The 461,373-nt window shown below is 43.9% G+C and carries 488 protein-coding genes, 1 tRNA gene, 10 pseudogenes, 11 riboswitches and 1 other annotated feature (2 of these 511 running past the window's edge); of the genes and pseudogenes, 339 read left to right on the forward strand and 160 right to left on the reverse strand.

The features are described from left to right. The 3 genes from lepB to MY9_RS05905 all read left to right on the forward strand — a co-directional run. Positions 1-497, forward strand: the 3' portion of a protein-coding gene (gene lepB, locus MY9_RS05895; protein ID WP_014663449.1) for a signal peptidase I. It extends 10 nt beyond the left edge of the window; the window shows 497 of its 507 coding nt (coding positions 11-507); the start codon falls outside the window, past its left edge; its stop codon occupies positions 495-497. Between the two features lie 180 nt (positions 498-677). Beyond that, the gene (locus tag MY9_RS05900; protein WP_014663450.1) at positions 678-2,177 is read left to right on the forward strand and encodes a monooxygenase; all 1,500 of its coding nucleotides are present in this window, start codon (positions 678-680) and stop codon (positions 2,175-2,177) included. 76 nt (positions 2,178-2,253) lie between these two features. Further along, a complete protein-coding gene (locus tag MY9_RS05905; protein ID WP_014663451.1) occupies positions 2,254-2,781 on the forward strand; it encodes a MarR family transcriptional regulator in 528 nt (175 codons plus the stop codon). Between the two features lie 26 nt (positions 2,782-2,807). Here the strand turns inward: MY9_RS05905 and MY9_RS21510 are convergent, their stop codons facing one another. The 3 genes from MY9_RS21510 to MY9_RS05915 all read right to left on the reverse strand — a co-directional run bounded on the left by MY9_RS21510 (position 2,808) and on the right by MY9_RS05915 (position 5,494). Beyond that, the gene (locus tag MY9_RS21510) at positions 2,808-3,035 is read right to left on the reverse strand and encodes a hypothetical protein (protein ID WP_069149321.1); all 228 of its coding nucleotides are present in this window, start codon (positions 3,033-3,035) and stop codon (positions 2,808-2,810) included. Further along, the gene (locus tag MY9_RS05910) at positions 3,036-4,184 is read right to left on the reverse strand and encodes an AbrB family transcriptional regulator (RefSeq protein WP_014663453.1); all 1,149 of its coding nucleotides are present in this window, start codon (positions 4,182-4,184) and stop codon (positions 3,036-3,038) included. It abuts the gene before it with no gap. 107 nt (positions 4,185-4,291) lie between these two features. Continuing rightward, entirely contained in the window at positions 4,292-5,494 is a 1,203-nt protein-coding gene (locus tag MY9_RS05915) for an MDR family MFS transporter (RefSeq protein WP_014663454.1), read from the reverse strand. Positions 5,495-5,607: 113 nt separating this feature from the next. On the opposite strand from MY9_RS05915, the gene MY9_RS05920 reads away from it, so the two are divergent. Beyond that, positions 5,608-7,335 (forward strand): SgrR family transcriptional regulator, encoded by a 1,728-nt coding sequence (locus MY9_RS05920; protein ID WP_014663455.1) that lies wholly within the window; start codon positions 5,608-5,610, stop codon positions 7,333-7,335. Between the two features lie 35 nt (positions 7,336-7,370). On the opposite strand, the gene MY9_RS05925 is transcribed toward MY9_RS05920, so the two are convergent. Beyond that, positions 7,371-7,700 (reverse strand): four-helix bundle copper-binding protein, encoded by a 330-nt coding sequence (locus MY9_RS05925; RefSeq protein WP_014663456.1) that lies wholly within the window; start codon positions 7,698-7,700, stop codon positions 7,371-7,373. A 118-nt stretch (positions 7,701-7,818) separates the two neighbouring features. Then, positions 7,819-8,256: a ferritin family protein gene (locus MY9_RS05930; RefSeq protein ID WP_014663457.1), complete on the reverse strand. Its 438-nt coding sequence runs from the start codon at positions 8,254-8,256 to the stop codon at positions 7,819-7,821. A 183-nt stretch (positions 8,257-8,439) separates the two neighbouring features. Here MY9_RS05930 and addB point away from each other — a divergent pair, with 183 nt between their 5' ends. The 5 genes from addB to hlpB all read left to right on the forward strand — a co-directional run bounded on the left by addB (position 8,440) and on the right by hlpB (position 20,583). Then, entirely contained in the window at positions 8,440-11,940 is a 3,501-nt protein-coding gene (addB, locus tag MY9_RS05935; protein ID WP_014663458.1) for a helicase-exonuclease AddAB subunit AddB, read from the forward strand. Next, a complete protein-coding gene (gene addA / locus MY9_RS05940) occupies positions 11,927-15,631 on the forward strand; it encodes a helicase-exonuclease AddAB subunit AddA (protein ID WP_014663459.1) in 3,705 nt (1,234 codons plus the stop codon). Before addB ends, addA begins: the two co-directional genes overlap by 14 nt. A 71-nt stretch (positions 15,632-15,702) precedes the next feature. Beyond that, on the forward strand, positions 15,703-16,878 hold the full coding sequence (sbcD, locus tag MY9_RS05945) for an exonuclease subunit SbcD (protein ID WP_014663460.1): 1,176 nt from the start codon (positions 15,703-15,705) through the stop codon (positions 16,876-16,878). Then, positions 16,875-20,267, forward strand: coding sequence for an exonuclease subunit SbcC (gene sbcC / locus MY9_RS05950; RefSeq protein WP_014663461.1), 3,393 nt, complete (start codon positions 16,875-16,877; stop codon positions 20,265-20,267). Before sbcD ends, sbcC begins: the two co-directional genes overlap by 4 nt. Before the next feature lie 13 nt (positions 20,268-20,280). Further along, the gene (hlpB, locus tag MY9_RS05955; RefSeq protein ID WP_014663462.1) at positions 20,281-20,583 is read left to right on the forward strand and encodes an HNH nuclease-like protein HlpB; all 303 of its coding nucleotides are present in this window, start codon (positions 20,281-20,283) and stop codon (positions 20,581-20,583) included. 36 nt (positions 20,584-20,619) lie between these two features. Here hlpB and MY9_RS05960 read toward each other — a convergent pair whose 3' ends face one another. The 8 genes from MY9_RS05960 to MY9_RS05995 all read right to left on the reverse strand — a co-directional run bounded on the left by MY9_RS05960 (position 20,620) and on the right by MY9_RS05995 (position 24,194). Beyond that, complete coding sequence (locus MY9_RS05960; RefSeq protein WP_003233096.1) at positions 20,620-20,838, reverse strand: spore germination protein; 219 nt, start codon at positions 20,836-20,838, stop codon at positions 20,620-20,622. Positions 20,839-20,869: 31 nt separating this feature from the next. Continuing rightward, positions 20,870-21,271, reverse strand: a complete 402-nt coding sequence (locus MY9_RS05965) for a spore germination protein GerPE (protein ID WP_041521292.1) — start codon at positions 21,269-21,271, stop codon at positions 20,870-20,872. Further along, positions 21,271-21,447 carry a spore germination protein GerPD gene (gerPD, locus tag MY9_RS05970; RefSeq protein WP_003233093.1) on the reverse strand — a complete coding sequence of 59 codons (177 nt, stop codon included), beginning with the start codon at positions 21,445-21,447 and terminating at the stop codon, positions 21,271-21,273. Before gerPD ends, MY9_RS05965 begins: the two co-directional genes overlap by 1 nt. After that, positions 21,444-22,061 carry a spore germination protein GerPC gene (locus MY9_RS05975; protein ID WP_014663464.1) on the reverse strand — a complete coding sequence of 206 codons (618 nt, stop codon included), beginning with the start codon at positions 22,059-22,061 and terminating at the stop codon, positions 21,444-21,446. Before MY9_RS05975 ends, gerPD begins: the two co-directional genes overlap by 4 nt. Before the next feature lie 22 nt (positions 22,062-22,083). After that, entirely contained in the window at positions 22,084-22,317 is a 234-nt protein-coding gene (gerPB, locus tag MY9_RS05980; RefSeq protein ID WP_014663465.1) for a spore germination protein GerPB, read from the reverse strand. Positions 22,318-22,331: 14 nt separating this feature from the next. Further along, complete coding sequence (locus tag MY9_RS05985; RefSeq protein WP_003233088.1) at positions 22,332-22,553, reverse strand: spore germination protein; 222 nt, start codon at positions 22,551-22,553, stop codon at positions 22,332-22,334. Between the two features lie 402 nt (positions 22,554-22,955). Next, the gene (locus MY9_RS05990; RefSeq protein ID WP_014663466.1) at positions 22,956-23,126 is read right to left on the reverse strand and encodes an aspartyl-phosphate phosphatase Spo0E family protein; all 171 of its coding nucleotides are present in this window, start codon (positions 23,124-23,126) and stop codon (positions 22,956-22,958) included. 144 nt (positions 23,127-23,270) lie between these two features. Next, a complete protein-coding gene (locus MY9_RS05995; RefSeq protein WP_014663467.1) occupies positions 23,271-24,194 on the reverse strand; it encodes a CotH kinase family protein in 924 nt (307 codons plus the stop codon). Positions 24,195-24,348: 154 nt separating this feature from the next. Here MY9_RS05995 and MY9_RS06000 point away from each other — a divergent pair, with 154 nt between their 5' ends. From MY9_RS06000 to wprA, 3 genes are all read left to right on the forward strand, one after another. After that, the gene (locus MY9_RS06000; RefSeq protein WP_014663469.1) at positions 24,349-25,254 is read left to right on the forward strand and encodes a fumarylacetoacetate hydrolase family protein; all 906 of its coding nucleotides are present in this window, start codon (positions 24,349-24,351) and stop codon (positions 25,252-25,254) included. Positions 25,255-25,369: 115 nt separating this feature from the next. Next, a complete protein-coding gene (locus MY9_RS06005; RefSeq protein ID WP_014663470.1) occupies positions 25,370-25,726 on the forward strand; it encodes a YisL family protein in 357 nt (118 codons plus the stop codon). Between the two features lie 167 nt (positions 25,727-25,893). Further along, positions 25,894-28,578: a cell wall-associated protease WprA gene (gene wprA / locus MY9_RS06010; RefSeq protein WP_014663471.1), complete on the forward strand. Its 2,685-nt coding sequence runs from the start codon at positions 25,894-25,896 to the stop codon at positions 28,576-28,578. Positions 28,579-28,608: 30 nt separating this feature from the next. On the opposite strand, the gene MY9_RS06015 is transcribed toward wprA, so the two are convergent. Further along, complete coding sequence (locus MY9_RS06015) at positions 28,609-29,190, reverse strand: DUF2777 domain-containing protein (RefSeq protein ID WP_081483667.1); 582 nt, start codon at positions 29,188-29,190, stop codon at positions 28,609-28,611. A 145-nt stretch (positions 29,191-29,335) separates the two neighbouring features. On the opposite strand from MY9_RS06015, the gene asnB reads away from it, so the two are divergent. Next, positions 29,336-31,180 carry an asparagine synthase (glutamine-hydrolyzing) gene (asnB, locus tag MY9_RS06020; RefSeq protein WP_014663473.1) on the forward strand — a complete coding sequence of 615 codons (1,845 nt, stop codon included), beginning with the start codon at positions 29,336-29,338 and terminating at the stop codon, positions 31,178-31,180. A gap of 81 nt (positions 31,181-31,261) precedes the next feature. Continuing rightward, positions 31,262-32,091: pseudogene (locus MY9_RS06025) on the forward strand (phytoene/squalene synthase family protein). A 29-nt stretch (positions 32,092-32,120) separates the two neighbouring features. On the opposite strand, the gene MY9_RS06030 reads toward MY9_RS06025, so the two are convergent. After that, positions 32,121-33,488, reverse strand: coding sequence for an MATE family efflux transporter (locus MY9_RS06030; protein WP_014663475.1), 1,368 nt, complete (start codon positions 33,486-33,488; stop codon positions 32,121-32,123). Positions 33,489-33,611: 123 nt separating this feature from the next. Between MY9_RS06030 and MY9_RS06035 the strand changes: the two genes are divergently transcribed. From MY9_RS06035 to iolX, 3 genes are all read left to right on the forward strand, one after another. After that, on the forward strand, positions 33,612-34,475 hold the full coding sequence (locus tag MY9_RS06035) for an AraC family transcriptional regulator (RefSeq protein ID WP_014663476.1): 864 nt from the start codon (positions 33,612-33,614) through the stop codon (positions 34,473-34,475). Between the two features lie 17 nt (positions 34,476-34,492). Continuing rightward, the gene (degA, locus tag MY9_RS06040; RefSeq protein WP_014663477.1) at positions 34,493-35,506 is read left to right on the forward strand and encodes a transcriptional regulator DegA; all 1,014 of its coding nucleotides are present in this window, start codon (positions 34,493-34,495) and stop codon (positions 35,504-35,506) included. 191 nt (positions 35,507-35,697) lie between these two features. After that, complete coding sequence (iolX, locus tag MY9_RS06045) at positions 35,698-36,726, forward strand: scyllo-inositol 2-dehydrogenase (protein WP_014663479.1); 1,029 nt, start codon at positions 35,698-35,700, stop codon at positions 36,724-36,726. A gap of 49 nt (positions 36,727-36,775) precedes the next feature. Here the strand turns inward: iolX and MY9_RS06050 are convergent, their stop codons facing one another. Both MY9_RS06050 and MY9_RS06055 read right to left on the reverse strand, forming a co-directional pair. After that, positions 36,776-37,285: a DinB family protein gene (locus MY9_RS06050; RefSeq protein WP_041521499.1), complete on the reverse strand. Its 510-nt coding sequence runs from the start codon at positions 37,283-37,285 to the stop codon at positions 36,776-36,778. Between the two features lie 50 nt (positions 37,286-37,335). Next, positions 37,336-37,981 (reverse strand): annotated as a pseudogene (locus tag MY9_RS06055) (LysE family transporter); the annotation flags it as partial. An 83-nt stretch (positions 37,982-38,064) separates the two neighbouring features. On the opposite strand from MY9_RS06055, the gene MY9_RS06060 reads away from it, so the two are divergent. Then, positions 38,065-39,519: an aminotransferase-like domain-containing protein gene (locus MY9_RS06060; RefSeq protein ID WP_081483607.1), complete on the forward strand. Its 1,455-nt coding sequence runs from the start codon at positions 38,065-38,067 to the stop codon at positions 39,517-39,519. Positions 39,520-39,526: 7 nt separating this feature from the next. On the opposite strand, the gene MY9_RS06065 is transcribed toward MY9_RS06060, so the two are convergent. After that, positions 39,527-40,165 carry a pentapeptide repeat-containing protein gene (locus MY9_RS06065; protein ID WP_014663482.1) on the reverse strand — a complete coding sequence of 213 codons (639 nt, stop codon included), beginning with the start codon at positions 40,163-40,165 and terminating at the stop codon, positions 39,527-39,529. Between the two features lie 204 nt (positions 40,166-40,369). On the opposite strand from MY9_RS06065, the gene MY9_RS06070 reads away from it, so the two are divergent. Beyond that, positions 40,370-41,176 (forward strand): alpha/beta fold hydrolase, encoded by an 807-nt coding sequence (locus MY9_RS06070; protein WP_014663483.1) that lies wholly within the window; start codon positions 40,370-40,372, stop codon positions 41,174-41,176. Between the two features lie 27 nt (positions 41,177-41,203). On the opposite strand, the gene cysC is transcribed toward MY9_RS06070, so the two are convergent. The 3 genes from cysC to MY9_RS06085 all read right to left on the reverse strand — a co-directional run bounded on the left by cysC (position 41,204) and on the right by MY9_RS06085 (position 43,793). After that, a complete protein-coding gene (cysC, locus tag MY9_RS06075) occupies positions 41,204-41,803 on the reverse strand; it encodes an adenylyl-sulfate kinase (protein WP_014663484.1) in 600 nt (199 codons plus the stop codon). Then, on the reverse strand, positions 41,800-42,969 hold the full coding sequence (gene sat, locus MY9_RS06080; protein ID WP_014663485.1) for a sulfate adenylyltransferase: 1,170 nt from the start codon (positions 42,967-42,969) through the stop codon (positions 41,800-41,802). Before sat ends, cysC begins: the two co-directional genes overlap by 4 nt. A 113-nt stretch (positions 42,970-43,082) precedes the next feature. Further along, complete coding sequence (locus tag MY9_RS06085; RefSeq protein ID WP_040083484.1) at positions 43,083-43,793, reverse strand: phosphoadenylyl-sulfate reductase; 711 nt, start codon at positions 43,791-43,793, stop codon at positions 43,083-43,085. A gap of 185 nt (positions 43,794-43,978) precedes the next feature. Between MY9_RS06085 and MY9_RS06090 the strand changes: the two genes are divergently transcribed. Further along, the gene (locus MY9_RS06090) at positions 43,979-44,665 is read left to right on the forward strand and encodes a 2-phosphosulfolactate phosphatase (protein WP_014663487.1); all 687 of its coding nucleotides are present in this window, start codon (positions 43,979-43,981) and stop codon (positions 44,663-44,665) included. Then, entirely contained in the window at positions 44,662-45,420 is a 759-nt protein-coding gene (locus MY9_RS06095; protein ID WP_014663488.1) for a phosphosulfolactate synthase, read from the forward strand. Before MY9_RS06090 ends, MY9_RS06095 begins: the two co-directional genes overlap by 4 nt. Before the next feature lie 44 nt (positions 45,421-45,464). Here MY9_RS06095 and MY9_RS06100 read toward each other — a convergent pair whose 3' ends face one another. The 7 genes from MY9_RS06100 to MY9_RS06130 all read right to left on the reverse strand — a co-directional run bounded on the left by MY9_RS06100 (position 45,465) and on the right by MY9_RS06130 (position 52,731). Next, positions 45,465-46,094, reverse strand: a complete 630-nt coding sequence (locus tag MY9_RS06100; protein WP_009966972.1) for a YitT family protein — start codon at positions 46,092-46,094, stop codon at positions 45,465-45,467. Positions 46,095-46,189: 95 nt separating this feature from the next. Continuing rightward, positions 46,190-47,305, reverse strand: a complete 1,116-nt coding sequence (locus tag MY9_RS06105) for a mandelate racemase/muconate lactonizing enzyme family protein (protein WP_014663490.1) — start codon at positions 47,303-47,305, stop codon at positions 46,190-46,192. Positions 47,306-47,313: 8 nt separating this feature from the next. Next, the gene (locus MY9_RS06110; RefSeq protein ID WP_014663491.1) at positions 47,314-48,582 is read right to left on the reverse strand and encodes an MFS transporter; all 1,269 of its coding nucleotides are present in this window, start codon (positions 48,580-48,582) and stop codon (positions 47,314-47,316) included. Positions 48,583-48,693: 111 nt separating this feature from the next. Continuing rightward, the gene (locus MY9_RS06115) at positions 48,694-49,542 is read right to left on the reverse strand and encodes a GNAT family N-acetyltransferase (RefSeq protein WP_014663492.1); all 849 of its coding nucleotides are present in this window, start codon (positions 49,540-49,542) and stop codon (positions 48,694-48,696) included. A gap of 4 nt (positions 49,543-49,546) precedes the next feature. Beyond that, positions 49,547-49,996, reverse strand: coding sequence for a GNAT family N-acetyltransferase (locus MY9_RS06120; protein WP_014663493.1), 450 nt, complete (start codon positions 49,994-49,996; stop codon positions 49,547-49,549). A 91-nt stretch (positions 49,997-50,087) separates the two neighbouring features. Beyond that, entirely contained in the window at positions 50,088-51,926 is a 1,839-nt protein-coding gene (locus MY9_RS06125) for a bifunctional homocysteine S-methyltransferase/methylenetetrahydrofolate reductase (RefSeq protein WP_014663494.1), read from the reverse strand. A gap of 89 nt (positions 51,927-52,015) precedes the next feature. Further along, a riboswitch (SAM riboswitch) is annotated at positions 52,016-52,133 on the reverse strand. A gap of 106 nt (positions 52,134-52,239) precedes the next feature. Then, on the reverse strand, positions 52,240-52,731 hold the full coding sequence (locus tag MY9_RS06130; protein ID WP_014663495.1) for a YajQ family cyclic di-GMP-binding protein: 492 nt from the start codon (positions 52,729-52,731) through the stop codon (positions 52,240-52,242). Between the two features lie 146 nt (positions 52,732-52,877). On the opposite strand from MY9_RS06130, the gene MY9_RS06135 reads away from it, so the two are divergent. Then, positions 52,878-53,726 (forward strand): CvfB family protein, encoded by an 849-nt coding sequence (locus tag MY9_RS06135; RefSeq protein ID WP_014663496.1) that lies wholly within the window; start codon positions 52,878-52,880, stop codon positions 53,724-53,726. Positions 53,727-53,778: 52 nt separating this feature from the next. On the opposite strand, the gene MY9_RS06140 is transcribed toward MY9_RS06135, so the two are convergent. The 3 genes from MY9_RS06140 to MY9_RS06150 are packed head-to-tail and all read right to left on the reverse strand — an operon-like array spanning position 53,779 to position 55,810. Next, complete coding sequence (locus MY9_RS06140; RefSeq protein ID WP_003244950.1) at positions 53,779-54,363, reverse strand: sporulation delaying protein family toxin; 585 nt, start codon at positions 54,361-54,363, stop codon at positions 53,779-53,781. Further along, the gene (locus tag MY9_RS06145) at positions 54,360-55,289 is read right to left on the reverse strand and encodes a sporulation-delaying protein SdpB family protein (RefSeq protein ID WP_014663497.1); all 930 of its coding nucleotides are present in this window, start codon (positions 55,287-55,289) and stop codon (positions 54,360-54,362) included. Before MY9_RS06145 ends, MY9_RS06140 begins: the two co-directional genes overlap by 4 nt. Continuing rightward, on the reverse strand, positions 55,274-55,810 hold the full coding sequence (locus MY9_RS06150) for an SdpA family antimicrobial peptide system protein (protein WP_014663498.1): 537 nt from the start codon (positions 55,808-55,810) through the stop codon (positions 55,274-55,276). Before MY9_RS06150 ends, MY9_RS06145 begins: the two co-directional genes overlap by 16 nt. Before the next feature lie 177 nt (positions 55,811-55,987). Between MY9_RS06150 and MY9_RS06155 the strand changes: the two genes are divergently transcribed. The 4 genes from MY9_RS06155 (at position 55,988) to nprB (ending at position 58,983) form a co-directional block, all read left to right on the forward strand. Further along, positions 55,988-56,335, forward strand: coding sequence for a PadR family transcriptional regulator (locus MY9_RS06155; protein WP_003245674.1), 348 nt, complete (start codon positions 55,988-55,990; stop codon positions 56,333-56,335). Then, a complete protein-coding gene (locus tag MY9_RS06160; RefSeq protein WP_014663499.1) occupies positions 56,332-56,919 on the forward strand; it encodes an HAAS signaling domain-containing protein in 588 nt (195 codons plus the stop codon). Before MY9_RS06155 ends, MY9_RS06160 begins: the two co-directional genes overlap by 4 nt. Positions 56,920-56,937: 18 nt before the next feature. Continuing rightward, positions 56,938-57,231, forward strand: a complete 294-nt coding sequence (locus MY9_RS06165; protein ID WP_003233021.1) for a DUF3784 domain-containing protein — start codon at positions 56,938-56,940, stop codon at positions 57,229-57,231. Positions 57,232-57,366: 135 nt separating this feature from the next. Then, positions 57,367-58,983, forward strand: a complete 1,617-nt coding sequence (nprB, locus tag MY9_RS06170) for a neutral protease NprB (protein ID WP_041521294.1) — start codon at positions 57,367-57,369, stop codon at positions 58,981-58,983. 46 nt (positions 58,984-59,029) lie between these two features. Here the strand turns inward: nprB and MY9_RS06175 are convergent, their stop codons facing one another. Continuing rightward, the gene (locus MY9_RS06175) at positions 59,030-59,881 is read right to left on the reverse strand and encodes a DegV family protein (protein WP_014663501.1); all 852 of its coding nucleotides are present in this window, start codon (positions 59,879-59,881) and stop codon (positions 59,030-59,032) included. A gap of 138 nt (positions 59,882-60,019) precedes the next feature. Between MY9_RS06175 and MY9_RS06180 the strand changes: the two genes are divergently transcribed. Next, the gene (locus tag MY9_RS06180; RefSeq protein ID WP_003245017.1) at positions 60,020-60,862 is read left to right on the forward strand and encodes a YitT family protein; all 843 of its coding nucleotides are present in this window, start codon (positions 60,020-60,022) and stop codon (positions 60,860-60,862) included. Between the two features lie 18 nt (positions 60,863-60,880). Next, entirely contained in the window at positions 60,881-61,336 is a 456-nt protein-coding gene (locus MY9_RS06185) for a BsuPI-related putative proteinase inhibitor (protein WP_014663502.1), read from the forward strand. A gap of 30 nt (positions 61,337-61,366) precedes the next feature. Here MY9_RS06185 and MY9_RS06190 read toward each other — a convergent pair whose 3' ends face one another. The 3 genes from MY9_RS06190 to yitU form a co-directional block, all read right to left on the reverse strand. Further along, positions 61,367-61,564 (reverse strand): DUF3813 domain-containing protein, encoded by a 198-nt coding sequence (locus MY9_RS06190; protein WP_003233010.1) that lies wholly within the window; start codon positions 61,562-61,564, stop codon positions 61,367-61,369. Further along, positions 61,565-61,717, reverse strand: a complete 153-nt coding sequence (locus tag MY9_RS21770; protein WP_003239346.1) for a hypothetical protein — start codon at positions 61,715-61,717, stop codon at positions 61,565-61,567. A gap of 103 nt (positions 61,718-61,820) precedes the next feature. Then, positions 61,821-62,633, reverse strand: a complete 813-nt coding sequence (gene yitU, locus MY9_RS06200) for a 5-amino-6-(5-phospho-D-ribitylamino)uracil phosphatase YitU (protein WP_014663503.1) — start codon at positions 62,631-62,633, stop codon at positions 61,821-61,823. A 119-nt stretch (positions 62,634-62,752) separates the two neighbouring features. On the opposite strand from yitU, the gene MY9_RS06205 reads away from it, so the two are divergent. The 13 genes from MY9_RS06205 (at position 62,753) to MY9_RS06265 (ending at position 76,018) form a co-directional block, all read left to right on the forward strand. Beyond that, the gene (locus tag MY9_RS06205; protein ID WP_014663504.1) at positions 62,753-63,520 is read left to right on the forward strand and encodes a prolyl oligopeptidase family serine peptidase; all 768 of its coding nucleotides are present in this window, start codon (positions 62,753-62,755) and stop codon (positions 63,518-63,520) included. A gap of 63 nt (positions 63,521-63,583) precedes the next feature. After that, positions 63,584-63,892, forward strand: coding sequence for a metal-sulfur cluster assembly factor (locus MY9_RS06210; RefSeq protein WP_014663505.1), 309 nt, complete (start codon positions 63,584-63,586; stop codon positions 63,890-63,892). A 64-nt stretch (positions 63,893-63,956) separates the two neighbouring features. Further along, positions 63,957-64,127 carry a YqaE/Pmp3 family membrane protein gene (locus tag MY9_RS06215; protein WP_003232996.1) on the forward strand — a complete coding sequence of 57 codons (171 nt, stop codon included), beginning with the start codon at positions 63,957-63,959 and terminating at the stop codon, positions 64,125-64,127. 62 nt (positions 64,128-64,189) lie between these two features. After that, positions 64,190-65,620: an FAD-binding oxidoreductase gene (locus MY9_RS06220; RefSeq protein ID WP_014663506.1), complete on the forward strand. Its 1,431-nt coding sequence runs from the start codon at positions 64,190-64,192 to the stop codon at positions 65,618-65,620. A gap of 44 nt (positions 65,621-65,664) precedes the next feature. Then, positions 65,665-66,159, forward strand: a complete 495-nt coding sequence (locus MY9_RS06225) for an MFS transporter (protein ID WP_080487962.1) — start codon at positions 65,665-65,667, stop codon at positions 66,157-66,159. A 204-nt stretch (positions 66,160-66,363) separates the two neighbouring features. After that, positions 66,364-67,401 (forward strand): N-acetyl-gamma-glutamyl-phosphate reductase, encoded by a 1,038-nt coding sequence (gene argC / locus MY9_RS06230; protein WP_014663508.1) that lies wholly within the window; start codon positions 66,364-66,366, stop codon positions 67,399-67,401. Positions 67,402-67,420: 19 nt separating this feature from the next. Beyond that, positions 67,421-68,641 carry a bifunctional ornithine acetyltransferase/N-acetylglutamate synthase gene (gene argJ, locus MY9_RS06235; protein ID WP_014663509.1) on the forward strand — a complete coding sequence of 407 codons (1,221 nt, stop codon included), beginning with the start codon at positions 67,421-67,423 and terminating at the stop codon, positions 68,639-68,641. Positions 68,642-68,655: 14 nt separating this feature from the next. Further along, entirely contained in the window at positions 68,656-69,432 is a 777-nt protein-coding gene (gene argB, locus MY9_RS06240) for an acetylglutamate kinase (RefSeq protein WP_014663510.1), read from the forward strand. Then, complete coding sequence (locus MY9_RS06245) at positions 69,429-70,586, forward strand: acetylornithine transaminase (protein ID WP_014663511.1); 1,158 nt, start codon at positions 69,429-69,431, stop codon at positions 70,584-70,586. Before argB ends, MY9_RS06245 begins: the two co-directional genes overlap by 4 nt. A gap of 73 nt (positions 70,587-70,659) precedes the next feature. After that, the gene (locus tag MY9_RS06250; protein ID WP_014663512.1) at positions 70,660-71,721 is read left to right on the forward strand and encodes a carbamoyl phosphate synthase small subunit; all 1,062 of its coding nucleotides are present in this window, start codon (positions 70,660-70,662) and stop codon (positions 71,719-71,721) included. Beyond that, on the forward strand, positions 71,714-74,806 hold the full coding sequence (locus MY9_RS06255; protein WP_014663513.1) for a carbamoyl phosphate synthase large subunit: 3,093 nt from the start codon (positions 71,714-71,716) through the stop codon (positions 74,804-74,806). Before MY9_RS06250 ends, MY9_RS06255 begins: the two co-directional genes overlap by 8 nt. Continuing rightward, the gene (gene argF, locus MY9_RS06260; RefSeq protein ID WP_014663514.1) at positions 74,794-75,753 is read left to right on the forward strand and encodes an ornithine carbamoyltransferase; all 960 of its coding nucleotides are present in this window, start codon (positions 74,794-74,796) and stop codon (positions 75,751-75,753) included. Before MY9_RS06255 ends, argF begins: the two co-directional genes overlap by 13 nt. 85 nt (positions 75,754-75,838) lie before the next feature. Continuing rightward, positions 75,839-76,018 (forward strand): YjzC family protein, encoded by a 180-nt coding sequence (locus MY9_RS06265; protein ID WP_003245356.1) that lies wholly within the window; start codon positions 75,839-75,841, stop codon positions 76,016-76,018. Between the two features lie 45 nt (positions 76,019-76,063). Here the strand turns inward: MY9_RS06265 and MY9_RS06270 are convergent, their stop codons facing one another. After that, entirely contained in the window at positions 76,064-76,249 is a 186-nt protein-coding gene (locus tag MY9_RS06270; RefSeq protein WP_003245236.1) for a YjzD family protein, read from the reverse strand. A gap of 249 nt (positions 76,250-76,498) precedes the next feature. On the opposite strand from MY9_RS06270, the gene MY9_RS06275 reads away from it, so the two are divergent. The 4 genes from MY9_RS06275 (at position 76,499) to comZ (ending at position 79,121) form a co-directional block, all read left to right on the forward strand. Further along, positions 76,499-77,233 (forward strand): hypothetical protein, encoded by a 735-nt coding sequence (locus MY9_RS06275; protein ID WP_014663515.1) that lies wholly within the window; start codon positions 76,499-76,501, stop codon positions 77,231-77,233. 81 nt (positions 77,234-77,314) lie between these two features. Next, a complete protein-coding gene (locus tag MY9_RS06280; RefSeq protein WP_014663516.1) occupies positions 77,315-77,872 on the forward strand; it encodes a hypothetical protein in 558 nt (185 codons plus the stop codon). An 89-nt stretch (positions 77,873-77,961) separates the two neighbouring features. Then, positions 77,962-78,915 carry a transcriptional regulator Med gene (gene med / locus MY9_RS06285; RefSeq protein WP_014663517.1) on the forward strand — a complete coding sequence of 318 codons (954 nt, stop codon included), beginning with the start codon at positions 77,962-77,964 and terminating at the stop codon, positions 78,913-78,915. A 14-nt stretch (positions 78,916-78,929) separates the two neighbouring features. Next, positions 78,930-79,121: a ComG operon transcriptional repressor ComZ gene (gene comZ, locus MY9_RS06290; RefSeq protein ID WP_003224559.1), complete on the forward strand. Its 192-nt coding sequence runs from the start codon at positions 78,930-78,932 to the stop codon at positions 79,119-79,121. 29 nt (positions 79,122-79,150) lie between these two features. Here comZ and MY9_RS06295 read toward each other — a convergent pair whose 3' ends face one another. After that, positions 79,151-79,378, reverse strand: a complete 228-nt coding sequence (locus MY9_RS06295; protein WP_081483608.1) for a hypothetical protein — start codon at positions 79,376-79,378, stop codon at positions 79,151-79,153. Positions 79,379-79,542: 164 nt separating this feature from the next. On the opposite strand from MY9_RS06295, the gene fabH reads away from it, so the two are divergent. From fabH to MY9_RS06340, 9 genes are all read left to right on the forward strand, one after another. Then, positions 79,543-80,481 (forward strand): beta-ketoacyl-ACP synthase III, encoded by a 939-nt coding sequence (gene fabH / locus MY9_RS06300; protein ID WP_014663519.1) that lies wholly within the window; start codon positions 79,543-79,545, stop codon positions 80,479-80,481. A gap of 22 nt (positions 80,482-80,503) precedes the next feature. After that, positions 80,504-81,745 carry a beta-ketoacyl-ACP synthase II gene (fabF, locus tag MY9_RS06305; protein WP_014663520.1) on the forward strand — a complete coding sequence of 414 codons (1,242 nt, stop codon included), beginning with the start codon at positions 80,504-80,506 and terminating at the stop codon, positions 81,743-81,745. A gap of 74 nt (positions 81,746-81,819) precedes the next feature. Next, entirely contained in the window at positions 81,820-82,605 is a 786-nt protein-coding gene (locus MY9_RS06310; RefSeq protein WP_014663521.1) for a DUF2268 domain-containing protein, read from the forward strand. A 191-nt stretch (positions 82,606-82,796) separates the two neighbouring features. Further along, positions 82,797-83,783: an oligopeptide ABC transporter ATP-binding protein AppD gene (gene appD, locus MY9_RS06315; RefSeq protein ID WP_014663522.1), complete on the forward strand. Its 987-nt coding sequence runs from the start codon at positions 82,797-82,799 to the stop codon at positions 83,781-83,783. Then, a complete protein-coding gene (gene appF, locus MY9_RS06320; RefSeq protein WP_014663523.1) occupies positions 83,780-84,769 on the forward strand; it encodes an oligopeptide ABC transporter ATP-binding protein AppF in 990 nt (329 codons plus the stop codon). Before appD ends, appF begins: the two co-directional genes overlap by 4 nt. 87 nt (positions 84,770-84,856) lie before the next feature. Then, positions 84,857-86,488 carry a peptide-binding protein gene (locus tag MY9_RS06325; protein WP_014663524.1) on the forward strand — a complete coding sequence of 544 codons (1,632 nt, stop codon included), beginning with the start codon at positions 84,857-84,859 and terminating at the stop codon, positions 86,486-86,488. A 77-nt stretch (positions 86,489-86,565) separates the two neighbouring features. Next, positions 86,566-87,516 (forward strand): oligopeptide ABC transporter permease AppB, encoded by a 951-nt coding sequence (gene appB / locus MY9_RS06330; RefSeq protein ID WP_003245828.1) that lies wholly within the window; start codon positions 86,566-86,568, stop codon positions 87,514-87,516. A 16-nt stretch (positions 87,517-87,532) separates the two neighbouring features. Continuing rightward, positions 87,533-88,444, forward strand: coding sequence for an oligopeptide ABC transporter permease AppC (appC, locus tag MY9_RS06335; RefSeq protein WP_014663525.1), 912 nt, complete (start codon positions 87,533-87,535; stop codon positions 88,442-88,444). Positions 88,445-88,648: 204 nt separating this feature from the next. Next, positions 88,649-89,401 carry a YjbA family protein gene (locus MY9_RS06340; protein WP_014663526.1) on the forward strand — a complete coding sequence of 251 codons (753 nt, stop codon included), beginning with the start codon at positions 88,649-88,651 and terminating at the stop codon, positions 89,399-89,401. Positions 89,402-89,438: 37 nt separating this feature from the next. Here the strand turns inward: MY9_RS06340 and trpS are convergent, their stop codons facing one another. After that, a complete protein-coding gene (gene trpS, locus MY9_RS06345; RefSeq protein WP_041521500.1) occupies positions 89,439-90,431 on the reverse strand; it encodes a tryptophan--tRNA ligase in 993 nt (330 codons plus the stop codon). 58 nt (positions 90,432-90,489) lie between these two features. Beyond that, positions 90,490-90,704 (reverse strand) — a binding site (T-box leader). A gap of 471 nt (positions 90,705-91,175) precedes the next feature. Here trpS and oppA point away from each other — a divergent pair. The 8 genes and pseudogenes from oppA to spx all read left to right on the forward strand — a co-directional run bounded on the left by oppA (position 91,176) and on the right by spx (position 99,417). Then, positions 91,176-92,812, forward strand: a pseudogene (gene oppA / locus MY9_RS06350) (oligopeptide ABC transporter substrate-binding protein OppA). A 106-nt stretch (positions 92,813-92,918) separates the two neighbouring features. Beyond that, positions 92,919-93,854 (forward strand): oligopeptide ABC transporter permease OppB, encoded by a 936-nt coding sequence (oppB, locus tag MY9_RS06355; protein WP_014663528.1) that lies wholly within the window; start codon positions 92,919-92,921, stop codon positions 93,852-93,854. Between the two features lie 3 nt (positions 93,855-93,857). Further along, complete coding sequence (gene oppC, locus MY9_RS06360) at positions 93,858-94,775, forward strand: oligopeptide ABC transporter permease OppC (RefSeq protein WP_003232954.1); 918 nt, start codon at positions 93,858-93,860, stop codon at positions 94,773-94,775. Between the two features lie 4 nt (positions 94,776-94,779). Beyond that, the gene (gene oppD / locus MY9_RS06365) at positions 94,780-95,856 is read left to right on the forward strand and encodes an oligopeptide ABC transporter ATP-binding protein OppD (RefSeq protein WP_081483609.1); all 1,077 of its coding nucleotides are present in this window, start codon (positions 94,780-94,782) and stop codon (positions 95,854-95,856) included. Position 95,857: 1 nt separating this feature from the next. After that, entirely contained in the window at positions 95,858-96,775 is a 918-nt protein-coding gene (gene oppF, locus MY9_RS06370; protein WP_014663530.1) for an oligopeptide ABC transporter ATP-binding protein OppF, read from the forward strand. 107 nt (positions 96,776-96,882) lie between these two features. Next, a complete protein-coding gene (locus MY9_RS06375; protein WP_081483610.1) occupies positions 96,883-98,100 on the forward strand; it encodes an MFS transporter in 1,218 nt (405 codons plus the stop codon). Between the two features lie 162 nt (positions 98,101-98,262). Beyond that, complete coding sequence (locus MY9_RS06380; RefSeq protein WP_003244921.1) at positions 98,263-98,841, forward strand: GNAT family N-acetyltransferase; 579 nt, start codon at positions 98,263-98,265, stop codon at positions 98,839-98,841. Between the two features lie 180 nt (positions 98,842-99,021). Continuing rightward, a complete protein-coding gene (gene spx, locus MY9_RS06385; protein WP_003245483.1) occupies positions 99,022-99,417 on the forward strand; it encodes a transcriptional regulator Spx in 396 nt (131 codons plus the stop codon). Between the two features lie 254 nt (positions 99,418-99,671). Here spx and MY9_RS06390 read toward each other — a convergent pair whose 3' ends face one another. Next, positions 99,672-100,328 carry a TerC family protein gene (locus MY9_RS06390; RefSeq protein WP_014663533.1) on the reverse strand — a complete coding sequence of 219 codons (657 nt, stop codon included), beginning with the start codon at positions 100,326-100,328 and terminating at the stop codon, positions 99,672-99,674. Between the two features lie 169 nt (positions 100,329-100,497). Between MY9_RS06390 and MY9_RS21515 the strand changes: the two genes are divergently transcribed. Both MY9_RS21515 and mecA read left to right on the forward strand, forming a co-directional pair. Beyond that, positions 100,498-100,638, forward strand: a complete 141-nt coding sequence (locus MY9_RS21515; RefSeq protein WP_134975725.1) for a hypothetical protein — start codon at positions 100,498-100,500, stop codon at positions 100,636-100,638. Beyond that, positions 100,605-101,261, forward strand: a complete 657-nt coding sequence (mecA, locus tag MY9_RS06395) for an adaptor protein MecA (RefSeq protein WP_003232942.1) — start codon at positions 100,605-100,607, stop codon at positions 101,259-101,261. The genes MY9_RS21515 and mecA overlap by 34 nt, the downstream gene beginning before the upstream one ends. On the opposite strand, the gene MY9_RS21520 is transcribed toward mecA, so the two are convergent. Continuing rightward, positions 101,256-101,378 (reverse strand): hypothetical protein, encoded by a 123-nt coding sequence (locus MY9_RS21520; RefSeq protein WP_003245684.1) that lies wholly within the window; start codon positions 101,376-101,378, stop codon positions 101,256-101,258. The two genes, mecA and MY9_RS21520, sit on opposite strands and share 6 nt — an antisense overlap. 73 nt (positions 101,379-101,451) lie before the next feature. Here MY9_RS21520 and MY9_RS06400 point away from each other — a divergent pair, with 73 nt between their 5' ends. Beyond that, positions 101,452-102,573 carry a competence protein CoiA gene (locus tag MY9_RS06400; RefSeq protein ID WP_237711717.1) on the forward strand — a complete coding sequence of 374 codons (1,122 nt, stop codon included), beginning with the start codon at positions 101,452-101,454 and terminating at the stop codon, positions 102,571-102,573. A gap of 229 nt (positions 102,574-102,802) precedes the next feature. Next, entirely contained in the window at positions 102,803-104,632 is a 1,830-nt protein-coding gene (gene pepF / locus MY9_RS06405) for an oligoendopeptidase F (RefSeq protein WP_168780813.1), read from the forward strand. Positions 104,633-104,670: 38 nt separating this feature from the next. On the opposite strand, the gene MY9_RS06410 is transcribed toward pepF, so the two are convergent. The 5 genes from MY9_RS06410 to MY9_RS06435 form a co-directional block, all read right to left on the reverse strand. Then, positions 104,671-104,838 (reverse strand): hypothetical protein, encoded by a 168-nt coding sequence (locus tag MY9_RS06410; protein ID WP_003244944.1) that lies wholly within the window; start codon positions 104,836-104,838, stop codon positions 104,671-104,673. Positions 104,839-105,151: 313 nt separating this feature from the next. Next, positions 105,152-106,051 (reverse strand): protease adaptor protein SpxH, encoded by a 900-nt coding sequence (gene spxH, locus MY9_RS06420; protein ID WP_041521296.1) that lies wholly within the window; start codon positions 106,049-106,051, stop codon positions 105,152-105,154. Continuing rightward, positions 106,048-106,446, reverse strand: coding sequence for a globin domain-containing protein (locus tag MY9_RS06425; protein ID WP_003232928.1), 399 nt, complete (start codon positions 106,444-106,446; stop codon positions 106,048-106,050). The genes spxH and MY9_RS06425 overlap by 4 nt, the downstream gene beginning before the upstream one ends. A 251-nt stretch (positions 106,447-106,697) precedes the next feature. After that, positions 106,698-107,432 carry a bifunctional muramidase/murein lytic transglycosylase gene (gene cwlQ, locus MY9_RS06430; protein WP_041521297.1) on the reverse strand — a complete coding sequence of 245 codons (735 nt, stop codon included), beginning with the start codon at positions 107,430-107,432 and terminating at the stop codon, positions 106,698-106,700. Between the two features lie 14 nt (positions 107,433-107,446). Then, positions 107,447-108,019 (reverse strand): CYTH domain-containing protein, encoded by a 573-nt coding sequence (locus tag MY9_RS06435; protein WP_014663539.1) that lies wholly within the window; start codon positions 108,017-108,019, stop codon positions 107,447-107,449. A 123-nt stretch (positions 108,020-108,142) separates the two neighbouring features. Between MY9_RS06435 and MY9_RS06440 the strand changes: the two genes are divergently transcribed. The 4 genes from MY9_RS06440 to MY9_RS06455 are packed head-to-tail and all read left to right on the forward strand — an operon-like array spanning position 108,143 to position 110,908. Beyond that, positions 108,143-108,511 carry a hypothetical protein gene (locus MY9_RS06440; protein ID WP_014663540.1) on the forward strand — a complete coding sequence of 123 codons (369 nt, stop codon included), beginning with the start codon at positions 108,143-108,145 and terminating at the stop codon, positions 108,509-108,511. 28 nt (positions 108,512-108,539) lie between these two features. Further along, positions 108,540-109,175 carry a GTP diphosphokinase gene (gene yjbM, locus MY9_RS06445; RefSeq protein ID WP_003245294.1) on the forward strand — a complete coding sequence of 212 codons (636 nt, stop codon included), beginning with the start codon at positions 108,540-108,542 and terminating at the stop codon, positions 109,173-109,175. Between the two features lie 18 nt (positions 109,176-109,193). Continuing rightward, on the forward strand, positions 109,194-109,994 hold the full coding sequence (locus MY9_RS06450) for an NAD kinase (protein WP_003232918.1): 801 nt from the start codon (positions 109,194-109,196) through the stop codon (positions 109,992-109,994). Between the two features lie 14 nt (positions 109,995-110,008). Next, on the forward strand, positions 110,009-110,908 hold the full coding sequence (locus MY9_RS06455) for an RluA family pseudouridine synthase (RefSeq protein ID WP_014663541.1): 900 nt from the start codon (positions 110,009-110,011) through the stop codon (positions 110,906-110,908). A 12-nt stretch (positions 110,909-110,920) separates the two neighbouring features. On the opposite strand, the gene prpE is transcribed toward MY9_RS06455, so the two are convergent. Next, positions 110,921-111,655 carry a bis(5'-nucleosyl)-tetraphosphatase PrpE gene (gene prpE / locus MY9_RS06460; protein WP_014663542.1) on the reverse strand — a complete coding sequence of 245 codons (735 nt, stop codon included), beginning with the start codon at positions 111,653-111,655 and terminating at the stop codon, positions 110,921-110,923. Between the two features lie 234 nt (positions 111,656-111,889). Between prpE and MY9_RS06465 the strand changes: the two genes are divergently transcribed. The 10 genes from MY9_RS06465 (at position 111,890) to cotO (ending at position 120,880) form a co-directional block, all read left to right on the forward strand. Beyond that, positions 111,890-113,734 carry a monovalent cation:proton antiporter family protein gene (locus MY9_RS06465; RefSeq protein ID WP_014663543.1) on the forward strand — a complete coding sequence of 615 codons (1,845 nt, stop codon included), beginning with the start codon at positions 111,890-111,892 and terminating at the stop codon, positions 113,732-113,734. A gap of 61 nt (positions 113,735-113,795) precedes the next feature. After that, a riboswitch (TPP riboswitch) is annotated at positions 113,796-113,904 on the forward strand. 79 nt (positions 113,905-113,983) lie between these two features. Then, a complete protein-coding gene (gene tenA / locus MY9_RS06470) occupies positions 113,984-114,694 on the forward strand; it encodes a thiaminase II (RefSeq protein ID WP_014663544.1) in 711 nt (236 codons plus the stop codon). Next, positions 114,669-115,286: a thiazole tautomerase TenI gene (tenI, locus tag MY9_RS06475; protein ID WP_014663545.1), complete on the forward strand. Its 618-nt coding sequence runs from the start codon at positions 114,669-114,671 to the stop codon at positions 115,284-115,286. The genes tenA and tenI overlap by 26 nt, the downstream gene beginning before the upstream one ends. Then, positions 115,270-116,379, forward strand: coding sequence for a glycine oxidase ThiO (gene thiO, locus MY9_RS06480; protein WP_014663546.1), 1,110 nt, complete (start codon positions 115,270-115,272; stop codon positions 116,377-116,379). The genes tenI and thiO overlap by 17 nt, the downstream gene beginning before the upstream one ends. After that, positions 116,379-116,579 carry a sulfur carrier protein ThiS gene (thiS, locus tag MY9_RS06485; protein WP_015252345.1) on the forward strand — a complete coding sequence of 67 codons (201 nt, stop codon included), beginning with the start codon at positions 116,379-116,381 and terminating at the stop codon, positions 116,577-116,579. Before thiO ends, thiS begins: the two co-directional genes overlap by 1 nt. After that, positions 116,576-117,346, forward strand: a complete 771-nt coding sequence (gene thiG / locus MY9_RS06490; protein ID WP_014663548.1) for a thiazole synthase — start codon at positions 116,576-116,578, stop codon at positions 117,344-117,346. Before thiS ends, thiG begins: the two co-directional genes overlap by 4 nt. After that, the gene (gene thiF / locus MY9_RS06495) at positions 117,343-118,353 is read left to right on the forward strand and encodes a thiazole biosynthesis adenylyltransferase ThiF (protein ID WP_014663549.1); all 1,011 of its coding nucleotides are present in this window, start codon (positions 117,343-117,345) and stop codon (positions 118,351-118,353) included. The genes thiG and thiF overlap by 4 nt, the downstream gene beginning before the upstream one ends. A gap of 17 nt (positions 118,354-118,370) precedes the next feature. Beyond that, entirely contained in the window at positions 118,371-119,186 is an 816-nt protein-coding gene (gene thiD, locus MY9_RS06500) for a bifunctional hydroxymethylpyrimidine kinase/phosphomethylpyrimidine kinase (protein ID WP_014663550.1), read from the forward strand. Between the two features lie 134 nt (positions 119,187-119,320). Beyond that, entirely contained in the window at positions 119,321-120,097 is a 777-nt protein-coding gene (gene fabI / locus MY9_RS06505) for an enoyl-ACP reductase FabI (RefSeq protein WP_003232896.1), read from the forward strand. Positions 120,098-120,196: 99 nt separating this feature from the next. Continuing rightward, entirely contained in the window at positions 120,197-120,880 is a 684-nt protein-coding gene (gene cotO / locus MY9_RS06510; RefSeq protein WP_014663551.1) for a spore coat protein CotO, read from the forward strand. A 97-nt stretch (positions 120,881-120,977) separates the two neighbouring features. Here cotO and cotZ read toward each other — a convergent pair whose 3' ends face one another. The 5 genes from cotZ to MY9_RS06535 all read right to left on the reverse strand — a co-directional run bounded on the left by cotZ (position 120,978) and on the right by MY9_RS06535 (position 123,548). Continuing rightward, positions 120,978-121,427, reverse strand: coding sequence for a spore coat protein CotZ (cotZ, locus tag MY9_RS06515; RefSeq protein WP_014663552.1), 450 nt, complete (start codon positions 121,425-121,427; stop codon positions 120,978-120,980). Between the two features lie 127 nt (positions 121,428-121,554). Continuing rightward, positions 121,555-122,043, reverse strand: coding sequence for a spore coat protein CotY (gene cotY / locus MY9_RS06520; protein WP_014663553.1), 489 nt, complete (start codon positions 122,041-122,043; stop codon positions 121,555-121,557). 151 nt (positions 122,044-122,194) lie between these two features. Further along, positions 122,195-122,704 (reverse strand): spore coat protein CotX, encoded by a 510-nt coding sequence (cotX, locus tag MY9_RS06525; protein WP_014663554.1) that lies wholly within the window; start codon positions 122,702-122,704, stop codon positions 122,195-122,197. 94 nt (positions 122,705-122,798) lie between these two features. Continuing rightward, positions 122,799-123,122 (reverse strand): hypothetical protein, encoded by a 324-nt coding sequence (locus MY9_RS06530; protein WP_014663555.1) that lies wholly within the window; start codon positions 123,120-123,122, stop codon positions 122,799-122,801. 39 nt (positions 123,123-123,161) lie between these two features. Beyond that, positions 123,162-123,548 (reverse strand): spore coat protein, encoded by a 387-nt coding sequence (locus MY9_RS06535; protein WP_014663556.1) that lies wholly within the window; start codon positions 123,546-123,548, stop codon positions 123,162-123,164. Between the two features lie 159 nt (positions 123,549-123,707). Between MY9_RS06535 and yjcA the strand changes: the two genes are divergently transcribed. From yjcA to spoVIF, 4 genes are all read left to right on the forward strand, one after another. After that, positions 123,708-124,064 (forward strand): sporulation protein YjcA, encoded by a 357-nt coding sequence (gene yjcA, locus MY9_RS06540; protein ID WP_014663557.1) that lies wholly within the window; start codon positions 123,708-123,710, stop codon positions 124,062-124,064. Positions 124,065-124,344: 280 nt separating this feature from the next. Then, positions 124,345-124,551 (forward strand): hypothetical protein, encoded by a 207-nt coding sequence (locus MY9_RS06550; protein ID WP_014663559.1) that lies wholly within the window; start codon positions 124,345-124,347, stop codon positions 124,549-124,551. Positions 124,552-124,632: 81 nt separating this feature from the next. Further along, complete coding sequence (yjcZ, locus tag MY9_RS06555; protein WP_014663560.1) at positions 124,633-124,782, forward strand: sporulation protein YjcZ; 150 nt, start codon at positions 124,633-124,635, stop codon at positions 124,780-124,782. A gap of 132 nt (positions 124,783-124,914) precedes the next feature. Then, complete coding sequence (spoVIF, locus tag MY9_RS06560; protein ID WP_014479471.1) at positions 124,915-125,169, forward strand: sporulation-specific transcription regulator SopVIF; 255 nt, start codon at positions 124,915-124,917, stop codon at positions 125,167-125,169. A gap of 73 nt (positions 125,170-125,242) precedes the next feature. Here spoVIF and MY9_RS06565 read toward each other — a convergent pair whose 3' ends face one another. Then, a complete protein-coding gene (locus MY9_RS06565; RefSeq protein WP_014663561.1) occupies positions 125,243-127,522 on the reverse strand; it encodes an ATP-dependent helicase in 2,280 nt (759 codons plus the stop codon). 116 nt (positions 127,523-127,638) lie between these two features. Between MY9_RS06565 and MY9_RS06570 the strand changes: the two genes are divergently transcribed. Next, a complete protein-coding gene (locus MY9_RS06570; protein ID WP_014663562.1) occupies positions 127,639-127,893 on the forward strand; it encodes a hypothetical protein in 255 nt (84 codons plus the stop codon). 71 nt (positions 127,894-127,964) lie between these two features. Here the strand turns inward: MY9_RS06570 and MY9_RS06575 are convergent, their stop codons facing one another. From MY9_RS06575 to MY9_RS06585, 3 genes are read right to left on the reverse strand one after another with little or no spacing between them, the layout of a single operon-like run. Continuing rightward, positions 127,965-128,387, reverse strand: coding sequence for a GNAT family N-acetyltransferase (locus MY9_RS06575; protein WP_014663563.1), 423 nt, complete (start codon positions 128,385-128,387; stop codon positions 127,965-127,967). 3 nt (positions 128,388-128,390) lie between these two features. Then, positions 128,391-128,906, reverse strand: a complete 516-nt coding sequence (locus MY9_RS06580; RefSeq protein ID WP_014663564.1) for a YjcG family protein — start codon at positions 128,904-128,906, stop codon at positions 128,391-128,393. A 36-nt stretch (positions 128,907-128,942) separates the two neighbouring features. Then, entirely contained in the window at positions 128,943-129,665 is a 723-nt protein-coding gene (locus MY9_RS06585) for an esterase family protein (protein WP_014663565.1), read from the reverse strand. Positions 129,666-129,832: 167 nt separating this feature from the next. After that, positions 129,833-129,953, forward strand: a riboswitch (SAM riboswitch). Between the two features lie 67 nt (positions 129,954-130,020). Here MY9_RS06585 and metI point away from each other — a divergent pair. Next, positions 130,021-131,142: a cystathionine gamma-synthase/O-acetylhomoserine thiolyase gene (metI, locus tag MY9_RS06590; protein WP_040083807.1), complete on the forward strand. Its 1,122-nt coding sequence runs from the start codon at positions 130,021-130,023 to the stop codon at positions 131,140-131,142. Beyond that, a complete protein-coding gene (gene metC / locus MY9_RS06595; RefSeq protein ID WP_014663568.1) occupies positions 131,135-132,307 on the forward strand; it encodes a cystathionine beta-lyase in 1,173 nt (390 codons plus the stop codon). The genes metI and metC overlap by 8 nt, the downstream gene beginning before the upstream one ends. A 226-nt stretch (positions 132,308-132,533) precedes the next feature. Here the strand turns inward: metC and MY9_RS06600 are convergent, their stop codons facing one another. Together MY9_RS06600 and MY9_RS06605 are read right to left on the reverse strand one after the other, a co-directional pair. Beyond that, positions 132,534-133,079, reverse strand: a complete 546-nt coding sequence (locus MY9_RS06600) for a GNAT family N-acetyltransferase (protein WP_014663569.1) — start codon at positions 133,077-133,079, stop codon at positions 132,534-132,536. Positions 133,080-133,147: 68 nt separating this feature from the next. After that, positions 133,148-134,338, reverse strand: coding sequence for a DUF819 family protein (locus MY9_RS06605; RefSeq protein ID WP_014663570.1), 1,191 nt, complete (start codon positions 134,336-134,338; stop codon positions 133,148-133,150). Positions 134,339-134,511: 173 nt separating this feature from the next. On the opposite strand from MY9_RS06605, the gene MY9_RS06610 reads away from it, so the two are divergent. Beyond that, positions 134,512-134,584, forward strand: a tRNA-Val gene (locus tag MY9_RS06610). A 165-nt stretch (positions 134,585-134,749) separates the two neighbouring features. Here the strand turns inward: MY9_RS06610 and MY9_RS06615 are convergent. From MY9_RS06615 to MY9_RS06625, 4 genes and pseudogenes are all read right to left on the reverse strand, one after another. After that, the gene (locus MY9_RS06615; protein WP_014663571.1) at positions 134,750-135,028 is read right to left on the reverse strand and encodes a contact-dependent growth inhibition system immunity protein; all 279 of its coding nucleotides are present in this window, start codon (positions 135,026-135,028) and stop codon (positions 134,750-134,752) included. 53 nt (positions 135,029-135,081) lie between these two features. Beyond that, positions 135,082-135,273: pseudogene (locus MY9_RS21865) on the reverse strand (hypothetical protein); the annotation flags it as partial. A gap of 92 nt (positions 135,274-135,365) precedes the next feature. Beyond that, positions 135,366-135,656, reverse strand: coding sequence for a contact-dependent growth inhibition system immunity protein (locus MY9_RS06620; RefSeq protein WP_014663573.1), 291 nt, complete (start codon positions 135,654-135,656; stop codon positions 135,366-135,368). A 16-nt stretch (positions 135,657-135,672) separates the two neighbouring features. After that, on the reverse strand, positions 135,673-137,535 hold the full coding sequence (locus tag MY9_RS06625) for a ribonuclease YeeF family protein (protein WP_014663574.1): 1,863 nt from the start codon (positions 137,533-137,535) through the stop codon (positions 135,673-135,675). 155 nt (positions 137,536-137,690) lie between these two features. Here MY9_RS06625 and MY9_RS21870 point away from each other — a divergent pair. Beyond that, positions 137,691-138,029: pseudogene (locus MY9_RS21870) on the forward strand (N-acetylmuramoyl-L-alanine amidase); the annotation flags it as partial. A 78-nt stretch (positions 138,030-138,107) separates the two neighbouring features. On the opposite strand, the gene MY9_RS21875 reads toward MY9_RS21870, so the two are convergent. The 3 genes from MY9_RS21875 to MY9_RS06635 all read right to left on the reverse strand — a co-directional run bounded on the left by MY9_RS21875 (position 138,108) and on the right by MY9_RS06635 (position 140,450). Beyond that, complete coding sequence (locus tag MY9_RS21875; RefSeq protein WP_014663576.1) at positions 138,108-138,308, reverse strand: hypothetical protein; 201 nt, start codon at positions 138,306-138,308, stop codon at positions 138,108-138,110. Between the two features lie 976 nt (positions 138,309-139,284). Beyond that, positions 139,285-139,422: a hypothetical protein gene (locus MY9_RS21880; protein ID WP_015483101.1), complete on the reverse strand. Its 138-nt coding sequence runs from the start codon at positions 139,420-139,422 to the stop codon at positions 139,285-139,287. A 167-nt stretch (positions 139,423-139,589) separates the two neighbouring features. Next, entirely contained in the window at positions 139,590-140,450 is an 861-nt protein-coding gene (locus tag MY9_RS06635) for a response regulator aspartate phosphatase (protein ID WP_237711713.1), read from the reverse strand. 247 nt (positions 140,451-140,697) lie between these two features. On the opposite strand from MY9_RS06635, the gene MY9_RS06640 reads away from it, so the two are divergent. The 6 genes from MY9_RS06640 to MY9_RS06665 all read left to right on the forward strand — a co-directional run bounded on the left by MY9_RS06640 (position 140,698) and on the right by MY9_RS06665 (position 147,431). Continuing rightward, positions 140,698-141,015 (forward strand): putative quinol monooxygenase, encoded by a 318-nt coding sequence (locus MY9_RS06640; RefSeq protein WP_080478205.1) that lies wholly within the window; start codon positions 140,698-140,700, stop codon positions 141,013-141,015. A gap of 133 nt (positions 141,016-141,148) precedes the next feature. Then, on the forward strand, positions 141,149-141,466 hold the full coding sequence (locus tag MY9_RS06645; RefSeq protein ID WP_014663579.1) for a hypothetical protein: 318 nt from the start codon (positions 141,149-141,151) through the stop codon (positions 141,464-141,466). Between the two features lie 295 nt (positions 141,467-141,761). Next, a complete protein-coding gene (manR, locus tag MY9_RS06650) occupies positions 141,762-143,708 on the forward strand; it encodes a mannose transport/utilization transcriptional regulator ManR (protein ID WP_014663580.1) in 1,947 nt (648 codons plus the stop codon). Positions 143,709-143,857: 149 nt separating this feature from the next. Then, on the forward strand, positions 143,858-145,816 hold the full coding sequence (gene manP, locus MY9_RS06655) for a PTS mannose transporter subunit IIABC (RefSeq protein ID WP_014663581.1): 1,959 nt from the start codon (positions 143,858-143,860) through the stop codon (positions 145,814-145,816). A gap of 15 nt (positions 145,817-145,831) precedes the next feature. Continuing rightward, positions 145,832-146,779: a mannose-6-phosphate isomerase, class I gene (gene manA, locus MY9_RS06660; protein ID WP_014663582.1), complete on the forward strand. Its 948-nt coding sequence runs from the start codon at positions 145,832-145,834 to the stop codon at positions 146,777-146,779. Between the two features lie 169 nt (positions 146,780-146,948). Then, a complete protein-coding gene (locus tag MY9_RS06665; protein WP_081483611.1) occupies positions 146,949-147,431 on the forward strand; it encodes a YjdF family protein in 483 nt (160 codons plus the stop codon). A 43-nt stretch (positions 147,432-147,474) separates the two neighbouring features. Here the strand turns inward: MY9_RS06665 and MY9_RS06670 are convergent, their stop codons facing one another. After that, positions 147,475-147,981, reverse strand: a complete 507-nt coding sequence (locus tag MY9_RS06670) for a GNAT family N-acetyltransferase (RefSeq protein ID WP_014663584.1) — start codon at positions 147,979-147,981, stop codon at positions 147,475-147,477. A gap of 208 nt (positions 147,982-148,189) precedes the next feature. After that, entirely contained in the window at positions 148,190-148,585 is a 396-nt protein-coding gene (locus MY9_RS06675) for a hypothetical protein (RefSeq protein WP_040083415.1), read from the reverse strand. Between the two features lie 229 nt (positions 148,586-148,814). Here MY9_RS06675 and ybaK point away from each other — a divergent pair, with 229 nt between their 5' ends. Next, on the forward strand, positions 148,815-149,294 hold the full coding sequence (gene ybaK, locus MY9_RS06680) for a Cys-tRNA(Pro) deacylase (RefSeq protein WP_014663586.1): 480 nt from the start codon (positions 148,815-148,817) through the stop codon (positions 149,292-149,294). A 37-nt stretch (positions 149,295-149,331) separates the two neighbouring features. On the opposite strand, the gene MY9_RS06685 is transcribed toward ybaK, so the two are convergent. The 4 genes and pseudogenes from MY9_RS06685 to MY9_RS06705 all read right to left on the reverse strand — a co-directional run bounded on the left by MY9_RS06685 (position 149,332) and on the right by MY9_RS06705 (position 152,009). Continuing rightward, positions 149,332-149,526 carry a DUF4177 domain-containing protein gene (locus MY9_RS06685; protein WP_003232825.1) on the reverse strand — a complete coding sequence of 65 codons (195 nt, stop codon included), beginning with the start codon at positions 149,524-149,526 and terminating at the stop codon, positions 149,332-149,334. A gap of 56 nt (positions 149,527-149,582) precedes the next feature. Continuing rightward, a complete protein-coding gene (locus tag MY9_RS06690; protein ID WP_014663588.1) occupies positions 149,583-149,915 on the reverse strand; it encodes a YjdJ family protein in 333 nt (110 codons plus the stop codon). A gap of 721 nt (positions 149,916-150,636) precedes the next feature. After that, positions 150,637-151,627 (reverse strand): annotated as a pseudogene (cyoE, locus tag MY9_RS06700) (heme o synthase). Positions 151,628-151,748: 121 nt separating this feature from the next. After that, positions 151,749-152,009 (reverse strand): hypothetical protein, encoded by a 261-nt coding sequence (locus MY9_RS06705; protein ID WP_014663591.1) that lies wholly within the window; start codon positions 152,007-152,009, stop codon positions 151,749-151,751. A gap of 252 nt (positions 152,010-152,261) precedes the next feature. Between MY9_RS06705 and pdaC the strand changes: the two genes are divergently transcribed. Further along, positions 152,262-153,668: a peptidoglycan-N-acetylmuramic acid deacetylase PdaC gene (gene pdaC, locus MY9_RS06710; protein WP_014663592.1), complete on the forward strand. Its 1,407-nt coding sequence runs from the start codon at positions 152,262-152,264 to the stop codon at positions 153,666-153,668. Positions 153,669-153,703: 35 nt separating this feature from the next. Here the strand turns inward: pdaC and MY9_RS06715 are convergent, their stop codons facing one another. Together MY9_RS06715 and MY9_RS06720 are read right to left on the reverse strand one after the other, a co-directional pair. After that, entirely contained in the window at positions 153,704-154,177 is a 474-nt protein-coding gene (locus MY9_RS06715) for a YjfA family protein (protein WP_014663593.1), read from the reverse strand. 128 nt (positions 154,178-154,305) lie between these two features. Continuing rightward, positions 154,306-154,473, reverse strand: a complete 168-nt coding sequence (locus MY9_RS06720) for a YjfB family protein (RefSeq protein ID WP_014663594.1) — start codon at positions 154,471-154,473, stop codon at positions 154,306-154,308. Between the two features lie 126 nt (positions 154,474-154,599). Here MY9_RS06720 and MY9_RS06730 point away from each other — a divergent pair, with 126 nt between their 5' ends. After that, a complete protein-coding gene (locus tag MY9_RS06730; protein ID WP_014663595.1) occupies positions 154,600-155,499 on the forward strand; it encodes a DUF2268 domain-containing protein in 900 nt (299 codons plus the stop codon). Positions 155,500-155,507: 8 nt separating this feature from the next. Here MY9_RS06730 and MY9_RS06735 read toward each other — a convergent pair whose 3' ends face one another. Continuing rightward, positions 155,508-155,906: a ribosomal maturation YjgA family protein gene (locus MY9_RS06735; protein ID WP_014663596.1), complete on the reverse strand. Its 399-nt coding sequence runs from the start codon at positions 155,904-155,906 to the stop codon at positions 155,508-155,510. A 101-nt stretch (positions 155,907-156,007) separates the two neighbouring features. Next, complete coding sequence (locus MY9_RS06740) at positions 156,008-156,583, reverse strand: YjgB family protein (RefSeq protein WP_014663597.1); 576 nt, start codon at positions 156,581-156,583, stop codon at positions 156,008-156,010. 145 nt (positions 156,584-156,728) lie between these two features. On the opposite strand from MY9_RS06740, the gene fdhF reads away from it, so the two are divergent. The 4 genes from fdhF (at position 156,729) to MY9_RS06760 (ending at position 161,781) form a co-directional block, all read left to right on the forward strand. Beyond that, a complete protein-coding gene (gene fdhF, locus MY9_RS06745) occupies positions 156,729-159,686 on the forward strand; it encodes a formate dehydrogenase subunit alpha (RefSeq protein ID WP_014663598.1) in 2,958 nt (985 codons plus the stop codon). Then, positions 159,679-160,239: a DUF1641 domain-containing protein gene (locus MY9_RS06750; RefSeq protein WP_014663599.1), complete on the forward strand. Its 561-nt coding sequence runs from the start codon at positions 159,679-159,681 to the stop codon at positions 160,237-160,239. The genes fdhF and MY9_RS06750 overlap by 8 nt, the downstream gene beginning before the upstream one ends. Before the next feature lie 198 nt (positions 160,240-160,437). Beyond that, positions 160,438-161,082, forward strand: coding sequence for a DUF4352 domain-containing protein (locus MY9_RS06755; protein WP_014663600.1), 645 nt, complete (start codon positions 160,438-160,440; stop codon positions 161,080-161,082). 72 nt (positions 161,083-161,154) lie between these two features. After that, positions 161,155-161,781 (forward strand): NUDIX hydrolase, encoded by a 627-nt coding sequence (locus MY9_RS06760; RefSeq protein ID WP_081483612.1) that lies wholly within the window; start codon positions 161,155-161,157, stop codon positions 161,779-161,781. Positions 161,782-161,811: 30 nt separating this feature from the next. Here the strand turns inward: MY9_RS06760 and MY9_RS06765 are convergent, their stop codons facing one another. Next, positions 161,812-162,090: a hypothetical protein gene (locus MY9_RS06765; protein ID WP_014663602.1), complete on the reverse strand. Its 279-nt coding sequence runs from the start codon at positions 162,088-162,090 to the stop codon at positions 161,812-161,814. A 391-nt stretch (positions 162,091-162,481) separates the two neighbouring features. Between MY9_RS06765 and yjiB the strand changes: the two genes are divergently transcribed. Further along, positions 162,482-163,672: a monooxygenase YjiB gene (gene yjiB / locus MY9_RS06770; protein ID WP_014663603.1), complete on the forward strand. Its 1,191-nt coding sequence runs from the start codon at positions 162,482-162,484 to the stop codon at positions 163,670-163,672. A 22-nt stretch (positions 163,673-163,694) separates the two neighbouring features. After that, the gene (locus tag MY9_RS06775) at positions 163,695-164,873 is read left to right on the forward strand and encodes a glycosyltransferase (RefSeq protein WP_014663604.1); all 1,179 of its coding nucleotides are present in this window, start codon (positions 163,695-163,697) and stop codon (positions 164,871-164,873) included. A gap of 43 nt (positions 164,874-164,916) precedes the next feature. Here the strand turns inward: MY9_RS06775 and MY9_RS06780 are convergent, their stop codons facing one another. Continuing rightward, positions 164,917-165,105, reverse strand: coding sequence for a hypothetical protein (locus MY9_RS06780; protein WP_003232781.1), 189 nt, complete (start codon positions 165,103-165,105; stop codon positions 164,917-164,919). Positions 165,106-165,276: 171 nt separating this feature from the next. Between MY9_RS06780 and MY9_RS06785 the strand changes: the two genes are divergently transcribed. After that, positions 165,277-166,089: a uroporphyrinogen-III synthase gene (locus tag MY9_RS06785; RefSeq protein WP_014663605.1), complete on the forward strand. Its 813-nt coding sequence runs from the start codon at positions 165,277-165,279 to the stop codon at positions 166,087-166,089. 45 nt (positions 166,090-166,134) lie between these two features. On the opposite strand, the gene MY9_RS06790 is transcribed toward MY9_RS06785, so the two are convergent. The 3 genes from MY9_RS06790 to MY9_RS06800 all read right to left on the reverse strand — a co-directional run bounded on the left by MY9_RS06790 (position 166,135) and on the right by MY9_RS06800 (position 168,734). Beyond that, positions 166,135-166,887, reverse strand: coding sequence for an ABC transporter permease (locus MY9_RS06790; protein WP_014663606.1), 753 nt, complete (start codon positions 166,885-166,887; stop codon positions 166,135-166,137). Further along, positions 166,887-167,639 (reverse strand): ABC transporter ATP-binding protein, encoded by a 753-nt coding sequence (locus MY9_RS06795; protein ID WP_014663607.1) that lies wholly within the window; start codon positions 167,637-167,639, stop codon positions 166,887-166,889. The genes MY9_RS06790 and MY9_RS06795 overlap by 1 nt, the downstream gene beginning before the upstream one ends. A 120-nt stretch (positions 167,640-167,759) precedes the next feature. Next, positions 167,760-168,734, reverse strand: a complete 975-nt coding sequence (locus tag MY9_RS06800) for a DMT family transporter (RefSeq protein ID WP_014663608.1) — start codon at positions 168,732-168,734, stop codon at positions 167,760-167,762. A 129-nt stretch (positions 168,735-168,863) separates the two neighbouring features. Here MY9_RS06800 and MY9_RS06805 point away from each other — a divergent pair, with 129 nt between their 5' ends. The 13 genes from MY9_RS06805 (at position 168,864) to MY9_RS06865 (ending at position 183,949) form a co-directional block, all read left to right on the forward strand. Next, positions 168,864-169,361, forward strand: coding sequence for a cupin domain-containing protein (locus MY9_RS06805; protein WP_014663609.1), 498 nt, complete (start codon positions 168,864-168,866; stop codon positions 169,359-169,361). A 386-nt stretch (positions 169,362-169,747) separates the two neighbouring features. Next, on the forward strand, positions 169,748-170,170 hold the full coding sequence (locus MY9_RS06810) for a DUF1641 domain-containing protein (protein WP_014663610.1): 423 nt from the start codon (positions 169,748-169,750) through the stop codon (positions 170,168-170,170). A 39-nt stretch (positions 170,171-170,209) separates the two neighbouring features. Further along, positions 170,210-171,388, forward strand: a complete 1,179-nt coding sequence (locus tag MY9_RS06815) for an NAD(P)/FAD-dependent oxidoreductase (RefSeq protein WP_014663611.1) — start codon at positions 170,210-170,212, stop codon at positions 171,386-171,388. A gap of 197 nt (positions 171,389-171,585) precedes the next feature. Next, positions 171,586-173,007 carry a glucuronate isomerase gene (uxaC, locus tag MY9_RS06820; RefSeq protein ID WP_041521304.1) on the forward strand — a complete coding sequence of 474 codons (1,422 nt, stop codon included), beginning with the start codon at positions 171,586-171,588 and terminating at the stop codon, positions 173,005-173,007. 67 nt (positions 173,008-173,074) lie between these two features. Next, complete coding sequence (locus tag MY9_RS06825; RefSeq protein ID WP_014663614.1) at positions 173,075-174,454, forward strand: MFS transporter; 1,380 nt, start codon at positions 173,075-173,077, stop codon at positions 174,452-174,454. A gap of 105 nt (positions 174,455-174,559) precedes the next feature. Continuing rightward, the gene (gene allD, locus MY9_RS06830; RefSeq protein ID WP_014663615.1) at positions 174,560-175,573 is read left to right on the forward strand and encodes an ureidoglycolate dehydrogenase; all 1,014 of its coding nucleotides are present in this window, start codon (positions 174,560-174,562) and stop codon (positions 175,571-175,573) included. Positions 175,574-175,578: 5 nt separating this feature from the next. After that, on the forward strand, positions 175,579-176,598 hold the full coding sequence (locus MY9_RS06835) for a zinc-binding alcohol dehydrogenase family protein (protein WP_014663616.1): 1,020 nt from the start codon (positions 175,579-175,581) through the stop codon (positions 176,596-176,598). Between the two features lie 24 nt (positions 176,599-176,622). Then, complete coding sequence (gene uxuA, locus MY9_RS06840; protein WP_014663617.1) at positions 176,623-177,702, forward strand: mannonate dehydratase; 1,080 nt, start codon at positions 176,623-176,625, stop codon at positions 177,700-177,702. Next, positions 177,699-178,535: an SDR family oxidoreductase gene (locus tag MY9_RS06845; RefSeq protein ID WP_014663618.1), complete on the forward strand. Its 837-nt coding sequence runs from the start codon at positions 177,699-177,701 to the stop codon at positions 178,533-178,535. The genes uxuA and MY9_RS06845 overlap by 4 nt, the downstream gene beginning before the upstream one ends. A 47-nt stretch (positions 178,536-178,582) precedes the next feature. Beyond that, positions 178,583-179,851: an MFS transporter gene (locus MY9_RS06850; protein WP_014663619.1), complete on the forward strand. Its 1,269-nt coding sequence runs from the start codon at positions 178,583-178,585 to the stop codon at positions 179,849-179,851. 87 nt (positions 179,852-179,938) lie between these two features. Beyond that, positions 179,939-180,940: a LacI family DNA-binding transcriptional regulator gene (locus tag MY9_RS06855; RefSeq protein WP_014663620.1), complete on the forward strand. Its 1,002-nt coding sequence runs from the start codon at positions 179,939-179,941 to the stop codon at positions 180,938-180,940. Between the two features lie 76 nt (positions 180,941-181,016). After that, positions 181,017-182,459, forward strand: coding sequence for a tagaturonate reductase (locus MY9_RS06860; RefSeq protein ID WP_014663621.1), 1,443 nt, complete (start codon positions 181,017-181,019; stop codon positions 182,457-182,459). Next, positions 182,456-183,949, forward strand: a complete 1,494-nt coding sequence (locus tag MY9_RS06865; RefSeq protein ID WP_014663622.1) for a UxaA family hydrolase — start codon at positions 182,456-182,458, stop codon at positions 183,947-183,949. The genes MY9_RS06860 and MY9_RS06865 overlap by 4 nt, the downstream gene beginning before the upstream one ends. Positions 183,950-183,987: 38 nt before the next feature. On the opposite strand, the gene MY9_RS06870 is transcribed toward MY9_RS06865, so the two are convergent. Together MY9_RS06870 and MY9_RS06875 are read right to left on the reverse strand one after the other, a co-directional pair. Beyond that, the gene (locus MY9_RS06870) at positions 183,988-184,752 is read right to left on the reverse strand and encodes a sulfite exporter TauE/SafE family protein (RefSeq protein ID WP_014663623.1); all 765 of its coding nucleotides are present in this window, start codon (positions 184,750-184,752) and stop codon (positions 183,988-183,990) included. 222 nt (positions 184,753-184,974) lie between these two features. Continuing rightward, the gene (locus MY9_RS06875; RefSeq protein WP_014663624.1) at positions 184,975-185,439 is read right to left on the reverse strand and encodes a DinB family protein; all 465 of its coding nucleotides are present in this window, start codon (positions 185,437-185,439) and stop codon (positions 184,975-184,977) included. 148 nt (positions 185,440-185,587) lie between these two features. Between MY9_RS06875 and yjoB the strand changes: the two genes are divergently transcribed. The 3 genes from yjoB (at position 185,588) to phrA (ending at position 188,264) form a co-directional block, all read left to right on the forward strand. After that, complete coding sequence (gene yjoB / locus MY9_RS06880) at positions 185,588-186,859, forward strand: ATPase YjoB (protein WP_014663625.1); 1,272 nt, start codon at positions 185,588-185,590, stop codon at positions 186,857-186,859. Positions 186,860-187,003: 144 nt separating this feature from the next. Further along, positions 187,004-188,140 (forward strand): response regulator aspartate phosphatase RapA, encoded by a 1,137-nt coding sequence (gene rapA / locus MY9_RS06885; RefSeq protein ID WP_081483613.1) that lies wholly within the window; start codon positions 187,004-187,006, stop codon positions 188,138-188,140. Further along, complete coding sequence (gene phrA / locus MY9_RS06890; protein WP_014663627.1) at positions 188,130-188,264, forward strand: phosphatase RapA inhibitor PhrA; 135 nt, start codon at positions 188,130-188,132, stop codon at positions 188,262-188,264. The genes rapA and phrA overlap by 11 nt, the downstream gene beginning before the upstream one ends. Before the next feature lie 30 nt (positions 188,265-188,294). Here phrA and MY9_RS06895 read toward each other — a convergent pair whose 3' ends face one another. Beyond that, positions 188,295-188,549 (reverse strand): YciI family protein, encoded by a 255-nt coding sequence (locus MY9_RS06895; RefSeq protein WP_014663628.1) that lies wholly within the window; start codon positions 188,547-188,549, stop codon positions 188,295-188,297. 121 nt (positions 188,550-188,670) lie between these two features. Between MY9_RS06895 and MY9_RS06900 the strand changes: the two genes are divergently transcribed. Then, complete coding sequence (locus tag MY9_RS06900) at positions 188,671-189,624, forward strand: N-acetylmuramoyl-L-alanine amidase (protein WP_014663629.1); 954 nt, start codon at positions 188,671-188,673, stop codon at positions 189,622-189,624. Between the two features lie 37 nt (positions 189,625-189,661). On the opposite strand, the gene MY9_RS06905 is transcribed toward MY9_RS06900, so the two are convergent. Next, positions 189,662-190,039, reverse strand: a complete 378-nt coding sequence (locus MY9_RS06905; protein WP_014479546.1) for a PH domain-containing protein — start codon at positions 190,037-190,039, stop codon at positions 189,662-189,664. A gap of 104 nt (positions 190,040-190,143) precedes the next feature. Between MY9_RS06905 and MY9_RS06910 the strand changes: the two genes are divergently transcribed. Together MY9_RS06910 and MY9_RS06915 are read left to right on the forward strand one after the other, a co-directional pair. After that, complete coding sequence (locus MY9_RS06910) at positions 190,144-190,746, forward strand: poly-gamma-glutamate hydrolase family protein (RefSeq protein ID WP_014663630.1); 603 nt, start codon at positions 190,144-190,146, stop codon at positions 190,744-190,746. 76 nt (positions 190,747-190,822) lie between these two features. Further along, positions 190,823-191,659, forward strand: a complete 837-nt coding sequence (locus tag MY9_RS06915) for a manganese catalase family protein (protein WP_014663631.1) — start codon at positions 190,823-190,825, stop codon at positions 191,657-191,659. Positions 191,660-191,702: 43 nt separating this feature from the next. Here the strand turns inward: MY9_RS06915 and MY9_RS06920 are convergent, their stop codons facing one another. Further along, the gene (locus tag MY9_RS06920) at positions 191,703-192,299 is read right to left on the reverse strand and encodes an ImmA/IrrE family metallo-endopeptidase (RefSeq protein WP_041521305.1); all 597 of its coding nucleotides are present in this window, start codon (positions 192,297-192,299) and stop codon (positions 191,703-191,705) included. Between the two features lie 164 nt (positions 192,300-192,463). After that, on the reverse strand, positions 192,464-192,802 hold the full coding sequence (xre, locus tag MY9_RS06925; protein WP_014663633.1) for an HTH-type transcriptional regulator Xre: 339 nt from the start codon (positions 192,800-192,802) through the stop codon (positions 192,464-192,466). Positions 192,803-192,980: 178 nt separating this feature from the next. On the opposite strand from xre, the gene MY9_RS06930 reads away from it, so the two are divergent. From MY9_RS06930 to MY9_RS07110, 36 genes are all read left to right on the forward strand, one after another. Next, positions 192,981-193,160, forward strand: a complete 180-nt coding sequence (locus MY9_RS06930; RefSeq protein WP_014663634.1) for a hypothetical protein — start codon at positions 192,981-192,983, stop codon at positions 193,158-193,160. Continuing rightward, entirely contained in the window at positions 193,147-193,983 is an 837-nt protein-coding gene (locus MY9_RS06935; RefSeq protein WP_014663635.1) for a hypothetical protein, read from the forward strand. The genes MY9_RS06930 and MY9_RS06935 overlap by 14 nt, the downstream gene beginning before the upstream one ends. After that, positions 193,883-194,683, forward strand: coding sequence for an ATP-binding protein (locus MY9_RS06940; protein ID WP_080478210.1), 801 nt, complete (start codon positions 193,883-193,885; stop codon positions 194,681-194,683). Before MY9_RS06935 ends, MY9_RS06940 begins: the two co-directional genes overlap by 101 nt. Then, entirely contained in the window at positions 194,683-194,850 is a 168-nt protein-coding gene (locus tag MY9_RS06945) for a hypothetical protein (protein WP_014663637.1), read from the forward strand. The genes MY9_RS06940 and MY9_RS06945 overlap by 1 nt, the downstream gene beginning before the upstream one ends. An 84-nt stretch (positions 194,851-194,934) precedes the next feature. Further along, entirely contained in the window at positions 194,935-195,285 is a 351-nt protein-coding gene (locus tag MY9_RS06955) for a hypothetical protein (RefSeq protein WP_014663639.1), read from the forward strand. Beyond that, positions 195,282-195,488, forward strand: a complete 207-nt coding sequence (gene xtrA / locus MY9_RS06960) for a phage-like element PBSX protein XtrA (RefSeq protein WP_014663640.1) — start codon at positions 195,282-195,284, stop codon at positions 195,486-195,488. Before MY9_RS06955 ends, xtrA begins: the two co-directional genes overlap by 4 nt. A gap of 114 nt (positions 195,489-195,602) precedes the next feature. Continuing rightward, positions 195,603-196,112 carry a sigma-70 family RNA polymerase sigma factor gene (locus MY9_RS06965; protein WP_014663641.1) on the forward strand — a complete coding sequence of 170 codons (510 nt, stop codon included), beginning with the start codon at positions 195,603-195,605 and terminating at the stop codon, positions 196,110-196,112. Positions 196,113-196,229: 117 nt separating this feature from the next. Next, on the forward strand, positions 196,230-197,027 hold the full coding sequence (gene xtmA / locus MY9_RS06970) for a phage terminase small subunit (protein ID WP_014663642.1): 798 nt from the start codon (positions 196,230-196,232) through the stop codon (positions 197,025-197,027). Next, positions 197,024-198,325, forward strand: a complete 1,302-nt coding sequence (locus MY9_RS06975; protein ID WP_014663643.1) for a PBSX family phage terminase large subunit — start codon at positions 197,024-197,026, stop codon at positions 198,323-198,325. The genes xtmA and MY9_RS06975 overlap by 4 nt, the downstream gene beginning before the upstream one ends. A gap of 3 nt (positions 198,326-198,328) precedes the next feature. Further along, positions 198,329-199,816, forward strand: coding sequence for a phage portal protein (locus MY9_RS06980; RefSeq protein ID WP_014663644.1), 1,488 nt, complete (start codon positions 198,329-198,331; stop codon positions 199,814-199,816). 19 nt (positions 199,817-199,835) lie between these two features. Next, a complete protein-coding gene (locus MY9_RS06985; RefSeq protein WP_014663645.1) occupies positions 199,836-200,663 on the forward strand; it encodes an XkdF-like putative serine protease domain-containing protein in 828 nt (275 codons plus the stop codon). Between the two features lie 25 nt (positions 200,664-200,688). After that, positions 200,689-201,624 (forward strand): phage major capsid protein, encoded by a 936-nt coding sequence (locus MY9_RS06990; protein WP_003232690.1) that lies wholly within the window; start codon positions 200,689-200,691, stop codon positions 201,622-201,624. Between the two features lie 21 nt (positions 201,625-201,645). Continuing rightward, positions 201,646-202,029, forward strand: a complete 384-nt coding sequence (gene yqbG / locus MY9_RS06995) for a protein YqbG (RefSeq protein ID WP_014663646.1) — start codon at positions 201,646-201,648, stop codon at positions 202,027-202,029. Next, positions 202,026-202,382 carry a YqbH/XkdH family protein gene (locus MY9_RS07000; protein WP_014663647.1) on the forward strand — a complete coding sequence of 119 codons (357 nt, stop codon included), beginning with the start codon at positions 202,026-202,028 and terminating at the stop codon, positions 202,380-202,382. The genes yqbG and MY9_RS07000 overlap by 4 nt, the downstream gene beginning before the upstream one ends. Further along, a complete protein-coding gene (locus MY9_RS07005; protein WP_014663648.1) occupies positions 202,379-202,864 on the forward strand; it encodes an HK97 gp10 family phage protein in 486 nt (161 codons plus the stop codon). The genes MY9_RS07000 and MY9_RS07005 overlap by 4 nt, the downstream gene beginning before the upstream one ends. Before the next feature lie 12 nt (positions 202,865-202,876). Next, complete coding sequence (locus tag MY9_RS07010) at positions 202,877-203,317, forward strand: phage tail terminator family protein (RefSeq protein WP_014663649.1); 441 nt, start codon at positions 202,877-202,879, stop codon at positions 203,315-203,317. A gap of 3 nt (positions 203,318-203,320) precedes the next feature. Further along, positions 203,321-203,539: a hypothetical protein gene (locus MY9_RS07015; protein WP_014663650.1), complete on the forward strand. Its 219-nt coding sequence runs from the start codon at positions 203,321-203,323 to the stop codon at positions 203,537-203,539. Beyond that, entirely contained in the window at positions 203,536-204,936 is a 1,401-nt protein-coding gene (locus MY9_RS07020) for a phage tail sheath family protein (protein ID WP_014663651.1), read from the forward strand. The genes MY9_RS07015 and MY9_RS07020 overlap by 4 nt, the downstream gene beginning before the upstream one ends. A 1-nt stretch (position 204,937) precedes the next feature. Beyond that, positions 204,938-205,381 (forward strand): phage tail tube protein, encoded by a 444-nt coding sequence (locus MY9_RS07025; protein ID WP_003232677.1) that lies wholly within the window; start codon positions 204,938-204,940, stop codon positions 205,379-205,381. Positions 205,382-205,466: 85 nt separating this feature from the next. After that, entirely contained in the window at positions 205,467-205,913 is a 447-nt protein-coding gene (locus MY9_RS07030; protein ID WP_014663652.1) for a phage tail assembly chaperone, read from the forward strand. A 41-nt stretch (positions 205,914-205,954) separates the two neighbouring features. Beyond that, positions 205,955-206,095: a hypothetical protein gene (locus MY9_RS07035; RefSeq protein ID WP_003220596.1), complete on the forward strand. Its 141-nt coding sequence runs from the start codon at positions 205,955-205,957 to the stop codon at positions 206,093-206,095. A 1,383-nt stretch (positions 206,096-207,478) separates the two neighbouring features. Further along, positions 207,479-211,270, forward strand: coding sequence for a transglycosylase SLT domain-containing protein (locus MY9_RS07040; protein WP_443110886.1), 3,792 nt, complete (start codon positions 207,479-207,481; stop codon positions 211,268-211,270). Beyond that, entirely contained in the window at positions 211,263-211,922 is a 660-nt protein-coding gene (locus tag MY9_RS07045) for a LysM peptidoglycan-binding domain-containing protein (RefSeq protein WP_014663654.1), read from the forward strand. Before MY9_RS07040 ends, MY9_RS07045 begins: the two co-directional genes overlap by 8 nt. Before the next feature lie 15 nt (positions 211,923-211,937). Beyond that, the gene (locus MY9_RS07050) at positions 211,938-212,915 is read left to right on the forward strand and encodes an XkdQ/YqbQ family protein (protein WP_014663655.1); all 978 of its coding nucleotides are present in this window, start codon (positions 211,938-211,940) and stop codon (positions 212,913-212,915) included. Beyond that, positions 212,915-213,181, forward strand: a complete 267-nt coding sequence (locus MY9_RS07055) for a DUF2577 family protein (RefSeq protein WP_014663656.1) — start codon at positions 212,915-212,917, stop codon at positions 213,179-213,181. Before MY9_RS07050 ends, MY9_RS07055 begins: the two co-directional genes overlap by 1 nt. Positions 213,182-213,238: 57 nt before the next feature. Next, a complete protein-coding gene (locus MY9_RS07060; protein ID WP_014663657.1) occupies positions 213,239-213,664 on the forward strand; it encodes a DUF2634 domain-containing protein in 426 nt (141 codons plus the stop codon). Further along, positions 213,657-214,703, forward strand: a complete 1,047-nt coding sequence (locus MY9_RS07065; protein ID WP_014663658.1) for a baseplate J/gp47 family protein — start codon at positions 213,657-213,659, stop codon at positions 214,701-214,703. The genes MY9_RS07060 and MY9_RS07065 overlap by 8 nt, the downstream gene beginning before the upstream one ends. Next, positions 214,687-215,265: a YmfQ family protein gene (locus MY9_RS07070; RefSeq protein ID WP_014663659.1), complete on the forward strand. Its 579-nt coding sequence runs from the start codon at positions 214,687-214,689 to the stop codon at positions 215,263-215,265. The genes MY9_RS07065 and MY9_RS07070 overlap by 17 nt, the downstream gene beginning before the upstream one ends. Next, positions 215,262-215,534: a hypothetical protein gene (locus MY9_RS07075; RefSeq protein WP_014663660.1), complete on the forward strand. Its 273-nt coding sequence runs from the start codon at positions 215,262-215,264 to the stop codon at positions 215,532-215,534. Before MY9_RS07070 ends, MY9_RS07075 begins: the two co-directional genes overlap by 4 nt. A gap of 2 nt (positions 215,535-215,536) precedes the next feature. After that, entirely contained in the window at positions 215,537-217,618 is a 2,082-nt protein-coding gene (locus tag MY9_RS07080) for a hypothetical protein (protein WP_014663661.1), read from the forward strand. Positions 217,619-217,635: 17 nt separating this feature from the next. Continuing rightward, entirely contained in the window at positions 217,636-217,962 is a 327-nt protein-coding gene (locus MY9_RS07085) for an XkdW family protein (RefSeq protein ID WP_014663662.1), read from the forward strand. Next, positions 217,959-218,123, forward strand: a complete 165-nt coding sequence (locus MY9_RS07090) for an XkdX family protein (protein WP_014663663.1) — start codon at positions 217,959-217,961, stop codon at positions 218,121-218,123. The genes MY9_RS07085 and MY9_RS07090 overlap by 4 nt, the downstream gene beginning before the upstream one ends. A gap of 44 nt (positions 218,124-218,167) precedes the next feature. Further along, positions 218,168-219,007, forward strand: coding sequence for a phage-like element PBSX protein XepA (gene xepA / locus MY9_RS07095; protein ID WP_014663664.1), 840 nt, complete (start codon positions 218,168-218,170; stop codon positions 219,005-219,007). 52 nt (positions 219,008-219,059) lie between these two features. Next, positions 219,060-219,329 (forward strand): hemolysin XhlA family protein, encoded by a 270-nt coding sequence (locus MY9_RS07100; protein ID WP_003232655.1) that lies wholly within the window; start codon positions 219,060-219,062, stop codon positions 219,327-219,329. 12 nt (positions 219,330-219,341) lie between these two features. Continuing rightward, positions 219,342-219,605 carry a phage holin gene (locus MY9_RS07105; RefSeq protein ID WP_003232653.1) on the forward strand — a complete coding sequence of 88 codons (264 nt, stop codon included), beginning with the start codon at positions 219,342-219,344 and terminating at the stop codon, positions 219,603-219,605. A 12-nt stretch (positions 219,606-219,617) separates the two neighbouring features. Continuing rightward, a complete protein-coding gene (locus MY9_RS07110) occupies positions 219,618-220,511 on the forward strand; it encodes an N-acetylmuramoyl-L-alanine amidase (protein WP_014663665.1) in 894 nt (297 codons plus the stop codon). A 37-nt stretch (positions 220,512-220,548) separates the two neighbouring features. Here MY9_RS07110 and spoIISC read toward each other — a convergent pair whose 3' ends face one another. From spoIISC to steT, 6 genes are all read right to left on the reverse strand, one after another. Then, positions 220,549-220,686: a three component toxin-antitoxin-antitoxin system antitoxin SpoIISC gene (spoIISC, locus tag MY9_RS21530; protein WP_136654612.1), complete on the reverse strand. Its 138-nt coding sequence runs from the start codon at positions 220,684-220,686 to the stop codon at positions 220,549-220,551. Positions 220,687-220,771: 85 nt separating this feature from the next. Then, on the reverse strand, positions 220,772-220,942 hold the full coding sequence (gene spoIISB / locus MY9_RS07115; RefSeq protein ID WP_003239095.1) for a three component toxin-antitoxin-antitoxin system antitoxin SpoIISB: 171 nt from the start codon (positions 220,940-220,942) through the stop codon (positions 220,772-220,774). After that, positions 220,942-221,688 carry a toxin-antitoxin-antitoxin system toxin SpoIISA gene (gene spoIISA / locus MY9_RS07120; protein ID WP_014663666.1) on the reverse strand — a complete coding sequence of 249 codons (747 nt, stop codon included), beginning with the start codon at positions 221,686-221,688 and terminating at the stop codon, positions 220,942-220,944. The genes spoIISB and spoIISA overlap by 1 nt, the downstream gene beginning before the upstream one ends. A gap of 109 nt (positions 221,689-221,797) precedes the next feature. Beyond that, complete coding sequence (locus MY9_RS07125) at positions 221,798-222,799, reverse strand: inorganic phosphate transporter (RefSeq protein WP_014663667.1); 1,002 nt, start codon at positions 222,797-222,799, stop codon at positions 221,798-221,800. A 12-nt stretch (positions 222,800-222,811) separates the two neighbouring features. Further along, the gene (locus MY9_RS07130; RefSeq protein ID WP_003218470.1) at positions 222,812-223,429 is read right to left on the reverse strand and encodes a DUF47 domain-containing protein; all 618 of its coding nucleotides are present in this window, start codon (positions 223,427-223,429) and stop codon (positions 222,812-222,814) included. Between the two features lie 276 nt (positions 223,430-223,705). Beyond that, positions 223,706-225,022 carry a serine/threonine exchanger gene (steT, locus tag MY9_RS07135; RefSeq protein WP_014663668.1) on the reverse strand — a complete coding sequence of 439 codons (1,317 nt, stop codon included), beginning with the start codon at positions 225,020-225,022 and terminating at the stop codon, positions 223,706-223,708. Positions 225,023-225,409: 387 nt separating this feature from the next. Between steT and MY9_RS07140 the strand changes: the two genes are divergently transcribed. The 4 genes and pseudogenes from MY9_RS07140 (at position 225,410) to MY9_RS07150 (ending at position 229,730) form a co-directional block, all read left to right on the forward strand. Further along, the gene (locus MY9_RS07140) at positions 225,410-226,360 is read left to right on the forward strand and encodes a ring-cleaving dioxygenase (protein WP_014663669.1); all 951 of its coding nucleotides are present in this window, start codon (positions 225,410-225,412) and stop codon (positions 226,358-226,360) included. A gap of 84 nt (positions 226,361-226,444) precedes the next feature. Beyond that, a pseudogene (locus MY9_RS21535) lies at positions 226,445-226,589 on the forward strand (hypothetical protein). Between the two features lie 7 nt (positions 226,590-226,596). Continuing rightward, positions 226,597-228,747, forward strand: a complete 2,151-nt coding sequence (locus tag MY9_RS07145) for a glycosyltransferase family 39 protein (protein ID WP_014663671.1) — start codon at positions 226,597-226,599, stop codon at positions 228,745-228,747. Positions 228,748-228,758: 11 nt separating this feature from the next. After that, the gene (locus MY9_RS07150; RefSeq protein ID WP_014663672.1) at positions 228,759-229,730 is read left to right on the forward strand and encodes a glycosyltransferase family 2 protein; all 972 of its coding nucleotides are present in this window, start codon (positions 228,759-228,761) and stop codon (positions 229,728-229,730) included. 180 nt (positions 229,731-229,910) lie between these two features. Here MY9_RS07150 and MY9_RS21775 read toward each other — a convergent pair whose 3' ends face one another. Continuing rightward, a complete protein-coding gene (locus MY9_RS21775; RefSeq protein WP_014663673.1) occupies positions 229,911-230,087 on the reverse strand; it encodes a hypothetical protein in 177 nt (58 codons plus the stop codon). Between the two features lie 159 nt (positions 230,088-230,246). Then, entirely contained in the window at positions 230,247-231,617 is a 1,371-nt protein-coding gene (gene htrA / locus MY9_RS07160) for a serine protease HtrA (RefSeq protein ID WP_014663674.1), read from the reverse strand. 165 nt (positions 231,618-231,782) lie between these two features. On the opposite strand from htrA, the gene proG reads away from it, so the two are divergent. The 10 genes from proG to MY9_RS07210 all read left to right on the forward strand — a co-directional run bounded on the left by proG (position 231,783) and on the right by MY9_RS07210 (position 242,162). Beyond that, on the forward strand, positions 231,783-232,601 hold the full coding sequence (gene proG, locus MY9_RS07165) for a pyrroline-5-carboxylate reductase ProG (RefSeq protein WP_014663675.1): 819 nt from the start codon (positions 231,783-231,785) through the stop codon (positions 232,599-232,601). A 128-nt stretch (positions 232,602-232,729) separates the two neighbouring features. Further along, the gene (gene dppA / locus MY9_RS07170) at positions 232,730-233,554 is read left to right on the forward strand and encodes a D-aminopeptidase DppA (RefSeq protein ID WP_014663676.1); all 825 of its coding nucleotides are present in this window, start codon (positions 232,730-232,732) and stop codon (positions 233,552-233,554) included. 16 nt (positions 233,555-233,570) lie between these two features. Next, a complete protein-coding gene (gene dppB, locus MY9_RS07175) occupies positions 233,571-234,497 on the forward strand; it encodes a dipeptide ABC transporter permease DppB (protein WP_014663677.1) in 927 nt (308 codons plus the stop codon). A 5-nt stretch (positions 234,498-234,502) separates the two neighbouring features. After that, on the forward strand, positions 234,503-235,465 hold the full coding sequence (dppC, locus tag MY9_RS07180; protein ID WP_014663678.1) for a dipeptide ABC transporter permease DppC: 963 nt from the start codon (positions 234,503-234,505) through the stop codon (positions 235,463-235,465). 4 nt (positions 235,466-235,469) lie between these two features. Beyond that, a complete protein-coding gene (gene dppD, locus MY9_RS07185; RefSeq protein ID WP_014663679.1) occupies positions 235,470-236,477 on the forward strand; it encodes a dipeptide ABC transporter ATP-binding subunit DppD in 1,008 nt (335 codons plus the stop codon). Positions 236,478-236,479: 2 nt separating this feature from the next. Next, positions 236,480-238,129 (forward strand): dipeptide ABC transporter substrate-binding protein DppE, encoded by a 1,650-nt coding sequence (gene dppE, locus MY9_RS07190; RefSeq protein ID WP_014663680.1) that lies wholly within the window; start codon positions 236,480-236,482, stop codon positions 238,127-238,129. A gap of 87 nt (positions 238,130-238,216) precedes the next feature. Further along, positions 238,217-239,176 (forward strand): S66 peptidase family protein, encoded by a 960-nt coding sequence (locus MY9_RS07195; protein WP_014663682.1) that lies wholly within the window; start codon positions 238,217-238,219, stop codon positions 239,174-239,176. After that, on the forward strand, positions 239,173-240,273 hold the full coding sequence (ykfB, locus tag MY9_RS07200) for an L-Ala-D/L-Glu epimerase (RefSeq protein ID WP_014663683.1): 1,101 nt from the start codon (positions 239,173-239,175) through the stop codon (positions 240,271-240,273). The genes MY9_RS07195 and ykfB overlap by 4 nt, the downstream gene beginning before the upstream one ends. Further along, the gene (gene eepC, locus MY9_RS07205; protein WP_014663684.1) at positions 240,270-241,160 is read left to right on the forward strand and encodes a gamma-D-glutamyl-L-lysine dipeptidyl-peptidase; all 891 of its coding nucleotides are present in this window, start codon (positions 240,270-240,272) and stop codon (positions 241,158-241,160) included. Before ykfB ends, eepC begins: the two co-directional genes overlap by 4 nt. 12 nt (positions 241,161-241,172) lie before the next feature. Further along, on the forward strand, positions 241,173-242,162 hold the full coding sequence (locus MY9_RS07210) for an ABC transporter ATP-binding protein (RefSeq protein WP_014663685.1): 990 nt from the start codon (positions 241,173-241,175) through the stop codon (positions 242,160-242,162). Positions 242,163-242,197: 35 nt separating this feature from the next. On the opposite strand, the gene pgl is transcribed toward MY9_RS07210, so the two are convergent. Then, positions 242,198-243,247, reverse strand: coding sequence for a 6-phosphogluconolactonase (pgl, locus tag MY9_RS07215; RefSeq protein ID WP_014663686.1), 1,050 nt, complete (start codon positions 243,245-243,247; stop codon positions 242,198-242,200). Positions 243,248-243,336: 89 nt separating this feature from the next. Continuing rightward, a complete protein-coding gene (locus tag MY9_RS07220; RefSeq protein ID WP_014663687.1) occupies positions 243,337-244,197 on the reverse strand; it encodes a dimethylarginine dimethylaminohydrolase family protein in 861 nt (286 codons plus the stop codon). A gap of 159 nt (positions 244,198-244,356) precedes the next feature. Here MY9_RS07220 and MY9_RS07225 point away from each other — a divergent pair, with 159 nt between their 5' ends. Together MY9_RS07225 and hmpA are read left to right on the forward strand one after the other, a co-directional pair. Continuing rightward, positions 244,357-244,875: an acyl-CoA thioesterase gene (locus MY9_RS07225; protein WP_003232595.1), complete on the forward strand. Its 519-nt coding sequence runs from the start codon at positions 244,357-244,359 to the stop codon at positions 244,873-244,875. A gap of 239 nt (positions 244,876-245,114) precedes the next feature. Then, positions 245,115-246,314, forward strand: a complete 1,200-nt coding sequence (gene hmpA / locus MY9_RS07230; protein WP_014663689.1) for an NO-inducible flavohemoprotein — start codon at positions 245,115-245,117, stop codon at positions 246,312-246,314. A gap of 68 nt (positions 246,315-246,382) precedes the next feature. Here the strand turns inward: hmpA and MY9_RS07235 are convergent. Further along, a pseudogene (locus tag MY9_RS07235) lies at positions 246,383-246,595 on the reverse strand (hypothetical protein). A 108-nt stretch (positions 246,596-246,703) separates the two neighbouring features. On the opposite strand from MY9_RS07235, the gene MY9_RS07240 reads away from it, so the two are divergent. The 9 genes from MY9_RS07240 (at position 246,704) to MY9_RS07280 (ending at position 253,670) form a co-directional block, all read left to right on the forward strand. Then, the gene (locus tag MY9_RS07240; RefSeq protein ID WP_014663691.1) at positions 246,704-247,435 is read left to right on the forward strand and encodes a DUF421 domain-containing protein; all 732 of its coding nucleotides are present in this window, start codon (positions 246,704-246,706) and stop codon (positions 247,433-247,435) included. A 91-nt stretch (positions 247,436-247,526) separates the two neighbouring features. Beyond that, positions 247,527-248,054 (forward strand): DinB family protein, encoded by a 528-nt coding sequence (locus MY9_RS07245; protein ID WP_014663692.1) that lies wholly within the window; start codon positions 247,527-247,529, stop codon positions 248,052-248,054. Then, positions 248,044-248,559: a GNAT family N-acetyltransferase gene (locus MY9_RS07250; protein ID WP_014663693.1), complete on the forward strand. Its 516-nt coding sequence runs from the start codon at positions 248,044-248,046 to the stop codon at positions 248,557-248,559. Before MY9_RS07245 ends, MY9_RS07250 begins: the two co-directional genes overlap by 11 nt. 32 nt (positions 248,560-248,591) lie before the next feature. After that, positions 248,592-248,703: riboswitch (guanidine-I (ykkC/yxkD leader) on the forward strand. 77 nt (positions 248,704-248,780) lie between these two features. Continuing rightward, positions 248,781-249,119: a multidrug efflux SMR transporter subunit YkkC gene (ykkC, locus tag MY9_RS07255; protein WP_014663694.1), complete on the forward strand. Its 339-nt coding sequence runs from the start codon at positions 248,781-248,783 to the stop codon at positions 249,117-249,119. After that, on the forward strand, positions 249,119-249,436 hold the full coding sequence (gene ykkD / locus MY9_RS07260) for a multidrug efflux SMR transporter subunit YkkD (protein ID WP_014476583.1): 318 nt from the start codon (positions 249,119-249,121) through the stop codon (positions 249,434-249,436). The genes ykkC and ykkD overlap by 1 nt, the downstream gene beginning before the upstream one ends. Positions 249,437-249,506: 70 nt before the next feature. Then, positions 249,507-250,409 carry a formyltetrahydrofolate deformylase gene (gene purU / locus MY9_RS07265; RefSeq protein WP_014663695.1) on the forward strand — a complete coding sequence of 301 codons (903 nt, stop codon included), beginning with the start codon at positions 249,507-249,509 and terminating at the stop codon, positions 250,407-250,409. 350 nt (positions 250,410-250,759) lie between these two features. Then, positions 250,760-251,857, forward strand: a complete 1,098-nt coding sequence (gene proB / locus MY9_RS07270; RefSeq protein ID WP_014663696.1) for a glutamate 5-kinase — start codon at positions 250,760-250,762, stop codon at positions 251,855-251,857. A gap of 11 nt (positions 251,858-251,868) precedes the next feature. Next, a complete protein-coding gene (proA, locus tag MY9_RS07275) occupies positions 251,869-253,116 on the forward strand; it encodes a glutamate-5-semialdehyde dehydrogenase (RefSeq protein ID WP_014663697.1) in 1,248 nt (415 codons plus the stop codon). Between the two features lie 128 nt (positions 253,117-253,244). Next, entirely contained in the window at positions 253,245-253,670 is a 426-nt protein-coding gene (locus tag MY9_RS07280; protein WP_014663698.1) for an organic hydroperoxide resistance protein, read from the forward strand. 40 nt (positions 253,671-253,710) lie between these two features. Here the strand turns inward: MY9_RS07280 and ohrR are convergent, their stop codons facing one another. After that, positions 253,711-254,145 carry an organic hydroperoxide resistance transcriptional regulator OhrR gene (gene ohrR / locus MY9_RS07285; protein ID WP_014663699.1) on the reverse strand — a complete coding sequence of 145 codons (435 nt, stop codon included), beginning with the start codon at positions 254,143-254,145 and terminating at the stop codon, positions 253,711-253,713. Between the two features lie 142 nt (positions 254,146-254,287). Between ohrR and MY9_RS07290 the strand changes: the two genes are divergently transcribed. Then, positions 254,288-254,698 carry an organic hydroperoxide resistance protein gene (locus MY9_RS07290; RefSeq protein ID WP_014663700.1) on the forward strand — a complete coding sequence of 137 codons (411 nt, stop codon included), beginning with the start codon at positions 254,288-254,290 and terminating at the stop codon, positions 254,696-254,698. Positions 254,699-255,017: 319 nt separating this feature from the next. Here the strand turns inward: MY9_RS07290 and MY9_RS07295 are convergent, their stop codons facing one another. Further along, entirely contained in the window at positions 255,018-255,488 is a 471-nt protein-coding gene (locus MY9_RS07295; RefSeq protein WP_014663702.1) for a nucleoside deaminase, read from the reverse strand. Between the two features lie 134 nt (positions 255,489-255,622). On the opposite strand from MY9_RS07295, the gene MY9_RS07300 reads away from it, so the two are divergent. Beyond that, entirely contained in the window at positions 255,623-256,249 is a 627-nt protein-coding gene (locus tag MY9_RS07300; RefSeq protein WP_017695093.1) for a histidine phosphatase family protein, read from the forward strand. Between the two features lie 38 nt (positions 256,250-256,287). On the opposite strand, the gene metE is transcribed toward MY9_RS07300, so the two are convergent. Next, positions 256,288-258,576, reverse strand: a complete 2,289-nt coding sequence (gene metE / locus MY9_RS07305; RefSeq protein WP_014663704.1) for a 5-methyltetrahydropteroyltriglutamate--homocysteine S-methyltransferase — start codon at positions 258,574-258,576, stop codon at positions 256,288-256,290. 127 nt (positions 258,577-258,703) lie between these two features. Then, positions 258,704-258,859, reverse strand: a riboswitch (SAM riboswitch). Positions 258,860-258,990: 131 nt separating this feature from the next. After that, positions 258,991-259,950 carry a serine protease Isp gene (gene isp / locus MY9_RS07310; RefSeq protein ID WP_014663706.1) on the reverse strand — a complete coding sequence of 320 codons (960 nt, stop codon included), beginning with the start codon at positions 259,948-259,950 and terminating at the stop codon, positions 258,991-258,993. Between the two features lie 222 nt (positions 259,951-260,172). Between isp and rsbRB the strand changes: the two genes are divergently transcribed. Beyond that, positions 260,173-261,006, forward strand: a complete 834-nt coding sequence (rsbRB, locus tag MY9_RS07315) for an RsbT co-antagonist RsbRB (RefSeq protein WP_014663708.1) — start codon at positions 260,173-260,175, stop codon at positions 261,004-261,006. A 31-nt stretch (positions 261,007-261,037) separates the two neighbouring features. Here the strand turns inward: rsbRB and thiX are convergent, their stop codons facing one another. The 4 genes from thiX to thiU are packed head-to-tail and all read right to left on the reverse strand — an operon-like array spanning position 261,038 to position 264,610. Next, positions 261,038-261,802, reverse strand: a complete 765-nt coding sequence (gene thiX / locus MY9_RS07320) for an HMP/thiamine ABC transporter permease ThiX (protein WP_014663709.1) — start codon at positions 261,800-261,802, stop codon at positions 261,038-261,040. Then, positions 261,777-263,420, reverse strand: coding sequence for an ABC transporter ATP-binding protein (locus MY9_RS07325; RefSeq protein ID WP_014663710.1), 1,644 nt, complete (start codon positions 263,418-263,420; stop codon positions 261,777-261,779). The genes thiX and MY9_RS07325 overlap by 26 nt, the downstream gene beginning before the upstream one ends. Beyond that, positions 263,407-264,006: an ECF transporter S component gene (locus MY9_RS07330; RefSeq protein WP_014663711.1), complete on the reverse strand. Its 600-nt coding sequence runs from the start codon at positions 264,004-264,006 to the stop codon at positions 263,407-263,409. The genes MY9_RS07325 and MY9_RS07330 overlap by 14 nt, the downstream gene beginning before the upstream one ends. A gap of 1 nt (position 264,007) precedes the next feature. Further along, positions 264,008-264,610, reverse strand: a complete 603-nt coding sequence (gene thiU, locus MY9_RS07335) for an HMP/thiamine ABC transporter substrate-binding protein ThiU (protein ID WP_014663712.1) — start codon at positions 264,608-264,610, stop codon at positions 264,008-264,010. Positions 264,611-264,707: 97 nt separating this feature from the next. Next, positions 264,708-264,820: riboswitch (TPP riboswitch) on the reverse strand. Positions 264,821-264,921: 101 nt separating this feature from the next. On the opposite strand from thiU, the gene ykoG reads away from it, so the two are divergent. The 7 genes from ykoG to mgtE all read left to right on the forward strand — a co-directional run bounded on the left by ykoG (position 264,922) and on the right by mgtE (position 270,331). After that, positions 264,922-265,608 carry a two-component system response regulator YkoG gene (gene ykoG / locus MY9_RS07340; RefSeq protein ID WP_014663713.1) on the forward strand — a complete coding sequence of 229 codons (687 nt, stop codon included), beginning with the start codon at positions 264,922-264,924 and terminating at the stop codon, positions 265,606-265,608. 3 nt (positions 265,609-265,611) lie between these two features. After that, positions 265,612-266,973, forward strand: a complete 1,362-nt coding sequence (locus MY9_RS07345) for a sensor histidine kinase (RefSeq protein WP_014663714.1) — start codon at positions 265,612-265,614, stop codon at positions 266,971-266,973. After that, positions 266,970-267,650, forward strand: coding sequence for a PepSY domain-containing protein (locus MY9_RS07350; RefSeq protein ID WP_014663715.1), 681 nt, complete (start codon positions 266,970-266,972; stop codon positions 267,648-267,650). The genes MY9_RS07345 and MY9_RS07350 overlap by 4 nt, the downstream gene beginning before the upstream one ends. 91 nt (positions 267,651-267,741) lie before the next feature. After that, positions 267,742-268,254 carry a PepSY domain-containing protein gene (locus tag MY9_RS07355; RefSeq protein WP_041521307.1) on the forward strand — a complete coding sequence of 171 codons (513 nt, stop codon included), beginning with the start codon at positions 267,742-267,744 and terminating at the stop codon, positions 268,252-268,254. Positions 268,255-268,334: 80 nt separating this feature from the next. Further along, positions 268,335-268,472, forward strand: a complete 138-nt coding sequence (locus tag MY9_RS07360; protein ID WP_041521308.1) for a transcriptional regulator SplA domain-containing protein — start codon at positions 268,335-268,337, stop codon at positions 268,470-268,472. A gap of 107 nt (positions 268,473-268,579) precedes the next feature. Then, a riboswitch (M-box (ykoK) riboswitch) is annotated at positions 268,580-268,745 on the forward strand. Positions 268,746-268,835: 90 nt separating this feature from the next. After that, a complete protein-coding gene (locus MY9_RS22005; protein ID WP_041521309.1) occupies positions 268,836-268,958 on the forward strand; it encodes a hypothetical protein in 123 nt (40 codons plus the stop codon). A 17-nt stretch (positions 268,959-268,975) separates the two neighbouring features. Continuing rightward, entirely contained in the window at positions 268,976-270,331 is a 1,356-nt protein-coding gene (mgtE, locus tag MY9_RS07370) for a magnesium transporter (RefSeq protein ID WP_014663717.1), read from the forward strand. Positions 270,332-270,373: 42 nt separating this feature from the next. Here mgtE and tnrA read toward each other — a convergent pair whose 3' ends face one another. Beyond that, the gene (tnrA, locus tag MY9_RS07375) at positions 270,374-270,706 is read right to left on the reverse strand and encodes a MerR family transcriptional regulator TnrA (protein ID WP_003232541.1); all 333 of its coding nucleotides are present in this window, start codon (positions 270,704-270,706) and stop codon (positions 270,374-270,376) included. Between the two features lie 193 nt (positions 270,707-270,899). On the opposite strand from tnrA, the gene MY9_RS07380 reads away from it, so the two are divergent. The 3 genes from MY9_RS07380 to MY9_RS07390 all read left to right on the forward strand — a co-directional run bounded on the left by MY9_RS07380 (position 270,900) and on the right by MY9_RS07390 (position 271,922). Continuing rightward, positions 270,900-271,055, forward strand: coding sequence for a hypothetical protein (locus MY9_RS07380; RefSeq protein WP_014663718.1), 156 nt, complete (start codon positions 270,900-270,902; stop codon positions 271,053-271,055). 87 nt (positions 271,056-271,142) lie between these two features. Continuing rightward, complete coding sequence (gene ykoL, locus MY9_RS07385; protein WP_014663719.1) at positions 271,143-271,325, forward strand: stress response protein YkoL; 183 nt, start codon at positions 271,143-271,145, stop codon at positions 271,323-271,325. A 132-nt stretch (positions 271,326-271,457) separates the two neighbouring features. Then, a complete protein-coding gene (locus MY9_RS07390) occupies positions 271,458-271,922 on the forward strand; it encodes a MarR family winged helix-turn-helix transcriptional regulator (RefSeq protein ID WP_003232536.1) in 465 nt (154 codons plus the stop codon). A 5-nt stretch (positions 271,923-271,927) separates the two neighbouring features. On the opposite strand, the pseudogene MY9_RS07395 reads toward MY9_RS07390, so the two are convergent. Next, positions 271,928-273,057: pseudogene (locus tag MY9_RS07395) on the reverse strand (MGDG synthase family glycosyltransferase). Positions 273,058-273,148: 91 nt separating this feature from the next. Here MY9_RS07395 and MY9_RS07400 point away from each other — a divergent pair. Next, positions 273,149-273,700 carry a YkoP family protein gene (locus tag MY9_RS07400; RefSeq protein ID WP_041521501.1) on the forward strand — a complete coding sequence of 184 codons (552 nt, stop codon included), beginning with the start codon at positions 273,149-273,151 and terminating at the stop codon, positions 273,698-273,700. A 27-nt stretch (positions 273,701-273,727) separates the two neighbouring features. On the opposite strand, the gene MY9_RS07405 is transcribed toward MY9_RS07400, so the two are convergent. Continuing rightward, positions 273,728-274,540, reverse strand: coding sequence for a metallophosphoesterase (locus MY9_RS07405; RefSeq protein ID WP_041521310.1), 813 nt, complete (start codon positions 274,538-274,540; stop codon positions 273,728-273,730). 192 nt (positions 274,541-274,732) lie between these two features. Here MY9_RS07405 and MY9_RS07410 point away from each other — a divergent pair, with 192 nt between their 5' ends. Together MY9_RS07410 and MY9_RS07415 are read left to right on the forward strand one after the other, a co-directional pair. After that, positions 274,733-276,427, forward strand: coding sequence for a DUF6044 family protein (locus MY9_RS07410; RefSeq protein ID WP_014663723.1), 1,695 nt, complete (start codon positions 274,733-274,735; stop codon positions 276,425-276,427). A gap of 12 nt (positions 276,428-276,439) precedes the next feature. Continuing rightward, a complete protein-coding gene (locus MY9_RS07415; RefSeq protein WP_014663724.1) occupies positions 276,440-277,453 on the forward strand; it encodes a glycosyltransferase family 2 protein in 1,014 nt (337 codons plus the stop codon). Positions 277,454-277,472: 19 nt separating this feature from the next. Here the strand turns inward: MY9_RS07415 and MY9_RS07420 are convergent, their stop codons facing one another. From MY9_RS07420 to MY9_RS07430, 3 genes are all read right to left on the reverse strand, one after another. Further along, positions 277,473-279,311 carry a DNA ligase D gene (locus tag MY9_RS07420; protein ID WP_014663725.1) on the reverse strand — a complete coding sequence of 613 codons (1,839 nt, stop codon included), beginning with the start codon at positions 279,309-279,311 and terminating at the stop codon, positions 277,473-277,475. A 3-nt stretch (positions 279,312-279,314) separates the two neighbouring features. Beyond that, positions 279,315-280,199, reverse strand: a complete 885-nt coding sequence (gene ku / locus MY9_RS07425) for a non-homologous end joining protein Ku (protein WP_014663726.1) — start codon at positions 280,197-280,199, stop codon at positions 279,315-279,317. A gap of 88 nt (positions 280,200-280,287) precedes the next feature. Then, on the reverse strand, positions 280,288-282,696 hold the full coding sequence (locus MY9_RS07430) for an EAL domain-containing protein (RefSeq protein WP_041521311.1): 2,409 nt from the start codon (positions 282,694-282,696) through the stop codon (positions 280,288-280,290). 230 nt (positions 282,697-282,926) lie between these two features. On the opposite strand from MY9_RS07430, the gene MY9_RS07435 reads away from it, so the two are divergent. The 4 genes from MY9_RS07435 (at position 282,927) to rsgI (ending at position 286,753) form a co-directional block, all read left to right on the forward strand. Next, positions 282,927-283,541, forward strand: coding sequence for a DedA family protein (locus MY9_RS07435; RefSeq protein ID WP_041521502.1), 615 nt, complete (start codon positions 282,927-282,929; stop codon positions 283,539-283,541). A gap of 47 nt (positions 283,542-283,588) precedes the next feature. After that, positions 283,589-283,748, forward strand: a riboswitch (yybP-ykoY riboswitch). 49 nt (positions 283,749-283,797) lie between these two features. Then, on the forward strand, positions 283,798-284,592 hold the full coding sequence (locus tag MY9_RS07440) for a TerC family protein (RefSeq protein ID WP_040083320.1): 795 nt from the start codon (positions 283,798-283,800) through the stop codon (positions 284,590-284,592). A 263-nt stretch (positions 284,593-284,855) separates the two neighbouring features. Continuing rightward, positions 284,856-285,611 (forward strand): RNA polymerase sigma factor SigI, encoded by a 756-nt coding sequence (gene sigI / locus MY9_RS07445; protein ID WP_003245855.1) that lies wholly within the window; start codon positions 284,856-284,858, stop codon positions 285,609-285,611. Continuing rightward, on the forward strand, positions 285,608-286,753 hold the full coding sequence (gene rsgI / locus MY9_RS07450) for an anti-sigma-I factor RsgI (protein ID WP_014663730.1): 1,146 nt from the start codon (positions 285,608-285,610) through the stop codon (positions 286,751-286,753). Before sigI ends, rsgI begins: the two co-directional genes overlap by 4 nt. Positions 286,754-286,763: 10 nt before the next feature. Here the strand turns inward: rsgI and sspD are convergent, their stop codons facing one another. Together sspD and htpK are read right to left on the reverse strand one after the other, a co-directional pair. Continuing rightward, positions 286,764-286,958: an acid-soluble spore protein SspD gene (gene sspD / locus MY9_RS07455; RefSeq protein ID WP_003218568.1), complete on the reverse strand. Its 195-nt coding sequence runs from the start codon at positions 286,956-286,958 to the stop codon at positions 286,764-286,766. Positions 286,959-287,088: 130 nt separating this feature from the next. Further along, positions 287,089-287,790 (reverse strand): transcriptional regulator HtpK, encoded by a 702-nt coding sequence (htpK, locus tag MY9_RS07460; protein ID WP_014663731.1) that lies wholly within the window; start codon positions 287,788-287,790, stop codon positions 287,089-287,091. A gap of 171 nt (positions 287,791-287,961) precedes the next feature. On the opposite strand from htpK, the gene htpX reads away from it, so the two are divergent. The 4 genes from htpX to MY9_RS07480 all read left to right on the forward strand — a co-directional run bounded on the left by htpX (position 287,962) and on the right by MY9_RS07480 (position 290,873). Continuing rightward, the gene (htpX, locus tag MY9_RS07465) at positions 287,962-288,858 is read left to right on the forward strand and encodes a protease HtpX (RefSeq protein WP_014663732.1); all 897 of its coding nucleotides are present in this window, start codon (positions 287,962-287,964) and stop codon (positions 288,856-288,858) included. A gap of 174 nt (positions 288,859-289,032) precedes the next feature. Then, entirely contained in the window at positions 289,033-290,382 is a 1,350-nt protein-coding gene (ktrD, locus tag MY9_RS07470) for a Ktr system potassium transporter KtrD (protein ID WP_014663733.1), read from the forward strand. Between the two features lie 150 nt (positions 290,383-290,532). Further along, the gene (locus MY9_RS07475) at positions 290,533-290,688 is read left to right on the forward strand and encodes a hypothetical protein (RefSeq protein ID WP_014663734.1); all 156 of its coding nucleotides are present in this window, start codon (positions 290,533-290,535) and stop codon (positions 290,686-290,688) included. A gap of 2 nt (positions 290,689-290,690) precedes the next feature. After that, on the forward strand, positions 290,691-290,873 hold the full coding sequence (locus MY9_RS07480) for a hypothetical protein (RefSeq protein ID WP_041521312.1): 183 nt from the start codon (positions 290,691-290,693) through the stop codon (positions 290,871-290,873). Between the two features lie 42 nt (positions 290,874-290,915). Here the strand turns inward: MY9_RS07480 and MY9_RS07485 are convergent, their stop codons facing one another. Beyond that, a complete protein-coding gene (locus MY9_RS07485) occupies positions 290,916-291,938 on the reverse strand; it encodes an acyltransferase family protein (protein ID WP_041521313.1) in 1,023 nt (340 codons plus the stop codon). Between the two features lie 252 nt (positions 291,939-292,190). Here MY9_RS07485 and kinE point away from each other — a divergent pair, with 252 nt between their 5' ends. From kinE to MY9_RS21540, 3 genes are all read left to right on the forward strand, one after another. Next, positions 292,191-294,407 carry a sporulation two-component system sensor histidine kinase KinE gene (gene kinE, locus MY9_RS07490; RefSeq protein WP_014663736.1) on the forward strand — a complete coding sequence of 739 codons (2,217 nt, stop codon included), beginning with the start codon at positions 292,191-292,193 and terminating at the stop codon, positions 294,405-294,407. Then, positions 294,404-294,901 carry a methylated-DNA--[protein]-cysteine S-methyltransferase gene (locus MY9_RS07495; RefSeq protein ID WP_040083312.1) on the forward strand — a complete coding sequence of 166 codons (498 nt, stop codon included), beginning with the start codon at positions 294,404-294,406 and terminating at the stop codon, positions 294,899-294,901. The genes kinE and MY9_RS07495 overlap by 4 nt, the downstream gene beginning before the upstream one ends. Before the next feature lie 89 nt (positions 294,902-294,990). Further along, positions 294,991-295,116, forward strand: coding sequence for a hypothetical protein (locus MY9_RS21540; RefSeq protein ID WP_014663738.1), 126 nt, complete (start codon positions 294,991-294,993; stop codon positions 295,114-295,116). 33 nt (positions 295,117-295,149) lie between these two features. Here MY9_RS21540 and mtnA read toward each other — a convergent pair whose 3' ends face one another. From mtnA to MY9_RS07515, 3 genes are all read right to left on the reverse strand, one after another. After that, positions 295,150-296,211 carry an S-methyl-5-thioribose-1-phosphate isomerase gene (gene mtnA, locus MY9_RS07505; protein WP_014663739.1) on the reverse strand — a complete coding sequence of 354 codons (1,062 nt, stop codon included), beginning with the start codon at positions 296,209-296,211 and terminating at the stop codon, positions 295,150-295,152. 7 nt (positions 296,212-296,218) lie between these two features. Beyond that, the gene (gene mtnK, locus MY9_RS07510) at positions 296,219-297,412 is read right to left on the reverse strand and encodes an S-methyl-5-thioribose kinase (RefSeq protein WP_041521314.1); all 1,194 of its coding nucleotides are present in this window, start codon (positions 297,410-297,412) and stop codon (positions 296,219-296,221) included. A gap of 92 nt (positions 297,413-297,504) precedes the next feature. Then, positions 297,505-297,661, reverse strand: a riboswitch (SAM riboswitch). Between the two features lie 83 nt (positions 297,662-297,744). After that, positions 297,745-298,524, reverse strand: a complete 780-nt coding sequence (locus MY9_RS07515; RefSeq protein ID WP_014663741.1) for a carbon-nitrogen family hydrolase — start codon at positions 298,522-298,524, stop codon at positions 297,745-297,747. Between the two features lie 94 nt (positions 298,525-298,618). Between MY9_RS07515 and mtnE the strand changes: the two genes are divergently transcribed. The 5 genes from mtnE (at position 298,619) to mtnD (ending at position 303,098) form a co-directional block, all read left to right on the forward strand. After that, positions 298,619-299,815: a methionine-glutamine aminotransferase gene (gene mtnE / locus MY9_RS07520; protein WP_014663742.1), complete on the forward strand. Its 1,197-nt coding sequence runs from the start codon at positions 298,619-298,621 to the stop codon at positions 299,813-299,815. A 38-nt stretch (positions 299,816-299,853) separates the two neighbouring features. Further along, positions 299,854-299,954, forward strand: a riboswitch (SAM riboswitch). An 84-nt stretch (positions 299,955-300,038) separates the two neighbouring features. Next, positions 300,039-301,256 carry a 2,3-diketo-5-methylthiopentyl-1-phosphate enolase gene (mtnW, locus tag MY9_RS07525; RefSeq protein WP_041521503.1) on the forward strand — a complete coding sequence of 406 codons (1,218 nt, stop codon included), beginning with the start codon at positions 300,039-300,041 and terminating at the stop codon, positions 301,254-301,256. Beyond that, positions 301,253-301,960 carry a 2-hydroxy-3-keto-5-methylthiopentenyl-1-phosphate phosphatase gene (gene mtnX / locus MY9_RS07530; protein WP_014663744.1) on the forward strand — a complete coding sequence of 236 codons (708 nt, stop codon included), beginning with the start codon at positions 301,253-301,255 and terminating at the stop codon, positions 301,958-301,960. Before mtnW ends, mtnX begins: the two co-directional genes overlap by 4 nt. Continuing rightward, the gene (locus tag MY9_RS07535; RefSeq protein ID WP_014663745.1) at positions 301,918-302,547 is read left to right on the forward strand and encodes a methylthioribulose 1-phosphate dehydratase; all 630 of its coding nucleotides are present in this window, start codon (positions 301,918-301,920) and stop codon (positions 302,545-302,547) included. The genes mtnX and MY9_RS07535 overlap by 43 nt, the downstream gene beginning before the upstream one ends. A 14-nt stretch (positions 302,548-302,561) precedes the next feature. Next, positions 302,562-303,098, forward strand: coding sequence for an acireductone dioxygenase (mtnD, locus tag MY9_RS07540; protein WP_014663746.1), 537 nt, complete (start codon positions 302,562-302,564; stop codon positions 303,096-303,098). A gap of 40 nt (positions 303,099-303,138) precedes the next feature. On the opposite strand, the gene MY9_RS07545 is transcribed toward mtnD, so the two are convergent. Further along, positions 303,139-303,459, reverse strand: coding sequence for a YkvA family protein (locus tag MY9_RS07545; RefSeq protein WP_014663747.1), 321 nt, complete (start codon positions 303,457-303,459; stop codon positions 303,139-303,141). Between the two features lie 202 nt (positions 303,460-303,661). On the opposite strand from MY9_RS07545, the gene spo0E reads away from it, so the two are divergent. Together spo0E and MY9_RS07555 are read left to right on the forward strand one after the other, a co-directional pair. After that, positions 303,662-303,919 carry an aspartyl-phosphate phosphatase Spo0E gene (spo0E, locus tag MY9_RS07550; RefSeq protein WP_003218598.1) on the forward strand — a complete coding sequence of 86 codons (258 nt, stop codon included), beginning with the start codon at positions 303,662-303,664 and terminating at the stop codon, positions 303,917-303,919. Positions 303,920-304,005: 86 nt separating this feature from the next. After that, a complete protein-coding gene (locus MY9_RS07555; protein ID WP_014663748.1) occupies positions 304,006-304,437 on the forward strand; it encodes a hypothetical protein in 432 nt (143 codons plus the stop codon). A 27-nt stretch (positions 304,438-304,464) separates the two neighbouring features. Here the strand turns inward: MY9_RS07555 and kinD are convergent, their stop codons facing one another. Beyond that, entirely contained in the window at positions 304,465-305,985 is a 1,521-nt protein-coding gene (gene kinD / locus MY9_RS07560; protein ID WP_081483615.1) for a sporulation kinase KinD, read from the reverse strand. Positions 305,986-306,177: 192 nt separating this feature from the next. On the opposite strand from kinD, the gene mhqR reads away from it, so the two are divergent. Then, positions 306,178-306,615 (forward strand): MarR family transcriptional regulator MhqR, encoded by a 438-nt coding sequence (mhqR, locus tag MY9_RS07565; protein ID WP_003232475.1) that lies wholly within the window; start codon positions 306,178-306,180, stop codon positions 306,613-306,615. A 39-nt stretch (positions 306,616-306,654) separates the two neighbouring features. Here mhqR and motB read toward each other — a convergent pair whose 3' ends face one another. The 3 genes from motB to clpE all read right to left on the reverse strand — a co-directional run bounded on the left by motB (position 306,655) and on the right by clpE (position 310,705). After that, positions 306,655-307,440, reverse strand: coding sequence for a flagellar motor protein MotB (motB, locus tag MY9_RS07570; protein ID WP_014663750.1), 786 nt, complete (start codon positions 307,438-307,440; stop codon positions 306,655-306,657). After that, entirely contained in the window at positions 307,412-308,224 is an 813-nt protein-coding gene (motA, locus tag MY9_RS07575) for a flagellar motor stator protein MotA (RefSeq protein WP_014663751.1), read from the reverse strand. Before motA ends, motB begins: the two co-directional genes overlap by 29 nt. Positions 308,225-308,605: 381 nt before the next feature. Continuing rightward, positions 308,606-310,705 (reverse strand): ATP-dependent protease ATP-binding subunit ClpE, encoded by a 2,100-nt coding sequence (gene clpE, locus MY9_RS07580; protein WP_041521315.1) that lies wholly within the window; start codon positions 310,703-310,705, stop codon positions 308,606-308,608. Between the two features lie 364 nt (positions 310,706-311,069). Between clpE and MY9_RS07585 the strand changes: the two genes are divergently transcribed. From MY9_RS07585 to queF, 5 genes are all read left to right on the forward strand, one after another. Next, positions 311,070-312,113, forward strand: coding sequence for a YkvI family membrane protein (locus MY9_RS07585; RefSeq protein WP_014663753.1), 1,044 nt, complete (start codon positions 311,070-311,072; stop codon positions 312,111-312,113). Between the two features lie 124 nt (positions 312,114-312,237). Continuing rightward, positions 312,238-312,282: riboswitch (PreQ1 riboswitch) on the forward strand. Between the two features lie 127 nt (positions 312,283-312,409). Further along, positions 312,410-313,069 (forward strand): 7-cyano-7-deazaguanine synthase QueC, encoded by a 660-nt coding sequence (gene queC / locus MY9_RS07590; protein WP_014663754.1) that lies wholly within the window; start codon positions 312,410-312,412, stop codon positions 313,067-313,069. Then, positions 313,062-313,511 carry a 6-carboxytetrahydropterin synthase QueD gene (gene queD, locus MY9_RS07595; protein ID WP_014663755.1) on the forward strand — a complete coding sequence of 150 codons (450 nt, stop codon included), beginning with the start codon at positions 313,062-313,064 and terminating at the stop codon, positions 313,509-313,511. The genes queC and queD overlap by 8 nt, the downstream gene beginning before the upstream one ends. Next, positions 313,504-314,235, forward strand: coding sequence for a 7-carboxy-7-deazaguanine synthase QueE (gene queE, locus MY9_RS07600; RefSeq protein WP_014663756.1), 732 nt, complete (start codon positions 313,504-313,506; stop codon positions 314,233-314,235). The genes queD and queE overlap by 8 nt, the downstream gene beginning before the upstream one ends. Positions 314,236-314,252: 17 nt before the next feature. Continuing rightward, positions 314,253-314,750: a preQ(1) synthase gene (gene queF / locus MY9_RS07605; RefSeq protein WP_003218613.1), complete on the forward strand. Its 498-nt coding sequence runs from the start codon at positions 314,253-314,255 to the stop codon at positions 314,748-314,750. Between the two features lie 466 nt (positions 314,751-315,216). Here the strand turns inward: queF and MY9_RS07610 are convergent, their stop codons facing one another. From MY9_RS07610 to MY9_RS07620, 3 genes are all read right to left on the reverse strand, one after another. Beyond that, complete coding sequence (locus tag MY9_RS07610) at positions 315,217-315,441, reverse strand: helix-turn-helix domain-containing protein (protein WP_041521317.1); 225 nt, start codon at positions 315,439-315,441, stop codon at positions 315,217-315,219. A 68-nt stretch (positions 315,442-315,509) separates the two neighbouring features. Next, entirely contained in the window at positions 315,510-315,821 is a 312-nt protein-coding gene (locus MY9_RS07615; RefSeq protein ID WP_014663758.1) for a hypothetical protein, read from the reverse strand. A gap of 13 nt (positions 315,822-315,834) precedes the next feature. Next, positions 315,835-317,268 carry a lipase gene (locus tag MY9_RS07620; protein WP_041521318.1) on the reverse strand — a complete coding sequence of 478 codons (1,434 nt, stop codon included), beginning with the start codon at positions 317,266-317,268 and terminating at the stop codon, positions 315,835-315,837. Between the two features lie 57 nt (positions 317,269-317,325). Between MY9_RS07620 and MY9_RS07625 the strand changes: the two genes are divergently transcribed. The 3 genes and pseudogenes from MY9_RS07625 (at position 317,326) to MY9_RS07635 (ending at position 319,246) form a co-directional block, all read left to right on the forward strand. Further along, on the forward strand, positions 317,326-317,643 hold the full coding sequence (locus tag MY9_RS07625) for a DUF1433 domain-containing protein (protein ID WP_024716279.1): 318 nt from the start codon (positions 317,326-317,328) through the stop codon (positions 317,641-317,643). A 785-nt stretch (positions 317,644-318,428) separates the two neighbouring features. Further along, a pseudogene (locus MY9_RS07630) lies at positions 318,429-318,638 on the forward strand (NADPH-dependent 7-cyano-7-deazaguanine reductase); the annotation flags it as partial. A 317-nt stretch (positions 318,639-318,955) separates the two neighbouring features. After that, positions 318,956-319,246 carry a YkvR family protein gene (locus MY9_RS07635; protein ID WP_014663762.1) on the forward strand — a complete coding sequence of 97 codons (291 nt, stop codon included), beginning with the start codon at positions 318,956-318,958 and terminating at the stop codon, positions 319,244-319,246. A 122-nt stretch (positions 319,247-319,368) separates the two neighbouring features. Here MY9_RS07635 and MY9_RS07640 read toward each other — a convergent pair whose 3' ends face one another. Further along, entirely contained in the window at positions 319,369-319,554 is a 186-nt protein-coding gene (locus MY9_RS07640) for a YkvS family protein (RefSeq protein ID WP_003232446.1), read from the reverse strand. Between the two features lie 164 nt (positions 319,555-319,718). Between MY9_RS07640 and MY9_RS07645 the strand changes: the two genes are divergently transcribed. The 5 genes from MY9_RS07645 to pfeT all read left to right on the forward strand — a co-directional run bounded on the left by MY9_RS07645 (position 319,719) and on the right by pfeT (position 324,988). Continuing rightward, positions 319,719-319,913 (forward strand): hypothetical protein, encoded by a 195-nt coding sequence (locus tag MY9_RS07645; protein WP_014663763.1) that lies wholly within the window; start codon positions 319,719-319,721, stop codon positions 319,911-319,913. Between the two features lie 298 nt (positions 319,914-320,211). Next, on the forward strand, positions 320,212-320,838 hold the full coding sequence (locus MY9_RS07655) for a cell wall hydrolase (RefSeq protein ID WP_003232442.1): 627 nt from the start codon (positions 320,212-320,214) through the stop codon (positions 320,836-320,838). 117 nt (positions 320,839-320,955) lie between these two features. Beyond that, positions 320,956-322,293 carry a sporulation protein YkvU gene (gene ykvU / locus MY9_RS07660; RefSeq protein WP_014663764.1) on the forward strand — a complete coding sequence of 446 codons (1,338 nt, stop codon included), beginning with the start codon at positions 320,956-320,958 and terminating at the stop codon, positions 322,291-322,293. A 49-nt stretch (positions 322,294-322,342) separates the two neighbouring features. Further along, entirely contained in the window at positions 322,343-322,840 is a 498-nt protein-coding gene (stoA, locus tag MY9_RS07665) for a sporulation thiol-disulfide oxidoreductase StoA (RefSeq protein ID WP_014663765.1), read from the forward strand. A gap of 234 nt (positions 322,841-323,074) precedes the next feature. After that, entirely contained in the window at positions 323,075-324,988 is a 1,914-nt protein-coding gene (gene pfeT / locus MY9_RS07670; protein ID WP_014663766.1) for a metal-transporting ATPase PfeT, read from the forward strand. Between the two features lie 37 nt (positions 324,989-325,025). Here the strand turns inward: pfeT and MY9_RS07675 are convergent, their stop codons facing one another. Then, entirely contained in the window at positions 325,026-325,229 is a 204-nt protein-coding gene (locus MY9_RS07675; RefSeq protein WP_014663767.1) for a hypothetical protein, read from the reverse strand. Positions 325,230-325,393: 164 nt separating this feature from the next. Here MY9_RS07675 and papB point away from each other — a divergent pair, with 164 nt between their 5' ends. The 8 genes from papB to splB all read left to right on the forward strand — a co-directional run bounded on the left by papB (position 325,394) and on the right by splB (position 334,504). Then, positions 325,394-326,488 (forward strand): di/tri-peptidase, encoded by a 1,095-nt coding sequence (gene papB, locus MY9_RS07680; protein WP_014663769.1) that lies wholly within the window; start codon positions 325,394-325,396, stop codon positions 326,486-326,488. 280 nt (positions 326,489-326,768) lie between these two features. Beyond that, entirely contained in the window at positions 326,769-327,734 is a 966-nt protein-coding gene (locus tag MY9_RS07690; RefSeq protein ID WP_014663770.1) for a LacI family DNA-binding transcriptional regulator, read from the forward strand. A gap of 62 nt (positions 327,735-327,796) precedes the next feature. Then, entirely contained in the window at positions 327,797-328,663 is an 867-nt protein-coding gene (glcT, locus tag MY9_RS07695; RefSeq protein WP_014663771.1) for a glucose PTS transporter transcription antiterminator GlcT, read from the forward strand. Between the two features lie 229 nt (positions 328,664-328,892). Next, positions 328,893-330,992 carry a PTS glucose transporter subunit IIABC gene (gene ptsG, locus MY9_RS07700; RefSeq protein ID WP_014663772.1) on the forward strand — a complete coding sequence of 700 codons (2,100 nt, stop codon included), beginning with the start codon at positions 328,893-328,895 and terminating at the stop codon, positions 330,990-330,992. Positions 330,993-331,089: 97 nt separating this feature from the next. Beyond that, positions 331,090-331,356 (forward strand): phosphocarrier protein HPr, encoded by a 267-nt coding sequence (locus MY9_RS07705; protein WP_003154654.1) that lies wholly within the window; start codon positions 331,090-331,092, stop codon positions 331,354-331,356. After that, a complete protein-coding gene (gene ptsP / locus MY9_RS07710) occupies positions 331,356-333,068 on the forward strand; it encodes a phosphoenolpyruvate--protein phosphotransferase (protein WP_014663773.1) in 1,713 nt (570 codons plus the stop codon). The genes MY9_RS07705 and ptsP overlap by 1 nt, the downstream gene beginning before the upstream one ends. 90 nt (positions 333,069-333,158) lie before the next feature. Next, positions 333,159-333,398, forward strand: coding sequence for a splAB operon transcriptional regulator SplA (gene splA / locus MY9_RS07715; RefSeq protein ID WP_003218644.1), 240 nt, complete (start codon positions 333,159-333,161; stop codon positions 333,396-333,398). 77 nt (positions 333,399-333,475) lie between these two features. After that, a complete protein-coding gene (splB, locus tag MY9_RS07720) occupies positions 333,476-334,504 on the forward strand; it encodes a spore photoproduct lyase (protein ID WP_014663774.1) in 1,029 nt (342 codons plus the stop codon). On the opposite strand, the gene MY9_RS07725 is transcribed toward splB, so the two are convergent. Beyond that, on the reverse strand, positions 334,501-335,199 hold the full coding sequence (locus MY9_RS07725) for a GNAT family N-acetyltransferase (RefSeq protein ID WP_014663775.1): 699 nt from the start codon (positions 335,197-335,199) through the stop codon (positions 334,501-334,503). The two genes, splB and MY9_RS07725, sit on opposite strands and share 4 nt — an antisense overlap. 134 nt (positions 335,200-335,333) lie before the next feature. Here MY9_RS07725 and mcpC point away from each other — a divergent pair, with 134 nt between their 5' ends. The 3 genes from mcpC to MY9_RS07740 all read left to right on the forward strand — a co-directional run bounded on the left by mcpC (position 335,334) and on the right by MY9_RS07740 (position 339,472). After that, the gene (gene mcpC / locus MY9_RS07730; RefSeq protein WP_014663776.1) at positions 335,334-337,301 is read left to right on the forward strand and encodes a methyl-accepting chemotaxis protein McpC; all 1,968 of its coding nucleotides are present in this window, start codon (positions 335,334-335,336) and stop codon (positions 337,299-337,301) included. Positions 337,302-337,447: 146 nt separating this feature from the next. Next, positions 337,448-338,314, forward strand: coding sequence for an NAD(P)-dependent oxidoreductase (locus MY9_RS07735; protein WP_041521320.1), 867 nt, complete (start codon positions 337,448-337,450; stop codon positions 338,312-338,314). A 267-nt stretch (positions 338,315-338,581) separates the two neighbouring features. Continuing rightward, positions 338,582-339,472 (forward strand): Vgb family protein, encoded by an 891-nt coding sequence (locus MY9_RS07740; protein WP_014663778.1) that lies wholly within the window; start codon positions 338,582-338,584, stop codon positions 339,470-339,472. A 420-nt stretch (positions 339,473-339,892) separates the two neighbouring features. Here the strand turns inward: MY9_RS07740 and MY9_RS07745 are convergent, their stop codons facing one another. Next, entirely contained in the window at positions 339,893-340,666 is a 774-nt protein-coding gene (locus MY9_RS07745) for a CAP domain-containing protein (protein ID WP_014663779.1), read from the reverse strand. Between the two features lie 335 nt (positions 340,667-341,001). Between MY9_RS07745 and MY9_RS07750 the strand changes: the two genes are divergently transcribed. Together MY9_RS07750 and kinA are read left to right on the forward strand one after the other, a co-directional pair. Next, positions 341,002-343,122 carry a peptidoglycan D,D-transpeptidase FtsI family protein gene (locus MY9_RS07750; protein WP_014663781.1) on the forward strand — a complete coding sequence of 707 codons (2,121 nt, stop codon included), beginning with the start codon at positions 341,002-341,004 and terminating at the stop codon, positions 343,120-343,122. A gap of 163 nt (positions 343,123-343,285) precedes the next feature. Next, entirely contained in the window at positions 343,286-345,106 is a 1,821-nt protein-coding gene (kinA, locus tag MY9_RS07755) for a sporulation histidine kinase KinA (protein WP_014663782.1), read from the forward strand. Positions 345,107-345,116: 10 nt separating this feature from the next. Here kinA and MY9_RS07760 read toward each other — a convergent pair whose 3' ends face one another. Further along, positions 345,117-346,298 carry an aminotransferase A gene (locus tag MY9_RS07760; protein ID WP_014663783.1) on the reverse strand — a complete coding sequence of 394 codons (1,182 nt, stop codon included), beginning with the start codon at positions 346,296-346,298 and terminating at the stop codon, positions 345,117-345,119. Positions 346,299-346,499: 201 nt separating this feature from the next. After that, positions 346,500-346,661 carry a hypothetical protein gene (locus tag MY9_RS07765; RefSeq protein WP_003245246.1) on the reverse strand — a complete coding sequence of 54 codons (162 nt, stop codon included), beginning with the start codon at positions 346,659-346,661 and terminating at the stop codon, positions 346,500-346,502. Between the two features lie 204 nt (positions 346,662-346,865). Between MY9_RS07765 and cheV the strand changes: the two genes are divergently transcribed. Next, positions 346,866-347,777 carry a chemotaxis protein CheV gene (gene cheV, locus MY9_RS07770; protein WP_014663784.1) on the forward strand — a complete coding sequence of 304 codons (912 nt, stop codon included), beginning with the start codon at positions 346,866-346,868 and terminating at the stop codon, positions 347,775-347,777. 43 nt (positions 347,778-347,820) lie between these two features. On the opposite strand, the gene MY9_RS07775 is transcribed toward cheV, so the two are convergent. From MY9_RS07775 to MY9_RS07790, 4 genes are all read right to left on the reverse strand, one after another. Next, positions 347,821-348,285, reverse strand: coding sequence for a YkyB family protein (locus tag MY9_RS07775; protein WP_014663785.1), 465 nt, complete (start codon positions 348,283-348,285; stop codon positions 347,821-347,823). A gap of 124 nt (positions 348,286-348,409) precedes the next feature. Next, positions 348,410-349,702, reverse strand: a complete 1,293-nt coding sequence (locus MY9_RS07780) for an MFS transporter (protein ID WP_014663786.1) — start codon at positions 349,700-349,702, stop codon at positions 348,410-348,412. 75 nt (positions 349,703-349,777) lie between these two features. Continuing rightward, entirely contained in the window at positions 349,778-350,272 is a 495-nt protein-coding gene (locus tag MY9_RS07785; protein WP_080478328.1) for a L,D-transpeptidase family protein, read from the reverse strand. A 57-nt stretch (positions 350,273-350,329) separates the two neighbouring features. Continuing rightward, positions 350,330-351,190 (reverse strand): metallophosphoesterase, encoded by an 861-nt coding sequence (locus tag MY9_RS07790; protein WP_014663788.1) that lies wholly within the window; start codon positions 351,188-351,190, stop codon positions 350,330-350,332. 143 nt (positions 351,191-351,333) lie between these two features. Here MY9_RS07790 and fadH point away from each other — a divergent pair, with 143 nt between their 5' ends. The 13 genes from fadH (at position 351,334) to MY9_RS07860 (ending at position 361,100) form a co-directional block, all read left to right on the forward strand. Further along, a complete protein-coding gene (fadH, locus tag MY9_RS07795) occupies positions 351,334-352,098 on the forward strand; it encodes a 2,4-dienoyl-CoA reductase (RefSeq protein WP_014663789.1) in 765 nt (254 codons plus the stop codon). Positions 352,099-352,160: 62 nt separating this feature from the next. Continuing rightward, on the forward strand, positions 352,161-353,384 hold the full coding sequence (locus tag MY9_RS07800) for an EAL domain-containing protein (protein WP_014663790.1): 1,224 nt from the start codon (positions 352,161-352,163) through the stop codon (positions 353,382-353,384). A 649-nt stretch (positions 353,385-354,033) separates the two neighbouring features. Beyond that, entirely contained in the window at positions 354,034-354,273 is a 240-nt protein-coding gene (locus tag MY9_RS07810; RefSeq protein ID WP_003218671.1) for a YkuJ family protein, read from the forward strand. Between the two features lie 111 nt (positions 354,274-354,384). Further along, entirely contained in the window at positions 354,385-354,903 is a 519-nt protein-coding gene (locus MY9_RS07815; RefSeq protein WP_014663792.1) for a ribonuclease H-like YkuK family protein, read from the forward strand. Positions 354,904-355,036: 133 nt separating this feature from the next. Beyond that, a complete protein-coding gene (gene abbA / locus MY9_RS07820; protein ID WP_010886502.1) occupies positions 355,037-355,234 on the forward strand; it encodes an AbrB antirepressor AbbA in 198 nt (65 codons plus the stop codon). 137 nt (positions 355,235-355,371) lie between these two features. Continuing rightward, on the forward strand, positions 355,372-355,815 hold the full coding sequence (gene cbpB, locus MY9_RS07825; RefSeq protein ID WP_003218674.1) for a cyclic-di-AMP-binding protein CbpB: 444 nt from the start codon (positions 355,372-355,374) through the stop codon (positions 355,813-355,815). A 146-nt stretch (positions 355,816-355,961) separates the two neighbouring features. Beyond that, the gene (ccpC, locus tag MY9_RS07830; protein WP_014663793.1) at positions 355,962-356,843 is read left to right on the forward strand and encodes a transcriptional regulator CcpC; all 882 of its coding nucleotides are present in this window, start codon (positions 355,962-355,964) and stop codon (positions 356,841-356,843) included. A 110-nt stretch (positions 356,844-356,953) separates the two neighbouring features. Continuing rightward, entirely contained in the window at positions 356,954-357,430 is a 477-nt protein-coding gene (locus MY9_RS07835; protein WP_014663794.1) for a flavodoxin, read from the forward strand. Continuing rightward, positions 357,420-358,313, forward strand: a complete 894-nt coding sequence (locus tag MY9_RS07840; protein ID WP_014663795.1) for a WD40/YVTN/BNR-like repeat-containing protein — start codon at positions 357,420-357,422, stop codon at positions 358,311-358,313. Before MY9_RS07835 ends, MY9_RS07840 begins: the two co-directional genes overlap by 11 nt. Positions 358,314-358,328: 15 nt before the next feature. Continuing rightward, positions 358,329-358,784, forward strand: coding sequence for a flavodoxin (locus MY9_RS07845; RefSeq protein WP_014663796.1), 456 nt, complete (start codon positions 358,329-358,331; stop codon positions 358,782-358,784). Positions 358,785-358,888: 104 nt separating this feature from the next. Continuing rightward, entirely contained in the window at positions 358,889-359,599 is a 711-nt protein-coding gene (dapD, locus tag MY9_RS07850) for a 2,3,4,5-tetrahydropyridine-2,6-dicarboxylate N-acetyltransferase (protein WP_014663797.1), read from the forward strand. Positions 359,600-359,668: 69 nt separating this feature from the next. Further along, positions 359,669-360,793: an N-acetyldiaminopimelate deacetylase gene (locus MY9_RS07855; RefSeq protein WP_014663798.1), complete on the forward strand. Its 1,125-nt coding sequence runs from the start codon at positions 359,669-359,671 to the stop codon at positions 360,791-360,793. Between the two features lie 61 nt (positions 360,794-360,854). Then, positions 360,855-361,100, forward strand: a complete 246-nt coding sequence (locus MY9_RS07860) for a YkuS family protein (protein WP_003232382.1) — start codon at positions 360,855-360,857, stop codon at positions 361,098-361,100. A gap of 35 nt (positions 361,101-361,135) precedes the next feature. On the opposite strand, the gene mscT is transcribed toward MY9_RS07860, so the two are convergent. Continuing rightward, the gene (gene mscT, locus MY9_RS07865) at positions 361,136-361,939 is read right to left on the reverse strand and encodes a small-conductance mechanosensitive channel protein MscT (protein ID WP_014663799.1); all 804 of its coding nucleotides are present in this window, start codon (positions 361,937-361,939) and stop codon (positions 361,136-361,138) included. Positions 361,940-362,176: 237 nt separating this feature from the next. On the opposite strand from mscT, the gene ahpA reads away from it, so the two are divergent. The 3 genes from ahpA (at position 362,177) to rok (ending at position 364,279) form a co-directional block, all read left to right on the forward strand. Beyond that, entirely contained in the window at positions 362,177-362,719 is a 543-nt protein-coding gene (ahpA, locus tag MY9_RS07870) for a biofilm-specific peroxidase AhpA (protein WP_014663800.1), read from the forward strand. Between the two features lie 68 nt (positions 362,720-362,787). Then, on the forward strand, positions 362,788-363,246 hold the full coding sequence (gene ykuV, locus MY9_RS07875; RefSeq protein ID WP_014663801.1) for a thiol-disulfide oxidoreductase YkuV: 459 nt from the start codon (positions 362,788-362,790) through the stop codon (positions 363,244-363,246). Positions 363,247-363,694: 448 nt separating this feature from the next. Then, positions 363,695-364,279 carry a transcriptional regulator Rok gene (gene rok, locus MY9_RS07880; RefSeq protein ID WP_014663802.1) on the forward strand — a complete coding sequence of 195 codons (585 nt, stop codon included), beginning with the start codon at positions 363,695-363,697 and terminating at the stop codon, positions 364,277-364,279. 39 nt (positions 364,280-364,318) lie between these two features. On the opposite strand, the gene cse15 is transcribed toward rok, so the two are convergent. Continuing rightward, positions 364,319-365,281 (reverse strand): spore protein Cse15, encoded by a 963-nt coding sequence (cse15, locus tag MY9_RS07885; protein WP_014663803.1) that lies wholly within the window; start codon positions 365,279-365,281, stop codon positions 364,319-364,321. Positions 365,282-365,416: 135 nt separating this feature from the next. Between cse15 and MY9_RS07890 the strand changes: the two genes are divergently transcribed. From MY9_RS07890 to sipT, 16 genes are all read left to right on the forward strand, one after another. After that, the gene (locus tag MY9_RS07890) at positions 365,417-366,016 is read left to right on the forward strand and encodes a molybdenum cofactor guanylyltransferase (protein ID WP_014663804.1); all 600 of its coding nucleotides are present in this window, start codon (positions 365,417-365,419) and stop codon (positions 366,014-366,016) included. Positions 366,017-366,066: 50 nt separating this feature from the next. Beyond that, complete coding sequence (locus MY9_RS07895; RefSeq protein WP_014663805.1) at positions 366,067-367,086, forward strand: molybdopterin-synthase adenylyltransferase MoeB; 1,020 nt, start codon at positions 366,067-366,069, stop codon at positions 367,084-367,086. A 17-nt stretch (positions 367,087-367,103) separates the two neighbouring features. Continuing rightward, positions 367,104-368,396, forward strand: a complete 1,293-nt coding sequence (locus MY9_RS07900; RefSeq protein ID WP_014663806.1) for a molybdopterin molybdotransferase MoeA — start codon at positions 367,104-367,106, stop codon at positions 368,394-368,396. After that, positions 368,357-368,878: a molybdopterin-guanine dinucleotide biosynthesis protein B gene (gene mobB / locus MY9_RS07905; protein ID WP_014663807.1), complete on the forward strand. Its 522-nt coding sequence runs from the start codon at positions 368,357-368,359 to the stop codon at positions 368,876-368,878. The genes MY9_RS07900 and mobB overlap by 40 nt, the downstream gene beginning before the upstream one ends. After that, on the forward strand, positions 368,878-369,351 hold the full coding sequence (locus MY9_RS07910; RefSeq protein ID WP_014663808.1) for a molybdenum cofactor biosynthesis protein MoaE: 474 nt from the start codon (positions 368,878-368,880) through the stop codon (positions 369,349-369,351). The genes mobB and MY9_RS07910 overlap by 1 nt, the downstream gene beginning before the upstream one ends. After that, positions 369,344-369,577 carry a molybdopterin converting factor subunit 1 gene (gene moaD / locus MY9_RS07915; RefSeq protein WP_014663809.1) on the forward strand — a complete coding sequence of 78 codons (234 nt, stop codon included), beginning with the start codon at positions 369,344-369,346 and terminating at the stop codon, positions 369,575-369,577. Before MY9_RS07910 ends, moaD begins: the two co-directional genes overlap by 8 nt. A 223-nt stretch (positions 369,578-369,800) precedes the next feature. Continuing rightward, positions 369,801-371,558, forward strand: coding sequence for an ABC transporter ATP-binding protein (locus MY9_RS07920; protein WP_041521321.1), 1,758 nt, complete (start codon positions 369,801-369,803; stop codon positions 371,556-371,558). An 11-nt stretch (positions 371,559-371,569) separates the two neighbouring features. Next, positions 371,570-373,384, forward strand: a complete 1,815-nt coding sequence (locus tag MY9_RS07925) for an ABC transporter ATP-binding protein (RefSeq protein WP_014663811.1) — start codon at positions 371,570-371,572, stop codon at positions 373,382-373,384. Between the two features lie 113 nt (positions 373,385-373,497). Continuing rightward, positions 373,498-374,193: a toxin SDP protection protein YknW gene (yknW, locus tag MY9_RS07930; protein ID WP_014663812.1), complete on the forward strand. Its 696-nt coding sequence runs from the start codon at positions 373,498-373,500 to the stop codon at positions 374,191-374,193. A 4-nt stretch (positions 374,194-374,197) separates the two neighbouring features. Further along, positions 374,198-375,331, forward strand: a complete 1,134-nt coding sequence (locus tag MY9_RS07935) for an efflux RND transporter periplasmic adaptor subunit (protein WP_014663813.1) — start codon at positions 374,198-374,200, stop codon at positions 375,329-375,331. Further along, entirely contained in the window at positions 375,332-376,024 is a 693-nt protein-coding gene (gene yknY / locus MY9_RS07940; protein ID WP_014663814.1) for an ABC transporter ATP-binding protein YknY, read from the forward strand. It abuts the gene before it with no gap. Continuing rightward, on the forward strand, positions 376,021-377,214 hold the full coding sequence (skiZ, locus tag MY9_RS07945; RefSeq protein ID WP_014663815.1) for a sporulation-delaying-protein transporter subunit SkiZ: 1,194 nt from the start codon (positions 376,021-376,023) through the stop codon (positions 377,212-377,214). The genes yknY and skiZ overlap by 4 nt, the downstream gene beginning before the upstream one ends. 279 nt (positions 377,215-377,493) lie before the next feature. Further along, positions 377,494-378,249, forward strand: a complete 756-nt coding sequence (locus tag MY9_RS07950) for a DeoR/GlpR family DNA-binding transcription regulator (protein ID WP_014663816.1) — start codon at positions 377,494-377,496, stop codon at positions 378,247-378,249. After that, positions 378,246-379,157, forward strand: coding sequence for a 1-phosphofructokinase (gene pfkB / locus MY9_RS07955; protein WP_014663817.1), 912 nt, complete (start codon positions 378,246-378,248; stop codon positions 379,155-379,157). Before MY9_RS07950 ends, pfkB begins: the two co-directional genes overlap by 4 nt. 14 nt (positions 379,158-379,171) lie before the next feature. Continuing rightward, entirely contained in the window at positions 379,172-381,076 is a 1,905-nt protein-coding gene (locus MY9_RS07960; protein ID WP_014663818.1) for a PTS fructose transporter subunit IIABC, read from the forward strand. A gap of 143 nt (positions 381,077-381,219) precedes the next feature. After that, positions 381,220-381,801, forward strand: coding sequence for a signal peptidase I sipT (gene sipT, locus MY9_RS07965; protein WP_003232348.1), 582 nt, complete (start codon positions 381,220-381,222; stop codon positions 381,799-381,801). A gap of 34 nt (positions 381,802-381,835) precedes the next feature. Here sipT and MY9_RS07970 read toward each other — a convergent pair whose 3' ends face one another. After that, positions 381,836-382,105: a hypothetical protein gene (locus tag MY9_RS07970; protein WP_003232345.1), complete on the reverse strand. Its 270-nt coding sequence runs from the start codon at positions 382,103-382,105 to the stop codon at positions 381,836-381,838. A gap of 180 nt (positions 382,106-382,285) precedes the next feature. On the opposite strand from MY9_RS07970, the gene MY9_RS07975 reads away from it, so the two are divergent. Together MY9_RS07975 and MY9_RS07980 are read left to right on the forward strand one after the other, a co-directional pair. Continuing rightward, positions 382,286-383,908, forward strand: coding sequence for an ABC-F family ATP-binding cassette domain-containing protein (locus tag MY9_RS07975; protein ID WP_014663819.1), 1,623 nt, complete (start codon positions 382,286-382,288; stop codon positions 383,906-383,908). 56 nt (positions 383,909-383,964) lie between these two features. Beyond that, positions 383,965-384,876, forward strand: a complete 912-nt coding sequence (locus MY9_RS07980; RefSeq protein WP_041521322.1) for a ketopantoate reductase family protein — start codon at positions 383,965-383,967, stop codon at positions 384,874-384,876. 32 nt (positions 384,877-384,908) lie between these two features. Here the strand turns inward: MY9_RS07980 and MY9_RS07985 are convergent, their stop codons facing one another. From MY9_RS07985 to mreBH, 3 genes are all read right to left on the reverse strand, one after another. Then, on the reverse strand, positions 384,909-386,141 hold the full coding sequence (locus MY9_RS07985; RefSeq protein WP_041521323.1) for an aminopeptidase: 1,233 nt from the start codon (positions 386,139-386,141) through the stop codon (positions 384,909-384,911). 110 nt (positions 386,142-386,251) lie between these two features. Then, positions 386,252-386,386, reverse strand: coding sequence for a protein YkpC (locus MY9_RS07990; RefSeq protein WP_003238865.1), 135 nt, complete (start codon positions 386,384-386,386; stop codon positions 386,252-386,254). A 100-nt stretch (positions 386,387-386,486) separates the two neighbouring features. Continuing rightward, positions 386,487-387,494: a cell shape-determining protein MreBH gene (gene mreBH, locus MY9_RS07995; protein ID WP_003245743.1), complete on the reverse strand. Its 1,008-nt coding sequence runs from the start codon at positions 387,492-387,494 to the stop codon at positions 386,487-386,489. A 282-nt stretch (positions 387,495-387,776) separates the two neighbouring features. Between mreBH and abhA the strand changes: the two genes are divergently transcribed. From abhA to ade, 5 genes are all read left to right on the forward strand, one after another. Beyond that, on the forward strand, positions 387,777-388,055 hold the full coding sequence (gene abhA / locus MY9_RS08000) for a transcriptional regulator AbhA (RefSeq protein WP_014663823.1): 279 nt from the start codon (positions 387,777-387,779) through the stop codon (positions 388,053-388,055). A gap of 190 nt (positions 388,056-388,245) precedes the next feature. Beyond that, complete coding sequence (gene kinC, locus MY9_RS08005; RefSeq protein WP_014663824.1) at positions 388,246-389,532, forward strand: two-component sensor histidine kinase KinC; 1,287 nt, start codon at positions 388,246-388,248, stop codon at positions 389,530-389,532. A gap of 15 nt (positions 389,533-389,547) precedes the next feature. Then, positions 389,548-390,375, forward strand: coding sequence for a gamma-glutamylcyclotransferase (locus MY9_RS08010; RefSeq protein WP_014663825.1), 828 nt, complete (start codon positions 389,548-389,550; stop codon positions 390,373-390,375). Positions 390,376-390,436: 61 nt separating this feature from the next. Beyond that, positions 390,437-391,102: a Ktr system potassium transporter KtrC gene (ktrC, locus tag MY9_RS08015; RefSeq protein ID WP_003222311.1), complete on the forward strand. Its 666-nt coding sequence runs from the start codon at positions 390,437-390,439 to the stop codon at positions 391,100-391,102. A 153-nt stretch (positions 391,103-391,255) separates the two neighbouring features. After that, complete coding sequence (gene ade, locus MY9_RS08020) at positions 391,256-392,989, forward strand: adenine deaminase (protein WP_014663826.1); 1,734 nt, start codon at positions 391,256-391,258, stop codon at positions 392,987-392,989. A gap of 36 nt (positions 392,990-393,025) precedes the next feature. Here the strand turns inward: ade and rnjA are convergent, their stop codons facing one another. Both rnjA and rnpZA read right to left on the reverse strand, forming a co-directional pair. Continuing rightward, positions 393,026-394,693 (reverse strand): ribonuclease J1, encoded by a 1,668-nt coding sequence (rnjA, locus tag MY9_RS08025; RefSeq protein ID WP_003245660.1) that lies wholly within the window; start codon positions 394,691-394,693, stop codon positions 393,026-393,028. 5 nt (positions 394,694-394,698) lie between these two features. Beyond that, on the reverse strand, positions 394,699-394,908 hold the full coding sequence (rnpZA, locus tag MY9_RS08030; RefSeq protein WP_003222303.1) for an RNA polymerase subunit omega 1: 210 nt from the start codon (positions 394,906-394,908) through the stop codon (positions 394,699-394,701). A 384-nt stretch (positions 394,909-395,292) separates the two neighbouring features. Here rnpZA and MY9_RS08035 point away from each other — a divergent pair, with 384 nt between their 5' ends. Then, a complete protein-coding gene (locus MY9_RS08035) occupies positions 395,293-396,066 on the forward strand; it encodes a Cof-type HAD-IIB family hydrolase (protein WP_014663828.1) in 774 nt (257 codons plus the stop codon). Positions 396,067-396,101: 35 nt separating this feature from the next. Here the strand turns inward: MY9_RS08035 and def are convergent, their stop codons facing one another. Both def and MY9_RS08045 read right to left on the reverse strand, forming a co-directional pair. Continuing rightward, the gene (def, locus tag MY9_RS08040) at positions 396,102-396,656 is read right to left on the reverse strand and encodes a peptide deformylase (RefSeq protein ID WP_041521324.1); all 555 of its coding nucleotides are present in this window, start codon (positions 396,654-396,656) and stop codon (positions 396,102-396,104) included. Positions 396,657-396,763: 107 nt separating this feature from the next. Then, the gene (locus tag MY9_RS08045; protein WP_014663830.1) at positions 396,764-396,922 is read right to left on the reverse strand and encodes a YjcZ family sporulation protein; all 159 of its coding nucleotides are present in this window, start codon (positions 396,920-396,922) and stop codon (positions 396,764-396,766) included. 211 nt (positions 396,923-397,133) lie between these two features. Between MY9_RS08045 and MY9_RS08050 the strand changes: the two genes are divergently transcribed. From MY9_RS08050 to lpdA, 5 genes are all read left to right on the forward strand, one after another. Further along, positions 397,134-397,805: a YkyA family protein gene (locus tag MY9_RS08050; protein ID WP_041521325.1), complete on the forward strand. Its 672-nt coding sequence runs from the start codon at positions 397,134-397,136 to the stop codon at positions 397,803-397,805. 419 nt (positions 397,806-398,224) lie between these two features. After that, positions 398,225-399,340, forward strand: a complete 1,116-nt coding sequence (pdhA, locus tag MY9_RS08055) for a pyruvate dehydrogenase (acetyl-transferring) E1 component subunit alpha (RefSeq protein WP_014663832.1) — start codon at positions 398,225-398,227, stop codon at positions 399,338-399,340. A 3-nt stretch (positions 399,341-399,343) separates the two neighbouring features. Then, positions 399,344-400,321 (forward strand): pyruvate dehydrogenase complex E1 component subunit beta, encoded by a 978-nt coding sequence (gene pdhB / locus MY9_RS08060; protein ID WP_014113660.1) that lies wholly within the window; start codon positions 399,344-399,346, stop codon positions 400,319-400,321. A gap of 112 nt (positions 400,322-400,433) precedes the next feature. Further along, positions 400,434-401,762 carry a pyruvate dehydrogenase complex dihydrolipoyllysine-residue acetyltransferase gene (gene pdhC / locus MY9_RS08065; protein ID WP_014663833.1) on the forward strand — a complete coding sequence of 443 codons (1,329 nt, stop codon included), beginning with the start codon at positions 400,434-400,436 and terminating at the stop codon, positions 401,760-401,762. 4 nt (positions 401,763-401,766) lie between these two features. After that, on the forward strand, positions 401,767-403,179 hold the full coding sequence (gene lpdA / locus MY9_RS08070) for a dihydrolipoyl dehydrogenase (protein ID WP_014663834.1): 1,413 nt from the start codon (positions 401,767-401,769) through the stop codon (positions 403,177-403,179). Positions 403,180-403,223: 44 nt separating this feature from the next. On the opposite strand, the gene slp is transcribed toward lpdA, so the two are convergent. Further along, positions 403,224-403,598: a peptidoglycan-associated lipoprotein Slp gene (gene slp, locus MY9_RS08075; RefSeq protein WP_040083253.1), complete on the reverse strand. Its 375-nt coding sequence runs from the start codon at positions 403,596-403,598 to the stop codon at positions 403,224-403,226. 412 nt (positions 403,599-404,010) lie between these two features. On the opposite strand from slp, the gene MY9_RS21120 reads away from it, so the two are divergent. Beyond that, complete coding sequence (locus MY9_RS21120) at positions 404,011-404,130, forward strand: GapA-binding peptide SR1P (protein WP_003232305.1); 120 nt, start codon at positions 404,011-404,013, stop codon at positions 404,128-404,130. A 38-nt stretch (positions 404,131-404,168) separates the two neighbouring features. Here the strand turns inward: MY9_RS21120 and speA are convergent, their stop codons facing one another. Continuing rightward, entirely contained in the window at positions 404,169-405,641 is a 1,473-nt protein-coding gene (speA, locus tag MY9_RS08080; RefSeq protein WP_014663836.1) for an arginine decarboxylase, read from the reverse strand. Positions 405,642-405,825: 184 nt separating this feature from the next. Here speA and MY9_RS08085 point away from each other — a divergent pair, with 184 nt between their 5' ends. After that, positions 405,826-406,092 carry a UPF0223 family protein gene (locus tag MY9_RS08085; RefSeq protein ID WP_014663837.1) on the forward strand — a complete coding sequence of 89 codons (267 nt, stop codon included), beginning with the start codon at positions 405,826-405,828 and terminating at the stop codon, positions 406,090-406,092. Between the two features lie 32 nt (positions 406,093-406,124). On the opposite strand, the gene MY9_RS08090 is transcribed toward MY9_RS08085, so the two are convergent. Next, positions 406,125-406,763, reverse strand: coding sequence for a YktB family protein (locus MY9_RS08090; protein ID WP_014663838.1), 639 nt, complete (start codon positions 406,761-406,763; stop codon positions 406,125-406,127). A gap of 239 nt (positions 406,764-407,002) precedes the next feature. On the opposite strand from MY9_RS08090, the gene MY9_RS08095 reads away from it, so the two are divergent. The 3 genes from MY9_RS08095 to MY9_RS08105 all read left to right on the forward strand — a co-directional run bounded on the left by MY9_RS08095 (position 407,003) and on the right by MY9_RS08105 (position 408,568). Further along, a complete protein-coding gene (locus tag MY9_RS08095) occupies positions 407,003-407,191 on the forward strand; it encodes a hypothetical protein (RefSeq protein WP_009967148.1) in 189 nt (62 codons plus the stop codon). 137 nt (positions 407,192-407,328) lie between these two features. After that, positions 407,329-408,126 (forward strand): inositol-1-monophosphatase, encoded by a 798-nt coding sequence (gene suhB / locus MY9_RS08100; protein ID WP_014663839.1) that lies wholly within the window; start codon positions 407,329-407,331, stop codon positions 408,124-408,126. After that, complete coding sequence (locus MY9_RS08105) at positions 408,113-408,568, forward strand: GNAT family N-acetyltransferase (RefSeq protein ID WP_014663840.1); 456 nt, start codon at positions 408,113-408,115, stop codon at positions 408,566-408,568. The genes suhB and MY9_RS08105 overlap by 14 nt, the downstream gene beginning before the upstream one ends. Positions 408,569-408,629: 61 nt before the next feature. Here the strand turns inward: MY9_RS08105 and MY9_RS08110 are convergent, their stop codons facing one another. Next, positions 408,630-409,544, reverse strand: a complete 915-nt coding sequence (locus MY9_RS08110; protein WP_014663841.1) for a class I SAM-dependent methyltransferase — start codon at positions 409,542-409,544, stop codon at positions 408,630-408,632. A 344-nt stretch (positions 409,545-409,888) separates the two neighbouring features. After that, complete coding sequence (gene nprE / locus MY9_RS08115) at positions 409,889-411,454, reverse strand: neutral metalloprotease NprE (RefSeq protein WP_014663842.1); 1,566 nt, start codon at positions 411,452-411,454, stop codon at positions 409,889-409,891. Between the two features lie 286 nt (positions 411,455-411,740). Here nprE and MY9_RS08120 point away from each other — a divergent pair, with 286 nt between their 5' ends. From MY9_RS08120 to MY9_RS08135, 4 genes are read left to right on the forward strand one after another with little or no spacing between them, the layout of a single operon-like run. After that, positions 411,741-413,681, forward strand: a complete 1,941-nt coding sequence (locus MY9_RS08120) for a hypothetical protein (protein ID WP_081483616.1) — start codon at positions 411,741-411,743, stop codon at positions 413,679-413,681. Next, positions 413,671-413,940: a hypothetical protein gene (locus MY9_RS08125; protein WP_014663844.1), complete on the forward strand. Its 270-nt coding sequence runs from the start codon at positions 413,671-413,673 to the stop codon at positions 413,938-413,940. Before MY9_RS08120 ends, MY9_RS08125 begins: the two co-directional genes overlap by 11 nt. Next, on the forward strand, positions 413,940-414,461 hold the full coding sequence (gene ylaC / locus MY9_RS08130; protein WP_041521505.1) for an RNA polymerase sigma factor YlaC: 522 nt from the start codon (positions 413,940-413,942) through the stop codon (positions 414,459-414,461). The genes MY9_RS08125 and ylaC overlap by 1 nt, the downstream gene beginning before the upstream one ends. After that, a complete protein-coding gene (locus tag MY9_RS08135) occupies positions 414,458-414,751 on the forward strand; it encodes an anti-sigma factor family protein (RefSeq protein ID WP_014663846.1) in 294 nt (97 codons plus the stop codon). The genes ylaC and MY9_RS08135 overlap by 4 nt, the downstream gene beginning before the upstream one ends. 38 nt (positions 414,752-414,789) lie before the next feature. On the opposite strand, the gene MY9_RS08140 is transcribed toward MY9_RS08135, so the two are convergent. Together MY9_RS08140 and MY9_RS08145 are read right to left on the reverse strand one after the other, a co-directional pair. Next, the gene (locus tag MY9_RS08140) at positions 414,790-415,401 is read right to left on the reverse strand and encodes a hypothetical protein (protein WP_014663847.1); all 612 of its coding nucleotides are present in this window, start codon (positions 415,399-415,401) and stop codon (positions 414,790-414,792) included. 272 nt (positions 415,402-415,673) lie between these two features. Then, positions 415,674-415,862: a YlaF family protein gene (locus MY9_RS08145; RefSeq protein WP_014663848.1), complete on the reverse strand. Its 189-nt coding sequence runs from the start codon at positions 415,860-415,862 to the stop codon at positions 415,674-415,676. Positions 415,863-415,974: 112 nt separating this feature from the next. On the opposite strand from MY9_RS08145, the gene typA reads away from it, so the two are divergent. Together typA and MY9_RS08155 are read left to right on the forward strand one after the other, a co-directional pair. Next, a complete protein-coding gene (gene typA / locus MY9_RS08150) occupies positions 415,975-417,813 on the forward strand; it encodes a translational GTPase TypA (RefSeq protein ID WP_003232278.1) in 1,839 nt (612 codons plus the stop codon). 56 nt (positions 417,814-417,869) lie between these two features. After that, positions 417,870-418,187: a YlaH-like family protein gene (locus tag MY9_RS08155; RefSeq protein WP_003232274.1), complete on the forward strand. Its 318-nt coding sequence runs from the start codon at positions 417,870-417,872 to the stop codon at positions 418,185-418,187. 53 nt (positions 418,188-418,240) lie between these two features. Here MY9_RS08155 and MY9_RS08160 read toward each other — a convergent pair whose 3' ends face one another. After that, positions 418,241-418,450, reverse strand: a complete 210-nt coding sequence (locus MY9_RS08160) for a YlaI family protein (protein ID WP_003232271.1) — start codon at positions 418,448-418,450, stop codon at positions 418,241-418,243. A gap of 82 nt (positions 418,451-418,532) precedes the next feature. After that, positions 418,533-419,162 (reverse strand): YhcN/YlaJ family sporulation lipoprotein, encoded by a 630-nt coding sequence (locus tag MY9_RS08165; RefSeq protein WP_014663849.1) that lies wholly within the window; start codon positions 419,160-419,162, stop codon positions 418,533-418,535. A 153-nt stretch (positions 419,163-419,315) separates the two neighbouring features. Here MY9_RS08165 and MY9_RS08170 point away from each other — a divergent pair, with 153 nt between their 5' ends. Continuing rightward, positions 419,316-420,644, forward strand: coding sequence for a PhoH family protein (locus MY9_RS08170; protein ID WP_014663850.1), 1,329 nt, complete (start codon positions 419,316-419,318; stop codon positions 420,642-420,644). 2 nt (positions 420,645-420,646) lie between these two features. Here the strand turns inward: MY9_RS08170 and MY9_RS08175 are convergent, their stop codons facing one another. Then, complete coding sequence (locus tag MY9_RS08175) at positions 420,647-421,129, reverse strand: hypothetical protein (protein WP_014663851.1); 483 nt, start codon at positions 421,127-421,129, stop codon at positions 420,647-420,649. Positions 421,130-421,231: 102 nt separating this feature from the next. Between MY9_RS08175 and glsA the strand changes: the two genes are divergently transcribed. The 4 genes from glsA (at position 421,232) to pyc (ending at position 427,472) form a co-directional block, all read left to right on the forward strand. Beyond that, entirely contained in the window at positions 421,232-422,161 is a 930-nt protein-coding gene (gene glsA, locus MY9_RS08180) for a glutaminase A (RefSeq protein ID WP_014663852.1), read from the forward strand. 97 nt (positions 422,162-422,258) lie between these two features. Further along, complete coding sequence (locus tag MY9_RS08185; protein WP_014663853.1) at positions 422,259-422,540, forward strand: YlaN family protein; 282 nt, start codon at positions 422,259-422,261, stop codon at positions 422,538-422,540. A gap of 199 nt (positions 422,541-422,739) precedes the next feature. Continuing rightward, entirely contained in the window at positions 422,740-423,951 is a 1,212-nt protein-coding gene (ftsW, locus tag MY9_RS08190; RefSeq protein ID WP_014663854.1) for a cell division protein FtsW, read from the forward strand. A gap of 74 nt (positions 423,952-424,025) precedes the next feature. Then, entirely contained in the window at positions 424,026-427,472 is a 3,447-nt protein-coding gene (gene pyc, locus MY9_RS08195) for a pyruvate carboxylase (protein ID WP_014663855.1), read from the forward strand. 325 nt (positions 427,473-427,797) lie between these two features. Here pyc and ctaA read toward each other — a convergent pair whose 3' ends face one another. After that, positions 427,798-428,718, reverse strand: coding sequence for a heme A synthase CtaA (gene ctaA, locus MY9_RS08200; RefSeq protein WP_014663857.1), 921 nt, complete (start codon positions 428,716-428,718; stop codon positions 427,798-427,800). Positions 428,719-429,072: 354 nt separating this feature from the next. On the opposite strand from ctaA, the gene cyoE (MY9_RS08205) reads away from it, so the two are divergent. The 6 genes from cyoE (MY9_RS08205) (at position 429,073) to ctaG (ending at position 435,078) form a co-directional block, all read left to right on the forward strand. Further along, positions 429,073-429,990, forward strand: a complete 918-nt coding sequence (gene cyoE / locus MY9_RS08205; RefSeq protein WP_003232250.1) for a heme o synthase — start codon at positions 429,073-429,075, stop codon at positions 429,988-429,990. A gap of 238 nt (positions 429,991-430,228) precedes the next feature. After that, on the forward strand, positions 430,229-431,299 hold the full coding sequence (gene coxB, locus MY9_RS08210; RefSeq protein WP_014663859.1) for a cytochrome c oxidase subunit II: 1,071 nt from the start codon (positions 430,229-430,231) through the stop codon (positions 431,297-431,299). A 32-nt stretch (positions 431,300-431,331) separates the two neighbouring features. After that, positions 431,332-433,200, forward strand: coding sequence for a cytochrome c oxidase subunit I (gene ctaD / locus MY9_RS08215; protein ID WP_014663860.1), 1,869 nt, complete (start codon positions 431,332-431,334; stop codon positions 433,198-433,200). Next, positions 433,200-433,823 carry a cytochrome c oxidase subunit III gene (gene ctaE, locus MY9_RS08220; protein WP_014663861.1) on the forward strand — a complete coding sequence of 208 codons (624 nt, stop codon included), beginning with the start codon at positions 433,200-433,202 and terminating at the stop codon, positions 433,821-433,823. Before ctaD ends, ctaE begins: the two co-directional genes overlap by 1 nt. A gap of 2 nt (positions 433,824-433,825) precedes the next feature. Next, positions 433,826-434,158: a cytochrome c oxidase subunit IVB gene (ctaF, locus tag MY9_RS08225; RefSeq protein ID WP_014663862.1), complete on the forward strand. Its 333-nt coding sequence runs from the start codon at positions 433,826-433,828 to the stop codon at positions 434,156-434,158. Between the two features lie 26 nt (positions 434,159-434,184). Further along, entirely contained in the window at positions 434,185-435,078 is an 894-nt protein-coding gene (gene ctaG / locus MY9_RS08230) for a cytochrome c oxidase assembly factor CtaG (RefSeq protein ID WP_014663863.1), read from the forward strand. A 31-nt stretch (positions 435,079-435,109) separates the two neighbouring features. Here the strand turns inward: ctaG and MY9_RS08235 are convergent, their stop codons facing one another. Next, positions 435,110-435,472 carry a YugN family protein gene (locus MY9_RS08235; RefSeq protein WP_014663864.1) on the reverse strand — a complete coding sequence of 121 codons (363 nt, stop codon included), beginning with the start codon at positions 435,470-435,472 and terminating at the stop codon, positions 435,110-435,112. Between the two features lie 139 nt (positions 435,473-435,611). On the opposite strand from MY9_RS08235, the gene MY9_RS08240 reads away from it, so the two are divergent. From MY9_RS08240 to coaD, 8 genes are all read left to right on the forward strand, one after another. Continuing rightward, positions 435,612-436,058 (forward strand): CBS domain-containing protein, encoded by a 447-nt coding sequence (locus tag MY9_RS08240; RefSeq protein WP_003221362.1) that lies wholly within the window; start codon positions 435,612-435,614, stop codon positions 436,056-436,058. Between the two features lie 84 nt (positions 436,059-436,142). Further along, the gene (locus MY9_RS08245; RefSeq protein WP_014663865.1) at positions 436,143-437,183 is read left to right on the forward strand and encodes a CAP domain-containing protein; all 1,041 of its coding nucleotides are present in this window, start codon (positions 436,143-436,145) and stop codon (positions 437,181-437,183) included. A gap of 260 nt (positions 437,184-437,443) precedes the next feature. Beyond that, positions 437,444-437,842, forward strand: coding sequence for a YlbD family protein (locus MY9_RS08250; protein WP_014663866.1), 399 nt, complete (start codon positions 437,444-437,446; stop codon positions 437,840-437,842). A 15-nt stretch (positions 437,843-437,857) separates the two neighbouring features. After that, entirely contained in the window at positions 437,858-438,097 is a 240-nt protein-coding gene (locus MY9_RS08255) for a YlbE-like family protein (protein ID WP_014663867.1), read from the forward strand. Between the two features lie 114 nt (positions 438,098-438,211). Continuing rightward, on the forward strand, positions 438,212-438,661 hold the full coding sequence (gene ricF / locus MY9_RS08260; protein ID WP_003221370.1) for a regulatory iron-sulfur-containing complex subunit RicF: 450 nt from the start codon (positions 438,212-438,214) through the stop codon (positions 438,659-438,661). Between the two features lie 54 nt (positions 438,662-438,715). Then, a complete protein-coding gene (locus MY9_RS08265; RefSeq protein WP_009967171.1) occupies positions 438,716-438,988 on the forward strand; it encodes a YlbG family protein in 273 nt (90 codons plus the stop codon). A 322-nt stretch (positions 438,989-439,310) separates the two neighbouring features. Beyond that, positions 439,311-439,865: a 16S rRNA (guanine(966)-N(2))-methyltransferase RsmD gene (gene rsmD, locus MY9_RS08270; protein ID WP_014663868.1), complete on the forward strand. Its 555-nt coding sequence runs from the start codon at positions 439,311-439,313 to the stop codon at positions 439,863-439,865. Positions 439,866-439,869: 4 nt separating this feature from the next. After that, on the forward strand, positions 439,870-440,355 hold the full coding sequence (gene coaD, locus MY9_RS08275; protein WP_014663869.1) for a pantetheine-phosphate adenylyltransferase: 486 nt from the start codon (positions 439,870-439,872) through the stop codon (positions 440,353-440,355). Positions 440,356-440,365: 10 nt separating this feature from the next. On the opposite strand, the gene spoVV is transcribed toward coaD, so the two are convergent. Further along, positions 440,366-441,592 (reverse strand): dipicolinic acid transporter SpoVV, encoded by a 1,227-nt coding sequence (gene spoVV / locus MY9_RS08280; protein ID WP_014663870.1) that lies wholly within the window; start codon positions 441,590-441,592, stop codon positions 440,366-440,368. A 180-nt stretch (positions 441,593-441,772) separates the two neighbouring features. Here spoVV and MY9_RS08285 point away from each other — a divergent pair, with 180 nt between their 5' ends. Both MY9_RS08285 and ddcP read left to right on the forward strand, forming a co-directional pair. Next, positions 441,773-442,555, forward strand: a complete 783-nt coding sequence (locus MY9_RS08285) for a patatin-like phospholipase family protein (protein WP_014663871.1) — start codon at positions 441,773-441,775, stop codon at positions 442,553-442,555. A gap of 1 nt (position 442,556) precedes the next feature. Continuing rightward, complete coding sequence (ddcP, locus tag MY9_RS08290; RefSeq protein ID WP_014663872.1) at positions 442,557-443,582, forward strand: protease DdcP; 1,026 nt, start codon at positions 442,557-442,559, stop codon at positions 443,580-443,582. 16 nt (positions 443,583-443,598) lie between these two features. On the opposite strand, the gene MY9_RS08295 is transcribed toward ddcP, so the two are convergent. Further along, positions 443,599-444,846 (reverse strand): nucleotidyltransferase, encoded by a 1,248-nt coding sequence (locus tag MY9_RS08295; protein WP_014663873.1) that lies wholly within the window; start codon positions 444,844-444,846, stop codon positions 443,599-443,601. Continuing rightward, a complete protein-coding gene (locus tag MY9_RS08300) occupies positions 444,843-445,028 on the reverse strand; it encodes a hypothetical protein (RefSeq protein ID WP_014663874.1) in 186 nt (61 codons plus the stop codon). Before MY9_RS08300 ends, MY9_RS08295 begins: the two co-directional genes overlap by 4 nt. 27 nt (positions 445,029-445,055) lie before the next feature. Between MY9_RS08300 and MY9_RS08305 the strand changes: the two genes are divergently transcribed. The 3 genes from MY9_RS08305 (at position 445,056) to gerR (ending at position 446,502) form a co-directional block, all read left to right on the forward strand. Then, positions 445,056-445,574, forward strand: coding sequence for a YceD family protein (locus MY9_RS08305; RefSeq protein ID WP_014663875.1), 519 nt, complete (start codon positions 445,056-445,058; stop codon positions 445,572-445,574). A gap of 21 nt (positions 445,575-445,595) precedes the next feature. Continuing rightward, positions 445,596-445,775, forward strand: a complete 180-nt coding sequence (gene rpmF, locus MY9_RS08310) for a 50S ribosomal protein L32 (RefSeq protein WP_003154457.1) — start codon at positions 445,596-445,598, stop codon at positions 445,773-445,775. A 145-nt stretch (positions 445,776-445,920) separates the two neighbouring features. Further along, positions 445,921-446,502, forward strand: coding sequence for a sporulation specific transcriptional regulator GerR (gerR, locus tag MY9_RS08315; RefSeq protein ID WP_014663876.1), 582 nt, complete (start codon positions 445,921-445,923; stop codon positions 446,500-446,502). A gap of 56 nt (positions 446,503-446,558) precedes the next feature. Here the strand turns inward: gerR and MY9_RS08320 are convergent, their stop codons facing one another. Beyond that, entirely contained in the window at positions 446,559-447,041 is a 483-nt protein-coding gene (locus tag MY9_RS08320) for an N-acetyltransferase (protein WP_014663877.1), read from the reverse strand. Positions 447,042-447,202: 161 nt separating this feature from the next. On the opposite strand from MY9_RS08320, the gene MY9_RS08325 reads away from it, so the two are divergent. The 12 genes from MY9_RS08325 to murG all read left to right on the forward strand — a co-directional run. Further along, positions 447,203-448,096 (forward strand): 2-dehydropantoate 2-reductase, encoded by an 894-nt coding sequence (locus MY9_RS08325; protein ID WP_014663878.1) that lies wholly within the window; start codon positions 447,203-447,205, stop codon positions 448,094-448,096. Positions 448,097-448,166: 70 nt separating this feature from the next. Continuing rightward, positions 448,167-449,786 (forward strand): bacillithiol biosynthesis cysteine-adding enzyme BshC, encoded by a 1,620-nt coding sequence (bshC, locus tag MY9_RS08330; RefSeq protein ID WP_014663879.1) that lies wholly within the window; start codon positions 448,167-448,169, stop codon positions 449,784-449,786. A 125-nt stretch (positions 449,787-449,911) separates the two neighbouring features. Next, complete coding sequence (mraZ, locus tag MY9_RS08335; protein WP_003221402.1) at positions 449,912-450,343, forward strand: division/cell wall cluster transcriptional repressor MraZ; 432 nt, start codon at positions 449,912-449,914, stop codon at positions 450,341-450,343. A gap of 69 nt (positions 450,344-450,412) precedes the next feature. Next, entirely contained in the window at positions 450,413-451,348 is a 936-nt protein-coding gene (gene rsmH / locus MY9_RS08340) for a 16S rRNA (cytosine(1402)-N(4))-methyltransferase RsmH (RefSeq protein ID WP_014663880.1), read from the forward strand. A 39-nt stretch (positions 451,349-451,387) separates the two neighbouring features. Beyond that, a complete protein-coding gene (ftsL, locus tag MY9_RS08345; protein ID WP_014663881.1) occupies positions 451,388-451,741 on the forward strand; it encodes a cell division protein FtsL in 354 nt (117 codons plus the stop codon). A 5-nt stretch (positions 451,742-451,746) separates the two neighbouring features. Next, positions 451,747-453,888 (forward strand): penicillin-binding protein 2B, encoded by a 2,142-nt coding sequence (pbpB, locus tag MY9_RS08350; RefSeq protein ID WP_041521326.1) that lies wholly within the window; start codon positions 451,747-451,749, stop codon positions 453,886-453,888. Positions 453,889-454,004: 116 nt separating this feature from the next. Continuing rightward, positions 454,005-455,945 carry a stage V sporulation protein D gene (locus tag MY9_RS08360; RefSeq protein ID WP_014663883.1) on the forward strand — a complete coding sequence of 647 codons (1,941 nt, stop codon included), beginning with the start codon at positions 454,005-454,007 and terminating at the stop codon, positions 455,943-455,945. 175 nt (positions 455,946-456,120) lie between these two features. Beyond that, entirely contained in the window at positions 456,121-457,605 is a 1,485-nt protein-coding gene (locus MY9_RS08370) for a UDP-N-acetylmuramoyl-L-alanyl-D-glutamate--2,6-diaminopimelate ligase (RefSeq protein WP_014663884.1), read from the forward strand. A gap of 111 nt (positions 457,606-457,716) precedes the next feature. Beyond that, positions 457,717-458,691: a phospho-N-acetylmuramoyl-pentapeptide-transferase gene (gene mraY / locus MY9_RS08380; RefSeq protein WP_003238695.1), complete on the forward strand. Its 975-nt coding sequence runs from the start codon at positions 457,717-457,719 to the stop codon at positions 458,689-458,691. Further along, a complete protein-coding gene (murD, locus tag MY9_RS08385) occupies positions 458,692-460,047 on the forward strand; it encodes a UDP-N-acetylmuramoyl-L-alanine--D-glutamate ligase (RefSeq protein WP_014663886.1) in 1,356 nt (451 codons plus the stop codon). It abuts the gene before it with no gap. 59 nt (positions 460,048-460,106) lie between these two features. Further along, positions 460,107-461,207: a stage V sporulation protein E gene (spoVE, locus tag MY9_RS08390; protein WP_014663887.1), complete on the forward strand. Its 1,101-nt coding sequence runs from the start codon at positions 460,107-460,109 to the stop codon at positions 461,205-461,207. 120 nt (positions 461,208-461,327) lie between these two features. Next, positions 461,328-461,373, forward strand: partial view of an undecaprenyldiphospho-muramoylpentapeptide beta-N-acetylglucosaminyltransferase gene (murG, locus tag MY9_RS08395; protein WP_014663888.1) — the beginning only. Its footprint extends 1,046 nt past the window's final position; only the first 46 of its 1,092 coding nucleotides appear in the window; its start codon is at positions 461,328-461,330; its stop codon lies off the right edge, out of view.

Consider the following 461,373-nt stretch of genomic DNA (forward strand, 5'->3'; position numbering starts at 1 on the left):
GGTTTTTGTTTCTTGCCGGTGTAGTGTCCGTCGTTCTCGCCATTCAGGTTAAAAATGCCGTCTTTATTGATTACAAGGTAGAAGGTGTCAGTATGAACCCGACGTTTCAGGAAGGGAACGAATTGTTGGTCAATAAATTTTCACATCGATTTAAAACCATCCATCGTTTTGACATCGTTCTTTTTAAAGGCCCTGATCATAAAGTGCTGATTAAACGGGTGATCGGCTTGCCCGGTGAAACGATCAAATATCAGGATGATCAGCTGTATGTGAACGGAAAGCAGGTTGCTGAGCCATTTTTGAAGCATTTAAAATCCGTTTCTGCCGGAAGCCATGTAACAGGTGATTTTTCTTTGAAAGATGTGACGGGAACCAGCAAGGTGCCGAAAGGAAAATATTTTGTCGTTGGAGATAATCGCATATACAGCTTCGACAGTCGGCATTTTGGTCCGATAAGAGAAAAAAATATTGTCGGTGTGATTTCTGATGCCGAATAAAAAGACGCTAATTGAAGAGGCGTCTTTTTGTATGCCGTTTGGAAAAATGTGTTGAAGAAAAATTTGTAAGGAGCTATAATCAATATTGTTACGAGTGTAACAATATTCGTATACTTTTTGATTGAAGGTCCATTTTTATTGGGTTTTAATCATTTTTTTATGAAACAAAAGGAGTGGTGAATGATGATGAAATATGAAGCAGTGATTATAGGTGGAGGGCCGGTCGGATTTATGCTGGCTTCTGAGCTTGCGATGGCCGGGGTGAAAACATGTGTGATTGAACGGCTTGAAAAACCTGTTCCACATTCCAAAGCGTTGACATTGCATCCCCGAACGCTGGAGCTCCTTGAGATGAGAGGGATTTTAGAGCGGTTCGTATCCAAGGGAAGCAAGATACCTTCCGGACATTTTTCAATGCTGGATACCCGTCTGGATTTTTCAGGCTTGGATACGAGTTGCCCTTACACGCTTTTGCTCCCGCAGTCCAAAACAGAAAAGCTGCTTGAAGATCATGCACGACGTCTGGGTGCAGAGGTGTTTCGGGGGGCAGAGGCGCTCGCGGTAACGCAAAACGGGGAAGCGGTGCAAACGATTTTTAAGGATCGGGACGGCAGTGTACGGACGATCACAAGTAAGTTTGCCGTTGGTGCCGATGGCGGTGGAAGTACCGTTCGGAAACAGGCTGGAATTGAGTTTCCGGGAACAGACAGTACTGTCACCGCTGCGCTTGGAGATGTGGTGCTCCTTTCTCCGCCGCCGTCAGGAGTACTGTCCCTTTGCACAAAAGAGGGCGGTGCTATGATTGTTCCGTTATCACCAGGCCAATACCGTGTAGTTGTCGTCAGCCCTTATCGCACACAAACGCCGAAAGATGTGCCGGTGACTGAGGAGGAGCTGAAAGCTGACCTTCTGCGAATTTGCGGGACTGACTTCGGTTTAACCGACCCTTCGTGGATGTCGCGGTTCGGAAACGCCGCGCGCCAAGCAAAACGGTATCGGAACGGCAGAATCTTTCTAGCAGGTGATGCCGCACATATTCATTTTCCAGCGGGAGGGCAAGGATTGAATGTCGGCCTTCAGGATGCGATGAACCTTGGGTGGAAGCTGGCGGCGGCGATCAAGGGCTCTGCGCCTTCATGGCTTTTGGACAGCTATCATGACGAGCGGCACCCGGCAGCTGAAGGGCTTTTGAGGAACACGGAGGCACAGACAAGGCTGATCGATTTTACTCAAGCAGGCCTCCATTTGCGGGGGATGATGTCGGAGCTGCTGGCCTTCCCTGATGTGAATCGATATGTAGCGGGGCAAATTTCTGCGCTCGATGTCAGATATGAAGCTGATCTCATCATGCCGCCGCATCGTTTGAACGGGGCAAGGCTCCCTGATATGGAGCTGATTCTTTCCGACGCCAGTTCGGAATGGCTGTACAGCCTTCTCCGAAACGGGACATTCGTTTTGCTGTCGTTGATGCAGGAAGCTGATGATCATATCAAAGTGAAAGGCTTACGAACGGTAAACGCCTCGCTTGCAGAACCGAATGAAAAGTTGCGGGATGTGCATACCATATTGATTCGTCCTGATGGACATGTAGCCTGGGCGGTAGATGCATCAGCGCCCGATTGTGCCGAGGTGATTCAAAAAGGGATCAGCCGCTGGTTTTCCGTCACCAGCCGAGTATAATTCAATTCGATTGTTTCATCTGTAACAAAACGGTATGATAGAAGAAACAATCGAATGAAAAAGGATGGAAAACCCGATGAACACAGATCATACGAAACGCAATCTTTTTGAATTGTATGCGGAGCTCATTCATCAGCAGGAGAAATGGGAGGGGCTTATTAAAGCTTTTTTATCCGACGAATTGAGGAAGCTGGATGTAGAGCACGGGAGTAAATCTCAATTGACGATGACAGAAATTCATGTTCTGTCCTGTGTCGGGGACAATGAACCAATCAATGTCACGTCGATAGCAGAAAAAATGAATACCACAAAAGCGACTGTATCACGCATCAGCACAAAATTGCTCGGCGCAGGCTTCCTGCACAGAACACAGCTCAGCGATAATAAAAAGGAGGTCTACTTCCGATTGACGCCTGCTGGAAAAAAGCTGCACAATTTGCACAAATATTATCATCAGAAGGCTGAACAGCGTTTTCTGTCATTTTTTGACCGCTATACCGAGGAGGAAATTCTTTTTGCGGAACGGCTGTTTCGTGATCTTGTGACAAAATGGTATCCGACGTCAGAAGAAATTGAAGGAGGCCTTCCCGGCATTTTCAAATAAAAAACACGCACTGAGGTGCGTGTTTTTTACGTTTTTTCTTTCTTTTTCAGGATGATGAGGTAAATCAAATTTCCTCCGACTAAAATCGTAAGCGGCAGTCCGGGGGAGCCGGTTGCCACCAAATTATAAATCAGCCAGATTCCTAAGCATATGCCATAATATAAGTGCATTGCCTTCTCTGGATTGTCGCGCAGCAAAAGAGTCACTCCTTCCCCATCTGCTATAAGTGTATCATGGAAGGATTTTGTTTCCAATTATGCATTGCTGCTGATCGAGCTCTCTTTTCCTTTTTTTTCACCATGAAGATGGTGAAGCAGACGATAAAACGGCGGCAGCAGGGCAATGACAAGGATGACGCGGATGACCTGAACCGCAACGACAAAGGTGGAATCAGCATGTAATGTAACTGACGTCGTCGCCATCTCTGCAATCCCGCCGGGCGCAAATGCCAGAACAGAGGTGATGAGCGAGATTCCTGTCAGCTCGGAAACGATCACGGCGCTCAAAAACATAGCTGCGATTAAACCGACGGATGAGATAAACCCGACGATGATAATGCGGGTGACGCCGGCAAACATGCTTTTGTACATTTTAGAGCCGATCGTTGCCCCGAGAAATACTTGTGATACATGGTTCGCTTGTGACGGCCACCATGCCGTCATGTCGTGCCCTATCGCCGCAGCTCCGCCAACATGTACAATTGCTACACCAAGCATGCTGCCAAGCAGCCATGGAGCCGGAAACTTTAAACATTTCGCCGCTTTGCAGGCTCCCCAGGCAGCGAGAATCAGAATGACGGTCCACAAAACGGGAGCGAGCCTAAAATCTGTCGTTGCTGAAGAAAGCCCTGCCGCAGCACTTGTGGAACTGTCTTGTTTTGTATAGATCATGATAACCAAAAACGGAATGGAAAGGACCACGAGCAGCACCCGCATCATTTGCACGAGGCTGACAATGGCGGTGTTGGCTCCGACCTCCTGTGCGATGCTCGGCATGGCGGAAAGCCCGCCGGGAGCTGTGCCGACAAAGCTAGTCATCATATCCGTTTTGCTGAAACGCCAAAGCACATATCCTGACAGCATGGCCAGCAGGATAGACAATATCAGCATAACGCCGACTGAAAACCAATGGTCTTTGAGAACAGAGAGAACGGATAAATTCAGCTTTTGGCCCAATTCGATGCCGAGGATCATCTGCCCGAGGGCGAGCCATCGTCGGTTAATTCCTTTTTGGTCTGGTGCCATCATCAGCCATGCCGGCCGTATCATGGCGAGGCAGCAGGCGACAATCAGCGTTCCGATCATCCATCCAATTGATATTCCGGTTAATGAAAGAATAAACCCCCCGGCTGCACTGATTGCGATAAACCATAGATCTTTGAGGAGATTTTCGTCTTTCTTCAATGTAAACCCTTCTTCCTTTTCGCGTAACACTCCAATTGTTCACGTAGTGAATGTATTTATAACTATAGTATATTTTTGTTGATAAAGAAATTATGAATTATTTTCTATTAGTGATTCACTTTTCTTATGACTTTATGTTCGAGCTTCTCTATTGTGTAAGTCAGGCATAAACCCGCTGCCAGCAGACACACGGCAAGGGCGTAAAATATCACTTCTCCGCCAAACGATGTCAGGATCAGCCCGCCCGCGAGCGGTCCGATTGAGCGGGATATATCCCAATGCAGACCATAGACAGCATAGAACCGGCCAAGCAAATGAGGCGGTGCCAATTTTGAGATGAAGGTCTGGATGTGAGTTAATCCGATGCTTTCGCCAACCGTCATCACCGCTGCCGTCACTAAAAGCATTGTCGGGGATGTTGAGCATGCAAAGCCGGCAGCCGCAAGGGAGTAGCAGATATAAGTAATGAAAAGAATCGTTTTCATTGTAAGCTTTTCAGTCCCTTTGACAAGAGGAACCTGGAAAACAAAGCTGAATAAAGCCTTTGCTGCTGAGTAGATGGTCAGCATGGACAGATAATCAGAAAACATATTTTTGCTGTACAGTCGGTATGTTGTTTCTGTTTGCGCATATAACATGCTGATGGGGAGAGAAAGCAGCAAAAGAAGCAGGACGGGCCTGTATATCGTAAAGCTCGCAGACTTTTCCTGTGTCACAGCTGTGTTTTGCGGCTTTGTCTCAGGAAGTTTCCATGCAGCTGCCAGAAAGTAGATGAACAAGGCTGCGGCATCTAAAGCGAATATCCATTCAGGATTTTGTTTGTACAGGAGCATTCCGAGCAGCGGCCCTGCCGTCAGGCCGGCTGAATAGATCGCGTTGATGACCGCAAATACTTCCGAACGTCTGCTTTCTGGCGTGCTTTCAGCGATTTGGGCGCGGGAAGCGGGAATGTATAACGATCTTCCGATGCCATTCACGACATAAAGAATGGCGAAAACATACGCATGCTCAGCAAATACAAACCCTGTCATTGCAGATGATTGCAGAAGCAATGCGATCAAAATCGCTGTACGCCGACCAAGCTGGTCCGTCACCCGTCCGGCAGCGAGCGTCAGGAAAAGATCAGAAAATGGCTGAAGGCTGATGATCAGCATTGGCATCATGACATTGCCGTTTAATTGTTCATGCAGATACAGCACCATAAAAGGTCCCATCATTGCACCTGTCAGGCTTGTCAGCATTTCGCCGAAAAAGCGGAGCCAAACGGGAGCGGTATATCTTGATTTAATAGATTGAAAGCTGGTCAGCATGTGATCGCCGCCTTTCGGTGTTTGATATAGTAGTAGTGTATAGAAGGGGCGGCGACCCAAAAAGTGAAGAAAAGAAGAGATAAAAGTTCCCCTTTTGTCGGGAGGTGCGGGGATTGAAGCTAATTGAGCACTACGTGGCACTTGTAAAAACAGGACGGGCTGAGTATGGGCAAATGAACGAAATGACGCTCACTGAGATTGCAGACAGTTTATTTTGTACGGAAAGAAATGCAAAGCTCATTTTACATAAGATGGAGAACAACAATTGGATTACCCGGGAAAGCGGGGCGGGGCGCGGCCGTAAATCTAAAATCGCGTTTCTTCGGAGGCCTGAGGAACTGCTTCTTCAAACTGCCAAGGAATATACCATGGCTGGAAAGCTTAAAAAGGCAAAGGAGCTGCTTCAGCAGTATCAGTCCGCGTTTCCGGAGCTTCAAAATGAATATGGTATGTGGTTTTCTGAGGTATTTGGTTTTGTGACAGAGTCCGGCCGGGACGGGGTAAAGGATGTTCTCCGGCTGTTCATCTCCCCTGAATCTGTCAGCAGTTTTGATCCATGCCAAATATTTTTGCGGTCTGAGGGCCATTTCGTCAAACAGATATTTGATACGCTTCTCACGTTTGATCCGGATATGCAGGAGCCGAAGCCTCATTTGGTTCATGGATGGGAAGAGGACGGAAAAAAACGGTGGAGATTTTTTCTTCGAAAAGGTGTGTCGTTTCATAATGGGCAGCTGCTGACATCGAGGGACGTTGCGTTTACGTTTCAGCGCTTTTTGGAACTGGCTGACAACCCGTATAAATGGCTGCTGCACGGAGTGAAACAAGTCTTAGAAAAGGGCCCTTATTGTGTGGAGATCATACTTGATAAGCCGAATGAGTTTTTGCCGTATGCTCTTTGTGACGAACGGCTGTCCATATTGTCGGCCGAACAGGGCGGCGGGATCAATGGAACAGGGCCTTTTCGGGTGAATCAGCATCACGTCTGGATGCTTGTGCTTGAAGCCTATGAGCGCTACTTTAAGGGGCGCCCCTATTTGGATCGCGTGGAGTTTGTGTTTTCTGAACAAGCCGGTGAGATGAACGGATTTACCATTCAAGAAAAACAAACATGTCCTCAGCAGCAAACTGTTTTTGATGAGCGGCATGTCCAGTATTTGTCGCTCAATCTGAAAAAGAAGGGGCCTCTTCAGCACCGAAGCTTTAGAAAAGCGCTCCGGCTGTTGATTTCCTCTGAACGGCTCGTTCGTGAAGCGGGAGGGCACCGGAGAATCCCGGTTACGTCGTTTTGGCATCCGAGTTCTTTTGAGTTAGAGGGCGTTACGCCATCTGAATTGTTGAAGAAAAGCGGATACGAGGGCGAAACAATGGTGCTGTATACCTTTTCGGAAACGGATCATCGTGAGGACGCCGAATGGATTCAAAATATGTGCGCCCAACACGGGATCAAGCTTACACTTCGATTCTGTGATGCTGATGATCTGCGACGGCCGGAAGTCGTGCAGATGGCGGATATCATTCATGACAGTGCGACGTTTTATCAAGATACCGAGTTTGGTTTTCTGCATTTGCTGCTGTCGGAGAACAGTTTCTTGTGCCAGCATCTATCTGAAAAGCTGACACAATTCTGCTCGGGAATGATAGAGCGGATGTTTTCCATGCCTGACCGCTGTTCGAGAATGAATATCCTGCGTGACATTGACCGTCAGCTTACACAGGAGCTGAATGCAATTCCGCTGTATCAAAATGTGCTACAGGTGACATCAAGTAACAATGTAAAAGGCCTGGTGCTTGATGAAGAGGGATGGATTGATTTGTACTCCGTGTGGCTGTCCAAATAAAAAAGAGGGTTCAATCATTGAACCCTCTCCGTCTTTTAAGACGCCGCCATGCTGCGGCATTGTTCAGCGCAGGCGAAGCAGGCTTTCGCACATGCTTGGCAATGATCGTGATCATGCTTTTCGCATTCAGTGCCGCACGCTTCACAAATATCGGCGCAAAGTGCACAAATTTCTTTCAAAAACGGGCTGTCCGTTTGCATGGCTTTGATTGCCAGGGCGCAAATATCCGCGCATTCCCTGTCAAGCCGGATGCAGCCGCTGAGATCGTGGTGCGCGCTTTCTTCCAAACATTTTGTAAAACAATGATTGCAAGCCTCCATACAATCAATGCAAGCCTCAATACAAGCTTCAGAATATTGCTCCATGGTTGATTCCCCCTGTATGGCAATGTATGGTTTTATGTTTCCCGGCTGCATTTGAAAAAAACGGAGGAATGTGTTTTTAGCTGAGGAGATATGTACATATACCCTAAAACGGGTATATCTAACGTTTGGCCAGATAGTATAGGAACCAGACAGCGTGATTTTGCTCATCACGTGCGGCGCGCGTGAAGATGCCTTTCGCTTTTAAGTTTGACGTTTCCTCGGCTGCACGCAAGTAAAAGTCGACGGTTTCTTGTTCATCTTTAAAAGCGGCGTCCAGTCCTCTCGTGAAATGGTCCGGGCACTCTTCCGTTTGTTTCGGCATGATGTGCTTGCCGGTAATCGATCCGTACAGTGTGGAAAATTCACGAAGATGGCGGATTTCGTCACGTCTGATTTCTTCAATCTGTTTTCTGACTTCATCGCGGTCGGCTAGTTCGGCAAGCCTGCGGTAGCATTGAATTGCACTGAATTCTCCGTTGATGGCCTTCTGCAAATTCCGAATCAAAACAGGATCTTCCCGGTACGGCAACGGATAGGAATAGTAACTGTAATGCAAGAGGATTCAACTCCATTCCTAGGAATTGGGCTTCTGTAAAAGTATATGTTGGGCAAGGAGAGATGTGCGGGGATAATCAGCTTTTTATATGTGAAAAGGCCGTTTTTACCAATAGATCAGATTGGTCATTTTCGTCAACATTCGATAAAATATATAAAGATAAAAAGAGAGGGGTCTTCTAATTTGGGAGCAGAGTTTTTAGTAGGCAGGTCCGGGAGTGGAAAAACGAAGCTGATCATCAACAGCATTCAGGATGAATTACGCCGGGCTCCATTCGGGAAGCCGATCATTTTTCTAGTCCCGGATCAAATGACGTTTTTAATGGAATATGAGCTTGCTAAAACGCCAGATATGGGCGGGATGATACGCGCTCAAGTGTTCAGCTTTTCACGATTGGCCTGGCGCGTCCTTCAGCATACAGGAGGAATGAGCAGGCCGTTTCTGACGAGCACCGGCGTACAAATGCTCCTGCGGAAGCTCATTGAGGAGCATAAACAGGAGTTCAAAGTCTATCAAAAAGCGAGTGACAAAAACGGGTTTACCGCACAGGTTGAGCGGATGCTGACAGAGTTTAAGCGGTATTGTCTGGAACCGGAGGATATCCGCCGGATGGCGGAAAGCGGAACGGCTTCCGAATATCGCGGAGAACGTGTGTTATCTGAAAAGCTCCATGACTTATCGATTCTGTATCAGCAAATGGAAAAAAGCCTCGCAGATCAATATCTTCACTCTGAGGATTATTTGACATTGCTGGCAGAGCATATCCCGCTTGCGGAAGATGTAAAAGGCGCGCATATCTATGTGGATGGCTTTTATCAGTTTACACCGCAGGAATTCAGGGTGCTGGAGCAGCTTATGGTTCATGCAGAGCATATCACGTTTTCGCTCACAGCGGACAAGCCGTCATATGAGCGGGAGCCGCATGAACTGGAATTGTTCAGAATGACGGGGAAAACCTATTACCGCCTGCATCAGAAGGCGAAGGAACTGAATTTAGACATTACGTATAAAGAGCTGAGCGGGACTGAGCGGCATACACAGACACCTGAATTGGCCCATCTAGAGGCGCAGTATGAAGCGCGTCCTGCCGTTCCTTACGCAGAAAAACAAGAAGCACTGACTGTAATGCAGGCCGCGAACAGACGAGCTGAGCTGGAAGGTATTGCCCGGGAAATTCACGCCCTCGTCAGAGAGAAAGGATATCGATATAAGGATGTAGCAATTCTTGCGCGCCAGCCGGAAGACTACAAGGATATGGTGAAGGAAGTTTTCGCAGATTACGAGATTCCTTATTTCATTGACGGAAAAGCATCTATGCTGAACCATCCGTTAATCGAATTTATCCGGTCAAGCCTTGATGTTCTGAAAGGGAATTGGCGTTATGAAGCGGTGTTTCGCTGTGTGAAAACCGAACTGCTATTCCCGCTCAGTGAACCGAAGGCCAAAGTGAGAGAACAGGTCGATCAGCTCGAAAATTACTGTATCGCTTATGGGATCAAAGGCGACCGCTGGACAAAGGGCGACCGTTTCCAATATAGGCGCTTTGTGTCGCTGGATGATGATTTTGCGCAGACCGATCAGGAAATCGAAATGGAAAACATGTTGAATGACACCCGCGATTGGATTGTTCCGCCGCTTTTTCAGCTTCAAAAACGAATGAAAAAAGCAAAGACGGTACAGGAGAAGGCAGAGGCGCTCTATCGCTATTTAGAAGAGACGGAGGTGCCGCTGAAGCTGGATCAGGAAAGGCAGCGTGCTGAGGAAGACGGCAGAATCATTGAAGCGCAGCAGCATCAGCAGGCGTGGGACGCAGTCATTCAGCTGCTTGAGGAGTTTGTTGAAATGATGGGAGATGATGAGATTTCTCTTGATTTGTTTCAGCAAATGATAGAAGCCGGCGCGGAGTCGCTTACATTTTCGCTTATTCCGCCTGCGCTTGACCAGGTATTTGTCGGCAATATGGATTTGTCCAGAATGTATGGCACATCCTGTACCTTTGTGCTCGGGGCAAACGACGGCGTTCTGCCGGCACGCCCTGATGAAAACGGGGTTCTGTCGGATGATGACCGGGAATGGCTGAAAACGATCGGGGTTGAGCTTTCCTCAGGCGGACGGGAGCGTTTGCTTGATGAGCATTTCCTCATCTACATGGCATTTTCAAGTCCGTCTGACCGGCTTTATGTATCGTATCCGATTGCAGATGCGGAAGGAAAAACGCTTTTGCCGTCGATTGTCGTTAAACGGCTGGAAGAACTGTTTCCGCATCATAAGGAGCGCCTGTTGACAAATGAACCTGAGCAGGTCAGCGATGAGGAACAGCTGAAGTATGTTGTCAATCAAAGCGTGGCACAGTCCTTTACTGCGAGTCAGCTCAGATTATGGACCCGGGAATATGACATCAGCGACGTCTGGTGGAGCACGTACAATGTGCTGATGAGTGAGCCGGACAGGCTGCAATCGAAAAAGCTGTTCTCAAGCCTGTTTTTCCGGAATGAAGTAAAGCAGCTTGAACGCAGTGTGTCAAGACAGCTCTATGGTGAACGCATTCAGGGCAGCGTATCGAGAATGGAAACCTTTAACGCATGTCCGTTTTCCCATTTTGCGTCACACGGGCTGCATCTGAAGGAACGGCAATTTTTCAAGCTTGAAGCGCCGGATATCGGCCAGCTGTTTCATTCCAGCTTAAAGCTGATTTCAGACAGGCTGCGTGAGCAAAAGCTGGATTGGCGAGATTTAACGAAAGAGCAGTGCGAGCTGTTTTCTTATGATGCGGTAGAGCGGCTGGCACCGAAACTGCAAAAGGAAATTTTGCTCAGCTCAAACCGGCATTATTATGTAAAGGAAAAACTGCAAAAAATTGTGACGCGTGTGTCCGGTATTTTAAGCGAGCATGCGAAAGCGAGCGGATTCGTACCGATCGGGCTTGAACTGGGCTTCGGAGGAAAAGGGCCGCTTCCGCCGCTGACCTTTCAACTGAAAAACGGCTGTACGATGGAGCTCGTCGGGCGTATTGACCGTGTGGATAAAGCTGAAAGCTCAAAAGGCCTGCTCCTCAGAATTGTCGATTATAAATCAAGCGATAAAGGGCTTGACTTAGCGGAAGTATATTACGGATTGGCGCTGCAAATGCTGACGTACCTTGATTTATCGATTACACATTCAGCCGACTGGCTCGGAATGAGGGCAACGCCTGCAGGAGTGCTGTATTTCCATATTCATGATCCGATGATTCAATCTAATCTCCCGCTCGGGCTTGACGAGATTGAACAGGAGATTTTTAAGAAATTTAAAATGAAGGGCCTGCTCCTCGGCGATCAGGAAGTGGTTCGCCTTATGGATACAACCCTTCAAGAGGGACGGTCAAATATCATCAACGCCGGTCTGAAAAAAGACGGCTCTCTCAGATCAGACTCGGCAGCAGTCGGTGAAAAGGAATTTGATCTTTTGACAAAGCATGTGCGCCGTACCTTCCAAGAAGCAGGCGAACAAATTACCGACGGCCGCGTATCCATTGAGCCGTACAAAATGAAGAACAAGACGCCGTGCACATACTGTGCGTTCAAATCAGTGTGCCAATTTGATGAATCACTAGAGGAAAACGAGTATCGCACATTAAAAGCTGAAAAAGACAAGACGATACTTGAGTGGATAAAAAAGGAGGCGGATGGCAATGAACATTCCTAAACCGGCAGACAGCACATGGACAGATGACCAATGGAATGCCATTGTTTCAACCGGCCAGGATATTCTCGTGGCAGCGGCTGCGGGCTCTGGTAAAACCGCTGTGCTTGTTGAACGAATGATTCGGAAAATCACCGCAGAGGAAAACCCAATTGATGTAGACCGCCTTCTCGTTGTGACATTTACAAACGCCTCAGCGGCAGAGATGAAACACCGAATTGCGGATGCCTTGGAAAAAGAGCTTGTACAACGCCCCGGCTCGCTGCATATCAGACGGCAGCTTTCTCTTTTGAACCGGGCCAGCATTTCGACGCTTCATTCCTTTTGCCTGCAAGTGCTGAAGAAATATTACTACTTGATCGATCTTGATCCGGGCTTTCGGATAGCTGATCAGACGGAAGGCGAGCTGCTTGGGGATGAAGTGCTTGACGAGCTGTTTGAAGACGAATACGCAAAGGGCGAAAAGGCATTTTTTGAGCTTGTTGACCGCTACACGACAGACCGGCACGATCTGGATCTGCAATTTCTCGTTAAACAAGTGTACGAGTATTCCCGATCCCATCCCAACCCGGAGGCGTGGCTGGAAAGCTTTGTTCATTTGTATGATGTATCAGAAAAGAGCGCCATCGAGGACCTGCCGTTTTATCAATATGTCAAAGAGGATATTGCAATGGTGCTTAACGGGGCGAAGGAAAAGCTCTTGCGCGCGCTTGAGCTGACGAAAGCGCCGGGCGGCCCGGCGCCGCGTGCTGACAATTTTCTTGATGATCTAGCGCAGATTGATGAACTGATTCAGCACCAGGACGATTTTAGTGAACTATATCGTCGTGTGCCAGCCGTCGCTTTTAAGCGTGCCAAAGCAGTAAAAGGGGATGAGTTCGATCCGGCGCTCCTTGATGAGGCGACAGATTTGAGAAACGGCGCAAAAAAACTGCTCGAAAAGCTCAAAACCGACTACTTTACGAGAAGTCCTGAACAGCACTTGAAAAGCCTAACCGAGATGAAGCCTGTCATTGAAACGCTCGTACAGATTGTTATCAGCTATGGAAAACGGTTCGAAGCCGCGAAGCAGGAAAAATCAATCATCGATTTTTCTGATTTGGAGCATTACTGTTTAGCGATTTTGACAGCTCAGAATGACAAAGGTGAATATGAGCCGAGCGAGGCTGCAAGGTTTTATCAGGAACAGTTTTATGAGGTGCTCGTTGACGAATATCAGGATACCAACCTCGTACAGGAATCGATTCTGCAGCTCGTCACAAGCGGGCCGGAGGAGACTGGCAACCTGTTTATGGTAGGCGATGTCAAACAGTCAATTTATCGATTCAGGCTTGCGGAGCCGCTTCTTTTCCTCTCTAAATACAAACGGTTTACAGAGAGCGGGAAAGGCACGGGGCGGAAAATCGACTTGAATAAAAATTTCCGAAGCCGTTCAGATATATTAGACAGCACAAACTTTTTATTTAAACAGCTGATGGGCGGCAAAATCGGTGAGGTCGATTATGACGAGCAGGCTGAGCTGAAGCTTGGTGCGGCGTATCCGGACAATGACGAGACGGATACGGAGCTGCTGCTGATCGACAACGCAGAAGATACGGATGCAAGCGAGGAAGCAGAAGAGCTTGAAACCGTGCAGTTTGAGGCCAAAGCCATCGCTAAGGAAATTCGCAAGCTGATTTCATCGCCATTTAAGGTGTATGACGGAAAAACGAAAACACATCGCAATATTCAATACCGAGATATTGTGATTTTGCTCCGCTCCATGCCGTGGGCTCCGCAAATCATGGAGGAGCTGAGAGCACAGGGCATACCGGTTTACGCCAATTTAACGTCAGGTTATTTCGAAGCGGTCGAAGTCGCCGTCGCGCTTTCAGTGCTGAAGGTGATCGATAACCCGTATCAGGATATACCGCTTGCCTCTGTTCTGCGCTCACCGATTGTCGGAGCAGATGAAAACGAGCTGTCTTTGATCCGGCTTGAAAATACAAAAGCGCCTTACTATGAAGCGATGAAAGACTACTTGGCTGCTGGTGACCGGAACGACGAGCTTTATCAAAAGCTGCAAACGTTCTACGGACATCTGCAAAAATGGCGCGTCTTTTCGAAAAACCACTCAGTATCTGAGCTGATTTGGGAAGTGTACCGCGACACGAAATACATGGACTATGTCGGCGGGATGCCGGGCGGAAAACAGCGCCAGGCCAATTTGCGTGTTCTTTATGACAGGGCGCGCCAATATGAATCAACGGCATTTCGCGGCTTGTTTCGTTTCCTGCGGTTTATCGAACGCATGCAAGAGCGGGGCGATGATCTTGGTACGGCGAGAGCGCTCAGCGAGCAGGAGGATGTTGTCCGCTTAATGACGATCCACAGCAGCAAAGGGCTCGAATTTCCAGTCGTGTTTGCAGCGGGTCTCGGCCGGAATTTTAACATGATGGATTTAAATAAATCGTACCTGCTGGACAAGGAGCTCGGATTCGGCACGAAGTATATTCATCCGCAATTGCGCATCAGCTACCCGACGCTGCCTCTCATTGCGATGAAGAAAAAAATGCGCAGGGAGCTGCTGTCAGAGGAATTGCGTGTTCTCTATGTTGCATTAACGAGAGCGAAGGAAAAGCTGTTTCTGATTGGCTCGTGCAAGAATCATCAGAAACAGCTCGCAAAATGGCAGGCATCCGCGTCCCAAACTGATTGGCTCCTTCCGGAATTTGACCGCTATCAGGCGAAAACATATTTAGATTTCATCGGATCGGCTCTTGCCAGACATAGAGACTTGGAGGCTTTGGCTGGAAACGGTACACCAGTACACGCTGATATCTCAGGCCATCCAGCTCGTTTTGCCGTTCAAATGATTCATTCCTATGATTTGCTTGATGATGATGTGGAAGAAAGAATGGAAGAAAAAAGTGAACGTCTGGAAGCGATCCGCCGAGGGGAACCAGTTCCCGGCTCGTTTGCATTTGATGAAAAAGCCCGCGAGCAGCTGAACTGGACCTACCCGCATCAAGAGGTGACACAAATTCGGACAAAGCAGTCGGTTTCTGAGATCAAGAGAAAAAGAGAGTACGAGGATGAATACAGCGGCAGGGCCCTTGTAAAACCGGCTGACGGAAGCATTCTGTACAGACGTCCCGCTTTTATGATGAAAAAAGGCCTGACAGCGGCAGAGAAAGGTACTGCCATGCATACGGTGATGCAGCATATCCCGTTGTCACATGTGCCGTCGATAGAAGAAGCTGAGCAGACGGTTCAAAGGCTTTATGAAAAAGAGCTGCTTACTGAAGAACAAAAAGACGCTATTGATATAGAAGAAATCGTGCAATTTTTCCATACAGAGATCGGGGGACAGCTGATCGGTGCGAAATGGAAGGACCGGGAAATACCTTTCAGCTTGGCGCTTCCGGCTAAGGAGATCTATCCTGATGCACACGAGGCGGATGAGCCGCTTTTAGTGCAGGGGATCATTGACTGTCTCTATGAAACTGAGGACGGATTATATTTATTGGATTATAAGTCGGACCGGATTGAGGGCAAATTCCAACATGGATTTGAAGGAGCGGCCCCGATCTTGAAGAAACGATATGATACCCAAATTCAGCTGTACACGAAGGCAGTTGAGCAAATTGCAAAAACAAAGGTAAAGGGATGTGCGCTTTATTTCTTTGACGGAGGGCACATTCTCACATTATAGCGAGATCCGTAAGCTCCGGGATTTCAGGCGGAGCGGGTCTCGTTTTCTATATAAAAGAGAGGTGAAAGCATTTGCGGATTTTACATACAGCTGATTGGCATCTTGGAAAAACGCTTGAAGGAAGAAGCAGGCTGAGTGAGCAGGCCGATGTGCTGGATGAACTGAATACGATTGTAAAGGATGAGCAAATTGATGCCATTGTAATGGCGGGAGATGCGTTTGACACCGTGAACCCGCCGGCTTTAGCTGAGCAGTTGTTTTATGAAAGCCTGTCTGCGCTCAGTGACAGAGGAAAGCGCCCGATCGTTGTCATTGCCGGAAACCATGATAATCCTGATCGTTTGTCCGCCGCTTCACCGCTGACACATGAAAACGGCATTTATTTAATCGGTTATCCGACAACAGAGCCGATTCATATTGAAGTGCCCTCAGCAGGGGAGCTTTTGGCGGTTGGAGCGCTGGCGTATCCATCAGAAGCGCGGTTGAATGAAGTGCTATCCGATACGTTTGATGAAAAGCTGCTCCGTGATCATTATGACGTGAAAATCAGGCAGGCGTTTGAACATATGACAAGCCGTTTCCGGAACGATGCAGTGAAGATTGCCGCCAGCCATATTTATGTCGCAGGCGGAAACCAAACCGATTCAGAGCGGCCGATTGAAGTCGGCGGTGCATACACGGTGGCTGCTGAAAGCCTGCCTGCGGATGCCGCTTACGTCGCGCTCGGCCATTTGCATCGCCCGCAAACGATCAAGCGGGCGCGGACGCTTGCGCGTTATTCAGGATCTCCGCTCGCCTACAGCTTTTCTGAAGCAGGCTACGCTAAATCAGTGACGATTGTGGACGCAAAGCCGGAGGAAGACGCCACTTGGCGTGAGGTATTATTATCAAGCGGCAAGCCCCTTGTGAAGTGGAAAGCGGCAAATGGATTAAGTGAGGTGTACAGCTGGCTGGATGAAGGCAGGGATCAGAATGCTTGGATTGACCTGGAAATCCGTGTCACGGACCAGCTGTCACTTGAAGAGATTCACAGGCTGCGGAAGGCGCACCCGGGTTTTATCCATATCAGGCCGGTTTTTGAAGAACAGAATAAAGACCGGGAACGGATCGAGGTTAAACATGTCTCAATCGAGGACCGCTTTAAGAAATTTTATGAAAAACAAACTGGCGGCGCGGTGCCGGATGAAGAAATGGTGAAGCTGTTTTTAGAGCTTGCATCAGGCGTTGAAGAGGAGGATGCGAAATGAAGCCAATCGCCTTAAGCATTAAGGGGCTCCACAGCTTTAGAGAGGAGCAGACGATAGATTTTGAAGGCCTTTCCGGTGCTGGTGTTTTCGGCATTTTCGGCCCGACAGGAAGCGGTAAATCCTCTATTCTCGACGCAATGACGCTTGCTTTATACGGAAAGGTGGAACGGGCGGCAAATAATACGCACGGAATCTTAAATCACGCCGAAGATACGCTGTCTGTTTCCTTTACCTTTGCGCTTCAGTCGAATCATCAAATCTCATACAAAGTTGAGCGTGTGTTTAAGAGAACGGATGAAATGAAGGTGAAAACGGCACTTTGCCGCTTCATCGAAATCAAGGATGAGCATACGGTGCTGGCTGATAAAGCCAGCGAAGTGAATAAAAGAGTGGAGGAGCTCTTGGGGCTGACGATCGACGATTTTACGAGAGCGGTGGTGCTGCCGCAAGGGAAATTTGCTGAGTTTCTGTCTTTAAAAGGGGCAGAGCGCAGGCATATGCTTCAGCGTTTATTTCATTTGGAGCAATACGGAGACAGGCTTGTGAAAAAACTGAGGCGGCAGGCACAGGAGGCCAACGCGAGAAAAAATGAAATGCTCGCTGAGCAGTCTGGTCTCGGTGAGGCGAGTTCAGAGGCAGTTGAGCAAGCGGAAAAGGCTCTCGAACAAGCCGAAACCAGGCTGGAAGCGATGAGGAAGAGCCGTGATCAGGCGAAAGAGCGATTTACGGAGCATCAGGAGATTTGGAATGTCCAAAAGGAACAATCCGCTTATGAAGAAGAGAAAAAACGTCTCGCGGAAGAACAGCCGCATGTAGACATTATGCAAAAACGCCTGCTGGAAGCAGAAACAGCCGCCGCTCTTAAGCCCTATGCGGACCGATACGCAGAAGCGATCCAGCATGAAGCGAAAGCTGAAAAGGAACAAACGCTAGCCCGCAAGGATTTAGAAGGCCGGAATGCTTTCTTTCAGCAAAAACATGAAGAGTATGAAGCGTGGCGCCAGCATAAAAGCGAGAAAGAGCCTGAGCTTTTAACTAAGCAGGAACAGCTTTCCCGTTTGCAGGAAATCGAAATGAAACTGAGTGAGGCCAAGCAAGAGGAAGAGCGCAAAAAGGCTGAACTCCGGCAGAAAGAAGAGGCTCTTCAATCTGTCATGAGTGAATTGGAGACGGTAACAGACCGCCTGACACGAGGGCAAAACAGACAGACGGAATTGAAGCAGCAGCTCAAATCCCTGCAGGTGACATCCGATGAGCGAAGAAGCTGCCAGCAGGCCGCAGAAATGGCATTGCACATCAGGCAAACTGAAGAGCAAATCAAAAAAGAGAAAAATCGAAGTGACGAATTGAGCCTCGTGCTGCAGAAGATGAATGAAGAGAAGAATACACTTGTTCAAAGGACGGAAGCGGAAGAAAACAACATCATTCAGGCATATGAGGCTGTGCAAACCGTGTACCATTTGGTGTGCGAGGCGGAACACTCATTAACACGTATGACTGAAGAGGCTAGAAAGAATCAACATACGCTTCACCTACAGCGTGAAAAAGCAAGGATGGCACTCCTGACAAAAGAGTTAGCGCAAAAACTGACCGCCGGCAAGCCTTGCCCGGTCTGCGGTTCAACCGATCACGATCCATCCGCGTCAGTACATGAAACATATGAAGCCGACAGGCATCTTGAAGAGGACATCAAACGGACAGATGTGTTATTGACGGAAGCAGCAGCTCTCAGCCAGGAGATTCTTTCAGCCAAAATTACGCTTGAAGAACAGTCCGCGCGCTTTATGGAACAGTGTCCGTTTTTGCAGACCAGTCAAGCGCAGAACCTTGAAGCGGCGGCTTCCTTCGAGAATCAGCCGGTGTATGAAGCATTTGAAACTGCCAAATTTGAATGGAAACGAATCAAGCAGGACATTCTTTCTGTTAAAACACGGATGGCACAAATGATCGGCGCCTATCAGGAGTCTTTAAAAAAGGCCGAGCAGGTTAATGAAAAAATCGGTTTTGAAAAAAGAGAGGCTGACCGTATTGAAAGCATCATCACCGAGCTTCAAACCTCATTGGACAGCCGTCTGAACATGTTCAAAGAAGCATTTCAGGATCAATCTGTGGACGAAGCAGAAAAATGGCAGCAAGCCATTGAAGAAAAGGACCGGGCTGCAGAAGAATGTGAAAAACGAATTGAGAAGAGTATCGCGTTTCTTGCTGAGCATGAAGCACAAAAGGAAAAACTGCGGGAATCGGGGCATCGGCTTGAACGGGAAAAACTGGAGCTTCATTATGCCGCTGAACGCATCAAGAGCGTGATAGCTGATTATGAGAACGAACTTGGAGATTATGCAAAAGGAGATTCTATTCAAGTCAAACTCCGCTCTGTCCAGCAGGATCTAAAGCTGTTAAAGGAAAAAGAACAATCTTTATATGAAGAACTGCAGAGCGCCCAAATGAACCTCAATCAGGCGAAAAGCCGCGCTTCGGCAAGCGAGCTCACTCTTCAAGAGGCGAAGGGGAGATTGGAAAAAGCAAAAGCTGCTTGGCTTGAGCATGCCAAAAACACCTGCTTTACCCGGACTGAGGAGGTTGAACAAAGTCTCATCCCAGCCGATGAACTTGAAAAGATGAAAACCGGCATAGACCAGTTTATGGATAAACTGAAGCAAAATGCTGCAAACTTAAAACGAGTAGCAGAGATACTTGACGGCAGAGCGATATCAGAGAGCGAATGGAGCGAAACCGTTGCAGCATTACAAAAAGCTGAGGACGCATTTAGCGCTGCTATAGAGGAAAAAGGCGCGGCTGCGAAAGCACTGGCCGTCATTCGCGACCATCATAAACGATTTAAAGAAATTGAAGCGGAACTGAAAAAGTGGCAGACGCATATCGACAGGCTGGACAAGCTGCAAGCTGTGTTTAAAGGCAATACCTTCGTCGAATTTTTAGCTGAGGAGCAGCTTGAAAGCGTTGCGAGGGACGCCTCAGCAAGACTCGGTATGCTGACGAGACAGCGCTATGCCATCGAAGTAGATTCTGAGGGCGGCTTTGTGATGCGGGATAATGCGAACGGAGGCGTAAGACGCCCGGTATCCAGTTTGTCTGGGGGAGAAACCTTCCTCACTTCGCTATCACTCGCTCTTGCGCTGTCTGCCCAGATCCAGCTTCGCGGAGAATACCCGCTCCAGTTCTTTTTCTTAGATGAAGGATTCGGCACACTGGATCAAGATCTGCTTGATACGGTTGTAACGGCCTTGGAAAAACTTCAGTCAGACAATCTGGCTGTCGGTGTCATCAGCCATGTGCAGGAACTGCGTGCACGGCTTCCGAAAAAACTGATCGTCCATCCGGCTGAACCGAGCGGCCGCGGTACACGGGTATCACTTGAGTTGATGTAAAGGGGGAGCTGATATGGCAAAGCAGACTGCCGGAATATGTGAGCTGTGCGGCCGGAGCGATGTCCAGCTGACAGAGCACCATCTCACACCGAAAGAAGAAGGCGGAACGTTTTTGCCGACAGCGATGCTCTGTATTCCTTGCCATAAACAAATTCATGCCTTATATACCAATCAAGAGATCGCTGTACGCTTAAACGGAATAGAAAAGCTCAGAAGCGATCCAGAGCTTGCCCGGTTTGTCAAATGGATCAGAAAACAGCCGCCTGAAAAACTGATCAAAACCAAGAAATCAAATGAGCGAAAAAAGAAAAAATGACTAAAAAGCAGCCCTCTCTTTGCAGAGCGGCTGCTTTTATCCGTTTCCAACCATATCCTGATCGTTGACATCGGGGTCTATATAATTTGTCGCGTTGACTGCGTTATTTAATAGAAGGAAATCTCCCGTGTTTCCTGCTCCCGAACCGAGCGCAGATTTTGAAGAGCTTTTCGGAGAAAGGTAAAAGGAATCACCAAAGTTTACGACTCCGCCCGATATGGAATTGATAGCTATAGGCCCGACAATTGCTGGCATAAACGACACCCTTTATCGAAGTCTCTGTTTATTATATGTTCTTGGCGGGCGATTGTGAGCGCGGAGACTGAATCTGTCTGATATGTTTGAGTCTCGCATCACCGCGAATATGCGAAGCTGATCCGGCATGTAAAACAGAAGAGGCTGAGACCCCTTGAATTTTGATGCTGCGAACATAAATAGCCGGCACCTCGTGGCAAAACGCGCTTTGTACACCTGTTTCAGGGAGCGGCTTCACGGCCTGCTGCTGAAAGATCTGATACTCCTTTTTGTTAAATGAGCCTTCATTATGGTAAAACGTGGACAGAGAACGCTGCACAGCAAATACTTTTACACTCATATCGATTTCATTTGTGTCGCCAACTTGAAACACACTTGCGATCCCGAGAGAATTAAACTTAACTAGCCTGATGCGCGATATGCGTTTAAGCATTATTCTGGCGCAAGCGGAGCAAACGGCCCGATAATAAGAGATTCAGGCGGTGTATCAAAAATAGAAGACAGGTAGATGGATTCAGTGTCTCCGATGTGGAAAACGGAGGAACTGGACACACCGTTCATCCGGATGTCCCCGACTTCCAAGCTGCGGTTGATGACTGTAAAGATCATGCTTGCTCATCTCCTTTCATTTCGGATGGAATATGCTCCAGAAAGTGTTCTACAGCGCGGATTACATCACGCTTCACATGCTCAGCGATATGTTCTGCATATTGTGCAGGCGGTATATGCTCTTCTTTTTTGATATGGGACATATAATAATGGATTCGGCTGTCCATTTGTTTTCTGATGTCTTCAATGATATGGTGTCTGTTTGTATCGTCAAGTCTGCTGTCATATTGGTTTTCAAGCTGCTCCAAAACATCTGGGATTTCCTCGGTTAAGTACATGTCGACATTCTGGCGGATCTGCTGCATGAGCTGAGCGCTCTCTTCCTGCTGCATCATCCCGATTTGCGGTGTCGACTGGCTGACGTCAAAGTTTTGGACGCTGTTCGGATCAGTCGGATTTAAGCCGATATTCAAAGTCCCGTCGAGCCTTTCAATTTTCAGCTGATCAAACTTATATTCCACACGCTCAATGGTAGTGGCCGGCCGCTGTTTCATCGTATTCATTTCAGTTTGAATCTCCTTCAGCTGGCGTTCGAGCTGCTGAATGTGAATCGCCTGCTGCTGAACAAAGGAATTCAAGTTTTGCAAGTAAGAGGAAACAGATTGATCATACATGTTCTTCACCTCTTTCATATGATTAACGGCCAGGAGGCTGGAGCGGGACCAATGAACCTGTGTCGGGTTCCTGCAACTGGAGCGGTTGCCCTGTGCCTGAAACCGCTGGTGCCGGTTCTACATAGCTGCCCGTATTATACAAATTTGACAGAGACTTGATTGATCCGGCGCTCCCAATTTGCAGAATGGAGGAATTGCTGATTGATTCCAGCCGGAGATAGTTGATTTGAATGGTTTGATTAATATAGAAGTTCATGAGCCTCACTCCTTTTACGCATTGGCTACGATCGGCTGATCAACCGCATCATTGTCATACACATTCGTCGCGTTTTGATAATTCATCACCTTGAGGCTGTCGCCGGTATTAAAGCTGCCAGCGCCGGCAAATGTTCTGACCTGAGCCTGAGGAGAAATCGTAATGCAGTCCCCAATGTGAACGACTCCGCTCGTACCAATCGCATTAATTTTAAACGCTCCGACAATGGCTGGCATACGAGCACATCCTTTGTTGAAAAATTTTAAAAAAACAAGTAAAGTGAAAATACAATTCTGATTTCACTTGGGCTATTCACGATAGCTTATGACAAACGCACATATGTGTGAGAGAAATTTAAAGGGGACATATCGGCTCTTGATGAAAACGCTTTAATTTTTCGAGCCGTTATGTTTTGTGTATAAGTTGAGCGGACATGCGGCTAAGGATGCCGCGATCCGCCTATGATTATTTTGGTTTGTTTCTTTGGTGTTTTTGCGTGTAGAAATGCTTTTTGGAGTATGTCGTGCTGCGGTATACGATTGTTGGGCGGGCACATTCTCGCCCTGAGGTATATCCCAGAAGTGCTGAGCAAAAAGCGGAGTTGCATGTGGTGTATTCGAATCGTTATCGAAAATGGTTTACATACGGGAGTTTTCAAGATATCCCGAAAACATCATTTCTTCTTTTATCCGGGTATTCAGCAGGATATCCAGCTCTTGGCTGCATTGAATCGTTTCCTTTGAATTCATGCCGTATTTTTGTGCTGTTTCAATTAGTGTGATTCTCATTTCTTCAATTTTACAGTTCATTACGCTATCTCCAATTCTAGATTTTATTTTGATATAAATACAGGATATCGTTAGTATAACCTATTTTGGCTGAAAAGGTTGCCTTTCGTCAATTTGACTAAAAAAGCGACATTTTTTGCTGCGGCTTTTTTGAAGGAGAAAGGACTATAGTCTTGCTAAGTGTGCTTGTAAAAAGTCCTGCCGTTCCTCAATTTCTCTAAGTATGTTTGTCTGCTCCTTTTCGATTTGAAAGGGGATTTTTTTTAGAAAAGGATCATCATCAGCTCTTTGACAAATGTCAAGATGCCATTCGCTGATGAAAGGAGACAATCGTTCAATAGTAAACGACCGGTTCAGCACGTTTTTCATTAATGTGTGATATTGCGAGCGGAAGGCGGGAATGGAAAGAAGCCTTGACGAAAGCGTCTCTCCTTTTGCCAGAAGCGGGTCCTCATCATACCTTCCTTGAAAGGCAAGTGATCTAGTCTCTATTGGAGAAACGTAAATCCGGCTGGATTCATTTAAACAAAATGTGTAATAAAAGCCTTGATTGGTGCAGGCATTGCCGATCAGCCACAAAAAAAACAGCTTGACATCCAGATACAATTTAATGCGTTCGGCCAATTCGTCATCTCCAGCTGTGCGGATCAGTATGAAAAATTCATGCAAGAATGCGGAAGAATCATCGTTAAAAACGGACACTGGAATCCTTGGGTCGGCGGTCTTCACTTCGTAACTCGTTCTACCGGCTGGCTGATGGTTCTTGATGTTCAAATAAATGCCTTCAGGCTGGCCATTGATGGTCAGGAAGCTGTACGAGGCAGCGGGAGCAGGGACGCCAATCTGGTCAAAAAAACAATAGGCGAGTCTGCGCCGCATCAGGGACGGATCATCCTGTTCCGCATTCAAAAAAAGTGTCCTTTCACCAAGCAGAGACCTTTCCCAGCTGATTTCATAGGATGCCTTTTCCGCTCTGTCACGCTGTGTGAGAAGAATGGGAGAAACAGATCGGTCTGTTACGAAAAGCCCCTTGGCAGTACCTTTCCTTTTCAGCTGCTCCCGGTGAAAAAATAAATGCACGCTCTCCATATTCTTTCCTCCTTCTCAAAACGACATTTGTATGATATGAACAGCAAGCCCGTCCTGAAACGAAATGAAAACGAATATGAGAAAAAGGGATTTCAGCATTCGACAGAGAATACATGAAGGAGCATTCTGATTTAAAAGATGATGGAGGAATAACATGAAATTTGCGACAGGGGAACTTTACAACCGAATGTTTGTCGGCCTGATCATTGATGATGAGAAAATTATGGATTTGCAAAAGGCTGAAAAAAAACTGTTTGAACTTGAGACGATTCCGGGATCGCTGATTGAATGTATCGCAGAAGGGGATAAATTCGTTGCGCATGCAAGGCAGCTGGCCGAGTGGGCGAAGAAACCGAATGATGAGCTTGGATCATTTATGTATTCATTATCTGAGGTGAAGCTCCATGCACCCATTCCGAAGCCATCAAAAAATATCATCTGCATCGGCAAAAACTACCGGGATCACGCGATTGAAATGGGAAGTGAGGCTGATATTCCGGAGCATCCGATGGTATTTACTAAATCGCCGGTAACGGTTACGGGGCATGGAGATATCGTCAAGGGACATGAAGAGGTCACCTCTCAACTTGATTATGAAGGAGAACTTGCTGTCGTGATCGGAAAAAGCGGGACCCGCATTTCAAAAGAAGACGCATATGAGCATGTTTTCGGATATACGATTGTGAATGATATCACGGCGCGTGATCTGCAAAAAAGGCATAAGCAGTTTTTTATCGGAAAAAGCCTGGATACGACATGTCCTATGGGACCCGTGCTTGTACATAAATCATCGATTCAGGAGCCGGAGCGCCTCAAGCTTGAAACAAGAGTCAACGGTGAGCTGCGCCAATCCGGTTCGGCAAGCGATATGATCTTTTCCATTCCGGAATTAATTGAAACCCTCTCAAAGGGGATGACGCTTGAAGCGGGAGACATCATTGCCACCGGTACCCCGTCTGGTGTCGGCAAGGGGTTTACGCCCCCAAAATTTTTGCGGTCAGGTGACAAAATTGATATTACAATCGACCCGATCGGAACGCTGTCAAACCAAATCGGCTGAATAAAACTGGTGGGCGGACCTGAACCCGCCCATTTTTTCTGACAATCTTCTTTGTGGCAGAGGACATGTTCATGGTACTATAAGTGGGGTAATTTATCTGATAGGGGGAACATATATGACACACCTACATATTACAACATGGGTAGTGGCGCTGATTCTGCTTTTCGTCAGCTACTCGCTGTATTCTTCAGGAAGTGCGAAGGGCGCAAAAATCACTCATATGATTCTGCGGTTATTCTATATCCTTATTATTCTCACAGGAGCTGAGCTGTTTGTCCGCTTTGCCAACTGGAACGGGGAATATGCCGGCAAAATGATTCTGGGCATTATCACCATCGGACTGATGGAAATGCTCCTCATCCGCAAGAAAAAAGAAAAATCAACAGGAGGCCTGTGGATCGGCTTTGTCATTGTTCTTGTGCTGACAGTGCTGCTTGGTCTGCATTTGCCAATCGGTTTTCAATTATTTTAATCGAAAATCCCGTGAACCCAGCTCTTTGATAGAGTTGGGTTTTTTTATAATTATCCCCTTATATACCAAATCATTTAAAATAACCTTAAAATTCCCTGTAAGCGGTATCTCGTCCTATGAAATTATGATACCTTCAAGGAGATTCATTATTTTGCAGGAGGGATATCATGAAACGTAGAAAATTCAGCTCGTTTGTGGCGGCAGTGCTTATTTTTGCACTGATTTTCAGCCTGTTTTCTCCGGGAACCAAAGCCGCAGCGGTCGGAGCGATTGATCAGGCGGCTGCTCTGGAAAACGGCAAAGAGCAGACAGGCGCCATGAAGGAGCCGGAACAGGTGAAATGGTACAAAGTGACTCCGGGAAAGACGGATATTCAGAAAAACTCTCATATGGCACTGACCGTAAAGAGTGATTCAGTACTGAATGTATCTGTATATCCAAGTAAGGAAAAAGCGCTTAAAGATGAAACGTTTGAGATGTACCGGTCTTTCACAGCGGAGGATGGAAAAAGCGAAATCATTTTTCCGTACGCGTGGAGCGGCCCTTACTATGTAAAAGTTGAATACCTCGGAGAAGAAGAACCGGAGGACGGCGGAACAGCAAAAGCAGCTGCGGAAGCCAAGTATACGATTGGGTATAAAGGCACCAAAAAACAGCCATCAGATTTAGAAGAGGAAGAAGCTTGTCCGGTTGAAATGAGTGTCGATCAGAAGAAATCTGGAAAAGGCATTCTGGATAAGCTGAGAGCGATTCGGGATGAGCAGCTGAGCCAAACAGCAGAAGGCAAAGAACTGACAAGCCTTTATTACAAAGCAGCACCGTTTATCGTTGCAAAGCTCGCACTCAATAAAACAGCAAGAAATGAAATCTATCAGGATCTTGTGACATTAAAGCCGTTATTTGACGATGTGTCAGAAAACGGAACGTCCTCTTCATATAAGGTCACTGAAAAGGATCAAAAAGCGATCAATCGGCTATATGACAAAGCTTTACAGTCGGTACCGTCTTTCCTTAAAGAGGAAATAAAGAAACAGGCGGATCGATTAAATATTAAGCAGCTGCAAGGCAAAACAGCAGGAACAATTTTAACTGAAAACAATATTGCAGCAAAAAGTGAAGTTCAGACAACAAAGGTTATTTTCAAGGTGAAGGATAATAAAAGCCTCTCATCCGTACATAACGAAATGAAGGGCTTTTCTGCAAGCGCGCAATCGAAAAAAGATATTTCTAATGTGAAAAAGGCAAAGAAACTGTTTGACAATCTATATTCATTTGAACTGCCAAAAGATGAGAAACAGAACGGCACATATACGGCAAGCGCCAAACGGGTCAAAAGCGCTGCCACGACATTATCCAAGATGTCTAACGTAGAATTTGCGGAGCCTGTTCAGGAATACAAGAGCCTGGCAAACGATATTCAATATCCTTACCAATGGCCGCTTAAAAACACTGGTGAAAACGGCGGTGTTAAAAACGCGGATGTAAAATACGAGCCTGCCAGCACATTGCTGTCCAAACGCAAGCTTAACGATACACTCATTGCAGTAGTAGACACAGGCGTTGACAGCACGCTTGCCGATTTAAAAGGAAAAGTAAGAACCGATCTCGGACGCAATTTTGTCGGACGGAATAACAATGCAATGGATGATCAGGGGCATGGAACGCATGTCGCCGGAATTATCGCCGCCCAAAGCGATAACGGCTACTCAATGACTGGATTGAACGCCAAAGCAAAAATTATCCCTGTCAAAGTGCTTGATTCCACGGGCTCCGGAGATACTGAACAAATCGCACTCGGCATCAAATATGCTGCTGATAAAGGAGCAAAGGTAATTAATTTAAGTTTAGGCGGAGGCTACAGCCGTGTGCTTGAATTTGCTTTGAAATACGCAGCTGACAAAAATGTCTTGATTGCCGCAGCCAGCGGGAATGACGGAGCCAATTCTTTATCTTATCCTGCATCTTCTAAATATGTGATGTCAGTCGGCGCCACAAACCGCATGGATATGACCGCGGATTTTTCTAACTATGGAAAAGGCCTGGACATCTCTGCTCCAGGGTCTGATATCCCGAGCTTAGTGCCGAACGGAAATGTCACATATATGAGCGGAACATCCATGGCGACGCCATATGCTGCCGCTGCTGCGGGACTGCTGTTTGCTCAAAATCCTAAGCTGAAAAGAACAGAAGTAGAGGATATGTTGAAAAAGACTGCAGATGATATTTCCTTTGAAAGTGTTGATGGCGAAGAAGAAGAGTTATATGACGATTATGGCGATCCGATTGAAATTCCTAAGACACCTGGAGTAGACTGGCACTCAGGCTACGGGCGCCTGAATGTCATGAAGGCTGTCAGCGCAGCTGATTTACAGCTCAAGGTCAACAAGCTGGAAAGCACTCAAACAGCTGTCAGAGGAAACGCAAAGGAAGGCACGCTGATCGAGGTGATGAACGGCAAAAAGAAACTCGGCAGCGCCAAAGCCGGAAAAGACAATGCGTTCAAGGTTAATATCGCGACTCAAAAACAGGATCAAGTACTGTATGTGAAAGCAACAAAAGGCGATGCGAAAACATCGTATAAAGTTGTTGTCGTCAAAGGAAAACCTTCCGGCACACCGAAAGTAAACGCGGTCAAATCGAAGGATACGGCAGTAAAAGGGAAGGCGAACAGCAAAGCGATGATCAGAGTGAAAAACAAATCAAAGAAAGTCATTGCTTCTGCCAAGGCTGACGCAAAAGGAGCGTTTTCGGTGAAAATAAAAAAACAAAAAGCCGGAACGGTGCTGTACGTCACGGCTGCGGATACAGATAAAAAAGAAAGCAAGGAAGCAAAAGTTGTCGTAGAAAAGTAACCAAAAGCGGTGCTCGATGCACCGCTTTTTTTATTTGCGCCCCCGTTGGACTGCTGAATACATGATGGATCGCTTTCCGTTTGAGGCCGTCCATTCAAACCGGTCTCCTGTCCCTTCGCTGCTGTAGTGATGCTGCATCGCGCATTGGGCGGTATCATTTGAAAAGTGATAAAAGGACACACCCTGCTCCTCCGAAGTATTTGAAAAGACTCCTTTATTATAAGAAAAGACGCAATCGAATACCGATAAGCCGAAGCTGTGCAAGTGCTGCAGAAATGCGAGAAAGGTTTCGTCGTCAAGCGAATCCAAAAGCGCCATAAGCGGCCGCTTGACTGATTTCTCATAGCGGATGCGTTCTCCACCGGCAAGGGAGATGTTTTCTTCACCGCATGCCAGAACCAATTGATCCTGAAAGCCGGCTTGCTCCCACTTTCCTTTATGGTGGACCCAGATTGGCCTGTGTTGGAGAGTGTCCGCCAAAAGTATATCACCTTCTCCATTTTCGATTAAACAGATGCCGTCTTCGATGAGGATGGTGCCGTATTCCCATTTTCGTTCTCCTGTATATATCAATTGTTTCCGTTTCATGCATGCTGTCTCCTTTTTCTTCATTCCTCTCTTTTCTTTCCAATTCAAGCCTGTCCCATACAACTCTTTTATGGACAAATCAACTATCTGCCTATAGATGCATAAACTTACTAAGGTGCTGAAAGAAACGAAATTGTTACGATAGAAACGGGATTGGAGCTGATATCACATGTGTGGAATTACGGGTTGGGTCGATTTTAAAAAGCAGCTCGTCCAGGAAAAACAAACGATGAACAGAATGACAGACACTCTTTCCAAACGAGGGCCTGATGATTCTAACGTTTGGGGAGAGCACCATGTTTTATTCGGACATAAAAGACTTGCTGTTGTTGATATTGAAGGCGGACGCCAGCCGATGGCGTGTACCTATAAAGGCGATACGTACACCATTATTTATAATGGCGAGCTGTATAACACGGAAGACTTGCGCAAAGAATTGCGGGCTCGGGGCCATCAATTCGAGCGCACATCAGATACCGAGGTGCTTCTTCACAGCTACATTGAATGGCAGGAAGACTGTGTCGACCATCTCAATGGCATATTCGCTTTTGCTGTGTGGGATGAAAAGCGCAATCTGCTGTTTGCCGCAAGAGACCGTCTCGGCGTAAAGCCGTTTTTTTACACGAAGGAAGGCTCTTCATTTCTCTTCGGGTCGGAAATCAAAGCGATCCTAGCACACCCTGATATAAAAGCGCGGGTGGACAGAACGGGACTTTCTGAAATTTTCGGGCTTGGACCGTCCAGAACCCCGGGCACTGGCGTATTTAAAGGCATAAAAGAAATCCGTCCGGCTCACGCGCTGACGTTTTCCAAAGACGGGCTTAAAATTTGGCGTTATTGGAATGTTGAAAGCGAAAGACATACGGACAGTTTTGATGACACGGTTGCCAATGTCAGATCATTGTTTCAAGACGCGGTGACGCGGCAGCTTGTGTCGGATGTGCCGGTTTGTACGTTCCTATCAGGCGGTCTGGACTCAAGCGCGATTACAGCGATTGCGGCGGGCCATTTTGAAAAGGAAGGAAAAGCACCGCTTCATACTTATTCGATTGATTACGAAGAGAACGATAAATTTTTTCAAGCAAGCGCTTTTCAGCCGAATGATGACGGACCATGGATTGAAAAAATGACAGACGCTTTCGGCACAACGCACCACAAATGTGTCATCAGCCAAAAGGATCTCGTTGATCACTTGGAGGAAGCTGTACTGGTCAAAGACTTGCCGGGAATGGCGGATGTCGACTCGTCCCTGCTGTGGTTTTGCCGGGAAATCAAAAAGGACTTTGTCGTCAGCCTGTCGGGAGAGTGCGCAGATGAGATTTTCGGCGGGTATCCGTGGTTTCATATGGCTGATGTCGAGTCAGGCTTTCCATGGATGAGGTCGACAGAGGAGCGGATCAAGCTGCTTTCTAACTCATGGCAGAAAAAATTGAATCTGAAAGAATACGTAAATGCCAAATACGAAGAAACCTTGGCGGAAACGCCATTATTAGATGGAGAAACGGGTGTGGATAAAGCAAGAAGGCAGCTGTTCTATTTAAATATGCTTTGGTTTATGACGAACCTTTTGGATCGGAAGGATCGCATGAGCATGGGTGCGAGCCTTGAAGTGCGGGTGCCATTCGCCGATCACCGGCTCGTGGAATATGTTTGGAATATCCCATGGGAAATGAAAATGCATGACAACCGGGAAAAAGGCATTTTGCGCAAAGCGCTTGAGGGCATTTTGCCTGATGACATTCTGTATCGCAAAAAAAGCCCGTATCCGAAAACGCACCACCCCGAATATACAAAAGGCGTCAGCGAATGGCTGAAAACGATCAGAAGCCAAAAGGACTCCGTGCTCCATACCTTGCTGGACAGAAAACAATTAGATCAGCTTTTAGAAACGGAAGGTTCCTCCTTCAAGGTTCCGTGGTTCGGGCAGCTCATGAAGGGGCCTCAGCTGATCGCCCACCTTGCCCAAATTCATACATGGTTTGAAGCGTATCGCATTGATATTGATGAAGGATAAAGAAAAAGCCGATTCTGCTAAAAGGAATCGGCTTTTTCTTCATATACAATTGCGAGAAAACATAATAGACTTGAAGAAGCAGTGATACATAGGAGTGAAAAGAAATGAAAGAGATAAAAGAAGCCTATCTTGAATGCGGCCAGATTGTTAGCGCCCGCGAACCAGCCTGCTACAAAGCATTTTCGTTTCTTCCACTGAAGCAAAGGCAGGCAGCTTGGGCGGTTATGGCGTTTTGCCATACGGCAGCCAATGCGGATGGGAAGGCGTTATCTGCCATTGAAGCTGAGGCGGAAGATGTTTTTTCCGGGACGTATAACGGGAATCACTTTTTGTGGAAGGCTTTTGGTCATGCGTACCAAACCTTTACTCTGGACAGTGAGCCATTCCGTGAGTTTATGGCCGCACAGAAAGCGGAAGATAAACCGTTCGAAAATCTTGATGAACTGCTCATGCACGCATACCAGACAGGTGGCGCAGCCGGATTGATGCTGCTCTCGATCATGACGCGCCGGCATCGGGAACAGTTGACACATGCAACCGGTTCACTCGGGTTAGCGATTCAGCTGATTCGGATTCTGAGAGATATCGGCACTGGCCAACAGCAAAAAAAACGCATCCCCCGGCAGGTGATGCAGCAATTTGGATATACAGAGGACGACCTTCAAAATGGCGTCGTGAATAAGGCGTTTACTATGACATGGGAGTATATCGCTTTTGAAGCGGAAGCCTATCTTGAGGAGTGTCTGGATGCCTTGCCGCTATTTCCGCAGTATTCACAAAAAACGGTGAAAGCCGCTCTTCATTTGTACCGGGCTGTTTTAGAAAAAATCCGTGCGGAGCAGTATGATGTATTTCAACATCAATACGCCCTCACAGAGAATGAAGTGAAGCGGATTCTGTCTGACATATAAAAAAACACCCGGCCTTATTGAGCCGGGTGTTATGCCATACCTTTTTGAATCCAGATGCGGGAGCGCCATCTTCTGTACATTAAGATTCCGCGAACCCATTCGTCCGCAATAAAGGAAATCCAAACGCCGGCAAGACCGAAACCGAGATGGATGCCGAATAGATAAGCAAGCGGGAGACCGATGCCCCACATTGAAATCATTGCCATGTAAACCGGGAATTTCGCATCCCCCGCTGCACGCAGGGAGTTAATGATAATGACATTAAACGAGCGGCCCGGTTCAAGGATAATCGTCATGGCAATCAAAAGGCTTGCAGTCGCAATAATGTCAGGGCTTTGTGTAAAGATGCCGATCAGGTCTTTTGAAAAGATCGTCATCAAAACCGATGTGGCCGCAGCAATTCCGAGTGCCCAATATAAGCTCTTCATGCAGCGCTCATACGCGGCATCAAACTGTTTGCCGCCGATATAGCGGCCGATTAAAATTTGCGTGCCCTGGCTGATTGCAGTGCCGAACAGCAAAATAAACATCGTAATATTTTGCGTATACACTTTTGTTGTCAACGCCTGCGCGCCCATGATCGCGATAAAATACGTGACAATCATTTGCGACAGGTTGTATGACAGCTGCTCTCCCGCAGAAGGGATGCCGATTTTCAGCAGCTTGCGCAAATGCTCTTTATGCATATGAAACACTTTTTTCAGCGACATCTTCAGCTGAATGCGTTTGTTGACAATCACAATCATCGCGATTAATCCGATGACGCGGGCGATAGATGTAGACAGCGCCACACCGGCAACGCCGAGAACAGGAAAGCCGAACAAACCGAAAATCACCACAAAGTTTCCGGCAATGTTTAAAATGTTCATGCCGATAGTGACAAACATTGTATCTTTTGTATAGCCGTAGCTTTTTAAGACCGCGCTGAATGTCATGATTAAAGCCTGAATAAAGGACAGACCTCCGACAACTTGTAAAAAGACTTTCGCATCAGGCATCAGCTCGTTTGATAATCCCATCATATGAAGCAGAGGGACCGCCGCGAAAAAAATGATGGCACTGATCGCAAGGCTGATGAAGAAGTTGGCGCCGATTGACACATAAGCGACTTCCATGGCTTCTTTCTTTTGCCGCGAGCCTAAAAATTGTGAAATCACAACGGTCGTTCCTGTGGCGATAAAGCTGAACATCACGATAATTAAATTCAAAATCTGGTTGCTGACGCCGACTGCTGCCACGCTGTTATCCGAGTATTGGCTGAGCATCAGTGTATCGGCATTACCCATAAACATATATAATGAGACCTCAATAAAGATCGGCCAAGTAAGCGAAAATAATGAGAACGTTTTGTCAGCGGGTTTTTTCAAAGCAGTTGATTTGAAGACAGCTTGTTTCATCGTGTCTAACCCCTTTCGTAAATAAAATCAACGTTTTAAAGTGTACCTCCATTTCCTTATAATAAAAAGGGAGAGAAACGATACTTCTTGTAAAAATCCGACTTAAAAAGGAGGATGATTCAAATGCCTCGCATCCTGTTTACAGTCCCGCCTTTTCCGGTATTTATCGCGGCCGGAGAAGGGGTTTTTAAAAAGGGAGAAACCCATGTGAAACGTGTATTCTCCGTGTTTGATCTGATATATGTCAAAGACGGAACGTTATATATTACGGAAAATGAGAAATCATTCTCCATTAAAGGCGGCGAGTACATTCTGCTTTCTCCCGGTCTCGAACACTATGGAACGAAGGGCAGTGATGAAGCAACCTCCTACTATTGGCTTCACTTCGATGAACATCGTTATGAATTTACAGCTAAGGGAGGCAGCAATTGGTCTGAGCTTCAGCAGGAAAAAGGGAGCTTCGAAGAGCCGGCCCGCTACGGATTGGCTTTGCCGAGAAAAGGCAAGGTGCAGCGCCCGCAGTTTATGGCGCAGCAGTTTGAAAGACTGATTGATTACTCCGCGGAAAACTCCGATTTGCCGCTTAGAAAGCAAATCTTATTTGAGGAGCTGATGCTGCATCTGCAAAAAGAAGCGTTCCAAATACCGTCTGCGAAAGAGCGGGTAGCCTGGGAGGCGGCCCGGTATTTACAGGAGCATTATAAGGAAAAGACGACAATCAAGGATCTGTCACTCGCCCTTCACTATCATCAGGATTATGTGAGCCGCTGCATGCAGCAGGTGCTCGGCGTAACGCCGGCACAATACACGAACCGGGTGAGAATGACAGAAGCGAAGCGTCTTTTATCCTCTACAAATGATAAAATGGGCGTTATTGCAGAAACGGTTGGAATGGAAGATCCGACATACTTTTCAAAACTGTTTAAGCAGATAGAAGGGATTTCACCAATTGAATACCGGAAAATTGTCAGCCGTAAAGTTCAATAACCAAACGAGGGATGAACATGAAAACAACAATCTACGATGTGGCAAGGGCGGCGGGTGTCTCGATTACAACTGTGTCGCGTGTGATTAACCATACGGGGAGAATCAGCGACAAAACGCGGCAGAAGGTCATGAATGTCATGAATGAAATGGCATACACGCCCAATGTCCACGCCGCGGCGTTAACGGGAAAACGAACGAATATGATCGCTCTCGTAGCGCCTGATATTTCAAATCCGTTTTACGGCGAACTTGCCAAAAGCATTGAAGAAAGAGCGGATGAGCTTGGTTTTCAAATGATGATTTGCAGCACCGATTACGATCCGAAAAAAGAAACGAAATATTTTTCTGTGCTGAAGCAGAAAAAGGTGGACGGCATTATTTTTGCGACAGGGATTGAAAACCATGACAGTATGTCTGCTCTGGAGGAAATCGCCAGTGAACAGATTCCGCTTGCCATGATTTCTCAGGATAAACCGCTGCTTCCGATGGATATTGTCGTCATGGATGATGTTCGCGGCGGGTACGAGGCTGCCAAGCATCTTCTGTCACTCGGCCACACGAACATCGCCTGTATTGTCGGAGACGGGTCAACGACAGGTGAAAAAAATAGAATCAAAGGCTTCCGCCAGGCGATGGAGGAAGCGGGCGTGCCCATTGATGAGTCACTGATCATCCCGACACGATTTTCCTTGGAAAGCGGCAAGGAAGAAGCGGGTAAATTGCTCGACAGAAACGCTCCGACGGCTATTTTTGCCTTCAATGACGTATTGGCCTGCGCCGCCATACAAGCTGCAAGAATAAGAGGCATAAAAGTGCCGGACGACCTTTCTATCATTGGTTTTGATAACACGATACTCGCAGAATTGGCGGCTCCGCCCCTGACGACCGTAGCCCAGCCGATAAAAGATATGGGGCGAAGCGTCATTGAACTGCTGGCAGAAGCAATAGAGGGAAAACGAAAGACGAAACATAAAATAGTGCTCCCGCCTGAACTTGTAATCAGACATTCTACATCACCGCCTAACACATAAGCCCGCTAATGAGCGGGTTTTTTGATTTAAAAAACATATTGCGTGTCAACAAAAGGCAGTGTAAAATGAAACCATCTTTTGAGAAAGCGCTTGCGCGAAAATGAAAGCGGAGTTGCCGCTGTTTTTTTAGCTGTTAAGAGAAAGCGCTTTCTCCAAGCGATCCTGAAATGAGACAAAGGAGAGGATGGGGAGTGGAACATCAAGTAAGATGCGCAGTATTGGGATTAGGAAGGCTCGGTTATTATCATGCGAAAAATCTCGTTACCAGTGTACCAGGGGCAAAGCTGGTCTGTGTCAGTGATCCGTTGAAAGGGAGAGCGGAGCAGGTTGCCAGAGAATTCGGTATCGAAAAATGGTCAGAGGACCCATATGAGGTGTTAGAAGATCCCGGTATTGATGCTGTCATTATCGTAACGCCGACAAGCACACATGGTGATATGGTCATCAAAGCAGCCGAGAACGGCAAACAGATCTTCGTTGAAAAACCGCTGACATTAAGCCTTGAGGAATCTAGAGCAGTTTCTGAAAAAGTGCAGGAGACAGGTGTCATTTGCCAAGTCGGCTTTATGAGACGATTCGATCCTGCATACGCAGATGCCAAGCGGCGGATTGACGCAGGTGAAATCGGCAAACCTATCTATTATAAAGGCTTTACGCGCGATCAAGGCGCGCCACCCGCAGAGTTTATCAAACACAGCGGTGGGATTTTTATTGACTGTTCCATCCATGACTATGATATTGCCCGTTATTTGCTAGGGGCGGAAATCACATCTGTTTCAGGGCACGGCAGGATTCTGAACAATCCGTTTATGGAGCAGTACGGCGATGTGGATCAGGCGCTGACGTATATTGAATTTGACTCCGGCGCAGCGGGGGATGTCGAGGCAAGCAGAACCTCTCCATACGGACATGACATCCGGGCGGAGGTGATCGGGACAGAGGGCAGTATTTTCATAGGAACATTGAGAAATCAACATGTGACCATCCTTTCGGCTAAAGGGAGCAGTTTTGATATCATTCCAGACTTTCAAACTCGTTTTCATGAAGCCTACTGCTTGGAGCTTCAGCATTTCGCCGAGTGTGTCCGGAATGGAAAAACACCGATTGTGACTGATATTGATGCGACGATCAATTTAGAAGTGGGTATCGCCGCAACCAATTCCTTTCGGAGCGGCATGCCGGTCCAGCTAGATGTGAAGCGTGCTTATACAGGTATGTAAAAGCTAATATGTTGCATTTGAGGCTTTCCGCAAAAAAAGCAAGGACATTTTAGCCCTTGCTTTCTCTTTTCTCATATAAATAGTACATATAATCAGTAGGTATGCCTGAATGGCCCAGCTGTCTCAGCATGGCGGTTACGTTCCCTCTGTGGTAAGTGCCGTGATTGACGACATGCAGGATGGTGTCTGCATAGGTTGATTCCAGTGTACCTAGTTTCGGATGCTGCATTGTGAAGGGCTGTTCTAAGTCCGTCTGGCGGCTGAAGAAATCATGATACTGTGACTCCAGCTCGGCAGCGTGCTGTTTAATCGCTGCCATATTACCTTGCGCGGACTCTAATTTACCTGCGCTTTCTATAATCTCTTGGTAGGTCACTCCCGAAAGAACATTCAGCCAAATGTAGTCAGCCCTGCACATATGAAGCAGCACGTCGCTGACAGAAGGAAATACGCTCTTTACTTCTTGATAGGCAGTTTCCTCCGGCAGGTTTTCGATATGGGTAAATATTTTCTTGTTTGCCCAAGAATGATAGTCATAAAACTGTTTTGCATCAGTCATCAGCATTGCCCCCTTTTCTAAGAAATTCGTTTTTTTCATCTGTTTCTCCTTCAATTGCAAAAGAGTGACACCCCAAAATATCCTGCCGCTGCCCACATGACCGCTGCAGAGCATTTGTTTACGATCACCATTATCCTGCCGCTCGTATCCATTGTTTGAAACAGTCTGCCCGCTATCGCAAGACTGCTAAACCAAATCCAAGATACAGCGATGCAGGCGGCCATAAAGAGCCATTTCTCAAGCCCCGAATATTGAAGAGAACTCGTGCCGATGACACCGATCGTGTCCAGAATGGCATGCGGGTTTAAAAGTGAAGCAGCGGCCGCAAACACGGCTTGCTTTTTTGCTGTAAACGTATGTTTTTCATCTTGGCTTGTTTTTGGACGGCTGTTCCAAGTTACCCAGCCCATATAAAGCAAAAATAAAAATCCGCCGGCCATCATTACTGCCTTAAACATGGGCAGCTGCTGCACAATGACAGATACGCCTGCAACAGCTAATACAATGAGCAGGGTGTCGCAGACTGAAGCACTGATGACGGCGGGGAGTGCTCGCCAAACATGCTTTTGCCACGCGCCTTGCTGAAAAATAAATACATTCTGCACTCCCAGCGGCAAAATTAAGCCAAACGCGAGCACAATTCCGTGAATGATTGCATTCATGCTGATAAAAGCTCCCTTCACATCTTTTTTTTAATCATAAAAGAGATGTTTACCAAAGTCTCCAGCCATTTGGTTGGGTTTAGACCCAGCCAAATGTATAATGTGAAAAAAGGGGGCATGACCTTGTCGCAATGGAAGCCAAGCCGAAAGTTAGATGTTCCGCTGCATCGGCAGATCGAACAATATATGAAAGACAAGATTCTTCACGGAGAGTGGGCTGTAGGGACGAAAATCCCTGCGCAGAGAACGCTGGCCGACATGTTTCAAGTCAACCGCAGCACAGTCACAGCAGCTATAGATGAGCTCACGTCTCAAGGCTTGTTAGAGGGAAGAAGAGGCGGCGGTACGAAGGTTGTAAACAGTACTTGGAGCGTGCTGGCGGCTGAGCCTCCGCTTGATTGGAGCGATTACGTCCGTTCGGGCATTCATCGCCCTAACTCTTCCATCATTCAGGCTATTAATCAGAACGAACCAAGAACGGATATCATCAGATTAGGCACAGGAGAACTTTCACCGGATCTGCTGCCTGCTGACACAATGGGCCGGATGTTTCAGCGAATCAATTCGCGTGCCCTGTCTTTAGGGTACGAGCAGCCGAAAGGAAACCGTCAGCTGAGGGAAGCGGTGGCGGACCATTTAAAAGGAAAGAAGATCCGTGTGTCACCGTCTGCAATTTTAATTGTGTCCGGCGCACTTCAGGCACTTCAGCTCATCTCAATCGGACTTTTAAAACGAGACTCTGTCATTTTGACGGAGAAGCCGTCCTACCTTCAATCTTTGCATGTGTTTCAATCAGTGGGGATGCGGCTTCGCGGCTTGCCGATGGATAAAGAAGGGGTCAAGGCGGGGCTTGTTTCTTCTTATCGAAAACAATATGGAGGACAGCTGCTTTACACGATTCCGTCGTTTCAAAATCCGACTGGCACAGTCATGTCAGAGCAGCGAAGGAAAGAGATCATCAGCCTGTCAAAAATAGAGCAGCTGCCCATCATTGAGGATGATGCGTATGGTGATTTATGGTTCGAAGAAAAACCGCCGCAGCCGTTGAAAGCAATGGATCACGAGGGCCATATTCTGTACCTGGGCACGTTTTCAAAAACGGTTAGCCCCGGTCTGCGAATCGGCTGGATTGCCGGTCCGGAACCGGTTATTGAAAGGCTGTCGGACATTAAAATGCAGACAGACTACGGTTCAAGCGGACTGTCCCAGTGGGCGGCTGCCGAGTGGCTGTCGCAGGGGTATTATGAAGAGCATCTGACTTGGGTGCGAAGGGTGCTTAAACAAAGGAGAGACGCCGCCGTTCATTTTCTCGAGCGGTATGCGGGGGACATTGCCTCGTGGCGGATTCCTGCCGGCGGCTTTTATATTTGGGTGACATTTCATAAAAACCTGCCTGTCAGCCGTTTCTTTTATGAACTGCTGAAACGGCAAGTGCTTGTGAATCCCGGTTCCATTTATGACGGAGAAGCCCGAAACAGCATCAGGCTGTCATATTCCTATGCATCTCTTGGGGATTTGGAAACTGGCATTAAGGCGGCAGCCGAAACAGCCCGCCGCCTGATGATGTCCTAAGCTTTTGTTATACGATCACAGCTCCCAGCGCCCTGGCGAAAGCAATCGCGTGCTCAGGTGCGATTTTGCAGCCTTTCAATTTGTCGAGGGAGACATGAAGCTGTTCAAAACGGCACGTGCTGATGTCCATGTTTTGAAGGGACGTGCCGGAAAAGCTGGCGCCTTCCAATTCGCACCTGTCAAAGTGTGTCTGCTGGAGCACCGTATTGCTGCACTCACTTTGCATAAGAGCACAGTGATCAAATCGAACTTGTTTCATATTTGAATACGAAAATGAGCTGAAATGTCCGTGGCATTCCTCGAATGAAACATTCCGCAGCGTTGCTTCCGCCACATTCATTCCAACCATTTTTGACTGCTTAATAGAAGTTCTGTGAATGACAGCTCCGCTGAAATCGGCGTTTGATAAATCACATTTTTCAAAGATTACATCGGTCAGTTCAATATGCCGAAAAGACACATCGATAAACACGACATTTCTAAAGATCGTTTTTTCCACACAAAGTCTTTCGATATCTTCGCCGAAGATTGTACAATCTTCAAACAAATGCATGCTGATTACATCATCCTGCGTCACGGCATCATGAAAATCTGCGGTTTGCAGGTTTTCCGGTATATTCGGTTTTTGAATTGTAATTTTATTCATGTGATGACATCCTTTGCTGCCCGAAAAACAGAGGCTTCCGGGTTCAATTTAGTAGATCGTTAAGGAATTTGATACATATAGTAAATCGTAAAGAGCCTTTCTTGGTACAGCAGCCCGCTTGTTTTGTAAGCATAAATGGAAAGCTTCCTGTACGTCAAGGCGTTTACAGGCCGGGAAAGCCAAAGGGAACAGGAGGAATGCGGAATGGGGCATTACGTCAAAACCGAGGAGCATGTGACACTGTTTGTAGAGGATATCGGGCATGGAAGGCCGATCATCTTTTTGCACGGGTGGCCGTTGAATCATAAGATGTTTGAATATCAAATGAATGAGCTTCCGAAAAGAGGCTTCCGTTTTATCGGCATTGATTTACGGGGATATGGACTATCTGACCGCCCTTGGGAAGGCTACGATTATGACACGATGGCCGATGATGTGAAAGCAGTCATTTATACGCTGCAGCTTGAGAATGCGATTCTTGCCGGTTTTTCAATGGGCGGAGCCATTGCAATCCGTTATATGGCAAGGCATGAAGGAGCCGATGTTGATAAGCTGATTTTACTGTCAGCAGCGGCACCCGCGTTCACAAAACGCCCGGGTTATCCGTACGGCATGAGGAAGCAGGATATTGACGATATGATTGAACTGTTCAAAACGGATCGGCCCAAAACACTGGCGGATTTAGGGAAACAGTTTTTTGAGAAAAAAGTGTCCCCAGAGCTTAGACAGTGGTTTCTCAATCTGATGCTGGAGGCCTCCTCCTACGGGACGATCCACTCGGGCATTGCATTAAGAGACGAGGATCTCAGAAAGGAACTTGCTGCAATCAAGGTGCCGACGCTGATCTTGCACGGGAGAAAAGATAAAATTGCGCCGTTTGATTTTGCGAAAGAATTGAAGCGCGGCATCAAACAGTCAGAATTGGTTCCGTTTGCAAACAGCGGGCACGGAGCATTTTATGAGGAAAAAGAGAAGATTAACAGTTTGATTGCGCAGTTCTCCAACTCATAATAAAAAACCCGACATTGATCGGGTTTTTTATATAATTCCTCTGTTTTGCAGTTCGTTAATGATGAGGTCAGCTCCATCGGAAATAGAGATCTGGTCCGATTCAATGATAAAATCGGGTGAAATCGGCGCTTCATACGGAGAATCGATCCCGGTGAAATGTTTGATCTCTCCGTTTCGCGCTTTTTTATAAAGTCCTTTTGGATCGCGCTGTTCACAAACATGCAGCGGGCACTTTACATAAATTTCGAAGAACTCATCTTTAGGAAAGAGCGCTCTAACCATGTCCCGGTCTTCTCTGAATGGAGAGATAAAAGCCGTTAAAATCATTTGCCCGCTGTCGACAAATAGCTTCGCCACTTCTCCGATCCGGCGGATGTTTTCAATCCTGTCACCAGTCTGAAATCCAAGATCTTTGTTTAAGCCGTGGCGGATATTATCACCGTCAAGCACATAGCTCTGAATGCCCCTGCGGTAAAGCTTTTCATCGACTGCATTGGCCAGCACCGATTTTCCGGAGCCTGATAAGCCGGTAAACCAGAGGACGCAGCTTTGGTGTCCGTTTAAGGACTGTCTGTCAGACTTTGAGATGGCAGCGGGATGCCAAATAATGTTCGGATTGTGTGTCATTTTAATTCCCCGCTGTTTTGCTGGATGGCAACAGGCTGTTGATGAAGTCCCTTTATCAGCACGGCTGCGACCTCAGGCCGGCTGAACTCTTTAGGCGGCTTTTTGCCTTGGCGGAGAAGCTCTCTCACTTTTGTGCCTGATAAGTGGATGTGGTCTCTTGAGCTGTGCGGACATGTTTTGGAGGTGCCCATGTTTCCGCATTTTCGGCAATAAAAGCTGTGCTCGAAAAACAGCGGCTTGATGCCAAGCTCCTCCTCTGTGAATGATTGAAAAATATCTTGGGCGTCGTATGTCCCGTAGTAGCTGCCGACCCCTGCGTGATCACGGCCTACAATAAAATGGGTGCAGCCGTAATTTTTTCGGACGAGCGCATGGAAAATCGCTTCCCGCGGACCTGCATAACGCATGGCGGCAGGGAAAACCGATAACATGACACGATCCTTTGGATAGTAGTGATCAAGCAAAACCTGGTAGCTCTCCATTCTGATATCGCTCGGGATATCGTCTGACTTTGTTTCGCCGACAAGCGGGTGAAGCAGCAGACCGTCGACCGTTTCTAACGCTGTTTTTTGTATATATTCATGCGCTCTGTGAACAGGGTTCCTGGTTTGAAAGCCGACAATCGTTTGCCAGCCGAGTTTTTGAAAGGCCGCTCTTGTTTCTGCGGGCGCTGCATAAAACTGTTCGAAAGGTTTGTCAGGCAGGCGGCTGACCGTGATAGGCCCCCCGATATAATAATCCGGGCGCGCCAGCAATTTTTTTACGCCTGGGTGGGCAGGATCGGTTGTTTTAAAAACAGACAGTGCTTCCAGTGTTTTATCAGGCCGGTATATATCGGTGACTGTGATCATGCCGTAGGTAACGCTGTCTTTCACAAGCTTGACGTGATCTCCGGCAGACAGCTGTTTTGCTGTTTCTTCTCCGACAGGCAGCGTAATCGGCAGGCTCCACGGCAAGCCGTTTGCCAGCCTCATTTCTTTCACAACACGATGATAATCCTTTTCTCCCAAAAAACCTGTTAACGGGCTGTAGCCGCCGATCGCAATAAGCTCCAGGTCGCTCAGTGCAAGCTGATCCAGCTCCGCTTCGCACGTGCACCCTTCAAAACGGCATGCGGGATCGCAGCGGTTGATTAATACCCCTCCATGGGGCTCGTTTCCATTCAACGTGTTCAACCTCCATTTATACGTTTCCTTGTTTTCTTTTCTGCACTTCAATGAAAGTTTTACATCAGTGCCTTAACATCATTTCGATTCTCACAGCAAGAACCTGCCATCCGCTATTCCTGATGCAGGCCGCATTCTGTTTTCTCCCGTCCGGCCCATCTTCCAGCCCTCTCATCGTTCGGGTCCGAGGAAGGCAATGTACACATTTCACAGCCTATGCTCGGATAATGTTGATCGTGCAGTTTGTTGTAAGGCAAATTGTGGAGGCGGATGTACGTCCAAACGTCATCCCATGTCCAGTGGATGAGCGGGCAAATTTTGATGAGCTTAAACTTCTGGTCCAGGTTTACGTATTGAATATGCTTTCTCGTTGGCGACTGCTCCCGGCGCAGCCCTGAAATCCAAGCTGTCATGCCGGAAAGGTGCTTTTTGAGCGGTTCGATTTTCCGCAATTGGCAGCAGAGGTTCGGGTTATGCTTCCACAGCTCTCCGCCGTACTTCGTCTCCTGTTCTGCCAGGCTCAGCTCGGGCTCGAGCAGCTGGATTGTAAATCCCGGATATCGCTCTTTGACAGCCTCGATCAGCTCATATGTTTCTTGAAAATGAAGCCCTGTATCCAAAAAGATGATGTGTGCGTTTTTGTTGATTTTTGATATTAAGTCGAGAAGCACCATCCCTTCTGCGCCAAAGCTGCAGGCGTACACAATCTTTTCTCCGTACGTTCGGTAAGCCCATTTCAACACATCGAGCTCATCGATCAATTGATCCGTTATTTGTTTGGACAGCATGTCGTTCCATGTGTCATACGTGATGGTTTCGTTCAACGTTTTCCCCCCGTTTGCATCTGCTTTTTTATCTATTGATCGAGTTATAGGCAGACTATTCATTTTTTGCATAAAGGTTCAGGGTTTTTAGGTGCCGCGCCCGCCTAAAATGAGGAGCGGAACCATTAAGAGCCCGGCTGAATATGCTTTTAAGCAAAATGGTTTTATGCCCAAGGAGAGGTATTATGCCGATTTCCATTTATCAGGGGCATCATCATTCGCTTGCCCCGGCGGATATTAACATCGTCATTGATGTCATCAGAGCCTTTACGGTCGCCCATTATGCGTTTATCGGCGGGGCGAAAGAGATTTTGTTGGTCCGGACGGCTGATGAAGCCTTTGCGCTGAAAGGCACCTATCCGGATTATGTATTGACGGGAGAGGAAAAGGGGGTCGGTATCAGCGGATTTGATTTAGATAATTCTCCTAAGCGCATGGCTGAGCAGGATATGGCGGATAAGCGTCTGATCCAGAAAACAACTAATGGCGTCACAGCGGCGTTGGGGGCGCTGAATGCAAAGCATCTGTTCGTAACTGGATTTTCCAATGCCAAAACAACGGCACAGCATGTAAAAAAGCTCGCCGCAAACGATTGTGTCATAAACATTGTGGCTTCCCACCCATTCGGTGATGACGATATGGCGTGTGCGGAGTATATCAAAGGCATCATTGAAGGGACAAATGCGGTAACGGCTGAGGAGGCGATTCAAAGAATAAAAGGCTCTTCTGTTGCAGAGAAATTTTTTGACCGCCGCCAGCCATTATTTGATTCGGAGGACATCGCTTACTGTGCAAAAGAACTGACGGGCGATTTTGTGATGAAAGTGAAACAAGATGGAGAAGTTCCAACGATAGAGAGGGTCATAATATGAATGATTTTTCACTAGAATTGCCAGTGAGAACAAATAAGCCGAGAGAAACCGGGCAGTCCATTTTAATTGATAACGGCTATCCCTTGCAATTTTTTAAAGATGCGATAGCTGGAGCGTCCGACTATATTGATTTTGTGAAATTCGGCTGGGGCACATCATTACTTACGAAAGATCTTGAAGAAAAAATCAGCACGCTAAAAGAGCATGACATTTCATTTTTCTTTGGCGGCACACTGTTCGAAAAGTACGTAAGCCAGAAAAAAGTGAATGAATTTCATCGGTACTGCACCTATTTCGGCTGTGAATATATTGAGATTTCAAACGGTACGCTCCCGATGACAAATAAAGAGAAAGCGGCTTACATTGCCGATTTTTCTGATGAATTTCTTGTGCTTAGTGAGGTGGGCAGCAAGGATGCGGAATTAGCAAGCCGGCAAAGCTCTGAGGAATGGCTTGAATATATTGTTGAGGATTTGGAAGCGGGCGCGGAAAAAGTGATTACAGAAGCCAGAGAAAGCGGGACGGGAGGGATCTGTTCCAGCAGCGGCGATGTCAGGTTTCAAATTGTTGACGACATCATTTCCTCGGATATTGATATCAACAGGCTGATTTTTGAAGCGCCTAACAAAACGCTTCAGCAAGGGTTTATTCAAAAAATCGGGCCGAATGTGAATCTGGCCAATATTCCATTTCATGATGCCATCGCGTTGGAGACGCTGCGTTTAGGGCTAAGATCCGATACCTTTTTTCTGTAAAACAGCGGCTGTGGGGCTCTCGTCGTGAAGAGAGCCTCTGCCTATTATTTTTTATGGCGGTACATAGGCGTGAGATAGGGAAGAGAGGTCAGGCGGATGTTGTAGATGAAGTCGATGACTCTTGTCGATATCACCTGGCATATGAGGGCTTGAATGACGATGCCCCAATCAATAATAGACGCGGTGACCATAAAAATGATGCAATTCATGATGAGCAGAATCGTTCCGGGATTCCCGCCGCGGTAGATAGAAATCATTAGAGCAAGGGCTCCGAATCCTCCGTTCGAAATTTTATATTTGTATAAAAGTCCGATGCCGAGTCCCAATAACACTGCGCCGCTTGCCAGATCAAGCCACAGGTTTGATGTGATATCCGGAAAAACCGCATCAAAGATCAATACCGAGACAGAGGTGACGGTGATAGAAGCGAGTGTGCCGGTGAATGTCCTCATCTCCAGCCACTTTAAAGCAGTAAAAAGCATTGATACATTCACAGCCCACACTGAAAAGCCGTGGGGAATTTGAAACAGATAATGCAATAGCACCGCAATACCTGCTGCACCGCCTGTCGGAATATCATGCGGAAATAAAAACAAGGACATGCCGAGTCCCTGTAGTACGCCGCCTACGACAATCATAAACGTGAGTTTTGCTTTCATCAGCAGTTCAGCCATTAAGTCATTTGCTCCTTTATGAAAAGACTTGTCCGCTGTTTCCATTTTATGAGGCTGTCCATGATTTATGTCTCAAAATGAAGAAATGGCCCAGCTTAATAGGCTGAGCCATCCCACTTGTAGCGATTGATGATTTCCATATTGATCTCTGTTCCAATGCCTTTTCCTTTCGGGATGTGGACCATTCCTTTTGAAGGCTGCAGGCTGACGAGATCTGCAAAAGGATTCTCCATGACGTCCCACTCGATCGGTTCAATTTGATCGTTCTTCATTTTAGACCATGGGGGCAGGCAGGCTTGTGCAAATAAAGCATAGAGCCGTGAAAGTGATCCATCATATGCATGGGCGGATGCTCTGACGCCAAAATAACGGGCGAGCTGGAGGCAGTCCCGAAACTCATCGATTCCGTTGAAATGCATGACATCAGGCTGAATGATATCCAAACAGCGCTGTGAAAGGAGAGGCGCAAATTGCGCCGCGCCTTTCATGTTTTCTCCACCGGCAACAGGAATAGATAAACGGCTGCGAAGCAAAGCGTAATCCTGCGGCTGATCAAAGGGCAAAGGCTCCTCAAGCCAGCCAATGTTCTCCCATTCGGAGAAATAGCGCTCCCATTTAAACGCCGCCGCGGCATCATAGCTTTGGTTTGCGTCCAGAATGATCGTAATGGAGCTGCCGGCTGTATGCTGCAGCGCATTGATGTGCCGGACATCCTCCTTGAAGGAGGTCCCGCCGATTTTGACTTTGATTTGCTCAAACCCTTTTTTTAACTGGGCTTCAATGTTGGAGACCGAGTGGCTGATCCATTGCGGGGAGTCTGAGTACGATTGAAAAGAGGCGTACACAGGAATCTCTTCTCTGAATCGCCCGCCCCATAATTCGCAAACTGAACAATCCGCAGCTTTGGCCGCAATCTCTGTCAACGCCATGCTTACAGCGGAGGCCGCCCGCTGGTGCCATTTCTGAACCGTGCGCACTAATGACAGGCGGCTGCCGGCCTGTTTTCCTAAAAGAAACGGGATGATCCGTTTGGTAAAGCCGACATGGAGAGTCGGGAGCCAATCAACACATTCTCCCCAGCCGTATATCCCGCTTTCGGTGATAATCCTAATAAGATAACAAGTCCGATATCGTTTAAGCCCGTTGGCGTCTCCGTATGGCTTTTCTAATCGGTGCAATAGCGGAAAGGTTTCAATTCGTACAATCTTCAAACCGTGTGCTACCTTTCCTCAGCGGGCTGCAGCCGATTGCCAGCCATTTTAGGGTCTTCTTTCTCTTTTGCTTCTTCATTGTTTTGCTTCACATGGATTAACATCATCACAAGAATGCCGACAACGAGAGTCAATCCCGCAATGCTTAAAAACATGCCGGGTCTGGACCATTGCATCAGGCGGCCGAAAATCGGAGGGCCGATTGCTACCCCTAAGAAGCGTACAGATCCGTACAGCGAGGTGACAAATCCCCGTCTTTCCTTGCCGACAGCCCCGGTAATGAAACTGTTCACACAAGGAAGGACAAGACCTGAGCCGATACTGCTCAGCACGAGAACACTGATAAAGAGGACAAGATTCTCAATGAATGACAGTGCCGCGTAAGATACGGTCATGAACGCCAATCCGAGTACGATCAGTTTTTTCATTAACGATTGCTTTTGCCCGATTTTGCTTCCTGTTGTATAAGACGTCACACACATAACCAAAAGTGGAATCGCTAAAATCAAGCCTTTTTTCACGCCGTCGGTGTCGTATGTTTTTTCAAGAACATCTGAGAGGTAAAACAGGATGCCGAATAAAGTAAACAAACAGGTCGCACCGGCTAAATAAGCGGTAAACAGCCATCTGCCTTCATGTTTAAAAACACTTAACAGCCCTTTCGCATATTTTCCGATAGGTGGCGGTTCTTTTTCCTTTTTCTTCTCTTTAATAAAAATCCAAGTCAGCACGATTGAAATGATACAAAACACAGGGAAGGCAAAAAACGCGCCATACCAGACAAGCAGGGCGATAAGCGAGCCAATGATCGGTGAAAGCACTTTCCCCATGCCGTTTGAAGCTTCAACAAGGCCCAGCACCTTGCTCTCCTGGGCGCCTTTAAACAGATCTCCCGTCAGTGCCATGGCAATGGGGCCTGTTCCGGCTGCCCCGATTCCCTGAAGCGCTCGTCCTGCCATGACCCAAGGAAAGGCATTGTCAAAAAAACCTGCCGCAAACCCGGCTAACAAACCGCCGGCACCATACAAAATTAAGCAGGGAATAATGATGATTTTCCTTGAGAATCGGTCTGCGAGATAACCGACGATCGGAATCGTAAATGCTGCAATCAAGGAAAATACTGTGATCACGAGACTGACTTGAAATTGTGATAAATGAAGTTCAGATTTCATTTTTGGTAAAATCGGAATAAGCATCGAGTTTCCGAGGGTTAATATTAAAGGGATTGAACCGATTGCTACAATCGTCATTCCGTTATTTTGTTTTGATGATTCCATCTCAGAGCACACTCCTTTTCTTCTGCTTAGAATGTCCCTGATGGCTTCGTTTATTCAGTAATCAGACAGCAAAAAAACCGAACAGAAGATACCTGTTCGGGAAAAAGAGGGTTAGCCGAGAGCCTGTGAAATCAAAGCATATAAGTGTCCATTTTGAATAGGCGCTTTTTTCTGATAGAACAAAAGCGGAGGTTCATCATCTTTATGAAATCCCATTTCTATCAGGCTGTCATGAAGAGACGTGTGTTCACCTGGTATATCGATTCGCATCGGGCCTTGTTTTCCGGCCGCCAGCCTGTTGATTATTTGTGCAGCAATGTCTGATGATGGAGCGATAATGGGGCCGAATTTCAAATGGGCCGGTGTTTGTACAGATAGTCCGTACCCAATGAACTGTCCGTCAGGTTTTCTGGCGATGACACATTCGCATGAAGTGGAAATAAGCTGCTGCAAAAGGCTTGATCGATCTCCGCCAAAGGCGGCCAGATCCGCCGTCGCTAAGTCTTGAAAGTCTTGTTCTCTAAAGAATGACAGTTCAGCGTCAAGCTGTTTTGTATAAGGTTGAAAACTGTGACAGCTGTACTTTCGCACTGTTCCTGCCGTATGAAAGCCTGCTTTTTCATAAAGCGGCAAACCTTCTTTTGTGGCGCAAAGCCTGATGGCGGTGTTTTCATCCGCTTGGGCGATACAGGCGTTTACCATACGCCTGCCGAGACCAAGCCCTTTATATTCCTTGTCAACGATAACAAGACCGATAGAAGCAAGACGGCCAAACAAAAACAAGCCGATGCAGGAAATCATCTCACCGCTGACATTTTGATAACCGAAAAAGCGTCCCTGCTGAACAAGCAGTTTCAGCTCTTGTTCGCCATAATCCGGCCACCCGGCTTGCCTGCAAAGCCGCAATAAACCGGAAACGTGTTCTTCATGAAGCTCAATCAGTTCATCCACTATGTCCATAAGATCACCTGCTTGTTCTAAGTGTTTTGTACATGACAATATGATTGCCAATGCCGGGAATGTCAAATGGTTCGCCAAGTTCCTCCCAGCCAAGCTTGGCATAGTAGCCCTTGACATGGTGTCTTGCGTTGCACCATACCGCCTGAACGCCGCTCTCCGCCAGTTTGTGCTCCGCGTGTTTGATCAGCGTGCTTCCAGCTTTTTGATCGCGATATCCTTCGAGCGTTGCCATGCCTCTCAGCCGATACGCAGGGGTTTCCGTTAATAAAGGCTGACTTTGCGGGGAAAAAGAAGCGATGCTGATCAGCGTTCCTTCATAAAACGCGCCGAGATGAAAGGAGCCTTCTGCGTGATCCTCTTTATATTTGCATTGTTCGATGGATTGATGGGGACGCAGAATTCGGTGCCGGATTTCATATGTATCTTCCGCAGAAATGGTTTTGACTTCGAGCATAATTTCCTCCTCCTTATGATTGTTTTTCTATATCGTAACACGAATCTCGTTGAAAAAGACCGCCCGATTCGATCAGGCAGTCTTTTAGGAATTAATGCAAAAAGATATTTTGGCGCTGCTCATCTTTTTGCTGAATATATGACGTCAGCTCGGCGGTTAAGTCAGATCTGAGGAAAGGCGTAATCAAGTAGATGCCGTTAAACAGCTCGCACGCCGTATCCAGCAGGGAGCGTGCAATTGCAAGGCCTTCCGCCTTTTGCTTTTCTTTATCTTCACCGGCATGGGCCATTTTTTCGCGAATCGTATCAGACAGCTTAATGCCGGGAATTTCATTATGGATGAATTCGGCATTCCGGCTGCTTGTCAGCGGCATGATGCCGATATAGATCGGCGTCTTCAGATGTTTTGTTTCGTTATGGATATCGACAAGCTGCTGCTCGGAATAGACAGGCTGAGAAACAAAATAATCCGCGCCGCAATCTATTTTTTTCTCCAGCCGTTTTACCGCTTTATCCAGATGGCGGACGTTAGGGTTAAATGCGGCGGCGACTGAGAAATTCGTTTTCTTGCCGAGCGGTTTTCCAGACAGAGACAGACCTTCATTGAACTGTTTGATCAGCCTGATTAAATCAAAGGATGTTAAATCATACACAGACGTCGCACCAGGAAAATCCCCGATTTTAGAAGGGTCACCCGTAATGGCAAGCACGTCATTCAGCCCTAACGTATCAAGGCCCATTAAATGTGACTGCAAGCCGATAATGTTACGGTCGCGGCACGTAATATGGACAAGAGAACGCATATCGAGCTGCTGCTTGACAAGGGCGCCGCAGGCAACATTGCTGATCCGCGGGGTTGCCAGAGAATTATCGGCGAGTGTCAAGGCATCGATTCCGGCTTCTTTTAATTCAGCGGCCGCCGATAGAAATTTGTCAAAGCTCAGTTTTTTCGGCGGATCCAGTTCTACGATAATAGAGCGTTTTTTCGCCGCGATCTCATTCAGGCCGGGCTCGGTTCGCTCATGCTGCACAGAAATGAATTCTTTCGCCCGGGTTTTGACTTCTTTTTCCGTAATCGGAGCCAGCCCGCTAACCGCTTCTGCCATCGCCCGGATATGATTTGGCGTGGTGCCGCAGCAGCCGCCAATAATCCGCGCACCCTGCTTACGGAATTCTGACGCGCTGTTTTGAAAATACGTGTCATCTGTTTCATAGACGAGCCGTCCCTCTTCAAGCGAAGGAAGACTGCTGTTTGGATAAACGGATAAGAACACGTCATTAAAAATCGGCACTTCGCTGAGCGCTTCAATCATATGATAAGGGCCGAGGCGGCAGTTAATGCCAACAATATCAGCTCCGAGATCCGCAATCGAGCGCAATGCGTCAGAAAGCGGCGTTCCGTCCTGTAATACGCCTTGCTCGTGCATGGATACATTGAGCATAATCGGAAGATCAGTCTCTTTCCGCGCGATTTTCAGCACTTCACGGGCTTCTTCCAAATCATAATACGTTTCTAACAGCAAGCCATCCGGCTCTTCATGCAGCAGCAGGTACAGCTGCTCGCGGAAGCTGCGCTTAATGTCGTCAAGGCTGTATGCGTTTTTATTAAAGGTGCGTATGCCGCCCATCGTTCCAAGCACGTATGCATCACCTGCTGAAGCCCGCGCGATCTTTACGGCCTCCTGATTCATTTTTTTGATGTCATCCTCAAGACCGTGTCTGGATAATTTAATATAGTTGGCCCCGTACGTATTCGTTTGAATAATGTTGGCTCCCGCTTCAACGTACGCTTTATGTATGCGCTGAATTTCCTCCGGCTTTGAAATATTGAGCTCCTCAAAACACCTGTCAATGCCATAGGAGTAGAGGAGCGTCCCCATGGCGCCGTCACCGATTAACACCTGTCTTTGCAAATCTTCTAAAAGTCCCATTGTCTGCCTCCTTTATTCACATCAGCAAGGAAAAAAGAGAAATAAAAAAAGTCCTCTTAAGAAGAAGACTTTGTCAGTGATTTTGTCTCTTCTTATCTTCCAAGCTGTTCGAGCTTGCTGGATTTAGCACCTTGGTCATGGCTAATCGCCATTACACCGGTTGCTGAAGCTTCGTCGGGCCAGTCCCTCTGCTTCTCTTGATAAGAACGGATATGAAATTTTCGTGTCAGGAAGTGCCGTAAGATACCTGGCGTTTTTCCCTTTCTCCAAATTTACCGAAAATAAAGACAATAATCAATAGGAATCAGGAAATTTATCTGAAATTTATAAATTGAACGTCAATTGGCAGATCTGCTCCACTCACAGCTGAAATAATCTGCTGCAGGTCATCTTTGTTTTTTCCGGTGACGCGCACTTGATCATCCTGCACCTGAGATTTTACTTTCAGTCCGGAGTTTTTGATGATCGTATTGATTTTTTTTGCGTTGTCTTTGTCAATGCCTTGAACAAGCTTTGCACGCTGGCGTACCGTTCCGCCTGACGCATTTTCCACCTTGCCGTAATCAATGTTTTTCGTCGGTACGTTGCGTTTAATCAATTTGCTGACCAGCACATCCTTCAGCTGGCTTAATTTAAATTCGTCATCGGAAACGAGGACCAGCTCCTCTTTATCTAAGGAAATGTCGCTTTTGCTTCCTTTAAAGTCATATCGGGTACTGATTTCCTTCAGTGCAATTTGGATTGCGTTTTGCACTTCAGGCAATTCCACCTTTGATACAATATCAAATGAACTTTCTTTTGCCATATGAAAACCTCCATAACATTTAACTTATGTGTTGATTATAGTAGAATAAAGAGAAACTTCCAACAGAACAAAGAATCAATTTGGGATGGTTGGAAAAAATGTTAACAAAATCCGTATAAAATAAGCGGAACAGGAAGGACGATAGCATGAGACCAGGGCAGCAATTAACCTTGAGTATAGATCACCAAACCGACTTCGGTTACTTTTTAACCGATGGAGAAGATACGATTCTCTTACATAATAGTGAAATGACTGAGGATATCGAGGACAGAGAGGAAGTAGAAGTCTTTATATACGTCGACCAGCAGGAAAGGCTTGCGGCCACGATGAAAATTCCGGTCATCAGCGCGGATGAATATGGCTGGGTTGAAGTGGTGGATAAAGTGGAAGATATGGGCGTTTTCGTTGATGTCGGTTTATCGAAGGACGCGCTAGTCGCAACTGAGCATTTGCCGCCGTACGAAGATGTCTGGCCGCAAAAAGGGGACAAGCTTTACTGTATGCTGAAGGTGACGAACCGGGGGCGCATGTTTGCGAAACCAGCGCCGGAAGATATCATCAGTGAACTGTTTACCGACGCTTCAGAAGATCTGATGAATAAAGAGCTGACAGGTACGGTGTACAGGCTGATCGCATCGGGATCATTCGTGATTACGGATGACGGGATTCGCTGTTTTATTCACCCGTCAGAAAGAAAAGAGGAGCCAAGACTCGGTTCAAGAGTAACAGGGCGGGTGATTCAAGTGAAAGAAGACGGTTCGGTCAACTTGTCGCTGCTTCCAAGAAAACAGGATGCAATGTCTGTTGATGCCGAGTACATTCTAACGTACATGAGAACGAGAAACGGCGCCATGCCGTACAGTGACAAAAGCGAGCCTGACGATATCAGAGAACGTTTTAACATGAGCAAAGCCGCCTTTAAACGCGCGCTTGGCCATTTAATGAAAAACGGAAAAGTGTATCAGGAAAATGGATGGACATACGAGAAAAAATAGCATGAAAACGGCTCGCCTGCAGCAGAACTGCGGAGCGAGCCGTTTTTTATGTCTAGTTTAATTCATCAACAAGCGTTCTGATTGCCATTTCGCGATCAACATTGTCTGAAATCGCAATCGGCGTAATATCGATGGCGAGAATGATCAGTATCAGGGCACCGGCTGCAGCAACATAAGAAACATAATAGAAATAGTTAGCGGTATCAACAGTGTTGACAAGCTCGGCCTGAACTCTGGATGTATCATCCTTGGAAGCGGCGATTTCCTTTGCAGCTTCTACTTTTTCTTCAACGATTTGACCTGCTTTTTTCAGCAGTTCATCCACTTTCAATGCATCTTTGCTGTAAACAGCTTTCTTCAGGTTGTCAAAAAAGTCAGCATCCTCTTTTTTAATATCAGCGACAACCTGATTGGCAAAAGCCTTTGCCTGTTTTGTGTTGAGTTTGTCTGTCATCGCTTTATTAAAGACCTCTGGAAGCTGTTTGCCAACTTCCCCTTGGGCAAACACAAACCCTTTAAAAATTTCCTCACCTGAATACTCAAGCTGCTTTGCCTGGGCCACACTTTCTTGCTGCTTCACCAAAAACACAGTCGTCACCAATACAACCGACAAAAATACGAGAAACGCCTTCTTCAAACTGAAACCTCTCCCTTCTTTTGTTTTTTATTCCACAACAGTCTGCGAATATATGTAAAGTGAATCGTGGAATCGATAGGTGTGAGATACAATATCAAAATGCCGGCCATGATAAGCGAGAAACTGATCAGACCCAGCATGACTGCAAAAATCTCATGCATAAAAACAGCGATGATCAAAATAAATCTCCAATGCTTCTTCGGCGCAAACAGCGCCGCGAAGATGACGATTTGAATCAGCAGCGTCCCCCATGTCGGAATCACCACGAACGGGCTTGTTACAATTGGCTTTGTTAACGCCTGAAAAAAGCCGTTGAAGCCGATGGTTTTTTCCTGGGCGAAATAATAGACGGCTGTTCCGTCCACCCATTCCTGCTGAGACAGCTTAGCAACGGTAGAGTGAAAATAAAGCACCGCCACTTGAATTCTGATCACAAAATACGAAATAAAAGCTGTTATTTTTCCAAGTGTTCTTTTGCCCTCTAGAGGTCTCGTGCTCCAATGCCATTTTCTCGGATCGGTCAGCGTGATGGGAAGCAATAAAAAGGTCATGACAGCTGCTGCCTGCTCGCCTCCGTCGATGACGATCAGCGATGACTGCAGGCTGTAACTGACATACCAATGCAGAACCCCGGTGATTCTGGGGCGCCAGCCAATGACAACAAGCACCAGAATGGCAATGCAGACCCATCTGAGAAGATTTAACATCATATAGTTATTTTCGCCGAGGCAAAAGAGACTGAGATTCATTTTACAAGCAGGATAACTGCTGATTCCGCTGGCTGGCTTCATAATGAGGCTCGGGTGATTGATGAGCAGCGTCAGCAGGCTGGATAGCGCAATGATGCTTCGCGCGAGGCCGTATACATTCGTCCACGGGTTTCTATCGTCCCAACTGGTGATGGTCTTTTTTATGTTTTCGAGCATGAGATCACAACCTTGACTATGCTTTTTACCTGATAAGACGAAGGGGTGTATTTAGAATAGCTCCAAGGTACAATATCCTCTTTCGTCAAATAGTAGCTGCCGCAAAGCAGCGGGCGGGGAGCGGGTGTTTTTAATTGCACGGTTTTTGCTTTGCTTTTGCATGCGCCGAGGTTCTTTTCTTTGCATGCGGTCCACTGTTCCTTGCCGACTTGGCTGTAGATCACGCCCATTTCAACGCCTTGTGACCGCCCATAACGATACAGGCCGAATAGGTTATCTGCCCTCATATTAGGCCATCTGACCTTGGCGCTGGCATCTTCAGCCTTATATAAGCCGATCGAAGTATCGCGCGGATTTTTGCTGAAAAAGCCCCAGCCCTGAGGAAGGATGCTGGACATGAGAAATTTGGAGTCCTTTGTCAGCGGGATCGGGGTTGTCCCTAAGCTGCCAATAATAGAAAACAGAAATATCGAACCCCAAAGGACTGAAAAAATGATAAAAAATGATATCGATTTCTGCATTCGACTGCTCCTTTTAACCTGAAGAATCGTTTTTACACTTTTCATAATATAAAAACATTTATGTAATAAAAAGGTTAAAAAGTATGAGAAATTCCATTTTTGTCAAAAGAAAAAACAGGACATTTTACACTGCTATATATGATTGATATATAGTGTTTTTTTCGATATATTGAAACCATGAAAACGAATCAAGTGAATGACCGCTGGATAGTTCAATTTCGAAAAGGGATTTTTGAGCTGGCCATCCTTTCCCTTCTGCGATCTAAACCGATGTACGGTTATGAGCTGACGTCATCCTTAAAAACCACCTCGGCGCTCGCTATTTCTGAGGGAGCGATTTATCCGATTCTGAAACGAATGACCGAGAAGGGATGGATCGAATTTTTTTGGGAAGATTCACTGGACGGCCCGAAAAGAAAGTATTACAAAATGACACAAAAAGGAGAAGAAATGTTAAAAGAACGGCTGGAAAAATACCTGGAAACCCATCAAGCCTTACTGTCTTTATCGGGGGATTTGCTATGAATGCCCAGCATATCATTGACCGGTACATGGAGGAACTAAATGCAGAGTTGGCGAATATGCCTGATGTAGAGAGAGAAAACGCTATCGAAGAATTAAAGGGGCATATCACCGCTTTCGTTCAAGACAGAATCAAAGCCGGCCTTAGTGAAGAGGAACTGCAGGAAGCTATTGAATCTGAATTTTCTCATCCGAAGGAGCTTGCCGAAGTGATGATGGGTGATGGGGAAGAGCTGAAAAGGAGGAGGTCTTTATTGGACAAAAGCTGGCTTTCGGTTCTTCTCATTGTCGCGATTATCGCCCTGCCGCTGCTGCCGCCCGATTTCAGACATCTGCCGCTGGCTGTTTATTTAGCGGTGCTCGCCGGATATGTATGGAAGCGGAAAAAATTGATGATGTTTGCCGGCGTCAGAAAAAACAAAATGCGCTCTCAAAAGGAGATTGTCACGATTTCGCGAGTCGGTGCGGCTTATCTGCTGTTTTTAGCAGTGCTGCTTCTTTTGAGCCCGTTCCTCAAGGCGTTTGTCGTCCTGCTGCTGATTGCAGTAAGCTGCGCCGCTTTTTTTCTTTTTCTTAACATCAAGTAATGTGTAGGAGGCTATAAGATGGAAATCAGCATCAATTATCTATTAATCGTCATCGCGCTCTTATTCTTTGTGGTTGCCTATTTTGTCGGGATCAAAAAACAAACCTGGATGCTGGCCGGATTTAACGAGGCGCGCATACGGGATAAAGATCGGCTGGCCAGAATAGCAGGCTACTTTTTCCTGAATTCCGGTTTGTTTATTTTGCTGAATAGTTTTATCTCATTTCAAGGCCAGGAGCAGCTCATACCACCGCTTATACTGGCATATGGCGCAGGGGTTATTATTTATGTCAATAAAAAATTAGTAGAGTAGAAAAAGAAGGGCAGAGCGAAATATCTCTGCCCTTCTTTTTTGGGAAAATAAGAACGAAGCACCACATACAAGTTTTTGTATTTTTGATAGGATGAAGAAAAATAATAGATTCCAAAATAGGAAGGATGTGGTGTTTTGCGCAATCTGACTAAGACATCTCTATTACTGGCCGGCTTCTGCACGGCGGCCCAAATGGTTTTTGTAACACATGCCTCAGCTGATCAAAGCATCAAATACGACCATACGTATCAAACCCCTTCATACATCATCGAAAAGCCATCACAGAAGCCGGTACAAAACACAACTCAGAAAGAATCGTTATTTTCCTATCTTGATAAGCATCAATCGCATTTTAAGCTCAAAGGGAATGCGAACAGCCATTTTCGTATTTCGAAAACCATAAAGGATTCAAAAACAAAACAAACGTTTTTTAAATTAACGGAGGTTTACAAAGGAATTCCGATTTACGGCTTTGAACAAGTGGTCGCGATGAAGGATAACAAACAAGTGACAAGTTTCTTTGGAAAGGTGCACCCGCAAATCAAGGACGTCTCTGTCACACCGTCTATTTCTGAGAAAAAAGCAATACGTACGGCGCAGCGTGAGCTCGAGGCTGCCATTGGGAAAATCAAATATCTTGATGGGGAACCAAAGGGCGAATTATATATCTATCCACACGACGGGAAATTCGATCTTGCCTACCTTGTGAGACTCTCGACATCTGAACCTGAGCCTGGCTATTGGCATTATGTCATTGATGCCAAAAACGGAAAGGTCATCGAATCCTTTAATGCCATTCATGAAGCGGCAGGTACAGGAATCGGCGTGTCAGGCGATGAAAAAAGCTTTGACGTCACAGTACAGGATGGGCGCTTTTATTTGGCCGACGAAACAAGGGGAAAAGGGATCAATACGTTTGACGCGGAGAACCTGAACGAAACCTTGTTTACGCTTTTGTCTCAACTGATCGGATATACGGGCAAAGAAATAGTCAGTGGCACTTCCGTATTTAATGAACCTGCGGCTGTAGACGCGCATGCAAATGCGCAAGCCGTTTACGATTATTACAGCAAGACATTTGGCCGTGATTCTTTTGATCAAAACGGAGCAAGGATTACGTCTACTGTGCATGTCGGCAAACAATGGAACAATGCAGCGTGGAACGGCGTCCAGATGGTGTACGGTGATGGAGACGGTTCAAAATTTAAGCCGCTGTCCGGATCGCTCGACATTGTCGCGCATGAAATTACACACGCAGTCACACAGTATTCCGCCGGCCTATTATATCAAGGAGAACCCGGTGCATTAAATGAGTCCATTTCCGATATTATGGGCGCAATGGCTGACCGTGATGATTGGGAAATCGGCGAGGATGTCTATACTCCGGATATTGCAGGAGATTCATTGCGGTCGTTAGAGGACCCATCTAAGCAGGGAAATCCAGATCATTACTCGAACCGCTACACAGGAACAGAGGATTATGGCGGAGTCCATATCAATTCGTCCATCCACAATAAAGCAGCTTACCTTCTGGCAGAAGGAGGCGTGCACCACAATGTGCAGGTTGAAGGGATAGGGCGTGAAGCATGTGAACAAATTTACTATCGGGCTTTAACATATTATGTAACGGCATCTACAGATTTTAGCATGATGAAGCAAGCGGCGATTGAAGCCGCCAATGATTTATACGGTGAAGGATCGAAGCAATCAGCTTCAGTCGAAAAAGCGTATGAGGCTGTCGGCATTTTATAAGCAAACAAAAACAGTCAGGGCACAGAGTCTGACTGTTTTTGTTTGCTCATTTTCTTAAAAAGAATATTGCCAATGTACCTGGACCGGCGTGCGAGCCGATTGCAGAACCGATAGAATGCATAATGATTTCTTTCGGCTTGAAGGCTTCCTCAATCAAGTGTTTCATGTCCGTGGCTTTTTCTTTGTTCGCGGCGTAGCTGATCCCGATGGTTTGATTGCTCCAATCATCCCCACGCTCTTTCATAAGCTCGATGATCCGTTTGAAAAGTTTCTTCTGTCCGCGGATTTTTTCCAGCGGCACAAGCTTGCCGTCCTCCATTTGAAGGAGTGGTTTTATATTCAGCAGGCCGCCGACAAAAGCGGATGTTTTGGATATCCGGCCGCCCCTTGCGAGATATGTTAAATCATCAACGGTAAAAATATGTTCAAGCTGGTTGCAAAAGTTCTTTACAGACGTTTCAATTTCTTGTATTGTATTCCCGTTGATACAGAGATCGGCAGCATGCCGGACAGCCAGGCCGTATCCTAATGAAGCGCATTTGGAATCAATGACCCGCAAATCAAAATCAGGGAATTCCTCCTTCACTTCATTGGCGATCATTACAGCTGTCTGATACGTGCCGGAGAGACCTGAGGAAAAGGCAATGTAAAGAGCAGGATCACCTGTTTCGGCATATTGCAAAAATACATTTTTAATCGTTTGCGGTGAGGCTTGGGACGTCTTGGGCGTTTCTCCATTTTGCATCGCTTCAAATATTTGATCCGCATGAATTGTGACTGCATCTTCGAATTCTTTATCGCCGAGTGAAACCCTGAGCGGAATAAAGCCAATGCTTTTTTCATCAAAATAAGAACGCGGCAAATCAGCTGCGCTGTCAGCGATGAGATGAACTGTCATATTGCTTCCCTTCTTTCCGTTATCGCTCGTTATCATGAGAGTTTAAGCCAACTATATCATATTAATTTGCCAAAATCGTGTTCAAATATTTGTTTTAAGGGAAAACATAATAAAGAAGAAAGAGCGGAGGAACATGCCATGGTACTAGATCAAACAAAAAAATTACTCATCGTCATCATTGGCGCTTTACTCAATGCAGCCGGGCTGAACTTATTTTTGATTCCGGCAGATGTATATGCCAGCGGATTTACAGGTGTCGCCCAGCTTTTATCAAGCGTCGTTGATCAATATGCCCCCTTTTACATATCGACGGGAACGCTCTTGTTCCTCTTAAACATTCCGGTCGGTATTTTAGGATGGCTGAAGGTCGGCAAATCGTTTACGGTGTACAGCATTTTAAGTGTCGCACTCACTACTCTGTTTATGGGGATCCTGCCGGAAACAAGCTTATCACATGATATTTTGCTGAACGCGGTGTTCGGCGGCGTCATTTCAGCGGTTGGTATCGGCTTAACATTAAAATACGGGGCTTCGACAGGCGGGCTTGATATCGTCGCCATGGTCCTTGCAAAGTGGAAGGATAAACCCGTCGGCACGTATTTCTTCATTCTAAACGGGATTATCATCTTGACGGCAGGATTATTGCAAGGTTGGGAGAAAGCATTATATACCCTGGTTACACTATATGTGACAACGAGGGTGATCGACGCCATTCACACCCGCCACATGAAACTCACGGCCATGATCGTGACGAAAAAAGCGGACGAAATCAAGGAAGCCATTTACGGAAAAATGGTGCGCGGCATCACAACTGTTCCGGCAAAAGGAGCTTTTACGAACGAACAGAAGGAAATGATGATTATCGTCATTACGAGGTACGAACTGTACGATTTAGAGAAGATCGTCAAAGAAGTTGATCCGAAAGCATTTACGAACATTGTTCAAACGACAGGGATTTTTGGCTTCTTTAGAAAAGACTGACGAAAGCAGGTGGAAGTCGTGAAACGGCTGCTTGTGATGCTCCTCCCCGTGCTGCTTTTGATAGGCTGCGGGAAAGATGAGCAGACAGAACCCGATAAGGAGGTATCAGGCGGAATGGAGAATCAAGAGGTTGTTTTATCTGTTGACGCAATTCAGGAGCCTGAACAAATCAAGTTTAACATGTCGCTGAAGAACCAAAGCGAACGTGCTGTCGAGTTTCAATTCAGCACAGGGCAAAAATTTGAACTTGTCGTGTATGATTCTGGGCACAAAGAAAGATACCGTTATTCGAAAGACAAAATGTTTACGCAGGCTTTTCAAAACCTGACACTTGAACCCGGAGAAACATATGATTTCTCTGATGTGTGGAAGGAAGTCCCTGAGCCCGGAACCTATGAGGTAAAGGTGACATTTAAGGGCAGGGCGGAAAATCTAAAGCAAGTTCAGGCTGTTCAGCAGTTTGAAGTCAAATAAGAGGCTATGGCGAATCGCCATAGCCTTTTTTTATTGCAGTTTGTCCAGCTGATTTTGGAATTGATGCAGCTGGCGACGTTCCGCATCTGTCGAATTGGCATACGCAGAAGATACAGCATTTTTGGCTCTCAGAATCGCTTGCTCCTGATCGCCCTCCTCAAAGCCGTTTGTCACCATGACCGCCTGTTGAACAAATGATTTTGCCTGCTGAAACAGTTCGTTTCTCATTTAATATTCAACCTGTCTTTCGGCCGAGTCTCGTGCCGCGGCATGCTGGTGAGCTTCTTCTAAAGTAGACCGATATGGAAATCTTGCGGCGTGTAGCCCGATGGAGTCTTTACCCTGCTGAATAAACCTTCTGGATTTGCTTCGTTTACCCATTTTGAGACTGCCCCCTTCCATACTTTGACGAGATGAGTCGTCTTCAATAGTATGGTGGGGTAAAGTAAAGTTTATGAGTGGGAAAAATTAATACGGACCGTCTTTAAAGTGAGAAATATTCTTTCAAAAATCTTGCCACGCCGTCCTCTTCATTTGCAGCCGTTGTTCGGTTGGCAATCTGCTTGACCGCGTCAATTCCATTTCCCATTGCGACGCCGCAGCCGGCAAATTCAAGCATTTCCAAATCGTTATCCTCATCTCCGAAAGCGATGATCCGCTCTCTCGGCACGCCGTAATAATCGCTGATTTTCTGCAGGCCGACCGCTTTATTCATGCCGCTTTTGATAATTTCAATGACATGCCACGGAGCGGCCCATCTTCTATGGTCGATCACCTCGGCATGAACATCCGATAAATAAGAGCGTATTGCCGGCACATCTTTTTCTTTTGCATGGATGAGTACGGACGTCACATCTTCACCGAGATTTTCCCGCAAGTCTCCGACCGTTACATTTGTTGTGTTCATGTTAAAGACATCAATCAGGTGCTCATCATGGTAATGGAAGTATACGTCATCAATGACTTCAGCAAGCACGTTATGTACGTTGTAGCTCTCGCTGATATCCACGAGCTGTTTGACAACATCAAGCGGGAGTGACGTATGATACCGTCCCCAGCTGTCGTCCAGCGGATGATGGACAAATGCTCCATTAAAATTGACAATCGGCGTTGTCAGTTCCATCTGCTGGTAGTACATGGAACTTGAGCGGTACGGACGCCCTGTTGAGATGCAGACATAATGCCCGCTATCTTTTAGGCGCTGTATCGTCCGAAGAGTGTTTTCTGATATGGTTTTATCATCCTTTAATAACGTTCCATCTAAATCTAATGCGATTAAATAGGGTTTTGTCTCCATGAAAAGCTCCTTTAACCTTAGATTTTGCTTGTTTTCGCTTACTTACAGTGTAGCTTTTTACCATCTTTATTGTCTACATGTTACACTTATGATTATGGTTATCCTAAGGAGGGCACATTGTGATACAAATTGAGAATCAAACCGTTTCCGGTATTCCTTTTTTACATATTGTAAAGGAAGAGAACAGGCACCGCGCTGTTCCTCTCGTATTCTTTATCCATGGTTTTACAAGCGCGAAGGAACACAACCTTCATATTGCTTACCTGCTTGCGGAGAAGGGCTTCAGAGCCGTTCTGCCGGAGGCTCTGCACCATGGTGAACGGGGAGAAGAAATGGCTGTAGAAGAGCTGGCGGGCCATTTTTGGGACATCGTCCTCAACGAGATTGAAGAGATCGGCGTGCTTAAAAACCATTTTGAAAAAGAGGGCCTTGTAGACGGCGGCCGCATCGGTCTCGCAGGCACGTCAATGGGCGGCATCACAACGCTTGGCGCTTTGACTGCATATGATTGGATAAAAGCCGGCGTCAGCCTGATGGGAAGCCCGAATTACGTGGAGCTGTTTCAGCGGCAGATTGATCATATTCAATCTCAGGGAATTGATATCGACGTGCCGGAAGAGAAGGTGCAGGAGCTGATGAAACGTCTCGAATTGCGGGATCTCAGCCTTCAGCCGGAGAAACTGCGCCAGCGGCCGCTTTTATTTTGGCACGGTGAAAAAGATAAAGTCGTGCCTTACGCGCCGACCCGGACATTTTATGAAACGATTAAATCCCATTACAGCGAGCAGCCGGAACGCCTGCAATTTATCGGAGATGAAAACGCCGACCATAAAGTCCCGCGGACAGCAGTATTAAAAACGATTGAATGGTTTGAAACGTATTTATAAAGCACTACGTTATTAACAAGGGCTTAATTTACGTTATACTGTAGAAAAAAGGAGTGAGGGAACGTGGAAGAAGCATTAAAAGAAAACATCATGGGCGCCCTGGAACAGGTTGTCGATCCTGAGCTTGGCGTTGATATCGTGAATCTTGGCTTGGTATATGACGTTGATATGGATGAGGACGGCTTAACGCACGTGACGATGACGCTGACATCGATGGGCTGCCCTTTAGCGCCGATTATCGTGGATGAAGTGAAAAAAGCATTAGCGGACCTTCCTGAAGTGAAAGAGACAGAGGTTCACATTGTATGGAATCCGCCTTGGACAAGAGATAAAATGTCCAGATACGCAAAAATTGCGCTTGGCATTCAATAAAACAAAAAAGGACAGCCTGATATGTGAGGCTGTCCTTTTTTACAGCTGAAAGGAGTGAAAGGAAATGATGTACCTGCTTGCTGTTTTGTGCCCGCCGCTTGCTGTTTTGTTTTCGGGAAAACCGTTTCAGGCCTTGCTTAATCTCATATTGACCTGTATCTTTTGGCTGCCGGGCGCGATTCACGCCTGCTTTATCGTCGCCGACCGCCGTGCCGAAAAACGGGCAAGAAGATAATATGGAAAAATGAGGGCGCAGACATGGTATAATGGTTGTAAAAAAACAGCAGGGAGAGCACTATGAAAAAGAAATTGCTTGCATTCGCGCTTTGTATTGGCGCGTATGCGGCCCTGTTTGCGTACTCTGTGCACTCAGAGCAAAAAACAGACACAAGCGAGATGACGGATGTCAGCCGCCTGATGCCTGTGAAAATAAAGCAGACAGTGAAAGGGCAGGAAGAGGAAACACTCCTTGACACAGTCAAAGAGGCAAACCGAAAAAACATAAAAATTTCAATCGCCGGTGCTCAGCACTCCATGGGCGGCCATACATATTATGAGGACGGCATCGTTCTCGACATGACAGGCTACAACAAAATCCTGTCACTCGATAAAGAGAAGAAAACCATCAGAGTGCAAAGCGGTGCAACGTGGAATGACATCCAGAAATACGTGAATCCATACGGACTCGCGGTAAAAGTCATGCAGTCACAAAACATCTTTACAATTGGCGGCTCTCTCAGCGCTAATGCCCATGGACGTGATATCCGCTACGGCTCGCTGATTGATACAGTCAAATCATTTCGGCTTTTAAAAGCTGATGGGACAATTATCACCGTCACTCCAAAAGACGAGTTGTTCACGGCAGTCATCGGAGGGTACGGTCTTTTTGGTGTGATTCTTGATGTAACGCTTGAACTGACGGATGATGAGCTGTATGTCATGCAGACTGAAAAAATGAATTACAACGCATACGCAGATTATTTTACAAAGCACGTAAAAGGAAATCCAGAAGTCCGAATGCATCTGGCGCGAATATCAACAGCGAAAAAAGGATTTCTGAAAGACATGTATGTCACGAATTACGTATTGGCTGATCAACAGGATCAGCTGACTTCATACAGCGATCTCAAAGAAGATGAATATACGGGAGCCACAAAGTTTGCACTCGGTTTGTCAAGGCGGTATGAATGGGGCAGGAATTGGCTGTGGGGCACGCAGCAATCCTATTTCCTAAGCCAAAACGGCACAGAGATCTCACGCAATAATGTCATGCGGTCCGAATCAAAATTTCTTGAGTATGAAAACAATGACAACACAGATGTTCTGCAAGAATACTTTGTGCCTGTGAAGGAGTATACGGCTTATATAGACGATCTGAGACAAACGCTGTCGGGCGAAGATCTCAACCTGCTGAACATTACGATCCGCTACGTGCAGAAAAATGAAAAGGCCGACCTTTCCTATGCGAAGGATGATATGTTTTCGCTCGTGTTATTAATAAATGAGGGCTTTTCAAAAGAAGACCAGGCAGATACTGCCCGAATCATCAGGCGCATGACAGACGTTGCTATTAAGCACGGCGGCAGCTATTATCTGCCTTATATGACCTACCAGACAAAGGCGCAAATGAGACAGGCATATCCGAAAAGCGAAGCGTTTTTTCAGAAAAAACGAACCTATGACCCGGATGAACGCTTTATGAATTACTTTTATCAGAGGTATAAATAATGGGGAAAAACAAATTAAAATGGCTGACATTATCACAAAGCAGCGTGTTTTTCGCAAGCAGCTTAATCTTTCCGTTTTATATACTGTTTGTGAAAAATATCGGCTCAAGCTACACGCAGTTCGGTTTTTCCTACGGATTGTTCGGGCTTAGCGGCGCGCTCATTTATCCGCTCCTCGGACGGCTGTCTGAAAGGTTTGACAGCCGTTATTTTCTGCTTGCGAACTCTTGGGGCATGGCTGTTCTGCTTTTATATGTCCCGCATATCGGAAGCGTCGTTCACGTGTATATCGTCCAAGTGCTGTTAGGGCTCTTTGGAGCGATGCAAAAGCATGGAGAAAAAGTGCTGATCGCTGATTTTACAGACAGCGGAGAACGTGGAAAGAAGATTGGGAATTACCATTTTTGGACAGCTGTCTTTTCAGCAGCAGCCATTATGCTCGGGGGCTTTCTCGCTGACTTTTTCACAGTGCAAATGATTTTTTATGCAAGCTCTATTCTATATTTTTTGAGTGGATTGATGATGATGAAAACAGGCTGACGCGGTCAGCCTGTTTTTTTATGCGGCTGAAAAGAGGCGTCATATCAACTTTTTTTGGTGTGGATGTGTTGATTTTTTTGAGCAGAATTTCCATTGAACAGAAAATTTATAAATGAATAAAAATATTAAATATACGATTGAATTAATTTTTATTCATGTTATAATGTTAAATAATTTCACAAAGACCAAGAGGGTGAACTTGTTTTGAAAATAGGAATTGTAGGTGCTACAGGGTATGGAGGCACTGAACTTGTCAGGATTCTTTCGCATCATCCTCATGCAGAGGAATGCATACTTTATTCATCCAGCGGAGAAGGAAATGTCTATAGCGAGGTTTATCCTCATCTTATCGGCTTAGCGGATCAGAGGCTGAAGCCGATTGATATGAATACGATCAAACGCGAAATAGATATCATGTTTCTTGCTGCGCCCCCCGGAGTATCAAGTGAATTGACTCCGAAGCTGGCAGATGCGGGAATTCCGGTTATTGACCTGTCAGGTGATCTGAGGATACAAGAGCCCGCTGAATATGAAAAATGGTATAAACGGACAGCGGCACCGAAGGCGGTGATTCAAGAGGCGGTATACGGTCTCGCAGAACTGAATCAAAAGCAAATTCAACAGGCGAAACTCATTGCCAATCCAGGCTGTTTCCCCACAGCTGTTTTGCTTGGCCTCGCGCCTTTGGCTCAAAAGAAACTGCTCGATGAATCTTTCGTTATCGTTGACGCGAAGACCGGGGTTTCCGGAGCGGGAAGAAAAGCATCCATGGGCACTCATTTTTCTGAGCTGAACGACAATTTTAAAATTTATAAAGTCAATGAACATCAGCACACGCCGGAAATTGAGCAGGCGCTGAATGAATGGCAGCCAGGTCTCGGGAATATTACATTTTCGGCTCACTTGGTTCCGATGACAAGGGGCATCATGGCGACGATGTATACGCAATTAACCTGTGATTTATCCGCAGATGACCTGCATAACCTATATTCGGAATTTTACCAAGATTCATATTTTGTGAGAGTAAGGCCAAAAGGCTATTATCCGCAAACGAAGGAAGTGTACGGCAGCAATTTCTGTGATATCGCCGTGACCCACGACGAGAGAACGAACAGAGTCACGATCGTCTCGGTCATCGATAATTTAATGAAGGGCGCCGCCGGTCAGGCAGTGCAAAACTTTAATTTGATGAATGGCTGGAATGAAGAGACCGGTCTCGCCATCACGCCAATTTATCCATAGAACGGGAGAGAATCGAACCATGATTCAGTTAAGTGAAGATCAAATTGTAAAAGTAACAGGTGATGTGTCCTCGCCAAAAGGATTTCAGGCAAAGGGTGTGCATTGCGGGCTGCGCTACTCGAAAAAAGACCTCGGCGTCATTATCAGCGAGACACCGGCCGTAAGTGCAGCGGTTTATACCCAAAGCCACTTCCAGGCTGCGCCGATCAAAGTAACACAAGACAGCTTAAAGCACGGGCCAGCCTTGAAAGCCGTCATCGTCAACAGCGCCATTGCCAACGCCTGCACGGGAGAACAGGGACTAAAGGACGCATACACAATGCGGGAGACCTTTGCTTCACAGCTTGGCATTGAGCCGGAGCTTGTCGCTGTTTCTTCAACGGGCGTCATCGGCGAACATTTAGACATGGAAAAAATTCAGGCGGGGATCGGGCTGCTGAAAGAAACACCTGCGGGATCAGGAGATTTTGAAGAAGCGATTTTAACAACCGATACGGTGATTAAGCAGACGTGCTATGAGCTGGCAATCGGCGGCAAAACAGTCACGATCGGCGGAGCGGCTAAAGGCTCAGGGATGATACATCCGAACATGGCCACGATGCTGGGATTTGTGACAACTGACGCGGCAATCGAAGAAAAAGCGCTGCAAAAGGCGCTTCGGGAAATCACTGATGTTTCATTTAACCAAATTACAGTTGACGGAGAAACATCTACGAACGACATGGTATTGGTTATGGCGAATGGCTGCGCCGAAAACGAGTGCCTGACAGAAGACCATCCAGACTGGCCAGTCTTTAAAAAAGCGCTCTTGCTCACTTGTGAGGATCTGGCTAAAGAGATTGCCAGAGACGGAGAAGGCGCGACAAAACTAATTGAAGCCCAAGTACAGGGAGCGAAAAACAATCTTGATGCAAACGTCATTGCCAAAAAGATTGTCGGCTCAAATCTCGTGAAAACGGCAGTATACGGAACAGATGCCAACTGGGGGCGTATCATCGGAGCCATCGGACACTCCGCAGCTCAAGTGACGGCAGAAGAAGTAGAGGTTTATCTTGGGGGCCAATGCCTGTTTAAGAATAACGAGCCTCAGCCATTCTCTGAATCTCTCGCCAAGGAATACCTTGAAGGAGATGAAATCACCATTGTCATCAAGATGGATGAAGGAGACGGGAACGGAAGAGCGTGGGGCTGTGACCTGACCTATGACTATATCAAAATTAACGCGAGCTATCGCACGTAATAAAGGGGAGCATTATGAAGAAAACAATTGTCTTTAAATGCGGGGGAAGTGTCATCCGCGAGCTGTCGGAGGAATTTTTTCAAAATCTGAAAGAACTGACGGCGTCAGGCTGGAAACTGGCGATCGTACATGGCGGCGGCCCGGAAATCACAAATATGCTGAAGCGGTTAAATATCAAAACAGAGTTTTCGGGCGGACAGCGGAAAACAACGAAGCCTGTGCTGGAAGTGGCGGAAATGGTTTTATCCGGTTCTGTCAATAAATTTTTCGTTGCAGAGCTTGCCAAACACGGACTGCGAGCCGCAGGCATTTCTGGTAAGGACGGCGGTCTTTTGGAGGCTGATTATCTCGATTCGAAAGCATACGGAGAAGTCGGAGAAATCAAAAAAGTCGATGCGTCCATGGTGAACGCGCTGATGGAAAAGGACATCATCCCCGTTATTGCGCCGCTGTCTATGACAAGCGACTGCAAAACGCTGAATGTAAATGCCGATCTGGCTGCCTCAGCAGTTGCCGGAGCACTTGAAGCCGATAAGCTAATGTTCGTCACAGATGTTGATGGAATCATGAAGGAAAAGCAGCGTCTGGACGTCCTGACCTCTGAAGAGATTCAGACGCTAATCGAGCAGGAAGTGATCACAGGAGGGATGATCCCGAAGGTCAATTCAGCCTTGTCAGCTTTATCAGATCAGGTATCTGAAGTCATGATCGTAAACGGAAAAGGATCATTCTTCGCAGAACAAACCTTTCAAGGGACAAAAATCGTCAAAGCAAAGGAGGCTGTTTCATGAGCAGCTTGTTTCAAACCTACGGCCGCTGGGATATTGACATTAAAAAAGCAAAGGGAACGCATGTTGAGGATCAGAACGGCAAAACGTACCTCGATTTCATTCAGGGGATTGCGGTATCAAATCTAGGCCACTGCCATGAGGCGGTGACAGAGGCAGTCAAAAAACAGCTCGATAACGTATGGCACGTATCCAACCTATTTCAGAACAGTCTTCAAGAGCAAGCGGCACAGAAGCTGGCGGAACACAGTGCGGGTGATCTCGTCTTTTTCTGCAACAGCGGTGCGGAGGCGAATGAAGGTGCGATAAAGCTCGCCCGAAAAGCAACTGGAAAAACAAAAATCATCACTTTTCTTCAGTCTTTCCACGGCCGCACGTATGCAGGGATGGCGGCGACCGGACAGGATAAAATCAAAACAGGCTTCGGCCCGATGCTTGAAGGCTTTCACTACCTGCCATACAACGATCCTTCTGTTTTTGAAGCTCTTAGGGAGGAAGACGATATTGCCGCGGTGATGCTTGAAACAGTGCAGGGAGAAGGCGGAGTCAATCCGGCGAGCGCTGAATTTTTAACAGCCGTTCAGTCATTTTGCAAGGAAAAAGAGGCCCTTCTGATTGTTGATGAGATTCAAACCGGCATCGGACGGACGGGAAAGGGCTTCGCATATGAGCACTTCGGACTCTCACCGGATATCATCACAGCCGCAAAAGGATTGGGAAACGGCTTTCCAGTCGGCGCTGTCATCGGAAAAAAACAGCTTGGAGAAGCGTTTACCCCTGGTTCTCACGGAACGACTTTCGGAGGGAATATGCTGGCGATGGCTGCTGTGAATGCCACATTGCAAATTGTATTCGAGCCTGACTTTTTGCAAGAGGCTGCTGACAAAGGAGCGTTTTTAAAAGAACAGCTTGAGGCTGAGCTAAAAAGCCCTTTTGTTAAACAAGTCCGCGGTAAAGGATTAATGCTTGGAATTGAGTGTGATGGCCCGGTTGCTGGCATTATTGCAGAATTGCAGACATTAGGCTTGCTTGTATTGCCGGCCGGCCCGAAAGTGATTCGTCTGCTGCCGCCGCTCACCGTGACTAAGGATGAAATAGCAGAAGCTGTCAGCAAGCTGAAACAGGCAATCGCTCAGCATACCGCTGTAAACCAGTGATTTTTTTTTTTCGATATAAAGGTATAAAAATTCATTTTTATAATTAATTATTCATCAAGAGGTGGGCTGTTAGATGGAAGGTTATTTAGTGTTAGAAGATGGGACATCGTTTAGCGGCGAGCTGGACGGTCGTGAAAACTGCACGGGAGAAGCTGTTTTTTTCACAGGTATGACAGGCTACCAGGAAGTGCTGACAGATCCATCATATAAAGGGCAGATTATCGTATTTACCTATCCGCTGATTGGCAACTACGGCATTAATGAAAAGGATTTTGAAAGCAAGAAACCGCAAGTAAAAGCCGTGGTTGTCTATGAGGCGTGTGATCATTTTTCTCATCATGAAGCGGTATACAGCCTCAAGGAGTATCTACAGAAATGGAATATTCCGCTGTTGACCCATGTTGATACAAGGGCTGTCGTGAAAAAAATCCGGGTAAATGGAACGATGGGTGCGACAGTCACAGCCTCTAAAGAAGGAGCTGAGATTGCCCTCCAACCAGAGAATGTGGCAGAGCAGGCTTCCGCACAGGAAATCAGCACATTTGGCGACGGGAATAAACATATCGTTCTCATTGATTTTGGCTATAAAAAGTCAATCGCATCATCACTTGTCAAACGGGGCTGCAAGGTCACCGTGGTGCCGTATCAGCAAATGGAAGCTGTATACAATATAAAGCCGGACGGTATTGTGCTATCGAACGGCCCTGGAGATCCGAAAGCCATTCATCCATATCTAGGGAAAATCAAAAGCATCATCAGCCGCTTTCCGACTCTTGGCATTTGTCTCGGACATCAGCTGATCGCGCTCGCATTCGGAGGGAATACATTCAAGCTGCCATTCGGACACAGGGGAGCAAATCATCCGGTCATCGACCGTGAAACGAAACGGGTCTTTATGACAAGCCAAAACCACAGCTATGTGGTTGACGAACAGTCGATTAATGAAAAAGAGCTCACGATCAGATTTCATCATGTCAATGATACGTCAGTTGAAGGGCTTGCCCATAAAAAACTGCCAGTCATGAGTGTTCAATTCCATCCGGAAGCCCATCCCGGACCGGCGGAAAGCGAATGGATTTTTGATGATTATCTAAAGAATGTGATACCAGCAAGGAGAGAAATCGCGCATGCCTAAAGACACCAGTATTTCAAGCATATTAGTAATCGGATCAGGCCCGATCATCATCGGGCAGGCGGCAGAATTTGATTATTCAGGCACTCAAGGGTGCATCGCGCTGAAGGAGGAGGGCTACCGGGTAATTCTCGTCAACAGCAATCCGGCGACAATTATGACCGATGAAGCCTTCGCTGATGAGATTTATTTTGAGCCTCTGACAGCAGAAAGCCTGACAGCCATCATTAAGAAAGAACAGCCTGATGGGCTTCTTGCCAATTTAGGCGGTCAGACCGCGTTGAATTTAGCAGTGGAGCTTGAAGAAACGGGTGTTTTAAAGGAGCACGGCGTCAAGCTTCTCGGCACATCCGTTGAAACGATACAAAAAGGAGAAGACCGGGAAAAATTCCGTTCGTTAATGAATGAATTGAACCAGCCCGTGCCAGAGAGTGAAATTGTTGATAATGAAACCGACGCCATCCGGTTTGCGGAATCCATCGGTTTTCCCGTTATTATCAGACCTGCTTACACATTAGGCGGAAAGGGCGGAGGAATCGCCCCTGATAAAGAAGCCTTTACAGCTATGATTAAACAGGCGCTATTAGCAAGTCCGATCAATCAATGCCTTGTCGAGAAAAGCATTGCGGGCTTTAAAGAAATTGAATATGAAGTCATGCGTGACGGCAATAACACATGCATTACCGTCTGCAACATGGAAAATATCGATCCGGTCGGCGTGCATACAGGTGACTCTATTGTTGTGGCGCCTTCACAAACATTGACAGATGAAGACTATCAAATGCTGCGGACGGCTAGTCTGACCATCATTTCAGCACTTGATGTCGTAGGCGGCTGCAATATTCAATTCGCGCTTGATCCTTTCAGCAAGCAATATTATGTGATCGAAGTGAATCCGCGTGTCAGCCGGTCATCGGCTCTCGCATCTAAAGCGACCGGTTATCCGATTGCAAAGATGGCTGCTAAACTGGCAGTCGGATACACACTTGACGAGCTGAAAAATCCGCTCACAGGTTCAACTTACGCAAGCTTTGAACCGGCACTGGACTATGTGATCGTCAAATTTCCGCGCTGGCCGTTTGATAAATTCAAAAACGCAGACCGCAAGCTTGGCACAAAAATGAAAGCCACCGGTGAAGTGATGGCGATTGAACGGAATTTAGAAGCGGCGATACAGAAGGCAGCCGCGTCCCTTGAATTAAAAAATATCGGCACACACCTTCCAGAGCTCAGCGGCTTGTCAATTGATGCGCTATGGGAGTTGGCAGTTATTCCGGATGACCGCAGATTTTTCGTTGTCATGGAGCTGTTGAGCCGCAGCGTCTCGATTGATGACATTCATGCGAAAACAAAAATTGATCCGTTTTTCCTGCATACCTTTAACAACATCATCAAATTGGAAAACCGCCTGATGGAAGAGGGCGGCGATCTCTCTTTTGACTTATTGAAAAAAGCGAAGGAAAAGGGATTCTCAGACGCAACGATTGCCTCATTGATTGGCAAAACAGAGGAAGAGGTGCGCGCGCTTCGCAAGGAGATGGGCATTACACCTTCCTTCAAAATTGTCGATACATGCGCGGCTGAGTTTGATGCGAAAACAAACTATTTTTACTCCACATATTTCGGAGAGACCGATGGAGATATCAGCCGCAAAGAGAAAAAACGAGCGCTGATTATCGGATCAGGCCCGATTCGGATCGGCCAAGGCGTTGAATTTGATTACAGTGCGGTTCACGGCGTGCTGACACTGCAAGAGCTTGGGTTCGAAACCATCATGATTAACAATAACCCGGAAACGGTCAGCACAGATTATGAAATTGCGGATCGCCTGTATTTTGAACCCATGACAACGGAGCATATTGTAAACGTGGCGGAGCAGGAAAAGATTGATTTTGCAATCGTGCAATTCGGCGGCCAAACTTCAATCAATGCTGCTGAAGCACTTGAAAAAGCCGGCATTACCCTTCTCGGCACTTCGTTTGAAACGCTCGATGTGTTAGAGGATCGTGATCAGTTTTATCAGCTTCTTGATGAACTAGGATTGAAGCACGCAAAAGGAGAAATTGCCTATACAAAAGAAGAAGCCGCTTCAAAAGCCAGTGAGATTGGCTATCCGGTGTTAATTCGTCCATCTTACGTTATCGGCGGAATGGGCATGATCATTGTTGACTCGCAAGACCAGCTTTCTCAGCTGCTGAATGATGAGGACAGCATGCCATATCCGATTTTAATTGATCAGTATGTGTCTGGAAAAGAAGTCGAAATTGATTTGATTTCCGACGGCGAGGATGTCTTTATCCCGACATATACCGAGCATATTGAACGGGCGGGTGTCCATTCGGGAGACAGCTTTGCCATCCTTCCGGGACCATCAATCACAAGCGGGCTGCAGCAGGGCATGAAAGAGGCCGCACAAAAAATTGCCCGAAAACTTTCATTTAAAGGCATCATGAACATCCAATTTGTGATCGACAATGGAAACATACTCGTGCTTGAAGTGAATCCGAGAGCGAGCCGCACGGTTCCGGTCGTCAGCAAAGTAATGGGCGTGCCGATGATTCCGCTTGCCACACGTTTGCTGGCGGGTGCGTCCTTAAAAGATCTAAACCCGGCCGTTCAAAATCATCATGGAGTTGCCGTGAAGTTCCCTGTTTTTTCTTCTCATGCGATACAGGATGTGGATGTGAAGCTTGGACCGGAAATGAAATCAACGGGAGAAGGCATGTGTGTCGCATATGATGCCGACAGCGCCTTGAAAAAAATCTATACACGTGTCTGGAATCAAAAAGGAAGCATATACTTGCAAAACGGTCCGGAAGATGTGAAGGAATTAGCGGAAAACGCCGGTTTCACCGTTCATGAAGGGACATTTGCCTCTTGGATGGAACAGACAGGAAAATCGCTCCACATCAATCTGAGCGGTTCTGAAGAAGCGCGCAAAGAACGTCTGGAAGCCATGACGCACGGCATCACCGTCTTTACAGAAGAAGAAACCGTGCGGGCGTTTTTACAAAGCGGTTCAGGCCATCCGCAGCCTGTATCTCTCAAAGATCTCTATAAAAAGGAAGTGGCATCATGCACACAATGACGCAAACCAGTTTATACGGAAAAGATTTATTAACGTTAAAAGATCTTAGTGAACAGGATATAAACGCCTTGCTTGCAGAAGCCGGTGAGCTGAAGCAAAACAAAATCCAGCCTATTTTCCATGGGAAAACCTTGGCGATGATTTTTGAAAAATCATCAACGCGGACCCGTGTTTCATTTGAAGCGGGCATGGCGCAGCTGGGCGGGAACGCCCTCTTCCTAAGCCAGAAAGATCTGCAGCTGGGCCGCGGTGAGACTGTCGCTGATACGGCAAAAGTGCTGTCAGGCTATGTGGATGCCATCATGATCCGGACCTTTGAACATGAAAAGGTGGAGGAGCTTGCCAAAGAAGCTGACATTCCGGTAATCAATGGACTGACGGATAAATATCACCCATGCCAGGCGCTCGCGGATCTCTTGACGATTAAGGAGATAAAAGGAAAGCTTAAAGGCGTAAAAGTCGCATACATCGGTGACGGAAATAACGTGGCGCACTCCTTGATGATCGGCTGCGCGAAAATGGGCTGTGATATCTCAATCGCTTCGCCAAAGGGATATGAAGTGTTAGATGAAGCAGCTGAAGCGGCAAAAACATATGCGCTTCAATCCGGCTCTTCCATCACGCTGACAGATGATCCGATTGAAGCGGTAAAAGACGCGGACGTGATTTATTCTGATGTGTTTACTAGCATGGGACAGGAAGCGGAAGAGCAAGAACGTCTTGCTGTCTTTGCGCCTTATCAGGTGAATGCGGCGCTGGTCAGCCATGCCAAGCCTGACTATACATTTTTACATTGTCTCCCTGCGCATCGCGAGGAAGAAGTGACTGCGGAGATTATTGACGGGCCGAATTCTGCAGTGTTCCAGCAGGCGGAAAATCGTCTTCATGTGCAAAAAGCACTGTTGAAGGCCATTTTATACAATGGGGAATCATCAAAAAACTGCTGAGTCAACCTCAGCAGTTTTTTTGATGGCAACATATTCACAGCCGCTTAGGCGCATACTACAGCAAAAAGGAAAAGGAGGAAAAACTGTGGGACAGCAGCATCAATTCCGGCCCGGACAGAAAGCGCCGAATAACGGTGTCTACGTAGAGATCGGCGAGACAGGGAGCATGGTGAAAAACCCTCAAAAGGTCCATCTGTCAGCAGGGGAAATGTTCCCCGAAACATCAAATCACAACCGGCTGTGGACATACAAAAGAAAGCCGTGACCACTAAAAAACCCAAAACAATCAATGTTTTGGGTTTTTGGCTTCTTAATGCTGGCTTGCATTTTTGTTCATAGGCATGATTTCTGCTAAAACCATGATTAAGACATACAGTACAACAGCAATGACAGATGATGTTTTGAAATTATACGTAACGCTGTTCATGCTTGCAACCAAGTAGCATGCCATATGTGATAAAAGGAACGTCCAAATAAAGGCAATAATATATCGCACGTTTCCACCTCGTCCTTCTCATTCTATTCTAAAAGCTATCATACCATACAAAAAGCGAAGGGGGAATCCAATTTTAGCAGAAAGTGAGGTGACAAAAGAGTCTGATTCGTCACACTTTAATGGTAAAATATAAAAAACGTCAATCAGTGTAATAGCCAAAAATGTAAAAGCTAGGACTTTACCTTATTCGTTTCTTTTCTATTTACATAAGATAGCGTGAGATGAAGTGTGAAAGGAGGCGGGCAAGCGATGGGAATAACGGAAAGATACTTTCAACTGGGAACGGAGCATAATGTCATTCATCTGCCCTATCGCCCGAACGGCTTCGGCATCTTTATCTTGGGGGACAGAACCCACTTTGTCGGGGAAGATTCAAGCTTTTGGCTGCAGCATTACGGCAGAAATCAGCTTCTGAATATGTTGAGGAATGAAGGATATACTCTTTTTAACAGCAATCTGTTCGGAAGGCATTGGGGGGCGGAAAAAGCAGTCACCTATGCTAAACAGCTGATCCATTCCGTGATGAAGCAGGAAATCCTCAATCCGAAGATTCATATTTTAGCAGAAGGCATGGGTGCTCTCGTGGCCGATGAACTGCTTCGTTTTTCCCCGGATCATATCCGCTCAGCCGCAATGTTGAATCCTTGTCTCGATCTTCAGGCACATTATGAATCAGAAAAAGAAAATAAATTTTTCTATAAGCAATTTATGAAAGAAGTATCGAAAAGCTACGGAATTTCTGAAAAAGAAGCGGAAGCGCTTCGTTACAAAACCATTCAAAGCTATCCGAGCGGCGTTCCGGTTCATATATGGCAGCGTATGACCGGAGCTCCATATCCCTACAGCGTACATGCGGAAGCTTTCAAGGAAAAACAGCAAAAGCAAGGCTCACCGGTCGACATGACATTTCATTTATTTGAGCATCCGAGCAGAATTTATGCATCAATCTGCAAATTCTTTCATAGTCATGAAAAAGAATTATAGAGAATATAATGACAACAGCCTTCTCTTTTGCGGAGGCTGTTTTGTTTTGGGAAATGAAAAACCGGAAGGGCGGCAGATGCAATGGAATCAACGCTGATTGTAGGTGCGGACGAATTTTTCGGCCTTTCATTATGTGAACGAATGATGGATGAAGGCATACATGTTGACGTTATTCTGGCGGAAACAGAAGATAAAATGAGACAAATGTACTTAGAAGAAAGACTCATGTGGCTTGGGAGAAATGAACTCTTTCGCCAGCTTGAACGCATTGGAGATCAAAAGTATGATACAATTTGTATCCAGTTTGGAGTTTCTTTGCCTTTGGAGCAATATGATTCTTCTTATATTTTAGTATATGAACAAGACCGGAAAGAATGGGAGAAGCGTGAAAAAACAGGCTCGGAAAAAGCCGTATTCCTTCCGAAAATGTATGGGCCATGGAAAGAAGAAACAGAGGAGGAAGGCTATTACACAGACGATGTGGCTGACGAGTTGCTGAAATTCCTGTTAGAACAAGGCCGTCATAGCAAAGATCAGTTTTTTGAATTACAAGTATCAGAAAAAACCTCAAAAGAAGAAGCAAAAACAAAAATTATCGAGTGGAAAAGACAATTTTCATCAATTTTCGACAAATATTAAGAAAAACCTTCCATGTTTCGAGTTTTCTAGATACAATAAACGTATAAAACAATACATGTTATAGCTTGTCAAAAGGAGTTGAACATGACTTGATCACAAGGCTTGTCATGATCTTTTCTGTCCTCCTTTTATTGAGTGGATGTGGACAAACTCCGTTCAAAGGAAAAATTGAGAAGGTCGGCATGCTCTTTCCTGATACGATTAATGACCTCGTATGGGGCACAAAAGGGTATAAAGGATTACTGAATATACAATCCAAATACAATGTGGACGTCTACTATAAAGAAGGCGTTAAAACAGAAGAAGATATCATAAATGCGATTGAGGATTTTCATAAGAGGGGCGTCAATCTGCTCTACGGCCATGGGAGTGAATATGCAGAGGTGTTTAACTTGGTCGGCGAAGATTATCCAGATATGGAATTCGTCATTTCCAATGCGAAAGCGAAAGCTGACAATGTGACGAGTGTCCATTTTAGCGGGGAAGCAATGGGCTTTTTTGGAGGAATGACTGCTGCCCATATGTCGAAAACGAATCAGGTCGGTGTCATTGCTTCCTTTACGTGGCAGCCTGAGGTTGACGGTTTTATCAAAGGAGCCAAGTATGAAAATCCAGATATAGAAGTAAACACGAAATATACGGATCATTGGGATGATGATACGACAGCAGTAAAGCTTTATCAGAAAATGAAGAACGAAGGCGCGGATGTTGTGTATCCTGCTGGAGACGGGTATAATGTTCCTGTTATTCAGCAAATCAAAAAAGACGGGCTTTATGCCATCGGCTACGTTACAGATCAATCGGACCTGGGCGAGAATACCGTATTAACCAGCACGGTGCAAAATGTGGACAAGGCCTATGAAATCATTGCTGAGCAATTCAACAAAGGCACCCTTGAAGGCGGCGATCATTACTACGACCTGAATACGGGAGTAGTCGAGATGGGAACATTCAGCCCGCTCGTCGATGAAGACTTTCAGCAAAGAATCGCCAAGCTGATCAAAACGTACAACAAAACAGGCGATCTGCCAAAAAACGAGTAATGGAGTGACGTCACATGCAGCACGAAAAATCACTTGAATTCTTGCAAATTGCCATGAAATACCTCCCTGAAGCGAAAGAACAGCTTGAAAAATCAGGCATTGAGCTGTCAATGGAGGCCATACAGCCGTTTATGAATCTATTTACAACGGTAATGGCGGAAGCTTACGAGCTTGGCAAGTCTGATGCTAAATCTGAAACCGAATAAAAAGAAGCCACTTTTGCGAAAGTGGCTTTTCACATGATTTTCTTTTTAATCGCGGTGATCATGGGCGCAATCTCCTTTAGAGCGGGCTTGATTTGATCAAGAGAGTTCATAATTGAACCGATTTGGTCCATAATTTGCATGTAATGAATCGTCTCTTCGTCGTTGGTCTGAGAAACCTCCTCTTGCTGTTCCTCCTTCTCTTCTGTTGGTTTTGCGGAATCGCCGAACATCATTTTTGAAAATACATCCAACTGCATACGCCTCCTTTCTATATACAATACTCTATGAGTAAGTTGAACTGATAGTTTAGACGAATATATTGCCATGCGAAAAAAAATAGGATAGAATTAGTACCTGATACTAATAATTGATCACAACCTGATTGATCTTCTAAATTTAAGATATAAAGGAGTCTTCCCTTATGAAAGCTGGAATACTTGGTGTTGGACGTTACATTCCTGAGAAGGTTTTAACAAATCATGATCTTGAAAAAATGGTTGAAACTTCTGACGAGTGGATTCGTACAAGAACTGGAATAGAAGAAAGAAGAATTGCCGCAGATGATGTGTATTCATCACATATGGCTGTTGCAGCAGCGAAACATGCGCTGGAACAAGCTGAAGTGGCTGCTGAGGATTTGGATATGATCCTGGTTGCAACTGTTACACCTGATCAGTCATTTCCTACGGTCTCTTGTATGATTCAAGAACAGCTCGGCGCTAAAAAAGCGTGTGCTATGGATATTAGCGCCGCTTGTGCGGGCTTTATGTACGGCGTTGTAACCGGAAAACAATTTATTGAATCCGGAACCTACAAACATGTTCTAGTTGTCGGTGTAGAGAAGCTCTCAAGCATTACAGACTGGGAAGACCGCAATACTGCCGTTCTGTTTGGAGATGGGGCAGGCGCGGCGGTAGTCGGACCAGTCAGCGATGACAGAGGAATCCTTTCATTTGAGCTAGGAGCCGACGGTACAGGCGGTCAGCACTTGTATCTGAATGAAAAACGACATACAATCATGAATGGACGAGAAGTTTTCAAATTTGCAGTCCGCCAAATGGGAGAATCATGCGTAAATGTCATTGAAAAAGCTGGACTTTCAAAAGAGGATGTCGACTTTTTGATTCCGCATCAGGCGAACATCCGCATCATGGAAGCTGCACGCGAGCGTTTAGAGCTTCCTGTCGAAAAGATGTCTAAAACCGTTCATAAATATGGAAATACTTCTGCCGCATCCATTCCGATCTCTCTTGTAGAAGAATTGGAAGCCGGTAAAATCAAAGACGGCGATGTGGTCGTTATGGTAGGGTTCGGCGGAGGACTAACATGGGGCGCCATTGCAATCCGCTGGGGCCGATAAAAAAAGGTGAGGTGCACACAAGATGACTAAAAAAAGAGTAGTTGTTACAGGACTTGGAGCATTATCTCCGCTTGGCAACGACGTCGATACAAGTTGGAATAACGCAATCAACGGTGTGTCCGGAATCGGTCCGATCACTCGTGTTGATGCTGAAGAATATCCGGCAAAAGTAGCCGCTGAATTAAAAGACTTCAATGTTGAAGATTATATGGATAAAAAAGAAGCCAGAAAAATGGACCGCTTTACACAATATGCGGTTGTAGCTGCGAAAATGGCAGTTGAAGACGCAGATCTTAACATTACGGATGAGATCGCGCCGAGAGTCGGTGTTTGGGTAGGCTCCGGTATCGGAGGACTTGAAACACTAGAATCTCAATTTGAAATCTTCCTAACAAAAGGCCCGAGACGGGTAAGCCCGTTTTTCGTGCCAATGATGATTCCTGACATGGCGACAGGCCAGATTTCTATTGCGCTAGGAGCGAAAGGAGTCAATTCTTGTACGGTTACAGCATGTGCTACAGGAACGAACTCTATCGGTGACGCGTTTAAAGTCATTCAGCGCGGTGATGCAGATGTGATGGTCACAGGCGGAACAGAAGCGCCGCTGACAAGAATGTCATTCGCGGGCTTCAGTGCCAACAAAGCACTGTCTACTAATCCAGATCCGAAAACAGCGAGCCGCCCGTTCGATAAAAACCGTGATGGCTTTGTCATGGGTGAAGGTGCAGGGATTATCGTTCTTGAAGAGCTTGAGCATGCCCTGGCCCGCGGTGCTAAAATCTACGGAGAAATTGTCGGCTACGGCTCAACAGGAGACGCTTATCATATCACAGCGCCGGCCCAAGATGGTGAAGGCGGAGCGAGAGCGATGCAAGAAGCTATTAAAGATGCGGGCATTGCGCCACAAGAAATTGATTATATCAATGCTCACGGAACAAGCACGTATTACAACGACAAATATGAAACAATGGCGATTAAAACCGTTTTCGGCGAGCATGCGCATAAACTTGCGGTAAGCTCTACAAAATCAATGACAGGCCACCTTTTAGGTGCAGCTGGCGGTATTGAAGCCATTTTCTCTATCCTTGCCATTAAAGAAGGCGTGATCCCGCCGACAATCAATATTCAAACACCTGACGAAGAATGCGATTTGGATTATGTGCCTGATGAAGCTCGCAGACAGGAGCTCAATTATGTTCTCAGCAACTCATTAGGATTCGGCGGGCACAATGCGACATTAATCTTTAAGAAATATCAATCATAATCAAGCCAAACCGGCTGCCCTTAGAGGGTAGCCGGTTTTTTTTGTGTGCATAGATTAAAAGAGGAGGCGATCACATGAGTGTAGAACAAACATATAGCTGGCTCAGGAAGGCTGCTTCAATAGATGATTTGGCACCTTACATTATCCCGCTTTTTTCAGGTACGGGGAAAAAGAACTGGAAGGGCATTTTGGGGCATCTTCAGCATCATGGGATGTTTAAAAACATGACAGAGGGTATTCAGACTGCTTCCAAGCTGAAGGAAAAAGGTTTTTACGAGCATATCCAAAAGGAAGAACAGTATCTTAAAAACAAATGGCAAGGTCCTGATGTACCAATTGTTCCGCTGCCGGTTGATGAACGAAATAGGAGAATTCGTTTAGAATTTGGATCAAAATCAGGACTCGCGTTTCAAGACAAAATGTTCCTCTTTCTTTCGTCAGATTTAGATTTTGGATCAGTATCTGCCCTGATGACGCATGAGTATCATCATGTTTGCCGGTTAGGTCATCTCACAAAAGAGGAAAAGGATGTCACATTACTTGATACAATCATCATGGAAGGGCTGGCGGAATATGCTGTTTATGAGAGGTTCGGCCGAAGTCAAACGGCTGAATGGACGACTTGGTATACCCCAGAGCAGCTTCAGGCTTTATATGAAAAAAAGATTGCGCCCCATCAGGATATCAAACGGGATGATCGATTATTTCCCCAGCTGTTATTCGGCAAAGGATATCAGCCGAAAATGCTTGGATACGCAGTTGGATTCAATATTGTAAAAAAGTATTTAACTGCCAACAAGGCAAGCACTGCAGACGGACTTTCCATTCCTGCTGAAACCTTTTTGGATGCAATGCTTTAAAAGGATAAAATAATGGAATTTCGTTAATAATATTACATTTATCCTAAAAAATTCTTGATTTTGCAAAATGATTGTAATAATATACAACTATAAAATTTTTCGATAATTCAATATTATTTATTATTTCTGAATAAAGGGATTGCTTTCTCTTGAAAACGATTGACCACAAGAGGGGGGAAAGGGGAGCTAGCATGAGCACACTATTAGAAGTGAATAATTTAAAGACTTATTTTTTCCGGAAAAAGGAGCCGATCCCTGCGGTTGACGGAGTCGATTTTCACATCAGCAAAGGTGAGACCGTCGCGCTTGTAGGTGAATCGGGCTCCGGAAAAAGCATTACTTCCTTATCAATTATGGGCCTCGTCCAAAGCTCAGGCGGAAAAATCATGGACGGCTCTATTAAACTCGAAGACAAAGACCTCACCTCATTCACTGAAAACGATTATTGCAAAATCCGCGGAAACGAAGTATCCATGATCTTTCAAGAACCAATGACCTCCCTTAATCCGGTGTTAACAATCGGAGAACAAATTACCGAAGTGCTGATTTACCATAAAAACATGAAGAAAAAAGAAGCCTGTCAGCGAGCTGTTGAACTCTTGCAGATGGTCGGTTTCTCCCGGGCGGAGCAAATAATGAAGGAGTACCCGCATCGGCTGTCAGGCGGTATGAGACAGAGGGTGATGATTGCCATCGCACTAAGCTGTAATCCTAAATTGCTCATTGCCGATGAACCCACGACAGCGCTGGATGTGACAATACAAGCCCAGGTGCTGGAGCTCATGAAAGATCTCTGCCAGAAGTTCAACACATCGATTCTTCTGATCACACACGACTTAGGTGTCGTGTCCGAAGCGGCTGATAGAGTGATTGTCATGTACTGCGGACAAGTCGTAGAAAACGCCACTGTTGATGACTTATTTTTAGAACCGCTTCATCCTTATACAGAAGGCCTGCTTACGTCAATTCCTGTTATAGATGGAGAGATTGATAAATTAAATGCGATTAAAGGCAGCGTGCCTACACCTGATAATCTGCCGCCGGGGTGCCGTTTTGCCCCAAGGTGTCCGAAAGCTATGGATAAGTGCTGGACAAATCAGCCTTCGCTTTTGACACACAAAAGCGGAAGAACGGTGAGATGCTTTTTATATGAGGAAGAGGGTGCAGAACAATCATGACAGCAGTTAATCAAGAAACAATCTTAGAGCTTCGTGACGTAAAAAAATACTTTCCGATCCGCTCAGGCCTTTTTCAAAGAAAAGTCGGTGATGTAAAAGCGGTGGATGGTGTGTCATTTTCGTTAAAAAAAGGAGAGACACTCGGAATCGTTGGAGAGTCGGGCTGCGGAAAATCGACTGCCGGCAGAACGATGATCAGACTGTACAAACCAACAGAAGGCCAAATTCTTTTTAAAGGGCAGGATATTTCCAATCTGTCAGAGGAGAAGCTGCGGAAGAGTGTCCGCAAAAATATTCAAATGGTGTTCCAAGATCCATTTGCCTCGTTAAACCCGAGAAAGACGCTGCGGTCTATCATAAAGGAGCCGTTTAATACGCACAACATGTATACGATGCGTGAACGAAACGAGAAAGTCGAAGAGCTGCTTGCGAGAGTTGGCCTTCACCCATCGTTTGCCGGACGTTATCCCCATGAGTTTTCCGGCGGCCAGCGTCAGCGGATCGGCATTGCCAGAGCACTCACTTTAAATCCAGAGCTGATCATTGCTGATGAGCCGGTTTCCGCACTTGATGTATCCATTCAGGCCCAAGTGATTAACTTGATGGAGGAATTACAGGAGGAATTTGATCTTACGTATCTATTTATCTCCCATGATCTAAGTGTCGTCCGCCATATCAGCGACAGAGTCGGAGTGATGTATCTTGGCAAAATGATGGAGCTGACCGGCAAGCATGAGCTCTATGACAACCCGCTTCACCCATATACCCAAGCGCTTTTATCCTCCGTTCCGGTTACAAGAAAAAAAGGATCTGTCAGACGTGAACGCATTGTCCTGAAGGGAGAGCTGCCAAGTCCGGCCAACCCGCCAAAAGGCTGCGTATTCCACACAAGATGCCCTGTTGCAAAACCGATATGCAAGGAACAAATACCAGAATTTAAAGAAGCTGCTCCCAGCCACTTTGTGGCTTGTCACCTTTACAGCTAATGTTGCCCGCACAGCTTTGAGAGGGGGTATGCATACTACATAAACAACAGCTGAGAAGAACGAACATTTTAAAAGGGGGAATATCTAATGAAAAGACGGAAAACCGCACTGATGATGCTAAGTGTATTGATGGTCCTGGCCATCTTTTTATCAGCCTGCTCGGGCTCAAAATCGAGCAGCAGCAGTGAGAAAAAATCAGCAGGCAAACCTCAGCGAGGCGGGGATTTGGTTGTAGGGTCAATCGGAGAACCCACACTTTTTAACTCTCTGTATTCTACGGATGACGCAAGTACGGATATTGAAAATATGCTGTACAGCTTTTTAACGAAAACGGATGAAAAACTAAATGTGAAATTGTCACTCGCTGAAAGTATTAAAGAATTAGACGGCGGCCTTGCATATGATGTGAAAATTAAAAAAGGCGTTAAGTTTCATGACGGAAAAGAACTGACTGCAGACGACGTCGTATTTACGTACAGTGTCCCTTTAAGCAAAGATTACAAGGGAGAACGCGGTTCAACATATGAAATGCTGAAATCCGTAGAAAAAAAAGGCGATTACGAAGTCTTGTTTAAGCTGAAATATAAAGACGGTAATTTCTACAACAATGCGTTAGACAGCACAGCTATTCTGCCGAAACATATTCTCGGTAATGTTCCGATTGCCGATTTAGAAGAAAATGAGTTTAACAGAAAGAAACCAATCGGTTCAGGACCATTTAAGTTTAAGGAATGGAAGCAGGGCCAATATATTAAGCTCGAAGCGAATGATGATTACTTTGAAGGAAGACCGTATTTAGATACTGTGACGTATAAAGTCATTCCTGACGCAAATGCTGCCGTTGCTCAGCTGCAGGCAGGCGATATTAATTTCTTTAATGTGCCCGCCACTGACTACAAAACGGCTGAAAAATTCAACAACCTAAAAATCGTTACTGATTTGGCATTAAGTTATGTGTACATCGGGTGGAATGAAAAAAATGAATTATTCAAGGATAAAAAGGTTCGTCAAGCGCTGACAACCGCTCTTGACCGCGAGTCAATCGTCAGCCAAGTATTAGATGGAGACGGCGAAGTAGCTTACATTCCGGAAAGCCCTTTATCTTGGAACTATCCTAAAGATATAGATGTTCCGAAATTTGAGTACAACGAGAAAAAAGCGAAACAGATGCTTGCAGAAGCCGGCTGGAAAGATACGAACGGTGACGGCATTCTGGATAAAGACGGAAAGAAATTCTCGTTTACCCTTAAAACGAACCAAGGAAACAAAGTCCGTGAAGACATCGCTGTCGTCGTTCAGGAACAGCTGAAAAAAATCGGCATTGAAGTGAAAACCCAGATCGTTGAATGGAGCGCTCTCGTTGAACAAATGAATCCTCCGAATTGGGATTTTGATGCAATGGTCATGGGATGGAGTTTATCCACATTCCCGGATCAATATGATATCTTCCATTCAAGCCAGATTAAAAAGGGTTTGAACTACGTTTGGTATAAAAATGCCGAAGCGGATAAACTCATGAAAGATGCAAAATCAATCAGTGACAGAAAGCAGTATTCAAAAGAATATGAGCAGATCTATCAAAAAATTGCGGAAGATCAGCCGTATACGTTCTTGTATTATCCTAACAACCATATGGCAATGCCGGAAAATCTTGAAGGATACAAATATCATCCGAAACGTGATTTGTATAATATTGAAAAATGGTGGCTTGCAAAATAAATTTCCCTTAAAGGGGAGGGAGAGTGTTTTCTCCCTCTTCTGTTTTTATAATAAGGAAAGTAAAGGGGGACAAGTATATGGCTGCATATATTATCAGAAGAACCTTAATGTCTATCCCGATTTTATTGGGAATTACGATTTTATCATTTGTTATCATGAAAGCCGCGCCCGGAGATCCGATGACATTAATGATGGACCCGAAAATCAGCCAGGCTGACAGAGAACAGTTTATTGAAAAATACGGTCTGAATGATCCTCAGTACGTTCAATATTTAAAGTGGCTAGGCAACATGGTGCAGGGTGATTTCGGAACGTCTATTGTCAGAAAAGGAACGCCTGTTTCAGAATTGATTATGGCAAGACTGCCCAATACGCTCCTGCTGATGCTGGTTTCAACGATTTTGGCTCTTATGATTTCTATTCCGTTCGGTGTCCTGTCGGCAAAGCGGCCGTATTCAAAAATCGACTATGGCATTACATTTACCTCGTTTATAGGTCTGGCTATTCCAAACTTTTGGTTTGGATTAATTTTGATTATGGTGTTATCGGTAAATCTCGGCTGGTTTCCAACCGGGGGTGTCGAGACGCTGAATACCGAATTCAATATATTTGACCGGATTCATCATTTAATTCTGCCTGCATTCGTTCTAGCTACAGCTGACATGGCTGGACTGACGAGATACACGAGATCCAATATGCTTGATGTATTAAATCAAGATTATATTCGCACAGCGAGAGCAAAAGGATTTAAAGAGAACAGAGTGCTATTTAAACATGGATTGAGGAATGCATTATTACCCGTCATTACAATTTTCGGTTTGATGATTCCTTCATTTATCGGCGGATCTGTCGTTGTCGAACAAATTTTCACTTGGCCGGGATTAGGAAAGCTGTTTGTCGATTCAGCATTCCAGCGCGATTATCCGGTTATCATGGCAATGACTGTGATCTCGGCGGTTCTTGTCGTTGTGGGAAACCTCATTGCAGACATCCTTTACGCGATTGTTGATCCGCGGATCGAATATTAAAAGGAGGGAAACAGAGATGTCAGAGCTGCAAACAACTCCCACGCCGGAGATCAGGCTGAAAGAAAATATTTCGAAAAAACCAGAAACAATGACAAAGATTTTCTGGGAAAAATTCTCGAAAAACAAACTGGCCATTTTAGGTGCCGTTATTCTTTTTATCATTATCATGTCGGCTGTTTTCGCCCCTTTCATTGCACCTTATCCCCAAGAGCAGCAAAGCCTGCTTGATAAATATAAGGCGCCGGGCCTTGAACATCTGATGGGAACGGATAAATTTGGACGTGATATTTTCAGCCGGATCCTATATGGAGCGCGTGTCTCTTTATTGGTTGGATTTGCGTCCGTAGTCGGTTCGATTTTGATCGGAACGGTTTTAGGAGCATTAGCTGGATATTTCAGAGGAATAGTGGATGCTGTCATTATGCGTGTAGTTGACATCGTGCTATCCATTCCTGATATTTTCCTGTTGATCACGCTGGTCACCATCTTCAAGCCGGGTGTGGACAAATTGATTTTAATTTTCTGTCTCACAGGGTGGACCACGACAGCACGATTAGTAAGAGGGGAATTCTTATCGCTTCGTTCAAGGGAATATGTTCTTGCTGCTAAAACAATTGGAACAAAGACGCACAAAATTATTTTTTCTCATATCCTGCCCAATGCGTTAGGGCCGATTATTGTATCAGCTACGCTGAAAGTAGGGTCTGTTATTCTAGCTGAATCGGCGCTAAGCTACTTGGGATTTGGAATTCAGCCGCCAATCGCTAGCTGGGGGAACATGCTTCAAGATGCACAGAATTTCACAGTAATGATTCAAGCATGGTGGTACCCATTATTTCCCGGGCTATTTATTTTAATGACCGTTTTATGCTTCAACTTTGTCGGTGATGGCCTGCGGGATGCGCTTGACCCGAAAAATATTAAATAAAAATGAATATAATATCTGTTATAAAATATCACCAAATCAGAAAAAAAGCAGGTCTCCCTTTGTCAGAAAATATACAAAGAGATCTGCTTTTTGTGATTCTTGCATAAAACCAGTGATTCCAGATTTCCTCAATCTCTTTGGAATAATTTCTCTGTCCCTTGCCTATACTGTGGACAACAGTTTTTATAAAGTGAGGGGTTAGAGATGTTATTTCTTCATGATGTGTGGGTCAATTGGTTTGAAGGGGAAGAAAATGGCTACAATGTATGCCACTTTCACGAATGGCGCAAGGAAGATACGGTTGAGCTTTTGGATCAGGTGCCTTTGTTAAGGGTGCCGTCAGTACTGTTTCATTACATAGAAAACGATTTGTCAGAGCTTCCGAAAGGTTTGCTTGAAGACGTACATCAGAAATCGTACATTCGGAAAAATCATGAGCGGACAAAGCTTGAATATTGTTTTGTTGTAACAGACGGAATCGGCATTTTGGCTGTCGACACGATCGGCTATACAATCCCTGTCAGGAAAAGCCGTCTGATCCCAAGACAAGAGCAGCTCGTTTATGAAATGGTAAAAGATGTAGAGCCTGAAGCGTATGAATTTGAACCAAAGAAACTGGAATCCTCTAAAGAATATCACATCTTATCATTAGCACCAGAACATGTCAGGGGTCTGACAAGAAAAGAACGGCAAATCAAGCAGCTGATGTTTATGGCGCTTGACCAATTAAAAGGGCTGAAAAACCGCGCTGAAATCGGCTATTGGTATACAGAGTGGAATCCGCATATGTATGAACAAATCAAACGGATGAGCTTTGAAGAGATTTGGGACATGCTGTATAACGAAACAATTGAAGGCTGGTCGGATAAGCACCTGGCTTTTTGCGAAAACCTAATAAAAGGACAGCCTTTTTTCGAAAAGCTGTGGGAAATGGAAAATGAATCAAAGGTAAACTGAAATAAAAAACCGCTCTTTGCAAAGAGCGGTTTTTTGATCAGCGTCTTTTTCTTCCAAGACCCATGGCATTCTCCATTTTTTTCAGCATTTTGTTTGCTGTCCGGTTCGCCCGTTCCGCGCCTTCATCAAGAATCCGGTCTAATTCTTCAGATTCTATCAGCTCATAATAGCGGTCCTGGATTGGTTTTAATGCGTTCACCACGACTTCTGCCAAATCACCTTTAAACTCGCCGTAGCCTTTTCCGTCGTATTTTGATTCAAGCTCTTCAATTGTCGTATTGCCGAGGATTGAATAAATCGTAAGAAGGTTGGAAACACCCGGTTTGTTTTCTTTGTCAAATTTTACAATGCCCTCGGAATCTGTCACAGCGCTTTTGATTTTCTTTTCAAGAAGCTTCGGTTCATCCAGCAGTGTAATATAAGATTTCTGGTTCGGATCAGATTTGCTCATCTTCTTTAGCGGATCATTCAGAGACATGATGCGTGCACCGACTTTTGGAATTTTCACTTCCGGAATCGTGAAGATGTCGTTGTATTTTTTGTTGAAGCGTTCTGCGAGATTCCGCGTCAGCTCAAGGTGCTGCTTTTGATCCTCACCAACAGGCACAAGATCCGTTCCGTACAGCAGAATATCAGCGGCCATCAGCGGCGGGTATGTTAACAGGCCGGAGACGACAGCCTCATTGCCTTTGGATTTGTCCTTAAATTGAGTCATTCGTTCAAGTTCGCCGATATATGCGACACACTGCATCATCCATCCGGCCTGTGCGTGCGCGGGAACCTCTGACTGAATAAACAATGTTGCTTTTTCCGGATCAAGTCCGACAGCTAAGTAAAGCGCCGCCAGACTGCGGATATTCTTTCTTAGCTGGAGCCGATCTTGAGGAACGGTTATTGCATGCTGGTCCACGATGCAAAAATAGCTGTTATAATCATGCTGCAGTTCGACAAACTGCTTCATTGCACCGATATAGTTGCCGAGCGTAACAGAGCCGCTTGGCTGAATGCCTGAAAAAATCGTTTGTTTCATGAAAACATCAACCTCATTTCTTAAAACATAATAAAAATGGCTCATTCTTCCCCTATAAAAAAGGGACGAATGAACCGTGGTACCACCCTGATTATTCCATTAAAATGGAATCACTCTGACGTTTGTAACGGAGTCTGCTCCGGCTGAGCCTACTTTTTTCGGGTTCGGTCAGCTGCTCCAAAGTCCATTCCACATTGCCCGTTATCTGCTCCCAGCACCGCAGACTCTCTTCAAACAGGTGAAATGTGTACTACTCTTCTTCATAGCACGCTTTTCTTTTGATTGCTTCATTATAAATCAATTATAACCAATTGTCATCATGAAAAAACATTCTTTTTCCCAGTAACATTGTAATGATATAAATAACATGGGTACTGTAAAACCCTTAAATGATAACTGCTATCAGTGTAAAAACAGGCAGATATTATATGTAAAAAGCAATATGGATAGAAAACTCATAAAAAAGTTTTTAATCAATTTACGCTTTAAATGGTAGAAGGATATTATGTTCGTGGAAGAAAAACTAACGAAGTTTAAATATTTTAAATTGATAAAATAATATTGCAATAAATTATTTGTTTCATTATAATGAACTTGTTCACTCTATTGTTACAGCTTTTTTACAAAAATAATCAGAAAAGACGGAACAGAATAAAAGTTATGGAAACTTAGGTTCATTTGTCTGATATTTCTGAGGATTTAGCCGTAAGGAGCTGAAAAATTCTTATTAGGGGGTTTGCGAATATGAAAAAACGTTGGTCGATTGTCACGTTGATGCTCATTTTCACTCTCGTGCTGAGCGCTTGCGGCTTTGGCGGCAGCGGATCAAACGGTGAAGGGAAAAAGGACAGTAAAGGAAAGACAACACTTAACATTAATATTAAAACTGAGCCGTTCTCCTTACATCCGGGATTGGCAAATGATTCAGTTTCAGGCGGTGTCATCCGTCAGACTTTTGAAGGATTGACACGCATTAATGCAGATGGGGAGCCTGAAGAAGGCATGGCATCTAAAATCGAAACAAGCAAGGACGGTAAAACATATACATTCACTATTCGTGATGGTGTGAAATGGTCTAATGGAGACCCTGTAACAGCACAAGATTTTGAATATGCTTGGAAATGGGCGCTTGACCCTAATAATGAATCACAATACGCTTACCAGCTCTACTACATAAAAGGTGCTGAAGCGGCGAATACAGGCAAAGGCAGCCTAGATGATGTGGCAGTAAAAGCCGTGAATGATAAAACGCTGAAGGTTGAATTAAATAACCCGACTCCATATTTCACTGAATTAACTGCGTTCTATACGTATATGCCGATCAACAAGAAAATTGCAGAGAAAAATAAAAAGTGGAATACAAATGCTGGGGATGATTATGTATCAAACGGGCCGTTCAAAATGACAGCATGGAAACACAGCGGTTCTATTACTCTCGAAAAAAATGACCAGTATTGGGATAAAGACAAAGTCAAACTGAAGAAAATTGATATGGTTATGATCAACAATAACAATACGGAATTGAAAAAATTCCAAGCTGGCGAACTTGATTGGGCCGGTTTGCCGCTCGGACAGCTTCCGACAGAATCTCTCCCTTCCTTGAAAAAAGACGGTTCTTTACATGTTGAGCCGATGGCAGGTGTGTATTGGTACAAATTCAACACTGAAGCTAAGCCGTTAGACAACGTCAATATCCGTAAAGCATTATCTTATGCGATTGACCGTCAATCGATTGTTAAAAACATTACGCAAGGTGAACAAATCCCGGCAATGGCTGCGGTGCCGCCGACAATGAAGGGATTTGAGGATAACAAAGAAGGCTATACAAGGACAACGATATCAAAACGGCAAAAGAATACCTTGATAAAGGCCTAAAAGAAATGGGCTTAAGCAAGGCATCTGACCTTCCGAAAATCAAATTGTCTTATAACACTGATGATGCACATGCGAAAATCGCTCAAGCTGTACAAGAAATGTGGAAGAAAAATTTAGGCGTAAATGTTGAGCTTGATAACTCTGAATGGAATGTCTATATCGATAAGCTCCACAGCCAAGATTATCAAATCGGCCGTATGGGCTGGATTGGCGACTTCAACGATCCGATTAACTTCCTTGAGCTGTTCCGTGACAAAGACGGAGGAAATAACGATACGGGCTGGGAAAACCCAGAATTCAAAAAATTGCTGAATCAGTCACAAACTGAAACAGATCAAAACAAACGTGCAGAGCTGCTGAAAAAAGCGGAAGAAATTTTCATTGATGAAATGCCGGTCGCTCCAATTTATTTTTATACGATTCCTTGGGTACAAGACGAAAATCTGAAAGGAACCATTATTACTGGAACTGGAGAAATTTATTTCAGAAACGCGTACTTTCAATAAGTCTTATTTGTGAAAACAATAACCTCAAGGTATATGGGGACCTATTTCCCATATACCTTTCTTACTGAAGAATATAAAAAAGTAAAAACCATGGAGGTGTTCCCCCTTGCTAAAATATATCGGAAGACGCTTAGTCTATATGATTATCACACTATTTGTGATTGTAACTGTGACATTCTTCTTAATGCAAGCAGCACCGGGCGGGCCATTTTCAGGTGAGAAAAAGCTTCCGCCTGAAATTGAAGCAAACTTAAATACGCACTATGGCTTGGACAAGCCGCTGTTTGTACAATACGTCAGTTATTTGAAATCAGTTGCAATGTGGGATTTCGGACCATCATTTAAATATAAAGGTCAGAGTGTTAACGACCTGATCAATTCAGGTTTCCCCGTTTCATTCACTCTTGGAGCAGAAGCTATTCTCCTCGCTTTAGCGTTAGGTGTATTGTTTGGGGTCATTGCAGCCCTTTACCATAATAAGTGGCAGGATTATACCGTCGCGATTTTAACAATCTTTGGTATATCAGTTCCGAGCTTTATCATGGCGGCTGTTCTGCAATATGTGTTCTCCATGAAGCTTGAGCTGTTTCCGGTCGCAGGGTGGGAGTCCTGGGCATACACCTTTTTGCCTTCAATCGCCCTTGCTTCTATGCCGATGGCGTTTATCGCCAGACTTTCCCGTTCAAGCATGATCGAAGTGTTAAACAGTGATTATATCCGCACAGCGAAAGCAAAAGGGCTGTCCCGTTCGGCAGTTACAGTACGGCACGCCATCCGAAACGCGCTTTTGCCAGTTGTTACATATATGGGTCCGATGGCCGCACAGGTCTTAACTGGAAGCTTCATTATTGAAACCATTTTTGGTATCCCGGGGCTTGGTGCACACTTTGTATACAGTATTACAAACCGTGATTATACAGTCATTATGGGTGTAACGGTGTTCTTTAGTGTCATCCTGCTATTGTGTGTATTAATCGTAGACGTGCTTTACGGCATTATTGATCCAAGAATCAAGCTTTCCAAAGCAAAGAAAGGAGCCTAGGCCATGCAGAACATTCCGAAAAACATGTTTGAACCAGCCGCAGCGAATGCCGGCGATGCAGAAAAAATAAGTAAAAAGAGCCTTTCCCTCTGGAAAGATGCGATGCTTCGCTTCCGCAGCAATAAGCTTGCAATGGTCGGGCTTATCATTATCGTGCTCATTATCCTTATGGCCATTTTTGCGCCGATGTTCTCAAGGTATGATTATTCAACTACTAATCTCTTAAATGCGGATAAGCCGCCTTCAAAAGATCACTGGTTCGGCACAGATGATCTTGGACGGGACATTTTCGTCCGTACATGGGTAGGAGCGCGAATCTCAATCTTTATCGGTGTCGCAGCCGCTGTTCTTGATTTGCTGATCGGCGTCATTTGGGGGAGCATTTCAGGCTTCCGCGGAGGAAGAACAGATGAAATTATGATGCGTATCGCTGATATCCTTTGGGCAGTTCCTTCATTATTAATGGTTATCTTACTGATGGTTGTTCTTCCGAAAGGGCTATTTACGATTATTATTGCCATGACGATTACGGGCTGGATTAACATGGCCAGAATCGTGCGCGGACAAGTGCTGCAGCTGAAGAATCAAGAGTATGTGCTTGCTTCACAGACACTGGGTGCAAAAACATCCCGTCTGCTGTTTAAACATATCGTGCCAAACGCAATGGGTTCCATTTTGGTCACGATGACATTGACAGTTCCTACTGCGATTTTCACAGAAGCCTTTTTAAGCTATTTGGGACTCGGTGTTCCGGCTCCGCTGGCAAGCTGGGGAACGATGGCTTCTGACGGATTGCCTGCATTGACCTATTATCCGTGGCGTTTATTCTTCCCTGCCGGATTTATCTGCATTACAATGTTTGGCTTTAACGTTGTCGGCGACGGATTAAGAGATGCATTGGATCCTAAGTTACGTAAATAAGGGAGTGATACGGGTGACACGCCTATTAGAAGTAAAAGATTTAGCAATTTCATTTAAAACATATGGCGGAGAGGTCCAAGCGATCCGCGGAGTGAATTTCCATCTGGATAAAGGAGAGACGCTGGCTATCGTCGGAGAATCAGGGTCCGGAAAAAGTGTAACCTCTCAGGCAATCATGAAGCTGATTCCAATGCCTCCGGGTTATTTCAAACGCGGTGAAATCCTGTTTGAAGGGAAGGATCTGGTGCCGTTGTCCGAAAAAGAAATGCAAAATGTCCGAGGAAAAGAGATCGGAATGATATTTCAGGATCCGATGACCTCCTTAAATCCAACGATGAAGGTCGGTAAACAAATTACGGAAGTGCTTTTTAAACACGAAAAGATCTCAAAGGAAGCGGCTAAAAAACGCGCGGTTGAACTGCTGGAATTAGTCGGTATCCCAATGCCGGAAAAGCGGGTGAACCAATTTCCGCACGAATTTTCAGGCGGTATGAGGCAGCGGGTTGTCATCGCCATGGCGCTTGCGGCGAATCCGAAGCTTTTGATCGCCGACGAGCCGACCACTGCACTTGATGTAACGATTCAAGCGCAAATTCTGGAATTGATGAAGGATTTGCAAAAGAAAATTGACACGTCCATCATCTTTATCACACACGATCTTGGTGTTGTGGCAAACGTTGCTGACCGGGTCGCTGTCATGTACGCGGGACAGATTGTAGAAACAGGTACGGTAGACGAAATTTTCTACGATCCGAGACATCCGTATACTTGGGGGCTTCTTGCATCCATGCCGACACTGGAAAGTTCAGGAGAGGAAGAGCTGACTGCCATTCCGGGCACGCCGCCTGATTTGACAAACCCGCCAAAAGGAGATGCTTTTGCCCCGCGGAGCCCTTATGCGATGAAAATCGATTTTGAACAGGAGCCGCCAATGTTTAAGGTATCTGATACTCATTATGTCAAATCGTGGCTGCTTCATCCCGACGCGCCAAAGGTAGAGCCGCCTGAAGCGGTAAAAGCGAAAATGCGTAAACTTGCAAACACGTATGAAAAACCTGTCTTAGTGAGAGAAGGTGAATAAATTGACTGAAAAACTATTAGAAATCAAACATTTAAAACAGCACTTTGTCACACCGAGAGGAACGGTTAAGGCTGTAGATGATTTATCATTTCATATCTATAAAGGTGAAACATTAGGGCTGGTTGGTGAATCTGGCTGCGGTAAATCGACAACAGGCCGAAGCATTATCCGGCTGTACGAAGCAACCGATGGTGAGGTGCTGTTCAACGGCGAAAATGTGCACGGGAAAAAATCGCGGAAAAAGCTGCTGGAATTCAACCGCAAAATGCAGATGATTTTCCAAGACCCATATGCGTCCCTGAATCCGAGAATGACAGTTGCTGATATTATTGCTGAAGGGCTTGATATTCATAAGCTGGCGAAAACGAAAAAAGAGCGGATGCAGCGGGTTCATGAACTATTGGAAACTGTGGGATTGAACAAGGAACACGCGAATCGCTATCCCCATGAATTTTCCGGCGGCCAGCGCCAAAGAATCGGGATTGCCAGAGCGCTTGCTGTTGATCCGGAATTCATTATCGCGGATGAGCCGATTTCCGCTTTGGATGTATCCATTCAAGCGCAGGTCGTGAATTTAATGAAAGAACTGCAAAAAGAAAAAGGGCTCACATACCTGTTTATTGCCCACGATTTATCGATGGTCAAATACATCAGCGACCGCATTGGAGTCATGTATTTCGGGAAACTGGTTGAGCTTGCGCCGGCAGATGAGCTTTATGAAAATCCGCTTCACCCGTATACAAAATCATTGCTTTCTGCGATTCCGCTTCCTGATCCGGACTATGAGAGAAATCGCGTCCGCCAGAAATATGATCCGTCCGTCCATCAATTAAAAGATGGGGAAACGATGGAATTCCGTGAAGTCAAACCGGGACATTTTGTGATGTGCACGGAAGCCGAATTTAAAGCTTTTTCATGATTCATCAATCCTTCAAGAGAAATCTCTTGAAGGATTTTTTTGCGTCCTCATAGAAAGTGAGAATGATAACATTTACAATTAGAGGAAAATAGCGGAGGCGAAATACAATTCAATTTCTGCATAACAAAAATGTTTTTGCGCTATTGCTGTCTCAATCTCTTCAATCCTTAGCAGGAGTCCTTGTCACAATCGTTTTAATGGTCCGTGTTTATCAAATGACTGACTCCGTTTTTTTGGCTGGACTCGTATTATCGTTCATGTCATTTGCAAGTATAGCTGCAAGCTTTTGCGTCTCTCCGGTGCTTCGCAATCTCGGTTTTAAAAAGGTGCTTGCGGGCGCAAATCTGCTGAGAGCGGTCTTTACAATCCTGATGGCATACAGTGTCACTCATCACGGACAGGCATTCTTTTGGATTACGCTGCTGTTTGTGTTCTGTTTTTCCTTCGCGGGCGCTTTTTTTCAGCCGGCAAGATTCGCGCTGTTGCCGATTATTGTTCCAAAAGAGCACTATGTAAAAGCGAATGGCGTGATCTCCCTCTCGAATCAATTGTTCTTAACAGCAGGCTGGGGCCTTGGAGGCCTTCTGACGTACGCCGTCCCTTTTGAAGTCGTTGTCGGTGCAGCCATTTGCCTGTTTGTTCTTTCGGGAGTTTCCCTCAAGGGGCTTCATATAAATGAAAAAACGACTGATGAAACAGATGAAAAAGCATCTGGCAGAAGTATATGGAAGGATTTAATGATTATTCCTATTGTAAGAGACATTACTTTTATGGACATGATAGAAGCTTTGGCGGGTTCTGTTTGGTCGTCTGCTATTCTTCTCGCCTTTACTGCGGTTGTTTTGCATGAAACAGAAGCGTGGTGGGGGATGTTTAACGCTTCTTATTTTATAGGTGCCATTGTCGGCAGTGTGATTGCGATTCGTTTTTCTGCTTTTTTTGAGCGGAACATGGGCTGCGCTATTATTTTCTGCTCGCTTGTGATGGCGGCGCTGACCCTTCTGTTCTCAATTTCTACAATCCCGTTTTTATGCGCGCTGGCTTGTGCCGCAATGGGGCCTTTTTATCAGGTGCGTGATATTTGCCAGGAAACCATGCTGCAGGAGGTTATTCCCGAACAGAAACGTATCGGAATCATGGCTGCAAAAAATGCAATTTTAACTCCTTGGGCAGGCGTCACCTACTCCATTATGGGATTAGTGGCTGATGCGGCTGGTGCGAAAACAGCTTTTATTACAGCTGCTGCATTATATATCATGACGTTTCTGATTGCACTGGCACAGCCCCGGCTTGTTCATTACAGGCGGGAAAACCGGGTTCAATGAGATGCACTTCAGAATGAACAGAGCAGCTGGCTCCGTTCATTCTGAAAAAAATGAAACCATGGCGGAAGTTCGTACGTCTTTATAGATGTAAGGCTGTTTAAACAAGAAGAAATGGGGTATATCTAAAAGTATGAAGACAATGAACTCATAAGGAGCAAATCAATGAACTGGTATGAAAAGCTTAGCGAGTACTTTCCAATTGAAGAAATGAAATCAAAAGCGCATATGGAAGCTCTTCTGAAAGAGCGAAGCGATATTTATCATAAAGATGAAGGCAAACATCATATTTTAATGTTTGCGGAATTCGATTCTTTTATTTTCGTTGATTATCTGTATGTGTCTAAGGATGCAAGAGGGCAGGGGCTTGGCGGCAAATTGATCGCAAAGCTGAAAAAGAAAAATAAGCCCATATTGCTCGAGGTGGAACCTGTTGATGAAGATGATACTGATACAGAAAAACGCCTGAGGTTTTATCAAAGAGAGCATTTCAAGCATGCTCAATCAATTGGGTACCGTCGCCGGTCATTGGCTACGAATGAAGTAAACAAGATGGAGATTCTGTATTGGTCACCGAAAACAGAATCAGAAGAAGAAATTCTTGAAGCCATGAAACAGACATATGAAAACATTCATACTTATAAAGATGAGAAATGGTACGGAGAATCGTACGAAAAAACGGATGAGGTCTTGGAAATCATCGATGAAGAAAAACAAAAAAATATTTTCGATCAGTTAAGCTAATTGAGAATAAGAACATATCATGAACATTAAAAATTTGCTGGATTGACACATTTTTTTCTTAGGATACTGTTCACACTTACTTTTTTATAGTATAATACCTGTAAAGATTCCTTTTTTAGAGTAATTTCAATTTAAGAATAAAATAGATGTTCATCCTACTAATTAGAGGAGTGAAGATGAATGGTTACACTATACACATCACCAAGCTGTACTTCATGCAGAAAGGCGAGAGCGTGGCTCGAGGAGCACGAGATTCCATTTGTAGAAAGAAACATTTTCTCTGAACCTTTATCAATTGATGAAATAAAACAAATTCTTCGAATGACTGAGGACGGAACAGATGAAATCATCTCAACCCGTTCAAAAGTATTCCAAAAACTCAATGTGAACGTTGAATCTATGCCGCTGCAAGATTTGTACCGCTTGATCAACGAGCATCCAGGTTTGCTTCGCCGTCCGATCATCATCGACGAAAAACGTTTGCAAGTCGGATATAACGAAGACGAAATCAGACGTTTCCTGCCAAGAAAAGTTCGCTCTTTCCAATTAAGAGAAGCACAGCGTTTGGCAAACTAATAGATCGTATCATCAAAAGAAGGCTGAGTCATCAGCCTTCTTTTTTAGATAGTTGACAAAATCCTAAAACGGTTTTTTGTTTTAGGATTTTGTTACCTTTTCAGTTCAGCGTGATTGAAAACCTTTGAAGTCTAGGAAGGCCGAGCATTGGAGCATAACGAATATGTTTATTCGTGAGCACCGACGCGCAGGTCTGACAACGAATGCAAAGGTTTGTCGACACGCTGAAAGAAGGCTGAGTCATCAGCCTTCTTTTATTTTTCAACCTGCTGGTAATAAATGCTCGCAAGAATGACAAACGCAACCGTCAAAATGGGGAGGAGTGTTTCGACTGTGCCGTGCTGCGCCATAAAAAGAGACAGCTTTTTGTCTCTGACAATCATTTCTCCGCCAGTATAGGCAAGCAGCCCGCTTCCCGCGTAAATCAGAAGCGGTATTTTCCCTAGTGCAATATGGATGAGTTTGCTGCCCCAAATAATAACCGGAACCGATACACACAAACCTATGACGACGAGAGAAAACTCACCGTGTGATGCACCTGCAACTGCGATGACATTGTCCAGCGACATAAAGAGATCTGCAAGCACAATCGTTCGTATCGCTCTCCACAAAGAGGTGCTGCTTTTAATGTGCTGCGTATCTTTTTTTTCGATCAGCAGCTGATATCCTAAATACAGCAGGAAAATTCCGCCGGCGCACTGCAAGAACGGAATGTTCAAAAGATATACTGCTGCACTTGTTAATCCGATTCTCATGGCAACGGCTATAAATGTTCCGAGAATAATAGCTTGCTGTCTTTGCTTGTCCGGCAAATGTCTGCTGGCCATGGCAATGACGACCGCATTATCTCCGCCAAGGATCAGGTCGATCCCAACAATTACAAGCAGAGAAATCAGATAGTCATGCTCCATGAATCGGCACCTCGCTTTCAGTCCTTCGCTTGTACTACTACTATATGAGACAGGCCGCATTTTATGATATCAGCAGCCTGAACTGCCGTTTTTTAGGAAAAGGTGCATTTTTATTTCTTTTGTGACTGTTTTATCATAAAATAGAAATACAAAGGAATTCACACTGGCCTTGCTTAAGGTTAAGATGTGGACGGAATGGGTAAAGTGTAGTAAAGTACAATTAATCGGGAGCTTAGATGTCCCTTCAACATCTTATATAGAAGGGAAGGTTGGCAAATGGAAATTGAAAGAATTAACGAGCATACAGTAAAATTTTATATGTCTTACGGAGATATTGAAGATCGCGGTTTTGACAGAGAAGAAATTTGGTATAACCGTGAGCGCAGTGAAGAACTGTTCTGGGAAGTCATGGATGAAGTTCATGAAGAAGAGGAATTCGCTGTGGAAGGCCCTCTTTGGATTCAAGTTCAGGCGCTTGACAAAGGATTAGAAATCATCGTCACAAAAGCCCAGCTTTCCAAAGACGGACAAAAGCTCGAACTGCCGATTCCTGAGGATAAAAAGCAAGAACCAGCATCTGAGGACCTTGACGCCTTGCTGGATGATTTCCAGAAAGAAGAGCAGGCCGTCAATCAGGAAGAGAAGGAGCAAAAGCTTCAATTTGTCTTGCGATTTGGCGATTTTGAGGATGTTATTTCTCTATCTAATTTGAACGTTAACGGAAGCAAAACGACTTTATATTCGTTTGAGAACCGATATTATTTATATGTGGATTTTTGCAATATGACTGATGAAGAGGTTGAAAATCAGCTAAGCATCCTGCTGGAGTACGCAAATGAATCCTCAATCAGCATACACCGTCTTGAAGAGTACGGCAAGCTGATTATTTCAGAGCATGCTCTAGAAACGATAAAAAAACACTTTGCATCATAGCAAACCGATTTCCTTCCGGAAATCGGTTTTTTTTATGCACGAAAATGCCATTTTAGAGATGTGAAAAATCAAAAACATATAGACAAGCAGAAAATACAGCGAACAGGAGTTGATCAATTTATCCAGAAAGTATACCTCATCTGGAAAGGAGAGATGACAATTGTTTAGTGCTGTGACTGAAGACGGTCAAATGTTTCACCTTTTAGGCGCTCAGCAAAGCCAAAAATTAAAGCGGAAACGATTCTTCTGTCCGGTATGCGGAGAAGAGCTTGCTGTGAAGCTCGGACTTCAAAAAGCACCGCATTTCGCCCATAAACAGAACAAGTCCTGCTCCATAGATATAGAACCGGAAAGCGCCTACCATTTAGAAGGAAAAAGACAGCTTTACGTATGGCTGAAAACACAAAAGGCTTCTCCCATATTGGAACCGTATATTAGGGAAATCAACCAAAGACCGGACGTCTTGGCAAGGATCAAGGAGCGTATGCTTGCTGTTGAATATCAATGTGCCACGATCAGTCCGGATGTCTTTCAAAAGCGGACAGAGGGCTTCAAACAAGCAGGGATCATCCCGCAGTGGATTATGGGCCGCAGCCGCTTACAACGGACTGCTGCGTCCTTTTATCAGCTTTCAGCTTTTCATTGGCAGTTTATCAATGCAAATCCATACAGAGAACTGATATGTTATTGTCCGGAAAGGCGTTCTTTTCTCCGGCTCAGCCACATCATTCCATTCTACACAACCCATTCTTATTCCTCAGTCCAAACGATCCCTATCCATCGGGCAGGTATAGACGATCTTTTTTTCACAAAATCGAAATCCCCAATTCAATATTCAGGCTGGGCGAAAGCGATTCACCGTTTTCGCCATAAACCCCATCGGTTTAGCTCAAAGGAAACAAACCGCCTTAAGCAGCTGTTTTATGAGAAGCGGCAGACGCCCTTTTCTTTTCTGCCGACTGAAGTGTTTGTTCCTGTTGTAAAAGGGGCAGTTTTTAAGAGTCCGGTTTTTGTGTGGCAGGGGTTTCTTTACCTGTTTATCACGGATCTTGGAGAGAAACATGCGCCAATTCGTTTTTCAGCCGTTTTACAGCAATGCAAACTGCACATTCATAAAAAAAACATTGCACTCAGATTCGAATGCAGCGAAGAGTGTCTTTCAGAAGCTGTTAAACAGTACATTGATTTTTTGTGCAAGAAGGGATTTTTAAGGGAGACTCAGAAAGAAGTATATGTGCTGAACCAGCCTGCAGATGGCATTCGCTCAATGCAGGATCTCATAGAAAGAGACCGCAGCTGTTTTATAGAATGAGTTTGTCTGATTTGGCTCACCCTAAGACAAAGGTGGTGGGCTGGCTGTGAACGGCACAAAAGGAAAGGTTTTTCGTGTTTTTACTGCTTTTTTGGCATTCGTTCTCTTCATTACTGCATATGATTTGACAAAAGGCAGTGAAAAACCGGAAGATATTCACAACACAAGTTTATTGAGAAACAATTGCTTTTTCAATTGGCTTGAATCAAAGAAGACGAGGGGGATCACCATGGCTGAGGAAAAAAAAGCAAATCAACTGCCTGACAGAAGTGAGGTAAAGGCAGAAGACACATGGAGACTTGAGGATATTTTTCCTAGTGATGAGGCCTGGAATAAAGAATTTCAAGCTGTAAAAGAATTAATTCCGAATTTATCTAAGTATAAAGGAAAGCTGGCCGATTCAGCTGATCATTTATACGAGGCTCTTACGTACCAAGATAAAGTGATGGAGCGGCTGGGAAGGCTGTACACATATGCGCATATGCGCTCTGACCAGGATACCGGGAACTCCTTTTACCAGGGGCTGAATGACAAGGCGGGAAACCTGTATACACAGGCCGCAAGCGCGACAGCTTATTTGGTTCCTGAAATTTTATCCATAGAAGAAGACAAGCTGCAGCAGTTCATTCTTGAAAAAGAAGAATTAAAGCTGTACTCTCATGCGATTGAGGAAATTACAAAAGAACGTCCGCATGTGCTGAGCGAGAAGGAAGAGGCGCTGCTTGCTGAGGCTTCCGAGGTATTAGGGTCATCTTCAAATACATTCAGCGTGTTAAATAACGCAGATATTACGTTCCCGTCCATTAAAGACGAAGACGGGAATGAAAAACAGATCACACACGGCAACTTTATTAATTTCTTGGAAAGTGAAAACCGCGAAGTCCGCAAAAATGCGTTTGACGCAGTGTATAAAACGTACGGACAATATAAAAACACAATGGCCACGACACTAAGCGGCACTGTGAAAAAGGACAACTTCTACGCGAGAGTGAAAAAGTATAAGTCAGCGCGTGAGGCTGCGCTTTCTAACAACAGCATTCCTGAGGAAGTATACGATAACCTCGTGAAGACGATTAATAAGCATTTGCCTCTTCTTCACCGATATATCGCGCTGAGAAAGAAAGTGCTAGAGCTTGATGAAGTGCATATCTATGATCTGTATACACCGCTTGTGAAGGATGCGGGGATGAAGGTGACATACGAGGAAGCCAAAGATTACATGCTGAAAGGCCTCGCACCTTTAGGGGAGGAATATGCCTCTATCCTAAAAGAAGGACTGGAAAATCGCTGGGTGGACGTTTATGAAAATAAAGGAAAACGCAATGGCGCTTATTCATCAGGAGCTTACGGCACGAATCCGTATATTTTGATGAACTGGCATGATAACGTCAATAATCTCTTTACGCTCGTGCACGAGTTTGGACATTCCGTACACAGCTACTATACGAGAAAGCACCAGCCATATCCATACGGCAATTACAGCATCTTTGTCGCAGAAGTTGCTTCTACGACAAATGAAGCGCTCCTTGGCGAATATCTGCTGAATAATTTAGAGGATGAAAAACAGCGTTTATATATTCTCAACCATATGCTTGAAGGCTTTAGGGGAACGGTCTTCAGACAAACGATGTTTGCCGAGTTTGAACATCTGATCCATACAAAGGCGCAAGAAGGCGAGCCGCTTACACCTGAGCTTCTGACAAATGTTTATTACGATCTGAATAAAAAGTATTTCGGAGACGGCATGGTGATTGATAAGGAAATCGGCCTTGAATGGTCGCGAATTCCGCACTTCTATTACAATTACTATGTGTATCAGTATGCGACAGGGTACAGCGCTGCCCAAGCATTAAGCAGCCAGATTTTGAAGGAAGGAAAGCCTGCGGTTGACCGTTATATTGACTTCCTGAAAGCGGGAAGCTCACAATACCCGATTGATGTCCTGAAAAAAGCGGGCGTTGATATGACGTCTCCAGAGCCAATCGAAGCTGCTTGCAAAATGTTTGAAGAAAAACTCGATGAAATGGAAGAGCTGCTGATGAAAGTCAAGCAGTCTTAAAAAAAGTAAGCCTGTGCGTAAATGACGCACAGGCTTTTTTAAAACCCTTTAAAGGTTTTCCGGTGATTCAAGCGGTAGAGGGTAAACAAAATAGACAGAAACAGCAGAGGAGAGGTAATATAAAGCGGCAGCATATGCATCATGCCTAAGATATTCAGACAGAAAAAAACGGCAATGCACACAATCGAGATCAAAGTAGACATCATGGCGGTCCTCCTCGTCCTTTTTCCTTATAAGGATATGAGTGAATGGACTCCGTTATGTTTTGTGACAAAAATATGAACATTAAGCATAGAGGTTGTCAAAAGTCGACATCTTTTGTTATCATAAGGATGTGAAATTGATCACAAACAAACATTACCCCTTTGTTTGACCGTGAAAAATTTCTCCCATCCCCTTTGTTGTCGTTAAGACATATGAAACCGCGCTTATCCCGGCGCGGTTTCTTTAGTATTAAATTTAGAACATACGTTTGGTTTTGGCGCAAAAAAACAGCCTCAAGCATATGCACGCCTGCGGCTATTTTTCACATGATTGATATTCATCAGAATAAGTGCTGAGAGACTTCCAAAACATTCCGTGTTTGGCCTCCACTTTGGCAACCTTTTTAGCAAACGCCAATTTTTTCATTTCTTTTTCTACCTCTTCAAGGCTCAGGTCATATACAAGAGCAATTTCCTTCGAGGCAACGAAGCGGAAATATTCAATAAAACATTCTAAAGGCGGTGTTTCCGACGGCTTCGGCTCGTCGCCAAGCATCTCAAATAAAATTTCTTCATATACATCATATGAGTAGCTGCCAGGAACTTTAAGCCCTTCATCCTCATGCTGCGTATTGAAAAACGTCAGTGTCGGATTAACAGAAACATCCATCTCAGCAGCAATTTTCATGTCACATTGAAGCGCCTTGACCGCGCTTTGAGAATGCAGATCTTTTTTAAATTCTTCAAGATCGAGACTTGTATTTTCAGCAATCTCCAAAAGCACATTTTCATCGGTGATGTTTTTCTTTGAAACAAATAGGCTCTCCTGCATATTTCTGAGAAATTGCATACCGGCTTTTCTTCCTTGCAATTCGGCTGCTTTAAAAGCGAGAGCAGCCATATAAGGTGATGAAAGCGGCTGATCTTGCTCGAACCAGAGATTGCCGTCACACGACATGCCTGAGCGGCTCGCGATCTTTTCCCATGCTTCTGCGAGAAGATGCTTTTTTCGCTTTTTATTTAAAGCGGTAAGGCTTGCGGAAGCGATAATGCGTAAGGTGAAAAAACGTCCGTATCTAATTTTCAGCTTTTTGATGACGGGCTCTAAGGACCAGCATTCAGGACATAAAGGGTCTACAAACATATAAATCTCAAGCGGTTTTTTTGGATGACCGTGGCAATGGGCGAAGTATAGCTCATGCTGATAGTTTGTCAAGATGATCGATCCTCCGCTTCTGTTTGATTCACCATATGCCTTGCTGTCAACTCCAGGCGGCCAAACAAAAACTCGCGAATTTCGCCCTCCAGCCCTACATGGTCCATTGCGTCCTTCATACAGCTGAGCCACGCATCAGCTCTCTCGTTTGTAATTGGAAAGGGAAGATGCCTTGCTCTGAGCATAGGATGGCCGTGTTCCTCAGTATAAAGAGGAGGCCCGCCTAAATACTGAGTTAAGAATTGCTTCTGTTTCCTGGCGGTTTCTGTCAAATCGCTCGGAAAAATCGGCTTCAGCAAAGGATGAGACGCGACACGCTCATAAAAAGTATCAACAAGTTGCGATAGAAGTTCCTCTCCAATCGCTTCATAAGGTGCGTTAAACGATTGTCCCATGTTGACTACTCCTTTAAATATGGCTAATAGGAATCATAAATCCTATTGCAAAAAGTAATTTTCTGTATTTCATTATTTCATCTAGGTTTATTTTAGCAACAAGGCATCATTTCTACAAACAAACTGCCTTTTTTGCGTATGATAACTCATTTCGGCTGACAGCCGGGGTTTGTATTTCATATCATATCACATAAAAATCAGGAATGCGTAAGATTTCACTTCGCAAAAAAACCAGAGGGGGAGCCCTCTGGTTACGCGTAATAAGCTGAAGTTATTTTTTTTACATAGTTTTGCGTTTCTTGGAAAGGAGGAATACCTCCGTACCGGTCAACATTCCCCGGTCCGGCGTTGTAAGCCGCTAATGCCATAGACACATTGCCGTCGTATTTATCCAACATTTGTTTTAAATATTTTGTTCCGCCCTCCACATTTTGCTGCGGATCAAGCGGGTTGGAAACGCCTAGTGAGCTTGCTGTTGATGGCATCAGCTGCATGAGGCCCATCGCACCTGCTCCGCTGACCGCTTTTGCATTAAAGCCTGATTCCTGCTTGATGATGGCACGAATCAGTTTTTCATCGACGCCATATTTATCAGCGGCTTTTTTAATCGCACTGTCAACGGAGAAGTCTCCCGAACTGATCTGATTTGCTTCATGTTTGTTTGAAGCTGAATCTGCAGCAGCTGTTTCGGTGTTTTCTGCCGCTTTTGTGATTGAACCTGAATTGCTGCTCGTATATGAGTTGAGCCCATACGCTGAAAGCAGTGACGGCGCTGTTGTATTCGCGCTGTTCAGCATGCTGAGCGGGCTTGGCGATGAAGAAGGTGCTGATTGCTGAGATGCCAGACCGTTTGTATATTGGCTGAGCAAAGAGCTGAAACTTGAAAGCGGGCTTTCCGTATTCTGAGTGTCCGAGCTGCTGCGTGCATTAGATATGGACTGTAGTGCCTGAAGCTGAAGTAAAGCTGCCCAATTCGTTACATTCACGATGTCATTCCACCTTATATAGACTTTCGTTTTTCTTCATAAAAACGCAGAATTTTATTTTTGGTTTCGCGCTGAGGAATGCTGAATTGCTGAAGCAGCTTCTCGAAGGCTTGTCTGCCCTCATGCCAATCCGCCGCCTCAAATTCAATTTCATAGTCCTCTTTATTTAAATATCGGCTGTGGTCTAAAACTATTAAGCCTTTTTCTGTTTCTTTTTCCGCTCGGTTTGTTGCTAAAGATCCAAAGTATCGAATGGCATCCGTATCGATCTGAAGCTTGTGCAGCTGGTCCTTCACAGGGCCCTCGGGAACTGAAAATGCTGCTAGATCTGATACCTCTGAAAGCTGCTGGTGCGTTTCCAGAAGCCCCACATCAGCCGGCTCTTTTAATGTAAGGACATACTTTCCGTTTTTTCTGCGGATGCGAAGCGCTGCATGTTTTTGTTTCAGCGCAAAGCTGTCTGTATCAAAATAATGATTCTTTTGATCTGTAAAATCTTTTTCTGTCAGCTGGAGTGCCGCTGTTATGTTTTTGAATTCTTGTTTGGTCAGCATATTTTTAAATTCGATTTCAATTTCTTGGGTCATGATACTCTTCCTTTCCGCCCTGAAAATCTTATTTTTACTATTATCTCTTTAGATGTTTGGTTTATCAATATCGAGCTTGATATGATAAAATGAATCTGAACTTTGTTTAAAAAGGAGAGCATTATGCAAAACAGAATCGAAATTTTGAACGCAACATTATCGGATGATCAGCTTCGCCTTGCCTGTCAGACAGAAGGAAACGAAGCGGAACGCAAGCCGTCAGGTCAAATGCTTGTTGATTCTGACCACTTTGCTTTTGTATACATAATTGAATTAGCTGATTCTTTTGAATATGTCATTATAAAGGAACATATATGGCCGGAATTGAAGCAGGCCCATGCACAAAAAATACCGGTCTTATTAGAGGCAGGAGACCAAACGATTGAACTGGCAGGCCTGCATGAGGAGCTGGAATATCTTTTAGAAAATATAAAAGATAACGCAAACTATGGAGAAGAGATGGAAGAAAAAGTGAAACGCGTGTTTTTATAGAAACTGGTTCGGAATTGGGGGATGTATGATGGATGACAAACAATGGGAGCGTTTTTTAGTGCCGTACCGCCAGGCTGTCGAAGAGTTGAAAGTGAAGCTCAAGGGGATCCGCACACTATATGAATACGAGGACGACCATTCACCGATCGAATTTGTGACCGGACGCGTCAAGCCTGTGGCAAGCATACTTGAAAAAGCGAGACGGAAAAGCATACCGCTGCATGAAATTGAAACCATGCAGGATATCGCTGGCCTTAGAATCATGTGCCAATTTGTCGATGACATCCAAATCGTAAAAGAGATGCTTTTTGCCAGAAAAGATTTCACCGTTGTGGATCAGAGGGATTATATTGCGGAACATAAAGAGAGCGGATACCGGTCTTATCATCTTGTTGTACTATATCCTTTGCAGACGGTGTCCGGTGAAAAGCATGTTCTCGTGGAAATACAGATCCGTACACTGGCGATGAATTTTTGGGCGACCATTGAGCATTCATTGAATTATAAATACAGCGGAAACATTCCTGAAAAAGTGAAACTAAGGCTTCAGCGCGCTTCTGAAGCGGCTTCCCGGCTTGATGAAGAGATGTCGGAGATCAGGGGTGAAGTACAGGAAGCTCAAGCTGCCTTTTCAAGAAAGAAAAAAGGAAGCGAGCAACAATAGGTAAAGGGGAAGAAGAGCATGAAATTTGCCGTATCATCAAAAGGAGATCAAGTTTCTGATACGCTGAAAAGCAAAATACAGGCGTATTTATTGGATTTTGATATGGAACTGGATGAAAATGAACCGGAAATCGTTATTTCAGTCGGAGGCGACGGAACGCTTTTGTATGCTTTTCACAGATACAGCGACCGCTTGGACAAAACAGCATTTGTCGGTGTTCACACAGGTCATCTGGGGTTTTATGCCGACTGGGTTCCTCATGAAATTGAAAAACTTGTTCTCGCCATTGCGAAAACGCCGTATCATACTGTCGAATATCCGCTTCTCGAAGTCATTGTGACCTATCACGAAAACGAGCGGGAAGAAAGATACTTAGCCTTGAATGAATGTACGATTAAAAGCATAGAAGGAAGCCTTGTTGCTGATGTGGAAATTAAGGGGCAGCTCTTTGAAACCTTCCGGGGCGACGGCCTCTGCCTGTCAACGCCATCAGGCAGCACAGCCTACAATAAGGCGCTGGGCGGAGCGATAATCCATCCGTCTATCAGGGCGATCCAGCTTGCGGAAATGGCATCTATTAATAACCGCGTGTTCCGTACGGTCGGATCACCTCTGCTTCTCCCATCCCATCATGATTGCATGATTAAGCCGAGAAACGAAGTTGACTTTCAAGTGACGATTGACCATTTAACCCTTCTTCATAAGGATGTGAAGTCGATCCGCTGCCAGGTTGCATCCGAAAAAGTGCGGTTTGCGAGATTCCGCCCGTTTCCATTTTGGAAAAGAGTCCAGGATTCGTTTATCGGAAAAGGTGAATAGAAAGAGGACGTATCGTGGAGCATTTTTATATCAGAAAGAACATTACTTCCGCAGAGGACGGGATGACTGTAAAAGAATATGCCGGTGAACTCGGGATTTCAAAACGTCTGCTGACCGATATTAAGTTTGGCGGGGGAGACCTGCTGATCAACGGCGAGCATGTGACGGTTAAAGCCATTTTGAAAGAGGGAGATCTTCTTATCGTGAAGTTTCCTGAGGAACAGGTGAGTGAGACGCTGCTGGCAGAGCCTGTTCCGCTCGATATTCTTTATGAGGATGAACATGTGCTTGTGATAAATAAGCAGCCGTATGTGTCGTCAATCCCTTCGAGAGAGCACCCCTCCGGCAGCATTGCCAATGGAATTATTCATCATTATCAAAAAAACGGAGTGAGGGCGACAGTTCATCTTGTCACCCGGCTAGACCGGGATACATCGGGAGTCATGCTTGTTGCCAAGCATCGATTTGCCCACTCCATTTTATCGTCAGCGCAAAAAAACGGACTCGTGAAACGCCGGTATGCAGCAGTGGTTCATGGGCGGATGGCGCAGATGGAGGGAACAGTCGATGCCCCGATCGGCAGACATCCTGACAGTATAATTGAACGGACGGTAACGCCAGACGGCCAGAAGGCTGTTACGCATTTTTATGTCACATGTGCACATGACGATATGAGCTCGGTGACGTTGCAGCTTGAGACTGGACGAACCCATCAAATTCGTGTTCATATGAGCTATCTCGGGCACCCGTTGTGCGGCGACACACTGTACGGCGGAACGAGACGGGACATTGGCCGGCAGGCTCTGCACAGCGAGCATCTTTCGTTTATCCATCCGCTGACACAGGAGAACATGACGTTTCATGCTTCATTGCCTCAGGATATGAGAAAACTGAAAAAAGGAGAGAATCATTGATTCTCTCCTTTTTTATATGGGACGAAATCTTGATTCGTCGTAAGGCAGGGAGCTTGGAACAGAGACGGTTTCTATTTCTGGAAAGCGAAAGCCTGTCAGTTTATTTCCGAACACGCAGCCTGTATCAATGTTGATGGTGCGATTAACCTTCTGAGGCTCTTTCACTGGTGTATGGCCGTATACCACCCAAGCCTTCCCGTTATAGGCTGCCGCCCAATCACGCCTGACGGGTCTGCCGTCCGGATATGTTTCACCTGTCACATCACCGTAAAGCACAAAGTCCTTCACTCTGCGGGTATATTTGCCAATATCGTCAGCTCTTATGCCAGCATGGGCGACAACCAATTCTCCATTATGTAAGATGTCGTAAAGCGGCGCTGTTTCGTACAGCTTCATAAACTGTTCGCTGACTGATTTTCTCTCATCCTTGGAAAGTTCCTCAAGCTCTGCCGCTGTTGTTTCGAGACCATGCATCACTTTTACCGGATTGCCTTTTAAGTAGCGGTACAGCTTATTGCAATGGTTTCCCGGGACATAACGTACAGCGCCTTTTTCGTAAGCGCTGGCTACAAATCGGATGACCTCTATCGATTTGGGCCCTCTGTCAGTTAAATCTCCGGCAAAAACAAGCACCCTGCCTTCTTCGTGGACAGGTACTCCATTTTTGATTGTATAACCAAGCTTTTGGATTAATGCAGTCATTTCGTCATAGCAGCCATGAATATCGCTGATGATATCGTAAGCCATGCGGTATCCTCCTTACCGATTGTTTTATTTATTATGAAGCAAAGTGTTGTGAGTCATCACAAGCTTTTATGTGCAAATTATAGAAGAAGAATCATTTTCTAAACAGGATTAAGACCTTATCACTTTATTTTTCATCATGACCCTTGTTAAAATCGCGTTATGTTTTTTAAAAATGAGGTTTTGTTCTTTGATTGAGAACTAGCATAACCCTGACTAAAAAAGGAGGTTCTGATTATGGCGCATACATCTGTCGCATCTTTAGTTGTTGTACTTATCGTTGCATTTTTGACACCCATCCTTTTGCATCGGTTTAAACTCAGCATCCCGGTTGTTGTTGCTGAAATCATTATGGGGCTGATTATTGGGAAAAGCGGCCTTAATTTAGTTGTGGAGGGTGACACCTGGCTCCAAACACTCTCTATGCTCGGATTTATCTTTTTAATGTTTTTAAGCGGGCTTGAAATTGATTTTTCATCTTTTGAGAAAGGGAAGAAAAAGCAGCTCCTGCCGAACGGCAAGGAAGCGCCTAATACGTTTGCTGCGGCATCTATTATTTTCGTCGGTATTTTTATTTTATCATTGCTGCTGTCCTATGGCTTCGTCTTGGCGGGTTTTATTCAAAATGCATTTTTGATGACCCTTATTATTTCAACGATTTCGTTAGGCGTTGTCGTTCCAACATTAAAAGAAGAACGGATCATGAATTCGAATATCGGGCAGATTATTTTGCTCGTTGCTGTTATTGCTGATTTGGCTACGATGATTCTTCTTGCTGTTTTTTCTTCTTTATACGGAGAGGACAGCGGAAACATGTGGCTCCTGATGATCCTGTTTGCGGCCGGAGTGGTGCTTTACTTTTTCGGCAGGGTCTTCAAACATCGCTCTTTTGTTCAATCCATGTCAAAAGGGACGATCCAGATTGGGACGCGTGCCATTTTTACGTTAATTATTGTACTCGTTGCCCTGTCTGAATCACTTGGGGCGGAAAATATTCTCGGCGCTTTCTTAGCGGGGGTTCTTGTTTCCCTGCTTTCGCCAAACAAAGAACTTGTTCAGCAGCTGGACTCATTCGGTTATGGGTTCTTAATACCGATTTTCTTCGTGATGGTCGGTGTGAAGCTTGATATTTGGACTCTTTTCCAGGATAAAACAATTTTAATCATGATCCCGCTTTTGCTTCTGGCGCTGTTAGTGAGCAAAATCATTCCTGTCATGTACCTAAAGAAGTGGTATGATAACCGAACCATTTTCGCGTCTGGTTTTCTGCTGACATCAACGCTTTCGCTCGTGATTGCAGCGGCAACAATCGGCCAGCAGCTTCACGTGATCAGCGCAAATATGTCAGGAGCGCTCATTTTAGTAGCTGTCATCGCAAGTATTTTTACGCCGATCTGTTTTAAAAAGTTGTACAAACGGGAAGAGCAGCCGGAGGAGAAAAAGACGATTACGTTCATCGGCGCCAACCAAATGACTTTGCCTGTCACTCTTGAATTGCCAGAGGAAGAGTATGACGTGCGTGTTGTGCACGTTTATCAAGAGAATGCAGAGGAAAAGCTGTCGGAATCAGTGTTTGCTGTTGAAACAATTTCTGACTATGAACACGAGACGCTTGAATCACTCGGCATTTTTGAAACGGATATCCTCGTTGTGGCGACCGGGAATGAAGATATGAATGCAGACATTGCATTACTTGCAAAAGAAAAAGGCACAGAAAGAGTCATTGCAAGCGTAGGATCACCGGAGCATGAAGCAGTTCTGAAGGAGCAGGGAATCAGCATCTTTTCTATTCTGCTGTCGACAAAAACGCTGCTTCGCGCTCTGATTGAAGCGCCTGGCGTCATGAAGCTGCTCACGAACCAGGAGTCTTCCCTGTATCAAATTAATATGGAGAACAGTAAATACGACGGTGTGATTTTACGGGAATTCCCTTTAACCGGCGACGTCATCTTTGTCAGGATTTTCAGAGGTGTAGACAGCATCGTTCCTCATGGGGATACAAGGCTGAAACTTGGAGACCGCTTAATTGTCACCGGATCTCGGGGATACGTAACGGATCTTAAGAAAACATTGGAAGGATAAATCTTGACCAAATAAGGATTCGTGTTAATATAGAGGTGCAGAACAATTCAATATGTATTCGTTTAACCACTAGGGGTGTCCTTCATAAGGGCTGAGATAAAAGTGTGACTTTTAGACCCTCATAACTTGAACAGGTTCAGACCTGCGTAGGGAAGTGGAGCGGTATTTGTGTTATTTTACTATGCCAATTCCAAACCACTTTTCCTTGCGGGAAAGTGGTTTTTTTATTTATCAGAGGGGGAATGATTTGTGAAGTTTTCAGAAGAATGCCGCAGCGCAGCCGCAGAATGGTGGGAAGGGAGCTTTGTCCATCCGTTCGTTCAAGGAATCGGTGACGGAACGCTTCCGACTGACCGTTTTAAATACTATGTGCTTCAGGATTCCTATTACTTAACGCATTTTGCAAAGGTGCAGTCATTTGGCGCTGCTTATGCGAAGGACCTTTATACAACAGGGCGGATGGCAAACCATGCCCAAGGTACATATGAGGCGGAAATGGCGCTTCATCGCGAGTTTGCCGAGCTGTTGGAAATCAGCGAGGAAGAGCGTAAGGCGTTTAAGCCGTCTCCTACGGCGTACTCTTATACATCCCATATGTATCGTTCTGTTTTGAGCGGGAATTTCGCAGAAATCTTAGCGGCCCTGCTGCCATGCTACTGGCTTTATTACGAGGTTGGTGAGAAATTGCTGCATTGCGATCCAGGGCATCCGATTTATCAAAAGTGGATTGGGACGTACGGCGGTGACTGGTTCAGACAACAGGTTGTGGAGCAAATCAACCGCTTTGATGAGCTGGCGGAAAACAGCACGGAGGAAGTGCGTGCCAAGATGAAAGAGAATTTTGTCATCTCCAGCTTCTATGAATATCAATTTTGGGGAATGGCCTATCGAAAAGAAGGCTGGTCTGACAGCGCCATAAAAGAGGTGGAGGAATGTGGAGCTTCACGCCATAACGGATGACAGCAAGCCGGTAGAAGAGCTAGCGAGAATCATCATTAAGATTCAGAATGAAGTTGATTTTATTCACATTCGGGAACGCTCAAAATCGGCGGCGGATATTTTGAAACTGCTCGAGCTTATTTTTGAAGGCGGTATAGATAAACGAAAACTGGTGATGAACGGGCGCGTGGATATTGCACTTTTTTCTACCATTCATCGCGTACAGCTGCCAAGCACCAGCTTTTCACCGAAGCAGGTCAGAGCCAGGTTTCCACACCTTCATATCGGGAGGTCGGTGCATTCACTGGAGGAAGCGGTTCAAGCAGAAAAGGAAGACGCGGACTACGTGCTATTCGGCCATGTGTTTGAAACGGATTGCAAAAAGGGCCTTGAAGGCAGAGGGGTGTCTTTGCTGTCAGATATCAAACAGCGGATTTCCATCCCGGTTATAGCCATCGGGGGGATGACACCAGAAAGGTTAAAAGACGTAAAACAAGCAGGGGCAGACGGCATCGCTGTCATGTCAGGAATTTTCTCTTCCGCTGAGCCCTTGGAAGCAGCCAGACGATATTCCCGCAAGCTAAAGGAGATGCGCTATGAAAAGGCATTATGATGCAGTGGTGATTGGAGGCGGAATTATCGGTTCCGCGATTGCTTATCATTTGGCAAAGGAAAACAAAAGCACCGCATTATTTGAAAGTGGAACAGTGGGCGGCAGAACGACAAGTGCCGCTGCCGGAATGCTGGGCGCCCATGCCGAATGCGAGGAACGTGACACGTTTTTTGATTTCTCCATGCACAGCCAGCGTCTGTACAAAGGTCTGGAAGAAGAGCTTTATGCATTATCCGGTGTGGACATCAGGCAGCATAACGGCGGTATGTTTAAGCTTGCATTTTCTGAAGAAGATGTGCTGAGGCTGAGACAGATGGACGATTTGGACTCTGTCACCTGGTATACAAAAGAAGAGGTTTTAGAAAAAGAGCCGCATGCGTCTGGTGACATCTTGGGTGCATCTTTTATCCAGGATGATGTGCATGTTGAGCCTTATTACGTTTGCAAGGCATATGCGAAAGCAGCGAAAGCGCTTGGGGCGGAGATTTTTGAGCATACGCCTGTCCTGCATGTCGAACGTGACGGTGAAGCTCTGTCCATCAAGACCCCGAGCGGAGATGTATGGGCTAATCATGTTGTCGTTGCCAGCGGGGTGTGGAGCGGGGTGTTTTTTAAACAGCTCGGGCTGAACAACACATTTTTTCCTGTAAAAGGGGAGTGCCTGTCCGTTTGGAATGATGATATCCCGCTGACAAAAACGCTTTATCATGACCATTGCTATATCGTACCGAGAAAAAGCGGCAGACTGGTTGTCGGCGCGACAATGAAGCCTGGGGACTGGAGTGAAACACCAGATCTTGGCGGATTGGAGTCGGTTATGAAAAAAGCGAAAACGATGCTGCCGGCTATACAAAATATGAAGGTGGATCGTTTTTGGGCGGGACTCCGGCCGGGAACAAATGATGGAAAACCGTACATCGGCAGACATCCTGAGGACAGCCGTATTTTATTTGCGGCGGGCCATTTCAGAAATGGGATCCTGCTTGCTCCCGCAACTGGCGCTTTGATCAGTGATCTCATCATGAATAAAGAGGTCAACCAAGACTGGCTGCACGCATTCCGAATTGATCGCAAGGAGGCGGTTCAGATATGATGCTACAGCTGAACGGTAAAGACGTGAAGTGGGAAAAAGACGCAGGTACAATACAAGACCTGCTGGCGTCTTATCAGCTCGAAAATAAAATCGTTATCGTGGAAAGAAATAAAGAAATAATCGGAAAAGAACGTTATCACGAGGTTGAGCTTTGTGATCGCGATGTCATTGAAATTGTCCATTTTGTAGGAGGCGGATGAGCATGTTAACAATTGGCGGAAAAACATTTCAATCAAGGTTGCTGCTGGGCACGGGGAAATACCCATCGTTTGAAACTCAAAAGGAAGCAGTAGCTGTTTCTGAGTCTGATATTTTAACATTTGCTGTGCGGAGAATGAACATCTTTGAAGCATCTCAGCCGAATTTTTTGGAACAGCTTGATTTATCCAAATATACGCTTCTGCCAAATACAGCGGGCGCCAGCACTGCTGAAGAAGCGGTTCGAATTGCAAGGCTGGCGAAAGCGTCAGGCCTTTGTGACATGATTAAAGTTGAGGTCATCGGATGCAGCCGTTCCTTGCTGCCTGACCCTGTTGAGACATTGAAAGCGTCTGAACAGCTTCTTGAAGAGGGCTTTATTGTGCTCCCGTACACGTCGGATGACGTTGTGCTGGCGAGAAAACTGGAAGAGCTTGGCGTTCATGCCATCATGCCGGGTGCATCTCCGATTGGATCGGGACAAGGAATCTTAAATCCTTTGAATCTGTCATTTATTATTGAACAGGCGAAAGTGCCTGTCATCGTGGATGCGGGGATCGGTTCGCCTAAAGATGCGGCATATGCAATGGAGCTTGGAGCGGATGGCGTGCTTCTCAATACGGCTGTATCAGGCGCAAACGATCCTGTGAAAATGGCTCGTGCCATGAAGCTCGCGGTGGAAGCAGGACGCCTTTCTTATGAGGCGGGCCGAATTCCGCTTAAGCAATACGGAACGGCAAGCAGTCCGGGAGAAGGTCTTCCTGTATGACGGACAGGTATTCCAGGCAGGAGCTATTTGCTCCGATCGGCCCATCCGGCCAGAAAAAATTGAAGGAAGCGCGCGCCGTGATTATCGGCGCCGGCGCACTCGGAACAGCAAGTGCAGAAATGCTGGTGAGGGCGGGAGTCGGCTCTGTGAAAATTGCCGACAGAGATTATGTGGAATGGAGCAACCTCCAGCGCCAGCAGCTTTATACAGAAGATGACGTCAAAAAAGAAATGCCGAAAGCAGCCGCTGCGGAGCATCGTCTCCGTTCGATTAACAGCGATGTCGATGTGACTGGCCTTGTCATGGATGTGACAGCGGAAAATGTCTTCGAGCTGATTAAGGGTGCTTCGATTATTGTGGATGCGGCTGATAATTTTGAAACCCGCCTGATCGTAAATGATGCTGCGGTCAAAGAAGGGATTCCTTTTCTTTACGGTGCCTGTGTAGGGAGCTACGGCCTCACCTTTACCGTGGTGCCGGGATCTACCCCTTGCCTGCATTGCTTGCTCGATACACTTCCGATTGGCGGAGCAACGTGTGACACAGCCGGCATCATCAGTCCGGCTGTTTTGCAGGTAGCAGTCTTTCAGGTAACAGATGCGCTGAAGCTGCTGGCGGGAGAAGAGTGCGAGCCGGTGCTGCGCTCATTTGACTTGTGGAAAAACGAGCGGTCAGAAGTGAGAGCGGCGAGTCTCAAACATGACGCCTGCCCAAGCTGCGGCACAAGGGATTTTCCGTTTTTGTCATATGAAAATCAAACAAAAGCGGCTGTATTGTGCGGCAGGAACACGGTGCAGATCAGATCATCCATTACAAAAGAAGCGGATCTTGAAGTGCTTGCCGGTCAGCTGAGACAGGCCGGGCTTGAAGTAGCCGCGAACCCGTATTTGATTTCCTGCCGATCGGATGATATGAAAATGGTGCTGTTCCGGGACGGCAGAGCTTTGATCCATGGAACGAATGATATTGCCCGGGCAAAATCCATTTATCATAAATGGATCGGGTAATAAAAGGAGTGTAGGTAATGAGTATATATAAAGCATTGACAATCGCCGGATCCGATTCAGGCGGCGGTGCAGGGATACAGGCAGATATTAAAACCTTTCAAGAGCTTGATGTATTCGGAATGTCTGCGATTACGGCGGTAACCGCTCAAAATACGCTTGGCGTCCATGGGGTGCATCCGCTGACTGTAGAGGCGCTGAGACAGCAAATTGATGCTGTTGCGGAGGATTTAAGACCGGACGCTATCAAAACGGGAATGCTCTGGAATGCCGACATGATTGAAGAAGTGGCGAGAAAAATTGACGAGTACGGATTCAATCGTGTAATTGTTGATCCGGTTATGATCGCAAAGGGCGGTGCATCCTTGCTGCATGATGAATCAGTTGCCACCTTAAAGGAATTGCTCATTCCAAGAAGCTACGCGATTACGCCAAATGTCCCGGAAGCAGAAACGCTGACAGGAATGACAATCAGCTCGCTGGATGACCGGAAAAAAGCAGCGGAGCAGCTCGTCAAGATGGGTGCGGAGCATGTCATTATCAAAGGCGGGCATCAGCCTGAGGACAATCACATTACTGACCTTCTTTTTGATGGCAGCATGTTTATGCAAATCACCCATCCTTATATTGATACGAAGCATACGCATGGCACGGGCTGCACCTTTGCTGCGGCTTTAACGGCCCAAACGGCTAAAGGAGACAGCATCCATCAGGCATTTGAGGTTGCGGCCAACTTTGTCCGCGAAGCGGTGGAAAATACGCTCGGCATCGGATCGGGACACGGGCCGACAAACCATTTCGCTTTTAAACGAAACAGCTTAAAAACAAGCCGTTGAGATCACCAGCTGATGGTGATCTCTTTCGCTTTGCTACGGTATGCGCTTTTCATCTGGACAAGGTTATGATATGATAGGAATTAAGATCAGGTACTAATACTATGTCTTTATTAAATATAGGAGGCTTTATACATATGAATTTTTCACTTGAAGGCCGCAACATTGTTGTGATGGGGGTAGCCAACAAACGCAGTATCGCGTGGGGCATTGCGCGCTCCTTGCATGAAGCGGGTGCACGTTTGATTTTCACATATGCAGGCGAACGCTTGGAGAAATCTGTTCATGAGCTTGCCGGAACGTTAGACCGCAACGATTCCATCATCCTTCCTTGCGATGTAACAAACGACGCAGAAATCGAAACTTGCTTCGCAAGCATTAAGGAGCAGGTCGGTGTAATCCACGGTATCGCGCATTGTATCGCGTTTGCCAACAAAGAAGAGCTTGTCGGCGAATACTTAAACACAAATCGTGATGGCTTCCTTTTGGCTCATAACATCAGCTCATATTCTCTGACTGCTGTTGTCAAAGCGGCACGTCCGATGATGACTGAAGGCGGAAGCATTGTCACTTTGACGTACCTTGGCGGAGAGCTTGTGATGCCAAATTACAACGTCATGGGTGTAGCGAAAGCTTCTCTTGATGCAAGTGTGAAATACTTAGCTGCTGACTTAGGAAAAGAAAATATCCGCGTTAACAGCATTTCTGCCGGTCCGATCAGAACATTATCTGCTAAAGGCATCAGCGACTTCAACTCCATTTTAAAAGATATCGAAGAACGTGCGCCGCTTCGCCGCACGACAACACCTGAAGAAGTGGGCGATACAGCTGCGTTCTTATTCAGCGATATGTCCCGCGGGATTACAGGTGAAAATCTTCACGTTGATTCAGGTTTCCATATCACTGCCCGCTAAGCAGGATCTATATCAGCAATCCCGAATAGGGATTGCTTTTTTATTTCTTCTGATTTTCAGCTTTCTGTCATATAGATAGAATATGACACAATCGGAGGGATGAAGATGTCTAATAAGAAAAGAAACGCGGATAAAAAACCGCTCATGTATATTGTTCAGCCGGATTATGCAGAAACCACAAGGTCATCCATGCAGGAGATTGTCATCAAAAGAAAGGCCGACAAACCCGCTCCTCCAAAAGCTGAGGAAAAGCCGGCTTACCATGAGAAGCAGCAGGAGGAAGTTGTGGCACAGGATGTCCTGCAAGCAGACCAAAAGCCTGCAGCCGAACCAGTGAGTCAGCAAACAGAAGAGGTGAGGGAGCCAGAGAACATAAAGAACCAGCCAGAGGAGAAAGCAGAGCCGCAGGCCGTAGAAGAACCCATCGAACACGAGCCCCCGAAAGCAGAAAAAAAGGAAGAGCCTGCACTTGAGGCCAGGAAGCCTGAGAAAGAACCGGAAGCTGTCCATAGTGCTGATAAAGCGGAGGAAAAAGCACCGCCGGCACGAAAAGTGAAAAAACCGATGAGCAAGATGACGATCCACGAAAAAATTGACTTTTTAACAAAGCTGCCTCATAACATGCCGAGAGCACTTTGTTTGATTGAAGCCAATGGAAGAACGTACAGAGGCGTGATTGTCGGAAGAAGGAATGATTCCGTCCTGCTTCGAACAACCGGAAACGGAGCCCCGACCGAGCTGGCAATCGATGATATTACCTCTTTGCACCCGCTCGGTTTTTAATGAAAATGAAAAGAAAAAAGCTGCCCGGCTGATGTTCCCGGGCAGCTTTTTTACATAGAGAAAAGCCTGCAGGCCTGCAAGCTTTTCCAGCTTATGATTAATGATGATGATGTGTACGATTGATTAATCGAGGATTTAAGCAGTTGACTGCGCAGAAGCAGTCTAAGTCTACTTCAATACAGTAGTTCGTTTTTTCAAGTCTGAACACTTCACAAACCGTATCTTTATCGGTGAAGTCCAAAATGTGTTTGTGTTCGTCAAATGCGATTAATAATGACAGAGTTGCGCAGCTGTCATGAACTTTTTCTACTCTGAAAAATACTGTATTAAAGCAAGGGCCGTTATCGAGTTCGCCGACATTTCCGAAAGCGACCAAAGGATTTGATTTTGATGTAAATAGCACGAAAGGCACTGTATCGCCTAGCGAATGGGTTGGTGACAAAAGCTTTGAATGGCAGCTTGTCGGGCAATCCTCTTCAACAGCGTTTTGCAGTTCTTCAATATTTTCTATTGCTTCACGCACGCAGCATGATGTTTTCTGGCTCATATTATCCCTCCTGCCTTATAAATTTGAGACTGGCGAAATGATGGAGAGTCAGCTGCCTCACGCTGGAAGCAGCTGAATGATTTACACCCGTAATAGAGTTTGGAAGGGGATTCCTCTTTACAAGTGTTTATCCATTGTGATGATGCTTTTTCTCTCTGTTAGGGGATGTTCTGTCAACTAGCTCTGGTGACAGGCACTGAATCGCACAGAAGCATCCGAGATCCACTTCTATGCAGAAATCCGTTTTTTCTAGCCCGAAGAAATCCGGGTCACAAGGGTGGCAAACACTTAAGGTATCGCCTTTAACATCGACCGGGCGTAGAATCGACAGGGTTGCACAGCAATCACATAATTTTTCAACGCGGAAGAAAATGGACTCAAAGCATTGCATATCATCCACAAATCCCCCCACGTTTCCGAATGTGGAGAACAATCCGCCTTTTTTATCAAACAAGAGAAACGGAATTGTGTCTTTACCTGCAATTGTCGGATTCAAAAGGTTTGTATAGCAGCCAGTCGGACACTGTTCCTCAACTGCCTCCTGCTCTGCTAAAATCTTTTCCACTGCATCGCATACACAGTTCTCATGCCGGCCATGGGTTTTTCCGCAGCTCATTGATTTCAGCTCCTTCTTTATAGGGTATTTGACTTTAGTCCTTAACAACATATGTACCCGTGCCCCACTTGGTGTGGGTGAACGTCTATATATTCATCATATGCTTGGAAAATAAGAAAAAGCAGAGCGTTTTTGGCTCTGCTTTTAGGTCCTAGAGGACAAGAGTGATGACTAGGACGGCGATCAGAACGTTTGTAGCTGTAGAGACAAGGGTTGCGATATCGGCATCTACTGTTGTGACGTTTACGCCGCGGGAGCATTCGATAAGAAGTTTCTGGCGGTTTACTTGCTTGTTGGCTGTAAGCTGTAATAAATCTTGTGCGACTAATTCAGCAATAACGCCGTCTGCAATGGAGGTGAGGGCTACTGTCAGGACAGCTGCATTAAGTGCTGTTACAATAGATGTTACGGCTTGAACGTCTGTAGATGAAACGTTGATATCACAAGAGTCTCTAATAATAATCGTCTCATCTGAGACTTGTTTGTTGAGGTTTGCCTGAGCTAGATCTTGGTCGATAAAGGCGTTGTCATTGCCAAACCCATTGTTATTGCAGCAAATATCGCAATTGCATTTTCTTTCTTCTTTTTCTTTCTCTTTGTGCTCTAATGGATGGTCACAGTCAGGATCAAGTGCAACCCAAGAATATGGTCTGCTTTCCATTTCTATTCCTCCTTTACTTTTACTTTTATTAAATGAGCGAGCCTCTTACTTTGACTGAGGCATTTATCTAGATGATGTGCCCTATTTTTTATGATTAATTTGAATTGTTATTGTTTTGCCGTCTTTGTCTGAGCTGTTCAATGAGCTGTTCTCTGCGGCTAAGCGGTTTATCGCTCTTTTGCTCTTGTGCGGCTTCTTCTTCTTTTTTCTTCTTGTGTTTTTCAGCTAGCTCCGCTGATTTCGCTTGCAGGTCTTTTACCATATTCAAAAGCATTTCTTTTTCATCATCTGATACTTTTTTCATTTTGTCTTTTGTGATGCCGTGTTTTAGAAATATGTTTTGGACCAGCATTTTCATCATTGGATCAACTTCTGGGAGCTTTTCAAGCTCTTCTTTGATTTTATCGTTATCTGACATTTGTTCTCACCTCAACTTTTAGTTTGTGAAAAGAAAGGATTAAAGGATGTCGAATTCTAGTAGCATACTGTTTAACACCTGAAGCAAGATTTGTACAAAGGTTATTATTTCGTCTGCAGACAAAGTAATCTTGATGTTTCGGCTGTTGATAATTTTAATGATGGTTCTTTTTTTGATTTGAGAGTTATCAAGAATGAGTATTTCGCTTGCTACTGTGTCGGCCAAGTCCTCGTCGGCAATAACGAGCTGTGTCAGCAGGATAATCAATGTTGTAACCAAGGCTTGTATAGAAAGGGCAGATGTTATATGTGATGTATCTATTGTGATATTTTCGCAATCAATCACTTCGATCTGCTGCTCGAATTCGCTTGATAATTGCTCCAATATGTCAGGATGCAGGGATTCAATTTTTGTTTCAAATGACATAACCTTCACTCCTTTCTTATCCATACTCTATATAATGCAAATGGGGTGCAGAGCGGAATAATAAAAATAACCAATTTTCCGCCGGACAAGATACAATTCATGAAGAATAGGGTTTTGGCATATATGTGAAGGGATCATGATTGGCAAAGGAGTGAACGAGTGGTTATTAATGGGCTGACAATTGTACTTCTATCGCTTGCGGTCTTTCGGCTCGCCCGCCTGCTGGTGTTTGACACGATTATGGCGCCGCTTCGCAGTCTGTTTCATGAAGAGAAGGAGGAAAAGGATGCGGACGGGAACATTGAAACTTATATCGTGATTAAGGGAACTGGTCTCAGGGCGTTTATAGGTGAATTGCTGAGCTGCTATTGGTGCACAGGCGTATGGTGCGCCGGCTTTTTGATTTTATGCCAGGCGTTGATCCCGCAAGCAGCACAGTGGCTGATTTTACTTTTGGCGATCGCGGGCCTTGCCGGCATCATAGAAACGCTTGTATCAAAATGGCTGCAGGAATGAGGCATTCCCACCAGCAACTTTCCGTCAGGATACGCATAAAGTAGCATATATGACATAAGGAAAGGAAGGGAGCAAAAATGAATCAATATAATAAACCTTCCCAAAAATCTCCATATACAGATTCATCGTATCAATCAAAAAAGATAAAAAAGAAGGGCTGCGGGTGCGGAAATAAAAAGAAAAAGCCTCAATAGCCTGGCAAAGAAACCGGAGAACTCCGGTTTTTTGTTTTTTAACAGGGCGGCCGCAACCGGCATATATCATAAGCGGGGGGATCAAAGTGAATGAGTTTGAAAAATGGATAGAAGGAAGGTATGAACCGCACGAACAAAAGCAAAAAGAGCATGAAGACACGATGGGCCGCATCAGAAAAGACTTGGATGCATTTGATAAAGCAGGTCGGGAATTTGAAGATGAGATTGAAACGTTGGCTGAAAAAACAGAGGCCTTACTTAAAAAACATCAAGCTCAACATGATCAATCGTAAATCCGCAAACGCCCTATGCGAATATCCAAGCCAATCCAAGCAGCTCACATAGTGTATAGAGAGTAAAGGAGGTGCTTATCTATGGGCTTTGGATACGGATTCGGCGGCGGCTACGGTGGCTGCTGTTATGGTGGTTATGCCGGCGGTTACGGCGGCGGCTATGGTTCAACATTTGTTTTGTTGGTCGTATTATTCATTCTCCTCATCATCGTAGGTGCATCTTTCTTTTAAGATGAATTGAGGAAGTACGGGTTATAACCCGTGCTTCCTTGCCTTGTGTTTATTTTTAAAAATGTTGGAAAAGCACATTGTATTATGTGCATTCATACAATACTGTATTACTCCGCCAAAAGGAGGCGCATTATGGATAATCAATTTTTTAAGAATATCGAAAAGAAAACAGGTGTGAAGATGCAGGATGTAATGAATCTTGCCGGATCACTCCAAAACGCTAATTTTAAAGATGAAAATACAGTGCGCAGTGTCATTAACCGCGTAGCGCAGCTGGCAAACAGACGCGTGCCAAAAGAATTAGAAGATAAAATTGTAGAATCTATTACAAGCGGAAAAGAAAAGCTTGATTTTGGCACGATTTCTAAAATGATGGATAATAAATAAGCAGATGGCCTGGCTGATTCACTGCAGCAGGCCTTTTTTTACGGTAAAAACCCGGCAGTAATCTGCCGGGCTGTTAATGATGCAAGGGCTGTCTTGCTTTCTGTAGCAGGGGATACAAAAATCTTGAGCGGTTGGCTGTTTTGCCGCGCCTGTTTGCGGGGCAAGACAAATATAAATGCTGTTTCGCCCGTGTCATCGCTACATATAAAAGGCGTCTTTCCTCCTCAAGAGCGGCCTCGTCTCCTTTTCTTGCCGTTTCTAATGAGAAATCGTGCGGAATTGAGCCGTCTACAGTGCCTAACACGTAGACTGTTTTGAATTCAAGGCCTTTTGACCGGTGAATGGTCATCAGCTGAACGCCATGTTCATCCGTTCTGTTTTTCTCAGCGGCCCTCATATGATCCACGTGGGCAAGAAAGTCAGGAATCGTTTTGAACTTCTTGGCGACGACCTTGATATCACGCAGGTCATCGGAGCCTTTTTCTAGCTTGTTGCCCTCATTGCCCCGTTTTTTTAGATACTCGGAGAAGCCCATTTTTCCTTCTGCAAAGGTGATGGCTTCTACAGGCTTCATCGTGCGCAGGCTTGCGAAAAACGGTACGATTTTCTTGATTTTGTCAAGCTGAAACGGCTTCAGATCAGGCAGTTTGGCCAGCGCTTGAATCATCGAGCAGTCTTCGGTAATCGAGAGCGCCTTCAGCGTATTCAAAGCGGACTGCTTTAAAAACAAGGCGGGAAGCAAGTGCTTAATCGCTTCAGTGTCATCCTCATTTTGGCTTGCATACAAGTAGGCGAGAATCTGACGGACGATCCGTCTGCTATAAAACGATTGGACGCCGCGGTCAGCTGTATACGGAATTGACGATTGATGAAGCCTTTCATAGATAGCGCGGCCCCCGCTGTTTGTGCGGTAAAGAACCGCAAAGTCTTCTGGACTGGCGCCGTTTTGAATTTTTTCTTTGATATCGGAAACGACCATTGTGGCTTCTTCCTCTTCGTCGTAAGGATAAAAAAGCACAGGGACCTGAATGTCGTCTCGGGCCGCTTCAAGCGTTTTGGCATACCTGTTTTTGTTCTTTTTCACGACGATGTCAGCACTAGAGACGATCGGATGCGTAGATCTGTAGTTCGCAGTTAAATAGATCGTCTTCGCTCCGGGATAATCCTTTTGGAAATCAAGAATGAAAGACGGATTGCTGCCGCGAAATGCGTAGATGGACTGGTCATCGTCTCCGACACAGCACAGGTTTTGCTCCGGGCTGGCGAGCATTTGCATGATTTTGTATTGAACCGGATTAATGTCCTGAAACTCATCAATTAAGATATACGTAAACCGAGCTTGATATTGTTCCAGAAGGTCAGGCCGCTCGACAAACAATTCATAGCAGGCTGAAGCCATGTCATCAAAATCAAATTGGCTATGTTCTTTTTTCTGGCGTTCATAATGTTCATATAAACGATAAACTTGTTTTTCCCACTCATCTTTTAGAGGGATGCGTTCATTTGGGACATAAGTGTTTTTCCAAAAACCGATCTGCTGCAGGGCTTGGTCAACTGGGAACTCTTTCTCATCGATGCCCTCTTCATAGAGTGCTTTTTTGATATATTGTTCCCGCTGCCACTCCATTTTCAGCAGATGCTCACCGTTCCATTTAGCAGAATCATAGTGATACAAGATTTTATAAAACAGACTGTGGAATGTTCCTGTGACTAGTCTTCTGACTTTTGCCTGCTGTAATCCGTACTGGTTCGCCATACGCTCTTTCATTTCAGCGACAGCTTTTGTTGTAAAGGTGACAAGCAGCATGTTTTCCGGCGATATGCCTAAGTGTTCGATCATGTGGGCGGCACGGGCTGTCAGCACCCGTGTTTTTCCGCTCCCCGCACCTGCAAGCACAAGCAGCGGGCCTTCTGTTTCCGTGACAGCTTTCAGCTGATCCGTGTTTAAACCGACAGACGGAAAAAGGCTCGTATCGGGTTCTATTGTTTTTGGCACAAATGGTGTTCCTGGTTTAATGCTTCTTGGACGGTGCCATTCCGTGACAGCTGGAGACGGCTCAGCGGCGATCGCTTTTCCCTTGGGCAAACGAATGACACCAGATTCCTGATCATCTTCTTTTTTTTCCTCTTTGGCGGGCTTCGGAGCACACGCCTCCTCACATGCCGGGAAATCGCCTGGCTGGCGATGGATAAACTCTGGCGGATCGGCGATGTTAAGCCGTAACAAAACGGGCTTTTCGCAATGAGAACAAAATAAATGTCCTTTTATTCCTTCTTCAAAGAGGAATTGATAATGTTCTCTCGAATATGTATGTAAATGTATAATTCGATCATTCAGTCGGGCGCATTTCAAAAAGGGGTCCTCCCAATCAAAAGGTGTTCATTACAGACAATGACTATCATATCAAAAGAAATGTGTTTCAAAAAGTAAGTTTAAGGGAAAAGAGACAGCAGAGGGGTGGGTATCGTATGATATATGCAGGTCACATTCAAAACCAGCAATACGCTCAATATGCTAATAGAACGATTGGACATAAGCAGGATTATGCCGGAACCGAAAAAATCAGCTATGTCCCGTTTCAGCGGGTATACAAAGAACTGGAAAAGCAGCAGGAGAATCAAACAGCCGCTAAAAGAAAAGTAAACGAGGCAAAACGTAAGCGCTCTCTTTATAAGAGATTGCGAGAAAAAGGAATGGGCACATATATTAATCGATATGTATAAAAAACCGTTCATACGAGAGAACGGTTTTTTATATGCGGAAAAATCCGGATCTTAATAGACCCGGACGCTGTTCAGTCCTTCATCATTTGTAAGTGCGGAATGCCGGCATCAAGGAATTCTTTTTCAGAAAGCACGCGATACCCGTGTTTCTTGTAAAACGGCACAGCCTGTGTTTGCGCGTTTAAAATGAAACCGGAAGCGCCGCCGTCAGAAGCGGCTTTTTCGAGCGCCTTCATAATGATGCCGCCGACACCGGCGGAGCGGTGGCTTTTCAATACGCAAATTCGCTCTAACTTGCCGTAGCCGTCCTTCATGCGCCATCTTCCTGCGCCGACAGGCTTTTCGCCGTCATACACGACGATATGCTCCGACTCATTTTCAAGTTCGTCAATTTCTTCTTCAGCAGGCACGTTTTGTTCTTTGACAAAGACTTCTTCTCTTACATAAAAAGCATCTTTCATTTGTTCTTCATTTTTTGCGATCACTGTTTCCAAACATTATTCTCCTCTGCCTAACAAGAAGGTTTCGTAAACTGTCCACGATCCGTTTTCCAGCTGGTAAAGCAAGTGGAAACGGTCAACAATTTCTTCATGCGACACTTCCTGCATTTTTAATTGTCCCAGCACATCTGAATGCTCATCGTCGGAAAGATTTTGGCCGACCGTCACATGCGGAACGAAATTATATTCCTGTTCGCCGGCCAACACACCGGTGTATAGCTTTTCATTGAGTGTTTTTAACTCTTCCGTCGGCTCTGCTTTAATATAAATGACATTATTGACAGGCGCAAATGAGCTGTATTTTGTCAATTTGAGAACGACTGGGTGGGACTCTTTTGCGATGTTTCTCAAATGCGATACGAGCTGATCCGCTTTCTCCTCCGCACATTCAAACGATGCTCTCAGCGTCAAATGTGGCGGGATCAGAGAGTAGCTTGGGTCATAGCGCTTTCTGTAAGAGTTTGCAAGGTCTTGGAGCTTTTTTGATGGAAATAAAACGATTCCGTATTTCATATTTTGTCCCTCCTGGAAATAAAGTATGATAGAGTGTTAAAGCATTTTTTTCAGCGCCGGGGTGATGAGTGGCTGCCAGTATGTCCATTTGTGGTCTCCGTCAAATGGCTCAAAATCATAATCGGAAAGCTTCTTCTCCAGCAGCTGTTTCAGCTCCTGATTCGGTTCTGTAAAGTCCAGAATGTTCCCGTCTGTCGTGTGGACGTCAGTTTCTTTTGTTCCGATTTGGTGATAAATAGAGAGGTGTTTGATATCGTCAGACTGTTTCACGGCTTCTAGTACGTGTTTGTCAACATAGGGAGACTGCATGATGATGTTGCCAAACATATTCGGATAATCAAGCGCTGTCATAAGTGACACGGTTGCTCCGAGCGAATCACCGATCAGCGTTCGGCCGTAACCGACCTGATAGGTTGGATACTCATCATCTGCAAAAGGAACGAGCTCATGGGCGATGAACCGTTTATACGCCGAAAATTTTGAACCCTCCGGATGGTAGGTGTTTCTGCGCTCTTTTACATCCTTATAAGGAACACCGATAATAATGCTCCGGTCTATTTCGTGTTTCGACAGCAATTCTTCGACCTGTCTGCCGATTCTCCCCAGCCTGAAATAATCGTGGCCGTCCTGCGCGATAATGACATGGTATTTATAAAGCGGGGAGTAGTTGGACGGCAGATAAACAAGTAAGGTCATTTCCTCGTTAAGCTCTTTTGAAAAGAATTTCTTTTCTTGCACTGTGCCGTTTTTCGGTGCCATAAAAACATTCCTCCAGGACATCACTATACTTTCTTGCATTTTCAATTATTGTACCATGAATTATTAGAAATTTCTCTCTTTAAACGGTTCGGCACACGAAGAAAAAAGTGTTGAAATAAACTGTGAATTGCGCTAATATAAAACAATCAGAAAATTGAAATCGATATTTCTTATCGTGAGAGGTGGAGGGACTGGCCCTTAGAAACCTCAGCAACCGGCTTGTTTTGCATGTGCAAAGCGCCAAGGTGCTAAATCCAGCAAGCGTTTTTTATGCTTGGAAGATAAGAAGAAGCGTTAAACCCCTTCTTCTTATGAAGAAGGGGTTTTTATTTTGAAAAGGGAAGGTGTCAGCTATATGTCACAGCACGTTGAAACGAAATTAGCCCAAATTGGGAACCGAAGCGACGAAGTCACGGGGACAGTGAGTGCTCCTATTTATTTATCAACAGCATACCGCCACAGAGGGATCGGAGAATCAACCGGATTTGATTATGTCCGCACAAAAAATCCGACACGCCAGCTTGTTGAGGACGCGATCGCTAACTTAGAAAACGGCGCGAGAGGGCTTGCCTTTAGTTCGGGAATGGCTGCTATCCAAACGATTATGGCGCTGTTTAAAAGCGGAGATGAACTGATCGTTTCATCGGACTTATATGGCGGCACGTACCGTCTGTTTGAAAATGAATGGAAAAAATACGGATTGACCTTTCATTATGATGATTTTAGCGATGAGGACTGTTTACGCTCTAAGATAACGCCGAATACAAAAGCGGTGTTTGTGGAAACGCCGACAAATCCGCTCATGCAGGAGGCGGACATTGAACGTATTGCCCGGATTACAAAGGAGCACGGTCTTCTGCTGATCGTAGATAATACATTTTATACACCGGTCTTGCAGCGTCCGCTTGAGCTGGGAGCAGACATTGTCATTCACAGCGCAACAAAGTATTTAGGCGGGCATAACGATCTGCTTGCGGGACTTGTCGTGGTAAAGGATGAGCAGCTCGGAGAGGAAATGTTTCAGCATCAAAATGCGATCGGCGCCGTTCTGCCGCCATTTGATTCGTGGCTTTTGATGAGAGGAATGAAGACGCTGAGCCTAAGAATGCGTCAGCATCAGGCAAACGCGCAGGAGCTTGCGGCGTTTTTGGAAGAGCAGGAAGAAATTTCAGATGTACTGTATCCCGGAAAAGGCGGCATGCTGTCCTTCCGTCTGCAAAAAGAAGAGTGGGTCAACCCATTTTTAAAAGCGCTGAAGACCATTTGTTTTGCAGAAAGCCTCGGCGGGGTGGAAAGCTTCATTACATACCCTGCGACCCAGACGCACATGGATATTCCTGAAGAGATCCGTATCGCAAACGGGGTCTGCAATCGGTTGCTGCGCTTTTCTGTCGGAATTGAACATGCGGAAGATTTAAAAGAGGACCTAAAACAGGCATTATCTCAGGTCAAAGAGGGAGCTGTTTCATTTGAGTAATCACAATTGGACGCTGGAAACCCAGCTCGTGCACAATCCATTTAAAACAGACGGCGCAACCGGGGCGGTCAGTGTGCCGATTCAGCACGCCTCGACCTTTCATCAATCTTCATTTGAAGAATTCGGCGCATTTGATTACAGCCGCTCTGGCACGCCGACAAGAACAGCTCTTGAAGAAACAATTGCCGCACTGGAAGGCGGAACGAGAGGATTTGCTTTCAGTTCAGGCATGGCTGCCATCTCAACAGCCTTTTTACTGCTCTCACAGGGTGATCACGTTCTTGTGACAGAAGATGTATACGGCGGAACCTTCCGTATGGTGACAGAGGTGCTGACTCGGTTTGGCATTGAGCATACGTTTGTCGACATGACGGATCGTAATGAAGTGGCGCGGAATATCAAGCCGAACACAAAGGTCATTTATATGGAGACACCATCAAATCCGACACTTGGAATTACGGATATTAAAGCAGTTGTTCAGCTTGCAAAAGAAAACGGCTGCCTGACCTTTCTGGACAATACATTTATGACGCCGGCTCTGCAGCGTCCGCTTGATCTCGGCGTGGATATTGTACTTCACAGCGCGACAAAGTTCTTAAGCGGACACAGCGATGTGCTCTCAGGTTTGGCTGCTGTCAAGGATGAAGAGCTTGGAAAGCAGCTATATAAGCTGCAAAACGCGTTCGGTGCCGTCCTTGGCGTGCAGGATTGCTGGCTTGTCCTGCGCGGATTAAAAACATTACAGGTCCGTTTAGAGAAAGCGAGCCAAACAGCCCAGCGGCTTGCGGAGTTTTTCCAGAAGCATCCGGCGGTCAAGCGCGTGTATTATCCGGGACTGTCTGATCATCCCGGCGCTGAAACCCATAAAAGCCAGTCGAAGGGAGCGGGAGCAGTGCTATCTTTTGAGCTTGAAAGCAAAGAGGCCGTTAAGAAATTAGTCGAGAATGTGTCACTTCCGGTCTTCGCTGTCAGCCTTGGCGCAGTGGAATCGATTTTGTCCTATCCGGCAACGATGTCTCATGCGGCAATGCCTAAGGAAGAGCGTGAAAAACGCGGCATTACTGATGGCCTGCTCCGTCTTAGTGTGGGAGTCGAACATGCAGACGATTTAGAGCACGATTTCGAACAAGCGCTGAAAGAAATTGCACCAGTGGCAGTTCGTTAAAAAGAAGCCGGTGGCCCGGCTTCTCAGATTGTAGACAAAGTCCTAAAACAGTTTCTGTTTTAGGATTTTGTCATCTTTTCAGCGTGATTGAAAACCTTTGAAGTCTAGGAAGGACGAGCATTGGAGCGGAGCGAATGTTATAATTCGTGAGCACTAACGCGCAGGACTGACAACGAATGCGAGGGTTCGGCGACACGCTGAGAAGCCGGGGATGGCCCGGCTTCTTTTATTGTTCATCATCAGGATTCAAAACCGCGAGGACTTGATGATCCTCCCAAACGCCATTAATTTTTACGTTTTTTCGGGCGATGCCTTCTTTATGAAATCCCGCTTTTTCTAAAACACGCATGGACCCGAGATTACGGGGCATCACACCGGCTTCAATTCGATGAAGTCTCAATTCGCGGAACGCATAATCAACAACCAATCTGACAGCCTCTGTCATAATTCCCTTTCCGTTATGAGCCTTGTCTAAAAAATACCCGACGAACGCAGTTTGCAGCGATCCGCGGAGGATCTGAAAGAGTGAAACCGTTCCGATTAATCTTTCGTTTGACACTGTAAAAATGCCAAAATGATATTCTTCATCTTTCTCAAGTCTTTGCTGATACTCGGTTATTCGTTTTCTTTGCCCCTCAACCGTATAATAATCGTCTGCGCGTATCATAGAAAACTGTTCGAAGAAATCTCGATTTTCGCTTTGCAGCCGCAGATTTTCTTCGGCATCCGTTACTTCTAAAGGTCTAACATAAATGGTTTTTCCTTTTAGCATACAGTGACCTCTCCGTTCTCATGTCAGATTCCTCTTACATTATTCTCAGGGAAATGCAAATATCCTTTTTATAAGAAGGAAGAAAACCAATTTCCCATAAAAGTGCCAACATAGTTGCCGATTAAGTAGCCGAGCGTACCGACAAGCATGATCGGAGCGACAAGCTCCCGCCATCCCTTGGCAATTGCCATCGCAGCCGCAGTCGTCGGTCCCCCGACAGCAGCGTTGACGGCGAGCAGAATTTCTTCAAGCCGAACGCGGAACAATTTTCCGACAGCTAAGGAAACCGCTAAATTGCTGATCGCAATGATAAACACAAATAATAGAGTAAGAGGCGCATTGGTAACGATTAAGCGCAGATCTGCAGGAATGCCAATCACCACAAAAAACAAATAAATCAAAAAGGTTCCAAGCTCTTGAGATCCATTGAGCCTTTCAAAAAAACGCGGGAAAAGAAAAATGATAAGAACAGTTAAAGACGTAAGCATTAGATACTGATCGCCAAGCGTACCGGTCAGCAGTGGATGAGAAAAAACGCTTTTACAATAGCCGGAAACCTTCACACTAACCGCAACAAGCGCAAAAGCAGCGCCGGCATTATAAGCAATGTCCTTTAAGGAAATATCCTTCCGTTTCCAATAGCTTTCAGCACTGTTTCCGCTGTTTCCATCGGCTTTTACCTTCTCTTCAAACGGCATGGCATAATGCCGCTGAAACCATTTGAGTGCAGGAATGCTGATTAAAATAAAAAACAAAAGTGCCATCATAAAATTATCAGCCACAACGGTAGCTGACACATATTCACCAGGCGTCTCAAATTTTGCCGCCATCGCCGCAAAGTTGACCCCGCCGCCGATATAAGAGGCGCTGATCATCCCGCCAATTTTATCGAGATAAGGAATATGCTGTTTGAGAAGAAAAAAAGCAAGAATGCTCCCAAGCACAGTGCCGACAGAGCTAATCAGAAAAATAAACAGCAAACGCCTGCTTTCCTTAAAAATCTGCCGCACATTGATCTGAAACAGCAAAAGAGGGATCGCCAACGGCACTACATAAGACCATACGGTATCATATACAGGTGACTCAACAGGAAGCACTCCTACATTTGTAAACACCATAGCACCTGCAAGCGCGATAATAGCGCCCGACACAGCGGACGCCCACTTAAAGCGCTGCTCCAGCCCGATGCTCACTGCCGCCCACACCGCAATAAACCCCCACAATACCCAAACATCATCGGAAGAAATCAAAGAATGCAAAACCCCATCACCCCTGTTATTAGAAAATTTAGACATATTATAATAGCCGGGGAACAGAACAGCAAGTCCGAAAAAAAGTTTTTCTAAAAAAGCAGTTGACGAATAAAAGGGAAGGTTATATAATAGAACTTGTCAGAAAGACAACAACATACCCAGCAACACATACATATCATGATTCCGTAGCTCAGCTGGGAGAGCGCTACCTTGACAGGGTAGAGGTCGCTGGTTCGAGCCCAGTCGGAATCATAGCTTAAACCCTTGCTGCGCAAGGGTTTTTATTTTGCTTATTTATTAATTTTGTCATCATTCATCGAATTGGGGGCGGAAGTTTTTTAAGCTGATTTTGAAGTGAATTCAAAATCAGCTCTGTTTCTATGCTAGTTTAATGGATTATAAAGTTTCAATATTCTTTTAGATTTTTTGAATAACTTGTTCGAGCCATATGATTGGAGATACGCCGTAACTAAGAATGTCCACTCCGTCAGCAGCTTCATCGATAAAATCATTCTTTTCTTCATCCGAATAATCACTGTTAATAAAATCTTTCAATGCAGCTATATCAGTTTCTTGCTCTTCTTTTGGTATCTCTTCTAAGTATTCGTCCAGTGCTGATTCTGGAGTTTCTATGCCTTGATAAAAAATACCTCCTAGAAATTGAAATACAGGTTCAGAAATTTCGATTCCAATCATTACTTATCACCACCAAGAAATGTTAATTTCAAATCTGAGAAATGGTGCGTATCTTATTCTATATAACTTTCTGCTATATCAATATCATTTGTCATTTCTAAGTCAGGGTATTTTTCATCTAATTTTCTTAAACAATTAATAAGTTCTTTACTTTGTAAACTTTCAGCTAAATCTTCAAATACTTCACTGATCCAATATAAATCTTCTTCATTACAATTTTCTAGATAGCTAATTGTATTTTCCTCAGGTATCGATGGCTATTATGAACCAGCTACAAAAGCGAAATTGAAGTAATATAAAAAGGCCCTCTTAAAATGGGGGCCTTTCAGTGTTTCTTTTAAATAGCTTTTTTTAGTTTTTCTATTACACTTTTCAACCATTCTATAGGTGGTAATCCAATTGTCGGAAAATATATTTCTGCATTACACTTTATAATGTCTTCCTTTTTTTCTTTAGTTAGATCGCTATTTAGAAACTCTTCGCAAAACTTAACTGTAAATAGCAAACCTTCTTTACTAATTTCCTCAATAAATTCGTCTAATGCGTGTTCAGGGGATCTGATATCTTGATGAAATGTTGCACCTAAAAAATTTTCTAATTCGTCTAAGAAATCATAACTTTCATCCATGATACTTCCTCTCTTTCTATTTGGTTGGATATCCTGTAAGAATAAAGTTACCGTTGTTATCTTTTTTGAGTATAATTTTTGCGTTTGTAACGTTTTCTACTAGTTCTGAATTTCTTGTTACACTTCTGCCGATTATTTCTCCATCGCCCTTGTATTTTAACATTAATTTAGGCTTTTTAGGATCATCAATCCAATTTTCGATTTTCTTTATATTTTTTGGATCGTTTAAGACTGAATTAGCAATTCTCTCAGCGGTAGCCCTATCTTTAAAAGTAGATGAAGCTGTAATATGTAGGTTAGGATCAGTTCTCAGTCTTTCTATTAATTCTTCGTCGGTCTTCCCAACGTGTCTTTCAATAAGATGCCCGCCTTTTGCTTCATGAGCAGCTAATCCACCGCCAGGTGCGAGAGGGGTACTATCACCTTGTTTGACATTACCTGTACCCATGTTGTTAGAACTTTCAGATCTTCTGAGAACACTCTCTTTTTTATCTTCCGCAATACTTTTTAGCAGCGGAGTATTTTTCACATTAATGGTATTCTCAGCATCTTGAAGGATTCCTTCTAATGCAGGAGTATACCGGTTAACAGGAGATTTGACAAACTGTTTTACAGACTTTCCACCTTTCTTAATTGTATCACTAGCTGTTTTCCCAACTTTAGCAAGATCCTTCGAGCCTGTTGAGACAGAGGACTTTCCACCTTTCAATAACAGAAGACTTCCGCCCAAATAAGTAACATAGTGCAGCCGTGTGTATGCATCCCCGTGAATCATTTTTGTATCCCAATTATCCTTCAATGTGTCAACCATACTTTGAAAGGCAGCTTGATAGTCGTATTCCAAAACGGTATCCAGCACTTTTTGAGGATCCTTGTTTAAGTTATCAATCGTCCAACCGATATTCCATCCAAATTGAATGGCTCCTTCACCGGTATCCTTGGCAAGATCGTATATACCAACAATCGCACCCTTGGCGCCATCACCTATGATTTGCAACACTTCTTTTCCGTTATCCATGAAAGCTTTACGCTGTTCAAGAAATGAAACAAATTCAAGCTGTTCAGGGGTAAGATTCTCATAGCCGACCTTCTTGGCAATTTCTAAGTATTCATCCGGATCCGTCACTCCGTCAGCTAGCTTCTTCTTTAAATCTTTGATTTCTCGTTCTTTCGCTTCATCTTTCTTGATCTTCAAATAAGCTTCAGTCTGTTTCTCAATATCGCCTTTTTTCTTATGTATGTCACTTTCACGGTACGCCTTGGCGTTGTAGTGAATGGGTGTGGCGTTCTTCCCTTTGCCTGTGGATTCCTCAAGCTTTTGGAAGTCCTTCCTGATGAATTGCTCGTTTGGCTCTGACTGGGCATATTCAGTAACAAGTGCTTCGTCCACGCTACCTAGTTTGTCGACTGTTTTTTTGCGCTTGGCCTCCGCATTGGCGAGTTCGTCTTTGAAGTTTTCTGTCGAGAACAAATCAAGTGGGAGGATGTCATCGATATCATGTAAGATATCTTTCATCGCTTTCTTTTGTTCAGACATTATGGATTTTGATTTTGTGTAGGCGTTGGCCAGTTCGTGTTCTAAGAAGGATTCTTCTATATATGCATCAGATAAGCTGGCGTCCTCTAGAGTGCCTGAAATGCTTGTCAAGAAAGCAATTTTCATATCAAGTAAGTCAATCCAATTGTCAGCTACACCTGCGTGGTCTTGATAAAATGCTTTAATGTTGTCGGCGCCTTTGCCGGAAAACTCACTGTCATCTAAATCAGCTACGGCTTTAAAGGCCTTCTTGAGATTGACCATCTGACTTCTTAATTCTTTGTATTCCTTTGCGCGTTTATCTGCTTCGGAAAGCAACGTTTTAGCTTCAAATACTTTCATGTTCATATCCTTTCATCGGAATTCCTAACCAAGATATTACCATGGAAGAAAGAAGAAAAAGACATATACGTATTTCGAAAGTGGAAAATGATTAATTCGGTCTAGGTCTTTGTTCTTATTTATTGTGTTGTTAAGCAATTGGTGATAGGCCAAGCTCGAATGGTCCCGGGAACCGTAATTTGATTGGTGTTGGTATTGTTATAGCAAGTCAGGATGCGCTGAATACTACACTGCTGAAAAGCTAGCTATCAAGTTTGTAGCGTAGCTGCTTAAAGAGTGCGGCTGGGGAAAAACTTGATCGTGTCCGTACACATCAGAACTGGAGCGGAAAGTATTGCCTGCACCGCATTTTAGCTGAGGGCAGATGAAACCAAGTTAAGTCAGCCATTGAGTCAGAATTGAAGGTGCTGGGAGGAGAGACAAAATCTAAACTGTTATCATCTGCGTCTAAAGCTTCTGGGGGCATTTACACAGTCAAAAAAAGTGATACTCTTCCGTTTTTTAATAAAAAGGGAGTTTAATTAATGATTAAAAAAATTCGATATAATTAATGAAGTATCGACAGAAGATTGTTACCACAAATGCAAAGCAAGAAACGAAAGTGCCCATGCAAATATGCCGAACGTTACAAAGAATCTAAGAAAAGTTTCATATTTTGTAAGTTTCCGTTCTTTTTTTATTTTACCTAATTTCCAGTAAAGGGCGTAGCCGGAGAACAATAAAATTATTTGTCCCAGTTGCGACACGGACTCTAAAAATTCTATACCATTCATTGATTTCACCTCTTATTTAATTATCGCAGGCTGAAAAACCGTTTCCAACAGTTATATAAAAATTAAGCAATCCGTAATATGTCTAATGGTATAAGAACCTTATCCAGTTATTATTTTAACAAAGAAGAACACGTTATAAGTTGAATCCATTGTAGGTTTTAATGGCTGGTATTGTTTTAAATTCAGCCCTCGTTGAGTCATTTGTGGGGTCTACTGCGATAAAAGCAAATTACCATGCAAAAAGAGCCCGTCTCATAAAAGGCGGGCTTTATAACAAAAGAAAAAAATGTTGTTATGCTTTTTTTACAATGATCACAATATTTATAAATCACTTACACCAGCCAGTAAACCTATAAGACTCAAAACAATTGTTATAGCAAGGAAAGCCCAGACTAACGCAGCAAATGGAGTGTTAATTCCTGTGCTTTCTTTCCACTTGGAAAATCGACTTGTTCTGAATTTTCCTAGCTGAATACATAAAATTACGTTTAATAATACTGATATGACAAGGGCTGTTACTAAATATAAGTTCAAACCCATCAACCTTTCTTTTATAGGCTTTAGTCTTAGTGTAATCTATAAGCGGATGTAGATTTCAAGTGTCATTATTCATGTTATTTTCAGAAGCTACATATGATTGTGGAGTTGTTGCAAAGAGTCTGATAGAAGGAGTCATGAAAAAGTTTGCGGTTTTTTGCAGACATACATATTTTGGGAATGTTAGAATGTTACATAAAGGGTAGGGGCTGTCGGTTTATTAATGCAGTATAGAATTTAAATGAAAAACCAGGAATAATATTGAGTTGAGAAGATAAAATAAAAAACCCATTTTTAAAGTCCAAAATGGGGTTATTTTTTAATATCATATTAAGTTGCTGCTCTATCTGCGACCTTATAAGTGGACTGCTCAGAAAGAGCGTATGAAGCGCTGGATACTCCAACAATGCCAAGCAAGAGCGCTAAACAAATTGCAATTTTACATTTTTTCATTTAAATGTTTCCCCCTTTGAATTTGTTTACGTGCTTCAATTGCCATTTGATAAAAATCGACCGCATCATGTCTGTCTTCTTTGTTGGTCAAAAAATCAGCAACAGCAACAGCGTATTCTTCCATATCACCATAAAGGTTTTTCTCTTTGAAGAACTTGAACACTTCTCTAAGTGTTTGTAAGTCAAATGATAAATAAAGGCCTTTAACCAGTTTTAATTTCTCGGTTACTTCCTGGTTGTTGTGTCGGGCAGCAACCTTCTGACCTTCCTGGTATAATTCTAACGCAGCCTTTAAATCATTCTTCTTTGCTTTGACATACGCCAGATTAAAAATCGCGCTTTGGACTCATAAATGTGCTTTCGATTCTTATGAATTTCATAGGCGATTTGAAAATGTTTCTCAGCATTGTCAAGTTCTTCAAGATTATTATAACATAATCCCACATTAAAATGAGCTGAACCAATTAAATGTTGCTCCCCTATTTTTATAGCATCATTTAAGGCTTTTTCAGCTGTTTCTAAAGCATCCTCATAACACATTTTATCTAGCCAGTTCCCAAAGATAACAAACTGACATTGGACCATTTCCTTGCCATATGTAAGGTTCCCCTGAGCATCTTTTTGCTCTTTAAATATAGAGTATGCTCGCTGGGCATAATTCATTGAAAAATGAGTCTCTTTCATATAGTAATAGACTTCTGACACTTTAAAATAGAACTCTGCCTTATCTGTATTTGCGTTTTCATCTAATAAATCAAGATATTTTTCGGCTTCGCGATAATATGTTAAAGCAATAACTAAATCTCTCGTTCTAAAATGGTACATGCCGGTAAAAAAATGATAATAGAACTCTATTGTATTGGTGAGGGATTCAGGAGCCATATTTTCCCTTGTCATTTTGAGGTCAGCATAAACACCATCTATATTTTTAACAGAGTCAGGTTCGAGATACGAAAGCATTATTTCGTGCCGCAGCTTTAATAGCTGGAGATAGACTGCTACTTTTTCATTTTTCTCCATCATATCGAATTCTTTTTCAACTTTTTGTTTCATTTCTTTTGCTTTCTCAACTCGACCCTGTTTTATGACAACATACCAATGATTAATGTCTGTAGTTACGTAATGATATGGGATTAAATCCGAAACAGACAATCAAATACCTCCTTTTTTTTACATATATTTAATATTATATCACTAAGGACACCCTCTAATAGAATTATTTTTTTGAAAAGTCTATCTATTTAGACTAGAAAAAGTCAGAATAAACATAAATAAGGACCGTATTGTCTGATACGAACTCTTTAGCTTGCTTTAGAATTTTGGGAAGCTGATCTATAAGGCACTCGAAGTCGTCTAATGATTTATAAATGGCATCTGCATTTTTCAAGAAAATGTTATAATGAAAAGCCATAAAATGATAGGAGGGGGATTTTCGATGCATTACATAACGGCATGTTTAAAAATCATCAGTAATAAAGACCTTAATGAGATAATGAAGGAATTCAAAAAACTTGAGGAAGAAACGAACAAAGAAGAGGGATGTATCAAATTCCATGCTTATCCGCTTGAGCCATCAGAACGTAAAATAATGCTTTGGGAGATTTGGGAAAACGAAGAAGCTGTGAAAACCCATTTTACGAAAAAACACACAATAGACGTTCAAAAACAAGAATTAACGGAAGTAGAATGGTTAATGAAAAGCAATGTGAATGATTAAAAAGGCGTCTTCAAAAGAGACACTCAAAAACTAAGAATCGGAAAGTTGTTGGCGGATTGTTGTACAACTCCGCCAACAATATCATGCGGAGAATTAAATACATATTATTCATAATAAAAGCTTGGAGAAAAAAATGAAAAAGAAAACCCAAATTATCCTTTCTCTTGTAGCAGCACTTATAGTTATATTGATAGCACTACCAGTTCTATCTCCTGTTGTTTTTACAGCTGCTTCTGAAAAAGGAGCAATCAGACACGAAATTTATAAAAGAGGATATCCCTATCAGAGCTACTTTGCAGTTCTCCAAAAAGAAGCTGACAATGAATCTGGGAGTCTTTATTACGTGAATTGGCTAGATTGGAAAGGTGAAACGGGACAAACGCCTCACTTATGCTATTCAAAAAAAGCATCAAACGGTAAATACAAAGTAGACTGTGGAACCGGGCCGTAAAAAAAATGCCCGGGATGAAAGGTCTGCGGATACTGATCACTGGACAGAGAACGCTGTGCTTTGGTTGGTGTCCGTTTTTTATTTCGTATACTAAGCTGACACTATCACATCACAGAATCAGGTCGATTCTAGCAGTTAACTCAAAATCATAAAATCGCTTTTTTCCGGAAGCTTCGGTAAAAAACAAAACTTTTGTCTCTATGATTTTATTTTATAATGTAAACGGTTTCTTATATAGTATACTTATACTATGAATTTGCTCAAGTGGATACTGACAGGAAGGATAGAAAAACAGATGGAATACATAAATACAAGACAAAAAGAGATTTTGTATCTGTTGTTATCTGAACCTGATGACTATTTAGTTGTGCAAGATTTCGCAGATAGGGTACAGTGTTCTGAAAAAACAATCCGGAATGATTTGAAAGTGATCGAGGATTATCTCAATGAGCATTCTCATGCACAGCTTATTCGAAAACCAGGGTTGGGCGTTTATTTACATATAGAAGAACAGGAAAGGACCTGGCTAAGCCAACAATTACATACTGAACATTTTTCTTCTAGGCAGCGGACCGATGAAGAAAGAATGCTGCAAATTGCTTATGACTTATTAATGAATCCGAAGCCTGTTTCCGCAAAAGAAATTGCCGCTCGGCATTTTGTCAATCGATCTGCCATTAAAAAGGATTTATACGCAGTAGAAGAGTGGCTGAAGCGTTTTGATCTCACGCTCGTTTCTAGGCAGAGGCTTGGATTAAAGGTTGAAGGGAACGAAAGAAATAAAAGAAAGGCATTGGCAAGAATATCTGATTTGATTCACAATACAGAGTTTACGAGCCAATTTATTAAAAGTAAGTTTTTACATTATGAAGTAGATTTTGTGACGAGAGAAATCAAATCATTGCAAAAAAAGCATTCTCTCTATTTCACAGATGAAACGTTTGAGAGTTTGCTGCTGCATACATTATTAATGGTCCGCCGCATCAAAATGAAGCAGCCGATCTCTTTGTCCCCGAAAGAAATGGCGGCAGTAAAAAAGAAGAAAGAATATCAATGGACATTTGCTTGTTTACAACGGCTTGAACCGGTTTTTGCAATCCGTTTTCCAGAAGAAGAAGCCGTGTATTTAACATTACATATATTGGGCGGTAAAGTTCGTTATCCATTACAGAAAGAAGAAAACTTTGAAAATGCTGTGCTTCCTAAGGTTGTAGAGCATTTAATCAATCGTGTTTCAGAGCTGAAAATGATGGATTTTCATAAAGACCTGGATTTGATCAATGGTTTGAACATTCATGTCAATACAGTGTTACAGCGGCTGAGCTACGATCTTTCAGTATCAAATCCTATGCTGAATGATATTAAAAAGATGTATCCTTATTTGTTTCATCTTATCATTGACGTTTTGGAAGATATCAATCAAACTTTTGATCTTCATATTCCTGAGGAAGAGGCAGCATATTTGACACTGCATTTTCAAGCAGCCATCGAACGGATGCAGTGCAGCAGCGAGGCACATAAAAAGGCGATCGTCGTCTGCCACATGGGAATCGGGATGTCACAATTGCTGCGGACGAAAATTGAACGGAAATATCACCAAATCGCTGTAATGGCATGTATTGCAAAGGCCGATTTAAAGGATTATATCAAAAAGCATGAGGATATCGATCTTGTCATATCCACCATTGCGCTGGAGAATATAACGGTCCCCCATATTGTTGTGTCTCCGCTGTTAGAGCCTGGCGAAGAGAAGAAATTAAGTGCATTTATACGTCAGCTGGGCGAACCACACCGCCAAAAACAAAAAACGTTTCAGATGCTGAACAATACGACTCCTTTTTTGGTTTTTTTGCAGCAGGAGGCGGAGCATCGCTACAAGTTAATTGAACAGCTGGCGACAGCTTTGTTTGAGAAAGGCTATGTTGAAAAGGACTATGCGGTTCATGCGGTGATGAGGGAAAAAATGTCGGCGACAAACATTGGGTCAGGCATTGCCATTCCTCATGCGAACGCTAAATTTATTAAACAATCAGCAATCGCGATTGCCACATTAAAGGAGCCGCTTGAATGGGGAAATGAAAAAGTTTCGCTTGTCTTTATGCTGGCTGTCAAACACGAGGATCAAACCATGACAAAGCAGCTGTTTAGCGAGCTTTCATATCTTAGCGAGCAGCCGGCCTTTGTCCAAAAGCTGACGAAAGAAACCAATGTCATGTCATTTTTATCTCATTTGGATTATTAAAAAGCAGGGATTATTCCTTGCTTTTTTTTGTTATAGGGAAAAATGCCTTTATTTCCGGAACCTATGGTAAAAAAAGCGATTTTTAAGTGCTGATTTCGGTATACAGTTGAGACAAGATCTTATTATTCACACTTTAAAGGAGGTTTCCTATGAAACTGTTAGCGATTACATCTTGTCCGAACGGTATTGCCCATACGTATATGGCAGCGGAAAATCTGCAAAAAGCTGCAGACAGAATGGGCGTCAGCATCAAAGTTGAGACCCAGGGGGGAATTGGTGTCGAAAATAAGCTAACCGAAGAGGAAATTCGCGAAGCGGACGCAATCATTATTGCTGCAGACCGCTCGGTAAACAAAGACCGGTTTATAGGCAAAAAACTGCTATCTGTCGGGGTACAGGACGGTATCCGCAAACCGGAAGAATTGATTCAAACCGCTCTTAACGGGGATATACCGGTCTATCGTTCCGCTGCAAAATCGGAATCTGGCAATCACCAGGAGAAGAAGCAAAATCCTATTTACCGTCATTTAATGAACGGCGTTTCATTTATGGTTCCTTTCATTGTCGTCGGCGGATTATTGATAGCGGTTGCATTAACGCTTGGAGGGGAGAAAACACCTAAAGGCTTAGTTATTCCGGATGACTCCTTCTGGGAAACGATTGAACAGATCGGCAGTGCTTCATTTTCATTTATGATTCCGATTTTAGCCGGCTATATCGCCTATAGCATCGCTGATAAACCGGGTCTTGTGCCAGGGATGATCGGTGGATATATTGCGGCGACTGGCAGTTTTTATGACAGCGCAAGCGGCGCCGGATTCCTTGGGGGAATCATTGCCGGATTTTTGGCCGGATATGCTGCACTATGGATAAAAAAAGTAAAGGTGCCAAAAGCCATCCAACCGATTATGCCGATTATTATTATTCCGGTATTTGCATCTCTGATTGTAGGTTTAGCGTTTGTATTTTTGATCGGTGCGCCTGTAGCTCAAATTTTCACCTCATTAACGGTTTGGCTGGCGGGAATGAAAGGGTCGAGCTCGATCCTTCTGGCATTGATTTTAGGTGCGATGATCTCATTTGATATGGGCGGTCCCGTAAATAAGGTCGCATTTCTGTTTGGATCGGCAATGATTGGAGAAGGAAATTATGAAATTATGGGACCAATTGCTGTCGCCATTTGTATCCCGCCGATTGGCCTTGGCATTGCGACGTTTTTAGGAAAAAGAAAATTCGAGACATCCCAAAGAGAAATGGGGAAAGCGGCATTTACGATGGGGCTCTTCGGTATTACTGAAGGAGCGATTCCATTTGCGGCGCAGGACCCTCTGCGCGTCATTCCAAGTATTATGGCAGGCTCAATGACAGGTTCTGTGATAGCCATGATTGGCAATGTGGGGGACAGAGTGGCACACGGCGGACCTATTGTTGCAGTGCTTGGCGCAGTTGATCATGTCTTGATGTTTTTTATTGCTGTGATTGCAGGTTGCCTAGTCACCGCTCTGTTCGTCAATGTCCTAAAAAAAGATATTACGGCGTCTCCTGTGCTCAGTGAAACTGCACCGCCCTCCGCGCAAAGTGAAGCTGCGGCAGCAAATGAAATAAAGCAGCCAATTCAAGTCGAAAGCCCAAAAGCTGAGATGGCGGAGATAAAAAAATTGACAGACATTATCAGCCCGGAATTAATTGAACCAAATTTATCGGGTGAAACCAGGGATGACATCATTGAGGAAATGATTCAAAAATTGTCCCGCAGAGGTGCGCTGCTTTCAGAGAGCGGGTTTAAACAATCCATTTTGAAGCGTGAACAACAGGGAACAACGGCGATTGGCATGAATATTGCTATTCCGCACGGAAAGTCTGAGGCGGTCAGGGAGCCAAGTGTTGCCTTTGGAATCAAACGATCAGGCGTTGACTGGAACAGCCTGGATGGATCAGAAGCTAAATTAATCTTTATGATTGCTGTACCAAAAGAAAGCGGAGGGAACCAGCATCTGAAAATATTGCAGATGCTATCTCGAAAGCTAATGGATGACAATTATAGGAAGCGACTGCTCTCCGTGCAAACAACAGAAGAGGCATACAAACTGCTGGAAGAAATCGAATAAAGCGGGGGGATTTTCATGACGATTGAACCGTTATTTTTCAAGCCTGTTTTCAAAGAAAGAATTTGGGGCGGAACCGCTTTAGCTGATTTTGGCTATACCATTCCGTCACAACGAACAGGGGAGTGCTGGGCTTTTGCCGCGCATCAAAACGGTCAAAGCGTTGTTCAAAACGGAATGTATAAGGGGCTCACGCTCAGCGAATTATGGGAACATCACAGACATTTATTTGGACAGCTTGAAGGGGACCGTTTTCCTCTGCTTACAAAAATATTAGATGCTGACCAGGACTTATCTGTTCAGGTGCATCCCAATGATGAATTTGCCAAAATACATGAAAACGGTGAGCTTGGAAAAACTGAATGCTGGTACATTATTGATTGCGAAAAAGATGCAGAGATTATTTACGGCCACAATGCAAAAACAAAGGAAGAACTAATTGCCATGATAGAGCGTGGAGAATGGGATGAGCTCTTGCGCCGAGTAAGGGTAAAGCCGGGGGACTTTTTCTATGTGCCAAGCGGCACTGTTCATGCGATTGGAAAAGGGATTCTGGCTTTAGAGACGCAGCAGAATTCAGACACAACCTACAGATTATATGATTATGACCGAAAAGATGAAGAAGGCAAGCTGCGCGAGCTTCACCTGGAAAAGAGCATCGAAGTGATAGAGATCCCGTCTATTCCAGAGCGGCAAACGGTTCATCATGAACAAATTGAGGACTTGCTTACAACGACATTCGTTGAATGCGCTTACTTTTCGGTGGGGAAATGGAACTTATCAGGATCAGCAAGCTTAAAGCAGCAAAAACCATTCCTTCTTATCAGTGTGATTGAAGGGGAGGGCCGTATGATCTCTGGTGAATATGTCTATCCCTTCAAAAAAGGAGATCATATGTTGCTGCCTCATGGTTTTGGAGAATTTAAACTTGAGGGGTATGCCGAATGTATCGTCTCCCATCTGTAACATGGCAGGGCTTGAGAAATACATTTGCGAGTGAAGACGCCTATTCGCTAGCAATGATCTAAATCAAATAAGAGTTTAATAGTCGGAGAAGAAATGCTACACTATTTTCTGTATATGGTAAAGAATGAAAAAACACGATTCGGTTGGTAGTCCGGATGCATGATTGATCATGTCAGTAACCTTCCCCTCCTCGGGATGTCCATCATTCTTTCGTATCTTTTATGAGGAGGGAATCGTTATGAAATTAACGGTTTACTATGATGGTCAGTTTTGGGTAGGCGTTGTTGAAACTGTGAACAATGGAAAGCTAAGAGCCTTTCGTCATCTTTTTGGCAAAGAGCCGAAGGATTCTGAAGTGTTGGCGTTTGTTCATAACCAACTCTTGAATATGATGGCCCAAACAGAGCAGGAAGGAGTTCGTTTACAAGGCAGACGTCAGAAAAAGATCAATCCAAAAAGATTGCAGCGTCAGGTTTCAAAAGAAGTGAAAAATGCCGGAGTAACTTCAAAAGCTCAAGAGGCAATAAAACTAGAACTTGATGCAAGAAAGCAAAAGAAAAAACAAATAACGAAAGAGCAACGAGAACATGTAAAAGAGCAGAGGTATATGCTCAAAAAGCAAAAAGCGAAAAAGAAGCACAGAGGTAAATAATCCAGCAAAAGCAGGCACTGAGCCTGCTTTTGTAATTACGCCTCTACTTTGTAACATATATCCAATGCATATAATCCGCTGATTTATGATCCAATGTGAACCCTAGCTTCTCCAAAGTTTTTTGTGATCCTAGATTATCATGTTCACATCTTGCGGTAATCCGGTTCACTGCTTCTTGGCTTAATGCCCAGTTTATTAGTTCTTGGCAGGCTTCCACACAATAACCTTTGCGGCGATGACTTTTATTTGTCGCAAAACCGATTTCAATTACGCCATTCTCGTCTGGGTCACCTAAAAATCCAGTTCCTCCAACAATTTCATGACTGTCCTTCTTTACAATAATCCATGAATCAAATCCGTTTGTTCCATTGTTTTTCACTAAAATTTCACGGAAATAAGGTATCGCTTCAAAAAAATCATAATTTGGCCATTCACCATTTGTTTCATATCCTAAGTCTTTGATCGCCTGATGATCTTGTTTAGACGCTGCGTCAAGAAGTGGAATATCAATCGTTTGTAATCGTAATCGATTCGTTTCAAGGAGAACCATATATCTAATCCTCTTTTCTTTTTACTGGGAATAATGATAACATATAACAATTTTTTCTGGTACCTTGGCAGTAGAAAAAGATGAGGAACTTGAGGGGGATTGATAGGTGAGAGCTAGCCCAAACCAAAATGGGTAGGAAAACGCTGAGGTCAAAGTGTTCCTACCCGTTTTTCTGTGCTGAATGCAGGGTTTCTGATAACATGTTGTGCTACCTTTTCGCAATCAAATAAAGCGATAGGGCTCTTTGGGTTTGAACAGGATTATGAATGATAATGACCCATTGGTTTCTTCGTCTTGGAAAGCTTGCTACCGCATACAATGGAGCAGTATCCCGCGGAGTGAACCCGCCATTTACCACATTGATATCCCTTCCTTCAAGATGACAAACTAGGTATTCGCCTGGATTGATGACCTGCTGGTTCGTCCATGCATAAGAATAAAAGCCGTCGCCGAGATCCTCGGAGGAAGATGGGGGGATAATGCCGTCTACAGTCAATGTGATTTCTCTTCTTCGCTGTCTTTCTGAAAAGTCTGGATTTCTTTGAGGTGTATGAGTATGTGAAAAGTAAGGAATTAACGCAGGACCATACAAGTAATGATACAAAGCAACCACTCCTTATTTTTACATTCATACAAATTGTATGTGGTTGTCATTCGTTCATTCCTGTTTTGTTTCATGTTGATTAATAATGAGCTATAGGAATCCAGGTTAATCAATTTGTCCTTTCGTTGATTCAATGCTAGTAACCTTGAAAATGCAGGTTAGGATGATAGAATTTACATATTAACTGCAAAAAAGAAGATTACATTTATTTTGATAGCGGGTGAAAACGATGGCGAAAAAAATGGCAAAAACAAATGCGGTTCGTCTAATTGAACAGCAGAACATTTCTTATGAGTTATTAGGGTATAAAACAGACGGCCAGCCTGTAGATGGCATCTCTGTTTCGGAGAAAATCGGTTATCCTTTGGAGTATGTATATAAAACATTGGTGGCAGCAGCAGGAACTAATCAATATTATGTCTTTGTTGTACCTGTAGCAGAAGAGTTAGATGTAAAAAAGGCAGCAAAGGTGACAGGGGAAAAGAAAATAGAGATGATTGCAATGAAGGAGCTATTAGGGGTAACTGGCTATCTTCGCGGCGGCTGTTCACCCATTGGCATGAAAAAATTGTTCCCGACCTATATTGACGCATCTGCAGAAACGCTTGATTTTATCATTGTCAGTGCAGGGAAAATCGGTATGCAGATAAAGTTGGCGCCGCAAGATTTAGCCAAATCATGTGATGCCGAATTTGCAGAAATTGTATAGCAGATATAGGGTAAACGAAAAAGCTTAGTCGTATCGATTAAGCTTTTTCCGCATCCCTTTCAAATATGATTTCAAAATAAGCAGCTGCCCCATACCCATCTATACTGGGCGCGAAAATCTGAACGAATCTCCAGCCTCTTTTCGCATAATCATGGATGATTTGCTGGTAGTCTTCTTTAGGCCTTCTTCTCATCGTACTCAGCTCAACTCTTACGAATTCATATTCTTTCATCATTTGATCCCTCCTATTAGGATATACGGAAGATTGAGCAAGAAGTTCCGAAAACCTCAGGGATTATTAACATGAATCTCTTGCTTATTGCATTTGACTGAGTATATAAGTAAAAAAAGAGCGGCCAGAACATATAAGAAAGAGATGATCATTAACGTACTCATTACAGGGTAGTGTTTAGCGGAGTAGATGAAAAAATCAAGCTGTGAAATTTGTTTGTGGCTGCTGACGGTATCCATTCCATTAAGCAGTTTTGAGATTTTAGCAGTATAGTTCCAATCAAATCGATCTGAAACAAGCTCGCTTCCTTGATACCAATTAACAGCGGCTAAAAACAGAAATACCATAATAGAAAATCCAAGCTGAACAACTAAAAATATTCCCTTCACTTTTGTGTGACCTCCAAATCTAAATATGGGAAAATCAAACAATATATTACCACCCTCTGGGTTATTCTTGCAATTTCTCTTTCACGCAACTCGAACGTAAGTCTATTTTTTTATTTGTGTTTGGATTATAATACCTGATGATGGAAAAAGCGTTCGGGTTTATGGATTGGAGAATCATATATTAGCGATTTTACTTATGTACTTTAGTAACACCCGAAAGTAGGCTGGGGGACGGCAGTCTTTTTGCTAATTGTTACTGAATTTTTAAATGTTCGTATTGATAGTAGGAGAAAGTACAGAAGCAGACGGTTCGTCCTTTTCTCCGCTTCGTCTATCGCAAAAGATCTGTTTAATCACTGAACGGTTTTCATCTGTTTTGCTGAACTTTGCAATGGGCTGCAAAAAAACATCAACATGCAACGATGGCGACATGTTTCATATTTGGCTGACTGACCTGATCATTTATTTTGCTTTTAAGTCATCCTATTCAAGAAAGCGATGGTATTTCATGAACAAAGAAACTCTAAAAAACATACTCATGATTTTTTCAATATGCGCAACCCTCCGAGAAACCGATGGCTTGCGCATTGCTGATAGCTGGATTTTGAGTGAAATCGTACGGTTTTTGATTTGCATGGCAGTGTTTTTTGCTGTGACATTTCTATTAGAGGCTGTCTTTCCAAACAAAAAAGAGTCACATTAATGTGTGGCTCTTTTTGCATCATCTGATCAGAAACATCACAAATGAATCGATCATCATTATGAAGAACAGCAAACAAAAATAAATGAGCGAGTAGACAAACATATCCTTCGCCCACTTCACGTCATCGTCTGTTTTGAATCCCTTGATGCTTTTTTTGATCCATATGCCCCCAAGAACCAAGGCGGCTAAGAAATAAAATGGGCTCATATGGCCAGTGCCGAGAGAAAAAGGGAATAATAGCGTGATCGGCACCAGAACGGCAATATATTGCATCATTTTTATTTTTGTTACATGATTGCCTTTGACTACAGGCAAAAGCGGAACGCCAGCCGCACGATATTCCTCTTTGCGTCTTATCCCAATCGCCCAGAAATGCGGGGGCTGCCACAGAAACATAATCGTGTACAACAGCACTGCTGCCATACTGAGATCTCCGGTTACGGCACAATACCCCATCAATGGCGGCGCAGCTCCAGGAAAGCTCCCGACAAATGTGCTCCACACAGACGTTCGTTTCACCCATACTGTATAGATGATCGCATAAAAAATAAAGGAGGCCAGTCCGAGAAGGGCCGTTAATGGATTGAGGGAATAAAGCATGGCTAGACCTGCGATTCCTAACACAGTGCCATATGTTAGGATCATGGCTGGCGGCATTTTTCCTGTGACCGAGGCCCTGCTGCGAGTGCGTGCCATTTTTGCATCCATATGCCGATCAAAATAGTTGTTATAGACAGTGCCGGAAGCCATCACAAACGCTGTTCCCAACATTGCTGTCACCATTGTCATCAAAAAAGCCATTCCGGTTAATTGTTTTTCTGCGCTTGCAAACGCGATCCAAAATCCGCCAAAGGCTGCTATCGAGTTTGATATGATAATGCCGGGTTTTGCAAGTTTGATAAAATCGTAAATGGTTACCCGGTTCGAAGCTTTTATGTATTTCGTTTCAGATATGGCTGCCGAATCTCTTGTATTCCCCAAAAAATAGACGCCTCCCCCAAAACTGCATGCTTTAGTTATCGTAACAAGAGGGCTATGGAATCACAATTGTTTCCTATATTTGTCATGATATTGTCATTTTTAATAAAAAAAATGGGGAGCTGGACTGCCCCCATTTTGGCAAGCGACGCTTAATATCCGTAACCGCCGCCGAATCCTCCGCCATAACCTCCGCCGAATCCTCCGCCATAACCTCCGCCGTAACCGTACCAAGGGTAGTAAGGCCGCGGGCGCGGGTAATAGTAAGGCGGACGCGGATAAAACGGATAGTACGGTCTTGGATAATAATAAGGCGGATAAAATGGCGGTCTCGGACGCGGATAAAAATAAGGCTGTCTCTCATCATAAGGTGTCATTTGTTCAAATAGCTGTTCATTCAAAGGATAATCCAAGAGGAAAACCTCCCTGCTTTTTTTATTCCTTTTACCATATTCTTGATGCTTAAGTTGGGTGTATGTACATTCATGAAACCCGGTTTATTTTATGACGAAATTCCTTAAAAAGGATTGACATGAACTTCTAAATCTCATAGTATTACAAATGTGAAATAAATGTTACTGAAATATTACAAGAGTGTTTCTAAATAGATACAGTTCTAACTGATGAAGAATAAATCGAAATGGCTACGAAAGAAGGAGTTTTTGTTGTTAGTAAAAAGAATCAAATGGTTTCATGTATTAATAGCAGTTGTAATTGTGGTGGGCCTTATTGGCTTTTTCCATAATCATTCGTTGAAAAAAGAAACGGTCATGAATAAAGTAAGAACTGATTCTCAGTATGGGAATGTTGAGATCGCAACACTAGTCAATGACGGGAAAACGTTTAATTACGCGGTAAACTATCCCGTTTTCAAAAATAAAAAAATGGATTCGGTATTAAAAAGATTCGCAGAAAAAGAGGTTCGCCAATTTCAAAAGGAAACAAAAAACGTTGACCAAGAGCATACGACTAAGCGCAACGAATTAAATGTTGATTATAAAATTGTCCATTATGCCAAACAGACAGTGGCGATTGTATTTAATGAATATAAATATATCGGGGGCGCACACGGTCAAACCGTGAAAAAAACGTTTAACTATGATTTTAGTAAACAAGCGTTTCTTTCCATTGATGATATTTTCAAAGAGGATGCTGACTACTTACACAAGCTTTCGTTAATCGCTTATCACGAGCTGAAAAAGAATAAGGACATTGCAGCGGATGATGCGCTGTTAAAGGAAGGGACGGCTCCGAAAAAAGAAAACTTCAGCCGGTTTGCCATCAAGGAAGATTATATCGAACTTTACTTTGATACATATCAGGTTGCAGCAGGCTATCTTGGAGAGCAATCAATTGCCATTAAGAAAAGTCTTTTGAAAGACATTCTGAAAGAACAATATATTGATAAAGCAAAAAATAAAAATAAAATCAAAGAACAAAAGCCGAAGCATGAAGTGATTTCTTTACCCAAAGAGGAAACGGTTGATCCAAATCAAAAAGTCATTGCACTTACTTTCGATGACGGGCCGAATCCTGCGACAACAAATCAGATTCTGGATTCCTTGAAGAAATATAAGGGGCATGCCACGTTTTTTGTTTTGGGGAGCAGGGTTCAATATTATCCGGAAACGCTAATCAGAATGCTGAAAGAAGGAAATGAGGTGGGGAACCATTCGTGGAGCCACCCGCTTCTCACAAGGCTTCCAGTGAAAGAAGCGCTAAAGCAGATCAATGACACGCAAGACATCATTGAAAAAATAAGCGGGTACCGCCCGACGCTTGTAAGACCCCCATACGGCGGCATTAATGATGAGCTGCGGAGTCAAATGAAAATGGATGTCGCATTATGGGACGTTGACCCGGAAGATTGGAAAGACCGTAACAAAAAAACAATCGTTGACCGTGTCATGAGCCAGGCGGGAGATGGAAGAACCATCTTGATTCACGATATTTACCGCACCTCTGCTGATGCGGCCGATGAAATTATGAAAAAGCTCACCGATCAAGGTTATCAATTGGTGACAGTTTCTCAGCTTGAAGAGGTTAAAAAACAAAGAGAAGCAAATCAGTAGGAAAAGGCTGCCCGTATGGACAGCCTTTTTTCTATTTAATAAGAGCCTGTGGTGGCCCAAACATTCAAGTTCGGCCCTGAATACTTGCCGAAAGCGTAAGAAGTCCTTGGATCTAAATCATATACCATCGGTGTATAACAAGATTTTTGGCCGGCGACCGCTTTTCCGTTGCCGCCTGCAGAATCACAGTTATATCTTTTTCCGTCCGTGTTCCGGGTAATCTCCGCATTTGCTTCAAAGCCTGACGTCAATGTATTATTCATCGTGATTTTTGCCCAAGCCGTTTTACATGTACTGCTGAACTTAAGCTCGACTACTCCAATGACTTGATTGCTGGCATTCACTAAGTTTGAGGATTTTTTTGTAGAGCCGCTGGACGCACAATCATTGTAATAAGGGCTTTTTCCATCGTAGGCATGGGTTTCCGCATTGGCGGGTACACCTTTGACGGCAAAAACAAATACTACTGCGAATAACACCAATGAAGCCTTCGTAAATAGTCTTTTCATATCCTTTATGACCTCCTTAATATGGCAAACAATAAATCATACGGAGGAACAATCAAAACATGCATGCTTTTTTGTGAACAATAAAGGCGGCCGGGAGGATGGAGTTCTTGGCCGCCTTTGGTGTGAGGTTATGCTTTTACATCAATGGTTTGTCCGAGAGTCGGGTGCTGAATAATCTTTAAGGTTTGATCGGCATTTTGCTGGGCGGTGTCCAGCATTTTTTTCGTTAAAGCGATATTTACATTCTGGGCAAGGGATGCTTGATGCATCGCAACCGATAAAGCAGGAATATCCATGGGTTCCACCTCCTATGCCTTACCTATCGGCGGGTTTGTATCATTTTACAGTGAAAAATGGCTTAATTTCTCCTGTTGACCCTTACGCTGCGTCATACCGTATGTTTTTGACAAGGAGGGATCAAGATGAATCTTGTCATGGAAAAGACCTTTGAGCAATACGAAAAGCTGTTTTCAATGGAAGAACAAAAAAGAAAGGATGAATTTCGGTATACGATGATGAGGCCGTTTGAAAAGATGTGGGCCGCCATCCATGTTCCGTTGAAAGCGAAGGAGCCAAACGGCTATGATGTGATGATGGCTGCGAAAATGCTTGGCTATTTGGATGTCCGTGATGTTGAAATCGGGCAGAAAGCGTTGCGAATACTGAAGGAATCACATGCTTCAGAGACAGCGGAATCTGCACTTCGGCAATGCATCCTTTTTGCTGAGCGCGAACAGCTGCGGGTGAATGCAGAGGAGATCAAATTCGGCCTTTATATCGCCGATCCAAATAAGCTTCAGCTGCAAAAAGGCTACTGCGGGTTTGGCGGGATACCGGGCTTTATTCATGTATGGATTCATCCGAACAGTTATAACCTGCCAAGGATTCCTTCCATTATTGCTCATGAGTTTCATCATAATTTGCGGTTTTCGTATACTGATTTTGATCATGGCTCTGTAAGTGTCGGGGATTATCTTGTGATTGAAGGATTGGCCGAATCATTCGCCCGAGAGCTATTTGGCACAGAACGATTGGGCCCTTGGATAACTCGTTTTGATCATGAGGATTTGCAATATTCCATTGATGTGATCAATGAGGTGCTGGATGTGAAAGGCTTTTCGGAAGTCAGCCGTTATATGTTTGGTGATCCAATTGCTAAAGACCAAGGTTTTAAGCCTACAGGTTTATCGGCTTTTGCAGGTTATGCGGTTGGATATCATGCCGTTCAGTCATTTATGAATCAACATCATATCACGATAAGCGAGGCCACACGTTTGGATGCGAAGACCATTCTTTCTCAATGCGGGCTGTTTTCTACATGAAAAAAGCGTCACATACAGCGGCGCTTTTTGATTCCCAAAACGAGCAGTTCAATGGCGGCACAGGCTGCAATTCCAATTGTATATGCTTCGATATCGCTCCATAAAAAACCGTACCCCAGTACAAGCCCGCCAAGAGAAGTATCCCTAATCTGGTCGATCCATTCGGCATGATAGAGCTGGCTGAATTCAATGACAAAACAGAAAGAAAGACTGATAATGCCCGTTTTCATTGTCTTCAGCTTCCGAAATAGAAATCCGCATCCCGTAAAGATCATGGCGGCCCACAGCGAGTCTCCCAGATAAGTATTGAGGGAATCAGGAAGAGCACTGGCGAATGCTCTGGATCCAAGCCCGAGCCCCATGATCAGTATGGTGAAAGCTGCATATATCCATCGATTTCGCTTCATTGCGAATTGATACCCCGTCTCTTCTTCATCTCCCTGTATTGTAAGAAATATATCTTTTATTTGTCCACTAAAAAAGCGGCTGGATTAGCCGCGTAGGGTGTTTATTTTGCTTTTAGGTTTACATGGTCGGCTGTCTGATCCATGCCTATTACAAAATGAAGTTCATAGCGGCCTGTGTCATATACATAGTCGATTTCATCGGTAAACGGGACGGTCAACACTCGATTCGCTGGGCCTAATTGCTTCTGCAGCACTCCCGGCGTAACACCGCCTAAATTCAGATGCCGTTCCACACCGGTTCCAAAATAGCGGATTTCTGAAATAGTCATGTCTTTATGATAGGAAAATCCGTAGCCCGGCTGCCCCATATTCCAGTGATATAAATCAAATCGATTGTCTCCCCCGACTGGTCTTTCCGGTTCCCCAAACGCAGCATGGACATCTCCTTTTGTGCTTTTGTTAATGGTAAGGCCTTGCGCCTGCTGAGGCATTTCTCCTTTGTAGGCGGTGTTGTAAAGGTTTTTGACAAGCTCAGCGGCTGATTGGTTTGTGTTTTCATAGAGTGTATTTGTTTGAGCTGCGGCCTTTGCCGGTGCTGAAAAGGACGCAGCCCCAAAGCCGGTAAAACAGCTTGTTACTGCTGCCGCCGCGGTTATAGCAGACATTGTCTTTTTCATGTTAATCCCTCCTTATTCATCTACCATTCCGTTTCCCCGTGTTTTTGCAACAAAACATGTGAGTGCGCTTTGTATGTTTTATTGAGTTGTTGTAAGGGAACTGAAATAGGTAATTCGGTATATATAGCAAGAAAGGGGAATGGAGATGGCTGGCAAGAAAAAAATCACAATAAACGGCGTTGAAATGGAAGCGTCCGAGGAACAGACGGTGCTGCAGCTTTTGAATAACAGCTCGATTGAAGTGCCGCAAGTTTGCTATCATCCAAGCTTAGGGCCGATTGAAACATGTGATACGTGCATCGTCAGCATCAATGGTGAGCTGAAGAGGTCGTGCTCCGCTGAATTAAAGGATGGGGATGTCATTGATACGCTCTCACCTGACGTAAAAAAAGCGCAGGTGATCGGCATGGATAAGATTTTATATAATCATGAGCTTTATTGCACAGTTTGCGATTACAACAATGGGGGATGCGAAATACATAATACGGTGAAGGAAATGAAAATCAATCACCAAAGCATTCCGTTTGATCACAAGCCATACCATAAGGATGAATCCCATCCGTTTTATCGGTATGATCCAGATCAATGTATTTTGTGCGGACGCTGTGTTGAAGCGTGCCAGGACGTGCAGGTCACTGAAACGCTGACCATTGACTGGGAGCGGAAACGCCCGCGCGTCATTTGGGATAACGACGTGCCGATCAATGAGTCGTCATGTGTGTCATGCGGCCATTGTTCAACGGTCTGTCCGTGCAACGCGATGATGGAAAAAGGAATGGAAGGGGAAGCCGGATATTTAACAGGCATCAATAACGAATCGCTGCGTCCGATGATCGAGATCACGAAAGGCGTAGAGACAGGCTACGGTTCAATTCTCGCTATTTCTGATATGGAATCCGCTATGCGTGATGAACGAATCAAAAAAACGAAAACCGTCTGCACCTATTGCGGCGTCGGCTGCAGCTTTGATGTTTGGACAAAGGGCAGAGACATTCTGAAAGTCGAGCCCCAAGAGGAAGCGCCGGCCAACGGCATTTCTACTTGTGTGAAAGGAAAGTTCGGCTGGGATTTCGTCAACAGTGAAGAACGTCTGACAAAGCCGCTGATCCGAGAAGGCGAGCATTTTCGTGAAGCAGAGTGGGAGGAGGCGTTATCGCTGATCGCCAGCAAGTTCACGGAATTGAAAGAGGCGTTTGGACCGGATTCACTTGCTTTTATTACATCGTCTAAATGTACGAACGAGGAATCCTATCTCATGCAAAAGCTGGCCAGAGGAGTCATTGGCACAAACAATGTGGACAACTGCTCGCGCTATTGCCAATCTCCTGCGACTGCCGGCCTGTTTCGGACAGTCGGCTATGGCGGTGATTCAGGCTCAATAACAGATATCGCACAAGCCGACCTTGTTTTGATTATTGGTTCGAACACGTCTGAGTCGCATCCAGTCTTGTCCACTCGCATTAAACGGGCCCATAAGCTGAGAGGGCAGAAAGTGATCGTCGCGGATATCAGAAAACACGAAATGGCAGAGCGCTCCGATTTATTTGTTCAGCCGCGTGCCGGATCGGATATCGTCTGGCTGAATGCGATCGCCAAATATTTAATTGAAAACGGCAAAGCTGATGAGCGCTTTTTGCAGGAAAGAGTGAACGGACGGGATGAATATGTAAAAAGCCTGGCGCCGTACACACTTGAATATGCCGAGGAGAAAACCGGGATCAATCAAGAGACCCTTATCCAGATGGCCGAGATGATTGGGCAAGCTGACAGTGTGTGCGCATTGTGGGCGATGGGCGTGACACAGCATATTGGAGGAAGCGACACGAGCACGGCGATCTCTAATCTGCTGCTTGTGACAGGAAACTATGGAAAACCGGGAGCAGGTTCTTACCCACTGCGTGGCCATAACAATGTGCAGGGAGCAAGCGATTTCGGAAGCATGCCTGACAGACTGCCGGGCTATGAAAAGGTGACGGACGAACAAGTCCGCCAAAAATACGAACGGGTGTGGGGTGTGCCGCTGCCGAAGGAGCCGGGTATGACTAACCACGAAATGATCGAAAAAATCCATTCCGGCCAGCTGAAAGCGATGTATGTAAAAGGTGAAGAAATGGGTCTGGTGGATTCTAATATCAATCATGTGCACGCCGCATATGAAAAGCTTGATTTCTTTGTGGTGCAGGACATTTTCCTTTCACGTACAGCCGAGTTTGCTGATGTGATTCTTCCTGCGAGCCCGAGCCTTGAAAAGGAAGGAACCTTTACAAACACAGAACGCCGGATTCAGCGGCTGTATCAGGTGTTTGAACCGCTGGGCGAATCAAAGCCTGACTGGCAGATTATTATGGAGGTAGCCAATAAGCTTGGCGCCGGCTGGCACTATGAGCACCCTGCAGACATTATGGAGGAAGCAGCCAAGCTGTCGCCAATTTATGCCGGTGTCACCTATGAACGCCTTGAAGGCTACAATTCCCTGCAATGGCCTGTAAGCGCTGATGGAAAGGATTCGCCTTTACTCTTTACGGATCGCTTCCCTTTCCCGGATGGAAAAGCTATTCTTTACCCCATTCAGTGGACAGAGCCTGAGGAGTTCGGTGAGGAGTATGACATTCACGTCAACAATGGACGGCTCTTAGAGCATTTCCACGAAGGGAACCTCACCTACAAATCGAAAGGGATTTCGGAGAAAACACCGGAAGTGTTCTTAGAAATTTCTCCTGAGCTTGCGGCAGAACGAGGGATTCAGGACGGAACCCTCGTCAGACTCACATCGCCTTTTGGCAGTGTTAAAGTGAAGTGTGTGATGACTGATCGTGTCAAAGGGAAGGAAGTGTATCTGCCAATGAACGATTTAGGGGAAGCGGCGATCAACCTGCTAACAGGCAGCCATGCCGATAAGGATACCGATACGCCAGCTTACAAAGAAACCTCAGCCAAGATGGAAATTTTGAAGCGCGATGGAATCAATCCGCTGCCTAAGATCAATCACCGCAACGGCAATCCGCAGCCGCAAATCGGTGTGCAGGTTCAAAAGAAATGGGCGCGGAAGGATTATATTTTCCCTGGCGACGCAGTGAAAAGGGGGATTGGCCATAATGGCTAAAGCGATTAAACGAATTCAGAAAATCGAGGTAACCGAAGAGGATCAGCGAAAGCGTGATTTGCGGGAAATTGAAGATGCCTTAGTCGATCACAAAGAAGCGATTCTCGAAACATTGCATATGCTGGGCCATATGAACGAGCGCGGTGTCCTGCCGTTGCTCCGCGGCCTTTTTGGCCAAGGGGATAAAGTTCTTGATATCCTGGTGAAAAAAGCAGATACAGAGGAAACTGCCAACACGCTGAAAAATCTATTGCTTCTGTTTGGGACGCTCGGCATGCTGGACGTGAAACAGCTGGAGCCTCTCATTTTAAAAGTGAATGCGGGTGTGGCAAGCGCTGTAGAACAGAAAAACAGCGAAGAAAAGACAGGATATTTTGATATTATCCGCTCGCTTAAAGACCCGGAAATCAACAAATCAATTACACTGCTCTTTTCCTTTTTAAAAGGAATGGGACAAGATACAAAGGAGATGGAACGCACGACGCAGCCCCCCGAGCATCAAAAACATCATCAGGAACCACGAGAGAAAAGAGGAATGAATAAGCGAGATTGACCTCCCGCCCGAGCCGGCTTCAGCCAGCTCGGGTTTTTTTGATGAAAAGGTCTAATGGACTAGTAAAAAATATTCAAAAACTAGGAAGAAGTAAGTTTGTGATGAATGAGATAGAAATAATCGTTACTTTCTTACCTGTTAGGAAAAGGGGATATATGATTATAATGGAAATCGATTACTTTAGATGGGGGAACAATCATGAAAAAAGTCTTATTACTATTATTTGTACTGGTGATTGGGTTTTCACTTTCCGCGTGCAGCCAATCGAGCGATGCATCAGAGAAGGAAAAACCGAAAGAGAAAAAATCGCAAGAAGAGCTTGAAAAGGAACTTGATAAGGAATTGAAAAAAGGCGGTGAGCCGAAGATCAAAAAAGATGATCAAATACATAAAATAGGAGAAACAATTAAAGTAAATGATATTAATTTCACGGTGAATAAAGTGGATCGTGAACAGAATGGCCAATATGGAGATTTGGGTGGAAAAGAATCTGATAAAATAAAAACACTAAAAGGTAATGAAGAGCGGTTAATTATAGAAGTGACCCTAGAATACGTTGGAAAAGGTTCAATGGAATACAGCCGATTAGGATTAGATCTGAAAGACAAGAAGAATAAATCAGTTCGCTCAGTCATTTCATTGGAGGATAAAGGAAAAATGTTTTTAGGGGGGAATCTGGCGTCAGGAAAAAAGGTGACAGGAGTAGTTAGTTATGTAATACCCAAAGGAGAACAGAAAAATTACACATTAGTGTACAACCCTTTTTTAACAGATACTAGAAGTGATAGAATTGAAGAAAGCGCAAAATACAATATAGATTATTTGATAAAATTAGAAAAATAGCATTAAAAAAAGCACGTTTTCATCAGGGAAGAAGCGTGCTTTTTTATAGTGACAAATAAAGTGAAGGGGAGAGTGATAAAAGTGCAAACCAAATGGCTGGAACGGGCACAGCGGATTCGGGCGATCGCACAGGCGGGGCTTGCTTTTTCCAAGGATGTGTATGACAGGGAGAGGTACGAAGAGCTAATGAAGCTCAGCGTGGAAATGATGGCGGATTACTCACAGACGGACATGGAAGTTATCACTGATTTATGGAATAGGGAGAGCGGCTATCCGACGCCGAAAGCGGATGTGCGCGGCGCAGTATTTCGAGAGAATCAGATTTTGCTTGTTCGGGAGAAGCATGATGAGCTGTGGTCGCTCCCGGGCGGATTTTGCGAGATTGGTTTATCACCGGCTGAAAACGTGGTCAAGGAAATCAAAGAAGAGTCGGGGTATGATACAGAGCCGTCTCGTTTGCTAGCCGTGCTGGACAGCCAAAAACACTCTCATCCTCCTCAGCCTTATCACTATTATAAAATCTTCATCGCATGCAGTATAACGGGCGGGCAGGGGGAATCAGGGATTGAAACGAATCATGCCGCTTTTTTTTCGGAAGACAGACTCCCGCCGCTTTCTCCAAAACGAAACACACCTTCACAGCTCGGCATGCTGTTTGACTTTTTGCGCCATCCGGACAAGAAAACGATATTCGACTAAAAAAGAAAGAACCTCCGGGCTCTTTCTTTTTTATAATGTAATGTGTTTTTCGTTGGCGAGTTTCAGAAGGGTCAAAATAGAATCGGCTTCTTTATGGCCGAGTTTTTGCTTTAATTTGTTTTCCTCAACTAATCGGCTGCCATAAATCTCGACAGAGGCTTTGTCGACGACAGTATGCCAGTTTTCCTGCGTTTTTCCCTCAACAAGCGGTTTTTCATGTCTCTCAGAAAAAGAGAACACAAACAGTGCGAATGCCAGTGAAAGTAGGATGCCGACAACTAGTTTTTTGTAATCAGTCTGTGCTGCCATGTTGTTCTCTCCTTCACCTTTTACCTTCTATTTAATCATAGAACCAGTTTATTTTACATAATGGGAAAGTCATTTTTGGGAGTTAGTGCATTTGGTTGAAAACAGAGATGTTTTTTGAGCGGAGCGGTGCAATTGAATGCATATTGGATGTGCGTGCTTATGCCTAAGGTCACGTTGTGAGCCAAAACAGCAGCGCAGAATAGAAAAAAATTGAAAGATTATGGTAAGATGAACGAAATTCGAGGGGGAATATATGATGCCTGCATCGAACATCGTGATCGCCTGCCTGCTGTTATTAATTTGATTATATGTGGTAGTCCCTCTCTTTTACGAAAGCGGGAGGTGAAGTGGCACATCAATTGCTAAATTCTTTCAAGGGGAGTGACTATACATGAATGTGTTAAACCGCCGGCAAGCCTTGCAGCGAGCGCTGCTCAATGGGAAAAACAAACAGGATGCTTATCATCCGTTCCCATGGTACGAATCGATGAGAAAAGATGCGCCTGTTTCCTTTGATGAAGAAAACCAAGTGTGGAGCGTTTTTCTTTATGATGATGTCAAAAAAGTTATTGGGGATAAAGAGCTGTTTTCCAGTTACATGCCGCAGCAGACAAGCTCTATTGGAAATTCCATCATTAACATGGACCCGCCGAGGCATACAAAAATCCGTTCAGTCGTGAATAAAGCCTTCACCCCGCGCGTGATGAAGCAATGGGAACCGAGAATTCAGGAAATCACAGATGAACTGATTCAAAGTTTTCAGGGGCGTAGTGAGTTTGACCTTGTTCACGATTTTTCATACCCGCTTCCGGTTATTGTGATATCTGAGCTGCTGGGAGTGCCTTCAGAGCATATGGATCAGTTTAAAGCATGGTCTGATCTTCTGGTCAGCACACCAAAGGATAAAAGTGAAGAAGCGGAAAAAGCCTATTTGGAAGAACGAGATAAATGTGAGAAAGAACTGGCCGCGTTTTTTGCCGGCATCATAGAAGAAAAGCGAAACAAACCGGCACAGGATATTATTTCTATTTTAGTGGAAGCGGAGGAAACAGGCGAGAAGCTTTCCGGTGAAGAGCTGATTCCGTTTTGCACGCTGCTGCTCGTGGCCGGAAATGAAACCACAACAAACCTGATTTCAAATGCGATGTACAGCATATTAGAAACGCCAGGCGTTTACGAGGAACTGCGCAGCCATCCTGAATTGATGTCTCAGGCAGTTGAGGAAGCCTTACGTTTCAGAGCGCCCGCCCCGGTTTTGAGACGCATTGCCAAGCGGGATACGGAGATCGGGGGGCACCTGATGAAAGAAGGTGATATGGTTTTGGCGTTTGTGGCATCGGCAAATCGTGATGAAGCAAAGTTTGACAGACCGCACATGTTTGATATCCGCCGCCATCCCAATCCGCATATCGCGTTTGGCCATGGCATCCATTTTTGTCTTGGTGCGCCGCTTGCCCGTCTTGAAGCAAATATCGCCTTAACGTCTTTGATTTCTGCTTTTCCTCATATGGAGTGCCTCAGTATCACTCCGATTGAAAACAGCGTGATATACGGATTAAAGAGCTTCCGTGTGAAAATGTAATAGATAAGGAGACTGGAGATTCATGAAAAAATACCATATCTCGATGATCAATATCCCGGCGTACGGTCATGTCAACCCTACGCTTGCTTTAGTAGAGAAGCTTTGTGAGAAAGGGCATCGTGTCACATACGCGACGACTGAGGAGTTTGCGCCCGCTGTTCAGGAAGCGGGTGGAGAAGCATTGATCTATCATACATCCTTGAATATTGATCCTAAGCAAATCAGGGAGATGATGGAAAAGTATGATGCGCCTCTCAGTCTTTTGAAAGAATCACTCAGCATTCTGCCGCAGCTTGAAGCGTTATATAAGGATGATCAGCCTGATCTGATCATCTATGATTTTGTCGCGCTGGCTGGAAAATTGTTTGCTGACAAGTTTAATGTTCCGGTCATTAAGCTCTGTTCGTCATATGCCCAAAATGAATCCTTTCAGTTAGGAAATGAAGACATGCTGAAAAAAATAAAAGAAGCAGAGGCTGAATTCAAAGCTTACTTGGAAAAAGAGCAGTTGCCGGCTGTTTCTTTTGAACAATTAGCTGTGCCGGAGGCCTTGAATATTGTCTTTATGCCGAAATCTTTTCAAATACAGCATGAGACGTTCGATGACCGTTTCTGTTTTGTCGGCCCATCTCTTGGAAAACGGACGGAACAGGAAAGCTTGGAAATGAAAAAGGGCGATCAACCGCTTATGCTGATTTCATTGGGAACGGCGTTTAACGCCTGGCCGGAATTTTACAAGATGTGCATTGAGGCATTTCGGAATTCTTCATGGCAGGTGGTCATGTCGGTCGGAAAATCAATTGATCCAGAAAGCTTGGATGATATCCCTGCTCACTTTACCATTCGCCAAAGCGTGCCCCAGCTTGAGGTGTTAGAGAAAGCTGATTTGTTCATCTCCCATGGCGGGATGAACAGTACGATGGAAGCGATGAATGCCGGTGTACCGCTTGTCGTCATTCCGCAAATGTATGAGCAGGAGCTTACTGCTAAGCGTGTCGATGATTTAGGCCTCGGCGTTTATTTGCCGAAAGAGGAAGTGACGGTTTCCAGCCTGAAGGAAGCGGTTCAGGCAGTATCCGGTGATCAAGAGCTGCTCAGCCGCGTTAAGAATATGCAAAAGGATGTCAAAGAAGCTGGCGGAGCGGAGCGTGCGGCAGCTGAGATTGAAGCATTTATGAAAAAATCCGCTGTACCGCAGTAAACGACAAAAAACCGAAATCATCAATTCGATTTCGGTTTTTTGTTTAAATATTTTTTTTCATCCCGCATCTCCGGCATTCTCTAAGAAATTTTCCGCCTTTTACAGAGCTTTTGAACAGTGTGTAATCACAGTTGTCGCAGCGCCCGCTGCGGGCATCCGGATATTCATTGAACTCGTAAACGATCGATGTATCGTAGCCTTTTGTTTCATATTCTTCTTTTTTTGTTTCCATGTTAATCCTCCGTCAAAACGTGTCTGTTGTTTATCTTACAGCAAGCTTCCGGCGTATTCAATGGGTTTTGAAGGTTTGGGTTTATCTTGATTTCTCCCTTGGTTTGCGCCAAAATAGCTTTATTAAGCTTGTATACATAAAAAGCCTATACAAAGAGGAGAGGAATCGGGTATGGGAAAAGGGTTACATGGAAAGCGCGTGGCAATCGGGGGCTCCCGAAAAACGGAAGAAATCAGTACAATCATTGAAAAACAGGGCGGAACACCTGTCATCAGGCCTCTCCAAGGCACGGTTTACTTAGCGGAGAAGCAGGTGGAACCGGACTTGCGAACGTTTGTCGAGGAAAAAGCTGACTGGGTCATTTTCACGACAGGCATCGGCACGGAAACTCTGTTCGATATGGCAGAGAAAATCGGTCTGAAAGACGAGTTTCTGCAGGCGATTCGCCAGGCAAAAGCGGCATGTCGGGGATACAAAACCCTGTCTGTGCTGAAAAAGCTTGGGATCACACCGGAAGCTTCGGATGAAGATGGGACAACAAGAGGCTTAATCCGTTCCTTGGAGCCCCACGACTTTTCAGGGAAAAAAGTCATGGTGCAGCTTCATGGAGAAAATGCGCCGGCCCTTATCGCATTTCTTAAAGAAAAGGGCGCGTCTGTCCTGCCGATTCTTCCTTATCAGCACATTCCGCCGGAGGAGGAAACGGTGGAGCGGTTATGCGGGGAGCTGATGAATAATGATATCGACGCTGTTTGTTTTACAACGGCCATTCAGGTTCGTTCCCTGTTTGATTTTGCCAGGGAGCGAGGCTATATCAATGAAGTGAAGACAGTATTCGAAGAGCGCACCATCGCAGCTGCTGTCGGAAAAGTGACTGCTGAGGCGCTGCGGGAAGAAGGCATCACGAGACTGCTTGCGCCAGAGATTGAGCGGATGGGCGCGATGATTATTGAGCTGGCCAAATATTATGAAGAAAAGGAATAACAAGTACAAAAAGCCGCTTTCCAAGGGAAAAGCGGCTTTTGTCTGTTATTCATTCTTCTTTAGCTGCTGATGAACGGTGAATAATGACGGGTATGTCAGCACGCTTAAGATTACGCAAGTCAGCGCGGCTGAGGCCATTGTTGTAAACACGATTAAGAGCTGAAAGCGCACTGCCTGAATCGGGTCCGCTCCGGCTAGAATCTGGCCTGTCATCATGCCGGGAAGCTGGACAAGTCCCAGTGTTTTTTGGCTTTCGAGCGTCGGGATCATACTCATTTTCATCGCTGAAGTAAGAATGCGCTGTATGGATTGCTTCGGTGTGCCGCCAAGCGACAATATTAATTGAATTTCTTCTTTGCGAACGCCAACTTCTGAGCTGAGCCGATTTAAAAACAAACTCGAAAGCACCATCGAGTTTCCGATGACCATCCCGCTGATCGGAATGACATATCGTGCTGTAAGCGGAATGATATGAAGAGACAGCAGAATTCCCTGCGTCACAATTTCTACAATCGCTAATGCAGCAAACACCCTCCAGAACGAACCAATTGTATTTTTCTTTCGTTTGATGACATTTTGTGCCGCCACCGCGAGCATTAACAGCACCATCAGCAGGATAAAAACAGGGTGGTCTCCGCGAAAAATCAGAGACAAAACATAACCGATGATAAGCAGCTGCACCGCGGCGCGGATGGTGGCAATGATCATATCTTTTTCTACGCCGGCTTTAAAGGATTTTGATAAAAACAAGGCGATCAAAACAAAGATCATCGTTAAAGAGAGAGAGAGGTAATCCATTACCGAGTGCCTCCCTTCAAAAACTCTTTGGCTGCTTCATGCTGCGGAGCGGAGAAAAATGTTTCGGTTTCAGCGATTTCAAGCAGCCGCCCCTCCGCCATAAACCAAATGGTATCGGCTACTCGTTTTGCCTGCTCCATATTATGAGTGACCCACATGACTGTCCATTTTTTCTCTCGATGCTGACGTTTGATCAGTTCTTCAATCTCGAGAGCAGAAACTGGGTCCAAGGCCGACGTGATTTCGTCCAGCAATAAAATAGAGGAAGGATTTGAAATCGTTCTGGCCAGTGACAGCCTTTGCCGCTGTCCGCCCGATAAGTCTCTGGCGCTTCTGTCTAACAGCTCTGGCGAAAGCCCTGCAAGAGAAGCCAGCTTTTCTGGAGCGTACAGCTGGGATTGATGCAGCCTTTGGACCAGACTTAGATTGTCACGCACTGTCCCGTCGAGCACGGGGGCCGACTGAAACGCGAGGGCAGCCGTTCGTCTCAGCTCATTGACATTCCATTCTCTGATTTCCTTTCCATATATATTAACTTCGCCGCTGTCAGGCGTTCTCATTAAATTACACAAGGAAAGGAGGGTGCTTTTGCCTGAGCCGGAAGGGCCTAAAACGGCTACGATTGCACCCTGTTGAATGTCTCCGGTGACATCCCGCAGTACATCATAGGTTTGTCCATCTTGTTTATAGCTTTTTCTGACTGATCTGAAGGAGATCGCTGGTATGTTTTGTGTTTGATTATTTGCTTCCATTCCAATAATCACCTTTCAAAAATAAGTAGGCAGATATTATATTTAACTATACCGTGAAACAGATGCCTTTTGGTAGCAAAGATAAAGGAGAACAGGTTTTCACCTATTCTCCTGCAAATGCTACGCGGTCAGGTTTGACTGTGCTTTCTTTTTCGGTTTTCTCGGCTGTGAAGCGAAGGTATGTAACACCATCCCCGCTATAATAATGAACAAACCGGCAAATGATAATAGAGATGGGAAAACGCCTGACAGAAGAACAATTTCACCAAGCAGCGCGAAAATTACTTCACCGGATTGAGTGGCTTCAACGGCTGCGAGTTTTTGCGGATTGTCTCTTACCATATCAGTGGCCCAGAAAAATAAAACAGTCGCAATGATGCCTGAGCTGACGGCAACGATAAAGGATTGAACGGTTTGCCCCGCTGTCGGCAGGCCGTCTGACCACCAACCGTAAGCTGCTAATAGAAGCCAGAACGGAAGGCTTGCCAATGTCATTCCAAGCACGCGCTGAAATGTATCAAGCCGGCCACCGTATTCCTCGAGCATTCTCCTGTTTCCTAACGGATAGGCAAAAGCCGCAATGACAACCGGCAGCACACTGAAAAGCAGCATCTTTCCTGAAAGCGATTCCGCATGCTGAAGCTGAATCAGAGCCGCTCCAATCAGGATGATCACGGAAGTGCCAAGTGAAACCAGAGGAATCTTTTGCCGAACGAGCTGCGGACCGCCCGGCATATCTTGTTTGACATAAAACAAAGGAGACAAGAGCACACCGGCTACAATTGTAATTTGCCAGGTGCCGGCTATAAGCCATCCCGGACCGTATGCAGCCGCAAATGTGATCGGCGCGTAAAAAAGCACGAAGCCGATAAAGCTCCATTTGAGCCAAAAGAACGGCTTTTTCCGCATCTCTTGTACGAGAGGCATGAATGTCCCTCTCATGATGACAATCACACATAAAAACGGCACCATAAAAATAAAGCGCAGCGAAGAGCTCCAGAGCCAGCTGCCTCCAGATAACTCCATCGCTCTGTTTAATATAAAGGTAACGGCGAAAAAGAGTGAAGCTAAAATTCCGATAACAATAGCTTTCATGGTATCCCTCATTCTGGCATTATTTTTTATACTATACTATTTGGTATCATGCAGATCAATGGAATCGTGAGAAAAACATCATGTTTTGCGAACCGCTATGTGTGGAAGATAAAAAGGGAGGTGAAATTGATGGAAGCAAAGACACAGACATATTTTTTTCCGGATGACGGCAGGATTCCGAATCACCCTGAGTATCCGCTCGTGGTATATCAAAACGCGATTAAGAATAACAGTCAGGCAGAGCGGATCGTCACCCGGCATGGCTGGTCAAACAGCTGGTTAGGAAGTGTTTTTCCATACCATCATTATCACAGCAATACGCATGAAGTCCTGATTGCAGTTAGGGGAGAGGCTGTCATTCAGTTCGGGGGAGAAAAAGGAGCTGTCATCCCTTTCAAAACAGGCGATGCAGTCGTGATTCCAGCCGGAGTCGGTCATAAAAAGCTAAGCTCAAGTCCCGATTTTACTGTCCTTGGCGCCTATCCCGGAGGCATTCAGTATGATATGAAGACGGGAAAGCCGGATGAGTGGGAGGAAGCGGTCAAACAGATAAAGAAGGCGGCGTTGCCGGCGAATGATCCGATCACAGGAAAAAGAGAGCCTTTATTGGAAATATGGGTAAAGTGAAGGGAGAAATTGCTGGATTGTCAATAACTAGTGTCACAGAAACGTTATGACATGAGCTCCATATAAATTAATTTCATAATCGAAGCAATTCACGTTCAAATTTTGTTCAAAAAGTGTTATCATATAGAAGGTAATCGAATTGGAGTTTTTTGTGTTTGCTATTTTCAGAGAGAGTAAAGGATTTTGACTTATTCAATTGTTTATTTTTGATAAAAATAATACTGAATATGGCAAGATGAAAAACTGGGTAGTAAACATTTATTTTTGTAAATGATTGTGCACGAATTCACAATCCTTATTCTTATGCCTTAAAAGCGTGAGACAGGGAGAGGCACTACCCTTTCCAAACAAATCAGCAAACTGCTTATAGTAAAGGAGAATTGGATATGCCAGAAACAATCGATCAAACAAATGCGTCTGTCAGCCAAAGCCAGCAAGATCTTATTGATCAGCTATTAAAGCCAGAAGTTCAAGAATCATTGACTGTTTTAGTTGACCAGCTTCCGAAGCTGACTGAGTTAGTCAATATTTTAACGAAGTCTTATGATTTTGCTCAGTCTGTAGCGACTGACGAAGTGTTAAAAAACGACACAGTCGGTGCGATCACTGAAATTCTTGAGCCTGTAAAAGAAACAGCGAAAGAAGTAGCTGCGACTGCGATCGAAGCAAAAGACCGCGCGGAAGCAAGCAACGAAACAATTGGTCTTTTCGGCCTGCTGCGTATGCTGAAAGATCCTCAAGCTCAAAAGCTGTTCCGTTTTGCTAACAGCTACCTTGAAGTCATGAACGAACGCGAAAACCAAAAATAATCTCAGATTCAAATTGATATAAAGGACGGAGGATATACGATGTCAAAACATATTGTCATTCTAGGCGCTGGTTATGGCGGAGTTCTTTCTGCTCTAACAGTTCGCAAACATTACACAAAAGAACAAGCACGCGTGACAGTGGTAAACAAATACCCAACTCACCAAATCATTACGGAATTACACCGTCTTGCTGCAGGCAACGTGTCTGAAAAAGCGGTTGCTATGCCATTAGAAAAACTTTTCAAAGGCAAAGACATTGATCTTAAAATCGCGGAAGTAAACTCTTTCTCTGTTGATAAAAAAGAAGTTGCGCTTGGTGACGGTTCTACATTATCTTACGATGCGCTTGTTGTAGGTCTTGGTTCTGTAACGGCTTATTTCGGCATCCCAGGTCTTGAAGAAAACAGCATGGTGTTGAAATCTGCTGCTGATGCGAACAAAGTCTTCCAGCATGTTGAAGATCGTGTGCGCGAGTACTCTAAAACGAAAAACGAAGCAGACGCAACAATCCTTATCGGCGGAGGCGGCTTAACAGGCGTTGAGCTTGTTGGTGAGCTTGCTGACATCATGCCTAACCTTGCGAAAAAATACGGCGTAGACCATAAAGAAATCAAATTAAAACTTGTTGAAGCTGGTCCTAAGATCCTTCCTGTTCTTCCGGATGATCTTATCGAACGTGCGACTGCAAGCCTTGAAAAACGTGGCGTTGAGTTCTTAACAGGTCTCCCTGTTACAAATGTAGAAGGAAACGTAATTGATCTGAAAGACGGATCTAAAGTTGTTGCCAACACATTTGTTTGGACTGGCGGCGTACAAGGTAACCCATTAGTCGGTGAATCAGGCCTAGAAGTGAACCGCGGACGCGCGACTGTAAACGACTTCCTGCAATCTACATCTCATGAAGATGTATTCGTTGCTGGAGACAGCGCCGTTTACTTCGGACCAGACGGCCGTCCATACCCGCCAACTGCACAAATCGCATGGCAAATGGGTGAGCTGATCGGTTACAACCTATTCGCTTACCTAGAAGGCAAAACACTTGAAACATTCAAGCCAGTTAACTCTGGTACACTTGCAAGCCTTGGACGCAAAGACGCGGTTGCCATTATTGGTGCTAATTCTACACCGCTTAAAGGTCTTCCTGCTTCCTTGATGAAAGAAGCAAGTAATGTACGATATTTGACACATATTAAAGGACTTTTCAGCCTGGCTTACTAATCCTTTTAATGAATCTGGCATTGCCAAAAGCATTCCTTTCCGAGTGCTTTCTGGCAATGTCTTTTTTTATGTTTATGACAGCGTTAACATTTCATTTTCAAAAAAGAGATTGATCCCAGAGGAATATAAAGGTAAAATAAAAACAAATCAAAATGTTAACGTTAACATTTTGAAATAGAATGAAAGACGGTGAGGACATGGAACCCTTCATGGGCGAAAACTTTTTATTGAAAAATGAAACCGCTGTCAGCCTCTATCACAAGTATGCGAAAGACATGCCGATTATTGATTACCACTGCCACTTAAGCCCGAAAGAAATCTATGAAAATAAAACATTTCAAAACATCACAGAAGCCTGGCTGTATGGTGACCATTATAAATGGCGCATCATGAGAGCCAATGGAATTGAGGAGACATACATCACCGGAGATGCGCCAGATGAGGAGAAATTTATGGCTTGGGCGAAAACCGTGCCGATGGCGATCGGAAATCCGCTCTATAACTGGACCCACTTAGAATTGCAGCGTTTTTTTGGCATTTATGAGATTTTAAACGAGAACTCCGGGCCGGCTATATGGAAACGGACAAATGAACTGCTCCAAGGGGAAGGCTTCGGGGCAAGGGATTTAATCATGAAATCAAATGTAAAGGTTGTGTGCACAACGGATGACCCTGTCGATTCTCTTGAATACCATCTATTATTAAGAGAAGACAAAAATTTTCCTGTCAGCGTGCTGCCTGGATTTCGGCCGGATAAAGGACTTGAGATCAATCGTGAAGGCTTTCCGGATTGGGTGCAGTCACTTGAAGATGCCGCCGCCATATCCATTACAACCTATGATGAGTTTTTAAAAGCGTTGGAAAAACGAGTGCGATTCTTCCATTCAGCTGGGGGCAGAGTGTCTGATCACGCGATAGATTCAATGGTATTTGCCGAAACGACAAAAGAAGAAGCTGGACGGATTTTTGCTGACAGATTACAAGGAACAGAGGTTTCTTATGAGGATGAGAAGAAATTTAAGACATATACGCTTCAGTTTCTTTGCGGATTGTATGCGGAGCTCGATTGGGCGATGCAGTTTCATATCAACGCTTTAAGAAACACGAATACAAAAATGATGAAAAGGCTCGGTCCTGATACAGGCTATGATTCTATGAACGATGAAGAAATTGCGAAGCCTTTATACAAGCTGCTGAACTCAGTTGAGATGAAGAACCAGCTGCCGAAAACGATTTTATATTCACTGAATCCCAATGATAACTATGTCATTGCCAGCATGATCAACAGTTTTCAGGACGGTATTACCCCGGGAAAAATACAATTCGGTACAGCCTGGTGGTTTAACGATACTAAAGATGGAATGCTGGACCAAATGAAAGCGTTATCAAACGTTGGCCTTTTCAGCCGTTTTATCGGCATGCTTACCGATTCCAGAAGCTTTCTTTCGTATACGCGCCACGAATATTTCAGGCGAATCGTCTGCAATTTGATTGGGGAATGGGTGGAAAACGGTGAAGTGCCGTGCGATATGGAGCTTCTGGGAAGCATTGTTCAGGGGATTTGCTATGACAATGCGAAACACTACTTTCATTTTCAAGAAGAGAAATCAAACGTGTAACAAAGTGTCCGCTCAGCATCACTGAGCGGACCACTGCCCGAAAATTCTTAAGACACAGAGGTGGAACATGCGAACTGAACTGGCAAATAAGGTTGTGTCGGTCGAAACGGAAAAAAGGCTTTCGTTGAAGGAAAAAATCTCCTATGGTTTTGGTGATTTTGGCAACGGTTTTATGTTTGATCTCGGCCAGATTTATTTATTGAAGTATTTCACTGATGTAGCGGGAATTCCGGCTGCGATGGCCGGCGGCATTTTTTTAGTCAGCAAGCTGTTTGCGGCGATAACAGATCCAATTGTCGGCTCATCAATCGATTATCGCAAAAACATCGGCAAACGGGGGAAATTCAGGCCTTATTTATTAATCGGCAGCATCGTGCTCGCGGTGCTTACTGTTCTTATTTTTCTGTCTCCAAATGTATCAGCGACCGGAAAACTGATTTATGCCTATGCATCCTATATGATTTGGGGCATCGGCTATTCGTTTGTGAATATTCCCTACGGCTCATTAGGAGCAGCAATGACTCAAAATTCTGAGGACCGAACCTCCATTTCGACGTTCCGCCAAATCGGATCACTTGGCGCCTTGTTTATCACAAGTGTGGCCGTAATGCCGCTTCTCGTCAAGTTTGATAATCCGAAGGTCGGCTACCCCGTGGTCATGGGCTTGTTCGCATTACTCGGTGTGCTTTGGTTTTATATTTGCTACCGCAATTGCAAAGAGCGCGTTGTCATATCGGAAGCCCCTAAAGAAAAATTAACATTCTCATCTGTCGTCAAAACATTTATTACAAATAAACCGCTGTTAACCCTTGTCCTAATGACGATTTTTTCAATTTCCGCATACAACATCAAATCCGCCATGCTCGTCTATTTCGCACAATATAACTTGGGCAAGGTTGAATTAATGGCTTATATGAACTTCATCATTATTGGTTCTTCCTTTTTGGGCGTCGTATTCCTTCCAAAGCTCGTCAAGATGTTTGGAAAGAAACGAACGGCAATGATTGGATTTGCCATCAGTGTGGCCGCGGATCTGGTCAACTTTATGCTTCCATCTAACGTTTATGTGTTTACCATTCTCGCCAGTATCGCCTTTATCGGAATCAGTATCCCAAACGGCATCACGTGGGCTCTTGTCTCCGATATTATCGACTATGGCGAATGGAAATCCGGTGAACGGAAAGAAGCAACGACATATTCACTTTTCAATTTTTCCAGAAAGCTAGCTCAGTCTTTGTCTGGGTTTCTTTCGGGGATCGGTTTGGGGATAATCGGCTACGTGCCGAATGCAGTTCAGACAGCACAGGCACTGATCGGCATCAAAGCGCTTTTGCTTCTGTATCCGGCCATTGCTTTGGCATTGGCGATGATCATTATTGGTTTTCTTTATAAACTCACAGACCAGCAGCATGCTCAGATTGTTCAGGATCTTCATCAAAAGAGCTGACGATATAATATAAAGAATATTTGAAATAATCCGTAAATAAAATGTGTTTGCAGGGGTTTTCACTAATGGGTGCCCGGAAGCATTGAAAAGGAAGGAGGCACTTAATTGAAAACGATAACAATTGCAGCTGAAGAAGCAAAGGGACTCGTTCGGAAAAAGCTTGCCGGTGCCGGTTTGAATGAACGAGATGCTGAAAAAGTAGCAGATGTCCTCGTGCACGCTGATTTGCGCAATGTACATTCGCATGGCGTGCTGCGCACAGAACACTATGTGAACAGGCTTTCATCGGGAGGGATCAACCCTGAGGCACAGCCTGTTTTTAAAGAAACGGGGCCTGTGACCGGAGTGCTGGATGGTGATGACGGATTCGGCCATGTGATTTGTGATATGGCAATGGACCATGCAATTGTCATGGCCAAGAAAAATGGTGTCGGCATGGTCACGGCCGTCAACAGCAGCCATTGCGGAGCGCTAAGCTATTTTGTGCAAAAAGCGGCTGACGAAAAACTGATCGGATTGGCAATGACGCATACGGACAGTATCGTTGTCCCGTTTGGAGGGAGGGCTCCTTTTTTAGGGACAAATCCGATTGCTTACGGTGTTCCGGCTAAGCATAAAAAACCGCTTATCCTCGATATGGCGACGTCCAAAGTGGCTTTCGGGAAGATTCTGCAGGCCCGTGAAGAGGACAAGGAAATTCCTGAAGGATGGGGAGTCGATGAAAACGGAGAAGCAGTAACGGATCCTGACAAGGTTGTTTCACTTTCAACATTCGGAGGCCCGAAAGGCTATGGACTATCGATTGTGGTGGATGTGTTTTCCGGATTGCTTGCTGGCGCGGCTTTTGGCCCTCATATTGCGAAAATGTACAGCGGCCTTGATCAAAAAAGAAAGCTGGGGCATTACGTTTGCGCGATCAATCCCTCCTTTTTTACCGACCGGGATACGTTTTTAGAGCAGATGGATGCCATGCTTCATGAACTGCAGCAGTCTCCTCCAGCTGCTGGAGTCGAGAGAGTGTTTGTGCCTGGTGAGATCGAGCAGCTGCATGAAGAAAGAAATAAGGAACACGGAATATCAATTGCTCGGAGTGTGTATGAATTCTTAAAAAGCAGGTGAGAAAAATGAAAGCGGTTCAAGTGCGAAAACCGTATGATCTGGTGACAGAGGAGATAAAGAAGCCGGTTCTTTCTATGGATGATGAAGTGCTCGTGAAAGTCAAGCGAGTCGGGATTTGCGGATCAGACATGCATATTTATCATGGGACGAATCCGCTCGCTACCCTCCCGAGAGTCATCGGACACGAGGTAACGGGACAAGTGGAGGCAGTTGGGGCGAATGTACAGAGCCTAAAAGCCGGTGACCATGTGGTAATTGAGCCGATTTCTTATTGCGGAACTTGCTATGCCTGCCGCAAAGGGCGGCCGAATGTTTGTGCCAAGCTCTCCGTGTTTGGCGTACATGAAGACGGGGGCATGCGGGAATATATTGTGCTTCCGGAAAGGCAGCTTTACGCGGTTTCAAAGGACTTGCCTTGGGAGGAAGCGGTCATGGCCGAGCCTTATACGATAGGGGCCCAGGCAGTGTGGAGAGGGCAGGTGGAAAAAGGTGATACCGTTCTGATCCAAGGAGCGGGGCCTATTGGGATCTGTGTGTTAAAAATGGCAAAGCTGGCGGGTGCTGCTGTCATGATGACTGACTTGAACAACGAGCGGCTGGCGTTTGCAAAAGAAAACGGCGCCGATGCTGTTGTAAATGTCCAAGCAGAACATGTTGCCGAGCGGGTCCGTGAATGGACTGGGCATGAGGGAGCAAATGTGGTCATTGATGCTGTTTGCCTGCCGGAGACTTTTGCGTTTTCCGTTGAGGCCGTTTCACCTGCGGGACGTGTGGTTGTGCTTGGATTTGATGAAAGAGCGGCACAGATTTCTCAGCTGCCGATTACAAAAAAAGAAGTCACAATAACCGGGTCGAGATTGCAGACCAATCAGTTTCCCAAGGTGGTAGAGCTTTTGAATAAAGGACGGTTAGCGCATAACGGGCTTGTGACCCATACATTTTCAGTGGATGATGTCCATCACGCATTTCAGTTTATTAAGGAGCATCCAGATCAGGTACGGAAAGCCGTCATCGCGTTTGATTAATCGACTGAATCCGGAGGTGAAAGCATGAATATGACATTTCGATGGTATGGCCGAGGAAACGATACAGTCACACTTGAACACGTGAAGCAAATTCCCGGTGTCAAAGGCATCGTTTGGGCTCTTCATCAAAAGCCTGTCGGCGACGTGTGGGAAAAAGAAGAAATCAGAGCCGAGACCGAATATATTCAATCCTATGGTTTTCATGCTGAAGTTGTAGAGAGCGTGAATGTTCACGAAGCGATTAAACTCGGGAACGAAGAACGCGGCCGATATATTGAAAACTACAAACAAACGATCCGCAACCTTGCCGGATTTGGCGTGAAAGTGATCTGCTATAATTTTATGCCGGTTTTTGATTGGACACGCACGGACATGTTCCGGCCGCTGGAAGATGGATCAACCGCTCTGTTTTTTGAAAAGGCCAAGGTGGAAAGCCTTGAGCCCCAAGAGCTGATTCGGACGGTGGAGCAAGCATCTGACATGACACTGCCGGGGTGGGAGCCCGAAAAATTGGCTCGGATCAAAGAGCTTTTTTCGGCCTACAGAACGATCGATGAAGAACAGCTATGGGACAATTTATCATTCTTTTTGCAGGAAATTCTTCCTGTTGCAGAAAGTCACGGTGTTCAAATGGCCATTCATCCGGATGACCCGCCATGGCCGATTTTTGGACTGCCGCGCATTATCACGGGGGAGGCAAGCTATAAGAAACTGCGGGCGATATCAGATTCACCGTCTAATTGCATCACCCTTTGTACAGGTTCAATGGGAGCCAATCCCGCTAACGACATGGTGGAGATCGCTAAGACATATGCCGGCATTGCTCCGTTTTCACATATTCGCAATGTGAAAATTTATGAGAATGGCGATTTTATTGAAACATCGCATGTAACAAAGGATGGTTCGATCAACATTCAAGGCGTGATGGAAGAACTGCATAAGCAGGATTACGAAGGATATGTCAGACCGGATCATGGTCGCCATCTTTGGGGCGAGCAATGCCGCCCGGGATATGGCTTATACGATCGGGCACTTGGCATCATGTATTTGAACGGGCTGTGGGACGCCTATGAAGCAATGGCAAAAAAAGAGGTGGGCGTATGATCCCGCTGCATGAGAACCTTGCTGGTAAAACAGTTGTCATCACTGGCGGCAGCGGTGTGCTTTGCTCTGTGATGGCCAGGGAGCTAGCCCGTCATGGCATGAAGGTGGCGATATTGAATCGGACGGCTGAAAAAGGCCAGGCGGTCGTGAAGGAGATAACGGCGGCGGGCGGCACAGCGTGCGCTGTTGCAGCGGATGTGCTGGACAGGGAGTCACTGGAGCGGGCAAAGAAAGACATCCTTGGCCGATTCGGCGCTGTTGATCTGTTAATTAACGGGGCTGGCGGTAATCATCCTGACGCGATAACCGATGTGGAGACATATGAAGAAGCGGGAGAAGGCCAATCCTTTTTTGATATGGATGAGGGAGGCTTTTCAACTGTTTTTTTCACCAACTTCACCGGTGCGTTTCTGGCCTCGCAAGTGTTTGGAAAAGAGCTGCTGAAGGCGGACTCACCGGCGATTATCAATCTTTCTTCCATGAGTGCTTATTCACCTATGACGAAGGTTCCGGCATACAGTGCTGCCAAGGCGTCTATCAATAACTTTACGATGTGGATGGCCGTTCATTTTGCCGAAACCGGGCTGCGGGTCAATGCGATTGCCCCAGGCTTTTTTCTGACAAAACAAAATCATGATCTGCTGATCAACAAAGACGGAACGTTCACCAGTCGATCTCACAAAATTATCGCGGGAACACCGATGAAGCGCTTCGGAAAACCGGAGGATTTGCTTGGCACGCTTCTTTGGCTGGCGGATGAATCCTATTCGGGTTTTGTCACCGGAATCACCGTTCCTGTCGATGGAGGATTTATGGCTTATTCAGGTGTGTAACGAAAGCGGTGCAACAGAAACTGAACCAACATAGGGGTGAGGTTGAGATGTTTTCAAAAGATAAGCTTCCTATTATCCTTTTTTTGTTCCTGGCAGGGGTAATTAATTACCTGGATCGCTCGGCGCTTTCCATTGCAGCTCCTTTTATTCAGGATGATCTCACATTGTCAGCCACGCAAATGGGCTTGATTTTCAGCAGTTTTTCGATTGGTTATGCCATTTTTAACTTTCTTGGGGGCGTGGCATCCGACCGCTACGGGGCAAAACTGACCCTATTTGTCGCGATGGTCGTTTGGTCGCTGTTTAGCGGAGCAGTCGCCCTCGCTTTTGGTTTTGTCAGCCTGCTGATTATCCGTATCCTCTTTGGAATGGGAGAAGGCCCGCTGTCTGCGACCATCAACAAGATGGTGAATAACTGGTTCCCGCCGACCCAGCGGGCGTCCGTTATCGGTGTAACCAACAGCGGCACCCCGCTCGGAGGAGCCATTTCCGGTCCGATTGTCGGCATGATTGCAGTGGCGTTCAGCTGGAAGCTATCCTTCGTTCTCATTATGATCATTGGTTTGATATGGGCAGTGCTCTGGTTCAAGTTTGTCAAAGAAAAGCCGTCAGAGAGGGTGAAGGAAGCACAGGTAATCAAAGCAGAAACGTCTCCTAGAGAAAAAATTCCGCTCACCTTTTATCTGAAGCAAAAAACGGTCCTGTTCACGGCGTTCGCTTTTTTCGCTTACAACTACATCCTCTTCTTCTTTTTGACGTGGTTTCCAAGCTATCTTGTCGAAGAGCGGGGCTTAAGTGTTGAATCGATGAGTGTTATCACGGTCATACCGTGGGTTTTAGGCTTTATCGGGCTTGCTGCAGGAGGATTTGTTTCTGACTATGTGTACAAAAAAACAGCCCGAAAAGGCGTGCTGTTCTCACGCAAGGTTGTGCTTGTCACGTGTTTGTTTTCATCAGCTGTCCTAATTGGTTTTGCCGGGCTGGTGGGAACGACTGCGGGCGCTGTCACACTGGTCGCTTTGTCAGTATTTTTTCTATATTTAACAGGTGCTATCTATTGGGCTGTGATTCAAGATGTGGTTGATCAAAACAATGTCGGTTCTGTTGGCGGCTTCATGCATTTCCTCGCCAACACAGCAGGAATTATCGGCCCGGCTTTAACCGGCTTTATTGTTGACCAAACGGGCACGTTTTCTGGAGCGTTTTTGCTTGCCGGAGGGTTAGCTGTCTGCGCGTCACTTGCTGTAATTCGTTTTGTCCGTCCGATCATCGGCAAACCAACAGGAACAGAAGCTGAGAATCCGGTGTCTTATTAATCTGGAAATATAGTGGGAGAGGCGGTATGTTTGATGATACAATATACAGTAAATAATCGCAGCCGGTATGATAAGGAAGGGAATTAGATGGTAACCATAAAAGATATCGCAAAACTCGCTAACGTATCCCACACAACCGTTTCCAGAGCACTCAACAATAGCCCTTACATCAAAGAGCATACGAAGAAAAAAATAGTAGAGCTCGCAGAGAAGCTCAACTATACACCAAATGTAAATGCGAAAAGCCTGGCGATGCAAAAGTCACATACGATCGGGCTTTTCTTTACAAGCATCACAAACGGAACCTCACACAGCTTCTTTGCAGACACAATCAAAGGCGTCAATCAAGCCATAAGTGAGGATTACAATCTCTATGTGCGCGGCATTGATGATCTGAAAAACTATGACTCCGTTACACCGATGAGGTATGACGGCATCATTTTAATGAGCCAAAGTGATATTGATAATTCTTTCATTTACCATATACGAGAAAAAAACATTCCGCTTGTCGTGCTGAATCGTGATATTGATGACCGCACCATCACGAATATTTTATCCAATGACAAGGAGGGTTCCCAGGAAGCTGTAGAATACTTTATTAAGAACGGACATCAAAACATCGCTATCATCGAGGGGATAGAAGGCTTTAAATCCTCCCAGCAGCGAAAGGAAGGCTACTTATCCGCACTGATTCAACATCATATTCCAATCAAGCATGAATACAGTGTCAAAGGACAGTACGATATGGAAAGCGGCTTTCAAGCGATGGAGCGGCTGCTGGCGCTGCCGAATCTTCCAACCGCTGTCTTTTGTTCGAATGATGACATGGCAATCGGAGCGATGAATGCGATATTCGCAAAGGGCCTGCGCGTCCCTGATGATATTTCGGTGATCGGGTTTGATGATATTGGGTTTTCACAATACATCACGCCAAGGCTTTCAACAGTAAAGCGCCCAGTGGAGAAAATCAGCGTGCTCGGCGCGCAAAAACTATTGTCGCTGATCAGCGAGCCGGAAACAAAAGCGGAGAAAATCTTGGAAAACACAGAATTCATCGTGCGTGATTCAGTCAGACGATTGACAACGTGATGCCCCGTTTTTCAGCGGGCATTCTTTACACAGAAAAATGTTAACGTGTGCATAAAAGGAGAGGGAGGCAATAAGGATGCAGAAGCTGAATAAACATGTGTACGATCACTATACTCAGTATCCAGAAAAAATTCTCCAATTCGGAGAAGGAAACTTTCTTCGGGGATTTGTCGATTGGCAGATTGATCAATTGAATCAACACACTGATTTTAATGGGAGCGTGGCAGTTGTCCAGCCAAGAGGCTCAGAAAAAATCAAACGATTAAATCAGCAAGATGGGCTATATACGCTCTTTTTACAAGGAATGAAAGACGGAGAACCGGTAAACGAGCATATGATTATCAACTCAATCAGCCGAGGAATTGACCTGTTTTCTGATTATGAGGCATACAAAGAATTGGCATCAAGCGAAGAGCTGCGGTTTATCATCTCCAACACGACGGAGGCCGGGATCGTATGTGATGAAAAAGATCGTTTAGAGGATAGGCCGCCAAAAACATTCCCTGGGAAATTAACTGCATTTCTCTACTTCCGCTATCAGGCTTTTAAAGGAGATCAGACAAAAGGGTGTGTCCTAATCCCATGTGAGCTGATCGAGAAGAACGGCGAAAAGCTGAAGGAAACGGTTCTTCATTATGCACGTCTGTGGAAGCTGGAGGAAGGATTTACACAGTGGATTCATGAGGCCAATACAATTTGTAATAGTTTAGTAGACCGGATTGTCCCGGGTTTTCCGGTCGACAGCATTGATGAGATCACGGCAGAACTGGGCTATCAAGATGAACTGATAGTTGTGGGAGAGCAGTATTATTTATGGGTTATCGAGGGGCCGGATTGGATTGGAAAAGAAATTCCCTTTGCGGCTGCAGGGCTCAATACAAAAATCGTCAGCGACCTCACCCCGTATCGGACAAAAAAAGTAAGAATTTTAAATGGCGCTCATACAGCAATGACGCCAGTGGCATTATTATACGGCTTAAAAACTGTTAGGGATGCTGTCGAGCATCCGGAAGTGGGGCGGTTTATAAGAGAGCTGATCGATGACGAAATTCTTCCTGTTTTAAAAATGGAAGGTCTTTCTCAGTATGCTGACGATGTGCTGAACCGTTTTAAAAACCCGTATATGAAGCATTATCTGGAAAGCATTGCATTGAATTCCGTTTCCAAATTCAAAACGAGAAACCTGCCGACTCTTAAGGAATATGCTGAACAAAAGAGACAGCTCCCTGAACGCTTGGTGTTTTCCTTCAGCGCTCTTCTGTATTTTTATCAGGGATACGAGTCATTGCAGGATGATCCGGCTGTTCTTCAATTTTTCAAAGAGGTTTGGAGCCAGGAGGATGGAGACATGCTTCGGATTGCATCAAGAGTGTTAGGCGAACAGCGGCTGTGGGAGGCAGATCTCAATGAGATACCGAAGCTGACTGAGAGAGTCGCTGATTACTTGAATCATATTCATGAGCTGGGCATGCAGCGGGCTCTTGAACAATCCTGCATACAAAGGGGAGAGGTGCGTTGAAGTCGTTTATAAAGATTCATAAGCAAGATAATGTCCTTCTTGCTTTACGGGATATCCAAAAGGGAGAGCGGCTGCATGCGGACGGCGTGTCGATTGAAGTAAAGGATGATATAAAAAGAGGCCACAAGATTGCATTGCAGTCTATTAAAGAAAACGACAGCATCATTAAATACGGGTTTCCAATTGGGCATGCATCACAAGATATTTCGATTGGAGAGCATATTCATGTCCATAATACGAAAACAAACCTGTCAGATATCCAATCATACAGCTATACACCGAGATTTGATGAAAATCCGTATTCTAATGAGAACCGGACGTTTAAAGGTTTTAGAAGAGAAAACGGTGATGCGGGTGTACGCAATGAATTGTGGATTGTGCCAACTGTCGGCTGCGTCAATGGAATTGCAGAAAAAATGCTGCAGCGTTTTGTCAGAGAAACGGGAGATATCGCTCCATTTGATAACGTACTCGTGCTGAAACATCAATACGGATGCTCGCAGCTTGGAGATGATCACGAAAATACGAAGCAAATCCTGCTGAACGCCATTCGCCATCCAAATGCCGGCGGTGTCTTGGTGCTAGGGCTAGGGTGTGAAAACAATGAACTGGCAAAAATGAAGGAAGCACTCCAGGATGTAAATCTGAATCGAGTGAAATTCCTCGAATCCCAGTCGGTGACCGACGAAATGGAGGCAGGCGTTGCTTTGCTAAAGGAAATACATGAAGCGGCCAAAGGGGATACGAGAGAAGACATTCCGCTGTCCGAACTGAAGATCGGACTGAAGTGCGGAGGTTCGGATGGTTTTTCCGGCATAACCGCAAACCCGCTGCTTGGCCGTTTTTCAGATTATCTCATTGCACAGGGAGGGAGCACGGTGCTGACGGAAGTTCCGGAAATGTTCGGTGCAGAAACCATCCTGATGCAGCGGGCTGCCAATGAAGAAGTGTTTCATAAGATAGTCCAATTAATCAATGATTTTAAACAATATTTTATCAAACATGATCAGCCGGTGTATGAAAATCCTTCACCGGGCAACAAAGCAGGCGGCATTTCTACACTTGAGGATAAATCGCTGGGCTGTACGCAAAAAGCGGGGATTTCTCCTGTCACGGATGTCCTGAAATACGGGGAAGTACTCAAGACAAAAGGGCTGACGCTTTTGAGCGCGCCGGGCAATGATTTAATCGCTTCCTCCGCATTGGCGGCGGCCGGCTGCCAAATTGTCCTCTTTACAACGGGGAGAGGCACGCCGTTTGGCACCTTTGTCCCGACCGTGAAGGTAGCAACAAACACCGAGCTGTATGAGGCGAAGCCGCATTGGATTGATTTTAACGCAGGCCTTTTAGCGGAGGATGATGTTCATGAGGAGTATGTGCTGCGGGAGTTTATCCACTATATGATTGAGGTGGCAAGCGGCCAGCTTGTGAACCATGAAAAAAATGATTTCAGAGAGCTCGCCATTTTCAAATCGGGTGTAACGCTATAATAAGAGAAGGCTATCCTTCAAGCGGATAGCCTTCTTCATTAAATCAATTTTAAACCGCTGACTAAAATAATGGACGCCATAATAAATTGCAGCGGACGCGGGGAGAATCGAGGCGAAAGATGGCTTCCGATCAGCACGCCAGGAATTGAACCAATGAGCAGATTAGCTGCCAGCATGTAATCCACGCTTCCGAAGCTTGCGTTCAAAATGCCTGCTGCCGTAACGAGAAGAAAAGCATGCGCGATATCGGTTCCGACAATCTGAGACGCTTTCATGTTAAATAAGTAAATCATGGCGATTGCAAATAATGAGCCGGAACCGATTGATGTTAAGCCGACGATAAACCCAAACACAACACCAATAAGAATCGTCAGCGCCCGCTTATTTTCAAGCGGCATCAGCTGCCAGCGATTGGGACGAAGCTTTCTATCCAAAAACAAACGAACGATGATTGAGATGGCAACCAGCGTTAACACATATCCTAGAGCGTGCTTAATAATTTCTTCCTGATGCTGGTGGAAGGCGGGGAACAAATGCAAGATGCCAATGGCTAGCGAGGCACTCGGAATACTGCCGATGGCTAAGTATTTTACCAATTGAAAGTTAATCGTTTTCTGCCGCCAATGGGAGGCAACGCCAAACAGCTTTGTGATCGAGTTATATACAAGATCCGTACCGACCGCGATGGAAGGGTTAATTCCAAGCACAATTAAAAGGGGAGTCAATAAGGCGGCTCCGCCCACACCCGTCAATCCGACTAAGGCTCCGACAAACAAACCCATCAATATGATGCTTACACTCATGATAAAGGCCTCCTGAAAACCCGACTATTTTTATCAGATTATATATGATTAGGTCACGTTAATCAATTAAATTTTTTGAATTTTTGCACGTTAGCTGTTTGAAATTTTGGTATGCTCCATATCTTTATTCATTTGCCCTATGATGAGTGTCTGGTCGAAACCGGGAAGTGAGGCGGAAGCACAAAAAAAGATACCTTTTAACAGGTATCTTTTTTTCGTACGCTACATGCGCTGCTGATAGAAAGGAAGCTCTGTGTGGCCCATTTCCCGCACATAAACGAACAGGTTGCCTTTATGGTGAATTTCATGTTCCATTGCAAGCTGAAGCAGCGCGCGGCCTGTGACTTTTCTGCCGAAAGCGGATGTCAGATCAATTTCTCTGTCCAGCTGTTCTTCAGTCAGCTGTTCAAGGATAGCGACCGTTTTGTCCGTATATGTTTTTGCCAGAACATTGAGATCGGTTTCTGTTTCTTCCTGCTTGTTTTGAAAAGGTGAAGCATTGCCTTCTTTAATGACATTTGCGAACAAGTGGAACGACGTAAGAATGTGTTTGACCAATTCTTCCGCTGACATTGATGTTTCTGCCGGTTTGTAGCTGTAATGGTCTTGGCTGATTTTTTCAGCAAGCTCATTCGTCACGTTTCGATGGGATAAAAAATGGCTGACAATTTGATTGGATTGGCTCATTATGATCTCCTCCATATGTAAAAATAAATGGTGCAATGAAATCCTATATCAACGGTTACGAATTCACAAGTAATATGCTGTGGGATGAAACAAAATGCTATGTCAATCGTATATATAACGTTCACAAAATATGAAATGGAGTATAAACATGACAACCATACCTTTCATTTATCAGTACGAAGAAAAAGAGAATGAAAGAGCTGCAGCGGGCTACGGCACTTTCGGTTACCTTATCACACGGATTGAAGAAACGCTTTATGATCAATACGGTGTATTCTATGAGCTCTATGCCAGTGATGACCCGAACACGGAATACTGGGAGCTTCTTGTAGAAGATGTCCGCAGCGGTTCATTGGAGCCTGAGCATGTGGCATATATATTTGAAAAGCTTGAAAAGAAAACCTTTGCTTACGATGAAGATGAAAAAGAACCGGATTATACCGTCCATAAGTCTATAAGAAACAGTGTATACGCGTATCCTGAAAAGGGAGTTGCTTTTGCCAGAATTCCTTATTTTCAAGATGGGAGCATCATGAGTTTCGATTGTCTGTTTGCGGTTAACGATGAAAAGATGCGTGCATTTCTGGAGGGAGTCAGACCGCGTCTCTGGGAAAAAAGCAAGCGGAAAGTGACCGTTTTTACGGATGGAGATGGAGGGACTTCAAGAGAGCAGGAAACCATTGTCAGAGAGGTTCAGCGGAGTCAGGTAATCATGAATCCGCTATTGAAAAAAGAGATATACAGATCAATTGATCAGTTTTTTCATAGTGATAAATCGTTTTATCAAACGTATGACATCCCTTATAAGCGCGGCATTCTGTTATATGGACCTCCTGGAAACGGAAAGACGACATTAGTGAAGTCGATCGCAGGCAGTATCGATGCACCTGTTGCCTATTGGCAAATTACTGAATTTACGTCGAGCGAGACAATAGAAGAAGTCTTTCAGGCAGCGAGACGCCTCGCTCCTGCAGTTCTCGTCATCGAGGATATAGATTCGATGCCGGAAGATGTGCGATCCTTTTTTCTCAATACGTTGGACGGCGCAACATCAAAAGAGGGGCTATTTCTCATCGGCACGACAAACTATCCCGAAGAGATCGATCCAGGTTTGATGAATCGTGCAGGACGATTTGACCGTGCCTATGAAATCGGGCTTCCGGATGAAGAGCTGCGGCTGGAATATATGAAAATGAGAGGCTTTGACATCTTTTTGAGTGAAGAAGAAATAAAAAACGCCGCAAAGCTTACAGAAGGCTTTTCCTTTGCACAGCTGGGAGAATTATATGTATCTTCAGCGCTTCAATGGCACCAAGAAGGGAATCATCATATTGAAACCATGGTGAAAGACATGACAGGAGAGCAAAGAAAAAGCCGGCAGGGAAGCTGGATGGAAAGAAACAAAGTCGGTTTTCACTAAAAGAAAGCACGGGTTTTTGAAAAACCCGCGCTTTTTTGTTGCGGTTAGCCGAAATTCGACAATTGCGGTTATTTTGCGTTCTTCTTTTTCTTGTAAATATGATAAAATATGACATATCTCGGGTAATTCAAAAGGGGGGATTAATTGAGGATGAAGCAGACGATTCCGTCCTCTTATGTCGGGCTTAAAATTAATGAATGGTATACTCATATCCGGCAGTTCCACGTCGCTGAAGCCGAACGGGTCAAGCTCGAAGTAGAAAGAGAAATTGAGGATATGGAAGAAGACCAAGATTTGCTGCTGTATTATTCTTTAATGGAGTTCAGGCATCGTGTCATGCTGGATTACATTAAGCCTTTTGGAGAGGACACGTCGCAGCTGGAGTTTTCAGAATTATTAGAAGACATCGAAGGGAATCAGTACAAGCTGACAGGGCTTCTCGAATATTACTTTAATTTTTTTCGAGGAATGTATGAATTTAAGCAGAAGATGTTTGTCAGTGCCATGATGTATTATAAACGGGCAGAAAAGAATCTTGCCCTCGTCTCGGATGATATTGAGAAAGCCGAGTTTGCTTTTAAAATGGCTGAGATTTTTTACAATTTAAAACAAACCTATGTTTCGATGAGCTACGCCGTTCAGGCATTAGAAACATACCAAATGTATGAAACGTACACCGTCCGCAGAATCCAATGTGAATTCGTTATTGCAGGTAATTATGATGATATGCAGTATCCAGAAAGAGCATTGCCCCACTTAGAACTGGCTTTAGATCTTGCAAAGAAAGAAGGCAATCCCCGCCTAATCAGTTCCGCCCTATATAATCTCGGAAACTGCTATGAGAAAATGGGTGAACTGCAAAAGGCAGCCGAATACTTTGAGAAATCTGTTTCTATTTGCAAGTCGGAAAAGTTCGATAATCTTCCGCATTCTATCTACTCTTTAACACAAGTTCTGTATAAACAAAAAAATGACGCTGAAGCGCAACAAAAGTATCGTGAAGGATTGGAAATCGCCCGTCAATACAAAGATGAATTATTTGTGGAGCTTTTTCAATTTTTACATGCGCTATACGGAAAAAACATTGACACAGAATCAGTCTCACATACCTTTCAATTTCTTGAAGAACATATGCTGTATCCTTATATTGAAGAGCTGGCGCATGATGCTGCCCAATTCTATATAGAAAACGGACAGCCCGAAAAAGCACTGTCATTTTATGAGAAAATGGTGCACGCACAAAAACAAATCCAGAGAGGAGATTGTTTATATGAAATCTAAATGGATGTCAGGTTTGTTGCTCGTTGCGGTCGGGTTCAGTTTTACTCAGGTGATGGTTCATGCAGATGACACAGCAAACACAGAGGGGAAAACATTTCATATTGCGGCACGCAATCAAACATGATGCATAAAAAAAGACCCTTAGGGGTCTTTTTTATTTCAGCTTCCATTCTTTTATCGTCAGCTCAGAAGATCCGCTTGCCACCAGTGGATCTGCATGCCCAATTTCCGCTGCCTCTTCCAGCGAATCTGCTTGGATGACATACGCTCCGCCTGTGGCGTCGCTGAATGGCCCAAACATTTTTAAGCGCTTTTCTGATTGTAAGCGGTCCAGAAATTCATAGTGCCCAGCCACATGCTCCTGATTAAATTTCTCCGTTCTCATTGTGAGCATTAAGTATGTATGCATATTCAGCCCTCCCATTGAAATTCAGTTTAACACATTTAACCATATAGCATTGAAAGATGATATGAGCTTTTCGTCCTACGAATGCCACCTATTTATGAAAAAAGAAAAGGAGAGATGATAGGTGAGCATTCCAGTAAAGAAAAATTTGGTTTCTGAGGCGAAATACGCATTGAAGTGTCCGAATGCAATGTCCGCTGAATACATTACCATCCACAACACGGCAAACGATGCGTCAGCAGCCAATGAAATCAGCTATATGATCGGGAACACAAGCTCGACAAGCTTTCACTTTGCGGTCGATGATAAAGAGGTCATTCAAGGTCTGCCGCTTGACCGAAACGCCTGGCACACAGGTGACGGCACATACGGTCCGGGGAACCGCAAATCAATTGGCGTTGAGATTTGCTACAGCAAATCGGGAGGTCCAAAGTATGAGGCAGCTGAAGCCTTAGCGATTTCATTTGTCGCACAGCTTTTGAAGGAGCGCGGCTGGGGAATCGATCGGGTGAGAAAGCATCAAGACTGGAACGGAAAGTACTGCCCGCACCGCATTTTATCAGAGGGGCGCTGGGATCAAGTGAAGGCGGCAATTGAAAAGGAATTAAACGGGAGCGTATCAGCGAAAAAGACAGCAGTCACTTCTTCGGCGTCTGAATATCATGTAAAAAAAGGCGATACACTGTCAGGGATTGCCGCGTCCCACGGAGTCAGTGTAAAAACGCTGCAAAGTATCAATCATATCACTGACCCAAATTACATTAAAGTCGGACAAGTGATCAAACTGCCTCAGACGGCATCTGCTTCTAAAAGCCATGCCGCATCCTCATATCTGCTCCCATCCGGAGTGATGAAAGTGACAAGCCCGCTGACGAAAGGAACAAAAGTGAAGCAGGTGCAGGACGCTTTAGCCGCCCTTTATTTTTATCCTGATAAAGGAGCGAAAAATCACGGCGTTGACGGCGTCTATGGCCCGAAAACAGCTAATGCAGTCAAACGTTTTCAGTCTGTCAGCGGTTTAACGGCTGATGGGATTTACGGTCCGAAGACGAAAGCGAAGCTGGAGGAAAAGCTGTAATGAAATGACGGAAGCTTCACAGCTTCCGTCACTCATCTTACATACAAACTGCGGCAAGCACCTTTTGAATATCATAAATGCTTTCATCTTTTTTAAACTGCTTTGAGACGGCGGGAAGTTCCGCGCCAGAGATCCAAATTTTCAGCTCTGAATCAAGATCAAAGCGGCCAGCAGTTTCCACGCTGAATCTGGAAATGCTTTTGTACGGAATTGATTGAAACTCCGTTTTCTTGCCTGTGATTCCCTGCTTATCCACAAGAATAAGCCGCTTGTCAGTAAAGACAATCAAATCGCGAACCAGCTTAAACGCGGCTTCAACCTTCTCACCCTCAAGTAAAATATGAGCAAGCTCTTCTTTCACAGCAGCCGTTGACAGTGTTGACGCATTGCCGAGTAAACCATCAATAAATCCCATCATATACCTCCTGTCCGTATTCTATCAAATCATACTATAAAAAGGTTTTCATTCATAGAAGAGTAGAGTAAACTGATGCTGACTGGAAAAGGAGGGCGTTCAAAATGAAAGATCGGTATGACAGCTTTGCGGCCCTTTCTGCTTCTGAATCGGAGTACCGGATTATTTATGAGGAAAAAAACGGAAGTGAACTTATCGTCCTCGGTCCCCACGGCGGCAGAATTGAGCCTGGTGTCAGTGAACTGGTGCGGGCATTTTCCGATCGATGTTCCATTTACTTGTTTGAAGGTGTAAAACAGCGAAACAATCGTTCCTTGCATCTCACTAGCATTCGTTTTGATGAGCCGCTGGCTTTAGAAAAAGTGAATGCCCATGATTACGCATTAGCGTTTCACGGGTATTATGATCCAAACATCCCAAAAACATTGGTTGGCGGGACGGATCGCAAAAAAGCCAAGCTCATTTGTGAGCGTCTGAATGAAGCGGGTTTCAGCGCCGAACTCACTAGTGAGAAAGATCGGCTGGCAGGTGTACATCCAAACAATATTGTCAATCGGACGAAAAGAGAAATGGGGCTCCAATTGGAGGTGAGCACTGCACAAAGAAACGTGCTGTTCTGCAATTTTGGGTGCCGTGATAAAAGCTACATACAAAACGATTTGTTTGATCGATATGTGGAAGCCGTCAAACTTGGCTTTTATAAATAAAACCAGACGGGACCTGCACGGTCGGCCCATTCCTTCATACGCTGGGGTTGTGCGAAAGTGTAGGGAGGAATGATTCATGTTTTATCATATAAAAGAGCTTCAATATCAAGCAAAGCCAGCTCATCCCGATCCGGTTTATGCGAAAAAGCTCCAAGAGGTGCTGGGCGGCCAATACGGTGAGATCAGTGTTATGATGCAGTATTTGTTTCAGGGTTTTAACTGCCGTGCAGATGCGAAATATAAAGATTTGCTTTATGATGTTGGTACAGAAGAGATCGGGCATGTGGAAATGCTTGCGACGATGATCTCCAGGCTTTTGGACAATGCACCGGCTGATGTGCAGGAAAATGCTTATAAAAGTGATCCTGCTGTGGCAGCGGTGTTGTCCGGAATGAACCCGCAGCATGCGATTGTCGCAGGTTTAGGCGCGATGGCGGCTGACAGCGAAGGATATCCATGGAATGCCAAATATATTATTTCAAGCGGAAATTTGCTCGCAGATTTTCGCGCCAACTTAAATGCGGAATCCCAAGGGCGCCTTCAGGTGACACGGCTTTATGCCATGACCGATGATCCAGGGGTAAGAGATATGCTGTCATTTTTGATTGCAAGGGATACTTATCATCAAAATATGTGGTATGCGGCCATTAAAGAGCTGGAGGAAAGAGAACGGGATATTGTCGTCCCGACGACGTTTCCGCGTGAGCTCGAAAAGCAGGAAGTCTCCTATGATCTGTTTAACTTTTCCAGAGGGGATGAAAGCTCACAAGGAAGATGGGCACATGGGGAAGCCTTTGATGGCCGGGGTGAATTCAGGTATATCCCGGCTCCGATTGCGTTCGCATCTGCGCCTCATCTTAAACCGGCGCCAATGTGGCTGCAGAATACCATTCCACCGATGTCAAAATATTAATATCTCTGCCGGGCTGAGGATAAATGTCCCCAGCCCTTTTGGATCAGATGTTTTTGCCGACATGATAGAACGCTTTTTCCTCTGCGACTTGCAAGTGCTGCTGATCGCTTTCCTCGTACGCATTTGGCCGCTTGTGAGCTAATAAATAAGCGAGCCGCTTCTGAAATTGAATACCTGCTTTACGCCGTTCAAACATGTCAAGCCTTTTTTCAGCAAATTCCTTTGTTACCCGGAATACCGCCGCAATTGTGGCGAGTGCCTGGCTTCTCCATTGCGGCAGTTCCATCTGCAACAGCATAAAGGTTGGCACACAGAAGTGGTACATAAATTGATTCGCCTGAAATTCCTGCAGTTCTCTGAAGAGCTTGTTCATCTGAAAGTGATTGCCTGCATGCTTTAGCACGTGGCACAGCTCATGGCCAAAATCCTCCCATTGCTCTTCCCGTGACTTTTTTTGGTTCAATACGATACTGTACATGCCGTCGTATTTCACCATCATGCTCCCCATATCCTCAAAATGCACCCAAATATCCAGGTCCTTTGCGATTTTCAGCATGTCAATGTGATGAGGGGATGTGATACCCAGTCTGCTGTACAAATTTTTAACGTATTCCTCCAGATGTGATAAGTAATCGCCCAATTGAATACTCCCTTTCGAACGTGTGTTCTGTTTTTAGCGAGAAAGAAAAGCCCGTATAGGACTGGAAAGTGGTGTAGAAATCTTTCCCTTTTCTTTAAAAAATAAACACTTTTTCTTTATATCGGTCTATTTTTAATATGTTTTAGAGAACAGAGAACGATTTATTAATTTTTCGGCTTGCGGTTTTTCTCTTTTTCTTTTAAATAGTTGATAAATTCGATGGCCTGCTGTTTGCTTTCTGGGGAAAAATCCTGCATATCACGGTACGCAAGCTGCAGGTCCGGATCTGAGAACATATCGTCGTCGGATTTTTTGTCTTTACCCGTTAATAAGTAATCAGTCGTTACTTGAAAGTAATCAGCCAGTTTTTGGAGTGTGTCGTAATCAGGTTCGCTTCGCCCGTTTTCATAGTGGGAATATCGTGCCCGTGACACACCGATGTGTGATGCGATTTCTTCCTGTGTCCTTTTCCCTCTGAGACTTTTCAATCTGCCGCCTATCATACTATGACCTCTCTTTTTTAAACTCCCTAAGTTACTTATGATTATAGATACAATATGTATCAAAATAAAGTTATGATAAAAAAAGTATCAAAAATAACTTGATGATACCGATTGTATCGTTTATACTTGGTAACAGTTGATACGAAATGTATCGAAAACAGATCAGGAGAGTGATCACATGTATCCAATCCAAATTGTTTTTAGTGAAAATCCCATAGATCAGCGCCATCTCGGACAATCCGGCGGCACCATTTTGTTTACGGCATGCGGCCTTCCGGTGTTCCACTTTGAAACGCAAGAGCAGTTTCAAGCATACATGATGTTAAAAGGAGAAGCGGCGTACAATGAAAAACGATAAAAGCTATCCTTTTCTGATGTATTCAGGACTATTGAATTCAGAACATTATGACAAAATTGGACCGGCACTATGGCTGTTTCTCTGGTTTATCAGCTCAACAACAAAAGAAATCGAAAAAGACGGCGTAAGCTGGGGCATCGTACTCGGCCATAAGCCATTAAAAGCGAGAGAAATGGCGGCAGTCTTCGGTGTAAGTGAAAAAACCGTCAGAAGGTGGCTGGAGCTTCTCGAAACCCATGAGTACATAAAGGCAGTCCGTGCGCCATACGGACTGGTGATTTCGGTCAAGCATTCCAAAAAATTCACCTTCAGATCGGACAAAATGGTGCACCGGAGTATAAAAGAACGGCCATTTTGGCCGCAGACACCGGACACAAGCGACCGCACAGATAAAGATAAAACAAACAAATATACTGCTGCTGATGAGGCAGTAGATCACATTGCGAAGCGGTTTACAGAATTACGGTCGGCTCAAGAAGGACGCACCGTATATCCTTCCTCAAGAGATTATCAAGCCATCGCCCGCATTGTTGCTATCGGCGTTCCTGTCACGCAAACAATCAAATGGCTTGAGGAATGCTTTCAAGCTTTTGAAAACCGGCGGACTTCCGCTTCAGAAACAATCAAGGCCTTTCGCTACTGCTCGAAATTCATTGAAGACCGATTTAACGCGCAGCAAGCCAAAAAGAATGTTGCAATTCAGCATGAGAGGATGAAAAAACATGACAAAACGAACAATCGAACAGATTTTAAACGAGCTGAGAAGAGGGAGACGTCCATTACTGGCGGACAAACCGGCCGAATTAGACGCAGGCCGGTATGATTGCCTGCGCTGCAAGGACCAGGGAGGCTATCTCGTCAGGCAGAATGGCCTGGAAGTCTGGACGATGTGCAGTTGCATGGCAGAACGGAAAGTGAAGCGGCTGCTGGGGGCAAGTGAGATTACTCACGCTTTCAGACAGCTGGGCTTCAAGGAATTCCGCACGGAGGGAAAGCCGCAGGCCATAAAAGACGCGTTTGAATGTACTAAAGAGTATGTGGCGGATTATGGACAAATCAAGGATTGCCGGAAAAACAGCATTGCCCTTCTAGGACAGCCCGGTTCAGGGAAAACGCACCTTTTGACCGCCGCTGCCAATGAATTAATGAGAACTTGCTATGTGCCTGTCATTTATTTTCCGTTTGTGGAGGGCTTTACGGATCTGAAAAATGACTTTGACCTATTAGAAGCAAAGCTGAACCGGATGAAGCAAGCGGATGTGCTGTTCATAGATGATCTGTTTAAACCGGTTAACGGCAAACCCCGCGCTACAGATTGGCAATTAGAGCAAATGTATTCGGTACTCAACTACCGCTACTTAAATCATAAACCGATTTTGCTTTCGAGCGAGCTGACAATTGAAGCACTTGTACGGATCGATGAAGCGCTCGGCACGAGAATCTACGAAATGTGCAGTGACTATTTAGTGATTATCAAAGGGGCAGCCTACGAGCTGAACCATAGATTGGAGGGCGTCAGATAATGTGCAAGCTTTGTCAGACAAAGAAAGTCATTGTGGAGCATACAGGGATTGGAGTCGTTTTTCATCCATGTCCGAACTGCAGGTCCGGCACTGATTTAACGCCTGTCATTCAAAAGCTGGAGCAAATGCTGACAGCGGGAAAAGCGAGGCTGAATGTCCGTGATTAAACAGCTGACTGCCCTGATCGCTTTGCTGTTTCGGGCAAAGCGAACAGAAAAAAACATTGAACAATGGTATAAGGATGACGGGAAGTGAAAGTGTTGGAAAAAACAAAACAGACAGAGAAAAGCCCTGCGCCGTGGCATGCTGTCCCGTGCGGGGATACAAAACCAATCTATATTTATTCAGCTTACAGTGAAGAAGAAAAAGAAAGATTTCCGTATTCAAACGGGCGGCTGATTGCCGCTGTATTTGACCTCAGCTCTTATTCGCAAAAAAGCAATGCCGCTTTGATGGCCGCTGCGCCTGAATTGCTGGAAGCGTCTAAAGCAGCTCTTGATTTTCTGAAGGGAAATGCTGTTCATTCAAAGGAGCGCATCATTCAGCTGTTAGAAAAAGCCGAAGCAAGCGCTGCACCGAAAAAGGGAGGAAAAGAAACATGATTCATCCTAAAAAACTGCTGCATATTGATTCCATCACGCTGGAGAGCCAACTGGAAGACGGAAAAATCCGTGTCATTATTGTGGACGGGATCAAGCAAGAAGCATGGATTGCAGAAGCGCCGGAGCATGGAAAAACGCTCGTTGAAACAAGAAAGGGCGACCTTGCCCGTGTGGAATTTGAAATCGGCTACAAATTAAATTAAAGCGAAAACAGAATACGTCCAAGACGGAAAGCCTGCGGACACTGATCAACTGCACAGCATTTGTGCGTTGATTGGTGTCCGTTTTTTATTTCCAAAAATGAGGAGGATCATAGAATGCAAGACTTACTATTTGAATATAAACGCACGCTCAAACAAACAAGAACACAATATAAACCGCTCGCTGAGGCAGATGAATCCGTGCTCTCAGCTGAAGAGCTGAAGGATAAAAAAATTATCAGAAATATAATTACTGATCTTGAATATGTAACAGAATGGCTTGAAAAAGGAAGACAGCCCGGCATCAGACGGGCGATTGACCGGCGTGATGCGTACCAGCGGCTTATGATTAAGGATCCGAGAATCATCGAATCATTTTCCAGCGCTATGATGTTTGAGCCGGACGGACAGGTATCAGAAGAAGACAGAGAGAGAATTCAAGCAGCATTAGCCCTGTTAACGGACAGAGAAAAAGAAATGTTTTTGCTGCACAAGGTAGAATGTTTTTCTTATGAACGGATCGCTGATCTTCTCGGCGTAAAAAAATCGACAGTGCAAACGACGATCAAACGGGCGATTGGAAAGATGCAAAGACAGCAGGAAGAATTGAATCGATCACTTGCATGAAAGCTTGTCATACGTTTGCCACCTATAAGTGAATAGAGCATGACACATAAGCGGCTGGGATAATCAGCCGCTTTTATGAATAAACAACCATGCTGGAGGTGGCGGTGATGCCGTAGCATGAAAACACAACAGCGCGAACAAGCATTAGCAATCTATCAACAACATCAAGGAAAGATCACAAATCGGGCGATCGCGGACACCATCGGCGTTTCCGCGAAAACAATCGGCGTCTGGAAAAAACAAGACAAATGGAAAGAGGCCCTGTTTTCTGCGTCCAAAAACGAACAAACACAGCGCCGGATAGACAACGATGAATTAAATGAACGCCAGCGGCTGTTTTGCCTGTATTACGTCAAAAGCTTCAATGCCACGCAGTCAGCAATCAAAGCGGGCTATTCTCCGGACAGCGCTCATGTGACGGGGAGCCGGCTCTTAAAAAATGAAAAGGTCGCTGCTGAAATCAGACGCATAAAAAAAGAAATGGTCAACGAGATGTTTATTGAAGCAATGGATGTGCTGCAGGTTTATATCAAGATCGCGTTTGCGGATATTACGGACTATGTGACCTTTGGAAAAAAAGAGGTCCAGGCTGTCGGGAAATCGGGTCCGCTGTTTGATGAAGATGATAATCCGATTATGAAGGAAATCAGCTTTGTCGATGTCAAAGACTCCGGGCTCGTTGACGGCACCATCGTGACGGAAGCAAAGCTTGGCAAAGAAGGCATTGCCATCAAGCTTGCAGATAAAATGAAGGCGCTTGAGAAGCTATCCTTATATTTTGATTTGTTTCCAGATCAATTTAAACAAAAAATTGAAAATGAGAAATTGAAGCTTGCCAAACAAAAAGCGGAGAAAACAGATGACAGCCAAGAGCCGATTGAAATCATGATCAAACGAAAAGAGCGCAAGTCATGATTGTAAAAGAAATCAACCCACATTTCGAAGATTACGTGTTCAATTGGGAGCAGACGTACCAGTTTCTCGTCGGCGGTTATGGATCATCCAAAAGCTATCATACCGCATTGAAAATCGTGTTAAAGCTGCTGAAGGAAAAACGGACGGCCCTTGTCATCCGCGAGGTGTTCGATACCCATCGGGATTCGACCTTCGCCTTGTTTCAAGAGGTGATTGAAGAGCTCGGTCTGACAAAAGCTGTGGCAGCCCTTTCTTCCCCGCTGCAGCTGCGATTTCACAATGGCAGCCGGATCATGTTCAAAGGAATGGACAATCCGGCAAAATTAAAATCGGTTCATAACATTTCATTAATATGGATTGAAGAGTGCTCAGAGGTGAAGTATGAAGGGTTCAAGGAATTAATCGGACGTCTTCGCCATCCTGAGCTGAAGCTTCATATGATCTGCACCACTAATCCCGTCGGCACCTCCAATTGGACGTACCGGCATTTTTTTCGAGATGAACGCAATAAACGGTTTGTGCTGGACGACAGCGAGCTTTACGAAAAGCGGACGATTGTGAAGGGTGATACGTATTACCACCATTCCACCGCTAACGACAATCTTTTTCTCCCGGAAAGCTATGTGAAACAGCTTGACGGACTCAAAGAGTATGATCCCGACCTGTACCGGGTTGCCCGCAAAGGACGATTCGGCGTCAACGGGATCAGGGTGCTGCCGCAGTTCGAGGTGCTCCCGCATGATCAAGTAAATGAATCTATCTCAGCCATCAGCAAGCCGATTTTTCGTACAGGCATGGATTTTGGATTCGAGGAATCCTATAATGCCGTCGTCCGGCTTGCTGTCGATCCTGAAAAAAAATATCTCTACATTTATTGGGAGTATTATCAAAACAAAATGACAGATGACAGGACGGCTGAGGAGCTTCGTGAGTTTATCGATACACAGGAATTGATCAAAGCCGACTCGGCTGAGCCGAAAAGCATCCAATATTTCCGCCAGCAGGGCTTTCGGATGGTTGGAGCCAGAAAATTTCCCGGCTCGAGGCTTCAATATACCAAAAAGGTAAAACGGTTCAAAAAAATCTTCTGTTCGGACCGCTGTGAAAATGTCATCTATGAGCTCAAAACGCTGACGTATGCTAAAGATAAAAATGGGGCTCTGATAGAGGATGAATTCACGATTGACCCGCATACGCTTTCTGCCATTTGGTATGCACTTGATGATTATGAGGTTGCTGATATGAAAGAGACAGCACACAAACGAATCCGGCCGAACCGAGAAAGGAGGAGGTCATAAATCATGCACAATCAAACAGTCAGAGCAACTGTATTTAAAGCCAATGCCGCCGCTCCTCAGACAAAGCAAATCTATGAAGATGACTTTTCTGAGCTGTACGGTGAGGACATTATCGCTCCTCCCTATAATATCCTCGAGCTCAAAACCATTGCCGAATACTCGACCATTCTGCAGCAATGCATTGATGCGTACAGAGTGAATATTACGGGTTTTGGCTTCGATGTTGAGTACACATTTGATGTCAACGCGAGTGATGTCGATCAGGCAAAAAAGAAAAGAGCGGAAAAAGACTGGGCCAGACTCGAAGCCTTTTATAAATGTCTTCACTTTGATGAATCAGCTGAAATGATTTTAGGCTATGCCATCGAAGACAGAGAAAAAACAGGCAACGGCTTTATGGAAGTGCTTCGCGACGGGGCGGGAAAACCGGCCGGCATCGAATATTTAGATGTGAAATATATGCGTGTATGCGGAGCCGGTGAGCCTGTTGAGGTCTCATTTATATATGAAGAAAACGGGAAAATGAAAAGGATCAAAAGGCAAAAACGCTTCCGAAAATATGTGCAGATGATCAATGGAAAGAAAGTATTTTTTAAAGAATACGGCGATCCGCGAAAAATGGATATGCGCACTGGTGAATATGTAAACACATTGGCAGAGAAGCATCAAGCGAATGAAGCCATTCATCTCAAAATCGGAAGCGGTGTATACGGTGTGCCCCGCTGGATCGGCAATATTGTGAATTTATACGGAGCCCGAAAAGCAGAAGAACTCAATTTTATGTATTTTAAGCAGGGGCGCCACGTCCCCGCTGCGATTACAGTGGAAAACGGGATGCTGTCAGAAGCTTCTTACCGGGAGCTGCAGGAATACATGAATGATCTTGAAGGCGTTGAAAACGCCCATAAATTTCTCCTGATCGAAGCCGAAGGAATCGCAAAAGAAAAGGATCTCCACGGAGGCGAGGATATTACGCCGGTTTCCGTGGAAATCAAATCCTTGGCCGAAATTCTGCAAAACGACGCCTTGTTTCTTGAATACGATGAAAAAAGCAGAAATAAGCTGCGCTCGGCGTTCCGCCTCCCGCCGCTGTATACAGGCGAGGCCCAGGAATACAACCGGGCGACAGCGGATACGGCGAGAAAAATTACGGAGGAGCAGGTCTTTCAGCCGGAGCGAAAAACGCTCGTGAATAAACTGAATACGCTGCTTTTGCCGGAGCTGAATATCCATGACGTCAGGCTGACATTAAAAGGACCGGACTTTCGTGATCCGCTTGAGATTGCGAAGGTGCTCGGTCCTTTTATTACAGCCGGAGCAGTCTCGCCTAATGATTTACGCGACCTTGCCGGACGGGTGCTTGGCAAAACACTGGAGGAGTGGCCTGAGGACATTTATAAACGGCCTGCAGGACAGGATGCGGAAAAGACAAACCTGACTGCGCTCATGCAGGAGCTGAAAGAAAGCATCGAAAATATCAAAACGTCCTGAAGGGAGGTGAATCAAGCAGGTGGCGCGCGAATTAAAGAATGCCAAAATCAGCTTTGTCAGTTATGTGGACAAGGCGGCTAACCAGACTGAATTTTTCTTTACGAAGTCAGCCGGGCCTCCGTCATTTGAAAAAAAGGTTCGGCTGTTTACAAAAAGTGAGCAGGATGAACAAAAGCTCGTGTACGGAATCGTGTATGAGCCTGATGTTCCTGATGCCCACGGTGATTTTATGACCGCCGAGGAAATTGAAAAAGCGGCGCACGGTTTTCTCGCTGAAGCACGGGAGATTGATATTAATCACAGCTTTGAGGGCGGAACCGGCGTCGTGGTCGAGTCCTATGTGGCGCCCGATGATTTTATGATCGGGTCAAAGCGGATTACAAAGGGCTCATGGGTGCTCGTGACAAGAGCGTCAGACGAGGTGTGGGAACAGATCAAGGCTGGAATCATCACCGGCTACAGCATGGCGGGCACTGCAGATGTGTATGAGGAAGAACTGGTTGAAAAAGCGGGATTCCTCAGTGTATTCAAGCAAATGCTTGCTGACAAAACAGGGAAGGAGACTGAAGAAATGAGAAAAGAAGACATGAAAGAATCATTCGAGCATGCGCTTTACCCTCTGCTCAAACGGCTTGAGCGGATTGAAAAAAACACAGACACGGAGGAAAAGCCAGAGCAGACGGGTGATGACGAGCGTCTGAAAAAGCTCGTTGAAGACATGCTTGCCCCGCTGATCGAGCGCATCGAGGCGTTGGAAAAAGCGCGTGGCGCGTCTAAGCAGACAGCGGACGATACGGGCGGCAATACAGAGCAAGTCAAAAAATCAATCTGGAGCGGACTTCTGTAAAACCAGTCAAGGAGGAGGAAATCAATTGAGAAATCAAGAGATCATTCGGAAAGCGGAAATGTCGCTTTCTGCTTTAAAAAGCGGCGGGCTTATGAACCCTGCGCAAGCATCGGCTTTTATCCGCATGGTGCAAAACACGCCGACCATCTTTAGTGAATCCCGTGTGATTCAAATGGAAAACGACTCGCAAAAATTTGAGAAAATCGGCTTCGGCCAGCGTATTCTGCGGGCTGCGCAAGAAGGAAAAGCATTGTCAAACGACGAGCTGACAGTTCCAACGACAAGCACGGTCCAGCTAAACACGAAGGAAGTCATTGCGGAAATTAACATTACGTATGACACACTCGAAAACAACATTGAAAAAGACGGCCTGCAGCAGACAATCATGCAAATTTTAGCAGAGCGCGCAGCCGTTGATATCGAGGAGCTGATTGTAAACGGCGATACAGCATCAGCTGATCCATATCTGGCACAGCTGGACGGCATCCGCAAACAGGCGGTTTCCCATATCGTTGACATGAACGGTGAAGAACTGTCCAGAGCGACATTCAAAAAAGGCTTAAAAGCAGTTCCGCCGAAATATTTGCGCATCCCTCAGGAATTCAGATTCTATACGTCACATGGCTTAGAAGTTGAATGGAAGGACCGCGTGGCGGACCGCCAGACAAACCTTGGGGACCAGGCTGTTCAGGGCGGCTTGTCAACGGCATTCGGCGTGCCGGTCAAAGGGGTATCCAATATTCAGCCGTACACAGTCGGTGAAGGAGACGCGCAATATGACGCTTCTGATATCATTCTCACACATCCGAAAAATATCATTCTCGGCTTCTCCCGCAATATCCGAATTGAAGTCGACAAAGACATCCGCTCCCGTAAATTCATTATTGTCTTAACGGCCAAGCTCGACAGCAAGTTCGAGGAAGAGGATGCCTGCGCGAAATTAATTAACGTAAAAGAATAATAGAAACGGGGTGGCCAGCTCATGCTCATTGAACCGACTGACGTAGCCTCCTATTCGGTCTATGATCAGGTGAAGAACAGGCCTGAAGAACTGCTGGCGCAGGATATCATCGAGGCGGAGGCAGAAGCGGCTCTCATCACGGGCCACTGCTTTGAAGACAGCGTTTATGACCCGCTGCCCGACAAGGCGAAATTGGCTTTGCTGAAGCTTGCCCAGTATTTTGCGCTTGTAAATAGTGATGAATCTGCATCATCAAGCTATCAGTCTGAAAAAATGGGGGATTATTCCTACACGGTTTCCGGAGAAGGCGGCATTCAGCGGCCTGAGGTGTATCATTTGCTCGAAGAGTTTATCACGCCGGGCTACGTCCCTGAATCCTCCAGACTGAAGGTGAGGTCTTTATGAGCTATCAGCAGATGCTCATTCATCGCTGTGACATTTATCATGAAGCAGCGCAAGCGCCGTCTGCTGGCCGATTTGGGATTCCGGCAGACAGACTGCAGCCGGTGACTTCATATCCGGAGACACCCGATGAACAAGATGTCGCTTGTTATTTTACCGAAAAAACGCAGCAGCTGGTTCAGGAGGAGCCGGATCAAACTGTATATCACAGCTTTCTCGTCCATTTTCCGTTGTCAGCGGATATCCGCGTAAACGATAAAATCATTTGGGAGAATCATCAATATATACTAAAGCTGCCGAAAAGAATTAGACATCATCATTGGGAAGTCATCGCAGTCAGGGATGAAAGCCTATGAAAATAGCGGGATTGAAACAGCTAAACGCGGCATTAATAGAAGCGGCTTCGGGCGGCTTTTCCCGACAGGCGACCCGGTGGCTTGAGGAGTGCGGGCAAGATTTTCTGGAGATCGTCCAATCTGAGCTCATCAGCACACAAACGGTTAATACAGAAAAACTGTTCCGCTCGTTCGAAAGAGGCACAAAGGACAATCTCTGGATTGCGCAAAGCGGCGGTCTTTCGCTTGAGGTGGGTACACAGCTTGATTACGCCTCATTTCTGAATGACGGCCATTGGACGTCAAAACAAGATGTGAGATGGGTGCCGGGACGTTTTCAAGGTTCGCAGTTTATTTATGATCCCGCGGCTTCAACGGGAATGGCGCTCAAGAGAAAATGGATCCCGGGCACGGGCTACTGGGATCATGCGCTGCTTTTATATGAACAGTTGTTTGAAAAATCGCTGGAAAGCAAACTGCGCCAGTGGCTGAAGAAGCTGTAAAGGAGGAGCAGGATGAACAGTGAAACAGGATCGATCATGGCATTTTTGTACAGCCAGTGGTCTGTTCCCATTTATGAACGCGAGCTTCCTGATCACTTTCAGGTGCCGTCGTTATACGTCCCATCGCCATCTGTTTTCGAAGAAACAGATACGGTCTCCACATTTAAAAAAACCTACAGTCTCAATGTGAAGCTGTTTCATCATGACTCCGTTCAGGCGCTGGATGAAGCGGACAGGCTCGCGGATGCCATCAGAGAAGCGAGAAACATGGTTCCGCTGCTCAGTGAATCCGGCGAGAAGACGGGGGATATGGTTCGCGTTACCCGAATTGAGACAAGGGTAGGAGACAGGGGCGAGGCGGTCATGGTGATCAAGTGGAGCAGCCGATATTATTATCACAAAACAGAACAGCCTGTCTTACAGGATATCGACATGAACAGCGGGGTGAAATAAGCGGTGGCAAAGAATAAACAACAGAAGAAGGCTGTACATACGGAGAGCAGGGAAGCTCTTTTTGATACAGCGGATTTGATTAAGCACGCGAAGGAACTGTTCGGCGTTAAGCCGGATATTCTTCAGGGGGCTTTATTTGGCGTGGATCAACCACGTATGACGAAATCAGAAGCCAATCAATTGATTCAAACATTTCTAACCAAGGAGGTCATGTCATCATGAATGGCGGAACATTTACAACAGGCAAAGAAAAAGAACGTGCAGGCATTTATTTTAACTTTAAAACGACGGCACAGGAGCGGGTATCACTCAGTGAACGGGGAACAGTCGCACTTCCGGTCGCATCAAGCTGGGGCGAAGCGAAAACGTTCGTCTCCATTTCAAGCGTTGAAGACCTAAACAAAAAAGTGGGTCTCAGCATTGATGACCCGTCTTTATTGCTGCTGCGTGAAGCGAAGAAAAATGCGAAAACGGTATTGATGTACCGTCTAACCGAAGGCGTCCGAGCGTCTGCTGATATTGCTGAAGGCGTTAAAGCGACTGCGGTATATGGCGGAACAAAAGGTAATGATATTATCATCCGTATCAATCAAAATGTGCTGGATGCTGATTCTTTCGACGTGACAACATATATGGACGAATCAGAGGTTGACAAACAGACCGTCAAAAAGGCTGAAGAATTAAAAGCTAACGGCTATGTCACTTTTACTGGAACAGGCGATCTTTCTTCGACGATTCCTCTCACTGGATCAGAAGGAGACACTGCAGCTGAAGCGCTGAAAGCATCCGCGGGTATTCGTTTATCCGGAGGTACGGATAAAGCCCCTGTCAACTCCGACTATACAGATTTCTTAGCCGCGGCTGAAACAGAGAGCTTTGATGTGATTGCGCTGCCTGTTGCGGAGGGGGACCAGCTAAAGGCGACATTTGCTGCTTTCATTAAACGCCTGCGCGACGGCCAAGGACAAAAAGTACAAGGCGTCACAGCCAATTATGCCGGTGACTACGAAGGCATCATCAACGTAACAGAAGGTGTCCTGCTGGAAGATGGCACGGAAGTTACACCGGACAAAGCAACAGCTTGGGTAGCTGGAGCGAGTGCAGGAGCAACCTTTAATCAATCACTTACATTTGTAGAGTACGAAGGCGCCGTTGATGTGTTACACCGCCTTGACCACGACACGATTGTTGAACGTCTGGGCAAAGGCGAATTTTTATTCACATTCGACGCCCGCGATAAATCCGTCAGTGTAGAAAAGGATATTAACTCACTCGTGACGTTCACAGCTGAGAAAAACAAGAAATTTGCGAAAAACAAAATCGTTCGTGTCCTGGATGCTGTGAATAATGATTTAACACGCGAGCTGAAAGCCTTAATTAAATCAAGAAAAGGCAGCGGGAGCGATATCCCGGCGTCTGAAGACGGCCTTCAGTATGTAAAAACGATGATCACGCAATACATGACAACGCTTCAGGATGCGGGCGGCATCACTGGCTTTAATTCCGATGAAGATATCACAATTTCAATGAATGAAGACCGTGACGGCTTCTTGATTGACCTGGCTGTACAGCCTGTCGACGCAGCAGAAAAATTCTACTTTAATGTGGAGGTAAACTAATATGGCATTAAAAGCACAAAACACAATCTCAGGAAAAGAAGGCCGCTTATTTCTCGATGGTGAGGAAATGGCGCACATCAAAACATTTGAAGCAAACGTTGAGAAAAACAAGTCTGAAGTCAACATTATGGGCCGCCGCATGACAGGCCATAAAACAACAGGGGCAAATGGAACAGGGACCGCGACGTTCTACAAAGTCACATCGAAATTCGTGCTATTGATGATGGACTATGTCAAAAAAGGCAGCGACCCTTATTTCACACTCCAAGCCGTGCTGGATGATCAATCCTCCGGCCGGGGCACAGAGCGAGTTACGCTGTACGACGTCAACTTTGACTCTGCCAAAATCGCAAGCCTTGATGTCGATTCAGAAGCGTTAGAGGAAGAAGTTCCATTTACCTTCGAAGACTTCGACGTGCCTGAAAAGCTTTCTGACACGTTTTAATTAAAACTGAAATAACCAGCAGACCTTTCTCAGAAAGGTCTGTTTTTCATGATGAAATCAATCAAAAGACAAGGGAGTTTTTTACATGAGCGAGAAGAACGAAAACGTATATGATCTTTCCTTTTTTATGCCGGGAAAAACAATTGAAGCTGAAGAAATCAAAGTGCCGATCTCAAAGCGTTTTGTTGATAAAAAAGGGAACATCGTGCCATTTATTTTTAAAGCGATCACAACGGAGCGTATTGATGAATTAGAGAAAGAAACAACAACGTATAAAAACGTTAAAGGCAGAGGCCGTGTTAAAGATTTAGACAGCCAGCGCTTTTATGCCCGAATCGCAGTTGAATCAACCGTTTACCCTGACTTCCGTTCAAAAGATCTTCGAGAAGCTTACAAAACGGCTGACCCGGTAGAAGTTGCGAAACGCGTCCTCTCAGTTGGAGGCGAATACGCGAACTGGTTAAACAAAGCGATTGAGATTAATGGATTTGAAGATGAATTAGAGGATCTGGAAGAAGAAGCAAAAAACTAATCAAGGATGGGCATAAAGAAGCCGTGTATCTCTACTATGCGATGCACGAGCTTCACTATTCCCCATCAGATTTATTAGCGCTTTATGAAGCGCCGCGCAATTTTAAGGCGCTGTTGTATGGACTGATTGGCTATAAGCTTGATCTTCTTGAAAAACAAGCAAAGAAAGGAGGGGCATCGTAATTGGCAAAGCTGACAGCAAGATTTGACTTGGAAGACCGGGTAAGCAAAAAGCTAAGAAAGATACAAAATGGATTTAGAGCGCTTGAAAAGTATAGAAAAATGACGCAGCGAAATAGAGCTATCGATATACGAAAAGAAAGCAAAACTGTGTTAAGGACAATTGACCGCATACAAAAATCATTAAAGAAAAAGCTTGGCGCCCAAATGATTTCCATTTCAGCTGAGGATAACGCCAGCACTGTCATTCAGAAGGTTCAAACTCAATTGCAGGGATTGCCGGCATCGGTATCTATTAAAATTGGCGCCAGTGACCAAGCAACAGAAAAATTTGAACGACTAAGAGAGCTCGTTGCGGGATTTAAAGGATTTACGATAATGCTGAGTGCAGAAGACCAAATTTCGCCGGCTGTTCAAAAAATACAGCGTTATATGGAAAATGCACTTCAAAATGGCTACTCTGTTACAATACGCGTGATTGATCACGTCATGAAAACAGTCGGTCGCATTTCAGCCGGTATTGATGCCTTAACAGGAAAAGACAACAAATTGGAGCTGGCTATTAATGACAAGGTGTCAGATAAGCTGGATTCCTTGCAGAAAAGAATTGATAGTATGGGAAGCTCAGGTTCACCGGATAAAGCAGCTTCTTCAGCCGGAGGAAATGCCGGTGATATTGCAAGCATGTTTGATCCGGAAACGATTTTGACAGCACTGGACAAATTTGCTGCATCATTCATGGAAAAAGTGGATGAAATCGCCACAAAATTCAGCCCGGAAACAATCCTAACAGAGCTGGATAAATTTACAACATCGTTCATGAATAAGGTGGATGAAATCGCCACAAAATTCAGCCCGGAAACAATTCTAACAGAGCTGGATAAGTTCACAACATCATTTATGAGTAAAGTGGATGCGATTGCGACAAAATTCAGTCCAGAGACGATTCTGACACAGCTTGACAAGTTCACAACATCATTTATGAGCAGGGTGGATGCAATTGCGACAAAGTTTAGTCCAGAAACAATTCTGGCACAGTTGGACAAGTTCACAACATCGTTCATGAGCAAGGTGGATGCGATTGCGACAAAATTCAGTCCAGAGACGATTCTGACACAGCTTGACAAGTTCACAACATCATTTATGAGCAGGGTGGATGCAATTGCGACAAAGTTTAGTCCAGAAACAATTCTGGCACAGTTGGACAAGTTCACAACATCGTTCATGAGCAAGGTGGATGCAATTGCGACAAAGTTCAGTCCAGAAACGATTCTGGCTCAGCTGGATAAGTTCACCACATCATTTATGAGCAAAGTGGATGCAATCGCAACGAAGTTCAGCCCAGAGACAATTCTGGCACAGCTTGACAAGTTCACAACATCGTTCATGAGTAAGGTGGATGCAATCGCAACGAAGTTCAGTCCGGAGACAATTCTGTCCCAGCTGGATAAGTTCACAACATCATTTATGGGCAAAGTGGATGCGATTGCGACAAAGTTCAGCCCGGAAACGATTCTAAAACAGCTGGATAAGTTTACAGGCTCATTTATGAAGAAAGTAGATGAAATCGCAAGTAAATTCAGTCCTGAAGCCATTTTTAAACAATTGGATAAGTTTACAGGCTCATTTATGAAAAAAGTAGACGAAGTCGCAAGTAAATTCAGCCCAGAAGCTATTTTTAAGCAGCTGGACAAATTTACAGATTCCTTCATGAAAAAAGTAGATGATATCGTAAGCAAATTCAGCCCGGAAACCATTTTTAACGAGCTTGACAAGTTTACAGATTCCTTTATGAAAAAAGTGGACGATGTCGTAAGTAAATTCAGCCCGGAAACCATTTTTAACGAGCTTGACAAGTTTACAGATTCCTTTATGAAAAAAGTGGATGATGTCGTGAGCAAATTCAGTCCAGACGCCATTATTAATAAAGCGGAAGACTTTGTAACAAATATTGTTGATAAAATCTCAGAAAAATTTAATTTCCTGAATCCGGATAAAATCGCCAATAAAGCAGAAAAGTTTTTTGATAATATTGTCTCGAAAATCGCAAAGAAATTTGAGAAATTCAGCCCTGATAAAATTATTGAAAAAGTGGGAGAGTTTTTTGAAAAAATTATAAAAGGCATTGCTGAAAAACTAGGGAACCTAGATTTTGGGGGACTGCTTGGCGGCAAATCCAGCGGAAGCAAAGGCAAACAAAAAGCCTCAAAAGCCAATACAAATAACTCAACTTCAAGCAACTCAAACCGCACTAAAAAACCTTCTATGAACCAAAAAGCGTCAGGTTCTAAATCGAAGAAGTCAGGCGGCAAATGGGGCGGGGCTTGCGGATGCTGCTGTGCCGGAATCAGTACAGGCAAAAGCAAAAAAGTTAAAAATAGAAACGGTTCATCTAACAAAGGCAATAAATCAAATCCTGTGAGTACGCCTAAATCTACAAAAGCAGCTAAAGGCGGATCAGGCAAAGGTTTTTCAGGCCTTCTGAAAACATTGGGAGAATCAAAAGGTTTGAAGGGCGGACTGAAGGGCTTAAAAGGAGCCGCAAAAGGAATACCAGGATTAGGCGAAATATTGTCTCTTACAGACCTAGCCGGAATCAATAAGGATAATGCCGGTGAAAAGGTAGGTTCAGCCGGCGGAGGTTTAGCCGGAGCCGCTGCAGGAGCGGCTATTGGAAGCGTTGTGCCTGGAGTCGGAACCGCTATTGGCGGAGTTGTAGGAGGAATTGCCGGCACTTTCGGCGGTGAAAGTTTAGGTAAGGCAATTGATGCCGGCGCTCTAGAAGATACATGGAACAGCATCACAGAGGGTGCGCAAAATGCCTGGTCAGCCATTCAGGATACTTGGGGAACTGTATCAACATGGTTTATGGATAATGTCTGGACGCCAGTGTCAACCGCAGTTGTGGGTGTAGCAACAAGCATATGGTCCAACATCGTGAATGCTTGGACTACGATCCAAACGATATTCAGTACTGTATCAACATGGTTTATGGACAATGTCTGGACGCCGGTTTCATCAGCAGTTGTAGGTGTAGCAACAGCAATATGGTCTAAAATCGTAAATGCATGGACGACAATTAAAAATGTGTTCAGTACAGTTGCTTCATGGTTTATGAGTAATGTGTGGGGGCCAGTCAAATCTGCTGTAATAGGAGCGGCAACTACAATCTGGGATAAAATGACTGGTGCTTGGAATAAAATTAAGAGTGTTTTCAGTACGGTATCGGGATGGTTCATGGATACAGTTTGGAACCCTGTCAAAAATACAGTCTCAGATGTAGGCAAGGGAATTTCTGATGCTTTCAAAAAAGCGATAGACACAGTCAAGAACATTTGGAAGGGTCTGAGCGGCTGGTTTAAAAAGAATATTCAAGAACCTCTTACAAAGGTTGGAGAAGCCATTTCAGATGCTTTTTCTAAAGCGTTCGGCTGGGTGAAGCAAATCTGGGATAAAGCTGGCGGCGTAGCTAGTAAAGTGATTAATTTTGTAACCGGCGGCGGAGATCCGAATAAAGGGAAGGATCCGGATAAAAAGGCCACAGGCGGCTACATCACCAAACCAACCATCTCGTGGATCGGTGAAGCCGGCAAGGAATTCGTTATCCCGGTCGATAACAACCGAGGCCGAGGGAAGATGCTTCTTTCACAAGCGGCGTCTAAGCTGGGTATGCAAGTCGTAGACGACATGGGCGCCGCTTCGTCTTCCGGTGGAAGTCCGGTATCTGTTTCAGGAGGAGCAGCTGCCAGTCCGTTATCAGGATCTGCCTCTCCAGCAATGGACACTGCAAATCTTACAGGCCAAGCATCCACACTCGGACAGCAATTTTCAGAAGGCTTTGACAAGGGAATAAGCAACCAACCTGTCAAAATGGAAGACTGGAAAAAGAAAAACATCAATACGCCATTTACACAAATGATATCTGCTTCACCAAATTACGGTAAACAAATGGTAAGCGGGTATGCCAAGGGCCAAAACGGTACAGCAACCGGCACAGACGGCTTTTTGCAATCAAAAGTTAAAACGCCGTACCAAGCCACTGTGAACAAATCGTCTTCATGGGGCACAGGAACGGTCAAAGGCTTTGCACAAGGACAAAACTCAACCCAAACAGGAACTGCACAGTATGTGAGTACACATGTTGACAAACCGTTCCTGCGGTCAAAAGACACATCGAACAGCTGGGGCTCCGGTTTGATCGGAAACTTTGTGACAGGCATGAATGCTAAATCCAGTGAAGTGAAACAAGCTGCAAAGGATATGGCAAAGAGAGTGGAGCAGGCTTTCCGTGAGGAGCTAGATATCCATTCGCCTTCCCGCGTTATGATGAGCTTGGGGCGTTTTGCTTCAATTGGTGTTGTCAAAGGCCTTGGCTCAGTAGATGTAAAGAAATATGCTGAAAAACAAGCTGGATCACTGGCGGCTGCCTATTCCGGAATGGGCACGATGAGCGGGGACGTAAAACAGTGGATTATGGCTGCTCTCATGGCTACAAAGACACCAATAAGCTGGCTGCCGGGACTCATGACGATTGCGCAGCATGAATCCGGAGGCAACCCGAATGCAATCAACCTATGGGACAGCAACGCTAAAGCGGGGCATCCGTCACAAGGGCTGATGCAGACCATACCAAGTACCTTTAATGACCATAAAGCACCGGGTATGGGTAACATTAAAAACCCGATTCACAACGCTGCTGCCGCAATCGGCTACATCAAAAGCAGATACGGCTCTATTGACAATGTACCTGGTATTAGAAGCATGAAGCATGGAGGTCCTTATGTCGGTTATGCCAACGGCGGACTGATTACAAAAGAACAAATAGCCCGTGTCGGTGAAGGAAACAAGCGGGAATGGATCATCCCAGAGGAACGGGGCATACGCGGTCGCTACCTTCTTCAGAGAGCGGCACAGGCTCTTGGTATGGAAGTGACAGATCCGTCTCAATCCCAGCAGTCTGAGCTTTCTTCAGGACAAGTTTCAGCTGTTACATCCGGTAAACGGCAAACGATACAAACAGCCGGAACGAAAGAAATAAAGATTGAGTTTAACGGCGATCAGCATTTTCATAATGATCAGGACGCTGATAGCTTGGTAGCAAAAATCAAGCAGGCATTGCTTGATGAATTACAAAAAGACATTAACACTGGAACAAAGGGGGTCGTGGCTTTTGACTAAGTCTGTCTATGAATTTTGGATATCACAGGGAAAAGAAAAGCTGCGATTCCCTGTTCTTCCTGAAGCGATTGATATAGCGAATAGTGTACAAAATGACTCAGTAAAGATAACAGGACTGGGTGAACTAACGTTTATTGAAGAACCCGGAGCGAAAGAAATTTCATTTTCTTCTTTTTTTCCAAAAAAGTATACGCCGATAGCTGAATATCAAAATCTCCCGTCTCCGGAAAATGCCATTGCGAAAATTGAAAAATGGATGAAGGCTAAAAAGCCTGTTCAATTTTTAATTACGGGAACTAAAATCAATATGGCATGCAGCATTGAAAGCCTTAAATATAGTGAAGGAGACAAAGAGATAGGGGATAGGGATTTTGATATTGTACTAAAAGAATACAAAACCGCTTCCCCCCGAAAAATCAAGCGGAAGAAAAAAACGAAGGCAAAACGCCCGTCGAAGGCTTCCCCGAAAACCTACACAGTGAAAAAGGGAGACACGCTGTGGGACATTGCCGGCAGATTTTACGGGAACAGCACGCAATGGCGCAAAATTTGGAACGCCAATAAAACAGCAATGATCAAACGAAGCAAACGGAACATCAGGCAGCCGGGCCACTGGATATTTCCCGGCCAAAAGTTAAAGATACCGCAATGAAACAGGTGATGTATAATGATAGAACTGTTCGTCATTAAAGACACAGAGTGGCTTGAGCTGGTGGCAGAAAGCGTATCGCTTGAAGGCCATCGTTATCAGGCGCCGCGCTCCATTGAAGCGACCATCGTCACCAAACAGGGCGACCAAACGTATTACAGTGTCTCAGAAGGAGATACGGTCTTGTTTAAATGGAAGGGAAAAGAGCTTTTTCGGGGCATTGTTTTTGCAAGAACCCCGGACGAGCATACGCTTGCCTTCAGCGCATATGATATGCTTCAGTACCTGGTCAAAAACCAGGATATGTACGTGTTTTCCAATCAGCGGGCCGACCAGATCATCAGAAGGATTGCCAATGATTTTCAGATACCGACAACCTCGATCGCGAACACAGGCCATACGATCAAAAGTCTTGTCATTAAAAATGATACGACATTGTATGACATCATATTAAAAGCGCTGAAACAGACGAAAAGCCAGACAGGGCGACATTACCAGCTGTATTCGGAAAAAGGAAAGCTCGGCCTGCGCGCGTGGCCAGATCCGTCAGAGGTATGGGTGCTTGAAACGGGTGTCAATATTACGGGTTACCAATACAGCACTTCTATAAACGACACTGCTACTCGGGTGGTGCTTCGCCGGCAGAAGGACAATAAAACATATAAAGCCTCTGCCAAGGACAGTTCAGGCTTAAATAAATACGGTGTGCTTCAATATACAGAAACGGTCACAGATGACATCAACCAGGCACAGCTTCAGCAGCGGGCAGATGTACGCCTAGCTGAAAAAAAGGGCGTGAAAAAAGAACTGAAAAATATTCAGGCAGTGGGCATCCCGGAAGTGCAGAGCGGCTTGCCCGTCTATATTTCTATTCCGGAGGCCGGCATCAAGAAAACCTATTGGGTAGATACGGACCGGCATGAATTTAAAGGAACGAAACATACGATGACAATCGATGTTGTCGAAAAGAATACGATGCCAGAAGGAGTATCCTGATGAGATTAAGTGAGGCTATAAAACATTTGGCTGTTGGCGCAGTTGATGCTGAGTCTCCGGTGGAACTGCTCCCGGCTGAGGTCGTTTCGATTTCTCCTGTGGAAATCAAATTAAAAGAAAACAGCAAACTGATCATACCGGAAGACGCCATCATTATCCCAAAACGGATGCAGTCCGGAGGAGACGATGCACTTGAGCCGGGGGATCGCGTCATGACCGCGGCTCTGACTGGCGGTCAAACGTTTTTTATTTTAGACAAACTATAGACAAATCGCTTCGATCGAAGCGGTTTTTTATTTAGCTTGTAAAAAGGAGTGGGCATCATGGCCCTGACACCAGAAGTAGAGTTTGAGGATTTTGAAGATGAGAGCGAAGTCATTGAAACCTCGCAAACGTACAAAATAGATTTTGAAAATGGAAGAATTACGAATGAGCTGATTACCGGGCTTGAAGCGATCAGGCAATTCGTCTATATCGCCTTACAGACAGAACGCTACGCGTATTCCGTATACAGCCATAATGTCGGAAATGAGCTTCAGGACGTGCTGACAGATCATGAGACGACTGATGCCTATAAAAAGATGGAGATCCCGAGACTGATAGAAGAAGCGCTGGTTTATGATGACCGGATATCGGCTGTAACAGATTTTGAGATTGAAAAACAAGGCGACGCGTTTCATGTGTCCTTCGTGGTGGAGACGGATGAAGGAACGCTTGAGATTGAGGAGGTGATTGGCGAAGATGTTTGAAGATCAGACTTTTGAAGCGATTATGGAGCGTATGCTGAACAGCATTTCCGCAGATATTGACACAAGAGAAGGCAGCGTCATTTATAATGCGTTAGCCCCGGCAGCAGCCGAGCTTGCGAAGTCTTATATATGGCTGGATACTGTGCTTGAGCTAGTTTTTTCTGATACCGCGCAAGGCGAATTTTTAGACAGGCGTGCAGCGGAAGCGGGAATTGAACGGACAGCCGCCACAAAGGCGGTCAGAGCGGGAGAGTTTACATCTGGAGTTACTATTCCTGTCGGCTCCCGCTTTTACGTGGATAATCTTTATTTTCAATATACGGCAGACGGGACGCTCATCTGTGAAACACCTGGTGAAGCGGGAAATGCCAATCTGACTGGACGCAATTTACTATCATTGGATACCATTCCCGGTTTAGAAACGGCCATTGTCAAAGAAATCCTAATTCCGGGACGCGAGGAAGAAGGAGATGACAGCCTGCGGGAACGGTATTTTACAAGGGTTCGTCGGGAGGCTGTCAGTGCCAATAAAATGCATTATAAGGAGTGGGCTGAAGAAGTGGACGGTGTGGGGAAGGCAAAGATCTTCCCGCTTTGGAACGGTGACGGCACGGTTAAAATTGTCGTCACGAATGCGAATCTTGAGCCCGCTTCTCCTATTTTAATTCAAAAAGTGAAAGATTATATCGACCCTGAACCAGGGCAGGGAGAGGGACAGGCGCCAATCGGAGCCGTAGTCACAGTGGAAAGCGCGGTCTGGAAGGAAGTTGAGATTTCTGCCGAGGTGCTGCCAGAGATCAATCACTCAATTGATGAAGTGAAGTCAGAAATTGAGGAAGGCGTTTTAAATCTCTTTAAGAAAATGGCGTTTGAAGACAACGTCATCCGTCTTTCTCAAATTAACAATATTGTCTATAATTCGCCGTCAGTCAGTGACTACTCCAATATTCAAATCAACGGCACGTCTGAAAATCTGGTGCTGAGCGACGTGGAAATTCCTAAGCTTGGGCAGGTGAAGATTATTGAGCAAAAAAGATGACATGAGAGCTTATCTGCCGCCGTTTCTCACCAGCCTTAAAGAAATGGCTGAGCTGCTGAAAGCGGAAGCGCCTGAGTTTGATAAACAGAATAACAGCATATTTGATCTGACGGATCAGCTATTCGTGCCGACGGCGACATGGGGGCTCAGTCGCTGGGAAAAGATTTTAAACGTCCCGCGTGAATCAGGCGACACAGATGAGATCAGACGATTGCGGCTCATTTCCAAAATGTCGAACATCCCGCCAATCACTTACAAGGCCATTGAGCAGGCGGTAAATCGTTTCTTGAAAAACCCGTCTGCACAGGTCCGTCTGCTCCCCGGTGAATACCGCTTTAACGTGGATATCAATGTTGATGACCTTCAGCACATGAATGAGCTGATCGAAGCGATAGAAAACATGAAGCCTGCTCATTTGGCGTATACGCTCAGAGGCGGATTAAACGAGACGCTACACATCAAAGACACAGTCATCCTGAATCACCGCAGATACCGAACAGCCAGTGAGCTGAAGGTCGGTTATTCTGTCACCCTTAACAACAATGAGGTGGTTTTAACTTGATTTCAACCATATACAGAGAACGTACAGCGGCAGATCTGAAAAGCAGAATTGATCACGTGCTGCTCAACGGCCAAAAAACAGAAATAGTAGAACTCACCATTGACGGAGCGACAGTCACCGTCCTGACAAAGCGTGAGGAAGACATTAAGCATATCGAAACGGTCCAAATTTTTGACGAGCAGGGCAATGTGATCACAGAGAGAAAGACTGACCTGGACGTCAGCGAAAACAGAACACTCGATTTCAGATTTACTTTTGAGGTGGTGTAAACATGGCATACGAAGAAAAAACAGACTGGCTTCCGGACGACCCCATCAACGAAGACGACGTCAACCGCTGGGAAAAAGGCATAAAAGACGCCCACACAGACCTGGCCGCTCACAAAAACGACATGAACAACCCCCACAACACAACAAAGGCGCAAATCGGGCTGGGGAACGTGGACAATGTGCAGCAGGCGGCTAAGAAGGATTTTGACAAGCATATTTCAGATGAAACCATACACATTTCATCCAGTGAGAGAACAAAGTGGAACAACGCACAATTAACTAAGTTAACTGATGAAAAAGGAAAATATCTAGCAAGCATCCAAAACGGTCTGGATTTTCACAAGGTTGTGGAAGAATTGGATCAAACCTTTTTCTTTTATACTGATAAGACGGGAATCAATACCCCACCGTTTGCCACTAGAGGATTGTATATTGGCTACAAATCTGATGGAGAAGCTTTGGCAATGGATTATGAAGGAGGTACATGGCGAAAAACCCTCAATGATTCCGACTGGACTGATTGGGTTCAATTAGAAACTTCAGAAGGCGCTCAATTTAAGGTGAGGAGCCATGAAGAAAAAACTGAAATACATGTAAATAAAAGTGATAAAGACAAATGGAATTCGGGACAGTTATTTAAAGTAACTGCCGATAACGGGACACAAAAGATTAACCTGTCATCTGGGTCTTTTTATGATTCGCTCAAAGATGTTGGGACTGTTACTTTCTATGGAACGAACGCGGTCACAGATAACCCGTCAAACACAAGTCTTCGTGGTATGCAATTGGTCGGTCAGCTAGGAATAGGCATTGGGTATGCTGTGGATGTGAGAGGTAACGCTTGGTGGTTTTTCTATAACGCTAACGATAGTGCGATCAATTGGTATCAAATTGAGTCTACAACGGATGCGCAGTCAAAGATAGATGAACATGCCAATAAAACAGATATCCATGTAACACAATCTGATAAAGACAAATGGAATAATGCACAATTATATAAATTAACTGATACTCAAGGCTGCCGAACTAAAATCCCAGATGGAACTGACTTATTAACGCTGCCATCTGGCTTTTATTATGCATTAGGGAATGTCATAATAAACAATCCTGTTTCAGGAGATGGATCATGGTATAACTATGATGTAATCGAAACAGGGAGTGGCGGGCGAAAAACAATTTTGGCCTCTAAAAGTTATGACGGAACCTATTGGACGGCAACGATCCATACAGACGGCGTGTTTAAAGGTTGGAATAAGATCGAGACTGAGGCAAGTGCTCAAACCAAAGCAGATAAAGCGCTGGCTGATGCTAAAAACTATGTTGACACAAATTATACAAATCAAAAGTTAACTGTACTTACAGGCTCTAGTGCAATTCAAGACGCAAGAACTGGAGGGAATGAATATCCTCCGGGGTTAACACTAATGGATATTGGTCAAGGAAATACTACAGGTTATCCACTTGGTTATGGAATCGTCAAAAATGAGAAATATCATGATTATAGATTTACTCAATATTTTTATGGGACTGGAAATGAATCAGGTAATTATTTTGATAATACTGGTACATGGATACGGCACTGGTGGAGCGGATCCGGCTGGACGGCTTGGCAGAAAATTTCTGGATTTGCTCACGCAAATATAGGAACTACAGGCATACAGTATTTGGATAAAAAAAACCATACAAAAATTCTATTTAACCGCAAAAGAAAAGATAGTCACAATGCTTTTGATACAAAAAATAGTAGATTTGTTGCTCCTAATGATGGAATGTTTTTAGTGGGAGTTGGGCTGTATATGATAAATACACCGGCATACATCAATTTTCATCTGAAACTATATCTAAATGGATCATTGTATAAACCAATTGACCATTTGAGAGGGGACTTTAATGATAAGGAAAGTGAAATGAACCTTGACTTAAATGGTACTGTAACCGTTCCTATGAACAAAGGTGATTATATAGAGATCTATTGCTATTGCAATTATAGCGGTGATGATAGAAGAGGTGTATCCGATTATAACGAGCTATACAACTATATAGATATTCAAGAACTTGGAGGGCTTAACTATCCTACAGTATAAGAACAGGAGGAAAAACGATGATCGCAGAAGCAATATTGTATAAATATCCCAGTGCAGATCCAACAAAAGATTTTATCGTTCAAAATGACGGGAATGGATCTTATATAGCTGAGTGGAACCTGCGCGCCCCCATCCCAACGCAAAAAGAACTCGAATCCTGGTGGGAGGAGCTGCAAAAAAACCCGCCGTACGAGCCGCCTGATCAGGTGGAGCTCCTCGCTCAGGAGTTGTCGCAGGAGAAGCTGGCGCGCAAGCAGCTTGAAGAGTTGAACAAAACGTTGGGAAGCGAGCTGGCAGATATAAAGCTTTCCGTACTTTCTTTGAAAGGAGATCATGCTGAATGAATTATTGGGTGCTTGCCCTCTATTATGAGTGGGCGACAACGGAAATGGTGAAACAGGCCTTAGCATATAAAGACTGTTCAATTGAGGATCTGGCAGAAGGTGTGAACAAAAAGCTGATCACAGCTGATCAGTATAAAGAAATTACCGGTAAAGCCATGTAAAGGCTTTTTTATTTTGCCTTTTTTTAAATCAAAGGAGGATGAAAATGGTGAAGTATCAATATGAATTTCCTCTCGATAAGACTGGAAAAGCCGGAGCTGTAAAGCCCTATCGAGGAGGAAAAAATGATTTTGTGACACCTGTTTCGAATTTGTCGGGTGTAGCGGAGGTTTTAACAAATGCTTCCTTAAAGGCAACTGAGGCATACAGTCAGCTCGGGCAGGACAGGCTTGGCGCAGTTCTGATTTCGAAAGTGAAGGGCTGGGCGTATGCAGATCGTGAAGGTACGCTCTTTATAGAAGAAAGTGACAACAACAATGTTTGGACGACGACAGCATCCGTTAATGTCGCAGCAGGTGTCCTGACAGCGACGGACTGGGTATACCTTTCTAAACGCTATTACCGCTTCCGCTATGTGAACGGGAATCTTCAGCAATCAGAGTTTGTATTATACCAATCAGTCGGTGCTGGTGAGATGGATGTGCGTGTCAAAGGAAATACGCCTTTGCAGATTGACTTTCAGGAGAATCAAATACACGATGGACGGTTGAAAGTGGAGTCTCGCAAAACATTTGACTTTGTCTTTCATGAAAATGCAGAGTCCGCCGGCGAGGGTGCTGCTTTACCTGTTGACGGTGCCGGGCATTTACTCGTTGAAGTATACGGCACAGCGGAAATGAGCGAAGTCAAATTTTGGGGAAAATCGGTGTCAGGACAGAAACTACCGATCAGAGGCGTGAAAACTGATGATGCCAGCTCTGCATTGAGTACATTAGGAAAAGCTGAGGCGTGGGCCTTTGATATTAAAGGGTTTAAGGAGATCATCATGGAGATCGTCAGTATCACCGGCGGTACTCTTTCGGTAAAAGGGACCGCTGTTTCATAACAGTTTTGGCCCTCGGAAGGGAGGTGATCTGCATGTGAAGGAGGAGTAAGTAATGCAGCAAGAGGCAGATGTGAATGTGTTTCAGCAGGATTTAGCAGACATGAAAGGCGAGCACAAAGCACTTGAGCAGAGGGTTTCCGCATTAGAACGCGTGTCTGACCGTCAAGACCAGCAAATCATGACGCTGAACGAAAAATTAAACAAAATTGAAGAAAACACAACGTGGATCAAACGCACCATCACAGGTGCCATCATTACAGCAGTGTCTACAGGCATCATTGGCGGAGCCATCGCCATTATGTACAGCCTGCTGCAGCATTAAAGGGGGATTTTTATGAACACGTTTGACAAAGGCACGGTCATCAGGACGGTGCTTCTTTTAATTGCTTTAATCAACCAGACCATGTTGATGCTCGGCAAATCACCATTGGACATTCAGGAGGAGCAGGTCAATCAGCTTGCTGACGCTCTTTATTCAGCCGGTTCCATTGCCTTTACAATTGGAACGACACTTGCCGCTTGGTTTAAAAACAACTATGTAACAGAAAAAGGGAAAAAGCAGCGTGACTTGTTAAGAGACAATAATCTGACGAAATAAGGAGAGATGAAAATGGTTAACATTATCCAAGACTTTATTCCGGTCGGCGCAAATAACCGTCCAGGCTACGCAATGACGCCGCTTTACATTACGGTGCACAATACAGCGAATACTGCAGTAGGGGCGGATGCTGCGGCCCATGCCCGCTATTTGAAAAATCCTGATACGACGACAAGCTGGCATTTTACAGTTGATGATACAGAAATTTATCAGCATCTGCCTTTGAATGAAAACGGCTGGCATGCGGGAGACGGAAATGGCAGCGGCAACCGGGCTTCTATCGGTATTGAAATTTGCGAAAATGCTGATGGAGATTTTGCAAAAGCAACAGCAAATGCCCAGTGGCTCATCAAAACATTAATGGCTGAACATAATATCAGTCTTGCCAATGTCGTCCCTCACAAGTATTGGTCAGGGAAGGAATGTCCGCGAAAATTGTTAGATACGTGGGATTCGTTCAAAGCAGGAATTGGGGGAGGCGGCAGCCAAACTTACGTCGTGAAACAAGGTGACACACTCACATCGATAGCGAAAGCATTCGGTGTTACGGTTGCTCAGCTGCAAGAGTGGAACAATATCGAAGACCCGAATCTTATTCGGGTTGGTCAAGTATTAATTGTAAGTGCGCCATCGTTCGCAGAAGAACCAGAGCTCTATCCGCTCCCTGATGGTATCATTCAATTGACAACACCTTATACCTCAGGAGAACACGTCTTTCAGGTGCAACGAGCACTTGCGGCTCTGTATTTTTACCCTGATAAAGGAGCTGTCAACAACGGAATTGACGGCATTTACGGCCCGAAAACAGCTGACGCAGTCGCACGTTTTCAGTCTGTTAACGGTCTGACTGCTGACGGTATTTACGGGCCTGCGACGAAAGCCAAGATCGCAGCGCAATTAAGCTGATCACAGACCATAAAAATCCCGGAGCTGGTTCCGGGATTTATTTTTTCTTCTTCAACTTTTTTAAAATTCCTGCACTGCGCTCCCTCACCCGAAGCGAGTATCCGGAAAGCCCAAACTTACCGTAATCAACAAACTTCACACGCCTCACCAATTTTTTCACTGTATCACCTGACATTATCCTCTGTTTGTATTTATTATATGTAACCCATTAAGAAAAGGAATAAGGACAAGAGCTGTTTTCTCTTGTCCTTTTAGTGTGATCATGCTTTTTTTCGTTTATACTCGTCAATCAGCCGTTCGTTTTCTTTGAAGATTCTTGCTGTGTGCGGACTGACTTGATAGCTTGCGACACTGGTGGTTGAACGTTTTTTCAGGATTTTAAACGGTTTGGCCGCTCTGGGCTCGCATCCGTTTTGAAACGCACGTTCCATTATCCTTCACCTTCCTCCTCAATTGGCAGCACCAAATCATATATGCTTGTTAATGACGTAAATAGCAAATAATCGAATTCCGTAACAATGCTGTCAGACGTCAGCTTGATGACATAGTTCTTTGTCTCAATGGTAAAAGGGATGAGAACCATTTTTCCGTATTGGTCGTAATAAACATCCTTTCGATCGAGCCGTGTTTGTACATCTGCCGGATCATCCATATGCTCGGTTAACCGGTCTTTATCAGCCTGCGTCGTATATTGGCAAAGAGAAGCCGTTAAGTTCATTTTATCAGCATAGGTTTTCAGCAGCTTATCAATGCCTTCAGCATAAGCATCTATACTTCCATAATAAACATGGATCGGTTCGTTTTTCAATAGGTATTGGTATGTTTTCAGCCGATTGAGATACATGTGGAGCATTTCGTTGTTTTCTTCAAGAATTTCTCTTGTGTCTGTTTCAAGCTCGCTGCCAGCCAGTTTTTTGACGTATGCACTTAAGAAGATGAAAGCATCAATCAAAGCAAAGCTGACTGCGACAATGAGATACCGATCCCAGTGGGTAAATAGGGAAGTGGGCTCATATGTCCAGTATACCATAGCGCCCAGAACAAACAGCAAATACCATGTTTTCCGGATGGCGGACATTTTTTCTTTGACCTTCGCTTCAAAACGCCACGTGGCATACACGTATAACCCCAGTCCAGCCACAATGCACCAGACCATGATCTGAAAGAATAAAACCATACTCGACTCCCTCACATCTGAAATAGGTTCTGCTTATTGTATTCGAGAGATCCGGATGGTTTTCCTCTTCCATCAAAAAAACCGCTCCTTTGACAGAAGCGGTGTGACATTAAAAAATCATATTTAAAATAAAGTAGGCGATGGCACCAAGTGTCGCTGAAATCGGAAGCGTAATGACCCATGTAATGAGCATTCGCTTGGCCGTACCCCAGTTTACGCCTTTTACTCGGTGTGACGCACCGACGCCAAGAATTGATGAAGAAATGACGTGGGTTGTACTGACCGGCAAATGAATAAATGTAGCGCCGAAAATAATGGCTGCCCCGGTTAAGTCAGCGGAAACCCCGTTTACCGGGCGAATTTTCATGATCTTTCCGCCAACGGTTTTGATGATTTTCCAGCCGCCGATTGATGTTCCTAGACCCATGGCTGTCGCGCAGGCGAATTGCACCCAGGTAGGAATATCGTTAGAAGAAGTATGTAAATTCGCTGTGATGAGAGCCATTGTGATAATTCCCATTGCTTTTTGCGCATCGTTTGTTCCGTGCGTATACGATTGCAGGGCAGCTGTTACAATCTGCACTCTGCGGAATTGCTTGTTTGTTTTCGCCAAATTGCTGTCTTTGAAAATCAGCTTGACGATACTGTATAAAATAAAACCAAGGACAAAAGCGATAATCGGTGAAAAGATCAATGCTTCAATGATTTTAATGAAGCCTTTATAATTTAACGCAGTAAATCCGGCTGCCGCAACGGCTGCTCCGGCAATAGCTCCAATGATGGCATGGGACGAGCTGCTTGGGATGCCGTAGTACCATGTGATAAGGTTCCAGGCAATCGCAGCGACTAGCGCGGCCAGAATTACGACAGAGCCATTTTCCAGAGTATAAGGATCTACAATGTCTTTCGTAATGGTTTTGGCAACACCTGTAAATGTCATTGCTCCGATAAAATTCATCACAGCCGCCATGATAATGGCATGGCGCGGTTTCAGCGCTTTAGTTGATACCGAAGTCGCAATAGCGTTCGCCGTATCATGAAACCCATTGATGAAATCAAACGCCAGAGCACAAATGACTATTAGTATTGTTAATATGAATAGAATATCCATTTTTACCCCTCGTTACGCGTTTTTCATAATGATGGTTTCAAGATTATTGGCAACACTTTGGCAAGAGTCGGCAATTTCTTCAAGCGTTTCATAAATTTCACGATATTGAATAACTTTAATAGGATCTGTTTCATTTCCGAAAAGATTCTTTAATGATTTTCTGTGCAGGTTGTCACAGCTGTGCTCATACTCTTTAATTTTGATAGCGTGAGGCTGAATATCCTTTAACCGGTTTTCTGCCAGCAGTTCAATTGTAATTAAAATTTCTTTCGCACATTCTCTGATGTATCCGCTGAATTTATCGATATGCTCGTCAGATGAGGTAATTGAGAAAATCTCCATCATGGCAGAGAAATGTTCGATTCCGTCAAGCACATCATCCAGGCTGTTTGTCAGCTGAAGGATATCTTCGCGTTCAATAGGAGTGATGAACGCTTTGTTAAGCTCTTTAATCATGACATGAACATGATTGTCACCTTTTGTTTCATATTCCTTTAACGTATCTGCGAATTCTTTAAGCGTCGTTTGGTTTGTGACCTTAAAATTCACAAAATATTCGGCAGTTTCGTCTATGTTCTTTGCAATTTCTGTTAAAAGGAGTGAGAACTTATCTTTTTTTCTTCTTATCATTAAAAACCCTCCATAGTTTGAATGAGACAATGCACACATCAAATTATTATATAGCCTTTTGTCGAAAAAAAACAGGTAAAGTCGAAAAAAACACGGCTTGACTTTTTCTGCAAATCATGTCCCCTTATTTTGACCTACTTCGATTCAAAAAACCGACCCAAGTTTGCAAAATCTTTCTGCTTAACGTAAAAAGTATATCAAAAGTTGTGTTTTTCCTGTCAACTTTTATCTTCTGTTTCACCAAAAAACGGTTCCCTAAACAAGGGAACCGTTTTATCAGCTTGCTTTTCGTTTTTTCATCCAGTAATAAACAGGCAGTCCGGCAAGGCCGATGAGGATGGATAATCCGCAGCTCATTGTATCTGTAATGAGTGTGCTGCCTAATACAAAGAAGGAGCCTGCGATGGCCAAAATCGGCATGAATGGATAAAGCGGAACACTGTAAGCGCGCTTTTCTCCCTTTGTTCGCTTGCGGAGAATAAACACCGCAAAAAAGGCCATCACATAAAAAATGTAGATCATAAAAATAGAGATTTCAGAGAGCTTATCCGGGTTGCTGATCAGCATCATAATCAAAGCCAAAGCAATCTGGAAGGAAATCGCGATCCATGGTGTGCGGAATGTCGGGTGTACATGTGAAAGCTTATCAGCAAATGGAAGCTGTTTGCGTTCTGCCATTGCAAATGAAACACGCGGGAAAGAAAGTACTTTTCCATTTAAACACCCAAAGATGCTGACGATAATTCCGACACTGATCAGCTTTCCGCCAATTGAACCGAACAGCATGGTGGCAGCAGTACTTGTCGCATTTTCGCCAAGTGTGACAATTTCGTTCGCAGACAGGATGTGAAGCAATGCAAAGTTAATGAAAATATAGATGGCTGTTACGATTAATAATCCGCCCGTCATTGCGCGTGGCAGCAGCTTTTCGGGATTTTTCATTTCTCCGCCGAGAGCGGCCAGAAGAATCCATCCGTCGTACGCAAATAGTGTAGCCAAAATGGCCGCTCCGAAGTTCATATCGGAAATACTTTCGTTTACTGCTGTGAAGATGTGCTGATCACCTTTCCAAAGGCCGAAGATGATGATGCATGCAATCGGAATCAGTTTACCGATCGTTGTCAGCGTTTGGACAAAGCCGCCGTATTTTGTACCGATTATATTAATGACGCATAAAAAGAGAACTGCTATAATTCCGATTGCTTTTGACAATCCAGATCCCCAGCCGAAAAGATTCGCCATTAAAGAGCCAAAATATAAACCCAGCGCGGCTATAATCGCCGGACCGTAAATGATAATCTGCACCCAGCCGCACAAAAATCCCCAAAATTCGCCATACACTTCTTCAAGGTACGTATAAAGCCCGCCGGTTTTTGGAATCTGCGTTCCGATTTCCGCGATTGTCAAACCGCCTGCCAACGTTAAAATCCCGCCTAACAGCCAGGCGAAAAGCGCGGTTTTTGAATCACCTGAATAAGCAAGCACAGCGCCGGGCTTCATAAAAACACCAGAGCCGATAATGGTTCCGATGACAAGAGTAAGGGCAAACAAGAGGCCTATCTCTTTTTTCAAACCGTTGTCTTCAGTATGCATGTCCGTAACCTCCTATGGTGTTGAAGCTTCATGATGAAGAATCTATTTTTTCATATTGTAAACCCTATTTTAGAAAAGTGAAATAAAATAAATTTTCTGATTTTCGATATTTGCTTTTCGTTCAGTTGAAAAAACGGTGGAAACGTCTCTTCCAACAATCTATAAACGAATGAATCGCATTATTTCTTTTTATAAAGTTCGTGTTTTCTGCAGAGGAATTTTAGACGGATCAGAGAAGAGGCAGAAGTCAGAAAATGAACGAACCGTCGGTGAAGCTGATATGTTGACTTTCCCTTGCGAATAAAATACCTTGTTATTAGAACAATAAATAGATAACTATGATATGATATCTCGAAATCGAGATAAAATAACCTGGAGGGACAGCATATGAAAGTCAACGGCATTCACCATGTATCGGCATTAACGGCCGACGCACAAAAAAACTTGGATTTCTATAAGAAAGTATTAGGATTAAAGCTCGTCAAAAAATCCGTCAACCAGGATGAACCAACAATGTATCATCTGTTCTACGGAGATGAAGTGGCAAATCCGGGAACTGAGCTGACGTTTTTCGAGATTCCCCGCATTGCACCATTTCATGCGGGAACAAACAGTATTTCTTCTATTGGGTTGCGCGTCCCAAGTACAGAAGCTCTCCATTACTGGAAAGAACGTTTTGAAGAGCACGAAGTGGCGCATAGCGGCATCTCAAAAAGAGCCGGACGTGACATATTGGCATTCCAAGATCATGAAGGGCAGCGGCTTGTGCTGACTGCTGATGAGAAAGGAAAAGGATATGGCCTGCCTGTTAAACAGAGCGGCATTCCGGAAGAATTTTCGTTTCGCGGATTAGGGCCGGTTGAACTGACTGTGCCATATGCCGAATCAACCTTACACGTGCTGACGAATATTCTTGGATTTACAGAAATCAGCCGTGAACCAGTTGGAGGACAAGGAACCGCTGTTATTTTGGAATCAGGTGAAGGCGGTGCGGCAACGGAAATCCATTTAATAGAAAGAAACGATCTTCCGCGCGAGCGCCAAGGAAAAGGAAGTGTTCACCACGTTGCATTTCGGGTAAGAGATGAAGAAGAACTTGCCGGGTGGCATCAGATCATCAGCCGGGAAGGCTTTAGCAATTCTGGCATTGTTGAGCGCTACTATTTCAAGGCGCTGTATTTCAGAGAACCGAACGGCATTTTGTTCGAATTATCAACAGACGGACCGGGCTTTATGGTAGATGAAAATCTTGATGAGCTTGGCCAAACGATCGCTCTTCCGCCATATCTTGAGCATCGAAGAGCTGAAATTGAAGCGAAATTGAAACCGATCCAATAAATTGTGATTCATTTGCCTTCCGGCGCCGCCGGAGGGCTTTTTTATTTTGGTAAAACAGCATCACCCATTGGAATGAAATATCAGATTACGGTTGGGAGAAATGGCTTAGATCAGCTGTATCTAGGATGATTGGCATGAAATGGCCTCGGCAAAAATATTGTCTTTGTTTATTAATAGTTTATTCATATTTGCTTGTTACACTATTTCCAAGTTAGACAAAAAGGAGTGAAAAACACGTGGAAAAGAAAAAACGCGAGCTGGATATCGTCCTCATCCTCATTTTGCTCGCATCTGCATTCTTAAATATCTATAACATCTGGAATGATGATACGGTGAATCCTTATTACACCGCTGCAGTCACAAGTATGATGCAAAGCTTTCATAATTTTTTCTATGCCTCATTCGACGCGGCGGGGTTTATAACGGTTGATAAACCGCCTATTACGTTCCAGATACAAACCATCAGCGCACTTATATTCGGTATGCACGGGTGGAGCGTCATCCTACCTCAGGCACTTGCTGGTGTAGGTTCTGTCCTTTTAATGTATCTGTTAATAAAACCGACATTCGGTAAGACGGCAGCAAGAATTGCCTCTTTCATCATGGCATGTACACCGATTGCTGTAGCTGTAGCACGTACAAACAATGTTGATGCATTACTGGTATTTTTCTTATTGCTTGCTACATGGCTTCTCTTTAAAGCAATCAGAAAAGGAAAGCTGATCTGGCTGTTAGCAGCGTTTTTCGTTGTTGGAGTAGGTTTCAATACAAAAATGCTGCAGGCTTACATGATTTTACCGGCTTTCTTATTATTCTATTTGATTGCGGCAAACGCTACGATGAAGAAAAAAATCATTTCGCTGGTAAGTGCGTTAGCCGTATTAGCAGCCGTTTCGTTATCGTGGCCGCTCATTGTTGACAATATCCCTGCAAGCAAGCGGCCTTATATCGGAAGCAGCCAAACCAACTCTGTGCTGGAATTGGCTTTTGGTTATAACGGAATCCAGCGGCTGACAGGCCAAAATTCCGGCAGCGGCCAGGGTGCGCCAAACAAAGACGCTTCAAAAGAAATGTCTTCTTCTGATAACACTCAAGCACCGCCTAATCAGTCATCAAGTGATGACAAATCCTCAAATGGAAATATGGCGGCACCTCCATCCAATGGCCAAATGCCAAGCGGAGGAGAAATGCCAAACGGCGGTCAAGGAGGACCTCCAAGCGGCGGAGATGGCGGCCAAGGAGGACCTGGCGGAGACGGAGGGAAAGGCGGAACAGGAACCGGCTCAAAAATGCAATCAGGTTCAGGAATGTTTGGAACGGGAACACCTGGTCCACTGCGGCTTTTCCAAACAGAGTTATCTGATCAAATCAGCTGGCTTCTGCCATTTGCGATTTTTGGAATCGCAGGCTTACTGATCGCTGGCGCGAGAGAAAGAAGAAGATTATCTATAGAGCAGAAGGAAACGGTGTTCTGGGTAGCGTGGCTTGTACCGATTGCCGGATTCTTCAGTGTCGCAGAATTTTTCCATCATTATTATCTCATCATGCTGGCACCGCCGATTGCGGCTCTTGTCGGTGCGGGGTGGGTTGCCCTTGTTCATCTGTACCGCAATCAGACAGGCTGGAAATCATGGCTTCTGCCAGGCGCAATCATTGCGACAACTGGATTTGAATTGTTTATTCTCAGAAACTACAACGATCAAATCGGTGTTGGATGGAGTATCGGGGTAGGGGTTATAGGCGTGTTGTCAGCGATTGCTTTGCTGCTGTTCAAACAGCGCCAAAAACCGATCAGTTATTATACTTCGCTTGTAGCTCTTCTCGCATTGCTGGTGATGCCGATATATTGGGCAAGCACACCGCTATTGTACGGTGGCAACAGTTCACTGCCTGAAACAGGCCCTCAGCTCGCATCAATGAGCGGAAAAGGCATGGGAATGTCTGATGCGACTGTAAATGAAAAACTGATCAAATATCTAGAGGAGAATAACGCCGGAGCTGAATACCTATTCGCCACAACCGATTCGAACACAGCGGCGCCATATATCATTAAAACGAAAAAAGCTGTCATGGCTATTGGCGGATACAGCGGTTCTGACCCGGCGATCACGCTGACTCAATTTAAAAAGCTCGTAAAAGAAGGAAAAGTGAAATACTTCTTGGCTTCAGGAATGGGGAAAGGCGGAAACAATGACATTGTCGAATGGGTTGAGAAAAATGGAAAAGAAGTAGCATCAGAAAAATGGCAATCAAGTTCTGATCAAGAAGATACTGCAGCTGATACATCAAGCAACAGCAAGGATTCAGGTCAAACCGGCAAAATGGGCGGCGGGCCTGGCGGAATGAACCAGTCAGCAACATTATACGAACTAAATGCTGATGAATAGGAGGAAAAAACATGAGCAGACATATTCAATATTCAATTGTTGTACCTGTGTATAACGAAGAGCTTGTCATTCATGAAACCTATCAGCGCTTAAAAGAGGTCATGGATCAAACGAAGGAAAACTACGAGCTGCTTTTCGTCAATGATGGAAGCAAAGATCGCAGTATTGAGATTTTAAGAGAGTACAGCCTGATCGATCCGAGAGTAAAGATTATAGACTTTTCAAGGAATTTTGGGCACCAGATCGCGATTACAGCGGGTATGGATTATGCACAGGGGAATGCCATCGCCGTCATTGACGCCGATTTGCAGGACCCTCCTGAGTTAATTTTAGACATGATTGAAAAGTGGAAGGAAGGCTATGAGGTCGTATACGCCGTACGTACAAAACGAAAAGGGGAAACCTTTTTCAAAAAACAGACAGCGGCCATGTTTTACCGGCTTCTCAGCAGCATGACAGATATTGATATCCCGATTGATACCGGGGATTTCCGCCTCATGGACAGAAAAGTCTGTGATGAAATGAAAAAATTAAAGGAAAAAAACCCTTTTGTCCGAGGACTCGTCAGCTGGGTAGGCTTCAAACAAACGGCAGTTGAGTATGTACGTGATGAAAGGCTTGCCGGAGAAACGAAATACCCGCTTAAGAAAATGCTGAAGCTTTCAATGGACGGCATTACGACATTTTCACATAAACCGCTGAAGCTGGCAAGCTATGTCGGAGTCTTAATGTCAGGCGCAGGATTTCTGTATATGTTTATCGTACTGTATTTGAAGCTGTTCACAGACAGCACGATTACCGGCTGGTCATCACTTATTGTGATCCAGCTCCTGTTCAGCGGCATTGTCCTTCTGATTCTCGGCATGATCGGCGAATATATCGGCAGGATCTATGATGAAGCCAAAGACCGGCCACTTTACATCGTACAGAAATCGTACGGGATTGAAAATAAAAGACTCTATAGAGACCAGCACATGTCATAACCTTAAAACCTCTGTCTTAACGGGCAGGGGTTTTTATGTTCTGCCGATCAAAGTGAAAAATACGAATAGATATATGGAATAAGAGAAGGCGGAAGAGATTTCGGGCTTGTACTTCGGTTCACTCACGCTGAAAGAAAAACGGCAAAGCCTAATCGTTTTCGTCTTAGGCTTTGCCGCATGTCAGCTATTATATTGGGGGGCTTTTAAGAAACGCATGATCACTGCTGTACCAGTGACGTTTAATAGAATACTGGCACCCAGTACAACTCTCCATGCCAACGTCGATTCAGAGAGAAGAAAGCTCAGCAAAAGAAAAGCTAATCCTGCGCAGATCATACTCAATCCCGCGTTTTTCATGTTTATACCTCCTAGCAAACGATGTTTCTAGCATCTTGATGCGAACGATGTCAGTCTGTATGATATACGGATATCTCGCCAGAAAGTTTCATAGAGCAGTTAGGTCTTTGTCTATTAAAAAAGCCTCAGGCCGAATTTTGCGGTCTGAGGCTTTATCTCTTACGAAGTTTTCTCTTCTTTTTGATCGAGTTTAATTTTTTTCGTCATTTCTTTGCCGTTTCTGAGAATTTTCACTTCAACGGTATCACCGATTTTTGCGTCTTTATATAAGATATTGCGCAATTCACTGCCTGTATCGGTTTCTTTACCTTTTAGGCCGATGATAATATCCTCCGCTTTTAATCCAGCCTTTTCAGCAGGAGAGCCTGAAGCGACCTCACGGATGTAAACACCTTTATTCAGCTGGCTGCCGAATAGGCCGAGTGTGCCTTCTTGGTAGTTTTGCGGCACTTGTTCTAGATCAAGCATGCTGACACCGATATATGGACGTTCAATTTGCCCTTTCGACAGCAATTCTTCAGCAATCGGTTTTACGTCATTGCTTGGAATGGCAAATCCGATACCCTCAACATCATCCTCACTGATTTTCATGCTGTTAATGCCGACAATTTTGCCGTCTGTATTTAACAAAGGGCCGCCGCTGTTACCTGGGTTAATTGCTGCGTCTGTCTGAATGACGTTAATGCTCGTTTCGCCGGCTGAAGTAGACATTGAAACCGTCCTGTCCACGCCGCTTACAATTCCTTGTGTTACCGTGCGGGACAGGTCTTTTCCAAGCGGATCCCCAATCGCAATAACGGTCTCGCCTGTTCTGAGATCAGATGAATTTCCGAAGTTTGCCACTTTTGTGACATGATCATCACTGATTTGGAGGACAGCTAAATCAGTTAACGAGTCACTGCCTACCAGCTTTGCTGTCACTTCAGTGCCGTCATATAAAGATACCTTCAGTGAAGATGCTCCTTCTACGACGTGGTTATTTGTAATGATATAAGCCTTGCCATTCTCTTTTTTGAAAATGACACCAGACCCTGAACCGCTTTCTGTGTCTTCGCTGGAATCAGAGCTGGAACTGGATGAGCCAGAGCCGAACAAAGAGCTGTTTGATTGTGCCTGAAGATTTGTAATGCCGACTATTGCTGGTGAAAGGTCTTCTACCATATCTGAGATTTTAGAAGAGTCCTCGCTCTTGAATGCAGATGAGCTGCTTGAGCTTGATGAGCTTTTTTTAGATTCAGAGGACGTGCTTTTAGCAGTAACAGATTGCGTTTGCTGCTGGCTGGATGATTGTTTTGCAGTGTCCTGAGAATCATGGTCGCCAAGCGGTGTAAACGTGTAAATGCCAAGGGCGAGACTGCCGCCGATCACTCCGCCAAGCAACGGCCTGAACCATCCGAACCCTCGTTTTTTCTTCTCCTGATCATGAATGACATTGCGTGCTGAGTAGGAGGTGCTCTGATCGTTCTCTTTTGTTAAAAAGACCTCATTCTCATTACCTTCCGTTCTGTTTTCATCACGATAGTTATCCATTATGTTCACTCCGTTTCTCTATTTTCACATTACTATTTATGATAGGTTTATGACTTGAGTTTATCATAAACAAAAACTGTGGGATAAAAATGAAAAGATTATGGGAAATTGTGAAAAAGTGCGGAAAACGGTACACTTCTTATTGTATATGAAAGGACTGAGTCGATGGAACAGATTGGATTGATTGGCTATGGCAGCATGGCGGATATGATCGCCAGACAGCTGTTAAAGCATGGACAAATAAAAGAGAATGAGCTATTTATTGAAACGAGAACGAAGGGAGAGCGGCTGCAGGCACTCATGTCAGATTACCCAAACGTATCGGCTGATTCGCTGGAGAATTGGGCAAATACATGCCAATTGATTTTGATATGCGTCCCGCCGCTCCATGTCATCGAAACAATGCGCCGTCTGCACCCGTATGTGAACAGAAATACTCACATCGTATCCATAGCTGCCGGTGTGCCGCTTCGTCTTTTGGAGGCAGAAACAGAAGCGGGTATCTCACGCGTTATTCCTGCCATTACGTCCGAAGCAGAAGCCGGCATCTCACTTGTCGTTCACAGTGAAGCATTGGCTGCGGAGAAGAAAGAGCATCTGAATGAATTGTTATCGGTTTTCAGCCGTGTACGAGAAATCAAAGAATCGAATGTTGATGCGGCCAGCAATTTAACGAGCTCGGCACCGGGATTCATAGCTGCAATCTTTGAAGAATTGGCACTGTCTGCCGTCAGAAACAGCAGCCTGTCCAAAGAAGAAGCCTTTGATTTTCTGATTCATTCACTATACGGAACTGGCAAGCTGCTGATTGAAAAAAATATGTCTTTCGAGGAGACGCTGGAACGTGTTGCAACGAAAGGCGGAATTACGGGAGAGGGAGCTGAGGTGATACGCGCCTCTGTGCCGGACGTTTTTGATCAGGTGTTTGAAAGAACGCTGAAAAAATATGAACTGCTTACAGAACAGACAGAGAAACAGACATGAATCCTTGCAAGAGGATTCTTTTTTTATCACTGAATGGTCGAGATTTTCCCCAGTTATATTGCATTTTTCCTCTTTTTTTAATATAATTTGTTAGAATATTCATAATTTAGTAAAAAAGGAGGGGCGTTATGAAATTGTACCTGTCAGTAGATATGGAAGGTATTTCGGGTCTTCCGGACGATACCTTTGTGGATTCCGGCAAGCGTAATTATGAACGCGGGCGGCTCATTATGACTGAAGAAGCAAACTACTGTATTGCCGAAGCATTTAACAGCGGGTGTACCGAGGTGCTGGTCAATGACAGTCATTCGAAGATGAATAATCTGATGGTTGAAAAGCTTCACCCTGAAGCAGATTTGATTTCCGGTGACGTCAAACCATTTTCAATGGTTGAGGGACTGGATGATACGTTTACAGGCGCTTTGTTCCTCGGTTATCATGCGAGAGCCTCGACTCCCGGTGTCATGTCACACAGCATGATTTTCGGGGTCCGTCATTTTTACATAAACGATCAGCCTGTCGGTGAGCTTGGGCTAAATGCATACGTTGCCGGTTATTATGATGTCCCTGTATTAATGGTAGCCGGGGATGACCGGGCGGCGAAGGAAGCGGAAGAGCTCATTCCGAACGTGACGACAGCCGCGGTCAAACAAACGATTTCAAGATCTGCAGTGAAGTGCTTGTCGCCTGCGAAAGCCGGACGGCTGTTGACAGAAAAAACCGCATTTGCCCTGCAAAACAAGGACAAGGTCAAACCGCTTACACCGCCTGACAGGCCGGTTCTGAGCATTGAATTCGCCAATTACGGCCAGGCAGAATGGGCGAATCTGATGCCGGGAACGGAAATCAAAACGGGAACCACAACCGTTCAATTTCAGGCGAAGGACATGCTTGAAGCCTATCAGGCGATGCTTGTCATGACTGAGCTTGCGATGCGGACATCATTCTGCTAAAGGGGTGTTTTAGGCTTTGGCACGATACATGATAAAGCGTTTTTGGGCAATGGCAGCTACGATTTTGGTGATTACCACCCTGACTTTTGTTCTCATGAAGGTCATTCCCGGATCTCCTTTTAACGAGGAGAGAGGCACAAATGAAGCCGTTCAAAAAAATCTCGAAGCCTACTATCACTTAGACGATCCTCTCATTTTCCAATACATCATCTACCTAAAATCCATCATTACATTCGATTTTGGACCTTCAATAAAAAAACCATCCGACAGCGTAAATGACATGCTGGAACGCGGATTTCCCGTTTCCTTTGAGCTTGGAATGACGGCGATTGTCATTGCTGTGATTTCTGGGCTGGTACTGGGCGTAATCGCTGCGCTCCGCCGTAATGGCTTTTTGGACTACGCTGCGATGAGTCTTGCGGTACTTGGCATCTCCATCCCGAATTTTATTCTCGCAACATTGCTCATCCAGCAATTTGCAGTCAATCTCAAACTATTTCCTGCTGCCACATGGACGAGCCCGATTCATATGGTGCTTCCGACCGCAGCGCTTGCTGTAGGGCCAATGGCGATCATTGCCAGGCTGACACGGTCAAGCATGGTCGAAGTTCTGACTCAGGATTATATCCGCACAGCAAAAGCAAAAGGGCTTTCCCCGTTCAAAATTATTGTGAAACACGCACTCAGAAATGCACTCATGCCCGTCATTACCGTCCTGGGCACACTCGTCGCCAGCATCTTAACAGGAAGCTTTGTCATTGAAAAAATCTTTGCCATTCCGGGAATGGGAAAATATTTTGTGGAAAGCATTAATCAGCGGGACTATCCCGTGATTATGGGAACGACCGTTTTTTACAGCGTCATTCTGATCATCATGCTGTTTTTGGTCGATTTGGCCTACGGTCTCTTAGACCCGCGCATTAAACTGCATAAGAAAGGGTGAAGCGTGTGAATCTCCCTGTACAAACGGATGAACGCCAGCCAGAACAGCACATTCAGGTGCCGGATGAGTGGTTTGTCTCAAATCAGGAAAAAAATCGGGAAGCCGATTCGGTCAAGCGGCCGAGTTTGTCATACACGCAGGATGCCTGGAGGAGGCTGAAGAAAAATAAATTAGCGATGGCCGGACTCTTTATTCTATTATTTCTTTTTGTCATGGCAGTTATCGGGCCCTTTATATCGCCTCATAGTGTCGTACGCCAATCGCTGACCGAACAAAATCTTCCGCCCTCAGCCGATCATTGGTTCGGCACCGATGAACTCGGCCGGGATGTGTTTACCCGAACATGGTATGGCGCGAGAATTTCGTTATTTGTCGGCGTGATGGCAGCGCTGATTGACTTTGTGATCGGTGTCATTTACGGAGGCGTTGCCGGCTATAAAGGCGGCAGGATTGACAGCATTATGATGCGGATTATCGAAGTGCTGTACGGGCTGCCGTACCTGCTTGTTGTCATTTTGCTGATGGTGCTCATGGGACCGGGTCTGGGCACGATTATTGTGGCGCTGACTGTGACCGGATGGGTCGGAATGGCGAGAATTGTAAGAGGCCAGGTGCTTCAGATTAAAAATTATGAATATGTGCTCGCCTCGAAAACCTTTGGTGCGAAAACCTTTCGCATCATCCGGAAGAATTTGCTGCCGAATACTATGGGAGCGATCATCGTACAAATGACATTAACCGTACCTGCCGCTATATTCGCAGAATCATTTTTAAGCTTTCTCGGCCTCGGCATACAGGCCCCGTTTGCAAGCTGGGGCGTGATGGCGAATGACGGCCTGCCTACGATTTTATCTGGGCATTGGTGGCGCCTGTTTTTTCCGGCCTTCTTCATATCCTTGACGATGTATGCGTTTAATGTGCTGGGGGACGGATTGCAGGATGCGCTCGACCCTAAGCTGAGGAGGTAGCAGTATGGAAAAAGTTCTGTCAGTCAAAAATCTGCACGTGTCTTTTACGACTTACGGCGGGACGGTTCAGGCGGTCAGAGGGGTGAGCTTTGATTTGTATAAAGGAGAAACCTTTGCGATCGTCGGCGAATCCGGCTGCGGCAAAAGCGTGACCTCCCAAAGCATTATGGGCCTGCTTCCGCCTTATTCGGCGAAGGTGACAGACGGCAGCATTCTATTTAAAAACAAAGACCTTTGCCGTCTCTCTGACAAAGAAATGAGAAGCATAAGGGGAGCCGACATTTCTATGATTTTTCAAGACCCGATGACGGCGTTAAACCCGACGCTGACTGTCGGCGACCAGCTGGGGGAAGCGCTATTGCGCCACAAAAAAATGGGCAAAAAAGCGGCGCGGAAAGAGGTGCTTTCCATGCTGTCATTGGTCGGTATTCCAGATCCCGAAGAGCGTCTAAAGCAATATCCCCATCAATTCAGCGGCGGCATGAGACAGCGGATTGTCATTGCGATGGCGCTGATTTGCGAGCCTGACATCTTAATTGCGGATGAACCGACCACCGCCCTGGATGTAACCATTCAGGCCCAGATTTTAGAGCTGTTTAAAGAGATTCAGAGAAAAACGAATGTGTCTGTCATTCTGATTACGCACGATTTAGGGGTTGTTGCCCAGGTAGCTGACAGAGTCGCAGTCATGTATGCCGGGAAAATAGCGGAAATCGGCACAAGAAAAGATGTTTTTTATCAGCCGCAGCACCCATATACAAAAGGCCTGCTGGGCTCTGTCCCAAGGCTGGATTTAGAAGGCGCTGAGCTGATCCCGATTGACGGAACGCCGCCGGATTTATTTTCGCCTCCGCCGGGCTGCCCGTTTGCCGCCCGCTGTCCGAACAGGATGGTTGTGTGTGATAGGGTATACCCGGCCCAGACGATCAGATCTGACTCGCATACCGTCAACTGCTGGCTGCAGGATCAACGAGCAGAGCATGCGGTGCTGTCAGGAGATGCAAAGGGTTGAACATGAAAAGGGGGAAGAGGATGAAACGAGTGAAAAAGCTATGGGGGATGGGCCTTGCATTAGGACTTTCGTTTGCGCTGATGGGATGCACAGCAAATGAACAGGCCGGAAAAGAAGGCAGTCATGATAAGGCAAAAACCAGCGGAGAAAAGGTGCTTTATTTAAATAACGAAAATGAACCGACTTCATTTGATCCGCCGATCGGTTTCAATAATGTGTCATGGCAGCCGTTAAATAACATCATGGAGGGGCTGACGCGTCTTGGCAAAGAGAATGAGCCCGAGCCGGCAATGGCGGAGAAGTGGTCTGTATCAAAGGATAAAAAAACCTACACGTTTACGATTCGAGAAAATGCGAAATGGACAAACGGAGATCCGGTAACAGCCGGAGACTTCGAATACGCGTGGAAGCGGATGCTTGATCCGAAAAAAGGCGCTTCATCGGCATTCCTAGGCTATCTTATTGAAGGCGGCGAAGCGTATAACAGCGGGAAAGGGAAAAAAGACGATGTGAAGGTGACGGCAAAGGATGATCGAACCCTTGAAGTTACCCTGGAAGCACCGCAAAAATATTTTCTCAGCGTCGTCTCCAATCCAGCGTATTTTCCAGTAAACGAAAAGGTCGATAAAGACAATCCAAAGTGGTTCGCTGAGGCGGATACTTTTGTTGGGAACGGTCCGTTTAAGCTGACGGAATGGAAGCATGATGACAGCATCACTATGGAGAAAAGCGACACGTATTGGGATAAGGATACCGTAAAGCTTGATAAGGTGAAATGGGCGATGGTCAGTGACAGAAATACAGATTATCAGATGTTTCAATCAGGCGAACTTGATACTGCTTATGTCCCTGCAGAGTTAAGCGACCAGCTGATGGATCAGGATAACGTCAATATTGTTGACCAGGCGGGTCTCTATTTCTATCGGTTTAATGTGAACATGGAGCCATTTCAAAATGAAAACATCAGAAAAGCCTTTGCGATGGCTGTGGATCAAGACGAAATTGTAAAGTACGTCACGAAAAATAATGAAAAACCGGCGCGCGCCTTTGTATCGCCTGGATTTACGCAGCCCGACGGCAAAGATTTCCGTGAAGCGGGCGGAGACCTGATCACGCCTAACGAAAGCAAAGCGAAGCAGCTGCTCGAAAAGGGGATGAAGGAAGAAAACTATAATAAGCTTCCTGCGATCACGCTTACTTACAGCACAAAGCCGGAGCATAAAAAGATTGCCGAGGCTGTCCAGCAAAAATTAAAAAATACCCTTGGAGTCGATGTAAAGCTGGCCAATATGGAATGGAACGTATTTTTAGAGGATCAAAAAGCGCTGAAATTCCAATTCTCTCAAAGCTCATTTTTACCTGATTACGCGGACCCTATCAGTTTTCTGGAAGCCTTCCAAGCGGGAAATTCGATGAACCGCACAGGATGGGCCAATAAAGAATACGATCAGCTGATCCAAAAGGCGAAAAATGAAGCCGATGAAAAAACACGTTTCTCTCTTATGCATCAAGCTGAAAAGCTGCTCATCAATGAAGCGCCGATCATTCCAATTTATTTTTATAATCAGGTTCACCTGCAAAATGAACAAGTAAAGGGAATTGTCCGTCACCCTGTCGGCTATATCGATTTAAAATGGGCAGATAAAAACTGATGGCGGTGATTGAGGAAATACTGCTTCTTTATGCGAAGGAGCGGTATTTTTTCTCTTTCTTGCACGTATACGTAGGGTGCAGAGCAAATGAAAGGAGTGTTTCCGTTGAATCACAAGCCGAAAGCGCTGAAAAAGGGTGATACAGTCGGAGTGATCGCGCCCGCAAGCCCGCCGGATCCAAAAAAGCTTGACACCGCGCTTTTATTTTTAGAAGAGCTCGGTCTTCAGGTGAAGTTGGGCAAGGCACTGAAAAACCAGCACGGTTATTTAGCGGGACAGGATGATGAGCGGCTGGCGGATCTCCATGAGATGTTCAGAGACGAGGAGGTGAAAGCAGTGCTGTGCGCATGCGGGGGGTTTGGGACAGGACGTATCGCCGCGGGCATTGATTTCAACTTAATCCGCAAACACCCTAAAATCTTTTGGGGATACAGCGATATTACGTTTTTACATACTGCCATTCATCAAAACACAGGTCTTATCACCTTCCATGGCCCGATGCTTAGCTCGGATATTGGCCTTGACGACGTTCACCCGCTGACAAAAGCGTCATATAAGCAGCTCTTCCAGGAGACGGAATTCACCTATACTGAAGAGCTTTCTCCGCTGACCGTGCTTGTTCCCGGCAAAGCGGAAGGTGAGCTTGTCGGGGGAAATCTGTCTTTGCTGACGTCTACACTGGGCACGCCATTTGAAATTGATACGAGAGGAAAGCTTCTATTTATTGAAGATATTGACGAGGAGCCTTACCAAATCGACCGGATGCTAAATCAGCTGAAAATGTCGGGGAAGCTGACGGAAGCGGAGGGGATTTTAGTTTGTGATTTTCACAATTGTGTCCCGGTGAAGAGAGAGAAGTCTCTCTCTCTTGAGCAAGTGCTGGAAGACTATATTATAACAGCCGGAAAACCTGCTCTGAAAGGATTTAAAATTGGCCACTGCTCCCCAAGTATTGCCGTTCCGGTCGGTGCGAAAGCTTCTATGAATACAGCAGAAAAAACAGTTGTCATAGAGGCAGGTGTTTCAGAAGGGGCGCTGAAGACATGAAAATCATTCGAATCGAAACAAGCCGAATCGCCGTCCCGCTGACAAAGCCATTTAAAACCGCGCTTCGCACTGTGTATACGGCTGAATCAGTCATTGTCAGGATCACTTATGACAGCGGCGCAATCGGATGGGGAGAAGCGCCGCCGACGGTCGTGATTACAGGTGACAGCATGGATAGCATTGAAAGTGCCATCCACCATGTGTTGAAGCCGGCATTGCTTGGAAAAAGTCTGTCGGGCTATGAGGCTATTCTGCACGACATCCAGCATCTTCTTACAGGAAATATGAGCGCGAAGGCTGCTGTGGAAATGGCGCTATACGACGGCTGGGCGCAGATGTGCGGGCTGCCGCTTTATCAAATGCTTGGCGGATACCGGGATGCGCTTGAAACAGATTATACCGTCAGTGTCAACTCACCTGAAGAGATGGCCGCGGCTGCCGAGAATTATTTCAAACAAGGCTTTCAAACGCTGAAAATAAAGGTCGGAAAAGATGATATCGCAACAGATATCGCTCGTATCCAGGAAATCAGAAAACGTGTCGGATCAGCCGTGAAACTGCGTTTAGACGCTAATCAGGGGTGGACGCCGAAGGAGGCTGTAACTGCGATTCAGAAAATGGAGGATGCGGGCCTTGGCATTGAGCTTGTCGAGCAGCCTGTTCATAAAGATGATCTCACAGGGCTTAAAAGGGTGACAGATGCGACAGATACACCGATTATGGCTGATGAAAGTGTTTTTACACCGCGGCAGGCATTCGAAATTCTGCAAACCCGAAGCGCAGACTTGATCAATATTAAATTGATGAAAGCGGGCGGCATCAGCGGAGCTGAGAAAATCAATGCCATAGCGGAGGCCTGCGGGGTGGAGTGCATGGTCGGCAGCATGATCGAAACAAAGCTGGGCATTACGGCCGCGGCTCATTTTGCGGCAAGCAAAAGAAACATCACACGCTTTGATTTTGACGCGCCGCTGATGCTGAAAACAGATGTCATCAAAGGCGGTATAACATACAGCGGCAGCACGATTTCAATGCCTGGCAGACCGGGTCTCGGAATCACCGGGGCTGCGCTTTTGAAAGGGGAAACAGAGCAATGATGCACACCGTCATATCAGCAGTGGCCAACATCTGGACAGCGCCTGATTCACCGCGTCTGTCTGATCAATTCATGCTTCAACCGACTGTAAGGATCAGAGACTGGCTGGAGCGCATGACGTATGATGAACGGCTTGGATTATGTACAGACAATGTAATCCAAACTCAAGTTCTCTTTGGCGAAAAGGTACTTGTGACAGCAGAACAGGGGGAATGGGTTTCTGTGATCGTGCCTAGCCAGCCATCCCGAAAGGATCCGCGCGGATACCCGGGCTGGATGAAAAAGAACCAGCTGGAAAAATCTGCGCCCATCCATTCACAACACGATGTGATGATCAGCAAACCTGCTGCCTTTTTGTACAAAAGCAATGGAGAAAAGGAGATCGAATTGAGCTTTTTGACAGTTCTCCCCCTCATTGCAGAAGAAAACGGATATTTTAAGGTTTCGACCGTTTTTGGGGAAAGGTTTGTGAAGCAAAGTGATGCAGTGCCTGTCAGCGAACAGAAAGGGACTGCTGAAGACATCATTCAAACGGGGGCGTTTTTTCTTGGCCTTCCCTACCTGTGGGGAGGGATCAGCGGGTTTGGGTTTGATTGCTCCGGGTTTATGTACAGTATATTTAAGGCCAATGGATACCGCATCCCCCGTGATGCGGGAGATCAGGCTAAGGGGGGGAAGGATGTCCCGCTTGATGATATGAAGGCTGGTGACCTGCTGTTTTTTGCTTATGAGGAAGGAAAAGGAGCGATTCATCACGTCGGTCTCTCTGTTGGCGGCGGGAAAATGCTTCATTCTCCAAAGACGGGAAAATCAATCGAAATCCTTACATTAAAAGAAACAATCTATGAAAAAGAACTTTGTGCGGTGCGCCGCTGTTTTTCAGAATAAGGAGGGAGACAAATGACGCCACTGCCTTTGTTAGAAGTCAGCAAGCTAAAAATGCATTTTGACGCAGGGAAAAAGCGGACAGTCAAAGCCGTCGACGGGGTTACCTTTCAGATTCGTGAAGGAGAAACGTTCGGGCTAGTCGGGGAATCAGGGTGCGGTAAATCAACCTTGGGGAGAGTGCTGATGCGCCTCTATCAGCCAACAGAAGGAAGTGTGGTATACCGCGGCACAAATCTTCATGCACTAAGTGAAAAAGAGCAGTTTGCCTTCAACCGCAAACTGCAGATGATTTTTCAGGACCCCTATGCTTCATTGAACCCGCGCATGACCGTTCGAGAAATTATTTTGGAGCCGATGGAGATTCACAATCTCTACAATACCCATAAAGCGCGGCTTCTCGTCGTGGACGAGCTCCTTGAGGCAGTTGGGCTTCACTCCGATTTTGGCAGCCGTTATCCGCATGAATTCAGCGGCGGGCAAAGACAGAGAATCGGGATTGCGAGAGCACTGTCGCTGAATCCTGAATTTATCGTGGCGGACGAACCGATTTCTGCTCTTGATGTCTCGGTTCAAGCGCAGGTGGTCAATCTGCTGAAGCGGCTTCAAAAAGAAAAAGGGCTCACATTTTTATTTATTGCCCACGATCTTTCGATGGTGAAGCATATCAGTGACAGGATCGGTGTCATGTACTTAGGGCACATGATGGAAATTACAGAGAGCGGCACTTTGTATCGTGAGCCGCTACATCCCTATACAAAGGCGCTTTTATCCTCGATTCCGATTCCGGATCCCGAATTGGAGGACAATCGTGAGCGTATTCTCTTGAAAGGGGAGCTGCCGAGCCCAGTCAATCCGCCGAGCGGCTGCGTGTTTCGGACCCGTTGCCCGGAGGCGATGCCTGAATGCGGGGAATCCCGTCCCCAGCTTCAAGAAATCGAACCCGGCCGCTTTGTCGCTTGCCATTTGTATCGAACTGCTGAGACGAGAGAAAAGGTGAGATAGACAAAAAAGACTGGCTCCTGAGCCAGTCTTTGCTTTTATGCTTGATGTAAAAATTTCACACAAACCGGGTAAGGGACAGAAACAGTTGATGGAAGCAGTGTCAATCTGCCGGTTTCTTTGTCTCTTTCAAACAGGACAAGGCTGCCTGTTTCTTCATTTGAGGCAACGAGGAACCCTTCCGTTGGGTCAAATACAAAGTCACGAGGCCAGTTTCCTTCTGTCGAAACTCTTTCTATGAAAGCCAGCTCTCCTGAATATTGATTCACTTCAAATACGGCGATACTGTCGTGGCCGCGGTTTGCGACGTAAACAAAGCGTCCGTCCTGTGTGACATGAATTGCACTTCCCTGGCTGTTATCCGTAAAATCATCAGGGATGGCAGAAACGACCTGGATTTCTCTAAATTCACCGGCTGTCGGATTGTATTCAAGCGCAATCACTTCATTGCTTAATTCTGTCATCACATAAGCATATTTTTCTTTCGGATGAAAAGCGATATGGCGAGGCCCTGTACCGGGAGCGAAGGAATGGCTTCCGGATTCAGCCAATACGCCGTCTTTCAGCTTATAGGTGTACAGCTTATCTGTACCTAAATCAACCGCTACGACATAATTGTGTTCAGGTGTGAACCCTGCGTAGTGTGTATGCGGTTTTTCTTGTCTTTCGTGCGGCCCTTTTCCTGTGTGAGCGGCTTCAGAAGCAGGTGATTGCAAGCTGCCGTCTTCCTGAACCGGAAACGCGTGTATCTTCCCGCTGTGATAATTGGCAGTCAGTACGAATTGATTTTGATCATCAACGCTTACGTGGCATGGAGAAGGGCCATCAATTAACTGATGATTCAGAAATGTCAACTCGCCGCTGTTTTTATTGATTTGATAGGCAGCAACTCCGCCTTGGCCGTCTGCTTTTTCGATGGAATAAAGGATGGTGTTGTTTTTATTCGGCGTCACATATGTCGGGTTGCCCAGCTTAGCGGCAAGCTTTGGCTCGCTGAGTGCTTTTTTCTCAGTATCAAGCTCAAATGAATAAATTCCTTCGCTTCCGCCTTTTGTATATGTTCCGACATATCCTATGTATTTTGTCATGCGATTTCCCCCTTAAAAATGATGTCACCTCTATATTAACGTATCTTGATAAAATAAGCTGTTCAAAACATGAAAAAGGGGAAGATTCTTCATTCGCCGCGAATCAGCGGCAGTGTACAGCACCTGAAGGAGCCGCCTGATTTGATGATTTCTGACAGGTCAATTTCGATAATGTGGTAGCCTCTTTTTGATAGCTCTTGATTGACATGTTGGTTGCCAGGGAGGCTGATGATCGTTTTTCTCCCGATTGAAAGGACGTTGGTGCCAAGCGTAAATTGTTCGTCCTCGGGCACTTCAATAAGGTTATAACGTTTTGCCAGCATATCAGCTGCCTCTGGCTCAAGTGCTTGAGGATAAATTAACGCTTCGCTTTCAGATACAATGTTAAAAACACAGTCCAAATGCAAAAATTTTTCATGCAGCTTTACTGGAATGATCGTGTACTCAGGAAGTGCCTCTTCCAGCTGGCCGATGGCTGAAATGTCGGTGCGCTGGCTGATTCCGACGTATACGGTGTCACCATCGATAATGACATCCCCGCCTTCAATGCTTGTATCAAGCATACGGGTGTAAGAGATACCTTGGCTGTGAAATAAATTTTTTATAACGGCTTCTTCTCCTTGGCGAATCGGTTCAGTCATGCTCGACAGAAAGGCTTTTTCTCCGATGACAAACCCTATATCCCTAGTAAAAACCTGTTCTGGGAGTCCGTCGCGAACGGGCAACAGGATGACCTCAACGTTGTGTGACCTGAGTGCCTCCACTAAGCGGCTGTGCTGATCGTTGGCGGTTTTCACATGAATATTGTCATCTTCAAAATGTTTTTGTGTTTCGTTTATGACATCTTTTATGGTCATGTGCTCAGGTCTGCATAAAACCACTTTCTGAAGTGTGCCGTATTCCGTTCGGCATACCGTTTTGTGCTGAGATTTCGGGATGGATACGTCCATTTGTTTTTCCTCCTAAAGTGTGAAGAATACATTTATTATTCCCTCATCATGAAAATCATTAAACCATTTTAAATTTTAGACAAATGGAAGAGAATATTGTTTAATAGGAGAATATAAGTGCATTTAGCTAAAAGATCAGACATCAAAGGGGAGAAAGGTATGGAAACACCGGAAACAAGATTTTGTAAAGAGTCAAAGGTTGTAAAAACCAGCAGGGTGTTCCCGCTTGATACGAACAACCATAATACGCTGTTTGGCGGAAAATTAATGAGCTACATCGATGACATTGCCTCAATTTCTGCGGCGCGCCATTGCAGACGTGAAACCGTAACAGCTTCAATGGATTCTGTAGATTTTTTAAAACCGATCGGGCAAAAGGATTCTGTCTGCCTAGAGTCGTATGTGACATGGGTCGGCACATCTTCCATGGAAGTATTTGTGAAAGTTATTAAGGAGCATTTGATGACTGGCGAACGGGAACTCGCTGCCACATCCTTTTTGACATTTGTCGCATTAGATTCAAATGGCAAGCCGGTGCCTGTACCGAGAGTTGTACCGGAAACAGAAGAAGAAATCATGCTGCATAATACAGCTGTACAACGCGCTAATGAACGAAAGAACCGCAAGAAACACAGCCAGGCGCTTGCAAATGCGCTCGGAACTGATAAGCCTTGGTGAACGTTAAACCCAAAACATAAGTTGTTTTGGGTTTTTTTTGTACTTTTCAATGGTGATTATTACAATGGTTAGTCCGTTTTTGCTAGGGGATTCTATAAAAAAGCAACAAATGTCATGTTAAATTGATAATTTTGTGACAACTTTATTAAAGATTCATTTTAGATATATCTTTTATTCGTAAGATCATGTATTTTAAAGATATATTCTAAATACATCTTTTCGAAAGGATTGTTTATACAATGTTAGATAACAAAACAATCGAAATTATTAAAAGCACTGTACCCGTATTGCAACAGCATGGAGAAACAATCACTGGCCGTTTTTACGATCGGATGTTTCAAGACCATCCAGAGCTTTTGAACATTTTTAACCAAACAAACCAAAAGAAAAAAACACAGCGAACTGCATTGGCAAATGCCGTTATTGCAGCTGCGGCAAATATTGATCAGTTAGGAAATATTATTCCAGTTGTCAAACAAATCGGCCACAAGCACCGCAGTATTGGAATTAAGCCTGAACACTACCCGATCGTCGGTAAATATTTGCTGATTGCCATTAAAGATGTATTGGGAGATGCTGCAACCCCTGACATTATGCAGGCATGGGAGAAAGCGTACGGAGTCATTGCTGACGCGTTCATCGGAATTGAAAAAGAAATGTATGAACAGGCGGAAGAGCAAGCCGGCGGCTGGAAAGAGTATAAGCCGTTCGTCATCGCGAAAAAAGAGCGGGAAAGCAAAGAAATTACATCCTTCTATTTGAAATCGGAAGACGGCAAGCCGTTACCTGAATTCCAAGCGGGGCAGTACATCAGCCTAAAAGTTCGGATTCCTGATTCTGAATATACGCATATCCGCCAATACAGCCTGTCTGATATGCCGGGAAAAGACTATTATCGAATTTCAGTAAAAAAAGATGGTGTCGTGTCTTCCTATCTACATGATGGGCTTCAGGAGGGAGATTCAATAGAGATCAGCGCACCGGCAGGGGACTTTGTTTTAGATCCTGCATCACAGAAAGATCTCGTTTTGATTAGTGCCGGAGTTGGCATTACACCAATGATCAGCATGTTGAAAACATCTGTTTCCAAACAGCCTGAACGGCAAATTCTGTTCATTCATGCGGCGAAAAACAGTGAATATCACGCATTGCGTCATGAGGTAGAAGAAGCCGCAAAACATACTGCTGTTAAAACTGCATTTGTGTATCGCGAGCCGACAGAGGAAGACCGTGCAGGTGATCTTCAATTTCATGAAGGACAGATTGATCAGCAATTCCTCAAAGAACTGATTGCCAACACAGATGCAGATTACTATATTTGCGGTTCACCGTCGTTTATTACGGGAATGCATAAGCTTGTATCAGAGCTCGGATCAGCGCCGGAGTCTATCCATTACGAGCTATTCGGCCCGCAATTAAGTTTGGCACAGTCCGTTTAAACACGAAACTCTTCTCCTTTCAGAGAAGAGTTTTTTATTGAGAGAGAAGAAGGCGGACAAGCGCCGGTTTACATCCGGACAATCACTGACCCGCCGCCGTTTGTGCATACACGGTTTTGCATTGTTCTCAGCCTTCATTGTTTACCTCAATCGCTCTGCTGCTCCATCCTTAGCTCTAAACCGACCAGCCTGTCAAGTGTTTGCTGTTGCTGATAGCTCGCGGGCTGGGGAGCCGATGGCAGATCGCAGGGCCAATGTGAATTCGTCTTCTGATATTTCATATTGCGCCTCCAATCGGTGTCACTTTCTATTGGACAAAAGGCATGCATAGAGGGTCTGCCACGGGGCACAATAGGCTCAATATGATCAGCGGATGGAGGTAAAGATCGGTGTTATGGATGGTATGGGTATTTTTACTGAAGCCAGTTATCGTATTTTCGATTGCATATATTTTGTTTCGGCTTGCCGGTAAAAAAGCTGTGTCACAAATGAACAATTTTGATCTGCTTTTGACCTTCGCAATCGGAACCATCATCAGTGAGCCGATCCTAACATCCAAGCTGCCGATGTCAATTTATTATGCGGGCGCTTTTTTGGTGCTTTATCTAATAATGAGCAAGCTCTCATTATCTAATAAATGGCGATGGCTCCTGGTCGTGAGCCCAACTGTCTTGATCCGAAACGGGGATATTGATGAACGCGGCCTCCGTAAAGAAAGGCTGACTATTAATGAACTGCTCGGAAAGCTGAGGGAAAAGGGCTATGCCGATCCGGCTGACATTGATCTTGCCATCATTGAAGAAACGGGAGAAGTAAGCGTTATTCCAAAAGAGGAAGCGAGAGCGGTGCAGGTGCGGGATTTGAATATGAAAGCTGAACGGAATTTTATCCCGATTCCGCTCATACTGGACGGCGAAATCCTTGATCATAATTTGAAATATCTCCAAAAAAACCGATCCTGGCTGTTTGAGAAGCTTGAGGAAAAAGGGTACAGCCCGAAACTGCTGTCTTCAATCACCCTTGGCACGATGAATGCGCGCGGCGATATATCCCTTGATTTAAATACCTCGAATGAACCCCAGCATGATCCTTATTTATATAAACCGGGAAATAACAACTAAGATGGCTCTCTATTATAATGAGAGCTTTTTTCTTTTTTAAAGGGAATTTTTGTTTGGTGTCAAATGTACCTAGTTAGGAGGGGAGCTGAACATGAAGGACTTATTCATAAGAAACGATATGGCACCAACGGTCAGTCTGCTATATTCCGCAGTGGAAGAAAACAGTCTCCGTCTGGCTTCTATTGTAAGCCACATGACGCACAGTGAACTTTACTATAAGGGGCGCTGCCAAACAAAAAACAGCACGGCTCAGCTTTTGCACCATATCGCAAATGTTGATATCAGATGGGTCTGGCGGATCAAGGGGAATCGGATACCGAATCATATTGAACAGGCATACGGCCCGATGACAGATCAAAACGGACAGCTGCCTGAACCGAAGAATCAACCCGGATTAGATGAACTCCTGAAAAGACATCAGCATGTGGTAAACGAGCTGAAATCGGTTTGTTACACCTTAACTGAAAATGATTTGCATCAGCCGCTTTCTTACGATGGTGACACCGCGACCATACGGTGGGGCATTTGGCATATGGCAGATCATAGCCGCTATCATCAAGCACATATTGAAGCCCTCAAAAAAGAATGGAAGCAGGATGTGGCGAAATATGAGCACTAAAACGAAGCTTGTAACCGATCGAATTCGTTTGCGCTGTATGGAAGATCGGGATCAAGCCTATTTGTTTGAACTTTTTAACGATCCTGACGTCATGAAATATTACTCCGGTTTAAAAGATAAGAGGCAAACCCGCGAGTGGATCAATTGGAACAAACGAAATGAAAAAGGGTACGGCATCAGTCTGTGGGTCGCCGAAGATAAGCGGACAGGGGATTTTTTGGGACAATGCGGCATCGTACCACAGCAGATCGAAAATCAAACAGTAATGGAAATTGGCTATATGTTTGCCCGCCGCCACTGGGGGAACGGCTATGCGCAAGAAGCGGCTCGGGCCTGTCTGGACTATGGCTTTAACGAGCGGCAGTTCGGCAAAATGGCAGCTTTGATTGATCCGGGTAACAAAGCGTCCATACGGGTAGCGGAGAAAATCGGCATGCATTACAGCAAAACGATCAGAAAATGGAATAAACCGATCGCTGTTTATGAAAGAAAATCTTACAATTGAAAGATAGAGCTGAGTTTAGTATCATGATATCATGTAAAGTTTTCTAGGGTTCCGCATGTCAATGGACATGGACTGGTCCGAGAGAAAACACATACGCGTAAATAGAAGCGCGTATGCACACGGAGGGAAAAAAGCCCGGGAGAGTCAAGCTCATTATGAGTCGACTGTCCGGGGTTTTTTTGTTTTCGGAGAATCTTAATAGATAGAAAGGAATGACTCAAATGAAATGGGGATTGGTCGTGCTTGCCGCTGTTTTCGAGGTTGTTTGGGTGATAGGCTTAAAGCACGCTGACTCAGCCTTAACATGGAGCGGCACTGCCATCGGCATCATATTCAGCTTTTATCTTCTAATAAAAGCAACTCATAGTCTGCCTGTCGGTACCGTATACGCCGTCTTTACCGGACTCGGCACAGCGGGAACGGTACTTAGTGAAATTATTCTGTTTCATGAACCAATTGGGTGGCCGAAGCTATTGTTAATTGGCGTGCTCTTAATCGGTGTCATCGGATTGAAGCTTGTGACACAGGATGAGACAGAGGAAAAAGGAGGAGGGGCATAATGCTGCACTGGATCAGTTTACTGTGCGCGGGCTGTTTAGAAATGGCCGGCGTGGCCCTTATGAATCAATATGCGAAGGAAAAAAGCGTGAAATGGGTGCTGTTGATCATTGTTGGTTTTGCCGCTTCATTTTCCTTGCTGTCGTACGCAATGGAAACCATTCCGATGGGAACGGCTTACGCGGTCTGGACAGGGATTGGCACCGCCGGCGGGGCGCTTGTCGGCATCCTCTTTTACAAGGAGCAAAAAGACGCCAAACGGATTTTCTTTATCGCGTTGATTTTATGCTCAGCGGTTGGTTTAAAAATTTTGTCATAAATTGATTTTTATCAAATCTTCAGTATAATGGATAAATAGTTTAGACTTACAAAGATAAGAGGGATTATTCATGAAATCATATATGACTCAGCGGATGGACGATTACCGTGACGGAAATGAGGATAAAGGACGCCTTTTGGTCAGCTGTCCCGATCAGCCGGGGATCGTCTCCGCGGTTTCCGCGTTTTTATTTGAACACGGCGCTAATATTATAGAATCAAATCAATATACGACAGACCCTGAAGGCGGGCGGTTCTTCCTGAGAATCGAATTCGACTGTGCGGGCATTCGTGAGAAAAAAGAATCCCTTCAAGCGGCGTTTGCCTCTGTTGCGGAAAAATTCGACATGACCTGGAGCTTAACATTGGCAAGCGAGCTGAAGCGCGTCGCCATCTTTGTTTCGAAGGAGCTTCACTGCCTGCATGAGCTGATTTGGGAATGGCAAACCGGCAACCTTATGGCGGAGATCGCTGTTGTCATCAGTAACCATGAGGAAGCGAGAGAGCTGGTTGAGCGCCTGAACATTCCATTCCACTATATGAAAGCGAACAAAGACATCAGAGCGGAAGTCGAAAAGAAGCAGCTTGAACTGCTGGAGCAGTACGATATTGATGTAATCGTGCTCGCACGCTATATGCAGATTCTAACTCCTGATTTTGTTTCGGCTCATCCGAATCGCATCATCAATATCCACCACTCATTCCTGCCTGCTTTTATCGGTGCGAATCCGTACAAACGGGCCTACGAGCGCGGCGTGAAACTGATCGGTGCGACATCTCACTATGTGACAAACGATCTTGATGAAGGGCCGATCATTGAACAGGATATTGAGCGCGTAGACCACCGCGATAATGCGGAAGCGTTGAAAAACATCGGAAGAACAATTGAGCGCAGCGTGCTTGCCCGTGCTGTGAAATGGCATTTGGAAGACCGCGTCATCGTTCATGAAAATAAAACAATCGTCTTTAACTAGACCGCAAAATGCCCGCGCAATGCGGGCTATTTTTGATCACAAAAAACCTTGACAAGTGTCTCTTTTCTTTGCATAATATAAAAAAATCATTGAGCGTTGAAGAGGATTAGTAAGCAGACCTTTCTGTGACAGAGAGCAAAATGACCCGCTGAAACATTTTGCCGCATGAAACCTGCCGAACCTGCCTTGGAGTCTTAGGGGGAAAACCTAGGCGCATAACCTGGCGTTACAGGAGAGCGGAGCGTGCACAAGCGCGTTCAATCAAGGTGGTACCACGGAAACCCATTTCGTCCTTATGAATCAGGATGAAATGGGTTTTTTTATTGTAGAAGAGCCGCGGAGGAGAATAAATGAAAAAACAAAGAATAGTAGTGAAAATAGGAAGCAGTTCGCTCACGAATAGCAAAGGGAGCATTGATGAGGCAAAAATCAGAGAGCATGTTCAAGCCATTTCCGTGTTGAAAAAAGCGGGGCATGAAATGATCCTGATTACCTCGGGAGCCGTAGCGGCGGGGTTTTCAAGCCTCGGTTATCCGTCCCGCCCCGTTACCATCAAAGGAAAACAGGCGGCAGCCGCGGTCGGACAAACACTGTTAATGCAGCAATATATGAATCAATTTAAACAATACTCATTGACTCCGGGACAAATCCTTTTAACGAGAAATGATTTTTCGAAAAGAGAACGGTATCGAAACGCGTATGCTACGATAATGGAATTATTAGAACGGGGCGTCATTCCGATTATCAACGAGAACGATTCTACATCTGTTGAAGAATTGACTTTCGGAGATAATGATATGCTTTCTGCATTAGTCAGCGGATTGATTCACGCAGACCAGCTTATGATTCTCACCGACATCAACGGACTGTATGATGCCAATCCGAATGAAAATCCTGAGGCGAAACGATTTGATTATTTGCCGGAGATCACACCTGAAATGCTTGGATATGCAGGTTCAGCCGGATCAAAGGTCGGCACCGGCGGAATGAAATCAAAGCTGTTAGCCGCACAAACCGCGCTGTCTCTGGGAGTGAAAGTGTTCATTGGAACAGGCAGCGGGGCGCAAAAACTTGCGGACATTTTAGACGGGAGGGGAGACGGCACTTATATCGGAGACAAAGAACTGTCTTCGGTTAACAACACGAGGCAGTGGATTCAGTTCCACTCTCCGATATCTGGAGAAATCATCATTGATGCGGGTGCCGAAGAGGCGATGATCCATAACGGAAGCAGTCTGCTGCCCGCTGGCGTTGTGGGCGTTAACGGAAGTTTTCCGAAAGGGGCGGTTGTGGAAGTCAGGGGACCGGGCGGCGTGATCGGCAAAGGCCAAACTCATTACTCCTCCGAGGAGATTATGGAGGCTAAAGGCAAACGAAGTGACGAACTTGATTTTGAGAAAACGTTTGAGGTTATTCATAGGAATGACTGGGTCAATGTAAAAGACTAGGAGGCGGAAAAATGAGTGAAGTTTCTGTAAAAGCGAAGCAGGCGAAAGAAGCAGCAGCCGAAATGATCATGAAAACAACAGTCGAGAAGGATGAGGCGCTCAGTCTCATTGCAAACGGACTCCGTAAAGAACTGGATTTTCTCTTGGCGGAGAATGCAAAAGACATTGAGAACGGAAAAGAGAATGGTTTAACACCGGACATCATTGACCGTCTCACGCTGGATGAGAAACGTATACGCGATATCGCGGACGCGGTGGAGCTCTTAATCGACTTAGCGGACCCGGTCGGCGACTCTCTTGAAACGATTGAAAAAGAAAACGGCCTGTTTATTGAAAAAATCCGTGTGCCGCTTGGTGTCGTAGGAATGATTTATGAGGCGAGGCCAAACGTCACAGTTGATGCGGCTACCCTTTGCCTGAAGACAGGGAACGCGGTTGTTCTGCGGGGGAGCTCCTCAGCCATCCACAGCAACAAAGCGCTTGTCAGTGTCATTCACAGAGCACTTGAGCAATCAGCGCTTCCGATTCACGCTGTGCAGCTGATTGAGGATACGAGCAGAGAGACAGCAAAAGAGCTCTTTACGTTAAATGATGGCTTAGACGTATTGATTCCGCGCGGAGGCAAGAAACTGATTGATCTCGTTGTAAGAGAATCAACAGTTCCTGTATTAGAAACGGGAGCTGGAAACTGCCATATATTCATCGACGAAACGGCTAAACCGCAAATGGCAGAAAAGGTTGTCGTAAATGCCAAAACGCAGCGGCCTTCCGTATGCAACGCGATTGAATCATTGCTGATTCACAAGGCATGGGCAAGACAGCACGGGAAAGAATTGCTGGCCCAGCTGGAAAACGCGGGAGTTGAAATTCGCGGTGATGAACTTGTATGTGAACTTCACCCTTCAAGCAAACAAGCATCAAAAGAAGATTGGGAAACTGAATTTTTAGCGCCTGTCCTCAGCGTAAAGACGGTTGAGAACGTCCAAGAAGCTGTGAAGCATATCCAACAATACGGCACCAATCATTCTGAAGCGATATTAACTGAAAATGACAAAAACGCGGCTTATTTTCAAACGGCTGTCGATGCTGCCGCTGTCTATCATAACGCGTCAACCCGTTTTACTGATGGCTTTGAATTCGGCTATGGAGCCGAAATTGGCATCAGCACGCAAAAGCTTCATGCAAGAGGGCCAATGGGGCTTCCTGCACTGACTTCTACTAAATACATCATTAAAGGAACTGGGCAAATCCGCGAATAGCGGGGAAATATTTGATACAGAAGCTTATCTCGTTACGGGATAAGCTTTTTTTATGCGGCAAAAAATTGACATTACAAAATGCATTGTGTACAATTTAATTGTACAAAAGATATTAGGGGGATAAAAAAATGAGTCAGCCATTATTTACAGCAACTGTTTCAGCGGTAGGAGGAAGAGAAGGAAAGGTCATTTCATCAGACCGCGTTCTTGAGCTTGATGTCGCAATGCCGGGAACACCAAGAGCAAAGAAATTAGAAAAAGCGACAAATCCAGAGCAGCTCTTTGCAGCGGGTTATGCAGCTTGCTTTGACAGTGCATTGCAGCTTGTCGCAAGAACAGAACGGGTAAAAGTAGAGACAGAGGTTACAGCGAATGTCAGCCTGTTAAAGGATGAAGCGGACCAGGGCTATAAGCTGGGTGTGACGCTGCAAGTAAAAGGAGAAGGAGTCAGTGCATCAGAATTGGAGGCGCTTGTGAAAAAAGCGCACGGCGTCTGCCCGTATTCAAAAGCAACCTCCGGAAATATTGAAGTGACGCTTGAAGTTGTTGAATAAATAAAAAGAGGATGCCCCGCACAGGGCATCCTCAATTTTTTTAATGAAGTGTTTCCAACAATGTATATAGAGCGGACTTTAACTGTTTGAGATCCTCTCCAGATAGCTTTGAGAGCCCTAGAATCGTCTCTGGAATGTCAACCGCTTTTTCTTTTAATAACGCCCCGTCCTCTGTCAGGCTGACCAACACGGATCGCTCATCCTCTTCAGATCTTTTTCTCGTAATCAAACCCTGTTGTTCCATTCGTTTAAGCATTGGAGTAAGTGTCCCTGAATCTAAATACAGCAGCTCGCCCATTTTTTTGACAGTAAGTGTTTCATGTTCCCATAACAAAAGCAAAGCCAAATATTGAGGGTATGTTACATTCAGCTTATCAAGCAGCGGCTTGTATTGCTTTGTCATTTCCCGCGAACTCGCATATAGCAAAAAACAAAGCTGATTCTCCAATTTCATATGATCAAATTTATTTTCCATTTTGTTCACCAACTCTTTTTGTCATTCGATTCTATTGTATCTGAAAAACTTCACTTTTCCTATTCTCGGCAAACATAGCATGTTTAAAAAGATCAGAAAGGGAAATATAACAACTAGATATAAATAAGGAGGCTGAATACAAATGGCATTATTTACAGCAAAAGTAACCGCGCGAGGCGGACGGGCAGGACATATTAAGTCAGATGACGGTGTTCTTGATTTTGATATTGTGATGCCAAACGCGAAAAAAGAAGGACAAACCGGCACCAATCCGGAACAGCTCTTTGCAGCAGGGTATGCTGCATGCTTCGGCGGCGCGCTCGAACATGTGGCCAAAGAGCAAAATATCGAAATTGATTCGGAGATTGAAGGGCAGGTCAGCCTCATGAAGGATGAGAGCGACGGCGGCTTTAAAATCGGTGTCACACTTGTTGTGAACACGAAAGATTTAGACCGGGAAAAGGCACAAGAGCTTGTCAACGCCGCTCATGAATTCTGCCCTTACTCCAAGGCAACCAGAGGAAATGTTGATGTGAAACTAGAATTAAAATAATAACCGGCATCCTGAGACTCTCAGGATGTTTTTTGTGTGGAAGCAAACATAGCGGGTGTGATCTTTTCGAGGTCTGAAACATGTCTTATAAATGGATTTAGACTTATACATGATGAATTGATGCGGAATGGAATAGGGGTGGGGCACAAATTATTGATAAAACGTCAGAGAAGCGGTCACAGCGTTTGAATAAGTTACAGGTGAAGCGGGCAGCTGGTGCGGTGTCTGCCGTGCTGAATTGGCGTATATGACTGCTGTTTTGGGTCATAGCGGCTACTTGAAGAAATAACACGAATCAGGCCGTGCATGCCTGATCCTTTTAATATTCTTTCTTGTTGGCAAGATCTCGCCATGCTTGAAACGGGGCTAAATGCTCTGTCAGAGTCACTTGATAAAAGGGAATTGTTCTTTCTTCAGCGGGTTTATCAATTTCTTCATAAATGAATGAATCATCAAACCCGGCTTCGGCGGCGTCTGTATGCTCCGCTGCATAGAAAACGGCTTTCGGCCGGGCCCAGTAGATGGCGCCCAAGCACATTGGGCATGGTTCACAGCTCGTATACAAAATGCAGTCATCAAGCTGGTATGCCCCTAACACCTTACAGGCGTTCCGAATAGCTGTAACTTCCGCGTGGGCAGTCGGATCATTGTTTGTTGTGACGTTGTTCTGGCCCTCTGCAATAATGGCTCCGTCTTTCACGATAACAGCTCCAAAAGGCCCGCCGATACCTGCATTCACCCCATCACGAGCAAGATCGACAGCCCGCTTTAAGAACTTTTTATGATTCATCCCAAACCCTCCTGTCAGTTGAGTGTTATAAGTATAGCCGAAAAAGGGGCAAAGAACATTCTCAAAAAAGTGCAAAATAAACAAAGTATTTGGGGGATTTGCTAAGATAAGAGGAGAAAAGAGGAGGGGTAATGATGCTGCATTTATATATTGCCAGGCACGGACAGACCCAATGGAACGTGGAAAAACGGATGCAGGGCTGGCTGGATTCTGATTTAACAGAACTTGGACTGTATAACGCCCGCGCTCTTGGGGAGCGTCTGAAGGATATTGAATTGAATCAGGTATACATCAGCCCGAGCAAGCGGACAGAAGAGACAGCAAAAACCGTACTGGGATCGCGGAGGCTCCCGCTGGTTAAAGATCATATGTTCAGAGAAATGTCACTGGGCTCATGGGAAGGGAAAAAACAAGAAGATATTGAAAGGGACGAACCAGATCTTTTTCATGCTTATTTTCATTATCCCGAAGCTTATCGCCAGCAGGGATGTGAAACGTTTTTTGACTTTGAAAACCGGGTAAGGCTGGCTCTCCAAACTATTTTAGACAGCCATTCTTCCGGTAGTGTTCTCTTGGTTACCCATTCTGTCTTTATATTAATGCTGTTAAATATCATAAAGGGAAGACGCGTTCATGACATATGGAATTCTGCTTACATACATGATACATCATTGAGCCTTGTGGAATTTGATGAAAATGGAACAGCCAAAATATTAATAGAAGGGGACGGGAAGCATCGGAAACCGATTTCCGCTTTCTAATAGAAAAAACCATCTGCCAAAGACAGATAGTTTCTATTTTATACTAGCTGTGTTTGCTGTGCTCTCGCCTGCTTTGCAGCTTCAACCATGTTTTTCAATGCGGCAACCGTTTCTTCCTGCTGTCTTGTTTTCAATCCGCAGTCCGGATTTACCCAGAAGCGGTCAGTCGGACAGACGGCAAGCGCCTCAACAATAATGTTGTACATTTCTTCAGTTGACGGCACACGAGGGCTGTGAATGTCATATACACCAAGGCCAAGCCCTTTCAAATACGGGTGGTCTTTTAAGTAATCTAAAAATCCTCCGTGGCTTCTGCTATGTTCGATTGTAATCACATCGGCATCAAGATCATTGATCGTATCAACGATATCTTCGAAGTTGCTGTAGCACATATGTGTATGAATCTGCGTCTCGTTTTTCACGGAAGAAGTGGTTAATCTGAATGCTTCTGCCGCCCAAGTCAAATACTCATCCCAATCGCGGGTTTTCAATGGAAGGCCTTCACGCAGCGCTGGTTCATCGACCTGAATGATTTGGATGCCTGCGTCTTCAAGCGCTTTAACTTCTTTGCGAAGCGCAAGCCCGATTTGGAAGGCGATTTCTTTTCTCGAAATGTCGTTTCGAGGGAAAGACCAGTTTAAGATTGTAACAGGTCCCGTCAGCATCCCTTTCACATGCTTGGAAGTCAATGACTGTGCATAGACTGTGTCTTTCACTGTCATCGGTTCAATAAACTCAACATCTCCGTAAATGACTGGCGGGCGTACACAGCGTGATCCGTATGATTGAACCCAAGCGTATTTAGTGAAGGCGAAACCGGCCAGCTTTTCACCGAAGTATTCGACCATGTCTGTCCGTTCAAATTCGCCGTGAACAAGGACATCAAGCTCTAATTCTTCTTGAATATCAATCCATCTTTTTGTTTCCGCATTGATAAAGTTTTGATACTGTTCATCGGACCACTCAGCTTTCCGCCATTTTTGGCGCGCGCTCCGCACTTCAGCAGACTGCGGGAAGCTGCCGATCGTTGTCGTCGGCAAAAGCGGAAGGCCGAGAGATTCATTTTGCAGGGCTAAACGTTCTTCAAACGGAATAGGACGCTTGAAGTCTTTATCAGTTAATTGCTCAAGCTCTTTCTTTTGTTCAGAATTGGCGCCTGTTGCAAACTGTTTAAGCGCCTGGATATCAGCCTTAGCCTGCTGAATCTCTTCGCTGATCGCCGCTTTTCCTGATACTAATCCCTCTTTCAAAGCTGTCAGCTCGGCCAGCTTTTCTTTTGCGTAGGATAATCCGTTCAATAGATCTGTTTCCAAGTGCTCATCGGGGTGTTTCGCTACTGGAACATGCAGCAGGCTGCTTGAAGGCTGAATCCACAGTTCATCAACTTTTGCAACGCTGAGAATATCAAGAACGGCATCGAGACGCTCTTCAAGATCTGCTTTCCAAATATTGCGTCCGTCGATAACGCCGGCTGCCAGCACTTTGTCTGTCGGAAAGCCATGTGTTTTGAGCTGCTCCAGGTTTCTACCTTTATCGTGAACGAAATCAAGGCCGATTCCCTGAACTGGGTAAGAGATCAGCTCTTCATAAGCATCAACAGAATCAAAATACGTCTGCAAAAGCACATTCAAGGATGAAAGCTCACTTGTAATGCTTTCAAATAATTCTTTTGCGCCGCGGACATCTTCGCTAGAAGCGGTAACGAGCGCCGGCTCATCAATTTGAACCCATTTTACGCCTTCTTCTTCAAGTTCTTTCAAAAGCTGTACATATAATGGCACAAGGCGTTTTTGGATCGCTTTTGCTTCAGACGGTTCATAGCCTTTAGCAAGCGTAACAAATGTATAAGGGCCGACAATCACAGGCTTTGTTTCAACACCGTATGCCTCTTTGATACGGCGATAATCTTCGAGCTGTTTATTTCGTGTCAGACGGAATTCAATGCTCTCGTCATATTCCGGAACGATGTAATGGTAATTTGTATTAAACCATTTTGTCATTTCACTGGATACAGCGTCTTTGATTCCGCGGGCGATAGCGAAGTATGTATCGGTAGCGTCAGTCAAATGTCTGAACCGTTTCGGGATCCAGTTGAAGCTGACGGCTGTGTCGAGTACATGGTCATACTGTGTGAAATCAGAAACAGGCACAACATCAATCTGCTGGTCAATTTGTGTTTTTACTGCGGATAAAAATAGTTCGTCAATTTGCTTCAAAAACGTATCTTTATCAGTACTGCCTTTCCAATACGCTTCAAGTGCTTTTTTCCATTCTCGGTTTAGTCCGATTCTGGGAAATCCTAAATTCGATGTTTTGATGGTTGTCATTGTTTCTCCTCCTTTATATGTAAAACACTCTCGTTAACCCGCGGATACAGGCTGCTAAGAGGTTTTCTCACAACAAAAAGCCTCTTTCCCATGAGAGAAAGAGGCTTTTCTACGTAAAACACTGCCTCTCTCATCTCTCAGATTCAATCTGATGGAATTAGCACCGTGCCTTATGAGACATCAGTCTCGGCGCGAAAAGCAGTGCGCCCCATTTCACAATGGTATTACGGTCGGTTGCTGTTGGGGTCAAAAGGCCAATCCCTCGCCCAACTCTCGATAAGAGAAAATGTTATTAATTTTTTGAAAAGTTGAATCATTTGTTGGTAATCTTAACAGTAATTCAAATTCATTGTCAACATAGAATTTGAAATTTTATTTTCATGATTTGTGGCATATTATATAAGAAAAATAATTTTATAGGGTCAACAAATGTGATTGCTCTGCTTTTTCTGCGAGCTCATCAGGAGCTGTTAAATACAGGAATCCATTGCCTGCCAGCGTTTTTGCAATATCAAGAGGAAGTGTCCTGCGGATTAGCTGTGCGAAAACTTCAGATTCTGAAAGCTTTCTTTGAAATGATTCTTCTTCATAGCTTTTGATTAAAGCAAGCGCACCGCTGACATGAGGGGCAGCCATTGAAGTGCCGGTAAGCTTACCGTACTTCTTGTTGGGAAGAGTGGATAAGATGTTTTCTCCTGGTGCTACAAGGTCAATCTCTTTATTAGCGTTAGAAAATTCTGATAATTCTCGCGCTACAGAAACAGATCCAACTGCAATCACTTCATTATAAGCCGCAGGGTAGGAAAGCTCTTCTGTGCGTTCGTCGCCGTCACCCTCATTTCCCGCTGCACACACGACAAGCACTCCGTTTTTGACCGCGTTTTTCACGGCTTCTTCCAGCTCCGGCACATCACTTGGTCCGCCAAGGGACATTGAGATGATATCGACTTTCTGTTCCACCGCGTAGTTAATGCCGTTGATGATCCATTCGTATTGTCCGCTGCCGTTCTCGCCGCCAAGAACCTTCACAATCAATAGGCTTGCCTCAGGCGCGACTCCGGCAATGCCTCCGTTTGAATCATTAGCTGCAATCGTTCCGGCGACGTGTGTACCGTGTCCGTTGTAGTCGGAAATCGCATCTTCCTTGCCGCCGTCATCATCCGTGAAGTTCTTTCCGCCAATGATTTGGCTTTTTAAATCTGGATGGCTCGTGTCGCATCCCGTGTCCAATACAGCAATTTTTACATTCTTGCCTTTTACCCCTTTTGCCCACATTTCTGGCGCCTTAATCACTTTAATGCCCTCAGGAAGCTCGTTTACATCCATGATCTGCTCATTCGTCACATACGGGATCAAGCGGATTTCACCATTCATAAAAAAGCCCTCCTTTTTTATGCTTTCAAGTGGATTCAAGGGTGTTGCCTCATATTATATGAAAAAAACAACCGATCGGACAGAGCCATTTGAAGCATTTTGAAAAAATAGGATACACACCAAAGAATTAGTAATTTTCAAAATATTGGATGGCTTCAGCGTGTATGACTGGGATTTAGCTGGCAGTCAAGTTATAATGGTGTTGGGGAAAGGAGCAGTGTGATGAAACTGAATGAAAAATTATATGCGTTTTTTTCAGAACATGTGGAGCAAATGGCCGAGGAATGGATAGAAACGATGGAGGAAAGTGATCCGAATTCGCTTTACGCCTTACATAATGCAACAGTAACGGAAGAATTGAAAGAGCAGGACAGAGAATTTTACCGGCATCTGAATTACATGTATGTTTTACCGGAAAAACAATTTCTCGAAGAATTTCAAGAGTGGGTCATTGAGCTGACGAATGATCAAAAGCATCTCGACACACCGGTTCAGTATGTCATTCGAGAGTTTATGAGAAACCGGAGATTATATACGAAGTATTTTGAGAAGTTCGCAGAAGAAAATGAGTCAGCATTTGAACCGGGAGAGAAGCAAAAATGGGCTGATTTGATTGTAAAAGTATTTGATTTCACCATTTATACATTCGTTGATCACGCTGAAATGAATGCTAAGCAGCAATTAAACGCCCAGAGAGAAATGATATTGGAATTAAGCTCACCTATCATTACCCTGAGCAAATCAACAGCTCTGCTGCCGCTTGTCGGTGACATCGATACCGAACGGGCCAAGTTTATTCTGGAAAACACGCTTCAGGCTTGTGCAAAAAGACGCGTGGAGCATCTGTTAATCGATCTGTCAGGTGTTGTGGTAGTGGATACGATGGTGGCGCACCAGATTTTTAAATTGATTGAGGCGCTCAATCTGATCGGTGTCCGGTCAACCCTGTCAGGAATCAGGCCTGAGATTGCGCAAACCGCTGTACAGCTGGGAATTGACTTTTCGAATATTACCATTAAAACCAATCTTGCCCAAGCATTAAACTATCATCAATAAAAAAATCCGCTATCTCAGATAGCGGATTTTTTTATGATGCGAAACATAAAGATACGAGAAAAGATCCCGCGAATAATAAGAGAACGAGGCAAAAGAACACCCAGTCGCGCCGGTTCACGGACAGCATCCTGTAATATGTCCGGTTTCTGCTTCCTGTAAAACCTTTCGATTCCATCGCAAGCGCTGTCCGTTCTGCTTTTCTGATGGCGCTTGCCAATAGCGGTATGGTATATCGTTTTAACCCGCTGATTTTATTTATGAAGCCGCTCTCCGCTGCACCTCCTCTGATTTTATGAGCCTGCTGGATCAGCTGGACCTCATCCTTTAACAGCGGAAGAAAGCGAAAGCCTGCAATGACACCGTACGCGAGCTTTGGTGAGAGCCTGCACTGCTGGACAAGGCTCAGCATAAATAAAATTGGATCGGTCGTAAAAACAAACATCATCGATAAGGCGGAAAAGCACAAAATACGAAAGCCCAATGAGATGCCGACAGACACATTATCGCTGTTAATGGAGATAGGGCCTGCTTGAAACAAAAAATTATCGGGTGTTGTCGGCACCTTTCCAAAAACGGCGGCTGTCCATACGCATCCGAATGCTAAAATCAAAAACGGAATCGTAAACAACAACCATTTTTTCAATGGGATTCCGGCCGCCAATAGAACACCCGCAACGATGATGATATAAAAACACGCCGGAGTGTAAGGGTTGTAAATAAACGACAGCATGACGACACAACAAAAAACCGCCGCCGCTTTTACGGTTGGATTAATGAGATGTAACGGCTGCTTCATCGCGCACCTCCTCTTGATATGCCATCCATTCATATAGAAGGGGTAGGGTGAGCTTTGCTTTTTGGGCAAGCCCTGTTTCTTGAGAAAACAACTGCACTGGAGATCCATTAAAGGCCAAGCCTGTATTGTGAAGCACAAGCACGCTGTCAGCATACGAAGAGACTAGCTCCATATCGTGTGTAATCATGAGGACAGCGGTTCCCTCTGCCTTAATACGCTGAATCATTTCCATACATTCAGCCGCCGTGCGGGCGTCCTGTCCAAAAGTTGGTTCGTCTAATAATAAAACCTTTACGTCATGCATGAGCATGGTAGCAACGCTCAGTCGCCGTTTTTGCCCTTGGCTGACCGCAAACGGATGATGATCAGCCAAATGGGCAAGATCGAAACGATTCAGCAGGTGTTGCGCTTTTTTCTCAGTTTCAGCATTTACCTTCTGGCCGAACAGCAGCTCATCATACACCGTATCGGTGACGAATTGGTGTTCAGGGTTTTGAAAAACAAATCCCATTCGTTTACGCAATTCTTTTTCTTTATATTGCTGCAGCGGCTGATCATAGAGAAGGATTTTGCCGCTTTGCGGTTTCATAAGACGGGCCAGAACAGATAAGAGCGTCGATTTTCCAGTGCCGTTCGGGCCGACAAGCGCTGTCAAAGAGCCTTCGTGCAATGAAAAGCTGATGTCTTCGAAAATCGTTTGTTGTCCTCTCGCAAACGAAAGGCTGCGGACTTCGAGCACACTCTTTCCAGAAGGAGTTGGCTTCTTTTCAGCACGCCCGGCAGGAAAGGGCTCTCTGAACAGCGTTTCTTTTGATAAAGCAAACGGCATACTCAGCTTTTCCTGCAGATGGCAGACCTTTGGAATTGCGATGCCCAATTTCTTTAGTGTCTCCGCTTCGTGCTGAAATAGATCTTTCGTCAGGCCATCCAGCGCTTTTTGGCCTGATTTATCGAGCACGATCGTTCTTTCAATCCAAGGCGCCCATTCATCAAGCTGATGCTCAATGACCAGGAGGCTGAAACCTTTTTCCCGCTGAAGATCTTTCATCAGATGAACGAATTCCCGCGCTGAGAAAGGGTCTAAAAGAGAAGTCGGCTCATCTAAAATAATAAGCTCAGGCTCCATCGCCAAAATACAGGCGAGAGCCACTTTCTGCTTTTGTCCTCCTGAAAGGATGGATATCGTTTTTTCTTTTAAATGGGTAATACGTAATTTTTCTAATACGGCATTGATTTTCTCTGTCATTTCTTCTTTTGGAATCTGCAGATTTTCCAGCCCGAAAGCGATTTCGTCCTCCACCGTCAGCATGCAGAACTGCTGATCAGGATCCTGAAAAACGACCCCGGCATGCTGAGCAATCGTTTCGGTGGTTTCAGCGTTTGTGACCGGCTTTTGAAATAGAAAGACATGTCCGGAGTGAATGCCGTCGCAAGCTTCCGGATATAGACCGTTTAAACATAGGGCGAGCGAGCTTTTACCGCACCCGCTGGGGCCTAGCAATAAAACACATTCTCCTTTTTGAAGCTCAAACGAAATATTTTGAAAAACCGGTTTTTCGTCTTCTTCATAAGAGAAGCTGAGCTGGTCAACTGTCAGAAGCTCGTCAAAGGCTTGCATGTTCTGACGCCCGCTTCCGTTTCTTTTTCAGTTCCTTTCCGAGTGCCATTCCGTTTAACACACCTGTATAAGCGAGAGAGTCGCTGACGGCTTTTCCGAGAAGGCCTGCCAAGAGCGCGCCGGAAATGAGACGGATCACAAGCATAATGAGCAGATAACCTGATGAATAGGCTGCATAGCCAGAAACAAAGAGATCGTAGATAAAGCTGGCTACTGAAGATCCCATTCCGGCCAGCATAAGGACAGGGAGAGAGTATGCTTTCCAGCGTGTTGCAAGGAATACAGCTTCAGCCCCGAGTCCTTGAACAATGCCGATGACGATGACCATCGGGCCAGACGGATTTCCCAGCAGGCACTCAACGAGAGCGGCAATGATTTCAGAAACGAGCGCCGCACCCGGTTTTCGAATGATGTATGCGGCGATGACCGAAACGATAAACCAAATGCCGTAAATCGGTTCATAGGCAATTGGCCCAAACATACCTGCAAGCACGTTTCCGAAATGTGTAAATAATAAATAAACAACGGCAAATACGATACTGATAACGGACATGATGACAATTTCTTTTACTTTCCAGCTTTTCATGTTATCCCTGCTTTCTGTTTTTTCTTGATGGGCTGTTAGCCGAAAGATTCACAGTCATGGTGATGTGGTTTGTTTGCTGCTCAGCCATGCGGAAAACGGCTTCCAATGTTCTGAATACGTCATGGGCATCCCCGTCAAGCTCGCTCGCGTAATGGACACCCTGTACAAAAGTACCTTGGGCTTTTGCGATGTCGACAGCCTTCATAATCAATCCCATATAATCCGGCTCATTCATTGGATAAAGCGCAAATTGGCACGGCGCTTCCGCGTTCAAGCCTCGGACAGCATCTTCATTGACACGCTTATTGTCTTTGGAAAGATATGTATCTCCCTGAGTGTCGCCCGGGCACCCAATGGAAAACGTGCCGCTTATGACGATGTGTGTCTCGCTGTTTGCTGCATAAAGGTAAATGGCTTTTGCGGCATCGAATACATGATCAATCGATCCGCGTAACACCGTGCTGATATGGTCGGTTTTCGTCCAAACCTTGGACGTATCTGTTTTTTTCAGCGCAGACTTGATCACACTGATAAAATCATCCGTCATCGGATATAAAGAGAAGCGAAAACCGGCGATTCTGCTTGTACCGCACATATGCTCCATTTCTAAAAGCCTCCTGTTTTTTGGATAAAATAAAAAACTGCATATCCTAAGGGAATATGCAGTCATAGATCGATTAAGCGCACAAAAAAATACACCATTCGGTCAACCTGCACTTCCCCACGCTGGTATTATCCAGATCGGGTCATAAGGGATCAAAACGCGTTTCTCCCGCGTTTTATCTCAGCCAAAACAGCACCCCTAGTGCTTTCCGTATACAATTTTTTATTTTGACATCATAATAGATGATAAGAATCATTTTGTAAACAACGAAATCATTTTTTTCATATAGGGACAGGAGAGGATGATCACATTTGGACAAAGGACACATATTAATTGTGGAAGATGAAGAAAAAATCGCCAGGGTTCTGCAGCTTGAATTGGAATATGAAGGATACGACGTGACCATTAAACACAATGGAACAGAAGGCCTGAATGCGGCCGCGGAAGGCGGGTATTCCTTGGTGCTTCTTGATGTCATGCTGCCGGGGCTTAGCGGACTAGAAGTGCTGCGCCGTTTGAGAAAAACGGATCAACAGACACCGGTCATTTTATTAACGGCGCGAGACAGCATTCCTGATAAGGTAACAGGTCTGGATATCGGTGCGAATGACTATGTCACCAAGCCGTTTGAAATCGAGGAATTACTTGCGAGAATCAGGGCGGCGCTGCGCCAAAATGGAACAAAAACGGAAGAAATCGGCACCTTTCTTACATATGACGATTTACGGGTGAACGAAAAAACCCGTGAAGTGAGACGCGGAGACAAAGAGGTGGAATTAACGCCGCGGGAATTTGATTTGCTCGTCTACATGCTAAAGCATCCGCAGCAAGTGCTGACACGGGAGCAAATTCTAAGCGCGGTATGGGGATTTGATTATATCGGTGATACAAATGTCGTAGACGTCTACATAAGATACATCAGAAAAAAACTGGACTATCCTTACGAAAAACAGCTGATCCATACGATTCGCGGGGTCGGCTATGCCATTAAGGGGTAAACGATGAAGCTGAAAACCAAGATTCATCTGTACACATCAATATCACTGTTGATTTTATTAATTTTGGTTCATACCGCAGTATATCTCATTTTTTCGTCTGCGCTGACATCAAAGGATGCGGCCCGGCTTGCTGATGAGACGGATAACATGGCCGAAGCGCTGCATGCTGCTGAAACAGAAGGAGTGGCTATGCAGGACATGCTGCAGGCCTACCTGCCGGCAAATGGCATGGTGCGTGTAGTGAATGGTGAAAAAGCCATCATGACGATCACAAAAGAAAAAGCGTATAAAGATTTTCCTCTCTCTTTTCACAGCGGGGAAACGGCAGATGTGAGGAATCATGACGGCAAGCTGTTTGCTGAGGCTGCAATTCCGGTGATTTGGACCGATGGACAAGTGGTTTCTCTTCAATTGGTGGAAAGGCAGGAGAATACAGAAGAGAGTCTGTTTCTGTTGAAACTCATCTTAATCGCTGCAAGTGCCGCTGTCTGCATTGCTTCTTTTTTTGCCGGCAGCTTGCTCGCCCGCCGTATTATCAATCCGATCAGACGATTAATGATGACCATGAGAGACATACAGCGAGAGAAAGCATTCAAAACGATTTCTTTAGAGGGACAGTCGCACGATGAATTGTATCAAATGGGGCTGACATTTAATGAGATGGCGATGATGCTGAAAGAGCACTACGATAAACAGCAGCAATTCGTTCAAGATGCTTCACACGAATTAAAAACTCCGCTCACCATTATAGAAGGCTACAGCAGCCTGATGAAGCGATGGGGGGCAAAAAAGCCGGAAGTGCTTGAGGAATCGATAGAAGCCATTCATGCAGAAGCGGTGCATATGAAGAAACTGGCCAATCAGCTTTTGGCGCTGGCCAAAAGCCATCAAGGACTCGAGGTTGATCTGAAAACAATCGATTTGATTGAAGTGTCGCGCGCCGTCACGCAAACGCTCCAGCCTGTCTATCAGCGCGACATTTTACTCGAAACAGATAAAGATAGCCTGCCTGTAACAGCTGATGAAGAACGCATCAAGCAGCTGCTGACCATTTTGCTCGATAATGCCATAAAGTATAGTGAAAAAGCCATTGTGATATCAGCCGGAACGAAGGATGGACAGCCGTTTCTGTCAGTAAGGGATGAAGGTATCGGGATACCTGAGGAACATATCCCGCATTTGTTCGAACGGTTCTACCGGGCAGATGAGGCACGGAACAGAAAAACAGGCGGAACGGGTTTAGGCCTTTCCATTGCCAAGCAAATCGCCGATGAGCATGGCATTGAGCTATCTGTCAAAAGCAAGCCGGGACAAGGAACAGCTGTCACCATGCAATTCAGCGAACAGAATGGGGGAGGCCGATGAACAAACCAATAAAAGCAGTATCTTTTGCTGCAGCAGCAGTTTTAGCCGTTACCATCTGTACGTTCCTCATCATTCGGCATACCCATGAGGACGTACTTTCAAAAGAGGCTGTCATAAAAAAAGTCGAAGCCTCTTATGAAGGCAAGGTCACGAAATCAACACAGTCAAAGGATAAAAAAACATATGAAATGACCCTTGAAAATCCTAAGGGAACTTATTTTATAAAAGCTGACGCAATATCGGCTGACATTCTTTCGATGAATAGAGTAAAAGCGATGAATCCATCTGTTATGACAGAAAAAGAAGCCGAGCATCTCGCGCTTAAGCGGGTGCCGGGTACGGTCAAAAAACGAACACACAAGAATCGCGTTGCCACATATATCATTCAAAAAGAAGACGGAAAAACATACGAAGTGAAGGTAGATATGCAGGCAAAAACAGTCTTGTCTGCCGATCAAATCAGCAATAAAGATCAACAAAAAACACCGATTACGAAAAAAGAAGCCAAAACAATTGCAGAGCGAGAAACGGGCGGGACAGCGGATGACGCAGATCTCGAAGAAAGTGAGGGCACTCTCATCTTTGAAGTGGATGTTGATCTTCCTGATGATAAAGAAGCGACAGTGAAGATCAATGCCTACACAGGAAAGGTAGCTAACATTGTCTATGAAGACTAAAGGTTTCTCATCAAATTCTCATCTTGCTCTCGTTTTCCTTTCATGTTGAGTGTGTAAACTGTACGCATACAAAACAAAGGAGGACTCACAAATGCTCAAGAAAAGATGGATGGTCGGGCTTTTAGCAGGGTGCCTAGCGGCTGGAGGATTCAGCTACAACGCGTTTGCCAAAGAAAACAATGAAAACAGTCAGCCTTCTTCTAAGGCGGGTGCACTCACTGAACAACAAGCAGAATCAATTGCCAAAACAGTTGTTGACGGCAACGTAGAAGACATTGACAGAGAGCTTTACAATGGCAAAGATGTCTATGAAGTGGAGATTGAAAAAGCGGGTGAAGACTACGACGTTTATGTAGATATTCATACAAAACAAGCGCTTAATGACCCGTTAACGGAGAAAGCAGAACAAGTTGCCATAACAAAAGAAGAAGCGAAAGAAATTGCTTTAAAGCGAACAGATGGAACCGTAACAGAAAGTAAGCTGGACGAAGATGACGGTGCTTACATCTATGAAATTGAAATCCAAACGAAACAAGGAACTGAGACAGAATTTGAAATTTCCGCAAAGGATGGCCGCATGATCAAAACTGAGATAGACGACTAATCAAACCCCCGCTGCAGCGGGGGTTTTTCATGATAAGAAACCTTCTTTTGGACAATCTAAGTGAAAAGGAGGCGAAACGCATGGAAAAGAAAGAGGAGCAATACATCAATCAGGCTGAATATGTCCCTCATCCGACGAAGGATGGAGAGTATGCTTTATTTCTTCATGAAACGTATCATTTGCTTTCTGAAGATGACGAGTCACAAACAACAGAATAAGGGCTTAGGCCCTTGTTTTGTTCCGTAATTGTGATGTAAGCGCATTTATTACTTTTTTGAGTTGACACAGCTTGTTTTTTTCTGTAATCTCAGTGTGTCAATTCAATTAGGAACTTCGTTAGGTGAGGCTCCTGTATGGAGATACGCTGCTGCCCAAAAATGTCCAAAGACGCCAATGGGTCAACAGAAATCATCGACATAAGGTGATTTTTAATGCAGCTGGATGATTGTCCTATGCCATACAGTGCTAAAGCTCTACGATTGAAGGCGCCCGCACGCTTTTTTGCCGTGCTTCTTTCACCTTCAATCCTGAAGGCTTTTTTTATGCCTTTAAAACGAACCCAATCAAAGGAGGTGCGGAGTATGGATTCTCCCCATTCGAGTCAATCTGAAGAAGTACCCATATACTATGACAACAAGGCAATTGATTACACGATGAGGAGACGAACTGCCGCACCTTCTGGCGAGGCCGGCACGTCTCCGTAGAGGAGGTACGAGTCCCGATGGTTCAAAACATGACCTATGACGAACTCATTTTACGTATCATTATTTTATTGCGAGACGGGAAAATCAGGGATTTCAGAAGCGTTATTGATGAGCTTCAGCCCTATGACATGGCGTTTATTTTTAAAGAAATGCCGGAAAAACACCGCGCCCGCTATTTATCTTATTTAACTGTAGACGATATCACTGATATGATCGGGGAGCTGGAACGCGAATTTCAGCTTGCCGTCTTAAATAAAGTCGGAAAAACAAAAGCAACACTGGCGATGAACAAAATGGACAACGATGACCTCGCACAATTGCTTGAAGAAATGGATGAAGAACTGAAGGAGCAGCTTTTGTCCAGCATGGAAGCGTCAGAGTCAAAAGCTGTACAGCTCTTGATGAATTATCCGGCTGACTCAGCGGGACGCATGATGACAAACCGATATGTGTGGATTCCTCAGCATTATACGGTAAAAGACGCGGTCGTCAAACTGAAAAGCTTCGCTGAAATCGCTGAATCGATCAACTACTTATATGTTATTAATGAAAGCAAACAGCTGGTTGGGGTTCTTTCCTACCGCGATTTGATCCTGGGTGAACCTGAAGAAAAGGTGCAGGATTTAATGTTTACCCGCGTCATATCAGCAGATGCTCTTCAGGACCAGGAAGAAGTTGCCCGCCTGATTGAACGTTACGATTTCTTGGCAATACCGGTTGTAGAAGAAAACAACGTGCTTGTCGGCATTGTGACGGTCGATGATATTATCGACGTCGTTATTCGGGAAGCTGATGAGGATTACGAAAAATTCGCCGCTTCCGGTAAAGACATCACCTTTGACACAAAAGCTTACGTGGCGGCATACCGGCGCCTGCCATGGCTGATTTTACTCTTGTTTATCGGGCTGATTTCAGGAAGCATTATCAGCTATTTTGAAGATGCGCTGAAACAGGTTGTCGCGCTTGCGTTTTTCATGCCGATGGTGTCAGGGATGACAGGAAATACGGGAACACAATCTCTCGCGGTTGTCATCAGAGGTTTGTCTAAAGAAGAAATGAACAAAAAAACGATTGTGCGCCTGATCTTCCGGGAGTTCAGAACAAGTATTTTTATCGGAGCGGTTTGTTCTGTGCTAATCGCGATTGTCTCCATCATATGGCAGGGGAATGCGCTTTTGGGATTTGTTGTCGCTTCTTCACTGTTTTTAACCTTAATCATCGGCACGATGTCAGGAACGATTATCCCTATTATTTTGCACAAACTGAAAGTAGACCCGGCGATTGCTTCTGGACCGCTGATTACAACGTTAAACGATATTTTATCTTTATTAATCTACTTTGGCATTGCCACTGCATTCATACACTCATTATAAATATAAAAAGTCCGTCTCAACTGCGAGCCGGACTTTTATCATTTAACGGTTTTTGTACCGAAAGTGAGCATTAAGCTGCCCCTCCAGCATTTTTTTTCGCACTTGCGGATCGTTTTTTAACATCTGTTCTTTTTTGCGCATATCCTTTAAAATCTCTGCCGTCTGTACGCCGTCTTCGCGCTTATTGGCGATATCCATCAGACGCTCCACATCGGCAAAGGAGTATTTTCTTGTCCCCCTTGAAGAACGCTGCGGGTAAATGAGTTTTCGTTCCTCATAATACCTGATCTGTCTTACGGACAATCCTGTCAATTCACTCACAATTCCGATTGAAATCACTTTTTTGTCTTTATAAGAATGATCTTCTGTGGTCATTTTTCCACCCCTGGATGTCTTTTGATAATAGTATATAAAAAACAAAGAGAAAAAACCTGACGCTTGTCATATTTTCTAACATCAAATAGAAGATTTTTGAAAAAATGCGGAAGAAAAATTAACAAGAATAATGCGTAACATACAAGCGCGTTTTATCCTTTATGTAACGAACAAACGAGGAGGAAGGATAATCATGGAGGAAGAAAAAGCGGTCTCACTGGCAAAAGAAATTATCGAGTTGGATATCAAGCGTGATGAAATGCTGGAGACGTTTATGCAGCTTGCCGGAGAACAGGCTTTTCAATTATTAAGATTCGTTCAAAACGGACGGTACCGTAAATCTTCGTAAACATAAATTCTTTACATTAGATTCATACCACGTTCATTTAAATAGAGTATCTTTTGTATAGGATACCTCAAAATGAAGGAGGACGCTATGAGTAATTTATTGAAAACCGCTTTAGAAAAAGAACGAAGTCATTATTCTGAAAAACTCTATCAAATTGGGGTTTATAATAAAGAGGTCATGAACAAAATGACGATTTCTGAGCTTCGGAAAGAATATGCTTATTTCTTTCGGAGCATTACAAATCACAGAAATTATCCTTATACAAGATAATGTATAAGGATTTTTTTGCTTTTAGAAGGAATTTCTCGAATTATAGCGAATACGTATAGTAAGGGACTGAACTCTTATTATATGTAAGGGTTTTCATTATTTTTTTATAAAAATCCTATATACGAGGTAGATATGATGAGATTATCGTTTAACGAAGAAGAAGTTGAGCGTGCGATGAATTTGTACAGAGTTTTTGCAAGGGCTTTCAAAAGTGTGTCCGAACATAGTATCCGTGATAGCAAAGAGCACGGTTTTAATCCCACTGAATTTGCTGTACTGGAGCTCCTGTACACAAGAGGCCCGCAAAAATTGCAGCAAATTGGGTCGAGACTTCTGCTTGTAAGCGGAAACGTCACATATGTTATTGACAAACTAGAAAGAAACGGGTTTTTAGTAAGGGAGCAGGACCCGAAAGATAAACGCTCCGTTTACGCACATTTAACTGACAAGGGAAATGAGTATTTGGATAAAATTTATCCGATTCATGCTCTGCGTATTGCGAGAGCGTTTTCAGGCCTTTCGCCTGATGAACAGGACCAGCTGATCGTCCTGCTCAAGAAAGCGGGCATACACAGCCAGCATTTGCTGTTTCGTTAACGACCCTACACTCTCTGTTTCAGGAGAGTGTTTTTTTGTGTCATAGAATTCTTTTTAAAACATCTTCAATCTTCCTATCAGACATTTCTTCAAGATATTCATTGACGTGTGTTTGATATTTCTTCATCAGTTCAATTGATTGAAAAAATACCGCAAAACGTTCTTCTGCTTTTTGTACATCCCAGTTTCTTATATCTATGACAAGCTCCCTTTCTTTTAAAAGGTTCAAATTCATTTCCTCCTGTCCCGGCAGTGCATGATAAATAAATACGGGGAGCCGCTTCTGTAAGCATTCACTAATGGTCACGCCTCCGGGTTTTGTCATGATGCCTGCCGCCTGTTCGTACAAACGGTTCATCTCTGCTTTGCTGTGAAGGTAAGGAATCGCCTCAATTAAAGGGTGGTGTAAACTTTTGACATAGCAGTAGAGCTTTTCGTTTCTGCCGCATAATATTTTGTATAAGATCTTTCCGCCTGGCGACAGTTTCTGCACCCATTTTAACATTCCCCCGACTCCCATACTGCCTCCTGTGATGATGATGGTATATGGCTGATGATGCTGACAGGCATCTGCTGATCCCATTTCAAACATTCGGTGAACGGGTATGCCGGTCAAGTATATGTTTTTCTGATCGATCCCCTCTGATATGAGCTGCTTCTTTACTTCGGTGCTCGGAACAAAATGGTAATCAATGTTCTTCCGTCCCCATAATTGATTCACGAAAAAATCAGTGTATACATTCACAACCGTCAGATTCGGATATTCAGGCTTTAGCCGGTTCAGCAGATAAGAAGGCAGCGCATGTGTGCAGAAGGCGAAATCAGGCTGTTTTTCTTGGAGGATGTGCCTCATTTGCTGTGTGAACAGCCATTCGTACATGGAATAGCGTTTGTCATGCTGATATTCTCCGCAGGCGAGCAGCCGGTAAATGCCGCTATACGTTTTCGGGAAGTATTGAATCCATTTTAAATAAGCCGCGGAGGACAATTTTTCTAACCGCCTATACGCATGTGAAAAGATATCAATGTTCTCGGCTCCAAGCCCCTGAGACTCCAATTCAGCCTGCAATGCATCAGAGACATGATGATGGCCGGTGGAAATGCTTAAAAAAGGAAAAATGAGAATGTTTTTCATGACAGCCCTCCCAAAAAAATATGGCAACTATATTTTGGGGAGAACGCTCACAAAATATAAGGGTGTTTTTGATCATAAGGAAGGTGAAAAGATGAAAACCTGTTTCCTTTCCATTTGGAAAATGCTTGACCCGATTTATTTCTTTTTTTCTAGGCTAAGCTTGATTGACAAAGAGCAAAAAAGCGTTTTTCGAGTCAGGCTGACGAAGTATAAAGGACATCATGTCGTGCTGAGCGACGGAACGCATATTAGAAAAAATGATGTGCTCGTTAAAATCCATCTGCACAATATTAAGCTGATAAGAGAACTGCAAAGCATTGAGAGCGCGGTCAGAAAAGGAATCATTATTTATCAGAAAGTATATCAATCGATGCCGCTTCTTCTTGACTATATCAACAATCATAAAAAAAGCGAGAAAATCAAAGGGATCATCGGGATTACAATGCTTGACAAAGGTGTGGAAAGGCTCGGCTTTGATGTGATCACCCCGGTGAACCCTTTTTACAGATGCTTTAAAAAAATGTCCCATGTGCCGATTTTATATTTGACTTCAAAGCCTGTGAGCTTGCGGCATTTACCGAATTCATCCTATTTGTTGATCTCAAAAGAAAAGCTGCAGAAAACTTATCAAAAAAAAGACTGATGCCTCGGTCAGCACAGTCTTTTTTGCTTAAATTTGATGAAATGTCACTTCAGGGCGGCTCCCGACACGGATATTTACGCCGGTTTGTCCTAAGCCTTCGCTGATATAAAATGGCTTATCGTGATGATAATGAAGACCTTTAATCATGTTCATGCGCACGAGTTTGCCCATTTTCACCAAATGATACGGTTTTGGCCAATGGATTTGCCCGCCGTGAAAATGGCCTGACATCAGGTAATCATAATGAACATCTTTCATATCCAGAATAATATTTGGGTCATGTGTTAGTACAAGCTGATAGCCGTTTTCCAAACTTTGATAAGAGCCGGTGATATTACTGCGATTCGTACTGTAATCATCAATGCCGATAATATTGATTGGCCCTGCAGCCGTCTCGATTCGAACATGTTCATTTTGAAGAGTGATACAGCCGTTTTCCTCTAAAACACGCTTCAGCCTCTGAAAGTCTCTTTCTTTCAATACATAATCGTGGTTACCGAACACCGCGTACATTCCATATGCAGGCTTCAGCTTTTGCAAGGCATTCAAGTAACCTGCCAGCTTCGGAATATTACGTTTCCGATCAAGAAAATCCCCGGTAAGAGCAATGATGTCCACAGGCTGATCTTTTGTTAAAAGATACAGCTCCTCAGGTGAGACTGAAATGTTTTCCAAGTGAAGATCTGATAAATGAAGGATATTTAATTTTTTTCTGGCTGGAAGGCCGTCTTTTTGATCGATTGAAATGGTGTTGACTTTCACATCTTTTGTATTGCGGTTCGCTTTATATAGAAATGGCACAAATACGAGTATGGCCAATGAAAGTAAGATTGTAAACAAAATATATCCCCTCCCTGCTATCAGTATAGTAAGTGATCAAGCACTATGGATAGCGGGAATTAATGGGTAGAGACAGGCTGAAAAACGGATTGTCATATGATGAATGATTTGGAAGGGAAAAGGGATAATAAATTTTGACACATGAGGCAGAACATGCCGACGGAGTCAGAATAACAAATGGATGTGTAAGCAATGTTACGGTTGATGAGACAACAAAAAAAAGAAACATATTATCTCTGGATCGCATTATTTCTCCTTTTGCTGTATGTATCCCCGCTTTTTGTTTTAAAGGAAGATGCCCATATCCGGGTCCACGATAATTTAGATTCCAACATCGCGTGGTACAAGGTTCTTGCCGATAGCGGAGAAATCGTCGGCAAGGTTGACGCTGCCATTCCGCAAATCATTAACGGGCTGCCACGGGATGCCTTTGGCACCGAGTGGAGCGGCATTGTTTGGCTTCATGCTTTCTTTTCTTCCATGACTGCCTATGCAATAAGCCAAACGGTTACAAGAGTTGTCGCTTTTTTTGGAATGTATGTGCTGCTGAAGAAACATGTGATCCCGGAGCCAAAAGCTGCTTTCATCCGAATTGGCGTATCGCTTGCATTTGCCTTAACACCTTTCTGGCCTTCGGGAATGCTGAGTACGCTTGGGTACCCTTTGGCACTGTGGGCTTTTTTAAATATCCGAAAAGGGGATATCTCATGGAGAGAATGGCTGACGCTGGGCTTGCTCCCCTTATACTCAAGCTTTGTGCTAGGCTTCTTCTTTTTCCTGGCAGGAATGGCGTGTTTTTGGCTGTATGATGCTATTACAAAAAGAAGATGGAATCTGATTTTCTTAGGCAGTATTGCATTTATGACGAGTATCTATCTTTTCGTTGAATATCGGCTTGTCTATTCGATGTTGTTTGAGCATGCACCGATGCATCGGATTGAATTTATCTCATCCAGGCATGACGTTTGGCATTCTCTTCGACTATCCGTAAAAAACTTTGTCTATGGCCATAATCATGTGATGACCGTTCATACCGTTGTCATCCTCCCGATTCTGCTGCTCGTATTTGCTGCTCTGCTGTTCAAACGAAATCGGACAAAGCCAGAAAATGTTTATCTGTTTTTATGTGTACTTAATTACGGACTGTCATTATGGTATGCGTTTTGGTTCAACAAAATTTGGGCAGTGCCTAAGCAGACATTTGCCTTTTTAGCAGAATTTAATTTTGCCCGATTTCATTTTCTTCGGCCGCTTGTTATATACATGAGCTTTGCGCTAGCTTTATATCTCATTTGGCGGATGGGGAAAGGATGGAAATGGCTTGTGTACGCCGCGGTCGCTGCACAGCTGATGGTGCTGGCGCCTTTTAATGAAGAGTATACGTATGGTGTTCATTACAACGCGCCGACATTCAGGGAGTTTTATGCATCCGAGCAATTCAACGAGATTAAGGAATTTATCGGACGCCCGCAAGATTCGTACAGGGTGGCGAGCATCGGCCTGCATCCGTCAATCGCCCAATATAACGGGTTTTATACGTTAGATACGTATAACAATCTATATCCACTTTCTTATAAATATGAATTTAGGAAAATCATCGAAAAAGAGCTGGAAAAAAACACTCAGCTGAAACAATATTTTGATGAGTGGGGCAGCCGCTGCTACCTTTTTGTCGATGAACTCGGTAAACGATACGATTTCAAAAAGAACTCGAAGAAAACGATCAACAATCTTCAATTAAATACAGATGTATTTAAAAAAATGGGCGGACGGTACATTTTTTCTTCAGTTCCGATCATGAATGCTGAACAAAACCATCTTGCGCTTGTCAAGACGTTTGACCATAAGGATTCCGCTTGGCGCATTTATTTATATGAAACAAGATAAGGAGGATATCGATTGAAACAGCCACAGCCAGTATTAACCATCGTCGTCCCGTGTTTCAATGAAGAGGAAGTGTTTCAAGAAACAAGCCGTCAGTTGACAGAGGTTATAGACGATTTAATTGAAGAGAAATTAATTGCTGAGAACAGTAAAATTCTATTCGTCGATGATGGCAGCAAAGACCGCACTTGGGCTCTGATTGCCATGGAGAGCATAAAAAACAAGAAGGTTACCGGTTTAAAATTAGCCTGCAATGTCGGCCACCAAAAAGCGCTTTTAGCCGGACTCCATAAAGCGAAGAATAGGTCAGACTGTGTCATTTCGATTGATGCTGATCTTCAGGACGACATCTCTGTGATCCGGGATTTTATGCTGAAATATCATGAAGGCTGCGAGATCGTTTACGGTGTCCGCCGGAGCAGAAAAACCGATACCTTTTTCAAACGCACGACCGCATTAGGATTTTATCGCCTCATGAATAAGCTTGGAATTAAATTAATTTATAATCATGCTGATTTTCGTTTAATGAATAAAAGATCCCTTGAAGAGCTTGAGCGTTATCCAGAAGCGAATTTGTTTTTAAGAGGCATTGTTCCCATGATCGGCTTTAAGTCAGCCGAAGTGTTGTATGACCGCAAGGAACGCTTTGCCGGCAAAACGAAATATCCGCTGAAAAAAATGCTGTCATTCGCTTTTAACGGGATTACATCATTCAGTGTCGCACCAATTCGATTCTTTACGCTATTGGGATTTATTTTATTTTTTCTCAGCGCTGTGGCAGGAATTGGCGCGTTTATTCAAAAGCTGCTCGGCCATACGAATGCAGGCTGGGCGTCTCTCATCATTTCCATTTGGTTTTTGGGCGGGCTGCAATTGATGGGAATTGGGATTATCGGAGAGTATATCGGGACGATATTTTCCGAAGTGAAAAGACGCCCGAAATACGCGATTGATATCGATTTATATAATGAGCCGCTGAGCCCGCTTCAGCGCCAGGAAAAAGAGCGATTAGAGAAAAAGTACAGTTAAACGGAAAGAGCTGACTTCATTAGTCAGCTCTTTTTTTCAACTGATGTAATATAGCGCTAAGAGGTTCGTCCTGCGGGTTGCGGTAAAAATCAAAAAATGGGCAGCCCTTTTTCTTAATCCGATCAATGACGGTATCAATTGTAAACAGAGCGGGTGTTAAAGATGATTGGACTTCATGCCAGTAAAGCGGTGCCGCGACAGTCCCGAGCTCATTTCCTCTCGTCGAATAGGGACAGATAATCGTTTTTCCTTCTGCATGCTGCAAATAATCAAGATACAATTTGCCGTGCCTGTTTTTAATCAAGCGTTCAGTGGTAAATAGCTCGGGAAATGCATTGGTGCAGTACTCGGCAATCAGCTGTGTAAATTGGCGTGTTTCTTCATACGTGAAAGCCTCAGGAGACAAGGGAATATAAAGCTGGATGCCTTTGTTGCCGGACAGCTTCGGGTACGAAGTAATGCCAAAGGAGTCAAACAGCCGCTTCAGTTCATTTGCAGCCTGAACGGCCATAATAAAGTCATCTCGCGAAGGCGGGTCTAAATCAATGACAATCTCAGCCGGACGCCTGCTTCTAATGGTTTGAAAAGGAACGTGAAACTCCAAAGCAAGCTGGTTGCAAAGCCATAACAACGTAGACATATCCTCGCAGATAATATGCTCATGGCTTCCGTCATAGAAAGATTGAACAAAATCCGGCGCGTAGTCCGGCTTGTTTTTTTGGAAAAATGATTCGCTCCTAGCTCCATGCGGATAGCGAATGACGGTGACAGCACGGTTTTTCAGAAATGGAAACAGGTAGTCACTGACTTCAATCATATACTGAATAAAATCTTCTTTTGTTTTTTTATTCTTTTCAAATATGATTTTATCCAGGCTTGTGAACTGAAGCTTTGGGTGAACCGGTTTGGAGTGGCGTATGACTTGCGCATACGTGCATTCGGTCCAGTCCATTTGGAATTCGAAACCGACAAACGATACCTCTCTTAGTGTGCCTTGAAGAATCGTTAAGTATTGAACAGTTGCACAAATAGAAGGTTCAAGCGTAAATTCGCCAGAAGGTGCTTGATGTCCGTGCTGTTCCATAATCTCTCGTATCGCGCTTTTTTCTTCATCACGCATTCCGTGCGAGACAGAGGCTATCGGTGTCATGATCCTGTTTTTTAATACGGACACCGTCAGAAACCCATTGTTAGGGTTGAAGCCTGTTATGCAAACATGTGCTTGTTTAAAGTTTTTATATTTGAGCCAATCGGACGACCGCTTCTTTCCGAGCCATTTGCTGTTTGTTTTTTTCGCTACAATTCCTTCTCCGTCATATTTCATTACCATTTCCCAGAGTTGATCAAAATGATCGTAACAGGGGATATATTGGATGGTTTCCTTTGCGTAAGGGTCTGGAGACACAGGAAGCTTTGCTGTGGACATGAGGTCATACAGCGATTTTTTACGGTCCAAATACGAAAGAAGCGTTACATCTTCTCCGTTTCGCTCTAATAAGTCAAAAGCGAGAAAGCAGCACGGCCTCGCGTTTGCCGATTCCTGAATCTTGTCTGGCCTTTTTAAACGTCCCCGTACTTGAAGATGTTCAAAATCTGCACGACAAGGATTCACCAAACATACGATTTCTCCATCAAGTGTCAGCGGAAGTTCTTTTTCCATAGGCTGAAAGACACTTTTGGCGAATTGTGTGATTTCAGGGAAGGTGCTGTTGAGCTCCACACCATTTCTGCTGGTTAAGGTCACACCTGAAGAATGGATGCGAAGAATACATCGGTACCCGTCATATTTAACTTCGTAACGCCATTCTTCTCCGATTGGCGGTGACGAAGTAAGGACCGGCTGCATGGTTAACGCCATGGACTATGACGTGCCGGAGGCTTTTTTTCTAGTCGTTTTCCGTTTTTTATCTCCGGCTCCTTTCGGTTCAGCGGCTTGTGCAGGTGTGGCAGCCGGTGTCTCGGGGTTCGGTCTTCTGGTTCTGTCAATGCTGGCTTGCAGTGCGCTTACCAGGTCAATGACATCTTCACGCGGTGGCGCTTTATCAGGAGTGACGGCTGTCTCTTTATTTTCAAGCTTGTCATTGACTCTTTGCAGCAGAGCCTGCCGGTACGTGTCCTCATATTTTTCAGGTTCAAACTCAGCAGTCAGTTCATCTATTAATGTGATAGCGGTTTGCAGTTCCTTATCATTTACATTCGATTGATCAGGTACACCTGGGACATGAGCGGCGCTTCTGACCTCATCCGGATAATGGATGGACTCCATGACGATACAATTTTCATAAACGCGGAGAATCGCCAGTTGCTGCTTTGACCTGATTGTCATATTGGCGATACCAATCTTTCCGGTTGAACGCAGCGCCTCACGCAGCAGGGTATAGGCTTTTGTCCCGTTATCCCCGGGGCCGACGAAGTAGGAGCGGTTAAAATAAATCGGATCAATTTCCTGAAGCTGAACAAAGTCAACAATCTCAACCGCTTTCTCCTCATGCTCCTGCTTTAAGCTTTTTAAATCTTCGTCCGTCAGCACTACATATTTTCCTTTTACATATTCATATCCTTTGACAATTTCATCAGGACTAAGTGTTTTTTCGCAATTTGTGCAAACTTTCTCGTATTTGATTGGTGCGTGATCCTCTTTATGGAGGCTGCGCAGCTTAATATCTTTATCTTCTGTGGCCGCATATAGCTTGATGGGGATGTTTACTAATCCGAAACTGATCGATCCCTTCCACATTGTATGCATATCGATAAACCCCTTTTTTTCTTTAGTGTGAAGAGGAGGGGGGCGATTCATGTGTAGTAACTTATGGGTGAAAAAAACAGCCGCGCTATTATTGCGGCGGCTGTTCAATAATGAATTGTTCGATTTGTTCCGGCGGTATTGGCCTGCTGAAAAAGAATCCCTGCAAATGGTCGCAGCCTTTTTCATAAAGGAGCTGCTTTTGTGCTGAATTTTCAACACCTTCGGCAATCACCTGCAAAGACAGCTGATGGCCCATGGCAATAATAGCCCCTGTAATTTGCTCTGATTTACGATGGGTTTGAATATCGTCAATAAATGATTTGTCAATTTTCAGCCTGTGAATCGGAAAGTGCTTCAAATAGCTAAGCGAGCTGTGACCAGTACCGAAATCGTCAATACTGATTCTGATTCCTAATTCCGTTAGCGATGACAAAACCTTTTTGGAGTGATCAAGATTGTCCATTGTCATGCTTTCTGTCACTTCCACTTCAAGAAGGTGCGGAGGAAGCTTGTATTTATTCAGCGTATCCTTGATGAGAGGGATCAGATCTTCGGATTGAAACTGTTTGGCGGAAATATTGATGGCGACAGAAAGATCATAGCCTTTGTCATGCCAAACCCTTGCCTGTTTGCATGCTTCATCTATAATCCACTTTCCGATATCAATAATAAGGCCCGTTTCTTCTGCGACACCGATGAATTCTCCAGGTGGGCACAGCTGCCCGTCGGGTGTGACAAGGCGTATTAATGCTTCTGCCCCTGTCATTTTTTGATTTTTTGCACTGAATTGCGGCTGATAATGTAAAACAAACCTATCGTTTTCAATTGCTTCTCTAAGTACGATCTCTTGATTCAGCTTGACGGTTTCTTTGTTCCCGATTGAAAAAGAAAAGTACCTGTATTTGCTTTTGTTTGGTTCTTTAGCGGCATACATCGCCATATCAGCCTTTTTCATCAATTCAAGGCCATCCGTCCCGTCTTTTGGAGATATTGCAATCCCGATACTGACAGATGTGACTAGAGTGTGCTCTTGGATTTTAAAAGGTTTTTCGAATTTTTGGATAATTTTTCTTGCTAAAACATCTGCCTCGCCAGTTCCTGTATTGGCGTCTGTCAATATAATAATAAATTCATCGCCGCCAAGACGGGCAATAAATCCGTTATCAGGAACTACAGATGACAGGCGCTTAGCTGCAAGCTGAAGCAGTTGATCACCGACATTATGCCCTAATGCATCGTTAATCACTTTAAACCGGTTTAAGTCCAGAAAGAATACAACGGTGTTATAGTGTAAGGTATGCTCGCGATTCAGCACTTCTGTTAGGTGAGAGATGGCATGCCTTCTGTTAGGTAAGTCTGTAAGCGAATCATAATGAGCCATTCTATGGATTTCTTTCTCTGCTCTGTACTGCTTTGTCATGTCTTTGCAAATAACATAAATGCTGTCAAGGTCTTGATTGACCTCAACAGGTATGAGCGTAATATTTAAGTGAAACTGGCCTTTTTCAGTAATCAGATCGCTATCACTGTTCATCGCTTGTTTATCTTTTTTAACTTGCTCAAAAAGGAGCTTAATCTTCTGGGGTGTATAATTTCTCCAATCGTGCATGCTGAATCCAAATTTGCTGATCATTTCCTCGCCGGCATGATTTGATGATATAATGTCGCCTTCTAATGACAAAATAAAGATGGCATCAATATTGTGGTTGATTAAAGATTGAAATCTCTGTTCGTTATCCTTTATGCGTTCGCTTTGTTTCATAAACTTTCGGTCTGCATGGGAACTGAATAATAATAATGTTTGTATACAAAAAATAATTAAAGTAACAAAAATTGACCAATGAAACGTATGTACTTCCATATGGCTTCCGGGAGGAGCCGTGTCCTCATGGAAAGTTGCGGCAAGCATTCCTGTATAATGCATGCCCGAAATCCCTAAACCCATTACAAGTGAACTGATGACTTTATAGTACATAAGATGATCAGAATGTTTTTTTACGGCCAAGTCAAAGAATATCTTTAACGAGACGAAAGATGCTGCAATCGCAATGATAATTGAAACTGTAAAAAGAATCGGTTCATATATAATCATTACCCGGGAAATGGCAGACATTCCGATATAGTGCATAGAAGCAATAGATGCGCCAAGCACAACTGATCCGGTAAGCAGTCTGTAAAATGTAAGAATGTTCCGGCTGACAAAATATAATGACACAAATGATCCGGAAACAGATGCACCAATGGATGCCATTAAAGGCATGAATTCATATTCCAGCTGCATCTCCATCTCCATATGGACGGCCATCATCCCTACAAAATGCATTGACCAAATCCCGAATCCCATTATAAGTGAGCCGCCAATCAGCCAAACTTTACTTTTTAAACCCGTATGGATCGTGACTTTCCTTGACAGTTCAAGGGAAATGTACGAGGCGGCACAGGCAATAAGAATAGATAAATATATGAGCGTCGTATTATACGTAACGTGTATTTCCAAATGGAGATTCCTCCCGTATCTGATGTTCCAGTCTTGTTGACTCTCTTTATTATCGGCTGCTTAACTCCAGCCTTTCAGCCTTCAAGATGATAGAAATATGAGTGAGAGCTATTTTTAGTTCAGCTGACCGTGAAAAATGTGTTAAAATCATGTTGACGTTTTCCAAAAAAATAAAATGTACAATACATAAATAGGGAAAAGGGGAGTTGAAGGCTATCGAAGAGCTGGTAATGTCATGGATAGAAGCATTTAAAAGCTTATCTTATTTTGGAATATTTCTAGCGCTCAGTATTGAGTTTATCCCCGCTGAAATCGTCCTGCCTCTTGCGGGCTACTGGGTATCGAAAGGCGATATGACGCTTACCGGCGTTGTTTTGGCAGGAACGCTAGGAGGAGTGGCCGGTCCGCTTACGCTGTATTGGATAGGAAGGTACGGAGGAAGGCCGTTTCTTGAACGTTTTGGGAAGTACCTTTTTATTAAGCCTGAAGCGCTTGATAAGTCGGATCAATTTTTCAAAAAACATGGGGGCTTTGTCGCCTTCAGCGGCCGTTTTTTGCCTGGCATCAGGACATTGATCTCCATACCGTGCGGCATTGCAAAAATGAATGTTTGGGTGTTTTCGCTTTATACATTCATCGCTATGCTTCCGATTACATTTGTATATGTTTATCTCGGTGTGAAGCTCGGTGAAAATTGGAAGGAAGTCGGCTCTATTCTTGATCAATATATGCTTCCGATCGGGATAGCGATTTTGGTGCTGTTCCTGCTCTACTTATTGATGAAAAAGAGGAAGAAACGCACGCACTCCGAACATTTATCAGTATTTTTAAAAAATAAACGTTGACAAATCACCGCACTGCGCATATTATTGACGTATAAAATGATATTTCTTGAAATCCCAAAGGGGAGTAGCGTCCGGAATATATTCCGGAAACAAAGTCGTCATTTCATGGATGGTATCCATCGGCTTTGTTGGCATGCTTGAATTCATGTCTAGCAAGACCTTTGCCTTATGTCGGCAAAGGTCTTTTTTGCATGGTCCGGCCGGCATAAGATCGGATGAAGAGAAAGAAAACAACTTTTTTGGGAGGGTATCATTTATGGATGCAGCATTATTATTAGAGTATGGTTGGGTTCTTCTCGTCTTGATCGGGCTGGAAGGGATTTTAGCCGCCGATAACGCACTGGTTATGGCGGTAATGGTAAAACATTTGCCGGAAGAAAAAAGAAAAAAAGCGCTGTTTTATGGATTGGCAGGGGCTTTTGTACTGCGATTTGGCTCTTTATTTGCAATTTCTTTCTTGGTCAACGTATGGCAGGTTCAAGCGATTGGCGCGATCTATTTGCTGTATATCTCAGCAAGCCACTTATTGAAAAGATATGTATTTAAGAAAGAAGACACGCATAAAGAGACGAAGAAAAGCGGTTTTTGGCCGACTGTTTTAAAAGTGGAACTGGCAGATATCGCGTTTGCTGTTGATTCTATTTTAGCAGCAGTAGCACTGGCGGTTACGCTCCCTGGGACATCACTCCCGAAGATCGGCGGACTTGACGGAGGGCAATTTATCATCATTTTGGCCGGTGGTATAATCGGACTGGTGATCATGCGATTTGCGGCTTCAATGTTTGTAAAGTTATTAAAGGAACGTCCAAGCCTAGAAACAGCAGCCTTTGTGATTGTCGGCTGGGTCGGAGTGAAGCTTGCTTTATATACGCTTGCCCATCGTGACATAGCGGTTGTTTCTGAACACTTTATCCATTCTGGAACATGGAAGCTGATATTCTGGGGTGTCTTAGCGGCAATTGCAGTTAGCGGCTGGTTTATGTCAGGTGGGAAAAAACAGCCGGAGGGCACACAAAACGAACAAAAAAACAGCACTCGGGAACGGGCGTAATCTGAAAGACTCTGCTTAAAAGCAGAGTCTTTTCGTGTTTGAAGCGTTTTCATACCCGAAATAAAATAACATTTTTATAACAGCTTTGTTACAAAAAACACGCATAAAACCCCCTTAATTCTTTAGAAAGGCACGAAATCATGTATAGGACGTCAGAATGGTTTGTCATAATTGAGACATTGGAAATCAATATTTCTTTTTCTCCTTTGCGAATCCCTATCAAATTAGCTATCATTAATGAGTAGTTATAGGGAGGAACTGAGGTGAAACCAGTGCTTAGCCTTTTGTTTAAATTGGGAAAAAAGAAGCAAACGCTTGAAAAAGCTGTTGAGAGTATACAAAAAGGCAATAAAGATCTGCAAAATGAATTAATACAGCAATATAAGCCATTTATCGCAAAGACGGTTTCATCCGTTTGTAAACGATATATAGATGAAAAAGACGATGAGTTCAGTATTGGGCTGATCGCGTTTAATGAAGCTATTGAAAAATATTCACCTGAAAAAGGAAATTCTCTGCTCGCATTTGCTGAGCTTATTATAAAAAGAAAAGTCATTGATTACATTAGAAAAGAAGCCAGAAGCGCACAAAATATAAATATCGATTTACAGGAAGGAGACGATCAGGAGTCATCACAAAGCCTGATTGAAGCCGAGCTTTCCATAGATGAATACCGCCGTCAGATTGAACAGGAGCAGAGGCGGGAGGAAATCCTCTATTTTCAAAAGCAGCTCAAGGATTATGGTTTGTCGTTTAAAGAACTGCTTGAAAATTCTCCAAAGCACACGGATGCAAGGCAAAACGCCATAAAAGTGGCAATGACGCTTGTTGAACACGAAGAATTGGCCGCTATTTTGTACACAAAGAAGCAGCTTCCAGTGAAACAGCTGGAGCAGCTTGTCTCTGTAAGCCGAAAAACGATTGAGAGAAACAGAAAATATATAATTGCGATGTGTATTATCATTACGGGTGATTATATTTATTTAAAAGATTATCTTAAAGGGGTGCTGCACTCATGAGAAGAGGGATTATAGTAGAGAAAAATAAAAAATTCGTCACGTTGCTGACCCCTGACGGACAATTTTTAAAAGCCAAAAATGATCGCCACAGCTATGAAATCGGAGAGGAAATCATGCTTCCGAGTGAAACACGCATGGGCAGAAGGGCCAGCTTTTTTGATTTTTTTAAACTGCGCCCTTTCAAAATGGGGATTTTTACGATGACTGCTATTATGCTTTTTATTTTTATAGTTCTCCCCGTTTTTTCTAACAATAAGGCCTATGCGTATATGACAATCGATATCAATCCAAGCGTCGAAATGGCGTTAAACAGCGATTATGAAGTGATTGAACTGACGCCTCTAAACGATGAGGGAAAGCAGGTCGTAAATGATATAGATGATTGGGAGAAGACTGATTTTAAAAAGGTGATTGACGATATAATAACCGACTGCAATGAGCACGGGTATGTAAAGAAATCGAAAGAAATATTGATTTCCACTGTTTATGAAAATACGGAAGACAATACATATAAAAAAGCTGTGAAAAAACAGCTCAACGATGTGACTGAAAAATATAAAACGACATACCGCATGGAATCTCTCGAGTCAGACATGCAAACGAGGGAAAAAGCGAAGAAAGAAGGCGTTTCAACAGGCAGCTACATCAAATCAAATGAAAAGAATAACAATAAAGAGTTAAAAGATGACTCCAGCAAACCATCCGGGGAAGAGGATCAAAAGAGTGAAGAAAATGAGGGTGAAAACACCGATCAAACCGACTCCCAGGACAGCAAGCAAGGAGATAATGAACAGTTGAATGATGCGGATTCCGGTGACCAGAAAGAAGATAAAGCGGATGACCAGACTGATAAAAGTGATAAAGATAAAAATGTAAAGGAATCAGATGAAAACACAAATACCGAAAAAGATGGGGACGATGAGCAAACCCCAATACAAGATCCTCAAGATAAAGGAAATGAAAATAACAGCGCTGACAAAGGTCAAAGCCGATACCACAGGGACTGGAACAATGGTGAACAGGGCAAGAATCGTTCTTCATCCAGAAGGGATAACGCTTCAGACCGCCGTAATCCAAACGGCTACAGCAGTGATAATAATTCAGCACAAAATGAAGATTCGCCGAGTGCCCCCGGCGAATAAAGACCTGAATTTATTTAGTTGTGCCGTTTAACTGAGATTGTGCTTGCTGCACCAGCCGCTTTGTCATTTCTCCGCCTACAGAGCCGTTAGCGCGTGCGACTGTATCAGAACCAAGGTTCACACCGAATTCTTGAGCCACTTCGAGTTTAAATTGGTCTAGTGCCTGCTCCACCCCTGGAACAACGAGTTTATTTCTGCTCGCCATCTTTTTCATCTCCTTTTTCTATAAAGAAATTCTTAACGCGTATTTAGTTTGAAATATACGGGGATTATTTATGCTGGCAATTGTTGTGGAGAAAAATAAACCCCCGGCCTCTGAGCCGGGGGTGCGCAGACTATAAAATGTCTGCTGTCATTTTATGAGCGGTTGCCTGAATATGGAACGTTAAAATGGAGAGGACTGTAATGGCGATAATCTGTCTGATTTTAAGCCATTGGCCGTCATTCAGTTCTTCAAAACGGTAGCGGAGACGTTCTGTCTCCTGTTCGACGATCACCTGCAGATTTGATTCTTTCATAGAAGGAGTATCTTGGTGATGAACGGCATCAAGCACATATGCACAGCTTTCATAATAAGCAATCGGGCTAATGACATCATCAGATCTGTCTGAGATTGTGTTAAAGGCCACTTTTAAAATAGCCCGTATGTGTTCAAAGTCATAAATGGATTTTAAATCACGTACAATTAAAAGAATAACTGCTTGTTCAACTGAGTATTTTTTGCCCAGCTCAGGGTGTCCGATCAGATCCTTGATATCACGCTTTACCCAGTTTTGAATCGCGGTTGACTTTAATGAAGTCAGTTCGCATAAGTTGCCGAGCTCTACGATTTCATTTGTAGAGAGGCCGAATTCTTTTTTCTGTTTTTTTCGTTCGTATCTTGTAAGAAATTCAGGAATTTCAAGATGATTGGCTGCTTTTTCTGCTGACATGTTCGCTGATTGGACGAGAATGTCGAGCGGGCTATGTTCTCCTTGTCCTTTTAGGGAATAGAGCAGCCGCACCATATCGGTTCGAGAAAGTTTAAAAATGTTCATTGTTCACCTCTTTAAACAATTTGACGCGGATAAGCGGTTTATGTATAAGTTCAAAATTGAAGCGTCAGCAAATTACATTAACATCATACGTCGAATTCCTTGCATTTTCAAATGGATGTTTTATAATTTAAATATACAGGTTCTTTTGAACTTAAAATAACGGAGGTTGTTATGGCGAAAAGAATTTTTCTGTTTATTTTAACGAATATTTTGGTGCTTACAACAATCGGGATTGTTTTGTCTATTTTGAGCTCTGTTACCGGAGTAGGGACATACTTTACAGCTGATGGCGGTATTGATCCAATGGCGCTTCTTGTGTTCAGTTTAGTCGTTGGCTTTGTCGGTTCCTTTACGTCTCTTGCAATGTCCAGATGGATGGCAAAGACGATGATGGGCGTGAGAGTGCTGAATCCGAAAAAACACTCACTCAGCTACGAGGAACAGCAATTGGTTGATCGTGTCCATAGATTAAGCCGTTCTGCAGGGTTAACGAAAATGCCGGAAGTCGGGATTTACCGTTCACCTGAAGTAAACGCGTTTGCGACTGGACCGTCTAAACGCCGTTCTCTTGTCGCAGTATCGTCTGGGCTCTTGGAGCAGATGGATGATGCGGCGGTCGAAGGAGTGCTTGCCCACGAGGTCGCGCATATCGCTAATGGTGATATGGTAACAATGACGCTTTTACAAGGTATCGTCAATACCTTTGTCGTCTTTCTATCACGCATCGCAGCTTGGATTGCAAGCCGTTTTGTCAAAGAAGATCTAGCGCCGATCGTACATTTTATTGCAATGATTGTCTTTCAGATTATCTTTTCGATACTTGGCAGCCTGGTTGTGTTTGCGTATTCACGCCATCGTGAATTCCATGCTGACAGGGGAGGAGCGGATCTTGCCGGCAAGGATAAGATGATTCATGCGCTTCGGACGCTTAAAGGCTACTCTTCCCGAATGATGGAAGACGATCAGACAGCTGTCCAAACGTTAAAGATCAATGGCAAGAAGCGCTCTTCACTTTTCTCTACTCACCCTGATTTAGACGAGCGTATCAGACGGCTGGAAGCTAAGTAATACAAACACATTGTTCCTCTGAGGAAATTCTCAGAGGTTTTTTTATTTTATCCATTGATTAAAAACATAAAAAAATAAGCAAGTTAAGAAAATGTTACGTAAAAGCCTTTAAAAATGGACCTAATATCTTTAGAATAATTACCGTACTTAAAAAGAGAGGCAGAAGGATTTTACATGAAATTAAAGTTTGGAAAATTGATACAGGCCCTGTCACCGGCCCAGCTGATCGCATTATATTATTTTCTTGCAGTTACTGTGGCCGTTATATTGCTGAGTTTGCCGGCGGGCCATAAACCGGGGGCGGACTGGACGTTCATTGATGCGCTGTTTACCGCCGTCAGTTCAGTCAGCGTAACAGGGCTGACGGTCGTTGATACAGCTGATACATTCAGTACAACAGGCATTTTTATATTGGCATTTGTTCTGCAATTTGGCGGAATCGGGATTATGACGCTCGGAACGTTCATTTGGCTGATCATGGGAAAACGAATCGGGCTGAAAGAACGGAAATTGATTATGGTTGACCAAAATCAATCCCAGTTTTCCGGGATTGTCAATCTGATGAAGCAGGTTCTTTTTCTGATCTTGTGGATTGAATTTTTTGGCGGGCTTATACTCGGCACTTATTTCTTAACCTACTATGATTCCTTTCAGGAAGCTTATTTACACGGGTTTTTTGCCAGTATCAGCGCAACGACAAATGGCGGATTTGATATTACCGGTAATTCGATGATTCCATTTCGTCACGATTACTTTGTGCAGTTTATTACAATGCTTTTAATTATATTTGGAGCGATTGGATTTCCTGTGCTGGTTGAAGTAAAGGATTTCCTGTTTTCAAAGCATCGCCGTTATCCATTTACGCTTTTTACGAAGATCACAACGATTACGTTCGGCTCGCTTGTCTTGTTTGGAGCCATAGGCATCTTTGCCCTGGAAGCAAACCATACGTTCGCAGGAAAATCATGGCATGATATTTTGTTTCTGTCCCTGTTTCAATCAACGGCAACCCGAAGCGGGGGTCTTGCCACAATCGATATCAGCCAATTATCAGATCCCACACTCTTTTTTATTTGTGCGCTGATGTTTATCGGAGCGTCGCCAAGTTCAGTCGGGGGAGGCATACGGACAACTACTTTTGCCTTGAATCTTCTTGCGCTGTTTCATTTCGCTCGCGGTAATAAGTCCGTAAAGGTATTCAAACGGGAGCTGCATCCTGCTGACCTGATGAAGTCGCTTGTTGTCACAATGATGGCGATCTTGCTCGTTTTTGGCTCGACACTCATTCTGACCATTACAGAAAAGCATTCCCTGCTGGAGCTTTTGTTTGAAGTGTGCTCGGCATTCGGTACAACCGGTCTGTCACTTGGAATTACGGCTGATTTGAGCAGTGTTGGAAAATGCGTCATTATGATTGTTATGTTTATCGGACGAATCGGCATCCTGACCTTCCTGTATCTGATCGGTAGAAAGGAAATTGAAGCGAATTATCATTATCCGAAGGAAAGAGTGATTATCGGATAGACAAAACACCGCCAATTTAGCGGTGTTTTTTGATTGCCAAAAAAAAGATGTGTGCCTCCTGTTCAGTTGGAGAACCTAACTTCGACAGGTGCAGTTTAATGCCCCTGCATCTTTAGCCGAAATGTGTGAAAACTGGCGAGGAGGATTCGAATGAAGCGTAAAGCTGAAGTAAATGAAGCCATTAAAAATAACAATACACCTACTGAGAGCATGGACCCAAATTCATATAAGACACAATATCATGACGACCCCAATTTTAGAGGGGCAAACCGCAATTCCAAACAGGGTAAGCAGGGAGGCATGTGATTGTGAAGAAACACCGTCATAGCAGAGATATGCAAAATCATAAAAAGCCTATGAATAAGAAGGTGCTGGAGGAAGAATTCTCAAGTGAATTTGGGGATTACAATGCCGGTAAGATCATCGAAACGCTGGAAGTCACAAAGCCTGAAAAGAAAAATGAAAAAAACAAAAATAATAAACAGAAATAAAAAAGACCTCTTAGGCGGTGTCCCGCTTAAGAGGTGCTTTTTCTATTTTAAATAAGCATTTTTGCCCGTTCCTCTGACAAATTGCAATAAGCTGGTCATCCTCAGCTCAATGAAAGGCTGAGCAACTGTCTTAACAAAGTTGCTGGAGAGTACTGATGTCAGTGCTGCTGTTAAAAGCAAGAGGATCACTAAGCTTTGATAGTCAGTAAGCCAATCCTCAAGACCGACCTGCCGCAGCGTTTTAATAATAAACCCGTGAAGCAAATACACGTAAAATGTCCGGGTCCCCCATTTGGTAAAGAAATACCGTTTTTGCGGAACGAGCGCTAAAAAGCTAAAGGTTGCCGCAAAGGCGAGTACATACCAGCCGATTCGGGATAGCCCGCTTACAAGGGTAACGTCTCCAAATGACGAATACGGTTTTGAACCAAACAGAAATGAATAGTCAAAATCGATGCCCCAGCAGATGACGAATACGGCGGCAAGCACTCCGAGCGCAATTTGTTTGCCTCGTTTTGATCTCAATAAATCAAAATGGTGTTTATTTAAATAAAAACCGACAAGGAACATCGGTAAGAATACGAATGTCCGTGACAAACTCAGCGTGCTGCTGACAAAGTCCAGATAACCGATCAGCACGGCGAATCCGCAGCTGACAAACAGGGCCCCCAGCTTTGAAAGCTTTGAAAAAGGATATAGAAGCAGGTTCCAAAAGAATAAGCTTACAAGAAACCATAACGACCATTGCGGGTCAATCGGGTTCACATTTGCCATGCTTTCATCTTGCATAATGTAATAAAAAACGGAATAAATGATTTGGAAAATCAAATACGGAATAATCAGCTTGGCCGCCAGCTTTTTTACATATCCCTCCCGTTTAAAGCCTTTTGCGAAATAACCGGATACAAGAATAAATGCAGGCATATGGAATGTGTAAATGAACTTGTAGAGGTAGAGCATAAAGTGATTATCATTAATAAAGGAACGAAGAATATGACCGAATACAACAAGGAATATCAATAAAAATTTTGCGTTATCGAAATAACTGTCCCGCGATTTACTCATAGCATCACCTTCTCTTTCATCAGTCACTAAGAGATTATTCCCTGCTGGTACATATTTTAAAATAAAAGATGAAAAAGGAATCTAAAAAAATGCTGATTGTTAGGACGATGTAAAGTGGCGGTAAGGATCGTAGAAAATGTCTTCGGAATGTAATGGCGCTGAAATTTTCTGAAATTTATAGGGCAAATGAAGGAAGTTCCCGCATTTTGTAGAAATATTGAGGGATAGGTTTTGAAGAAGGAGTGTACATGCATGGAAACTCTTGATGTCCAGACAAACTCGGAGCTGCGAGAGGAACTGAATCGCCTCAAAGAAGAAAACGCGCGACTGAAAAAGGAATTGAATCAGCATCAAGTGATTGTCAACAATACGCTCGATGCTATTTTTATTTGTGATAACGAAATGCGAATCGTTCAGGCGAATGAAGCAACAGAAAGGATGCTTCAAGTTGACTCGGAAGATTTAAAAGAGCGTTCTGTTTTGGATTTTTTGTTTTCAATCCCAAAGGATGAACTGAATCTTGCCGTAAAGAAGTTTTTTAAAAAAGGCTTTCTGTGGAAGGAGGTCCCGATCAGGCTTGATTGCGGGGCGACAAAATACATAGAATTTCTAGCCAAAAGAGGCATTGGCGAGGATTTCTTTTTTGTTGTCATGAGAGACATATCTTCTAAGAAGATTTTGGAGCGGGAATTCTCTATGAATGAACAGCTTTTTAAGGACTTGTTTGACAGAGCGGTTGATGGAATCGTCCTGTTTGATAAAGATGGCGGTTTTATTGATGCCAATTTGTCCTTTTGTAAAAGCTTCGAAATCAATCATAATGAGCTGTCTCATTTGTCGTTGTATGAGTTCATAGACAGCGGCTCAAGAAAAGATTTCGACAATATCTGGAAGACGCTCAACCGCAAGGGAAAAGCGAAGGGGGAGCTGCCTGTCAAGCTTCGTTCAGGAGTCCAAAAGCTATTTGAATTCACGATTACATCAAACATCATCAGCGGTTTTTATATGTCTATTATGAGGGATATCACAGAGAAGCGGTCTATGGAGCTCCAGCTCTTTAAAAGTGAGGAGCGATTCAGAGAAATCTTTGAAAATGCGATGGACGCCATCATCATTTGGTCGAATGACGGAAGAATCGTTAAGGCGAATCAATCAGCCTGCAAAATTTTTGAGCTGCCGATGAACTTGCTGTTGAAAAGAAAGCTGTGTGATTTTCTCGTCGACTCGCAGCAGAAATACAGCATAACGAAAAGGAAATATGCAAAATACGGAGAGATCAGAGAAGAGCTGCTGTTTCAAATGGGGAATGGGCAGTTCAAAGAGCTCGAATTCACTTCAAAGCGGACCATACTTGAAAACCAGCATTTAACGATCTTAAGAAATGTCAGCGACAGAAAGCGGATGGAAAAGGAGCTTCGGGAAAGCGAGCTGAAATTCAGAAAAGTGTTCAACGGCTCAATGGACGGCAATGTATTGTTCGACAATCAATACAGGATCATCGACGCCAACCCGTTAGCAAGCCATATTTTGGGCCTGTCACATGAAGAGATCAAACAGCACAGCCTGCTAGATATTATTTCTGCTTATGAAATAGAAAATCTGGCATCACCGGCAAGGCAGATTAATTTTGATGAAATGGATAACGAAATTCCATTTTTGCTAAGCAGCAGTGACAATCGAAAACTCGAATTCTCATTTAAACGGAATATTATTCAAAATATGAACTTGGCTATCTTTAAAGACGTTACAGAGCGAAAAGAATTGGAGGAACGCCTGCGCAAATCAGATACCCTTCATGTTGTCGGCGAACTCGCAGCCGGCATTGCCCATGAAATCAGAAATCCGATGACCGCTCTTAAAGGCTTCATTCAGCTTCTGAAAGGAAGTGTCGAGGGAGACTACGCCCTTTACTTCAACGTGATCACCTCAGAACTAAAGCGCATCGAATCCATCATCACCGAATTCTTGATTTTAGCCAAGCCCCAGGCCATTATGTATGAGGAAAAACATGTTACCCAAATTATGAGAGACACGATAGACCTTCTAAACGCGCAAGCCAATCTCAGCAATGTACAAATGCAGCTTGATTTAATGGACGACATTCCCCCGATCTACTGTGAACCGAATCAGCTGAAACAGGTTTTTATCAACATATTAAAAAACGCTATCGAAGTGATGCCTGACGGCGGAAACATTTTTGTGACGATAAGAGTACTGGATCAAGATCATGTTCTCATCTCCTTAAAAGACGAGGGGATTGGAATGACAGAAGATAAATTAAAGCGCCTTGGTGAACCATTTTATACGACAAAGGAACGGGGAACTGGACTTGGGCTTATGGTAAGCTATAAAATTATTGAAGAACATCAAGGCGAGATTATGGTCGAAAGTGAAGAAGGAAAGGGCACCGTTTTTCATATTACGCTTCCCGTCAGACAGAATGCTGAAGAAAGAAGGAATGATGAGTGAATTACTATATGACAGCTGAAACGCCGCTCGGTGAATTTATCATTGCCGAAGAGGAGGGCAGGATCACCCGTCTATTTCTCAGTCAGGAAGATTGGATGGATTGGAAAGAAACCGTTCAGAAGACAGAACACAAGGAAACACCTCTTCTTGCAGAAGCGAAAAAACAGCTTCATGAATATTTCGCCGGAGAAAGAAAGACATTCTCCCTGCCGCTCAGCCAAGAGGGCACACCTTTTCAGAAAAAAGTGTGGGAGGCGCTGGAGAGGATCCCATATGGTGAATCCCGAAGCTATGCTGATATTGCCGCTGCGGTCGGGAGTCCGAAGGCGGTGCGCGCTGTCGGACAGGCTAATAAACGTAACGACCTGCCGATTTTTGTTCCGTGTCACAGAGTGATTGGCAAAAACAGTGCGTTAACAGGCTACGCCGGAAGCAAAACTGATATCAAAGCTTTTTTGCTGAACATCGAGCAAATCTCCTATAAAGAAAAATAAAACATATGGCACGTTCCCTTTTTTCACTGACGACATATCATTTTATTAAGTTAAAAAAGTTGGTCTGATGAAAAAGGAGGACAAAGCAATTGAAGCCGAGCCGCTCTGAGAAAATTGCCGTTTTTGCCAAACTGTTTGTAAAACTGCATATCATATCAAGCGCTCAAAAAGATGAAATTATCAATGTTAACAAAAAGAAACAAAAAAACCGCTGACTCAGCTCCAAATGAGCAAAGTCCAGCGGTTTTTTAATGCACCTTTTCACCTTTAAACAACTGTTCAATCTCTTCTGCATAGTTACCGGTCATAATCCCTTTTTCTGTGATGATTCCTGAAATGAGATCATGAGGTGTAATGTCAAAAGCGGGATTAAAGACAGCCACATCTGATGGAGCGGTCCGTACTCCGGAAATCTGCCTGACTTCGTCGGGATCCCGCTCCTCTATCGGGATATCAGCGCCGCATTTGATCTTCGTATCAAATGTAGATAAAGGTGCGGCGACAAAAAACGGAATATCAAAGGCGTTTGCTAAAATAGCAAGGCCATATGTGCCGATTTTATTTGCCGTATCACCGTTCTTTGCAATTCGGTCAGCTCCGACGATAACAGCGGAAATTTGTTTTTCCTTCATCGTATGGGCGGCCATGCTGTCTGTAATTAGCGTGACATCAATGCCTCCCTGCATCAGCTCCCAAGCAGTAAGGCGTGATCCTTGCAGAACAGGCCTTGTTTCGCAGGCAAAAATGTGCAATCCCAAATCTTTTTGTTTGGCCAAGTAAAACGGAGCTAGCGCCGTTCCATAGCGGCTTGTCGCGATTGAGCCGGCATTGCAGATCGTCATGATCCTGTCGCCTTTTTTGAAAAGCTGCAGGGCGTTTTGGCCGATCAACCGGCACGTTTCCTCATCCTCGACCTGAATCTGAATTGCTTCATGGACAAGGTTTGTTTTTGCTTCATTTACGGAAATCGCGTTTTCGACCGAATGACTCAGTCTCTCAAGCGCCCATGACAAATTAATGGCTGTAGGCCGTGAGCTGTTTAAATATTGTTTGATGTCTTCCAGTCTGCGCCGGAATTCTGTGACATTCTCTGTTTCAATGTCTTTGGCAGCAAGCGCTAGTCCGAAGGCAGCCGTAATGCCGATCGCCGGAGCACCCCTTACCTTGAGCGTGACAATCGCATCAAATACATCCTCTTTCGTCGTCAGCTCCAAATATTCCGTCTCATCAGGAAGCTTTTGCTGATTTAAAATGGTAATAGCTGTTTCTTTCCATTCAACAGAACGTGGAACAGCAAATGAATGGGTCATGAATGGATCATTCCTTTACAAGTAACTTAAATAATTCAATCACATCTGTTATCGTTTTGAATTCCGAACGTTTTTCGATAAAGGCTGTGCCGGTTTCGAGCGCCAAGCGTTTTCTGCCGATTCGTTTATCAAACGGCACGATCGTATCCAGGTCAGCTACATGGGCAAGGCCGATCGTGCGTCGTATCAGCTCACAGCCCGCAAATCCGATTGCTTCTTCAAAAATATGGCTGAGCGTATCAGTGAGGTAACCGTCGATGTTGGCGTAAACATCCAGACTGTCCTTCTGCCAGGCTTCACTAAACGTCTCTTCAAACGTTTCCCAGAGCTGGTTGACATGTTCATATAACGGCTCTCTGTCAGCCCCGTCACGGCTGAGTGCGTTCAAAAATAAGTTGGCGATAAATTGCCCTACATCAAAGCCGATCGGTCCGTAAAAAGCAAACTCAGGATCAATCACCTTTGTTTCGTGCTCACTTGCGAAAATGCTTCCTGTATGCAAATCACCATGAATCAACGTTTCCGCAGACGTTAAAAATGACTTTTTCAGCTTAGCGGCTTCGATTTTAACGTTGTCATTATTCCAAAGCTTCTCGACAAAAGGACGAAGCTCTTCTTCAAAATCATTTGTGTCATGGTCGAAGAAAGGATCTGTAAAAACAAGTCTTTCCGTAATGTCGCATAGCTCAGGGTTTGTAAACTGTTTAACAAGCTGTTTTTTCACCTTAGGTTCAAGCGCGTAATCTGATGAGTAGAAAAGTGTTTTTCCTAAAAATTCACCGATGTGCCGTGACAGGTGCGGATAATTTTCACCCTCAATGAGTCCTTTTCTTGCGATTTTCAGGTGAGAGAGGTCCTCCATGACGGTAACCGCCATTTCCGTATCAGAGTAAAACACTCTTGGAACCAAGTGAGGCACATGCTCGCCCTGACGGATGAGAGCGCTGCTTTCGATTCTTGCACGATCGATTGTGAGCGGCCAGCTTTCTCCCACCACTTTTGCATAAGGAACCGCCTGTTTAATGATCAATGCTTTGTCATGTTCTTGATCATAAATATGAAAAACGTAATTTAAGTTGCCATCGCCGATCTCCTGACATGTCAGGGTGCTTTTGCTTGGAAATAAGCCGAGCTTCACAGCCAATGCCACAGCGGAACTTTCATTTAACGTTTTGTATAAAGGTGTTTTTGTGACTGCCATCATCATAACCTCCAATTATGTAATCACTTAATATGTGGCCGTAAAAAAGCCTCCTTCTCAGAGAGAAGGAGGCTTAACATCTATGTCCGCCTCTCTTATCTCTCAGATCAGATCTGAATGGAATTAGCACCGTGCCTTAAGAGACAAGCGTCTCGGCGCGAAAAAGATGCGCCCCATTTCACAATGGAATTACGGTCGGTTGCTGTTGGGGTCAAAAGGCCAAATCCCTCGCCCAACTCTCGATAAGAGAATATATTCATTTGTTAAACAATTCTAATTTATCAGTTGATGAACATACTAACAGGTGTTTTAATAAGTTGTCAATATATTTTTTAATATAAATCTTTTCTGATATCATCGAAAACAGGGATGCTCTCCCGTACTTCGACGCTTTTATGAAGGTCGATTTCCGCACGGACTATGCCTTCCTCACGGCCGCCTTCAGCAAGTACACGCCCCCATGGATCAATAATCAGGCTATGGCCTGCAAATTCATTATCTGGATTTGAACCAGTGCAATTGCAGGCTGCGACAAAGCATTGATTTTCAATGGCACGGGCAATAAGCAGGCTTTTCCAATGATCGAGTCGGGGGAGAGGCCATTCCGCGGAAATAAACAGCACGTTGGCACCTTTTGTCGTATGTTTTCTGATCCACTCCGGAAAACGGATATCATAGCAGATCAATCCTGCGCTTTTGACGCCGTCAAGCTCAAAGCATCCATCTTCGGAACCGGCTGATAAATACAAATGCTCATCCATCAGCTGAAAAAGATGTGCTTTTCTGTACTCTTTAATGATTTGCCCTTCCTTATCCGCGATGTACATTGTATTATAAACATCAGAATCCTTTCTGACAGCGACCGATCCGGCGACAAGATGAACTCCATGTTTTTTTGCCGTTTTCTTCAGCCAGCTCTGAGCAAAGCGGCCGTCTTCATCAGCGAGCTCATCAAGATTGGCCAGATCATATCCGGTCGTCCATAATTCAGGCAGAACAAGAACATCAGCATGTTTGCTTTCTTTTTCGATCAAAAATTCAGCCTTTTTTATATTTTCCGAAGGTTTACCATATGAAATATCAAATTGAAGACAAGATATCGTCCATTTCATCTTTTTAACACCCCAAATTTTTCTTTACTTTTTTCATTTAACCATATATGATGATGGACTATCATTTCAAGATTTTTTTAGAAGGTGAGAATAGATGAAATTTGAACAGTCTCATGTATTGAAGACATTGCCTAAACAATTCTTCGCTTCGCTGGTGCAGAAAGTGAACCGAAAGCTCGCAGAGGGACACGACGTTATCAATCTAGGACAGGGAAATCCAGATCAGCCGACACCGGAACATATCGTCGAGGAAATGAAACGAGCTGTTGCTGATCCTGAGAATCATAAATATTCGTCTTTTCGCGGCTCATACAGCCTAAAGTCAGCGGCTGCTGCATTTTACAAAAGAGAGTACGGCATTGATCTGGATCCGGAAACCGAAGTCGCTGTTTTATTCGGCGGAAAAGCCGGTCTTGTCGAGCTCCCGCAATGCTTGTTGAATCCCGGTGATACGATTTTAGTTCCCGATCCGGGCTACCCTGATTACTGGTCTGGTGTCACACTCGCGAAAGCGAAGATGGAAATGATGCCGCTCGTAAAGGACAGGGCGTTTCTTCCCGATTACAGCAGCATCCCCGCTCAGGTGAGAGAACAAGCGAAATTGATGTATTTAAATTATCCGAATAATCCGACTGGAGCTGTTGCTACCTCTAAATTCTTTGAAGAAACCGTGAGCTTTGCAAAAGAAAACAGAATCTGCGTCGTTCATGATTTTGCTTACGGCGCTGTAGGGTTTGACGGCTGTAAGCCTTTAAGCTTTTTGCAGACTGAAGGTGCAAAGGATATTGGAATTGAAATTTACACGCTGTCAAAAACGTATAACATGGCAGGATGGCGGGTTGGCTTTGCCGTCGGAAACGCTTCGGTCATTGAAGCGATCAATCTTTATCAAGACCATATGTTTGTCAGTCTCTTCAGAGCGACTCAGGAGGCTGCAGCAGAGGCACTGTTAGCTGATCAGAGGTGTGTGGCAGAGCAAAATGCCCGATATGAGAGCAGGCGAAACGCTTGGATTGCTGCATGCCGTGAAATTGGCTGGGATGTGACAGCTCCGGCAGGGTCATTTTTTGCATGGCTGCCTGTACCTGAAGGCTATACTTCTGAGAAGTTCTCAGACCTTTTGCTGGAAAAAGCGAATGTGGCGGTTGCGGCTGGAAACGGCTTCGGTGAATACGGAGAGGGCTACGTCAGAGTCGGACTTTTAACAAGTGAAGAAAGGCTCAAGGAAGCCGCTTATCGAATTGGCAAACTAAACCTGTTTACCCAAAAAACCATTGACAAGACCCTATAACGATGGGATAATTCAAAATAATTTATAAAATCTATATTTTCTTATCAAGAGCAGGCAGAGGGACGAGCCCGATGAAGCCCGGCAACCGACTTATAAAGCACGGTGCTAATTCTTGCAGCTAGCGGCTGAGAGATAAGATTCGGACGAGAAACGAAACCTCTTCAGACGCGATTGCAGTTTGAAGAGGTTTTTTGATATGGATGAAAATGAAAGGAGCTCTGGGATGAGTGAGTTATTAGCAACATATCTTCTAACAGAACCGGGAGCTGATACAGAGAAGAAAGCAGAACAAATTGCAACAGGATTGACAGTAGGCTCCTGGACTGATCTCCCCCTTGTAAAGCAGGAGCAAATGCAAAAGCACAAGGGGCGGGTGATAAATGTTGAGGAGAGAGAGGGATCTTCTGTATCAGAAAAACAAGCCGTCATCACAATTGCCTATCCTGAAATCAATTTCTCTCAGGATATTCCGGCTTTGCTGACAACAGTGTTTGGCAAGCTGTCCTTGGACGGAAAAATCAAATTAATCGATCTTCACTTCTCTGAAGCATTTAAGCGTGTACTTCCGGGACCAAAGTTTGGCGTATACGGCATCCGGAAGCTGCTGGGAGAGTTTGAAAGACCGCTGTTAATGAGCATATTTAAAGGTGTAATCGGAAGGGACCTGAGTGATATTAAAGAACAGCTTCGACAGCAGGCGCTTGGCGGAGTTGACTTGATTAAAGACGATGAAATTTTCTTTGAGACAGGTCTAGCGCCTTTTGAAACAAGAATTACAGAAGGAAAGCAAATATTAAAAGAAACGTATGAGCAAACCGGACATAAAACGCTGTATGCGGTGAATTTGACTGGACGCACGGCTGATCTGAAAGACAAAGCGAGACGTGCTGCCGAATTGGGGGCTGATGCGCTTTTGTTTAATGTCTTCGCTTACGGCTTGGACGTTATGCAAAGCCTTGCGGAAGATCCTGAAATCGCAATTCCGATTATGGCGCATCCAGCGGTCAGCGGGGCCTTTACATCTTCTCCGTTTTACGGATTTTCTCATGCACTTTTACTCGGGAAATTAAACCGATATTGCGGTGCTGACTTCAGCCTCTTTCCGTCTCCATATGGTTCGGTTGCGCTGCCAAGAGCTGATGCGCTGGCCATTCATGAAGAATGTGTGAGAGAGGATGCTTTTAACCAAACATTTGCCGTTCCGTCAGCAGGCATTCACCCCGGCATGGTTCCGCTATTAATGCGTGATTTCGGCATAGATCATATCATTAACGCCGGAGGAGGCGTACATGGACATCCAAACGGTGCCCAAGGCGGGGGGCGTGCGTTCAGAGCCATTATTGATGCGGTCTTAGAAGCCCAGCCGATTGATGAAAAAGCCGAACAATGCAAGGATCTTAAGCTTGCGCTAGACAAATGGGGAAAGGCTGAAGCCGTATGACGACTCGAAAACCTTTGATTATATGTGATTTTGACGGAACCATCACAATGAACGACAACATTATAAATATCATGAAAACATTCGCTCCGCCGGAGTGGGTGGCATTAAAAGACGGCGTACTTTCCAAAAAGCTGTCGATCAAGGAAGGTGTCGGGCGGATGTTCAGCCTGCTGCCCAGCCGTTTAAAAGAAGAGATTACAAGTTTTGTATTGGAAGATGCAAAAATCAGGGAAGGCTTTCGGGAATTTGTAGCGTTTATCAATGAGAATGAGATTCCGTTTTATGTCATAAGCGGAGGGATGGACTTTTTTGTATATCCTTTGCTTGAAGGCATTGTGGAGAAAGACCGCGTTTATTGCAATCATGCGTCATTTGACAATGATTATATTCATATTGATTGGCCTCATTCTTGCAAGGGAACATGCAGCAATCAATGCGGGTGCTGTAAGCCGTCGGTCATCCATGAACTTTCTGAACCAAACCAATATATCATCATGATCGGTGATTCGGTTACAGATGTGGAGGCAGCAAAGCTGTCTGACTTATGCTTTGCAAGAGATTATTTATTAAACGAATGCCAGGAGCAAAACCTCAATCATCTCCCGTATCAAGATTTTTATGAGATAAGAAAAGAAATTGAGAATGTAACGGAGGTACAGGAATGGCTGCAAAACAAGAACGATGGCGAGAGCTCGCTGAAGTAAAACGGGAATTGGCAGAGAGAGATTGGTTTCCGGCGACTAGCGGCAATCTGTCCATTAAGGTTACTGATGAGCCTTTAACATTTCTCGTCACTGCAAGCGGAAAAGATAAACGCAAAGAGACGGATGAGGATTTTCTTTTGGTCGACCAAAACGGAGAGCCCGCTGAAAGCGGGCATTCTCTGAAACCGTCAGCGGAAACACTGCTTCATACACATTTGTACAATAAAACCAATGCCGGATGCTGCCTGCATGTCCATACGGTAAACAATAATGTGATTTCAGAGATATACGGAGACCAAAAGAAAATCACATTCAGAGGCCAGGAAATTATAAAAGCACTCGGCTTATGGGAAGAGAATGCAGAAGTGACCATTCCGATCATTGAAAATCCGGCTCATATTCCGACGCTCGCGACACTGTTTGAGAAAGAAGTTTCAGAAGATTCAGGAGCTGTTCTGATCCGCAATCACGGTATTACCGCATGGGGGAGAACAGCATTTGAAGCAAAAAGAGTGCTTGAAGCGTTTGAATTTTTGTTCAGCTACCATTTAAAATTGAAAACCCTTCAGCATCAGCTGGTTAAATAAAAGGAGGAATTGAAATGGCTACAATTCGAATTCATGATGAGGCAAATACAATGATTGAACATCAAGAGGAAGTAGCAAGCTTTCTGGACAGTCAAGAGGTTATTTATGAGCAATGGGATATCGCGAAGCTTCCGGAACATCTCTCAGAGAAATATGATTTGACAGAAGAAGAAAAACAGCAAATTCTTGATACCTTTGAAACTGAAATTAAAGACATCTCAACCCGCCGTGGCTACAAAGCACAGGATGTTATTTCATTGTCAGACAGCAACCCGAAACTTGATGAACTGCTTGAAAATTTTAAAAGAGAGCATCACCATACAGACGATGAGGTTCGTTTTATCGTAAGCGGACACGGTATTTTTGTCATTCAAGGCAAGGACGGCACGTTTTTTGATGTCCGTTTGAACCCTGGAGATTTAATCTCCGTGCCTGAGAATATCCGCCATTACTTCACGCTTCAGGAGGACCGCAAAGTTGTCGCGGTGAGAATTTTTGTCACAACTGAAGGCTGGGTTCCGATTTATGAAAAAAACAGCGTGAGTCAATAAGCATGAGAAAGCCCCGTTCACCGAACGGGGCTTTTTATATTTATTGCAAACGCCACTTTTCATACTGTGACAGTTCTTTTTTAATTAGCATCCAAATGAAACCTAAGACAGCTGCATCGTCAATAAATCCAAGACCTAGTATAACGTCTGGAATGATATCGAGCGGCATGACGATATACAAGATGGCAGCAGTTAGCAGCAAAAGTGTTTTAACCTGTGAACGAGGGTAATTGCCATTTCGCCAATCGCGAAGCATCTGAAAAAAAGTAGTGATGTGCTGGATACATTTTTTTCGGTTTTTCCTCTTTAAAATCGCTTTTCCGCCTGCCGCTCCGAGCATTATTGCTTTCTTTTTCTTCATTGGGCATACCTCCTGCCTGGCGGCGTGTTTAAGATATTCTTCACCTGGGTATTGTTCTTCTAATCCTATCAATATATCTATTATACCTGAAAAATTAACTTATTTAATGAAAATATGTTTACAAATAAAGTATAATCTGTAATAATGCACAATAACCCAATCAAACTTGTTTCCTATTTCTTAGCGGCGAGGGGTGAAGTGAATGGGCGGTTCTTCTGAACAAGAAAGATTGTTGGTGTCTATTGATGAAAAAAGAAAGTTAATGATAGATGCCGCTAGAAAGCAGGGATTTACAGGGCATGACACGATCAGGCACAGTCAGGAGCTGGATTGTTTAATAAATGAATATCACCAGCTTATGCAAGAAAACGAACATTCCCAAGGGATTCAAGGTCTTGTAAAGAAATTAGGCTTGTGGCCCCGCAGAGATGTTATGCCAGCATATGATGCAAATAAATAGCGGCCTATCAGATGCATATATAAAGAGAGAGAGCTTTTCAGAAGCGCTCTTTTTTTCTGGAAAATTTCATATGAAAGAGGGAACTAATGAAAGAACTGGCGATTCTTATTACTGAAATGGTCAATGAATTTCATGATGCTTTTATTTCTATATGCGGATTATTCGGCATCCACTTAACTGACAAAGAAATGCATTTTTGGGTGATCGGCATTTTTGGCATTCTTTTTTTCGGTTTCACTCATGTTGTGTTTACGTGGCTTTCTAAATGGAGTATAACAGCCTTGTCCTTTATCTATACTGTTACAGTTATCATTGTGATCGTATTTGCGATTGAGATTCAGCAAAAAGTGACGGGGAGAGGGAATATGGAGTTTTTAGATGCCACAGAAGGCATAAAGGGTTTTTTAGTATTTTTTATGGTTTTTTGGCTTCTGAAAATGCTGCTGCGTTTCATCAAAATCCTTTTTTCCGGCAGTCCAGCAGGCAAGTCGAATGGAAATGCCCGGTCACGAAGATAAAAAAACCCTCCTGACAAGGTCAGGGGGTTATGAAGCGGACACGGGGAGGGTAATTGTCACCTCTGTGCCTCTTCGCACTTCACTTTCAATATGAATAGAGCCTCCGTACATCAGGACGATCCGTTTACAAACGACAAGGCCGAGACCGGTTCCTTTTTCTTTCGAAGTAACAAAGGGAAGGAAGATGTGATCCAGCATTTCCTGAGAAATCCCTTCACCGTTATCCACAACTTTGATTATGGCTTTTTTATCTAAAGCTCCCAGGGAGATCGTCAGTTTGCCTCCTTCCGACATTGACTCGAGTCCATTTTTTGCCACATTTAAAATCACTTGTTTAATATGGTCTTTTGTACATTTTACGAGTAAGGGCTGCTCGGTTAAATACTGTAATTCGACTTCAACATTGTATAGGTTCCCCTCAGAATAGATGATCGGCATAATTTCTTCGATAATGTCCTGAAGCGAGTTCAGTTCCCATTTTTCAGCTGTCGGCTTGCCGAGAACGAGAAACTCACTCACAATTTGATTGATGCGCTTGATCTCCTGTTCGATAATGGAGAAGTAAAGCTGATCTTCCTCACCTTTATATTTCTTCTGCAACAGCTGAATAAAGCCGCTTATCCCTGTGAGAGGGTTACGGATTTCATGGGCTGTGCTGGCAGCAAGCGTCCCGATCAGCTCTAATTTTTGCGCCTCATTTTCTGAGCGCTCCAGCTGGGTCTGGCGCTTCAGTAAATAATACAGCACAAGAATAAAAAGGATATTCAGCAGCACAATACTGCATGAAAGCGGAAGCACAAGGCTTTTTGTCAATTCTTCTATGGTGACAGGGTTCGGATATACTTTCATATTCCAGCTGATATCATCCAAATATCCGCTGACAGGTTTCTGATCTTTTACACGGGATGCCTGTCCGCTCGCAAAAATCATTTTCCCGTCTTGGTTCACGACTTCAATATAAACATCAGGGCTCAGCAAGTTAATGAGATTTTTCAAATAATCAATTTGAATAGCTGCGACAAGATAATCTGTCACATTTTGTTTTGAGTCCAAAACAGGGACACAAATTGTAAAAATGGGCTGGCCTGTAATTCTGCTCGAATAACTATCTGAAATGACTGTCTTTTTTGTTTCCTTTGCTTTTGTAAAAAAAGATCTGTCGGCCAGGTTTACTTTCGTTTTTAATTCGGTTGTGCTTGCGGTGACGTCTCCTTTGGCATTTAGAAAATAGAGGCCGGAAAATCTCGGCTCTGAATCAAAGGTCTTTTCCAAAATCGACTGCATTTTCTTTATATCAACCGGTCTGTCAATGGCGATGGACAAGGAGGTCATTCGTGCCATCGTTTCTCCGATTAAATAATTGATTTTATTGCGGTGAAGGTTTAGCAGGACATTTGCTTCTTGCTTATGTTCTGCAGCTATTGTATCTTTTTCTTTTTCATATACGAAAAAGCTGATGACGATTGCCGGAATCACGACCAGTATGATATAAAGTTTGACTCTCCCGCAGGCGCCTTTTAGTATTTTCAATTTGCATCGCTCCAACATACACCTGATTAGAGGTATTATATCATTGTTTCTTCTTCTTTAATAAGAAAAAATAACCAAAAAAATTAGAAAAAGATGTTGAGCAGCTAACATTTTAAAAAAGAAGAGAAATATTGGAAAGATTTTTATTGACATTTTGGTCTTTGTTTATTAATGTTTCTCTGTAACGGTTTCTAAAAGGATGATTGAGACATGACAGAAAAATCACTGAAGTTATTTATCGTGCTGTCGCGCGCGTATCGGTCTATTAATGATCATATGAATAAGCATATTCATAAGCACGGGCTGAATCCGACTGAATTTGCTGTACTAGAGCTTTTATATCATAAAGGCGATCAGCCGCTGCAGCAGATAGGGGATAAAATTCTATTGGCTAGCGGGAGCATCACATACGTTGTAGATAAGCTGGAGCAAAAAGAACTTCTCATTCGGAAAGCTTCTCCTACAGACAGACGGGTGACATTTGCACAAATTACTGAAAAAGGCATCGGTCTTTTGAACGATATTTTCCCTGATCACGCTGCTGAAATTGATGAAATGATCAGCGTATTAAGCGAAGAAGAGGTAGAGATGTGCACTGAAATGTTAAAAAGAGTAGGGTTAAACGCAAAACAGTTTCACAATAAGTAAAAAAAGGAAGCCTGATATGTCACAGGGCTTCCTTTTTTTCTATTTTTCATTTGTTTCCGCTGCGCCTCTTGGCAGGATGAGAACTTCAACCCGCCGGTTTTTGCTTCGGCCTTCCGCAGTTTTGTTGGAAGCCACCGGTTTGTACTCGCCATAACCCTTGGCACTGAACACTTTTGCATCGAGCTTGGGGTTTTCAATCAAAAGCCCCATAAAGTTTACCGCTCTCATGACGCTTAAATGCCAGTTTGATTGGAATTCAGAATTTTTAATTGGCATATTATCAGTATGTCCGCTGATAATGATATTTCTTGGCGGGTTAATCACAAGAAGATTTGAAATCTCTTTTGCAAGCGGTACATCTTCCTTACGAATGGTCGCTTTTCCAGAGTCAAAGAAAATACTGTCTTTAATCGTAATCAGGAGGCCTTCACTAGTCATCTTCGTCTCAAGCTGATGTTCCAGCTTTTTATCTTTGATGAATTTTTCCACCTGGCTCTTCACATTTTTAAGTTCTTCTTGATCAGCTGCTTTTTCTTTTTCTTTCTTGTTTTTCTCTTTCTCTTCTTTTTCCTTTTTCACTTCATCGATGCCGTCTGACTCGTTTTCAGGAGGAGTGACACTGGAGTAGTCCAGTACGCCGGTGCCGCCTGTAAAGACTTCATTAAATGATTTTGAAAGCATTTGAAACTTAGCTGCGTCAATTGAGCTGCTCGCGTACAGCACAATAAACAATGCCAGGAGAAGAGTAAGGATGTCGGCGTAAGGCACGAGCCATGATTCATCAACGTGCTCGTCCTCATGCTTCTTCTTCTTTTTTCTCGCCATTTTGCGCCTCTCCTTGTTCTGCAAATTTCAAGCGGTCCTTCGCAGGAAGATACATTAAAAGCTTTTGTTCGATGACTTTCGGTGCCTGTCCTTCTAAAACGGATAACACACCCTCAATCATGACTTCACGCAGTTTTACTTCTTGTTTTGATTTTCGCTTTAATTTATTTGCGAAGGGATGCCATAATACATACCCTGTGAAGATACCGAGAAGTGTGGCAACAAAGGCAGCACTGATGGCGTGCCCAAGCTCATCTGTGTTATCCATATGAGAGAGGGCGGCAATTAGCCCGATTACAGCGCCGAGTACTCCAAGTGTTGGCGCGTACGTTCCCGCTTGTGTAAAGATAGCGGCTCCGGCTTGGTGCCTGTCCTCCATTGCTTCGACTTCCTCTGTCATGATATCTCTGATAAATTCCGCGCTTTGCCCGTCAACAGCCATGCTGAGCCCGTTTTTCAAGAAAGCATCATCTACATCCTCAATGCTTGCTTCTAAAGCAAGCAGACCTTCACGGCGTGCAAGCTGGGCCCATTCAGAGAACATAGGAATGAGTTCCTCTATTGTCAGCTGTTTATTTTCCTTAAATAGCACTCGGAACAGCGCAGGCACTTTTTTAATTTCTTTTGTTGGGAACGCAATAACGACTGCTGAGATTGTCCCGGCGATAATAATTAAAATGGCGGCGGGGTTTGCAAGCGCGTTGAAGCTGACGCCTTTCAGAACCATTCCCACACTCAATGCCACAAAAGCAAGAATAATACCGATTAACGAAGTTTTATCCATAGTTTTCACCAAATCCTTTTTTACTAGCTTGTCTATGGTTAATATCGGTTTTGGTGCCCGGAACTTTAGGGACATTGTGAATTTGTTCATGAAATATTCAAGGAAGAGGCATAGAAGGGAGAAATAAACAAAAACGGACTTTTCAAAATTGAAAAGCCCGGGGGTTTAATGAAATTGGCAGTTTGTTTGCAAGCTGTCCTTCAGACTGTATTCATATAATGGTAGAAATACATATTCACTATATATAAACATGTTCCATCCCTCCTTAAAAAAAGTGTAAAGGATGAAAGGAATCAGCGCTTCAGGGGAAGGGACGGTATTTTCTCAGTCAAGAGTATGAATGCATAAAAAAGCGGCTTCCTAAAAGGAAACCGCTAATTGTTATTTCGCTTGCACTTTGATTTTATCATCTTCTAAAATGACGTGAAAACTTGTGATCTCGCTGTTATCAAGCAGCAGATCAGTCATTTCATCCTCAACCCATTCTTGGATGGTTCTTCTAAGCGGACGTGCACCGAATGAAGGGTGGTAGCCCAGCTCAGCGATTTTTTCTTTCGCTTCATCTGTCACATGCAAGCTGATGCCCCGTTCAGCCAATGTTTCTTCAAGTTCTCCAAGAAGAAGGCTGACGATTTTGACCAGATGTTCTTTTTCCAATGAGCGGAACTCAATAATGCTGTCAAAACGGTTGAGGAACTCAGGTTTAAAGTACATGCTCAGTGAATCAATCAGTGTTTGTTCTTCGATGACACTGTCATCTGATTGGAAACCGACTTTCGTTTGTTTCTCGCCAGCACCCGCATTGCTTGTCATAATGATCACAGTGTCTTTAAAGCTTACGGTTCTGCCTTGGCTGTCTGTCAGACGGCCATCTTCCATAATTTGCAGGAACATATGCTGAACGTCTGGGTGTGCTTTTTCAATCTCATCCAGCAACACAATGCTGTAAGGATTGCGGCGCACTTTTTCAGTTAATTGTCCAGCTTCCTCATGGCCGACATATCCAGGAGGTGAACCAATAATCTTAGATACGGCGTGTTTTTCCATGTATTCGCTCATATCGAGACGGATAATAGCGTCTTTTGTGCCGAACAATTCATCTGCCAGTGTTTTAGAGAGCTCTGTTTTCCCTACGCCGGTAGGACCGACAAAGAGGAAGGAGCCGACTGGTCTGTTTTTGGATTTTAATCCGGCGCGGCTTCGTCTTACCGCTTTTGCCACTTCTTGAACAGCGGCTTCTTGTCCGATCACGCGTTCATGAAGTTTTGCTTCAAGCTCTTTCATTTTCGTTTGTTCGTCTGCCTGCAGTTTGCCGACAGGAATGCCTGTTTTTTGTTCAACAATTTCCTGAATGTGCTCAGCTTCCACAGTGACAGCGGTTTGAGCGGAGGAGCTGTTCAGTTTTTTCTCCAATGCGATTTCTTCATCACGGAGTTTTGCCGCCAGTTCGTAATTTTCTTCTTCAAGGGCTTTGGTTTTTTCGGCTTCAATTGCAGTTAAGCGTTCAGCCGCATCCTCATCATTCAGTTCATCGATTAACAGGTTGGCTTTTGAACCTGCTTCATCTAATAAATCAATTGCTTTATCCGGCAGGTGTCTGTCCTGAATGTAGCGGGATGATAACGTGACACATGCTTTGATTGCTTCATCACTGAATGTCACGCCATGGTACGCCTCGTATTTGTCTTTAATCCCTTGCAGAATGAGGATAGCTTGTTCAATTGAAGGCTCCTGCACCATGACAGGCTGAAAACGTCTTTCCAGCGCAGCATCTTTTTCGATTTGACGGTATTCTTTCAGTGTTGTCGCCCCAATGACTTGCAGTTCGCCTCTGGCTAGGGCCGGTTTGAGAATATTACCGGCGTCCATTGATCCTTCTGCAGAGCCTGCGCCGACGAGAAGGTGAATTTCATCAATGAACAGAATGACATTTTTTCGTTCCTTCAGCTCAGTGATCAGCTGTTTCATTCTCTCCTCAAATTGGCCTCTGATCCCTGTGTTTGCAACAAGGGATGCAACATCAAGCAAGTATAGCTCTTTGTTTTTCAGTTTGTTTGGAACATCGCCTTCAGCAATTTTTAAAGCGAGTCCTTCAGCGATGGCAGTTTTCCCTACACCCGGCTCCCCAATAAGAACCGGATTGTTTTTGTTGCGGCGGTTTAGAATTTCGATCACTCGTGCCACTTCATCATCACGGCCGATGACGGGATCGATGAGACCGGCTTTAGCACCGTTTGTAATATTTTGAGCCAGCTCATCAAGCAGCCCTTTTTTTCCGCTTTGTTTTGCTGCGCTCTGTTCTTTCGGCTGGAATGCCTGTTCAAAAGGAAATCCGAAAGATTGAGGACCCATACTCATTGAAGGTTTACGGGTCAGTTCGTTATAACAAGTTTCACATAGAACCATCTGTTTATGAACGGAATTTATTTGCATGTTAAGGCGAATCGTCGCCTCGTTTTGATGACAATGTTGACAACGCATTTGCCAAAACCTCCTTAATAATTTGATCTTCTTTGACCAATAAAAGTGAATAAAAAGGTCTATTGAATTTGACCTTCTTTGACTATTAGTATATGGCAAACGTAACGGCATTCAAAACAATATGCTCAAAGCAACTTTACTTTTTGACTATCTTTGACCAAATGTTTTTTAAAAAAGGCCGGTTTGTTTGACCAACTTTGATTAATAGTATACTCTGACCATCTTTGACTTTCAAGTCTTTTGCACAATATTTTTTAATTTGTTACAAAGTAAAACATGTTTTCTTCGTCTTTTCAAGGAACTTGTCTCATAGGTTATAAAAAGGCATCTATGGACAAAACTGCGGTTCGTTCGGAGGGGAGAAATGGAACAATCAAAAGGGTCTGCAGGTCAGCTTGCTTTTGTGTATGTCGGCACAGTAGTCGGAGCTGGATTTGCGACTGGCAGAGAAATTGTTGAGTTTTTTCTGAAGTTCGGCTGGTTCGGTTTATTCGGCATTCTCGTCAGCGGCGGAATGTTTACGTTACTGGGCGCCAAGCTGATGATCATTTCAAAGCGAATCAATGCCAAGTCATATCAAGAAATGAACATCTTTTTGTTCGGGACGACGGCTGGGCGGATTATCAATGTATTTATGCTGTTTGTTCTTCTCGGAGTTACATCTGTTATGCTCTCAGGAGCAGGGGCGCTTTTTGAGGAACAATTGGGGATGTCCGCTCAGATTGGGATGCTTATTACAATCGGTCTGAGCTTAATTGTGATGACCAGAGGAGTAAAAGGCATTTTCGGTGTCAATGTGTTTGTTGTTCCCCTTTTAATCATCTTTTCAATGATTGTGGTGGCCGACTCTTTTATATTCAGCGAATCACGAAACGCAGCTCAGTGGGTCTGGCCGCATCGCTGGGATTGGCTGTTATCAGCCTTTTCTTACGGGGCTTTGAATTTATCGCTGGCCCAAGCGGTTTTGGTTCCGCTGGCGAATGAAATGTCCTCGGAGAAAGTGATCAGAAAAGGCGCTTTAATCGGAGGCACGATGCTGACGATTGTGCTGTCCGCAAGTTTTCTGTCTTTGTCGACTCTTCCGGATGTATTTTTGTATGATATACCGATGGCGCAAGTGGTTTATCTTTTTGCAAGATCTGTCCATTTGATTTATTTACTCATTATTTTCGGAGAAGTGTTCACATCAGTTATCGGTAATCTATATGGATTAGAAAAACAAGTGCAGAGTTTTCTTCCAATAAAAAGCAAATATATCTTTGCAGCCATTATGATCACGGCTTATATCACGAGCCAAATAGGGTACGGCAAGCTCATTTCAACGATTTATCCCATGTTTGGCTATGTAAGCCTGGCCTTCATAGGCGCCTTGATTTGTAAAAAGGCTCCTCGGCGGCGCAGTTTATAACTATATAATGAAGCGAACCGTCACAATAGATCTTGAAGCGGGGACTGACTTTTTTATTGTCAAGAAAAACAACATTATGGTAAGATAGCAGAAGTGAAAAAATTGAAGAAAATCCGTGCGGTATGCGGGAGAGGTTCTAGCTACACCCTCTATAAAAAACTAAGGACGAGCTGTATCCTTGGATACGGCCTTTTTTATGTTTTTCTAGAGCACCTTCCGAAAAGGTGTTTTTTTGCGTAAATCAGCTGTAGCGATGTCTCTCGCCGATGTGTTTATTGCGGAGAAGGAGAGGAATCATGAAAAAAGAAAAAGCAATTGTCGTATTTAGCGGCGGTCAAGACAGCACCACATGCTTACTGTGGGCTTTAAAAGAATTCGAAGAAGTCGAAACGGTGACTTTTCATTATAATCAGCGGCATTCGCAGGAAATTGAAGTGGCAAAATCCATTGCGGAAAAGCTTGGTGTGAAAAATCATTTGCTTGATATGTCACTTTTAAATCAGCTTGCACCGAATGCCCTGACTAGAAATGATATTGAGATAGAAGCAAAAGACGGCGAACTGCCATCCACATTCGTTCCAGGCCGCAATTTGGTATTCTTATCCTTTGCGTCTATCCTGGCATACCAAATTGGCGCGCGCCACATTATTACAGGAGTTTGCGAGACAGACTTCAGCGGTTATCCTGACTGTCGTGACGAATTCGTGAAATCTTGCAATGTAACGGTAAATCTGGCGATGGAGAAGCCGTTTGTGATCCACACGCCTCTCATGTGGCTCAATAAGGCGGAAACATGGAAGCTTGCAGATGAGCTTGGCGCGCTGGATTTTGTGAAAAACAACACGCTGACGTGCTATAACGGCATCATCGCAGACGGCTGCGGCGAATGTCCGGCATGCCATCTTCGTTCAAGAGGTTATGAAGAATATATGGTGATGAAAGGAGAGCGTGCATAAATTGTTATCTCAAATTTATCCGCAGGTCCAGCATCCTTATTCGTTTGAACTGAATAAGGACATGCACATCTCAGCCGCTCATTTTATCCCTCGGGAAAGTGCGGGAGCGTGCAGCAGGATTCACGGGCATACGTATACCGTAAATATAACCGTTGCCGGCGACGAACTTGACGACTCCGGCTTCCTTGTCAATTTCAGCGTACTCAAAAAACTGGTGCATGGAAACTATGATCATACGCTATTAAATGATCATGAAGATTTTTCTCAGGACGACCGGTATTCGCTGCCGACAACTGAAGTCGTGGCGAAAACGATTTATGACAACGTACAGGCTTATTTAGACACTTTGGAGAATAAGCCGGCCTGTGTACAGGTGTTTGTCCGTGAAACACCGACAAGCTACTGTGTCTACCGTCCGAAAAAGGGTGGTTTGAATGGCTAAAGGAATTCCTGTATTAGAAATTTTCGGCCCGACGATTCAAGGAGAAGGCATGGTGATTGGACAGAAAACGATGTTCGTCCGGACAGCCGGCTGTGATTATTCCTGCAGCTGGTGTGACTCCGCCTTCACTTGGGACGGGTCTGCTAAAAAAGATATTCGCTGGATGACGGCAGAAGAAATTTTTGCAGAGCTTAAGGGCATTGGGGGAGACGCGTTTTCCCACGTGACCATCTCAGGCGGTAACCCGGCTCTGTTAAAACAGCTGGATGCTTTTATTGAACTGCTGAAGGAAAATAACATCCGTGCAGCGCTTGAAACTCAAGGGACCGTTTATCAGGATTGGTTTACGCTGATTGATGATTTGACAATTTCTCCAAAACCGCCAAGCTCAAAAATGGTGACGAACTTTCAAAAGCTTGATCACATTTTGACTTCACTTCAAGAGAATGATAGACAGCATGCTGTCAGCTTGAAGGTTGTCATCTTTAATGATGAAGATTTGGAATTTGCCAAAACGGTGCACAAGCGGTACCCCGGGATTCCGTTTTATTTACAAGTCGGCAATGATGACGTGCATACGACAGATGACCAGTCACTGATTGCACATTTACTTGGAAAATATGAAGCGCTTGTTGATAAGGTAGCTGCCGATGCGGAGCTGAATCTCGTCAGAGTGCTCCCGCAGCTGCACACCCTGTTATGGGGCAACAAACGCGGAGTATAATAGAAAGGAAGATGAACATGACGACAAGAAAAGAATCAGAATTAGAAGGTGTAACACTGCTAGGCAACCAAGGTACAAATTATTTGTTCGAATATGCGCCGGACGTGCTGGAATCCTTCCCGAATAAACACGTAAACCGTGATTACTTTGTAAAATTCAATTGCCCTGAATTCACATCTTTATGTCCAAAAACAGGACAGCCTGACTTTGCAACAATCTACATCAGCTACATTCCTGATGAAAAAATGGTTGAAAGCAAATCATTAAAGCTGTACTTGTTCAGTTTCAGAAATCATGGTGACTTCCACGAAGACTGCATGAATATCATCATGAATGACTTGATTGAGTTAATGGACCCGCGCTACATCGAAGTATGGGGCAAATTCACGCCAAGAGGCGGCATTTCCATTGACCCGTACACAAACTACGGAAAGCCTGGCACCAAATATGAAAAAATGGCCGAGTACCGTATGATGAACCATGATTTGTATCCGGAGACGATTGATAATCGTTAATTATTCCGTTGTGTGAAACGGAGTGTGAGACGAAGTGGGGTCACGGTAAAATCCGAACATTAAGCGTCAGTTTTAAGCGAAAATGTGACCCGGTCACAATTTGGTGGCCCTCTTGTGACCATACCGTGATCGAAAATATATAAATGTGTGACCACGATCCCTGTCTTTTTAGACAGGGATTTTTTTGGTTCGATTAGTTTTCAACATGATTATATGAAGTGATGTTTAGTTATTGTACGATATTTGCTCAGCGATTTGATTCGTTAACGCCTCGGTAGCGTCTTCGTGTGTTAATGCGCGATATACTTGGCTTTACATTACAGCGATATACGTATGAGCTAAGTAGTTAGAAGGAGCTAAATCGGTATAAATATAGCCGTATGAAAAAACGAAAAGCCCAGGCGCTAGACACATTTTAAACGTGCATTTCAAAAATTCACTTTGACTTATGAAAAAAGACGCCAATTTATTCAGCGTCCTCTTCCGTAGCATCTTCAATCTCGAATAATTCCTCGACCTCTACTTCGAGCGCCTTCGCAATTGAAAAAACGTGCCAATCTTCGTGGCGAGTGTTCTTATCGAATCGCGATATCGACCCTTGCGGGACACCCGATGCTTCAGCGAGCCTCACTTGCGTCCATCCCTTTGCCTTCATAACGGCATGTAGTCGTGGCGTAGCTTTTAATTTCATTTCGATCATCTCTGCGACGAACTGTCTATAGTCAACTGCTGGTTATCATTAATAATTAAAATGGCTTTTTATCTCGTTTTAAAGCTATTAACGAAAGTTTCTCCGTCGTTCTCCGCATTAACTATTAGCTGGGCACTTTCACTGATACGTTGAGCAAGTGCTTTTTGCGCTTTTCCATTGAAGCTGTATAAAAGGGCTGAATAAACGTCGTTTAATTCTTCCTGTAGCGAATTCATTTCGAACTTAGGTTTAAGATTTTTTCGAACCGTCTCTAGCTTAGTATTTGCCACTTGCGTCATACCTGCTTTTAACATTTGACGCTGCAGCTGTTTTCGCATTGGATCATCTTTATGTTCTAAAAGGTTATCTAACGTTGGCATTGCTTTGTCACTCCTATAATCTCAGCCAATTGGCAAGCATCTGATCTTTTTCTTCAAAATCGTCGGCGATTTTATTCAAGAAGCCGCCTATTTCTTCAAGGTCTGTAATCGCTGCTTGTAGTGAATCTATGAATGATTGTTCAGCTTGTGTGTCGTAAAATATCGGTCCTTTATCATAAGACTGGGCTAAATCTTCTAACGTATTGGTTACATCCTGCGAATTAAGCTGATCATAAAAGCCATGCCCAACTTGACCGTAAAATTCCGTTTTTAGTTCAGCAACTTTTTCGTCGTGCTCTTGATAGGCATTCTGCGCTTCTTTTTTCATCGTTCTGAGATCCTCGACCATCGCGTCAACTTTTTCGGCAAGTTTTTTTGCACTTTTTGGTGTTACTTTAATGGCATCCCCGCCACCGATCGCGCCAGCCGGTAGCATTGCGTTTAAGTTTTTATCGTACACAAGCTCATCGCCGTTTACGTTCGTGATATTTCCGTTTTCATCAAATGTAAAGTTGGATTCATTTAGACCGTGTGTATCAGGATTACGAAGAATAACAGTATCTATAAAGTAGACGAGGTTCTTTTCGATTTGGTCACCCCATCTTCCACTCAGTCTTTGTTTGCGATTGATCTGTGAAAGTACAGGGTTTTTTGTGTAAATTGTGGTTCCGTTGTGGCGGTCATATTCGTTCCAATAACCAGCTCCGACCATATCATCCGGGTTGATAATAGACCTCACGTAAGGGTCGTACAAGCCATCGTTTATTTCTTCTTGCTTATTATCAGTATGTAGTTTGACGACAGAAGGGCTGTTAAACGCGACCCCATAAATATCATTGTTTACCGCACTGTATTCAGCCTCTGCGCCTCCGAGTGAATGACCTGTTGTTGAAACAATCGTCGATGTTCCGTTATACTTTCTTTTAACTTCTTTAACGAGTTGGTCTGCTTGGTCGATTTGCGTTGTTTTCGTAATGAGTTTATAGTTTCCGGTTGTAAGCATCGCGTCTTGGGAAGGTGTGCCGTTATATTTTCCGAGTGTTTTAGACGTATCCTTCGCATCCTTTTCAACGATATAATGAGCTTCTTTTTTGGGGTCGCTTCCAAAAACAATGTTGCCGCCGTCAGCTTTTGCGCCATCATTGATCGGGTCTTTTCCGAGATCAGTTCCCGCAAAGGATACGACAACATTTTCTGGATTTTTGGATTTCACCCATTTGCCGTTTTTCTGTTCCGCTTGCACTAATACAACCGCGTCAAGCCCTGTGTCATCGTCTGATTTTATTTTGTCGACGTACCAATAAGTAGGATTTGAAATGGAAGAATTAATACGTATATAATCGTTGTTCTTTAATTTCTTTTTGAGATAATCATAGTTATAAGCACGCTGACTCATCCTATAATATGTTTCATCCGTAAGGCTTGAAGTCCTAATTTTCTTGCTCAAGATATACAACACCTTTCATGTCATGTAAAATAATGAAGGGAAAGGGATGATCTTTTTTTGAAAAAATACCTTATTATTCTACTATTGTTAATTATAACTGTTGGGGGACTGATTATGAAGCATCAATATGATGTGAAAAAGGAAGAAAGTGCTCTTTTTGAAAAAGCTAAAAGTAAAATGACTGAATACCTTCATAGTGAATACAAGGGTATAGAGAAAATTTCTTATTCCGAGGAATATTTTATTGATCCAACTGGTGGAATTACCGTTGAGGGATATCTTAATGGCGATAAAACAAAAGAGTTTGATGGTTTATATGATCCTGTTAGTGACAAAATAGGAAGCTCTTCTGTGGACGCAGAAGAAAAATCTTAAGACGCCACGCTGGCGTCTTTACTTTTGTGTTATACCTTCACTTGCCTCAGATAACGTGGACCATTTTTCTAAACCCGCGAGCTACATGCGTACCTTTGTCTGCTATTGTCGCGTATGCTTCATATATTATTGGCTTCAAACACTCTAACCGATAGATCCCTCTCCTTAAAGAATAGTCATACTTGTTTTTCTCTTTCAGTTAACATTTTCGGAATGGAAATATCAGTTCTTACCGTGCGTTGCGACGAGATCTTGGGGCTTGGGTGGTCAGACGTCGATTTCGAGCGGAAGATCCTAACGATTCGCCAAACCCTTTCGAAGATAGCCGATAAAGCTAATTACGGACTGGTTCCGGAAGCCAAGACGATAAACGCGTTTTGTACCGTTAATTTGCCGGATCGTTAGGTGGTATCACTTATTGCGCATAAGGGATAATCGATCATGAGCGGATCGTGCTCGGTGATAAATACGACGACAACGACCTGGTCGTATGTACGAAAAACGGAAGCTGGGTGCATCCGAATAATTTCCGGAGTTCATTTAACGTAACCCGCGATGGTTTAGGCTTACCGAAAATACTGTTAAAAGGACTACGCCACATTCACGTGACATATCTCGTTAGTATAAGAACGGTTGGGTCACGCGAATATTAAAACGACGCTCGGATCGTATAGTCACGTCTTGCCTTCTGCAGCGCTGAGTAGTCGAAAAGCGAGATCGTTTGATTGCGGAGTGTGACCGCAGTGTGACCGTAGGATTGACGCGGAATTTAAGCCCCATATATCCACGAAGACTGCATGAACATCATCATGAATGACTTGATTGAGTTAATGGACCCGCGCTACATCGAAGTATGGGGCAAATTCACGCCAAGAGGCGGCATTTCCATTGACCCGTACACCAACTACGGAAAGCCTGGCACGAAGTATGAAAAAATGGCCGAATACCGTATGATGAACCATGATTTGTATCCGGAGACGATTGATAATCGTTAAAGGTACAAGATGTCCTTACATAGACGTGGGTAACACTACGTCTATTTTTTGTTTTTTAAAGCATCTTAGTTACTCGTTCTACACATCCTGATTATATAAAAAAGACGAGCGAATCCGGGGGAATTCCACTCGCCGCTTTCTAATGAAAAGACGGGATGCTGGATGGCAGCTCGTCTGTTTTATTATAATTTAACGAACGTATGTTTGTAAAGGTGTCTTTTCTAAAGAAATGGTGAACATAACGATCAGAACAGATTTATTGTGAAAGTTCGTTAAGGTATGCTAAGATGCATGAACCGTAAAGGAGCTGATAAGAAGTGAAGACACTGCGATTAAACAATGTAACATTAGAAATAGCAGCATATCAAGAAGAAAACGAGCCGAAGCGCAAAATTGCATGTACCCTAAACGTTACGAGTGAGACTTACCATGATATCGCCGTCCTGTTGTATGAAAAAACGTTTAATGTCGAGGTTCCGGAACGCGATCTTGCTTTCCGAGGTGAAATGACAAATTATTCAACGTCATTGACCAACCTGTACGAACCAGGGGCCGTCAGCGAGTTCTATATAGAAATAACGGAAATAGACCAAAACGCCGATTCATAAATCGGTGTTTTTTATGTAAAAAAGCTGCCGGCCGGCAGCTTTTGAGAAAGCGAATTTCATATGTAAGGTGTTTAATTGTCCGTCTTGCAGTTTTTTTGAATCAATGTGGAAATAAGGAGGTTTTAATAGGAGTCTCTGATGATCTTATAATTTTTATGATTAACAACTGTCAATGAATCTAACTCAAGATCCCGATAGTTATCCATGATCGTCACATCAACGATAACAGAATTCTCATTTACTTTTTCAACAACACCGGTTAATCCGTTTTTAAATTCAATGACATTCCCAACCTTAGCGATTTTCACAAGCTTCCTCTCCTTTAAACATAATAATGCCTTTTGAAAGTATTTTGCAGTATTTTCATTGAGAAGTAAAGCGATAAGGAGTTTTATCTCCCTTATGAATTGTCCTGTCGCATTAAAGATGATATATTGATTTTCGTCAATAGAAAGAAAAGGGGGAATTTTCGTTGCATCCCGAAGAGATCACAGAAATGATTGAACAGCTGCGCACCGGCGCCATAAACGAACTGAGAGTCCAAAAAGAGCATTTCCTTGATTTCAGGGCTGTGTTATCTAAACAAGATGATTTTAAACATTTCCGAGGAATTGCCCAGCAAGGCGGAGATGTCATATTTCAATACTTAGAACAGCCAAGAAGCTGAAGGTTTCTCATATGTGAGAAGCCTTTTTATCATATATGACAGAATACAAGCCTTTTATTACGTCTGTCTGTAACAGATGTAAATAAAATGTAAAGTGTTATAAATGGATAAACATGTATCAATTTGACAAGATTTATATAATTTCAGGCTGTTTTTCTGCCAGTAAGCAGTGAGTCATCCTCTTTATTCCATCCTGATGCCTCCTTGGGAGAGTTGGAAAATCTTTTTCCGTGAAAATGAATGGATCTCTTGTTAAGGTAATGAAGTGTTTTTTTGAGCACTTTAAGGAGGAAATTGTATGACAACGAAATTCACTGCTCTGGCTGTTTTTCTTCTTTGTTTCATGCCTGCAGCCAAAATTGAGCATACACAAGCTTCACTACTGAGCGCAAAGAAGACAAAACATGAAGAAGCGAAATGGCTTACACATATAGATCGAAATACGAATGAATCTTTCCCTTCACTGTCTGCTGATAAGGACAAGAAAATAAAACCGATTAAGCTATCAGCACACACTGAAAAGAAAGAGAAAGATAAACCGGACAAAACAAATGATGAGAAAGAAACATATACACAGTCTGAAAAAGAGTTGCTGTCCCGTCTCGTTCACGCAGAGGCCAAAGGAGAATCATATAAAGGCAAGGTCGCTGTAGCAAGCGTTGTACTGAACAGAACGGAGAAAAAAGGTTTTCCTGATACGATTAGAGGAGTTATCTATCAGAAAAACGCCTTTGAACCGGTCGCAAACGGCAGCATTAATCAAAAGCCTGACAAAGAATCGATTGAAGCTGCCGAAGAAGCACTGTCCTCAAAAAATAGAGAAACAGATGCCATCTTCTTTTATAATCCGAAAACAGCGTCAGATAATTGGATTCGTTCAAGAAAAATCGTCGAAAAAATCGGCAGACACGTTTTTGCCGTTTAAGCATAGAAGAGACAATAGGTCTCAACTGTGCTTTTTTTCATATAAAGAGTAAAAATAAAATAATTTTTGAACTTGTCTCATATGATGTTGGTAGTACAAGAGACAAGGAGAGACATCATGAATCGATTTGTGAAAGGGATCATTCTTCTATCCATTGCCGCCTTTTTCGCTGAATGCCTTGAATTTGTCGTAAATATGATTTTGGCACGAGAGCTTGGCGAGCATGGGATGGGGCTTTACATGAGTATTTTGCCCACGATCTTTTTAATTATTGTCATCGCGAGCCTGGAACTGCCGATATCCATTTCTAAATTCATTGCCGAGTCAAATCCTAAGCTTCATGAAAGCATGCTAAGGCACGCTTTTAGAATGACAGCCATTTTCACCGCTTTTTCTACTGCCGCCGCTAGTATTGCGCTTCCGTTTATTCCGGTATTTGATACATACCACCCGTTTATTAAAGGGATTGTCATCGGCTTAATTCCTGTTGTCGCCTTTACTTCGATCGCCAGAGGCTACTTTATGGGTGTGCAGAAAATGGGGAAAATCGCAATTGCCAATGTGCTGAAAAAAATCATTCAGCTCTTGTGCTTATTCATCTTCTTTCAATGGTACTCATTTGAATTGGACATGGCTGTGCTGATTTCCTTGTTTGTTTTAGTCGTGAGTGATGTGGTCGTGCTTGTTTATTTATATTCACAATTTATTATGGCAAGGCGTGCGGTATCCGGCCAGCAGCACATTCATTTGCGCGGAAAGGATGTAAGAAAAAGGCTGCTTGCCGTTTCAATTCCTACTACAGGATTGCGCATTTTTCATGCCGTTGTCAACGCAATTGAACCCTTTTTAGTGAAAGGAGCGCTTTTGGCTGCGGGCGTTGCCGGGACAGCGGCGATCGATCAATACGGAATGCTGGCTGGAGTGGCTGTGACGATAGGTTCGTTCCCTGCATTTATTGCCCATTCGTTAATGGTTGTCATGATACCAAGTATTTCGGAAGCTTATGCACTTTCACAGTATGACATCGTGTTAAAAAGGCTGAAGCAGTCGATTTTCATTACATTAGGTTACGGTATACCGGCTGTCTGGATCATGTTCCAGTTTGCGGGACCACTCACACATTTGTTTTTTCACTCTCCTGAAGCGCAGTATTACTTGCAGCTGTTGTGGCCTTACTTTCTCTTTCATCTGTTTGTCATGCCGCTGCAGGCATGCTTAATCGGAATGGGCTTTGTGAAAGAGGCTTTTTATCACAATGTGTGGAGCCATATCGTTGCGCTGAGTATGATGTATGTACTGGGGTCAATGGAGAATCTGCAAATGCTCGGGATTATCCTCGGGATGAACACTGGCATGATTCTTTTGACGAGCCTGCACTATGCCACGATCTGCAAAGCACTGCAAGTATCTGTATTGCTTACGGGAGGGAACAGGGCGCCGCGAATTGAAGGATGATAAAGGAACAGCAGGGCAAGCTAATTGAAAAGCATGAAAGGAAGATTCCATGTTGACGAAGCGCTTGCTTACTATATACATTGTGTTATTAGGGTTGATTGCATGGTTTCCAGGTTCGGCACAAGCCGAGGGAAAACAGCCTGCTGTTCCCGCTGTTTTTCTTATGAAAACGATAGAAGGGGAGGACATCTCGATTCCGAATAAAGGGCAAAAAACAATTCTCCATTTTTGGACATCATGGTGTCCGCCCTGCAAAAAGGAGCTTCCACAGTTTCAGTCGTTTTATGATGCCCATCCATCTGACAGCGTAAAGCTGGTCACGGTGAATTTAGTGAATTCGGAACAAAATCAGCAAGCCGTTGAAGACTTTATTAAAGCAAACAAGCTGACGTTTCCGATTGTCCTTGACTCAAAAGGGGAATTGATGAAGGAGTATCATATCATCACGATCCCAACATCATTTTTGCTGAATGAAAAGGGAGAAATTGAAAAAACAAAAATTGGCCCGATGACGGCGGAACAACTGAAGGAATGGACGGAAGAATAGCTGAGAGCATAGACTCTCAGCTTTTTTCATTAAGGGAAGAATTGAGAATGCTAATGATAATTATTATCAAAAAGAAATTAAAATAATTATAATTGAAATTCTATTCTTACGTGCTATAATAAAGGAAGACATCAAGAAATAACTGACGATAAAGCTGCCTTTTGGGCGGCGATTTTGTTTTTTATAAGAGAAATGAAGATGATTTACGTTCTCAATTAGAGAGGAGAATTCGATATGAATGAACAAGTTATCGTTCAACGCGATCCGCACGAGCCATTGAAAACAGACAAGAGAGAAAAAAACTGGGCGCAGCACGCAGAGCTTATTGCAGCACTTGTATCAGGCGCCCTTATCTTGGCTGGCTGGCTCTTATCCGGCCATCAAGTATTATCCATAACACTTTTCTTGTTGGCTTTTGTGATCGGCGGATTCGCTAAAGCAAAGGAAGGAATCGAAGAAACGCTCGAATCCAAAACGCTGAATGTAGAACTTTTAATGATTTTTGCTGCTATTGGCTCCGCCTTGATTGGATACTGGACAGAGGGCGCTATTTTAATATTTATTTTTTCCTTAAGCGGAGCTTTAGAAACATACACAATGAATAAAAGCAGCAGAGATTTAACGTCTTTAATCCAGCTTGAACCTGAAGAAGCAACATTGCTGATCGATGATGAAACCAAAAGGGTTCCAGTTTCAGACTTGCAGGCCGGTGATATGATTGTGATCAAACCTGGAGAACGAGTAGCAGCAGACGGTATCATTGAATCGGGCTCGACAAGCCTTGACGAGTCGGCATTAACAGGTGAATCAATGCCTGTAGAAAAAAACACAGGCGACGCTGTATTCACAGGGACGGTGAATCGCAATGGATCCTTGACTGTTCGTGTCACGAAAGCAAATGAAGATTCGTTATTCAGAAAAATTATCAAACTGGTTGAATCAGCGCAAAACAGTGTATCACCCGCACAGGCTTTCATCGAACGATTTGAAAATGCTTATGTGAAAGGTGTGTTAATTGCGGTGGGGCTCCTGTTATTCATCCCGCACTTTGCGCTGGGCTGGAGCTGGAGTGAAACCTTCTACCGCGCAATGGTGTTTATGGTTGTCGCGTCACCTTGTGCGCTTGTCGCCTCTATTATGCCGGCGGCGTTGTCCCTGATTTCAAATGGCGCCCGTAACGGTATGCTTGTGAAAGGAAGCGTCTTTCTTGAACAGCTGGGCTCTGTGCAAATGATCGCCTTTGATAAAACCGGTACTGTAACAAAAGGCCAGCCTGCAGTTGAGACGATCAGAATAGCAGAAGGGTTCAATGAAGCGGAAGTTCTTGAGGCTGTCTATGCCATCGAAACGCAATCAAGCCATCCGCTTGCCCAGGCCATAACGGCGTACGCTGAAGGCCGCGGCGTGAATCAGTCCGGCTACATATCTATAGAAGAAACATCAGGGTTTGGCGTTATGGCAGAAGTGTCGGGCGCGAAATGGAAGGTCGGTAAAGCAGGTTTTATCGGCGAGGAAATGGCAGCACAATTTATGAAACAGACAGCATCAGATATCATTCAAAGCGGCCATACGATTGTATTTGTGAAAAAGGATGATCAAATAGCGGGCTGTATTGCACTGAAGGACCAAATCAGGCCTGAAGCAAAAGAGGTCATGGAGGAACTGAACCGACTTGGGATTAAAACGGCCATGCTGACAGGAGATCACGAGGACACGGCTCAAGCGATTGCCAAGGAAGCCGGCATGACAACTGTTGCGGCAGAATGTCTGCCTGACCAAAAAGTGAATGAAATCAAACGATTAAAAGAAGAATACGGAACAATTGCAATGGTTGGTGACGGAATTAATGATGCGCCGGCGCTCAAAGCGGCGGATGTCGGCATTGCGATGGGCGGCGGAACAGATGTAGCACTTGAGACCGCTGATATGGTCCTCATGAAAAACGACTTAAAAAAGCTCGTAAACATGTGCCGCTTGTCACGGAAAATGAACAGGATCATTAAACAAAATATCGTGTTTTCTCTAGCTGTGATCTGCCTGCTGATTTGTGCAAACTTTTTGCAGGTGATGGAATTGCCATTTGGCGTGATTGGTCATGAGGGAAGTACGATTTTGGTCATACTAAACGGATTAAGACTCCTAAAATAAAACCAGCAGCCCCATCAGGCTGCTGGTTTTTTATGTATCAAGCTTTCCCTTCATTTTTGTCTTTGGCAGATCTTTTCGTAACCAGGATGAGAGCGAGAATGCAGCAAAGAAAACCCGCTGCACAGCCTATAATTGAGCTGTAATAATAAAAGCCCACCATCTTCATTCCGATAAAAGGAGCGGAAATTCCCAAAATCGTTAAGAGCATAACTGCTTTTCGCCTGAAAAAATTCATCAGCAAACGGAACAACCCCCTGCGATTGAACGATACTGTCAGTATACAGGAAGCGGAGCAGGAAATAAAATGCATCCGAAAATGAAGGCGTTGTGAAAGGCAAACATCTGCAAAACCTGATACAATGAAGGGTAGAACAATGCATTGCAAATGGCGGGGAGGAACAAGAAGTGAATAGAATACAACGCGTCTCTTCATGGCTGAAGGAAGCGGGGCATACTGCCGCATTTATTCATACGAAAGAAAATGTTTTTTACTTAACCGATTTTTACACAGAGCCGCATGAAAGATTAATGGGGTTATTTATTTTTCAAGAAGAGGAGCCTTTCTTTATTTGTCCAGGAATGGAAGCAGGACAGGCCCGCAACGCAGGCTGGAATTATGAAATCATTGGCTATGCGGATCACGAAAATCCGTGGGAGCTGATAGAGAAAGCCTTGAAAAAGCGAAATATCAGCATACATACGCTTGCGGTAGAAAAGGATTCCATCTCGCTATCACGCGCTGAACAGCTGAAGCATTCGACGGGCGGGGCTCAATTTGTTTCAGCAGAAGAAACACTCAACCAATTTCGCCTGATTAAAGACGACAATGAAGTTCGTTTGCTGAAAGAGGCGGCAAAGCTTGCGGATTACGGTGTTGAAGTCGGTACAGCCGCTTTGCGTGAAGGCATTAGTGAAGTGGAAGTGCTCGCTCAAATTGAGTATGAGCTGAAGAAAAAAGGAATTCAGGGCATGTCTTTTTCGACAATGGTTTTATTCGGAGAAAAATCAGGCCAGCCTCACGGAAATCCTGGTACAGCCACGTTGAAGAAAGGTGATTTTGTTTTATTTGATCTTGGTGTTATTCTTGACGGCTATTGCTCTGATATTACAAGAACATTTGCATACAAAACCATCAATCCGAAGCAGGAGGCGATTTACGAGACTGTGCTTCAAGCGGAAAAAACCGCGATTGAGGCAAGCAAACCCGGTGTCAGAATCGGAGATCTGGATTTGACAGCCCGCGGAATCATAGAAAAAGCGGGATACGGCGACTATTTTCCTCATCGGCTTGGACACGGACTCGGAATTTCTGTCCATGAGTACCCATCAATGAGCCAGGCTAACGATACGCTTCTGCAGGAAGGCATGGTCTACACGATCGAACCGGGAATTTATGTGCCTGAAATCGGCGGCGTGCGCATTGAGGATGACGTTCATGTAACTAAGGACGGGGCAGTTGCTCTGACACAATATCCGAAGGAATTAATCATACTGCCGTAACAGGAAGTAAAAAAGGACTTTGTTCGAGACATCGTCCTTTTTTATCTGCATTAAATAAAAAAATCATCAAAAGTTCGAAATGGTTTAATTTCATGTTTTTGGTTGAGAGGTTTTACAGCAAGACAGCTGCCGCCGAGAACAGTGAGACATAATCCAATTAAAATGAAAAAACCCATGTGATCTTCTCCTTTCAGCAAAAAACATAAAATATGTCTGGTACGTTCCTATCATATTATATGAAACGCATTCCAGATCAAGGGATTTAGAAAGAAGGGAATCTATGGCTAATATTAAAGACATTGCAGAAAAAGCCGGTGTCTCCGTTACAACGGTTTCCCGGGTGATAAACAATCATCCGTACGTTAGTGAAGACAAAAGAAAAAGAGTGCTTGAAGCGATGGAGGCATTGGAGTACACGAGAAATATTCACGCTGTCCATTTGTCGAAAGGATTTTCAAACATGATTGGTGTTGTCTTGCCGACGGTTAGCCTGCCATATTTTGCAGAGCTGATTGCAGGAATAGCTGACGCAGCCGTGGAATCCGGGATTCACCTCTCTTTATTTCAAACAAACTATGAGGTCCAAAAAGAAATCTTTGCGCTGTCTCAATTAAAACAGCGACAGGTTGACGGCCTGATTTTTTGTTCAAAGGCACTTGCTGATGAGAAACTCATGGAATGGAAGGGCCCGATATTGCTATGCCAGAATTCAGATATTGGCCGTTTCCCAACCATCAGCATTCCACACCAAGAAGCATTCCGGAACGGCTTGGACTATTTAATTGCCAAAGGGCACAAAAAAATAGCGATCTGTTTGGCAAGAAAAAAAGGCATGAACAGCCATTTTCGAATCAAAGCCTATAAAGAAGCATTGGAAGAGATCGGGGAGGCATTTTGTGAAGACTGGGTAGTTGAGAAAGCGATTACAATCAATGATGGGAAGGCGCTTTTTCATAAATGGAAAACGTGGAAGGAAAAGCCGACGGCTATTTTTGTTGCCAATGACCAAGTTTCAGCAGGACTTTTTCTTGAAGCAAAGAATCAGCGGGTATCAGTACCGGATGAGCTTGCGATCTTAAGTGTTGATAACCACGAAATCAGCCAAGCGCTTGGAATCACAACGATCGATATTCAAACAAAGGAAATGGGAAAACAGGCATTTGCCATGCTGGAAAAAAGAATTCAAGGGCAGCCGATTGAAAGGAAGGTTTTGGATTACCAACTCATCGAAAGATCGACTGTTTAGTGAAAGCAACGAAAAAAGGTTTGACGTGCATTCCGTTCGTTATGTACGATATGAGGTATTGAATGACAAAGGAGCTGAGGATCGTGAATGGGTCCTTCACAGTGAAAAAGGTACTGAATAATAATGTATTAATTGCTTCTCATCATAAATACAGCGAAGTCGTTTTAATCGGAAAAGGTATTGGTTTCGGAAAAAAACAAGATGATGTCATTGAAGATAAAGGCTACGATAAAATGTTCATTTTAAAAGACGAGAAGGAACAAAAGCAGTTTAAAAAGCTCCTTGACTATGTTGATGAAAAGCTCGTTGATATTTCGAACGATGTCATCTATCACATCAGCAATAGGACTAATCACTCATTAAATGAACATATTCATATTGCGCTGACAGACCATATCGCATTTGCGATCAAAAGGCAGCAGCAGGGATTTGATATGAAGAATCCATTTTTAATGGAGACTCAGTCACTATACCCTGAGGAGTACCAAATAGCTAAAGAAGTCATAGAGATGATCAATGAAAAAGCGGGAATCTGCCTTCCTGAAGGGGAGATTGGTTTTATCGCTCTGCATATCCATTCAGCGCTGACAAACCGCCCGTTGTCTGAGGTCAATCAGCACTCGCAGCTCATGGCGCAGCTTGTCGAAGTGATTGAAGACTCATTTCAAATGAAAGTAAATAAGGAAAGTGTCAACTATTTGCGGCTGATCAGGCATATCAGATTTACAATAGAAAGAATTAAAAAAGAAGAACCGACTAAAGAACCAGAAAAATTAATGTTCTTATTGAAAAATGAATATCCGCTATGCTACAATACAGCTTGGAAATTGATTAAAATCTTGCAGCAAACATTGAAGAAACCAGTTCATGAGGCGGAAGCGGTTTACCTAACGCTTCATCTGTACCGATTAACCAATAAAATTTCATAAATTCAGTTTAACCTTATAACGTGTTACTGATCCGATCAGGCATGAGTGATTGAGGGGAAAAAAACGGGAAGTTATTCTCGTTCTTTTGCGCACCCAATTTTGCTCATGCCCTTTTTGTTGTGTAAAAGGGCAAATGTAAACGGTTAAACTGGAAGACTTACGCCTGTGAATTCGTTGTCATGATTTTTAGCTGTAAGGTCAGACTAGTAAAAAGAGGAGGTCAATTCTTATGTTTAAAGCATTATTCGGCGTTCTTCAAAAAATTGGGCGTGCGCTTATGCTTCCAGTTGCGATCCTTCCGGCTGCGGGTATTTTGCTTGCGATTGGGAATGCGATGCAAAATAAGGACATGATTCAAGTCCTGCATTTCTTAAGCAATGACAATGTTCAGCTCGTAGCGAGTGTTATGGAAAGCGCTGGGCAAATTGTTTTCGATAACCTTCCGCTTCTATTCGCAGTCGGTGTAGCCATCGGGCTTGCCAACGGTGATGGAGTTGCAGGGATCGCGGCGATTATCGGTTATCTGGTAATGAACGTATCCATGAGTGCGGTTCTTCTTGCAAACGGAACCATTCCTTCCGATTCAATTGAAAGAGCCAAGTTCTTCACGGAAAACCATCCTGCATATGTAAACATGCTTGGTATACCTACCTTGGCGACAGGTGTGTTCGGCGGTATTATCGTCGGTGTGTTAGCTGCACTATTGTTTAACAAATTTTACACAATTGAACTTCCGCAATACCTTGGTTTCTTTGCGGGTAAACGTTTCGTTCCAATTGTTACGTCAATTTCTGCACTGATTCTGGGTCTTATTATGTTAGTGATCTGGCCTCCGATCCAGCATGGATTGAATGCCTTTTCAACAGGATTAGTGGAAGCGAATCCAACCCTTGCTGCGTTTATATTCGGGGTGATTGAACGTTCGCTTATTCCATTCGGTTTGCACCATATTTTCTATTCGCCGTTCTGGTACGAATTCTTCAGCTATAAGAGTGCAGCAGGAGAAATCATCCGCGGGGATCAGCGTATCTTTATGGCGCAGATTAAAGACGGCGTACAGTTAACAGCAGGTACGTTCATGACAGGTAAATATCCGTTTATGATGTTCGGTCTGCCTGCTGCGGCGCTTGCCATTTATCATGAAGCAAAACCGCAAAACAAAAAACTCGTTGCAGGTATTATGGGTTCAGCAGCCTTGACATCCTTCTTAACAGGGATTACAGAGCCATTGGAATTTTCATTCTTATTCGTTGCACCAGTCCTGTTTGCGATTCACTGTGTGTTTGCGGGGCTTTCATTCATGGTCATGCAGCTGTTGAATGTTAAGATTGGTATGACATTCTCCGGCGGTTTAATTGACTACTTCCTATTCGGTATTTTACCGAACCGGACGGCATGGTGGCTTGTCATTCCTGTCGGCTTAGGGTTAGCGGTCATTTACTACTTCGGATTCCGATTTGCCATCCGCAAATTCAATCTGAAAACACCTGGACGTGAGGATGCTACGGAAGAAACAGCAGCAACTGGGAAAACAGGTGAAGCAGGAGATCTTCCTTATGAGATCCTGCAGGCAATGGGTGACCAGGAAAACATCAAACACCTTGATGCTTGTATCACTCGTCTCCGTGTGACTGTAAACGATCAGAAAAAGGTTGATAAAGACCGTCTGAAACAGCTTGGTGCTTCTGGAGTGCTGGAAGTCGGTAACAATATTCAGGCTATTTTCGGACCGCGTTCTGACGGGTTAAAAACACAAATGCAAGACATTATTGCGGGACGCAAGCCTAGACCTGAACCGAAAACATCTGCTCAAGAGGAAGTAGGCCAGCAGGTGGAGGAAGTGATTGCAGAACCGCTGCAAAATGAAATCGGCGAGGAAGTGTTCGTTTCTCCGATTGCCGGGGAAATTCACCCGATTACAGATGTTCCTGACCAAGTCTTCTCAGGAAAAATGATGGGTGACGGTTTTGCGATTCTCCCTTCTGAAGGAATTGTCGTATCACCGGTTCGAGGAAAAATTCTAAATGTGTTCCCGACAAAACATGCGATCGGCCTGCAATCAGACGGCGGAAGAGAAATTTTGATCCACTTTGGTATTGATACTGTCAGCCTGAAGGGCGAAGGATTTACGTCTTTCGTATCAGAAGGAGACCGCGTTGAGCCTGGACAAAAACTTCTTGAAGTTGATCTGGACGCAGTCAAACCGAATGTACCATCTCTTATGACACCGATTGTATTTACAAACCTTGCTGACGGAGAAACAGTCAGCATTACAGCAAGCGGTTCAGTCAGCAGAGAACAAGAAGAAATTGTGAAGATTGAAAAATAAGGGTGTTAGTACGCCGTGCTTGTCAGATGACAAGTACGGTTGTATGATATAATATTGTGAAGTAATATAGCTTTAAGTTAAAAGGAGAATGATAAAAATGGCACAAAAAACATTTAAAGTAACTGCAGATTCTGGAATCCACGCTCGTCCTGCGACAGTTCTTGTACAAACTGCTAGCAAATACGACGCTGACGTTAATTTAGAATATAACGGCAAAACAGTTAACCTTAAATCTATTATGGGTGTTATGTCTCTAGGTATCGCTAAAGGCGCTGAGATCACAATCTCTGCTAGTGGAGCTGACGAAAACGATGCTCTTAACGCTTTAGAAGAAACAATGAAAAGCGAAGGACTCGGCGAGTAATGCAAGAGTTAAAAGGGATTGGCGCTTCAGCCGGCATCGCGATTGCAAAAGCGTACCGGCTTGAAGAGCCAGATTTAACGGTTGAAAAGAAAAGCATCTCTGATTCTGAAGCGGAAGTAAGCCGTTTTGATGAAGCGATTGCACGTTCAAAAGAAGAGCTCGAAAAAATCAAAGAGCACGCTTTGAAGGAACTGGGTCAGGATAAAGCTGATATTTTTTCTGCTCACCTTTTAGTTCTCAGTGACCCTGAGCTTCTGAACCCTGTGAAAGAAAAAATCAGCACTGATTCAGTGAACGCTGAATTCGCTTTAAAAGAAACGTCTTCTATGTTCGTTACCATGTTTGAATCTATGGACAACGAATATATGAAAGAGCGTGCGGCAGATATCCGCGATGTAACAAAACGCGTAACTGGCCACCTGCTTGGCGTCGAAATTCCAAACCCAAGCATGATCTCAGAAGAGGTTATTATTGTAGCTGAAGACTTAACACCGTCTGACACAGCTCAATTAAACCGTGAGTTCGTAAAAGGATTCACAACTGATATTGGCGGACGCACATCTCACTCCGCCATCATGGCGCGTTCTCTTGAGATTCCAGCAGTTGTTGGAACGAAAGCGGCTACAGGCACGATCCAAAACGGCGTGACTGTTATCGTTGACGGTATCAATGGTGATGTCATTATTGACCCATCTGCTGAAACTGTAAAAGAGTATGAAGAAAAACATAATGCTTATTTGGCTCAAAAGGCTGAGTGGGCGAAGCTTGTCAATGAACCGACTGTCTCAAAAGACGGACATCATGTAGAGCTCGCAGCGAACATCGGTACTCCTGATGATGTAAAAGGCGTTCTTGAAAACGGCGGCGAAGCAGTTGGCCTTTACCGTACAGAATTCCTTTACATGGGAAGAGATCAGCTGCCTACAGAAGATGAGCAGTTTGATGCTTACAAAACGGTTCTTGAGCGTATGGAAGGAAAATCAGTTGTCGTGCGGACACTTGATATCGGCGGAGACAAAGAGCTTCCTTACCTGCAGCTTCCTAAAGAAATGAACCCGTTCTTGGGATACAGAGCGATTCGCCTTTGCCTGGAAGAGCAAGAAATCTTCAGAACACAGCTTCGCGCGCTGCTTCGTGCAAGTACATACGGAAACTTGAAAATCATGTTCCCTATGATTGCGACAGTTAACGAATTCAAAGAAGCAAAAGCGATCCTTCTTGAAGAGAAAGAAAAGCTCGTAAAAGCGGGACAGGCTGTATCTGATGATATTGAAGTCGGTATGATGGTTGAAATTCCGTCAACTGCAGTCATCGCTGATCAGTTTGCTAAAGAGGTTGATTTCTTCAGTATCGGAACAAACGATTTGATCCAATACACAATGGCAGCTGACCGTATGAATGAACGTGTATCTTACCTGTATCAGCCATACAACCCGGCAATCCTTCGCCTGATTACACTTGTAATTGAAGCGGCACATAAAGAAGGAAAATGGGTTGGCATGTGCGGAGAAATGGCAGGAGACGAGATTGCGATTCCGATCCTTCTCGGCTTAGGCTTAGATGAGTTCTCAATGAGCGCAACGTCTATCCTTCCGGCAAGAACACAAATCAGCAAATTGTCTAAACAAGAAGCTGAGTCATTCAAAGAGAAAATCTTATCTATGAGCACGACAGAAGAAGTTGTCGCGTTCGTAAAAGAAACTTTCAAATAATGTACAAAAACCAGACGGCCTTCGGCCTGTCTGGTTTTTTTCATAAGTAAGGGTATAGAAGGACACAATAACATGGCTAGGAGGGATAGTATGTCAAACCAATTTAATGCAGGAGATACTGTTTACGTGATCTACAGAAATCCGCACGCCGCCAATGTTGCTCACATCAAGGAAGCCGAAATTGTGCACCACCCATACCATGAAGGTGAGCTATCTCTGTTTATTTATGAAACCTATCATCCGTTTGCAGAGGACGACGCTGTGTTTGCAAGCTATGAAGAAGCTAAATCACTTTACAAAGAATTATTTGATATTGATCCGTATGAGTAACAAGGAAATCATTACAACTCATATCCTTTCCGTCTGGTGAGAAAAGTAACAGTAGTAAAGGAAAAGGATGTGGCATCATGCAGAACCCATTTGTTCCGCAGCTTGTGTATATAGAACCAAGAGCGCTGGAATATCCGCTGGCTCAAGAATTACAAGATAAGTTTGAGAAAATGGGCATTGAAATCAGAGAAACGACATCCCACAATCAGGTGCGTAATATTCCTGGGAAAAATCATCTTCAGCAATATCGCAATGCGAAATCAACTTTAGTTATCGGTGTTCGGAAAACATTAAAGTTTGATTCATCCAAACCCTCAGCCGAATATGCCATCCCGTTTGCAACAGGCTGCATGGGGCACTGTCATTACTGCTACCTGCAAACAACCATGGGATCAAAGCCGTATATCAGAACATATGTAAATGTCGAAGAGATTTTGGACCAGGCGGATAAGTATATGAAAGAGCGCGCGCCAGAGTTCACAAGGTTCGAAGCCTCATGTACCTCAGATATCGTAGGAATTGATCATCTGACACACACGCTGAAGCGCGCCATTGAACATTTTGGTCAAAGTGATCTCGGAAAGCTTAGATTTGTAACGAAATTTCATCATGTCGATCACCTATTAGATGCAAAGCATAACGGGAAAACGAGATTCAGGTTCAGCATTAATGCCGACTATGTCATTAAAAACTTTGAGCCGGGAACCTCACCTCTTGATAAGCGGATAGAAGCGGCTGTTAAAGTTGCAAAAGCAGGATACCCGCTAGGCTTTATTGTTGCACCGATTTATATTCATGAAGGCTGGGAAGAAGGGTACAAACATCTATTCGAAAAGCTTGATGCTGCTTTGCCGCAGGATGTTAGACATGATATTACGTTTGAATTAATTCAGCACCGTTTTACAAAACCGGCCAAACGAGTGATAGAGAAGAATTATCCGAAAACGAAGCTTGAATTAGATGAGGAAAAGCGCCGTTATAAATGGGGCCGTTACGGGATCGGAAAATATATATATCAGAAAGATGAAGAGCACGCACTTCGAGAAGCGCTTGAATCCTATATTGATGCTTATTTCCCTAATGCGAAAATCGAATATTTCACTTAACCGGGCTGTTGTGATGAACAGCTCGCTTTTTTATAGAAAGGATTTTTCCATTCCATCAAAACGCCGTAATTCAATGATTCTGTATCCTCTAAATAATTGTTGACTACACGAATAGGTGAACGCCCGCAACGGAGGAGAAAGGACAGCACAGGGTCGTTTTTCCTGCCTTTCATCACATCTTCAACGTACTGAACTGCGCTGATCTCGTGTGCGTATTTATGATATAAAGGAATGCGTCCGCCTCCGAGAAGGCGCTCCAGCCTTTTATCAACAGTAAGCTCATACATCGTATTCATCAGCCATTTTCCGATTCCAAGCTTTCGATAACGTGGAGAAACAGAAATATCCACTACATATAAGGTATTTTCATGAGGGTCATGATTCTTAATGGATCCGTTGTCTGTTGCTTGCGCCCATGTATGGTCAGGAGATTCAGGCTCAAATTGTACAATAAGAGCCGTCATGGAACCGATAATTCTGCCATTGATGAGCGCGCATAAAGCGCCTTCCGGAAAGGTTTTGATATGACTGTCGAGCTGGCTTTCAGACCACAGTAATTCTTGGGGAAATGGGGGAGGGAAACATTCTCTTTGAAGAGAAATCAGCCCCTTGATGTCAGTCTCATTGTAGTTTCTGATGGTTAGAGCTTCAAATTTTCTTCCGTTATGCACATATATTTGTTTCAGTATGATCATCACTCTCCTTATGTTGTTTTATTATAACGAAGATTGAATTTTCAGTAAATATATTCCGATATTCTTATAATTTATTTTTTGATTATTCATTTTTCAAACGAAAAGGCCGATATAGAAATTAGGAGGGGATTGGTTTGTTTAAAAAACTTCACATGAAGATTGCTGTTTTTGTTTCGATTATGTTAATCGTCACAGTTGTTCTTTTAATGCTGTCTTCTTATTTGACGCTAAAACCGATGATTACAGAGGATGGGAAAAATACAACTCAAAACGTGACGCAGTCACTTGAACAAAATATTGAATTGCAATTAAAGAGTTATGCCATTTCGTTATCAAGGCTGGCTAATGGGGAATTAACGCATGCATTTGTAACGAAACCAAGTAAAGAAGCTGCTCGGCTGTTTAACGATGACATTAAGCAAATCAAAGATAATGATGATTATGTTGCGATGGCTTACATAGGCACCGCAAAAAAAGAAATGTTTACATATCCAAAAGCGGGTTTCGCTGAGGATTATGATCCAACATCAAGACCATGGTATAAGCTTGCAGCTGAAGCCCCCGATCAAGTTGTTTGGACGGAACCTTATAAAGATGTCGTGACAGGAGACATGATTGTTACTGCATCGAAAGCGATCTTAGACGGGCAAAAAGTGATAGGGGTTGCCAGCTATGACTTGAAACTCTCTGCTATCCAAAGTATGGTCAATAAACAAAAGGTGCCTTACAATGGATTTGCCTTTTTAGCTGATGCGAGCGGCAATCTTTTAGCCCATCCGTCAAATCAAGGGAAAAATATATCAAAGGATCAAACACTGAAAACCATTGCGTCCGAGAAAAAAGGGATACAGGATGTGAATGGGAAAATGGTTGTGTATCAAACGATTGGTGAAACGGGCTGGAAGGTCGGAACGCAATTTGATACCGATCAATTAATGTGGATTTCAGATAAAATGAATCGGGCAAATCTGTGGATATCATTGATTGCGCTTATCATCACAATTATTCTCAGCTACTTCCTGGCCAAAACGATAACCGGTCCGATACAGCAGCTGATCGCTAAAACGAAAGCCGTTTCCGCAGGCGATTTAACAGTGCACGCGGAATCAAAATCTAAGGATGAAGTCGGTATTTTAACAAGGGACTTCAATCTGATGGTTGAAAATATGAAGGAAATGGTTGAGCAAGTGAGGATCTCTTCAGGGAAGGTATCTGATACCACTGAGCAATTAACGGCTGTCTCTGCAGAAACAAATGAAACAAGCGGACAAATTGCAAAAGCGATTGAAGAAGTAGCTGCAGGGGCATCGGAACAAGCTTCTGAAGTTGAAACCATTAATGAAAAATCAGAAAGCCTGTCAATGAAAATCAGACAAATCGCTGAGGAGGCAGGCGGAATAAAAGAACGCTCAAAATCGTCCGAGGATGCAAGCTATAAAGGACTTGACGCACTCGGCCAGCTGCTGATGAAGTCAAACGAAGCCAACATGGAAACAAAAAAGGTCGAAACGATGCTGCTGGATTTAGAAAATCAAACTAAGAATATTGAAGAAGTCGTTACGGCGATTTCAAACATATCTGATCAAACCAATTTGCTTGCTTTAAATGCCAGCATTGAGGCAGCCAGAGCGGGAGAAAGCGGCCGCGGTTTTGCCGTTGTAGCTGATGAAGTGAGGAAGCTAGCTGAGCAATCAGCCCTCTCTACAAAGCATATCAGTGAGACTGTAAAGCTTATCCAGCTTGAGACAAAAGAGGCCTCTCATGCAATGGTTGAGGCAAGCAGAATGAACGATGAACAAAACAGTGCCATTCACGAGACTGGAGAGGTATTAAACACGATAACTTCGGAAATGCAGTCACTGGTGCAAGGCATTGATCACATTTACGCAGAAATTCAAAGAATGAGTGAAGAACAGCTCGCGATTTCTGAAGCGATTCAAAGCATTTCAGCCATATCACAGGAATCAGCTGCCGCAGCAGAGGAAGTGAACGCATCAACTGATGAACAGCTGATCACTCTTGATAAAGTCAAACACTCAACAGACACGTTAAAACATGCAAGCCAAGAGCTTATGAAAACAATCACAAAATTCACATTATAATCCAAAAAATCCCTAAAACATGATATGTTTGGGGATTTTTTATTTAAGAGTCTACTCTATGATGTATAGTTATGGTAGTCTAGAAAATGAAGGAAAAATGATAAATTTTAACTAAAATCTAAACGAAACATCTGGGAGGAATGACCTTGAAAAAAACAATTGGTTTTATCGGTCTTGGAGTAATGGGAAAAAGCATGGCAACACATATTCTCAATGACGGCCATCCTGTATTGGTGTACACCCGGACAAAAGAAAAAGCAGACAGCATCCTGCAAAAAGGCGCGGTATGGAAAGAAACGGTCAAAGATCTTTCGAAAGAAGCGGATGTTATCATTACAATGGTCGGCTATCCCAGTGATGTTGAAGAAGTGTATTTCGGAACAAGCGGAATTATTGAAAACGCAAAAGAAGGAGCATATCTTATTGATATGACGACATCTAAGCCCTCGCTTGCGAAGAAGATTGCTGAAGCGGCCAAAGAAAAAGCATTATTCGCTTTAGACGCTCCTGTTTCAGGCGGAGATGTCGGTGCACAAAACGGAACACTCGCGATTATGGTTGGTGGTGAAAAAAAAGCTTTTGAAGCCTGCATGCCGATTTTCTCTTTAATGGGAGAGAATATTCAGTACCAAGGACCGGCTGGAAGCGGACAGCATACCAAGATGTGCAATCAGATTGCAATTGCAGCTGGTATGATCGGTGTTGCTGAAGCAATGGCATACGCTCAAAAATCAGGCCTAGAGCCGGAAAATGTCCTGAAAAGCATCACAACGGGCGCAGCGGGAAGCTGGTCATTGTCAAATCTTGCTCCCCGTATGCTGCAAGGCAACTTTGAACCAGGATTTTATGTAAAGCATTTTATTAAAGATATGGGAATTGCGATAGAGGAAGCAGAACTAATGGGAGAAGAAATGCCAGGCTTATCGCTAGCTAAATCCTTATATGACAAGCTTGCTGCACAAGGTGAAGAAAACAGCGGAACACAGAGTATATATAAACTTTGGGTGAAATAAAAAGACTGCCTGTATCCTGCAGGCAACCATCAGGCTGTCGTGATAATCTCGACAGCCTTTTTCTGGGCTCTAGGTGGTAAAACAGAAAAATACCACTTGGAAATGCTTATTTGTTTTGTTTATTATGAGATAGGATTATGGTGTAATGTTTTTATTTATGACGAAATCGGCGCCTATTTAGGTATGAACGTAAGTATTGCCTCCTATTACAGAACAGTGAGAATAGGAGGCTTTTTTGCAGATTATATTGAAGGGGGGAATTAAGTTATGGAGCTTGAACAGCAAGAAATAAGTATTTTACATTCTGATTCTGGTCCATACGGGATAGCCATTTCACACGAGGGAAAAGTATGGTTTACCCAACATAAAGCTAACAAAATAAGCTGTATTGATAAGAAGGGAAAAATTCAAGCGTATACGATTCCGACACCTGATGCTGGGGCCATGTGTTTAACGGTGTCTTCAAAAGGTGATATCTGGTTTACAGAAAATAGAGCTAATAAGATAGGAAAACTAACCGAAAAAGGGCAATTTAGAGAATATCCATTACCGCATAAACACTCAGCCCCGTATGGGATTACGGAAGGTCCAAACGGCGATATCTGGTTTACTGAGATGAATGGAAATCGTATAGGAAAATTGACGGCAGAGGGTAAGATTTATGAATATGAACTGCCTAATGAAGGATCATACCCTTCTTTTATTACATTGGGTTCAGATGATTCGCTTTGGTTCACTGAAAACCAGAATAATGCTATCGGCAAAATAACTGAATCAGGAGAGGTAACGGAGTTTCCAATTCCGACACCGGGAGCAGGACCAGTTGGTATTACAAAAGGGCATGATGATGCACTTTGGTTTGTAGAAATCATAGGTAATAAGATAGGTAGGATTACGGTTTCAGGTGACATAACTGAATATGATATTCCAACACCAAATGCACGTCCTCACGCTATCGCTGCAGGGCGAAAATCCGATTTATGGTTTACCGAATGGGGAGGAAATAAAATCGGAAGGCTGACAAGTGATCACAAAATTGAAGAATATACAATCAACACACCTCATGCTGAGCCTCATGGAATTGGATGCGCTAATGATGGAACAGTATGGTTTGCATTAGAATGTAACAAAATAGGAAAGCTAAGATTAACCAAATAATAGAACAGAGGCCGCCCTTTGTACCTCAGGCTGTCGAGAAACCTCGGACAGTTTCTATTTCCCTATCATATAATCAAAGAAAGGCTTTAAAGAATGATGTCTTTCTCTGTTCCTCACAAAAAACTGCGACGAAGCCTATATTGCTAAGACTGAAAATTTTTCCTTAATTACAGAAAAGGTCAATTCTATCAAAGGCATATTTGCTATGGAAGGTGAAAAACAAAACGGATTGTGAGTGAACAAATTCCCCTTACAATCAGGTTCCAGAATGTAAAGAAGGATGCCACATCCTATCCTTGCTTGGCTGGCGGCGTTTTCTATTTCTGCATCAAAAATATGAATACAGCAAAAAAGCTTGCAGAAAAAACATGGTTTTTTCTGCAAGCTGAAGATTACCTGTATCGTACAGGAAATTTTTTATTATTTACCGATGAATTGTTGTGTCCAGATGCTTCCAGACTCAACGTAGCCAACACCGATGTGAGTAAAGTTAGGGTTTAGAATGTTTTTTCTGTGTCCTTCACTGTTCATCCAGGCTTTTACTACTTCTTCAGGTGTCTTTTGGCCCTTCGCAATGTTTTCACCTGCTGTTTTGTAGCTGATTCCGAAAGATTTCATCATATCAAACGGTGAGCCATAAGTTGGGCTTTGGTGATCAAAGTAGTTTTTGTCTTTCATATCCTGAGATTTTGCGCGTGCAGATTTGCTTAACGTTTCATCAATTTGAAGCGGTTTTAAGCCTTGTTTTTGTCTTTCTGCATTTGTAAGCTCAACAACTTTTTTCTCATATGCACTTACAGATGAAGGTGCAGATGTTGTTGTGTTTGTTTTTTCAGCAGTTGCAGGTGCTTTAGAAGCGGTGTTTTGATCAGCAGCTGCTTTTTCAGTAGTCTTTTGCGCCGGTTTTGCCGTTTCTGTCTTTTGAACATCCTGAACCTTCATGTTAGATTGCTTCGCATGTTTTTGAAGAAGCTGCTTAATCTCTTTTTCGTTTGCAGCGTTTAACGTTTTGATATTTGTGTTAATATGCAGTTTTTTCACTGCATCGTTAAGTGACATGTTTTGTACTGTGTTCCCCGTTTTTACTGTTACCACAGACTGGCAGGAGAGTTCTTTCGCAGATGCTTGCTGTACGCCTCCGAATGTGAATAATCCAACCGCAGCGGCAGCAGATAAAATAAATGCTTTCTTCATTAGTTCGTAACCTCCTAGAGTTGTTTGTTTCTACAAAAAAATCATAACATAGCTTTTTTGTCATAAAGACTCCAACACTTTCCTTTGACAAATAAAGATTGTCATTTTCGTAAAGTAAATCCGCTGAATCGCATGAATAAAGAAATCAGCGGCATTTATGGTTTTATCGTACTGTTACATATCTTCCTTTTTTTTGAATCGTTAGTTATATTTTAATGTGTTTTTATGTTGACAGCTTTTTTTACTCCTTTTCGCTGTAACAACTATTACAAAGGTGTTACAATTAATCTCAGTATATGTAAATATATTGAATGATTTGAGAGGGGTAACCAGAAGTGACTGAAATAGGACGTGAACCAAAGAAAAAGAGCAAAGGAAACAGAGCAATTAGAATGAACCTTTTTTTCCTAGCTGTCTTTGTTCTATTCACTGCATTAATTTTTAAGCTCGGGGTCGTTCAAATTGTTGAAGGCGAACAGCATGAAGAAGACGCTGAGAAATCAAATGCAAAAACAGCTTACTATCCTGCGCCTCGGGGGAAGATGTACGACAGAAACCAGAAAGTTGCTGTCGACAACCAGAGCGTTCCAGAAATAGTGTATGTATCAACATCTAGCACAAAAACCGAAGATAAAATCAAAACAGCGAAGAGGCTTGCTTCTTTCATTCATATTGATACCGAATTTTTGAAGGAAAGGGATTTGCGCGATTACTGGATCGCAGCTCATCCGAAAAAAGCCGCCGCCCTGATTAAGGAATCGGAAAGCAATCTGAAAGGAGCCCAGGCTTACAAGCTTCAACTAGAGCGTGTTCCGGATCAAGAATTGAAGGCTATTCAGCATGATGACGAAGAAATGGAAACGGCTGCGATATATACAAGGTTCTCAAGCGGAAATGCTTACGAACCTCAAATCGTAAAGGCAATGAATCCAAATGAAAGCAATAGCAATGGAAAAAACGGAGCGCTGCTTGATGAGAAGAAAAACTCCTCGCAAAGACCCAAAAATGACTTAACATATGATGAAATTTCAATTGTTTCTGAGCATTTAGAAGAGCTTCCGGGAATCGACATTGTAAACGATTGGACACGAAAATATCCTTATGACAAAACCCTTTATTCCGTTTTCGGGGGCGTCACGACACCTGATCAGGGCCTGCTGAGCGACCGGAAAGATTTCTATTTAACAAGAGGCTATGCCAATAATGACAGGGTGGGAAAAAGTTATTTAGAGTATCAATATGAAGATTACTTAAATTCGCATAAAGAAAAAGTGGAATACGTAGAAGACAATAAAGGAAATGTCGTCAGCCAAAAAACCATTGATAAAGGCAGCAGGGGATACGATCTTCAGCTTTCCTTTGACATGGAGCTTCAAGCAAAGATGGAAAAGATCATTGAAGAAGAAGTGAGAAACAGCCGCGCACGCGGAAATTACATGCTGGACAGAGCTTTTGCCGTAATGATGGACCCGAATAACGGCGATATTTTATCGATGGCAGGGAAAAAGATAGACTTAAAAACCAACAAAATTGAAGATTATGCGATAGGGGCATTTACCACCCAATATGAAATGGGCTCAGCAGTGAAGGGCGCCACCGTGCTGGCCGGCTATCAGGACGGAATTCCGCATTATAAATATTTTGTGGATACACCTCTTTATTTGGCTGGGTACGGTAACAAACCAAAGAAATCCTACATGAACATGGGAACCATCAATGAATTAACAGCTTTGCAAAAAAGCTCAAACGTATACATGTTTAATGTCGCCATGCATATTGCCGGTGTTACATACAAGCCGCATGGACCTCTTCCCGCTGACCAGAAGGATTTAAACAAGATGAGAAATTACTACAGCCAATTTGGCCTGGGTGTAAAGACAGGTATTGATCTTCCGCAGGAATCAGCCGGCATGCAAACTACACCTGATGCGGTGGGGGGGTTAATTTTAGACCTGGCCATTGGACAATACGATACATATACCCCCCTTCAAATGGCGCAGTACATCTCATCCATTGCTAATGGTGGGTACCGCATTCAGCCAAGAATTGTTACAAGTATCCATGAGCCCAGCAATAAAGAGGGCCTTGGGAAGACCATCGAACAAAGAAAGCCAAACATTCTCAATAAAATTAACAACTCAGAAAGTGACATACAGCAAGTAAAGACCGGAATGAAGCTCGTTACAACCTCAGGGACAGCTAAAAATACGTTTACAGAAGATGTATCAGGGAAAACAGGAACAGCGGAAACATTTTACTACGGCACGAATCGCAATTGGTGGGGGAAAAAAACATACAATCTTACATTTGTTGGTTATTACCCATCGGAAAATCCCAAAGTCGCTTTTAGTGTCGTTGTTCCCTCAGTAAGGGATGATGATAAAATCAATAAAATTATTGCCAAAAGAGCTATCCACGCCTACGCAGAGCTCGAAAAAAAACACAGTAAAAAATAAAAAACAGGGTGCACAACGAAAAGATTGTGTGCCCTTTCTTTTATTCAAAAATTGACGTTCACCATAAGAATAGAAGGAGAATACTCATTTTCTAGCGAATCATACTAGGTAAAAGTCAATCTGTATATGTCGAAACACGATGATCATGCAAAGGAGGGATTCTGTGGAACAGGATACGCAGCATGTTAAACCGTTTCAAACGAAAACCGATATTCATGCAGTCTTGGCCTCTAATGGACGCATCATTTATATATCAGCCAACTCCAAACTGCATTTGGGCTATCTCCAAGGAGAGATGATCGGATCATTCCTCAAAACGTTTTTACATGAGGAAGACCAATTTTTAGTTGAAAGCTATTTTTATAATGAACATCATCTGATGCCGTGCACCTTTCGTTTTATTAAAAAAGATCATACGATTGTGTGGGTGGAGGCTGCAGTAGAAATTGTTACGACAAGAGCTGAGCGGACAGATCGGGAAATCATTTTGAAAATGAAAGTTCTTGAAGAAGAAACAGGCCATCAATCTCTAAACTGCGAAAAACATGAAATCGAGCCTGCAAGCCCGGAATCGACTACATATATAACGGATGATTATGAACGGTTGGTTGAAAATCTCCCGAGTCCGCTATGCATCAGTGTCAAAGGTAAGATCGTCTATGTAAACAGCGCGATGCTTTCAATGCTGGGAGCAAAAAGCAAGGATGCTATTATTGGCAAATGGTCCTATGAATTTATTGAGGAAGAATATCATGATATCGTGAAAAACAGGATTATACGAATGCAAAAAGGAATGGAAGTCGGAATGATTGAACAGACGTGGAAAAGGCTTGATGGCTCACCTGTTCATTTAGAAGTGAAAGCATCCCCGACCGTCTACAAAAACCAGCAGGCTGAGCTGCTGCTGCTGATCGATATCTCTTCAAGAAAAAAATTCCAAACCATCCTGCAAAAAAGCCGTGAACGATATCAGCTGCTGATTCAAAATTCAATTGATACCATTGCGGTGATTCACAATGGAAAATGGGTGTTTATGAATGAATCGGGAATTTCCCTGTTTGAGGCGGCTACCTATGAGGATTTAATTGGCAAAAACATATACGATCAGCTGCATCCTTGTGATCACGAAGATGTAAAAGAGAGAATTCAAAACATTGCTGAGCAAAAAACAGAATCAGAAATTGTCAAGCAATCCTGGTTTACCTTTCAGAACAGGGTCATCTATACGGAGATGGTCTGCATTCCGACGACCTTTTTTGGTGAAGCGGCCGTCCAAGTCATTCTTCGGGACATCTCAGAGAGAAAGCAAACAGAAGAATTGATGCTGAAATCGGAAAAATTATCAATCGCAGGCCAGCTAGCGGCGGGAATCGCCCACGAGATCCGCAACCCGCTTACAGCGATCAAAGGATTTTTACAGCTGATGAAGCCGACAATGGAAGGAAACGAGCATTACTTTGATATTGTGTTTTCTGAACTCAGCCGTATTGAATTAATACTCAGTGAACTGCTCATGCTTGCGAAACCTCAGCAAAATGCTGTCAAAGAATATTTGAACTTGAAAAAATTAATTGGTGAGGTCTCAGCCCTGTTAGAAACACAGGCAAATTTAAATGGCATTTTTATTAGAACCAGCTATGAAAAAGACAGTATTTATATAAATGGGGATCAAAACCAATTAAAGCAGGTATTCATTAATTTAATCAAAAATGCAGTTGAATCAATGCCTGATGGGGGAACAGTAGACATTATCATCACCGAGGATGAGCATTCTGTTCATGTCACTGTCAAAGACGAAGGGGAAGGTATACCTGAAAAAGTGCTAAACCGGATTGGAGAGCCATTTTTAACAACAAAAGAAAAAGGTACGGGGCTTGGATTGATGGTGACATTTAATATCATTGAAAACCATCAGGGAGTCATACATGTGGACAGCCATCCTGAAAAAGGCACAGCGTTTAAAATTTCATTTCCAAAAAAATAAAAACAACGGCTTAAACGCCGTTGTTTATCGTCTGCATTGATTCCCGTTTTTTTAATACAAATAATTCTAAACGATTCAAGCCTTCTCTCAGCGTGTCCATTGAACATGCAAAAGACAGCCTTACATATCCTTCACCATATGTTGAGAACGAGCTGCCTGGCACGAGTGCCACGCCAGCGTCTTCTAAAAGAGCCATACTAAAATCAAATGAAGTCATTCCAAAGGATTTAATAGAAGGGAAGATATAAAACGCACCGGACGGTTTAACAACGTCAATTCCCATGGAAACAAGACGGTCATATACATAATCCAGACGTTTTTTGTATTGTTCTCTCATAATTAGTGCATCATCAAAGCCGTTTGTGACAGCTTCAAGCGCGGCTTTTTGAGAAATGGATGAGGCACATGACACATTGTATTGATGAACCTTTAAAATGTGCTTTGCGATGTCTTTCGGTGCGAATAAAAATCCAATTCTCCAACCGGTCATGCTGTGTGATTTTGATAACCCGTTAATGACAATCGTTTGATCCCGCAAATAGGTTGCGATGGAATAATGCGGTCTGTCATATGTTAATTCACTGTATATTTCATCAGACAATACGAAGACATTTCTGCCTTTTAAAAGAGCTGCGATACTTTTCAGCTCTTCTTCAGATAAAGTCACGCCAGTAGGATTTGACGGATAAGGAAGCACGACACACTTAGTGTTCGGTGTCAGCGCATCTTCAATCAGCCGGGCAGTAAGCTTAAAGCCGTGTGACGTAGTATCAACAATAACAGGCTTGGCCCCGCATAAATTGATAATAGGTTCATAGCCTGGATAAATAGGCCCTGGCATAATCACTTCATCACCAGGAGACAAAATCGTCCGGAATGCAGCATCAATGGCTTGGCTTGCACCTGTTGTGATGATAATTTCAGATTCAGCATCATAGTTGAAATCCGCTTTTTTCTTCATATAAAGCTGCACAGCTTGTCTCAGCTCCAGGTAGCCGGCATTCGGTGTATATGACGTCACGTTTTCATCAATGGCTTTTTTTGCGGCAGCTTTCACATGATGCGGCGTGAAAAAATCAGGCTGGCCGATTGTAAGCGAAATGACGTCTTCGTGTTGGGCTACAAGATTCGAGAATTTGCGTATTCCTGAAATTTCAATCTCTCTTGCTTTCGGATTCAGCAAATGTTCCATAATTCATCACCTTAACAAATATAATGAGTTTATCCTATTTTACCACTAGCTGATTATTTGTCACCTTTTTAACTGATATATTTCGATTGTATGCGCCTTATTTCTAAACATACCTTTCTTTTCAGAAAAAAAGAAGACAACCAGCGATTTGATTGTCTTTATTGTATCATGTTCTATTATTGTTTATATGTGCCAATTTCATTAATAGCCATAATCAAAATGAAGGTCTTCGTGCCAAATCAGATACGGGGGATGCTCTTCTTGAAGGTCAGCTGATTCTTTCTTCATATTCAGGTAAGTTTCTTCACTGATATCTTCTAAAACAGTCATTTCGTTTTCTTTAAATATTACTAAGGTACCCATTATTTACACCCTTCTTTGGAAAAATCCTTGACTATTTTATCACTGTTAGTTGGAAAGTCAATGGTTATTAGGAAAAAAGTTTCTTTTTTGAGGAACGCGGCTTAATTGCTCTTGGAATTCGATTTTGAAGAGTCGCCATTCACTTTTTACAAATTCCGCCGATATATACAGTACAATACTGAATGCGAATAGCGAGGGATTGAATTGTCGTTACAACAATACGAAATTTTATTGGATTCTGGTACAAATGAATTGGAAATTGTGAAGTTTGGCGTGGGTGAAAATGCTTTCGGGATTAACGTCATGAAAGTAAGAGAAATTATTCAGCCTGTCGAGGTGACATCAGTGCCTCACTCCCATCAGCATGTAGAAGGAATGATTAAACTCAGAGGAGAAATCCTCCCAGTGATCAGCCTTTTCTCGTTTTTTGGAGTAGAGCCTGAAGGGTCAAAAGATGAGAAATATATCGTAACGGAATTTAATAAACGGAAAATTGTTTTTCATGTCGGCTCTGTGTCTCAAATTCACAGAGTATCATGGGAAGCGATTGAAAAGCCGACATCGTTAAATCAAGGAATGGAGCGGCATCTTACCGGAATTATTAAGCTTGAAGACCTGATGATCTTTTTGCCTGATTATGAAAAAATTATTTATGACATCGAATCAGATTCAGGTGTGGACACGTACAATATGCATACCGAGGGCTTCGATGAAAGAAGAACTGAGAAAAAGCTTATCATTGTAGAGGACTCACCGCTTTTGATGCGACTCTTGCAGGATGAATTAAAAGAAGCCGGTTACAACAATATCGCTTCGTTTGAAAACGGAAAAGAGGCATATGACTACATTATGAACCTTGCTGAAAACGAAACTGATTTATCAGAACAGATTGATATGATCATCACGGATATTGAAATGCCAAAAATGGACGGACACAGGCTCACAAAGCTGCTGAAGGAAAATCCGAAAAGCTCAAATGTGCCGGTTATGATTTTCTCATCTTTAATTACGGATGATCTACGCCACCGCGGCGAAGTTGTAGGCGCAGATGAGCAAATCAGCAAGCCTGAAATCAGTGATTTGATTAAAAAAGTGGATACGTATGTTATCGAATAAATAAAAACAGCCGGTGCCCGGAAGAGGCACGGCTGTTTTTATTTTAAAAGTAACTCTCGCCAAGCTTTTTAAAGACAGGTTTGTGATAAGCTGGCTGCTGGCGATTAGGCACTAGCGGCTTTTCTTTCATGCCGACATATTCTTGCAACAGGTTTTTTGCTTTTGTTAAAGACATTTGAGCTTTAGGATTTCGGTACGATTGATTAAGTGTACCTAAATGCGGAAGATGTTCGAAGTCTTCTTTAGTTGGAGGCATGTGAAAATAGTAGTCTCCGATTGAGATAAGCACGTCCGATTGCTGTTGGCTGAACCTTGGATTTTTTGAAAAATGAAGCCCTATTTTCTTTCCTTTACCTTCTTTGACGAGCTTTTGCAAAGCACGTTTTTTCAGCAGATATAGGTATTTAGGGTTGGGGGCGGTTTTTGCATGGCGGTTCACAGTGTAAACTGCTTTTGAAAGATTTTCTACGGTTGGCTGCAGATCTTTCGTATATGCATGGTCGTCCATTATTTCTCTCCTTTGCTCTTATCAATTTCTATATGTTTAGATTATACTTTTTTAAAGTTGAAATGCAAATATTGAATGTAAAAATGCGATTTTTTCTGAGAAAAAATCGCATTTTTAACCTACATTATACAGATCTTGCCTTCTTTTTCGGCTGTTCTTGAAATGCTTCCTGAACATTCACTTCCACAGCCTGAGCACTGTATTTTGGCAGTGCAATAAAATAAAAAATAAAAACGATCAGGATGATAACACCCATGCCGTAATAAAGATAATCAATGTTTGGAACGAACTTAGGGAATAACAGCGCCACTAAGCCGAGTGTCAAAGACTGTGCAAACATCATAAAAGGGTCCTGCATTCCGCTTACACGTCCCATCAGTTTTGGATGGACTATTTTTGGCATCCATCCTCCGATTGCAATGTTGATCGGTCCGATGCACATTCCCAGTGCAAAAGCTGCCGCGTAATACACCCATAAAATATTTGTGTAGCCAAGGACGAAGATCAGCAAACCTGCAATGAAAATCGGTATCGACATTAAAAAGTGGGGCTTCACTTTTTTAGAGATAATCGTGCCGATGACACTTCCTGCAAGCAGCCCAAACCCGAGTGCGATCGTAAATACAGACGTATGCCACTCATAGCGGTCAGGCGCCAATCCGTATTTCATTGTAAACATTGGCAATACGGCAAATCCTCCGTTGACAAACCCAAAAATGAAGAAGCCGAAAATAAGAGAAGCCAGCAATTTATTTTTTAAAATATAGAGAATGCCTTCTTTAAAGTCATTTATTGAATCTTTAACAGAAGTCTTTCTCCAGCTGAATGCACCGTTTGGCTGTCGGGCTTCTTTTGGAATCCGGCAGCTGCGGATCAGCAGTCCGGAAATGATGAAGCTGACAAAATCAAGAATAATGGCGCCTTCAATCCCGATTGTCTTGTACATAAAAGCGCCAATTCCGACTCCGAACACCATAAAAATGCTAAAAAGCATCTGGTTAAGACCGGCCGCTTTCGCATAATGCTCCTTCGGGAGAATGGCTTGTACCAAACTGTTTTCTGCCGGAAAGAAAAACTTCGTGACAGCGCTTCTGACAAATAAAATACAAAAAACAAGAGGAATATTGCCGGTAAATAAAGTGAAAAAAAGAACGACAGTCAGGCCTGCTCTGATCCAATCACAGTTTTCTGCTACCTTTTTTCTGTCGAACCGGTCCGCGACGACTCCGACGATCAGAAATACAAAAATGGTCGGAAGAGAATACATCAGCTCCGCCAAGGTCGTATATGAAGGCTGGCTGCTGAAGCGGTCCAGCAAGAAAAAAGCAAAAGCCATGTTGCCTACTGTCGTGCCCATTTGAGAAGCGAGTGCTGCGAAAAATAGATGAACAAAATTACGATTTTTAAATATATCCATAAAAACGCTCCTTACCCTAAAGGTCCCACTTTATCATATTATAAACCGCCTGTTTTTGAAACAAATAAGAAAACATTACCGGTTAATCAAGACTCTTGTTCCGTTTGGCACAATTGAAGCAAGTTCGATCACGTCTTTGTTTTGCATGCGAATGCAGCCTTTAGAAACAGCCTTGCCAATCGAAGCGGGATTATTCGTTCCGTGTATTCCGTAGTGCTGCTTTGAAAGGCTTAGCCAATAAGCCCCGAATGGGCCGCCAGGATTGCGCTGGCGGTTAATAATGTAAAACTCGCCTGTAGGCGTTTGCGTAAGTATTTTGCCAACGGCGATAGGATAGGTTTTTATTACCCGATTATTTTGGAACAGCGTTAGGGTCTTCGCTCCGATTGAGACTGCGATATGATACGGAATTGTATGAGGGTCCGGCAGTCCGGGGATGACGATGGTCTGTCCTGCGGTGAGCCCTGCCTGCAGTGACGGATTAACCTGGAGTAATGCAGCCGTGCTGATTCTGAAATCAGCCGCGATGCTGTTAAGTGTATCACCTTGCTTCACCTGGTACGTAAGCAGTTTCCTCATCCTCCTTTTTTTACTTATAAGTATTGATAAGGAGCCTATCCTGCTACATTAATTTGTGCTTTTTAAGGTAAAGACAGTGATTTCAGGCTTGGCCAGAAACCGCAAAGGCAGCCTGGTCATCCCGAGGCCGCGGTTGACGTAAATATGATTGCTGCCCGTTTGATACATTCCCTCTGTGTAGACTTTTCCATATGGAGGCGTAATAATCGGTCCGTAAAAAGGCAGCTGAATCTGGCCGCCGTGTGTATGGCCGGAAAGCTGAAGATTTACAGGATAATCTGTTGTTTTCAAGGCTGCATCAGGTTCATGGACGAGAAGAATGGAAAAAAGTCTGTCACTCAGCCTTGAAAGGATTCCTTCGTAATCTGGGTTACCCAGCATTAAGTCATCAAGCGATGCAATCTCGATTTCGCTGCCATCTGCGAGCGATAATGTTTGATAGCCATTCCGGTATACCGTAAAACCGCCAGCCGACATCAGGCTTTTGTAAACAGCAGTTCCATAGCCGCCGTGATCATGATTGCCGTAAATACAAAGCTTGCCGAAGGGAGCATTAAGCTTTTTCAACAATGGAATGACTGCCTGGTGGTTCTGATACGTATCAGGATTATCGATGATATCACCTGTAAAAACAATGAGATCAGGTTTCGATTCATTAATTGTAAGAATGACTGTTTTTAAATCTTCGAGTGTAAAATAATCACTCAAGTGTGTATCACTGAACTGCACGATTTTAAAACCGTCAAATCCGTGCGGGATGAGAGAGCTTTTTATTGTGTGTTCGGTTGTCTCAATCATATGCGGCTCTAAATATCTGGCATACCCATAGCCTCCGCCGGCCGTTAAAGCCCCGGCAGCAAGAGCACCGAACATTCCTTTGAGAAATTGTCTTCTGGACATCTTTTTCATTTCAAACCAACCTTTAATAGAGTTTTTCTATTATATCATCTGTATCTGATAAAAATCTCATATCAGCATGTACTGACAGAGGAAGGGGTATAATGATAGAATAATATTGAATGAATACTCATTCACAACAGGAGGGGAGAAACATGGAAAAAAAGGCGGTTATCATTACCGGCGGGTCAAGCGGTATGGGAAAAGCGATGGCAAAAAAACAGGCTGAATTAGGATGGCACGTTATGGTGACAGGCAGGAACCATGAAGCACTTGAAGAAACAAAAAAAGAAATTGAGACCTTTGAGGGGCAGGTCGCCTGTTTTCAAATGGATGTCCGTTCTGATTCCGCCGCTTCAGACATGATTACAGAAGCGGTAAAAGTCTTTGGCCGGCTTGATGCGCTGATTAACAATGCGGCCGGTAATTTTATTTGTCCGGCAGAAAAGCTAACGCCCAATGGGTGGAAAGCCGTTATTGATATTGTTTTAAACGGTACATTTTTTTGCAGCCAAGCCGCGGCAAGGCATTGGATTGACCAGAAGCAGCAGGGTGTCATTTTAAATATGGCAGCCACGTACGCTTGGGGAGCGGGAGCAGGGGTCGTTCATTCCGCTGCAGCCAAAGCGGGGGTATTGTCACTGACAAGAACGCTGGCCGTTGAGTGGGGGAGTCAATACGGCATCCGCACAAACGCGATAGCTCCCGGCCCGATTGAACGAACAGGCGGTGCTGAGAAACTATTTGAATCGGAAAAAGCAAAGGCTCGCACTATAAACAGTGTGCCGCTCGGCCGGCTGGGGACACCGGAAGAAATCGCCGCTCTGGCAGCATTTTTGCTTTCAGATGAAGCATCCTATATAAACGGGGATTGTATCACAATGGACGGGGGGCAATGGCTGAATCCTTATCCGTTTTAAGAATATTAATCTTTGGATTCAATGTGGTATAATCAGACAAAGATAGAGAAGCAGGTGATAACATGTTGGATCCACTTGATATTTTAACGAACATTGATGATGTCCTTCCATATTACCAGGCGATTTTCAGTGCCGAGGAACAGAAGATCGTCGGATATGAGGTGCTTGGACGAATTTTGGCAGATTCAGAAATCCAAAGTCTCGGGCCCTTCTTTTTAGACGCGGGGATACCCGAAGAATATAAATTAGAGGTTGATAACAGAATTATCCGCCAGGCTCTTGACCGCTTTTTAGAGGCCGATTCTGATCTGCTGATTTTTATGAATCAGGATGCCAATCTGCTGATGCTGGATCATGGTGAAAGTTTTCTGGAGCTTCTGAAAGAATATGAAGCAAAGGGAATCGAACTCCACCGTTTTGTGCTAGAAATTACAGAGCACAATTTTGAAGGGGATATTGAGCAGCTCTACCATATGCTTGCATACTATCGTACATACGGAATCAAAATCGCAGTTGACAATATCGGAAAAGAAAGCAGCAACTTGGACAGAATCGCACTGCTCTCACCAGATCTGTTAAAAATCGATTTGCAGGCGCTGAAAGTATCACAGCCATCACCGTCATATGAGCATGTGCTGTACAGCATCTCTTTATTAGCAAGAAAAATCGGTGCGGCGCTGCTGTATGAAGACATTGAGGCGAACTTCCAGCTTCAGTACGCCTGGAGAAACGGAGGCCGCTACTTTCAGGGCTATTACTTGGTGTCTCCATCTGAAACGTTTCTAGAGAGAGATGTATTGAAACATAGACTTAAAACTGAATTTCACCAATTTATCACACATGAGAAAAAGAAGCTGGAAACCGTCTATGAGCATTCCGAACAGTTTTACAAACGAGTGCATCAAGCTGTGACCTCTTTGAGAAAAAACAATTTGTCTTCTGATGATGATTTTATTAAAAAACTGGCGGAAGAGCTGACAGATTGCAGCTTTAGAATTTACATGTGTGATGGGGAAGGCGATCAGCTGACGGGAAATGTGTTTAAGCAAGATGGAGAATGGATTTATCAGCCGGAATATGCGGAGAAAAACTGGAGCTGGCGTCCTTATTTTTTGGAGAACATTATGCGAATGAGAAATCTCAGAAAAGGTTTTTTCAGTGATCTGTATAGTGATTTGGAAACAGGTGAAATGATTAGAACGTTTTCATATCCGATGGATGATCAAATGTATTTATTTATAGACTTGCCATATTCTTATTTATATGAGCAGGACGGACTGATTTAACGGCTGAAAGGCCGTTTTTTTTATGAATTGAAAAAAATATCAAAAAACGATTGACATTGATACTGAGAATCATTATCATTTAATTATAGAGAGAAGCTACTCTCTGTTCCCCAACCCCTCTATCAGATCAAGATCCGAAAAAACTTGGCGCTACCCCCGCCAAGTTTTTTTATTTGTCAAAGCATAGGACAATCCACTGAAACAATAAACCTAACTAGTGGTAAACGGTTAACACAGAAAGGAACATTCAGTGCCGAATACTTCTGACACTGCTGCACCAGGTTAGGCGGAAAATTCTCTTTGGAACGATTACGTATTTCATTCAAATTGTTTTATCACTTCTATCTGACTGCCAAGAGGTATGGCCGCGTGGAATTTCACCTGCACATCAAAAAGAAGGTTTTGACAAAGTTGCAAAAAGGTATTGTTATGCTGCAAGAATTCGAAAAAAATCTTAATTGTGTGCATGACATTCAAAAAAAGCCTCAAACTAAAGAAAAATCGTTTTTTTTCGTTTTTTTTCTTTACTTAAATTCGACAGTGAAAATGCCATCCTGTCCGACTTTATGGTATGATGCTCAATAGAACTTGTATTATAATAAATACTTGTTGATTTGAAGTTGCTTTTTGAAAGGAGTCTTTTTTTAGAATGTCACAATTAATGGGTATCATCACACGGCTGCAAAGTCTGCAAGAAACAGCGGAAGCGGCTAACGAGCCAATGCAGCGTTATTTCGAAGTGAATGGTGAGAAAATATGCAGTGTTAAATATTTCGAAAAAAATCAAACGTTTGAACTGACGGTTTTCCAAAAAGGTGAAAAACCTAACACATATCCGTTTGATAATATCGACATGGTTTCAATCGAAATTTTTGAACTTCTTCAGTAAGATTCCTGAAATAGGAGGAAGGAAGCTTCCGCCTTTGCAAAAGTAATCGAAATAAACATGTAAGGAACATACTTGTTTCATGGTTGTAAATCCTTGAAAAGGAGTGTCGTGATGGCTGATTCTTTTCTGTTTTATAATCTTTCAGAAGCACAGATGACCTTTCAAGATGTGATGGAACGGCTTAAATCCTTTGTTCAAAAGGATCCCCGTTCTTCTTATGTGTTATCGATCGGAACCGATTCACAGGTTTACCGTGATTACACAAAGTTTATTACCGCATTGCATTTGCATCGTACAGGCAAGGGAGCTTGGGGCTGCTTGAAAAATCATACAGTCAACAGACCCATACATAGCCTTCGGGAAAAGATTTCGTTAGAAACGGCCTACAGCCAAGAAACGGCCGCTCATATTCTTGATGGACACTTAATGGATATTACCGATCTGCTCCTGCCCTTTGCCGGTGAGGGGGCGGATCTTACCTTTGAAGTCCACTTGGATATTGGGAAAAAAGGTCTTACAAAAGATCTGATCCAAGAAATGACAGGACGTATCACTTCCATGGGGATTGAGGCCAAAATAAAGCCGGATTCATACACTGCATTCAGCTATGCAAATCGTTTCACAAAATAATTCTGGCTGAAATGCCAAGGGGAATGTCGAATTATGCGGTTGACGTTTGTTTTCTGATTACTTATTCTAGCGGTAGAGCTGAAAGTAAGTTGTCTTGCTTTCAGAGGTATTCAGTATAAAACAGGGGGCCTGATTGCGAATGAGTCTTATCGGTGAACGATTTACAGAAGAAGAACAAAAACTTCTGCTGAATATCCTGATCAACCATGAGTATGCCATCGAGCTATTAAGCAGTGAGATCAACGATATAGAGACAGGGACCAAAAACGTTGACGGAACCACCTACAAAAAACTTGTAACGCTATACGACCGATTTCGATTTGAAAATTAATGGAACACCCTATAATTGATACTCCACAAAGAGTATCTTTTTTATTGAAAGGAAACTTTTCGACAAATACTGATAAAGTTTATATTATTGCAATATAGGGAATGTATTGATGATGAAAATGAAAAGGGGTCGAAAACATGATAAGCTTACAATCAGATCAGCTTCTTGAGGCAACAGTCGGACAATTTATGATTGAGGCGGACAAAGTAGCGCACGTGCAAGTCGGAAATAACCTTGAGCACGCATTATTAGTACTGACAAAAACCGGATACACAGCCATCCCGGTTCTTGATCCTTCCTATCGTTTACATGGATTAATCGGGACAAATATGATCATGAACAGTATTTTTGGACTTGAAAGAATTGAGTTTGAAAAGCTTGACCAAATTACTGTTGAGGAAGTCATGTTGACTGATATTCCGCGCCTTCATATCAATGATCCGATTATGAAGGGATTCGGCATGGTCATTAATAACGGATTTGTTTGTGTTGAAAATGACGAGCAGGTGTTTGAAGGAATTTTTACGAGAAGAGTCGTTTTAAAGGAATTGAATAAGCACATACGCTCATTGAATAAGTAGGCTTTAAGGCCTATTTTTATTATATTGACAGAGCAAAAAAGAAAGCGCATACATAATTTAAATGAGAATAGGGCTTGAATCAGAAACTAAGGTTTTATTAGAATGGGAGATAAGAAAAACTTATTGATAATAAAAAGGAGGACGACATGCAGCTTCAAGAGCTTCATATGCTCGTAGTTTTAGCTGAGGAATTAAACATGAGAAAGGCGGCGGAACGGCTTTTCGTATCTCAGCCGGCTTTATCTCAGCGCTTACAAACCATTGAAAAGGCCTGGGGCACAAAAATCTTTTTAAGATCCCAAAAAGGATTAACGGTAACGCCGGCCGGGGAGAAAATCATTCAGTTTGCGAATGATGTAACATTAGAGCAGGAAAGAATAAGAGAAAATATTGATGAACTTGAAGGTGAAATTCACGGCACATTGAAGCTTGCCGTCGCCTCTATAATCGGTCAGCATTGGCTCCCTAAAGTCCTGAAGACGTATGTTGAAAAGTATCCGAATGCAAAGATCTCGCTCATAACCGGGTGGAGCAGCGAAATGCTGAAAAGCTTATATGAGGATCAGGTTCATATCGGCATAATAAGAGGCAACCCTGAGTGGAAGGGCCGCAAAGATTACTTAATGACAGATCATCTGTATTTAGTAGATACTGAAATTTCCTGCATCGAAGATATTGCCCATACAGAACGGCCGTTTATCCAGTTTAAAAGTGACAGTACTTATTTTCAGGAAATACAGCACTGGTGGCACCAAAAATTTAAAACGTCGCCAAAACAGACGATATTGGTTGATCAGATTGAAACGTGCAAACAGATGGCGCTGCACGGAATTGGTTATGCCATTTTGCCGTCTGTTACCCTTCAAAATGAAGATAAAGTGAATAAAATGCCTCTGTTAGACCTGAAAGGGCATCCGATCGGTCGGGATACATGGTTATTAGGCTATGAGCCTGCCTTTGAACTGAAACAAGTCCAAGCTTTTGTACAAGTAATAAAGGATATGCTGGATCAGGAAAATCCATTTTAAAGACAGCGATGTGCTGTCTTTTTTTATTTATATGTTGACAGTGAGAATCATTATCATTTAAAGTGATACATATGATATTGAAAATCATTATCAATTAATGAGGTGATAACATGGCTAAAGCCTTGATTACATATGCCAGCATGTCAGGTAATACAGAAGACATTGCCTTCATAATAAAAGAAACGCTTCAGGAATATGAGTTGGATATCGATTGTGTCGAGATAGACGATGCGGATGCGTCGGCTTTAACATCCTATGATTATGTACTGATTGGCACTTATACGTGGGGGGACGGTGATTTGCCCTACGAGGCGGAGGATTTCTTCGAAGAGGTCAAACAGCTTCAGCTTAATGGTTTAAAAACAGCCTGCTTCGGATCTGGCGATTATTCTTATCCAAAGTTTTGCGAAGCGGTGAATTTGTTCAGTGCCATGCTGCAAGAGTCGGGAGCTGCTGTTTACCAGGAAACACTAAAAATCGAATTAGCCCCTGAAACAGATGAAGATGTGGAAAGCTGCCGAGCGTTTGCGAGAGGTTTTCTTGCATGGGCAGATTTTATAAGCAAGGAAAAAAGCCATGTTTCATAAAGGAGCAACTGCTGTCACGGCATCGGCGTTTTCTGGATATTTTGTGGCGGTACAAAGAGAAGGCATTTTTCATTATTCTATGGAGCGGGGCTGGAGAAAGCTTTTTCGTTTGAAAAGTAAGATACACTGTATCAGTTATATAGGGCCTTACTTATTTGGCGTCGGTGAAAAGGGAATGATCATTCGTTCAGCTGATGAAGGGAATACCTGGACGATGTCGAGCTTTCCGACAAATGCAACAGTGTGGGCGATTACCGGCAGAAACAACGGATTTGTCTGCGCCCATGGCAAGCATTGTATTTATGTATCGGATGATTTTGGTGTCTCATGGCGCGTAGCCAAACCTTTTGCTGAATGTGATAATCCTCCTGTTATCAGGTCGTTATGCCTGCATGGGGACAATCTTTTCATCGGCACGCAAATACACGAATATTTTGGCGGCATATGGGCTTATGACATTAAGTGTGACACTGTCCAAATTGTCAAAAAAGAAAAAAAACGGATGACGGCATCCATGCTCGTGTTCAATGAAAATTGGCTGGTGGCGGCGATGGGTTCTGTGAAAGGGAAGCACGGAGCTGTCACTATACGGAATCTTTTGTCTGATGAAGAATTCACCATACAATCCAGTATGATCAGAAATGAAGAATCATTTCTTGATCTTTCAGAGGATGATGGCATTATATATGTCACTACAACACAAGATGAAAACGGTTTTTCGAGAATTTACCAGGTTGATCTCGAAGCCCGGTCGTTAAAATGGTTCGATACCATTAAGGGGCATGGATGGAGAGTGGCCAATCAGAAAGAGAATTTCTTTTGTGCAGGCTTGTATGAATGCAAATTTGTCCAACCGTACGAAGTTTCTGCAATGATTCATTAGAGGAGGAATAGCGAATTGGCGAAGATTTTGCTCGTTTATGCAACAATGTCAGGCAACACTGAAGCAATGGCAGATTTGATTGAGAAGGGGCTTCAGGAGGCGGAAGCAGAAGTGGACCGTTTCGAAGCAATGGATATTAGTGATGCCCAGCTGTTTAACAATTATGACCATATTATGATGGGAACCTATACGTGGGGAGACGGCGATCTGCCTGATGAATTTTTAGATCTGGCTGAAGACATGGATGAGATTGATTTTTCCGGCAAAACATGCGCTGTATTCGGTTCCGGTGATACAGCATATGAATTTTTCTGTGGAGCGGTTGATACGCTTGAGGCAAAATTAAAAGAACGCGGTGGCGACATTGTGCTCCCTTCGGTAAAAATCGAAAATAATCCAGAAGGTGAAGAAGAGGAAGAATTAATAAACTTCGGGAAACAATTCGCTAAGAAAAGCGGGTGCGCTGTCTGATCGCCCACCGGGAACTGCTAAAGCGGCTGTTCCTTTTTTTCTTGTCTTTGTATCTTTCCTTTGATACAGTAATGAGGTAGAAAATCAGGAGGAGGACTATACATATGAAAATGATGGACGCAAATGAAATTATTTCATTTATTCAAAATAGCACAAAATCTACACCTGTAAAAGTTTACGTGAAAGGTGAGCTGGAAGGCATCAATTTCGGCGAAGCTGCGAAAGCTTTTATCAACGGAAACACTGGTGTCGTTTTCGGTGAGTGGAGCGAAATTCAAACAGCAATTGAAGAAAACCAAAGCAAAATCGAAGACTATGTGGTTGAAAATGACCGCCGCAATTCTGCGATCCCAATGCTTGATCTTAAAAATATCAAAGCGCGTATCGAGCCGGGCGCGATCATCCGCGACCAAGTTGAAATCGGTGATAACGCAGTCATCATGATGGGCGCTTCTATTAATATCGGTTCAGTTATCGGCGAAGGCACAATGATTGATATGAACGTTGTGCTTGGCGGACGAGCTACTGTCGGGAAAAACTGCCATATCGGCGCGGGTTCTGTACTTGCGGGTGTTATTGAGCCGCCATCCGCTAAACCGGTTGTGATTGAAGACGATGTTGTCATCGGCGCAAATGCTGTTGTGCTTGAAGGCGTAACAGTAGGTAAAGGAGCTGTTGTTGCTGCTGGAGCGATCGTGGTAAACGACGTTGAGCCATACACTGTTGTAGCAGGCACACCAGCTAAGAAAATCAAAGACATTGATGAAAAAACAAAAGGCAAAACTGAAATCAAGCAGGAATTACGCCAGCTGTAAGGAAAGTTTGATAAAAAAGGCGTGGATAATATATCCACGCCTTATTCGTATAGCCAGGAGGAATGAAAAATGAAGAAAGAGGAGCTCATCGCAATCCGCAGAGATTTGCACCGGATACCGGAGCTGGGGTTTCAGGAGTTCAAAACCCAGCAGTATTTATTACAAGTCTTAGAACAATATCCCAAAGACAGAATTGAAATTGAAAAATGGCGAACAGGGCTTTTTGTAAAGGTGAACGGGACGGCGCCGGAAAAAATGCTGGCGTACAGAGCGGATATCGACGCGCTCTCCATTGAAGAGCAAACAGGTCTTCCATTCGCATCAGAGCATCCCGGCAACATGCATGCCTGTGGACATGATTTGCATATGACGATTGCGCTCGGCATTATTGATCATTTTGTTCACCATCCAGTCAAACATGATTTGCTTTTTCTGTTCCAGCCGGCAGAGGAAGGGCCTGGCGGTGCGGAACCAATGCTTGAGAGCGATGTATTAAAAAAGTGGCAGCCTGATTTCATCACTGCGCTTCATATTGCACCAGAGCTTCCGGTAGGCACCATTTCGACAAAAAGCGGCCTTCTATTTGCGAATACATCAGAGCTTGTCATCGATCTGGAAGGCAAAGGGGGACATGCGGCATATCCGCATTTGGCTGAGGATATGGTTGTAGCGGCAAGTACACTTGTCACCCAGCTGCAAACGATCATCTCTAGAAACACAGATCCGCTAGACAGCGCTGTTATTACAGTTGGTACCATTACCGGAGGCTCGGCACAAAATATCATTGCCGAAACGGCCCACCTGGAAGGCACGATTCGCACGCTTTCTGAAGAATCGATGAAACAGGTAAAGGAACGGATTGAAGATATAGTGAAAGGAATCGAAATTGGATTCCGCTGCAAAGGAAAAGTGACTTATCCGTCTGTATATCACCAAGTTTACAATACGAGCGGACTGACAGAAGAATTTATGTCTTTTGTTGCTGAACATCAACTGGCGACAGTAATTGAAGCAAAAGAAGCAATGACGGGAGAGGATTTTGGCTACATGCTGAAAAAATATCCCGGCTTTATGTTCTGGCTCGGCGCTGATTCTGAACACGGGCTTCATCACGCTAAGCTGAACCCCGATGAAAATGCGATAGAAACAGCGGTTAATGTCATGACCGGTTATTTTTCTGTTTATGCCAATTAAGTACAAATGAAAGAATAAAATTCCATAAAATGAGCACTCTAGTAAACGGAGGTGTTCAATAATGGCTAAAAAAATTGGAATTGAACAATCGTTATCAGATGTAGAAGCTGCTTTAAAAGAAAAAGGATATGACGTTGTGATGATGAAAAGCCCTGCCGATGCACAAGGCTGTGACTGCTGTGTCGTAACAGGCCTTGATAATAATGTGCAAGGGATAGCCGATACGGTAACACAAGCACCTGTCATTACAGCTTCCGGGATGACGGCTGAAGAAATTTGCAGCGAAGTTGAAAGCAGAATTCAGTAACATAAAAACCGAAGCAAAGAGCTTCGGTTCTTTTATTATTCAGTTTCTTTAGGAAAAGCGCGGTCAAGCGCGGTTTTTATTTCCTTTCTAAGCACTCGCTCGACTCGCCACTGTTCCATATTTTCTGTTTTCGCAATGACTCTGAACACAATTTCAGAAGTCCCCAGTTCTTGAATCCCGATGACATTTGGGCCTTCTTTTATTTGCGGAAGAGCGGCTGCCGTTTCATCACATACTTGCTGTAAAATGTGAATCATTTCATCAATGTTTCTTTCAGCCGGCACTTTAATGTCAACAAGTGCCTGCATGGTTCCCCGTGAATGGTTGCTCACGTTTGTAATATTTCTGTTGGGGATGTAATGCAGTGTTCCGTCAAAGCTGCGGATTTGAGTTGTTCTTAAGCCAACCTGTTCGACAATTCCGTCAAAGGTAGAAACCGTAATATAATCTCCGACATCCAATTGTTTCTCAAGCAAAATAAAAAAACCTGTCACGATGTCACTGACAAGTCCTTGGGCGCCAAATCCGACAGCCAGGCCGACGATTCCTGCCCCCGCTAAAAGAGCGCTTGGATCGTAATGAAACAAATCAAGAACCATGACGAAGAATATGAAAATCAATGTATAGGCAAATATGTTAAGAGTCAGGCTTCGGAGCGTATGTGCACGTCCGATAGACAAACTATTCTGTTCCTCGAATTTTGCAAATAGATGTTTAATGATTTTTATGCCTAATGATCGAACGATAAAATAGAGCAATATCATAATAGCGAGTTTAATGAGCAGAACACCGGCATTTGTAATAAGTCCCGCCCAATCATATTGATTAATAAAGTCCATGTTGAGCTCCTTTTCTGAATTGATTGCTGCACATTGAGACTAGATACCCTGTACATGACCATGTTAAACGTTTTATTCAAAAATGTCGAAGCCAAAGACATACATGATTTGTTAAAAATTGACTTAGGAAATCTACATTTATATAATGGTGTTGCAATATAACAAAATATGGTTAATAAACCTTTGTTTTTATGAAATGTCGACGTTTAAGCCAAACAATAAATTGGAGGGATACATATGGCAGAACGTATGGTAGGTAAACAAGCTCCTCGTTTTGAAATGGAAGCAGTTCTTGCAAGCAAAGAATTTGGCAAAGTAAGTCTTGAGGAAAACATGAAAAACGACAAATGGACGGTGTTGTTTTTCTATCCAATGGACTTCACTTTTGTTTGTCCGACAGAAATTACAGCAATGTCTGACCGCTATGACGAGTTCGAAGATCTTGATGCAGAAGTCATCGGGGTTTCAACTGATACGATCCATACTCATTTAGCTTGGATCAATACAGACCGCAAAGAAAACGGTCTTGGCCAGCTGAAATATCCGCTTGCTGCTGATACAAACCATGAGGTATCCCGTGAATATGGTGTTTTAATCGAAGAAGAAGGTGTGGCTTTACGCGGATTGTTTATTATGAATCCTGAAGGGGAGCTTCAATATCAAACTGTTTTCCATAACAACATTGGGCGTGATGTGGATGAAACGCTTCGTGTTCTTCAGGCGCTGCAGACTGGCGGACTCTGTCCGGCTAACTGGAAACCAGGCCAAAAAACACTGTAAATCTTTCTAAGAACGAAAAAGGTTTAGCATATTTGTTAGGCTTTTCTGTTTAATAGGAGGGAAATGCAATGAAATTACGTCAGCCAATGCCTGAATTGACGGGAGAAAAAGCTTGGTTAAATGGTGAAGTGACGAGAGAGCAATTGATCGGGGAAAAACCGACGCTTATTCATTTCTGGTCCATCAGCTGTCACTTGTGTAAAGAAGCAATGCCGCAAGTGAATGAATTTCGTGATAAATATGAAGATCAACTGAATGTTGTAGCTGTGCATATGCCCCGTTCCGAAGATGATCTTGACCTTGGTAAAATTAAAGAAACAGCTGCTGAACACGATATCATTCAGCCGATTTTTGTTGACAGTGACCATGCTTTAACCGATGCATTTGAAAATGAATATGTACCTGCGTATTATGTGTTTGATAAAACAGGACAGCTCCGTCACTTTCAAGCCGGCGGTAGCGGTATGAAAATGCTTGAGAAACGTGTGAACCGTGTTTTGGCTGAAACGGAGCAAGTATCTGAATAGTTTTTCCTAAAAACCTGATCTCATCAGGTTTTTATTTGTGCAATAAAGCAATGGAAGAAGAGTAAGAAGCTTATTTTTCCAGATTTGGGCATAGGAAATGATGATTTGTTTCATTCATACGCTAAAAAAACAGCTAATTTTTGATGTTTTTCCTCAATTTTAGATAAATCACATATCTCGAAACTCGAAAATTGTAGATATTACACTAAATTTCTTGAAAGAAGTAAGTAAAATATATATTTTCAACATTATACCAAATAAACTAGAAAGCCCCTTGATCCCTTGAGAATAAAGGACTCTTTTGAAAAATAAAACATTTTCAGAAAATAAGGAATTTTTCATAGAGTAAATATAATAGTAAAATGCTAAAATAATAGTTGATAAAATTACTTTTGTAATCTAATATCTTAATTAAAGATGTTAATTTTGATAGGGGGTACATTGAGGAATGTTTAATGAAAGAGAAGCTTTGCGCTTGCGGTTAGAACAATTAAATGAAGCTGAAGTGAAAGTCATTCGTGAATATCAAATTGAACGTGATAAAATATACGCAAAATTAAGAGAGCTGGACAGAAATGGAAGCCCTTCCGAAATCAAAAAGGATTTCCGTTCTGAAAAAAAGCCTGACTCTCTGCCTGTTCTCGCTGAGCTTGCGGCTCAGGAAATCAGAAGCTATCAGCCGCAATCACAGCAGCAGTCTGTGCAGCCTCAGCTTCAATCTATTTCCTCTCTTCCTGCCGGTATACCAGACGGAACAACACGAAGAAGAAGAGGAACGGCAAGACCGGGATCAAAAGCAGCTAAGCTGCGTGAAGCTGCCATTAAAACATTAAAACGCCATAACGCGGCGATTAAAAGCTCCGAGCTTCAAAAAGAGATTGAAAAAGAAAGCGGTCTTGAAATCCCTAATATGACAACGTTTATGCAAAGCTTAATTAAAATGTACCCGGAAGTGAAAAAGCCGTATCGCGGCCAGTACATTTTAGAAGGTGAAATCGAAACTGCAGAATCAGCCGAATCAGCAAATGAATAAATATACAGAAAAACTGCTTGGCATTGCTCAAGCAGTTTTTTATTTGGTTTTTTTCTGTGAAGGTTTGTTTTCTTTTTCAAGATTAAGTTTATACACCCACTTTTGATATGGCTTTTCTTCAGCGGCCCTGTTTTTCAGCCCTTCGATTGTTTGGCTCATGGCCTGGTCTGATGATTGGGCGCGGGTAAGCTGTTTTTGAAGCACATGTATCTGTTTTGTGACATCTTCAAGGATGGTTTCTACATGATTTGGCTGCGCGTAGACCGCTGGAGCTTCTTCTGTTTTTTCTTTTTGTTTCGTGTTGCCATCAATATCGGCAAAATGAGAAGCAATCCAGGCATCGCTTTCATCAAGCTGCCGTTTATACGATATAATAGTTTCGTGAAATAATTTTTCTTTCGTTTTTTCGATGTCTAGCAATCTTTCTTTCGTTTCTATGATTCGATCTTTCATATGATCAACTTCTATTTTAATATGTTGTAGCTGATATTCTTTTTCTACCATTTGCTCTTTTAGACGCCCGTTTTCAGCTTTTATCAATTCGGCTTGCTGTTTTGCCTGAAGCAGTGCATTCTGCTCCTGCTCAATAGAGGCCTGAAGTTGACTGATACGTTTATGAAGATTTTTATTTTCTTCTTCGATTTTGATTTTAGCAATATGAAGCTTATGTTTTTCTTCGATTTCGGCTCTGCGTTTATAGGTTTCAGCAGATAGAAGCTCCTGTAAAACAACGATTTTATCAAGCAGTTCAGCTCTTATTTGGTGCAGAGATTGGCTGGTGTGGGAGGCATGTTTTTCTTTTGTTGACATTTGTGTTAATTCGGCAGTCAACTGCTGGAGTTTTTCTTTCATATCGTTATTTTCTTTGAGCAATTTGTTATTTTTCTGGTGAAAGTAGCTTGCTTCAAGTTCAGAGATCAGCTTATGGCACCTTGAAAGCTCAGATTTTAAATAAAGGTTCTCCTGAGACACGTCGTGGAAAAAAGGACCTGATCTTTTCATTCGAACCATCTCCCTCATGATGTTAACACTACAATATGCAAATACTGAACAGCTATTCCTCTTTAATAAACAGACAAGCAGTAGCGTTGAGCCTTTGCTTTTGCTATGCTTTTAACGAACTAGAGGTGAGATGACATGAAGCATGTAAACGTACTGCTGGCAGGGGGAGCCTCGCGGCGATTTGGAGAACCGAAAGCGTTTGTCAAATGGAAGGGCAGGATGCTTTACGAATGCGCTAAAGAGGCACTTGGAGAACATACGGTTATCATCAGCCGTCCCGAATTTATTGATAGATTTCAAGAAAACGGTGAAAATGAAGTGTATCAAGATGCTGAGCCATTTCAAGGCATGGGGCCATTGGCTGGTATATATACCGCTTTTAAAAAGACCGACGGTGATTTTTACACTGTTCTTTCCTGTGACACACCGCTGATACAAAGAAGGACGATGCTGGAGCTCAAACGTCTGATGACTGCCGATACGGACGCGGTAGTCCCGATTTCAGACGGACAAATGCAGCCATTGATTGCGATTTACCACAAACGTATCATGCCGGTTCTATACGATCAGCTTTCTGAGAAAAGGCTGAGAATATCAGATTTATTAGGCAGAATGTCGGTTTGTTACGTACAGGCTGAAGATATCGGAGCAAGTCCGGCAGAGTTTATCAATATTAATACACGCGATGATTTTAGCTGTTTGGACGATAAGTTGAACTCCTTCAGACGGGACTGACGGAGCAATAACATGATAAGATGACATAAAAGATAAGGAGAACAGGTTTGATGGAGGAACGTTATTCACGGCAGATCAGATTTAAGCAAATTGGGGAAGAGGGCCAGAAAAGGCTGGCAGACAGCCATGTGCTGGTTGTCGGCGCGGGAGCGCTCGGCACTGCAAGCGCTGAAGGGCTTTCGAGAGCGGGAATCGGTACTGTTACCATTATTGACCGTGACTATGTGGAGTGGAGTAATCTTCAAAGGCAGCAGCTTTATACAGAAAGCGATGCCAAACTCCGCATGCCGAAAGCCATGGCTGCCAAAGAGCATCTATCAGCAATTAACAGCGACATACATATTGAAGCATATGTTACCGAAGGAACAGCCGAAACGCTAGAGCCGCTGATTGAAAAAGCAGATGTCGTGATCGACGCGACAGATAATTTTGAAACCCGCATGCTGATAAACGATCTTGCCCAGAAAACAAAGACACCGTGGGTCTATGGCGCCTGTGTAAGCAGCCAGGGAATGTTCATGACGGTCATTCCCGGAGAAACCCCTTGCCTGTCTTGTTTGTTTGAGCAAATTCCAGTCGGCGGGGCGACGTGTGATACTGCCGGCATTATTCCGCCGGCTGTGCATATCGTTTCAGCATATCAGCAAGCTGAGGCATTAAAGCTGTTAACAGGCCAAATAGAAGCAATACAGCGCGGTTTTGTGACATTTGATGTCTGGAACAATTCGCATATGAAGATTAACGTTGATCATGTACGCCGTGAGGATTGCCCGTCTTGCGGAGCAAATGCGGTATATCCCTATCTTCAGGATTGGAACACGCCGAAAGCCGCTGTACTATGCGGCCGTGATACAGTACAGATAAGGTCGGAATCATTAAAAAGAATTCCGAAACAGGAACTCGTTAAGCGGCTGAAAAAAATCGGCAAGGTCGAGGCTAATTCGTTTTTGCTGCATATTTTTTACGAGGATTACAGAATTGTCATTTTCAATGACGGACGGGCACTGGTGCATGGAACAAATGATGTGAAAGAAGCCAATTCCGTGTTGGCAAGAGTGATTGGATTGTAACAACAGGAGGGGTCAGAATGCTGGAGAAAAGAACACCGATACCGGTAGACGAGGCAGTTCGGCGTGTCTGCCATTTTCAAAAACAAGGTGAAACAGAATGGGTGGCGCTTGAAGACAGCCTTCATCGATTTTTAGCCGAAGATATAACTGCGGATCACCACGTACCCGCGTTTGACCGTTCGCCATACGACGGTTTTGCTGTCAGAGCGTGCGATACGGCAGAAGCTTCACGTGAAAACCCAATTCGGTTTGAAGTCATTGACCATATTGGAGCGGGGTCAGTATCTGAAAAAGAACTTGGTCCGTTTCAGGCCGTGCGGATTATGACCGGCGCGCAAATCCCTGAAGGGGCAGATGCAGTCGTCATGATTGAACTGACTCAAACCTTTGAGGAGAATGGGAAGTCATTTATGTCTTTAAAGCGCCGCTTTCAGCCGGGAGATAATATTTCAAAAACTGGTGAGGACGCTCAAAAAGGGAGTGTTTTACTAAGAAAGGGCACCCGGGTGACACCAGGAGTGACTGCTCTATTGGCAACTTTCGGATACGCTTCGGTGCCTGTGGTGAGAAAGCCTGTTGTCGGGATTATCGCAACAGGTACCGAATTGCTGAATGTCAGTGATCCGCTGGAACCGGGAAAAATCCGCAACAGCAATGCGAGTATGGTATATGCACAAGTGATAGAAGCTGGCGCAACACCGCTTTATTTAGGGAAAATCTCTGATGAGCTGGATAAAAGCTTTGCTGCAGTGAAAGAAGCGATGAAAAAGGTGGATTTCCTGATCACAACTGGCGGTGTGTCAGTCGGTGATTTTGACTTTTTGCCTGCGATCTATGAAAAACTCGGAGCAGACGTGCTGTTTAATAAAGTTGCCATGCGCCCGGGCAGCGTGACAACGGTGGCGCATGCAAACGATATGTTGCTGTTTGGCCTCTCAGGTAACCCGTCGGCATGCTATGTCGGTTTTGAACTGTTTGTCAAGCCAATGATCCAGACATGGCTGCTTAATAAAACACCGCATTCGATTTGTGCGGAAGCTGTGCTGGCCAAAGATTTTCCGAAGCCGAACCCGTTTACCCGATTTGTTCGTGCATTTGTGCACCATCAGGAAGGGAAGCTGTTGGCGACACCCGTCGGATTAGATAAGTCGAGCTCTGTCACGTCACTTGCAGAAGCCAATGCTTTCATTATCCTGCCAGGCGGGACGAGAGGCTACGAATCTGGCAGAACGGTTCAAGTGCTGCTCATCAGAGAAGAGAATGGAAGTGAGTGGCCTTGGTCCGTCCTTTCCCAATCGTCCAAGTTGTAGGATTTCAAAACAGCGGGAAAACAACGTTTATCGAGCGTATTCTTGAAAAAGCCTCTGAACAGGGGGCTCATTTGAGCTGCCTGAAGCATCATGGTCACGGCGGTGAACCGCAAACGTTCACGGAAGGAAAAGACACGGACCGTTACAAGGCGGCAGGTGCTGATGTGACAGCGGTAGAAGGTGCTGGTGTGTTACAGCTGACAGTCCGCCGCAATTGGGATTTGGCACGGCTGATTGAGTTATATCAATTTCTCGAAACAGACTGTCTTCTGATTGAAGGCTTTAAAAAAGCCCCTTATCCTAAAGTGGTCATCCTACGTGAAAAGGAAGATCTGGAAGCGCTGCAGGCAGTAAATATAATCGCCATCATCTATAGGAAAAAAGAGCATATGACAGAGCATCAGGGATTGCCCGTTTTTCATGCGGATGATCCGGTTGCCGTGGATTTTGTGCTTTCACAGCTGAAGGGGGAATCTGCATAATGAAACGGTTTGAGATTACGAAAACACCTATTATTACTGAAGACATCATTAAAAAAGTGGAGAAACGGGAAGCAGGGGCAATTACCACATTTATTGGCACGGTTCGGGAATGGACAAACGGAAAAAGAACGGTTCGGCTTGAATATGAGGCATATGAACCGATGGCCGTGCAAATGCTTGCTCAAATCGGAGCTGAAATCGAAGAAAAATGGGAAGGCGCTTCCGCTGCAATCACGCACCGTATAGGTGTGCTGGATATCGGTGAAGCAGCGGTCGTGATCGCTGTATCTTCTCCCCATCGCAAAGCTGCTTATGAAGCCAATGAGTATGCGATCGAACGAATTAAACAGATTGTGCCGATTTGGAAAAAAGAAATTTGGGAAGATGGTGAGCAATGGATCGGCGACCAGCTTGAAACAACAGCTTATCCGAATGGAAAACCAGACCTAAGCGAGGGAGAGCAGCATGATTAAAATACTTTTATTTGCAGGGCTTGCTGAACAGGCCGGCACACAAGCACTAGAAATAGATATGGAACAAGCAACCATAGATGAAATAAAAGCGAGCCTAAAAGAACAATATGGTCTTGAATCCCTTGATACGGCTATGATTGCCGTTAACGAAAGCTATGTAAAAGAAAATACCTCTGTAACTTCAGGTGACACGGTGGCCATCATACCGCCGGTCAGCGGGGGATGAAAACCGGACGGCATTTCAGCCATCCGGTTTTTCTGTATGTCATTGGCATATCCCCAAGTATTCCTAGCATACAATGATTTTCTGTAAGCGTTTATTCTACATATATTACTCCCTATAAAGTAAGAGACTCACTCCATAATTAGACTGAATTTTTGAAAAATAATAGAACTTTATTTCGGGTATCGATATAGTAAAGATGATAAATGTTGGAAAGGTGCTGGATATGGAGACATTTAAAAGATTAAAAATGTATTATTGGCCGTACCGAAAAGTGTTTTTGTGGTCGCTTCTAGCCATGCTTTTAATGACTGCGGTTACTGTCGTTTATCCGATTATCCTGCAAATTACGATTGATGAGATCGTACTGGGAAGGCAGTATCAGCTTGCAGCATGGGTCAGCTTGGGATTTATTGCGGTAATGGCCTTGAAAGGAACCGCTACCTTTTTTCACCAATATTTAGGTGATATGTTTGGAATCAAATCCGTTTATCGGCTGAGAAATAGCCTGTATGAAAAACTGCAGCGGCTTTCTTTTTCTTATTATGATAACGCGAAAACAGGAGATTTGATGTCCAGGCTGACAGCTGATGTTGAAGGGCTTCGTTTTTTCTTATCATACGGCCTCGCTGAGCTCATTCGCTTCGGCCTGCTGGTAGCCATCAGCTTTACGGTTATGTTTTACTATTCTGTTCCCCTCACACTCGTGACAATAGCAGTTCTGCCATTTCTCGCTGTTGTGGTATATCGGTTTGATAAAAGAGTCCATCCTGCCTTCAGAGGCATCCGCAAATCGTTTGCAAAGCTCAATACAAAAGTGCAGGAAAATATCAGTGGCATCAATACGGTTAAATCTCTTTCCAGAGAAGATTTCCAAGTCAGTATTTTCAATAAAGCCAATGCAGAGTACAGAGCACAATATTTACAAACATCATCCATCTGGTCTGCGTATTTCCCTTTAATGGAGTTCATCGGTAACATTTGTATTGTAGCTCTCCTCTCATACGGCGGATACTTGGTTATGCAAAATCAGCTCAATCCCGGTGAACTTGTTGCTTTCTTCAGCCTTGTCAATTATATGATGTGGCCGATTATGAACTTAGGCTTTGTCATTAATATGTTCTCTCAAGCAAAAGCATCAGGTGAACGCCTGCTCGACATTCTGGAAAAAGAAGAAGACATTACAGATCATCCTCTTGCTTTATGTAAACAAAAATTAACTGGAGATGTCCATTTCAAAAATGTTTCTCTTGCATACGGAAAAGAACAAACAAACGCGCTGTGCAATGTAAGCTTTGAGGCAAACAGTGGGAAGGTAATCGGACTGTTAGGCCCGACGGGTTCGGGAAAAAGTTCAGTGACACAGCTTCTGACCAGATTTTACAGCCCTGTTAGCGGAACGATTACCATTGATCACAAACCCATCACAGATTATTCGTTAAAAACGCTTCGCTCCAATATCGGAGTCGTACTTCAAGAATCCTTCCTGTTTTCATCCACGATCCGATCAAATATTTCGTATGGGCGGCCGGATGCCTCAATGGAAGACATCATCGAAGCAGCAAAAAGGGCGCAGGCCCATAACTTTATTATGGAGCTTCCTGATGGGTATGACACCATGCTGGGAGAGAGGGGAATGGGGCTTTCCGGCGGACAGAAACAGCGTATTGCCATTGCGAGAGCCATCTGTTTGAACCCGAGCGTTTTAATATTGGATGATGCCACAAGTGCAGTAGATATGCAAACGGAGCACAGCATACAGCTTGCCTTAAAAGAAGTCATGAAAAACCGCACAACCTTTATCGTTGCTCACCGCATTTCTTCACTGAAACACGCCGATGAAATTCTCGTTTTTAATAAAGGACGCATTTGTGAAAGGGGAACACATCACGAGCTTCTTGAAAAAGAAGGCTACTATAAAAAGATTTACGATTTGCAATACCGTGATGTCAAAATGATGAATGAGCCGCATGAGGTCGGATAGGGAGGGGCCAAATGAAACAAGCGAAAAAACAGGGGATTTTAGAGCGTTTCTATTACTCTTCAGATGAAATCATTGAAAAGCCGTTTAACTGGGCTCAAATGTGGCGGCTGCTGAGCTATGTCAAACCATATCGAAAAACCATTTTGCCGCTTTCTTTTCTCACCGTATTGATTGGCACTGCTGTGAAGCTTGTGATCCCCATTCTGATCGGAGTTTATGTTCTTGATCAGGCGATTACGGCGAGAAACCCGGAGCTGCTGATTCAGCTCATTTTAATCATTAGCGGTTTATATGTCCTTAATTACGCCGCCAATGTGTTAAGAATCAGGTGGATGAATCAGCTTGGCCAGCATGTCATTTTCGATTTGCGGCAGCATTTATTTACACATGTGCAGCGCTTATCCCACCGATTTTTTGATCAGCGGTCGGCGGGATCGATCTTAGTCAGGATCATGAATGATATTAACTCTCTTCAGGAGCTATTTACAAGCGGAGTCATCAATTTATTGACCGACTTGCTTCTCCTGGCCGGCGTGATTATTATTTTGTTTACGCTGAGCCCTGAGCTGACTATAGCCATCATGGTGACATTGCCGATTATGTTTTTTATTTCAACAAGTCTCAGAAAAAAAATACGCCGATCTTGGCAAACGGTACGGCTCAAGCAATCAAAGCTCAACTCTCATCTAAACGAAAGCATTCAAGGCATTCGGGTCACACAGGCATTTACGCAGGAAGAAGAAAACATGGCGTATTTTGACGGTGTCAATCAGGAGAACTACCAATCATGGCGGGAAGCAACTAAAAAAAATGCCATGTTCCGTCCGCTGGTGGAAATGACGAATGCGATTGGGACGGCTGTCTTGATTTGGTATGGCGCCACACTCATTATGAATGAAACCATTACGATTGGCGTCTTCGTTTCTTTCGCTTTCTACCTGGGGATGTTTTGGGAACCTATTTCGAGACTGGGTCAGGTCTATAATCAACTGTTAATGGGAATGGCATCATCAGAACGGATTTTTGAGTTTCTGGACGAAGAGCCAAATGTCAAGGAGAAGCCGAATGCCATTCATAATGAAAAGATAAATGGGGAGATCAGCTTTGAAGAGGTTGAATTTTCGTATGATGAAAAACGAAAAGCCCTTCATGCCGTTTCCTTTTCTATTCCTGCTGGCTCGACGCTTGCGCTTGTCGGGCATACAGGGAGCGGAAAGACGACGATTGCCAATTTAATCAGCCGTTTTTATGATGCGACCGGAGGCACCATTAAAATAGACGGTATACCGATTAAGGATCTCTCTATTGCCAGTCTGCGCTCTCAAATCAGCATTGTCCTGCAAGATACATTTATTTTTTCCGGGACCATCATGGAAAATATCCGTTTTGGAAGGCCAAATGCTTCGGATGAAGAGGTGATGAAAGCATCCCAAGCGGTCGGAGCGGATGAGTTTATTTCTGATTTAGCAGAAGGATATGCAACAGAGGTGGAGGAAAGGGGCAGCGTACTGTCTGCTGGTCAGCGTCAGCTCATTTCCTTTGCAAGAGCATTGCTCGCCGATCCGGCTATTATCATCCTTGACGAAGCAACGGCAAGTATTGATACAGAGACGGAAGTGAAAATTCAGCAGGCACTAAAAACGCTACTGAAAGGGCGCACAGCAGTGATGATTGCCCACAGATTGTCTACGATCCGCGATGCCGACCGCATCATTGTTCTTGATCACGGCAAGAAAATAGAAGAAGGAAACCATGAGCAGCTGCTCGCTAAAGAAGGCGTGTATGCCGGGCTTGTGAAAGCGCAATACAGAACAGCGATAGAATAATATGAAAAGCCTTCAGTATAAATTGAAGGCTTTTGGAAATTCATTAGAAAAACATGAAACTTTTTGATATCCTTCCCGTACTATTGGATAGATATTCTCAAGGAGGTTTTGAAATGGAAACGAATGTAGAAAAAAACAGCGGAACGTCGGCTGAAAAGCCTTCACTTTTCGGAGTGATCACAAGTCCATCTGTTCAATTTGAAAGAATAAGAGAAAGGCCGGCTGTATGGGGACCGCTTTTGATTGTCGCAGCAATTATCATCGTCGGTGCTGTGCTGCAATCACTCGGTACGGATTATAGTGAGCTTTTGAAAAGCCAGGATACGCAAGGGCTATCAGCTGAACAAATGGAGGCAGTCGCAACAATAACCAAATTTGGCGGAATGGCAGGCGCAATTATCGGAGGTATCGCAGCATTATTTATTGCCCCTCTTATTTATTGGCTCTGTGTAAAAGCATCAGGCGGTGTTACGACATACAAAAAAATGCTTTCTCTCGGTTTGTTTGTCTCTTTAATTAGCAGTCTCGGATTATTGGTGAACGGAATCGTTGCTTTTACGACTGACGTGAATCCTCTTTACAGCACGACGTCACTGGCAGGGATTATCCAATCTGACGGGGCTCTTGCCAGCGTGTTAAATACCTTTGAAATTTTCAGCATCTGGAGCTTTGTATTATTAGCAATCGGACTTCACAAAACGGGAGGCATCTCCAAAAAAGCCGGATGGATTTCAGCAATCATTCTATTCGGAATTTTAGTTGTATTTTCGCTCTTTTCAGGTTTAATTAATTCTGTGGCGGGTGCATAAGTTCATGAAAAAAGTCTGGATCGGAATTGGCATCGCCGTTATAGTCGCTCTTTTTATTGGAATAAATGTATACCGGTCTGCCGCTCCAACAAGCGGCAGCGCCGGCCAGAAGATACAGACGGGAAGCCTTGAAGAAAAAGAAATCTCATCAAAGGTTATGGTTCCCGGTACACTAAAATTTTCAAATGAACAGTATGTCTTTTATGAAGCTGATAAGGGGACATTAGAAGACATTAAAGTGAAGGAAGGCGACAAAGTTAAAAAGGGCACGACTTTAGTCACCTATACAAATGAGCAGCTGAGTCTGGAAAAAGAACAGAACCAGTTGACCGCTGAATCGAACCAGCTTCAAATTGAACAAACTCAAGAAAAGATAAAAGCGTTAGACAATAAAGAAAAAGATCTGGCGAAACAGGTTGGGAAAAAAGAAGCAGAAAAACAAATTGAGTCTGAACGGACAGAGCTTCAAATGCAGAAAAAAACAGCTGAGATCGAATTAAAACAAACCGAGCTTCAACGGCAGTCACTTGCCAACCGGGTGTCAGATCTTGAAGTGAAAAGCGAAATCGAAGGCACCGTTATTTCTGTCAACCAAGAAGCGGCATCCAAAAAGTCAGATATTCAAGAGCCTGTCATACATATTGGCAATCCCAAAGACCTCGTCGTCTCAGGGAAATTGTCTGAATACGATACACTGAAAGTTAAAAAAGGCCAGAAGGTCACACTCACTTCAGATGTTATCCAGGATAAATCATGGAAAGGCACGGTTTCCGCAGTCGGACTTGTTCCTGATCAGCAGGAAAGCGCTGCGGCACAAGGAACAGAACAGGCGGTCCAATACCCGCTTCAAGTGAAAATAAAAGGAAAGCTTCCTGAAGGAAAGCCAGGCTTTAAATTTATCATGAATATTGAAACCGATAAGCGAAAAGCAAATACGCTTCCTTCAAAGGCAGTCAAAAAAGAAGATGATCAATATTATGTGTATACAGCAAAAGATGGAAAAGCAAAGCGAGTTGATGTCAAAATCGGTGAAGTGACAGATGATCTGACAGAAATTAAAGAGGGGCTTTCCCAAGATGATCAAGTCATTTTGAATCCATCTGATCAGGTGACTGATGGAATGGAAGTGAAATCTTAAATGATTCAGCTTTCTAATGTGCGAAAAAGCTACCAGATCGGCAGGGAAACGTTTGATGTTCTCCATTCTATTCATTTGGACATTCATCAAGGGGAATATGTCTCGATTATGGGACCGTCAGGATCAGGGAAATCGACGATTATGAATATTATCGGCTGTCTTGACCGACCGACTTCCGGTACGTATAAATTGGACGGCGAGGACGTTTCTTCATATAAAGATAAAGAACTGGCGGCAGTCCGTAACCGGTCAATCGGATTTGTATTTCAGCAATTTCAGCTTCTTCCGCGGCTGAACGCAAAAAAAAATGTTGAGCTGCCGATGATTTATTCCGGGATAGGCAAAAAAGAACGTCAAGAAAGGGCTGAGAAAGCATTGGAAAAGGTCGGGTTAGCCGATCGAATGCTTCACATGCCCAATGAGCTGTCGGGCGGGCAGAAGCAGCGGGTGGCGATTGCGAGGGCGATCGTGAATGAGCCCAAATTAATTTTAGCAGATGAACCGACCGGCGCGCTGGATACGAAAACAAGCGTAGCGATTATGGATCAGTTTACAGCTTTAAATGCCGAAGGAACGACAATCGTTCTTGTTACACACGAGCCCGAAGTTGCAGATTGCACGAACCGGATTGTTATGGTGCGTGACGGCAATATTGTTCCTGCCAGCTCCGGCCAAAGGAGTGTGGGGGAATGAGCCTGTTAGAAAACATCAGAATGGCTCTAAGCTCTGTCCTTGCCCATAAAATGCGTTCGATCTTAACAATGCTCGGCATTATCATTGGTGTAGGCTCTGTCATCGTTGTCGTTGCGGTAGGGCAGGGCGGTGAGCAAATGCTGAAGCAGTCGATCAGCGGACCGGGAAATACAGTGGAGCTATACTATATGCCAAGCGACGAAGAGCTTGCAAGCAATCCGAACGCTGCAGCTGAATCTACGTTTACAGAAAACGATATTAAAGATTTAAAAGGGATAGAAGGCGTTAAACAAGTCGTTGCCTCGACTTCTGAAAGTATGACAGCGCGTTATCATGAAGAGGAAACCGATGCTACGGTTAACGGAATAAATGATGGATACATGAATGTCAATTCTTTAAAAATCGAAAGCGGCAGAACCTTTACAGACAATGACTTTCTCGCGGGGAATAGAGTCGGAATCATCTCTCAAAAGATGGCTGAAGAGCTGTTCGATAAAAACTACCCTTTAGGTGAAGTTGTCTGGATAAACGGACAGCCCGTTGAAATTATCGGCGTGCTGAAAAAAGAAACAGGCTTGCTTTCTTTCGATTTAAGTGAAATGTATGTACCATTTAATATGATGAAATCCTCTTTTGGTACAAGTGATTTCAGTAACGTATCATTGCAGGTTGAATCAGCAGACGATATAAAATCGGCTGGGAAAGAAGCGACACAGCTGGTAAATGACAATCATGGCACAGAGGATTCGTATCAAGTGATGAACATGGAAGAGATTGCGGCCGGGATTGGCAAAGTAACGGCAATAATGACGACGATTATCGGTTCAATTGCGGGCATCTCTCTATTGGTTGGCGGAATCGGTGTCATGAATATTATGCTTGTATCAGTCACAGAACGGACGCGGGAAATCGGAATCAGAAAATCACTCGGTGCGACAAGGGGACAGATCCTGACTCAGTTTTTAATTGAGTCAGTCGTATTGACGCTGATTGGCGGCCTGATCGGGATTGGTATTGGGTACGGAGGGGCCGCGCTTGTTTCAGCCATTGCGGGCTGGCCGTCACTCATATCCTGGGAGGTTGTATGCGGGGGCGTGCTGTTCAGTATGCTCATTGGTGTTATTTTCGGCATGCTTCCTGCAAATAAAGCCGCAAAGCTTGATCCGATTGAAGCGCTGCGTTATGAGTAGCCTCATGCAACATGCATGAGGTTTTTTTATGTGTAGTGATTTCTACTATGAATATAAAAGACTTTTTTCATTAAAATAAGAAGAAAATGTCGTACAATTGTCCTTATTTTTGTCGAATTTACAGTTTACAAACCCTATAGACATACGTTAATATGGATAAACGTGAAAGATTTTGATAGTTATTGAATGAATTTGAATGATTTTAGTTGCCTAAACTGAAAATAGCGTTTACAATGAAATTGTATTCAAAATGAATACGTTTTCATTAGGAGGTGAAGCATGCTAACTCCTGAACGGCATCAATTGATTATTGATCAAATAGAAAAGCATGATGTGGTAAAGATTCAAGAGCTCATAAATCTGACAAATGCTTCTGAATCAACAATCAGAAGAGATTTATCGACACTTGAAGAACGCGGTTTTTTAAAGCGTGTTCATGGGGGAGCGGCCAAGCTTTCCGATATCAGACTTGAACCCGATATGCTTGAAAAATCATCCAAAAACCTTCACGACAAATTGAAGATTGCTGAAAAAGCTGCTTCTCTTTTAGAAGAAGGGGATTGCATTTACCTTGATGCAGGCACGACGACTTTGCACATGATTGATTTTATGGATAAAACCAAAGATATTGTCGTTGTCACAAACGGGGTGATGCATATCGAAGCATTAATAAGGAAAGAAATTTCTTTTTATCTGCTTGGAGGATACGTAAAGCACAGAACGGGCGCGGTTATTGGAGGCGCTTCACTGATTGCCATGGACCAGTACAGATTCGACAAGAGCTTTCTGGGGACAAACGGTGTGCATACAGAGGCTGGATTCACAACGCCGGACCCTGATGAGGCCCTTTTAAAACAGAAAGCGATCAAACAGGCAAAACACGCTTACGTCTTAGCAGACCCTTCGAAGTTCGGAGAAATTTCATTTTCGGCATTTGCCGGAATAGGCGACGCAACAATCATTACGACTGACGCTGAAGAGCTTACATTCGATAATTACCAAGAAAAAACTGTCGTAAAGGTAGTGAAACCATGATTTACACTGTAACACTTAATCCATCTGTCGATTATATTGTTCACGTTGAAGATTTTACTGTAGGAGGCCTGAATCGTTCTGCATATGATACCAAGTATCCAGGGGGCAAAGGCATCAACGTATCGAGACTGCTGAAAAGACATCATGTACCGTCTAAAGCGCTCGGATTCGTCGGCGGATTTACCGGAGAATATATCAAAACATTTTTGCGGGAAGAAAATTTGGAAACAGCTTTTTCTGAAGTAAAAGGGGATACCCGTATCAATGTAAAGCTGAAAACGGGTGATGAAACTGAAATTAACGGGCAGGGTCCGACAATTTCGGATGAAGATTTCAAAGCCTTTTTAGAGCAGTTCCAATCTTTAGAAGAGGGAGACATCGTTGTTCTTGCAGGAAGTATTCCATCTTCACTTCCTCACGATACGTATGAAAAAATCGCAGAGGCCTGCAAACAGCAGAACGCACGAGTTGTTCTGGATATCTCAGGAGAGGCTCTTTTGAAAGCGACAGAAATGAAACCGTTTTTGATGAAGCCAAACCATCATGAGCTTGGAGAAATGTTCGGCACGACCATTACCTCTGTTGAGGAAGCTGTTCCTTATGGGAAAAAGCTGGTAGAACAGGGCGCTGAACATGTAATCGTTTCAATGGCAGGAGACGGAGCGCTTTTGTTTGCGAACGAACAAGTTTATTTTGCTAACGTGCCAAAGGGGAAATTGGTAAACTCAGTCGGAGCAGGAGATTCCGTTGTAGCAGGCTTCCTTGCCGGAATTTCCAAACAGCTGCCGCTTGAAGAAGCATTCCGCTTAGGGGTTACTTCAGGCAGTGCTACCGCGTTCTCTGAAGAACTTGGAACAGAAGAATTTGTCCAGCAGCTTCTTCCTGAAGTTAAGGTCACACGTCTATAGAGGAGGAAACACAAGTGAAAATAACTGAGCTTTTAACAAAGCATACGATAAAGCTTAATATTGAGAGCAAAGAAAAAGAAAATGTGATTGACGAAATGGTCACTGTTCTTGATAAGGCTGGTAAGTTAAATGACCGACAAGCCTATAAAGAAGCCATTTTAAACCGCGAAAGCCAAAGCTCAACGGGTATTGGTGAAGGAATCGCTATCCCTCATGCGAAAACGGCTAGCGTTATCAACCCGGCGATCGCGTTCGGACGTTCTAAAGACGGTGTCGATTATGAATCATTAGACGGCCAGCCGGCTCACTTAGTCTTCATGATTGCGGCGACTGAAGGCGCAAACAATACTCACCTTGAAGCATTGTCAAGACTTTCCACGCTGTTAATGCGTGAAGAAATCCGCAAGCAGCTCCTTGAAGCTGAGTCAGAAGATGCCATCATCGACATTATTAATCAGCACGATAAAGATGATGACGAAGAGGAAGAGGAAGAAGAAGCGGCACCAGCACCTGCCGGAAAAGGAAAGATTTTAGCGGTTACTGCATGCCCGACAGGTATTGCCCATACATTCATGGCTGCGGATGCCCTTAAAGAAAAAGCGAAAGAGCTTGGCGTGGACATTAAGGTCGAAACAAATGGTTCAAGCGGCATTAAGCACAAGCTGACTGCCCAAGAAATTGAAGATGCACCTGCAATCATTGTCGCAGCGGACAAGCAGGTTGAAATGGAACGCTTTAAAGGTAAGCGCGTACTTCAAGTTCCTGTAACGGCAGGTATCAGACGCCCTCAGGAACTGATCGAAAAAGCGATGAACCAAGATGCCCCGATTTATCAAGGCAGCGGCGGTTCTTCAGCTTCAAACGATGAAGATGAAGCGAGAGGCAAGTCTGGAAGCGGAATCGGAAACACGTTTTATAAGCATTTGATGAGCGGTGTCAGCAACATGCTTCCGTTCGTAGTCGGCGGCGGTATCCTCGTTGCGATTTCATTCTTCTGGGGAATTCATTCTGCTGATCCAAAAGATCCTACTTACAACGCGTTTGCCGCAGCTCTTAAGTTTATCGGCGGTGACAACGCATTAGGATTAATTGTGGCTGTTCTTGCTGGATTTATCGCAATGAGTATTGCAGACCGTCCTGGTTTTGCGCCTGGTATGGTCGGCGGATTCATGGCGACTCAAGCGAATGCTGGATTCTTAGGCGGTTTAATTGCCGGATTCCTTGCCGGTTATGTCGTGATTTTACTGAAAAAAGCATTTACCTTTATCCCTCAGTCACTTGATGGATTAAAACCTGTACTGATTTATCCGCTGTTCGGTATTTTTATCACTGGCGTATTAATGCAATTTGTCATCAATACACCTGTAGCAGCATTTATGAATTTCTTAACAAACTGGCTTGAAAGCCTTGGTACTGGAAACCTAGTATTGATGGGGATTATCTTGGGCGGTATGATGGCGATCGATATGGGCGGTCCGCTTAATAAAGCAGCCTTTACGTTCGGTATCGCGATGATCGATGCAGGCAACTATGCGCCTCATGCGGCGATCATGGCCGGCGGTATGGTTCCTCCGCTAGGTATCGCACTTGCTACAACCATTTTCCGAAACAAATTCACTCAGCGTGACCGTGAAGCTGGTATTACATGCTACTTCATGGGTGCTGCTTTCGTAACAGAGGGAGCGATCCCGTTTGCTGCGGCTGATCCGCTTCGCGTCATTCCAGCTGCTGTAATCGGTGCAGCTGTTGCCGGCGGATTGACTGAATTCTTCCGTGTAACGCTTCCGGCGCCTCATGGAGGAGTATTCGTAGCTTTCATTACAAACCATCCGATGCTTTACCTATTAAGTATCGTAATCGGTGCTGTCGTGATGGCAATTATCCTTGGTATTGTCAAAAAACCTGTTACAGAGAAATAAGAAAAAAAGCGTCCTTGATTCGAAAGGACGCTTTTTCTTATCCGACAGGCAGGGAGCGGGTTAAGTTATGTAATTTATTCTTTTTTATGATAAAGTAAAAGAAGAGAAACAACTGATATAGCAATCGTCTAGGAGGAAACACTTTGACCGAGGAAAAAAATACGAATACTGAGAAAACGGCGAAGAAAAAAACCAATACGTACCTGGAATGGGGTAAAGCGATTGTCATCGCTGTTCTGCTGGCTCTCCTGATCCGTCACTTTTTGTTTGAACCGTATTTAGTTGAAGGTTCATCTATGTATCCCACATTACATGACGGAGAAAGGCTGTTTGTGAATAAAACAGTCAACTATATCGGCGAACTGAAGCGCGGAGATATCGTTATTATCAACGGTGAGACTTCTAAAATCCATTATGTAAAAAGATTGATTGGAAAGCCTGGAGAAACCGTTCAAATGAAGGATGACACGCTTTATATAAACGGCAAAAAAGTAGCCGAGCCTTACTTGTCTAAAAACAAGAAGGAAGCAGAAAAACTCGGTGTCAGTCTGACAGGCGATTTTGGGCCGGTTAAGGTTCCGAAAGGCAAATATTTTGTCATGGGAGATAACCGGTTGAATTCTATGGACAGCCGAAACGGATTGGGATTGATTGCGGAAGATCGAATTGTCGGCACATCGAAGTTTGTCTTTTTCCCGTTTAACGAAATGCGTCAAACAAAATAAAAACGCCTTGCTGGCCTTTGGACAGCAGGCGTTTTTATTTTGAAAAAGAAGCGACCAATGCAATGCATAAAACTGTGATGAACACTGAACCAATAATGGCCAGCACACTGAAGAAAAGGTGAACCTGTTTGTTCTCTTTTCCGCGCTTTTCTAAAAGTCGTTTAGAAAAAATGTGCGAAAATATGTAAATAAGGGCTATGCCTATGTATAAGCCGATATCCTTGGCGGTAAAGCCTGTTACGGCAAGGTAAAAGCCCGTAAAAAAGATCAATAAGCAATATTCAGTAAGTGTTAAAAGCCTCAACGTGTTCCTCCATGAGAGTGTGTAATTTTCCAGGCGGATGCATTCTCTCTCTTTAATTGTAACACAGCTGGCAGGATTGGGTGTATAAGTGTTTTCTCTCTGTTTTATCAGTGAATCATTTCTCTTGCCCTGTATTCATGGTATACTTTTATTGATGATAGACATGATGGAGGATAATAAATGATTGCTGTAAATAATGTAAGCTTGCGGTTTGCGGATCGTAAGTTATTTGAAGATGTTAATATTAAATTTACCCCGGGCAACTGCTATGGGTTAATTGGTGCAAATGGTGCCGGTAAATCAACGTTTCTAAAGGTGCTTTCAGGCGAAATCGAGCCTCAGACAGGCGACGTGCATATGAGTCCTGGCGAACGTCTTGCCGTCTTGAAGCAGAACCATTTTGAGTACGAAGAGTATGAAGTGCTGAAAGTGGTCATCATGGGTCACAAGCGCCTCTATGAAGTTATGCAGGAGAAAGACGCTATTTACATGAAGCCTGATTTCTCAGATGAGGATGGGATTCGCGCTGCCGAGCTAGAAGGTGAATTTGCGGAACTGAACGGATGGGAAGCGGAAAGTGAAGCGGCGATCCTTTTAAAAGGTCTTGGTATCTCAGAAGACCTGCACACAAAGAAGATGGAAGACCTTGGCGGTTCGGAGAAGGTAAAAGTTCTCTTGGCACAGGCATTATTCGGCAAGCCAGATGTTCTGCTGCTCGATGAGCCGACGAACCACTTGGACCTTCAGGCAATCCAGTGGCTTGAAGAGTTTCTGATTAACTTTGAAAATACAGTTATTGTCGTATCCCATGACCGTCACTTCTTAAATAAAGTGTGTACGCACATTGCCGACCTTGATTTTAATAAAATTCAAATCTATGTCGGAAACTATGATTTCTGGTACGAGTCAAGCCAGCTGGCGTTAAAGCTTTCTCAAGAAGCGAACAAGAAAAAAGAAGAGCAGATTAAACAGCTTCAAGAGTTTGTCGCTAGATTCAGCGCCAATGCGTCTAAATCTAAGCAGGCCACATCAAGGAAGAAACTTCTCGAAAAAATCACGCTGGATGATATTAAACCGTCTTCCCGCCGCTATCCTTACGTTAACTTCACGCCGGAACGGGAAATCGGAAATGATGTTCTTCAGGTGGAAGGATTAACAAAAACAATCGATGGCGTAAAGGTGCTCGACAATGTAAGCTTCATTATGAACCGAGAAGATAAAATTGCTTTCACTGGCCGGAATGAACTTGCTGTTACTACACTGTTTAAAATCATTTCCGGGGAAATGGAAGCTGACAGCGGAACGTTTAAATGGGGTGTTACCACATCACAAGCGTATTTTCCAAAAGACAACAGCGAATATTTCGAAGGCAGTGATCTGAATCTTGTAGACTGGCTTCGCCAATATTCTCCGCACGACCAAAGTGAGAGCTTTTTACGCGGGTTCTTAGGACGCATGCTGTTCTCCGGAGAAGAAGTCCACAAAAAAGCAAATGTACTTTCCGGGGGAGAAAAGGTCCGCTGTATGCTGTCAAAAGCGATGCTTTCTGGAGCCAATATTTTAATTTTGGATGAGCCGACTAACCATTTAGACTTAGAATCCATTACAGCGCTCAATAACGGCTTAATCAGCTTTAAAGGCGCTATGCTGTTTACTTCGCATGACCATCAGTTTGTGCAAACCATTGCCAACAGAATTATAGAAATTACACCTAATGGCATCGTTGATAAGCAAATGAGCTATGACGAGTTCCTTGAAAATACTGATGTGCAGAAAAAATTGGCTGAACTATACGCGGAATAAAAAAGCAGAGATTTCTCTGCTTTTTTTGATACATCATTATGAAAGGGGACCACAACATGAAATTTTTAGTCGTCGGAGCAGGCGGAGTAGGTGGGTATATTGGCGGACGGCTTGCAGAGAAAGGAAATGATGTGACATTTCTCGTGCGCCAAAAACGAGCTCAGCAGCTTAAAGAAACCGGGCTTGTCATCCATAGTGAAAAAGGGGATGCATCGTTTCAGCCCGTATTAATCACTGCCGGAGAAACAGGGCGATTTGATGTCGTTATCATTGCTTCTAAAGCATACTCGCTTGATCAGGTGGTAAACGATGTCAAGCCGTTTATCCATCAGGAATCTGTCATTATCCCTTTCTTAAACGGGTACCGCCACTATGAGCAGCTGTTCGCGGCATTTTCAAAAGAACAGGTGCTGGGCGGCCTGTGTTTTATAGAAAGTGCTTTAGACAACAGAGGAGAAATTCATCATACGAGTGCATCGCATCGTTTTGTATTTGGAGAATGGAACGGAGAGCGTACGAATCGAATAAAAGCGCTTGAAGAGGCATTTTCAGGCGTGAAGGCTGAAGTCATCATTAGCGGGCATATCGAGAAGGACATTTGGAAAAAGTATCTCTTTATTGCAGCGCAAGCGGGGATTACAACGTTATTTCAACGACCGCTTGGCCCGATTCTCGACACAGAAGGCGGACGTCACACGGCCCAAACTCTTATTGGGGAAATTGGCGCTGTTTTACGAAAAGAAGGCGTTCCGGCTGATCCGGATCTTGAGGAAGAGAGCTTTCGTACGATGACAAGCATGTCTTATCATATGAAGTCCTCCATGCTTCGGGATATGGAAAACGGCCAAACGACTGAAGGTGACCACCTGCATGGATTTTTGCTTGAAAAAGCAAAACGTTTATCTCTCGCGGCACCCGTATTAGAAATCGTTTATGCTAATCTGCAAATGTATGAAGCAGAAAAATAAAAAAAGGAGGCGAAAAGCCTCCTTTTATTTATTTAAAAAGCCCAATTTCCGTTTCGGAAAATAGGTTCTCTTTTTCCATCATCCGTAATTCCGTCAATATTCATATCCTTTGAACCGATCATAAAGTCTACGTGTGTAATGCTTTCATTTAAGCCTTCTTTGACAAGCTCTTCACGAGACATCTGCTTTCCGCCTTCAATATTAAAGGCATAGGCGCTTCCGATCGCCAAATGATTTGACGCGTTTTCATCAAACAACGTGTTATAGAAAAGAATGTTTGATTGTGATATAGGCGAATCGTAAGGAACAAGTGCCACTTCACCTAAATAGTGAGAACCTTCATCTGCTTCCACCAGTTCTTTTAAAATGTCTTCACCTTGTTCAGCTTTAATGTCTATTATACGGCCATTTTTAAACGTGAGAGTGAAATTTTCAATAATATTTCCGCCGTAGCTTAATGGTTTTGTGCTTGATACTACTCCGTCAACCCCGTCTTTTTGAGGCAGCGTGAATACTTCTTCTGTCGGCATATTAGCCATAAATTCATGGCCGCTTTCATTCACGCTTCCTGCACCTGCCCAAACATGCTTTCTAGGCAGCTTAATTGTTAAATCAGTTCCTTCTGCTTGATAATGTAAGGCAGCGTAATGTCTCTCGTTCAAATGATCAACTTTTTCATGAAGATTTTGGTCATGCTTGATCCACGCCTGAACTGGATTGTCTTCGTTTACGCGCGTCGCTTTAAAAATTTCTTCCCACAGAAGGTGAATGGCTTCCTCCTTTGATTTTCCAGGAAACACCTTCTGAGCCCAGCCCTCTGATGCCGCACCTACGACAGTCCAGCTGACTTTGTCTGATTGAATATATTGTCTGTATGTATGTAATGCTTTGCCTGCTGCTTTTTGGAATGTCGCAATCCGTTTGGAATCTACACCCTTTAGCAAGTCTGGGTTTGACGACACAACAGAAATGAAAGCAGCTCCATTTTTGGCAAGCTCTTCTCTGCCTTTTGCTTCCCATTCAGGATATTCTTCAAATGCCTCAAACGGCGCAAGCTCGTATTTTAATTTGGCGACTTCGTCATCTTGCCAATTCACTGTGACGTTTTTTGCACCCTTTTCATATGCGTGTTTTACAATTAAGCGCACAAAATCCCGGACGTCTGTTGAAGCATTTACGACTACATGCTGGCCTTTTTGGACATTTACACCGACTTCTACTGCCAGTTGTGCATATGTATTTAACTTCTGTGAAAATGAATCCATAAACCATTCCTCCTCAAGCTTTTTTCTCATCATATCAAATATGATCCTATAAAGGAAAGAAGGAGGCCAAAGTGAAAAACCCAAAACGACATGTCTTGGGTTTTTCAATACTATGGATGATTCAGTTTTACAGTGCCGCCTGCAGGCGAATGGGGCATATTTGCCAAAGAAATGCTCATGCCCCCAAGAATAATTCCGCTTAAAATGGCTGCGATCGCTACTCTTCTTCCTAAATCTCTTAGCATCGGTTTCCTCCTTAACGTTTCTCCATTTCCCACAATATGAAGGAAGTGAGGAAAAAAGAAGCAAGAAATTTGCCGCGTGTGAGATTTATGCAAGGGCAGACTATTTAATTGCCTTTTGCAGCTTATCAATCACTTCTAAAGAACGGCCTGTGCCGATTGCTACAGATTCAAGCGGGTTTTGCGCCACGTGTACAGGCACGACAATCTCTTCTGTAAGCCATTCTTTAATTCCATTAAGAAGCGCGCCGCCTCCTGTTAAAATAACGCCGCGGTCGACAATATCTCCGCTTAATTCAGGCGGGCAGTCCTCAAGTGTCGCTCTGATGGCTTCAAGAATATGCAGGAGAGATTCGCGCATTGCATCTTGAATTTCGTTGGATTGAAGCATAATGGTTTTTGGAAGGCCTGTCACGAGGTCGCGTCCCCGAATTTCCATTGCCTCAGGTATATGTTCAATCAGAGCATGGCCGATTTCCATTTTTACCTGCTCAGCCGTACGTTCGCCGATCAGTAAATTGTATTTTTTCCGGACGAAAGAAACGATATCCTCATCAAGCTGGTCTCCGCCGATTCTAATAGAATGGCAGGAAACAACGCCACCGAAGGAAATGATAGCGACTTCTGTCGTCCCTCCGCCGATATCTACGACCACATTGGCAACCGGCTCGTCAACCGGTAAATCCGCTCCGATGGCGGCTGCTACTGGCTCTTCGATTAAATGAACGTTTTTCGCGCCGCAATTTTTCACCGCATCACTGATGGCACGGCGCTCTACCGCTGTTGAGCCTGACGGTGTGCAAACGACTACGTTCGGCTTTCTGAACGACATGCCGATGCTTTTTGCGGCTTTTTTCATAATGTGCTTTAGCAGATCAGTTGTCATATCATAGTCTGCGATCACGCCATCTTTCATCGGTCTGACAGCCACAATTTTTCCCGGTGTTTTACCGATCATGTTTTTGGCGTCAGCTCCGATTGCAAGCACTGCTTTTGTCGTTGTATCCACTGCGACAACAGATGGTTCATTTAGGATAATCCCTTTATTTTTGCTGTAAACAAGTATATTAGCTGTTCCTAAGTCAATCCCAATTTCAGTTGATTGAAACATGTTTTCACCCAATCTCTATCCTAATTTAATATGATTCTACATTTAAAGTTTCTCAGAAATACTGCGATTTTTGGGGGTGTGTGTCGGTAAAGAAATGTTTTTGTAAAAAATCAAGGAGCTGTGTAACAGAAGTAATACATTTTTCGGTTTTATGGGAAAAATATCTTGTGATTCTTATAGAAAGCGGGAAACTTTTTTTGAGTTTCATTCGTCTACGATATATTGAGGTGCATCCTTAAACATTACATGAGAAAAGAAACATTTAAAGGAAGAAGGGTTTTTATGAAATCAATAGGTGTTGTGAGAAAAGTAGATGAATTAGGCCGCATTGTTATGCCGATAGAGTTAAGACGGGCACTGGATATTGCCATAAAAGACAGCATTGAGTTTTTTGTTGACGGAGATAAAATTATCTTGAAAAAGTACAAACCTCATGGCGTTTGTTTAATGACTGGAGAAATCACTTCAGAAAATAAAGATTACGGCAACGGCAAAATTACGCTAAGCCCTGAGGGTGCACAGCTGCTTCTCGAAGAAATTCAAGCCGCTTTAAAAGAATAAAATTATGTTGAAAAAGGCGGAGCGATATCATCTCCGCCTTTTTTGCGTGCCAATTTTTGATTACCGCCGCCTAAGATAAGACATCAAGAATATTTGGTAATGAATGATTTGGGATACTTTACATATTTTACTCAATTATTTGTCGAAGAATGGTACAATAAGTAGAGAAACACAAGCGGCAGGTGGTCATATGAGAAAATATCAAGCTCGTATCATTTCCATCATTTTGGCAATGATTTTTATAATGTTTTGGGATTATTTATTTTATTTTATAGGCAAAAACCCGATTAATTGGCCTGTTGATATTGTGTATACTGCAGTCACGCTGGTGAGTGTCTGGATGCTGGCTTATTATATTGATGAGAAACAGCAGCTGGTTAAGAAAATGAAGGATAACGAATGGAAGTATAAGCAGCTTTCTGAAGAAAAAAACCGTATCATGGATAATTTGCAGGAAATCGTATTTCAAACGAATGCAAAAGGCGAAATTACATATTTAAACCAAGCGTGGGCATCAATAACCGGCTTTTCAATCAGTGAATGTATGGGAACGATGTATAATGACTACTTCATAAAAGAAAAGCACGTAGCGGACCACATTAACACACAAATCCAAAACAAGGCGTCTTCTGGCATGTTTACGGCAAAATACGTGACAAAGAACGGCACGATTTTTTGGGGAGAAGTCCATTATAAACTTTACTATGACCGGGATGACCAATTTACAGGCAGCCTGGGTACAATGTCAGATATCACGGAGCGGAAAGAGGCTGAAGATGAGCTCATTGAGATTAATGAACGGCTGGCGAGGGAATCCCAGAAACTATCAATCACAAGTGAACTTGCCGCCGGTATTGCTCATGAGGTCAGAAACCCTTTAACATCTGTCAGCGGTTTCCTCCAGATTATGAAAACACAATATCCGGACAGAAAAGACTATTTTGACATCATCTTTTCAGAGATTAAAAGAATCGATTTAGTTCTCAGCGAGCTGTTGCTGCTTGCAAAACCGCAGGCGATTACATTCAAAACGCACCAGCTTAATGAGATTTTGAAACAAGTCACGACATTGCTTGATACCAATGCTATTCTGTCCAATATCGTCATAGAGAAACATTTCAAAGAGACAGATGGCTGCATGATTAACGGGGACGAGAATCAGCTAAAGCAGGTTTTTATCAATATCATTAAAAACGGAATTGAGGCAATGCCACAGGGCGGTGTCGTAACCATTTCAACTGCAAAAACCGCCTCTCATGCAGTGATAAGCGTAAAGGATGAAGGAAGCGGTATGCCGCAGGAAAAACTGAAGCAGATTGGCAAACCTTTTTATTCCACAAAAGAAAAGGGTACCGGATTGGGACTTCCCATTTGTTTGAGAATCTTGAAGGAACATGACGGGGAATTGAAAATCGAAAGCGAAGCTGGAGAAGGCAGTGTCTTTCAAGTGGTTTTGCCTTTAAAATCAGACAGCTGAGAGGAGAAAAATAAAATGAACTCGCTTCTGTTTGTATACGGGACACTAAGAAAGCATGAAAAAAACCATCATTTGCTGGCACAATCGGCATGTATCAATGAGCAGGCCAGAACAAAGGGAAGTATGTTTGCTGCCAAAGAGGGGCCCACAGCCGTTTTAAATGGTGAAGGCTATATATACGGCGAAGTATATGAAGCAGACGAATTGTGTATACATAAGCTTGATCAATTTTTTCAAGGATATCATAAACAAATGGTGTTTATAGAAACCGATGTCGGAATTAAAAATGCGCTTATTTATTTTATGAACAAAGACGAGTGTGCCGGTTTTACGAAAATAAGCATTGGCGACTGGAAAGAACATCAGATGATCAGCAAATCGAAAAATCCCGTTTATTATTTTGCCTATGGATCATGCATGGATCATGCCCGCTTTCAAAAGGCGGGAGTCAGTCACTATTTTCAAGATCCAGTGGGAAGAGCTGTTTTAAAAGGATACACGACCCGCTTTACGTTAAAAAGGGAAGACGGCTCAAGAGCGGATATGCTGGAAGACGGAGGAATAACAGAAGGCGTTTTATATCGGATCCCTTATTCTGCTCTCTCCTATCTATATAAAAGAGAGGGCGTTGAATCACTTACGTATCGGCCGGCATTTGTGGACGTTGAAGCAGGCGGAAGGCACTATACAGACTGCTTAACCTTTCTCGTCCTCCAAAAAGAAGCGGAAATTGCTCCGCCTCAGCACTATCAGATTGAAATTGAACGCGGAGCGGAGCTGTATTTGTCGCCTGAATTTACTGAAAAGCTTAAGCAGCATATGAATTCGCTGCCAAAAGGATAACACTGTAACAAAAGATTATGATAAAATTTGATCAATATGATGTTATAAAAGGAGCACCACTATGAAAAAAGAATTTGCGGTAATTGGGCTGGGCCGTTTTGGCGGCAGTATTTGCAAAGCATTAAGCGAAGAAGGCGTCGAGGTTATGGCAATGGATATCGATGAAGATAAAGTCAACGAGTATGCCAAGATAGCATCTCACGCCGTTATCGGTGATTCAACAGACGAATCTGTCCTGAAAAATTTAGGCCTGCGAAATTTTGACCACGTGATTGTAGCCATCGGGGAAAATATTCAAGCGAGTATTTTAACAACACTCATTCTGAAAGAACTCGGCGTTCATACAATTACAGTTAAAGCACAGAACGATTATCACGAAAAAGTGCTGTCTAAAATCGGTGCGGATCACATTGTACACCCGGAACGCGATATGGCAAAACGAATTGCACATAATATCGTGTCCAACAATGTACTTGACTATTTGGAGCTGTCTGAAGAGCATAGTCTTGTTGAAATCGTAGCTAACAGCCGCCTGGCTGGAAATACACTTCTTGATTTAGATATACGTGCAAAATACGGTATTAACATTGTAGCCATTAAAAGGGGCAAGGAAGTCATCGTATCACCGCTTGCAACCGAGGTCATCCACCAAGAAGATATACTTATTGTTATTGGGTCAGTCACAGACATCTCCCGTTTTGAAAAAAGAGTTCTTCATACAAAATAGCAGTAAAAAAACCGTCCACAGAGGGCGGTTTTAATATTATCAGAATATAACAACTTTAATGAACCGAGCGTCAATTTCTTAACATTTTATTGACTAAGCATAGGCGATCCGATAGCATATTGTACCATATAATAAAAAAGAGGAGGGGCCTATTTGAATAAAGAAGCGCTAGTCAATAGGCTGAATGCTTCAGCCCGAAGACAAAAAGCTGATATCGTCATTAAGAACGGAAAAATGATGGACGTATATAATCAAGAGTGGATATATCAAGATATTGCGATTACAGACGGGGTTATTGTAGGCCTTGGCGACTATGAAGGCGAAAATATCATTGATGCAGAGGGACAAATGATTGTTCCGGGTTTTATTGATGGACATGTACATATTGAGTCATCAATGGTTACACCGATAGAGTTTGCTAAAGCAGTATTGCCTCATGGCGTGACGACCGTTGTTACAGACCCGCATGAGATCGCGAATGTGTCTGGGGAAAAAGGGATTGCGTTTATGCTTGAACAAGCTCGGCATACACCGCTGAACATTTATTTTATGCTTCCTTCCAGTGTGCCTGCCGCAAGTTTTGAGCGATCAGGCGCAATTCTCAAAGCTGCCGATCTCAAGCCTTTTTATGAAGAAGAAGAAGTATTAGGGCTGGCTGAAGTTATGGATTATGTGTCGGTTCAGCAGGCTGAAGAAGATATGGTTCAGAAACTGCTTGATGCACGTGTTGCAGGAAAACGGATAGACGGCCATTTAGCCGGTTTATCAACAGACCTCATTAACATTTATAGAACCGCATTTGTTTCAAACGATCATGAAGTAACATCGAAGGAAGAAGCTCTTGATCGTATCAGAAGGGGCATGTATGTCATGATGCGTGAGGGTTCAGTCGCAAAAAATACTCTCAATGTGCTGCCGGCGGTGAATGAAAAGAACGCACGCCGTTTCTTTTTCTGTACAGATGATAAGCATGTGGATGATTTGCTGTCAGAGGGAAGTGTGAATCATCAGGTGAAAATGGCGATTCAAGCCGGTCTTGATCCGTTTATAGCTTATCAATTAGGAAGCCTCAATGCAGCCGAATGCTACGGACTAGATACAAAGGGAGCGATTGCCCCGGGTTTTGACGCTGATTTGCTCTTTGTATCTGATCTGGAAAATGTCATTGTCACAAGGACGATGATAAAAGGACAGACTGTTGCTGAAGACAGCAAAGCAGTCTATCAGGAGCATGCTTCTACTGCAGCATCAGAACCGGCACTGCTTGATTCAGTTAAGCTTGCTGCTCCTCTTAACAAACAGGATTTTCTTATGCCAATTGATTCAGAGCAGCAGCTCAATGTCATTCAAATCATTCCAAACCAGCTTGAAACACGATTAGTACATGTTCCGGCTTCTGGTGCCCGCAACTTTGAGTCTGACACTGAGCTCGATTTGTTAAAGATTGCAGTTGTTGAGCGGCATAAAGGATTAAAAGAAATCGGGCTCGGTGTTGTGAAAGGATTTGGATTCAAGAGCGGAGCAATCGCCACAACCATTTCACACGACTCCCATAATATTATTGCCGTCGGAACGAATGATGAGGATATTGCGGCGGCAGTAAATAAACTGCAGGAAATTGGCGGAGGATTAACGATTATAAAAAATAGGGAAGAGCTCCATTCAGTACCGCTGCCGATTGCAGGGTTATTATCCGACCAAACCGCGGAGCAAGTGAATCAAAGCTTGCTGACGCTGCATGATCAATTGTCGTTAGTCGGTTTCACAGGCGGATTTAATCCATTTTTGACATTGTCGTTTTTAGCTTTGCCTGTTATTCCTGATATCAAAATGACGACAACAGGATTATTTGATGTAAAATCATTTCAACATATATCACTGCAATAAAAAAGATGCACTCCCTAAGTGAGTGCATCTTTTTTTTCAAACCTCCATAATGATCGGCAGGATCATCGGACGGCGCTTTGTTTTTTCGTACAAGAAAGGTGCAAGAGTGTCTGTAATCTCGTTTTTGATTTCAGACCATTGAGTCGTTTTTCGTTCCATTACTTTTTGTAAGTGATTTGAAATGAGCTCTTGAGCGTCGTTAATCAAGTCGCCAGATTCTCTCATATATACAAATCCTCTGGAAATCAAATCAGGACCCGCTGAAATCTTGAAGTCGTCCATGTCAATGCTGACAACAACGATGACAAGGCCTTCTTCAGAAAGAATTCTGCGATCACGAAGTACGATATTGCCAATATCACCGATACCGCTTCCGTCAATGTATACTGAACCGGACGGGATTTTTCCTGCAACCGAAGCCTCATCGCCTTTAAGCGCTAATACTTCACCGTTATCCATGATAAAGCAGTTTTCCTCTGGGATGCCGCAATCTGTTGCAAGCTTGACATGCATCTTTTGCATTCTGTACTCACCGTGAATCGGCATGAAGAATTTAGGCTTGATTAAACGAAGCATCAGCTTCTGTTCTTCCTGCCCGCCGTGACCAGATGTATGGATATCGTTAAGAGGGCCGTGAATAACCTCAGCACCCGCACGATACAGCTGGTTGATCGTCCGACTCACACTGATTGTGTTGCCTGGGATAGGGGATGAAGAAAATACGACTGTATCTCCAGGATTGATTGAAATTTGGCGGTGTGTGCCATTTGCAATTCTTGATAACGCCGCCATTGGTTCCCCTTGGCTTCCTGTACATAAAATCGTTACTTTATTAGCAGGCATACGATTGATTTCGTTATGCTCAATAAACGTATTTTTAGGACAGTTAATATAACCGAGTGTCTGTCCAATTTCGATAGCCGATTCCATACTGCGTCCAAATACGGCAACTTTTCTTCCATTTTGTACAGCAGCCTCGATTACCTGCTGCAAGCGGTGAATATTCGACGCAAATGTAGCGAAGATAATTCGGCCGTCCACCTTGCGGAAAATGTCATGAATGCTTTCTCCTACACGGCGCTCAGACATGGTGAACTCAGGGTTTTCACTGTTTGTGCTGTCTGAAAGAAGGCATAAAACGCCTTCTTTTCCGATTTCGGCCATTTTCGTTAAGTTTGCTGGCTCTCCGACTGGAGTAAAGTCGAATTTGAAATCCCCAGTATGTACGATGTTTCCAGGTGGCGTTTTTACAACAATGCCGTAGGAATCTGGAATACTGTGTGTCGTTCTAAAGAATGACACGGCCGTTTTGCGGAACTTTACGATATCATCCTCGCCGATAATGTTTAGTTTCGTTTGTCTTAATAATCCATGCTCTTCAAGTTTATTCCGAAGTAAGCCGATCGCGAGTTTTCCGCCGTATACAGGAATATTCACTTGTCTGAGCAGATATGGAATACCGCCGATGTGGTCTTCGTGACCGTGGGTGATAAAAAGCCCTTTAATTTTATCTTCGTTTTTGACTAAATACGTATAATCAGGGATAACGTAGTCAATTCCGAGCAGTTCGTCCTCGGGAAACTTGATCCCCGCATCAATCAGCACAATTTCATCTTGGAATTGCACCGCGTACGTATTTTTACCGATTTCGCCCAAACCTCCGAGGGCGAAAACAGCAGTCTGATCATTTTTTACAAATTTCATACCGCTCATAACTCCAATACTTTAAAATTTTCGCTCTGTTGTTCATATTCTAAGAATGCACCATCCACAGGTGTAATAAACTCAATATTAAATTTCTTTTCTTTCAGCTTTGTTCTGACGTCACGCTCAGATACGCCTTCAATATAAAGTGAATCTGTCTTTTCCCGTACAGGTACTTCGTCAGCCTTTTCTTGATAAAATACCTTATAAATCATTCCAAATCTCTCCTTAAATGCCGTATGTTAGACTCGCTCATTCTATTATATTCGAAAACGGAATATAAGGAAAGCCTTGAGCAAAATAAGGACCTCTCAAAAAGTGAAAGATCCCTTGTCAGGCAATGGCTTTCTTGCGGAGCATTCCGTTCCATTGTCTTCTGAGTTTCTTTCTTAATTTACGCAGCATTAGCCAGTCCCCCTTTAATAAAAAATTTGTCCCAGAGTTCTTTTATACTAATAGTATACGGAGATTAAGGAAGACTTTTCGTGGTTATTAATGGAATTTAATATGATTTTTGAACGAAATTGTTTGCTGAATGACAAACTTTTTGTATGATGAGGGTGGGAATTGCAGAACTAGACGATAAAGGGGAAGTTGCGATGGATTCAAAATTAATCTTTTTTGATATTGACGGCACGTTATATGATCATGGTAAGAATATACCGGAAAGTACGAGAAAAACCGTGGCGGAGCTGCAGCGCCAAGGGCATCATGTGTTTATTGCCAGCGGCCGGTCGCCGTTTATGGTTAAGCCGATTTTGGAGGAGCTTGGGATCAACTCATTTATTTCCTACAATGGACAGTATGTTGTCTTTGAAAATCAAGTGATTTATAAAAATCCGCTGCCTGAAGATGCAATCAGACGATTATTAAAACAGGCGGGGAAAGACAAACATCCTGTTGTGTTTATGGCTGAAGACACGATGAAAGCCACTGTTGCGGATCACCCTCATATTCTCGAGGGAATCGGCAGCCTTAAAACCGATTATCCGGAGACCGATGACCTTTTTTATGAAGGAAAAGAAATTTTTCAGCTTCTTTTATTCTGTCAGGATGAAGAAGAAAAAGCTTATGCCGCTTTTCCTGAGTTTGATCTAGTGCGCTGGCATGAGCTATCGACTGATGTTTTGCCTCACGGAGGTTCGAAGGCAGAAGGGATCAAAAAAGTCATCGAGCGTCTTCCGTTTGATGTCGGAGATACATATGCTTTCGGCGACGGATTAAATGATCTGCAAATGATTGAATATGTTGGAACAGGCGTTGCTATGGGAAATGCTGTTCCTGAATTGAAGGAAATCGCGGACTTTGTAACAAAGCCGGTGGACGAGGATGGAATTGCATACGCTGTCAAAGAATTGGGCCTTTTAAAATAAAGAAACGGCTGGCATTATGCCAGCCGTTTTTTCTTTTAGCGTTCAATTGCGATTGCATTTTCAGGCTCTTGAAAAGGATTTTCCTTATCAATATGATCATAGAACATAACGCCGTTCAAATGATCGATCTCATGCTGAAACACAATAGCCGGAAACCCTTTTAAACGAATATCAATGTTTTCGCCTTCTAGTGTTGTTCCTTTTACTCTGATGCGAGCATAGCGGGGAATATAACCGGGAATCGCTTCATCCACAGACAGGCAGCCCTCGCCGCTTGTTAAGTAGCTTTTTTCAACTGAATGGCTGACGATCTTAGGATTAAACAGTGCATAACTGTACAACTTGCCGGAAGCATCTTCCGCATGAACGGCGATCATTCGTTTTTTGATATTAATTTGAGGAGCTGCGAGTCCTACGCCAGGGCGCAGCTTGTATTTTTCGGCTAATTCCGGATTTTGGCTGTTTTTAACAAATTCGATCATGTCGGCCAGCTGCTGTTTTTCTGCATCAGTTGGAGGCAGCTCAACTGGTTCTGCAGTCTCTCTGAGGGCTGGATGGCCGTCACGTACGATGTTTTCCATAGTAATCAAGAAACTCACTCCTAAAGCTTAATATGTAAATTATATCGGATTTCTTCACAAAGGTGCAACGAACGAATGACCAGCCGTATATGGCTGGTCAAGTTCATGCTGTGTGGTTAGCAACAGCCTCCGCCTAAATAAGCAGCTCCGACAATGATTAACAGAATGAATAAAACAACGATTAGCGCAAAGGTGCGGCCGTAGCCATATCCGTAGCCACCATATCCGTAACCACCATAACCGCAGCAGCCTCCGCCGAAACCATATCCATACATATTACATAACCTCCTCTTTTAATTACGCCAGAGCCTTATTAAGTAGGCATAGCGTCTACTATAACCTATGTAAAAACTAAAAAGTTGTATGGTCATCTGTCCTGATTTTTCACTTTTTGATTTAATTTCAGTATGCATTTATACAGCACAGCTATTGCCAAATGTCCCCATGGATTCTATAGTAGAAATTGTCAAGATTGGGGGATTCAACGTGATAGACGCAATAAAATGGCGGCCTGTAATAATGATTGGAGCTTTTTGTTCTATGCTACTGATATTAACAGGATGCATGGAGCAGGACCCGGTTGATTCACTTCATCATTCATTAGAAAAAGCCGCAGAGTCGGAAAAACCGTTTCAAGAAGAACAAAAAACACTCAAAGAGTTAGAGGCAAAAGAAAATCAGCTTTACGATAGTGTGATAAAGCTCAATATGGATGATTATAAAAAAATTGTAGCTTTATCTAATGAGGCGCTTGAAAATGTCAGCAAGCGCGAAGAACATCTGAAGCTTGAAAATGACAGCATGAAAAAATCGGAATCGGAATTTGAAGAAGCAAAAACGTCAGCAGAACATATTAAGGAAAAAGACATAAAAGAAAAGGCCAATGCCGCAGCAAACCACATGGAGAAAAGGTATACATCATATGGCTCCATGTATGAAGAGTATCAAAAAGCGCTTAAGCTTAATAAAAAGCTGTATATGCAGCTAAAAAACAAAGACTTGACAAGAGATGATCTGGATCAGCAGATCGATAAAGTTAATGTTTCTTATGAAAAGATCCATAAATATAACGGAGAATTTAATGTGCAAACGCAAAAATATAATAAAGCCCGTGAAGATTTATATGATGCTGCAGGCTATCATGTGAAAAAGAGCTGACTCGATCAGCTCTTTTTTAAATAAATGCGATGCAGATTTTGTTCAAAATTTTCATTTCTATTGTAGTACAGCATAGTGAGTTATACTAGTACAGTTTTGGTTGCAGTTGACATCTGTTTTTTCAATGAAAATGTAAAGCGAATACATTTATTGAAAATCAGCGATGAAAACGATTGACGGCTCTTCTTTATTTGGTGTAAACTAATCCATGTTAAGCGGTGTTGTATTAGTTTTTTACAACTTCGAAATAATACAGTTCAAAGCAGAGTGTAACTATCCTACATAAAAGGTTTTGGCAAACTGGGGATCGGCTAAAATATATACGACTTACTGCTGATACTTTAGGGTACCCTAAGTTTGTATGTATAAAGGAATGCACGTCTAATGACTGTTTAAAAGAAAGGAAGAGGTGACTTAGTATGGCTGCAAAAACGAAAAAAGCTATCGTTGACAGTAAGAAGCAATTTGATGCCATTAAAAAGCAGTTCGAAACGTTCCAAATTTTAAATGAAAAGGGAGAAGTCGTGAATGAAGCGGCGATGCCTGATTTAACTGATGATCAATTAAAAGAGCTAATGCGCCGCATGGTATTTACGCGTGTGCTTGATCAGCGCTCTATCTCATTAAACCGTCAAGGACGTCTCGGATTTTACGCTCCTACTGCGGGTCAAGAAGCTTCTCAGATTGCAACGCATTTCGCGCTTGAAAAAGAAGACTTTGTTCTTCCTGGATACCGTGATGTGCCTCAGTTAATTTGGCACGGCCTTCCATTATATCAAGCGTTTCTTTTCTCTCGCGGACATTTCAGAGGAAACCAAATGCCTGATGATGTGAATGCCCTTTCTCCACAAATCATTATCGGTGCTCAATACATTCAAACTGCCGGTGTTGCGCTAGGTCTTAAAAAACGCGGTAAGAAAGCTGTTGCAATCACTTACACTGGTGACGGCGGAGCTTCTCAAGGGGACTTCTACGAAGGAATTAACTTTGCCGGCGCTTATAAAGCACCTGCAATCTTCGTGGTGCAAAACAACCGTTACGCGATTTCAACTCCTGTTGAAAAACAATCTGCAGCTGAAACAATTGCACAAAAAGCTGTAGCTGCCGGTATTGTTGGCGTACAAGTAGACGGAATGGATCCGCTTGCTGTATACGCAGCAACTGCTGAAGCACGTGAGCGTGCAGTCAACGGCGAAGGTCCGACACTAATTGAAACACTTACATTCCGTTATGGCCCGCACACAATGGCTGGTGACGATCCTACTAAATATCGTACAAAAGAAATCGAAAATGAGTGGGAGCAAAAAGATCCGCTTGTACGCTTCCGTGCGTTCCTTGAAAACAAAGGCTTATGGTCTGAAGAAGAAGAAGCAAAAGTAATTGAGGATGCGAAAGAAGAAATTAAGCAAGCGATCAAAAAAGCTGATGCTGAACCGAAGCAAAAAGTAACTGATTTAATGAAAATCATGTACGAAAAAATGCCTCACAACCTTGAGGAGCAATTTGAAATTTATACACAGAAGGAGTCGAAGTAAGCCATGGCGCAAATGACAATGATTCAAGCAATCACGGATGCGTTACGCACAGAACTGAAAAATGACGAAAATGTCTTAGTTTTCGGAGAAGACGTTGGTGTAAACGGCGGCGTATTCCGTGCGACAGAAGGATTGCAAAAAGAATTCGGTGAAGACCGTGTGTTTGACACGCCACTTGCTGAATCTGGTATCGGCGGTCTTGCCCTTGGTTTAGGCTTAAACGGCTTCCGTCCGGTAATGGAAATCCAATTCTTCGGATTTGTTTACGAAGTAATGGATTCAGTTTCCGGCCAAATGGCTCGTATGCGCTACCGTTCTGGCGGACGCTGGACTTCACCTGTAACAATTCGTTCTCCATTCGGCGGCGGTGTTCATACGCCTGAACTTCACGCTGACAGCTTAGAAGGTCTTGTTGCACAACAGCCTGGTATCAAAGTTGTTATTCCATCAACTCCTTACGATGCCAAAGGACTTTTAATTTCTGCGATCAGAGACAACGATCCTGTTGTTTTCTTAGAGCACATGAAGCTTTACCGTTCTTTCCGTCAGGAAGTTCCTGAAGAAGAATACACAATTGAGCTTGGAAAAGCTGACGTGAAACGTGAAGGTACTGATCTTTCAATCATCACTTATGGCGCAATGGTTCATGAATCATTAAAAGCTGCTGAGGAGCTTGAAAAAGACGGCATTTCTGCTGAAGTTGTCGACCTTCGTACTGTAAGCCCGCTTGATATCGATACAATCATCGCATCTGTAGAAAAAACAGGACGCGCGATTGTCGTTCAAGAGGCGCAAAAACAAGCCGGTATTGCTGCAAACGTAGTAGCAGAAATTAATGACCGTGCAATCTTGAGCTTGGAAGCACCTGTACTTCGCGTAGCTGCGCCTGATACAGTATTTCCTTTCTCTCAAGCTGAGAGCGTATGGCTTCCAAACCATAAAGACGTTCTTGAAACAGCAAGAAAAGTACTTGAATTTTAATCAAACTGCATAATCAAGAGGGAAGATGACGTTTTCCCTCTATTATATATCTGTTTTCAATGCTTACGATGTAACTTTAAAATTGCTTAATCAAACTAGGAGGTCGAGAACTGTGGCATTTGAATTTAAACTTCCAGATATCGGGGAAGGTATCCACGAAGGCGAAATCGTAAAATGGTTTGTCAAGCCTAACGACGAGGTAGACGAAGATGATGTACTGGCTGAAGTCCAAAATGATAAAGCAGTAGTAGAAATTCCTTCACCTGTTAAAGGAAAAGTATTAGAATTAAAAGTTGAAGAGGGAACGGTTGCAACTGTTGGACAAACGATTATTACGTTTGATGCACCTGGTTACGAAGATCTTCAATTTAAAGGCAGCGATGAGTCTGACGAAGCGAAAACTGAAGCACAAGTTCAGTCAACTGCAGAAGCTGGACAAGACGTTGCGAAAGAAGAGCAAGCTAAAGAGCCTGCAAAAGCTACTGGTGCAGGACAGCAAGACCAAGCTGAAGTTGACCCGAACAAACGCGTGATCGCTATGCCTTCTGTACGCAAATATGCTCGTGAAAAAGGCGTAGACATACGTAAAGTAACTGGTTCTGGCAACAACGGACGTGTTGTCAAAGAGGATATCGACAGCTTTGTAAACGGAGGAGCGCAAGAAGCTGCGCCGCAAGAAACGGCTGCACCACAAGAAACAGCTGCTAAACCGGCTGCTGCACCAGCTCCTGAGGGCGAATTCCCAGAAACACGCGAAAAAATGAGCGGTATCCGTAAAGCAATTGCGAAAGCGATGGTTAACTCTAAACACACTGCTCCTCACGTAACGTTAATGGACGAAGTGGACGTAACAAACCTCGTTGCACATCGTAAACAGTTCAAACAAGTTGCTGCTGATCAAGGAATCAAGCTGACTTACTTGCCTTACGTTGTAAAAGCTCTTACATCTGCACTGAAAAAATTCCCTGTTTTAAACACGTCAATTGACGATAAAACAGATGAAGTTATCCAAAAACATTACTTCAACATCGGTATCGCTGCTGACACTGAAAAAGGCTTGCTTGTACCGGTTGTGAAAAATGCAGATCGTAAATCTGTCTTTGAAATTTCTGATGAAATCAATGGCCTTGCAACAAAAGCTCGTGAAGGCAAGCTTGCTCCAGCTGAAATGAAAGGCGCATCTTGCACAATTACAAACATCGGTTCTGCCGGCGGACAATGGTTCACTCCGGTTATCAACCATCCAGAAGTTGCGATTCTTGGTATCGGACGCATTGCAGAAAAAGCGATTGTTCGTGATGGCGAAATCGTAGCAGCTCCAGTCTTAGCTCTTTCTCTCAGCTTCGACCACCGTATGATCGACGGAGCAACTGCGCAAAATGCATTAAATCACATCAAGCGTTTACTGAACGATCCACAATTAATTTTAATGGAGGCGTAATGTTATGGTAGTAGGAGATTTCCCTATTGAAACAGATACTCTTGTAATTGGTGCGGGACCTGGCGGCTATGTAGCTGCCATCCGCGCTGCACAGCTTGGACAAAAAGTAACAGTCGTTGAAAAAGCAACTCTTGGAGGCGTTTGTCTGAACGTTGGATGTATCCCTTCAAAAGCGCTGATCAACGCAGGTCATCGTTATGAGAATGCAAAGCATTCTGATGACATGGGAATCACTGCTGAGAACGTAACAGTTGATTTCACAAAAGTTCAAGAATGGAAAGCTTCTGTTGTCAACAAACTTACTGGCGGTGTAGCAGGTCTTCTTAAAGGAAACAAAGTAGATGTTGTAAAAGGTGAAGCTTACTTTGTAGACAGCAATTCAGTTCGTGTGATGGATGAGAACTCTGCTCAAACATACACGTTCAAAAACGCAATCATTGCTACTGGTTCTCGTCCTATCGAATTGCCAAACTTCAAATATAGTGAGCGTGTCCTGAATTCAACAGGCGCTTTAGCTCTTAAAGAAATTCCTAAAAAGCTTGTTGTTATCGGTGGCGGATACATCGGTACTGAGCTTGGAACTGCGTATGCTAACTTCGGTACTGAGCTTGTTATTCTTGAAGGCGGAGAAGAAATTCTTCCTGGCTTCGAAAAACAAATGAGTTCTCTTGTTACACGCAGACTGAAGAAAAAAGGAAACGTTGAAATCCATACAAATGCGATGGCTAAAGGCGTTGAAGAAAGACCAGACGGCGTAACAGTTACTTTCGAAGTAAAAGGCGAAGAAAAAACGGTTGATGCTGATTACGTATTGATTACAGTAGGACGCCGTCCAAACACTGATGAGCTTGGTCTTGAGCAAGTCGGTATTGAAATGACAGACCGCGGTGTCGTGAAAACTGACAAACAGTGCCGCACAAACGTACCTAACATTTATGCAATCGGTGATATCATCGAAGGACCGCCGCTTGCTCATAAAGCATCTTACGAAGGTAAAATCGCTGCAGAAGCTATCGCTGGAGAGCCTGCAGAAATCGATTACCTTGGTATTCCTGCGGTTGTTTTCTCTGAGCCTGAACTTGCATCAGTTGGTTACACTGAAGCACAGGCGAAAGAAGAAGGTCTTGACATTGTTGCTGCTAAATTCCCATTTGCAGCAAACGGACGCGCGCTTTCTCTTAACGAAACAGACGGCTTCATGAAGCTGATCACTCGTAAAGAAGACGGTCTTGTGATCGGTGCGCAAATCGCCGGAGCAAGTGCTTCTGATATGATCTCTGAATTAAGCTTAGCGATCGAAGGCGGCATGACTGCTGAAGATATCGCGATGACAATTCACGCTCACCCAACATTGGGCGAAATCACAATGGAAGCAGCTGAAGTGGCAATCGGAAGTCCGATCCATATCGTAAAATAAATTGAACATCAAAAACAGCCCTCGCTCAAAGCGGGGCTGTTTTTTTATTTTGACAGCACGTGCTGTAATGGTTTAATGATGTCTTCTTTCTTTTTCACACATCCCTCGATTTTCACCACGACATGGCGCTGATCAACAACCATAAGGGTAGGGACAGTTTCAATCTCATCTTCCCAGCCTTCTTTTTTATCATAAACCTTCATTTTATCTATTTGCTCGGGATAATCTTTTTCTAAATCAAGCAGTGCGTCGTAATAAGGCGCTTCCTGGTCTATTTGGTTCTCATCAGAAAAAAACAGGATTTGTGTATGATGAATGTTGTCAATCCGGCTTTTTTTCATCGGATTGATGGTGGAAAGCGTACAGCCCGATAAAGCAAGTACTATTATCAGCATGGGGAATACCGCGCGATATCGCATCTATCTTCTCCTCTGTATAAACAGTAGTTAACTAGCTTTAGTTTATCACGAGAGGCGGCTTAAACTGCTTCTTGTTACCTAATTGTTATATAATTGAAACCGTTTTTAAAGTGAGATTACATATGATATCAATCGTTTAAAATAGCAACCTGGGGGTATATTGAATTTATTGCTGCATTCTTTAATGAAAGTTCAAGAAAACGTGAAATTACCTTAGTGTTAAGGGCATATATATCGGATAAAGCTGCTGTATGAATAAGAAATTGTAAAAATGAAATACACGATGTATATGATGAATTAAAATTAAATGTGTTATACAGTTTATTGTTGACATTTTAAATGTGTCATATTAATATAATAACAACAAAAGAAATTAAGCGTTTTCAAATTTCAAAGAAATGGGGAATAAGAGATGGGAACGATTGTTTGTCAAGATTGCAACGAAGCCATTCATTACTTTGAAGATGAGAAAGTGACAACGTTATACGGAACATGCTGCGGACAATGCCAGTGTCCTGTTGATGAAGAGTAATAAAAGCATGCGGCTTTAAGCCGCATGCTTTTTATTTTTTATTGAATTGCTTTTTGCTCTTTGATGACCCGGATCATATGTAAAGTCGAGTCCTCGGGTCCTTGAACAGGGAGGCCTGCGTCAAGGTTTTTAAAAATGTAGCTGATGTTTTCTTCTGTAATAATTTCTCCTGGAATGAAGATTGGAATACCAGGCGGATATACCATGACGAATTCAGCGATAATCCGTCCGGATGCTTCTTTCAATGGGATGACTTCCGTATTTGCATAGAAAGCATCACGCGGAGTCATTGCCAATAAAGGTATTTCCGGAAGCAATACCTCAGTTTGCTGATGTGTGACATCTTGTTCTGACATTTGCTGTGCGATCTCAGTTAAAGCCTCTACAAGCTGGTCTGCATCATTTTGGCTGTCGCCAGGAGTGAAAATACACAAAATATTGTACAGGTCAGAAAGCTCAACCTCAATATTAAAGGATTCACGAAGCCATTTTTCAACGTCATGTCCTGTCAGTCCAAGATTTTTCACAGAGATAATCAATTTTGTCGGATCATAGCTGTAAGCTGCTTTCGAACCAAGAATTTCAGAACCGACACAATAAATGCCTCCAATCTGGTTGAGGCGATCTCTCGTCTGATTGGCAAGCTTGAGTGTCTCCTCAGCAAGCTCGCGGCCTTCTGTTGCAAGGCGTTTTCTGGCAACATCCAAAGAAGCGAGAAGCAAGTAAGAAGTTGACGTCGTTGTCAGCATGCTCAGGATGGATTGCACTCGGTCTTTAGATACAAGGCCCTCTCTCATGTTTAAAATCGAACTTTGCGTGAGTGATCCGCCCAGCTTGTGTACACTTGTCGCTGCGATATCAGCTCCTGCCTGCATGGCCGATAGCGGCAATTCGTCGTGAAAGTGAATGTGAACGCCGTGTGCTTCATCAACAAGCACTGGCACATCAAACGAATGAGCGAGTTCCACAATGCTTTTTAAGTCGGCTGCAACCCCGAAATATGTCGGGTTGATGACGAGAAGCCCTTTTGCATCAGGATGTTCGGTAAGCGCCCGTTTTGCAGATTCAAGTGTAATGCCGTGCGAGATGCCCAATTCATTGTCAATTTCAGGATGAATAAAAATTGGAACCGCTCCGGAAAATACAATAGCTGTCATAATTGATTTATGAACATTTCTTGGAATAATAATTTTATCGCCAGGTCCGCAAACAGCCATTACCATTGTCATAATGGCGCCGCTTGTTCCTTGAACAGAAAAAAATGTGTGATCCGCGCCAAATGCTTCAGCAGCAAGATCCTGTGCTTGTTTAATAATGCCTTTAGGCGCGTGCAGATCGTCTAATGGTTCAATATTAATTAAATCTATGCTTAACGCGTTTTCACCGATGAATTGTCTGAATTCCGGGTCCATTCCTGCCCCTTTTTTGTGGCCGGGAATGTGGAATTGAACAGGCTGTCTGCTTGCATGCTTTTTCAGTCCTGTATATAAGGGTGTTTCATGTTGCGACAATTGTTTTCCCACCTTTGTAATCATACCTATGCATAATAGTGTGTATTAAAATCAGTTTCTCAACCGTTTTTTAGACGTAAAACAAATGAATTATATTATGAACTTGAAAGAATGTAAAGAACAATTTATGATCTAATGAAGATGCTTTCTCTTAAAGGAAGTAATTTTATAAGGAGTGAAGAAAATGGAGTACCAATATCCGATGAACGAAGACTGGACAACCGAAGAAGCAGTAGATGTGATTGCATTTTTCCAGCAGGTTGAGCTAGCATATGAAAAAGGGGCAGACCGCGAAGAACTGCTTAAAGCTTACCGCCGTTTCAAGGAAATTGTGCCGGGGAAGGCAGAGGAAAAAAAGCTATGCGGCGAGTTTGAGGAACAAAGTACATATTCTCCATATCGCACGGTCAAACAGGCGAGAGAATCTGATCAGGCGAAGATTAAAATGTAGGAAAAAGAGCCGGGGGATAGCCCGGCTCTTTTTTATGCTTGTGATACTTTTTGGGTGAGACGGTACAGAAAAGCAAGCTGCTTAAAGGCGTCGTCGATATGCTGAAGGAATTCTTGGTTATTCATATTCAATACTTCTTCTTTTTGAAGCTGTATGCCGCATAACAGCTCGGCTTTCTTTACAGTCTGCAAACGCTCAAACAGAGTCTTCAGCTGCTCCTTGTCCATTTCAGACTGTTTATGTACTCCCGGTTTTGTGTGATCCGCGGACCAAACGAAGCTGTCAGGAATATTTTTCGTAATGGTTTCCTGATTTGCTTCAAGCAATTTGCCGTATTCTTCTTTGATAGGGGATTCATAAATAATTGCGAACCACACAAAGACGTGGCTTTCCCATAAACCAATCTGGAAATGCGGCAGTTTTTTATAGCCTCTTTTGCTGTTTGCGAACGCCACCCAGCTGTCAGCAGGGGGATTGACAGATCTTCTTGCGTGCTTTGCCACATGCGGAAACATTTCATCTCCGGTTAATGCTGTTAAAGTCGGGGCAAAATGTTCGCCTAGAGCTGTAAGCTTGGGGCGGACCGTCTCTTTTAATACCTCCATGCGCGCGTCTAAGCCTTCTATTGTAAATGTATTAAAGTCTTCTTCAGTGAAACGCATTTGTGTCATGATTTTCCTCCTTCATGCTAAGTATACATATTTTATCACAGTTCATACGAGCTTCAAAAAGATTGAGCGCGTTTGAAGTAAGGGGAAATGTGGTAATAAACGAATAGGTAAACACACAATTTTCAGAATCATGTTGCGCGTAAATAGAACAATCATACGATATAAGAAGTAATCATTGTTGAATGGCAAAATGGGATGCTTTCTTACAAACAAATGATCTCTGGAAGGGGCGAAAGACAATGAGGCAAGTTGTAAAAGAGGGATTTAAGGAAGAGAAAAACAATCGTGTTGCTGTCTGGAGACTAGAGGTTGATTATGAATTGGCAACCCTATATGAAGCAATGCAAAAAGAAAATGAAGAGCAGATTGAACAAAGCAAAAACAAACTTGAGCGACTTAGAAAAGAATGGATTCGTCTTAACGGGTAAAAAGCGATAGTGAAAACGAACCGCATGAATGGTTCGTTTTTACATGAGAAGGGATATTTTTCATTTTCCTTGCTTTTTCACCGCCGTTATCAGTATCCTATAAAATAAAGGTCTACATAGAAGAGAGGTACGCACGAATGACAAATTGGACGGAAATTGATGAGATTGCAAAAAAATGGATAAGAGAAGCAGGCGCGAGAATTAAACAATCTATGCATGAAAGCCTGACAATTGAAACGAAATCAAATCCGAATGATTTAGTCACCAATATTGACAAAGAAACCGAAAAGTTTTTCATTGATCGAATTCAAGAAACGTTTCCGGGACACCGCATACTCGGTGAAGAAGGGCAAGGAGACAAACTCCACTCACTGGAGGGAGTCGTCTGGATTATCGACCCGATTGACGGGACGATGAATTTTGTGCACCAGCAAAGAAATTTTGCGATTTCAATTGGGATTTTTGAAAACGGTGAAGGAAAAATCGGTTTAATTTATGATGTGGTGCACGATGAGCTGTATCACGCATTTAGCGGCAGAGGAGCTTACATGAATGAAACGAAGCTGGCTCCTTTAAAAGAAACCGTCATTGAAGAAGCGATTCTTGCCATTAATGCAACATGGGTAACGGAAAACAGAAGAATTGATCAAAATGTGTTAGCGCCACTTGTGAAAAGAGTCAGAGGCACACGCTCCTACGGTTCTGCCGCTTTAGAGCTGGCAAATGTCGCGGCAGGAAGGATAGATGCTTACATCACAATGCGGCTTGCGCCATGGGATTATGCAGCAGGCTGTGTGCTGTTAAATGAAGTAGGGGGCATCTATACGACCATCGAAGGATCGGCGTTTACCTTTTTAGAAAACCACAGTGTGCTAGCCGGTAACCCATCTATACATAAAACGATATTTGAAGAGTATCTTCATGCTGGGAAGTAGGCCATTTGAGCAGGATGATCTCAGCTTATTAGAAAAGCTCGCGGAGGCTCATCCTGTATGGAGAGAGGAGGAGTTTGGGGATAAAAATGCAGAAGACTATATCATCTCCTACTCCATGTACAACGGGTCATGGCTTGTGTGGGAAAAAGACGGTCTGCCTGTTGCCGTCAGCTATCATCTCGAATGGTCTCCTTCAAACGGTAAGCCGTGGCTCGGAACGGTGCTGATTGACCCGGCTGAAGAAAAAAAGGGATATGCGAAGGTGATCATTGAACAGATCAGCAAATTGCTTAGAGCGAAACATAAAGCGATGTTTGCGGGTGTTCCCATTGAGCGCAGGGAATGGATATTGTTTTTAAGCCAATGCGGTTTTGAACAGCTGAAAACGGAAAAAGATGAGAAAGGCAAATCATTTATGATCCTGGTGAAGCCTTTAGCATAAGCTGCGTGCGGGTACCATCAAAAGCCTCTCAAGCATTGAGAGGCTTTTAATGATTTAAAAATTATTTTTTTACCGCATGAATATAATGAATCGTTTCAAACGCTGACAAATTGTCTTTTCGATTGCCGAAGAAATGGTCATTAATGTCGTCTGGTGATAGATGTTCATAGATCAGTAAACCAGATGATGCTAACAGGTGTTCAATCTCCTGATAAGCGAAACACGATTTCATCGGTTCTCCGCCTGCGGCAGCCATTTTCACCATATGTTCTACTCGATTCGACGTTCCTTTTGCTGTAAAGAGTGTTTCGTCCGCATAATCAAAAACAATAGAGCTTCCAGCCGGGACATGAGAAAATAAATTGCTGATGAGGCTCGCAATTTCTTCATGCGTTAAATAATAAGACACTCCCAGAAGACTGAAAAATGTTTTTGTGTTCTCAAATCCGTTTTCTATGAGAGGCTCATATGAAAACATGTTGCTAAAATCCATAGGAACAAAATGAAGATGACCCGGAATTGCCAGATTTGCGTCCTTTAGCTTATTTTTTTTGAATTGCTGTGTAGCTGGATGATCCACTTCGAAAACCTGTAAGCTGTTTTCTAATTCTGGATGCCGAAAACAGAAAGTATCCAGTCCTGCTCCAAGAATGACATACTGTTTTGCTCCCAGCATTAATTCATTGTGCAAAACTTTTTCACAATAAGATGCACGTGCCAGGGGCGTGGGCGACAGCTGGATTTGTACAACCCATTTTAATATTTTTTCAGGATCATTTTGAAGACGTTCGGCGATCTCTTTGTTGAAAAACGATATTCCTTGAATCATATTTTCATTGATATTTGTAAACTCTTTTTCATTAATGAGTTCTTTTGCCATAAAATCATCAAAAATAAGAGGGGTGTCATATCGGCTGTGATATGCACGGGCAAAAGCTGAAACCAAAGACGTTAAGCTGGTCTCATTGTTCCGCATGAAATGGTCCTCCCACAAAAAAATAAGATTCCCCCGGCCAGGAGAATCTTATTATACACACAAATATATTAATAGTAAATTTTAGCATAAATAAATTTTTTTGTCAATGTTTTTGCTCTTTACTGGACGCGCAATCTTCACATAACAAGTGTCGCTAGAAGAATTTCTCTATCAATTTTGTGCGTTGAATCAGGGAGGATCGACTGCTGCTTTCCCTGTGCTGCACACTTGCAGCTGTTTTTCGCAAATTGGAAGCGGTTTCTGATCTTTTAACATCATCCTTTCATGCTGAAGAGAGAATGAATACATGTAACAGCCTGAGGGATCTCAGGCTTTTCCTAATATTATAATCCAACAGCATTCCAGGCTGCTTCAACTTTAGAGGCATCAGTAGAGCCGTAAAGGTCACGGGCGGACTGAATGAGAGCTGCCTTGGCATCTTTGAACGTTGAAGAAGGCGTGAGGTACGTTGTTAATGCACGGTAATAGATTTGCTGTGATTTAGATACACCAAGCTTTGTAATTGTGTTGTAAGCGGCTTTGTTTGGGATTCCACTGTTTGTGTGTACGCCGCCGTAATCGCCTTCATCTGTGTTTGGAAGGTTTTGGTAATCAGCGTAATTATCAGGCTGATCGTATTTTGTCGGATTGGACAGGCTGCGGAGAGCAGGCTGGCTGACTGTAATGTCTTCACCGATGTCCCAGTCCTCTGTATCGTTAAAGTAACCGAATACGTCAGAGAATGATTCGTTTAGTGCTCCCGGCTGATTTTCATAAATCAAGTTGGCCGTTTCTTGAGTGACGCCATGAGTCATTTCATGTGCAGTCACGTCTAATGAACCGGAAAGCGGAGAGAAGAATGAACCATCGCCGTCACCGTAAATCATTTGGTCTCCTATCCAGGCAGCATTGTTGTACTTAGTGCCATAATGAACGGAAGAAACGATTTTACTGCCTTTGTTATCATAGCTGTTTCGTTTAAAGTTTGAATAAAAATAATCGTACACTTTTCCGAGGTTATAGTGTGCGTCAACGGCTGCCCGCTGTGATGAAGAAGTAAATGTTTTCGTTGTGCTTGAGACAAGCGTGCCCGGAAGGCGGCTTTGTCTGTTTTGTAAGTCATATGTGATGATTTGGGTGCCTGTTGGTTTTGAAAGATCTCTAAGAACGTATTTTCCGCTTTCATAAGAGATGTTCAAAGGAACAGTTGCGCCCTTTAGAGTTGTTCCGCTTCCAGTGGCGGCGGCATGTTCTACTTTATTTTGCTGTTTTAAAATGCTGCCTGTTTCGGCGTCAACTAAGACTTCCCAGTTTGCAGGTTCAGGCTCGACATAGCGAATCGTCACGTCGTAAGCAAGACGATAGCTGCCGTCCTTTGTTTCTACAGCTTTTAATTCAGCTTTATCGCTGTTTTTGGCCGCTCCGTTAGAGACAGCGTCTGGTGATTTGCCGATAGCTTTGAAAGCAAGTGCCAGTGCTTTTTCAGAGGAGACTTTTTGGCTGTTTTCTGTTTTTGCAGCAGATTGATTGTGTAATTCACCATTGATCGCATAGACATTGTCGGATTTATCGACGTGAACGATCACTTGCGAATCTTTAATCGGCACTCCGTTAACGACAGGCGCATATCGGAAGTGCTTGTACCCAAGAGCATCAGTCGTGCTTTCAACAAGCTTCAGCCTTTTGGCAGGATCACCTTTAAAAATGTTGCTGTTCTTTTTCAAAAATTGTTTGACAGCCTTGTCATTTGGTGCAGATAGTTCTGATTGAGCAATTGCGTTTTTGGAGAGGAAATTTGTTTGATTCTCTTTAAGCTGATGACCTTCAGCAGCCTGAACACCTGGAAGGCTGATTGATAAACTCATAAACGAAGCAGCGACAGCAACAGACAATTTCTTACCTAAACCCACAATGAATCCCCCTTTTTGAAAATACTGAAAAATCTTTATATTGTTATATTAAACTAGCATTCTGGAATACTCAACAAAAACTAACATAACTAGACAAAATTGATAATATTGTCCTGTGTTTGTTTTTGTTGAATAATATCAAGATGAGTCAAGTGTCATGTGATGGTTCATTTAAGAGTTATGTTTTTTACATATCAAGGGGAAGATGAGATATTTTTGTTTCATCTTGAAACTTTTTGAAAAGTCCGCTGTCTAACCGAATGAGGCCTTAATAAGAAGTAAAGGATTGTTGTTCGTGTTGGAGTTATTCAGTCATTATGTATTGCATTTCGAACGTTATTTTATATTAAGCAGACAAAGCACGCTGCTGATTCAATGGTCAATTGTTGTTCTGGCGGGCTTATATCTTTTGGTGCATCATCCCAAAATAAACCGGCAGCGCACAATGTTCTTGGCGGGTGTTATATTGCGGATTGTGCTGCTGGCAGGGGTGTCTGTTGAACTTATTCACCAGGTGGAATCAACAAACTTCACGAGCGTGTACTTAAGAGAGGACGGAAATGAACTGCTGCCGCTGCTGCATTTTTTGTTATACGGATATGTGCTGCTGACGGCTTTTCACTATATGCTGATGCCTCGTGATCATGGCGGAAAGGGTAAGTTTTATACGTTCGACCTGGCCGTTGTCAGTTTGCCAATCGTACAAATGATTTTTAGTTTCTTTTCGTATTGGAAGGAATACCCGGATGGGATGGAGCCGATCGTATTCATGTTTCTGTTTTTCATCATCACTCTTCCCATTGTGTTGAATGTAGTGTTTTTCAAGCTGTATTGGAGAACGAATAAGATCTTACTAGGTTTATTTTATACGTTGATTATCGGACTGCTTGTCTTGCTGCTTGCGCCATATCCCAATCAAATCTCAAAAGATTATGGTGCAGTAATGCCATATACGATTTATTTGACAATGGCGGGATTTTTGATGAGCTATCATCTGTTCCAAAAGTCAGGAAAGGTTTATGTGCGTGTGAATAAGTGGCTGCCGATGGCTGTCATGGTGTTTTTTGTCCTCCTCTTAAATCCGATATATAACATAGCAACGGCTGCTTTCGCTGTATCAAAACCGATAAATGTCCATGATTCATTCAATTTTGTCGGGGAGCACATTTCATCAGAAAAAGCGGAACAGATACTAAAGTCATTTTTTCCTACGGATGAAACACTTTATTTGCACGATACGAACATGGATGTGCATTATTTCTACTCATTTGAAAGCAAGAGTTATAAAGCTGAGGTAGATGAAGTATCGCAGCTGATTCGCAATTATGAATACTTGGAAAAAGCGCATGGGAAAAAGCTAACGAATCAGGAGTACAAGCGGAAGTCTATCGCTTTCCTTGAGCGACACGGACGTGTGTTACATGAGGATCATATCGAAACAAAGGTATCTAATGAGGACGGCCAGACAGTCGTACGTATATACCTGAAAAACCGACTTCATAAAAAAGATCATGCTGATGATGGCGCGGTATTTTATTGGGAAAAGGAAACCTTAATGGGTTTTAGTGAAGATCCTTCGATTTATCAGCTTGACTCTCTGTTGCATGTTCATATAACAGAACAAGACATTCACGACAAAGTGGAACAAATGTTTACAGCGCTGAACATATCAAAGCAGCCTTATCAGATCACTGGTATTGAAAGCGACAGCCTGCTCGGAAGCATGGTGCGTGTTGAAACAAAAGATGGAATTATATTGGAATTTGATGGAGAACACGGTAGTTTACACAGTCTCTCAATTCCAATGAAAAAGGAAATTTCACTGACTAACAGCCGGCTGCAGCAGCAGGTATTAACGGTCTTTGATGCTGATGTATCAGAAATGAAGAAAAAAAGCAGGAAGAGTGACTTGGTAATGTATACTGATTCTTCTAAAGCATATGAGTTTTTTGAAGATCAAGGTCAGCTAAACGTTTATGCATACAGCGAAACACCTGATCAGGCATTCCCCTTTACGTATCGTAATGGAACATTGGCTTACGAAAAAGTAGCTTCTCTATATCAGGGTGTCATTTACAAAAAGCGTATGCGTCCGATTATCGTTCAAAGAGGGGATGAACGGCATTATGCATGGCTGATCATTATTCAGCCGTTTGGTTCAAATCGCCATGATGCCTATGTAGTGGATGGAGAAACACAAGAGGTGAAAAGTCTTTATGAATCATAAAGAAAAAGAGTCCGTTTTTTTAGACTTATACGACCTGTATAAAGAAGGAGAGTTAGAGAATGAATCAATGGAATGGATGAAACAGCATGAGTCCCTATTTGAAAAGAATGCGGAAGACTTAAAGAGTAAAACTTGTTTAAAGAGAAGCCCTGGTGCTGAGGAAGAAAGCCAAATGAGATATATGAAAGTATACCTGTCTTCCATGTATATCTGTTTCATTTTATTGGCCATTTGGATGACGGTGTGGTTTTACTTTTAATGAAGCATAGGAATTCCATTGAGGACTTGTATCGGCAGTATTATCAAGAAATTTTAAATTATTTATTCAGAAGGACTCATCACCTTGAAACAGCCAAGGACTTAGCGCAAGACACGTTTGTGAAAGCTCTTAACGGCCTGGCCTCGTTTAGGGGGCATTCTTCCATCAGAACATGGCTCTACACCATTGCCCATCACACCTTTATCAATTGGTACCGCAGGGATGTCAAATACCAATTTACTGATATCAGCAAAAATGAAGGGTTAACGCAAACAACTTATGAGCAGCCTGAACAGTATCTGTCACGGACGGTAAAAAGCGAAACGCTGCGGCAGGAGCTCCTGAAGTTAAAAGATCAGCATCAATCCGTTTTGATTTTAAGAGAATTCCAAGAGCTTACTTATGAAGAAATCGCTGAGATATTAGGATGGAGTCTTTCTAAGGTGAAAACCACATTGCACCGGGCTAGATTAGAGCTGAAGAAAAACATGACGAAAAGGAAAGAGGAGGAGCGGATATGACGTGCTTTCTAGTAAGAGACCTGCTTCCTCTGTATCTTGAGGGTGATTGTAAAAGAGAAACGGAACACATCATAGAAGAGCATTTAAAAATATGCAGCAACTGCAAAGACATGTATGACACGATGGCTGAGCCATTTGAATTGGAAAGTGAGCAGGCTGTTGAGGAGGCTTTTCTGCCGGAAGAAGAAATGCGTTTTAAACAGAGGTACTATGGTTTACTGATCATAAAAGCTGCCTGCTGGTTTGGAGTAACGTTTGCCGTGATGCTGATCATCAAACTGCTGATATAAAGCAAAGCGCTTGTCCGTCTGACAAGCGCTTTTTTAGATTAAGCCTGGGGATGAATCATATCGTAGATAGCGGCAAGCTGTTCTTGTGACAGGGCACTGAAGAGTTTTTCATAAACGTCAGCTTGCATTGGCGTTGCGCCTGCTTGTACCGCTGCATCTTTATCATAGCTGTATACATCATCTTGCAGCACAATGGCTGCTTGAAGAATGTGAATCTTTAAGGAAACAGCGGAGAAAAATTGTTCAAGTGCAAGTGCTTCTTTTTCTGTGAAGCCAAGTTCAACTGCTTTTTCTGTATCGAATTTATAATCTCCATCCTCGAGATACACACATTGTGAAACAATGCTGAAAAATTCTGATGTCGATTCCCACAATTTTGCGATGACTTGAGCCTCTTCTTTTGTCATTCCTAACTCGACAGCTTTTTCGCTGTCGAAATAATATACACCGTCTTGTTCGTATATACACTGGTTTAGAATATCAATAAATGCATTGATATCTTCGTTTGTGACTGTCTGATGCTGAACATAAACATCAGTGTGATCAGCCGGTGTTTTTGCGCTGGCTGCATCAGGGCCGAACGTTAATAGAGCAGCTGAGGTCATTGCGGCAGTCGTTAGCATCGCTTTTTTTACAAATGTGTTCTTCATGTTTCTTCTCTCCCTTTTATGAATTGTGCTACAAATTCCATTATAGGGAGTGATTACCGGTAGAGAAATAGGCGCTATGGTATTTTATGTGTATCGTTGTCGAACTACTTTTTGAAGGCTGCGTGTGTGATCGTTAGAACGATTGTCTATGTATGAAGGATGATTTGCATCTTCCTAACTAAGAAACAGGGGAGATAAGGCTTAAAGAAATGAAAAACACCGCTTTCTTTGCGGTGTTTTTTGATTACAATGTCGCCGGCGGGGCAATGCTTTTAATCAAGCAAACCCTGTTCGCGCATTTTCTTTTTCAATGTAAATCCGCCGCCCATAACGGCGCAAACAAGTACAATGCTGGCGATAATGCCAATAACGCTTTTTTCAGCGATAAAGACGCCGATCAGCATAATGCTGAAAACCGCTGCAAATGCAAATAATAGTAAAAGCCAATTCGTTTTTTTCATATTTTCCATCCCCTTTTACGTCTTATATTAAGTTTACTGAAAAACGTGACGCTTTTAAAGAGGATGTGTGGTATAATATGAAAGTTATCTAATTTTTTTAGGAGATGAAAAAGTGAAACTTCGAAATGATCTTCGCAACATCGCGATTATTGCCCACGTTGACCATGGGAAAACGACTTTAGTCGATCAGCTTTTACATCAGGCTGGAACATTCCGTGCCAACGAACAGGTTGCTGAACGCGCAATGGACTCTAATGATCTTGAACGCGAACGCGGCATTACAATTTTGGCGAAAAATACTGCGATTAACTATAAAGATACACGTATCAATATTTTGGACACCCCTGGACACGCAGACTTTGGGGGAGAAGTAGAACGGATTATGAAAATGGTTGACGGCGTAGTGCTTGTCGTTGACGCATATGAAGGCTGTATGCCTCAAACTCGGTTCGTTCTGAAAAAAGCTCTTGAGCAAAACCTGAACCCGGTTGTTGTTGTAAACAAAATTGACCGTGACTTTGCCCGTCCTGAGGAAGTAATCGATGAAGTTCTTGATCTGTTCATTGAGCTTGATGCCAATGAAGAGCAGCTCGAGTTCCCAGTAGTATATGCTTCCGCGATTAATGGAACAGCGAGTCTTGATCCGAAACAACAGGATGAAAACATGGAAGCTTTATATGAAACAATTATTAAGCATGTTCCGGCACCTGTTGATAATGCAGAGGAGCCGCTTCAATTCCAAGTTGCCCTTCTTGACTACAACGACTATGTAGGCCGTATCGGAATCGGACGCGTATTTCGCGGCACGATGAAAGTCGGACAGCAGGTTTCTCTTATGAAGCTTGACGGAACGGCTAAGTCATTCCGTGTAACAAAGATTTTTGGTTTCCAAGGCTTAAAGCGTGTGGAAATTGAAGAAGCAAAAGCGGGAGACCTCGTTGCGGTATCCGGGATGGAAGATATCAACGTTGGTGAAACGGTATGCCCTGTAGACCATCAAGATCCGCTTCCGGTGCTTCGCATTGATGAGCCGACACTTCAAATGACATTTGTCGTGAATAACAGTCCGTTTGCAGGCCGTGAAGGCAAATATGTAACGGCTCGTAAAATCGAAGAGCGTCTTCAATCACAGCTTCAGACGGATGTGAGCTTGCGTGTAGAGCCGACAGCTTCACCTGATGCTTGGGTTGTCTCCGGACGCGGTGAGCTGCACTTGTCAATTTTAATCGAAAATATGCGCCGTGAGGGCTATGAGCTTCAAGTGTCAAAACCTGAAGTTATCATCAAAGAAATTGACGGCGTACGCTGTGAGCCTGTTGAGCGTGTGCAAATTGATGTGCCTGAAGAACATACTGGCTCTGTCATGGAATCAATGGGAGCACGCAAAGGCGAAATGGTGGATATGATCAACAATGGAAACGGCCAAGTCCGTCTTATCTTTACAGTTCCTTCCCGCGGATTGATCGGTTACTCTACTGAGTTCCTATCATTAACACGCGGATTCGGTATTCTGAACCATACGTTTGACAGCTACCAGCCGATGCAGGCGGGCCAAGTCGGCGGACGCCGTCAAGGTGTGCTTGTGTCAATGGAAAACGGAAAAGCGACATCTTATGGTATTCAAGGAATTGAAGACCGCGGTGTTATCTTCGTTGAGCCGGGAACTGAAGTATACGAAGGAATGATCGTTGGAGAGCATAATCGTGACAATGACCTTGTTGTTAACGTCAGCAAAATGAAACAACAAACAAACGTTCGCTCTGCGACAAAGGATCAGACAACTACAATTAAAAAAGCGCGCATCATGTCTCTTGAGGAGTCTCTAGAGTACTTAAACGAAGATGAATATTGTGAAGTAACACCTGAATCCATCCGTTTAAGAAAGAAAATCCTCAATAAGAATGAACGTGAAAAAGCGGCTAAAAAGAAAAAAACAGCAGGATTGTCTTAAGCTCGTGCAGAATTTGAAAAGATAGAACCCGTACGTTTACAGGGGAGGGAATCTTTTTGAATGACGTAAGCGAACGCCTGTCGTTCTTCGCCGCTCTATATCAAGTAGACCGGCAGCCTGCGGCAGGCATGTGGCTGCTGTACGGCACGATTTTTGTGTTGGCCGTTATTGTATTTAAGCTTGGATTTGCTAAACGGCTTCCTGTGTTAAAATCAGCGGTGGTGTATGTATTTCTTGCTTTAGGCTGCACTGTTTTGACTTTTTTAGGAGTGTTTTTGCCCGTGGCAGAAGGATTGGTCGTCGCTGCGCTGATTTTAATCATTTACAAAATTCGGCTGTATCAGTCGAAAAAGGGACAGTCTGCAAAATCATAAAAGACTCAGCTGAAAGCTGAGTCTTTTTTTGTTCTGTATGTTAAGCGGCCGCTTTATTTTTTGACTTTTTCTTTTTTCTGCTGTCCCGGGTGAAACGTAAATTTTCCCGTTTTCAGCCGTTCTTCTGTTTTTTTGGCAATCCGATCGTGGCATTCCTGGCACATATATGTATGGATTGGGCGGTTTCGAAGCCGTTTCGCGATCAGGGTATCATCATCAATTGTTTCAATTTTATCGCAAATAGAACATTTGACCCTCATCATATCACCTCTTTCACTAACATGTATTATAGCACGGATCAGAAGCTGTCCAAAATAAGAAAAAGCTAAAGCGCAAGGCTATAGCTTAATCATTGTTGTTCTTTTTCATATGATGATCTGATTGATCGTTTTGTTCCTTCTCCATTTCCTGCTGCTGTTTTCTATTTAATTGATCATTTTGCTGCTTTGTTTGCGGCTCGTCTTCATTGTCAATCACATCGTTAGGCACTTCGGGAAGCACTCTGCCGACAATCGCAGCTAATTCATCCAGTATGCCTGTTACCGGATGGCCCTCACTGATTTCTCTGCTCATTTCACGCAGGCGGCTGACCGTATCGGGATCTGCAATAACAACTGCGTTGGCGCCATATCGATCATTTTTTAGAGCCTGTGCTACAGAGTATTTGATGGTTTCCACTTTGCTTCTGTCCAAAGTGTCATCGACATCAATCCCAACAACAGCATAACCTCCCAGCACAACAGCTGTTGCATCCTTGACGTCGGGGTTTCTATCAGCAACGCTGACCAGATGCTTGGCTATATCCGCTCTAGTTCCATTGTCTTTTGTTTCCTGAGTTGTGTCCTTTACATGAATCGGTTTAGTCTCCTGCTGTCTTGTTGATTCCTTTTCAACATTCTGGTCCTGTTTACCTTGTTGATAGGCACAAGCGGACAGGATAAGCGTCAGCTGTATGATAATGAAAAGAATTCGCACTTGCGGGTCCCTCCTTGAAATGCTTTCATTAATTTTATTGTTGAATTAACCTTCTATCTTTATGCACAAAAACATATATTTTAGCAGGCATTCACCTTTTTCATCAAAAGAGAAGCAGGAAGAACTTTGACCCTTATATCAGGAGGCTGAGACTTGAGTAAAATTTATGTGTTAGATACGAATGTGTTATTACAGGATCCTAACGCGATATTTTCTTTTGAAGAAAACGAGGTTGTCATCCCTGCTGTCGTATTAGAAGAGGTTGATTCAAAAAAACGGTATATGGACGAAGTTGGGAGGAATGCAAGGCATGTATCTAAGCTGATCGATGCGCTAAGGCAAAAAGGCAGGCTGCATGAGCATGTGCCGCTTGACACTGGCGGCACACTGAGAATTGAACTGAATCATCGTTCGTTTCACCAGCTGCAAGAGATCTTTATTGAAAAGACAAACGATAATCGCATATTAGCTGTGGCGAAAAACCTAAGTCTAGAGGAAGAAACAAAGGAAAATGGCAGGCCGGTTATCCTCGTCAGCAAGGATGTACTTGTTAGGGTTAAAGCGGACGCAATTGGACTTCTTGCCGAAGATTTCTTAAATGACAGGGTTGTGGACAATGATGAAATGTACAGCGGCTATAAAGATATATACATCAGCCAGCAGCTGTTCAGCTCTTTTTACGGGAAAAACCAAATTTCAGTAAACGATGTGAAACAGCATGCGTTTTATCCGAATCAATTTGCTTTAATGAAGGATGAGCTGGGAGGGTCCTCCTCGGCTGTCGGGATTGCAGATAAAACCGGAACGGTATTAAAAAGACTCGTATTTGATGATGAACATATATGGGGGATCAGGCCGAAAAATGTACAGCAGACAATGGCGTTAGAGCTTTTGCTGCGGGAAGATATTCCGCTTGTTACCCTGATCGGAAAAGCAGGGACCGGAAAGACGCTCTTAGCCTTGGCGGCAGGGCTATTACAGACAGAAGACTTGGGAATATATAAAAAGCTGGTCGTCGCAAGGCCAATTGTTCCTGTTGGCAAAGACATCGGGTATTTGCCAGGCGAAAAAGAGGAAAAGCTAAAGCCTTGGATGCAGCCGATTTTTGACAACTTGGAGTTTCTGTTCAATGCGAAAAAACCAGGGGAGCTTGAGGCTATTTTGGCGGGAATTGGCTCAATTCAGGTAGAGGCGCTGACTTATATCAGAGGGAGAAGCATTCCAGATCAATTTATTATCATTGATGAAGCACAAAATTTGACCAGGCATGAGGTAAAAACATTGCTAACGAGGGTCGGTGAGGGCAGTAAAATAGTCTTAATGGGCGATCCTGAACAAATTGATCACCCATATTTAGACAGTCTGAACAATGGTTTGGCCTATGTGGTCGAGCGGTTTAAAGGACAACCCATCTCAGGCAGCGTGAAGCTGTTAAAAGGTGAGAGATCAGGTCTCGCCCAGCTTGCCGCTGACTTGCTGTAACATTAAATGATTTCGATTTCTTTTAAATCGGTAATCGGCTGTTTATGATGAACCGGATCTTCAAAGTAAATATGCACGGGGCCGCCTTCTTGAATCGGCTTGCCTGCCTCACTGAAATGGACAATACTGTTCAAAGCGGTTTCCAGAGAAACGGCGGCCTTTCCTGAACTTGTGACAAATACACATTGTGTCGCAGAGCTGTTCGGCTCGGCATTTTTCAGCACAGTCCCAAGTCTCATTGCAAAACTGCCGTTCATCAGTTTTTGCTTCTCGTATTGTTTTTCGGTCTTTAAAGTCGGCGGCGCAATCCGGCCCTCTCTGATGACGCGCTCTGAATCAAGCTCGGATTCATCCCCGGTAGATTGTAATGTGTCTTGACTGTCCCCTTTGCGGTCAAACGAAAATTTGCGATCATCAAAAATCCAGACGCTTGGATCAATGGTAATCGGATATGTAACATTGCCTTTTACTTGGATAACGCTCATAATATGACCCCCTTCTCTCAAAATTATAAAAGTTTTCGCATGAATTGTCACTTTGTGTACAAATTATGTGTATTGAAATGCTGAGGGAACGAGGGTGTTTGCATGGTATGCCGGCATAATGATGAGCTTGAAGCCTTAGTGAAAAAGGCGAAAAAAGTAACGGATAAGGGGGAGGTAGCCAGTTATATTCCTGCCTTGGCAAAAGCTGATAAACACGATCTGTCAGTGGCGATTTATTATTCCAATAATGTTTGCCTGTCAGCAGGTGACGTAGAAAAAACATTTACGCTTCAAAGTATATCGAAAGTCCTTGCACTTGCTTTGGTGTTAATGGAATACGGCAAAGATAAGGTCTTCAGTTATGTTGGACAGGAGCCGACCGGTGATCCGTTTAATTCAATTATCAAGCTGGAAACAGTAAATCCAAGCAAGCCGTTAAACCCTATGATTAATGCCGGGGCATTGGTAGTGACAAGTCTGATTAGAGGAAGAACGGTGAAAGAGAGACTTGATTATTTGCTTTCTTTTATTAGAAGGCTGACAAACAACCAAGAGATTACATACTGCCGGGAAGTGGCTGAATCCGAATACAGCACTTCAATGATTAATCGGGCAATGTGTTATTATATGAAGCAGTACGGCATTTTTGAGGATGATGTAGAAGCAGTAATGGATTTATACACGAAGCAATGCGCGATTGAGATGAGCAGCTTGGATTTAGCGAAAATCGGATCTGTATTTGCATTGAACGGCAGAAATCCTGAGACTGGGGAGCAGGTCATCTCAAAAGATGTCGCAAGAATTTGCAAAACATTTATGGTGACGTGCGGAATGTACAATGCAAGCGGGGAATTCGCAATTAAGGTCGGAATCCCTGCGAAAAGCGGCGTATCCGGCGGGATTATGGGCATTTCACCTTATGATTTCGGGATCGGTATTTTCGGTCCGGCATTGGACGAAAAAGGCAACAGCATTGCAGGTGTAAAGCTATTGGAAATCATGTCTGAGATGTACAGACTGAGTATTTTTTAATTTATGTCATCTGCTTAAATCCTCTTGCATTTTCTGCTGATACCCTTTATGATAAATAGAAGAATTAGGTACTCGCCTGGGGAACGGAGGGATACTTTTGGCTTCAGAGATGATAGTTGACCATCGGCAAAAAGCTTTTGAACTCTTAAAAGTTGACGCTGAGAAGATTTTGAAGCTGATCCGAGTACAAATGGATAACTTAACGATGCCTCAATGTCCTCTATATGAAGAGGTCTTAGATACTCAAATGTTCGGGCTTTCGAGGGAAATCGATTTTGCTGTCCGCCTGGGATTGGTTGATGAAAAAGACGGTAAAGACCTTTTATACACATTGGAACGTGAATTGTCTGCATTGCATGACGCGTTTACAAGTAAATAAATGATAAAACTCAAACTTATTAACAGTTTGGGTTTTTTTATAACCGCTATTTTTCTCTCTTAAAGACGGTCTTTTTTTACACATTCCTTCCGAATCGTATAGAGATTCTTCGTCTCGTTTGATAAATTGTAGTAAAATAAAAAAGATAAATACATAAAAACCATAGTTAATGGAAGTTAGAAGCAGGGAAGAGGATGTTATGTTAAAAAAAATGCTAAAATCTTATGATTACTCACTGATATTCGCAATTGTTTTACTGTGCGGATTCGGTTTAGTGATGGTATACAGCTCAAGCATGATTACGGCTGTCTCCCGGTATGGAGTAAGCAGTAATTTTTTCTTCATGCGGCAGCTGTTTGCTTTAATTGCGGGTGGCGCTCTATTTATTCTCATGGCGTTGTTTCCTTATAAAGCACTGGCCCATCAAAAGTTTCAGAAGGGGATACTGCTTGTATCTGTTCTTGCGCTTATCTCACTGTTTGTTTTCGGGCATGTTGCCGGAAACGCGCAGAGCTGGTTTAAAATCGGCGGAATGAGTATTCAGCCGGGGGAATTTGTGAAACTGGTCGTGATTTTATATCTTGCAGCCGTATATGCAAAAAAACAAAGTTATATCGACCATCTGTTAACGGGAGTAGCCCCTCCGGTAGTCATGACGCTTGTGATTTGCGGGTTAATTGCCATGCAGCCAGATTTCGGTACAGCCATGATTATCGGGTTAATTGCGACGTGCATGATCTTGTGCTCCGGCTTCAGCGGAAAGACACTGATGAGGCTTGTCATACTGGGCGGAATTGTTTTGATTTTAGTCAGCCCGATTATCTATTTGAATCAGGATAAAATTTTAACTGAAGGCCGTTTAGCGCGTTTTGAGAGTCTTGAAGACCCATTTAAGTATGCAAATTCATCAGGTTTGCAAGTGATCAATTCTTATTATGCGATCGGCTCAGGCGGCATTTTCGGTCTGGGGCTCGGTGAAAGTATCCAAAAATACGGATATCTGCCTGAATCACACACTGACTTTATTATGGCTGTCATTGCTGAAGAGCTCGGCATTTTTGGGGTATTGTTTGTGATTTTCTTATTGGGTTTTGTCGTCATAAAAGGTTTTTATATTGCCAGAAAATGCGAGGACCCGTTTGGAAGTCTTCTAGCGATCGGCATTTCAAGCATGATTGCCATCCAGTCGTTTATTAACCTTGGCGGTGTCAGCGGATTAATTCCGATTACAGGGGTTACCCTGCCATTTATCAGTTACGGGGGCTCTTCTTTGGTGCTGCTGCTGGGGAGTATGGGGATATTAGCGAATATCAGCATGTTTGTAAAATATTCAGAGAATAAGAAAAAGAGAGAACCCTTGGCGACGAAGGGACTGAAAAAGAAACAGCTTAAAAAAACTGTTTATCAGTAAAAAACAAGTGTGTACAGGGGAAGGATATTCCGCTATGATAGATTATATTCCATTCGGGTAAGGGGGAAAAAAGTTTGTCTCAGCAATCGATACAAAAAGTATTAGTAGCAAACAGGGGAGAAATTGCAATCCGAATATTCCGGGCGTGTACCGAGTTGAATATTCGTACAGTTGCGGTCTATTCAAAAGAAGATTCCGGTTCCTACCATCGGTACAAAGCGGATGAAGCATACTTAGTCGGTGAAGGGAAAAAACCGATTGATGCTTACCTGGATATTGAAGGGATCATTGATATTGCGAAAAGAAACAAAGTCGATGCAATTCATCCGGGATACGGTTTCTTATCTGAAAATATTCATTTTGCGAGACGATGTGAAGAAGAAGGCATCGTATTCATTGGTCCGAAATCCGAGCATCTCGATATGTTTGGTGACAAGGTAAAAGCGCGTGAGCAGGCAGAAAAAGCCGGAATCCCCGTGATTCCCGGAAGCGACGGTCCTGCAGAAACGCTTGAAGCTGTTGAACAATTTGGACAAGCTAACGGTTATCCGATTATCATTAAAGCTTCGCTTGGCGGCGGCGGCCGCGGTATGAGGATTGTCAGAGCTGAAAGTGAAGTCAAAGAAGCATATGAACGTGCAAAATCAGAGGCGAAAGCAGCCTTTGGCAATGATGAAGTTTATGTAGAAAAATTAATTGAAAATCCGAAACATATTGAAGTTCAGGTGATTGGAGACAAGCAGGGCAATGTCGTCCATCTTTTTGAAAGGGATTGTTCCGTTCAACGACGCCACCAAAAGGTCATTGAAGTGGCGCCAAGTGTGTCGCTGTCACCTGAATTAAGGGATCAAATTTGTGAGGCGGCTGTTGCGCTTGCGAAAAATGTAAACTATATAAATGCGGGGACGGTCGAATTCCTTGTTGCAAACAACGAGTTCTACTTTATTGAAGTAAATCCTCGCGTGCAAGTTGAACACACGATAACAGAAATGATTACGGGTGTCGATATTGTTCAAACACAGATCCTTGTTGCCCAAGGGCACAGTCTTCACAGCAAAAAAGTAAATATTCCTGAGCAAAAAGACATTTTTACAATCGGCTATGCCATTCAGTCACGAGTTACGACTGAGGATCCGCAAAATGATTTTATGCCTGATACAGGAAAAATTATGGCTTACCGTTCAGGCGGCGGTTTTGGTGTCCGTCTTGATACCGGAAACAGCTTCCAAGGCGCCGTGATCACACCATACTATGATTCACTGCTCGTTAAGCTTTCAACTTGGGCTTTAACGTTTGAACAGGCGGCTGCCAAAATGGTACGAAACCTTCAGGAGTTTAGAATCAGAGGCATAAAAACGAACATTCCGTTCCTTGAGAACGTTGCAAAACATGAGAAGTTCCTGACAGGGCAATATGATACGTCTTTCATTGATACAACGCCTGAATTATTTATTTTCCCTAAACAAAAAGACCGCGGAACGAAGATGCTCACTTACATCGGCAATGTGACAGTGAACGGCTTCCCTGGAATCGGAAAAAAAGAAAAACCGGCGTTTGACAAGCCGTTAACCGTAAAGATAGACGCTGATCAGCAGCCCGCCAGAGGAACAAAGCAAATTCTCGATGAAAAAGGTGCAGAAGGGCTTGCAAATTGGGTTAAGGAGCAGAAATCTGTCCTTTTAACTGATACGACATTCAGGGATGCCCACCAATCGTTATTGGCAACTAGAATCAGATCGCATGATTTGAAAAAAATCGCAAATCCAACGGCTGCATTATGGCCTGAACTGTTCAGTATGGAAATGTGGGGAGGCGCGACCTTCGATGTAGCCTACCGATTCCTGAAAGAGGATCCGTGGAAACGTTTGGAAGACCTTCGTGAAGAAGTGCCGAATACCTTATTTCAGATGCTGCTTCGCTCATCAAATGCGGTCGGCTATACGAATTATCCGGACAATGTGATTAAACAATTTGTGAAGCAATCAGCTCAATCGGGCATTGATGTGTTCCGTATTTTCGACAGCTTAAACTGGGTAAAAGGAATGACGTTAGCCATTGATGCCGTTCGGGATACAGGCAAAGTGGCAGAAGCGGCGATTTGTTATACGGGAGATATCCTTGACAAGAACCGGACGAAGTACGATCTTGCTTATTATACATCGATGGCGAAGGAGCTTGAGGCGGCCGGTGCCCATATTCTCGGGATTAAAGATATGGCAGGGCTGTTAAAACCGCAGGCTGCATATGAACTCGTTTCAGCGTTGAAAGAAACGATCGACATTCCGGTTCACCTTCATACACATGATACGAGCGGAAACGGTATTTATATGTATGCAAAAGCTGTGGAAGCCGGTGTTGATATCATAGATGTGGCGGTCAGCTCAATGGCGGGATTAACGTCACAGCCTAGCGCGAGCGGATTTTATCATGCGATGGAAGGCAACAACCGCCGTCCGGAAATGAATGTTCAAAACGTTGAATTGCTGTCCCAATATTGGGAGTCAGTGCGTAAATATTATAGTGAATTTGAAAGCGGAATGAAGTCTCCGCATACTGAAATTTATGAGCACGAGATGCCAGGGGGCCAATACAGCAACCTGCAGCAGCAGGCCAAGGGAGTAGGTCTTGGCGACCGCTGGAATGAAGTCAAGGAAATGTACAGACGCGTGAACGATATGTTCGGTGACATCGTCAAGGTAACGCCTTCTTCAAAAGTAGTCGGAGATATGGCACTCTATATGGTGCAAAACAACCTGACTGAAAAAGACGTTTACGAAAAAGGCGAATCATTAGATTTCCCTGATTCTGTTGTGGAGCTTTTCAAAGGGAATATCGGGCAGCCTCATGGCGGATTCCCGGAAAAACTGCAAAAGCTGATCTTAAAAGGGCAGGAGCCGATTACAGTCAGACCGGGCGAACTGCTTGAGCCGGTGTCATTTGAAGCGATCAAACAGGAATTTAAAGAGCAGCATAACTTGGAAATTTCAGATCAGGACGCTGTGGCGTATGCCCTTTATCCTAAAGTTTTCACTGATTATGTGAAAACGACAGAAAGCTACGGAGACATCTCGGTATTAGATACACCGACATTCTTCTACGGCATGACATTAGGTGAAGAGATAGAAGTTGAAATTGAGCGCGGCAAAACGCTGATCGTTAAGCTGATTTCAATCGGTGAGCCTCAGCCTGACGCCACTCGCGTCGTTTATTTCGAACTGAACGGGCAGCCGCGTGAAGTAGTCATTAAAGATGAAAGCATTAAGTCTTCCGTTCAGGAAAGGCTGAAAGCAGACCGGACAAATCCAAGCCACATTGCAGCTTCCATGCCTGGAACCGTTATTAAGGTATTGACTGAAGCAGGTACAAAAGTCAATAAAGGTGATCATTTGATGATTAATGAAGCGATGAAAATGGAAACAACGGTTCAAGCCCCTTTCTCAGGAACAGTCAAGCAGGTTCATGTGAAAAATGGCGAGCCGATTCAAACGGGAGATCTGCTCCTCGAAATTGAAAAAGCATAAAAAACAAAGAGTGTATATCATTTGATATACACTCTTGTTTTTTATGGGAAATGCGGAGTGAAACTGTTTAGAAGAGATGTAAGCGGCCTTCAAAGATTATACAGTAGTGCTGTCACAAGCCAATTCCTTTTCAAAATCAAACAGGCTTTTATACCGGCGATCTTTTAGATACTTTATTACTATAGGCTCTATCTGATTATCCATGGTCAAAAGGGCTTATTTTCATGAAGTGATACTAATACAAAGACTGGCCATTGAAACAATAAAGCGACAAAACAAGACATAAAAAAAGACCAAAGCCGCTTAAGGCTTTGGTCTAGAGTCTTTATGACTGTCTGGAATCGTAACGGAAGCGAGCAATCAATAATAAGAAGTAGCATAAAACGCCAAACAGACAGGCAATAAAGAACGAGTGGGCAAGTGCAAAGCCCAGTGCCAGTTCAGTGTATACGATCATAATACCTGACAGTGCTTGTAATGTGATGAAAATAAGACACGAGATCCATCCCCAAAAAATCTGTTTTTGATCTTTATAGGAAGTGATAGCATGAACAGCGGCAACAATAATCCATACAAATAATAGTAAGGCTGCTGCTCTGTGGCCCATTTGCACCCATTCATGAAATTGGGTCGGAAGTCCATTGTTCAACGGGCTGCACAGCGGCACATCAGGACATGCCAGACTTGATTCGGTGTGTCTTACATATGCGCCTGTATACACAACGATATAGGAATATATTAAAATTCCTATCATGTGAAATTGCATCTTTTTGCCGATTTGAAGCGGCTTAACCAGTTTTCTGACTGATTTATCAGCTTCAAATATGAGTAATGTCAAAATAAGCACTGAAGCAAAAGAAATTAATGAGATGCCGAAGTGAAGCGCCATTATCAACGCGTTCGAACCGAATACGACAGCCAATGCGCCAAGCAATGCCTGTAGAAATAAAAAGATAATAGACATGATCGCGAGAAACGTTGTTTCACGGAAAATCGGCGTGATTTTTCTCCATGACCAAAACGCAAGGCTTAACACAAGGATAATAGAGATCCCGCTTGCAAATCTGTGGCTCCATTCAATAATTGAGGCCGGATTCAGTTCAGGGAAAAAACGGCCGTGACACAGCGGCCACTGTCTGCCGCATCCTTGGCCGGAACCTGTTTTTGTAACGAGAGCACCCCCGATTAAAACAATAAGCATGACAAATGTCGTCAAGACACCGAGAGCTTTTAATGCTTTATTCATACAATATTCACCTTCTCAACATACTGCTGCAATTTTATATACGTTCCAAGTGTAAGCGAATATGTGTTTTGTGGCAATTCCCAGAGGCTTTTGTTCACAAAAATATAATAGAATGACGGCTTCTGGAAAATGTACACTTGATTATTCGTGCCGGGTCTGATAGAAATAAGGTAAACGCAATGCCAATTTGGCGATTGCCTGCATCTTTGGTAAAATTCATAAAAAGTTCACAAATAAATTCCTGTTTGTCGTTTAATATTTAATAGGATGTTTTTTTACAAGATGTTATCTTGTATGATAGAGTTGCAGGTTTTTTTATTCTCCTGCGTTAGGTTTGTAAGGGAGGTTTACGTTATGGCTAACTCCAGAATCTTAAATGATACAGCTATAGACGGACAAATTGAAGAAACAACGGCATGGAAAGATTTTCTGTCCCTTATTAAAATAGGGATCGTCAATTCTAACCTCATCACGACTTTCACTGGAATGTGGCTTGCACTACATATTTCAGGTTTAAGTTTTTTAGGCAATATAAACACCGTTCTTCTTACATTAATCGGTTCATCTCTGATTATTGCGGGTTCTTGCGCGATCAATAACTGGTATGACCGGGATATTGACCATCTTATGGAGCGCACGAAAGTAAGACCTACGGTTACGGGTAAAATTCAGCCGAGTCAGGCGTTATGGTCAGGAATTTTGCTGGTTGCTTTAGGATTGATTATGCTGCTGATGACAACTGTCATGGCTGCTGTCATTGGTTTTATCGGAGTCTTTACGTATGTTGTATTGTACACAATGTGGACGAAACGCCGCTATACGATTAACACTGTAGTAGGAAGCGTTTCAGGTGCAGTGCCGCCGCTTATTGGATGGACGGCAGTGGAAGGGAATATCGGTGTCGTAGCATGGGTGTTATTCATGATTTTATTTATTTGGCAGATTCCTCACTTCTTAGCATTGGCTATTAAGAAAACTGAGGATTACAGAGCTGCAAATATTCCGATGCTTCCTGTCGTATACGGATTTGAAGTGACAAAAAGACAAATTATTGTGTGGGTTGCGTGCCTGATGCCGCTTCCGTTTTTCCTTGGTAGCCTAGGGCTTCCAATTGTCATCCTCGGTTTGCTGTTAAATATCGGCTGGCTGATTCTTGGCTTAATGGGATTCCGCTCCAAGAATATTATGAAGTGGGCAACGCAGATGTTCGTATACTCACTTAACTACATGACTATCTATTTCGTTGCCATGGTTGTCTTAACTCTTTTCTAAAAAATAGATATGCTGCTTGTTTTATCGCTTCAAAATAAACGATGACAACTAGTAAATGCCGCCTTGACCTCTTGTTTAATCAGGCGGCTTTACTTTTATACATAGATGGCATTTTGAGTAAAAAAACTCATAATTTAAGAGAAGAGGAAATGTAAGTGCTTTATTGGTGATAGGCTGGAGGCGATGGTTTTCGATCTGCTTTCCGCCTTTGTATTGACCAGAAAAGGGGTTGGGTGAAATGGTAAAGCATTGGCGTCTTATTTTATTATTAGCCTTAGTGCCGCTTCTATTAAGCGGATGTGGAAAACCTTTTTTATCCACGCTCAAGCCTGCTGGCGAGGTGGCTGATAAACAGTATGACCTGACAGTGCTCAGCACATTGATTATGGTGGTTGTTGTTGCAGTAGTATCTGTTATCTTCTTTTATGTGATTGTGAGATTTAGAAGATCACGGGTTGGTGAGAACACGATACCGAAACAGGTAGAGGGGAATAAATTTTTAGAAATCACATGGACCGTGATCCCGATTTTGCTGCTCATTATTCTTGTGATCCCTGTTGTATTATATACGCTGGAGCTAGCAGACACATCACCAATGGATAAGAAAGGCCGCAAAGCTGAGGATGCTCTTGTAGTCAATGTCCGGGCAAATTTATACTGGTGGGAGTTTGAGTACCCTGATTACGGCATTATCACAAGCCAGGAGCTGATTGTGCCGACAGACCAGCGTGTATATTTTAATTTAAAAGCTTCTGATGTGAAACATTCCTTCTGGATTCCTTCAGTTGGAGGAAAACTTGATACGAATACGGATAATGAAAATAAGTTTTTCCTGACTTTTGATTCGAAACGAAGCAAAGAGGCAGGAGATATGTTTTTTGGAAAGTGTGCAGAGCTTTGCGGCCCTTCACATGCGCTGATGGATTTTAAAGTGAAGACAATGTCTGCAAAGGAATTTCAGGGCTGGACAAAAGAAATGAAAAACTATAAATCTACAGCAGAGAGCGATTTGGCTAAGCAGGGTGAAGAACTGTTTAAAGAGAAAAACTGCCTGAGCTGCCATGCGGTAGAGCCGAATGATAAGCGTGCAGAAGCCGCTAGAACGGCACCCAACTTGGCGACTTTCGGTGAAAGGACAAAAGTGGCAGGGGTGAAAGAGGCTAACAAAGAAAATGTGAAGGCCTGGCTGAAGGACCCTGACAGCATAAAGCCGGGGAACAAAATGACAGGAACATATCCAAAGCTCTCAGACAGTGAAACAGATGCGCTTTATGAATACTTAAAAGGCTTAAAAGCGGAAAGCAAGTAGGGAAGAAAGGGAGATATTGGGGGAGGTCACATATGTTGAATGCGCTTACAGAAAAGCGGACGCGCGGATCTATGCTTTGGGATTATTTGACGACGGTGGACCATAAAAAAATCGCGATTCTTTATTTAGCGGCAGGAGGATTCTTCTTTCTTGTCGGGGGAATTGAAGCGATGTTTATCAGAATTCAGCTTGCAAAGCCGGAAAATGCGTTTCTCAGTGCTCAAGCGTACAATGAAGTAATGACTATGCACGGAACGACGATGATCTTTCTGGCTGCGATGCCGCTCTTATTTGCCTTGATGAATGCGGTTGTGCCATTGCAGATCGGGGCTCGGGACGTTTCGTTTCCATTTTTAAATGCGCTTGGTTTTTGGCTCTTCTTTTTCGGAGGCATTTTCTTAAATCTAAGCTGGTTTTTGGGCGGAGCGCCAGATGCGGGCTGGACGTCATATGCCTCACTTTCGCTTCATTCAAAAGGGCACGGCATAGACTTTTTTGTCCTCGGACTCCAAATATCGGGGCTCGGGACGCTGATAGCCGGGATTAACTTTTTGGCCACGATTATCAATATGAGGGCTCCGGGCATGACGTACATGAGGCTGCCTTTGTTTACATGGACGACATTCGTGGCCTCGGCATTGATTTTGTTTGCCTTTCCGCCGCTTACGGTCGGATTGGCTCTTATGATGCTGGATCGGCTGTTCGGAACCAATTTCTTTAATCCCGAGCTTGGCGGGAATACGGTCATTTGGGAGCATTTATTTTGGATTTTCGGCCATCCGGAGGTTTATATCCTAATTTTGCCTGCATTCGGTATTTTTTCCGAGGTCATCCCTGTTTTCGCCAGAAAGCGTTTGTTTGGCTATTCTTCAATGGTTTTTGCCATCGTGCTCATTGGCTTTCTGGGCTTTATGGTATGGGTGCACCACATGTTCACGACTGGTCTCGGCCCGATTGCAAATGCGATATTTGCGGTTGCCACAATGGCTATCGCGATTCCGACCGGGATTAAGATTTTTAACTGGCTTTTGACGATTTGGGGAGGAAATGTGAAGTATACGACCGCTATGCTGTATGCTGTCTCATTTATTCCGTCCTTTGTGCTCGGCGGTGTGACGGGAGTCATGCTGGCAGCGGCCGCTGCTGATTATCAGTTCCATGATACGTATTTTGTGGTGGCGCACTTCCACTACGTCATCATTGGCGGCGTGGTATTCGGCCTATTAGCCGGTGTTCATTTCTGGTGGCCGAAAATGTTCGGTAAAATTCTGCATGAGACGATGGGGAAAATTTCATTTGTACTGTTTTTTATCGGCTTTCACCTCACGTTTTTCATTCAGCATTTTGTCGGTTTAATGGGTATGCCGCGCCGGGTTTATACGTTTTTGCCAGGCCAGGGTCTTGAAACCGGCAACTTGATCAGTACAATCGGGGCGTTTTTTATGGCGGCAGCTGTTATTCTTCTGCTGGTCAATGTCATTTGGACATCGGTAAAAGGCGAGTATGTAGGCGATGATCCATGGCATGACGGACGTACGCTTGAATGGGCCGTTTCTTCGCCGCCGCCTGAGTATAACTTTAAACAGCTTCCTTTTGTCAGAGGACTTGATCCGCTTTGGATCGAGAAGCAGGCAGGTCACAAATCAATGACACCGGCGGAACCGGTTGATGATATTCATATGCCAAACGGCTCAATCCTGCCGCTCATCATTTCCTTCGGCCTTTTTGTCGCAGCGTTCGGGCTGCTGTACAGAAGCGATTACGCTTGGGGCCTGCCGGTGATCTTTATCGGGCTCGGCATCACCTTTATTACGATGCTGCTCCGCTCAGTCATTGATGATCACGGCTATCATATTCATAAAGAGGAACTGCCGAACGATGATAAAGGGGTGAAGGCATAATGCAAATTCAAGAAAAATTCACCGCAGAAACCTTTCCAGCTTCTCCTGAAAAAGTAACACTGGAAGGGAAAAATAAATTTCTAGGCTTTTGGCTTTTTCTTGGCGGAGAGACTGTTCTGTTTGCGTCTCTCTTCGCCACGTTTCTGGCGCTTCGGAATTCAAACGCCAGTGATCCGCCTACAACCGAAATGTTCGACGTAACACTTGTATTCATTGCGACAATGCTGTTATTAACGAGCAGTTTAACGAGTGTGTACGCGATGTACCACATGAAGAACTTTTCCTTCGGCAAGATGCAGCTTTGGCTGGGAATTACGGTTTTATTGGGGGCGGGCTTTTTAGGACTGGAAATCTATGAATTTAAGCACTACACCCATGAATTTGGCTTTACCATCACAAGCTCTGCGCTCGGTTCTGCGTTTTACACGCTTGTCGGTACACACGGCGCCCACGTGGCGTTTGGGCTGATGTGGATCAGCACGCTGATGATCCGCAATGCCAAGAGAGGGCTGAACCTGTATACGGCGCCTAAGTTTTACGTTGCCAGCCTTTATTGGCACTTTATTGATGTCGTGTGGGTCTTCATCTTTACCGTTGTATATTTAATGGGGATGGTGGGATAAACATGGTCGGTAAAAAAAGCAGAGGGCATATCAACAGCGACCTTGAATTTAAGAAAAAAAAGCACGCTCAGGAGATGAAATATCAGGTTTTGTCTTTTGGTTTAATGATCGGTCTTACGATTGTTGCATTTCTGACTGTGGCAACAGATGGTGTTGCAAGCTGGTTTACGATTCCTTTCATTATTTTGCTTGCTGCAATTCAAGTCATCTTTCAGCTGTATTATTTCATGCATATGAATCAAAAAGGGCATGAGGCGCCGGCATTGTTTTTGTATTCAGGGGTGTTTGTCGCGTTTATCACTGTGCTTGCGTTTGTCACAATTATATGGTGGTAATTTGAACAGCCGCCGGAGGTGAAGAAATGAATCAGTTGGAGATATTTGGGTTTCGCGCCATGTGGAGCCCTTATCTTTTTTGTATCCTGTTAGGCATTACGGCGATTTATCTCTATTTTTACATGCGAATGTTTGCAAAGCCGAATCGAATAACTGGTAAAGAGATGGCGTGTTTTCTGTCGGCGATGCTGTTTTTATATGCGGCCGAGGGAAGCCCTGTTGATTTGCTCGGACATATTATGTTTAGTGCGCATATGGTACAGATGGCTGTCCTGTATTTGGTTGTACCGCCACTGTTGATCGCTGGAATTCCTGCATGGCTGTGGGAGAAAATCATTTTCAGGCCTGCAATCAAACCGGTTTTTTCCTTTTTCACGAAGCCCTTAATTGCTTTGCTTTTGTTTAACGGCATTTTTTCTTTATATCATGTACCGCTTATATTTGATACTGTCAAAACCGATTCGTTTTACCATACATTAATCACTTGGCTTATCTTTGTGCTTGCATTCTTCATGTGGTGGCCGCTTGTTCATAAGGTGGGGCGTCTACGGCAGCTCAGCGGCTTGATGAAGCTGGGGTATATTATGGCGGACGGTATGCTGCTCACACCTGCTTGCGCCTTAATCATGTTCAGCGGTGCGCCGTTATACGCCACCTATACAGATCCGTCTGCATGGGCCGAGGCAATGAGCCTTTGCGTGCCTGCGGATATGATGGGGCAGGTCCCATTAACAGGACCGGAGATGTTGAATACACTGCCTTTGTTAGAGGATCAGCAGCTCGGGGCCGTCATGATGAAAATCATTCAGGAAATTGTGTACGGTACTTTTTTGGCGATTATTTTTTTCCAATGGGTGAAGAAAGAAAGGGAAAAGGACGGGCAGGAGGAGCCGCCGTATATTCAGCAGACGATATCATAAAAGGTACAGCGGAATATGCTGTACCTTTTCGTTACATTTGAACTGTTTTTAACATGTCGGATATGTCCTGAATCAGTGCTTTGCTTTTTGTCACAACCTGTACGGGAAACTCTTCCGTTTCTCCATACTCTACTCCGTGCGGGTAATAATGCTTGCCTAGGAGAGGGGACATTAATTGAATCACCGCGCGTCCGCTTCCGACATCACCCTCTGCCGCAATTCCTTGTATCCGCAGGTAAAACGTGCCCTCAATCGTCGAAAACTTCTTGTCATAGGTGACTCTCTCGTAATCCCATTGGCCCGCTCTGATGAGACCTTTGCTTTCCATTAAGTCGTCTAGCAAGCTGAGTTCAGCCTTAACCCCTTCAAGTCCGCTTTCAGTAAACTTCAACACCGACCCCTCCTTATAAAAATTACCTTTCCTGACAATCATAGTATGAAAGCGTTAAACTTTCAATGAATCTTCTTCTTTTGAAAGTATGCAAAAATTAAATTTTGACGACAATAGCACTAGACTAAAGGAGGTTAAACGGATGACAAAAATAAAAGATCTGATGACAGCCGACTTGCAATATTGCACGGTATTAGATAATGTATATGAAGCTGCAGTAAAGATGAAGGACGCGAATGTAGGAGCGATTCCAGTGGTTGATGAGGATGGGGAAACATTGGTCGGCATCGTGACCGACCGTGATCTCGTGTTAAGAGGAATCGCCATCAAAAAACCGAACTCGCAAAAAATCACTGACGCAATGACCGAAAAACCTGTCAGTGTGGAGGAAGATGCTTCAGTTGATGAGGTTCTTCATTTGATGGCATCGCATCAGCTCAGAAGGATACCAGTTACAAAAAATAAAAAACTGACTGGAATTGTCACGCTTGGTGATCTTTCTTTATCAGAGCAAACAAATGAACGTGCCGGCAGCGCCTTATCGGATATTTCCGAAGGTGATAATCGAGAAGAAGGCTTTTTTCATTAACACATAAATCTTTGACATGTTAAATAGGCTGTATTGTAATGGGTTGTAAGGCAAGACATTGTGAATCGCCATGGGGGTGATAGATTGAAAAATATATTGAGAGCAATGATTATCCTCTTGATTATTTGCGGAACTTATGTTCTGTTTATTCAATATGGATCTGTTCCTGAAAAGAAATCAAATGACAGCGAGCCTCAGGTGTCAAATGAGGAAGCACAAAGCGGCAAACGAATACATATGCCGACTTCAGGATTATTGTCCTTCATGGGCAAGTCCGCCGATGAAGTAACGAAAAAGCTTGGGGAACCTGAACGCATTGACCCTTCAGCTTATGATTACGATTGGTGGGTATACAATCAAGGTAAGGACCAATATATCCAAATCGGGGTATTAAACAATAAAGTGGTCACATTATTCGCTGCTGGGAATGACATTAACGCCAAGCCTTTCAAAATTGGCGAATCAACCGGAGATGTGTTCAAGACGACCCAGGTGGCGCCATTTGTGAATGTAGAGTATAAAGGAAATTCCTATCGGTTTGAGTTTTCTGAAGAGGATATCAATACAAGACCGACTGTAAAGGTAGGAAAAATGTACGTCCAGCTGTATATGGACAAATTTGAAGGGAAGCTATCCAGCATCAGGGCGTTTGATGCGCAGACCTTTGTAAAGCAAAGGCCTTATGAGGTAGTGTACCGCGGGGAATTAATCAAACCGAAAGCCGTTTCAGATGAGAAGTGGAAAAAGATCCAAACAACGAGCGAAAAGCAAATACTTGATTTGACGAATGTCATACGCGTTAAACATGGACTTGCGAAGCTTGAGTGGGATCAGCCAACGGCGGAAGTTGCCTTTGGGCATAGCGAGGATATGAAGGAAAATAATTATTTCTCACATGTTTCTAAGAAATACGGCTCACTGAAAGACCGCTTAGAAGAAGGGCATGTTGACTTTCAACAAGCGGGAGAAAATATCGCATACAATTATGTGGACGGTCCGGCCGCTGTAGAAGGCTGGCTGAATAGCGAAGGCCATCGAAAAGCGCTCCTGAATTCAGATTATACGCATCTTGGTGTCGGAGTAGACCGAAAATATTACACCCAAAATTTTATTAAGCGATGGTAATGAAAGCCGCGGACGAATGGTTCCGGGCTTTTTCTATTTTCACACAAGCTGGTCTTGCGCTAAGAGAAGTGTAAACACAGACGGTTCAATATGTTACTTTTCTTGCTGTTGAGGAGCGGATTTCCCCTTCTTCTTAAGGCTTTTCACCAGTGTCTAGGGACAGCTACTAAAAATTCATTTGTGAATGAATATAGGCGAACACAATGCCCGACAAAACGATACATTGTAGTAGGTAACGATTTTCGGAGGGGGTGAGGATTGTGGCGAATCAACATGCCAATCATTCAATCAATGACTTTAAACAATTCGTCAAAAAGCATCCCAAGCTGATAAAAGAAGTGCGAAAAGAACAAAGAAGCTGGCAGGACGTATATGAAAATTGGGTTCTCTTCGGGGAGAGCGACCCGATTTGGGATCCGTATCGGGAACCGGAAGAAGCTGCAGAGGCTGTGCCCGAAACACCGCAAAAAAATGATTTTGTCACGAAAATGGTGACAGCGGTGAAAAAGATGGATGTCAATCAAATGAACGAACAAATCAATAAAATGAGCCAGTCGATCTCATCGTTGCAAAGCCTTCTTAATACATTTTCCGGGAACAGCCAGAAGCAATCTCAGCCAGGCTCTGGACAGCATCCTTTTTCTTTTCGAAAGGATTAAAAAAGGGGATCTCATATGCGCAAAGAGGTGCAGGAATATATTTTCGCAAACGAAGAACGGAAACGATTCATCAGAGAGCAGCCGATATGGTACCGCAGGCTTTCGAGAAAACCGGATGATCTGTCCACCTTTCAGCTTGAGATGATGAATTTTTATGAAAAAACCATTCCGCATCGGGTGAATCAGTTTACAAACGGGATTCAAATGGCGCAAATGATGATGCAAATGTTCCAAGCGATGCGGACAAAAGATTAAAAGGCCCGGGAAAGGGTCTTTTTCGTGCGTCCATACGGAGTTTGTTTTCGGCTGTGGTTAAGCATTTTCCAATTGGCTGGTTTCATGGTAAACTAACAACTGGAGGTGCATGTTATGTATGCGACGATGGAATCCGTGCGGCTTCAAAGTGAAGCTCAGCAGCTTGCCGAGATGATTCTGCAGTCGGAGACGGCTGAGAACTACCGCAATTGTTACAAGCGTCTCCAGGAAGATGAAGAGGCAGGGCGGATTATTCGTTCTTTTATCAAAATAAAAGAGCAGTATGAGGATGTACAGCGTTTTGGCAAATATCATCCTGACTATAGAGAAATATCCCGGAAAATGAGGGAGATCAAACGTGAGCTGGACCTGAACGACAAGGTGGCTGACTTCAAGAGAGCTGAAAATGAACTCCAGTCCATTCTTGATGAGGTCAGCGTCGAGATTGGGACAGCTGTTTCGGAGCATGTGAAAGTTCCGACTGGGAACCCTTATTTTGACGGTTTGTCTTCATGCGGAGGCGGCTGCGGTTCAGGCGGAAGCTGCGGATGTAAAGTGTCCTGACGAGACTGGCCGTCTCGTCTTTTACATATAAAAGAAATCAGGCAGGTGATTGTATTGGAGAATAGGCGCCAGGGAATGGTTGTGTATCTGCACTCCCTAAAGCAAAGCAAAATGCTGAGAAAGTTCGGGAATGTGCACTATGTATCAAAACGATTAAAATATGTCGTACTGTACTGTGATATGGACCAAATTGAAAAAACAATGGACAAGATTGCGTCTTACTCTTTTGTGAAAAAAGTAGAGCCTTCTTATAAACCGTTTTTAAAATTGGAATTCGAGTCAAAGCTTGATAAGGCAAAAGAATACGATTATAAAATCGGCATATAGCAATAAAAAAACCCCCGCAGACATCTGCGGGGTCCTTCTATTCCTTAATATGTTAAGGAGAAGGCAAAGGGAGAGGAGAAACCGGAGGAAGAACTTATGGGGAAACGTAAGTCTTCTCCGCGGTTGGCAACAACATCCTCTAGATGCTGTTGCTTATAGTATGGACAAGGATCATGCTGCCTATACACCTGTTTATCAAGATTAGCGTTCATTGTTTGGGAGAATGCTTTATGTTAAGATAGGATTGATTTTTTTCTATGTACATAGCGGCGTCTGGCCGAATAAAGAAACAAAATAGCTTTTAGAAAAAGTGGTGTGGAACATGAGAGTAATTTCTGGATCAAAAAAAGGCCGTTCACTAAAGGCTGTGCCGGGAACATCAACAAGACCGACAACCGACAAAGTGAAGGAATCCATTTTCAATATGATCGGCCCTTATTTTGATGGGGGCAGGGGACTAGACTTATTCGCAGGGAGCGGAGGTCTTGGAATCGAAGCGCTTTCACGCGGGTTTGAGCATTGTATATTCGTTGACCGTGATTTTAAGGCCATTCAAACGGTAAAATCTAATTTGAAAACGCTGGAGCTTACAAAACATGCACAGGTATACCGCAATGATGCGGAACGTGCTTTGCAAGCTGCTGCAAAGAGAGAAACCGGCTTTCGCGGCATTTTTCTCGATCCGCCGTATAAGGAACAAAAGCTGAAAGCACTTTTAACTTTGATTGACGAATATCAAATGCTGGAAGAAGACGGCTTTATCGTCGCTGAGCATGACAGAGAGGTCGAGCTTCCCGAAACCGTAGGAGATCTTGTGATGACAAGAAAAGAAACCTATGGGCTTACAGGTGTGGCGATTTATAAAAAGAGGGGGTAGTGAGGTGGCGAGTATAGCTGTCTGTCCCGGCAGTTTTGATCCGGTGACCTACGGGCATCTGGACATCATCAAACGCGGGGCGCATATTTTTGAACAAGTGTATGTATGTGTGCTGAATAATTCTTCAAAAAAGCCTTTGTTCAGTGTAGAGGAACGGTGTGAGCTTCTGAGAGAAGTGACAAAAGACATTCCGAACATAACAGTTGAAACATCACAAGGACTGTTAATTGATTATGCAAAAAGAAAAAATGCCAAAGCGATATTAAGAGGCTTGAGAGCTGTATCAGATTTTGAATACGAGATGCAGGGAACGTCAGTAAACCGTGTGCTTGATGAGTCCATTGAGACATTTTTTATGATGACAAACAATCAGTATTCGTTTTTAAGTTCAAGCATCGTAAAAGAAGTGGCGAGATACAACGGCTCGGTATCAGAATTTGTACCGCCGGAAGTAGAGCTTGCGCTTCAGCAAAAATACAGACAAGGATGAGGGGATTGACTCATCCTTTTTTTGTGCCGTTTGTCAGTCTGTAAGAAAAAATGATAATGTACGTAAACAGCGCGCATAGTGTGACAGCAGGTCCGATCTGTACAAGCAGATTCCAGCCGTTTATAAACGCAGTCGGCATGTCACTGCTATTAAAAGATTTAAATACATACTGATAAGGATCATGCCACGCCATGTAAAGCGGTTTCCATAAAAGCATGACGAAGACAGCGGCATACACGCCCTGCAGCAAACGTGCGATAAAGAATGGTTTAAATCTAATGTCGGTTTCCGATAAAATACCTGCCACTTGAGCTTGTACGGAAAAGCCGCTAAACCCGAGAATAAAGCTGACGATAATCGCTTTTTGCAGAAGAGAAACATCTGTCTCGCTGACAAGCTTGCTGCCTAACGTGATTTCAAACATCCCCGATAAAAGCGGAATGTCCAATTGAGCCGGAAGCTGAAACAAAGTCAGCGCGCCTTTTGTGAAAACAGACAAAACATCAGTCAGCTGAACCACGGACAACAGCCGATTGAAGACAGAAAATAAAATAATAAAGCCGCCTACCATAAGAAGCGTTTGAACAGAAGACGTCACAGCGTCGCCTAAAATTTTTCCCAAAGGCCGTTTTTCCGCAAGTCTTGCGGTATGAAGAGCGTGTAACGCATCTTTGATCGATGGAAAGGGTATCGTTTTCTTTCTTCTGAGATGCTGCTCTTCCTTGCGGCCGTAGGAACGCATCGTTAAACCGACAGCCAGATTCCCCAAATAGTGTGCAGAAGCCAATAAAATGCCTAGTGACGCATTTTGAAAGAAACCGACAGCAACAGCGCCGAAAATAAAGAGCGGGTTTGAAGAATTGGTAAACGACGCAAGCCGTTCTGCCTCTACTCTTGAAATTTGTTTTTCCTGCCGCAGACGGGCAGTGAGTTTTGCTCCCGCTGGGTTTCCTGATGCCATTCCCATAGCAAGAACGAAGCCGCCGACACCCGGCACGCGAAAGATCGGCCGCATAAAAGGCTCAAGCAAAACACCGACAAACCGTACAATGCCAAAGCCGATTAAGAGTTCGGACAGTATAAAAAATGGCAGCAATGACGGAAACACAACCTCCCACCACATAGAAAGCCCGGTTTTAGAGGCTTCGAATGAGGCCTGTGGATGTGAGATGACAGTCGCTGTTAAAAAAAGAAAAAACGAGGCAATCAAAAGTGTATTGATCTTCGACAAGTTCATTCTTACCTCCCCGATGCTAAAAATGCCCAATGACATGTATATCATGATAAAATAATGTATGACATGAAACGGCCAAGCAGTACCTGTCCTCTTGATTCTTTGTACTAATATACGAGCATAGGGGTTCAGTTTAGACCATAGAATTCGGTATATAGGGAATTCAGGCAGGAGGTTAACGCTTTGGCCAAACCTAAAATCGGGTTAGCGTTAGGATCGGGAGGGGCCAGAGGGCTTGCTCATCTCGGTGTGCTTTCCAGTTTACATAAGCATCAAATTCATGTGGATATGATTGCAGGAAGCAGCATGGGCGCTTTGGTGGGCAGTTTTTATGCCGCCGGCCATGACGTGGCAACGATGAAAAAAGTAGCCAAAGCCTTTAAACGGAGGCTTTATGCTGATTATACGATGCCGAAGCTCGGTTTTCTAAAAGGTGACCGCGTCAGACAGCTTGTGCATGCTTATACATTCGGAAAACCGATTGAAGAGCTCCAAATTCCGCTGGGCATTGTTGCGTGTGATTTACAGACGGGAGAAAAGATTGTGTTCCGCAAAGGATCAGTGTCAGATGCAGTGAGGGCCAGCATCAGCATACCGGGTATCTTTATTCCGCAGAGGCTGGACGGACGCCTTCTTGTAGACGGCGCGGTCGTCGATCGAATTCCGGTTTCTGTTGTAAAAGACATGGGAGCTGATATTATCATCGCTTCGGATGTATCCAGGGTTCGAAAAACTGAAACAGCAGTGCATATTTTTGATGTGATTATGCAAAGTATGGATATCCTGCAAAATGAATTGGTGCGGCATCAAACGATTGCCGCAGATATCATGATTCGCCCTTCTCTTGAAACATACAGCTCAAGCTCGTTTGCCAATATTGAAGAAATGATATCGGCAGGCGAAGAGGCGACAAACCGAATGATCAGCAAGATAAGAAAAGAAATAGAGAATTGGGAGGGCTCATAATTTGCTACGTAAAAAACATTTTAGCTGGATGCTCGTCATCCTCATACTGATCGCCGTTTTATCATTTATAAAACTTCCATACTATATTACAAAACCGGGAGAAGCGACAGAGCTTGCTCCATTGATAAAAGTGGAGGGAGGCTACCCGGAAAAAGGAAGCTTGTCTTTAATGACTGTCAAAGTGGGACCGGCTAATCCGTTTACATATGTGTGGGCAAAGATGCACCCTTATTATGAAATTGTTCCTGATGAGAGCATTAAGGAAGAAGGCGAGTCAGATAAGGAGTATATGAAAAGGCAGCTCCAAATGATGAAAAGCTCGCAAGAAAACGCGGTTATAGCCGCCTATCAAAAAGCAGGAAAAAAAGTCAGCTACTCCTTTAACGGCATATATGCAAGCTCAGTTGTAGAAAACATGCCGGCAAAAGGGAAAATAGAGGTCGGTGATAAAATCATCAGTGCAGACGGCAGAAACTATCAGTCAGCTGAAAAGCTGATTGATTATATCAGCAGCAAAAACGCAGGAGATAAAGTGACGTTAAAGATCGAAAGAGAAGAAAAAGAAAAGCGTGTCACTCTTACGTTAAAACAATTCCCTGATGAGCCGCAACGGGCTGGGATCGGTGTTTCACTTTATACGGACAGAAACGTCAAAGTGGAGCCGGATATTGATTTTGAAATCGAGAATATCGGCGGCCCTTCTGCAGGGTTAATGATGTCTCTTGAAATCTATAATCAGCTGACAAAAACAGACGAAACAAAAGGTTATGATATTGCGGGAACAGGTACCATCGATGTTGACGGAAAAGTAGGCCCGATTGGCGGAATTGATCAAAAAGTCGTCGCCGCAGACAAAGCCGGAAAAGACATTTTCTTCGCGCCAAATCAAAACGGTGCCAGCAATTCCGATTATGAAAATGCTGTAAAAACAGCAAAAGATATTGATTCAGATATGAAGATTGTGCCTGTTGATACCATGCAGGATGCGATTGACTATTTGAATAAGCTGAAAGCGAAAAGCACCTGATTCTCAGGTGCTTTTTCTATACATTTAAAAAGTGTTGTCCATCTTCGTCATAGCGAATCGGTGCATGTCCGTATTCCTGCAGGTCAAACTCGGTTCTCAGCGGCTCTTCTATCGGCAGGCTGTAAATTCTGCTTGCTTTTATGTCCAGATCGAGAGCTGGATGAGAGAAAGAGGACAGTTTGCTGACAAGTGGAACAGAAAGTGTCTTTTTCTTTTCGGATAAATAAGCCTGTCCTTTTTTCGTCATGCCGAGAAGCCTGATATATGGCACCTTATCGTCGTCAAGCAGCTTTTTTATATCCTGTTTTTTTGTTCTGGTTAAAATGTGCGTATTCATCCGCTGGAGCCTTGTCCATGTATAACGTTTCGTTTTCAGCAGCTCCATATATTCCAGATAGGAGCTGGCTTTTCTGATCGAACGAAGAATTCTGTGCTCTAAACCTTCCTCCACCTCGTATATTTGCTGTAATTCCTGTGCTGTTACTGTTGAAAGGCTGTATTTTAAGTAAGAAAAGTAGCTCTCAGGTGTATGCCACAATCCGAAAGATTTGCGGTAAGCTGCTAATTCTCGTGCAGATGCAGCAGGGAGAAAACGAAGGCAGGCTTCGAGACTCTGGCCAGTCATCGCTTTTCTAATGCTTGTGGCGCTTGCGATAGGGTTTTCGCCTTCAGGGAGATCGGCATCATGATAGTCCGAAGAGATGCGTGCCGTGGTATAAGGTTTCATAGGATATCCCCCGGTTAGAATCGAAGTCACATACTGGTATCCCAAAATGTTATTTGGTTTTGACAAGTCAAGTGCACTTTCGGAATGCAAAATGGAGCTGAAGGCGCTAGCCGCCGCTGCTGGATAACTCGTCCCCGTTTTAAGTTCTTCTTTAATTCGGTCATCAAATGTATGTTTATGCTCATCAATAAGCTGTGCTGTTTCTAAAAACGGCTTGATATCTCCATTCTCACTCCCGAAAAACAGCGCCTCACATTCAATTTCGTTTAGGATGGAAACACTGCCGCGTGCAAAAATGTCCGCTTTTTGCACGGCATAAAGATAAGGAAGCTCAATAACAAGATCAACTCCGCTTTGCAGCGCCATTTTTGTTCGGGCCCATTTTGACACAACAGCCGGTTCCCCACGCTGTAAAAAATGCCCGCTCATAACCGCCACAGCCGTGTCGCATCCGGTTTGCCGCTTTGCTGTTTGGGCATGATAAAGGTGACCGTTATGAAAGGGATTATATTCAACCACCAATCCGACAGCTTTCATATTTTTTCCGCCTTTCTTGCTATGTTTAAAAACGTATGGTACATTTGCAAATGAAAACTCTTACGCCTTATTTTTGTTTTAAGTGTATGCATAGCATATTCCGCTGTCAACGATACTTGGATGGCAGCATTATGCTGTAAAGAAAAAATATTGACAAAAACAATCTTAAAAGCTATAATCATGTTTGTTGCTTTCCTGAGGTGATACAAATGAAATGGACGATTTATCAGCTGCATCAAATGCCAAAACAAAGTTTTGAATTTGATGAAACAGTTGAGTTAAATGAGCTGACAAAGCTGAATTCTGACATTCGCCGCATTTCTCCCGTCCAGGTGAAGGGCAGAGCGGATATCAAATCCAAACAGGTTTCGTTTGATTTTACAATTTCAGGCGAAATGATTTTGCCATGCTCAAGAACACTCGTTGATGTCCCGTATCCATTTGAAATTTCAACAAAAGAACTGTTTATATTTCATCACACGGATGATATAGAAGATGATGACGTTCACATTGTTGAGGACGATACTATCGACTTAACTCCGATCGTGAAAGAAGAAATTCTTTTAGAAATCCCTATGCAAATCTTTTGTGAATCTGAACAAGAAAAAGGAGCTGCTCCTCAAGAAGGAAAGGACTGGCAAGTCATTTCGGAAGAAGACAAGAAGAAACAAGTTGATCCGAGACTTGCAGCCCTCGAAAAGCTCTTAAAACAAGATGATGAATCTTAACTCTTTAAGGAGGTGGGAATAATGGCTGTACCTTTTAGAAGAACTTCTAAAATGAAGAAAAGATTGCGCCGTACACATTTCAAACTTAATGTACCTGGTATGACAGAATGTCCGTCATGCGGAGAGATGAAGTTGTCTCACCGTGTATGCAAAGCATGCGGATCATACAACGGCAAAGACATAAATGTAAAAAGTAACTAATGAGAAAAGCGCAGGGTGAAAGCCCTGCGCTTTTTCTTTTTCTCTTCCTGTCAGCTTGCGGAAAATTTGTGAGTGCAAATAGTCTATCTAATCTATTACCGGCATATGTATGAGATAAATAAGCTGACATGGAGGGAGATTGAATTTGACCATTACAAGACAAGATGCTTGGACTCAGGATGAGGATTTGCTGCTGGCAGAAGTGGTGCTTCGTCATATTCGAGAGGGAGGAACACAACTTTCCGCCTTTGAGGAGGTAGGAAGGGCGCTGACCAGAACCGCGGCAGCCTGCGGTTTCAGGTGGAACTCATATGTAAGAAAACAATACCAGTCAGGTATAGAGCTTGCGAAAAAGCAGAGGAAAGAACTGAGAAAGCAAATCGGCGTTCATTCGGTCAATATGCCGAATTCCGTGAAGCAGACTGCCTCGGCATCGTCAGAAGGAAAACGAGACTTGTCCATTCAGGATGTCATTCAATTTCTCGAACAATTTAAAGAAGCACCTTCTGCACAAGAATTTCAGCTCGAAAGGGAAAAATTGAAGGAGCAAATCCAATCGCTGCAAAAAGAGCTTGAGGATTTGCGGAGTGAAAATCAAACATTGCGGAATCAGCTAGAGATGACAGAAGAGGATTACAAGGCACTGATCGACATCATGGATCGGGCCAGAAAAATGGTTGTATCCAAGGAAGACGGAAGAATGAAAAAAGCGGCTCAGGAAACGTAAAGATACGCCTGAAATGAACCGGCCCTATAGGAAGAATAGGCCGGTCGTTTTTATGTCTATGCGGACTCTCCCGGTGTCATTTCGCGATCCATATCAGGATGCCAGATGAGCGGGTTTTCCCCTTTGTCCCGCGCCATATCATACTTAACAGTTTTAAAGTTCATTTTGTTCCAAAATTCTGCTGATTTCATTCGCGGATTTGTCCGGATTGGCATTTTGAATGATTTTGCAAATTCAACCAAGGCTCTCCCATATCCCCTGTTCTGGTAGCCTGGAAGAACCTCAAGCTTCCACAGCTCCAAATAATCCTGGCGATTGTCAAAATAGGAATTCGATTTGCCGTTAACTTGATACAGACTCATTCGTGCTACAAGTTTATCGCCGAAATAAATCCCGTAAAAAGGCGAAGTGCTGTCATTTTCAATAATATTATCCTGAAGATCTTCAAGCATTGAAAGCTCCTGGATGCCGTATTCTTTAAATTTCTTGAATTCTTCCAGCGTTTTATAGTTGATAAGCAGACGTTCTACCTTTGTCAAACCAATCTCCCCCTTTGTTGTTTCTATATATATATTGTAAACGCTTTATTTAAAAAATCCAAATATTTAAACTTTAATTTTAAGCACATGGGATCTTTGAGAAGTAATTTCTTCATACTTCTGCTATGATAATACGTAAAAGCTAAATTGGGTGTGACATCATGAAAATTGCAATTATCGGCGGAGGCTCCGTCGGTCTTTTATGCGCCTATTATTTGTCACTTGATCACGACGTGACTGTTGTGACGAGGCGGCAGGAACAGGCTGCGGCCATTCAGTCTGAAGGAATCCGGCTTTATAAAGGCGGGGAGGAATTCAGCGCTGATTGCAATGCAGACACGCGTATCAATTCGGATTTCGATCTGCTTGTCGTGACAGTGAAGCAGCATCAGCTTCAGTCTGTTTTTCCGTCGCTTGAACGGATCGGAAAAACGAATATATTATTTTTGCAAAACGGCATGGGGCATATCCACAACCTAAAAGACTGGCATGTTGGCCACTCCATTTATGTTGGAATCGTTGAGCACGGAGCTGTAAGAAAATCGGATACAGCTGTTGATCATACAGGTCTAGGTGCGATAAAATGGAGCGCGTTCGATGGTGAACCAGATCGGCTGAACATCTTGTTTAAGCATAACCACTCGGATTTTCCGATTTGTTATGAGACAGATTGGTACCGTCTGCTAACGGGCAAGCTGATTGTAAATGCGTGTATTAATCCTTTAACTGCGTTATTGCAGGTGAAAAATGGAGACCTGCTGACAACGCCAGCTTATCTGGCTTTTATGAAGCTGGTATTTCAGGAGGCATGCCGCATTTTAAGGCTTGAAAACGAAGAAGAGGCTTGGGAGCGGGTTCAGGCCGTTTGCAGACTAACGAAAGAAAATCGCTCTTCAATGCTGGTTGATGTCATTGAAGGCCGGAAAACGGAAGCTGACGCCATCATCGGATACTTATTGAAGGAAGCAAGTCTTCACGGAATTGATGCCGTCCATCTAGCGTTTTTATACGGCAGCATCAAAGCATTGGAGCGAAATACAAACAAAGTCTTTTGAGCTTTTTCGGTAACATGCTATACTCATTTCGGATAACTAACTATTTATTGGAGAAAGGAAGTTCTAGAAGATGCAGCTAACTGAACTTTCCATCAAAAATCAGAATGTGTTTGTACAGCACTATATAGATGGCAAAGAAGAAATGTCTTCTTTTTTTGATTACAGCATTCATCATAAGGACATGTGGCGTGAAAGACTGCAAGACTTATCCTCCCGGTTTTTCGCAAGAGAGGAATTGGCGGCGTACTTATCCTCGTACCATAATAAATTCGGTTCAAGTGCGATGCAGTCCGCTATTGAGAAGCTGAAGGACCCGTCAAGTGCCGCTGTAGTCGGCGGACAGCAGGCAGGACTTTTAACAGGGCCGCTTTACACCATACATAAAATCATTTCAATCATTGTTTTAGCAAAGCAACAAGAAAAGGAACTGCAAGTGCCTGTCATACCGATCTTCTGGGTGGCCGGAGAAGACCACGATTTGGATGAGATTAATTTTGTTCATATTTCTGAAGAGAATGGTCCTGTGAAAAAAAAGCTGTCTCAGTCATATTGGAAGAAGTCATCAGCAGCGAGCACAACGCTTGACCAGGAAAAGTGTTCCGTGTGGATAGATGATGTGTTTGCCGCTTTTGAAGAAACAGACCACACGAATTCACTTCTTGACAATGTGAAACGATGTTTACGAGAATCTGTTACGTTTACTGACTTCTTTGAGCTGCTGATCGCGGATCTGTTCCAAGAGGAGGGCTTAGTTTTATTAAATTCTGGAGATCCTGGGATTAAAAAGCTGGAAACGGCCATGTTCCAAAAGATTCTTCGAGAAAATGATGAACTCGCCCGCGCTGTATCAGATCAGCAGGCCTTCATGCGCCAAGCAGGCTACAAACCGATTATCGAGTCCGGAAAAGAGCAAGCGAATCTGTTTTATGAATATGAAGAAGAACGTTTTTTAATTGAAAAAGATAACGGCCGATTTGTTGTCAAAGAGCTTGATCTAGGATGGACGATGGATGAACTTCATACGCATATGGAAGAACATCCGGAGCGCTTCAGCAACAATGTTGTAACGAGACCTTTAATGCAGGAATTTCTCATTCCGACTTTAGCATTTATTGCAGGGCCCGGTGAAATCAACTATTGGGGTGAACTCAAACAAGCTTTTGCGGTGATGGGCTTCAAAATGCCTCCTGTCATGCCAAGGCTGAACATTACGATACTTGAGCGGCATATTGAGAAAAAACTGGCTGAACGGAATATCTCGTTACAAGATGCGATTGAGCGCGGTACGGAGAATCAAAGAGAGACATACTTCGAGCGCCAGATTCCGGAAGAGTTTACGGCGGTGATGGATCAAGCGAGAAGCCAAATTGAAGCGATTCACAAAACGGTCCGGCAGGAGGCGTTAAAGGTCGATCAAAGCATGGAACCTTTACTCCTGAAAAATGCCGCTTTTATTCAGGATCAGCTTCAATTCTTAGAGCGCACGGTGACGAAGCGAATCGAGGAAAAAGAAGGCTACGTATTGAAGGATTATGAGAGAATTCAAAATAGCATTAAGCCGCTTCTTGCGCCGCAAGAACGGATTTGGAATATCATGTATTATTTGAACAGGTACGGTCCAAAATTCTTCATGACATTCAAGAATCTGCCATTTTCTTTTCGAAATCAACATCAAGTTGTCAAACTTTGAAATAAAGTTTTAAAGAACCCTGAATAGTTCAGGGTTTTTTTTTATGGGTAAACAGTGTAAAATGAAGTTGTGGAGCGAAGTGGTGAATAGTGGTGAGTTAAGGAGAGAAAGTGGGGCAAGAGATCATGTTTATGGGTGAATATCAGCATACCATCGATGCGAAAGGCCGTATGATCGTACCCGCTAAATTTAGAGAAGGCCTAGGTGAGCAATTTGTGCTGACCAGAGGGCTTGACCAATGTCTCTTCGGCTACCCTATGCACGAATGGAAACAAATTGAAGAAAAACTGAAAGCTCTTCCTCTCACAAAGAAAGATGCCCGCGCGTTTACCCGTTTCTTCTTTTCAGGGGCGACCGAATGCGAACTGGACAAGCAAGGCAGGGTAAATATTGCATCATCTCTATTGAATTACGCCAAACTGGAAAAAGAATGTGTTGTTATCGGGGTTTCTAATCGAATTGAATTGTGGAGTAAAGTAATTTGGGAACAATACACAGAAGAGCAAGAAGATTCATTTGCTGAAATTGCTGAAAACATGATTGGGTTTGATATATAATGATTCTTCGTGTATAACACTCTAAAAACAATTTCAATTCATCCTGATAAAAGGTGGGACCAACACAAAATGTTTCAACACAAGACAGTACTTCTTCGTGAAACCGTAGACGGACTCAATATTAAACCGGACGGTACATATGTAGACTGCACACTCGGCGGAGCTGGGCACAGTACATACTTATTGCAGCAGTTATCCGAGAAGGGGCGTTTAATCGCTTTTGACCAAGATGATATGGCATTACAGCATGCGAAAGAAGCGTTGTCCGATTATAAAGGGCAGCTTATTCTGATTAAAAGCAATTTCAGGTATTTAAAAGAATGTTTGAATGAACAAGGTATTACAGAAGTAGACGGTATTTTATTTGATTTAGGGGTGTCCTCTCCGCAGCTGGATACACCGGAGCGCGGATTCAGTTACCATCATGACGCACCGTTGGACATGAGGATGGACCAGTCGGCTACGCTTACGGCGAAAGAAGTCGTTAATGAGTGGCGCTATGAGGATCTCGTCCGTATTTTCTTTAAATACGGAGAAGAGAAGTTCAGTAAACAGATCGCCAGAAAAATTGAGGAGGCAAGAATGAAGTCTCCTATTCAAACTACGGGCCAACTGGTCGATCTAATAAAAGACGCGATTCCCGCTCCAGCGAGAAGGAGCGGGGGACATCCCGCTAAACGCGTGTTTCAGGCAATCAGAATTGCCGTAAACGATGAACTTAGGGTGTTTGAAGAAGCTTTGGAGCAGGCAATTGAGGTTCTGAAGCCAGGGGGCAGGGTATCAGTCATTACCTTCCACTCGCTAGAAGACAGAATTTGCAAAACCACTTTTAAAGAAAAGTCGTCGCTTCCGGAACTTCCTCCGGGTCTTCCTGTTATACCTGAAGAGTTTGAGCCGGAGCTGAAGCTCATCACACGAAAACCGATTACGGCATCACAAGAAGAGCTTGAAGAGAACAACAGGGCCCGTTCTGCCAAGCTTCGGATTGCTGAAAAAAGAAAATAACGAAACGCGAATGCAAAATTAAAAGGAGGTCATCAGCCTATGAGCAATTTAGCTTACCAACCAGAGAAACAGCAGCGGCATGCGATCAATCCTGAGAAAAAAGTGATTGTCAAAAAAAGGGCTTCCATTACTCTCGGAGAAAAAGTGCTTCTTGTCCTCTTTGCTGCGGCGGTGCTCAGCATATCGCTTTTGATCGTATCGAAGGCATATGCGGCATATCAAACCAATATTGAGGTGCAAAAGCTTGAGGAGCAAATTTCATCCGAAAATAAGCAAATTGGTGACCTCGAAAAAAGCGTTGCTGATTTAAGCAAACCGCAGCGTATTATGGACATTGCGAAAAAGAACGGCTTGAATTTAAAAGATAAAAAAGTGAAAAACATACAGGAATGATTCAAATGCCAAAAAAGAATAAATTTATGAATAGAGGAGCAGCGATTCTGAGTATTTGTTTCGCTCTCTTTTTCTTTGTCATCCTAGGGAGAATGGCATATATTCAAATAACCGGAAAAGCCGACGGCGAAGTGCTTGCGACAAAAGCGACAGAGCAGCATGAAAAGAAACGGACCATCGAGGCAAGCCGCGGCTCGATTTTAGACAGGAACGGAAAAGTGATTGCTGAGGACACGGCGACGTATAAGCTGATTGCGATTCTCGATAAAAAAATGACCACTGATGTCAAGCATCCTCAGCATGTCGTAGACAAAGAAAAAACGGCGGAAGCATTGTCTAAAGTGATAAACTTGGACAAGGCCGACATCCTTGATATCTTAAATAAAGATGCAAAACAAGTCGAGTTTGGCTCAGCGGGCCGGGATATTACGTATTCACAAAAGCAAAAAATCGAAAAAATGAAACTCCCGGGCATTTCATTTTTACGGGATACAAAACGGTACTATCCAAACGGTATATTTGCATCTAATCTAATCGGCTATGCCGAGGTTGATCAGGACACAAATGAAATTTCCGGCGCGATGGGATTAGAGAAGGTGCTGGATAAGTATTTGAAGGAGCGGGACGGATATGTGACATATGAAAGCGACAAATCCGGCTGGGAGCTCCCAAACAGCAAAAACAAAATTACCGCACCAAAAAATGGTGACAATGTATATTTAACCATTGACCAGAAAATTCAAACCTTTTTGGAAGACAGCATGACAAAAGTGGCGCAAAAGTATAATCCGAAAAAAATTATGGCCGCAGTCGTCGATCCGAAAACAGGCAAAGTCCTTGCCATGGGACAGCGGCCAAGCTTTGATCCGAACAAGCGCGATGTGACAAACTACTATAATGATTTGATTTCATATGCGTATGAACCCGGATCAACGATGAAGATATTTACACTTGCTGCTGCGATGCAGGAAAACGTGTTTAATGCGAACGAACAATATAAGTCAGGGACATTTGAAGTTGGCGGAGCACCTGTTAGGGATCACAATAACGGTGTAGGCTGGGGTCCGACAACCTATCATGACGGCGTTCTAAGGTCGTCGAATGTCGCTTTTGCGAAACTGGCGAAAGAAAAGCTGGGATATGACCGCCTCAATCAATATTTGCACAAGTTCAATTTTTACCAGAAAACAGGTATTGATTTGCCAGGAGAAGTCTCCAGCAAAATTAACTTTAAATATGAATTTGATAAGGCGTCAACTGCATATGGCCAAGCGTCTGCGGTCACACCAATTCAGCAGATTCAGGCCGCAACGGCAATTGCGAATGACGGTAAAATGATGAAGCCTTATGTGATTGACCATATCGTTGATCCCGATAAAGATAAAACTATTTATCAAAATAAGCCGGAATCAGCCGGAACTCCGATTTCTGCAAGCACTGCGAAAAAGGTGCGGGATATATTGGGAGAAGTCGTTACATCGAAAATCGGAACAGGGCAAGCCTATAAAATCGAAGGTTTTGATGTTGCCGGGAAAACAGGTACTGCGCAAATAGCCGGTAAAGGCGGATATTTAGACGGCACAGATAACTATATCTTTTCGTTTATGGGTATGGCGCCTAAAGATGATCCTGAGCTTTTAATTTATGTTGCTGTACAGCAGCCGCAGTTAAAAGCAGGACAAAGCAGTTCAGATCCAGTATCAGAAATCTTCAACCCAACAATGAAAAACAGCCTGCATTACCTAAACATAGAGCCAACTGAAAAATCTGACTCAGATAAGGAAGAAACAAAAGCGCAGACAATGCCTGATTTAACAGATCAAACGGTTACTGCTGCTCAAAAGAAAGCAAAAGAAGAGAATCTCACACCGATTGTCATCGGCAGTGATGTCGCTGTAAAAGAACAGTATCCGAAAGCGGATGAGGAAGTTCTCACCAATCAGAAGGTTTTCCTGAAAACGGGCGGCAAAATCAAAATGCCTGATATGACAGGGTGGTCTAGAAGAGAGGTTCTTCAGTACGGCGAGCTCGCGGGAATTCATATTGAAGTAAACGGCCAAGGCTACGCTGTCAGCCAAAGCGTTAAGAAAGACAAAGAAATAAAAGATAAAACCGTAATCAAGGTTCAGTTTAAAAATCCTGATTAAAAAGAAAGCTTGCGTTATGCAGGCTTTCTTTTTTTATGCCTTCAGAGGAGCCTCGTTCTACCTGTCCAATTTCAGGCATAAAATGAAACAAGCCTAAATAAGGAGTGAACGGTCTCTTGCGCGTCTCGAATGTAACGGTTAGAAAACGTTTATTATTTGTTTTGCTTTTTGGCGTGATCGTGTTTCTGATCATTGATACAAGGCTGGGGTATGTTCAGTTTGTGATGGGCGAAAAACTGACTTCGCTGGCGAAAGATTCCTGGAGCCGTAACTTGCCGTTTGAGCCGGAGAGAGGCGAGATTCTGGACCGGAACGGCGTGAAACTCGCAACAAACAAAAGTGCGCCGACCGTATTCGTCGTGCCGCGCCAAGTACAGAATCCGATGAAAACGAGCAAGCAGCTTGCGGCGGTGCTCAACATGTCAGAAGAAAAAGTATATAAACATGTGACAAAAAAAGCGTCAATCGAAAAGATCACTCCTGAGGGGAGAAAAATCTCAAATGAGAAGGCGAAGGAAATCAAAGCGCTTGATTTAAAAGGTGTGTATGTTGCGGAGGACAGTATCCGTCATTACCCGTTCGGCAGCTTTTTATCACATGTGCTTGGATTTGCAGGAATTGACAACCAAGGGCTCCTTGGACTGGAAGCCTATTACGACGATGATCTAAAAGGGGAAAAAGGTTCTGTGAAGTTTTATACAGATGCCAAGGGAAAGAAGATGCCTGATGAAGCGGACGACTATACGCCGCCTAAGGATGGGCTTGATATGAAGCTGACAGTTGATTCAAAGGTTCAGACGATACTGGAAAGAGAGCTTGATAACGCTGAGGCCAAATATCATCCGGACGGCATGATTGCCGTAGCCATGAATCCGAAAAACGGAGAAATCTTGGGGATGTCTAGCAGGCCTGACTTTGACCCTGCTGATTACCAATCAGTCGATCCGTCCGTCTACAATCGAAATCTGCCAGTATGGAGCACGTATGAACCGGGATCTACCTTTAAAATCATTACGCTTGCAGCAGCCCTTGAAGAGCAAAAAGTTAATTTAAAACGGGATCAATTTTATGATAAGGGGCATGCGGAAGTGGACGGAGCGAGACTGCGGTGCTGGAAAAGAGGCGGGCACGGGCTGCAGACGTATTTAGAAGTTGTACAGAACTCCTGCAACCCGGGGTTTGTTGAATTGGGCGAGCGCTTAGGAAAAGAAAAGCTTTTCAAATATATCAAAGACTTTGGTTTTGGACAAAAAACGGGGATTGATCTTCAAGGCGAGGGAACAGGCATCTTGTTCCCGCTTGACAGAGTGGGTCCGGTGGAGCAAGCAACAACGGCTTTCGGACAGGGAGTATCCGTCACGCCGATTCAGCAGGTTGCAGCCGTATCTGCCGCTGTAAACGGAGGGACGCTCTACACACCTTATATTGCAAAGGAATGGATCGATCCTGTTACGAAGAAAACGGTCAAAAAACAATCACCAATCGCAAAGAAACAAGTCATTTCTGAAGAAACATCCAAACAAATCCGCTATGCTCTAGAAAGCGTTGTCGCAGAAGGCACCGGCCGCAATGCATTTGTGGAAGGATATCGTGTCGGAGGAAAAACGGGAACGGCACAAAAGGTTAAAGATGGAAAATACCTCGAAAACAACCATATTGTATCATTTATCGGTTTCGCGCCCGCCGATGATCCGAGTCTGGTTGTCTACGTTGCGGTGGATAACCCGAAAGGCACGATTCAGTTTGGCGGAACGGTTGCAGCGCCTATTGTCGGGAATATTATGAGAGACAGCCTGCCGGAGCTTGGTGTGAAGCCCCGGAAAAATCAAATCGAGAAAAAATACCAATGGAACGACACAAAAACAATAGAGGTTCCGAATGTTGTAGGGATGTCTGTCTCAGATCTTGAGTCACTATTGGTGAATCTCAATGTAGATGCTTCCGGGAAAGGAAGCAAAATCGTTAAACAATCGCCAGCTGCCGGAACGAAAGTAAAAGAGGGTTCGAAGATACGCGTGTATTTGACTGAAGAAGATGAAAAGGAGGCAGCCGATTGATTCGGGCTGCCTATTCTTTTATTGCAGAAAAAATGCTGATATCTTTCAAGATTAGCTGGATGTATCCTTTTATTTACGCTAAAATATGAACTGTATGCTTAAAATCATTACCACATCCTTTGATGTGACTTCAATGATAAAAAGAACGAATTAGAATGTTGAGAGGTTTGATACGATGAAACTTACAAAGCTGCTTACATACTTAACAACCGAACCTTCTGTAAACGACTCACAAGACCCTGAAATAACTTCAATTGAGATGGACTCCAGAGAAGTAAAGAAAGGGAGTCTTTTTGTATGTGTAAAAGGGTATACGGTGGATGGCCACGATTTTGCGCAAAAAGCAGTAGAAAACGGCGCAGCGGCTATTGTGGCAGAACGAGAGGTCGATGTGGATGTTCCTGTTATTATTGTCCGGCAGTCACTTCGCGCGCTCAGCGTTTTGTCTGATGCGTTTTACGGACAGCCGACGAAGAAGCTTCAGCTGATTGGGATAACGGGGACAAACGGCAAAACATCAACGACCCATATGGTCGATGAGATCTTAAAAAAAGCGGGAAAACGCACAGGCTTGATCGGTACAATGTACATGAAAATCGGAGACGAAACACTTCCAGTGAAAAACACGACTCCGGAAAGCGTCACGCTGCAGAAAACGTTTAAGAAAATGAATGACAAGCACGTCGACACTGCTATCATGGAGGTTTCTTCCCACGCCTTGTCTTTAGGACGCGTCCATGGCTGTGATTATGATATTGCCGTGTTTACGAATTTAACACAGGACCATCTGGACTATCATAAAACGATGGATGAGTACCGGCATGCAAAAAGCCTGCTCTTTTCCCAACTTGGCGGGGCTTTCAACCATGAACATCCAAAGCGTGCCGTACTGAATGCTGACGATGAGGCGAGCGCTTATTTTGAAAAGGTAACAGCAGCGCATATCTCTACATACGGAATTAAAAACAATGCTGACGTGATGGCGAAGAACATCAATATCACTGCACAGGGCACAAGCTTTGATCTCGTGACAAACAAAGGCACGAAGCACATCACGATGTCTCTCGTCGGACAATTTAATGTGTATAACGTGCTGGCCGCTGTTGCGACATGTATTGCAGCAGGCATACCATTTGAAATCATCACTGAGGCTGTTGAAGAATTGCGTGGTGTAAGAGGACGTTTTGAATTGGTCAATCAGCAGCAGGAGTTTCCTGTCATTGTAGATTACGCGCACACACCTGACAGCCTTGAAAATGTGCTGGAGACATGCAGAGACATGACGGAAGGAAAGCTATTTGTCGTTGTCGGCTGCGGAGGAGACAGAGATAAGACGAAACGCCCGAAAATGGCTAAAATTGCTGTGGAGCTGGCTGACGAGCCAATTTTTACTTCAGATAACCCGAGAAGCGAAGACCCTCGCGCGATTTTAAGAGATATGGAAGCCGGAGTAGAGAACGCATACTATCACAGTATTGCAAACCGCGAACAGGCGATCTTTTTCGCGATTGCCAATGCCAAAAAAGGCGACGTTGTCCTCATTGCAGGAAAAGGACATGAAACCTATCAGCAGATCGGAAATGAAACCTTCGATTTTGATGATGCTGAAGTAGCGGCGAGAGCCATTGTTGAACTCAATAAGAATAAGACGAATTCATAGGAAAGAGATGTTATTGAATAATGGAGCTTGAAAAGATTTTTCATATGGAAAAAAATCATGAATATGATAACTACGTATGTCGTTTGAAAGAAACAGGAGGAGAAAAGGACAATGCTTGAGCAAGTCATTCTGTTTACAATTTTAATGGGTTTTTTAATTAGTGTTCTGCTCTCTCCGATTCTTATTCCGTTTTTAAGAAGATTAAAATTCGGCCAGAGTATTAGAGAAGAAGGACCGAAATCACATCAGAAAAAATCAGGGACACCGACAATGGGCGGGGTCATGATTATACTTTCTATCATAGTGACAACTATTGTGATGACACAGAAGTTTTCAGAAATAAGCCCCGAAATGGTGCTGCTTCTGTTTGTTACGCTCGGCTATGGATTGCTTGGCTTTTTAGATGATTACATCAAGGTTGTCATGAAGCGCAACCTTGGATTGACATCAAAGCAAAAGCTGATCGGCCAAATTATTATTGCAGTTGTATTTTATGCGGTGTACCATTACTACAATTTTGCGACAGATATTCGCGTTCCTGGAACTGACTTATCATTTGATCTAGGCTGGGCTTACTTTATTCTGGTGCTCTTTATGCTTGTCGGCGGATCAAATGCAGTTAACCTGACTGACGGCCTTGACGGCTTATTATCCGGTACTGCGGCGATTGCCTTTGGCGCCTTTGCCATTCTGGCATGGAATCAGTCTCAATATGACGTAGCGATTTTCTCAGTGGCCGTTGTCGGCGCAGTTCTGGGCTTCCTTGTATTTAATGCTCATCCGGCCAAAGTGTTTATGGGAGATACGGGATCGCTTGCATTGGGAGGAGCCATCGTTACCATTGCCATTTTAACGAAATTAGAGATCCTGCTGGTTATCATTGGCGGTGTATTCGTTATTGAGACATTATCTGTTATTCTGCAGGTCATCAGCTTTAAAACGACAGGTAAACGAATTTTCAAAATGAGTCCGCTTCATCACCATTACGAGCTTGTCGGCTGGTCTGAATGGAGAGTAGTCGTGACGTTTTGGGCTGCGGGACTGTTGCTTGCCGTTTTAGGAATTTACATCGAGGTGTGGTTATAAGTGGAAAATGATCAATTTTTACAGAATCAGCATTTTTTAATCCTTGGGCTTGCGAAAAGCGGGTATGCGGCGGCCTCCATTCTTCATGAAAAAGGCAGTTATGTTGCAGTCAATGACCAAAAGCCTTTTGAAGAAAACGAACCGGCACAAAAGCTCTCTGAAAAAGGAATCGAAGTGGTTTGCGGAGAGCATCCAGTTTCTCTGTTCGATCAGCATCAAATCACAATTCTGATCAAAAACCCGGGAATTCCTTATGAAAACATTATGGTTCAGGAAGCGGAGAAAAGAGGCATTCCGGTCTGGACGGAAATTGAGCTCGCTTACTACCTGACAAACGCCAAGTTTATCGGAATTACCGGATCGAACGGTAAAACAACCACGACAACGCTGATTTACGAAATGCTCAAAGCTGACTCGCAAAAAGCACTGATTGCCGGAAACATCGGCACAGTCGCAAGTGAGGTTGCCTATCATGCTGATGGGGACGAATGGATCGTTACTGAACTGTCTTCGTTCCAGCTGATGGGAACACACGCTTTCAGACCGGAAATCAGCCTGATTTTAAATGTATTTGACGCCCATTTGGATTATCACCATACACGGGAAAACTATGAAAAAGCGAAACAGAAAGTGTATCTTCATCAGACTGCCTCAGATAAAGCCATTATCAACCAAGATGATGACACGGTTGTGCGTCTTGCTGAAGCTGGAAAAGCTGAAATGATCCCATTTTCAGTCAGCAAAACGCTTGAACAGGGCGCTTATGTAAAAGACAGTATGATTATGTTTAACGGCGAAGCCATTCTTCCTCTGGAAGAGGTTGTCCTGCCCGGAGCTCATAACCTGGAGAACATTTTAGCAGCGATTGCAGTTGTGAAAACGGCAGGTGCGTCCAATGAGGCGGTTAAAAAAGTGCTGACAAGCTTTACTGGCGTGAAGCACCGCCTCCAATATGTGACGACAGTGAATGGCCGCAAATTTTATAACGACAGTAAAGCAACAAACATTTTGGCGACAAGCAAGGCGCTATCAGCTTTCGATAAGCCGGTCATTCTGCTTGCGGGCGGACTGGATCGCGGAAATGGTTTTGATGACTTGAAACCTTATATGAAGCATGTCAAAGCCGTGCTTACATTTGGCCAGACGGCGCCAAAACTTGAGAAACTCGGCAATGAGCTGGGAATACAACATGTCAAACGTGTCGATAATGTTGAACAAGCAGTATCTGCGGCGTTTGCGATCTCAAATGAAGGAGATGTCATCCTGCTGTCACCCGCGTGTGCGAGCTGGGATCAATTCAAAACATTTGAAGAACGCGGTGACATGTTTATAGATGCCGTGCATATGCTTAAGTAAGGGCTTGTCTTGAAGTAATCGGCAGCCCTAATGACTTTAAGCTTGGGGTGTCGATTGCTTTGACTACTAAAAAAACATCGCCTGATTTGTTATTGGTCATCATTACGTTATTATTATTAACAATCGGATTAATTATGGTGTACAGTGCGAGTGCGGTATGGGCGGATTATAAATTTGATGACTCATTCTTTTTCGCGAAACGGCAGCTTTTGTTTGCGGGAATCGGCGTCATAGCTATGTTTTTTATCATGAATGTCGATTATTGGACTTGGAGGACATGGTCCAAATTGCTGATGGTTATCTGCTTTTTCCTTCTGGTGCTTGTTTTGATACCGGGCGTCGGAATGGTGCGGAACGGTTCAAGAAGCTGGATCGGAGTCGGAGCATTCAGCATACAGCCTTCAGAGTTTATGAAGCTTGCGATGATTGCATTCCTTGCTAAATTTCTCTCTGAAAAACAAAAAAACATCACATCGTTCAGACGGGGGTTCATTCCTGCACTTGGCATCGTGTTTTCAGCATTTTTGATTATTATGTGCCAGCCTGACCTCGGAACGGGGACAGTAATGGTCGGAACTTGTATTGTCATGATTTTTGTAGCCGGCGCGCGGATCGCCCATTTCGTTTTTCTCGGGCTGATCGGCCTCAGCGGATTTGTCGGGCTCGTCCTGTCGGCTCCATATCGGATTAAGCGGATTACCTCATACTTAAATCCATGGGAAGATCCGCTCGGAAGCGGATTTCAGATCATTCAATCGCTTTATGCAGTGGGGCCGGGCGGATTGTTCGGAATGGGGCTCGGACAAAGCAGACAGAAGTTCTTTTATCTGCCTGAGCCGCAAACAGACTTTATTTTCGCCATCTTGTCAGAGGAGCTGGGCTTTATCGGGGGAACACTTATTTTGCTCCTCTTCAGCGTGCTGCTTTGGAGAGGAATCAGAATTGCGCTTGGTGCGCCTGATCTGTACGGAAGCTTTGTCGCAGTCGGTATTATTTCAATGATTGCCATTCAAGTCATGATCAATATCGGCGTAGTCACAGGCCTGATTCCGGTAACAGGCATCACGCTCCCGTTTCTGAGCTACGGAGGCTCTTCATTGACTCTGATGCTGATGGCAGTCGGGGTGCTGCTGAATGTAAGCCGCTACTCGAGGTATTAACGAATGTTTTGCCTAGCGCCCTGTCTAACAGGAAGCTAGGAAACAATTGATGCGATAACCCTGTCCAACAAAACAGGGTTATCGTTATGTTATAGAGAAACTTAGACAGGGGGAATAGATATGCGAATTGCAATAAGCGGAGGCGGTACAGGGGGACATATTTATC

Source organism: Bacillus sp. JS, assembly GCF_000259365.1.
Lineage (GTDB): Bacteria > Bacillota > Bacilli > Bacillales > Bacillaceae > Bacillus > Bacillus stercoris.

What these genes read in the sequence shown, in the direction of transcription:
- MY9_RS05900 (WP_014663450.1), top strand. Translation starts at nt 678, where the DNA reads ATGATGATGAAATATGAAGCAGTGATTATAGGTGGAGGGCCGGTCGGA.
- MY9_RS05905 (WP_014663451.1), top strand. Translation starts at nt 2,254, where the DNA reads ATGAACACAGATCATACGAAACGCAATCTTTTTGAATTGTATGCGGAG.
- MY9_RS05915 (WP_014663454.1), bottom strand. Translation starts at nt 5,494, where the DNA reads ATGCTGACCAGCTTTCAATCTATTAAATCAAGATATACCGCTCCCGTT.
- MY9_RS05925 (WP_014663456.1), bottom strand. Translation starts at nt 7,700, where the DNA reads ATGGAGCAATATTCTGAAGCTTGTATTGAGGCTTGCATTGATTGTATG.
- addA (WP_014663459.1), top strand. Translation starts at nt 11,927, where the DNA reads ATGAACATTCCTAAACCGGCAGACAGCACATGGACAGATGACCAATGG.
- sbcC (WP_014663461.1), top strand. Translation starts at nt 16,875, where the DNA reads ATGAAGCCAATCGCCTTAAGCATTAAGGGGCTCCACAGCTTTAGAGAG.
- hlpB (WP_014663462.1), top strand. Translation starts at nt 20,281, where the DNA reads ATGGCAAAGCAGACTGCCGGAATATGTGAGCTGTGCGGCCGGAGCGAT.
- MY9_RS05960 (WP_003233096.1), bottom strand. Translation starts at nt 20,838, where the DNA reads ATGCCAGCAATTGTCGGGCCTATAGCTATCAATTCCATATCGGGCGGA.
- MY9_RS05965 (WP_041521292.1), bottom strand. Translation starts at nt 21,271, where the DNA reads ATGCTTAAACGCATATCGCGCATCAGGCTAGTTAAGTTTAATTCTCTC.
- gerPD (WP_003233093.1), bottom strand. Translation starts at nt 21,447, where the DNA reads ATGATCTTTACAGTCATCAACCGCAGCTTGGAAGTCGGGGACATCCGG.
- MY9_RS05975 (WP_014663464.1), bottom strand. Translation starts at nt 22,061, where the DNA reads ATGTATGATCAATCTGTTTCCTCTTACTTGCAAAACTTGAATTCCTTT.
- gerPB (WP_014663465.1), bottom strand. Translation starts at nt 22,317, where the DNA reads ATGAACTTCTATATTAATCAAACCATTCAAATCAACTATCTCCGGCTG.
- MY9_RS05985 (WP_003233088.1), bottom strand. Translation starts at nt 22,553, where the DNA reads ATGCCAGCCATTGTCGGAGCGTTTAAAATTAATGCGATTGGTACGAGC.
- MY9_RS05990 (WP_014663466.1), bottom strand. Translation starts at nt 23,126, where the DNA reads ATGAACTGTAAAATTGAAGAAATGAGAATCACACTAATTGAAACAGCA.
- MY9_RS05995 (WP_014663467.1), bottom strand. Translation starts at nt 24,194, where the DNA reads ATGGAGAGCGTGCATTTATTTTTTCACCGGGAGCAGCTGAAAAGGAAA.
- MY9_RS06000 (WP_014663469.1), top strand. Translation starts at nt 24,349, where the DNA reads ATGAAATTTGCGACAGGGGAACTTTACAACCGAATGTTTGTCGGCCTG.
- MY9_RS06005 (WP_014663470.1), top strand. Translation starts at nt 25,370, where the DNA reads ATGACACACCTACATATTACAACATGGGTAGTGGCGCTGATTCTGCTT.
- wprA (WP_014663471.1), top strand. Translation starts at nt 25,894, where the DNA reads ATGAAACGTAGAAAATTCAGCTCGTTTGTGGCGGCAGTGCTTATTTTT.
- MY9_RS06015 (WP_081483667.1), bottom strand. Translation starts at nt 29,190, where the DNA reads ATGAAGAAAAAGGAGACAGCATGCATGAAACGGAAACAATTGATATAT.
- asnB (WP_014663473.1), top strand. Translation starts at nt 29,336, where the DNA reads ATGTGTGGAATTACGGGTTGGGTCGATTTTAAAAAGCAGCTCGTCCAG.
- MY9_RS06030 (WP_014663475.1), bottom strand. Translation starts at nt 33,488, where the DNA reads ATGAAACAAGCTGTCTTCAAATCAACTGCTTTGAAAAAACCCGCTGAC.
- MY9_RS06035 (WP_014663476.1), top strand. Translation starts at nt 33,612, where the DNA reads ATGCCTCGCATCCTGTTTACAGTCCCGCCTTTTCCGGTATTTATCGCG.
- degA (WP_014663477.1), top strand. Translation starts at nt 34,493, where the DNA reads ATGAAAACAACAATCTACGATGTGGCAAGGGCGGCGGGTGTCTCGATT.
- MY9_RS06050 (WP_041521499.1), bottom strand. Translation starts at nt 37,285, where the DNA reads ATGACTGATGCAAAACAGTTTTATGACTATCATTCTTGGGCAAACAAG.
- MY9_RS06060 (WP_081483607.1), top strand. Translation starts at nt 38,065, where the DNA reads ATGACCTTGTCGCAATGGAAGCCAAGCCGAAAGTTAGATGTTCCGCTG.
- MY9_RS06065 (WP_014663482.1), bottom strand. Translation starts at nt 40,165, where the DNA reads ATGAATAAAATTACAATTCAAAAACCGAATATACCGGAAAACCTGCAA.
- MY9_RS06070 (WP_014663483.1), top strand. Translation starts at nt 40,370, where the DNA reads ATGGGGCATTACGTCAAAACCGAGGAGCATGTGACACTGTTTGTAGAG.
- cysC (WP_014663484.1), bottom strand. Translation starts at nt 41,803, where the DNA reads ATGACACACAATCCGAACATTATTTGGCATCCCGCTGCCATCTCAAAG.
- MY9_RS06090 (WP_014663487.1), top strand. Translation starts at nt 43,979, where the DNA reads ATGCCGATTTCCATTTATCAGGGGCATCATCATTCGCTTGCCCCGGCG.
- MY9_RS06095 (WP_014663488.1), top strand. Translation starts at nt 44,662, where the DNA reads ATGAATGATTTTTCACTAGAATTGCCAGTGAGAACAAATAAGCCGAGA.
- MY9_RS06100 (WP_009966972.1), bottom strand. Translation starts at nt 46,094, where the DNA reads ATGGCTGAACTGCTGATGAAAGCAAAACTCACGTTTATGATTGTCGTA.
- MY9_RS06110 (WP_014663491.1), bottom strand. Translation starts at nt 48,582, where the DNA reads ATGGAATCATCAAAACAAAATAACGGAATGACGATTGTAGCAATCGGT.
- MY9_RS06115 (WP_014663492.1), bottom strand. Translation starts at nt 49,542, where the DNA reads ATGGACATAGTGGATGAACTGATTGAGCTTCATGAAGAACACGTTTCC.
- MY9_RS06120 (WP_014663493.1), bottom strand. Translation starts at nt 49,996, where the DNA reads ATGCTCGAAGTCAAAACCATTTCTGCGGAAGATACATATGAAATCCGG.
- MY9_RS06125 (WP_014663494.1), bottom strand. Translation starts at nt 51,926, where the DNA reads ATGGGACTTTTAGAAGATTTGCAAAGACAGGTGTTAATCGGTGACGGC.
- MY9_RS06130 (WP_014663495.1), bottom strand. Translation starts at nt 52,731, where the DNA reads ATGGCAAAAGAAAGTTCATTTGATATTGTATCAAAGGTGGAATTGCCT.
- MY9_RS06135 (WP_014663496.1), top strand. Translation starts at nt 52,878, where the DNA reads ATGAGACCAGGGCAGCAATTAACCTTGAGTATAGATCACCAAACCGAC.
- MY9_RS06145 (WP_014663497.1), bottom strand. Translation starts at nt 55,289, where the DNA reads ATGCTCGAAAACATAAAAAAGACCATCACCAGTTGGGACGATAGAAAC.
- MY9_RS06150 (WP_014663498.1), bottom strand. Translation starts at nt 55,810, where the DNA reads ATGCAGAAATCGATATCATTTTTTATCATTTTTTCAGTCCTTTGGGGT.
- MY9_RS06155 (WP_003245674.1), top strand. Translation starts at nt 55,988, where the DNA reads ATGAAAACGAATCAAGTGAATGACCGCTGGATAGTTCAATTTCGAAAA.
- MY9_RS06160 (WP_014663499.1), top strand. Translation starts at nt 56,332, where the DNA reads ATGAATGCCCAGCATATCATTGACCGGTACATGGAGGAACTAAATGCA.
- MY9_RS06165 (WP_003233021.1), top strand. Translation starts at nt 56,938, where the DNA reads ATGGAAATCAGCATCAATTATCTATTAATCGTCATCGCGCTCTTATTC.
- MY9_RS06175 (WP_014663501.1), bottom strand. Translation starts at nt 59,881, where the DNA reads ATGACAGTTCATCTCATCGCTGACAGCGCAGCTGATTTGCCGCGTTCT.
- MY9_RS06180 (WP_003245017.1), top strand. Translation starts at nt 60,020, where the DNA reads ATGGTACTAGATCAAACAAAAAAATTACTCATCGTCATCATTGGCGCT.
- MY9_RS06190 (WP_003233010.1), bottom strand. Translation starts at nt 61,564, where the DNA reads ATGAGAAACGAACTGTTTCAGCAGGCAAAATCATTTGTTCAACAGGCG.
- MY9_RS21770 (WP_003239346.1), bottom strand. Translation starts at nt 61,717, where the DNA reads ATGGGTAAACGAAGCAAATCCAGAAGGTTTATTCAGCAGGGTAAAGAC.
- yitU (WP_014663503.1), bottom strand. Translation starts at nt 62,633, where the DNA reads ATGGAGACAAAACCCTATTTAATCGCATTAGATTTAGATGGAACGTTA.
- MY9_RS06215 (WP_003232996.1), top strand. Translation starts at nt 63,957, where the DNA reads ATGATGTACCTGCTTGCTGTTTTGTGCCCGCCGCTTGCTGTTTTGTTT.
- MY9_RS06220 (WP_014663506.1), top strand. Translation starts at nt 64,190, where the DNA reads ATGAAAAAGAAATTGCTTGCATTCGCGCTTTGTATTGGCGCGTATGCG.
- argJ (WP_014663509.1), top strand. Translation starts at nt 67,421, where the DNA reads ATGATTCAGTTAAGTGAAGATCAAATTGTAAAAGTAACAGGTGATGTG.
- argB (WP_014663510.1), top strand. Translation starts at nt 68,656, where the DNA reads ATGAAGAAAACAATTGTCTTTAAATGCGGGGGAAGTGTCATCCGCGAG.
- MY9_RS06245 (WP_014663511.1), top strand. Translation starts at nt 69,429, where the DNA reads ATGAGCAGCTTGTTTCAAACCTACGGCCGCTGGGATATTGACATTAAA.
- MY9_RS06250 (WP_014663512.1), top strand. Translation starts at nt 70,660, where the DNA reads ATGGAAGGTTATTTAGTGTTAGAAGATGGGACATCGTTTAGCGGCGAG.
- MY9_RS06255 (WP_014663513.1), top strand. Translation starts at nt 71,714, where the DNA reads ATGCCTAAAGACACCAGTATTTCAAGCATATTAGTAATCGGATCAGGC.
- argF (WP_014663514.1), top strand. Translation starts at nt 74,794, where the DNA reads ATGCACACAATGACGCAAACCAGTTTATACGGAAAAGATTTATTAACG.
- MY9_RS06275 (WP_014663515.1), top strand. Translation starts at nt 76,499, where the DNA reads ATGGGAATAACGGAAAGATACTTTCAACTGGGAACGGAGCATAATGTC.
- MY9_RS06280 (WP_014663516.1), top strand. Translation starts at nt 77,315, where the DNA reads ATGGAATCAACGCTGATTGTAGGTGCGGACGAATTTTTCGGCCTTTCA.
- comZ (WP_003224559.1), top strand. Translation starts at nt 78,930, where the DNA reads ATGCAGCACGAAAAATCACTTGAATTCTTGCAAATTGCCATGAAATAC.
- MY9_RS06295 (WP_081483608.1), bottom strand. Translation starts at nt 79,378, where the DNA reads ATGCAGTTGGATGTATTTTCAAAAATGATGTTCGGCGATTCCGCAAAA.
- fabH (WP_014663519.1), top strand. Translation starts at nt 79,543, where the DNA reads ATGAAAGCTGGAATACTTGGTGTTGGACGTTACATTCCTGAGAAGGTT.
- fabF (WP_014663520.1), top strand. Translation starts at nt 80,504, where the DNA reads ATGACTAAAAAAAGAGTAGTTGTTACAGGACTTGGAGCATTATCTCCG.
- MY9_RS06310 (WP_014663521.1), top strand. Translation starts at nt 81,820, where the DNA reads ATGAGTGTAGAACAAACATATAGCTGGCTCAGGAAGGCTGCTTCAATA.
- appD (WP_014663522.1), top strand. Translation starts at nt 82,797, where the DNA reads ATGAGCACACTATTAGAAGTGAATAATTTAAAGACTTATTTTTTCCGG.
- appF (WP_014663523.1), top strand. Translation starts at nt 83,780, where the DNA reads ATGACAGCAGTTAATCAAGAAACAATCTTAGAGCTTCGTGACGTAAAA.
- MY9_RS06325 (WP_014663524.1), top strand. Translation starts at nt 84,857, where the DNA reads ATGAAAAGACGGAAAACCGCACTGATGATGCTAAGTGTATTGATGGTC.
- appB (WP_003245828.1), top strand. Translation starts at nt 86,566, where the DNA reads ATGGCTGCATATATTATCAGAAGAACCTTAATGTCTATCCCGATTTTA.
- appC (WP_014663525.1), top strand. Translation starts at nt 87,533, where the DNA reads ATGTCAGAGCTGCAAACAACTCCCACGCCGGAGATCAGGCTGAAAGAA.
- MY9_RS06340 (WP_014663526.1), top strand. Translation starts at nt 88,649, where the DNA reads ATGTTATTTCTTCATGATGTGTGGGTCAATTGGTTTGAAGGGGAAGAA.
- trpS (WP_041521500.1), bottom strand. Translation starts at nt 90,431, where the DNA reads ATGAAACAAACGATTTTTTCAGGCATTCAGCCAAGCGGCTCTGTTACG.
- oppC (WP_003232954.1), top strand. Translation starts at nt 93,858, where the DNA reads ATGCAGAACATTCCGAAAAACATGTTTGAACCAGCCGCAGCGAATGCC.
- MY9_RS06380 (WP_003244921.1), top strand. Translation starts at nt 98,263, where the DNA reads ATGAACTGGTATGAAAAGCTTAGCGAGTACTTTCCAATTGAAGAAATG.
- spx (WP_003245483.1), top strand. Translation starts at nt 99,022, where the DNA reads ATGGTTACACTATACACATCACCAAGCTGTACTTCATGCAGAAAGGCG.
- MY9_RS06390 (WP_014663533.1), bottom strand. Translation starts at nt 100,328, where the DNA reads ATGGAGCATGACTATCTGATTTCTCTGCTTGTAATTGTTGGGATCGAC.
- mecA (WP_003232942.1), top strand. Translation starts at nt 100,605, where the DNA reads ATGGAAATTGAAAGAATTAACGAGCATACAGTAAAATTTTATATGTCT.
- MY9_RS06400 (WP_237711717.1), top strand. Translation starts at nt 101,452, where the DNA reads ATGTTTCACCTTTTAGGCGCTCAGCAAAGCCAAAAATTAAAGCGGAAA.
- pepF (WP_168780813.1), top strand. Translation starts at nt 102,803, where the DNA reads ATGGCTGAGGAAAAAAAAGCAAATCAACTGCCTGACAGAAGTGAGGTA.
- MY9_RS06410 (WP_003244944.1), bottom strand. Translation starts at nt 104,838, where the DNA reads ATGATGTCTACTTTGATCTCGATTGTGTGCATTGCCGTTTTTTTCTGT.
- MY9_RS06425 (WP_003232928.1), bottom strand. Translation starts at nt 106,446, where the DNA reads ATGGGACAATCGTTTAACGCACCTTATGAAGCGATTGGAGAGGAACTT.
- MY9_RS06435 (WP_014663539.1), bottom strand. Translation starts at nt 108,019, where the DNA reads ATGACCCAAGAAATTGAAATCGAATTTAAAAATATGCTGACCAAACAA.
- MY9_RS06440 (WP_014663540.1), top strand. Translation starts at nt 108,143, where the DNA reads ATGCAAAACAGAATCGAAATTTTGAACGCAACATTATCGGATGATCAG.
- yjbM (WP_003245294.1), top strand. Translation starts at nt 108,540, where the DNA reads ATGGATGACAAACAATGGGAGCGTTTTTTAGTGCCGTACCGCCAGGCT.
- MY9_RS06450 (WP_003232918.1), top strand. Translation starts at nt 109,194, where the DNA reads ATGAAATTTGCCGTATCATCAAAAGGAGATCAAGTTTCTGATACGCTG.
- prpE (WP_014663542.1), bottom strand. Translation starts at nt 111,655, where the DNA reads ATGGCTTACGATATCATCAGCGATATTCATGGCTGCTATGACGAAATG.
- MY9_RS06465 (WP_014663543.1), top strand. Translation starts at nt 111,890, where the DNA reads ATGGCGCATACATCTGTCGCATCTTTAGTTGTTGTACTTATCGTTGCA.
- thiO (WP_014663546.1), top strand. Translation starts at nt 115,270, where the DNA reads ATGAAAAGGCATTATGATGCAGTGGTGATTGGAGGCGGAATTATCGGT.
- thiS (WP_015252345.1), top strand. Translation starts at nt 116,379, where the DNA reads ATGCTACAGCTGAACGGTAAAGACGTGAAGTGGGAAAAAGACGCAGGT.
- thiG (WP_014663548.1), top strand. Translation starts at nt 116,576, where the DNA reads ATGAGCATGTTAACAATTGGCGGAAAAACATTTCAATCAAGGTTGCTG.
- thiF (WP_014663549.1), top strand. Translation starts at nt 117,343, where the DNA reads ATGACGGACAGGTATTCCAGGCAGGAGCTATTTGCTCCGATCGGCCCA.
- thiD (WP_014663550.1), top strand. Translation starts at nt 118,371, where the DNA reads ATGAGTATATATAAAGCATTGACAATCGCCGGATCCGATTCAGGCGGC.
- fabI (WP_003232896.1), top strand. Translation starts at nt 119,321, where the DNA reads ATGAATTTTTCACTTGAAGGCCGCAACATTGTTGTGATGGGGGTAGCC.
- cotO (WP_014663551.1), top strand. Translation starts at nt 120,197, where the DNA reads ATGAAGATGTCTAATAAGAAAAGAAACGCGGATAAAAAACCGCTCATG.
- cotZ (WP_014663552.1), bottom strand. Translation starts at nt 121,427, where the DNA reads ATGAGCCAGAAAACATCATGCTGCGTGCGTGAAGCAATAGAAAATATT.
- cotY (WP_014663553.1), bottom strand. Translation starts at nt 122,043, where the DNA reads ATGAGCTGCGGAAAAACCCATGGCCGGCATGAGAACTGTGTATGCGAT.
- cotX (WP_014663554.1), bottom strand. Translation starts at nt 122,704, where the DNA reads ATGGAAAGCAGACCATATTCTTGGGTTGCACTTGATCCTGACTGTGAC.
- MY9_RS06530 (WP_014663555.1), bottom strand. Translation starts at nt 123,122, where the DNA reads ATGTCAGATAACGATAAAATCAAAGAAGAGCTTGAAAAGCTCCCAGAA.
- MY9_RS06535 (WP_014663556.1), bottom strand. Translation starts at nt 123,548, where the DNA reads ATGTCATTTGAAACAAAAATTGAATCCCTGCATCCTGACATATTGGAG.
- yjcZ (WP_014663560.1), top strand. Translation starts at nt 124,633, where the DNA reads ATGGGCTTTGGATACGGATTCGGCGGCGGCTACGGTGGCTGCTGTTAT.
- spoVIF (WP_014479471.1), top strand. Translation starts at nt 124,915, where the DNA reads ATGGATAATCAATTTTTTAAGAATATCGAAAAGAAAACAGGTGTGAAG.
- MY9_RS06570 (WP_014663562.1), top strand. Translation starts at nt 127,639, where the DNA reads ATGATATATGCAGGTCACATTCAAAACCAGCAATACGCTCAATATGCT.
- MY9_RS06580 (WP_014663564.1), bottom strand. Translation starts at nt 128,906, where the DNA reads ATGAAATACGGAATCGTTTTATTTCCATCAAAAAAGCTCCAAGACCTT.
- MY9_RS06585 (WP_014663565.1), bottom strand. Translation starts at nt 129,665, where the DNA reads ATGGCACCGAAAAACGGCACAGTGCAAGAAAAGAAATTCTTTTCAAAA.
- metI (WP_040083807.1), top strand. Translation starts at nt 130,021, where the DNA reads ATGTCACAGCACGTTGAAACGAAATTAGCCCAAATTGGGAACCGAAGC.
- MY9_RS06600 (WP_014663569.1), bottom strand. Translation starts at nt 133,079, where the DNA reads ATGCTAAAAGGAAAAACCATTTATGTTAGACCTTTAGAAGTAACGGAT.
- MY9_RS06615 (WP_014663571.1), bottom strand. Translation starts at nt 135,028, where the DNA reads ATGATTGGAATCGAAATTTCTGAACCTGTATTTCAATTTCTAGGAGGT.
- MY9_RS06620 (WP_014663573.1), bottom strand. Translation starts at nt 135,656, where the DNA reads ATGGATGAAAGTTATGATTTCTTAGACGAATTAGAAAATTTTTTAGGT.
- MY9_RS06625 (WP_014663574.1), bottom strand. Translation starts at nt 137,535, where the DNA reads ATGAAAGTATTTGAAGCTAAAACGTTGCTTTCCGAAGCAGATAAACGC.
- MY9_RS21875 (WP_014663576.1), bottom strand. Translation starts at nt 138,308, where the DNA reads ATGAATGGTATAGAATTTTTAGAGTCCGTGTCGCAACTGGGACAAATA.
- MY9_RS21880 (WP_015483101.1), bottom strand. Translation starts at nt 139,422, where the DNA reads ATGGAAGAATACGCTGTTGCTGTTGCTGATTTTTTGACCAACAAAGAA.
- MY9_RS06640 (WP_080478205.1), top strand. Translation starts at nt 140,698, where the DNA reads ATGAAAAGCCATAAAATGATAGGAGGGGGATTTTCGATGCATTACATA.
- MY9_RS06645 (WP_014663579.1), top strand. Translation starts at nt 141,149, where the DNA reads ATGAAAAAGAAAACCCAAATTATCCTTTCTCTTGTAGCAGCACTTATA.
- manR (WP_014663580.1), top strand. Translation starts at nt 141,762, where the DNA reads ATGGAATACATAAATACAAGACAAAAAGAGATTTTGTATCTGTTGTTA.
- manP (WP_014663581.1), top strand. Translation starts at nt 143,858, where the DNA reads ATGAAACTGTTAGCGATTACATCTTGTCCGAACGGTATTGCCCATACG.
- manA (WP_014663582.1), top strand. Translation starts at nt 145,832, where the DNA reads ATGACGATTGAACCGTTATTTTTCAAGCCTGTTTTCAAAGAAAGAATT.
- MY9_RS06665 (WP_081483611.1), top strand. Translation starts at nt 146,949, where the DNA reads ATGTCAGTAACCTTCCCCTCCTCGGGATGTCCATCATTCTTTCGTATC.
- MY9_RS06670 (WP_014663584.1), bottom strand. Translation starts at nt 147,981, where the DNA reads ATGGTTCTCCTTGAAACGAATCGATTACGATTACAAACGATTGATATT.
- ybaK (WP_014663586.1), top strand. Translation starts at nt 148,815, where the DNA reads ATGGCGAAAAAAATGGCAAAAACAAATGCGGTTCGTCTAATTGAACAG.
- MY9_RS06685 (WP_003232825.1), bottom strand. Translation starts at nt 149,526, where the DNA reads ATGAAAGAATATGAATTCGTAAGAGTTGAGCTGAGTACGATGAGAAGA.
- MY9_RS06715 (WP_014663593.1), bottom strand. Translation starts at nt 154,177, where the DNA reads ATGAAAAGACTATTTACGAAGGCTTCATTGGTGTTATTCGCAGTAGTA.
- MY9_RS06720 (WP_014663594.1), bottom strand. Translation starts at nt 154,473, where the DNA reads ATGGATATTCCTGCTTTATCGGTTGCGATGCATCAAGCATCCCTTGCC.
- MY9_RS06730 (WP_014663595.1), top strand. Translation starts at nt 154,600, where the DNA reads ATGAATCTTGTCATGGAAAAGACCTTTGAGCAATACGAAAAGCTGTTT.
- MY9_RS06735 (WP_014663596.1), bottom strand. Translation starts at nt 155,906, where the DNA reads ATGAAGCGAAATCGATGGATATATGCAGCTTTCACCATACTGATCATG.
- MY9_RS06740 (WP_014663597.1), bottom strand. Translation starts at nt 156,583, where the DNA reads ATGAAAAAGACAATGTCTGCTATAACCGCGGCGGCAGCAGTAACAAGC.
- fdhF (WP_014663598.1), top strand. Translation starts at nt 156,729, where the DNA reads ATGGCTGGCAAGAAAAAAATCACAATAAACGGCGTTGAAATGGAAGCG.
- MY9_RS06750 (WP_014663599.1), top strand. Translation starts at nt 159,679, where the DNA reads ATGGCTAAAGCGATTAAACGAATTCAGAAAATCGAGGTAACCGAAGAG.
- MY9_RS06755 (WP_014663600.1), top strand. Translation starts at nt 160,438, where the DNA reads ATGAAAAAAGTCTTATTACTATTATTTGTACTGGTGATTGGGTTTTCA.
- MY9_RS06765 (WP_014663602.1), bottom strand. Translation starts at nt 162,090, where the DNA reads ATGGCAGCACAGACTGATTACAAAAAACTAGTTGTCGGCATCCTACTT.
- yjiB (WP_014663603.1), top strand. Translation starts at nt 162,482, where the DNA reads ATGAATGTGTTAAACCGCCGGCAAGCCTTGCAGCGAGCGCTGCTCAAT.
- MY9_RS06775 (WP_014663604.1), top strand. Translation starts at nt 163,695, where the DNA reads ATGAAAAAATACCATATCTCGATGATCAATATCCCGGCGTACGGTCAT.
- MY9_RS06780 (WP_003232781.1), bottom strand. Translation starts at nt 165,105, where the DNA reads ATGGAAACAAAAAAAGAAGAATATGAAACAAAAGGCTACGATACATCG.
- MY9_RS06785 (WP_014663605.1), top strand. Translation starts at nt 165,277, where the DNA reads ATGGGAAAAGGGTTACATGGAAAGCGCGTGGCAATCGGGGGCTCCCGA.
- MY9_RS06790 (WP_014663606.1), bottom strand. Translation starts at nt 166,887, where the DNA reads ATGGATTACCTCTCTCTCTCTTTAACGATGATCTTTGTTTTGATCGCC.
- MY9_RS06795 (WP_014663607.1), bottom strand. Translation starts at nt 167,639, where the DNA reads ATGGAAGCAAATAATCAAACACAAAACATACCAGCGATCTCCTTCAGA.
- MY9_RS06800 (WP_014663608.1), bottom strand. Translation starts at nt 168,734, where the DNA reads ATGAAAGCTATTGTTATCGGAATTTTAGCTTCACTCTTTTTCGCCGTT.
- MY9_RS06805 (WP_014663609.1), top strand. Translation starts at nt 168,864, where the DNA reads ATGGAAGCAAAGACACAGACATATTTTTTTCCGGATGACGGCAGGATT.
- MY9_RS06810 (WP_014663610.1), top strand. Translation starts at nt 169,748, where the DNA reads ATGCCAGAAACAATCGATCAAACAAATGCGTCTGTCAGCCAAAGCCAG.
- MY9_RS06815 (WP_014663611.1), top strand. Translation starts at nt 170,210, where the DNA reads ATGTCAAAACATATTGTCATTCTAGGCGCTGGTTATGGCGGAGTTCTT.
- uxaC (WP_041521304.1), top strand. Translation starts at nt 171,586, where the DNA reads ATGGAACCCTTCATGGGCGAAAACTTTTTATTGAAAAATGAAACCGCT.
- MY9_RS06825 (WP_014663614.1), top strand. Translation starts at nt 173,075, where the DNA reads ATGCGAACTGAACTGGCAAATAAGGTTGTGTCGGTCGAAACGGAAAAA.
- MY9_RS06835 (WP_014663616.1), top strand. Translation starts at nt 175,579, where the DNA reads ATGAAAGCGGTTCAAGTGCGAAAACCGTATGATCTGGTGACAGAGGAG.
- uxuA (WP_014663617.1), top strand. Translation starts at nt 176,623, where the DNA reads ATGAATATGACATTTCGATGGTATGGCCGAGGAAACGATACAGTCACA.
- MY9_RS06845 (WP_014663618.1), top strand. Translation starts at nt 177,699, where the DNA reads ATGATCCCGCTGCATGAGAACCTTGCTGGTAAAACAGTTGTCATCACT.
- MY9_RS06850 (WP_014663619.1), top strand. Translation starts at nt 178,583, where the DNA reads ATGTTTTCAAAAGATAAGCTTCCTATTATCCTTTTTTTGTTCCTGGCA.
- MY9_RS06855 (WP_014663620.1), top strand. Translation starts at nt 179,939, where the DNA reads ATGGTAACCATAAAAGATATCGCAAAACTCGCTAACGTATCCCACACA.
- MY9_RS06860 (WP_014663621.1), top strand. Translation starts at nt 181,017, where the DNA reads ATGCAGAAGCTGAATAAACATGTGTACGATCACTATACTCAGTATCCA.
- MY9_RS06870 (WP_014663623.1), bottom strand. Translation starts at nt 184,752, where the DNA reads ATGAGTGTAAGCATCATATTGATGGGTTTGTTTGTCGGAGCCTTAGTC.
- MY9_RS06875 (WP_014663624.1), bottom strand. Translation starts at nt 185,439, where the DNA reads ATGAGCCAATCCAATCAAATTGTCAGCCATTTTTTATCCCATCGAAAC.
- yjoB (WP_014663625.1), top strand. Translation starts at nt 185,588, where the DNA reads ATGACAACCATACCTTTCATTTATCAGTACGAAGAAAAAGAGAATGAA.
- phrA (WP_014663627.1), top strand. Translation starts at nt 188,130, where the DNA reads ATGAAATCTAAATGGATGTCAGGTTTGTTGCTCGTTGCGGTCGGGTTC.
- MY9_RS06895 (WP_014663628.1), bottom strand. Translation starts at nt 188,549, where the DNA reads ATGCATACATACTTAATGCTCACAATGAGAACGGAGAAATTTAATCAG.
- MY9_RS06905 (WP_014479546.1), bottom strand. Translation starts at nt 190,039, where the DNA reads ATGGGATTTATTGATGGTTTACTCGGCAATGCGTCAACACTGTCAACG.
- MY9_RS06910 (WP_014663630.1), top strand. Translation starts at nt 190,144, where the DNA reads ATGAAAGATCGGTATGACAGCTTTGCGGCCCTTTCTGCTTCTGAATCG.
- MY9_RS06915 (WP_014663631.1), top strand. Translation starts at nt 190,823, where the DNA reads ATGTTTTATCATATAAAAGAGCTTCAATATCAAGCAAAGCCAGCTCAT.
- xre (WP_014663633.1), bottom strand. Translation starts at nt 192,802, where the DNA reads ATGATAGGCGGCAGATTGAAAAGTCTCAGAGGGAAAAGGACACAGGAA.
- MY9_RS06930 (WP_014663634.1), top strand. Translation starts at nt 192,981, where the DNA reads ATGTATCCAATCCAAATTGTTTTTAGTGAAAATCCCATAGATCAGCGC.
- MY9_RS06935 (WP_014663635.1), top strand. Translation starts at nt 193,147, where the DNA reads ATGAAAAACGATAAAAGCTATCCTTTTCTGATGTATTCAGGACTATTG.
- MY9_RS06940 (WP_080478210.1), top strand. Translation starts at nt 193,883, where the DNA reads ATGACAAAACGAACAATCGAACAGATTTTAAACGAGCTGAGAAGAGGG.
- MY9_RS06945 (WP_014663637.1), top strand. Translation starts at nt 194,683, where the DNA reads ATGTGCAAGCTTTGTCAGACAAAGAAAGTCATTGTGGAGCATACAGGG.
- xtrA (WP_014663640.1), top strand. Translation starts at nt 195,282, where the DNA reads ATGATTCATCCTAAAAAACTGCTGCATATTGATTCCATCACGCTGGAG.
- MY9_RS06965 (WP_014663641.1), top strand. Translation starts at nt 195,603, where the DNA reads ATGCAAGACTTACTATTTGAATATAAACGCACGCTCAAACAAACAAGA.
- xtmA (WP_014663642.1), top strand. Translation starts at nt 196,230, where the DNA reads ATGAAAACACAACAGCGCGAACAAGCATTAGCAATCTATCAACAACAT.
- MY9_RS06975 (WP_014663643.1), top strand. Translation starts at nt 197,024, where the DNA reads ATGATTGTAAAAGAAATCAACCCACATTTCGAAGATTACGTGTTCAAT.
- MY9_RS06980 (WP_014663644.1), top strand. Translation starts at nt 198,329, where the DNA reads ATGCACAATCAAACAGTCAGAGCAACTGTATTTAAAGCCAATGCCGCC.
- yqbG (WP_014663646.1), top strand. Translation starts at nt 201,646, where the DNA reads ATGCTCATTGAACCGACTGACGTAGCCTCCTATTCGGTCTATGATCAG.
- MY9_RS07000 (WP_014663647.1), top strand. Translation starts at nt 202,026, where the DNA reads ATGAGCTATCAGCAGATGCTCATTCATCGCTGTGACATTTATCATGAA.
- MY9_RS07005 (WP_014663648.1), top strand. Translation starts at nt 202,379, where the DNA reads ATGAAAATAGCGGGATTGAAACAGCTAAACGCGGCATTAATAGAAGCG.
- MY9_RS07010 (WP_014663649.1), top strand. Translation starts at nt 202,877, where the DNA reads ATGAACAGTGAAACAGGATCGATCATGGCATTTTTGTACAGCCAGTGG.
- MY9_RS07020 (WP_014663651.1), top strand. Translation starts at nt 203,536, where the DNA reads ATGAATGGCGGAACATTTACAACAGGCAAAGAAAAAGAACGTGCAGGC.
- MY9_RS07025 (WP_003232677.1), top strand. Translation starts at nt 204,938, where the DNA reads ATGGCATTAAAAGCACAAAACACAATCTCAGGAAAAGAAGGCCGCTTA.
- MY9_RS07030 (WP_014663652.1), top strand. Translation starts at nt 205,467, where the DNA reads ATGAGCGAGAAGAACGAAAACGTATATGATCTTTCCTTTTTTATGCCG.
- MY9_RS07035 (WP_003220596.1), top strand. Translation starts at nt 205,955, where the DNA reads ATGCACGAGCTTCACTATTCCCCATCAGATTTATTAGCGCTTTATGAA.
- MY9_RS07040 (WP_443110886.1), top strand. Translation starts at nt 207,479, where the DNA reads ATGAGTAAGGTGGATGCAATCGCAACGAAGTTCAGTCCGGAGACAATT.
- MY9_RS07050 (WP_014663655.1), top strand. Translation starts at nt 211,938, where the DNA reads ATGATAGAACTGTTCGTCATTAAAGACACAGAGTGGCTTGAGCTGGTG.
- MY9_RS07055 (WP_014663656.1), top strand. Translation starts at nt 212,915, where the DNA reads ATGAGATTAAGTGAGGCTATAAAACATTTGGCTGTTGGCGCAGTTGAT.
- MY9_RS07060 (WP_014663657.1), top strand. Translation starts at nt 213,239, where the DNA reads ATGGCCCTGACACCAGAAGTAGAGTTTGAGGATTTTGAAGATGAGAGC.
- MY9_RS07065 (WP_014663658.1), top strand. Translation starts at nt 213,657, where the DNA reads ATGTTTGAAGATCAGACTTTTGAAGCGATTATGGAGCGTATGCTGAAC.
- MY9_RS07080 (WP_014663661.1), top strand. Translation starts at nt 215,537, where the DNA reads ATGGCATACGAAGAAAAAACAGACTGGCTTCCGGACGACCCCATCAAC.
- MY9_RS07085 (WP_014663662.1), top strand. Translation starts at nt 217,636, where the DNA reads ATGATCGCAGAAGCAATATTGTATAAATATCCCAGTGCAGATCCAACA.
- MY9_RS07090 (WP_014663663.1), top strand. Translation starts at nt 217,959, where the DNA reads ATGAATTATTGGGTGCTTGCCCTCTATTATGAGTGGGCGACAACGGAA.
- xepA (WP_014663664.1), top strand. Translation starts at nt 218,168, where the DNA reads ATGGTGAAGTATCAATATGAATTTCCTCTCGATAAGACTGGAAAAGCC.
- MY9_RS07100 (WP_003232655.1), top strand. Translation starts at nt 219,060, where the DNA reads ATGCAGCAAGAGGCAGATGTGAATGTGTTTCAGCAGGATTTAGCAGAC.
- MY9_RS07105 (WP_003232653.1), top strand. Translation starts at nt 219,342, where the DNA reads ATGAACACGTTTGACAAAGGCACGGTCATCAGGACGGTGCTTCTTTTA.
- MY9_RS07110 (WP_014663665.1), top strand. Translation starts at nt 219,618, where the DNA reads ATGGTTAACATTATCCAAGACTTTATTCCGGTCGGCGCAAATAACCGT.
- spoIISC (WP_136654612.1), bottom strand. Translation starts at nt 220,686, where the DNA reads ATGTCAGGTGATACAGTGAAAAAATTGGTGAGGCGTGTGAAGTTTGTT.
- spoIISB (WP_003239095.1), bottom strand. Translation starts at nt 220,942, where the DNA reads ATGGAACGTGCGTTTCAAAACGGATGCGAGCCCAGAGCGGCCAAACCG.
- spoIISA (WP_014663666.1), bottom strand. Translation starts at nt 221,688, where the DNA reads ATGGTTTTATTCTTTCAGATCATGGTCTGGTGCATTGTGGCTGGACTG.
- MY9_RS07125 (WP_014663667.1), bottom strand. Translation starts at nt 222,799, where the DNA reads ATGGATATTCTATTCATATTAACAATACTAATAGTCATTTGTGCTCTG.
- MY9_RS07130 (WP_003218470.1), bottom strand. Translation starts at nt 223,429, where the DNA reads ATGATAAGAAGAAAAAAAGATAAGTTCTCACTCCTTTTAACAGAAATT.
- steT (WP_014663668.1), bottom strand. Translation starts at nt 225,022, where the DNA reads ATGCATACTGAAGACAACGGTTTGAAAAAAGAGATAGGCCTCTTGTTT.
- MY9_RS07140 (WP_014663669.1), top strand. Translation starts at nt 225,410, where the DNA reads ATGAAAGTCAACGGCATTCACCATGTATCGGCATTAACGGCCGACGCA.
- MY9_RS07150 (WP_014663672.1), top strand. Translation starts at nt 228,759, where the DNA reads ATGAGCAGACATATTCAATATTCAATTGTTGTACCTGTGTATAACGAA.
- MY9_RS21775 (WP_014663673.1), bottom strand. Translation starts at nt 230,087, where the DNA reads ATGAAAAACGCGGGATTGAGTATGATCTGCGCAGGATTAGCTTTTCTT.
- htrA (WP_014663674.1), bottom strand. Translation starts at nt 231,617, where the DNA reads ATGGATAACTATCGTGATGAAAACAGAACGGAAGGTAATGAGAATGAG.
- proG (WP_014663675.1), top strand. Translation starts at nt 231,783, where the DNA reads ATGGAACAGATTGGATTGATTGGCTATGGCAGCATGGCGGATATGATC.
- dppA (WP_014663676.1), top strand. Translation starts at nt 232,730, where the DNA reads ATGAAATTGTACCTGTCAGTAGATATGGAAGGTATTTCGGGTCTTCCG.
- dppD (WP_014663679.1), top strand. Translation starts at nt 235,470, where the DNA reads ATGGAAAAAGTTCTGTCAGTCAAAAATCTGCACGTGTCTTTTACGACT.
- dppE (WP_014663680.1), top strand. Translation starts at nt 236,480, where the DNA reads ATGAAAAGGGGGAAGAGGATGAAACGAGTGAAAAAGCTATGGGGGATG.
- MY9_RS07195 (WP_014663682.1), top strand. Translation starts at nt 238,217, where the DNA reads ATGAAAGGAGTGTTTCCGTTGAATCACAAGCCGAAAGCGCTGAAAAAG.
- ykfB (WP_014663683.1), top strand. Translation starts at nt 239,173, where the DNA reads ATGAAAATCATTCGAATCGAAACAAGCCGAATCGCCGTCCCGCTGACA.
- eepC (WP_014663684.1), top strand. Translation starts at nt 240,270, where the DNA reads ATGATGCACACCGTCATATCAGCAGTGGCCAACATCTGGACAGCGCCT.
- MY9_RS07210 (WP_014663685.1), top strand. Translation starts at nt 241,173, where the DNA reads ATGACGCCACTGCCTTTGTTAGAAGTCAGCAAGCTAAAAATGCATTTT.
- pgl (WP_014663686.1), bottom strand. Translation starts at nt 243,247, where the DNA reads ATGACAAAATACATAGGATATGTCGGAACATATACAAAAGGCGGAAGC.
- MY9_RS07220 (WP_014663687.1), bottom strand. Translation starts at nt 244,197, where the DNA reads ATGGACGTATCCATCCCGAAATCTCAGCACAAAACGGTATGCCGAACG.
- MY9_RS07225 (WP_003232595.1), top strand. Translation starts at nt 244,357, where the DNA reads ATGGAAACACCGGAAACAAGATTTTGTAAAGAGTCAAAGGTTGTAAAA.
- hmpA (WP_014663689.1), top strand. Translation starts at nt 245,115, where the DNA reads ATGTTAGATAACAAAACAATCGAAATTATTAAAAGCACTGTACCCGTA.
- MY9_RS07245 (WP_014663692.1), top strand. Translation starts at nt 247,527, where the DNA reads ATGAAGGACTTATTCATAAGAAACGATATGGCACCAACGGTCAGTCTG.
- MY9_RS07250 (WP_014663693.1), top strand. Translation starts at nt 248,044, where the DNA reads ATGAGCACTAAAACGAAGCTTGTAACCGATCGAATTCGTTTGCGCTGT.
- ykkC (WP_014663694.1), top strand. Translation starts at nt 248,781, where the DNA reads ATGAAATGGGGATTGGTCGTGCTTGCCGCTGTTTTCGAGGTTGTTTGG.
- ykkD (WP_014476583.1), top strand. Translation starts at nt 249,119, where the DNA reads ATGCTGCACTGGATCAGTTTACTGTGCGCGGGCTGTTTAGAAATGGCC.
- purU (WP_014663695.1), top strand. Translation starts at nt 249,507, where the DNA reads ATGAAATCATATATGACTCAGCGGATGGACGATTACCGTGACGGAAAT.
- proB (WP_014663696.1), top strand. Translation starts at nt 250,760, where the DNA reads ATGAAAAAACAAAGAATAGTAGTGAAAATAGGAAGCAGTTCGCTCACG.
- proA (WP_014663697.1), top strand. Translation starts at nt 251,869, where the DNA reads ATGAGTGAAGTTTCTGTAAAAGCGAAGCAGGCGAAAGAAGCAGCAGCC.
- MY9_RS07280 (WP_014663698.1), top strand. Translation starts at nt 253,245, where the DNA reads ATGAGTCAGCCATTATTTACAGCAACTGTTTCAGCGGTAGGAGGAAGA.
- ohrR (WP_014663699.1), bottom strand. Translation starts at nt 254,145, where the DNA reads ATGGAAAATAAATTTGATCATATGAAATTGGAGAATCAGCTTTGTTTT.
- MY9_RS07290 (WP_014663700.1), top strand. Translation starts at nt 254,288, where the DNA reads ATGGCATTATTTACAGCAAAAGTAACCGCGCGAGGCGGACGGGCAGGA.
- MY9_RS07295 (WP_014663702.1), bottom strand. Translation starts at nt 255,488, where the DNA reads ATGAATCATAAAAAGTTCTTAAAGCGGGCTGTCGATCTTGCTCGTGAT.
- MY9_RS07300 (WP_017695093.1), top strand. Translation starts at nt 255,623, where the DNA reads ATGCTGCATTTATATATTGCCAGGCACGGACAGACCCAATGGAACGTG.
- metE (WP_014663704.1), bottom strand. Translation starts at nt 258,576, where the DNA reads ATGACAACCATCAAAACATCGAATTTAGGATTTCCCAGAATCGGACTA.
- isp (WP_014663706.1), bottom strand. Translation starts at nt 259,950, where the DNA reads ATGAATGGTGAAATCCGCTTGATCCCGTATGTGACGAATGAGCAGATC.
- rsbRB (WP_014663708.1), top strand. Translation starts at nt 260,173, where the DNA reads ATGAAACTGAATGAAAAATTATATGCGTTTTTTTCAGAACATGTGGAG.
- thiX (WP_014663709.1), bottom strand. Translation starts at nt 261,802, where the DNA reads ATGAAGCAGCCGTTACATCTCATTAATCCAACCGTAAAAGCGGCGGCG.
- MY9_RS07325 (WP_014663710.1), bottom strand. Translation starts at nt 263,420, where the DNA reads ATGCAAGCCTTTGACGAGCTTCTGACAGTTGACCAGCTCAGCTTCTCT.
- MY9_RS07330 (WP_014663711.1), bottom strand. Translation starts at nt 264,006, where the DNA reads ATGAAAAGCTGGAAAGTAAAAGAAATTGTCATCATGTCCGTTATCAGT.
- thiU (WP_014663712.1), bottom strand. Translation starts at nt 264,610, where the DNA reads ATGGAGCATATGTGCGGTACAAGCAGAATCGCCGGTTTTCGCTTCTCT.
- MY9_RS07345 (WP_014663714.1), top strand. Translation starts at nt 265,612, where the DNA reads ATGAAGCTGAAAACCAAGATTCATCTGTACACATCAATATCACTGTTG.
- MY9_RS07350 (WP_014663715.1), top strand. Translation starts at nt 266,970, where the DNA reads ATGAACAAACCAATAAAAGCAGTATCTTTTGCTGCAGCAGCAGTTTTA.
- MY9_RS07355 (WP_041521307.1), top strand. Translation starts at nt 267,742, where the DNA reads ATGCTCAAGAAAAGATGGATGGTCGGGCTTTTAGCAGGGTGCCTAGCG.
- MY9_RS07360 (WP_041521308.1), top strand. Translation starts at nt 268,335, where the DNA reads ATGGAAAAGAAAGAGGAGCAATACATCAATCAGGCTGAATATGTCCCT.
- MY9_RS22005 (WP_041521309.1), top strand. Translation starts at nt 268,836, where the DNA reads ATGGATTCTCCCCATTCGAGTCAATCTGAAGAAGTACCCATATACTAT.
- mgtE (WP_014663717.1), top strand. Translation starts at nt 268,976, where the DNA reads ATGGTTCAAAACATGACCTATGACGAACTCATTTTACGTATCATTATT.
- tnrA (WP_003232541.1), bottom strand. Translation starts at nt 270,706, where the DNA reads ATGACCACAGAAGATCATTCTTATAAAGACAAAAAAGTGATTTCAATC.
- MY9_RS07380 (WP_014663718.1), top strand. Translation starts at nt 270,900, where the DNA reads ATGGAGGAAGAAAAAGCGGTCTCACTGGCAAAAGAAATTATCGAGTTG.
- ykoL (WP_014663719.1), top strand. Translation starts at nt 271,143, where the DNA reads ATGAGTAATTTATTGAAAACCGCTTTAGAAAAAGAACGAAGTCATTAT.
- MY9_RS07390 (WP_003232536.1), top strand. Translation starts at nt 271,458, where the DNA reads ATGATGAGATTATCGTTTAACGAAGAAGAAGTTGAGCGTGCGATGAAT.
- MY9_RS07400 (WP_041521501.1), top strand. Translation starts at nt 273,149, where the DNA reads ATGAAAACCTGTTTCCTTTCCATTTGGAAAATGCTTGACCCGATTTAT.
- MY9_RS07410 (WP_014663723.1), top strand. Translation starts at nt 274,733, where the DNA reads ATGTTACGGTTGATGAGACAACAAAAAAAAGAAACATATTATCTCTGG.
- MY9_RS07420 (WP_014663725.1), bottom strand. Translation starts at nt 279,311, where the DNA reads ATGGCGTTAACCATGCAGCCGGTCCTTACTTCGTCACCGCCAATCGGA.
- ku (WP_014663726.1), bottom strand. Translation starts at nt 280,199, where the DNA reads ATGCATACAATGTGGAAGGGATCGATCAGTTTCGGATTAGTAAACATC.
- MY9_RS07435 (WP_041521502.1), top strand. Translation starts at nt 282,927, where the DNA reads ATGTCATGGATAGAAGCATTTAAAAGCTTATCTTATTTTGGAATATTT.
- MY9_RS07440 (WP_040083320.1), top strand. Translation starts at nt 283,798, where the DNA reads ATGGATGCAGCATTATTATTAGAGTATGGTTGGGTTCTTCTCGTCTTG.
- rsgI (WP_014663730.1), top strand. Translation starts at nt 285,608, where the DNA reads ATGAGAAGAGGGATTATAGTAGAGAAAAATAAAAAATTCGTCACGTTG.
- sspD (WP_003218568.1), bottom strand. Translation starts at nt 286,958, where the DNA reads ATGGCGAGCAGAAATAAACTCGTTGTTCCAGGGGTGGAGCAGGCACTA.
- htpK (WP_014663731.1), bottom strand. Translation starts at nt 287,790, where the DNA reads ATGAACATTTTTAAACTTTCTCGAACCGATATGGTGCGGCTGCTCTAT.
- htpX (WP_014663732.1), top strand. Translation starts at nt 287,962, where the DNA reads ATGGCGAAAAGAATTTTTCTGTTTATTTTAACGAATATTTTGGTGCTT.
- ktrD (WP_014663733.1), top strand. Translation starts at nt 289,033, where the DNA reads ATGAAATTAAAGTTTGGAAAATTGATACAGGCCCTGTCACCGGCCCAG.
- MY9_RS07475 (WP_014663734.1), top strand. Translation starts at nt 290,533, where the DNA reads ATGAAGCGTAAAGCTGAAGTAAATGAAGCCATTAAAAATAACAATACA.
- MY9_RS07485 (WP_041521313.1), bottom strand. Translation starts at nt 291,938, where the DNA reads ATGAGTAAATCGCGGGACAGTTATTTCGATAACGCAAAATTTTTATTG.
- kinE (WP_014663736.1), top strand. Translation starts at nt 292,191, where the DNA reads ATGGAAACTCTTGATGTCCAGACAAACTCGGAGCTGCGAGAGGAACTG.
- mtnA (WP_014663739.1), bottom strand. Translation starts at nt 296,211, where the DNA reads ATGACCCATTCATTTGCTGTTCCACGTTCTGTTGAATGGAAAGAAACA.
- mtnK (WP_041521314.1), bottom strand. Translation starts at nt 297,412, where the DNA reads ATGGCAGTCACAAAAACACCTTTATACAAAACGTTAAATGAAAGTTCC.
- MY9_RS07515 (WP_014663741.1), bottom strand. Translation starts at nt 298,524, where the DNA reads ATGAAATGGACGATATCTTGTCTTCAATTTGATATTTCATATGGTAAA.
- mtnE (WP_014663742.1), top strand. Translation starts at nt 298,619, where the DNA reads ATGAAATTTGAACAGTCTCATGTATTGAAGACATTGCCTAAACAATTC.
- mtnW (WP_041521503.1), top strand. Translation starts at nt 300,039, where the DNA reads ATGAGTGAGTTATTAGCAACATATCTTCTAACAGAACCGGGAGCTGAT.
- mtnX (WP_014663744.1), top strand. Translation starts at nt 301,253, where the DNA reads ATGACGACTCGAAAACCTTTGATTATATGTGATTTTGACGGAACCATC.
- MY9_RS07535 (WP_014663745.1), top strand. Translation starts at nt 301,918, where the DNA reads ATGGCTGCAAAACAAGAACGATGGCGAGAGCTCGCTGAAGTAAAACGG.
- mtnD (WP_014663746.1), top strand. Translation starts at nt 302,562, where the DNA reads ATGGCTACAATTCGAATTCATGATGAGGCAAATACAATGATTGAACAT.
- MY9_RS07545 (WP_014663747.1), bottom strand. Translation starts at nt 303,459, where the DNA reads ATGAAGAAAAAGAAAGCAATAATGCTCGGAGCGGCAGGCGGAAAAGCG.
- spo0E (WP_003218598.1), top strand. Translation starts at nt 303,662, where the DNA reads ATGGGCGGTTCTTCTGAACAAGAAAGATTGTTGGTGTCTATTGATGAA.
- MY9_RS07555 (WP_014663748.1), top strand. Translation starts at nt 304,006, where the DNA reads ATGAAAGAACTGGCGATTCTTATTACTGAAATGGTCAATGAATTTCAT.
- kinD (WP_081483615.1), bottom strand. Translation starts at nt 305,985, where the DNA reads ATGTTGGAGCGATGCAAATTGAAAATACTAAAAGGCGCCTGCGGGAGA.
- mhqR (WP_003232475.1), top strand. Translation starts at nt 306,178, where the DNA reads ATGACAGAAAAATCACTGAAGTTATTTATCGTGCTGTCGCGCGCGTAT.
- motB (WP_014663750.1), bottom strand. Translation starts at nt 307,440, where the DNA reads ATGGCGAGAAAAAAGAAGAAGAAGCATGAGGACGAGCACGTTGATGAA.
- motA (WP_014663751.1), bottom strand. Translation starts at nt 308,224, where the DNA reads ATGGATAAAACTTCGTTAATCGGTATTATTCTTGCTTTTGTGGCATTG.
- clpE (WP_041521315.1), bottom strand. Translation starts at nt 310,705, where the DNA reads ATGCGTTGTCAACATTGTCATCAAAACGAGGCGACGATTCGCCTTAAC.
- MY9_RS07585 (WP_014663753.1), top strand. Translation starts at nt 311,070, where the DNA reads ATGGAACAATCAAAAGGGTCTGCAGGTCAGCTTGCTTTTGTGTATGTC.
- queC (WP_014663754.1), top strand. Translation starts at nt 312,410, where the DNA reads ATGAAAAAAGAAAAAGCAATTGTCGTATTTAGCGGCGGTCAAGACAGC.
- queE (WP_014663756.1), top strand. Translation starts at nt 313,504, where the DNA reads ATGGCTAAAGGAATTCCTGTATTAGAAATTTTCGGCCCGACGATTCAA.
- queF (WP_003218613.1), top strand. Translation starts at nt 314,253, where the DNA reads ATGACGACAAGAAAAGAATCAGAATTAGAAGGTGTAACACTGCTAGGC.
- MY9_RS07610 (WP_041521317.1), bottom strand. Translation starts at nt 315,441, where the DNA reads ATGAAATTAAAAGCTACGCCACGACTACATGCCGTTATGAAGGCAAAG.
- MY9_RS07615 (WP_014663758.1), bottom strand. Translation starts at nt 315,821, where the DNA reads ATGCCAACGTTAGATAACCTTTTAGAACATAAAGATGATCCAATGCGA.
- MY9_RS07655 (WP_003232442.1), top strand. Translation starts at nt 320,212, where the DNA reads ATGACAACGAAATTCACTGCTCTGGCTGTTTTTCTTCTTTGTTTCATG.
- ykvU (WP_014663764.1), top strand. Translation starts at nt 320,956, where the DNA reads ATGAATCGATTTGTGAAAGGGATCATTCTTCTATCCATTGCCGCCTTT.
- stoA (WP_014663765.1), top strand. Translation starts at nt 322,343, where the DNA reads ATGTTGACGAAGCGCTTGCTTACTATATACATTGTGTTATTAGGGTTG.
- pfeT (WP_014663766.1), top strand. Translation starts at nt 323,075, where the DNA reads ATGAATGAACAAGTTATCGTTCAACGCGATCCGCACGAGCCATTGAAA.
- MY9_RS07690 (WP_014663770.1), top strand. Translation starts at nt 326,769, where the DNA reads ATGGCTAATATTAAAGACATTGCAGAAAAAGCCGGTGTCTCCGTTACA.
- glcT (WP_014663771.1), top strand. Translation starts at nt 327,797, where the DNA reads ATGACAAAGGAGCTGAGGATCGTGAATGGGTCCTTCACAGTGAAAAAG.
- ptsG (WP_014663772.1), top strand. Translation starts at nt 328,893, where the DNA reads ATGTTTAAAGCATTATTCGGCGTTCTTCAAAAAATTGGGCGTGCGCTT.
- MY9_RS07705 (WP_003154654.1), top strand. Translation starts at nt 331,090, where the DNA reads ATGGCACAAAAAACATTTAAAGTAACTGCAGATTCTGGAATCCACGCT.
- ptsP (WP_014663773.1), top strand. Translation starts at nt 331,356, where the DNA reads ATGCAAGAGTTAAAAGGGATTGGCGCTTCAGCCGGCATCGCGATTGCA.
- splA (WP_003218644.1), top strand. Translation starts at nt 333,159, where the DNA reads ATGTCAAACCAATTTAATGCAGGAGATACTGTTTACGTGATCTACAGA.
- splB (WP_014663774.1), top strand. Translation starts at nt 333,476, where the DNA reads ATGCAGAACCCATTTGTTCCGCAGCTTGTGTATATAGAACCAAGAGCG.
- MY9_RS07725 (WP_014663775.1), bottom strand. Translation starts at nt 335,199, where the DNA reads ATGATCATACTGAAACAAATATATGTGCATAACGGAAGAAAATTTGAA.
- MY9_RS07740 (WP_014663778.1), top strand. Translation starts at nt 338,582, where the DNA reads ATGGAGCTTGAACAGCAAGAAATAAGTATTTTACATTCTGATTCTGGT.
- MY9_RS07745 (WP_014663779.1), bottom strand. Translation starts at nt 340,666, where the DNA reads ATGAAGAAAGCATTTATTTTATCTGCTGCCGCTGCGGTTGGATTATTC.
- MY9_RS07760 (WP_014663783.1), bottom strand. Translation starts at nt 346,298, where the DNA reads ATGGAACATTTGCTGAATCCGAAAGCAAGAGAGATTGAAATTTCAGGA.
- MY9_RS07765 (WP_003245246.1), bottom strand. Translation starts at nt 346,661, where the DNA reads ATGGGTACCTTAGTAATATTTAAAGAAAACGAAATGACTGTTTTAGAA.
- MY9_RS07775 (WP_014663785.1), bottom strand. Translation starts at nt 348,285, where the DNA reads ATGGACGACCATGCATATACGAAAGATCTGCAGCCAACCGTAGAAAAT.
- MY9_RS07780 (WP_014663786.1), bottom strand. Translation starts at nt 349,702, where the DNA reads ATGGATATATTTAAAAATCGTAATTTTGTTCATCTATTTTTCGCAGCA.
- MY9_RS07790 (WP_014663788.1), bottom strand. Translation starts at nt 351,190, where the DNA reads ATGAAAAAGATGTCCAGAAGACAATTTCTCAAAGGAATGTTCGGTGCT.
- fadH (WP_014663789.1), top strand. Translation starts at nt 351,334, where the DNA reads ATGGAAAAAAAGGCGGTTATCATTACCGGCGGGTCAAGCGGTATGGGA.
- MY9_RS07800 (WP_014663790.1), top strand. Translation starts at nt 352,161, where the DNA reads ATGTTGGATCCACTTGATATTTTAACGAACATTGATGATGTCCTTCCA.
- MY9_RS07810 (WP_003218671.1), top strand. Translation starts at nt 354,034, where the DNA reads ATGTCACAATTAATGGGTATCATCACACGGCTGCAAAGTCTGCAAGAA.
- MY9_RS07815 (WP_014663792.1), top strand. Translation starts at nt 354,385, where the DNA reads ATGGCTGATTCTTTTCTGTTTTATAATCTTTCAGAAGCACAGATGACC.
- cbpB (WP_003218674.1), top strand. Translation starts at nt 355,372, where the DNA reads ATGATAAGCTTACAATCAGATCAGCTTCTTGAGGCAACAGTCGGACAA.
- ccpC (WP_014663793.1), top strand. Translation starts at nt 355,962, where the DNA reads ATGCAGCTTCAAGAGCTTCATATGCTCGTAGTTTTAGCTGAGGAATTA.
- MY9_RS07835 (WP_014663794.1), top strand. Translation starts at nt 356,954, where the DNA reads ATGGCTAAAGCCTTGATTACATATGCCAGCATGTCAGGTAATACAGAA.
- MY9_RS07840 (WP_014663795.1), top strand. Translation starts at nt 357,420, where the DNA reads ATGTTTCATAAAGGAGCAACTGCTGTCACGGCATCGGCGTTTTCTGGA.
- dapD (WP_014663797.1), top strand. Translation starts at nt 358,889, where the DNA reads ATGAAAATGATGGACGCAAATGAAATTATTTCATTTATTCAAAATAGC.
- MY9_RS07855 (WP_014663798.1), top strand. Translation starts at nt 359,669, where the DNA reads ATGAAGAAAGAGGAGCTCATCGCAATCCGCAGAGATTTGCACCGGATA.
- MY9_RS07860 (WP_003232382.1), top strand. Translation starts at nt 360,855, where the DNA reads ATGGCTAAAAAAATTGGAATTGAACAATCGTTATCAGATGTAGAAGCT.
- mscT (WP_014663799.1), bottom strand. Translation starts at nt 361,939, where the DNA reads ATGGACTTTATTAATCAATATGATTGGGCGGGACTTATTACAAATGCC.
- ahpA (WP_014663800.1), top strand. Translation starts at nt 362,177, where the DNA reads ATGGCAGAACGTATGGTAGGTAAACAAGCTCCTCGTTTTGAAATGGAA.
- ykuV (WP_014663801.1), top strand. Translation starts at nt 362,788, where the DNA reads ATGAAATTACGTCAGCCAATGCCTGAATTGACGGGAGAAAAAGCTTGG.
- rok (WP_014663802.1), top strand. Translation starts at nt 363,695, where the DNA reads ATGTTTAATGAAAGAGAAGCTTTGCGCTTGCGGTTAGAACAATTAAAT.
- cse15 (WP_014663803.1), bottom strand. Translation starts at nt 365,281, where the DNA reads ATGAAAAGATCAGGTCCTTTTTTCCACGACGTGTCTCAGGAGAACCTT.
- MY9_RS07890 (WP_014663804.1), top strand. Translation starts at nt 365,417, where the DNA reads ATGAAGCATGTAAACGTACTGCTGGCAGGGGGAGCCTCGCGGCGATTT.
- MY9_RS07895 (WP_014663805.1), top strand. Translation starts at nt 366,067, where the DNA reads ATGGAGGAACGTTATTCACGGCAGATCAGATTTAAGCAAATTGGGGAA.
- MY9_RS07900 (WP_014663806.1), top strand. Translation starts at nt 367,104, where the DNA reads ATGCTGGAGAAAAGAACACCGATACCGGTAGACGAGGCAGTTCGGCGT.
- MY9_RS07910 (WP_014663808.1), top strand. Translation starts at nt 368,878, where the DNA reads ATGAAACGGTTTGAGATTACGAAAACACCTATTATTACTGAAGACATC.
- moaD (WP_014663809.1), top strand. Translation starts at nt 369,344, where the DNA reads ATGATTAAAATACTTTTATTTGCAGGGCTTGCTGAACAGGCCGGCACA.
- MY9_RS07920 (WP_041521321.1), top strand. Translation starts at nt 369,801, where the DNA reads ATGGAGACATTTAAAAGATTAAAAATGTATTATTGGCCGTACCGAAAA.
- MY9_RS07925 (WP_014663811.1), top strand. Translation starts at nt 371,570, where the DNA reads ATGAAACAAGCGAAAAAACAGGGGATTTTAGAGCGTTTCTATTACTCT.
- yknW (WP_014663812.1), top strand. Translation starts at nt 373,498, where the DNA reads ATGGAAACGAATGTAGAAAAAAACAGCGGAACGTCGGCTGAAAAGCCT.
- MY9_RS07935 (WP_014663813.1), top strand. Translation starts at nt 374,198, where the DNA reads ATGAAAAAAGTCTGGATCGGAATTGGCATCGCCGTTATAGTCGCTCTT.
- yknY (WP_014663814.1), top strand. Translation starts at nt 375,332, where the DNA reads ATGATTCAGCTTTCTAATGTGCGAAAAAGCTACCAGATCGGCAGGGAA.
- skiZ (WP_014663815.1), top strand. Translation starts at nt 376,021, where the DNA reads ATGAGCCTGTTAGAAAACATCAGAATGGCTCTAAGCTCTGTCCTTGCC.
- MY9_RS07950 (WP_014663816.1), top strand. Translation starts at nt 377,494, where the DNA reads ATGCTAACTCCTGAACGGCATCAATTGATTATTGATCAAATAGAAAAG.
- pfkB (WP_014663817.1), top strand. Translation starts at nt 378,246, where the DNA reads ATGATTTACACTGTAACACTTAATCCATCTGTCGATTATATTGTTCAC.
- MY9_RS07975 (WP_014663819.1), top strand. Translation starts at nt 382,286, where the DNA reads ATGATTGCTGTAAATAATGTAAGCTTGCGGTTTGCGGATCGTAAGTTA.
- MY9_RS07980 (WP_041521322.1), top strand. Translation starts at nt 383,965, where the DNA reads ATGAAATTTTTAGTCGTCGGAGCAGGCGGAGTAGGTGGGTATATTGGC.
- MY9_RS07985 (WP_041521323.1), bottom strand. Translation starts at nt 386,141, where the DNA reads ATGGATTCATTTTCACAGAAGTTAAATACATATGCACAACTGGCAGTA.
- MY9_RS07990 (WP_003238865.1), bottom strand. Translation starts at nt 386,386, where the DNA reads ATGCTAAGAGATTTAGGAAGAAGAGTAGCGATCGCAGCCATTTTAAGC.
- mreBH (WP_003245743.1), bottom strand. Translation starts at nt 387,494, where the DNA reads ATGTTTCAATCAACTGAAATTGGGATTGACTTAGGAACAGCTAATATA.
- abhA (WP_014663823.1), top strand. Translation starts at nt 387,777, where the DNA reads ATGAAATCAATAGGTGTTGTGAGAAAAGTAGATGAATTAGGCCGCATT.
- kinC (WP_014663824.1), top strand. Translation starts at nt 388,246, where the DNA reads ATGAGAAAATATCAAGCTCGTATCATTTCCATCATTTTGGCAATGATT.
- MY9_RS08010 (WP_014663825.1), top strand. Translation starts at nt 389,548, where the DNA reads ATGAACTCGCTTCTGTTTGTATACGGGACACTAAGAAAGCATGAAAAA.
- ktrC (WP_003222311.1), top strand. Translation starts at nt 390,437, where the DNA reads ATGAAAAAAGAATTTGCGGTAATTGGGCTGGGCCGTTTTGGCGGCAGT.
- rnjA (WP_003245660.1), bottom strand. Translation starts at nt 394,693, where the DNA reads ATGAAATTTGTAAAAAATGATCAGACTGCTGTTTTCGCCCTCGGAGGT.
- rnpZA (WP_003222303.1), bottom strand. Translation starts at nt 394,908, where the DNA reads ATGATTTATAAGGTATTTTATCAAGAAAAGGCTGACGAAGTACCTGTA.
- MY9_RS08035 (WP_014663828.1), top strand. Translation starts at nt 395,293, where the DNA reads ATGGATTCAAAATTAATCTTTTTTGATATTGACGGCACGTTATATGAT.
- MY9_RS08045 (WP_014663830.1), bottom strand. Translation starts at nt 396,922, where the DNA reads ATGTATGGATATGGTTTCGGCGGAGGCTGCTGCGGTTATGGTGGTTAC.
- pdhA (WP_014663832.1), top strand. Translation starts at nt 398,225, where the DNA reads ATGGCTGCAAAAACGAAAAAAGCTATCGTTGACAGTAAGAAGCAATTT.
- pdhB (WP_014113660.1), top strand. Translation starts at nt 399,344, where the DNA reads ATGGCGCAAATGACAATGATTCAAGCAATCACGGATGCGTTACGCACA.
- lpdA (WP_014663834.1), top strand. Translation starts at nt 401,767, where the DNA reads ATGGTAGTAGGAGATTTCCCTATTGAAACAGATACTCTTGTAATTGGT.
- slp (WP_040083253.1), bottom strand. Translation starts at nt 403,598, where the DNA reads ATGCGATATCGCGCGGTATTCCCCATGCTGATAATAGTACTTGCTTTA.
- MY9_RS21120 (WP_003232305.1), top strand. Translation starts at nt 404,011, where the DNA reads ATGGGAACGATTGTTTGTCAAGATTGCAACGAAGCCATTCATTACTTT.
- MY9_RS08085 (WP_014663837.1), top strand. Translation starts at nt 405,826, where the DNA reads ATGGAGTACCAATATCCGATGAACGAAGACTGGACAACCGAAGAAGCA.
- MY9_RS08090 (WP_014663838.1), bottom strand. Translation starts at nt 406,763, where the DNA reads ATGACACAAATGCGTTTCACTGAAGAAGACTTTAATACATTTACAATA.
- MY9_RS08095 (WP_009967148.1), top strand. Translation starts at nt 407,003, where the DNA reads ATGAGGCAAGTTGTAAAAGAGGGATTTAAGGAAGAGAAAAACAATCGT.
- suhB (WP_014663839.1), top strand. Translation starts at nt 407,329, where the DNA reads ATGACAAATTGGACGGAAATTGATGAGATTGCAAAAAAATGGATAAGA.
- MY9_RS08105 (WP_014663840.1), top strand. Translation starts at nt 408,113, where the DNA reads ATGCTGGGAAGTAGGCCATTTGAGCAGGATGATCTCAGCTTATTAGAA.
- MY9_RS08110 (WP_014663841.1), bottom strand. Translation starts at nt 409,544, where the DNA reads ATGCGGAACAATGAGACCAGCTTAACGTCTTTGGTTTCAGCTTTTGCC.
- MY9_RS08125 (WP_014663844.1), top strand. Translation starts at nt 413,671, where the DNA reads ATGAATCATAAAGAAAAAGAGTCCGTTTTTTTAGACTTATACGACCTG.
- ylaC (WP_041521505.1), top strand. Translation starts at nt 413,940, where the DNA reads ATGAAGCATAGGAATTCCATTGAGGACTTGTATCGGCAGTATTATCAA.
- MY9_RS08135 (WP_014663846.1), top strand. Translation starts at nt 414,458, where the DNA reads ATGACGTGCTTTCTAGTAAGAGACCTGCTTCCTCTGTATCTTGAGGGT.
- MY9_RS08140 (WP_014663847.1), bottom strand. Translation starts at nt 415,401, where the DNA reads ATGAAGAACACATTTGTAAAAAAAGCGATGCTAACGACTGCCGCAATG.
- MY9_RS08145 (WP_014663848.1), bottom strand. Translation starts at nt 415,862, where the DNA reads ATGAAAAAAACGAATTGGCTTTTACTATTATTTGCATTTGCAGCGGTT.
- MY9_RS08160 (WP_003232271.1), bottom strand. Translation starts at nt 418,450, where the DNA reads ATGATGAGGGTCAAATGTTCTATTTGCGATAAAATTGAAACAATTGAT.
- MY9_RS08175 (WP_014663851.1), bottom strand. Translation starts at nt 421,129, where the DNA reads ATGAGCGTTATCCAAGTAAAAGGCAATGTTACATATCCGATTACCATT.
- glsA (WP_014663852.1), top strand. Translation starts at nt 421,232, where the DNA reads ATGGTATGCCGGCATAATGATGAGCTTGAAGCCTTAGTGAAAAAGGCG.
- ftsW (WP_014663854.1), top strand. Translation starts at nt 422,740, where the DNA reads ATGTTAAAAAAAATGCTAAAATCTTATGATTACTCACTGATATTCGCA.
- ctaA (WP_014663857.1), bottom strand. Translation starts at nt 428,718, where the DNA reads ATGAATAAAGCATTAAAAGCTCTCGGTGTCTTGACGACATTTGTCATG.
- cyoE (WP_003232250.1), top strand. Translation starts at nt 429,073, where the DNA reads ATGGCTAACTCCAGAATCTTAAATGATACAGCTATAGACGGACAAATT.
- coxB (WP_014663859.1), top strand. Translation starts at nt 430,229, where the DNA reads ATGGTAAAGCATTGGCGTCTTATTTTATTATTAGCCTTAGTGCCGCTT.
- ctaD (WP_014663860.1), top strand. Translation starts at nt 431,332, where the DNA reads ATGTTGAATGCGCTTACAGAAAAGCGGACGCGCGGATCTATGCTTTGG.
- ctaE (WP_014663861.1), top strand. Translation starts at nt 433,200, where the DNA reads ATGCAAATTCAAGAAAAATTCACCGCAGAAACCTTTCCAGCTTCTCCT.
- ctaF (WP_014663862.1), top strand. Translation starts at nt 433,826, where the DNA reads ATGGTCGGTAAAAAAAGCAGAGGGCATATCAACAGCGACCTTGAATTT.
- ctaG (WP_014663863.1), top strand. Translation starts at nt 434,185, where the DNA reads ATGAATCAGTTGGAGATATTTGGGTTTCGCGCCATGTGGAGCCCTTAT.
- MY9_RS08240 (WP_003221362.1), top strand. Translation starts at nt 435,612, where the DNA reads ATGACAAAAATAAAAGATCTGATGACAGCCGACTTGCAATATTGCACG.
- MY9_RS08255 (WP_014663867.1), top strand. Translation starts at nt 437,858, where the DNA reads ATGCGCAAAGAGGTGCAGGAATATATTTTCGCAAACGAAGAACGGAAA.
- ricF (WP_003221370.1), top strand. Translation starts at nt 438,212, where the DNA reads ATGTATGCGACGATGGAATCCGTGCGGCTTCAAAGTGAAGCTCAGCAG.
- rsmD (WP_014663868.1), top strand. Translation starts at nt 439,311, where the DNA reads ATGAGAGTAATTTCTGGATCAAAAAAAGGCCGTTCACTAAAGGCTGTG.
- spoVV (WP_014663870.1), bottom strand. Translation starts at nt 441,592, where the DNA reads ATGAACTTGTCGAAGATCAATACACTTTTGATTGCCTCGTTTTTTCTT.
- MY9_RS08295 (WP_014663873.1), bottom strand. Translation starts at nt 444,846, where the DNA reads ATGAAAGCTGTCGGATTGGTGGTTGAATATAATCCCTTTCATAACGGT.
- MY9_RS08300 (WP_014663874.1), bottom strand. Translation starts at nt 445,028, where the DNA reads ATGATTATAGCTTTTAAGATTGTTTTTGTCAATATTTTTTCTTTACAG.
- MY9_RS08305 (WP_014663875.1), top strand. Translation starts at nt 445,056, where the DNA reads ATGAAATGGACGATTTATCAGCTGCATCAAATGCCAAAACAAAGTTTT.
- rpmF (WP_003154457.1), top strand. Translation starts at nt 445,596, where the DNA reads ATGGCTGTACCTTTTAGAAGAACTTCTAAAATGAAGAAAAGATTGCGC.
- MY9_RS08325 (WP_014663878.1), top strand. Translation starts at nt 447,203, where the DNA reads ATGAAAATTGCAATTATCGGCGGAGGCTCCGTCGGTCTTTTATGCGCC.
- bshC (WP_014663879.1), top strand. Translation starts at nt 448,167, where the DNA reads ATGCAGCTAACTGAACTTTCCATCAAAAATCAGAATGTGTTTGTACAG.
- mraZ (WP_003221402.1), top strand. Translation starts at nt 449,912, where the DNA reads ATGTTTATGGGTGAATATCAGCATACCATCGATGCGAAAGGCCGTATG.
- rsmH (WP_014663880.1), top strand. Translation starts at nt 450,413, where the DNA reads ATGTTTCAACACAAGACAGTACTTCTTCGTGAAACCGTAGACGGACTC.
- ftsL (WP_014663881.1), top strand. Translation starts at nt 451,388, where the DNA reads ATGAGCAATTTAGCTTACCAACCAGAGAAACAGCAGCGGCATGCGATC.
- pbpB (WP_041521326.1), top strand. Translation starts at nt 451,747, where the DNA reads ATGCCAAAAAAGAATAAATTTATGAATAGAGGAGCAGCGATTCTGAGT.
- MY9_RS08370 (WP_014663884.1), top strand. Translation starts at nt 456,121, where the DNA reads ATGAAACTTACAAAGCTGCTTACATACTTAACAACCGAACCTTCTGTA.
- mraY (WP_003238695.1), top strand. Translation starts at nt 457,717, where the DNA reads ATGCTTGAGCAAGTCATTCTGTTTACAATTTTAATGGGTTTTTTAATT.